Raw genomic sequence first — 419,255 nt, forward strand, 5'->3', positions numbered from 1 at the left:
AGTGCCAGGCCGACAGAATCGGCGAGCAGCGCGTCCTGCTCCGGGTCGTTCCCTGTACCGGCTTCATGGCTGACGACCGGTTCGGGGACGCGGATGGTCAGCGGCTCTTCGCGCCGGGATTTACGGGAGCGCAGCCAGTCGAGACAGATGCGGGCGGTCACCGTCGTCAGCCAGCCGCTGAGATTTTCGACGTCAGAAATATCTGCACGGCTGAGTCGCAGCCAAGCCTCCTGCACCGCGTCCTCCGCCTCTGCCCGCGAGCCGAGCATGCGGTAGGCGACCGCACGCAAATGCGGCCGGTTGGCCTCGAATTTTTCTGCCTGCCACTTTTTTTCGTCCATCGGTCACATTCCTTGTGCGTGCTCCGTCATGCCCATGACGAACGAAACCCAGCCGATGTGACAAAGGATCGACATGGAGCCGCGTCGTCAAGATCGGGCCCATGTTGGGCTCACCTGAAAACACCTCAAGGAGAGAATGATGCAAGCCCGCATGAAGAACCCCGCCGTCATCCTGCCGGAAACCCTGCAAGCCCTCTTGGCGGTCAGCGCCTCGATCAAGGATCGCGGTGTGTCTGAGAACACCATGGATCTCGTGCATCTGCGTGTCAGCCAGATCAATGGCTGCAGCGTCTGCACCGACATGGGTTTCCGTAAGCTGCAGAAGGAAGGCGAAAAGATCGAGCGCATCGTCGGCGTTTCTGCTTGGCGCGAAATGCCCTATTTCACCGATGCCGAACGTGCCGCCCTTGCGCTTGGCGAAGCGATGACCCGGCTTGCCGACCGGCCGGACGCGGTGAGCGATGAAGTCTGGAATGAAGCAGCCAAATATTATGACGAAAAAGCGCTATCCGCTTTGATCATCTCGGTTGCCGTGGACAATGTCTGGAACCGGCTGAACGCGACGGTCCGGCATCCGGCAGGAGCCTCCTGGAGCTGATAGCACCAGCATCACCTTCTCCCCGCCGGGGAGAAGGTCTTAAACCGCTCCAACCTTCGACGTCACCAGCAGTTTTGCCAGCCAGTCGACGAACACGCGCACCTTGTTGCTGAGATGCCGGTTCGGAGGATAGACGATGTGCAACGGCACAGGGGCGTGGGTCCAGCCGGGAAGGATGGGGATGAGATCGCCCTTGGCGAGCGCGTCACGAACCATGAAGGCCGGCGCCTGGGCGATGCCGAGACCGGTCAGTGCGGCGTTGATGTAGCTGCGGCTATCATTGACCGAGAGGATGTAGCGCGGGCTGATCTCCAGCGATTCATTGCCGCGTTGGAATTCGAACGGAACCGTTCGACCGGTCTGTGCACGGAAATAGCTGACGGCATAGTGGTTGCTTTCCAGCTCTTCCGGCCGTTCGGGCATGCCGAATTTTGCGATGTAGCGAGGAGCAGCACAGGTGATGAGATGTATCTCTCCGACGCGCCGGGCAATCAGCGACTGATCGCTCGGCATGCCTGCACGCAGGGCACAGTCCACATTCTCCGCCAGATAATCCACCAGCCGGTCGCCGACGCCGAGGTCGATGCGGATGTCCGGATAGCGCTGATGAAAATCGCAAAGCGCCGGCATGACGATGTTGTCAGCGAAAGCCCCCGCCATTTCGACGCGCAGGCGGCCGCTCGGCAGGCTTTGCGAATTGCTGATGCTGCCATCCAGCTCCTCGATTTCGGAGAGGATCTGAATGGCGCGCTCGTAATAGAGTGCTCCGTCTGTCGTCACCATCACGCGGCGAGTCGTGCGGTTCAGCAACTTGGTGTGCAAATGCGCCTCGAGCGACTGGATGAGCGTCGTTACCGTCGCCTTCGGCATAGAGAGGGTCGTGGCGGCGCGGGTGAAATTGCCCGTCTCCACCACGCGTGCGAAAGCCCGCATCGCTGATAGCTGGTCCATCTTAAGGCGCCCTTCGACCAAAAACGAAAAAGGTCGATTGTTTGTTCTGGTGAATAGTCTGATCGAATATAGGCCACTTATTCTCAGAACGGAATAACAATATGTTGTGGATGTGATTGTTGCAACGCGGCATGGGGCGCTTGGGCCGCGTAACTCAGAACGTGATCCTGGAACGTGTGACACGGTTTTCGGAAAAATCATGTTCAATCGAACAGATGAGGATATGGGTCCATGAGCGCGCCGTGGAAAGATGTGATGCTGGAAAACGTGCCCACCGGGCCGGTCGCAGCGCGGATCTACAACGGCGAAGGTATGAAGAAGGCGGCACCCATCGTGCTTTACCTGCATGGTGGCGCCTTTATCGATACCGAGCATGCGATTGACCGACCGGTGGCTGCAAGTCTTGCTGAAGCCGGTGCGATCGTGGTTGCTGCCGATTACACCAGCGGCAATCAAAATGCCTTTCCGCAGGTGCTGGAGTGCGCCTACGGGATTCTCGCCTATCTCGGCAATAAGCGGAACATGCTTGCGCTGGGCGGGGCGAAAAAATCGCTGCTCTTTGTCGCCGGTGAAGAATCGGGTGGCAATGTTGCAGCGGGAGTGGCTTTAAAGGCGCGCGACCAGATGCCCGGTTCGCTGGACGGACAGGTGTTGATATCGCCGCTGCTTGATCCCTTCATGGGATCGAAATCTTTCCTCCAGGCGGAGGAAAGCGGCATGCGCGAGCGTTGGACTGAGGGTTGGAACCGTTACCTGGGTTTTCTGGGCGGCGTCTGTCACCCCTATGCGGCGCCTCGATACTGTTCGCGGCTTTCGGGCCTCGCGCCGGCATTGGTGCTCACGGCCGAGGACGACCCGCTCCGCGACGAGGGCATGGAATACGGCAGCCGCCTGAAAGGGGCCGGCGTCCGTGTTCGCCAGCAAGTCCTTCCCGCCGGGACGGGCTGGCCCACCATCTATGGCGGGCAGTCTAAGGATAAGCCGTCATGGCAGCAGGATGTTTGCTGTAGTTTCAGGCAGTTTGTCGAGGATGTGCAGACTTGATCGGCTAAGTCTGATGATGTCGAGCCGATAGGCATTTTCGATCCCGTGCCCCAAGCCGGGATCAACAGGAGAGACTAACATGAAGTCCAACGGTAAGCGCTGGGCCCTATGGGGCGCTGGCATGGGTATTGCTGCGGCCGTTGCAGGCGCGGCGTTCTATCTGGATTTGCCCCGCGGCGCTCAGGCGACCGAGACGGCCGCCCCGGCTGCAAAGCCTGCGATCCCCGTCACCGTCGCCGCCGTCGAGGCACGCGACATCACGACCTGGCAGGAGTTTTCCGGCCGGCTCGAAGCTATCGACCGTGTGGAAGTCCGTCCGCGTGTGGCCGGCGCCATCGAGTCGGTGCACTTCCGCGAAGGCGCGCTGGTCAAGCAGGGCGACCTGCTGGTGACGATCGACCAGGCACCCTATGAGGCGGCCGTCGCCCAGGCGCAGGCGGAAGTTGGCGCAGCCAAGGCCAAGCTGGATCTCGCCAAGGTCGAAGTCGACCGTGGCCAGAAGCTCTCCGATAACAAGACGATTTCGCAGAGCGACATGGACACGCGCGCCAGCAACTACGCCGAGGCCGATGCCAATCTGAAGGCGGCGCAAGCCGCGCTGCAGACTGCGCAGTTGAACCTCGACTATACCGAGGTTCGCGCCCCGATCGCCGGTCGCGTCGGTAAGATCGAAGTGACCGTCGGCAACCTCGTTGCTGCCGGCTCCGCTTCGCCGGCGCTGACGACGCTCGTCTCTGTCGATCCGATCTACGCCAGCTTCAATGCGAGCGAACAGACTGTTACCCAGGCGCTTGCTCAACTCCCGACGACGAATGGCGCGGTTCCGCCGGTCGAACAGATCCCCGTGCAGATCGGCACCGCCAATGACAGCGGCACGCCGATCAACGGCAAGCTGCAACTGATCGACAATGAAGTCGATGCGGCAAGCGGCACTGTCACCGTACGCGCTGTCTTCGACAATCCCGGCGGGCGTCTCATCCCGGGTCAGTTCGTGCGCGTGCGCATGGGCCAGCCGAAGGCCGAGAGCAAGCTGGTCGTCAGCGAGCGGGCGATCGGCACCGATCAGGACAAGAAGTTCGTCTTCGTGGTCGATGGCGACAACAAGGTGGTCTATCGCCAGATCAGCCTCGGCGACACGGCCGATGGCCAGCGCATCGTCGAATCTGGGCTGAATGCCGGTGATCGGGTCATCGTCAACGGCCTGCAACGGGTTCGCCCGGGCGCCGTGGTCGATCCGAAGCCGGAAGAAAAAGTCGCCGCCGCTCAGTAATCGATTTCGCCGGGAGGCCGAGTCTCCCGGCGATCATGCAATGCCCTGATTTTGAAATGCTCGCGGCATATCGCCGACGGGCCTGGACTTCGTGTCCTTGCGTTTACCCCTGGAGAGGGTTCTGCCATGAACATCTCAAGATTTTTCGTCGACCGTCCGGTGTTTGCCGGAGTTCTGTCGATCCTTATTCTGGTCGCCGGCCTGATCGGCATGAAGCTGCTGCCGATTTCGGAATATCCGGAAGTCGTGCCGCCGTCGATCGTCGTCACCGCGCAATATCCGGGCGCCAACCCGAAGGTCATTGCCGAAACCGTGGCAACGCCATTGGAAGAGCAGATCAACGGCGTCGACGGCATGCTCTATATGAACAGCCAGGCGACATCGGACGGTCTTCTGACGCTGACCGTCACCTTCAAGCTCGGCACCGATCCGGACAAGGCGCAGCAACTGGTGCAAAACCGCGTCTCGCAGGCCGAGCCACGATTGCCGCAGGACGTTCGCGACCTCGGCATCACTACTGTCAAAAGTTCGCCGGATTTGATGATGGTGGTCAACCTCATCTCACCGGACAATCGCTATGACATCACTTATCTGCGTAACTACGCCACGCTGAACATCAAGGACCGGCTTGCCCGTATCGAAGGCGTCGGTCAGGTTCAGGTGTTCGGTTCGGGCGACTATTCGATGCGCGTCTGGGTCGATCCGCAAAAGGCCGCCGAACGTGGTCTGGCTGCGAGCGACATCGCCACCGCCATCCGCCAGCAGAACGTCCAGGCCGCAGCCGGCATCATCGGTGCTTCGCCCAGCGTTCCCGGTCTCGACGTCCAGCTCTCCGTCAACGCCCAGGGCCGCCTGACGACGCCGGAAGAATTCGGCAACATCATCGTCAAGAGCGGCACCAACGGTGAAATTACGCGTCTGCGCGACGTCGCTCGCGTCGAGCTCGGTGCATCGGATTATTCGCTGCGCTCGCTGCTCGACGGCAAGCCCGCAGTTGCCGTGCCGGTCTTCCAGGCTCCGGGTTCGAACGCCATCACCATCTCGGACGAGGTCATCAAGACCATGAACGAGCTGCAGACGGCGATGCCCGATGGCGTCAAGTATGAGATCGTCTACGATACCACACAGTTCGTACGCGCTTCGATCGACAAGGTCGTTCATACGCTGCTCGAAGCCATCGCGCTCGTCGTGGTCGTCGTCATCCTGTTCCTGCAGACCTGGCGCGCGTCGATCATTCCGTTGATCGCCGTTCCTGTCTCGATCATCGGCACTTTCGCGGTGATGTATGTCTTCGGCTTTTCGATCAACGCGCTCAGCCTCTTCGGGTTGGTGCTGGCGATCGGTATTGTCGTGGACGACGCCATCGTGGTCGTCGAAAACGTCGAGCGAAATATCGAAAACGGCCTCAGTCCACGCGATGCGACCTATCGTGCCATGAAGGAAGTCTCCGGCCCGATCATTGCGATTGCCTTGGTGCTGGTCGCCGTCTTCGTGCCGCTCGCCTTCATCTCCGGTCTGTCGGGCCAGTTCTATCGCCAGTTCGCGCTGACGATCGCCATCTCGACCGTGATTTCCGCCTTCAACTCGCTGACGCTGTCTCCGGCGTTGGCGGCCATGCTGTTGAAGGATCATCATGCGCCGAAGGATCTGCTGACGCGCGTGATGGATGTGTTGTTCGGCTGGTTCTTCCGCGGCTTCAATAAGGTGTTCCACCGCGGATCGAATGCCTACGGCAAGGGCGTCGGCGGCATCCTGTCGCTGAAGAGCCTGGTGATGGTGGTCTATATCGCGCTGATCGGCGCGACCTACTATCTGTTCCAGGCCGTTCCCGGCGGCTTCGTGCCACAGCAGGACAAGCAGTACCTCATCGGCTTTGCGCAGTTGCCTGACGGTGCCACCCTCGACCGCACGGATGACGTCATTCACCGGATGAGCGACATCGCCATGCAGCAGCCGGGCGTCGAACATGCGATCGCCTTCCCGGGCCTGTCGATCAACGGCTTCACCAACTCGTCCAACGCCGGCATCGTCTTCGTGACCTTGAAAGCGTTTGAGGAGCGCACGACGCCGAACCTGTCAGGCGGCGCCATCGCCATGCAGTTGAACCAGAAGTTCGGCGCGATCCAGGATGCCTTCATCGCCATGTTCCCGCCGCCGCCCGTCCAGGGCCTCGGCACGACCGGCGGTTTCAAGATGCAGATCGAGGATCGAGCGGGTCTCGGCTACCAGGCGCTCGATGAGGCCAACAAGGCGTTCCTCGCCAAGGCCTATCAGGCGCCGGAACTTACCGGGCTGTTCTCCAGCTACCAGATCAACGTGCCGCAGCTCTTTGCCGATCTCGATCGCGCCAAGGCTGAGCAACTGGGTGTCTCGGTGACCGATGTCTTCGACACGCTGCAGATCTATCTGGGTTCGCTCTATGTCAACGACTTCAATGCTTTCGGCCGTACTTATAGCGTGCGCGTCCAGGCGGACGCCAAGTTCCGCGCTCACGCAAGCGATATCGGCCAGTTGAAGGTTCGTTCGGCATCGGGCCAGATGATCCCGCTGTCGGCGCTGTTGAAGGTCGAGGCCAGCACCGGTCCGGAGCGGACGACGCGTTACAACGGCTTCCTTGCCGCCGATATCAACGGCGGTCCGGCGCCGGGCTTCTCGTCAGGCCAGGCCCAGGCTGCCGTGGAGCGCATCGCCAACGAAACGCTGCCCAAGGGCATTGGCTTCGAATGGACGGACCTGACCTACCAGCAGATCCTGGCCGGCAGCTCGGGCGTCATCATCTTCCCGCTGGCTCTGTTGCTCGTTTATCTCGTGCTGGCAGCCCAGTATGAAAGCGTCAGCCTGCCGCTCGCGATCGTCATGATCGTGCCGATGGGTGTGCTCGCCGCGTTGACGGGTGTCTGGCTGATCGGGGGCGACAATAACATCTTCACGCAGATCGGCTTGATGGTGTTGGTGGGCTTGTCGGCGAAGAACGCGATCCTGATCGTGGAATTCGCCCGCGAGCTGGAATTCGAGGGCCGCACCCCGGTTCAGGCCGCTGTCGAAGCCAGCCGTCTGCGTCTGCGCCCGATCCTGATGACCTCCATGGCCTTCATCATGGGTGTCGTGCCGTTGGTCACCTCGACGGGCGCCGGCGCCGAGATGCGCGCTGCTATGGGGGTTGCGGTGTTCTCAGGCATGATCGGCGTCACGTTCTTCGGCATCTTCATGACGCCGGTGTTTTACGTGCTGATCCGCAGGCTGACGGGCAACCGTCCGCTGAAGCAGCATCACCATAACGACAACAACCATTCGGCAGAGGTTCTCCCGATCGCCGCCGAATAGGAATATCGTGTCGGACAGTACCCCCAGTGCCCGATATGTCGTGGGCGAGACCGCAAGGTCTCGCCCCTTTTTTTATTTCACGTCGGTTCGATATTTTCCATTTCGGCCAATTTGTTTTTCGAAGATTTAGTTCCGGCCTGCCAATTTCGTTTGCATGCGGATGCCATGGGTCTATCAAACAGTCAGGCAAAGTGAAGGACGCCTTGCATGACCGATCGGAAGATAGCTTTTCTCGGGACCGGATTGATGGGAGCCCCGATGGCGCGACGGCTGCTCGCTGCCGGTTTTGCCGTCACCGTCTGGAACCGTGACCGAAGCAAGGCGGACGCATTGGCGGCCGATGGTGCGACAGTCGCCGCGACGGCGGTGGAGGCGGCCAAGGGCGCCACTGTCTTGTTCACCATGCTGACCAATGCCGGCGCGGTCAGTGAGGTCCTGTTCGGAAGCGGTGTCGCTGAAGCATTGGAGCCCGGTGCCGTCGTGGTCGACAATAGCTCCATCCCGCCGCCGCTCGCCCGCGAGAATGCCGAAAAGTTGGCTGAGCGTGGCGTTCATCATATCGACGCCCCGGTCTCCGGCGGCGTGGTCGGCGCGGCCGCCGGGACGCTGGCGATCATGGCGGGCGGTGACGCCGACGTCATCGATAGCGTCCGCGATGTGCTGGCCCCGCTCGGCCGCGTCACCCGTGTGGGACCCAGCGGCGCCGGCCAGCTTGCCAAGCTCGGGAACCAGCAGATCGTTGCGGTCACCATCGGCGCGATTGCGGAAGCCATGCTGCTGGTCGAAGCCGGCGGCGGTTCGCCCGAGGCGTTTCGCACCGCCATTCGCGGCGGCTTTGCCGAAAGCCGGATTCTGGAGCTGCACGGCCAGCGCATGATCGAGCGTAATTTCATACCCGGCGGCACGTCGCGCAACCAACTGAAAGACCTCGATGCCGTTCTCGCCGCCGCTCAAAGCCTGTCGCTGCATCTGCCGTTGACCGAAGCCGTCAGGGCGGAGTTTGCCGAATTCGTGGAGCAGGGCGGCGGTGAAAGCGATCACAGCGGCTTGCTGCAGTATCTCGAAGACAAGAATGCTCGAGGAAAGACTTGAGGAAGACATGACCGACAAGGGTATCTCCAAACGCCGCCTGCGTTCGCAGGACTGGTTCGACAATCCGGATCATATCGACATGACCGCGCTCTATCTCGAGCGCTTCATGAATTATGGCATCACGCCCGAGGAGCTACGCTCCGGCAAGCCGATCATCGGCATCGCCCAGAGCGGTAGCGACTTGACGCCTTGCAACCGTCATCACCTCGATCTCGCCAAGCGTGTCCGCGACGGCATTCGCGATGCCGGCGGCATTCCGATCGAATTCCCGACCCATCCGATCTTCGAGAATTGCAAGCGCCCGACCGCGGCGCTTGACCGCAATCTTGCCTATCTCGGCCTTGTCGAGGTGCTTTATGGCTATCCGCTCGATGGCGTTGTGCTGACGACCGGTTGCGACAAGACCACGCCATCGGCGCTGATGGCGGCTTCGACCGTCAATATTCCGGCTATCGTCCTGTCCGGCGGCCCCATGCTCGACGGCTGGCATGAGGGCGAGCTTGCGGGCTCCGGCACGGTGATCTGGCGGTCGCGCCGCAAGCTGGCGGCGGGCGAGATCGACGAAGAGGAATTCATGGAGGCGTCGCTCGCCTCGGCGCCCTCGATCGGCCATTGCAATACCATGGGAACTGCTTCGACCATGAATGCCATGGCGGAAGCGCTTGGGATGTCGCTGACCGGCTGTGCCGCCATTCCCGGCGCCTACCGCGAGCGCGGCCAGATGGCTTACCGCACCGGAAGGCGTGCGGTCGAGCTGGTTCTCGCCGACATCAAGCCTTCGGACGTGCTGACGCGTCAGGCCTTCCTCAATGCCATCCGCGTGAATTCTGCCATCGGCGGCTCGACCAATGCGCAACCGCATCTTGCGGCCATGGCGAGGCATGCGGGCGTCGAGCTTCATCCCGAGGACTGGCAGGTGCACGGCTTCGACATTCCGCTGCTGGCCAATGTGCAGCCGGCAGGCGCCTACCTGGGCGAGCGCTTTCATCGCGCCGGCGGCGTGCCGGCGATCATGTGGGAGTTGCTGCAGGCGGGCAAGCTCGATGGCGACTGTCCGACCGTCACCGGTAAGACCATGGCGGAGAACCTGAAGGGTAGGGAAGCGACGGACCGCGAGGTTATCCGTCCTTTCGCCGAGCCACTGAAGGAGCGGGCGGGATTCCTGGTGCTGAAGGGCAATCTCTTCGATTTTGCTATCATGAAGATGAGCGTCGTTTCGGAGGATTTCCGCAGCCGCTATCTGCAGGAGCCGGGCAGGGAGGGCGTATTCGAAGGCAGGGCGGTGGTGTTCGACGGATCAGAGGACTATCACAAGCGCATCAACGATGCGGCTCTCGGCATCGATGAGAATACGATCCTCGTCATTCGCGGGGCTGGGCCGATCGGTTGGCCGGGCTCTGCCGAGGTGGTCAACATGCAGCCGCCGGATGCGTTGCTGAAGCGGGGCATCCGCAGCCTGCCGACGATCGGTGACGGCCGCCAATCTGGGACCGCCGACAGCCCGTCGATCCTCAACGCCTCACCGGAAAGTGCGGCCGGCGGTGGGCTTGCCTGGCTCAGGACTGGCGACACCATCCGCATCGATTTCAATCACGGCCGCTGTGACATGCTTGTCGACGAGGCGGAAATCGAGCGACGCAAGGGTGACGGCATTCCGGCGATTCCGCCGGACGCAACGCCGTGGCAGCGCATCTATCGCCGTTCGGTCACGCAACTTTCCGATGGCGCGGTGCTCGATGGCGCTGCCGATTTCCGCGACCTCGCGGCCAATCCGCCGCGCCACAATCATTAACCACAAATGGATTGCGACGGGAGTTGCGGGCAAAAGCCCGCAACTATTGAGGGCCTATTAAATATCGCTAAAGGCACTGGTGCAAAGATGCCGCCGAAATCTTGCAAACTTTCCATATATCAGGAGGGGTTCGAACTCGGTGGAAGAGACGGTGTCAGGGCGATCCGAACAGGAGTTCCAAGACCTCTTGAGGAGGTTGGAATTGGCACTGGAGACGTCTCAAATCGGCGTCTGGGAGCATAGCCTGAACCAGGAGGAAATCCTCTGGGATCTGCAGATGCACAAGCTCTACCAGACCGGCGCCACCGATCGCAAAGTGTCCTCGGCGGTCTGGCTGAACGCTCTTCATCCCGACGATGTCGAGCGGGCAATCGCCGAGTTCGAGGCAGCCACTGCGGAAAAGGGTTTCTACAACTCGCAATTTCGCATCATCCTGCCCGAAGGAGAGATACGTTATCTGCGCTCGCGCGCCCATTTCTATGAGGGGCCTGACGGCGAGCCGTCCTTCATCGGCGCGGAGTGGGATGTCACGGCCGATGTCCTGCTTAACCGCGAGCTTACCAATCAGAAGGCGGTCGCGGAGGCTCGTGCAATCGCGCTGGAGCAGAGCCGCGCCCGCATAGAACATGCCGCCGACCACGACTATCTGACCGGCCTCCCCAACCGCCGCTACTTCGATCGCCGCTTGGCGGAGCTGCGCGCCGATCCGGCGGTCAAGACGCTGGCCGTCCTCCACATCGATCTCGACAGCTTCAAGCAGATCAATGACAAATGGGGGCACGCAGCCGGTGACGTGACGCTGCAGAATGCGGCGGTACGGATTTCCGGGTCGATTACGGCTAAAGACATGGTCGCCCGCATTGGCGGCGATGAATTCGTCGTGGTGCTGGTCGACATCGATGGTGCCGACGACCTCAAAACCATTGCCGAGGATATTTTATGGCGGCTGCGGCGCGACATCCGCTTCCATCATGAGATGCTGCCGGTGGGCGCCTCGATAGGCGCAGCCTGGAGCGTCGTTGGCGAGGCCGGCAATCTACTGGCGGAATCCGACATCGCCCTCTATCAAGCCAAGAAATCTGGCCGCAACCGCGTCGAATTCTTCACGCCGAAACTGCAATCCGATCTGCAGGCCGAACGGCAATTGGCAGAGGAATTGCGACTGGCGCTGATACGGCACGAAATCGTGCCTTACTACCAAATCCAGGTGGATGCGCGCAGCCGACGGATTGTGGGGCTGGAAGCTCTGGCCCGATGGTGGCACCCGGAGAAGGGGCTGCTGGCGCCGGCAGCCTTCCTCAAAGTGGCCGAGGAATATGGGCTGACGGCCGAGATCGATGCGGCCATCCTGAACCGCGTACTGTTCGACCGAGCCAACTGGGCCATGCAGGGCCTGACGCCGCCGCGCATTGCCGTCAACATCTCGGGGAGCCGTCTGGCTGATCCAAACCTGATCGAACGGCTGCAGGCTCTGAACATACCGCCTCATACCATCACCTTCGAGCTGATCGAAACGATCTTCCTCGACGATCCCGACGACAAAACGCTCGCCAATATCGACGCGATCAAACAGATGGGCATCGAGATCGAGATCGACGATTTCGGCTCTGGCCATGCTTCACTGATTGGCCTCGTGAAGCTGAAACCGAAGCGACTGAAGATCGACCGGCAGTTGGTGACCGCAATTACCGTCTCGGACGAACAGCGCCGCCTGGTGGGTTCGATCGTGGAAATAGCGAGGGCGCTCAGCGTCGAGGTCATCGCCGAGGGGGTCGAAACCGAGGACCATGCGCGGCTCCTGGCGCGTGCCGGTTGTGACGGACTTCAGGGGTATGCGATCGGTTATCCCTCGCCGGGCAACGAGATCGCGGTGCTGTTGACATCGGTACTGAGGCCAGATCAGCACCCGGCTTCTGGCAATTCCCAAGGCAATGCCGGGCCTACTGGATTTGCAGGGCGGCAATCAGCCCATAGCTGACGACGCCGAGCGTCAGTAGCGACAGCGTAGCAGCCGTAATCACCCGGCCGCCGGCATGCGCAACGGAGCGGATGTTCACCGACAGGCCAAGTGCGGCCATCGCAATCACCGTCAGGATGTTGGAGGTCAGGGCCATCGGCGCGACCAGTGCGTCCGGGATCAGGCCGAAAGAGCGTAGGGCCATCAGTCCCAGAAAGCCGCAGATGAACCAGGGAACCAGCGAGTGGCGGTGGCCCGTGCGGCCGTCCATCCCCGCCGTTTCGGTCTTGGTGATGATCCCGAGCAGGAAGATGACGGGCCCGAGCATCAATACGCGCACCAGCTTGACCAGGGTGCCGGTCTGCACAGCAAGCATGCTGACAGGTGCGGTGGCGGCAAGCACCTGGGGCACGGCATAGACGGTCAATCCCGCCAGCACGCCATATTGCGGCACGCTCATGCCGGCGTGGAAATAGAGAAGCGGCAGCAGGAAGACGGCGGCGATGCCGAGCACGGCAGTAAAGGCGAGGGCGGCGGCGATCTCTTCAGAGCCGGCCTCGATGACCGGGGCAACGGCAACGATGGCCGAGTTGCCGCAGATGGAGTTGCCGCAGGCAATCAGCGTCGCCAGTTTCGGCGGCAGGCCAAGCAGCCGGCCGATCGCATAGGTCGCTACGATCGACAGCACGACGACGATGGCGATGCCGGCGATCAACCAGACACCGGCGCCGCTGATCGCCGAGAGGCTGATCGAGGCGCCGAGCAGGACAATGGCGATTTCCAGCAGGATCTTGGCGCTGAAATCGATCCCGGGGCGCAAGGTGGGTTTCAGTGGCTTTACGGTGCAGACGACGATACCGAGCGCAATGGCGAGCACCAGGCTCTCGATCCATCTGCCGCCGAGAATACCGATCTCGATGCGCTCGCCGGCATAGGCGAGAAGCGCGACGGTACTCGTCAGGGCAAGGCCCGGGAGGATCATATTGGCTCGGTGGAAAAGGGGCATGCAGAACCGCCATTCGGATAAAGAGACTTTGCTATGACGAGAAAGTCTCACCTCCTGACGTCGACATCCATCGAATATTATCCTATGTTTCATTCGATAAATTAGAATGATTTCCTATGACTTTCGAGCAACTCGCTATCTTCGTCGCCGTCGCCGAGCGGGAGCATCTGACCCATGCGGCAGAGGCTATTCATCTGACGCCGTCTGCCGTCAGTGCGGCCATCAAGAACCTCGAAGCCTATTACGGCGTCGAGCTGTTTCATCGTGTCGGCCGGCGGATCGAGCTTACGGAAACCGGCCGGACCTTTCTCGGCGAAGCGAAGGCGACGCTGGCCCGCGTGCGTTCGGCAGAGCTCATGCTTTCCGAACTCGGCGGACTGCAGCGCGGCCGGCTCAGCCTGCGCGCCAGCCAGACCATCGCTAGCTATTGGCTGCCGCCCGTGCTGATGCGCTTTCACCGCGACTATCCCGGCATCGAGCTCGATTTGACCATCGGCAACACGCGCACGGTCACCGAGGCGGTCATCGAAGGCACTGCTGAATTAGGTTTTGTCGAAGGGGAGGTGGATGCGCCGGTTCTGTCGATGAAAGTCGTGGCGCAGGATGCGCTTGTCATCGTCGTGCCGCCAAGTCATCGCTGGGCCGATGGCCGGAGGCTGACTGTTGCCGACCTTGACACCGGTACATCGTGGGTGATGCGGGAGGAAGGTTCGGGTACGCGGTCCGAATTTGAAAACGCCATCATCAAGCTCGGCACTTCACCGCATGATCTCAGTGTGGCGCTGGTGCTGCCGTCGAACGAGGCCGTGCTGTCGGCGGTCTGCTCCGGGCAGAGCGCGGCGGCGATTTCCAGCGCGGCGGCCATGGCTTATCTACAGCAGGGATTGCTGGTGCGCGCGGCCTTCGACCTGCCGGTCCGCAGCTTCCGTCTGCTGCGCCACAAAGAGCGCCATGCCAGCAAGGCGGCGCTGACCCTGGAGGCCATGTGCCGGAGCTGAAGCAATAACACGAATAGTGGAAGCGCTTTTCCATTGGGAATCGCGAAGGCTGAACCGCTCTCGTCAGAACTGCTCCATCCGGCGCTGGCTGGCGACGACGAGGTCGATCTCGTTGCGGTCGAGCATGGCACGGATATCGGGAGGCGGCAGCTCGTCGGTGACCATCATGTCATAGATGCCGGGATCATCAATGACGATTGGGGCGCTGCGCCCAAATTTGGCGCTGTCGGCGACGATGATGCGGTTTTCGGCCCGTCGCGCTGCTTCGCGGGAATATTCCGCCTCCTCCAGATCATGCAGCATGAAGCCGGAGACGGCGTTGACGGCGCCCACGGACAATATGGCATGGCGAACATTGAAGCGGCGCAGGAAGTTGGTCGCTTCCATGCCAAAGGCGCCGCCGTCGTGGCTGCGCAGTTCGCCGCCGGCAAAGAAAACGCGATTGCCGTTGCGGGTCGCAAGCGCATGGGCGACCGAGACGGCATTGGTGACGATGAACAGGTTTTGATGCTTCTGCAGCGCAACGGCGATGAAGGCCGTCGTGGAACCTATGTCGAGGAAGAGCGTATCGCCGTTCTGGATCATTGCCGCGACGCGGGCCGCGATCATGCGTTTGGCCTCGGCATTCTCGTTCATCCGGAAATGCAGCGGCTGCTCGATGATGGAGTCCTTGATATGGACACCGCCATGAACCTTGGTGACGAGACCATTGGCCTCCAGGCTGCGGATATTGCGGCGGATGGTCTCCTCCGAAACCGCCAGCCGCTCGGCGAGAAACTGAATGCGGCTTGCGCCGCCGGCGAGCCGAAGCTCCTCCAGGATCTCGCGTTCCCGATGGTTCGAATGAAGCGGCACCTGCGAGATGTCCGACATGGTATCGATCCTATCTAAGGCATGGTCCCAAAACGTGCGAAGCGGCTTGCGGATAAGACCATGCCTGATCAAACATCTAGAGCGGGATAACGACTCAAACGCAAGTCATCTCGTTCCAATCACCTCGAGATTGAATTTTTAAGTCAAATCTCACTTACGGTGAAGCTTTCTGTTGCAAATATCCATAGCCCAATACGGATTAGACCTTATTCCCCGCATAATCCAACAAAAAACCAAATGGGCGTTTCATTTTGTGGGTAGTTCTTGACAGTTCTCCTTTTGTGAGGAACCTTTTGCATCTAAAAGACGCGCGATTATTGCGCTGGAGGAGGGATGGTCGTCACGCCCGAAGACAAGATCCAGGCTCTTGGTATCTGGCGCGGATCGATCGAGATCGCTCCGCTCGTGGGCGGCATCACCAATCGTAATTATCTGGTCACCGATAGCGGCCGACGTTTCGTCGTCCGGCTCGGGACGGACATTCCGGTGCACCATATCAGCCGCGCCAACGAACTGGCCGCGAGCAAGGCCGCGCATGCGGCGGGGTTGTCGCCTGCTGTCATTCACCATGAACCAGGCATCCTTGTGCTGGACTACATCGATGGAAAACCGCTTGCAGCGGAGGATATTCGCGGCCCTTTGATGCTGGAGCGCATTGTACCGCTTGTCCGTTCCTGCCACCAGAATGTCGCGAAACATTTTCGTGGCGCCGCGATGATCTTCTGGGTTTTTCATGTCGTGCGCGACTATGCCGCCGTTCTCAAAGAAGGCGGCAGCCGGCATGAAGCATTGCTGCCTTCCTTCCTCGAAATTGCCGAGCGATTGGAGCAGGCTGCTGGGCCTTTTGACATCGCTTTCGGCCACAATGATCTGCTGGCCGGCAATTTTCTCGACGATGGGACAAGGCTCTGGCTGATCGATTGGGATTATGCGGGATTCAACACGCCGCTCTTCGATCTCGGGGGGCTTGCCTCCAACAATGAATTCTCCGAACGCCAGGAAACGGCGATGTTGGAGGCCTATTTCGAGGCGCCGGTGAGCGAGGATCTGTGTCGGCGCTACCAGGCGATGAAATGCGCTTCGCTGTTGCGCGAGACGATGTGGAGCATGGTTTCCGAAATCCATTCCCATATCGATTTCGATTATTCAGCCTATACGAGCGAAAATCTGGCGCGATTTCAACGTGCCTATCAATCATTCCGGAATTCTTGAGGTGATGCGATGAGGGAACTGCCACATACAGCAAAGGCGGTCGTCATCGGCGGAGGGATCGTCGGCTGTTCAACAGCCTATCACCTTGCCAAGCTCGGCTTGACAGACACGGTCTTGCTGGAGCGAAAGAAGCTGACCTCGGGAACTACGTTCCATGCGGCCGGTCTTGTCGGACAATTGCGGACCAGCGCCAATATCACGCAGATGCTCGGCTATTCCGTCGATCTTTACAGGAGGCTGGAGGCCGAGACCGGGCTTGCTACCGGCTGGAAGATGAACGGCGGCCTGCGCCTCGCCTGCAATGAGGAACGCTGGACGGAGGTGAAGCGGCAGGCAACGACGGCGCAATCCTTCGGGCTGCAGATGCATCTGCTGACGCCTAAGGAGGCCTTCGATCTCTGGCCGCTGATGGATACAGACGATCTCGTCGGTGCCGCCTATCTGCCGACCGACGGGCAGGCCAATCCCTCCGATATCACCCAGGCGCTGGCGAAGGGCGCCCGCATGGCCGGTGTTTCGATTTTCGAGGATACCGAAGTTCTCGATCTGGAGATCGATAAGGGCAGGATTCGTGCCGTTATCACCGACAAGGGCCGCATCGAATGCGAGCGCGTCGTGGTCTGCGCCGGGCAGTGGACGCGGAGCTTTGCGGCGCGCTTCGGTGTCAACGTGCCGCTCGTCTCCGTCGAGCACCAGTATCTCATCACCGAATCCTTCGGGGTCCCCTCCAACCTGCCGACGCTGCGCGATCCCGACAGGTTGACCTATTACAAGGAAGAGGTCGGCGGGTTGGTGATGGGCGGTTATGAACCCAATCCGATCCCCTGGGCGGTCGACGGCATTCCCAAGGAGTTTCACTACACGCTGCTCGACAGCAACTTCAATCACTTCGAGCAGATCATGGAGCAGGCCCTGATGCGTGTGCCGGCGCTGCAGACGGCGGGCATCAAGCAGCTTCTGAACGGGCCTGAGAGCTTTACGCCCGACGGCAATTTCATCCTCGGCGAGGCGCCGGAACTCCGGAACTTTTTCGTCGGCGCCGGCTTCAACGCCTTCGGCATCGCGTCGGCCGGCGGGGCCGGCATGGCGCTCGCCGAGTGGGTGGCGAAGGGCGAGCCGCCCTACGATCTCTGGCCCGTCGACATCAGACGCTTCGGCCGCCCGCATTTCGACACGGATTGGGTGCGCACCCGCACGCTCGAGGCTTATGGCAAACATTACACCATGGCCTGGCCGTTCGAAGAGCATTCAAGCGGCCGCCCCTGCCGCAAGTCGCCGCTTTACGACCGGCTGAAGGCGCAAGGCGCCTGTTTCGGCGAAAAGCTCGGCTGGGAGCGTCCAAACTGGTTCGCCGATCTTTTTGCCGGCGAGGAGCCGAAGGATATCTATACCTATGGCCGCCAGAACTGGTTCGATGCGGTCGGTCGCGAGCACCGAGCGGTGCGCGAGGCAGCCGTGATCTTCGATCAGACGTCTTTTGCAAAATTCGTGCTGAAGGGACGAGACGCCGAAGCGGCGATCTCGTGGATCGCCTCCAACGACGTCGCCAAGCCGGTCGGCGCCCTGACCTATACGCAGATGCTGAATGACAGGGGCGGCATCGAATGCGATGTCACCGTGGCGCGCGTCGCCGAGAACGAATTCTACATCACGACAGGCACAGGCTTTGCCACGCATGATTTCGACTGGATCGCCCGGAATATTCCGGCCGACATGCATGCCGAACTGGTGGATGTCACCTCCGCCTATTCCGTGCTGTCGTTGATGGGACCGCATTCGCGCAGAGTGCTGGAATCCGTCACCTCGAACGATGTTTCGAACGCCGCGTTTCCTTTCCTGCGGGTGAAGACCATCGGCATTGCCGGCTGCCCGGTGCGAGCGCTGCGCATGACCTATGTCGGCGAGCTTGGCTACGAGCTGCATGTGCCGGTGGAATATGCGGCCACGGTCTACGATACGCTGATGGCCGCCGGTCGCAACCATGGGCTCGTCAATGCCGGCTACCGCGCGATCGAAAGTTGCCGGCTGGAAAAGGGCTATCGCGCCTGGGGCTCCGACATCGGCCCCGACCACACACCGGTCGAGGCCGGGTTGAGCTGGGCGGTGAAGATGAAAAAGAATATCGCCTTCCGCGGCCGGGAGGCCATCGAGCGGCAGTTGGTTTCTGGGGTGAAGAAGCTGTTTGCCTGCTTCGTGCCTGATGATCCGGAAATCGTGCTGCTTGGCCGCGAAACGATCTATCGTGACGGCCAACGTGTCGGTTGGTTGTCGAGCGGCGGCTATGGCCACACGATCGGCAAGCCGATCGGCTACGGCTATATCCGCGATCCCGATGGCGTGACCGAGGATTTCGTGCTTGGCGGCCGATATGAGCTGGACGTTGCCCAACGCCGTGTGCCTTGCCAGGTCTCATTGGAGCCGCTCTATGATCCGCAGATGGCGCGGGTTAAGGGGTGATTACGGAAAGATTGAGTGCCATCTCTTGATGGCGATAGCTGGTGGCTTTATGACCCTTACAGAAGTCGCGACAAGGGCCGAAGTGCGGTGAAAAGCTTTTTCGATGCGGTCAGGCTGCTGCTCGCCGATTTGGCCTCCAGCCTATTTTTCGTCGTTCTGCTTTCCCTCACGCATAATGCGGCCCTTTCGGCTTGCTCGGCGATAGCGTTTGGCCTTGTCCAAATCGGGATTCAATACCTCCGACGGAAGCCAATCGATACCATGGAGTGGCTGAGCCTCCTTCTGGTCATTGCTGCAGGCGCGGCAACGCTGCTGACGGGCGATCCGCGTTTCGCGCTATTCAAGCCGAGCATTATCTACTCGATTGTCGGCGTGGTGATGCTTAAGCCGGGCTGGATGAATCGGTATCTGCCGGCTATCGCCCGCACAGTCGCGCCCGATGTCGCTATTTATGTGGGCTTTGCCTGGGCTGGCCTGATGTTCCTGTCCGCTGCGCTCAATGTGTTCGTTGCCATCGCCTTTGATCTATCCATATGGGCGGTCGTCATGCCGGCCTTCGGTATCGGCAGCAAAGTGGTGCTGATGCTGGCCGGATTTGCTGCGATCCGCCTCACGGTGAGGCGACGAGTACGTGCCATGCCTGAGGCCGAACGCGAAGCCTTGCTGATCTCGACGGGGGAGAGAATGCAATCGCCGTCTCTGGCGACGTCCACCGCCGGAAAGCTGTGATCTGCCTGCCGTAATGGAAGTCCTTTCCTTGACACGCCGTCCCTTTCATCCTCAATCGACATGCTGACAAAGGATGGAGGCAAGGGACGATGGCGGAAGCGGGCATCAAGCTGGAGGAAAGCTGGAAAGAGGCGCTGTCGCAGGAATTTGTCAGCCCCTATATGCAGCAGCTCAAATCCTTTCTCGTCGAAGAGAAACAGCGCGGCAAGGTGATCTTTCCGCGGGGCAGCGAATATTTTCGAGCCTTAGACCTGACACCGCTCGATGAAGTGCAGGTCGTGATCCTTGGGCAGGACCCCTATCATGGCATCGGCCAGGCGCATGGGCTTTGCTTCAGCGTTCGCCCCGGCGTACGTATCCCGCCGTCGCTGGTCAATATCTACAAGGAACTGGAGACCGATCTCGGCATCCCGCCGGCGCGTCATGGCTTTCTCGAAAGCTGGGCGAAGCAGGGCGTGCTTCTGCTCAACAGCGTGCTCACGGTCGAGGAATCCCAAGCCGCCTCACATCAGGGCAAGGGCTGGGAGCGCTTCACCGATGCCGTCATCCGCCGCGTCAACGACGAATGCGACGGCGTGGTCTTCATGCTTTGGGGCTCCTATGCGCAGAAGAAGGCTGCCTTCGTCGATACAGAGCGGCATCTCGTGCTGAAAGCCGCGCATCCATCGCCGCTTTCGGCCCATAACGGCTTCCTCGGCTGCCAGCATTTCTCCAAGGCGAATGCCTATCTTGCCGAACATGGCAAGGATCCGATCGACTGGTCCCTGCCGAGTGATCCGGGCCGTCAGTAAGATGCCTGATCCCAAGGATTGATCACCGACACGCCGGTATCGTCAAAATCGCTGACATTGCGCGTAACGACAATCAGATCATGGACGATTGCAGTGGCCGCGATCAGCCCGTCGGCATCGCCGCGAGGACGTAGCGCGGCGATGCGGCCCCATTCGACGGCGATTTGGTCCGTGATGGGCAGGATGCGGCCGCTGTGATCGTGGCGAAGCTTGCGCAGCCATTCTTCCAGATGTGCGGCGGCGCGTGGATCGGTCCTTCGCTTAAGGGCGATCCCGCGCATGACTTCGCCGAGTGTGATGACGCTGAGATAGACGGTCGATGGGTCGGCTGTGCGCAGCCAGGATATCGCTTCGATAGTGCCGCGACGCGCTTCAGAAATGATATTGGTATCGATCAGATACATCAGAAGGCGACATCCCGGCTTGGGGTCTTGTCTCGCGTTGTCACCGCGTCGGCCAGCTCATCATCCCAGGCTGGCCCCGATAGCAGATCGTCCACTAGGCTCGGCTTTCCCGCGCGCAAGGCGTCATAGTCTTCCGCGGAGAGAACAACGACCGCGCGCTCGCCGCGCAGTGTCACAGTTTGCGGACCTTCGCTGCGTGCCTTCTGCACGACTTTCGAGAATTGATTCTTGGCGTCTTGCAATGGCCAATCCATCGACCGATCTCCTGGCTAGACTGTCTAGATTAAGTTAGTATGCGTGCTCGCCTTAGGCAATAGGCTACAGGCTGGACATTGAGCAAAGCGGCTTCATTGAACGATCGCAATTTATCGTTCAACAATCGGAGACAATCCGTTTGGCTATTGGGGGCTATCGAAAAGCGGCCTCTGGGACCATCTTCTGCTCATGAGAAACGCCTGCCGTTGCGGGCGAGACAAGGGGTTAGAGATGCTCAATCAGATCAAGGGTCTTCACCACGTTACCTCGATGGCGGAAGATGCCCGAACCAACAACAAGTTCTTCACGGATACGCTCGGCCTGCGCCGCGTCAAGAAGACGGTCAATTTCGACGCACCCGATGTCTATCACCTGTATTACGGTGACGAGATCGGCACGCCCGGTACGATCATGACCTATTTCCCGTTCCCGAAGATGGCTCGCGGCCGTCCGGGCACCGGCGAAGTCGGCAATACCGTTTTCTCCGTTCCGGAAGGCGCGATCGGCTATTGGACGGACCGGCTTGGCAAGCAGGGCGTCGAGGCTCTGAAGGCCGATGAGTCCTTCGGCCAGAAGCGCCTCCATTTCGCCGGCCCGGATGGCGACGGTTTCGCGCTCGTCGAGGTCAAGGACGATCGTCGTGAGCCCTGGACGCATGGCGGCGTCGATGCCGAGCATGCCATCAGGGGCTTTCATTCCGTCGCCATGCGGCTGCGGGACGAGGGCGCCACGGCTGAGCTGTTGAAATATATGGGCTATGAAGTGGTCGACACGCATGAAGGCGTCAAGCGGCTCGCCATTCCCGGCGGCAATGGTGCCGATTTTGTCGATCTTGAAACCATGCCGAACATCGGCCGCGCGCTTCCCGGCGCGGGTTCGGTCCACCACGTCGCCTTTGCCGTCGAAAACCGCGCAAAGCAGCTCGAAGTGCGTAAGGCGCTGTTGGACACGGGATATCAGGTGACGCCCGTCATCGATCGTGACTACTTCTGGGCGATCTATTTTCGCACGCCAGGCGGCGTGCTATTCGAGGTCGCCACGAACGAACCTGGTTTCAATCGTGACGAAGATACGGCCCATCTTGGCGAGGCACTGAAGCTGCCGGAACAGCACGCTCATCTGCGGGCGCTGCTCGAGCAGCATCTCGAACCGTTGGATGCTTAATGCGGGGGAATCATGACGGATACGACTTATGTGCACCGGGTAAAGCCCGGTGCACCTGGCAAACCTATTCTATTCACCTTCCACGGTACGGGCGGTGACGAGAACCAGTTCTTCGATTTCGGCAGCCGCCTGCTGCCGGAAGCGACCATCGTCTCGCCGCGTGGCGATGTTTCGGAACATGGTGCGGCGCGCTTTTTCCGGCGCACGGGCGAGGGCGTCTACGACATGGCGGACCTTGCCCGCGCAACGGAAAAGATGGCGGCCTATGTCAAAAGCCTGGCGGTCGACCACGGCGCTTCGCAGGTGCTTGGCCTCGGTTTCTCCAATGGCGCGAATATTCTCGCCAATGTGCTGATCGAGCATGGCGATCTCTTCGACGCCGCCGTGCTGATGCATCCGCTCATTCCGTTCCAGCCGCGCGACAATGCCAGGCTCGACGGCCGCCGGGTGTTGATCACCGCCGGTGAACGCGACCCGATCTCGCCGGCGCCGGTGACCAAAGCGCTGGCGGATTATTTCACGCGGCAGAAGGCCGTGGTGACACTCGATTGGCATCTAGGCGGCCATGATATCCGCCAGAACGAGATCGAGGCGATCCGAGGTTTCTTCGCGCCATATGCTGAAATGTGAAGGAAATCGGGCGCGTGGCGACTATCGGCCGCTACGCGCCCAGTCCTTTTCCGATGAGTTCCAGCATTGTCTGCGCCTGAGCTTCGGCTGCTTGCCGTCCGGCGTGATCGACATAAGCGGGCCCGCAGAACTGCTTGAGATTCACGGTGTCGGTGTTGTCCAGTTCCGCGTGTCTCGAATTCATGATGACGATGCGCCAGGCGCAGCCGAGCACCTTATCGGGCTGGATGGCATTGTCACAGCCTGTGCTCAGGCAGAACGCGACATTTCGCTGGTCCTGATATTGTCCGGTGGTCGCGGCGTCATATTCGGTCTTCCACGTATCCCGCGTGTGCCGGCAATTGCCTGGATCGGCGCTTTGACTGCATACCATCGCCGTATCGATGTAGCTTTCGGCACGCGGCCATAGCGGGCCGTCGACCAAGCTCACGCAGCCGCATGCAAACAGGCCTGCCAGCAGTAGCTGCATTGATTCTCCCTCTGCCGAATATTTGGTACCCTAAACGCATCCGGAATATCTGCAAGACTGGGAAGCTGGTTTGGGCTGGGCAGGCGTGGCGGTTCTGCAACTTCTTGCACCAACGACATCATGCGCCGCTGGCTTCGCTTGTAGGCTCTCCCAGCGCTCGCTAATAGTCGAAGCCTAAAAGGTTGGGGGAGGATTCGTCGTGACGCTGGCGGAGCAGCAGCAATATCGGCTGGGTGTGATCTATGTGGCGTTTTCGGCGCTGGCCTGGTCGACGTCCGGTCTGTTCGTGCGCTTGATTCACGCCGATCTGATGACCATCCTCTTCTGTCGGGGCATCGTCTCCGGCCTCGGCGTCTTTACGCTGTTTTTCTATATCGAGCGCGGCAGGGCCTGGCGCATTCTTCGCTCCATGCGTTGGCCGTCGCTGGCAGCAACGGTGTTTTCCACCGCCTCCATGATCAGCGGCATCGGCTCGATCTATTACACCTCCGTCGCCGATGCGATGGTCATCTATGCGACGGTGCCCTTCGTTACCGCCGGCGTCGCCTATGTCTTCATCAAGGAGCGTCCAAGCATGGCGACGCTCGTCGCCAGCGCCGTGGCACTCCTCGGCGTGATCGTCATGCTCTCCGGTGAGGCGGTTGGCAGCGGTGGTTGGCTCGGCAAGGTCCTGGCCGGCGTCATGACGTTCACAGTTGCCGGTCTCGCCGTCGTCATGCGCCAGCACCGGGACGTGCCAATGCTGCCGGCGATGGCCTTGTCTGCCTGGCTCTGCTCCTTCATCACCTTCTGGTTCGCGTCGCCGACGATGGTGTCGGGACATGATCTCGGCCTGATCATCGCCTTCGGCATCGTCCAGAACGCGATGGGTCTTAGCCTTTATACCTTCGGTTCGCGGTTGATACCGGCAGCCGATGCCAGCCTGCTGACATCGCTCGAAGTGCCGCTGACGCCGCTGTGGGTCTGGATGTTCCTCGCCGAGCGGCCGTCGCAGGCGACGCTGATCGGCGGCCCGATCGTGCTTGCCGCGCTCTTCGGACATATCCTGCTGGAAGTGCGGCGAAACCGGGCGGTAGAGCCGGCGCAAGCGCTCTAAAGCGCGTGTCGTTATCGCAGCCGCTGCACACTTTTGCGCGACATGCTCTAAGCGGCTTGCCCGGCTGACGGTGAAATGCTGAAATCGGCGTGACCATAGGGAACCGATGCCGATGAAGAAAACATTCAACCCGCCCTCCGTTCGCGGCCCCTTCGGCAACTATAATCACGGGCTGCTCGTACCGCCGGGCGCAAGCCTGCTGGTCACCTCCGGCCAACTCGGAATTGCCCTCGACGACAGCATTCCACCAGACATCACCAGCCAGGCGGAACTCTGCTTCGAGGCGATCAAGGCGATCCTCGAGGAGGCGGGCATGAGCTTCGCCGACGTCATCCGCATTTCCGGCTTCGTCACCAAACGCGAGGATTTCCCAGCCTATATGGCCGTGCGCGACCGCTACACGCTTGATCCGAAGCCGGCCTCGACGCTGATCATCGTCAACGGGTTTACGCGGCCGGAGTTTCTGGTGGAGGTCGAGGTGACCGCGGCGAAGGTGATGTGAGTGGTGTCTTCGCTGCGAAGCGTGGCTCTGTCGACTGCGCCGGTCAGAACCGCTCCATTTCCCGTTTCACCCTTTCCAGAAACCGCTTTCTCGTCTCGTCGGTGGAGCGGTTCATGTCGTAATGGGCGAGGAAGACTACCGGAGCGAAAGGTTTGATCATGGCGCGGAGCATGCGCTTGATAATCTTCTTCGGCGGGTTGCCGACGATGAAGGCGCGGAAGGGATCGGCGCCGTAGGTCATCACAGCTCCGAGCTTGCGGATATGCCGCAGTTTCGAGGTCACCTTGCCATTCACCAGCTCAAACGTGACACCCGGCAGCCAGACGCGGTCGAAATAGCCTTTTAGGATCGCCGGAAAGCCGAAGTTCCAGACCGGCGTGACGATGACAAGCGCTTCTGCCCATTGCAGGCGATCGACATAGGGTTTCACGGCCTCGGTGTTCTCCGGATAGTCGTGATAGATCATCCTATCGTGGCGCGACATTACGGGGTCGAAGCCCTCTGCGTAGAGATTGCAGTCGTCGACCTCATGGCCGGCCGCTTTCAGGCTCTCGATCGTCTGCCGATGTAGGGCTGCGCCGTAGCTTTCCTCGACCGGATGCGAATGGAGGACGAGAACCCTCATGAGGCCTCCATCAGCGCCGCAAGACCGGGGAAGAGATAGTTCTGGCCGGCCGTGAAATCGAAGTCGGGATTGTCCCAGGCGATCATTTTGCCGGGGTTCAGCAGGCCTTTCGGATCGGTCTCCTTCTTGAAGGCGAGCTGGACGGTATCCGTCTGCTTCATGCCGCCTTCTTCCAGCGTGTAGCGATGCGGATTGAAGATCGGGCAGCCGTGATCCTGATGGATGCGGATGATCTCTTCCAGCCGCGCCTCCGACGTGTAGCGCACCAGCGGCAGGCCGGAGCACTGGATCTGGCCGTCGAACTTGATGAATTCGAGATGGCCCGGCACTTCGTCGCCGAAGATCTCGACCATCTTCTGGACCTTGGCGACGTGATCCGGGCTGGGATACTGTACCTGTAGATAGGTTATGGTCGGGTCGATCTTGATGGCGCGCAACGTCGTGTGGTTCCAGGCGAGTTCATAGGCATGCGGAATGCCCTTCATGCTCTCGACTTTGTCGGAGCGGAAGGTGATCTCGCCCTTCTGCTGGCTAGCGAAGGCCAGGAACGGGTCCATGGAATGCGGCGCGATCATCAGCGCCACGATCGATTGGCCCTGGCGGATATAGGGCTTGTGGCGGGCGAAATATTCGTAAGGGATGGGTGCCGCAATCGGCGCGATCTCCTTGACCAGGATGCCGTTGCATTTGGCGAGCGCGTCCGAGAAGCGCACGGCATCCATGAAATCGTCGTAGCCGACCAGCACGTCCACCCAGTCATAGGCCGGGGCGAGCGGCATTTCGATCTCGGTGATGATGCCGTTGGTGCCGTAGGCGTGGCTGACCTTGGTCAGGTCCCAGCCGGTGAGGTCGAGGACGCGCGGCTCGGATTCCATGGTGACGACGCGTAGTCGCAGGATATTGCCGATATCGCGCAAGCCACCCCAGGTGATCGAGCCGACGCCGCCGGAGCCGCCGGCGATGAAGCCGCCGATGGTCGCCGTCTGCGCGGTGGAGGGGTGGAAGCGCAGCTCCTGGCCGGAATGCGCTTTGGTCTGGCGGTCGAGCTCGGCAATGACGATGCCCGGCTCGCAGATGACGCGGCCGGGGTGGATTTCCTTGACCTTGTTCATGGCCGCAAGGTTCAGCACGATGCCGCCGGAGAGCGGCATGGCCTGGCCGTAATTGCCAGTGCCGGCGCCGCGCGGGGTGACCGGCACATCATGGGCATAGGCCACCTTCAGCGTTCGGATAACCTCTTCCTCGGTCTTCGGTGTGACAACGAGGTCGGCGATGACATTGTCGAGCTGTGCCTTCAGGATTGGCGAATACCAGTAGAAATCGCGGCTCTTCTGGCGCACCAGCGCCGGATTGTCTTCGACGGCGATGCCTTCGAGTTCTTTCTTGATGAGCTGATAATCCGGCATGTCAGGCTCCAATAACGGTATCTAGTTCGCGGTAATCCGGCAGGCTGCGGTCGATCACTTTGCCTTTGCGAAGGACGACGCGGTCGGACTGCGGACGGGAGAGGAATTCGCTCCAGCGTCTGGCGCTGAAGAGGACGAGATCGGCAGGGCCGCCCACGACGATACGGCCAATATCGGGGCGGCCGAGAATATCGGCAGGCGAGGTGGTGACGACGCGGGCAGCCGTATCCAGCGGATGATCGAGATGCAGGATGCGGACTGCCTCGCGGAAGACTTCGACGGGGTCGAGGTCGCCGTAGGCGTAGAAGGGATCGCGTGTGTTGTCGGAGGCAACGGCGGTTGGCACGCCGGCGGCTGCCAGCTCATGGAATAGGGTGACTCCGCGCCAGCGGGGCGTCCGGCCCGCATGGCGGTCCTGCAAATACATGTTGCACATCGGCAAGGAAACGACGGAGATCCCGGCTTTGGCGACAAGGTCGATAGTGGCGGCGGCAACATCCTCATCCTGGCGGGAAAGCGAGCAGCAATGGCCGGCGGTGACCTTGCCGGTGAAGCCGTTGCGCAGTACGGCCTCGGCAATCGCCTTCAGCGTCAGCACCTGCTTGTCTTCTGTTTCATCGACATGCAGGTCGATATCGAGGCCGTTGTCCATCGCGGCTCGGATCAGCTTGTCAAGCTGACGATCGATATCGGGGGTCATCTGCGTGACGCCGCCGATGAGGCCGCCGGCATCGCGGATGACCATCAGGAGATCGGCGAAGAACGCGTCCTCCGCCATGGCATCGAGTGGGAAAAGGGCGACGGCCTGCAGCGCGATCTTGTCTTTCCAGGCCTCGCGCACCTCCGAGAACACCTCGAAGGAAATGCGGTGCTGCGGCGCCAGCGAGTCGAGATGCGTGCGGATCAAGCTGGTGCCGTGGGCATAGGCCGAGCGCAGCGAAAATTCCATGCGCTTCCTGACATCGGCAGCCGACCAGTTGGCTTCGCGGTCGGCGCGCACGGCGTCGAGAGCGCCCACGAAACTGCCGTCCGGATTGGCGCGGCGCTCCCAAATATGGCCCTTGTCGATATGGGTATGCATATCGGCGAAGGTCGGCCAGACCATGCCGTCCCTCACGTCGGCCTTGGCGAATTCTGCCGGCGCGCTGTCCGCCGGCAGGATATCCTTGATGAGGCCGTCCGCAACGACGATGTCGGCCTTGACAAGACCTTCGCTTGCCTGACCGGTAAACCCGACGAGCGTCACGGCGGGGACGGTGGCGTTGCTCAGCACGAAGCGCGCGGCGTTCGGCGGGGACATGAAGGAATAGGACATCAGTTTTCCCGCTTGAGGCTGCTTTCGTGCCAGCGATGCAGGCTCAGCCATGAGATGAACGAGGTGAGGGCGAAGATGGCGACGCCGAGTGCCGAGAGCAGCAGCAGGGCGGCGAACAGGCGCGGCATGTTCTGACGATATTGCGCTTCGAGCAGGCGGAAGGCGAGGCCGGAATTGGGACCGCCGGAGCCTGCGGCGAATTCCGCGACCACGGAGGCGATCAGCGACAGGCCGCCGCCAATCCTGAGGCCCGTCATGAAATAGGGCTGGGCTGCCGGTAGCTTCAGATGCCACAGCGTCTGCCAGCGCGAGGCGCCATAGAGATCGAAGAGATTCAGGAGGTTATGGTCGACGCTCTTCAGTCCCTGCACCATGTTGGAGAGGATTGGAAAGAAGGCGACGAGGAAGCCGCAGATCAGCAGCGCGGCTTCGCGGGTCGGCGCATAGATCAGGATCAGCGGCGCGATCGCCACGATCGGCGTTACCTGTAGGATGACGGCCAGCGGATAGAAGGCGAGTTCGATCCAGCGCGATTGCACGAGGAAGATCGCAATGCCGACGCCGCCGATCAGCGCCAGCGCCAGCGAGATGAAGGTGATCTCGGTCGTTACCCAGAGCGCCGGCGAGAGGATGCCCCAATCGGACACCAGCGCTTTCGCGACGGCGAGAGGGCTTGGCAGAATATATTGCGGAATGCTGGCGCCGACGACGAGAAGCTGCCAGAGGACGACCAAGACGAAGACGGTCAGCAGCGGTACGAAAATTCCGAGGAGTCGCTCGGTAATTCCCGCGCGCACGGCCGATTCCGCCGGCTTTTCGGTCGTCTCTGCGGAGAGGTTGGCGGGCAGGCTGGTGCTGTCGCTCATCAATGGGCCTCCAGCCAACCAATGGCCTCGATCAGGGAGCGAGACACTTTTTCACAAACCTGTCGGTATTCCTCGGAAGACCGGTAGAGAATGTCGCGTTCGCTGCGGGTATCCAGTGGAAAGTCGGCGTGGACACGGCCAGGGCGCGCCTTCATCACGACGATGCGGTTTGAGAGATAGGCGGACTCGTAGACGGAATGGGTGACGAAGATCACCGTGATACCGGTGGACTTCCACAGCCGCAGCACATCGTCGTTGAGCTTTTGGCGAGTGATCTCGTCGAGGGCCGCAAAGGGCTCGTCCATCAGCAGCAGCTTCGGCTTGGTGACCAGCGCGCGGGCAATGGAGACACGCATCTTCATGCCGCCGGACAATTCGCGCGGATAGGCGTCGGCGAAATCCTGCAGGCCGACGGTCGCCAGTGTTCCCATGATCTGGTCGTAGGCGGCCACTTTGGAAACGCCGCGCAGTTTCAATGGCAGGTGGACATTGCCGAAGACCGTCTTCCAGGGCAGCAGTGTCGGCTCCTGGAAGACGAAACCGATATCGCCCTCCGGCAAGCCCTTGGAGTTGATGCGTGAACTCGGCCAGTCGATCGTGCCGCTGGAAGTGCCGCCGAGACCGGCGATGATGCGCAGCGCCGTCGACTTGCCGCAGCCGGAGGGGCCGAGCAGGCTGATGAACTCGCCGCTTTGAACGTTCATCGACATGCCGGAGAGCGCCAGCGTGCCGTTGGAAAAGACTTTGGAGACCTGCTCCATGACGACCAGCGGCCGCTTATGCGCTTCTGTCGAGGAGACAGCGGTTGCATTGGGTATGCTCATAGTTCGGCTCTCTGTCGATGTCAGCAATCGGCTTTGGAGCAAGAATTGCCCCTCACCCTAACCCTCTCCCCGCAAGCGGGGAGAGGGGCTGCTCTGCTTGCCGTCACTTCTTCAGCGTCATCCCGACGCCCTTGCAGGCGAATTGCGGGTCAAAAGCTTTCTTGTAGTCCGTATCGGCGGTAAACACCTTGATCTGCACCATTTCGTCGAAGAATTTCTTATAGTGCGCGTCGGTGATGCAGCCGATGCCCTTGTCCAGCGCGTCGCCGGATTCGACGATGCCGTATTCCTTCATCTTGGCGATGGAATAGGCGATCTGGCCATCCGTCATATCGGGATTGTCTTTCTTGATCAGATCGTTGGCCGCTTTGTTGTCGCCGTAGAGATAGTTGTACCAGCCTTCGATCGAGGCGCTGACGAAACGCTGCACGAGGTCGGGGTTCTTTTGAACGAGCGATGTCTGCGTGGTGATCATCGTCGAATAGGGCGAATAGCCGTTGTCAGCGAGGAGGAAGACCTTCGGTTCCCAGCCGGTCTGCTTCTGGATTTCATAGGGTTCCGAGGTCAAATAGCCTTGCTGCGCCGATTGCTTGTCGGCCAGGAACGGCGCCGGGCTGAAATTGTAAGGCTTGTATTGCTCGTCCTTGAAGCCCGGGAAATTCGCTTTCATCCATTCGAAGAACGTGACGTAGCCGTCCTTGCCGAGGAAGATCGTCGGCAGCTTGGCGAGGTCCTCGAATTTGTCGACGCCGGCGTCCGGATGGGCGATCAGCACCTGCGGGTCCTTCTGGAAGATGGCGGCAACGTCGACAATCGGGATGCCTTGTTTGACCGCATCGATTTCCTGCTGCGGGCTGCCCATATAGAAGTCGATCTTGCCGGAAATCAGCAGCGCCTGGTTGGCAGCGTTCGGGCCACCCTGGACGATTTCAACATCCAGGCCGTATTTTTTGTAGGTTCCGTCGGCGATCGCCTGATAGAAGCCGCCATGTTCCGCCTCGGCCAGCCAGTTGGTTCCATAGGTCACTTTGTCGAGGGCGTTTGCCGGCTGAGCAGCGGCGACGGCGGCCACCAAGCCCATGACGGCGAGAAATGCTTTGGTCTTCAATGCATTGGACATGGCCGGTTGTTCCCCTTATCTGCCATGGGACGCCACCAGCGACGCCCATTTTCCGCATTTGAGCGATTGCGTTGCGCTTTGAAAAGCATCAAAATTCGTGCGCATTGATGCCTTTTAGGCATCTCAGCCTGCGCCCGTGCCTAAATTGTGCGGCCTGGGCAAAATTTATGCAATGGGGATGCGAATGCTGCACTCGAGGCGACTTCTTTATATCAACGAGATCGCCCGCTGCGGTTCGATCCGCAAGGCGGCGGCGAGGCTCAATGTGGCATCCTCGGCGATCAACAGGCAGATCCTGGCGCTGGAAGAAGAGATGGGAGCGCCGCTGTTCGAACGGTTGCCGCGCGGGCTCAGGCTGACGGCGGCAGGCGAGCTCTGCATCGAGCATATCCGCGAGGTGCTGAAGAACTACGACCGGCTGGAGGGGCGCATCCGCAGTCTCAAGATGCAGCAGGCCGGCAAGGTCAGGATCGTCACGACGGTCGGGCTCGCCTCCGGACCTTTGCCGGAGATCATCGCGCGTTTCCTGTCGGAACATCCACGCGTCTTCATCCAATTGCGCAATGATGCCGGTTCCACGACCATGGCGCCGGTGCTGTCAGGCGAAGTCGATATCGGCCTGGGTTTCAACATCCCGGCGACACCCGGCATCCGTTCGCTCGGCAATTTCGACATTCCGATCGGCGTCGTGCTGCCGCCGGGGCATCCGCTGATCGGATCTGGGCCGATCAATCTCGCCGATGTCGTGGAAGAGCGGCTGCTGCTGGCGCAGCCGGGCACCAGCCTGCGCGAGATCATCAATCTGACGCTGGCGCGGCTATCGGTGCAGGTCGAGCCGGTGCTGGAAAGCAACGCGTCGGAGATGCTGAAGCAATTGGTCAAATGCGGGGCAGGGCTGACGCTGTTGAACCCGCTCGACGTCATCGCCGAATGCCGGCGCGGCGAACTGGTGTTCCGGCCGATCGCCGAGCCGCATTCGCGGCATCAGCCAATGAAGCTCTTTGCCCGCACGCGGGCGCCGCTCGATGCAGCGACCAGCCTGTTCGTGGAATATCTGCTCGCCGAACTGGCCGGCTTGGTGGAGGAACTGCAGGCCAAGGGACATATTCTGGCGGTGCCGGAACGCCGCCGGCCGGACGCCTATTTCGAATAGAGGTTCGACAGGGGATAGTCCCGGAGATCGCGCAGCAATTCAATGAAGCCCTGCACCTGATGACGGCAGATGAGGGAGCCCTTTTCCGCCGTGCCGTTGGCGGCATTGCCCACGACGCCGTTCGGATTGAGATCGTGGGCGATCCAGGCGAGCGAATGCGGCGGCAGCGGCTGCAGATAGTTGGACTGCTCCTTCATCCATTCCGCCTTGGAGACGAAATTCTCGGCCTTGTCCATGCGGACCAGTTCGGGGCGGAAATGCAGCATCAGCGAGGTCTCTACGTCGCCGCCATGGATGCCATAGCGCTGTTCATGGTCGCTGATCATGCCGTCCGGCGTGCCGAAGCGCGTCCATTGCGTGGCAACGACCGCCATCTGGTGGCGTACGCGCAATTCGCGCGCAACGATGCCCATGATATCGAGATTGCCGCCATGGGAATTGACGATAACCATCTTGCGGAGGCCGGCTTCGGCAACCTTGGCGCCGATCGCCGTCCAGACGGGGATCAGCAGTTCCGCGCCGAGTGAGAGCGTGCCGGGGCCGTAGATATGTTCGTTGGCCTTGCCGATTTCCTGGGTCGGCAACACCAGGAAGTCGAGATCGTCAGGACGCTGCGCCTTCAGTTCGGCCAGCATGCCGTTGGCAATAGCCACGTCTGTGGCGATCGGCAGATGCGGGCCGTGCTGCTCGGTCGAGGCGATCGGCAGAACGGCAATGGTGGTGTCGGGCGAAAGACCGGCGAAATCGTAGGTCGTCAGTTCGTTCCAGTAGAAGGGCTTCGCCATCGCCATTTCCTCTCATGCGCTTCTCTTCCGTAACGGATAAGGCAAGGACGATAGCGGGGGAAAGCATCAATTTGCGGGCGTGCCGCTGCCTTTTTGTGTGCACCTACGATGTTGGCCGCTGTGCGTGGCGAACTTGGCGTGCGGTAGGAGGAGAGAGGCGCGAAACGCAGGGAGGAAATTGTTTTTCTTTTTGTATATAGATTTTATAGAGAACTTATTGCTCCTTAAGTACGGTTTGCGAGCAACATCGTTGCTTGAGACAGAGGTCTCGACCCACTAAGTTTGCCAGGGTCCGGCACAAACGGTGGGGATGATGGGAATGAACATGAAGACATCCGTGGCGATCGAGAAGGCGGTACCCGTCGCCGATCCCGATGTGGTCAAATCCGAGTTCCGCAACGCCATGGCGCGGATGGCGGCGGCCGTCAGCATCGTGACGACCGATGGGCCGGCGGGACTTGCCGGTTTTGCCGCGACCGCCGTCTGCAGCGTCTCCGACAGTCCGCCGACGCTGCTTGTCTGCCTCAATCGCACCGCTTCGGTTCATCCTGCTGTCACGCAAAACGGCGTGCTTTGCGTCAATGTGCTTTCCGAGAGGCATCAGGACCTGTCGCGTCTCTTCGGCGGCAAGACGCCGGTAGCGGAGCGTTTTGCCGCCGCCGCATGGTCGGAACTATCGACCGGCTCGCCGGCATTGGAGGATGCGCTCGTCTCGTTCGACTGCCGCATCGTGCACCGCGCCAATGGCGGCACGCACGATATTCTGATGTGCGAAGTCGATGCCATCCGTCTGCGCGACGGAGGGCAGGGGCTCATTTATTTCGACCGGGCCTATCATCCGGCCGGATAGGCCGGATCAGCAAGAGGTCTTCGATTACCTTGATGACCAGGGCGGGATGTTCACGATGCGGCGAATGTCCGGTGTCCGGCAAAATATGGAATGATCCGCGCCCAGCCGCGATCCGACGTGGATGGGCAAGTGAACCATATTCATCCCGGTCGCCGTGAATGGCAATCACCGGACAACCCAGTTTCTCAAGTGCGGCATCGAGGTTCCATTCGGCGAATTCCGGAGCCAACCAGGTTTCGATCCACGCGCGCAGCACCCAATCAGCTTTCTCACCGTGATATTTGGCGAGCCGGGCAATATTGTCGACCGACGCAAATTCCTGTTGCGAGGTCCTAATACCCTGCACGGTTCTATCTTCCACGAAAGCCTGGGCGGCGATGGTAATCACGGCATTGCAGCCGGCAAACCTGGCCCCCGTTTCCACCGCCATGCCGCCACCCACGCTATGCCCACAGGCGATAAATTCCCCAACCGCCAATTGCTCGCACAGGAGGGGAACGAAGTGTTCCGCTTCCTGGGCAATGAAGTCTCGCTCCAAAATGTCCGTACGAGCATCGGAACGACCAAAGCCCAATCGATCATAGGCGATCACACGTCGGCCGAGAGAACGAGCCAACAACTGCGGGAAATCTTTCCAGAGTGCGACGCATCCGAGAGAGTCGTGAAACAGGATGATCGGAGATTTGGAATTCAGATCGCGCGGCGCCCATGATTTGGCATAGAGGCGCCCGGCGGGGCTCTCTATCCAGTACTCTGCTTCCACGATTTCTGTCATTTTTCCAGCCTACCTGGAGAGTGGGGATTCACGCCAGAATGTGGCGCAGAATACCAGCCGAAGCGATTGCGATCAGCACCGTGGGAAGCACCGGTAGTCGGGTCGCCGCCAACATGGTGAGCGCGAGGGTGATGAGATCGGCTGGCCGTCCGGTGGCGAAGCCTGGCGCGATGACCGTGATCAATACGCAACCCGGGGCGTTCTCCATTACAGTCCGCAAACGGGGACTTAGCGTGCGGTTGCGCAAGAAGACGTATCCTCCGATACGCGTCAGATAGGTGGCCGCCGCCATGCAGATGATGGCAATAACAAATGAAGGATCAAACATCGGTCCGTGCCAGCAGGAATGCAGAGAATACACCGGAGACAGCCCCGGCGGGAACATACCAAGCCCCAGGAAACACCAGGTATGTGGTTGCTGCGACGAGCAAACTGACCAGCCAGGGAAGTGCCGCCTTTGCGCCTTTCCACATTCCGGCCAGCATTACGAAAAATACCGCGGGGAATGCCATGTCAAAGCCATATCGTGTGACATCGCCAAGAACAGGTCCGACGAATGCTCCTATCGTCGTGACTTCCCGGCGGAAAACTCCAATGAAACTTGATTCCTTAGATCGCGCGATACTCCGCGTCCTGCAGCAGGATGGGAAAATCCAGAACACCGAGTTGGCTGCAAAGGTGGGACTGTCTCCGTCTCCATGTCTAAGGCGAGTCAAATTGTTGGAAGAGGCCGGTATCATCAAGCAATATGTCGCCATCCTGGACCCCGCAAAGCTCGATATGGGCTTTACGGTTTTTGTGCGAATATGGCTTTCAAGTCAGGACGAAGAGACAACGACAGCTTTCTATGAGGCGGCCGAAAAGCTTCCGCAGGTGGTCGAGTGCCACCTCATGGCGGGCGACTGCGATTTCCTCCTTCGGGTCGTAGCATCGGATTTGGAGGGATACAGACGGTTCCAGATGGAGCATCTTGGCCGCATCAAGGGGGTCAGAAACATCAAGACCGAAATTCCGATGCAGAAAATCAAGCAGTCGTGGCAAGTGCCAATCTGATGCCGCAGTATCGATTTCCGGCAAGGAGCCGCCTTTGGCGGCATCGGCTCAATAGTTTTCCTGATACCATTCGACGAAACGGCGCACGCCTTCTTCGACTTCGATCTGCGGCTTGAAGCCGGTCAGCGCCACCAGCAGGTCCGGCACGGCATAGGTATTGTGCACGTCGCCGGGCTGCATCGGCAGCATGTGCCGGATCGCCTTCTTGCCGAGCATCGCTTCGATGGTCTCAACAAAGGTCATCAGCCCGACCGGCTGGCCGCCACCGATATTGACGACGCGGAAGGGCGCGTGTTTCGACAGCGTATCGGTGACCGTTTCGGAAACGACGCGGTTTTCCTCTAAGGGTACGACGCCGATAAGGCGGACAATGCCTTCGACGAGATCGTCAATATAGGTGAAATCGCGGCTCATCTTGCCTTCGCCGTAGATCTCGATAGGCCGGTCGTTCCTGATGGCATCGACGAACTTGAACAATGCCATATCGGGACGGCCCCAGGGACCGTAGACGGTGAAGAAACGGAAGGCGGTCGTCGGAATGCGGAAGAGGTGGGCATAGCTATGCGCCATCAGCTCCATGCTCTTCTTCGTCGCCGCGTAGATCGTCATCTGCTCGTCGGCCTTGTCGCTTTCCGCAAAGGGGATCTTCTCGTTGGCGCCGTAGACCGAGGAGGTGGAGGCAAGCAGCAGGTGTTTCGGCTGCAGGCTTTTCGCCAGCTCCAACACATTGAACGAACCGGTGACGTTGGAATCCACGTAGGATCGCGGATTTTCCAGGCTGTAACGCACGCCTGCCTGGGCGGCGAGATGGACGATGACGTCAGGTTCCGCCAGTTCCGCCGCGTGATCCAGCGCCGCCTTGTCTTCCAGCATGCCCGTGACCGCCTTGAAGCCATTGGAGCGGGCGAGAATCGCGGTGCGCTTCTCCTTGAGCTTGACGTCGTAATAGGGCGTCATGCCGTCGAAGCCGACGACGAAATGACCTTCGTCGAGCAGGCGCTTGGCAAGATGGAATCCGATGAAGCCGGCGGTGCCGGTGATGAGATAACGCATTGATCGGCCTTTGCTTAAAGCATTTCCAGGAAAAGTGCGTAGCGGTTTTCCGTTCGGAATGCGTAAACGCTCTAAAGTGTGTCGTCGCTGGAGGGTCTGCCGACGCTTGTATAGGCAAAGCCGTGCTTTGTGACCTCGTCATGGCGATAGATGTTTCTGAGGTCGACGAGAACCGGGGCATTCATAACGGATTTGAGCCGGCCGAAATCGAGTGCGCGGAACTGGTTCCATTCCGTGATGATAACGAGCGCGTCGGCGCCGCGTGCGGCGCTATAGGCATCGTCTGCATAGGTGATGTTTTCGATCAACTGGCGAGCATTATCCATACCCTCCGGATCGTAGCCCGCTACCGAGGCACCGGCATCCTGCAGCGCCTGGATGATCGAGATCGAAGGGCTGTCGCGCATGTCGTCGGTATTCGGCTTGAAGGTCAGGCCGAGGACGGCAATGGTCTTGCCCCTGATATCGCCGCCCATGGCCGCGATCACCTTGCGGCCCATGGCGCGCTTGCGGTTGTCGTTGATCGAAACCGTCGTCTCGATCAGGCGCACGGGGCTGTCGTAATCCTGTGCGGTTTTGGCGAGCGCCAGCGTGTCCTTCGGGAAGCAGGAGCCGCCATAGCCGGGGCCGGCATGCAGGAATTTCGAGCCGATGCGGCCGTCGAGACCGATACCGCGCGAGACTTCCTGCACATTGGCGCCGACCTTCTCGCAGAGATCGGCCATCTCGTTGATGAAAGTGATCTTCATCGCAAGGAAGGCATTGGCGGCGTATTTGATCAGCTCCGACGTGCGGCGGGAGGTAAAGAGCAGCGGCGCCTGGTTGAGGTAGAGCGGCCGATAGACTTCGGTCATGACGCCGCGGGCGCGCTCGTCGTTGAGGCCGATGACGATGCGGTCGGGACGCTTGAAGTCTTCGATGGCAGCGCCTTCGCGCAGGAATTCTGGATTGGAGACGACTGCGACATCGGCATCCGGATTGGTCTCACGCACGATTCGCTCGACTTCGTCGCCGGTGCCGACGGGCACGGTCGATTTGGTGACGATGACGGTAAAGCCCTTGACGTGCTGGGCGATTTCGCGGGCGGCGGCATAGACGTAGGAGAGATCGGCGTGGCCGTCACCGCGACGCGACGGCGTGCCGACGGCGATAAAGACGACGTCACTTGCGGCAACGCTGCTTTCAACCTCGGTCGAAAAGGAGAGGCGACCGGCGCGGACATTGTCGGCAACCAATTGTTCAAGGCCGGGTTCGAAGATCGGGATTTCACCCTTGCGCAACGCCTCGATCTTGCCGGCGTCCTTGTCGACACAAATCACGTCATGACCGAAATCGGCAAAGCAGACGCCGGACACCAAACCCACATAACCGGAACCGATCATCGTGATGTGCATGAAACTTCAATCCTTTTGCTAGCGCAGGACTCAGCGTCGGAACGCACGCCCGTCTTTGGCGGCCATCTGCGCTTATATACACAGGATCGTCGGTGACTCCTATACGTTGCGGTGCTTATCCAGGCGGTTGAGACAGAAGTGTCATAAAGACGGGTACCCCGCCGGCGCACCGGACGAGCGGCTTGCCTGCCCACCGCGTCGTGCTAGACATTCCGCATAGACCTTCCAATCCAAAGGCAACTCCCATGGTGCTCGATCTCATCGTCCGCAATGCCAGCCTTCCCGATGGCCGCGAGGGGCAGGATATCGCCATTGCCGGCGGCAAGATCGTGGCTGTTCAGCCGGGCATGGAAGGGGAGGCGGAGCGCGTGATCGATGCCGATGGGCAACTGGTTTCGCCGCCGTTCATCGACTGCCATTTTCACATGGATGCGACGCTGTCGCTTGGCCTGCCGCGGCTGAATACATCGGGGACGCTGCTCGAAGGTATCGGGCTCTGGGGGGAGTTGAAGCCGCTGCTGACGCATGAGGCGGTGGCAGAGCGGGCATTGCGTTATTGCGATCTTGCCGTGTCGCAAGGGTTGCTCGCCGTGCGGACCCACGTCGATATCTGCGACGACCGGTTGCTTGCCGTCGAAGCGCTGCTGGATGTGAAGAGAAAAGTCGCACCTTATCTCGATCTGCAGCTCGTCGCCTTTCCGCAGGACGGCTATTACCGCTCGCCGACGGCGGCGCAGAACCTGGAACGCGCGCTGGATCTCGGTGTCGATATTGTTGGCGGTATCCCGCATTTCGAGCGGACGATGGACGAGGGCGCGCATTCGGTGCGTGCGCTCTGCGAGATCGCCGAAAAGCGCGGTTTGATGGTCGACATGCATTGCGACGAGACCGACGATCCGCTGTCGCGCCACATCGAGACGCTGGTCGCCGAGACGGTGAGGCTCGGGCTTCAGGGCAGGGTGGCCGGCTCGCATCTGACGTCGATGCATTCGATGGACAATTATTATGTCTCCAAGCTCCTGCCGCTGATTGCTGAGGCGGGCGTGCACGCGATCCCCAATCCGTTGATCAACATCGTGCTTCAGGGCCGGCACGATACCTATCCGAAGCGGCGCGGACTGACCCGGGTCAAGGAGATGCGCGAATTCGGCATCAATATCGCCTTCGGTCAGGATTGCTGCATGGACCCATGGTATTCGCTCGGCGGCGCCGACATGCTGGATGTCGCCCATATGGGACTGCATGTCGGTCAATTGACGTCGCGCGAAGCGATGCGGTTCTGTTTCGACGCGGTCACCGTCAATCCGGCCAAAGTGATGGGGCTCGACGGTTACGGGCTGGAGGTCGGCTGCAACGGCGATCTCGTCGTGCTGCAGGCGCGCGATCCGATCGAAGCGGTGCGATTGCGTGCGGCGAGGCTTTTTGTTGTTCGGCACGGCAAGGTGATCAGCGAGACGCCGGCGCGGATCGCGAAACTGTCGCTCGAAGGCCGGCCGCAATCGGTCGATCCAGCCGCCTACGCGCCAATGCCACCAAGAATTTAACCCATTAGGCATAGCATCGCTTATCGCTTGTGATTGCTATCGCGTTGCAGCATGATGAATTGGGTGCAATCGTTCCGGCGGGGATGATGCATAAGGGGCGGTTCAGGGCTGGTGCATGAAGTCAAATTTTGCCGTGCGTACAATGCGGGCTGGGGAATTGGAGCTCGCTCTCGAATGGGCGCGGCAGGAGGGATGGAATCCCGGTGTCGATGATGCCCTGGCATTTTGGGAGGCGGATCCTTCCGGCTTCTTTATAGGCGCGATCGGCGAAGTGCCGGTCGGCTGTATTTCCGTCGTGCGTTATGGCGAAAGCTTCGCCTTTCTCGGCCTCTACATCGTCCACCCCGAATTTCGCGGCAAGGGTTATGGCAAGGCGCTGTGGAAGAAGGGCATGGCGTTTGCGGGCAATCGTACCATCGGTCTCGACGGCGTCGTTGCGCAGCAGGAAAACTACCGCAGCAGCGGCTTTGAAATGGCCTATCGCACCGTGCGCTATGGCGGTGTCCCGAGAATGCCTGATATAGGCGAAGCAAAGGTGGACGTCGTTCCGGTCACGCAGGACAAGCTCGAAGGCTTGCTGCGATATGATGCCGCCATCTTTCCAGGGCTGCGCTACTCCTTCCTCACGGCCTGGTGCGGCGCGCCGGAAAAACGAAAATCCGTCATGGTCGGCAGCGGCAGCAAGATTCGCGGCTACGGCACGATCCGGCGCTGTTTCGAGGGGTACAAGGTCGGTCCGCTGTTTGCAAACAGTTCCGATGTGGCATCGGCCTTGCTGGCCAAGTTGCTGCCGGAGGCCAAGGGCCGGCCTGTATATATGGACGTGCCTACGGACAACATCGACGCGATCAGGCTTGCCGAAGCGGCCGGACTGTCGCCGGTGTTCGAAACGGCGCGAATGTATCGTGGCGAACCGCCCAAAATGCCACTCGACCGCGTCTTTGCCGTCACCACGCTTGAGCTTGGCTAGTTCCATGTCCTCTCGCGTAGGGTGGGCGAGCGATTTTCTTCGCTTACCCAGCTCCAATATTTCGCATGTGGATATGCGCCGACGGGAAAAATCCTGTTAGGCGCGCTGATTCGTCACGTAAAAAGCCGAATCTCCTGAGACAACAGGGTCGCTTTCCCAAAAACAAAGTTTTATAGATGCGCGGGTTTGAGCAAGGCGCACCGCTGTGCGCAGGAAGCGGGAATGGATAAATGACGAACGTTGTAGTGATCGGCTCGCAATGGGGTGACGAAGGCAAGGGCAAGATTGTCGACTGGCTTTCGGAACGCGCAGATGTGATTGTACGCTTTCAGGGCGGTCATAATGCCGGTCATACGCTTGTTGTCGACGGTGTCAGCTACAAGCTTGCGCTGCTGCCTTCGGGCCTCGTGCGCGGCAAGCTCAGCGTCATCGGCAACGGCGTCGTCGTTGATCCCCATCATTTCGTCGCTGAAGTCGAAAAGCTGCGCGCCCAGGGCATCGCGGTTACGCCCGACGTTCTGCGTATTGCCGAGAACGCCCCGCTGATTCTGTCGCTGCACCGCGATCTCGACGCTCTGCGCGAAGATGCCGCTTCCAACAGCGGCACGAAGATCGGCACGACCCGTCGCGGCATCGGCCCGGCCTATGAAGACAAGGTCGGCCGCCGTGCGATCCGCGTCATCGATCTTGCCGAACCGGATACGCTGCCGGGCAAGATCGATCGGCTGCTGACGCATCACAATGCGCTCCGCCGCGGCATGGGCCTCGATGAAATCTCGTTCGATGCTTTGCACAACGAACTCACCTCTGTTGCAGAGCATATTCTTCCCTATATTGATCAGGTCTGGCGGTTGCTCGACGAGCAGCGCAAGGCTGGCGCCCGTATCCTTTTCGAGGGTGCGCAGGGCGCTTTGTTGGATAATGACCACGGCACCTATCCGTTCGTGACGTCGTCCAACACGGTCGCGGGCCAGGCAGCAGCCGGTTCCGGCCTCGGCCCGACGGCGCTCGGCTATGTGCTCGGCATCACCAAGGCCTATACGACGCGCGTCGGCGAAGGGCCGTTCCCGTGTGAACTGCATGACGAGATCGGCAAACACCTGTCGACGGTTGGCCGAGAGGTTGGCGTCAACACCGGCCGTCCGCGCCGCTGCGGCTGGTTCGATGCCGTGCTGGTTCGCCAGACGGTGAAGACTTCCGGCATTACCGGCATTGCCTTGACCAAGCTTGACGTGCTCGACGGTCTCGACGAACTGAAGATCTGCGTCGGCTACAAACTGGATGGCAAGGAGATCGACTATCTGCCGGCCAGCCAGGCGGCGCAAGCCCGCGTCGAGCCGATCTACATCACGCTCGAAGGCTGGAAGGAATCGACCGTCGGCGCCCGCAAATGGGCCGATTTGCCGGCACAGGCGATCAAATATGTCCGGCAGGTGGAGGAGCTAATCGGCGCTCCGGTGGCGCTGCTTTCGACCAGCCCGGAGCGCGAAGACACTATACTTGTGACCGATCCGTTTGAGGGCTAATGTCGCGGATCAATGACGAATCCCGGTTCGGCCACGTGCCGGGCATCATGAGAAAGTACTGATGGCGGATTTTGTAGCAGTCATTCGACGGGCCGTGGACGGCTTGGCCGATAATACTCCCGAGATGCGGGTCAAGGTTTACGAGCGGGCTCGTGGTGCCGTTCAGCGGCAGCTTGAGAGCATGAAGCCGCGCCCGCCGGAGGAGATGCTGCGCCGTCAGCTCGACAAGCTGGAAGCCGCGATCGTCGAGGTGGAAGCCGAGCATGCCGAGGCGCTGCCGCTGGCTGAAGAGCCAGTCGCGGAAACGCCTTTGGTGCAGGAGGAGCCGCAGCAGGAGCCTGCTGAAGAGCATCATGTTGCGCAAGAACACCATGTCGAGGAACCGGAGCCGGCCCATCCGGAGGTCGCTGCGCACGAGGAGCCCGCCGCTCACGAGCCGGTGCACGAAGAGCCGACCCATGAAGAGCCGACCCATGAAGAGCCGGCTTATGAAGAGCCTGTCTATGAGGAGCCCGCGCATGCTCAGCATCAGTCCGCTGAGCACCATGAGCCGGTAGAGGAATGGGCCGAGGCGCCGCAGGAGCAGGCGCCCGCGGCTGTTCACCACGTCGAGGCCTATGCGGAGCCGGTCCAAGAGCAGGTGCATGAGGAAGCGCCGGAGCACTATGCGGAGGAGGTGCCGGCCGTTGCCGCCGAGCCCGCGCATGCCGCTCCGCAGACGCATACTGCTCATCAGGCGCCTGCCGATGATGTTATGAGCCAAGTCGAGGAAATTTGGGCCGAGGTGGATGCGCCTGCGAAGCGGGCCGAATCCGAGCCGGTGGCGGTACCCGTCATGCCCGCCGCCGCCTTTGCGCCTGCCGTCTTCGGCCATCCCGTGGAGCCGCCCGCCCCGACGAAAGCGCCGGCGAGCGACAAGGCTTTTGCCTGGGATGCGGATGTTTTCGAAGAGCTGCAGTCGGTGCCGGCGCCAGCCGCCAAGCCGGCACAGCCCGCCCGGCAGCAAATGCCGGATAATGCCTTTGACGATGTCGATCTCTTCGCCGATGTGCATTCTCCGTCCAAGTCAGCGCCGAAGAACGATGCTGGCGAGGATGGCTGGCGCGAGCTCAAGGAGCTTGCCGGCTTTGACAAAATCGCCGAGGGGGACCGCGGCGGCGGCTCTTCCATTCCGCCGGATCTCAACCGGGCCATGGCGGCGAAGCTGCAGGGCAAGAGCTTCCGTATGGAGCCGAAGCGCCGCCGCTTCAGCGTGACCAGTATTATCGTGGCCCTCGTTGGCCTCGCGATCGTCGCCGGCGGTGGCTATGCCGCCTGGCTGAACCGTGAAGCGCTCAACAAGATGGTCGCCGACCTCATCAGCTCGGCACCGAAGACTGCGACCACTCCGGCTACCGAGACGGCCAAGAACAACAATACGGCCGCTCCAGCCACAAATGCGCCTGCCGCTTCGACACCGGGCGCGACCGCTCCGGCGCAAAACAATAATGCCGCCACGCAGCCGCCGGCAGCGGGCAACACCAATGTCGCCTCGCTCGACAACGACGCCAACACGGTCAACAGCAAGTTCACGCAGCGCTTGTTGGCGAATGGCACGGAAGAGGATCAAGGTCCGGCAGCGGGCGCTCAGCCGGGTGTCGCTGAAGGCAAGTCCGTGGCCGAGCAGAATGTAGCCTCCGCTGCCCCGGCAAGAGCGGCAACGCCGCCCGCCAACAATGCGAATGGCGCGCAGGCGCCCGCCGCGACCGCGCCGACCACGACGCAGCCTTCAGCCGATCAGCAATCCTCCGCTCCCACCCAGCAATCGCCTGCCGCTCAGCAGCAGCCACAAGCTAATCAACAGCAGACGGCGCCGGCCACGGATGGGCAGAAGGTGTTCCTCTATGAGGAGCGTCTCGGCCAGACATCGCCCACGGCTTTCGAAGGCACCGTCACGTGGTCTCTGCAGGAGGGCAAAGGTGAAGATGGCCGGCCGGAGCCTTCCGTCCAGGGCCTCATCAACGTGCCCGAGCGCGGCCTGACGGCGACGATCACCGTGTCGCGCAATACCGATGCCTCGTTGCCGGCAAGCCATCTCGTAGAGCTTGCCTTCCAGGTTCCGCCGAATTTCGAAGGCGGCGCCATCGACAACGTGCAGCGGATCGCGCTCAAGTCGACCGAACAGGATCGCGGCGACGCCCTGATCGCCGTACCGGCCAAGGTTACCGACGACGTCTACATGGTCGCGCTCAACGATTTTCCGGATGCGCGTAAGACCAATCTCGATCTCCTGAAAACCCGCAACTGGATGGACATTCCCGTGGTCTACCGCAATGGCCGTCGTGCATTGCTGACCATGGAGAAGGGGCCGGCCGGCACCGACGCCTTCAACAAGGCGATTACCGAGTGGCAGGCGCTTGGCGGTGTCGCTTCGAGCGGCCAATAAGCGGTCTCAAATCATTGGAATCAAAAAAGGCGGGCCTTACGGTCCGCCTTTTGTTTGAATTCGTACTGTAATGTCTGAAATCGGAAGCGTTAAGCGGTGGCTTCGACCACCCGCAGAGCCTTGGCGCGTTCCAGCGCATCCTTCTGCACGGCTTCCTGCACCTTCTCGAAGGCGCGGACTTCGATCTGGCGGACGCGTTCGCGGCTGATATCGAACTCGGCCGAGAGGTCCTCCAGCGTCACCGGCTCTTCCGCAAGGCGGCGAGCCTCGAAGATGCGGCGCTCGCGATCGTTCAAGACGCTCATGGCGCGAGCCAACATGCGGCGGCGCGTATCAAGTTCGTCCTGCTCGATCAGCACGTCTTCCTGGCTGTCATGATCGTCCACCAGCCAGTCCTGCCACTGACCCGAATCGCCCTCGGCGGCCTTGATCGGCGCGTTCAGCGAGGCGTCGCCCGAGAGGCGGCGGTTCATCGAAACGACCTCTTCCTCGGAGACGTTCAGCTTGGTGGCGATCTCGGCGACATGCTCCGGCTTCAGGTCGCCGTCATCGATGGCCTGGATGCGGCCCTTCAGGCGACGCAGATTGAAGAACAGACGCTTCTGATTGGCGGTCGTGCCCATCTTCACCAGCGACCACGAGCGCAGAATATATTCCTGGATCGAGGCCTTGATCCACCACATGGCATAGGTTGCCAGGCGGAAGCCACGTTCCGGGTCAAACTTCTTGACGGCCTGCATCAGGCCGACATTGCCTTCCGACACCACTTCGCCGATCGGCAGGCCATAACCGCGATAGCCCATGGCAATCTTCGCCACGAGGCGCAGATGGCTGGTGACGAGCTTATGGGCAGCCTGACGGTCGGCATGTTCCGCGTAGCGCTTGGCGAGCATGTACTCTTCCTGCGGCTCCAACATCGGGAACTTGCGAATCTCGTCGAGATAGCGGTTGAGGCCGGCTTCACCGGCGGTAATGGACGGCAAGGTATTACGGGTCATGAATGCACCCTCCTATTCGAGATCTGGCCCCTTCTGGAGACGTATTGCGCGCCCTTTGCGAAGCAGACCAAGGCGTGCAGGTCGTGAAGACCCCGCACTAAACCAATGTGTAGATAAGTACGGCAAAACAGTGATTCAAGAACGTAGTCACGCAAGAGTTACCCCGGCGCGACAGCTATGCCCGCCGTAACGTTTGTCTCTGAGACTATCTTCCCGAATACTCCGGTCCTGTGAGATTTGGCGACTTCAGCATCAAAACGCTTCGCGTTTTGGATAACTGCGTGACGCACGCCGGAGATCGGCTCCCCCCAATTATAGGCGGCGAAGGGGCCCGCGTCCAGTCGCGCATTTGTGGAGCTCGGTAGCAGTCTTTTCTTTCGATCCATCAGGGCGAGCCATGCATACGAATAAAAATACTTGAATATAAGAGCATATGCTCCTATATCGACCTAATTAAGAGCATATGCTCTCATTTAACGACAGAGAAGCGATCATGAGCGAAGCTGAGATACTTGTAACCGGTGCGACGGGACGGACTGGAGGCGCCGCCATCGGCGAACTCTTGAAGATAGGCAAGAGCGTGCGTGCCTATATGCGCTCGTACGACGAGCGGGCAGCGGCGCTGAGGCAGCGCGGTGTCGATATAGCCGTTGGAGATTTCACCGACATCGATCACATTCGGGCGGCCATGGAAGGCATCCGGTCGGCGTATTTTCTTCACCCGATCGCACCAGGCATCCTTGGCGCTGCGACCTATTTCGCACAGGCTGCAAAGGAAGCGGGTGTTAGCGCGATCGTCAACATGTCGCAGATTTCGGCGCGCCGAGAGGCGGTAAGCCATGCGGCGCAGGACCATTGGATCTCGGAGCGGGTCTTCGACTGGTCAGGCGTTTCGACGACGCATCTTCGCCCTACGTTTTTTGCGGACTGGCTCGCTTATCCCCATTTCGCAAAGGAAATCTGGGCGACGAAGAAGATCTCGTTCCCCTTCGAGAACGGGCGGCATGCGCCTATCGCCTCCGATGATCAGGGCCGGGTGATCGCCCATGTCCTGGCTAATCCGAAGGGCCACGAAGGCAAGATCTATCCGCTCCACGGTCCAGTCGAGATGGACTACACAGAAATCGCTGCCGTCGTGAGCGACGTGCTTGGCGCGAAGATCGAATATGCGCCGTCCTCGATAGAGGCGTTCAAGGATAGGATAGAAAATTTCTACAAGTTCCCGCCGTTCCTTGTGCAGCACCTCGTCGAAGTCGCCCAGAACTATCGTGACGGCATCTTCTCGGGCACTAACGATTTGGTCGAGGCGATTACCGGAACGCCGGCGCTCTCGGTCCAGCAGTTCGTCTCCAACAATCGCGCCGCCTTCGCGTGAATGCCGCGAAGACAAATCGGGGATTTTACAATGTCACATGCTCAAGAAGAACGTCATCCCTTTCTGGACGATCTGACCGCCGACGCGGAGCTTACCAGCTCCGTGTTGCGAGGTTCCGTCATCGGACGCGACGAAATCAGGCTCGCCGTGAACGCCGTCGGAACTTTCTATGCATCACAGACGCCGACGTTCCTTCAGACCGTCGGCTCCCGGCTCTTCCTTGAATATGAGGCCGTTCTGACGAACGGAGAGAAGCTGACCGCCGTCGTGGTCGTCGATCGCGCCTCCGACGGTTCGGTACCGCGGGTCAGCGTGCGGATGAGTCCGCTCGGCGCTGTTCTGTCGCTCGGCGCCCATTTGCGCGGGGCGCTCTCCGGGCAGTTGCCCGAAGAGCTTTTTCTTTGAACCCAACCGACCGCCGGGCCAGCGACAGAGATCGTTTGCCCCGAGGTGCTGCCCCAGAAAGGAAATTCGTTATGGACGTCGCCAACAACACAGTCTTCATCACCGGTGCCAATCGCGGTCTGGGCCTGGCATTTGCACGCGAGGCGCTCCGCCGCGGAGCATCGAAGGTCTATGCAGGCATGCGCAACACGAGCGGCTTCGATGAGCCGGGCATCGTTCCGGTCAGGATCGATGTCACGGATAAGGCATCGATTGCTGCAGCGGCAGAACTGGCAGCGGATACCACGCTATTGATCAACAATGCGGGGATCGCCGCCCTGATCGACGGGCCTCTGGCAGACGATGTCGAAGCGCAGTCGCAACGTCTTTTCGATACCAACTATTATGGTGTGGTGCGCGTCTCGCAGGCCTTCGAGCAGATCCTTTCAGCCAAGCCCCATGCCGCCATCATCAACGTGCTGTCCGACATCGTCTGGCTTCCACGGCCCTATCTGACATCTTATGCCGCTTCCAAGGCGGCGGCATGGAGCTATACGAACCAGCTTCGCTTCCATCTTCGCGATAGCGGCATCGAGGTCCTTGGCTTGCATGTCGGATTCGTGGATACCGATCTGACCAACGGCATCGATGTGCCGAAGGCGAGCCCAGGGGACGTGGTGCGCCAAACCTATGACGCGCTCGCCGCTGGCAAGAGCGAGATCATGGCCGATCAGGGCACTGCGTTACTGAAGAGCACGCTTGCGGCCGACGTGCCCGGCTATATCACTCCGCCGGAAGGGGTATTCTAACTTCGGCGGTGGCAGAAGTTGCTGTGGAGCGCGGAGATTCTTCGGCTTCGCGCCTGCGGCGCTTTGGTTAGGAATGGGATTCGAAAGGAACATAGAATGCTGTCGGCCAACCAACCACTCGGAATCGATCAGTGCAACTGCTCCGCCATGAGAAAGGCGAGCCGACAGATCACGCGGTTTTATGATGATCATCTTGAGCCGGTCGGGCTGCGCATCACGCAGTTTCTGATTCTGGCGGCTCTCGGGGAGGCTGGCGGCGCCACGGTCAACGTTCTCGCCGAACGGCTCGATATCGAGCGGACGGCGATGGGAAAGATGGTCGGATTCCTGGAGCGAGATGGGTTTGTTACCATCAAGCCGTCTCCCGCAGACGGAAGGGTTCGTGTCGTTGAACTCACCAAGGAGGGTCGCCTCCTGCACAAGAGGGCCGAGCCTCTCTGGGAGAGGGCTCAGCAAGAATTCGAGCAATTGAACGGGGCCGCAAACGTCGCAACTCTGCGCCGGGGACTGAGAGAAATCGCCGTCGGCGATTCTGCGAAGGTCTCACCCGAAGACTAAAGCTTCGGACTGATTACTGGGCAGGGGCCAATCACCAATCTGCTGTTGGCCCCTTCAAGCAATTCGGAGGCGCTTCTCAAGCACGCAACACTGCCACCAGTTCTTCCATATCATCCGGCAGCGGCGCTTCGAAGTGCATGACTTCGCCGGTGCGAGGGTGTTCGAATTGCAGGAGATAGGCGTGGAGCGCCTGACGGGGGAAGCGATTGACGACCTGCTTGGCGGCATCCGGCAGCAGGTTGGCCTTGGTCTTGAAGCCGCCGCCATAGACGGCGTCGCCGAGCAGGGGATGGCCGATATGGGCCATGTGAACGCGGATCTGGTGGGTGCGGCCGGTTTCGAGGTGGCAGTCGACCAAGGAGGCGAGGGCGGTGGCGTCCGGAGCCTCGTGAAAACGTTCAATCACTTCATAATGCGTGATCGCCTCGTCGGCATCCTGATTGTTCGGGCGCTTGACAGCGCGGCGGGTACGGTCGCCGGTGGAGCGGCCAAGCGGCGCGTCGATGGTGCCGATCAGTTGCCGGGGGCGGCCCCAGACGATCGCCTGATAGGCGCGTTCCAGCGACCGCGTGCGGCCGTGGTCGGCGAATTGCAGGGACAGGTGGCGGTGGGCGATATCGTTCTTGGCGACGACCATGACGCCGGTGGTGTCCTTGTCCAGCCGATGGACGATGCCCGGCCGGCGCACACCGCCAATACCAGAGAGACTTTCGCCGCAATGATGGATCAGCGCGTTGACCAGCGTGCCCGTCCAGTTGCCGGCGGCGGGGTGAACGACGAGGCCGGCGGGCTTGGAGATGACAATGACGTCGTCATCCTCGTAAAGCACATCAAGCGGAATGTCTTCGCCGAGTGGCGTCGGGTCTTCGGGCTCGGGCAGGGTGATCTCGTAGGTATCGCCAGGGCGCACCTTGCGTTTGGCATCGGTAACCGGGGTCCCGTTGAGCAGGACGGCGCTATCCTTGATCAAGGCCTGGATGCGGCTGCGGGAAAATTCCTCGCCGACCTGCGCAGTCAGCCATGCATCGAGGCGGCCTTCGGCTGTTTCATCGGCGGTTAGGACTTTTCTAATGCCCGCGGCTTCTTTAAAGGGGTCGCTCAAACGCATTCTCCGGCGCACTGGGCGCTCTCTAGGAAATAGGACGCATCGATGACGAATCTCGAGCCAGACGATCAAGAGGAAAAGCCCCTCGATCCGGCCCTGGAAAATGTCCGACGCAAGATGGTTCGCCTGCAGATCGTCTCGGTCGCCATCATGGTGGTGAGCCTTATGGCGGTGTTCGGCGCCGTTGTCTACAAGACGATGCGGCCTGCACCGAAGGCAGCGGGTCAAGCCGCCTCGAATATTCCCGCCGACGCACCCGTTGCGGTGAGCGCAGCGCTGCCGCAGGGCTTTACCGTGCTGTCCACGGCACTCTCCGGAAACCAGGTGCTGTTTTATGGCACGCTCGCCAGCGGCCAGCGCCAGGCCGTTGTTTTCGACTACGGTATCGGCCGCATCGTCGCGACCATATCGCTTTCCAACTGACGGTTTCGCGATGACGGGCGACCGGTTGATCGAGATCACCCATCCCGACGATCCGCGCATCGCCGAATTCCGTAATATCCGCGAGCGTGATCTCGTGGGCCGCGAGAACCGCTTCATTGCCGAGGGCACGGTGGTGCTGCGGCTTCTTGCCGAGGCGCATGCGGCTCAAGGAGACTTCGTCGGCGAAAAAGTGCTGCTGTTGCGCAACCGCGCCGCGGGATTGGAAGAAATCATCGCCGCCTTTCCGCCTGACGTGCCAGTCTATGTTGCGGAGGCTTCGGTGCTGGACGGCATTGTCGGTTTCCATCTGCATCGCGGCGTGCTGGCGCTCGGCCGGCGCAGGGCGGAGCCGGATATCGGCGCCTTTTTAGACCGCTTGCCGGAGCGGGCGCTCGTCCTTGTGGGCTGCGGCATTTCCAATCACGATAATGTCGGTTCAATGTTCCGCAATGCTGCCGCCTTCGGGGCAGATGCGGTGCTGCTCGACGAAACTTGCTGCGATCCGTTGTATCGCAAGGCGCTGCGCGTCTCGGTCGGCTCGGCGCTGACGGTGCCCTATTGCCGTCAATTGAGCGATGTCGATCTGCTGACCGCGCTGGCGGAGCGCGGCTTTGCCATCTGGAGCCTTTCTCCGCGCGGCAACACCGATATCCGCGCCGTTCCGCCGGCCGATAGGATGGCGCTGGTGGTCGGCACCGAAGGGGCGGGGTTGCCGCAGAAAATTCTGTCGACCTTTGGCAGCCTGCGGATACCGCAGGCGCCGAGCCTCGACAGCCTGAACGTGGCAACGGCGAGCGGCATCGCACTCTTCGCCATGGCGTCGTTGACTAAACGCGTCTGAAATTTCCGTCTTTGTAGAGAGCACTTATTGCTGCTTGGGCAGCAGGGCCGCGGCGCGGTCGGCAAGGCTGATACGCGCGCCTTGCTCGGCGGCGCTCGTCTCCTTCGGCAGGAGATCGAAGATCGGCGATTTTTCGCCCTCTTTGAGGGCGGTCATTGCCACCATGTTGGCGGCGATGTTGGCGATCTCTTCCCGCATGGCCTGATCATGCGAGGGCGAGCGCGATTTGAGCAGGCGGTCGGAAAGGGCCGCAGCACGGTTGCGCACTTCCTCCGTCATTTGAGCGATATCGTCTTCCACGTTGCGCTCCGGTTCTGCTGCGTTGGTATCATGATCGGCAATATCCACGATCCTCGGTTTGGTCGAGGGCTTCGAGCCGTTCATCGGCTTGGCTTGAGGGGCAAGACCCGCGGCCTGCAGCGCGCGGCCGGCTTCCTCCGCCTCGGCATGGGCCGTTTCCAGTTTTTCCTTCAAGCGGGCCACGTCCTGAACGTGGCGTTCGATAGCGGTTTCCTTGTCGGCATTGCCCGCGATCTCGCGATCCAGCCGCTCCTCGAGGTGCTGGGCTTTGTCGCTTTCCTGACCCAGGCGTAATTCTGCATCCTTAGCGCGGAGACTTGCAAGGTTCAGATCCTGGCGCAGCGTGTCGCGCTCGTCCCGCAGCGTTTTGATGCGAAACTTCAGGCTCTCGATCTCGGTCTCGCGAGTTGCCAGATCGATCTTCAGATTGTCCGCGTCGGCGGCCATTTTCGTCATCCGCTTGCGCAAGCCGTCGATATCGGCATCCTTCTCCGCGCCGACTTGTTCAGCCGTATGAATACCGGATTTGAGCTGGCTGATATAGCTTTCCTCGCGGCGCAGGCGAGAGCGCAGTTCACCGGCTTCGACTTCGAGATCGTCGATCCGGGTTCGCAATTCGCTGTTTTCAGAGGCGAAGCGGCCGGCCTCCTGCTGGAGCTTGCCGTTGTGAATCTGCAGGGCGACGCTCTTATCGCGCTCCTGCGTCAGCGCCTGCTCGGTCCTGGCGTTTTCGGCCGCGAAAAGGGCGCGCGCCATGTCCTTCTGCGCGCGTACTTCTTGCGGGCTCAGCGGCATGGTCGCTTTCAGCCGCTTTTCCGTGAACCAGACGATGCGGCGGTGCACTGCGGGCGCGATAAGGAAGACCAGAAAGGCGGCGGTCAGAAAGCCCAATCCAAACAGTAGAGCGAATTCAATCACGGCGCAGCCAGCATCTAAGAGGTGTTTTCAATCTCAATAAAGTGATTAAGCAAATGATTAAGCATGAGGCCGGCGCGCGGGCAAGCATTTAAATCGGATATGGTTTACCGGCGTATCGGGAGTTCGCGACAAGAAAAGGCCCGCGAACTGCGCGGGCCAGGCGGCGAAATATGGGGGAATATCGCCAAAAGATCAGAAGGGATTCCAGGTCGGGTTCGGCGTGACCTTGAGGTAGCCGAGGTTGACGCCGAGACGAGCGCCGAGGCCGGTGCGGATCGGCACCAGCACGATGTCGTTGTTCTTCAGCACGGTCATTCCGACGCCGGCGACAACGAAGGCCTGCCCGCTGACGCCGCCAAAGCGGGTGTAGACGCTGTTGATGTTCGGCAGGTCATAGACCAGCATCATGACGCGGGTGCCCTGGCCGCCGTAGTCGAGGCCAAGCGACGGGCCCTGCCAATAGAGCGGGTGCTCGCCGGCGTTCTTGGTGTTGAGCTGGCCTTCGCCATAGGTCAGCCCTGCGATGAAGGCGCCGGAGCCTTCCTGCCCGAGGATATAGCCGTTCGGCAGGCCGTATTGCTGAAAGGCCCGCTCGACTACCTTTGCGAGGCCGCCGCTGGTCGAGCCGAAGAAGGAATGGCCGGCGTCGACGATTTCCTGCATCGAATATTGGTTGTTGGCCGCAGCCGCCGCCTGACGAACCGGCAGCGCGAAGCTTACGAACGCAACGATGGCTAAGATCAAGCCGAGGCCGACCGTTCTCGAGCCGAGGCTGGGCATTCTCTTCAGGAGTTGATAGCGCATGACATTCATCCGTTCATCATGGTCGGTGCAATCGGGAACGGATGCGCCGCGCATTCGCACGAACGCGCCAAGTACACCTCGCCCCTCAGTCCAGACCGTTCCGCCCATGTTCGGCATCGCGAATCGTGCGCGAAAGGGTCTGGTGGTGATGAATGCATTTTGCGGCGATCATCTTAACAATCGGTTTACCAAATATGGTGTCTTTATGGCGTGCGGTACGCCCGCCTGCGGCAATCCTCGGGCAATCTTGCCGTGGCAACGTAGAATCATACTGCGTTCCGCCTTGTCAGCATTCAGGAGACAATGAATGTCGAAGAATCCGAACCTCACCTTGACCGGACCGGATCTGGCCGCGCTGCTATGCAGCCGCGTTTGCCATGATGTGATCTCTCCGGTCGGTGCGATCAATAACGGTCTGGAGCTGCTCGATGAGGGCGGTGCCGATGCCGATGCGATGGAGTTGATCCGCACCAGCGCTCTCAACGCGTCTGTTCGCCTCAAATTCGCACGCCTCGCCTTCGGTGCGTCCGGCTCGGTCGGCGCCTCGATCGATACGGGCGAAGCCGAGCGTGCCGCCAAGGATTTCGCCGCTGCCGAAAAGAAGACAGAGGTCAGTTGGATCGGCCCGCGCGCCATTGTTGCCAAGAACCGCGTGAAGCTGCTGCTCAATCTCTTCCTGGTCGCTTACGGCTCGATTCCGCGCGGCGGCAATATCGAGGTGACGCTGGAAAATCCAGATCTCGACGCCAAGTTCACGATTATTGCCAAGGGCCGGATGATGCGCGTGCCGCCGAAATTCGCGGAGATTTGCTCGGGTGCATTGGAAGAAGCGGTCGATGCCCATTCCATCCAGCCCTACTACACCGTGCTTCTGGCGGACGAGAGCGGCATGGAACTCTCCTACAACGCCACGCCGGAGGAGCTTACTTTCAGCGCTTCCATGCGCAGCGAATAAACGCCGGTCGCACGATTTATACCGATAATCCCGCCACCGGACGTCCGGCGGCGGGATTATCTTTAGGTGTATCGTCGTTCCTGCGCATTCTTTTGGTTGTCGGCACAATTATGAACACAACGGTAACGATTCCTTAGCCTCGTGCGCCTATCGTCCCAATTTGATGATGGCGCCAGACAGATGGCGACCGGGCGCGAAGGAGTTGGTGATGCAGCGATTCATGATTACGGACGCGTCGGATGTCGTGCGTAAGGTCGGCAAGCGGATTCTCTCCGAACTCGATTTTCTCGTCAGTGAAGCCGCCGATGCCCGTGAAGCGCTGACGCGGTGCCAGGCTGAACTCCCGGACTACCTGATCGTCGACGCCGGCATGGAAGGCGCTCTCGATCTCATCGCCAGTATCCGCGCCATGCCGAACGGCAAAGAGGTCAAGATCTATTACTGCGTCGTCGAGGCGGATTTGCGCAAGCTGATGGCCGGTAAACGCGCCGGCGCCACCGATTTCCTGCTGAAGCCTTTCGATCGCAAGATACTGACGGCGGTTTTCGGTAATCGAGCCATCGCAGCCTGATCTTTATCCCATAGACTGTTGAATGCGTCTGGGCCGCCTGTTTGGGCGGCCTTTGTTTTTGATGTTTGAAAATGCAACACAAAAAATCCCGCCTGAAGAGGCGGGATTTTATGTATCGGCGGTGATCGGGGAGGGCGTCTTAGGCGCTTTCGGCGAAATCGCTGCTGTCGGGCTCGCGCAGCACATAGCCACGGCCCCAGACGGTTTCGATATAGTTGGCGCCGCCGGCGGCGTTGGCGAGCTTCTTGCGCAGCTTGCAGATGAAGACGTCAATGATCTTCAGTTCCGGCTCGTCCATGCCGCCATAGAGGTGGTTAAGGAACATTTCCTTGGTGAGCGTGGTGCCCTTGCGGAGCGAAAGCAGCTCCAGCATCTGGTATTCCTTGCCGGTCAGGTGCACGCGCTGGCCGCCGACTTCGACGGTCTTGGCGTCGAGATTGACGATCAGTTCGCCAGTCATGATCACCGACTGGGCGTGGCCCTTGGAACGGCGGACGATGGCGTGGATGCGGGCGACCAGCTCGTCCTTGTGGAAAGGCTTGGTCATGTAGTCGTCGGCACCGAAGCCGAGACCGCGAACCTTGTCTTCAATGCCGGCCATGCCGGAGAGGATGAGGATCGGTGTCTTGACCTTGGACAGTCGCAGCGTGCGAAGCACTTCGTAGCCGGACATGTCGGGAAGGTTAAGATCGAGAAGAATGATGTCGTAGTCGTAGAGCTTGCCGAGATCGACGCCTTCTTCACCGAGATCGGTGGTGTAAACGTTGAAACTTTCGGATTTGAGCATCAGTTCGATGCTCTGCGCTGTCGCGCTATCGTCTTCAATAAGTAGAACCCGCATAATTATCCCCTTTACCGCCGCCGAAAGGTCGTCAGCCCCCTTACGCGATACCGATCAAATCACTGCCTGATTTGGAAGCTGCCACGGAATGGTTAACAAATTCTGATTCACTCTGGCAAGACGTATCGAATTTATTAAATAATTTTTCCATTGCACTGTTTTCCAATGACAATCAGCAAATATCTTTCCTAAAGTGTTGCATTAAGAAGACACGCCAAGTGATTCATTCGACTCGCCAATGTCAACATCTCGAATTCTGAGCGCGACATTTACTGACCCTTAAATGATCGTCCCTATCATTAACGATGCCCGTAAACGAAAGGTTACCAGCGGTAGGTTTTTATTAAGATCGCTGGAAATTTTTTTAACCAAGCCGTTTCAAAGCGGTGCGGCGGGTCAAAATATCGAGAGCCGGGGTCTCGCATCACGGGAGTAATGCGTATGAAGTCACGTGAGAGCCTAACGCGCCTGAAGGAGTTTCAGGTGAACGAAAAACGCCGTCAACTGCAGCAACTGCAGATGATGATGGCGGAATTCGACCGTATGACAAAGGATCTGGAGAGCCAGATCGTGCTGGAAGAGAAAAAGTCCGGCATTTCCGATCCGAACCACTTTGCCTACCCGACCTTTGCCAAAGCCGCACGGCAGCGCGCGGACAACTTGCAGGTGTCGATCCGGGAATTGCAGGTGCAGGAAGAGGCGCTGGAAACATCGCTGGAAGAAATGCAGGCCGAATATGCCAAGGCCGCAGCGCTGGAAGAGCGCGACGGTTCGGGGCCGGTGAGGGCACGCGCCTAATTAACTATTCCGTCGCCATTTCTTGATCTTCGCATCGGACCGATGTTCGGGATTATGCGAGAAGCGGCGGAAGCGGCTCGAAAGCCGTGCATGACTGGCCATGGTGGGTGGCCGGCCATGCACGGCTTTTGGTGTTTTCAAATGAAGATGCTCGATTATCTCCAGCGCGGTGGGGCTACATATTCACCACATCGCGCCATTCCTCATGACGCTGGGCTTGCGCTTTGAAAAATGGGCAAAGTGGAATGATCTTCCAGCCGCCATTGCGGGCCTCTTCGACGGCATGAAGGGCGAGCGCCTGGCCGACGCCCTTGCCGCGAAGTGCATCCGGGACGGCGGTATGATCGATGATGATCAGCTTGGGAGAGGCGCGGGAAAAGGTCATCTCGGCCTCATGGCCTTCGATCGTTGCAGCGTAGCGTCCACCCGATGCGTTGTCTTCGTTGCGGATGTCCATGATTGTCCTCGGATTTCAAATATTTTTGGATCGACGTCGGTTAACGTCTCTTGTCTCAGATCGATGCTAACAAACCTGTCGCCGGTGGCAAGCAGCGCTCGCGGACAGCGTCCACCGTTCGAAAAACGGTTTGGATTTCCGATCTTCTGCGCTATGCGGCTGTGATAAGGGTGATGCAGCCATTTGGGAGGTTTCCGGCACCGATGCGCAATCTGCAAGCCGTGCTTCTGGTCACTGTCCCGTTCCTGCTGGCCTTTGGCCTCGTATTGCCGCTGGTTCGTTTCGAAAAGCTTTATTTCTTCAGCGACACGCCGTCCCTGCTCGGCATCATCGCTTCTCTTTGGGGAGCGGAAAACTATCTTCTCGCCACTATCGTGGCGCTCGTCTCGGTGGCGCTGCCAATCTTGAAGACCGTGAGCCTGGCAATTGAAGCGATGGGGACGCGGAGAAAAAGCGAACGCGGGTTTTTCTTCGAGCATATCGTGCCGCAACTGGCGCGCTGGTCGATGGCGGACGTGCTGCTGGTGGCGATCGTCATCGCCGCCGCCAAAACCAGCGGGCTTGCGACTGCATTTACGCAGCCGGGCCTCTGGTTCTATGCGGGTTCTACCATGATTTCGGGCCTTCTTCATATCCTGTTGAGGAAGGAAAAAGGCCCGAACTGAAGATCAAACGAATGTCGCGTCTGTATGGCAGCCGTCAGTGACGATACTGCTGTATGCGGGTCGTCCGGAGGCCGGCGAGGCCATGGGTATTGATGGACGACTGCCAGGAGAGGAATTCTTCCACAGTGAGCGTATAACGCTCGCAAGCTTCTTCCAAGCTCAGCAAACCACCGCGTACCGCGGCGACAACCTCGGCCTTACGACGGATAACCCAGCGGCGCGTGTTCGGCGGCGGCAGGTCGGCAATCGTAAGCGGGCTGCCATCGGGGCCGATGACATACTTCACTCGGGGACGTATCATTTCGGTCATTGGACTCTCTACACATACTCAAGACCACGGGAGCCACTCTAACTTGCCACATTTAAAAATTGCCTAAGCGCTTGGTAACACTTTGATAATAATTTTAGGGAAAGCCGGAGCGAGCTGATTTGCGCGATGATGGCGACGCAGAAAATCCGGCAATCCGCTGTTATCGCAGCGGAAAAGCCGGTTGTTGTATGAGTTTTCGTCAGTGAAAACTTACGCTTTTGATATGATGTTAGGCGTGGGCGAGGCTTTTCCCGCCGCCCCAGCAGATGAAATTGGGGTTGGCGAAATCGCTGTCATCGCTCTGATCGGTCTTGCCGTAAGAAAGCGGGCGGCCATCGAGCGTAAGGGTTGAGCCGCCTGCGGCGCGCAATACTGCATCACCGGCCGCGGTGTCCCATTCCATCGTGCGCGTGAAGCGCGGATAGACGTCGGCCTTGCCTTCGGCGAGGAGGCAGAATTTCAGTGAAGAGCCGATCGACGTGCAGGCGGTGACGGCATTTTCTGCCAGGAAACTATCCGTCTTCGGGCTGCTGTTGCAGCGGCTGGCAAGCGCCAGCAAATGCTCGGGGCGTGCGCGCACCGCGATTGCGGAACGGTCGGCAACGGTGAACTGGTCGGTGATGGCGAGCTTGCGCGCCTTGCCGGCCTCGCCGGTGAAGGCTATGCCGAGCGCCGGCGCAAAGACGATACCGGTGACCGGGACGCCGTTCTGAATATAGGCGATATTGACGGTGAACTCGTCGCGATGCTCGATGAATTCGCGCGTGCCGTCCAGCGGATCGACCAGGAAGAAGGGGCGGCCGCGGACGTCGGGAATATTGCCGGCAGCGACCGATTCCTCGGCAATTGCGGGAATGTCCGGAAAGTCGCGCGTCAGATGTTCGAGAATAATGTGCTCGGCGCGTTCATCGGCAATCGTGACGGGACTCATATCCTGCTTCAAAGCGACGGCATAACCGGCACGGTAGACCTCCAATATGGCCTTACCCGCCTCAAGGGCCGCTTTTTCAAATGTCGCGAGCATTCGCCTGCCGTCTTTCCGCAGCTCGTCCGTGGTTCGAGCTTAGAGATACAATAATTAAGAAGCCTTCACCGTAAAGTTTAGACCCCGCGCCAATCACGTTTTCACCGCCTAGCGCTTGGATCGTTATTCCGCAACGGAACTTCGCATCCATGCGCCGTTGTCAGCAACATCTCCGCTACCCCCGTGTTCTTTGAGATACAGTGCCTCGCTTTGCTGCGCATTCGGGAAAGAACATGTTCTGTTTGCGAAGGTTTTCCGCCCTTTCCGGACTTGTCGTTTTTATTGCTTATGCGAATGTGTGGCCGCGTAGAGACCGGGATTCATACATGCGTTATTCGGCATATCAGGTTCTGAAGCAGGCGCTTTCAGGAAACCGTCATTGGAAGCCTGTCTGGCGAACTCCGGAGCCGAAACCGCATTATGACGTCATCATCGTCGGCGGTGGCGGGCATGGGCTGGCGACGGCCTACTATCTCGCCAAGGAGTTCGGCATCACCAATATCGCGGTGCTGGAAAAGAACTATCTTGGCTCCGGCAATGTGGGCCGCAACACCACGATCATCCGCTCCAATTATCTCCTGCTCGGCAACGAGCCGTTCTACGAATTCTCGATGCGGCTTTGGGAAGGGCTGGAGCAGGATTTCAATTACAATGCCATGGTCTCCCAACGCGGCATCATCAATCTCTTCCACTCCGATGGGCAACGCGACGCTTATGCCCGGCGCGGAAATGCCATGCGCATGCACGGGGTCGATGCGGAACTGCTGAACCGCGATCAGGTCCGCAAGATGATGCCCTATCTCAATTTCGAACATGCGCGCTTTCCGATCCTTGGCGGGCTGCTTCAGGCGCGCGGCGGTACGGCGCGGCACGATGCCGTCGCCTGGGGTTATGCGCGTGGTGCCGACAGTCGTGGTGTCGATCTCATCCAGCAATGCGAGGTGATCGGCATCCGCCGCGAAGGTGGTGCCGTGACCGGTGTCGAGACCACGCGCGGCTTCATCGGCTGCAACAAGCTGGCGCTGGCGGCGGCCGGCCATACCTCGATCCTCGGGCGCATGGCGGATCTGGAACTGCCGATCGAAACCCACGTGCTGCAGGCGTTCGTCACGGAGGGGCTGAAGCCGGTGATCGATCACGTCATCACCTACGGTGCCGGCCATTTCTATATATCGCAGTCGGACAAGGGCGGTTTGGTCTTCGGGGCCGATCTCGATTATTACAGCTCCTATGCCCAGCGCGGCAATCTCGCCACCGTCGAACATACGATGGAGGAGGGGGTGTCGCTGATCCCAGGCCTGTCGCGTGTCCGTGTGCTGCGGAGCTGGGGTGGGGTGATGGATATGAGCATGGACGGCTCACCGATCATCGACCGCACGCCGATCGACAATCTCTATCTGAACTGCGGCTGGAACTATGGCGGCTTCAAAGCGACGCCAGCCTCCGGCTTCTGCTTCGCGCACCTGATCGCCAAGGGCGAAAGCCATGAGGTCAGCCGCCTCCTGCGCCTCGATCGCTTCGAGCGCGGTTTTGCGATCGACGAAGGCGGCAAGGGTCCGCAGCCGAATCTGCATTGAGGGCACGAAACCAATGGCAAGCCTGATCACCTGCCCGCATTGCGGCACGCGCCCGAAAGAAGAGTTCACCATTCGGGGTTCTGCATCCGCCACCCGCCCGGCTCCATCCGCCCCGGATGAAGACTGGCATCGCTATGTCTATATCCGCGACAACGAGCGCGGGCGCATTCTCGAATATTGGCATCATGCGGCTGGTTGCCGCCGCTGGCTGATCGTCGATCGCAGCAATGTCACCCATGAGGTCTTCTCCGTCACCGATGCAGCGGACAAGGCGCGGGAGGCGGCGCAATGACGGCCTATCGTCTTTCCTCTGGCGGCCTCGTCAACCGCAGCCGACCGCTTTCGTTCAAGTTCGATGGCAGGGATATGAAGGGGATGGAGGGTGATACGCTCGCCGCCGCGCTTCTTGCCAACGATCAGTTGCTCGTCGGCCGCAGCTTCAAATATCACCGTCCGCGCGGCATCCTGACGGCTGGCTCCGCCGAGCCAAACGCGCTGGTGACGATCGGCAGGGACGGACGCACGGAGCCGAATACGCGCGCCACCGTCGTCGAGCTCTATCAGGGCATGACCGCTGTCAGCCAGAACCGCTGGCCGTCGCTGAAATATGACATTGCCTCGATCAACGGCCTGTTCTCGCCTTTCCTCAGCGCGGGCTTCTACTACAAGACCTTCATGTGGCCGGCGGCTTTTTGGGAGAAGCTCTATGAGCCGCTGATCCGCCGCGCCGCCGGTCTCGGCAAGGCGGCGATGCGGGCTGATCCCGATCGCTATGAGAAGGCCTGGGCGCATTGTGATCTGCTGGTGATCGGCTCCGGCCCGGCCGGGCTGATGGCGGCGCTAACGGCGGCGCGCGCGGGGCTCCGCATCATTCTTGCAGACGAAGGATTTCGTCTGGGCGGATCGCTGCTGTCGGAGAGATTGTCGATCGGCGGCGCCTCCGCGGATGCCTTCGTGCATACGGCGCTCGACGAACTCCAGAGCTTCGAGAATGTCACTTTGATGCCGCGCACCACGGTGTTCGGCTGGTATGACGACAATGTCTTTGGCGCGGTCGAAAAAGTGCAGAAGCATGTGGCGATGCCTTCGCCCGATCTGCCGGCCGAGCGTCTTTGGCGTATCGCCGCCAAACGCGCCATCCTCGCCACCGGTGCGGAAGAGCGACCGCTGGTATTCGGCGGCAATGACAGGCCAGGCGTCATGATGGCCGGCGCGATGCGCAGCTATCTCAATCGATATGGCGTCGTGGCGGGGCAGAAGGTGGCGGTGTTCACCAATGGCGGGTCCGGCTATCGCACGGCGCTGGATCTCGCGGCCGAAGGCGTCGAGATAGCGGCCATCATCGATACGCGCAGTACTTCTTCCGATCCTGCGCCTCTGGGCGTTCGCATCATTCACGCCGGCACCGTGCAGGCCACGAAGGGCCGGCATCGTATCAGCGGGGTGATTGCCGATCGTGGCGGCCTGGACGAGGTTATTGCGTGTGACGCGCTTGCCATGTCCGGCGGTTGGTCGCCGATCATTCATCTTGCCTGTCAGCGCGGCGCAAAGCCTGTGTGGTCGGAGGAAAAACAGGGCTTCATAGCGCCGACGGTCGGCGGCGAAATGGAGATTGCCGGATCGGCTGCAGGCATCGACAGTGTTTCGGGCTGTCTTGCCGATGGCGCGGAAAAGGCGCGGTTGATTATTGAAAGCCTGGGGCGCACCGCACATGAGGCGGAGATACCGGAGGTCGAAGGCGATTACGATCCGTCCTTTGCAGCCATCTGGCATGTGCCGGGCGCCAAGGACAAGGCCTTCGTCGACTTCCAGAACGACGTCCATGCGAAAGACCTGGGCCTGGCCCTGCGCGAAGGCTATGGTCACGCGGAGCACGCCAAGCGCTATACGACGAGCGGCATGGCGACGGATCAGGGCAAGCTTGGCAATGTCAATGCCGCCGGCCTCATCGCCGGCATGCGCGGCGTCAGCCCCGCTGCTGTCGGCACGACGACCTTCCGGCCTTTCTATACGCCCGTCTCCTTCGGCGCCCTGGCGGGTACGGCGCGCGACAAGCATGCGCAGCCGGTGCGGGAATCGCCACTTCATGGCTGGGCGAAGAAGAATGGCGCGACATTCGTCGAAGCCGGCCTTTGGTTTCGCTCGGCTTGGTTTGCACGCGCAGGCGAGAAAACCTGGCGCGACAGCGTCGACCACGAGGTGCTGAACGTCCGCAACAATGTCGGTCTTTGCGACGTCTCGACGCTCGGCAAGATCGAAGTGTTCGGCAAGGATGCGGCGGAGTTTCTCAACCGGATCTATTCCAACGCCTTCTTGAAACTGCCGATCGGCAAGGCACGCTATGGGCTGATGCTGCGCGAGGACGGCATGGTGTTCGACGACGGGACGACGAGCCGACTGTCACCGAATCATTTCTTCCTCACCACGACGACCGCGATGGCCGGCGAGGTGATGGCGCATATGGAATTCTGCGCCCAGACCCTATGGCCACAGCTCGACGTCCGTTTCGTCTCCTCGTCGGATCAATGGGCGCAGATGGCAATTGCCGGTCCGAGGGCGCGTGAGGTTCTGGAACAGATTGTCGAGGACGATATTTCCGACGCGTTCTTCCCATTCCTCGCCGCCGCAGAGGTGATGTTGAAAGGCGGTCTGAAGGCCAGACTGTTCCGCATCTCCTTTTCCGGCGAACTGGCCTATGAGCTCGCCGTTCCCGCCGGCTATGGCGAGGCGGTGGCGGATGCGATCATGGAGGCGGGCAAGGCGCACGGTATCTGCGCTTACGGGGTCGAGGCGCTGAATGTGCTCCGCATCGAGAAAGGACATGTCACCCATAACGAACTGGATGGCCGCACCACGCCGGATGATGTCGGGCTCGGCCGGATGATGGCGACGCAGAAGCCGGATTTCATCGGCAAGCGGCTTTCGACCCGCTTCGGCCTGACCGCTGCCGATCGTGTTCAGCTTGTCGGGCTGAAGCCGGTCGATGCCACCAAGGAAATCCGGGCAGGTGCGCACCTGCTGAGGGAAGGTGCCAAGCCTTCGACGGCGAATGATCAGGGCCATGTTTCTTCCGCCTGCTTCTCCCCGGTTCTCGGCCATTTTATCGCATTGGCCTTCCTGAAATCCGGGCGCGAGCGGATCGGTGAACATGTGATCGTCTGGGATGGGTTGCGTGGCGAGGAAGTGGTTGCCGAGGTCTGCAATCCGGTCTTCGTCGATCCCGCCAACAAGAAGCTTTTGGGATGAGGGATCGATGAGCGTCGCATATCAAAACCGGCACGTGCTGGAAGATCACATCTCCGGTTTCGAGGCTGAGCCCAATCCAAACCATCTTGCCGTCATCCGCCGCCCCGCCATATTCTCCGTGCTCGCCCATGCCAGCCAGGAGGCCTGGACGTTGGCGGCGTTGAAGGCGATGCCGGATATTTCCGTGCGCCATGCGGGGCCGGGCGAGTGGCTGTTGGTATCGGACGTGCTGGGGGCTGAGAGCCTGGCGCGTGACCTCGCCATGTTGGATGCCGGCCGCATCTCCTTCTTCGAACAGAGCGACGGCCGTGTAGTGCTGCGCCTTTCGGGGCCGAGTGTCCGGCGCATTCTGGCAAAATGCGTCGCCGTCGACTTGCATTCGCAGGTATTTGCCGAGGGGCAATCGGCCAACATGCTCATCTGCCACGTCAGCGCCAACCTCGCCCACACCGGTCCTGACCATTTCGAGATCATCGTTCCCCGCTCCTATGCCGGCAGTGTCTTCGAGGAGTTGATGGAGATGGGACGGGAATTCGCGCTGACGGCGGGATTTGGCGATTGAGCACATGAGCCGGAAAAGCGCAAAGCGATTTCCGGTTTGTGCTAGGAAGAAATGGCGCGATCCGAACAATTGCGATGGCGCAAACAGACAGATCGGTTTCGCAGTTCGGGCTATTTGGCCTTCTGGATAGTCTCTAGGCTGCCCTGCAAATACGGCCGGTCGGCTGGGAAAATTCCCGCCGACTTCGCGCCGAACACAGGGGATTTTTAGATGAAAAGCCATGTCAGGGTCGTCGTCATCGGCGGCGGGGTCGTCGGATGTTCAGTGCTTTATCACCTGACGAAATTCGGCTGGACGGACGTCGTGCTGCTCGAGCGCTCGGAGCTGACATCGGGTTCGACCTGGCATGCGGCCGGCGGCATGCACACGATCAATGGCGACCCTAACGTTGCCAAGCTGCAGAAATACACGGTCGAGCTCTATAAGGAGATCCAGGATTATTCCGGCCAGGATATCGGCCTGCACATGACATCAGGCCTGATGCTGGCGGCAACGCCGCAGCGCTTCGACTGGCTGAAATCGATCCTCGCCAAGGGCCGGTATAACGGCCTGGAGGCGACGTTGCTGACGCCGAAGGAAGCGCATGCAATGATGCCGCTCCTCGATCCCGACCAATTCGTCGGCGCACTCTACGATCCCGTCGAAGGTCACCTCGACCCCTATGGCACCACCCATGCCTATGCCCGCTCGGCAAAGAAGAACGGTGCTGAGATTTACCTGCACACCAAGGTCGAGGAGCTGGTGCAGCGCGAGGACGGCTCGTGGCGGGTGATTACCAATCAGGGCGAGATCGTTGCCGAGCATGTCGTCAATGCCGCCGGTCTCTGGGCACGCGAGGTCGGACGGATGGTCGGGCTGGAGCTGCCGGTGCTCGCCATGGAGCACATGTACTTGATTACCGAGGACATGCCGGAAGTCGCGGACTTCAACAAGGCGACTGGCAAGGAGCTGATGCACTGCGTCGATTTCGACGGCGAGATCTATCTGCGCCAGGAGCGGCAGGGCATGCTGATGGGCACATACGAAAAGGCCTGCCGCCCCTGGTCGCCGGTGACGACGCCCTGGGATTTCGGCCATGAGTTGCTGGCCGAGGATATCGAGCGCATCACGCCGGAGCTGGAAGTCGGCTTCCGCCATTTCCCCGCCTTCAACAATGCCGGCATCAAGAAGATCATCAACGGCCCATTCACCTTCTCGCCCGACGGAAATCCGCTGGTCGGACCGGTGCGGGGGCTGACGAACTACTGGTCGGCTTGCGCGGTCATGGCCGGTTTCAGCCAGGGCGGCGGCGTGGGGCTGGCGCTCGCCAACTGGATGATCCATGGCGACCCCGGCTTCGACGTCTTCGCCATGGACGTCTCACGTTACGGCGACTACGCGACGCTTGCGTATACCAACGCCAAGGTGCGCGAGAACTATGCGCGGCGCTTCTCCATCCGCTATCCCAACGAGGAATTGCCGGCGGCGCGGCCGCTGCTGACGACGCCGATCTACGATAAGCTTAAGGCTGCGGGCGGCGTCTTCGGCGCGTCCTACGGGCTGGAGCAGGCGCTGTGGTTCGCACCCGCGGGCGAAATGGACGAGTTCTCCTGGCGGCGCTCCAACGATTTCGATGTGGTGGCGAAGGAAGCGAAGGCGGTGCGCGACAGCGTCGGCCTGATGGAAACCTCCGGTTTTGCCAAATATTCGGTTAGGGGACCGGGCGCGGAAGCCTTTCTCGACGGGCTGCTCGCCTGCCGTATTCCAGCCGTCGGCCGCATGACGCTGGCGCCGATGCTGAAGCATGACGGCAAGCTGATCGGGGACTTCACACTCGCCAAACTGGGCGAGGGGGATTTCCTCGTCATAGGCTCCGGCGTTGCCGAAGCCTATCATATGCGCTGGTTCGAAAGCCATCTGCCGAAGGATGGATCGGTGGAGCTGAAAGCGCTCGGCCTGTCGCTGCTTGGACTTTCGATCGCCGGACCGAATGCGCGCAAGCTCCTGGAAAAGCTGACGCATCAGGATGTTTCCGCTGCCGCGTTCCCCTTCATGTCCATTCGCCGAATGGATCTCGGCATGGCGCCTGCCATCGTCGGCCGCGTCTCCTACACCGGCGATCTCGGTTATGAGATCTGGATGAAGCCGGAATATCAGCGCTACCTCTTCGATCTCCTGATGGAGGCCGGCGCCGAATTCGGCATTACGCTTTTCGGCCTCAGGGCATTGAACGCCCTGCGCCTCGACAAGTCCTACGGCAGTTGGGCGCGCGAATACCGTCCGCTCTATGGGCCGCTGGAAGCCGGGCTCGGCCGGTTCGTTGCGCTCTTCAAGGAGGCTGATTTCATCGGCAAATCAGCGGCGGCCAAGGAGAAGGTGGAGGGTGGAGCCTTGCGGCTACGCTCCTTTATTCTCGCGGCTGACGATGCCGATGTCATTGGTGATGAGCCGATCTATCACAACGGCGCCGTCTGTGGCTGGGTGACCTCGGGCGGTTATGCGCATGCCTCCGGTGTCTCGGTTGCCGTCGGTTATGTGCCGAAAGAGATTGCCGACGAAACGCAGGGATGGTCGATCGAACTGCTCGGCGACATATTGCCAGCGACATTGCAGCCGCAACCTTTGTTTGATGCCGATGGTGCGCGCATGCGCTCGTAAGCGTCGGGCTCGGAAGGAAGGGAACGGGCTTTTCGGGAGCCCGTTTCTGAAGAGATTTTTTTCAGCGAACCAAGTATGCGGATTGTCTGGCTATTTTTGAGCCAGAGAATGCCGTTTTTCTATTTTTTGTGGCTCGAATTGCGTCATTGCGCGAAGATTTGAAAAGATTTTGTCAATTTCCTGCCTTTTTGGCTTCACATTTCCTTCGAAAACAGTATGGAATCGCCCCTACGGGCCCTCTCAAAGGAAAACCCTAACCAATAAGAGATGCGGTCGACGAACTGCGCATCCAGGGGAAATGACATATGGATTATTTTATCCAGCAGCTCCTTAACGGGCTGACTCTCGGGTCTATCTACGGCCTGATCGCCATTGGCTATACCATGGTTTACGGCATCATCGGCATGATCAACTTTGCCCATGGCGACGTGTTTATGCTTGGTGGCTTCGCCGCTCTTATCACCTACCTGGTTCTCGTATCGCTCGTCGCCGGCCTGCCGGTGGCGATCATGCTCCTGGTGATGCTCATCGTCGCCATGCTGATGACGAGCCTGTGGAATTGGGTGATCGAGCGTATCGCTTACCGGCCTCTGCGCGGTTCGTTCCGTCTGGCGCCGCTGATCACCGCAATCGGCATGTCGATCGTGCTGTCGAACTTCATCCAGGTCGCACAGGGCCCGCGCAACAAGCCGATCCCGACGCTGGTGGGTGATGTCTACAATATCGGTGGCGTATCGCTGTCGCTGAAGCAGATCATCATCTTCATCTGCACGGTCGTTCTCCTCGCGGCATTCTGGTATCTGGTCAACAAGACCGCGCTTGGCCGCGCCCAGCGCGCCACCGAGCAGGATCGCAAGATGGCGGCGCTGCTCGGTATCAATGTCGACCGCACCATTTCCGTCACCTTCATCATGGGCGCGGCGCTCGCCGCTGTCGCCGGCACGATGTACCTGATGTATTATGGCGTCGCCAACTTTACCGATGGCTTCGTCCCCGGTGTCAAGGCGTTCACCGCTGCCGTTCTCGGAGGCATCGGCTCGTTGCCGGGTGCCGTTCTCGGCGGACTGATGATTGGTTTCATCGAGTCGTTCTGGTCGGGCAATTTCGCTATCGCGTACAAGGATGTCGCGACCTACGGCATCTTGGCCTACGTGTTGATCTTCAAGCCGACGGGTATTCTCGGACGGCCGGAAGTCGAGAAGGTATAACGCCATGGCAAGTTCAAATTTCGTTCCAGGCAAGACCGCGCCCGGCCTTGTCCAGAAAGGCATTACCGACGCCCTTTGGACAGCGGTCATCGCATTCGGCATGTTCGTGCTCTATATCGGCCTTAAGACCGATCAGAACATCGACAACCAGCTCATCATCGTTCAACGCTGGGGCCTCTTGGCATCCATCGTCGCGATTGCCGCCGCAGGGCGGTTCGTCATGACGGTGTTCGTGCAGCCCAGGCTGGCGGCCATGAAGGCGGCCAAGGCGAAGGCTCCGCCCGTCGAAGCCGAACCCGGCTTCATTTCGAAGAACTTCAACGCGATAGCGCTGGGTTTCCTGCTGATCTATCCGCTATTGGCGCTGGCGATTTTCGGTGCTCAGGGATCGCTGACCTATGTCGATAATTTCGGCATCCAGATCCTGATCTACGTGATGCTTGCCTGGGGTCTGAACATCGTCGTCGGACTCGCCGGCCTACTCGACCTCGGCTATGTCGCCTTCTATGCCGTCGGAGCTTATTCCTACGCGCTGCTGTCGACGCATTTCGGCCTATCCTTCTGGATCCTGCTGCCCTTGTCCGGCATCTTCGCCGGGTTGTGGGGCATGATCCTTGGCTTCCCGGTGCTGCGTCTGCGCGGCGACTATCTGGCCATCGTGACGCTGGCTTTCGGCGAAATCATCCGCATCGTCATCACCAACTGGACGGATGTCACCCGCGGTAGTTTCGGCATTTCCAACATAACGAAGGCCTCGCTGTTCGGCCTTTATACGTTCGATATGAAGGATCCGCACAATTTCGTTCGGACCTTCGGCCTGTCGATCTCGTCGGCTTGGTACAAGATCTTCCTGTTCTACGTCATCCTGGCGCTCTGCATGCTGACCGCCTATGTGACGATCCGGCTGCGCCGGATGCCGATCGGCCGTGCGTGGGAAGCCTTGCGCGAAGATGAAATCGCCTGCCGCTCGCTCGGCATCAACACGGTGACGACCAAGCTGACTGCATTCGCGACCGGCGCGATGTTCGGCGGCTTCGCCGGCTCGTTCTTTGCAGCCCGTCAGGGTTTCGTCTCGCCGGAATCCTTCGTCTTCCTCGAGTCCGCGGTCATCCTCGCCATCGTCGTTCTCGGCGGCATGGGCTCGTTGAAGGGCATCGCCATCGCCGCAATCGCCATGGTCGGCGGCACGGAATTGCTGCGCGACATGGGCTTCCTGAAGATAATTTTCGGTGCCGATTTCACTCCGGAACTCTACCGCATGCTGATTTTCGGCCTGGCGATGGTCGTCGTCATGATCGTGAAACCGCGCGGCTTCGTCGGCACTCGTGAGCCGACCGCCTTCCTCAAGGAGCGGAAAGCGGTCTCCGGCAGCTTTACAAAGGAGGGCCACGGCTGATGAACGCTGTGACCACAACCCCCGACGACGTCCTGCTGAAAGTCGATCATCTTTCGATGAAGTTCGGCGGCCTGATGGCGATCAACGACTTCTCCTTCGAGGCCAAGCGCGGCGATATCACTGCGCTGATCGGCCCGAACGGCGCCGGCAAGACCACCGTCTTCAATTGCATCACCGGTTTCTACAAGCCGACGATGGGCATGATCACGCTCAACCAGAAAAGCGGCAAGCAATTCCTCCTGGAGCGGCTGCCGGATTTCCGGATCACGCGTGAAGCCAAGGTGGCGCGCACGTTCCAGAACATCCGCCTGTTCTCGGGCCTGACCGTGCTTGAAAACCTGCTGGTTGCTCAACACAATAAGCTCATGCGCGCGTCTGGCTTTACCGTGCTTGGTCTGCTCGGCATCGGCAAATATCGCGCCGAGGCCAAGAATGCCATCGAACTGGCGCGCTTCTGGCTGGAGAAGGCGGATCTCGTCGATCGCGCCGACGACCCGGCCGGCGATCTTCCTTACGGCGCGCAACGCCGTCTCGAAATCGCCCGCGCCATGTGCACCGGGCCTGAGCTTCTGTGCCTGGACGAGCCGGCCGCCGGTCTCAACCCGCGCGAGTCGCTGGTGCTCAACGAATTCCTGCGCAGCATCCGCAAGGATGCCGACACGTCGATCCTTCTGATCGAACACGACATGTCGGTGGTCATGGAAATCTCCGACCACGTCGTCGTGCTCGAATACGGGCAGAAGATTGCCGATGGTACGCCGGACGAGGTCAAGAACGATCCGAGGGTGATCGCGGCCTATCTGGGTGTGGAAGATGAAGAAGTGGAAGAGGTGATTGCCGAAGTCGAGCACCTCCAAGAGGGCGAACAGCGATGACGGGGCAACCGCTTCTGAAAGTTGAAGGCGTCGAAACCTATTACGGCAATATCCGCGCCCTTGCCGGCGTCAATGTCGAAGTCAACAGCGGCGAAATCGTCAGTCTGATCGGCGCCAACGGTGCCGGCAAGTCGACATTAATGATGACGATCTGCGGCAGCCCGCAGGCCCGCAATGGTTCGGTGACCTTCGATGGCCGCGACATTACCCATATGCCGACCCACGAGATCGCCCGGCTGCGTATTGCGCAGTCGCCCGAAGGGCGGCGCATCTTCCCGCGCATGACGGTCTACGAGAACCTACAAATGGGCGCAAGCCTCGACAAACTCAAATATTTCAATGAGGACGTCGAGAAGATCTTCACCCTGTTTCCGCGCCTGAAGGAACGTCAGTCGCAGCGCGGCGGTACGCTGTCGGGCGGCGAACAGCAGATGCTGTCGATCGGCCGCGCGTTGATGGCCCGCCCGAAGCTGCTTCTGCTCGACGAGCCCTCGCTTGGCCTTGCGCCGCTGATCGTCAAGGGGATTTTCGAAGCCATCAAGGTTCTGAACAAGAGCCAGGGGCTCACCGTCTTCCTGGTCGAGCAGAACGCGTTTGCGGCCCTGAAGCTCTCCGACCGCGCCTATGTCATGGTCAACGGCCGGGTGACGATGAGCGGCTCCGGCAAGGAACTGCTTGCCAATCCGGAAGTGCGCTCCGCCTATCTCGAAGGCGGCCACCATTGAGCCTCGTTTTGCGGAGAATTTGATATGCAGGGACTTTTCTTCGAAAGCGATACCGGCGGGCGCCTCGTCATTCGTGTGGTTATCGTTCTTTTGGGTTTCTGGACGGCGTGGCGCGCCGGCCGCGCCGTGGCGAGCAACTGGAACTCCTACCCGCTGGCGGTCATCTATACTTTCCTGATCGGCCTCGGGCTGCAATTCCTGCATCACGCGCTGTTCAACGGCCCGGTATTCGACCTCGGCAACTATATTCTCGACGTGGTCCTTCTCCTCATCTTCTCGACGGCCAGCTATCGCTACCGCCGCACCTACCAGATGGTGAACAACTACTACTGGCTCTACGAAAAGACCTCGGCCTTTTCGTGGAAGAAGAAGAATTGACAGTGCGCCGAAACTAGGCTCAGTCTGAATACAAGGTGGGCTTGATCCTATCCGAAAACCGCTCGACATTTTTCGGGATCCTGTCCTCCCTACTTCGAAATACAAGCTTACCGGCGCGATGATTGGTGGGTATTGCGCAGGGCAACTCAAACGGAACCCGCTCAAAAAATTGGGAGTAACAATATGAAGAAGTATCTTCTGTCGGCCGTGGCTCTGTCGGCGATGATCGCGCTCAGCGGCGTTGCGAAGGCTGACATCATCGTTGGCGTTGCAGGCCCGCTGACGGGTGCAAATGCTGCGTTCGGCTCTCAGCTCCAAAAGGGTGCCGAGCAGGCCGTAGCGGACATCAACGCTGCCGGTGGCATCAACGGTGAAAAGATCAAGCTCGAACTCGGCGACGACGTTTCCGACGCCAAGCAGGGCGTTTCGGTCGCCAACAAGTTCGTCGCTGACGGCGTCAAGTTCGTTGTCGGCCACTTCAACTCGGGCGTTTCCATCCCGGCTTCGGAAGTTTATGCCGAAAACGGCATCCTTCAGATCACCCCGGCTTCCACCAACCCGGTATTCACCGAACGTGGCCTGTGGAACACCTTCCGTACCTGCGGTCGTGATGACCAGCAGGGTGCCGTTGCCGGCAAGTACATCGCCGACAACTTCAAGGGTGCCAAGGTTGCCGTCGTTCACGACAAGACCCCCTATGGCCAGGGCCTTGCCGACGAAACCAAGAAGAACCTCAACGCTGCCGGCGTGAAGGAAGTTCTCTACGAAGGCATCACCCCCGGCGACAAGGACTATTCGGCCCTCATCGCCAAGATGAAGCAAGCTGGTGTCGACTTCGTCTACTACGGCGGTCTGCACACCGAAGCCGGCCTGATCATGCGCCAGATGGCCGACCAGGGCGTCAAGGCTCACTTCATGTCCGGTGACGGTATCGTCTCGAACGAGCTGGCTTCGATCGCCGGCGACGCCGTTGACGGCACGCTGATGACCTTCGCGCCGGATCCGCGCAAGAACCCGGCTTCCAAGGATCTGGTCGCCAAGTTCCGCGCTGCGGGCTATGAGCCGGAAGGCTACACGCTCTATGCGTATGCTGCCATGCAGGTCATCGCCGACGCCGCAAAGGCTGCCGGCTCCAACGACCCGATGGCCGTTGCCGACGCGCTGAAGGCAAAGGGTCCGTACAAGACCGCCATCGGCGAACTCGGCTTCAACGAAAAGGGCGACATCACCCGTCCGGACTACGTGATGTACAAGTGGTCGAAGGGTTCCGACGGCAAGTACAACTACGCCGAAATGGAAAAATAAGCATCTGCATCGCCGGCTTTCCGGTGATGCGTTCGATCTGGAAGCCCGGTCATTGGCCGGGCTTCTTTGCATTCAAGCTGTGATGACAGCATTTCCTTTGCGGCGATCGTGCTCTAAGTCTGAGCCTATCTCGGCAGGAGGAAGATGCAGCATGACCAGACCCCGTATTCTCGTCACCCGGCGCTGGCCGGCCGCGGTGGAGGCCGTACTTTCCGAGCGCTTCGAAGCGACGTTCAATTCGGATGATATAGCGCTCGATGCCCGGCAGTTGCGCGAGGCCCTGCTATCTTATGATGCGGTGCTGCCGACCGTTTCCGATAGACTGCCGGCCGCGCTTTTCGAAGGCGATGCCATCAGGACAAAAATCGTCGGCAATTTCGGCGTGGGCTTCAATCATATCGACGTCGCTTCCGCCAAGGCCAAGGGCATCGTCGTCACCAACACGCCGGGGGTGCTGACCGATTGTACCGCCGATATCGCCATTCTGCTGCTGCTGTCCGTGGCGCGCCGCGCCGGGGAAGGGGAACGCGAGCTGCGTGCCGGCGAATGGAGCGGCTGGCGGCCGACGCACTTGATCGGCACGAAGGTCACCGGCAAAACCGTCGGCATCATCGGTTTCGGCCGCATCGGCAAGGCTTTCGCGCAGCGCTGTCATTTCGGTTTCGGCATGGAGGTCGTCTTCTATAATCGCTCTGCGGTCGATCCGATGGAAGCAACGCGGTACGGCGCGGTGCAATTGCCGACGATCGAGGATGTGCTTGCAGCCTCCGATTTCGTGTCGTTGCATTGCCCTGGCGGCGCCGAGAACCGTCACCTGATGAATGCTGCCCGTTTCGCCGCCATGAAGCCTGGCGCCTTCCTGATCAACACCGCCCGCGGCGATGTCGTCGACGAGGCAGCGCTGATTTCAGCCCTGGAGCAAGGCACCATCCGTGGCGCCGGCCTCGACGTCTATGAAGCGGAGCCGAATGTGCCGGAGAAATTGAAGGCGATGGAGAATGTCGTGCTGCTGCCGCATCTTGGCAGCGCGACCGAAGAGACGCGCACGGCCATGGGAATGAAGGTGGTGGACAATATCACCGCTTTTTTCGAAGGGCGCGAGCCGCCGGATCGGGTGGCTTGATTCCGTCGGCGCTGCCTTTACCGCCGTAGAAGCGCAGCCATTGCCACTCTTTTCATCGTCTGGCGAAAAATGCAGCGGATGCCAGCCGCAGCAGACCGGTGTTCTAGGGCGTTGCATAAGGCACAGAAATTGCTTGCCTTTACTCCTTGACGGGTTTCAAAGACCGGCGATGGCATGATGTGAGGAGCGCAGAGGCAGGATGGCGATGGCAGCGGCGAGCACAAGACCGCAGAGGGCGCGCGGGCGCGGCCATCTGGCGGCCAAGGCGCTTGATGGGCGCACGCGCCTTGCCGAACTTTTCCAAGAAGGTGCGGCGAAGATTCGCCTGCCTGACACGTTCGACAATTCCATGGAAGCCGTCATCATCAACACCGCCGGCGGGTTGACCGGCGGCGACCGGATGGATTGGAGCATCGTCGCGGGACCCGGCACACGCATCGATGTGACCACCCAGGCCTGCGAGAAAATCTATAAAGCATCCGCAGGCACCGCTGAAGTCGTGACTTCGATCAAGGTCGATACTGACGCGCGTGTCGATTGGTTGCCGCAGGAAACCATTCTGTTCGATCGCGCCTCGCTGTCGCGCAGGCTCGATGTCGATCTTGACGAGACCGCCGAATTTCTGGCCGTCGAGGCAATTTTGCTGGGCCGCAAGGCGATGGGCGAGGCGATGGTGCGGGGGCTGTTTCGCGACCGCTGGCGCATCCGCCGCGCCGACCGGTTGATCCATGCCGAGGAGCTGAGGCTCGATGGCGATGTCGCAGCGTTGACGGCCGAACATGCCGTTCTGAGCGGCCAGGTTGCCTTTGCGACTCTGCTCTATGCCGGGCCGCTGGCGGAGACCTATCTCGCCAAGGTGCGGCCGCTCGTTGGGGAGCATATGGGCGGTGCCAGCCAATGGCGCGACAAGCTGGTGGTACGGCTGGCGGCGTCCGACGGCTTCGCACTTAGAAAAATCCTGATCCCGGTCATTTCCGCCTTGCGTAACGGAACGCCAGTGCCGAAAGTCTGGAATCTGTAGTTCGAGCAAATAGCAATTACATAGGTAGGCGATGAACCTCACTCCGAGAGAAAAAGATAAGCTGTTGATTTCCATGGCGGCAATGGTGGCACGGCGGCGGCTGGAGCGCGGCGTCAAGCTCAACCATCCGGAAGCCATCGCGCTGATCACCGACTTCGTCGTCGAAGGTGCCCGCGACGGCCGCCCGGTCGCCGAACTGATGGAAGCGGGCGCCCATGTCATCACCCGCGAGCAGGTGATGGAGGGAATTGCCGAGATGATCCATGACGTACAGGTCGAGGCGACGTTTCCGGATGGAACGAAGCTCGTGACCGTGCACGAGCCGATCCGCTGAACGACGGCAGAGGAAAAACCATGATTCCAGGCGAAATTCTTGCCGCAAGCGGCGATATCGAACTGAACGCCGGCGCGCCGACGATAACGCTGGAGGTCTCCAATACCGGCGACCGGCCGGTGCAGGTGGGCAGCCACTATCATTTTGCCGAAACGAACGGTGGTCTTGCCTTTGACCGCGACAAAGCCAAGGGCATGCGTCTCGATATCCCCGCAGGGACCGCAGTGCGTTTCGAGCCGGGCCAGACGCGCTCGGTGACGCTGATCCCGCTCTCCGGCAAGCGCGAGGTCTACGGCTTCCGCCAGCAGATCATGGGCAAACTCTGAGGCTAACGGGGAGAGGCGGTATGTCTTTGAGAATGCTTGCGTCCGGTGCATGTGTTGCGATGGTTTTGATGTGCGGCTCGGCCCATGCGCAAAACGATACGGACCAGCCGGAGGTCGATTGCAATAATGCAGAGACGCAGATGGACATGAACATCTGCTCGCAGCGCGACTACGACAAGGCCGACAAGGCTTTGAACGAGCAATACAAAAAGACGCGTGCGGCCATGGTTGCCACCGATGCCGATCTCGATGCCGACCAAAAAGGCGCCGAAAAGGCATTGGTCAAGGCGCAACGCGCCTGGGTCGACTATCGCGATGGCCAATGCGAAGCGGAGGGCTTCGAGGCGAGAGGCGGTTCTATGGAGCCCATGCTCGTTTCCGGATGCAAGGCGACCTTGACGAAGCAGCGGACCAAAGAGCTAAAGGCACTGGCCGATGGGCCGGAGGGTGCGCAGTGAGCGCAAAACGCAGGATCATGATCGTCGGCAACGGCGAGATCGCAGAAGCGGCGGCGAAAGAGATCGCCGCCGCCGATCTGGTCGTGCGTTTCAACGATTGCCGTTCCGTTGCGTTGAGCGGCAGCCGCACCGATATCGTCGCGGTCTGCAACACCGGCCGACCGGCGCGAGCGATGCTCGGTTCTGCCGAATGGCGCAACAGTCCGCCGATCGCCGCCGCGTCGGAAATCTGGAGCGTCCGTGACCCTCGCAAGTTTGCTGCGCTACGCGCGCCACTGGCGTTGTCGCATCCGGAACTCAACGATTTCTGCGATGACTACACGGATCAATTCACCGCTTTCTGTAATGCCACACGCAAACGTCATGTGGTTATCGACCAATCGGTTCATGAGAGCGTCGATGAAGCGCTCGCGGCGCACGAACCGGGTGCCTATATCGTGCCGAGCAGCGGCATGGTTGTCATTGCCGATCTGCTTTTGCGCTATCCAGATGATGACATCGCCATCACCGGCTTCAGCCATACCGGATGGGATGGCCATCCGTTTGCGGCGGAGAAACGGCTGGTCGACTTTTATATTTCCCTCGGTCGCCTGAGGCGCATCGCCAACAAGACTCCCATTCTTTCCTCCCAAGGAGCCTGATTTATGCCCTATAAGATTTCCCGCGCGGCCTATGCCAACATGTTCGGGCCGACCACCGGCGATAAGGTGCGGCTTGCCGATACGGAACTTTTCATCGAGGTGGAGAAGGATTTCACCACCTATGGCGAGGAGGTGAAGTTCGGCGGCGGCAAGGTCATTCGTGACGGCATGGGGCAGAGCCAGGTGACGCGGGCGAACGGTGCTGTCGACACCGTCATCACCAACGCGCTGATCGTCGATACCTGGGGGATCGTTAAGGCTGATATCGGCCTCAAGGACGGCAGGATCGTCGCGATCGGCAAGGCCGGCAATCCGGACATGCAGCCGGGCGTCAACATCATCGTGGGTCCGGGCACGGAGGCGATCGCAGGTGAGGGCAAGATCGTCACGGCTGGCGGTATGGACAGCCATATCCACTTCATCTGCCCGCAGCAGATCGAAGAGGCGCTGATGAGCGGGCTGACGACCATGCTGGGCGGCGGCACGGGACCGGCGCACGGAACGCTCGCCACCACCTGCACGCCCGGCCCATGGCATATTGCCCGCATGATCGAGGCTGCCGACGCCTTTCCGATGAACCTCGCCTTTGCCGGCAAGGGCAATGCCTCGCTGCCCGGCGCGCTCGAGGAGATGGTGCTTGCCGGCGCCACCTCGTTGAAGCTGCACGAGGATTGGGGGACGACGCCCGGCGCGATCGACTGCTGCCTCACGGTCGCCGATGCATATGATGTGCAGGTGATGATCCACACGGATACGTTGAACGAAAGTGGCTTCGTCGAAGACACGATCGGCGCCATCAAGGGCCGTACCATCCATGCGTTTCATACCGAAGGGGCAGGCGGCGGCCATGCGCCCGACATCATCAAGATCTGCGGCCAGTCGAATGTCATACCGTCGTCGACCAATCCGACGCGTCCCTATACGGTTAACACGATTGCCGAGCATCTCGACATGTTGATGGTCTGCCATCACCTGTCGCCGTCGATCCCGGAAGACATTGCTTTCGCCGAAAGCCGCATCCGCAAGGAGACGATTGCGGCGGAAGACATTCTTCACGATATCGGTGCCTTCTCGATCATTTCGTCCGACAGCCAGGCCATGGGCCGCGTCGGCGAAGTGGCGATCCGAACCTGGCAGACCGCCGACAAGATGAAGCGCCAGCGCGGCCGCCTTGCCCAGGAAACCGGCGACAACGACAATTTCCGCGTCAAACGCTATATCGCCAAATACACGATCAATCCGGCGATCGCCCATGGCCTCAGCCATGAGATCGGCTCGATCGAAGCCGGCAAGCGCGCCGATCTGGTGATCTGGAACCCGGCCTTCTTCGGAGTGAAGCCGGATATGGTCCTGCTCGGCGGCTCGATCGCAGCCGCTCCCATGGGCGATCCGAACGCCTCCATCCCGACGCCGCAGCCGGTGCATTACCGCCCGATGTTTGCCTCTTTTGGCAAGAGCCTGACAAACTCCTCGGTTACTTTCGTGTCGCAGGCTTCGCTCGACGCCGGACTTGCCGGAAGGCTCGGCGTCGCCAAGAGCCTTGTTGCCGTCAAGAATACCCGCGGGGGGATTTCCAAGGCGTCGATGGTTCACAACAGCCTGACGCCGCATATCGAAGTGGATCCGGAGACCTATGAAGTGCGCGCCGATGGCGAGCTTCTGACCTGCGAGCCGGCGACGGTGCTGCCGATGGCGCAACGTTATTTCCTGTTTTAACGGGAACTGCGACGTTTCATCGCCTGTGGATTACGAGAGCCCCTGGATTTCAGGGGTTTTTCGTGAAGACCCCAAACTATTGCAGCATAATCAGAGACTTGTATCGGCGCTCGTTCGCGTCGCAACCTCACGTAAGGGCACGCGTGAGTTTGATGCCAAATCTCAGCAGTTCATAAGTTGAGAAATGTCCAGCATTTTAACGATCGCGTTAAAGACCTGGAAGAGCGTTCGCCCCTATCTCAAATCATCGAATTGATGGGCTGAGGAAGGTGATTCGCATGAAACGGTGGATTTCGCTGCAGGCCGAACTCGGTAATTTCCAGCAGCGTCGCACGATATATATTTTCGCGCTAAAGATGAGTTTTCTAGCGGTCATCCTGTCCGTCGCCATCATTCTCGTGATGCTGCCAGTCGTCGAATGGCTTGGCCTGTTGCCGTTGCCGATACTGGAGGCGATCCGCCTCTGCCTGCTGCTCGCCTGGCTCATCGGCGGAACGGTCTCCGGCGTATTGGCGCTGCTGGCCGGCTATGCCATTCACAAGCTCGCGGTCTCACGCGCCGAATTCGAACGGCTGAGCCGAACCGACATGTTGTCGGGATTGCTGAACCGTCGCGCTTTTACCGATGCGCTGGAGGAGGCGAAAGACGATGCCTCGCTGGTGATCTTCGATGTCGATCGATTCAAGACGATCAATGACCGCTACGGGCATGCTTCGGGCGATGCCGTCATCATCGCCGTGTCGCAAATCTTTTCTGGCATCTTCAAGGGCAGGGATGTGATTGCCCGCCTCGGCGGCGAGGAGTTTGGCGCCATCGTCCATGGCCGCGACATGGCCGAACGCATCGCCCGCATCGAGGGCGTGAAAACGCGGATTGCCGATCACGCCATCGCCGTCGAAGGCGGCGCAGTGAAGATCACTATTTCCGCAGGGATTGCGGATATGTGGGGCGAGCGCAAGAAGGAACTCGTCTATGCCGCCGCGGACAAGGCGCTGTATCTCGCCAAGGCGCTTGGCCGCAATCGTGTCGTTCATGAAAGCGAATGGCTGAACCATGTCTGGCAACGCCGGTCGGTCGAGGAGGGACAAGAAACGGCGCCCGACCATGTGGAGCCGCATCGATACGGCCATGGAATATAGATCTGCGAAACCGGCACTGGTCCTTGCGCGGAAAGCGGCTATTTTGCATGGTCTGATAAAGTTTTGAACTGGACAGGTCATGCTACGCGTCACTTCCTATCTGCCGGCCGGCACCCCATCCTCCAATCCGATCGATCGTGTCGTGCTGCCGCATGATCTCCGGCATCTGCGCCGCAAACTGCTGCATCTCGAAAATGGCGAGATGGTCATGCTCGATCTGAAGGAGCCGGTTCTGTTTGCCAACGGTGATCTTTTGGTGCGCGAAGACGGCGAATTGATCGAAATCGTCGCCGCGGCGGAAAAGCTGTTCGAGATCAAGCCGCGCGATCGCCGGCATCTGATCGAGCTCGCCTGGCATCTCGGCAATCGGCATCTTTCGGCACAGATCGAGGAAGACCGTATCCTCATCCTGCGCGATCATGTCATTCGCTCCATGCTCGAAGGCCTCGGCGCAACGGTAACCGAGGTCAGCGAAGCCTTCCAGCCGGCGCGTGGCGCCTATCATGCTCATGGCGGCCATTCGCACGGTCACGATCACGGGCATCATGATCATGCCCATAATCATGATCACGGGCATGACCATCACGATCATTCGCGCGACTGAACATGATGGGCGGGATTTCAGCGGCGGAGGATGGCGATCTGCAGGCGCTTTTGCGGCTGATGGCTTGGCTGTCGCCGGCTTTCCCCGTCGGTTCCTTCGCCTATTCGGGCGGGCTGGAACGCGCTGTCCATGATGGTCTGGTGCGGGACACGGCGAGCCTTCGGGATTGGATCGTCGCATTGATCCGCCATGGCTCGGTCTGGAACGATGCTGTCTTGCTTGCTGAGGCGCATGGCGCGGCCGAGGATGCGGCGCGGCTGGCCGCGGCGGCCGAGCTTGCCGAAGCACTGGCCGGCTCGAAGGAGCGCCATCAGGAGACCATGCTGCTCGGCGAAGCTTTTCTTTCCGCCGCCAGCGCCTGGCCGCATCCGGTCTTTTCCATGCTGCCGGCGAAAACGGCTTATCCGGTGGCGGTCGGTGCTGTGGCTGGCGCGCATGACATCGCAAGGGAAAAGGCACTCGCGGCTTTCCTGCATGCGCTGGCGTCGCAGATGCTGTCGGCCGGTATTCGCCTCGGGGTGACTGGACAGAAGGACGGTGTCGCGATCCTGGCGGCGCTGGGAGACGTCATCGCCGAGGTCGCAAAGCGGGCGGCGCAATCGAGCCTAGACGATCTCGGTGCCGCGACCGTGCAGGCTGACATTGCCAGCCTTCGTCATGAGACGCAGGGCACCCGGCTCTTTCGATCCTGAGGGAAGGGCGCAGGCAAATATTACGATCGAAGCAGAGCCTACGTCATTCGCCGCTGTGCGAGACGCGTTTGCCTCGCTATTCTATGTTTTTATCGGAGTTTCGAGCATGAAATCGAGAAATGGACCCTTACGCGTCGGCATCGGCGGGCCTGTCGGCTCGGGCAAGACGGCGTTGACCGAAAAGCTTTGTAAGGCAATGCGCGACGATTATTCCGTCGCGGTGGTGACCAACGATATCTACACGACCGAGGATGCCGAGGCCCTGGTGCGCATGCAGGCGCTGACCTCGGATCGGATCGTCGGCGTCGAAACCGGCGGTTGCCCGCACACCGCCATTCGCGAAGACGCGACGATCAACCTGCAGGCCATCGCCGGCCTCAACGAGCGGCTTCCCGATCTCGACGTCGTCTTCATCGAATCCGGCGGCGATAATCTGGCGGCGACCTTTTCGCCGGATCTCGCCGATATCACCATTTATGTGATCTCGGTCTGCCAGGGCGAGGAAATTCCGCGCAAGGGCGGTCCCGGCATTACCAAATCCGACCTTCTCGTCATCAACAAGAAGGACCTCGCGCCCTTCGTCGACGTCAATCTCGACGTCATGGACCGCGATGCGACTCGCATGCGCCAGGCCCGTCCCTTCGTGTTCTCCGATATGAAACGCGGCGATGGCGTCGGAACGATCGTCGACTTCCTAAAGGAACAGGGCGGCCTGTAAGCCGCCCCGCCATTGTCTTCCGTTTCCCGATTTGCCGCTCTATTCGGCGGCGAACGGTGGCAGCTTCAGGATATTCGTCTTGGCGGACGCACCGCGCTGCGGGACGTCCTTGTTTTCCATGGCGTCGAAACGTTCTTCCAACGCTGTGAGCGACTTGCGGTTTTCGTCGACGGCTGCTGCCAGTTTTTCCTTGGTCAGAACCTCGTCGTTCACATCCTTCTTGCCGACGAGGCGGCCGAAAAGCCAGGCAAGCAGGCGCGACAGGTCGTCCATGATCAGGAAGAAGGACGGCACGACCACCAGGCTGAGGACGGTCGAGACGATGATGCCGCCGATCACCGCGATCGCCATCGGCGCGCGGAACGTGCCGCCTTCGCCGACGCCGAGCGCCGACGGCAACATGCCGGCGGACATGGCGATCGAGGTCATGATGATCGGCCGTGCGCGCTTGCGGCCGGCCTCGACCACGGCCTCCAGTCGCGGCATGCCATGGTGCATCATTTCGATGGCGAAATCGACGAGCAGAATGGCGTTCTTGGTGACGATACCCATCAGCATCAGGATGCCGATCATGACGGGCATGGAGAGAGCATTGCCGGTCACGATCAGCGCCAGCGCCACGCCACCGATCGCCAGAGGCAGCGACAGCAGGATGGTGAAAGGCTGGATCACGTCCTTGAACAGCAGCACCAGCACGGTCAGAACGAGCAGAAGGCCGAGCAGCATGGCGTTGCCGAAGCTCTGCTGCATTTCCTTCTGGACCTTGGTGTCACCGCTTTCCGCCAGATGGACGCTGGCCGGGATCTTGGCGCTGTTGACGGTGGCGAGGAAATGGCTTGAAGCCGTGTCTAGCGCCACGCCCTGCGGCAGGTCGGCGCCGATCGCGACGACGCGATAGCGGTTGTTGCGCTTGATCGAAGAGAGGCCTTCCGAATAGTCGATATCGGCCACGCTCGACATCGGCACAGACGCGCCGGTGGCGGTCTTGATGCGCAATGCCCGGATCGCGGCAAGATCGCGGCGCATGCCGATTGCAGCCTGCACGCGGATGGGGATCTGGCGGTCATCGAGCGAAATCTTGGCAAGCGACGCGTCGATATCGCCGATGGTCGCAACGCGCACCGTGTCGGAAATCATCTGCGGCGTAATGCCAAGACGGGCAGCCTCGTCCTTGCGCGGATAGACTTGCAGCTCCGGCCGGGGCAGGGCGCCGTCGGCGCTGACATTGGCAAGCGCCGGATCGGTGCGCAACTTGGCTTCGAGGATGCCGACTGCTTCGTTCAGATCCTTCTCGTTGCGGGAGAGGAAGTTGTAGGTCAGGTCACGGTCGCCGCGGTCATTAAGCTTGGTGATGCGGACGTCGGGGATCGAGCGCAGCTTGGCGAAGACTTCCTTCTCGACCTCCCACTGCGGCTTCACGCGCCCATGGACGGCAACCTTCGGCAGGTAGGGGCCGATCACGGGCAGCGAACCCGCCACATCGTTGACCAGCTTCTTGACGAGCGATTGGTCGAGCTTGCCGAGCGTCAGCGTTACCGTGGCGCGGCGCAGCTCCAGATCGCCCTTCGGCGAGGCGCCGCCAAGGACGAACACATTCTCGACGCCATCGATATCCTTGACGCGCCTGTAAATCTCGTTGGTTGCCTGCTCTGTGTCGTCGAGCCGGGCATTCGGCGGCAGTTCGGCCGACAGCACGATGCGGGAGGAATCATCCGGCGGGATGAAGCTGCCGGGCACGAACATGATCAGAGCGAAGACGGAGGCAACGGAGAATGCAAAGGCCGCAAGCAATGTCGGATAGCGCGTATACCATCTCTTGGTCGTTATCCGAACCAGCCAGCTATAGCCGCGCATGAACCGGCCGTCATTGTCGTGATGGTCCTCGACGGCATCTTCGGCGCGCATGAAATAGGCGGCCATCATCGGCGTGATGAGGCGCGCGACCAGCAGCGAGAAGAATACCGAGAAGGCGACCGTCAGGCCGAACTGGATGAAATATTGGCCGGGAATGCCCGGCATGAAGGAGACGGGCACGAAGACGGCGATGATGGTAAAGGTCGTCGCAATGACCGCGAGGCCGATTTCATCAGCGGCGTCGATCGCAGCGCGATAGGGCGTCTTGCCCATCTTGATATGGCGGGCAATGTTCTCGATCTCGACGATGGCGTCGTCGACGAGAATACCGGTCGCCAGCGTCAGCGCCAGGAAGCTGACCAGGTTCAGCGAGAAGCCGATCTGGTTCATGACCCAGAAGGTGGGGATCGCCGAAAGCGGCAGGGCAACGGCCGAAATCAACGTCGCTCGCCAATTCTTGAGGAACAGGAAGACGACGATGACCGCCAGCAACGCGCCTTCCAGCAGCGTGTGCATTGCCGCTTCGTAGTTGCCGTAGGTGTAATAGACCGCGTCGTCGATCATCTCGATCGAGACATTCGGATTTTCGGCCCGCACCTTGGTCAGGGTGTCGTCCACGGTCTTGGCGACGGATACTTCGCTGGCACCCTTGGCGCGGAACACGCCGAAGGTCACGACGGGCGCGCTGTTGAAGCGCGAGAAGGACTTCGGCTCCTGATAGGTATCCTTGATGACGCCGAGATCGGAGAGCTTGACGAAACGGCCGTTGGTCAAGGCTATGGTGGTGTCGGCGAGCTGGGCGACATCGCGGGCATCGCCAAGGACGCGGATTGCCTGCTCGCTGCCGGCCACCTGGCCGCGACCGGAGCCGAGATCGATGTTGGTGCCGCGCAACTGCTGGCTCACCGAAAGCGCGGTGATGCCATAGGCATTCAGCTTGTTCGGATCGAGTTCGATGCGCACTTCGCGGTCGGCGCCGCCATAGCGGTCGACGCGGCCGATACCGGTCTGACCTTGCAGCGCGCGCTTGACCGTATCGTCAACAAACCAGGACAGTTCTTCGAGCGACATATTCGGCGAGGAAACGGCAAAGCTCTGGATCGCCTGGCCTTCGACATCCACCTTGGAGACAATCGGCTCGTCGATGGTCGACGGCAGATTACCGCGAATGCGGTCGATCGCGTCCTTGGTATCCTGAACGGCCTGCTGCGTCGGCACTTCCAGGCGGAAGATGACCACGGTCTGCGACTGTCCGTCGGTCACCGTCGATTGGATCTCGTCGATACCGTTAATGCTGGCGACGGCGTCTTCGACTTCCTTCGTCACCTGCATTTCGAGTTCGGCAGGCGAGGCACCGCTCTGCGTCACGGTCACGTTGACGACTGGCACGTCGATATTCGGAAAACGGGTGATCGGCAGATTGAAGAAGGCGTGCGCGCCCACCACCATCAGCAGGAAAAAGGCCAGAAGCGACGCGATCGGATTTCGGATGGACCAGGCGGAAAAGTTCATCTTGCCGTTCTCGTTCAGTTGGACGCTTGCGGAGCTTCTTTGACAGGCGTGATGTGATCACCGTCGCGGACATAGGCGCCGGCTTTGGCGACGACTTCGTCACCATCCTTCAGGCCCTTGACGATCTCGACGTAAGCGCCATCCTGAATGCCGGTCTGGACATTGACGAATTTGACGACGCCACTCTCTACCTTGCGGGCGGAAGAGCCATTTTCGTCGCTGTTGACCGCCGTCAGCGGCAGGGAGACGCCCTGTGTCTCGCGGATGATGATCTCGGCGCTGCCATACATGCCCGCGCGCGCCTTTTCGTCGTCATCGATGGAGATGTGGACGGCGCCGAGGCGGGTAACGGCATCGACGATCGGCGCCACCAGGCGGACGGAGCCGGTGAGTTTTTCGCGGCTGCCGGAAAGCGAAATCAACGCCTTCTGGCCAAGGGTAATTTTGGTGATGTCGCTTTCGGAGACATCGACCACCAGCTCCAGATCGCTGTCGCGGATGATGGTAAACAGCGGGTCCCCACTGCCGTTGGCGATGGCTCCCATGCGGGCGTTACGCGAGGCGACCGTGCCGGCGACCGGGGTTTTGACGCCCGTGCGGGCGAGCTTCAGATCGGTATCGGCGATCTGGCTGTCGATGACCTTGAGATCGGCTTCGGCAACTGCGATCGCCTGTTCGGCGGAGGCCACGCGCGCCTTGTTGGCGGCGGCCGTCGCATTCGCCTGCTCGACCGAGGACGTCGAGACGGTGCCCTTGGCACCCATGGCGACCGCGCGGACGCGCTGTAATTCCGCCTCCTCGGCATTGGCATGGGCCTCGGTGAGCTGCGCGCGAAGCTGGGCGAGCGTTGCTTCGCCCTTGGCCTTCGTTGCTTCCATCTGGCTCTTCTGCAGGACCAGCGCATCGTCGTTCAGCGTGGCGAGCGTGCTGTTCGCCTCGACCTTGTCGCCGACATCGGCATTGAGCGAACGGATCGACAGGCCGTCCACCTGCGGCTGGATATAGACCTCGTCCACGGCTTTCACCGTGCCGGTTGCGACGACCTTGTCGGTCAATTTGCGCGTCACAGCCTGTGTAACGACGATTGCAGGCAGGTTCTGCTTCGGCGTGGTGACGGTGGGCTCTTCGGCAAAGGCCGCCGGCGCCGTCAGGAGAACAAGCAACATCGCAGTCGTGCTCAGAAATCTATGCGGCTTAAAGGCCATGCGTCCAATTCCAGTTCGGTACTTCGTGTAAAAGGGATCTCGCTGTTTTCCGTCGCGAGCACGGGGGATTAATGCGTGCGGGCCGGCTCTTTCCGGCGGATCAATATCCGTCTGTCATGCCTGCAAGTCCCTCATCCTCAATTTGCCCCATTAGGTGGGAACGATTTCCAAATCTTGCAAGATCACGAGAAAATGATTTCTGGCGCGCGCGTAATTCTAATGGGCGTTGCATCGCGAATCAATCACGCGCTCGTGATATTTGCATTCAGATGCTTGATCGACGCATGGCTTTTCAGGCAAATGCGGCGACAAAGCCAGCCTTTTATCATCCCTGTTACAAAATGAAAAAAACGCGCGTGGCATAGGCCCCGCGCGTTTCTCCCGTTTTTTGAAGCCAGCCCTATTTCAGCGCGGCGTCGGTGATCTCATGCGTATAAGCACCGGTCGGCTTCTTGCTGATGATCTTCTGGTCGAGAAGGGCGGCGACCGTGCGGTCGTAGAGTTTCTCGTCGAGCTTGCCGTTGCCGATCAGCTTGGCGACTTCGCCCATCATGCGCTTCTGATGGTTTTCGTCCTGACCGCCATTGTCCATGACGATTTCGGCGGCTTCATCCGGATGTTCGACGGCGTATTTCCAGCCCTTCATCGAAGCACGAACGAACTTGACCATGTTGGCCTTGAACTTAGCGTCCTTCAGCTTGGTCTCGTTGACATAGAGGCCGTCTTCCAGAAGGTCGTTGCCGAGCTTGCTATAGTTGAAGACGATCAGATCTTCCGGCTTGAAGCCGGCATCGACCGCCTGCCAGTATTCGTTATAGGTCATGACCGAGATGCAGTCGGCCTGCTTCTGGACGAGCGGCTGAACGTCGAAGCTCTGCTTCAGGACAGTGACGCCATCCTTGCCGCCGTCGGTTTTCAGGCCGATCTTGTGCATCCAGGCGAAGAAGGGATATTCGTTGCCGAAGAACCAGACGCCGAGCGTATGGCCCTTGAAATCGGCTTCGGTCTTCACCGGACCGTCCTTCGGGCAGATCAGCTCAAGGCCGGACTTGTCGTAGGGCTGGGCGATGTTGATCAGCGGCACGCCCTTTTCGCGGGCAACCAGAGCGCCGCCCATCCAGTCGACGATGACATCGGCGCCGCCGCCGGCGATCACCTGCTCCGGCGCGATATCCGGGCCGCCCGGCTTGATGTCAACGTCGAGGCCTTCCTCCTTGTAGAAGCCCTTGTCCTTGGCGACGAAGTAGCCGCCGAACTGACCCTGCGCCACCCATTTCAACTGGAGCGTCACCTTGTCGGCAGCCATCGCCGCCTGCGCTGCGGCCAACGCCATCGCGCTTGCCATCAATGCGACCATCAGTTTTTTCATATTTTTTGTCCTTTTCCCTCTGAAGTTATGCCCTGATCCCTTGGCAGGATCCTGAACTACGTCTTTCCACCACGGATAGACGGATGCCAGAACGTCGTCATCCGTTCGAGAACGGCGACGATACCGTAGAAGACGGAACCCGCAACCGCGGCAACCGCGATCTCGGCCCAGACCATGTCGAGGTTCAACCGACCGTTTTCGGTCGAGATGCGAAAGCCCATGCCCGACATGGGTGTACCAAAGAACTCTGCCACGATGGCACCGATAAGGGCCAACGTCGAGTTGATCTTTAGCGCATTGAAAATAAAGGGAGCCGCGGCGGGCAGGCGAAGCTTGAACAGCGTCTGCCAATAGTTCGATGCATAGGTGCGCATGAGATCGCGCTCCATATGACCGGCGGCGGCGAGGCCGGCAACCGTGTTCACCAGCATCGGGAAGAAGGTCATGATGACGACGACGGCCGCTTTCGACTGCCAATCGAAGCCGAACCACATGACCATGATCGGCGCGACGCCGATGATTGGCAGAGCGGAGACCAGATTGCCGATCGGCAGCAGGCCGCGACGCAGGAAGGCGAAGCGATCGGCAAGGATGGCGACGATAAAGCCGCTGGAGCAACCGATGATGTAGCCGATCAGAACCGATCGGAAGATCGTCTGTTGAACATCCGTCCAGAGAATCGACATGGAGCCGGCAATCCGCGCGCCGATGGCGCTTGGCGGCGGCAGGAGGATGAAAGGAATACCGGCCCCGCGTGTCACCGCTTCCCAGATGACGATGATCCACACGCCGAAGATCACGGGAATCAGCAACCGTAACGTATAGCCGTCGGCAGTCGAGGGAGACTGGATGATAGAAAGGATGGAAACGCTACGCCAGGCGAGCAGCCAGGCCGCGGCCAGCAGGAAGAAAAACGATGCAAGAGCGTTGCCTTCGTTGCCCGATATTCCAGCCAGCAACAGCCAGGCGGCTGCGTGCGCGGCAAAGAAGAGGATCGCCGCGCAGAGCGTTGCTGACAGGTTCATGAAGGAACTAATGGCCGCGGCACCAATGAGAATGAAAATGACAAAAGTGGTCCCGCTACTGAAGGGCGTGGCGGTATCGGTGGTAAGCAGCGGCAGAGCTGGGAGTGCCGCAAGGCAAAGAAGAAGGGAGAGCGTGCTTTGCCACGACAAATGAAGATTTTTCATGCCGCGCGACCTCCCATGGCGTGATCGACGATACGCGCTGCGATACTGACGACGGCAATCAACACGGCCGCCAGTATCGAGCCGGCGACGAGCGTCGCCCATATATCGATCGTCAGGCTTTGGTAGGAGCCTGCGAGCAGCTTGGCACCGATGCCGGCGACGGCGCCCGTTGGCAGTTCACCAACGATGGTACCGGTGAGGCTGGCAGCGATTGCAACTTTCATCGAGGTGAAGAGAAAAGGGACCGAAGCGGGCACGCGCAGCTTCCAAAATGTCTGCGCGGCACTGGCATTGTAGGTGCGCATCAGATCGAGGTGCATGACCTCCGGCGACCGCAATCCCTTCACCATGCCGACGGCGACGGGGAAGAAGGAGAGGTAGGTCGACACCAGCGCCTTGGGAATGAGACCGGTGATGCCGATCGAACCCAATACGACAACGACCATTGGTGCGATGGCGAGGATCGGCACGGTTTGCGAGGCGATGATCCAGGGCATCAGGCTGCGATCGAGCGCGACGACATGCACGATACCGACGGCGATCAGAATACCGAGAAACGTACCGAAGGCGAAACCGACCGCAGTGGAGGACAATGTCACCCAGGCATTGTAGACGAGACTGCGGTTGCTTGTCGGCGCGCGAAGGAAGGTGTTTTCAAAGACGTTCTGCGCCACCTGATGCGGCGCCGGCAGGATCGGCTTCGGCTGTGACAGCGTTTTGCCGATGAATTCCATCGTCGTCGGGGTGACGTTGGCGCGCCGGTCGAGATCGCGCTGGAAGGGCGTGTTGAGAATAACGGCAAAGGCGTACCACAACAGGATGATTGCCAGTATGATGGTCGTAACCGGCACGAATTTGTGCTTGAAGAATTGCTCCTTCTCCATGGTCACGCCCCTCTTTCCGTCGGAAACAGCATCAGCGCCATCGCGACGATGCCGAGCCCAACGCCGGCAAGTTGCGGCATGCTGAGCCGCTCGCCAAAGACGACGAAGGCAACGATATTGACGACCACGAGCTGGGCGATGGCAGAGGCGGAAATCGCCAGGCCCAGTCCGCCCTCGCGCATTAGCCGGACCATCATCAAATTGCCCACACAATAGAGAATGAGGGCCAGGACGAGGATCAATATGTTGTTGTTGGCGATATAAGCCCGCGAAGCGGTCGCGCCACCGATGAAGATCGCCATGGCGCCGGTAAGCCAGAGGAGGAATTGCGGGTTCATGATGCGATCCTATTCCCCATAGCTGTGTCCTGCCCTCAGCCCTTCGCGGACACGATGGGCGATCTCCAGGAATTCAGGGGTTTCACGAATGTCCAGCGGGCGTTCGAGCGGAAGGGTGGAGTCGATGATATCGGTGACACGGCCGGGACGGGGCGACATGACGACGATCTTCGTGGAGAGATAAACCGCCTCCGGGATCGAGTGCGTCACGAAACAGATGGTCTTGTTCGTTCGCTTCCAGAGCTTCAGCAGCTCCTCGTTGAGGTGGTCACGGACGATTTCGTCGAGGGCGCCGAAGGGCTCGTCCATCAGCAGCAGGTCGGCGTCGAAGGCGAGCGCACGGGCGATCGAGGCGCGCTGCTGCATGCCGCCGGAGAGCTGCCAGGGGTATTTGTGCGCGAAACCGGTGAGATTGACCAGATCCAGCGTCTGCGCGATGCGCTTGGCATGATCACTTCTGGGATAGCCCATAATTTCCAGCGGCAGAGCGATATTCTTTTCGATCGTGCGCCAGGGATAAAGGGCGGGCGCCTGAAAGACATACCCGTAGGCGCGGTTGGTGCGCGCCTCTTCCGGCGTCATGCCATTGACGGTGATGTCGCCGGAGGTCTTGCGCTCGAGATCCGCGATGACCCGCAGAAACGTGGTCTTGCCACAGCCGGACGGGCCGATGAAGGAGACGAAATCGCCCTTGCGCACGTCGAGATCGACATTGCTCAGCGCATGCACCGGCCCGTCATTTGTCTCGTAGGTGAGGCAGAGGTTCCGCGCGGAGACGACGGAGGGAGCGGATGACGTCATTAACACCTACCAGTCATGTTTTCGCCGCGCAGTCGGGGCGGATTGCGTGTTATTCTACGTGGCATCGCGGTGGTTTTAGAACCTAAGGACGCCGAAGATCTATCGAATTTTATGGAGGAATGGCATGAGCGTTTCATCGAAGCCCACCTGCCGCATCGTGCAGCCCGGCAGTACCTATGCCGGGAAACAGGGCTTCAACTACTTCGAAGGGATCGCCGCCGAGACAGTGGGCTCGACCGGCATCTGCATGCATCTCCTGACGATCCCGCCGGGCGGACGCGCCAAGGCGCATCTGCATGCCGCGCATGAGACAGCGATCTACGCGCTGTCCGGCGAGACGCATTGCTGGTTCGGCGATGAGCTGGAAGAGCATGTTGTCGTTCACGCCGGCGAGATGTTCTATATTCCGGCCGGTGTTCCGCATCTGCCCGCCAATCTCAGCGACCGGCCGGCGACAGCCATCATCGCCCGCACCGATCCGAACGAGCAGGAAAGTGTCGTCCTGCTGCCGGATCTGGAGCGGTATGTGCCGTTGTGAGCTGATGGAGCGGAACGCCGTCGCCAAGCGTCACACTCCGCTTGCCGGAATGCCGCTGCGCTGAACCTTGCGCGGCGCCGTGACGTCTTTCCAGGTCGAGAGTGCGCGGTTGACGGCGGTGAAAGGCTCGCGCTTGACGAACTCGCCATGGCCCTGCTGCGTTTTGACCGTGCTTTCCTCGATGGCAACCACGCCGCGGGTCAGCGTATAGCGCGGCAGGCCCGTCACTTGCTTGCCTTCGAAGACATTGTAGTCGATCGCCGATTGCTGCGTGTTGGCGCTGATGGTCTTCGAACGCTTCGGGTCCCAGACGACGATGTCGGCATCGGCACCAACGAGGATTGCGCCCTTCTTCGGATAGATGTTGAGGATTTTGGCGATGTTGGTCGATGTCACCGCCACGAACTCGTTCATGGTCAGGCGGCCGGTGTTGACGCCATTGGTCCAGAGCATCGGCATGCGGTCTTCGAGGCCGCCGGTGCCGTTCGGGATCTTGGTGAAATCGCCGAGGCCAAAACGCTTCTGTTCGGTCGTGAAGGCGCAATGGTCGGTGGCGACCACCTGTAGCGAGCCGGAGGCGAGGCCGGCCCAGAGGCTGTCCTGATGTTGCTTGTTACGGAAGGGCGGCGACATGACGCGGCGAGCGGCATGGTCCCAATCGGCATTCGCATATTCGCTTTCATCAAGCGTCAGGTGCTGGATCAGCGGTTCGCCATAGACGCGCATTCCCTTCTGACGGGCGCGGCGGATGGCTTCGTGCGCCTGTTCGCAGGAGGTATGAACGATGTAGACCGGGCTGCCGGCCATGTCGGCGATCATGATGGCGCGGTTTGTCGCTTCGCCTTCGACTTCGGCGGGACGGGAATAGGCATGCGCTTCCGGACCGTTATTGCCTTCGGCAAGCAGTTTTGCCTGCATCTGCGCGACCACGTCGCCATTCTCGGCGTGAACGAGTGGCAGCGCGCCGAGTTCGGCGCAGCGCTGGAAGGAGGAGAACATCTCGTCGTCATCCACCATCAGGGCGCCCTTATAGGCCATGAAGTGCTTGAAGGTGTTGATACCCTTCTCGCGGACGACGGCTTCCATCTCGTTGAAGACTTGCTCGCTCCACCAGGTAATTGCCATGTGGAAGGAGTAGTCGCAGTTCGCCCGCGTGGACTTGTTGTCCCACATGGTCAGCGCTTCGAGCAGCGACTGGCCTGGCGAGGGCAGGGCAAAATCCACCACCATCGTCGTGCCGCCGGCAAGGGCAGCTCGCGTACCGCTCTCGAAATCGTCGGAGGAATAGGTGCCCATGAATGGCATTTCGAGATGCGTATGCGGATCGATGCCGCCCGGCATGACATAACAGCCCGAAGCATCGAGCACTTCATTGCCGGACAGGTTCTGCCCGATCTCGACGATCTTGCCGCCTTCGACCTTGACGTCGGCCTTATAGGTCAAATCGGCCGTGACGATGGTTCCACCCTTGATGACTGTGCTCATGGTGTCTGCTCCCGATATGTGAAATTCTGGTGCTGCGCGAGTAGGGCTGTCACGCCACAATCTCCGCAGTCTCCAAGACCGCGTGGAACAGCACATCCGCGCCCGCGGTCGCCCATTCCTTGGAAATCTCCTCGGCCTCGTTGTGCGATAGGCCGCCGACGCAGGGGCACATGACCATGGTGGCGGGCGCTACCTTGGCGGCCCAGCAAGCATCGTGGCCGGCGCCGGAGATGAGGTTCATATGGCTGTAGCCCAGCTTCTCCGCGGCATCGCGCACGGCGGTGACGAGCTTCGGATCGAAGGTCACGGGCTCGAAATGACCGATGGCTTCGACCGAGCAGCCGACGCCAAGGGCGTCGCAGATAACCGGCGCCTCAGCCTCGATCCTGGCGCGCATGCGGTCGAGCTTCGCCTTGTCGGGTGAGCGGATGTCGACCGTGAAGACGACCTTGCCCGGCAGCACGTTGCGCGAATTCGGCGAGAAAAAGACCTGGCCGACACCACCGACGGCACCCGGCTGGCTGTCCATCGCGACGCCCTGCACCATTTCGATGATCCGCGACATGGCAAGCCCGGCATTGACGCGCATGTTCATCGGGGTCGAGCCGGTATGCGCTTCCTTGCCGGTGAGCGTGAATTCCAGCCACCACAGGCCCTGACAGTGCGTGACGACGCCGATGGTCTTGTCCTCGGCCTCAAGGATCGGTCCCTGCTCGATGTGGTATTCGAAATAGGCATGCATCTTGCGGCTTCCGACTTCTTCCTCGCCGAGCCAGCCGATGCGCTTCAGCTCCTCGCCGTAGGTTTTGCCCTCCGGGTCCTTGCGGCCATAGGCGTAGTCCAGCGAATGCACGCCGGCGAAGACGCCGGAGGCGAGCATGGCAGGGGCGAAGCGTGCGCCCTCTTCATTGGCCCAGTTGGTGACCACGATCGGATGCTTGGTTTTGATGCCGAGATCGTTCATCGTGCGTACGACTTCCAGCGCGCCGAGCACGCCGAGCACGCCATCATATTTGCCGCCGGTCGGCTGCGTGTCGAGATGCGAGCCGACGTAGACCGGTAGCGCATCCGGATCCGTGCCGGGACGGGTCGCAAACATCGTGCCCATCTTGTCGACGCCCACTTTCAAGCCGGCTTCGTCGCACCACGTCTTGAAAAGGCTGCGGCCTTCGGCGTCGGCGTCGGTCAGCGTCTGGCGATTGTTGCCGCCGGCGATGCCGGGGCCGATCTTCGCCATGTCCATCAGTGCGTCCCAAAGGCGATCGCCATTGATACGCATGTTTTCCCCTGGCGCTGCCACCATGATGCAATCCTCACCTGTTTGTCCCGGGTCATGCAAGGCGCATGCCCAATTGTTCCCGATGGTCGCTTCCGGTGCGCTTGCTTGTTTTTGTCGCCCCGGAAAATCGCCGGTTGCCTTTAAAAGACATCTGGCAGATAATTTGACCGATTGGTAAACATTACAACTTCCGTGGCGGCGCTCAAGACGAAAAGCACGAAAATTCCCGACAAAATTAAAGGCAATTGCCCAAAATCAGGGCATGGGCAGGGGAATGAGGGCTTGGCCGAAGGGCTTGGATTTCAAGGAGAAACAAAGCAGACATGGCCATCCCCAGAGCCGCCAAGACGCAACGCCGCACTCGCATCCAGGAAGAAAAAGAGGAAGTGATACTCGAAGCCGCGCTGGACGTATTTTCAGTCCACGGCTTTCGCGGCTCGACCATCGACCAAATCGCCGAAGTCGCCGGCATGTCGAAACCCAATCTGCTCTATTATTTCCGCACGAAGGAAGCCATGCACCGGGCGCTGATCGACCGCGTGCTGTTTACCTGGCTGGAGCCCCTGCGCGCCTTCAACGCCAATGGCAATCCCGAAAGCGAGATTCGCTCCTATATCCGCCGCAAATTGGAGATGGCCCGCGATTTTCCGCGGGAAAGCCGCCTGTTCGCGAATGAGATGCTGCAGGGGGCGCCACATGTCGAGGACGAACTGCGAGGTCCGCTGAAGAGCCTTGTCGATGAAAAGGCCGAGGTCATCCGCGCCTGGGCGAAGGCCGGAAAGATCGCCAAATGCGATCCCTATCACCTGATCTTCTCCATCTGGTCCACGACGCAGCATTACGCGGATTTCGACGTGCAGGTGCGCGCCGTGCTTGGGCAGGAACATTCGGGCGAGGGGCGTTTTGAGGACGCGGCCCGCTATCTGGAGAAGCTCTTCGTCGATGGTCTCGGTATACGGCGAACATAGCCTTACTAGTCTTATAGTGAGAAGCGCCATTTACCATGCGCACAATTTATGCGATAGCCCAGCAAGGTCAGTGCGGTGAACGGGCGGTGTCGAGGGGTGTCGGAAAAAGACGGTCAGCGGTGGTATTGGATCAGAATCTCTGATCATGAAAGTGCAACTTATGCGGCGAGAATGAGCGGATTGCCGATCTTCCTCGCCGGACTTTCCACGGCCGTTTTAGCCCTTACGAATGGCTCCCGGAATAATGATCCGATAGCGGTGATCCTAACCGTTGCGCTTGGTCTATTTATCAGCGCGGTCGGTTGGCGCATCCGGGCGGGTTCTTTCCGCGTAATACCGATCGTCATGCCTTTGTATCTGATCAATTTGGCCGCTAACGCTCTTCTCTTTCCAATAGTGGGTTCCGTGCTGGCTATTCTATACATATTGCTGGCCATCGCGGGCATTCGCGGCTGGTGGTGGCTGCGACGCAACCCCACATAGGGTCGCGCCGCTTCATCAATATTGGCCGAGCTTCCATGCGATGGCAGGACGCTACGTGCGAATCCTCACTCCGCCGCTTGCCGCGCCATCGGATTGTTCGGATGGGTCGTCCAGTTGGCGTAGTTCGGGTCGACGACCTTACCGGTGCGCTTGTCGAGCGCGCCTGCCGGCAAGGCTTCCATGGTGATGCAGTTTTCGACGGGACAGACGCTGACGCAGAGATTGCAGCCGACGCATTCCTCGTCCATCACTTCGAAATGCCTGACGCCGTCGAGCATGTTGGTGATCGCCTGGTGCGAGGTGTCTTCGCAGGCGATGTAGCAGCGGCCGCATTTGATGCAGGCGTCCTGGTCGATCTTTGCCTTGGCGATGTAGTTGAGGTTGAGATACTGCCAGTCGGAAACATTCGGCACGGCGCGGCCGATGATGTCGTCCAGATTGCGGTGACCCTTTTCGTCCATCCAGTCGGAGAGGCCCGATATCATCTCCTGGACGATCTTGAAGCCGTAGGTCATCGCGGCGGTGCAGACCTGCACGTTGCCGGCGCCGAGCGCCAGGAATTCCGCCGCGTCACGCCAGGTGGTGATGCCGCCGATGCCGGAGATCGGCAGGCCGTAGGTTTCGGGATCGCGGGCGATTTCGGCCACCATGTTGAGCGCGATCGGCTTGACTGCCGGGCCGCAATAGCCGCCGTGGCTGCCCTTGCCGCCGACCGTGGGGTTCGGCGCGAAATTGTCGAGATCGACGGAGACGATCGAGTTGATCGTATTGATCAGTGACACGGCGTCAGTGCCGCCGGCCTTGGCGGCGCGGGCGGGCTTGCGGATGTCGGTGATGTTCGGCGTCAGCTTGGTGATGACGGGCATGCGGGTATATTGCTTGCACCAGCGCACGACCATTTCGATATATTCCGGCACCTGTCCGACCGCGGAGCCCATGCCGCGCTCGGACATGCCGTGCGGACAGCCGAAATTGAGCTCGATGCCATCGGCGCCGGTTTCTTCCACCAGTGGCAGGATGGCCTTCCAGGCCTGTTCTTCGCAGGGAACCATGATCGAGGCGATCAGGGCGCGGTCCGGCCAGTTCATCTTCACCTGCTTCATCTCGCGCAGGTTGGTATAGAGGTCGCGGTCGGTGATCAGCTCGATATTGTTGAGACCGAGCAGGCGGCGATCGGCGCCCCAGATCGCGCCATAGCGCGGGCCGTTGACGTTGACGACCGGCGGGCCTTCCTCGCCGAGCGTCTTCCAGACCACGCCGCCCCAACCGGCCTTGAAGGCGCGTTCGACGTTGTAGGCCTTATCGGTCGGCGGCGCCGAGGCGAGCCAGAACGGGTTCGGGGATTTGATGCCGATGAAATTATTGCGGAGATCAGCCATTTTGGTTCTCCTTTCAGGCGACTGCAGCGGCCGGCTTGGCGGCAGCGAGCGCACGATTGATGGATTCGGCCGCGTCGCGACCCTGTGCAACGGCGGAGACCGTCAGGTCATCGCCGCCGAGCACGCAGTCGCCGCCGGCCCAGACGCCGTCAAGCGAGGTCCGGCCTTCGCCGTCGATGGAAATGCGGCCGGATTCCATGCGCAATGCGCCGAGCCCGGAGGCCTCGAAGGTCTGGCCGATCGCCTTGAAGATCTGATCGGCAGCGATGACGCCGGTATCGCCGGTGCCGGTCAACTTGCCGTCGCGTAGTTCCGTATATTCGACTTCGATGCCGGCGACTTTGCCGTCCTTGTCGAGGATACGCTTCGGCGCCAGCCAGTGGCGGATGATGACCCCCTTTGAAGCGGCAAGGTCCTGCTCGTATTCCGAGGCGTTCATATGCTCCTTGCCGCGGCGATAACAGATCGTCACCTCTTCGGCGCCGAGCAGCTTTGCCTGCACGGCAGCGTCGATCGCGGTCATGCCGCCGCCGAGGACGACGACACGGCGACCGATGGCGATATCGGCCTTGTCCTTGGCCTGGCGCAGATCGGCGATATAGGCGACGGCATCGGCGACGCCGTCGAGATCTTCGCCTTCGGCACGCAGCGCGTTGACGCCGGCGAGGCCGAGGCCGAGGAAGACGGCGTCATATTGCGACGAAAGATCGGCAAGGCTGAAATCCCGGCCGAGCGCCTGGCCGTGCTTCACTTCGATGCCGCCGATCGACAGAACGTAGTCGACTTCCTTCTGGGCGAAATCGTCGACCGTCTTGTAGGTGGCGATGCCGTATTCGTTGAGGCCGCCGGCCTTTTCACGGGCGTCGAAGATGGTGACGTCATGGCCATTCACCGCCAGGCGGTGGGCGCAGGCAAGGCCGGCCGGACCGGCGCCTACGACGGCGATCTTCTTGCCGGTCGAAGCGGCACGGGCATAGAACTGCTTGTTCTCGGCCATTGCCGTGTCCGTAGCATAGCGCTGCAGGCGGCCGATTTCGACGGGGCGCTCTTCGGCAGTATTGCGCACGCAGGCCTGCTCGCAGAGCTGTTCGGTGGGACAGACTCGCGCGCACATACCGCCCAGAATGTTCTGGTCGAAGATCGTCTTGGCCGAGCCGATGGGGTTGCCGGTCGAGATCTGCCGGATGAACAGCGGAATGTCGATGGAGGTCGGACAGGCCGTCATGCACGGCGCGTCATAGCAGAAATAACAGCGGTCGGCAGCGACCAAAGCCTCGTGACGGTCAAGGCGCGGATGCAGATCGGAAAAGTTCTGATCATATTCGGCCGGCGTCAGCCTGCCTTTATGAATCCCAGTTTCCAGTCGTCCCATTGAAGTTCCCTCATTATAGTAAACGGCCAGTGGAATGAACGGTAACTCAGGTTAAAAAATTTATCAAACGGTAAAATTTTGGAGAGTTCCGGCATTGCAAGCACAGGGATAGCTGTCATGGCCGCCTAGCCTAGCGGGCAGCGGAGGGGCCTCCGCTAAACATATGTTTTAGTTTATTTTCGAGGATCGATTGCTGGCTGACTGGAGGGTAAGCCGGACGCTTCCAAGTCCAGCGTGGCTATAAACATTCGTTGGCGCCCATTTTTGAAGTTCGCGATGGACGCTCGAGAAAAAAATCAAAATTTTTTTTAGAAAGATGGAACCAAGGTTGGGCGCCGTCGTTAAGAAGGTGTCTTGGTGATGATCGCATCAACCGATGCACGCCCCCAAAACTCATCACCGGGCATCTACTCACGGTCCCCTCCCGATGAGTGAAAAGCAGCCAGTGCGCCGCCCTCGCGCTGGCTGTTTTCTTTTGCAGTCCTCGTTTCGGATTGTCAGCGGCGCTTCAGGATTTCGTATTCGGTTTCGGGTATCGTCAGGCGATAGCCGATGCTGTCATCGTCGATCGCGAACTGGGCGCGCCCGTTCATCGATGTGGGCACGACCCGCTCCAGCACGGTGCGGCTGAAGCTGTTGTCCTCGAACTCATGGTCGGCGGGGAAATAGAAGCGCTCTGACCAGGCCACTTCGATCGCCTTCTTGCCATCGAGTTCGGACTCCTTGCAGTTCAGCGTGATGCTGGTGGCGCCGGCGGAAATGGCGCCGTGTGAGGCGGAATTGACGATCAGCTCGTGCAGGGCAAGGCCGAGATGGACGGCCGCATTCGGCGTGAGATGCGCATTGATCCCGTAGATCGGCATCGGCACGCCGGCATCGGGCCAATAGGGGGCGAATTGCTTTTCGGCAAGTTCGAACAGATAGGCGCCGCGCCAGCTTGAATCGGTGATCAGGTCCTGCGAATTCGACAGGGATTGCAGGCGGCCGCGGAACTTGATCAGAAAATTGTCGAGCGACAGCGTATGACGCGCCGTCTGCGTCGCTATGCCCTGGATGATCGCCAGGAGGTTCTTGGAGCGATGCGACAGCTCGCGCAGCAGCGATTTCAGCACCTTTTCGCGGTGGCGGGTCTCCGTGACCTCGGTAATGACGGAAAGCAGGCCCTGCGGCTTGCGGCCACCGATGCGCTCGATCTTCAGCTCGTAGATGCGCACGCCGTCGCCGGTCACGAACTCCACTTCCGCGCTGACGGGCTTGCCGCTTTCGAGCACTCCGCGTTTCAATTGAGTGAGGTGCTCACCATCCTTCTCGCCGAAAAGATGGCGGTCCGTGCCGCCGATGATGAGGGACGGTTTCAGGTGGTCGGGCAGGTTTTCAGCATAGCGGATCGCGAGGCTTGTATCCTGAAAGAGGATCGAGACGCCGGCGCTATTGAGCGCCCGCTCCATCATAGCGGCCTTGCCTTCAAAACTCAGAGGCATGCCGGATAATGGTTCAGTCGTATTCACCGGCTTGCCTTTCACTCCAATTTCGAGAACCCCGCCGACAGGGTATTCTCAGCCGGAAGAACTCAATCCGGTTTATACAATCACTCGCTATAACAGTCGGTAAAGCGTCCCTAAGCTCCCGGAACGTCCGGTTGCTTTCTTTGTTCCGCGACAAAGTGTCGATTCGGGTCAGGCGGCCACCTTTGTGGTTTCATTAAAGAAAAGGGCCTGACTGATCAGAGCTTTCACCATATCGGGATTGAATGGTTTGGTTACGAGGAAGGTCGGCTCCGGCCGCTCGCCGGTCAACAAGCGCTCGGGGAAAGCGGTAATGAAAATGACCGGAATGCTCGACGTCTTGAGGATGTCATTGACGGCGTCGATGCCTGAGCTGCCGTCGGCAAGTTGGATGTCGGCGAGCACCATGCTGGGATTGGTGGCATTATGCAGGGCAACCGCTTCCGCATGGGTGCGGGCGATGCCGGTGACGCGATGTCCGAGGCTTTCCACCATCTGCTCGATATCCATCGCAATCAGCGGTTCGTCCTCGATGATCATGATGTCGGTGGCGACTTGGCGTGAAATCTCTTGGGATGCCTTGTCCAGCAGATTCATGGCCTCGGTCTCGGTCACCTCGAGAATGTCGGCGATCTCGCCGAGACGGAAGTTTTCGACGGAGGCGAGGAGGAAGGCCTGGCGGGCGACCGGAGAAACCTTGGCAAGATTGACCGAGGCGCGCTGTTCCCAAGCATAGGGAGAGGTTGGCTCGGGAATCTGGATCGCCGTGGAACCGAAGAGTTGAGTGAAGAGTTTATAGAGTGCAACGCGGTCGTTGGACGTGTCCGGGAATATGGAAAGATCGGCAATGATCGCTTCCAAAACCGCCGCGACATAGGCGTCACCCGATGTCTGTGTCCCGGTCAGAGCACGGGAGTAGCGGCGCAAATAAGGAAGATGCGGCGCAATGCGTGTGGAAAGTGTCATCAATGGCTCCCGCCCTTTATTAATTCCTAATTGAAACACAGCCTCCAAGACTGCAATGACAAACAAACGCAAATTCAGTAAAAAAGTTCCTCGGCACCGGAACTTTTTTTGGAGAAGTACATTACCCCTGCCGACGAACACTAGGTTCAACTTCTCCGATTCGGGCCGAAGCGGACGTGAGGACCTTCCAAACTGGGGTGCATAGAGGTACACCCCGCATCCATGAACGCAAGAAATGCGGAAGCGAGCAGGCTAAATGACCACCCAAAATCAAGAGGACGCGGACCGTAAACGGCCTGACGTGCGTGCCGCCGATATCCTCGATCCTAACAATCAAATCGGCAATCGGCTGCGCTCATTCTATGCCGCGGTGCAGGATGAGGCTATCCCGGATCGCTTGCTCGACCTGCTCGAGAAGCTGGATCAGGCCGAACGTTTGGCTTCCGCAAAAGTCTCCGATTAAGGAGGAAGCGTCATGGAACCGCAACCGAGCTTCAAGCGCGAACTCCTGGCTGCTCTGCCGAGCTTACGCGCCTTCGCCATCTCGTTGACCGGCCGCCACGACCGTGCCGATGATCTCGTGCAGGACACGATCATGAAGGCTTGGGCCAAGCAGGACCATTTCGAGATGGGCACGAATATGAAGGCCTGGCTCTTCACCATCCTGCGCAACGAACTCTATAGCCAGATGCGCAAGAGCGGCCGCGAGGTGCAGGACAGTGATGGCCTGTTCACGGAATCGATGGCAACGCATCCCTCGCAGTACGGTGCGCTCGACCTGCAGGATTTCCGCAAGGCGCTGGATCAACTGCCGCCCGATCAGCGCGAAGCCATCATCTTGGTCGGCGCGTCCGGTTTTTCCTATGAGGAAGCCGCCGAAATCTGCGGCTGCGCCGTGGGCACCATCAAGAGCCGGGTCAACCGCGCCCGGCAGCGCCTGCAGGAATTGCTGCAGATTTCCGGAGAAGCCGACTTTGGCCCGGACGCCACCTCAGCGCCTTTGACCTCCAAGGCATTTGCCTTCTAAATCATGCGATCTGTCCTCGCCTGCTGGCGCGGACGGATTCTGTTGCGCCCATGAGGCTTTAGCGCGCCTGTTTGCCGTGATGTGCGGACTTGTGATGCAGCATGAGCCGATCAAGTCGCCCTAATCATCCCGCCTCTTTGTGCTCATCAAGTTGCCGAACACCAGGGCGGTCGCAATGGCGGCGGTCAGCAGCGGTTGCGACTTTGCAAGGCCGAGTGCTGCGACGGCCATGGTTTCCAAGGCGGCGCGGCGTTCGCGGGCACGGCGTTCTTCCTGCTTGTTGATGATCATCATGATGACGAGAACGATCACGGCGAGCACCAGGGCGCCGGCGGCAATCAGCAGCGCCGAAACGGCTGCGCCGTAAATGGTTGCCAGCCAGATGGCAGCCGCTATGAGGGCAAAGGCATAGGCCGTCAGAAAGAGGATAGCGGCGATGCCAATGAAAACACCGCTGCGTTTCGTGCGCGCAACGGTGCGATGCAATGTGCCCGAGAGAAGCAGGCCGAGTAACGGAGCTAGCATTGCGGCTCCTTAACGGCGCGACAGAAGCAGGGCAAACGCCAATCCGAAAGCTGCAGCAGCCCCGATGGTGGCAATGGGGTGTTGACGCACGGTCCTGCGCATTTCGCGCGTGCCCTTCGCATAGCCGTGCTGCAATTCACGCAGCAGGTCTTCGCCTCGAGCTGTCAAATCCTCAAGCCCGGTTTCGGCGCGCGCGCGCATCGTCTTGCTCTGGATCGCGCTGTTTTCACCGACGATCTTGGCGAAAGCGGCAATTTCGTTGCGCAGATGTTCGATCTGCTCCTCAATGCTGGCTTCGAGGTCATGTAGGCTGCCGCCATTACGCTTAGCTCGCGCCGAATGGAGGATGGTTGCCATGGTCTTGCTCCCTTACGTCGTTAGCGTCTGTGGCCTGGCGCCGCAAAGCTGCGCCGACTTTTGCGATGAGCGAATGCTGCCAGACATGTTGCTGCTGATTGCGCAGAACATTGATCTGGATCACCGATCATCAACGCGGCGATGCAACGAAAAGTTCCGAATTTGACGAAAGGAAGGTCAGTGCGTCAGTGCACTGTGGGCGAGAACGAATGGGACGCCGTCGATGGGTACGCGATTGACCCTGAGCGCACAGCCGAAGACATCCTGCAAATGCTGGTCGGTCAGAACGTCCCCCACGGGGCCTGCTGCTCGCAGCCGTCCGTTCTTGAGCAGGACTATCTGGTCGGCGAAGAGAGCCGTGAGGTTCAGATCATGCATGACGGCGATGACGCCGCCGCCGCGCCGACAGAATTGCCGGGCGAGCGTCATGATGGTCAGTTGATGGCTGATATCGAGGCTGGAGACGGGTTCATCGAGAAGCAGCCAGCAGGGCTTGCCGTCGACGATGGGTTCGGAGATCTGGCATAGCACCCGGGCGAGCTGGACGCGCTGTTGCTCGCCGCCGGAAAGCTCCTGATAAAAGCGCCCTTCGAAGCCGGCGAGATCGACGGAGGAGAGCGCCTCCGCGGCGATGCGATCGGCCTGCTCGGGACGGCTGTTGCGGCCGCTCGTCAGCCCCATGCGGACGATTTCGCGAACGGTGAAGGGAAAAGAGATGGTGCTCGCCTGCGGCAGCACGCCACGCATTTCCGCCAGTTGCCAGGCTTGAAGGCTGCCGATCTCCGATGCGTTGAGGCGCACCGAACCTTGATAGGCGAGCTCCCCCGAAATGGCCTTCATGGTCGTCGTCTTGCCCGAACCGTTCGGCCCGCAGATCGCCGTCAGCGCGCCGGCTTCGGCGGTAAAGCAAACGTCGTGCACGACTGTCTTGCCGGAGAACCGGACGGAAAGGTCAGAGACGTCGATCATCGAAAACTCACAGGCTGAGGCGCGAACGCTGCCGAAGCAGCATCCACAGGAAGAAAGGCCCGCCGACACCAGCGGTGATAATGCCGATCGGCAGTTCGGCAGGCGAGACGACGGTGCGGGCCACCACGTCGGCGATCATGAGCAGCGAGCCGCCGAGCAGGGCGGAGGCCGGCAGCAGAAAGCGATGATCCGGGCCGATCGCCATGCGCAGGATGTGCGGCACGATGATGCCGACGAAGCCAATGCCGCCGCTGACCGCGACGGAGGCGCCGGTTGCGGCCGCAACGCTGACGATAGCAATATTCTTTAGCCGCTGCACGGCGACTCCCATGTGGAAGGCTGCCGCTTCGCCGAGCGTCAGTGCATTGAGACCGCGTGCCATGAAGGGCAGTGGCAGCATGGAGAGGACGATGATCGGTCCGGCGGCGGCGATCTTGGTCCAGGTCGCACCGGCGAGCGACCCCATGCTCCAGAAGGTGAGATCACGCAATTGCCGATCATCTGCCATGTAGATCAGCAGGCCGGTCGCCGCCAGCGCCAGCGCGCCGAGCGCAATACCGGCCAGGAGCATGGTCGCTATGGATGTCTGTCCGTGCCGCGTCGCCACTCTGTAGAGAAGCACGGTCGTGACGAGGCCGCCGATGAAAGCGGCGATCGGCAGGGAAAAGATGCCGAAGAGATGCGCGACGGGGGCAAGGATGCCGCCGCCGAGGACGATCATCCCGACCGCGCCGAGACTGGAACCGGCCGAAATGCCGATCAGGCCGGGATCGGCCAGCGGATTGCGGAACAGGCCCTGCATGACCGCGCCGGAGACTGCGAGACCGCCACCGATCAGGAATCCGAGAATGGCGCGGGGGAGGCGGATGTCGAAGATGATGATACGGTCGCGGCTGCTCAATGCGCTGTCCGCACCGCCGCTTATCATGCTGCCGATGACGTCGACGATCGAGGCATCGGAGGCGCCGGTCGTGATCGAAAACGAGAACGCAAGGAAGGCGGAGATCACGAGGCCAGCCAAAACGAAGAGGGAGAGCGCAGTACGGTCGCCCTCGTGATGACGGCGGTCCCTTCTGTGCGACATGCGCTTCAGCCCCGGCATGACCTCGTTGAGCGCCACCTCAGCCTCCGTAGATCGCGGCGTTCAGCTCGCGCACGGCGCTGGCGGTACGCGGCCCGAAGCCGAGCAGGTGCAGGCCGTCCATGCGGATGATCGCCTTGTGGCTCGCCGCGGGCGTCAGCGAAATCGCCGGCTGCTTCAAGAGGTCGTCCTCTTTTATCGACAGCGGACCTTCGCGATCCATGATCAGGATGACGTCCGGCTTGGCCTCGATGATCGCTTCGTCGGTCAGTGGCTTGTAGCCCGAAAAACTGTCGACGGCATTGATGGCGCCGGCAAGCTTGATGATGCCGTCGGCGGCGGTGGCGCCGCCGGAAGCGAGGATCTTGCCGTTCTGGTTGCTCAGGATGAATAGCACGCGTTTGCGTTCGGCTTCAGGGCGTTTCCCGGAGTCTGTAATCGCAGCGTCGAGATCGGCGGCAACCTTGTCTTCGAGCGCCTTCGCCTTATCCGGCACGCCGAGCAGCGAGCCGACGACGTCGATCTTCTTCAAGATGCCGTCGCGGTCATAAGTTTGCGGTACGGTTTCGAAAGGCACGCTGGCATTGCGCAGCACCGTAAGAGCCTCCGGCGGGCCGGAGCCGTCCACCGCGATGATGGCAGTCGGATTGACGGCTAGGATGCCCTCCGGCGATAGCGCGCGCATATAGCCGACATCAGGCAGCTTGGCTGCCGATTCCGGATACATGCTGGTGGAGTCGCGGGCGATCAGCCTGCCTTCCTCGCCGAGTGCGTAGACGATCTCGGTGACATCGCCGCCAATCGAGACCAGGCGAGACGTGTCGATCTTCGGCGCTTCCGCGGCATGGGCACGCTCGACCAGGCTATAGCCGCCCTTGACCGGGCTTGCGGGGACCAGTGGTAGAGTCATCACCAGCGCCGTCAGCGCGATTTCCCACGGCTTGATGCGCTTGAGGTTCTTCAACATCGTCATGGCCCGATCCTTACGCGGCGACGCTGGCGTCGGCCTTCGGCAGGTTCTCGATGATGGCGCGCCAGTCGGGACGCTCGTCGAAGCCTTCCTTCCGCTTGCCGAAGAACTGGATGATCATCTCGCCTTTGGCGTTGTAGGCTTCGAGCGAGGTGACGTGACCGTCCTTCGTCGGCTTGCGCACGGCCCAGGCCTCGGCAATGTGATCCTGGCGCAGATGCAGATGGAAGGTAGGGTCCATGATGTTGATCCAGGGCCCCATGGCCTGGACGTTGAAAATCGGCCCGGAATGGATCTGCACGATGCCGTCATTGGCGACGAAGCACATGATAGGCAGACCTTCGCGAACGGAAGCATGCATCATCTCAGCGACCGCGTTCGTCTCCAACTTCCAGGCATAATCGTCGCCGACCGTGCGGATCGCCGCCTGGCGGCCGATCTTCAGCTTTTTCAGCATGCCGAAGAATTCATGCGTGTCCGTCATGCGGCTCCAGTGGTCGCGCAGTTCGTCCCGGCTGACATCGCCGTCGATCTCGCCGTTATCGTAGCCCGAGCGATCCTCTAAAAAATCCTGCGACTGATCTTCGAGCCGCAGTTCGGCGACGATGGCGTGATAGGCCTCGACATTCGAGGCGGGGCGCAAATGCACCTTATGAACGGCGTCGCCGGCCTTATCGAAGAATTGCAGGCTGAGCCGCTGCTGGTCGCCATCCGTCTTGGTGACGGCGAAGGCATGCGCCCAGCGCTTCGGGAAGATGCGCAGATCGATGTTTTCGCCGAGCACGATGGCCGCCTGCACGCCTGATTTGATGTTTTCGTAAGCCCCGATCTTTTCATGCACGGCGCTTTCGTTGCGCGACAGCGCCAGGACTTCGCCGAGGGAAGCGACGTGGGCAAGGAACCGGTGGGCATCGGCATCGATACGAATAGCGGAAATGCCGACTTCCGCGGCAACTAGCGCCGCTTCGGAAACGCCCAATCGAGCGGCGATATCGCGCTCGCGCATTTTCGAATTTTCGGCGCGGAAGGCGCGGATATCGGCTGGGGCCAATCGGATCGTTTCTCTAGTCGTCTCAGTCATCTGCAATGCCTATTTGTTGAGAATGAGTTTGCCTTGGCGCGTGATTTTCATCCGGTAGATGATGCCCTCGTGCCTGATCATGATTTCAGTCTGGCCACGAAAAATATCCGTGCTCTCGACAATTCTAATGTGCGGTGCGGCTGTTGGCGGCACCGGCTGTATTGGTGTTTTCTCAGCAATCATCCTGCTTGGTTTGGCCTGAAAATTCATAGGAAGCCGGGTTCTGGTCCGGCCAGATTTATCTTGACTCACATACTCAAGGTTTTCTAAAGACGCAATAGAAGACTGTAAGAGTCAAGTTTAAATTTTGGGCGATGCGCGCAGGAGCATCGATGTTCGATTCGCGTCCGCCAGCAGATATTCAGGAGAGATTGCCGATGCCGACGAAAACGATTTTGGCGCTGGCTGCCGGCGGGCTGTTCACCATTGCCTCCTGCCTCCCGGCCTTCGCGCAAGATGCGACCGCGGCTTCGGCGAATGCGCCGAAGCTCAGTGTCGAACTTAATGCGCTCGTGCCGTCTCAGAAGGGCTGCATGATGACCTTCGTCGCGGAAAACGATCTGGCAACACCGATCGGCAAGATCTCCTTCGAGCTTGCCTTCTTCAACGACAAGAATGCGGTCGACCGCGTGACCGTTCTTGATTTTCGCGACCTGCCGGTCGGCAAGAAGCGGGTGCGGCAATTTGATATGCCCGGTGTGAAGTGCGAGAGTGTCAGCCGCATCATCATCAACGATACGCCGGTGTGCGATGGTCCGGCGGCGGGGCAGTGTAAGGCCGCGCTCACGACGCGTTCACAGCTTTCCGTTCCTTTCGAAGGCTGAGACTATGGCCTCGCGCTCGGTCAAGGTTTCCATCGAGCGTCGCCGCGCCGGCGGTGACATGAATGACAACAATCCGAGTGTGCTTCCCGGCCACGAGCTAGCCGGCCTTGACGGCCTGCCGAGCCCGCCGGCCGCCGAGGCGGTTGTTCATTACAGCCGCTTTGCCCAGATTGGTTCGTTTCCTGCCCATCCGAGTGAGCCCGTGGCGGATGCGTCGGGGCCGCCCAGCATGGATCTGTCGGCGGAGAGACCGGATCGCGTCCTCGCGCTGGGTAAGAGAACAGTCACCTTCGCCTGCGTAGGCTCCTTCCTCTTTCACGCTGCCATTGTCGCCGCTTTGTTGGTGACGATGGTTGCAACGCCCGAAGATGCTGTGGAAGAGGCAGGCGATACCGTCAGCGTCATCATGCTCGGCAGCTCCGATATGGACCAGATGTCGGCAGGCGAGGAAAGCAAGGACCCGCAGCCCGAAGAGATAACGGCAGATGCCGTGCAGCCGGAGACGGTGCAGCCAGCCGATGTAACGCCCGCAGAAACGGAAGCTGTTCAGCCGATGCCTCAAACCATGGAGGCCGCACAGCCGTCGCAACAGGTGTCCCCGGAAACGGTCGTCAGCCCGGAGCCGGAGGTGCTGGCGACGCAGGCGCCGGCCGAGACGACAGTGGTTCAGCCGATGACGGCATCTGTCCAGCCGACAGATGCTGAGTCTACCGAAGTCCGACCCGCGGAACCGGTTGAAGTGCAGCCGACGGAAACTGCACAAGCGGCCATACCGCCCACTGAAGTGGTGACCCCGGTCGAAAAACCGGCTCAACAAGCCAAGCCTGTCGAGAAGCCGAAAGACGTCGTCAAGAAGCCGGTGCCGAAGGCCGTAAAGAAGGCCGGCTCGGGCGGTGAGAGCGAGCAGGATTCGAAGAAGGGTTCTGCAGAAGGCACCGAAACCGCGCAGTCGAATACCAATTCGCTAACCGATGGCCAGCGCAGCGGCTCAGGCAGTGCGGCCGTTGCCAATTATCCAGGCAAAGTGCAGTCCCGCATTCGCCGCGCTGTCCGCCTGTCGTCGAAATACGAAAAGGGCATAACGGTTCGTGTGCGTCTGACGATCGGTTCGGGCGGTGAGCTCAGTTCCCTCTCCGTAGCGCGGAGTTCCGGCATTCCTGAACTGGATGAAGCCGTTACCGATGGTGTTCGCCGCGCCGCGCCGTTTCCGCCGCTGCCACCGGAATGGGGCAAGCCTAGCTGGTCCTTCACGCAAGAGGTTCAGGTGACAGGGCGATAGCCAGCAATAAAATATGACATAAATTATCAACTTTATACTTTACTGCAAAAATCAACTTTAATATGGTCCGCTTGCGCTCGCCGGAATCGAGCGCGCAAGAGCAACCAGCAAACGGGTGATGCATGGCGCGTAAGGGGAAAAAGGATTTTGGCCGCGATAGCAGCGAGGCGCAAACGCCGGCGCAGGTATCGGCAAGATCCAGTCTCGACGGGCGCAGTTTCCTTTATGTCGGCGGCCGGGATTGCCAGGTGGCGCATCTTCGTCAGATCGCCAGCAGTTTTGGCGCTGAGCTGATCCACCACGACGGCGGCTTGCGCGAGGCCGTGTCGCGCATCGACACCGTGCTGCCCTCCGTCGACTGCGTCTTCTGCCCGATCGACTGTATCAGTCACGATGCCTGCCTGCGGGTGAAGACCGGCTGCAAGAAATTCGGCAAGGCTTTCATACCCTTGCGCAACGGCAGCAAGTCGAGCCTCGAGCGGGCGCTACAGACGATGAACGAACGAGACAATTCCCGATGACTGACAAAGGCCCTGACGGGTTCATGATGATCGGCCTGCACAGGCTGGCCTCGCAGAAGGGCGACGGCTTGGTGCCGGAACTCTACGAGCTGCTGATGCGCCGCGCCGAAGAGCGACGGCAGGCTCCGAACGTGACGGCTTTTCCCTTTTGGCAAACGCGGCTTCCAGGCGAAGAACCGGAGACGCCGCTCGGCATTTCTGCGCGCGACGGCACGAATGTCATTGCCTTTACACAGCAGCCGGGCAAAACTGCCGAGCGCCGCAAGAAGGTCTGACTGTCGGGAGATCCAGCCATGTATATTGCGATGAACCGCTTCAAGGTCGTCATCGGTTCCGAGAGCGCTTTTGAAGCCGTCTGGAAAGGTCGCGATTCACGGTTGGAAGAGGTCCCGGGTTTCGTAGAATTCCGCCTGCTGCGCGGCGGCACAAATGTGGAAGAGGGCTTTACGCTGTTTTCCTCGCATACGATCTGGCGCACCGAAGAGGATTTCCTCAACTGGACCAAATCCGAGAATTTCCGCATGGCGCACCGCAACGCCGGAGATAACAAGGCGCTCTATTGGGGACCGCCTCGCTTCGAGGGATTCAATGTGGTCGCCGGGGTTTGACGGCGTCGCTACATATCAGTCAGGCGAGATAATCGGCGGTTCTTCAAGCTTCCGTCACGGCTCTTTTAAAGAACGCTCCCAGAGTCACCACAGCCCAACCCGCTATCATGCCGAGCCCTCCTGTTGGTGCGGCCAATGGGAAAAGCGAGTCACCGCCGAAATGGCGGCTGATGAGATCGCCGGCAAAGATCAGTGTTCCCAACCCAAGCAGCACCGCCGCCACCGGCGCGGTGCGGATGCGATCGTATCCGGCATAGAGGGCAAGCAGGGCAGGGGCATGGGCCAGGCACATGGTTGCGGCAGAGCCGAGAAAATGCGCATCGCCGCCATGGGATGCTGCCGCCGCAAGCGCGACACCGGCGCCGCCGAGAATGCCGGCGACAAACAGGGTGAGCGGACGGATTGTGGCGCTGAAGCTCATGTCTTTTCTCATTCCCGGTTCTGCATATGAAAGGCGAGGCGCTCGATCGGCTCCCAGATGATGGCCCGAAGCTTCTCGTTCTCGATGGTTTCGTCCATGGCGCGGCGGAAGCAGAGGAGCCATTCGTCGCGTTCGCTAGGCCCAATCGCGGCAACGAAATGGCGGCTGCGCAGGCGCGGATGACCGCGCTTTTCGATATAGAGCTGCGGTCCGCCAAGATAGCCGGTCAGATATTCGTAGAGCTTTTCTTCGGAGCCTTCGAGGCTTGGCGGATGCACGGCGCGGCAGTTTGCTGCTTCCGGCAACGTATCCATTAGTTCGTAGAAGCGCGCCGTCAGCGCCCGCACGGTCCGGTCGCCGCCGATTGCCTGGTAAAGTGTGATAGTCTCTTCGCTCAAATGCCAGCCCCCATTCGCTGCGCTCTACATGGCAACTCGTGAGGCTGGCTGCAACTGTCGATAGCCTGCATGCGGCGTTTCGGCGCTGCAGTGGCATGATCTTGTTTAAAAGCTGCTCCGCATCTTCCGAGATCGTGCGCTATTCCGCCGCCGTCAGATGGAAACTGTCGCTTTCCCCAGGGATGAGTTCGAGCGGCCAGATCGTCTGGCGCGTTTTCCTGGGATATTCCTGGCTGTAGGCGGGCATGCCGGAAAGCAGGATTTCGGCCAGTTCGACGCCGAGGTCGTGCAGTGAGGTGCGAAAGCAGGTCAGTGCCGGTTGCAGGAATTTGGCGCGCGGCGCCTCGCGGAAGCTGACGACGGCAATATCGCGTCCCGGAATGATGCCGGCTTCCATCATGCGCCGATAGAGGCCGATAGCCATCAGTTCGTAGATCAGGATCACGGCCGTTGGCCTTTGTTCGAGCCGCAACAGCTCGTCGGCGACTTGATACCCACCCTGTTCGCTCGATTTGGCGCGAATGACCAAGGCCGGGTCGTAGGCGATGCGATGCCGCTCCAGCGCGCGGCGATAGCCTTCCACGAAAACGAAGCCGAGATTGATGTCGCTAGCGGGGGCGCTGATGGCGATGCGGCGATGTCCATGCGCCACGAGCCGGTCGACTGCGCAGTTGACGACGCCGTCGAAATCGAGGTCTGCCCATGGATGCTGCGTGCCCGAAAGGCTGCGCCCGAGTGCTACGAAAGGGATCTTCGCCTTGGCGAGCAAGTCGAAACGCTTGTCGACGCGATGCGTCTCCGAAATGATGAGCGCATCGGCGATGCGTCTCGCCACCATGCGCTTCAGATATTCATAGGGGTCTTCGTCATGCGGACAGGGCAACATGATCAGATCGAGCTTGTGGCGCGACAATACGCTCTGCAGCCCGCCTGTTACGGTCAAAAAGAAATTATCGCTGTTTTCAACAGTCTCCCTGCTGGATTGGATCATCAGCCCAATGACGTTCGTCGTGCCTTGCCGCAGGCTGCGCCCTGATTGGTTCGCCACATAGCCAAGCTGTTCTGCGGCGGCGAGTACGCGCTTGCGGGTCTCCTCGTTGACATCAGGCTTGCCGTTCAACGCGCGTGATACTGTGCCGATCGAGATATCGAGATGCTCGGCAAGCTGACGAATTCCCTTCATCGGCTGCGGTCTTCCTCCATGCGCCATTTTCCATAGTCCTCCTCTATTGACACAGGAAAATCTTTTCGCATAGTATCGTAAACGTTTACGGAGCGCGTGTCATGAGGGGTTACGCACCGCCCGCTGGAGGACATCGTGAAATTTAATGCCATTTTGTGCGGGTGCGGAGCTATGTCCAAGGGCTGGCTCAGGGCCATCACCTTGACGCCGGCGCTTGCCGAATCCATTCAGATCGTCGGCCTGGTCGACCTCAATCGGGCGACGGCGGAAGGTCTTGCGAAGGAATTTGGTCTTGAACATGCCGTCATCGGCTCGGACCTTGCCGAGGTTATCGCCGCGACCAAGGCCGATCTGGTGTTCGACGTCGTCATCCCCGCCGCCCGTTTCGGTGTCGTATCGACGGCCCTGAAGGCCGGTTGCCATGTCCTGAGTGAAAAACCGATGGCAACCTCGCTCGCCGAGGGCGCCGCCCTTATCGATCTCGCCGCCGAGACCGGCAGGGTGCATGCCATCATCCAGAACCGCCGCTTCATCTCCGGCGTGCGCCGCATGCGACGCTTTGTGGAGGAGGGGGCGATCGGCGAACTTACGGGCGTCCATTGCGATTTCTTCCTCGGCCCCCATTTCGGCGGGTTTCGTGAGGAGATGGACAATGTGCTGCTGCTCGACATGGCGATCCATACTTTCGATGCCGCCCGCTTCGTTTCCGGCAAGGTGCCTGTCTCGGTCTACTGCGTAGAAAAGAACCCGGTGGGGTCCTGGTACAAGCATGGCGCATCGGCCCATGCTCTCTTCGATTTTTCCGACGATGTCGTCTTCAGCTATCGCGGCTCCTGGTGTGCCGAAGGTAAGCGTACGAGCTGGGAGAGCCAATGGCGCCTCACCGGCAGCAAGGGCATGCTGACCTGGGACGGCGAGGAGCATTTCGAAGCCAGTGTCGCCGGCAACGAACCGGGGCTGTTGCATGGCTTCACCCCGATCGAGGTTCTCGGCCCGAAGCATGAAGAAGAGACGCATGGCCATGCCAGCGTTATCGCCTCCTTCATCGAAGCGATCAAAACCGGCAAGCCGCCCGAGACCGTAAGCAGTGACAACATTCGCAGCCTCGCCATGGTTCTCGGCGCGATCGAGAGCGCCCAGACGGGCCGGCGCGTCGATATTTCAGCACAAGGACAGTGACATCATGACAAATCCGGCAAAGGCCATCCGCATCGGCACGATGATCAGGGCGACGAACGAGGATGCCGCCAAGGGCATCGCCAAGATCGCCGATCTGGGCTTCGAAAGCTTTGAACCCTTCTTCTGGCAGACGACCAACGGCCAGAACCTTGCGGAACTCGGCAAACGCTGCATCGCCGCCATCGGCGACCGCGACATCACCATTTCGACGATCGGCATGTTCGGCAATCCGCTCGAAAGCACCGAGCTCGACCAGCAGACGCTGCAGGGCTGGAAGGATTGCATCGACAACGCCCATCATTTCGGCGCCACCTGCGTTGCAGGTTTTACCGGCCGCATCCGCAACAAGCCGCTCACCGACAGCCTGCCGCGCTACAAGCAGGTGTGGAGCGAACTTGCCAAGCGCGCCGCTGACAAAGGCATCAAGATCGCCTTTGAAAATTGCGCCATGGATGGCAACTGGGCCACCGGCGACTGGAACATCGCGCATAACCCCGATGCCTGGGAATTGATGTTCAACGAGACGCCCGACGACAATCTCGGCCTGGAGTGGGAGCCGTGCCATCAGATGGTCTATCTGATCGAGCCGCTGCCGCAGATCCGTAAATGGGCAAAGAAGATCTTCCACGTCCATGGCAAGGATGCGACGATCCGCTGGGACGTCATCCGCGAACACGGCATTTTCGGCAAGGAGAAGTTCGTCTTCATGCGCACGCCGGGCTTTGGCGACAGCAATTGGACGGACATCATCTCCGAGCTGCGCCTGGCCGGCTGGTCCGGTTCGATCGACATCGAAGGCTGGCATGATCCGGTTTATCGCGATGCGCTGGAAATGACTGGCCAGATCCACGGTCTGAACTATCTGAAGAAGAGTCGCGGTGGCGAATTCGTCGAATAGGACGCGACCGTTTGGATCGGGATCGATTTAAGAAAAGAGTTGTGCGTTAATCGAGGGGCTGGAGCGGCGCTTTGTAACGCTCCAGACCGGCCCGGACATCGAAACGGAGGAGCGTTGAGAGGTCTGAAGACTGTTTGCCGGGTTAGGTTGGCGGACAGACGTAAAGTCGAGAGGAACGCGCCGACAGGCATCGCGAGCCATGCCGTCGGACGGGTACCGTCAGGTTCGCGAAGTGGAGGAGAATATATGAACATGTTTTCGAAGCTGGCGCTCACCGCCGGCATGTCGCTCCTGTTGGCTGCCGGTGTGGCGCAAGCCCAGAGCAAGACATTTAACGTCTGGTGGTACGAGCTGCCGGATACTGCCCAGGCCAAGGCATGGACGCAGGCGCTGGGCGAACTGAAAGCCAAGCATCCCGACATCACTATCAATTTCGAACAGAAGACCTTCGAGCAGCTACAGAAGGCTGGCAGCCTCATCCTTAATTCGGATCAGGCGCCGGACGTGCTCGAATATAACAAGGGTAACGCCACGGCCGGCCTCGTCGCTTCGCAGGGGCTGCTGACGCCGCTCGACGATGAATTCAAGTCGCGCGGTTGGGACAAGATCCTCAACGAAACCAATACGCAGCTCAGCAAATATGATGAGAACGGCATCTATGGCTCCGGCCCGATGATCGGCATTCCTGCCTACGCCGAATTCGTCTCGGTATTCTATAATATCGACATGTTCCAGGCCAATGGCGTGAAGGTGCCCACCACCCTGGACGAGTTCGAGGCCGCTCTCGATACTTTCAAGAAGAAGGGCATTACGCCGCTCGCCTATGGCACGGTCGATTCCAACGCGCAGCATCTGCTTTACACGCTGGCGCTGACGCAGGCGGATGACACCTGGGTCAAGAACTACCAGGGCCTCAAGGCGCCGCTCGACACCAAGCCCTTCCTGTTTGCTGCTCAGAAGATCGTCGACTGGGTCAGCAAGGGTTACATCTCCAAGGATTCGACCGGTCTCAAGGGCACCGGCGGTGCCGATAACCTGTTCTCGTCCGGTAAATCGCCGATGTTTGTCAGCGGCACCTGGAACAACGGCAATTTCGCGACCAATATCAAGAACTTCAAGTGGAGCCAGTTCATCTTCCCGACGCCGAAATACAGCACCGGCTCCACGGGCAGCATGTTCATGGTGCCGAAGAGCGCCAAGAACAAGGATCTTTCCTATGAGTTCATCGATCTGGTGTTGAGCAAGACAAACCAGAACGCGCAGGCAAATCTTGGCGGTGTCGCCATTGCCGCCGATCCGGCCGCCATCACCGATGAAGTCGGCAAGCGCAACGTGGAGCTTTTCAACCAGATTTCCAGCAAGGGTGGCCTCGGCTTCTATCCGGACTGGCCGGTGCCTGGCTATTACGAGCTTCTCATCCAGGCAACCACCGGTCTGGTGAATGGCTCGGCGACGCCCGATCAGTTCGTCGCGCGCCTGAAGAAGGCCTACGACGACGTGCAGGCGGCTCAATAAAACCATCGGCGGCAATTCATGGCGGCGGGACGGCTTCAATGCCGCCTCGCCGTATCGAACTGGAGGAATTCGATGGAGAAGTCGCAGAACGCCGGGAGAGCAGGGTACTACCTTTACATGATCCCAGGCATGCTGGGATTTATCCTGGTGGTGCTCGTGCCGCTGATTGCCAATTTCGCGATCAGCTTTACCACCTGGAAAGGCGGAAACATTGCACCACGCTATGTCGGAGTCGAGAATTACCAACGGCTGCTCGCCGATGCGGTGTTCTGGGGTTCGATTCAGCACACGCTTCTGTTCATCATTTCGATGACGATCGTGCCCATTCTTCTTGGATTGGTTCTGGCGGCGGTCCTGTTCGACTATATCAGCGCCCAATTCAGCGAGGCTTGGTCGAGTTTCTTCCGCGCCGGCTTCTATCTGCCGCAGATTTTGCCGCTGACGGCCGCGGGCGTCCTCTGGGCGTGGATCCTCAATCCGATCGGCATCATCAATGCGGTACTGAAAGGGATAGGCCTCGATTTCATGGCGCAGAACTGGCTAGGGGATGCAAGCTATGCGCTCTGGGCCGTTTCCGCCGTCATCGTTTGGGTGCAGGTCGGCTATTGCCTGGTGGTGTTCATGTCAGGATTGGCGCGCGTGGACCCTTCGCTTTATGAAGCTGCCGAACTCGACAATGCGAGCTGGTTCGGGCGTTTCCGTTACATCACGATCCCTATGCTCATGCCGGAGATTTTTGTCGTCGCGCTTACGACGCTGATTGCGGCACTGAAGGTCTTCGCGCCGATCTACGTTCTGACGTCCGGCGGCCCGGACAATGCGACGACGGTGCCTTCCTACCTGTCTTACTATCATTTCTTCACGACAAACCGCGTCGGCTATGCAGCGGCGATCGCGACCTTGCAGACTGCAATGACGATCGTCCTCGGCATCGTCTTCCTGCGCATGCAGTCGAAACAAGAGGGAGGACGCTGACATGACGACCACGGCTTCGCTTTCGACCGAGGTTGCATCGGAAATGCATGTGCATCACGGCCAGAAGAAGGGCCTTGCCCGCTGGATCGTCCTCGCTATCCTGCTCGTCTTCCTAGCTGCTACGCTCTTTCCGTTCCTGCTGGCGGCTTTGAACGCGATCAAGACGCCGACGGACTATGCAGCCAATGGTCCGCTTGCCTTGCCGCATAGTTTCGACCTGACGGCGCTCAAGAACTTCTGGACGACGGTCGACTTCACCCGCAAGCTCTTCAATAGCATTCTGATCAGCGGATGCACCGCCATACTGGCTGTCGTCCTCAGCCTGCTCAATGCCTATGCCATCGGCATCGGACGCGTGCGGGGCGGAAAGGCATTGCTGGTGGTCCTGCTGATTTCCATCATGGCCCCGCAGGAAGCACTGGTTTATCCGCTTTACTACATGGCCAAGCAGGTCGGTCTGTTCGACTCGATGCTCTCCGTGATCCTGATCATCGGCGTCTTGCACACCGCATTCGGCACTTATCTTCTGTCATCGGTCCTGACGACGTTCCCACGGGAGATCATCGAGGCGGCGCAGATCGACAATGCCAGCCGCTGGCAGATCCTCTGGATGGTGATCGTGCCGGTTCTGCGGCCGACGCTTGCCGTGCTGGCAACTTTCTTCTTCATCTGGACCTGGAACGAGTTCCTGATTCCCCTGGTTTTCCTGGTCTCCAACAATAACCAAACGGTCTCCGTCGCCATGGGCGTGTTGTCCGGCGCCAATACGCAGGATCCGACCGCGATTGCGGCGGCATCCTTGCTCGGCGTCACACCGACGGTGATCTTCTTCCTGATTTTCCAACGCACGCTGACGCGTGGCGTCGCGGTTGGCGCTGTCAAGTAGGCCGAGGGACAAGGCAGGTCTGACGAAGTTCAATTCTCCTGGAGGAGGAAAAAGTGGCTGGTATCAACATCAAATCCCTCACCAAGCATTTCGGTGCGGTGCAGGTTCTCAACGACATCGACCTGACCATTCAGCGCGGGGAGTTTGTCGTGTTCCTGGGTGGGTCCGGTTGCGGCAAGTCGACTTTGCTGCGGATGATTGCCGGGCTTGAATCGATTACGAGCGGCGAAATCTGGATCGGGGGCAAGCGCGTCGACCAGCTCCCGCCTGGCGAGCGCGGCGTATCGATGGTGTTCCAGTCCTATGCGCTTTATCCACATATGACCGTTCGCGACAACATGTCGTTCGGCCTCCGGAACATCAAGACGCCGAAGGCGGAGATCGCAAAGCGCATCGATGCCGCCGCCAAGATATTGGAGATGCCGCATCTGCTGGATCGCAAGCCGTCCGAACTCTCCGGCGGCCAGCGCCAACGTGTCGCCATCGGTCGTGCCATCGTGCGCGAGCCCGAGGTTTTCCTGTTCGACGAGCCGCTGTCCAACCTCGATGCCGGCCTGCGCACCCGCACCCGTGTCGAGCTCGCTCAATTGCATGAACGACTGGGCGCAACGATGGTCTTCGTTACGCACGACCAAGTGGAGGCGATGACGCTTGCCGACCGGATCGTGCTGCTGAACAACAAGAAGATCGAACAGGTGGCCACGCCGGTGGAGATCTATACGCGGCCCGCGACGCGCTATGTCGCTCAATTCGTCGGCTCTCCGGGCATGAACTTCGTCAATGTAGCCAATGTCGGCGAAGCCGGCGGCTTTGCGACGGCGACCTTGCCCGATGGATCTGTTATCAAGACGTCGGTTCCGCTGAACGGTATAACGCGGTCCGAACTGACGCTCGGCATCCGGCCCGAATATCTGGTGGTCACGACGGAGGAGGAGGGCGACATTGCCGGCACCGTCGAGACGGTGGAGCGATTGGGTGACCGCTCGCTCGTCCATGTCAGGCTGAAGGACGGCTCGAAGATCATCGGGACCGACCCGGGCATGACCACCATTGCCACGGGGGCGCCGATCGCCTTTACGGTCAATAGTGCGAAGCTGACAATCTTCGACCAGAACGATGTTGCCCATCATTCCGCGATCGAGAGTACGCACTAGCAGCCGAGAATAATTGCTGCCGCCGGCGCAGAGTGTCAAACCTGCCATTGACGAAACCGTCTATTTGGTATGTTATGTTGGCATGTCTGACGCGCACCACAGAAAGAAGCAGCCTTTGCTCGTCCGCCAGCAGTTGCTGGAGGTGGCGGCGCGGCTTGCATCGGAGAAGGGGATGACGGCGGTGACGCTGGATGCCGTTTCCGGTGCCTCCGGCGTGAGCAAGGGCGGGCTGCTGCATCATTTTCCCAACAAGAATACCCTTTTGGAGGCGTTGTTCGACAGCCTGCTCGAGCGCCTAGACCGGGCCATCGAAGAGGCGATGCGGGCCGATCCGTTGCCGCATGGGCGTTTTACCCGCGGCTACCTCCGCGCCTGCCTCGCGCTTCGCGACCAGCCACAGGAAACAAAGGACTGGGCGCAGGTGACGATGGTGCTGCTCAGCGAACCGCAGTTGCGGCAGCGCTGGCGGAACTGGGTGCGCGAGCGCAGCGAGGAATATGTCGGCACGGACTCCTCGGCGGATGCCGCGATCGTGCGGCTGGCGACCGATGGGCTCTGGCTTGCCGACCTTCTCGGCAGCCATGAGATGGATGAGAGCGCCCGTGAAAAACTGATCGACCGGCTGATCGAACTCACGCAGCTTTAGAAATCAAGGGAAGACCGTAATGGCGAATGCATCTGTCTATGCGATGCTGCTGGTAGCGATTGTACTGGAAGTGATCGGTACGACGGCTCTGCAGATGTCGCAGCAGTTCACCCGCCTCGGTCCCTCGATTGTGCTTGTACTGTGTTACGTTGCCGCCTTCTATTTCCTATCGCTCACGCTGCGCGTCATCCCGGTTGGCATCGCCTATGCCATCTGGAGCGCGCTCGGCATCGTGCTGATCTCTGTTGTCGGCCTGGTATTTTTCCGCCAGAAACTCGATCTGGCCGCCATTATCGGCCTCGGGCTGATCATCGCCGGCGTGCTCGTGGTCAATCTTTTTTCGAAATCCGTGTCGCATTAGAGCGCGTTACACACCTTACATTCACGGTTTATATCATATGACCGAAAACGTTTTCGGTTGCGGCGATTTTGCCTTTGTCAAATCGCTAATGAGCGGCTATGTCTTTCGCTCAGGAGGCCGAGAGGAGAGTTGAGCGGCTATTTCTCAAAGCGCTTTGGATCGGCCAACCTATTCCATTAAGTGTGTTTTTAGAGGAGCACCGAAATGACCATTCGCACCGTCGTTTGGGGGGAGAATATCCATGAGCAAACCAACAAGGTCGTCGCTGAGATTTATCCGGAAGGCATGCATACGACGATCGCTAAGGCGTTGAATAAGGATGCCGGCATAGAGGCGACGACTGCGACGCTGCAGGAGCCCGAGCATGGTCTGAGCGAGGCACGGCTGAAGGACACGGATGTCCTCGTCTGGTGGGGGCATAAGGACCACGGCGCCGTAAAGGACGAAATCGTCGAGCGTGTCGCCAAGCGCGTCTGGGAAGGCATGGGCCTTCTCGTGCTGCATTCCGGCCATTTCTCGAAAATCTTCAAGCGGCTAATGGGCACGCCCTGCGCATTGAAGTGGCGCGAGGCCGGCGAGCGCGAGCGTCTTTGGGTCATTAATCCGCGCCATCCGATCGCCGCCGGCCTTGGCGAGCATTTCGAGCTGGAAAACGAGGAAATGTATGGCGAACAGTTCTCCGTTCCGGAGCCGCTGGAAACGGTGTTCATTTCCTGGTTCCAGGGCGGCGAAGTTTTCCGCTCCGGCATGACCTGGCGTCGCGGCGCGGGCAATATCTTCTATTTCCGCCCCGGCCACGAGACCTATCCGACCTATCACAATGAGACCGTGCAGAAGGTGCTGATCAACGGCGTCAAGTGGGCGCACAATCCGCTCGGCACGCAGGCGAGCATCCATGATGCGCCGAATGTCCCGGTCGAAAAGGCGCTGGAGCCGATCGTCGAACGTGGCCCGAAACTCCACCAGGCCGGCGAAGCCGGTTATCGCTGAGGTACAATATGCGTCTCATAGTTGTTGGCACGGGCGGCATGGCGAAGAACCATGTGGAGCATTTCGCCCGTATTCCAGGTGTCGAGGTCGTTGGTGCCGTGGATACGGATGCGACGAGGCTCACGGCCTTCACCGATATGTTCGATATCAAGAAGCGCTTTTCGTCGCTGGACGAAGCGCTCGCCTGGGGCGAGTTCGACGCGGCGACCAACGTCACGCCGGATCGGGCGCATAATCCGACCACCTTGCCGCTGCTTGCCGCCGGCAAGCATGTGCTCTGCGAGAAACCGCTTGCGGAGAATTACGACAAGGCGCTGGAAATGACGGAGGCGGCCGAACGCGCCGGCGTCGTCAATATGGTGAACCTTACCTATCGCAATGTCGCGCCGCTGCAGAGGGCACGCGAGATGGTGATATCGGGTGAGATCGGCACGGTGAAGCATGTGGAGGCGTCCTACCTGCAAAGCTGGCTGGTCTCGAGGGCCTGGGGCGATTGGCGCAGCGAATCCAAGTGGCTGTGGCGGTTGTCGACCGGTCATGGTTCGAACGGCGTGCTTGGCGATATCGGCATCCATATCCTCGATTTCGCCGCCTATGGCGCGGCAACGGATATCGACCACGTCTTTGCCCGGCTGAAGACCTTCAACAAGGCGCCGGATGAGCGCATCGGCGAATACACGCTCGACGCGAACGACAGCTTTTCGATGACGGTCGATTTCGCCAATGGCGCGCTCGGTGTCGTGCATGCCAGCCGCTGGGCAACGGGGCATCTCAACGAGCTGAAGCTGCGTATCTATGGCGAGAGAGGCGGGCTGGAAATTTCCCATAGTCCGGCTGGCTCCGAGCTGCGTGCCTGCCTCGGCGATGATACCGAAACGGCGACATGGAAGGTTATCGAGGTTCCGCCGGTGCCGACCAATTATCAGCGCTTCGCCGATGCCGTCATGACCGGCAGCCATCAGGACCCGACCTTCCGCCATGCCGCCAACCTGCAGCGGGTGCTGGATCTTGCGATGGTCACGGAAGTGGAGAGACGCGAACTAAAGGTTTGACAGCACCTCTTTTTTACCTTCGACGTTCACGCGGTCGCCTTCGGGCGGCCGTTTCTTTTGAAGACAGTACAATTCCAAGGTATATTTTGTTTTTATTATTAAAACGATGATATCGTTGATTATTTTCTATATATTAGACATATCGTATATTGAGAATATTCTATAAAATATCGCTAATACCAAAAATGTTTCTTGAATTATTTAGAATTTATATCAATAAACTGATTCGCACATAATACTTATGGGTATGGTGGGTGAAGTGCTTGGATCGGCCGATCAGGCCGAGGTGAGGGGACAATGCGGTTTGATCTCCATGCGCTAGACCGGGCAACGGACGGATTCTTCGGCGCTGCGCTGGATCCGACGCTGTGGCCGGTCGTGCTGGAGAAGGTCTCGGCCGCGACCGGATCCTACGGCGTCAACATCGCGCCGATCGAAGGTCGGTTGCTGAATACCTTCATCGTCACCGAAAGTCTTATTCCCGCGATGGAGAATTATTTCGCGGAAGAGTGGTACAGGCAGGACTTTCGCAGACAGAACGTGCCGATCATGAGACGTGCGGGAGTGATGGTCGAGCAGGATTTCGCGGGGGAGGACGAGTTCAAAACACTCGACTTCTACCATTCCCAAGAACGTTTTGGCCTGCGTTGGTCGGCAATAATAGGTTTTTCGTCAGGTGACGATCTCCTGGCTTTTGCCTTGCAGCGGCGGATCAAGGACGGTCCCTACAGCCGAGAAGAAGCAAGAAATTTATATCGCATTCGTCAGAAACTTATGATCACGGCGAGAATTATGCGCGACATATCCGCAAGTGAAGTGAAGGGCATGGCGGCCGCCTTCGAAATGGCCAACGTCGCCTGCGTCTTTTTCGATCGGATGGGCCTTGTGACCACCGTCAACGAGAAGATGCGCCGATTGCTCGGCCCCGATCTGCAGATCACCCAGGGGCAAATGCGTCCGACCCGCAAGGATGACGCAAACGCATTCGACCGGCAGCTCAAGGTCGTATTGGGCGAAGACAACCTGCTGACAACGGGGGAGCCTGATATCCTGCTGCTCAGCCGCAAAGGCAGGCGGCCGCTTATCGTGCGCATGCAGCGTCTCGATGGCGGCATGCAGGATATTTTCTGTCATTCCTGTGCCTTTGCGACCATCGAGGACCCTGAGGAGAAAGTCCACCAGCGCCCGGCAACCCTGACCAAGCTTTTTGGATTGACCCGCGCCGAGGCGGAAATTGCCCTGCTGCTTGCCCAGGGTATGACGCTGCACGACATCGCCGCCCAGCGTACCGTCAGCTATCAGACTGCCCGCGCCCATTTGAAATCGATCTATCGCAAGACGGACACAAACCGGCAACCGGAACTCTCCCTACTGCTTGCAGGGATCAGGATGGCGTGAGGAGCAGAGCCGGTACAGCCGACGAACGCCCTGAGCCTTAGCGAAGGGCCGGGTGGCGCGGTCAACGTGGTGTCTGAAGGCGATGGGATAGTTCTGCCCATTTACATCGAACTGCGCAAACCCTTGCTCGATCCCGATCTGCCCTATGCACCATTTGCCGGGCCACCAGATACGCCGTGTCGCTGCAACCGCTTGACGCAGCGGGGGCGGGGGCGCAGCATTCTTTCATGATCGTGTGAATGCGGGTCATGGGAGAAGGGGTCATGTCCACCGAAGAACAGGTTGCAAGCCACTATACGCGTGGATCACTGGAGGCGACGATTCTCGGCGGGCTCACGGCCAGTGGCAAGGATATCGAGCATCTCAGCATCGACGATCTCGCCGGTGTCGATGAATTCCATCTCGGGCGGCGCGAGGCTACGGTGGAATTCGCCAAAGATCTCGATTTGCTCGATGGCATGCGGCTTATCGACATCGGATCAGGGATTGGCGGTTCGGCGCGCTATATAGCCAGCGAGTATGGTTGTATCGTCACCGGTGTCGATCTGACCGAGGAATTCGTCAACGTCGCCAATGCCCTGACCGCGCGATGCGGCATGACCATGCAGGTGTCGTTCCATCAGGCGAGCGCGCTGGCGTTGCCTTTTGCCGATGAAAGCTTCGAGCGCGCGACGCTGATCCACGTCGGCATGAACATCGAAGATAAGGCGTCGTTGTTTGCTGAAATACGGCGGGTGCTGAAGCGTGGCGGCCGGTTCGGCCTTTACGAGATCATGCAGGTTCGCGACGGCGCGGTGCCTTATCCTATGCCCTGGGCAATGACGCCGGAAACAAGTTTCGTGTGCAGTCCCATGACCTATCGTCAATTGCTCAAAGGGGCCGGCTTCACGGTGGAGTTCGAACAGGATCGCAGCGCATTGGCGATCCGGATGGCGCAGGAGATGCGCGCCAGCGCCGCAAACGGCGGGCAGGGGCTGAGCCTCGGCGCGCTGATGGGGCCGAGGGCGGCGGAGCGGATGGGCAATGTCAGCACATCGGTCGGAGGCGGCTTGCTCGCTCCTATCGAAATGGTTGCCAAAGCCGATTGATGAAGACCGTGCTTGCGACGCCGGATTGACAGGGGCATTCGCCTATCTGTATGGAAAATCCAACGGTAATGGATTCTGCCGGGCCATGGTGGCCGAACCGCTGCTCTGAATTTTCAGGGTCGCTAATGACTCCTACTCAATACGCCCGATGGGGCGACGGAGTAGAGTCATGTCCGCAATCCTGTTGTCACCTCTTTCTTGTTCAATGATCATTGTCCCCGACAGGCCCACCGCCGGTCTTCCGGGAGAGGCGAGCTGATGTCCGCATTCTCATTTTTTCATTATCGCTTTCAGCAACTGCGCAGCATATTCAAATGGATCATCCTGGTAGTGCCGATGGCTGCCGTGGTCGGGTCGCTCTGTGCATTGTTTCTGTGGAGCCTCGACCGGGCGACGGCTGCGCGTTTCGATCATCCCTGGTTGATCTTTCTGATGTCGGTCGCGGGCTTTCTGATGGTGTTGGTCTACCAGCGTTTCGGCCGGGGCGCGGAGGGCGGCAATAATCTGATCGTCGAGCAGATCCATGAGCCCGGCGGCGGCGTGCCGCTGCGTATGGCGCCGTTTATCCTTGTCTCGACCGTATTGACGCATCTGGTCGGCGGTTCGGCGGGGCGCGAGGGAACGGCAGTACAGCTCGGCGGCAGTATTGCCAGCGCCTTTGCCAAGCTTTTCCGATTAAGCCACGCCGAGGTTCGTATTCTGCTGATGGCCGGCATTGCCGCCGGTTTTGGTGCGGTGTTCGGTACGCCGATTGCCGGCGCGATCTTTGCGTTGGAAGTGCTGACGATCGGGCGCATGCAGTACGAGGCTTTGATCCCTTCTCTTGCTGCAGCGATTGCGGCCGACTGGATATGCCATGCCTGGGGTATCGAACATGTTCAGTATCATATCGTCTATCTTGCCGGCACTCCGGCGAGCGCGTTTCATCTTGACACGCTGCTGCTTGGGAAAGTCGGCATCGCCGGCGTGCTCTTCGGGCTGATGGCCCGCTGCTTCAGTGAACTTTCCCACGGGATGTCGGCGGCCTTTAAGAGCATCTGCGCCTACGCGCCGGTCAGGCCCGTCATCGCCAGCGCAGTCCTGATCGGCCTCGTCTATGTGCTCGGCACACGCGAATATTTGGGTCTCGGTGTCTGGTCGCCCAATGCCAGCGACGCGACGATTCTCGGCTTCTTCGATCCGGCGCGCATCGACTATTGGAGCTGGTTTTGGAAGGCGGTCTTCACGATTGTGACGCTCAGCTCCGGTTTCAAGGGCGGGGAGGTGACGCCGCTGTTCTTCATCGGTGCTGCGCTCGGCAACGCCGTTGCCGCCGTTCTCGGTGCGCCGGTCGATCTCTTCGCGGCTCTCGGCTTTATTGCGGTTTTCGCAGGCGCTACGAATACGCCGCTTGCCTGCATGATCATGGGCATCGAGCTCTTCGGCGCGACGCATACGGTCTATTTCGCCGTAGCCTGCTTTCTTGCCTATATCTGCAGCGGTCACACCAGTATCTACCTGTCGCAGCGTATCGGTATCGCGAAGAGTGCCGCCGCCAATCCCATTCCCCCCGACGTCAGCCTTCGCCATCTTCGCGATCTCGGCGTCAATTCACTCGGCGACATGATCGGCAAAGTTCGCCAGACGTCATTGCAATCCCAAGGGAAAGGTTCGGAGCCATGATCAGCGACAAGCTTGCCGTTCTAATTTTTACCAGGGGAGTTTCATGAACTATCTGATCGTCTTCCTTGGCGCTGGATTGGGCGGCGCCTTTCGTCTCGGTGTCAATCAGGCGACCATCCGTTTGTTTGGCCTCGGCTTTCCCTTCGGGACTCTCGCCGTCAATGTCGTCGGCTCGTTGATCATGGGCCTGCTGACCGAATATTTCGTTCTCCGCAGCGGGCTGCCGCAGGAGTTTCGGCTCTTTCTGACCACAGGTATCCTTGGCGGCTTCACGACATTCTCGACCTTTTCATTGGATGCGGTCGCGCTCTGGGAGCGGGGCCAATGGGCGATTTCGTTGATCTATGTCGCGCTTTCGGTCGCCTTGTCATTGGGCGCATTGGTGGCCGGGCTCATGATCATTCGGCTGCTCGCGCAAAGCCAGACGGTATAAACTATTCGCTTAGGGGTGAACGCTCGATAAGGCGCGGCTATCGAAAATGTGAAGTTGCCTGCGGCAAAAGGCGTCGCTGCCGGCCGTATTTTTGCCGATTCCGCAGCGCAGCATTTCGGAGAATTCGTTGGGATTTCATCGCATGACAAGACGCCGCTCTCACGAACGGTTTCCCTTGCGGAATTCGACTAACGAACTCATATAATCGCCTATTATGATCGTTGCATAACAAAGGAGTCGCGCGCCGATCAAGGATGGGCCAGACAAAGGCTGCAATTGTCGGACCTATCGCCCTCCCAAGATTTCCACGCAACTTCCTCTGAGACAAGATTTCCTCCCTCCCAATATAGCCCCTATTAGACAGACATGACGGAGAGCACTTTGAGCGTACCAGCTCCCACAACCACTGAGCCGCGTGCTCCGGAACAAACCTTCGGCACGGCCGGCATCGCGCCGATGGATCGCCCCAGCGCAATGACGCGCTTTTTCATGAGCATCGTCGCCTGGGCCGAAAGCCTCAATCTGAAATACGCCAAACTCGGCAATCCGCCGGTCTATGACAATGCGACCTTTCCGTGGGCCGCCGAGATCGAGAAAGACTATCCCGCGATCCGCGCCGAGCTGGAAAAGGTGCTGCAGCGACAGAGCGAACTGCCGACCTTTCAGGACATCTCCACCGATGTGAAGACCATTTCGACGGATAGCCGCTGGAAGACTTTCTTCCTTCTTGGTTTCGGCGTGAAATCCGAACAGAACATCAAGGCCTGCCCGAACACCTGGGCGGCCGTGCAGAAAATTCCGGGCCTGAAAACGGCGATGTTCTCGATCTTCGAGCCAGGCAAGCATCTCCCGGCTCATCGCGGCCCCTATAATGGCGTGCTGCGCCTGCATGTCGGCCTCATCGTGCCGGAGCCGAACGACAAGCTCGCCATCCGCGTCGACAAGCAGATTTGCCATTGGCAGGAAGGCAAGGCGCTGATCTTCGACGACGCCTATGAGCACGAGGCTTGGAACCACACCGACAAGACCCGCGTGGTTTTGTTTGTCGATTTCGTCAAGCCGCTGAAATTCCCGGCCCGCATTGTCAACTGGGCGCTGATGAACCTGGCGATCTTCACGCCCTTCATCCGCGAAGGCCTCGACAATCACAAAGAATGGGAAAAGAAGTTCTATGCCGAAGCCGAGGCGCTGAGAAATCGCCCGAAGGCATAGGCTACAGCGCGTATAGATCTTACAGAAAACCCCGGATCCTAGGAGGATTCCGGGGTTTTGTTTTGGTCGGTCTGAAGCCGGTTACAGTTATTTTATCGTGCGCACGATGGCTGCGCCCGACGTCATGCCGCCGCCGAAGGCGACGAGGCCGAGGTTGAGTGGCTCAGAGCGTTCATTGGCCACATGCATCATGGCGAGCGGGATGCTCGACGAGCTGGTGTTGCCGTAGGTCTCGATGACGCTGAGTGCCGGCCGGCCACTGCGCTTGGCAATGGTGTCGATGATGCGTTGGTTCGCCTGATGCGGCACCAGAAGATCGAGATTGGCGAGCTCAAGCCCGGCATCGACGCAAGCGTCCTCGATCGAGCGCGACATGGAATGCACGGCCTCGGTGAAGACCGAGCGGCCGTTCATCGAAATGACGCCTTCGTCCGGCAACGGCACGTAGAGAAGGTCACCCGGCTCCGGACGGCCGCTGATGACCGGACGGCTCGCGGCAAACAGCGGATTGCGGGCCATGTCGCGGCTGGTGACCAGACAAGCCGTGGCGGCGTCGCCGAACAGGATGGCGGTGGAAAAATCGTTCATGTCGAGCAGCGGCGACAGCACTTCCGAGGTGACGATCAGCACCTTGGCATCGTTCTGCTGGGCGATGAAATCGTAGGCCTGCTGCAGGGCGTAGAGATAGCCGGAGCAGGCGGCTCCCATGTCATAGGCGGCAAGCGATGGCCGCACGCCGTCTTCGGCAACGGCGACCGCAACGCGGCTTGCGAGCGACGGCGTGGCGATATCGGGCGTGCCGGTGGCGGCAATGACGAGATCCATATCGTGGATCGTCATATTGGTCTGGCGCAGGAGATCGCGGACAGCCTTGGTCGCGAGGCTCAACGTGCCTTCGTCGGGGCCGACCCAGAAGCGGCTCTTGATGCCGGTCAGGGCAAAGATTTCCTCGGCGCGCCGGTTCGGCCAATTGTGGATGATATCTTCATTGCTGACGCGGCGGGCGCCGGTCGCAAAGCCCATGCCGCTGACGGCAATTTCGGTGAAATTGCCGGAATGGCGGCGTAGCGCCGGGATCGAATGCGACTTCAACCGACGCAGCACGAATTTATTGTGGGTCTCAGAGGCCAGCGCGAAGTTGCGTTCGCTCAGGTCACGGTTGGCATCGACAGTCAAAAGCGCGCTGTCGGTGGCGATCTGATCGCCGATCTTGGCGAAAACCTCCTGAACAACGCCGCCGATATTAGCGCAGATTTCAACCGAAGCCTTGGTCGCCTCGACCACGGCGACGAGCTGGCCAACCTCGATCGTATCGCCGGGCTTGACCAGCATATCGGTCACCAGCACGCTTTCATCGGCCGGGCCGGAGCCGATAGCCTTGATGGCTGCGGTCGGGCCGGACTTGTCCTCTTCATGCCAGGTGACCTCGCATTCGAGAACCTCGGCCATCAGATCGACCAGCTTGCTGTAGGACGGCAGCGTTTCCAACTGATTGCGGAAATTGAAGGGTACATGCGCATCCGAGCGGGCAAGCCGACGGACGATGACGGGCACGTCAGTTTTCTCGGTGACGGTCGCGACGACTTCGGCGCCCATGCCGACCGTGCGATTGTCTTCGTGCACCACGATCAGGCGACGGGTGCGCTTGGCGCTGGCGAGCACTTCCTTCTCGTCCCAGGGTGAGATCGAGCGAAGGTCGATGACTTCCACCGAAAAACCCTGGGCTTCAAAGGCGCTTGCCGCCTTGGCACAGAGCGAAACCGTGTTGCCGTAAGTGACCAGCGTCAGGTCGCGGCCGCGTGCGACATAGCGCGACAGGCCGGGGCGGACGAAATGCGTGTCGAGATCGGTGGATGTGCGGCCGTCGGAGTTGTTGAGCACCGCCTTGGGGTAAAGGAAGACGGTCGGGCGGCGTGACTCGAAGGCGGCGTTGAGCAGGCCAGCGGCATCGCCGGCGCTGGAGGGCATGACGACGTCGATGCCCGGCGTATGCGCCAGCATGCTTTCGAAGCTCTGCGCATGAAACGGGCCGAGGCCCGGCTTATAGCCGCCGCAGCTCACCATCAGGATGACGGGCGATTCCCAGGCGCCTTGGGTGCGCCAGTACATGCTGCCCATCTCCGAGACGATCTGGTTATAGGCGAGCGGCAGGAAATCGGCGAATTGGAGGAAGGCAACCGGCCGCTCGCCGGCAAGCGCACGGCCGACAGCAGTGCCGACAATGGTGGATTCGCTGAGCGCCGCATTGCGCACCCGCTCGGGATATTTCGTGCTGAGGCCGCGGGTGACGCCAAAAACATCGCCCTTGGGATCTTCGATGTCCTGGCCGAAGAGGACGACATCGGGATTGTCGGCAAGCTGCTTGTCGAGCACGCCGTTCAGCGCTTCGCGCATGGTCAGGGTGACCGCGCTCTTGCCGCCGCGGTATTCGGGGGTTTTGTCGAACGAAGCCGGGTAGGGCGCTTTCGCCTCCGGCTCGACATGCGGCGCATCTTCCTTGCGGGCAAGGGCTGCTTCGGCCTGCACCTCGGCAGTCAGGTCCCTCTCGATCTTTTCCAGCGCATCGGCATCGACACCTGCCTTCAGCAGGGCGGCACGCAGATTGACCAGCGGATCGCGGACGGAGCCGGTCTCGATCTCATCCTGGGTGCGATAGGTTTTCTGGTCGTCGGCGTTGGTATGGTCGGATAGGCGCTCGACGTTGAGGATCACCAGGCTCGGCGTGCGGTTGTTGCGGCTGTGGCGGACGGCTTTGCGGAAAGCTTCGCGCGATGCCTGCAGATCGTCGCCATCGGCACGGATGATATCGAGGCCGTAGAAAGAAGAGGCGGGCCCGGTCGGTAGGTCGAAGAAGGTCTGCTTGGTGGTGCGCGTCGAGATGGAGAAACTATTGTCTTCGATGATGAAGACGACGGGATATTGGCTGCGTACGGCTTCGGCCACGGCTTCGACGAATTCGCCCTGCTGCGTGGTGCCGTCACCGACGCAACAAACGGCAATCGGCATGCCGGACTTGTGCTTCAGCGCGGCGCCAACGCCGACGGCATGCAGTGCATTATTGCCGACGGGGCCGACGATGGAGGTGATGTTGAGAGCGCGGGAGGAAAGATGCGCGCTCATCTGCCGGCCGGAGGAATGGGAATTGGCCGTGGCGAGAAGGCTGGAGAAAAACTCACGAATGGGCATGCCGCGCGCCAGCATCAAGGCTTTGTCGCGATAATGCAGATGCAACCAATCGTCATCATGGAGGAATTCATTCAGCAGCGCCGTCGACTCATGTCCGGCACCGGAAACGTGAAAATGTGCTATGCCTTGCTTGATGAATTCTCGTTCAAGCCGGTCTATTTCACGCGATGTGAAAAATATTCTATGAAGTTGCTTGAGATGATCTGGGGTAAATCTCCCTTCCATTTCAATGATTTTCCTAATCTGTCATGACCATCAATTTGCGTCGGATAGGTAACGCCGTGGGGTATCTTTTTCAATACACGTTAGATGACAATATCTTCTCGGTTTGAAATAGGTTTCCGAGCATTGGTTGCATCCAGGCATTTGGCGGCGCCGGTTTCGATGAAAAAAGTCTATACCCTCCGGCCATCTCCTGGGCACTTCGGCACCAACCGGCGGATGCCGTTCATCATCATCCTTCAGCCCGTTTTCGGATCGGTTCGTCGGCTTGCTTACGAAGGGAGGCCTTCCTTGCTGCCAGCTTTTCCTTGGCCACCAGCTCCTTCGGCTTTTTCCCGATGATCTGCCTGCGTCCCTTGGTGGAGAAGGGCTGCACGAGCTGGGCAAGGAAGCCCTTGGCAACCTTGCCGCTGATGCCGATGTCGGTGGAGGAGGGGCGCGGCGGATTGTAGTAGGTGCCGAGAATCTGGTCCCAGATCACGAGGTTTTCGCCGTAATTGGTGTTGCCCTCGGAAAGCAGTTTCGAGTGATGCCAGCGGTGCAGGCGCGGCGTCGAGAGGAACCAGTCGAGCGGGCCGGTGCGCACGTCGATGTTGCAATGGGTGAGGAGGCCGATAAACGCCGTCACCGCGCCAATCCACAGGAAAACCGGCAGCGGCGCACCCAAGAGATAGAGCGGGATCTGGCCGAGCGCGATCTTGAACAGCGAATCAATGATGTGGAAACGCCCGGTATTGATGACCCACAACCGCTCGACGCTGTGATGCAGGGCATGGAACCGCCAAAGGGACAGGTACTCATGCGCAAGGCGATGGGCGGCATAGAGGCCGAATTCGGCGATGATTAGTCCCAGCACGACCTGCAAGGCCAGCGGCCATTGCTCCGGCCATATATGGGCCTGGTGGCTCAGGAGAGGCTGCGCCACGGTCGCCACCGCCATCGGAAATGACGTGCCAATGGCTGCTGCGATCTGCACGCTGCCTTTGCTCAAAAGCGTGTGCGCGATATTGCTGATCGTCTCGCCGTCGCGTTCCAGCCAGGTCTCCTCATAGGGCATAAGCCGCTCGAAAAGCGCAATCGTCGCGACGATGGAGAGGTAGACGACATTGAACCAAAGGAGCCGCATCGGCGACTGAAACGCGAAATAGGAGCCTGTCAGTCCGGCGCAAAAGATCACCGGCCACAACAAGGATGAAACAGCAGCGTAGAGACGCGAACTGTTTTGAAATGTCATGCCATTATCCTCGGATTCTAATCGATCGGGGTGGGGTGGCGCTAAAAATATGCGCGATATGTACCGCGATGATTGTGGGCGAGGAAGCGAAATCTTGAGTTCGTCGGAAGCGTTTGCGTTTCTCTCATGTTGCAGAACGCGTTCCGGGCGGTCTGACAAGGCCGATGTGGCCGGCGGTCATCTCTCGAATCGGAGCGACCGCCGGGTGCGCGATCAGCGGTCGAACGTCAGCCTGCTCTTCTGCTGCCCGGCCTCGTCGAAATTCTCAGGAGACAGCCATCTCTCGTAGCCGGCCTTCAGGCGCGGCCAATCGGCGTCGATCATCGCGAACCAGGCGGTGTCCCGGTTCGTGCCCTTGGCGACCATGTGCTGGCGGAAGATGCCTTCGAAGGTGAAGCCGAAACGCTCCGCAGCGCGCTTCGATGGCTCGTTGAGATTGTTGCATTTCCACTCGAAACGGCGATAGCCGAGCGTATCGAAGACATAGGAAGCGAAGAGATAGAGCGTTTCGGTGGTGACGCGGCTGCGCGCGATCGCCGGCCCCCAGAGGATGCTGCCAATCTCGATGACGCCATGCACGGGATCGATGCGCATCAGCGCCTGGCGGCCTTCGGCCTTGCCGGTCCGCTTGTCGATCGTAGCGAAAAACAGCGGGTCGGTGCCGGAAGCGGCCTTTTCGAGCCATGGCGTGAAGGCGGCGAGATCGGCCGGTGCATTCTCGAACAGATAGCGGAAGCGATCTTCGGCACCGGGCGCTTGCGCCGAGGCGTAGAGATCAGCGCCATGGCGCGCCGGGTCGAGCGGCTCCAGCCGGACATAGCGGCCTTCCAAAGTGATCCGTTCCGGGCGCGGCACGCCATTCCAATTCGCAAGGTCCATATCGAAGTCCTTTGGTATCAAATCAAAAAATAATCTATCTAATCCGGCCCGATTGTATCAGTGCCGCCAGCGGTTCGGGTAGCTCTATCCCATGCGGCAATCCCGGTGCCGCTTCCGCCGGAGCCAGATGGCTTCGCACCGGCAGGACGCCCGCCCAGACGGGGAAATCCGCCTCGTCAATATCGCCTGGCGGGCCGTTACGGACCTTGGCCGTCGCCTCGTCTATTTCCATCCTCAGGACCGATGTCGCTTTCACCTCCTGGCGGGTCATCGGTCGCAGGCCGTCCCAGCGGCCGGGGAACAGATTTTCGATGAAGCGGCGGAGCGCATCGGCCTTCTCCTCGACATCCTCGAGAAGGCGGGCCGTGCCGAAAACCATGGCGGAACGGTAGTTGACCGAGTGGTTGAAGGCGGAACGGGCAAGCACATAACCATCCATGAGGCTGCAGGTGAGGCAGACAGGCATATCCTCAGCCGCGCGCAGAAAGCGGCTTGCCGCCGAACCGTGCCAATAGACATGGTCGCCCTCGCGCCAATGCAGCGTCGGCGTCACATAGGGCGCACCATTGATGACATAGCCGACGTGACAGAGGGGTGATGCATCCAGAATGGCATGGACATTCGTGCGAGCATGGCTGCCGCGATGATGTTCGCGCCGCACGCGCGAGCGTTCGGTGGTCGGATAGTCGTCAGCTTGGGGCGGGTAAAGGTCAGCCATCGTTTCCTCACTGGTATCATTTTGATCTATGCCGCCAAAGAGGTAGGTTATAAATAGCCAGTTTTTGTATTTCTAGCAGACCAGTTGGAGATGTCATGGCAGCGATTGCACAATGGCCGGCGCTCGATCGCGTGGCGGGCGACCTAGAAGGCCAAGTGTATCGCGTGATGCGCGATCGCATACTCCAGGGGCAGATGCCGCCGGGACAGCGGCTGCCGTCGACACGAATGCTCGCGATTTCGCTTGGTGTTGCGCGCTCCACCGTGGTCAACGCCTATGAGCGGCTGAAAGCGGAGGGCTATCTGCAATCGGCGACGGGTGCCGCGACCCGCGTCGCCGCATTCACGACACCGCCTCTGCAAGGGCAAGCTGCGTCGACGCCGCTCAGTCCGATGCCGATGACCGAGAGTGCCGCAGGCGGCCTGTTCGAGCCGGGCGTGCCGGATGTTTCAGCTTTTCCGCACGCCGCCTGGGCGCGATGCCTCGGCGCTCGCGGCCGTTCGCTGCGGGTGCATGATCTCGGCTACGGCGCGCATAGCGGCATTCGCGAGTTGCGCGAGGCTATCCTCGATCATATCTCCGCCACGCGCGGCGTGACTGCCCGCCCCGAACAACTCCTCATCGTTCCCTCCACCGGAGCCGCCATCGATCTGCTGGCGCGCGTCCTGTTGCAGCCTGATCGCCCAGATGGGAGGATCGCCTGGATGGAGGAACCGGGTTATGCCACGGCGCAGGCGTTGCTGCGGATGGCAGGCGCGGACCTCGCGCCGGTGCCATGCGACCAGGCGGGCATCGATGTCGCAAGAGCCGCCGGTCCGCCGCCACGGCTGATCTATGTCACGCCCTCGCATCAATATCCGACCGGCGTGACGATGAGCCTGCCGCGCCGTCTGGCACTGCTGGAATTTGCCCGCGCCAACGGCTCGGTGGTGTTGGAAGACGATTATGACAGCGAATTCCAGTATGCCTCCCGCCCGATCGCCGCGCTGCAGGGCATCGATCGCGGCGAAGTGGTTGCCTATCTCGGAACTTTCTCGAAGACGCTCGCCCCCGGCCTGCGCGTCGCCTACGCAGTCGTGCCGTCCTGGCTCGTGTCCGAGGCCGCGGCCGCGCAGCGGCTGAGAGGGGCTGTCGTGCCGATCCACATCCAGGCGGCGCTTGCCGATTTTATCCGCGAAGGCCGTTTTCGCGCGCATCTGAGGCACATGAACGCGATCTATGCCGCGCGTATGGCAGCGGCTGTTTCCGCGTTGCGCCGTCATTGCGGAGATTGGCTCGATATCGGCGAGGGCACCGGCGGGCTGCAACTGGCGACATGGTTCCGCAACGCCAGCACGGATGACCGGGCGGCCTTACAAAGGATCAACGCTCAGGGCTTTGCGCTTCGCTCCATGTCCGCGCTGCATCTTGGCCCTCCGCGGTCGGGACTGCTGTTCGGCATAGCACGCATGGCGCCCGAGGCTGCGGACGCCGCGGCGGCAAGGATTGCCGCGCTGCTTCGAGTTCCCTGAGTCACCGTCTGACGAACAATCTTCTGTACTCCCGTGGCGTCATGCCTTTCAGGGTTTTGAACTGCCTGTTGAAATTGGCGATTGAATTATAGCCGACGGCATCGCTGATATGATGGACCGCTTGATTGGTGGAGGAGAGGCGAGCACAGGCGTCGCCAATGCGCATACGCATGAGGTAGTCGGAAATGGCGGTGCCGGTGTGGCGGCGAAACATCCGATGCAGACCGGAAACGCTGAGCGCGGCGATATCGGCCAATTCGTCCAGGCTGACGGCGCGCGCATAGTTGAGATGCATGTGTGTCAGAACACGGTCGATGCGTTCCCGGCTCTCCCTCAGTTCCTGCGATTGGCCTGGTGCGCTCGCAAGCGGCATCGCCTGCCTGTCGCCGGCAATGGTGACAAGGATGCTCAACAGCGACAGCAGCCGTTCGACGGGCGGTTTTTCAAAGACTGCTTCGAATTCCAGCCGTACCGCCGCGGCGATCTCTTTCGAAAATTGCAAGCCGTTATCGGCTCGCATCACCATCGCCTCGATCGGCCGAAATTCGACAGCACCGCCTGATATCTGCAACAGCCATTCGCGATGGAACCAAAAGACAAGGGCGACATGCGGCTTATGCTCATCGATCTTTGCGCGTGAGGCCCATGTATGCGGCAGGTTGGGTCCGACGAGCACGAGATCGCCGTCGCCGTAATCGCCGCTATGGTCACCGATGAAACGCTGACCGATCGAGTTCAGCGTGAGCGTGAGTTCGAATTCGGGATGATGATGCCATTGAAAGGGGATGACATCGTCGAGCCGCCGGTTGAGCATGCTCCACGACGTTTCCGGCGACTGCGGCAATATCTCAAGATAGGGTCTCATCGGGCGTCAACTAGAGTACAGAAGCCAGAATAGTATCAGAAAAAGCCAGGACCAAGCAACACGGACTGCCGACATCCCATTATTGCTCGAGCATCGCCTGACGTGACAGGGATAACCAGATGGGAGACTCATATGCAGCAAAGTTTGAAACGGGACGCGCATCCAACCGCTTCTTCGGCCGTGACGCAGTTGAAGGACATAAGGAAGACATTGCCGCTGCGGGTTCTCTCGCAACAAGACTGGCAGCATTGGATCACCAAGGGTTATGTGATCGTGCGGCAGGCTGTCCCCCCGGCAAATGTCGAGCGGCTTGCAGAGGTGCTTTGGACCTTCGACGAGAAGGACCCGAATGATCCATCGACTTGGTATGCGCCACAGCGCCGCGAGCACAAGATGAAGGAGCTCAACAACACCGGCATGCTGGAGATCTACAATCACCAGTACCTTTGGGACAATCGCATGGAGCCGCGCATCTATGGCGCCTTCGTTGATATTTGGGACCGCGAAGACCTGTGGGTGACGATCGATCGCGCCAATCTCAATCCCCCGAAGAAGATCAAGGGCAATCCGAACGGCTTCATTCACTGGGATGTCGACACGTCCCTTCGCCCCCTGCCAATAGGGGTTCAGGGCGTCTTGAGCCTGAAGAAGCAGGACGGTGATGTCGGGGGTTTTCAGTGCGTGCCGGAGCTGTTCGAGCACTTTGAGGAATGGGAAGAAACCCAGCCCGCGGATCGGGACCCGATGCACCCCGACATGGCCGGACTTTCGGTCGTCAACATCGACATGGAGCCGGGTGATCTGATGATCTTCAATTCATTGCTTGCTCATGGCGTCCGCCCAAACCATGCGGAAAACCGCGTCCGCATGGCGCAGTATATTTCGATGCATCCGGCCGAGTTCGACAATGTTGCCGAGCGTGAAGAACGCATCCGCTTGTGGCGCGAGCGCGATCATCCGATGCGTGACGCGTTTCCCGGTGATCCCCGGGAGTGGGAAAAACACAATGCCGAGACGGCGGTGTTGACACCGCTGGGCGAAAAACTGCTGGGGCTGACTGCCTGGTAAGGGTGGTCGCGGAGCTTTGATCGAGCGGCCCTATTGCCGCTCGATGTCTATCGATCGACGTCCCGTTAAACCTGGTTCCAGCGGCGGATGACCGGTTCGCTCAGATCGTGTTCATAGCCGAGGATGCTGATGCTGGTGGTGTCGAGCACGAAATGTGCGCCGCCTTGCGGCTGAAGGCCGAGCCAGCGGGCGGCGAAGACCCTCAGGAAATGCGCGCTGGAGAAGATCAGGACGTTGCCGTTCACCTGCCGTAGCTCGCTGATAATCCTGTCGGCTCTTGCGCCGACATCGGCTGCGGTTTCGCCATCAGGGCATCCGTCGCGAAAGAGTTGCCAGCCGGGGCGCTGAGCAAGGATTTCCTTGGTGGTGACGCCCTCATAGGCGCCATAATTCCACTCCGCCAGATCGTCCTTGACGGCACGGGCATCGCCGAAGCCGGCGAGCGTGCTGGTGCTTTTGGCGCGCTCAGACGGGCTCGACCAAACAGTAGCGAAATCGATGGCGGGCAGGCGGCCAGCCACCTTGCGGGCGGCTTCTTCACCGGCGGGGGTAAGGGGGATATCGGCTCGCCCAGTGTGCCGGCCGGACAGGCTCCATTCCGTCTGTCCATGCCGAACCAGATAGATTTCCGGATACGCGCTGCTCATCTGAACGCCTCTCGATCGCGCTGAAATTCCCGTAATTCTTCGCATCTGCGAGACCCTCTGTCGAGGGAGCATGCCGGTGCCCGCAGAGGAATAGTCATGTCATCGTTTCACGGCGCGGCGAACGCTGTATAGGAGGATGGCGAGGCAGCCCAGTAGCAGAAGCAGGCCGCCGATGAGCGGCGGCAATGCGAGAAGCTTGACCGCGACAGCGACCGCGATCACCAGGATCAGGGAAAAGGCCGCTAGGCTGCCGTCGTCGATGAACATGCCGATAAGTTCGGATAGGGCGATGCGGATAATGTTCATTGGACTGCCTTTGCTGTGGATTTGCCGATAGAGCCGCGCAGGCTGCGGATGATGGCGAAGGACGCCAGGGCAACGATTGCGAAGATGGCGATAAGCGCAAGGTCTTCGCCTGGCCAATCCGCGCCGATGCCTTCGCCGGTCCAGAAAATGCCGAAGCTGGTCAGCATCAGCCCGACGATGAATTTGAGCGTGTTTTCCGGCACTGTCGCGAGCGGGCGATGGACCAGCAGACCGATCAGCATCACCAGGATGAACGCAGCCAGAGCGCCGAGGCCGGCAAAGAGCGTCAGGCCATGGGCACCGCCGACGGCGATGACGATGAAGACCACCTCGACGCCTTCCAACAGCACCGCCTTGAACGAAGCAAGGCCGGCGAGATAATCAGCGCGCAGGTCCTCGGATTGTTGCCGGAGCGCCGCTGTTTCCTTGGAGAAGGCTGCTTCCTCATCATGCAGGGCTATTACGCCGAGCGAGCGCAGAATGGCTTTGCGCAGCCAGCGCATGCCGAACAGGATCAGGAGAACGCCGACAACGAATTGCAGTGTGGTAATCGGCACCAGCGCCAACAGCGGCCCGAAGATGAGGACGAGGGCTGCAAGCACCGCAAGCGCGAGAGCGGCACCGGTCAGCGCCGGACGCCAGCTCCGTGTGACGCCGACGGCAAGGACGATAGTGAAAGCTTCCACGACCTCGACGAAAGAGCCAAGGAAGGACGCCGTTATGGTGGAAAGGATCGGTGTGAGACTGTTCATGCAGTGAATCCTGGGCAACGGATAGCTGTCGATTTTGCATGATCTTATCCGAAAGCCGCTCGAATTTTTCGGGTAAGACCATGCCGAAAGTCACATTCATGATCACGTTTCGGTGCTTCACGCGCAGATATGTAACAAAATCCGCGCCAGCGCCGTATATTTTGCGGGACAGGTGATCGTCCCTTCGATGGGAGTTCCAGACATGTTGAACAGACGACTTCTCCTCATCGCCGCTGGCCTCGGGGCGGTTGCGGCCCGACTTGGTTTGGCTTCAGGCCCGGTCGTTGCGGCCGAGAAATTTCCCGTTACCCACACCGACGAAGAATGGCACAAGCTGCTGACGCCGGACCAATATGCCGTGCTGCGCGAGGAGGGGACGGAATATCCTTTTTCCAGCCCGCTGCTGCATGAGGAGCGCAAGGGCAATTTCGCCTGTGCCGGCTGCCAGCAGGATGTTTTCTCTTCAAGCACGAAGTTTGACAGCGGCACCGGCTGGCCGAGCTTTTGGGCGCCGATCGACGGTGCAGTCGGAACGACTGAGGACCATTCCTTCGGCATGGCGCGTACGGCTGTGCATTGCAGCCGCTGCGGCGGCCATCTCGGCCATGTCTTTCCGGACGGGCCAAAGCCGACAGGCTTGCGCTACTGCATGAACGGCGTTGCCATGACATTCCACGAGATTTCGGCCTGATCGCCGAAGGGCGAGCCTTCCGCTGAAAAAGCTGGATCTCAGCTCTCGTTGCTTATCGCCGCTCGCACCGCGGGGATAACTTTCTGGCCATAAAGTTCGATGCAATGCATCAGTTTGCTGTGGCTGAGCATGCCGGCGCTGTATTTCAACTGGAAGCGGCTGATGCCGAGCGTCTTGATGACCGGTGCGAGCTTGGCGGCGACGGTTTCGGGCGAGCCGACATAGAGCGAACCGCTTTCGATCTCGCTATCGAATTCGTTGCGCGTCATCGGCGGCCAGCCGCGCTCGCGGCCGATGCGATCGCGCATCGCCTTGTAGCTCGGCCACAGTTCTTCGCGGGCCAGATCGTCCGTATCGGCAATATAGCCCGGCGAATGGATGCCGATCGGCTGAACCGTACCGCCCAATTGCGCGAACGCCCTGTGATAGAGATCAATATAGGGCTGGAAGCGGTAAGGGCTGCCACCGATGATCGCCAGCATCAGCGGCAGGTTATATTGTGCGGCGCGGACGACCGAAGCCGGGCTGCCGCCAACGCCAATCCATGTCTTTAGGCTACCCTTCTCGATCGTCGGGAAGACGCGCTGATTGCTGAGCGGCGGGCGTGTCGTTCCCTTCCAGTTGACCGGTTCGTTGGAAAGCAGGGCGGCGAAAAGATCGAGCTTTTCCTCGAACAGTTTTTCATATTGCGACAGCTCGAAACCGAAGAGCGGGAAGGATTCGGTGAACGAACCGCGGCCGAGGATCACCTCGGCGCGCCCGCTCGAGGCCGCATCCAGGCTGGAAAAACGCTGGAAGACGCGGATAGGATCGTCTGAGCTCAAAACCGTGACTGCGGAGCCAAGGCGGATACGCGATGTACGGCCGGCAATCGCGGCAAGCACCGTTTCCGGCGAGGAGACGGCGAAATCCTGACGATGATGCTCGCCGATGCCGAAGAAATCGACCCCGAGCTGGTCCGCGAACACGCCTTCCTCGATCACATTACGGATGACCTGTGCGTGGGATTCCAGTGTTCCACCTTCGTCTTGGGTCACGTCGCCGAAGGTATCGAGCCCGAATTCGACAGTGTTTGCCGTCATGATTTTTCCGTCGCCTATAGCAATTCCATTAGGGGGAGGCCTTTACCCCCGTTCCCCCGCGCGAACCATCCGCAAAGTTTCGGCGATTCCGTTCGAAGAATTCGATATGGTCCCGGTGTGGTAATGTGGTGGCGTTGCGTTTGACGCGGCCGCCATCAATAGCGTCCCGGCATTCGATCGTTGGAGGGAAAAGGAGGAGGCGCATGTCAGAGCTGAAGAAAATCAATCTCACGAAAGCCTTTGCGGCGTTCAACGAGCCTTGGATCCCGCGGATCGGCGGCGACATCAACGACTTTCAGATCAAACTCGTCAAACTCGAAGGCGCCTTTCATTGGCATCATCACGAGGAGGAGGACGAGTTGTTCCTCGTTATCAGAGGCACGCTTCGCATGAAGCTGCGCGAGGAGAATGGCGGCGATATCATCCTCGGCCCTGGCGAATACATCATCGTGCCGCACGGCGTCGAACATTGCCCCACGGCGGAGCCGACATGCGAGGTTCTGCTGCTGGAGCGGAACACGACGCTCAATACCGGCAATGTGGAGAATGAGCGCACGGTGCGTCAGCCGGCGCGGCTTTGAACGGTGCGGGAGGACTTGCGATCGCGGCTTAGCGGGACCGCAAGTCGGGTTCGAGGCTGCTCGCCGTCAATTCAATTGCGCCAGCTTGTTCGGCGAACGGCGGCATTCGGCGAAGACATCCAGGCTGCGGTCGTAGACCTTCGTCGCGACATCCATCAGGCCGAGGACGCTGTGGAAGATATTGTCGTGAGAATAGGTGCCGTCAGCGGCGCGTTTTCCGAGGCAGGCCATGTCATAGCCGCCCGTCTTTGCCAGATCGTCGGCCACCCAGACCAGGAACGGCACATGGGTCTGTTCCGAAGGGGCGATGATATAGGGCGTACCGTGCAGGTAGATCCCGTTTTCGCCAAGCGACTCGCCGTGATCGGAGAAATACACGACTGCGCCGGACAGCGAATTTGAGCGCTGCTTCAATTTATCGATCACCGTCGAAACGATATGGTCCGTATAGAGGATCGTATTGTCGTAGGCGTTGGTGATCTCTTCCGGCGTGCAACTGCCGAAATCATTGGCGCGGCAGTCGGGCTGGAAGCGGCGGAACTCTTCGGGATAGCGCTGGTAGTAGGCAGGGCCGTGGCTGCCGAGTTGATGCAGCACGAGGACGCTGTCTCCTTTGACATGGTCCAGCCAGTTATCGACCTTGTCCACCAGGATAGCATCCAGGCATTCGCCATCCTTGCAGAAGCGGGGATCGGCCGATGTCGGCAGATAGGTGTAGGGAACGCGGTCGGTGACGTGATAGCTGCCCGTATCGTTGTCCAGCCAGCTCACGTCGACCTTCGCATGGGTCAGCACGTCAAGAAGATTCTGCGTCTCTAGGCCCTTCAGGTGGGTATATTGCTCCCGCGTATAAACGGAGAACAGACAAGGGATCGAGGTTGCTGTCGCCGTCCCGCAACTGCTGGTCTTGGGGAAGTAGACCACATTCTGTTTCGCCAGTTCCGGATTGGTCATCTTGCCATAGCCGCCGAGTGAAAAGTTTTTGGCACGCGCGGTTTCGCCGGCGACGATGATCGTCACGCGCGGCTTGCCGTTATCTGTCGTGCCAACCCTGTGGGCATCCGTCCCCAGAGGCTGTGCGACAATGCTTGAATCCTTGCGCGAGTTGATGGCGTAGCGCACGGCGCTGGTGATCGGCATTACTGGATTGAGCATATCCACGAGATCGGGGTGCGCACGGCCGACACCTGCGAACGTCTTGTAGAAGCTGGTGCCTACGATCACGAAGACGGTGAGGCAGGAGAGGATGACAGCGGTATTATAGGCAAGCTTCTTGAGAAGGGGGCGATGCGCGATGCGTACCCATGCAATCACCAGAGATGGCAAAACACCCGTCAGCAGCACATGCATCGCAAAGCGCAGCGTGATCAGATGGCCAGCCTCGGCGCCAGTCGATACCGCGGCATTACGGATCATCTCCTTGTCGATGATGACCCCGAATTGATCGTTGAACCAGGAGGACACCGCCGCCACGAGAACGAAGAAAATCAGGATCGGCTTCGTGAGGTATTTGGCGGAGAAAGACGTGAAGAGCGCCATGATGGCCGCGGAGATGCCAATGGCGAAGGCGGCAAAGGCAACAGGCTCCGCAATAAAATAACCATAAGCCTTGGTCCAAAATGCCTGGTTCGTCACAAGAAGGATATAAATCGTGGTTAAAAGGCAAAGTGTAACGCTGCCGATTGCTGGCCGGATGCTTCGTCGGCCAGGCTGGATGTTTTTATCGTCCAATGTTTTTCTCCAAGGCGTTTCCTGCGAAGCGAGTCGGAAACCGCAGACCGCAGCGCATAGGGCGCAACTTTGACTATTTTAAAGCGCGCGACCGTGCCCGCCGTTCCTGACATTTACCTGAACGGCATTCGTTTGTGCACAACTGATTGACGATCGTTGCCGTTTTCCCGCTCTTTTCGGCGCTTGGGCACGCGAATTTCAGGTCGCCGTCAGCAATCCCGATCATAGCTTCATGTCTCGAACAAGGGAGAAGTCGTGCGGATTTTGCTGGTCGAAGACAATGCCATTATCGGCAATGCGGTGCAGGATCATTTGCTTGCAGAGGGCTGGACAGTCGATTGGTCGACGGACCTTAAGTCCGCGATGACGGCGGCCGCCGCCGGAGCTTATAGCGTCGTTCTCCTCGACCTTCGCCTGCCGGACGGAAGCGGCCTGGAACTGCTGAGATATATGGGGACGAAGGTCGATTCGACGCCGGTGATCATCATGTCCGCTTATGATCAGCTCTCGGACCAAATGACTGGAATGAGCATTGGTGCGGTGGACTATCTTATAAAGCCGTTCGGGCTTGGCGAGCTCACCGCTCGCATCCGCAGAGCTACAGCATCTTCAAGCGCCGGAAAATCGGGACATCACCGGTCGAGCGTTCTTCCGAAAGCCGGCTGAACGCGGCAACATTGCGCTCAAGGCCGCTGCGATCTGGGGCCGAAAATCTCGAAAACGGTCAACATGGCTGCGAAGATGACCAGCGACAAAAGCCAACCGAGGACTGCATCGGAGAGATAGTGGGCACCGGTCAGAACACGCATCGTCGGCATTATGATCGACGCGACGGCGAGCGGCACTCCGAGAGGAAGACGCCAGCGCGGCGGCAGCAGCAGGACGAGACAGAGAAGCCATCCGGCCGATGATGACTCTCCGGAAATGAAAGAACAATTCTTCAGGCATTGGCCGGCAAACGAGCCCGCCTCAACGAAATTGAACACTCCACCGAAGAGATCGGTATCGCGGGGGCGCGGCCGGCCGGAGAACGCTTTCAGGATCAGATTGACGATGACGCCGCAGCCGAGGGCAAGTGACAGGAGTGCCGCTACGCACTGGTTGACTTTTGGTGTGCGCCAATGGGGTCCGAGTTTCCTCCAGGACAAGTAAATGACGGCGAGCAGCACGACCACTGCGATATAGGGTAAAACGAGCGTGATGGAGCGCAGATTGACGAAGAGCCGATCCCTGTCATAGCCAAACATGCCGCAGACATCGCCGACCGGGTCTGCCGAAGCGCAAGGCCCATTCGTAAAGACGCTACCGGCGACGGAAAGATCGATCTGGGGAAATCTGTTGAAGAGAAGAAGCAGCAAACACCAAAGTGCGGATAGTGCTAGGAACGAGGCGAGCGGCCTTCCGAACGACGCCGCACGTTTGGGGTAGGCAACATAATCTTCATACATCAGGAAACGCCGTCTTCCGTCATCGCATACAGGAATGGGACGAGGGTCCGTCGGCCTCGAAACGCACTGATGATCTTCGCCCATCATTCCCTACGGCAGAAGCCTGACAGTAGCCTGAAACATCAAATGCTTACGACCCACGGTTTCTCCTTTTGGTGAATGAACAGTAGATTTCCGCGATTGCGGCGATTACCGAGCGCGATCATTTGCGGAGCGAGCGGAGAGGGCCTCGGTTTCGTCGTTGACGATTCCCAGCCTTGCCTCGATGACAGCAATCTTTTCGGGCGTATCCGCGCCTGTCGCTTCGATGTCTATGAAAAGTTGTTCACATCCGCCGGGCGTAACAGTGACGAACATCTGGCCGGTTTCGTCGCTGATGTTGCGCCAGCTATGGCGCACATGTGGGGGCAGCGCGACGACGGTGCCGGGAGCGGCATCGAACCCCTCTTCGCCGCACTGGAAGCGGTATGTGCCACGAATGATGCGAAATACCTCCATCTCGCGCGTATGGGTGTGCGGCGCGGGTCCTTGGCCGGGCGCGGTGAATGTTTCCCACATGCCCATGGCGCCATTTGTATCCGCGGCGGTTGCGTGAATGACGACGGGGGCGCCGAAGGGCGTGCGGGCGATCCGTTCAGCGCCCGGCCGAGAGATAACTGCCTTGCTGAATATCGTCATGTCTGCCTCCAAGGTGAAGGTTACAATAGGATAGCACTGATATTCTCGGACGAAGGCGAGGAGATTAGCACGGGACAGCTCAGGATTGAAGGCGGGCTTGTTTTGTATCCGGCGGAAAATCCTAGCCGAGGCCCGCCTGACCGGCGCTTCTATTGTATTTCTATCCGCAGATTATTCGCCGGTCTGGAAGTAAGCTTCGAGGCGATAACCGTCGGGATCGATGATGAAGGCTGCGTAATAGAATTGGCTGTAGTCAGGCCGGATGCCAGGCTTGCCGTTGTCCTCGCCGCCGTTGGCAAGCGCGGCGGCGTAGAAGGCGTCGACCGCCGCCTGGCTCGGCGCGACGAAGCAGAAATGCAGCCCGGAGCCGCGATCGGCCGGAACCGGCCGCTCCACTTCCATGACCCAAAATTGCGCCCGCTCCGCGCCATATCCGATCGTGCCTTCGAAATTCGACAGCCGCTCGTAGCCGAGCGGTGCCAGTGCCGCGTCGTAGAATTGCCGCGCTCTGTCCAGGCTTTTGACACCAATCGAGATGTGATCGAACATAAAACAGGCTCCTGTTGTCGGCTTTCGCGGCTTCATGCTTGCCAGGGCTGAAGGTATTATCATCCCTTCAAATCCAATGGCTTCGGCGTTGGCTCCAACCATCTTTCAACGACCGTTCGAAGTCAATGAAGAGTGCGGGGAAGAGCGCGGCGCCTGTTTGGGATCTTGAGCCAGAGGCGCCTTCGATGCATTTTTTCAAATCGTCTGTCGATTTTCGAAGGACTGCTTCGTCGTTGTATTGAGCGAGACAATTCAGCGGCACTGGCGCCAGCGGCTCGCCTCGAAAGGAATGGTCAAATGCGTTTCATGTCTATCATCACCTCCGCTCAAATCGGCATGCCGACGCCGGAGCTCATGGAAGCCATCAGCAAGCTCGCCGATCGCGAGACCAAGGCCGGCCGCATGATCGACACCGCCGGGCTTATGCCGATGGAAACCGGGGCTCGCGTCAGCATCAAGGACGGCAAACTCGTCATCGTCGATGGCCCGTTCGTTGAGGCAAAGGAAGTGGTTGGCGGCTATGCGATCTTCGAATTTCAGAACAAGGAGGAAGCGTTGGCGCTGACGGTCGAATTCATGCAGCTCCACATAGATCACATGCCGGGCTGGGAGGGCACGTGCGAGGTTCGTCCGTTCTTCACGCCGGATATGTACCCATGCAGCGCGCACTCGGTCGCGGCCGAGGTCGCGTGAGGCGAGCGGCCGAAAGAGGGAATAGGCGGCCATGACGGCCGCCAACGCCCATCGCACGATCCTCGCCGTCTGGCGGATCGAGCAGCCCCGGCTGATCACCAGCCTGGCAAGGATGTTGCGCGACGTGCCTTTGGCCGAAGACCTGACGCAGGAAGCGCTGTTGGCGGCTCTGGAACGGTGGCCGGAGACGGGTGTTCCGGAAAGACCCGGTGCATGGCTGATGGCGACCGCCAAGCGCCGCGCGCTGGATCATATGCGCCGCCGCGAGATGCTTGGGCGCAAGCACGACATGATCGCCCGGGATATGGACGAGGAGCAGCAGGCCATGCCCGATTTAGACGCTGCCCTCGACGACGACATAGGCGACGAACTGCTCCGTCTCGTTTTCACCGCCTGCCATCCATTGATATCGCGGGAGGCCCGGGTCGCCTTGGCGTTGCGGATGATCTGCGGCTTGACGACAGAGGAGATCGCGCGGGCTTTTCTGTTGCCGGAGGCGACGATCGCACAGCGTATCGTCCGCGCCAAACGAACCCTTTCGGAATCAGGTCTCGCCTATGAGACGCCCCGCGGCGAGGAGCTCGCGCAGCGGCTCGCCTCCGTGCTGGAGGTCGTCTATCTCATTTTTAACGAAGGCTATACGGCGGCGCGCGGCGAGGACTGGCTGCGGCCTCAGCTCTGCAACGAAGCACTGCGCATGGGCCGCGTGCTCACCTCGGTCTCTCCAAACGAACCCGAGGCACATGGGCTGCTGGCGCTGATGGAGCTGAACGCCTCGCGCGCTGCGGCGCGCACCGACGCAGCGGGCGAGCCGATCCTTCTGCTGGAACAGAACCGTGCCCTTTGGGATCAGCTCCAGATCCGGCGAGGGCTGCGAGCACTTGCGCGGGCACGGGATCTCGGCGGTGCAAGCGGTGCTTACGCTCTGCAGGCGGCCATTGTCGCCTGCCACGCGGAGGCCAGGACAGCCGAGGCGACCGATTGGGCGCGCATAGCCGGGCTCTATGCGAAACTGGCGGCGGTTGTGCCTTCGCCGATCATCGAACTCAATCGCGCCGTCGCGGTTGGCATGGCGGAAGGGCCGGAGGCTGGGCTGGCGATCGTGGATCAGCTTGCAGACGAGCCGGCGCTCAGGGGATATCACCTGTTACCGAGCGTTCGCGGCGATCTGCTGCAGAAGCTTGCTCGCCATGAGGAGGCGAAAGCCGCTTTTGAAGCGGCGGCAGCCCTGGCCGGAAACCAGCGGGAACGCGACCTGCTGATGCGGCGTGCCGCCGAGGCGGCGGCACTGTCGTCATCATAATATTTGCCGGGGCAATGGCCATTTCCTTCGACAATCAGCTTCGGGATAGTCGACGCTGGCTGATTGCAAATACCCGCACTCAAGACGGTGCGGGTATTTGCGACACCAACTATTCCGCCGCCTGATAGACATTCGAACGCGACGTCGATGTCCTCGGGCCGACCGCCGCCAGCAATGTCACCGTAGCGGCCAATATCGCGACGAAGGCGGTGCCGGCGATATAGGGATTCCAGCCGAAGCTTGGTGCCGCGCCGAAGGTGGCGGATGCGGCTGCCAATACGATGCCGCCGCCGATCTGGAAGGAGGCGAACAGCAGCCCGGAGGCCAGGCCCGACTTATCGTCTTCGACATCGGAGAGGGCGGCCACCTGCACCGACGGATAGGTCATGGCATAGCCGACGCCGAGCAATAGCTGAGAGACGGCGACGAGCAGGATCGGATTGATGTTTCCGACCGAGAGGACCCAGAAGACATAGCTGATGGCTTGCAGCCCGACGCCAAGCGTCATCAGGCCGGTCGTGCCGCGATTTTGCCCGATCGCCGCAAATCGTGGTGCTAGGAACATGACACAGACGCCGCCGAAGGCGAAGGAAAAGCCAGTAGCGAAGGCCGACCAGCCGACGACGTCCTGGTAGTAGAGCGTCGCGATGAACTGGAAGCCGACATAGGAGCCCTGGAAAAGAGCGGCAATGGCGTTGGCATGGCTGAGCTTTGCCCGCCGGAAGATGGCAAGCGGCACCATCGGATCCCTATGCCGGGCCTCGACCAGCAGGAAGAGCAGGATGAGGACCACCGCCGCGACCAATGCTCCCCAGGTCGGAAATGCCTGCCAGCCCGCGGCTGCGGCGTTGGTAATGCCGAAGACGAAGAGCAGCAATCCGGGCGTGATCGTCAGCGCACCGGCCCAGTCGAAGTGCGGCCGCGGCCCAGTGCGCCGATGATCGGTAGGCAGGACGAAGGGCGCAAGCATCAGTGCGAGGATGGCAACGGGCGCGCCCATGACCAGCGTCGCCCGCCAGCTAATGATGGTTGCGGCGCCGCCCAGCACCATGCCGAGCACAAATCCGGCAGCGCCGGTGGAGGAGAATACGCCGAGCGCCTTGGCGCGGGCGCTTCCTTCCCCAAATACGGACAGCAGCAGAGCGAGTGCCGCCGGCGCGGTGAAGGCTGCGGCTATGCCCTTGACCAGACGTGCGGCGATCAAGGTCGGCGCGCTGTCGACGAAACCGCCGGCGATGCTGGCGGCGGCGAAGACGCCGAGCGACCAGAGGAAGACGCGGCGATGGCCGAAAAGATCGGCAACGCGGCCGCCGAGCAGCAGAAAGCCGCCATAGCCGAGCACATAGGCACTGACGGCCCATTGCAGCGATGTCGCCGGAATGCCGAGCTCTGTCTGGATTGCGGGCAGGGCTACGCCGATGGTGGAGACATCCATGGCGTCCAGGAAGTTGGCGGCGCAAAGCAGCAGCAATGCCAGCCCGGCTCCGCTTCGTGGTTTGGAATAAATCATCGGGATCGTTCCTTCGTATGCTGCCGCCTCTCGGGAGGTTGGCGGGCGGCAGGGAACGAGAAAATGTACAGCTTCCAACCCTATTGCAAATTGATAGTAACCATGTCAGGTATTACTGGTGATGATGAATGACGCCACGCTTCGAAAGATCGACCTCAATCTGCTGCTCGCCTTTTCCGTGCTCATGCAGGAACGGAATGTGAGCCGTGCCGCCGAGCGCCTGCTGCTTGGCCAGCCCGGCCTGTCCGCTGCTCTGCGCCGGCTGCGCGAGACGCTCGATGACGAATTGTTCGTGCGCGTCGGACGCGGCTTGCAGCCGACGCCTCGCGCTCTTTCCATTGCTCCGGCCATCGAGGATGCGCTTTCGGGCATCGAGCGCGCCATCCGCCCTCCGGCGGCCTTCGATCCCGGAAGCTGGGAGGGTGAGTTCCGCGTCGGGCTATGCGACAATTTGGAATCGGCTTTCTTCGGGCCACTGGCGGCGCGGTTGCGGAAGCTGGCGCCCGGCGTTCGATTGGTCAGCGTGGCGTTCGACAGGCGCGATGCCGCGCGTCTGCTGGACGAGGGAGCCTATGAGTTCAGCATCTCCGTGCATGACGAACCCGCCTCCTGGCATATTCGCGCGCCTTTGTTCGAACAGGCCTCGTTGTGCATCTACGATGCCCGGCATTTGAAATGCACGATGCCGCTGAGCCTGAAGCAGTTCGCGAATGCGCCGCATGTGACGGTGTCACTCGAGGGCGCCATATCGACCAATGTCGATGTCGCTCTTGCACGCCTCGGCCATCGCCGCCAGGTGGTGGCGACAGTGCCGCGTTTTTCCGCTTTGCCGCCGACATTGCGCGCCATTCCGGCCATTGCGACCGTTCCGGAGTCCATTGCCCGCTGCATGGCGCAGCTTCACGATCTGACGATTTCAGCGCCGCCGTTCGAATTGCCGGCGGACCCGGTGACGATGCTCTATCGCCGCGTCGATCAGGCCGACAGCCGGTCGGTCTGGCTGCGTCGCTTGTTCGTGGAAGTCGTGGCGGAAGCGCTGAAGGCGAGTGGCTGCAGCATGGGCGTTTCCACGGCTGCCTGCTGCTTCGACAAGGTTCCTTTGGACGAGGCAGTGTGAATTTCGAGAGAGTGGTCCAATGCCATTACCTTTGGTTCGACGCACGAAGCGCTTGCTGTTGCGCATGCCGGTTGAGGCCGACCTCGACTTCGTGACGGCCCTCTTTGCCCGGCCGGAACTCGTCGCGCACCGGCCCGATCCGAGGCCGGATACGCCGGACGCAAGTGCGCGACGGCTCTCTCGTGACATGGATCACTGGCCTCACCACGGGTTCGGTCGCTGGGCTGTCGAGGCGGACGGCAGGCTGATCGGCTTCGGCGGCGTGACCGTGTCGAAGGAATTCGATGGCCTCAATCTGTCCTATCATCTGCATCCGGATAGCTGGGGACACGGCTATGCGACCGAGCTGGTGAGGGAGGCTTTAGCGTTTTCATTCAATGACTTGCATGCCGAGAGAGTCATCGGCCTGGTCCGCTCGGTCAATGTCGCTTCCAGACATGTTCTGGAAAAATGCGGCTTCGCCTTCGAGCGTGAAGTCATGCTGCACAATGCGCCGACCAATCTCTTCGTGCTCACCGCCTACGGCCAAAAAGTATGACCGCCAAATGGCTGTTATCCTGCCCATATGGGCGTAGACGAATTGCAGGCTCTTCTTTTTGTCCGTCCCATTCCACAATGGGGTTCGACAATCCGCGCCATGCGCGAGAGTGCAAGGGGGAGACCGCGATGACGGAAACTCGTCTGACAGGGGAAGACGCGTCCAACGCGAGCATGAGTCAAAACGTGCTCTCCGGTTCCGGTGCAGGACATCTGGCGCTGGTTCCCACATGGATGCCGTTGGATCTTGCATCGAACCAGAACGTCAATTCCGCAGGAAGCGGCGGCGACGGAATCGCGACCGGCATTATCAGCAGCAATCCCCTCGCTATCTTCACCCCATCCAACATGGCGATAGCCGGCCCTCATTCGACAGCGGACGCCTTTCAGGGCAATGGTGCGCTTATCAATCAACACTCCACCGAAATGGCCGGCCTTGGCGGCGATGGCGGCAGCGGCAATATCGCGCTCGGCGGTATCGGCAGCACCTCCGTCAACCATGCCGGAACCGGCGGCAACGGCCTGTTTTTCGGCGGTATCGTGAGCTCTGATGTTGCCGTCTTCGCGCCGGTGAATACCGCCGTTGCTGGCGGTGAGGGATCCGTGGCGCATTCGGAACAGACGAACAACGCAGCGTTTCTGCAAGGCGCAACCCAGATCGGCGGCGTCGGCGGCTCGGGCGGCGACCATAATCTGGCCGCTGGTGGCGGAGGGACGGAGAGTGCCGCCTCAAGTGCCGCAAACACCCTCATTTTCAATGGTGACAACTATGCTGGCCATGGTGGCGACGGCCACTTCATCGGCAGCATGATCGATGTGAACGTCGCCATCTTTTCGCCAATCAACATCGCGGTCGGCGCTGCTGGCGGCTCGGCGGAAGCTCATCAGACGAACGATGTGATTTTTGACCAGGGCGGTATCCAGATGGCGGGTATCGGCGGCAACGGCGGCGGTTTCAACCTGTCGTCGGACACGATCTTCACCGGAAACAGTATGGGCGGCGGTGGCGGAGCGGGTTCTGCGAACGGAAGTTTCGTCGATGTCAGCATCGGGTACTTCCATCCCATCAACATTGCCGTTCCCGCCGGCGGCACGGCCGACGCCCAGCAGATCGACCATATCCTCACCGATCAGCATACGCTGCAACTGGCGGGCATTGGCGGTCATGGCGGTGAGGGTAACCTGACGGATGCCCATTCGGCTCTCGTCGATGACATCCTCAATTTCATGCATAGCTAGGTCGGCTGAGCCGTTCAGAGACTGCTTTATCTTTTGTTTTTTCGCAGTTGCGGATGGAAAAGCCGCTCAGCACTTTTGTCGAAATTGCGTCAGAAGCGCGTGTTCGCTGGAACACGCGCAGATCATTTCAGTTCCGCGTTCCAACTCTCAACGGAAGTGTTCGTGGAGAGCATCGCCCCCTTTTGCGAGCCCCGTGCCTGCTGTTATTTCGGCATAACCATTTGGGATACATCCTCTTTCCCGGCCATACCCCACCCAAAGGGACATCTCCGAATATCCGGCTGGTTCACCGGTTGAATTGCGAGCACTGTCTGCAAGCGGTTTTCTTGCCTGGTAATGACGTACCGGCATCGGGCCGTGGGAGACTTTCGGACCGAATAGGAGAGGAGTTAAACTATGCCTATTCCACAGATAACTGATACGATCAATCTCACCGATCCCACTGCAGGCAACGCCAATGCCGGCAATGGCGGCGACGGATACGGCAACGGGAATATTCACTACGATCCCACTGCCTATGTCAATAACTACCAGGACGTCTACGGGGCCTCAACTGATCTCCATAATGGCGATCACGTTCACCAGATGGCTGACTGGGATGCCGGCGGCGGCGGAGCTGGCGGATTGGCCCAAGCTTATAACGCCGCGCTTTCCGCACTCACCGCAACCGGTGGAGCTGGCGGGAGCGCCACTTCGAACGGTAGCCAAGGCTCTGTGAGCGGCGGCGACGTAGCAGCGGTTTCTGCAGCCACGACAGCCACGCAAGACACTACATCGTTGATCGACCAGCATGCCACCATCATATCCGGCATGGGTGGCAATGGCGGTAACGGCAACACGGCACTAGGCGGTAGTGTATCGACTGCGTTGGTTCATACGGACACCATCAGCACGGCCGTATCGAATGCCTTCGATCATTTCGACAATTCTTTTGGCGGCAGCATCGACGTGCACCACCTCGGTACGTGATCGATTATGCCAACCGGCCCGTGAATTCGGGTCCTGAGGATCGCAGGTTCCGGCCAGCGATCCTCGTATTTATGACAGTTCGACCAAGCATTCGCCTTGTCATAATCCGGAGCTGCGAGATCTGATGACGCCAACAAATCTTGCACAAGCCCAGCGCCAGCAGACACAACTGGTCATAGCCCTTCGGGCCTGCGCCGGAGCCTTCGGCTTGGTTTTTCTTTATAGCTGCGGCTACAATCTCTTTCTTCTCGCCCCTTCCATCTATCTCTTGCAGATATACGATCGGGTGATGTCGAGCCGCAGCATCGATACGCTGATAATGCTGACGCTCATCATCTCGGTTGCGGTAGTGGTCGGCTCCACTCTTGATATTGTGCGCAGAGCAGCACTTTCGCGCATCGGCAGTTGGCTGGACCATCGATTGCGTCCGGATGTCCTGAACGCTTCATTCGAATATGCGTCCCGTGCAGATAGCAGCGTTGCGGCCGATTGTTACCGCGACCTTGCCTCGCTGCGCCAGTTCCTCGATTCGCCGGCAAGTGCGCTTCTCTTCGATATTCCCTGGGCGCCGATTTTCCTGCTGCTGCTCTTTCTCGTTCATCCCCTGCTGGGTGCGATCGGTCTTCTAAGTGCAGTCGCTCTCCTGTCGCTTGCCCTCCTGACGGAACTGGCGACACAGCAGCCGATCGCGCAGGCCAATCTCGCGCTGTCCCGAAGCTATGGGCGGCTTGCGACCGCTCTCCGATATATTCAGGTGATCCGCGCCATGGGGATGCAGGACGGCGCGGCGCAAATCGTCTATCGCGATGCCGAGGCGGCCAGAAAAGCGCAGGACACCGCCATGCACCGCACCGAGATTATTCTGGGGTTCTCAAAGTCCATCCGGACTCTAACCCAGATTCTCGTCATGGGAGCGGCCACATGGCTGGTGCTCGAGGATAACAGCAGCCCCGGCATCATCTTTGTCGCGAGCCTTTTGCTCGGCCGGGGTCTTGCACCGGTCGAGGGCGCGATCGGTGCATGGCGTTCGTTTGCGTTTGCGCGCAATTCCTTCAATCGTCTCAATAAGATGCTGATCGTAGTTTCTTCGCAGGACGATCTTCGCACGATACCCATCCCCGATCCCAGCGGTCTCATCCTCGACAATGTCGGCTACGCCCTGCCGTTTGCCGACCGACCCATATTGAAAGGCGTCACGCTGCACCTGATGCCAGGTGACTGTGTTGCGCTCATCGGCCCGTCCGGGTCCGGGAAGTCGACGCTCGGCCGGATCATGGCCGGCGTCCTGCATCCGACAAGCGGATGCACGCTCCTGGGCGGCGTCGACATTTCCGCGCTGCGCCTCTGCGCCAACACGCGTCATGTCGGCTATTTGCCGCAGGATATCGAACTTTTCGGCGGAGCCATCAAGGACGTGATCGGGCGCCTGGACGGCGCGGATCCCACCAGGGCCATCGAAGCGGCAAAGCTTGTCGGACTGCACGAAACCATCATGCGGCTGCCGCAGGGCTATGAGACCGACATTGGCGAAGGGGGAAACTTGTTGCTGCGCGCTCAGCGGCAGCAGCTCGGATTGGCGCGCGCCGCCTACGGTAATCCCTCGCTGGTGGTGCTCGACGATCCGAATTCCAGCCTGGACTATGAAGGCGAACGCATCCTGTTCAACGCGATCGAACGCATGAGATCCAGGCGAATGATCGTGGTCATCATTACCCACCGAATGGGAGTTCTTCCCGTCACCAACAAGATCGCGATCATGCGCAATGGCATGGTCAATGCGTTTGGAGAAAGCGAGCACATCTACGACACCTATCTTCGCCCGCCATCGCCGACGCAGACACTGGAAGGAAAGGCCGCGTCATGACCACCATCCTTCCTTCCGGCGCCCCAGCTAAATTCATAAACGCGTCAAACCCAAGCAGCCGGTCTGCCCAGAGAATGGAAGCCGCCAAGAAGTTCCTGAGCTATGCCCCGGTCCTCGATGCGGATTTCATGAGGCTGGCGCCGCCGTCGCCGATGCCGGTACTGCGGTCGGTGAAGCGGACTGGCAACCTGCTGATCTGCATCTTCATCCTGGGGTTCGGGATATGGTCGCTTCTCGCTCCGCTGAAGAGCGCAGCGGTCGCGTCCGGTGTCGTGGAGCCGGAGTTCAGCCGCAAGACCATCCAACATCTGGAGGGCGGAATCATCAGGCAGATTCTCGTCAAGAACGGCGACGCCGTCACCTCGGGGCAAGTGCTCATCCAACTCGACGATACGAAGTCGCGGTCGGAGCGCGACAGTGTTCAGGGACAGCTCTGGGACACCGAGGGCATGCATGCGCGCCTGGTTGCCGAAGAGAGCGGTACCGACCAGATTACCTTTCCTCCAGACCTTGTCGCGTTGATGAACGACACTCCGTCGGTCAGAGCCATCATGGTTGGGCAGCAAAGGATATTCGAGACGCGCCGCCAGGTGATGCTGTCCGAGATAGGGATCACGCAGGAGAAGATGAGGCAGGTCCAGCAGGAGATCATCGGGCTCGGCGCGCAGAAGGCATCGCTCGCCGACAGGGCCGAAATCTCGCGGCAGGAGATGGAGTCGGCTACCAGCCTCGTTTCCAAAGGAGCTGAGAGAAAGAGCAGGATTTTCAACCTCGGACGCGAGAAGGCGGATATCGACGGTCAAACCGGCGAGGTGGACGCCCAGATATCGCGCGCCTATCAGGTGATCAGCGAGGCACAGGCCAATCTGGTGAAACTGCAGAGCGATCGGCTGAATGAAGTCGCCCAGGGCCTGCGCGATACGGAAAGTCAGATCCTGCAGTTGAGCGAACGTTTGCGGGCGATCGACGATCAGCTTGCCAGAACCGAAGTCCGGGCGCCTGAGGACGGGGTAGTCATGGACCTGCGTTTCCATACGGCAGGCGGCGTGGTCGGCGCGGGCGAACCGCTCGTCGATCTGGTGCCGCGCGAAGCCCATCTCGTGATATCGGCACATGTACGGCCGGAGGATATTAATTTGGTGCATCCGGGGTTGGAAGCACAAGTTCATCTTCTACCTTATAATCAGAGGCGTGTTCCGCTGCTGAAAGGTATAGTGGATTATGTCTCGGCAGATCGCCTTGTCGATAAGCAGACCGGTCAGGCCTACTATGCGGCGACGATCCGCGTAACAGACGAACGATTGGCGAAGATGCACGATGTCGCGATGGTTCCGGGCATGCCCGCCCAGACATTGATTGAAACGGGCAAGAGCAGTGTCGCGTTTTATGCAATCAGACCGCTTCTGGATAGCTTCAACAGAGCGTTTCGTGAGGATTGAAGCGAAACCCGGAGCAGGGCTCGGAAATGCGACGCGAATATGGATTGGTACTCCCACCATTCCTTCCTGGCGCCTCTGAATTTCTAGCATGTCGCCGTCGAAGGGACGCAGTGATGGGTAAACGAAAATTCAATGATGACAGGATCATGGACATTCTGAAGGAGCATCAGGGTGGCATGACGGTGACGGACGTGTGCAGCAAATACGGGATCAGCGAACCGACCTTCTATCGGTGGCAATCCCTGCAGCTCAAAAATGTCGGCTTCGACGTCAAGAGGTTGAAGGCTTTGGAGGAGGAAAACCGGAAGCTCAAGAAGCTCTTGGCTGAAACCATGCTCGCAGCGGCAACGTTAAGCGAAATGCTTGAAAAGACATCCAAGGAAAGCGCTTAGTTTACGATGCCGCCGCATCATGTCCGTTGGTTAGCCTGTAACCCAAACGGGCGACGACTTCGGTCCGGTTCTGGACCTGCAGCTTGCGCATGATGTGCTGCACGTGCATTTTTACCGTGTGGCCCGAAAGGTTGAGCTTTCCTGCAATCACCTTATTCGAACAGCCACGTTGCAGTTCGGCGAGCACATCCGCTTCGCGCGGCGTGAAGTCGGCAAGATCGGGACTATGCGCCCGCGCCTCTATCATCCTTTGACTATCATCATGAGAGTCGGCGTGCCTGGCTAAACCGTTCGTCAGCGCATCCAACGGCTGCGGGTAGAATATGCCGCCCGCGAGAACCAGCCGCAGCCCGGCAAGCGCGATCTCTATGGGAATGGAGGTGGTGAAAAAGCCACGAATGCCCATTTTCAGCGCCTGGGACGCGATAGAGGCGTCATCCGTACTCGACAACAGTGCGACCGGCGCTTCGGAAAAGCGTTCTGCGATAGCCGTGAGATCGTCCAGCAGTTCCGCGCTTTCTACGCTCCTGCCCTCCAAGCCCAAAGCAATCAGACGGACATCCATTCCGAGAGCCCTATCAAGACTCTCAGTAGAGACCATATCAACAAACTCCCAGCCGACGAGTTCGTGCTCGAGAAGCTTCACGATGGTCGTACGGGCAAGTGTATGGTGGTCTATGATGATGACCGTCGGCGCATTGCGCCCGATCCGGCGTTTCATTCCTGAACTGATGGACACGTGTTGCCCCCCAAGGATAAATGCGTTCCATCTAGGCCCGCGAATATTATACCGCTTGTTGTGTCATGTCATGATAAAATGGGGATTAATCCGCCTGCAACCCAGCGTGACGCAATATAAGCATCTTCTAATCACAACCTTTAGACGTATTTCTATGACCCTGGGGGACGCTCTCGCAAGGCCGTTTTCAGGTGCTGTTTTTTGAATATCCGCCGCCCGAAAAGCTTGACTACAGTAGCGCGACAATAGTCACCATCATTTGATAGAGAGGCGAGAGCTATTGAAAAATAAGGAACGTTAGGGTCGTTCGGCGCTATCCCAGCGAACGGGCAAGGCGGGATCACCCAATCCCGTATCTGTGTCCGGCCCGAATGTCGATGCTTGCGGAGGCTGCGATTCAACGTTGGATGGAAGGTTATCAGAGTTCGCTATCTTGCTCCTGTTACCGGCCGTCTTCTGCGGACGGTTCGGGGTGTGCAACGCAATGTAAGATTCCGCACATATCCTATCAACAAACTTGCTAGACTTTGATCGGTATCCGATAAATTTGTGGGTCGAGGCTTCGAAGGTCTTTCGAATACGAAACTATCGCCGATCGAGCGTGGTGCTTATGATCTGGATCGCTCGCCCGCAAAAATCGACAGGGCCTCATCGGCAATGATCTGCTCTTCGTCCGTCGGAATGACGAAAGCTGTAATAGAACTTGATGATGTGCTGACGATAGGCGCGTTGGCGGCGTTCGCGTCCTCGTCGATCTCAAGGCCCAGCCATCGCAGGCGGTCGCAGATATCAGTGCGAATTTCCGGCTGGTGCTCGCCGATGCCGGCGGTGAAGACAAGACTGTCCAGGCCGCCGAGCGTCGCCGCCATTCGCGCGACCTCGCCGGCAATGCGCAGACAAAACAGATCGATCGCCTCTCGCGCTTCCAGCTTCGAGCTTTTCAATAGGTCGCGCGTGTCGGCGCTGATGCCGGAGACACCGAGCAGACCGGATTTGTGATAGAGCATGTCTTCCACATCTTTCGGCGTCCTGCCTTCCGGCCCAAGAAGATGCAGCAGCACGCCGGGATCGAGATTGCCGCAGCGCGTCGCCATGGGAATGCCGTCCAGCGTCGAGAACCCCATGCTGCAGTCCCGGCTTTCGCCCTTGTCGAGGGCGCACAGGCTGGCTCCGCTGCCAAGATGGGCGACGATGACCCTGCCGGCCGCGGCCTGGGGTGCCCGCCGCCGCAGTTCGGCGGCGATGAAGGCATAGGAAAGGCCGTGAAAGCCGTAACGTTTGATCCCCTGATCGTGCAGCGTGCGGGGAAGGGCGAAACGGCGAACGAGATCGTTCTGCGTAGCGTGGAAGGCAGTGTCGAAGGAGGCAGTCTGTGCGAGCGCCGGTCGCAAATGCTTGACGGCGCGGATCAGGCGCAGCGCCTGTGGCTGGTGCAGGGGCGCGAGCACGGTCAGATCCTCAATGTCGCGGATGCGGTCTTCATCGAGGCGCACCGGGCCGGTGAACCTATCGCCCCCGTGGACCACGCGATGGCCGATGGCGTTTATCGCGGACATGTCGAAATGCTCGCCGAGGATGCCGAAAGTTTCCTCCACGACTTCGTGTAAGTGCTCGACCGCATCCGTTTGCAGAGAGCGATCGAAGGTGGCCCGGCCTGCCGTCAAATGGAAGGCGAGGGGTTGGAGGCGAAAGTCGATCTGGCCCTTGCCGACGCGGCAGGCTTTGTCTTCCCGGACCTCGAACACGCCGATTTTGACGGTCGAGGAGCCGGCATTGAAAGTCAGAAGCAGGTTTCCGCTCGTCATGGGCCGGTCTCGTCGTGAGAGTGAGAGACTTAAATTTGCCGCCATATGCAAAGCGAAGACTGGAACGCCACCAAACCGCAGGATTCATAGCGGCAAAAGATAATTTCGGCTGCTGTTTGTTCCATTGGAACCGAAATGTCGGGCCAGGCGCGACGAACCCGCGCCTGGCAAATCGGCAAAATCTTCAGGGAGCCTTCTTCGGCCCCCCTTGCGTCTTTGCATTGTCGTCGACGAGTTCATACCACATTGCATTGAGGACGGCGAAGGCAGCGGCTAGGGGGAAGCCGAGGAGCCAGGCGAAATACCACATGTTCTTTCTCCTTCTTTGAGATCAGTAGGCGTGGCCGCCCTTGTCGTTGACCGTCTCGGCGTCGATCTTGCCCCAGAGCACCCGGTAGACCCAGGCCGTATAGAGAAAGATGATTGGCAGGAAGATCAGCGACACGACCAGCATGATGAACAGTGTCATATGGCTGGACGACGCATCCCAGACCGTGAGGCTGGAGCGCGGGTCGAGCGAGGAAGGCAGGATGAAAGGAAACATCGAGACGCCGACCGTCGAAATGATGCCGAAGATGGCGAGTTTGCTGAAGAGCAGCGGTGTCACTTCACGGCGGGCAAGCATCGACAGAAGGGCTGCGATCGCGCCGAGGAAGCCGATGATTGGAGCGACCAGCATCCAGGGATGGCTGGCATAATTGCCGAGCCAGGCACCGGCCGTATGATCGACGGTTTTCAAAAGCGGATTGGACGGCCCGATCGGGCTGATCTCGCTGGTGATGCGGTAGCCATCGACGCCGTACCACAGGGCGAGGCCGCCGAGGGCAAAGAGCACGATCGTTGCGAGCGCCGCCAGGCTGCCATAGCTGCGGGCCCGCTCCGCTACGATGCCATTCGTCTTCAACTGCAGCCATGCCGCGCCATGCATGACGAGCATGGCGACGGAAAGCAGGCCGCAAACCAGTGCGTAAGGATTGAGCAGGCCGAAGAAGGAGCCTTCGTAATAGATCCTCATATCGTCGGCGAAGCGGAACGGCACACCCTGCAGCACATTGCCGACAGCGACACCGAAGATCAGCGAGGGGACGAAACCGCCGATGAACAGCGCCCAGTCCCAACCGGCCTTCCAGCGGGCGCTGTCCCGCTTGGCGCGATATTTGAAAGCCACCGGCCTGAGGATTAGTGCAAAGAGGATCGCGAACATCGCCAGATAAAAGCCGGAGAAGGAGACCGCATAAAGCGGCGGCCAGGCGGCGAAGATGGCGCCGCCGCCGAGGATCAGCCAGACCTGATTGCCTTCCCAGGTCGCGCCGATCGAATTGATGGCGATGCGCCGTTCGGTATCTGTCCTGGCAACGAAGGGCAGGAGCGTGCCGACGCCGAGGTCGAAGCCGTCGGTCACCGCAAAGGCGATCAGCAGAACGCCGAGCAGCAGCCACCAGATGACACGCAGGGTTTCGTAGTCGATCAATTCATGAAGGATCATGGTGGTTACTCCGCAGCGGGAACGAGGGTTTCGGAAATGAGGTCGGCTTCCGGCTCGTCATCCGGTTCCGGGCCCTTGCGAATGGCCTTCACCATCAGCGTCATCTCGATGACGATCAGCACGGTGTAGAGCGCAGCGAAGCCGAGCAGGGTGAGAAGCACGCTACCGGCTCCGAGATTGGAGACGGCGGCGGCGGTTGGCAGCACGCCTTCGATAACCCAGGGCTGGCGGCCGAACTCGGCGACGACCCAGCCGACTTCGATGGCAACCCAAGGCAGCGGAATGGCAAGAACGGCGATCCTCAGCAACAGGGGGTAACGGTCGAGCTGGCGGCGGGCCGAGAGCCAGAAGAAGGTTACCGTCAGCAGGATGAAGAACATGCCGAGGCCGACCATGATGCGGAAGGACCAGAAAAGGGTCGGCACGTTCGGAATGGTATCGCGGGCGGCCTGATCGATCTGGGCGTCGGTCGCCTGGCGGGGATCGTCGACATAGCGCTTCAGAAGCAGGGCGTAGCCGAGCTCATGACCGATATCCTCGAAGGAGGCGCGCGCCTGCTCAGTGGAGGTGTCCTGCGCCGTCGTACCGGCGGCGGCCGGTTGGGCGGCGCGGATCTTCATCAGCGCGTCATAGGCCTTGATGCCGTCGCGGATGCGGATCTTCGCCTGCTCCTCAAGCTGGGTGATGCCGGGGATTTCGGTGGTCAGCGAACGAGTGCCGATCAGGCCCATGACCCACGGAATGTGCACGGCATAATGGGTCTCGCGCGCCTGCTGGTCCGGAAAGCCGAAAGCCGTAAAGGCGGCGGGCGCCGGCTCGGTTTCCCACATGGCTTCGATCGCAGCGAGCTTCATCTTCTGATGCTCGGTGGACAAATAGCCGCTTTCGTCGCCGAGGACGACGACCGAAAGAGCCGAAGCCAGGCCGAAGGAAGCGGCAACCGTCATCGAGCGCTTGGCAATCTCGATGTGGCGTCCCTTCAGCATGTACCAGGCCGAAACGCCGAGCACGAAGATCGAGGCGCAGACATAGCCGGCCGATACGGTGTGAACGAACTTCGCCTGGGCGACGGGATTGAAGACGACATCGAAGAAGCTGGTGATCTCCATACGCATCGTCTGCGGATTGAGTGCCGAACCGACGGGATTCTGCATCCAGCCATTGGCGATGAGGATCCAGAGGGCGGAGAAGTTGGAGCCGAGCGCGACCGCCCAGGTGGCTACGAGATGCCCGACCTTGGAGAGCTTCTCCCAACCGAAGAAGAACAGGCCGACGAAAGTCGCCTCTAGGAAAAAGGCCATCAGCCCTTCGATCGCCAGCGGCGCTCCGAAGATATCGCCCACATAGTAGCTGTAATAACTCCAGTTCATGCCGAACTGGAATTCCATGACGATGCCGGTGGCGACGCCAAGGACGAAGTTGATGCCGAACAGCGTGCCCCAGAATTTGGTCATCTGGCGCCAGATCTGCCGCCCGGTCATGACATAGGTCGTCTCCATGATGGCAAGCAACACGGAGAGGCCGAGCGTCAGCGGCACGAACAGGAAGTGATAGAGCGCCGTCATGGCGAATTGCAGGCGCGATAGCGCCACGATGTCGAGTTCCATAGTCTTTCTCCCACGGTCCCACGGGGTTTAGTCTGTACGCGCTATTCGACGCGCCGTTTTTGTACGTTCAGTTTGCGCCTCAGTCCGGCCGCAGCCGGTTCAGGATGGCGTCGAATTCTGGTTCGCCGCGCCGCGCCGTTGCCGTGACTCGGCCGCGTTCGAGCATGACGATGCGGTCGGCGATCGCGGCTTCGCGGCGTATGTGAGTGGCGATGACGAGGCTGCGGCCAGTGGCATTGCCGGCGATCTCACGCAAAACGGCGCGCGCGGTGTCGCCATCGAGCCCTTCCGTCGGTTCGTCGAACAGCCAGAGCGGCGTGTCGCGTAGGAAAAGCCGGGCAAGTGCCAGCCGGCGCGATTGACCGCCCGAGAGGCCGATACCGCCTTCGCCGAGGCGGGCCGAAAGCCCTTTTGGCAAAGCCTTGATGTCGGCAAGCAGGCCTGCGGCCTCCAGCACCTGAAGAAGCCGTTCGTCGCTTGCATGCGGGTCGGCGAGCAGCAGGTTGCCGCGGATCGTATCATCGAAGAGCTCGGTGCGTTGCGTCAGCGTCGTCGCCTTGACGCCGGTAATCGTGCCGGATGCCGGAGCGATCTCGCCAGCAAGCAGAGCCAATATCGTGGATTTTCCGGCGCCGCTGGCACCGACAAGAGCAATCCGCTCGCCGGTGGCCAGCGACAGGGAAAGGGCCTCGATTGCCCGATGCCGGGCGCTTTCGTACCTGGCGCTAACGGCCTCTAGCTGGAATGCATAACCTTCGTGCGGCCGTGCGATCTGAGAGGCTGCCTTTTCCGGGGCGAGGCGCGGGGCAATACGCTTGACGGCAAGCAGCGTGCGGCCGAGTTCCAACGCGCCACGACGCAATGCCGCGAAAGGTTCCGTGGCGGCAAAGGCAACAAGCAAACCGAAGGCGGCGGCCGGAGCGCCGATGACGCCCTGCTTTGCCAGAATGGCGACAGTCAGAAGCGTGGCTGTCAGCAGAAGTGTCGAGGCGAGCGAGAAGCCGACGCCCACGGCGTTTTCGATCCTGTTCAACGCATGGTCTGCTTCCGCGAGCCGCCGGTCGGCATTGCCGATGGCGATGCGTTGCGCCTGCAGGCGGCCAGTCATGGCGAGATCCGTCTGGCCGGCGATCAGATCGATGATACGCGCGCGGAGCGCTTCCATCGTGTGGGCACGGCGGCGTCCGGGCTTCATTGCCATCCGACCGGCGATCAAGGGGATGCCGAGGCCGGTGGTGACGAGCCAAAGGCCGACCAAGGTCCCGAAGAGCGGCTGCATTAGACCCAGCGCAATGCCAACGGCGAGCGCCGACAGCAGAGCGACGCCTGCCGGCAGCAGCACCCGCAGGTAAAGCGAATCCAGCGCATCGATGTCGGCCGTGAGCCGGAACAGCAGCTTGGCCGGTCGGCGCATCATGGCCGCGGCGCTGCCGGGCGTTGCCCAGCCGCGAAAGAGCCTTTCGCGCAATGCCGCGAGAACGCGCAGGGTCACGTCATGGGTCACCAGCCGCTCGCCATAGCGTGCCGCCGTGCGGCCGATCGCGAGCAGGCGGATGCCGGCCGATGGCGCGAAGACGTCGAAGACGATGGCAGTTGCAGCCGAACCACCCGCAAGCGCGGTCGCCGTGATGAACCAGCCGGAGAGGCCAAGCAAACCGACGCCGGCCAATACGGCTAGTGCCGACAGCGCCGCGCCGAGACAGAGACCGCGTCCGCGTTCGGCATGGAACAGGCGGATAACCGGGAGAAGCATTGAGAGGCTCCGTCTCATGCCGCAATCTCCTTGTGATGGGGTTCAAGCCGAATGGTGCGGTCGAGGCGTGATGCGAGCAGCGGATCGTGTGTCGCGACGATCAGTGTCCGTCCCTTCGCCAGGGCCAACAAAGCTTCGGTCACCTCGGCGGCGGTGGCGGCGTCGAGATGGGCGGTCGGTTCGTCCGCGAGAATGATGCCGGCCGCACGGTTGGCGGCCACGCGGGCCAGTGCCAGCCGGAGCGCTTCGCCGCCGGAAAGGCCAAGGCCGCTTTCGCCGACCGCGGCGATCTCGTTTGCAGCAATCACGGTGTCCAGGCGCACGGCACGCAGCGCATCGTCGATGGCGCCGTCGTCAATATCGGCGCGTCCAAGGCCGATATTTCTCTTCAGGCTGCCGGAGAAAATATGCGGCCGTTGTCCAATCCAGGCCATGCGCTGGCGAAGGGGAGCGGCACTGTTCTTCGTCAGCGGGACGCCGCCGATCCTGATCACACCGGCTTCCTGTGGCGCAAGTCCCGCGATCAAGGAGAGGATAGTGGTCTTGCCGGAGCCACTCGCACCCCAAAGGGCAACATGTTCTCCGGCCGCAACGTTGAGGCAGAGATCGTCGACTACAGCCGGAAGATCCGGTGCGTAGCGGAAGATGAGCCTGTCGATCTGCACGGAGGGAGCCGCAAGCACCATCCTGTCGTCGCTGGCGTCTTGTTCATCGGCATCGAGAATAGCAGTTCCTTGCGAGGACAGAGCGTCGAGTGCTGCGAGCGCCGCTTCGCCATTGGCGCGATCATGCCAAACGGCCGAAAGTTCGCGTAAGGGTTCGAAAAAGGCCGGTGCGAGCAGAAGGATGAAAAGCCCTTGCGCCAGGCTCAGCCGGCCATGCCACGTACCGACATCGACCGAGCCCAGCAGGCTGAAGCCGATGTAAACGGCTGTTGCCGCAACACCCAGGGCAGCGAAAAGCTCGAGAACGGCGGAGGACAGAAAGGCGATCTTCAATACTGCCATCGTGCGCTTTCGCAGAGAGTCCGCATCGGCGCGCAACCGTGTGGCCGTAATATCGACGGCACCGAGCGCCCGGATCGTCGCAAGCCCACGCAGGCGATCGAGCAGAAAGGCGTTGAGGCCACCGGTTTCGGCCAGTTGCTTTTCACTGGCAGCCTTGGCGCGCCAGCCGATCAAAGCCATGAAAATCGGAATGAGCGGTGCTGTGACAAGCAGAATGAGCCCCGCGATCCAGGAAACGGGAAAGACGCAGGCGAGGATGACGAGGGGTACCGCGCTCGCCTTCATGCGCGCCGGCCGGAAACGGGCGAGATAGGGAACGATCGCCTCGGCCTGTTCGCCGACGACGCTCGCGGCGAGACCGGAGGCCGGCTTGCCGATATCAAGGGGCGAGCGGGCAACGAGTGCCGCAACGGCGCGATTACGCCGCGATGTCAGCTCGTCTCTCGCCGTGCGGAAGGCGACACGTGCGCCGGCGGCATCAAGAGCGGCGCGAACAAAGCCAAACGCCAGTACCGCCAGCGCTGCCCACACCACGTCCATCGTGCTGCCGCCGTCGCTTATGACGCCGATGCTGAAGGCGAGGAGGGTTGCCTGCGGAATCCAGATCAGCGCTGCCGCGGTCTGCAGGCCTGCGGCAAGCAAAAGCCCCGCGGGCTTTCGACTCCGGGCGGTTTGACTTCGTCTCGCAGCCGGCGTCGCATCGGGCACCGCCTTCTGGGTTTCTTCCGGAGTGAGATCAGGATCGAAGAAAGCCGCAGTCATCATTCAATCCTCTTTTGTCGTTTTGGAACGGCGGCGGCCGAGCGAGACGACGCGGTCCTTGGCCTCCAGCAGCTTCGTTACCTTCGAGCCGAGCAACAGGAGGGTCGCGAGCCGCTCGGTCTCCAACTGCTTGACGTCCTCGTACCAGTTGGTCAGGCGCTCGATCAGGCCGTACATCTCGCTCATCCGCCCCTGCGCATAGCGTTCGGTGTCGCTTGCCGGCTGCTGCATCAGGATTTCGCGCAGCATCGAGAGCGTCGGATCGACCTCGCGCTTCTTGCGCTCTTCAGCGAGCGTGCGCAGGATCTGCCAGACATCATCCGGCGTCGTGAAGAAGTCGCGGCGGTCGTCGGGCTTGTGCTTGAGGAGCACGAGGTTCCAAGTCTGCAATTCGCGCAAGCTCATGGAGACGTTCGAACGGGAAATGCCGAGGGCTTCGACGATTTCCTCCGCGCAAAGCGGTGCCGGGGAGACGAAGAGCAGGGCATAGATCTGTCCGACCGTGCGGTTGATGCCCCAGCGCGAACCCATTTCCCCAAAATGAAGCACAAAGGATTGTACGAGAGGCGGAAGATTCATGGTGATACCTCGTTGTCAGTGATTTCAGAAATTTCTGAAATCACTGTAACTATAAGCCGGCCTGCTTTTCAATCAGTGTGTCACCCATGCGTCAATCTGCGCGAGCAAACCGATTGCCGGTTTCATTGCTTCCAGACGAATTCTTTGCTCGTCGCTGACCCATGCCGCTGCCCGCTTCCGGAGCCGCGGCTCGCCGGTCTGCAATTGATCTATGTCAAGGGCACACATAAGTCTGCGATACATGTAACCTCCTGGTGCAGAGCCAAGCTCACCGGATTTTTCATGCCTCGGTTATGCAGGTTTGGAACGCGACAGCTTTGACCGAAGTCAAAGCCTTCGCTCGTCAACTACCCCGTCTGCGCAACGTGATCATGCGCAGCAAAATATCGTGCCGTTTAGGCCCGCAACGATGTCGAGCCTTCCATCTGGCCGATCTCCTGTAGATGCGCTGCCACCGCCAGCCGGTCGATCGTTGCAATCGGCAGGTTGACCAGAAGCATGATCCGATTTTTAAGGTAGCGAGCGGCCTGCGCAAAGGCGCGGCCTTTGTCCAATTCGGAGCCTTCCACCTTGGAGGGATCCTCGATGCCCCAATGCGCGGAAGCGGGATGGCCGGGCCATATCGGGCAGACTTCGCCTGCTGCGTCATCGCAGACGGTGATGATGAAATCCATGTGTGGCGCGCCCGGCCCGGCAAAGACATCCCAGCTCTTCGAACTGAAGCCGGAAGAGGGATAGCCCAAGGCTTCGAGTGTTTTTACGGCCCAAGGATTTATCTGGCCTTTGGGAAAGCTGCCGGCCGAAAAGGCTCGAAAGCGACCCTTGCCTTCAGTGTTCAAGATCGATTCAGCAAGGATTGAACGGGCCGAATTGCCCGTGCAAAGAAATAGAACATTATAGACGTGATCATTGCTCATTGCGCTTTCTCCCCCCAGGTCCCGAGTAAAGCAGATGATAGTCACAGCAGCCGATATGCGGATTTCCCGATGGTAGGCGGCGCCCCTCATTCAGGAAGCGCGCCAACCTTCGGAAGCATCGCGGCAACTATACACTATAAGGCGAGAGATGCGTCACTCTTGAAGAAAACGGTTGCGATCAGATGCCGGTCTCAGACCGCAATATGCCGACGCGAACGGCCAATTTTTCTCCGGGACCGTGAACTGCCGCAAAGAGCAGGCCGGCGAGAAAGGTGAAATGATCGATGAAGAAGCCAAATTCCGCTTGAGCGCCGGTCCAGCGGTTTGGCCCGTGGAAGCTGAAGGCAAGGAAGATGACGTAGATGCCGGCAAGCAGCGCGGCTTCGGAGAAGAAGGCTCCCGTCAGCAGGCAGATCGCCAGCGCACTTTCGAAGAAGGCGGCGATCCAGGCGAGGAACAGCGGCAGCGGAAAACCGGCCGATGCGATATAATCCGCCGTCGATTGCATGCCCGCGAATTTGAAGGCGGCCGCCATCACGAAGACGGCTCCGAAGATCAATCTGGCTAGGCAGATTGCGATTGTCTTGCCCATGTCTATATCCTCCGTTGTTCGACTCTTCGGCGATCCATATTACGGTATCGCCGATCTCATCCCAGGACGGAAGACAGGCCGTGTTTCCGACACGCTGCGGGAAATGTTTTTGCGTTGGCGGTTGGATCGCGTGATCCGAACATCTCATGATGCCCGGTTGGCGTTGCGTAACCAAAATTACTTTGACGATGAACGGATGAAGGTTCCGGTATAGGGGTTCGGGTCATATTGCTTTATGTCGCCAAACGTGTAGCCCCTTTGCTTCAATTGCCGGATGAGGGCTCTAAGCTTTTCCTTGCCGTCGAACCGATCCTGAAACATCTCATCATGCATCAAGAGGATCATCTCATTGCGTTTCATGAACCGGCCATAGGCGAAGAGGTGATCGATTTCGCTGAGCAGGAGATCGACGGATTGCACAGGTTTTCCGTCTCCCGAATGCGCCCATTCGAAGTCCCAGCCATAGATCAGGAATTTCATTGCGGCCACATAGTCATAATCGACCACCTCGCGCTCGTAGCGGGCGGGATCCATTGAAAGATCGTCCTTGGAATAGTCGATCAGGCGAAAGACATCGCGTCCGGGCAGGCGGGCATAGACCCAGGGCGTCAGGCCAAGCACGGTATTGGCCTTGAGCATATCCGCGACGACGGCGTCGGTGTTGGAATAATAGTCTCTATAGTGATTGTTGGCGTGGCTGTAGCTGTGGTTTCCAACTGTGACCAAAGGCAGGGTCTTGGCGCGCATCAGCAGCGCCCTTTGTTCGGCGCTGGATTCGACATGAAGCCCGACCATGAACATCGCCGCCGGAACCTGCTCTTCGGCGAGGACATCCAGAACATTCGCCGTCCCCGACAATGGCCCGTCATCGAAGGTCAGATAGACAACCCGCCCGGCCGCATCGGCCGACAAGGGGCTACAAAGCAAGGCGAGCGCGGACAGCATCGTGCGAAGGTAATTCCCAATGGACATGGATAGCGCCCCTCGTTTCCCGGCTCGTTATCGCATGTCTACGGCGGCAGTTCCATTGGGACTGCTTTATCGTCTCCTCATCGGGGGAGGCGCCGGCACGAAGATGTCGAAGTTCGAACCGGCGAAGCTGATGGATGCGGGGTCCAGTTACGACTTCCGATTGGCTGAAGCTGGATGAGGAGCGATCGCCTGCGCGGCGTCCATGCTGTTGAAGAGTTCCTGAACGAGCTGCGTTATCCGCTCCGGGGGTGTCCCCTTGGCGCGTTCTTCTTCGATCCGGCGTCTGACGAGCATTTCCAAATTCGACATATCTATCATCTCCGTTATCCGGCGCGACAGAAGTGTCATCCTCAACGGGCGGAGAGGCAAGTTACGGTTTGTTCATGGATGTTGGGGGATTACGCTTGCCACGCTGGCCGGCCCACCAAGCGGCCTGAACGTGATATCGGAATGCGCCACGTTCAAGAGAAACGTCGCCGCCAGTGCTATTCTCAACTCTGGATATACCACTGTGAAGAAGCCAGCCAACCGCCGGCATTTCGAGGACGAGGACAAGAGATGAAGCTGTATCACTACACGACGTTTCCTGGTGCTCTTGGGATACTCGGGTCGAGGTCGATGTGGGCGTCCTGCATTCATTTTCTGAACGACAAGGAAGAGTTCCGGCACGGAATTATCCTTGCTTCAGGGATTGCGGAAAGCCTGATCGAGACGCAAGGACCAAATGGAAAGCGATTGCTGGAGAAGATTATTCAAATCCTTCCAGCACTTGCGCGAAACTTCGTCTGCGTTGCCTCCTTTGCCGAGGATGGCGACTTGCTTAGCCAATGGAGGGGATATGCCGTGCCGGGTGGCGTTTCCCTGGGCTTTCAAAAGTCCGCACTGGAAGCAGCGGCGGAACTGCACGGCTTCAAGCTCCTGAAATGCATTTACGGCGATCGTGACAAAGTCGATCTCATCACTGACTACCTGAACATGTTCCTGCAGAACATCGAGACCCTCGAAAACGCAGAGAGTAAAGACATTTGGAACCTTGCCGAGGGCTGGGTCGCGGCTTTCCATGTCTATGCCTCAAGCTTCAAAGATCAGAGCTTCGCGGAGGAGAATGAATGGCGGCTGATCTCAGATCCCATCCCGATAGACCATTCTCAGGTCGCCGTCCGGCCGGGACCTGGCCTTCCCATCCCCTATTTCGATCTCCCGCTGCAGCAAGCGACTGTCGATCGGCAAATCGACCTGGGTTTGGACTCAATTGTGATCGGGCCTCATCGCGAACAGGAATTGGCGGAGAATGCCCTTCGTATCGCTGCCGCAACCAAAAATATCCGCGTCGAGAAATTCACGCGTTCGGCTATTCCATATCGGAGTGTTTAGGTGGGGCGTGAGAAACCTATCCACCATTTCGCTGTGCCAAAGTTAGCGCCGATCATCGCAACGCGTCGATCACCTTCGCTTCTGGTTTGGCAGTGCAGGCTTTGTCGAGAGTATCCCCGAACTTGCTTTCTTTGAGCGCGCCAAGCTTTGGGTCGCTTCTCGTGGCATCGTACAAAGCCGAGATTATATCGAGCATGCCCTGGTGGCTGCTCGAATTATACTCTTTGCAGGTCACAGTGGCTGGGTCGACAGTAGCCGCGCGAAGGGCGACAGCGCGAGCGTGACGAAGACGAACGATAATGCAAGGATGCGAACCATCTGCCTCTCCATCGTAAGGTGACCGATCCAGGCGACAAACGCTACCCTACCAGATTTCGCGGCAGATGTCCGTGGGGGCTAACCGACATATCCGCGAGATTATGCAGGCACCCGAGCGTTGCGAGCCACCGCCGTCCGCCTCGCTTTCTGCTGCAGATCGACCTGCCAGGACCCATGTCCATCACACGGAAATCCGAATAGCCTCTAGTTTTCACTCGATACGAAATCGAATAACATCTCCGTCTATTACAGATGGTCAAAGAGCATAAGGGATGTCTATGCAGCCGATCCACAACGGGCTCACGAGGGCAGTTGCCCTGGGCATTCTGATTATTTTTCCCGCTGTTTTCTTTGTTTCCTGCTCGACGGTCGGCGGAACCGGCGGCTCATCTCGTCCGGTAACCGCGAGCAAATCGGCAGATCCCGCCAACGCCAAAGACAAAGCGGCCGAACGTCGGCGATGGGAAGAGAGAGTCCAAAGAGATAATCAGCTAGATCCAAGCGGGTCAACACCCGGTTCCTATGGCTCTTTCGGTCCTCGTCTCAGTTGGTGAGTGATGGATTTTCAAATTGCTCTGTTCATGTCCGAACCCGATTGAACGGATTTTCATTCAACAATGAGCGGCTACTGGTACCGTGGCGGATAGATTTCGAGCAGCACGGGCGAAGAACCGTAAGCTGACTACTACCGAAAATATTGCAGATGAATCAATACGTTAGAAATGGCGCACCCGACAGGATTCGAACCTGTGACCTTTGGAATCGGAATCCAACACTCTATCCAGCTGAGCTACGGGTGCATGCCTTAGGCGGTTTGACTCGCCTGTCCGATGAGGTGGTTCTTAGCCCAGGAAGCGTTTGGCTTCAATGCGGAAAATGCGGGAAACCACATATCGGTTTGTGTGAATGAAACAAGGCCGCGATTGTTAGGGCTCGCGGCCTTGTTGTTTGCTTAGGATATCGGGCTCAGCTCTTCATCGCGCCGGGGCCGGGGATGGCTTTGGGGGGGACCTTGCCGAGGATGATCATGCCGAGGACTTCGTCCTTGGTGACATCCTCTGTGCGGGCGTGGCCGACGACCTGGCCGTTCTTCATCACCGAGACGCGGTCGGCTAGGTCGAAGACATCGTGGATGTCGTGGCTGATGAGGAAGATGCCGATGCCGTCCTTCTTCAGTTGCTTGATCAGGTCGCCCACCTGCGCGGTTTCCTGAGGGCCGAGCGCAGCCGTCGGCTCGTCCATGATCAGGATGCGGGCGTTGAAGAGGATGGCGCGGGCGATCGCCACCGACTGGCGCTGGCCGCCGGAGAGCGCCTTCACCGGCTCCTTGAAGCGCTTGAAGTTGGGATTCAGGCGACCCATCACCTTGCGGGCCGAAGCCTCCATGGCGACGTCGTCGAGCGTGCCCCAGCGCGTCTGCAGCTCGCGGCCAAGATAAAGATTGGCGGCGGCGTCGACATTGTCGGCGACGGCGAGCGTCTGGTAGATCGTCTCGATGCCGTATTTCTTGGCGTCGCGGGGCGTGCGGATATCGGCCGGTTCGCCGTTGATCAGAATATCGCCGCTGTCGCGCTTGTAGGCGCCGGACAGAATCTTGATCAGCGTCGACTTGCCGGCGCCATTATGGCCGAGCAGCGCCACGACTTCGCCGGGGTAGAGATCCACCGAGGCATTGTCGACGGCGTGAATACCGCCGAAGGAGATGGAAATGTTCCTCATTTCCACAAGCGGAGTGGTTTGATCCGTCATGGTTCAGAATTCCTTTTACTTGGCGCGCGAGCGGTAGACGATGTCAAGCCAAACGGCGACCACCAGGACAATGCCCACGACGACGTTCTGAATTGGCGTATCGACATTGGCGAGACCCATGCCCGATTGCAGCGATTGCATGACCAGGGCGCCGATCATGGCGCCGGCGACGGTGCCGCTGCCGCCGGCAAGCGAGGTGCCGCCGATAACGGCCGCGGCGATGGTGAAGAGCTCGTAGGTCGTGCCCTGCGAGTTGACGGCCGAGTTGAGGCGCGCCGTGGAAATCGCGGCCGAGACGGCGGCGAGGAAGCCCATCAGCGCGAAGATCTTCACGATGACCCAGCGGGTCTTGATGCCGGCGAGTTCGGCGGCTTCCGGATTGCCGCCGATCGCGAAGACATAGCGGCCGAAGCGCAGGCGCGTGGCGATGAAGGTCATCACGATGCCGATGGAGACGGCGATGAGGACGGGGACGGCGATGCCGTAGGGAATGTTCAATCCCGTTTCCGGCCAGGCAATATTATGGTCCGTGGCGTAGCGCTTGGCGATGCCGATCGGCCAATAATAGCTGTTGAAGAGATAGACCGTGCCGAGGACGAGCAGGGAGCCGAGGGCAGCAAGGAAATATTCCGCCCAAAGCGGACGGCGCGGAAAGTGAAAGCGCTTTCTTTGCTGGCGCGAGCTGATGATGCCGACGATGATCAGCAGGCAGGAGATCACACCCACCACCCAGCTCCAGGTCGCGCCGATCGAACCGGTGGCGCCGCCGCCGCCCATGACGACGAAGGTGGAGTCCATCGGTGCCACGGTCTGGCCGCTGGTGACATACCAGGCAAGGCCGCGCCAGACGAGAAGCCCGCCGAGCGTGACGATGAAGGAGGGGACATTCATGAAGGCGGTGATCGCGCCCTGGAAGGCGCCGATGGCCGTGCCGATCGCCAGGCCGCAGATCAGCGTGATGATCCAGGTCCAGGAACTGTCGAAGCCGAGATATTGCGGCAGCCACTTGGCCTGGATGACGCCCATGATCATGGCGACGAAGCCAAGCAGCGAGCCGACCGAAAGATCGATGTTGCGCGTGACGATGACCAGCACCATGCCGGTTGCGAGGACCGCGATTTCGCAGGTCTGCACCGAAAGGTTCCAAAGGTTTCTGGCGGTGAGGAATTCCCGGCCGTCGAATATCCGAAGATAAAGATCGAAGCCGATCCAGATGATCAGCAGCGCTCCGATCATGCCGAGCAGGCGGGTATCGATTTCGGTGGCACGCAGGAACCGGGTGATTGCTCCGGCTTCTGCATTGCGGGGACCGCTCGATGTTGTGGACTGTGTCATGTCGGCCATCGCTTTGCCGTTCTCCCACTGTTGGGCGCGGCCAGCGATGCATTCTAGGCTATCGCCGGCAGGACTGCGCCAATCTCAAAAATGCGTCATCGCCTCTGTGGCCGGTCTTCACCCGGTCCCGATGACCGCCATCCGGCAGGTCAATGGGATATGCGATGGCGCAGCACGATGCGGGAAGCCTGGTCTCCGACTGCAAGGGAGAGTTGTCCGCTCCTGATCCGCATTCGACGCCGCAACGGAGTGTGCCGCTGCGGCGTCGCTATTATGATCGGGTCAACCGTTCACGGGCAGCTTATTTGCAGGCTGCAACGGTGCCGGCCTTGACGCCCTGGCAAGCTTCAGCCTTGCTGATCCAGCCGGCGTCGATGACGACGTTCAGATTGTCCTTGGTGATTGGCTGCGGGGTCAGGAATACCGACTTCATGGCAACGTGCTTCGAGCCGCCGCTGAAGGTCTGGACGCCGTTGATCTGGTCCATGGACTTGCCGTTGGCGAGATCGATGGCGATTTCGGCAGCGCGCTTGCCGAGCTCACGGGAGTCCTTCCAGATGGAGACGGTCTGCGTGCCGAGCGCGATGCGGTTCAGAGCTGCCTTGTCGGCGTCCTGGCCGGAAACCGGAACGGAACCTGCGAGGCCCTGTGCGTCGAGAGCAGCAACGGCGCCGCCGGCGGTGCCGTCGTTGGAGGCGACGACTGCATCAACCTTGTTGTTGTTGGCGGTCAGGAACTGCTCCATGTTGCGCTGCGCGTTCTGCGGCAGCCAGCCGTCCGTGTAGGCTTCACCGACGTTCTTGATCTTGCCGGCGTCGATGGCGGGCTTCAGCACTTCCATCTGGCCGGAGAACAGGAAGTCGGCGTTCGGGTCGGACGACGAGCCCTTGATGAAGACGTAGTTGCCTTCCGGCTTGGCCTTGAGGATTTCGCGAGCCTGCATGCGGCCCACTTCCTTGTTGTCGAAGGTGATGTAGAAGGCGGCCGGATTTTCGATCAGGCGGTCGTAGCCGACAACCGGAATGCCTTCGTCGGCGGCCTTTTCAACGGCCGGGCCGATGGCGTCGGAATCTTGAGCGAGAATGATGAGAGCGTTGGCGCCCTGGGAAATCAGGGATTCAACGTCGGTCAACTGCTTGGAAGCGGACGACTGGGCGTCAGCGGAAATGTACTTGGCGCCAACCGCAGCAAGGGCCTTCTTGATGGCCGCTTCGTCGGTCTTCCAACGCTCTTCCTGAAAGTTCGACCAGGAAACGCCGACGACGAGATCCTTCGCGAAGGCCGCCGTCTGCATGGTCAAAACGATGGCCGCACCGGCAGCCAGCTTAATAAAAGCTCTCATATTATCCTCCCGAGTGAATGCGACCGCACGTGCCCTGAGCTCCCGCCGGCCGCCGCGATAACGCTGACGAGAAAGGTTCGGATTTTTTTCTCGACAGTCGAGAAATTTAGTGTCAGAGATTTTTTCACCTGTCAACACCCGCATCCCCAGGTTTAATCGACCGTTGAAAGGGGCCGGGTGGAGATGGGGAGAGGAGGGTGGAATGAGCGGGAGGCTTGATAATGCTGGCCAAATCGAGCACCGAATTGGTCCGCCAGAAAAACAGTGTTCTGGTGCTGACGGCGCTGCGCCGTCACGGTCCGCTCGCCCATACGGAACTTTCTGATTTCACCAAGCTTTCCTCGGCGACGATATCGGTCATCACCACCGATCTGGAGCGGGCGCAGATCATCGAGAAGGCGGAGCAACAGGCCGCCGGAGGACGCGGCCGGCCGCGCGTGCTTTTTTCGCAGCGGCGCGATTGCGGCTATCTGATCGTCGTCATCATTTCATCGGATGCGGTGCAATATTCGCTTGTGGATTATGCCGGCCGGCTGATCGACCGCTTCACGGAGGCGAGACAGCAGAACGTCTCGGGTGCCGGCTCTTTCGTCATCGGTCTGCGCGATGCCTTGAACCGGATCGTCGCCCGCTCGCGATTGCCGCGCGACAAGGTCCTGATGATTTCGATCAGCAGCAAGGGTCTCGTCGAGAGCTCGGAGCCGGTGCTGCGCTGGTCGCCGATCTTCGGGCGCGAGCAGATCGATTTTGCCGCAGTGCTGCGCGACGAATGGTCAGCGAAAATCATCCTCGGCAACGAGACTCAGCTCGTCGCCGCTGCCGTCGGCCGCCAGGAGGAGAATAAAAAAGGGCGCGACTTCCGGGCGCTTGCCGCGCTCTCGCTCGGCCACAGCATCGGTCTCGGCATCGTGCGCCGCGGCGAGGAAGGAAAGCACGAAATATCGGCGCCGAATTTCGGCCATATGCTGCATATGTCGGGCGGCGGTCTCTGTCGCTGCGGCTCGCGCGGCTGCATCGAAGCCTATGCCGGCTTCTATGCCATTCTGCGCGCGGCTTTCGATGTGCCGCTGGATACCATCCCGGCGAAATTCGTGCCGATCGCCGAACTCGACAAGATCGCAGCCAGCGCCCGGCAAGGCAGCCGCCGCAACATCCACGCCTTCCGGCAGGCGGGATTGGCGCTCGGCAACGGCTTGTCGCGCGTGCTCAGCCTGCATGAAAGCATGCCGATCGCGATCACCGGGCCGGGGACGCGCTATTATGACCTATTGTTGGAGGGCATTTCCGAGGGGCTGGCGGAATCGCATGTCGTGCGAATGGAGGGCATGCCGGAGCTGCGGGTGGTGGCGGACGAGCCGACGCTGGTGTTCGAAGGGCATCTCAACCGCGCGCTGGCGATGATGGACGACGACATCGTCAGATCTGGGGTTGCCGTTACGGAATTGCATGGCCAAACTGGTTGAGGAGGGGACTATGAAACGAATGGCACTCGTGTGCCTCTGTCTTGCCGCGACGGGATTGCCGGCGATCGCGTCGCAGCCTTGGGAGGAAAAAACGGAGGCGCTGGGCCAGGCCGGCGCCGAGGTTTCCGGCCACCAGACGGTCGAGCAACTCAAAAATCTCATCAAGATCGGCGAAGCGCTGTTTACGGCACGCTTCACAGTCGAGGACGGGGCAGGGCGTCCCGGCGCTACGCAGGCGATCGTGCCGACCAAGCGCAAGCATCCGGTGATGAACGAATTCAGCCGCACGGCCGGTGTCGACGCCAATGCCTGTTCCTCCTGCCATAACATGCCGTTTCCCGGTGGCGCCGGCGATTTCACCACCAATGTTTTCGTGTCCGAAGGTTTCGAGAGCGCGGATTTCGACACGACCGATCCGCAATTCTCCAATGAGCGCGGCACCAACAGCCTGTTCGGCGATGGTCTGATCGAGCTTCTGGCGCGGGAGATGACCGTTGATCTGCAGCGCCAGCGCGCCAACGCCATTACGCTTGCGGCGAAAACTGGCCAGCCGCAGCGCATCGCACTCGAGACCAAGGGCGTGAAGTTCGGCTGGTTGACCGCGCAACCCAATGGCTTGGTCGATATGCAGGAGCTGGAGGGTATCGACATGGATCTTGTCATCCGCCCCTTCAGCCAGAAAGGCGTGATGACCTCGCTGCGGCAGTTCACCGTCAACGCGTTGAACCAGCATCACGGCATGGAGCCGGTGGAGCGCTTCGGCGGCCGATGGACGGGGACCCGGGATTTCGATGGCGACGGACATGCCGATGAGATCAGCAACGGCGATGTTTCGGCGATGGTTGCCTGGCAGGCGACCTTGCCGGCGCCGGTGCGGAAGGTGCCGGATAATGCCCAATGGCGCGATATGGCGGCGGCGGGCGAAAAGCTGTTCGACGGCATGGGCTGCACGGCCTGCCACAGAACAAGCCTGCCGCTCGACAGTCTCTCCTTCTCCGATCCCGGGCCGAACGATGTTGCCGGCACGCTGAGCGTCTCGCAGGTGAAAGACCCGGCAATCTACGACCTGTCGCAGCTCGACTGGACGAAGAAGCTGAAGCGCAATGACAAGGGGCAGGTGCTGGTGCCGCTGTTTGGCGATCTCAAGCGCCACACCATGACCGACAGCAGCGTCGACCAGCTCGGCAACGAGCTTTTGGCGCAGCGCTTTGTCGATCGCAATATCTTCATGACGGCGGAGCTTTGGGGCGTGGCCTCGACGCCGCCCTATGGCCATCGCAACGACATCACCACGCTCGACGGCGTGATCCGCGCCCATGGCGGCGACGGTCGCACCGCCCGCGACACCTATGTCGGCGCGTCCGACGAGGATCGCGCCCGCATCATCGCTTTCCTCAAGACGCTGGTCATCGAGCAGGCAGGGGTGAACCAATGAAGAAGATTGCAACCTTGCTGGCCATAGCCAGCTTGATTTCCTTCTCGTTCGCGCCCGGCAGCTTTGCCGAGGACACGGCCGCGCCGGCACCCTTCCTGATGGATGTCCCGCATTTCCAGGAGGAAGCGGTCGCCGCCGGCATTGACCATCAATATACCGGCGGCTGGGAGTATTTCGTCGGCGGCGGCGTCGCCAGCTTCGATTGCAACGGCGATCGCAAGCCCGACCTGATGATGGCCGGCGGCACCAGTCCGCTGGCGCTTTATGTCAATGAAAGCGAGACGGGCGGCGCACTGAAATTCAAAGCGAAGCCGATCAATCTTTCCGACAAGGATATCCGGTCCGTTCTCGGCGTCTATCCGATCGATATCGACAATGACGGCTATACGGATGTCGTTCTGTTGCGGCTCGGTGAAAATATCATCCTCAAGGGCGGTCCGGACTGTACCTTCGAAAAGGCCAATCGCACCTTCGCCTTTGACGGCGGCAAGGACTGGACGGTCGCGTTTGCGGCCACGTGGGAAGCCGGCAATAAATATCCTACTCTTGCTTTCGGCAATTATGTCGATCGCTACGCGCCAGGGACGCCCTTCGGCACCTGCAGCGACAATGTTTTCGATCGTCCTACCAGCAACGACAAGGTCGACTATTCCAATCCGTTGCCGCTGAAGCCGAGCTATTGCACGTTGTCGATGCTGTTTACCGATTGGAATCATTCGGGCCAGGATTCGCTGCGCGTTGCCAATGACCGGCAATATTATCGCGGCGGACAGGAGCAGCTCTGGGACATCGCGCCCGGACGGCCGCCGCGGCAATATACGACCGCAGAAGGCTGGGCCTCATTGAAGATCTGGGGCATGGGCCTTGCGGAAGCCGATCCGAAGGCAGACGGCAGGCCGGAATATTTCATCACCTCGATGGGCGATAACAAGCTGCAGGAGCTTGATGACGAGGCGGATAACGACAGCCCGACCTATCGCGACACCGCCTATGAAAAGGGGGTAGCCGCCTATCGGCCCTATACCGGCAAGGACCACAGGCCTTCGACGGCCTGGCACGCGCAGTTTGCCGATATCAACAACGATACCAACATGGATCTATTCCTGACCAAGGGCAATGTCGAGGCCATGCCGGATTTTGCCAGCAGCGATCCGGACAATCTCCTGCTCGGCGGCTTCGATGGCAAGTTCACCGAAAAGGGGGACGAGGCCGGCATTGCGCTTCCCGGCAAGGGGCGCGGGGCGGTGGTCGAGGATTTCAATAATGACGGCATGCTCGACATCCTCGTCGTCAACCGCATGCAGCGGGCCTTCCTGTTCCGCAATCTCGGTGCAAAGACAGAGTGGGGCTATCGCCCGCTCGGCAATTGGACCGAAATCGAATTAGACAACGGCCCGATCAACCATGTGGGCATCGGCGCCACCATCAATGTCCGGGCGGGCACACAAACGCAGGTGCAGCGCGTGCAGATTGGCGGCGGTCATGCGTCGGGCCATGTCGGCTTCACGCATTTCGGTCTTGGCACCAATGAACGCGCCGTGGTGCGTGTGCAGTGGCCGGACGGGGAGTGGAGCCAGCCTTATCGCATCTTCGCCAACCAGCATGTCGTTATCAAGCGGGGCGCCACATCGGCCAAATACTGGTTTGCGCCGCCGGGAAACGGGAATGAGACTGCCGCGGCTGAGCCAGCTATTGCAGCGCCGATACCTGCTGGGCAGCAGGTAGGCGATCAACCGGTGACGAAGTAGATAATCAGAAGAGAAGGCCGGGCAACCGGCCTTCAATCAAATGTGCAACCTCATTCATTAGGGGTCGTAGCGCCGTTTTTAAATCAATCCGCCAAACCCATATGCTGATCCTCTTTGCGAACATGGAGAATGCGGTCGATCAATCCCCATTCCAAAGCTTCTTCCGCCGTCATGAAGTGGTCGCGGTCCATGCCGCGTTCAAATTCGTCATAGGAACGGCCGCAATGCTCGGCGTAGAGCCGCGTCATGCGATGCTTGGTACGTTTGATTTCCTCGGCGTGGATGAGCATGTCGGAGGCCTGACCCTGGAAGCCGCCCAAAGGTTGGTGGATATGGATGCTAGCATTGGGCAGGGCGGTGCGCTGGCCGGGCTCTCCCGCCATCAGCAGGAACGATCCCATCGAACGAGCCGTCCCCATGCAAAGGGTCTGCACTGGCGCGCGGATGTAGCGCATCGTGTCGTACATGGCGAGGCCGCTGGTCACGACGCCACCCGGCGAATTGATGTAGAGGCTGATCGGCTTCTTCGGATTTTCCGCCTCGAGAAACAGTAGTTGCGCGCAGACCAGGGCCGAAACGGCATCGTTCACCTCACCATTCAGGAAGATGATCCTCTCGCGCAGCAGGCGGGAATAGATGTCGAAAGACCGCTCTCCCATGCTGGATTGTTCAACGACCATAGGGACGAGTTGCATCGCTTCGCGCATCGGCAATCTCCAATATCACTGAAATTGTTGGTGGATTTGGCGTGTCAGGCGGCGCGCATAACGGAGAAGCCGTTGTTGTTTGCCGCAGCTTTTGCAGTCCTTCGAAGCCTCACATCATCAAGTTCGTGGATGATCCGCAGACTCGTACCGCCGCTTGCGTTCGGGGTTATCCTGAACGTCACGGTGCTTTCGAGGAATGGTGGCGCGTCATCGCGCAGCCTGTAGCGGACTTCTTCGCCCGGTGTGACGGAAATCGCGTCGGGATTGGCCAAAGCTTCCCTCGGCAGCCAGTTTTCACGAAGTTCAGGGGTGCTGACCGCGCGCCAGACCTTTTGCGGTGGCTCGTTGAGGTCGTATTCGAGTTCGATGCCGTTTTCCCGCACGAGGGGCTTCAGGTCGTTCATTGGTCCATATCCTTCAGCAAGACCTTGAGAGCTTCGATCCGGGCAGGCCAGTAGGCGCGGTATTTCGCCAGCCATTGGGCGATGAGGGCCAGCCCTTCCGGATCGACTTCGTAGTTCACGAAACGCCCCTGGCGCTCTTCTCTGACCAACCCGGCGCTCCGCAGGACCGCAAGGTGCTGGGACATCGCCGGCTGGCTGATTTCCATGCCTTCGCGCAGACCGCTGGCGTTCATGCTGCCGACAGCAAGCTTTTCAAAAATGGCGCGACGGGTCGGATCGGCCAAAGCCCGGAATATCTCGTTCTCTATCATGGCAACAGATAAGCATGGACTTATGATCATGGCAACAGATAAGCATGGACTTATGTGATTCGCAAGGGCTTTCGGTGGCGGCTCATGGCTGATGAGTTTCCGTTGCCGATTGCCGGCGACAGACTGTCGAGCGCTTGCGACAAATCATGATCATGCGCTGCGGCGGGGCGGGCCAAAGAAAAATCCGCCGCGAAGTGCTTCGCGGCGGACTTATTGGAAGAGCCTTAGCCCTTGGGGAATCGGGCGGCTGCTCAGTCGACCTTAACCAACTTCCCGTCCTTCACGGATTGAACCGCGGCGTCAGCAAGCTTCAGCGCCGCAAGGCCGTCAGCGCCGGATGGCGTGATCGCGGCGCCCTTTTCTACGGCGGCGATGAAGCTCGCGATCTCGTTGGCATAGGCTTCGGTATAGCGGGTCATGAAGAAGTCGTGCAGGGGCGGGCGGGTATAGCCGTCGCCGTTGGCGACTTCGATGGAGAAGGGGCGCTGGTTTTCGGCCGCGACCATGCCCTTCGAGCCATGGATCTCGATGCGCTGATCGTAGCCATAGGTGGCGCGGCGGGAATTGGAGATGATCGCCTGCTTGCCCGAAGCCGTCTGCAGGATGACGGAGACGCTGTCGTAATCGCCGGCTTCGCCGATCGCCTTGTCGACGAGGACTGCAGCGGTTGCGGTGACGGCGACCGGCTCTTCGCCGAGCAGGAAGCGGGCCATGTCGAAATCATGGATGGTCATGTCGCGGAAAATGCCGCCGGAGCGCTTGATATAGTCGACCGGCGGGGCGCCGGGATCGCGCGAGGTGATCGTCACCATCTCGACCGCGCCGATGCGGCCGTCATCGATGGCCTTCTTGACCGCCATGAAATGCGGGTCGAAGCGACGATTGAAGCCGACCATCAGCTTGCCCTTCGCCTCTTCAACCACCTTGATACAGGCCTTTACGCGGGCAACATCGAGATCGATAGGCTTTTCGCAGAAAATTGCCTTGCCGGCACGGGCGAAGCGCTCGATAAGATCGGCGTGCGTGTCGGTCGGCGTGCAGATCACGACGGCGTCTATGTCCTTGGCGGCTTCGATCGCTTCGATGGTGCGGACTTCGCAGCCATAGGCGGAGGAAATTGCTTCGGCAGCGGCTGGAAACGCATCCGCCACTGCAACGAGCTTGGCGTTTGCATCGCCACTCACGGCCTTTGCGTGCACTTTACCGATGCGCCCGGCGCCGAGCAGACCAAATCTGACAGTCATCTTCACCTCCCTAATTCGGAACAAATAAACCGAATAATGATCCGTATGGAATTTTCATTCCATTTTCCAATGGCGGCGTCAAGCCGCCGTCATTTCACAATTCCGAAATTCATGTCGCGAAAATGGCTTTTCCTCAAATCGCCGCCTCGTGCCAATTTGATCAACAGGATCTCTCGCAAAACCACTTCGCACTTTTCGGGATCATGCGCTAAAGACAGGATCTCTCCAACAGGCGAACGTGACTCATGAAACTGATCGATCCCAACCATCCCGCCTATAAGCCGCTTTGGGTGCGGGTTCTGATCGTTGCCGTCTGCTTCGGCTGGGCGATCGTCGAGGCTTTGGGGCCGCAGCCCTTTTGGGCCGTCCTCGCGGGCGGCCTTGGTGTCTACGCCGCCTGGATGCTGCTTTTCAGCTTCAATCCGCAGCCGCCCAAGGCCGAGGCTGAAAGCGCTGCTGCGAGTGATGAGGCGGATGATGACGAGCCGACGGACGAGAAGAAGTAGCTAGCGCGCGAGACGCCGGATGGCCTCGTCGATCAATTGATTGGCAATCATCATGCGTGTCGTTGCCTGCTCTCGAAAGGCTGGAGCGACGCTGTCCGGATGATTGGACTTGGCGAAAGCGCGGCGTTTTTCGTGGAGAGACTGAAGGGTGGTCTGCGAAGAGATCGCCAGTTCGGCCGCTACCTCCTCCCGCGAAGTTCGTGCGAGATAGTCCGGCATTGCCGGCGGCTCTGGCTCCTTCGCTTCGGGCTCCGGTGGCATTGGCTCCTGCGAAGGGATGTCGTTGCCGAGATTATCGACATAGGCATCGTCCGGACGGGAGGACGCCGCTGGCTCGCCACCGAAAACGGTTGCGGCAAAGCTCACGTTGAGGCCGCGGATGCGATGCGCCGCCTCATCCTTCTCAGTGTTTTCTTCTTCCGCATCGAGACGATCGAGGACGGATTGAAACAGCGATTGCCCGAACAACATGTCTGCCTCCAACGATGTCCGGGATAGCCGCGCAAGTTGGTGTGGAGCTTATGACAGTGAGCTGATCGCGAGCCGGAGGGCCACCGGACGGAAACCGTTACGCGGTTTTCAGGCCGGATCGAGGGTCCTGCTTTCCTCCAGGATCATGTCGTGCAGCAGCCGGGCGCTCGGCGGCATGGCGCGCTCTCGGGCGGTAATCAGGCTGTAGGGTTTCACGTCGATCTCGAAATCGATCGGCAGGATGCAGGATTCGCCGGCTTGCGATGACTGCCCGCACATGAACTGCGCCATATCGAGCGCGACGGGTGTTATCGCGTCCGTCTTGCAGACGATGGCAAGCGTCAGCAGCAGCGAAGAGGTGTTGATGATGTTTTCCGGCAAGGGCACGCCAGCCCGGATGAAGATGTCTTCCACCTTGCGCCGCAACAATGTACCCGGCGGCTGGAAGACCCAGTCATAGGCCGGCAGGTCCTCGAGGCTGGCAACGCCCTTCTCCAGCAGCGGATGGCCGTTGCGGACCACGAGACAGGCTTTCTCCACGCCGATTTCATGGGCGGCAAACAGGCGCGGATCGAGCTCGTCGGGAATGCGGCTGATGATGAAGTCATGCCGGGCGGCGAGCAGTTCACGCGCCAGCACGTTGCTGGTCTCCACTTCGATATTGATCTCGATGCCGGGATAGGCGCGCGTCACACGCTGGATCGCCGGCACGACGAGGCTGATCGCAGGTGCGGTGACGGCGCCGAGAAAGACCGAGCCGCCTTTGCCGGTTCTAAGCTCGCCGATCTCGCGGTTCACCTCGCGCAGTTCGAGCAGGATCTTGCGTGCCCGCTTCGCCAGCGCCAAGCCGAAGGGGGTCAGCACGACGCCGCGTGCAACACGTTCGTAGAGCGGACTTTTGACGATCGACTCCATTTCTGACAGCATGCGCGAAGCCGCAGGTTGCGAGATGTTCATCGACTCAGCGGCGGCCGAAATCTGCCCATGGTCCTCGATTGTGACGATCATGCGCAGGTGATTGAGCTTCAAACCCGCTTTGAGCAGCGTATCGTCGCGAAAACTGTCGGAATGAATCTCGATGCTTTCGCTCGGATAATCGCTATATATTTTCTCCATCATGGCCAAATTTCCCATTCGTCGGCAAAAAAGTACTATTTTTTAACATTATACCAAATTAGGTATATGTTGTGCCAGTTATTCTATTTGACAGTTATACGAAATCGTACGAGTTTGCCGGTCGTGCGCTGGGTGCAGCTCATGCACGTGAGAGCGTGGAGGAGACCTACTTCGTTTCTCACAATTGGAAGTAACCATTCCTTCTACGGAACCTGCCGCAGTTTCGGGCGGGCGTTTTTTCGTCCGCCGCATTATTAACAAGGGAGAGAGTAATGAAATCCATTATCTCATTGATGGCGGCCGCTGCGTTCAGCGTCGCTACTCTGGTGGCGCCTGCCTTCGCGGCGGACAAGGGCACCGTCGGTATTTCCATGCCGACCAAGGCTTCGGCTCGCTGGATCGATGATGGCAACAACATCGTCAAGCAGCTCCAGGCTGCCGGCTACGGCACCGACCTGCAGTACGGCGACGACGACATTCCGAACCAGCTCTCGCAGATCGAGAACATGGTCACCAAGGGCGTCAAGGTTCTGGTCATCGCCGCAATCGACGGCACGACCCTGTCCGACGTTCTGCAGAAGGCTCATGACGCCGGCATCAAGGTCATCGCCTATGACCGCCTGATCCGCGACAGCGGCAACGTCGACTACTACGCCACCTTCGACAACTTCAAGGTCGGTGTTCTCCAGGCTAACTCGATCGTCGACGGCCTCGGCCTCAAGGACGGCAAGGGCCCGTTCAACATCGAGCTCTTCGGCGGTTCGCCGGACGACAACAACGCCTTCTTCTTCTATGACGGCGCAATGTCCGTCCTGAAGCCGTACATCGACAGCGGCAAGCTGGTCGTTAAGTCCGGTCAGATGGGCATGGACAAGGTTGGCACGCTGCGTTGGGATCCGGCAACGGCTCAGGCTCGCATGGACAACCTGCTGTCGGCCAACTACACCGACGCTCACGTCAACGCCGTTCTGTCTCCGTACGACGGTCTGTCCATCGGCATCATCTCCTCGCTCAAGGGCGTAGGCTATGGCACTGCCGACCTGCCGCTGCCGATCGTTACCGGTCAGGACTCCGAAATTCCGTCGGTTAAGTCCATCATCGCTGGCCAGCAGCACTCCACGATCTTCAAGGACACCCGTGACCTCGCAAAGGTCACCGTCAACATGGTCAACGCTCTGATGGAAGGCAAGACGCCGGAAGTCAACGACACGAAGACCTACGACAACGGTGTCAAGGTCGTTCCGTCCTACCTGCTGACCCCGGTTGCTGTTGACAAGACCAACTACGAGAAGGTTCTCGTCGAGAGCGGCTATTACAAGGCTGATCAGCTGAAGTAATCTTCCGACATACCGGCCAGGGCTCGCCGAAAGGTGGGCCCTGGCTCTGATATTTATGACGATCGCCCGGTCTGCTATGTTCGGGCGTGGCGTTGGATACGGACAATGGACAATACCATCCTCGAAATGCGGAGCATCACCAAGTCGTTCCCCGGTGTGAACGCTTTGGAAAATGTCAATCTGAAAGTCCGGCAGGGCGAAATCCACGCTTTGGTGGGCGAAAACGGGGCCGGCAAGTCCACCCTGATGAAGGTACTCTCGGGTGTTTATCCGGCCGGCAGCTATGACGGCGACATCTTCTATGATGGCGCGGTCCGCCAGTTCAAGACCATCAAGGACTCCGAAGAAGTCGGCATCATCATCATCCATCAGGAGCTGGCGCTTGTGCCGCTTCTGTCGATTGCGGAAAACATCTTCCTGGGCAACGAAGTCGGCGCCAAGGGCGTGATCAACTGGCAGGAAACGTTCAACCGCACCAAGCAGCTCCTCGCCAAGGTTGGCCTGAAGGAATCTCCGAACACGCTCGTGACCGACATCGGTGTCGGCAAGCAGCAGCTCGTCGAGATCGCCAAGGCCCTGTCGAAGAGCGTGAAGCTTCTTATTCTCGACGAGCCGACCGCATCGCTCAACGAAAACGATTCGGATGCGCTCCTCAATCTCCTCATGGAATTCCGCAACCAGGGAATCACCTCGATCATCATCACGCACAAGCTCAACGAAGTGCGCAAGGTGGCCGATCAGATCACGGTATTGCGCGACGGCATGACGGTAAAGGCACTGAACTGTCACGAGGAAGAGATCAGCGAAGACATCATCATTCGCAACATGGTCGGACGCGAGCTCGCCGACCGCTATCCGCCGCGCTCGGTGCCGATCGGCGAGACCATCTTCGAAGTCAAGAACTGGAATGCCTTCCACCAGCAGCATCGCGACCGCCAGGTTCTGCACAATATCAACATCAATGTGCGCAAGGGCGAAGTGGTCGGCATTGCCGGCCTGATGGGCGCCGGCCGCACCGAATTCGCCATGAGCGTCTTCGGCAAGTCCTATGGCCATAAGGTCAGCGGCGAGGTGTTGGTCGAAGGCAAGCCGGTGGATGTCAGCACGGTGCGCAGGGCGATCGACGCGGGTCTTGCCTATGTCACCGAGGACCGCAAGCAGCTCGGCCTCGTCCTCAACGAAAGCATCCTGCACAACACGACGCTCGCCAACCTCTTCGGCATCTCCAAGGCGACCGTAATCGACGACATCCGCGAACTGCAGGTCGCGACAAACTACCGTTCCAAGCTGCGTATCCGCAGCTCCGGTGTGTTCCAGGAAGCGGTCAATCTTTCCGGCGGCAACCAGCAGAAGGTGGTGCTGTCGAAGTGGCTGTTCTCCGATCCCGAGGTGCTCATCCTCGACGAGCCGACGCGAGGCATCGACGTCGGCGCCAAATACGAAATCTATTCCATCATCAACCAGCTTGCCGCCGACGGGAAGGGCGTTCTGATGATCTCATCGGAAATGCCTGAACTTCTCGGCACTTGCGACCGCATCTACGTCATGAACGAAGGACGGATCGTCGCCGAACTGCCGAAGGGAGAGGCGAGCCAGGAAACTATCATGCGCGCTATCATGCGCTCAGGGGAGAAGCACTAATGACTACGGCCAGCCCAGCCACAGAAGATACCAGCCACGTGGTTTCCATTGGCGAATACATCCGCAACAACATCCGGGAATACGGCATGTTGATCGCACTGATCGCGATCATGCTGTTTTTCCAGATTTCGACCGGCGGCGTTCTCTTCAGACCCCTGAACCTGACCAACCTTATCCTGCAGAATTCGTTTATCGTCATCGTGGCGCTCGGCATGCTGCTGGTGATCGTCGCAGGCCATATCGACCTGTCGGTCGGCTCGATAGTCGGCTTCATCGGCGCCGTTGCGGCCATTCTCATTGCCGAGTGGCACATGAATTATGTGCTGGCGACGGTGATCTGCCTTGCGCTCGGCGGCGCGGTTGGTGCTGCCCAGGGCTATTTCATCGCCTATCACCGCATCCCGTCTTTCATCGTGACGCTTGCGGGCATGCTGATCTTCCGCGGCTTGACCCTTTCGGTCATGACGGCTGCAGGCAGCGGTACCAGCATCGGTCCGTTCCCGCCGGACTATCAGTTGATCAGCACCGGCTTCATTCCCGACTTCATCGACATGGGGACGGTTCACTCCACCTCGCTGCTGCTGTCGGTCATTATCCCGGTCGTTCTCTTCGTTCTCGCCTGGCGTCGCCGTCAGGTCAATGAAAGCCACGGCATCGATGTCGAGCCTTTCAGCTTCTTCATCGTGCAGAACCTGCTCGTCAGCGTCGCGATCCTGGTCCTCGGCTACCTCCTTTCGTCTTATAAGGGCCTGCCGAACGTCTTGATCCTCATGCTGGTGCTGATTGCGGGCTACGCCTTCGTCACGCGCCGCACGACCATCGGCCGCCGCATCTACGCCATGGGCGGCAATGAAAAAGCGACCAAGCTGTCGGGTATCAACACCCAGCGCCTGAGCTTCTACACCTTCGTCAACATCGGCGTGCTTGCCGGTCTGGCCGGTATTATCGTTGCCACGCGTCTGAACTCAGCAACCGCCAAGGGCGGCACGGGTCTCGAACTCGACGTCATCGCGGCCTGCTTCATCGGCGGCGCCTCCGCCTCCGGCGGCGTTGGCAAGATCACTGGTGCCGTCATCGGCGCCTTCATCATGGGCGTCATGAACAACGGCATGTCGCTGCACGGTCTGGGTACGGACTACCAGCAGATGGTCAAGGGTGCGGTGCTCCTCGCTGCCGTCTTCCTCGACGTCTACAATAAGAACCGGGGCTGATCGCGGCTCACGCGACCAGCCAACGATCTAAAATCAAATCCACGACAGAGTCCGGCTCTCGCTGAGAGCCGGAGCGGTAGACTGCATCCGGCCTCTGTCTATTAGGAAAGGATGAAAAACATGCTCATTTCCCAGATCAAGGGTTCGAACGGCGGGATCGTCGTCGCCGTGCGCAATGGGCCGGGCACTCCCGCCAAGGCTGTTGTGAATGCCGAAAGCGTCTATGCGCTCGCCATGGAAGCCGCTGATAACGACAAATCTCTCGTCTCCGTCATCGAGGCGCATGGGCTTGGCGAAGCGATCGATCTGGAAAAAGCATATGCCGAAGGCCGTTTCCTGCCGCCGATCACCCATCCCGATGCCGCCCACTTGCATCTGACCGGTACCGGCCTGACGCATCTCGGCTCCGCTGCGACCCGCGATTCCATGCACAAGAAGACCGCGGAAGCTGCTGAGGAGACGCTGACCGACTCCATGAAGATGTTCAAGATGGGCATCGAAGGCGGCAAGCCGAAGGACGGCGAAAAGGGCGTGCAGCCGGAATGGTTTTATAAGGGCAACGGCTATGGCGCGGCGGCACCGGGCTCGGCACTCATCTCTCCGTCTTTCGCGCTCGACGGCGGCGAGGAGCCGGAAATGGCAGGCATTTATGTCATCGCCAAGGACGGTACGCCGTTCCGCATCGGCTTTGCGCTCTCGAACGAATTTTCCGATCACGTCACCGAGCGGATCAACTATCTCTATCTCGCCCATTCCAAGCTGCGCCCGGCAAGCTTCGGTCCGGAAATCCGCATCGGCGCCGCACCAGAAGACATCAGGGGCACCTCGCGCATCAAGCGCGGCGACAAAGTGATCTTCGAAAAGCCCTTCCTCTCGGGCGAGGCGAACATGTCGCATACTTTCGCCAATCTCGAATACCATCATTTCAAGTATGGCCTGTTCCGCATTCCCGGCGACGTTCATGTCCACATGTTCGGCACGGCAACGCTCTCGTTCGCGGAAGGCATCAAAACGGAAGTGGGCGATGTCTTCGAAATCGAAGTGGCCGAATTCGGCCTGCCGCTGCGCAATCGACTTGCCATTGCCGCCGAGGACAAGGTGGCGATCCGCCAGCTCTAACACGTCGAAGCCGGCTGCCTCAGTGTGGCCGGCCGTTTCCGAGAAGATCCAGAGAGGCATGAAGCCATGACCATTCATCAGAATCTGATCGCCGGCGAATGGACCGGTACGACCGGCGCCGAGAATATCAATCCGTCTGATACCAACGAAGTCGTCGGCCTCTATGCCAGCGCCAGCGTGCAGGACGTTGCCGACGCCATTGCTGCGGCCAAAGCCGCTTTTCCGGCCTGGTCGCGTTCGGGCATTCTCGAGCGCCATACCATCCTGAAGAAGGTCGGCGACGAGATACTGGCGCGCAAGGATGAGCTCGGCGCGCTGCTCGCCCGCGAGGAAGGCAAGACGCTTCCAGAGGCGATCGGCGAAACGATCCGTGCCGCGCAGATCTTCGAATTCTTCGCCGGCGAGGCCCTGCGCCTTGCAGGGGAAGTGGTTCCTTCGGTGCGCCCGAACATCGGTGTCGAAATCACCCGCGAGCCGCTCGGCGTTATCGGCATCATCACGCCTTGGAACTTCCCGATCGCCATTCCAGCCTGGAAGATTGCCCCCGCGCTCTGCTACGGCAATACCGTCGTCTTCAAGCCGGCTGATCTCGTGCCTGGCTGTTCCTGGGCGATCGTCGATATTCTCCACCGCGCCGGCCTGCCGAAGGGTGTCTTGAACCTCGTTATGGGCAAGGGCTCGGTCGTCGGTCAGGCGATGCTCGACAGCCCGGTTCTTTCCGGCATCACCTTCACCGGTTCGGTCGGCACGGGCAAGCGCGTGGCGCTTTCCTCCGTCGAGCATGGCCGCAAGTATCAGCTCGAAATGGGCGGCAAGAACCCGATGATCGTGCTTGACGATGCCGATCTGACGGTTGCCGTCGAAGCGGCGGCAAATTCCGCCTTCTTCTCGACCGGCCAGCGCTGCACGGCTTCTTCGCGCCTGATCGTCACCGAAGGCATTCACGACCGGTTCGTGGCGGCGCTGACGGAGAAGCTGAAGACGCTGAATGTCGACAATGCCATCAAGGCCGGCACGCATATCGGTCCTGTGGTCGATGCCAAGCAGTTGAAGACCGACACGGATTATATCGAGATCGGCAAGCAGGAAGGCGCCAAGCTCGCCTTTGGCGGCGAACTCGTCAGCCGCGACACACCCGGCTTCTACCTGCAGCCGACGCTGTTTACCGAAGCGACGAACCAGATGCGCATCAGCCGCGAAGAGATCTTCGGGCCGGTCGCCTCGGTCATCCGGGTGAAGGACTACGACGAGGCGCTGGCAACGGCCAACGATACGCCGTTCGGCCTGTCCTCCGGCATTGCCACGACCAGCCTGAAGTATGCGACGCATTTCAAGCGCAATGCGGAAGCCGGCATGGTGATGGTGAACCTGCCGACCGCTGGCGTCGATTTCCACGTGCCGTTCGGCGGCCGCAAGGGCTCGTCCTTCGGTCCGCGCGAACAGGGCAAATATGCCGCCGAATTCTTCACAACCGTCAAAACCGCTTACACGCTCGCCTGACGATCGAATCCAAAGCCCGGGCGCGAACGAGGCGGCCTGGGCGACGCAAAGGGTACTGAGACAATGAAAAAGAAAGCTGAATGGCCGCGCAAGCTGCGCTCCTATGATTGGTTCGGCGGCACCGGCAAGAACGCGATCATGCATCGCTCCTGGATGAAGAACCAGGGCCTGCCTGCCGATACGTTCGACGGCCGTCCGATCATCGGCATCTGTAATACCTGGTCGGAGCTGACGCCCTGCAACGCGCATCTGCGCGATCTTGCAGAGCGAGTGAAGCGCGGTGTTTACGAGGCGGGTGGTTTCCCCGTCGAATTCCCGGTCTTTTCCGTCGGCGAAAGCACGCTGCGCCCGACGGCGATGATGTTCCGCAACCTAGCGGCCATGGACGTGGAAGAAGCGATCCGCGGCAATCCGGTCGATGGCGTCGTGCTGCTCGGCGGCTGCGACAAGACTACGCCGAGCCTGCTGATGGGGGCTGCATCGGTCGATATTCCGGTTATTCTCGTTTCCGGCGGTCCGATGCTGAACGGCAAGTGGCGTGGCAAGGATGTCGGTTCCGGCACGGCGATCTGGCAGTTCTCGGAAATGGTGAAGTCCGGCGAGATGTCGCTGGACGAATTCATGGATGCCGAGCAGGGCATGGCCCGCTCGGCTGGTAGCTGTATGACCATGGGTACGGCCTCGACCATGGCGTCGATGGCCGAAGCGCTCGGAATGACGCTGCCCGGCAACGCTGCCATCCCGGCTGTCGATGCGCGTCGCCGCGTCATCTCGCAGCTTTCCGGTCGCCGCATCGTCGACATGGTCAAGGAAGATCTGAAGCCTTCCGACATTCTGACCAAGGAAGCCTTCGAAAACGCGATCCGCGTCAATGGCGCCGTCGGCGGTTCGACCAATGCCGTTCTGCATCTGCTGGCGCTTGCCGGCCGCGTCGGCGTCGATCTGTCGCTGGACGATTGGGATCGCCTCGGCCGCGAAGTGCCGACGATCGTCAACCTGCAGCCGTCGGGCAAGCACCTGATGGAAGAGTTCTACTATGCCGGCGGCCTGCCCGTCGTCATCAAGGCGGTTGGCGAGATGGGCCTGCTGCATAAGGACGCCATCACGGTCACCGGCGACACGATCTGGGCTGGCGTCAAGGATGTGGTCAACTACAATGACGACGTCATTGTTCCGCGGGAGAAGGCGCTGACGCAGTCGGGCGGCATCGCCGTTCTGCGCGGCAACCTCGCGCCGAAGGGCGCTGTTCTGAAGCCTTCGGCCGCTTCGCCGCACCTGATGCAGCACAAGGGCCGCGCCGTCGTCTTCGAAAGCATCGAAGACTATCACGCCCGCATCAATCGCGACGATCTCGACATCGACGAGAACTGCGTCATGGTGCTGAAGTACTGCGGCCCGAAGGGTTATCCGGGCATGGCCGAAGTCGGCAACATGGGCTTGCCGCCGAAGGTGCTGAAGAAGGGCATCACCGACATGATCCGCATCTCCGATGCGCGCATGTCCGGCACGGCCTACGGCACCGTCATCCTGCACACTGCTCCGGAAGCTGCCGATGGTGGCCCGCTGGCGCTTGTTCAGAACGGCGACATCATCGCCGTCGATGTTCCGGCCCGCACCATCCAGCTTGAGGTGTCGGACGAGGAACTGGCGAAGCGCCGCGCCGCCTGGGTATCCCCGGTCAAGCCGCTCGCCGGCGGCTACGGCGGTCTCTATGTGAAGTCGGTCATGCAGGCCGATACGGGCGCCGACCTCGACTTCCTCGTCGGTCCGCGCGGCTCGGAAATCCCGAACAACCGCGACAGCCACTAAGAGTGATGCTTGAAATTGGAAAGGGGCGGGATGGAAGTTCCGCCCCTTTCGTGCGTTGCTGTCGTAGGGTAAGTGCGCGCTGCATGTCCCCGACCGCACTGCTTTGATCAGCAGTCCATGATATAGTGCCCTCTTGATTGCTTCTTTGGGGGATCATTATGACAACCCTGCAGACCGATACCTATTATCTCTTTGGCAATCTTCTTCGCTTTCATGCTCACAGCCCCGATACTGGGGGAGCCTATTGCCTTGTCGAGACGCTGACGGCACCAGGGGCGGGTGCGCCGCCAAACAGGCATCCCGATGACGACGAGGCGTTTTATATTCTCGAGGGCCTGTTCGAATTCATGGTCGACGGCGAGACCGTCCAGGCGCAGGTTGGTAGTTTCGTCAAGATACCGACGGGCGCCATTCACGCGTTCCGCAATATCGGTCCGGCGCCGGGACGGCTTCTGATCATCAATTCACCCGGCCGGGTTCACGATGGTTTTTTCACCGAAGCAGGCGAGCCGATGCCGGTGGGCACACGCGACCTGCCGCCGCCGAACGGAGAACCGCTGGATATTCAGCGCGTGATTGAGATCGGACGGCGCAACGGGCTGGAGTTTTTGCCTGCGGATCATCCTCACTAATTCGATATTGGCCTGGCATTGACCTATCGCTAGATATGACCATATTATATGTACATCTGTACAGGAAGAATGGTCATGTCCATAAAATCCGTCGGAGCCGCAGAGTTCAAGGCAAAATGCCTGCACCTCATCGATCAAATGAGCGACGATGGCGAAGCCATTGTGATCACCAAACGGGGTAAACCAGTGGCTTTGCTTTCACCAGTGCCAGAGAAATCCGATCGTAAAAGCATCATCGGCGCGATGAAAGGCAGCGTGCTTCGTTACGATGATCCCTTTTCGCCGGTCGTCGATGCCGAAGAATGGGATGCGATGCGTTGATTGTCATCGATACGCATGTTCTGATTTGGGCGATGCAGGATGATCACCGACTCGGCGCAAAGGCTCGTCATCTTCTCGACGAAATGACGCGCCGGAGCCGGATTTTAGTCTCGGCAATCACGCCCTGGGAAATTGCGATTCTGGTCGAAAAGGGGCACATCGCACTTGGCGAAGATGTCGGGCGCTGGCTTGACACTATGCTCGCCTTGCCTGGGCTTCAACTTGCTCCTATCGAGCCGGCCATTGCGGTCGACAGTACCCGCCTACCGGGGGAGTTTCACTCCGATCCGGCAGATCGCATTATTGTCGCTACTGCACGTTTCCATCGCGTCCCGCTTTTGACGGCAGATCGCGCAATTCTCAGCTATGGCGACAAAGGCCATGTCGAGGTTTTCTCCGCAAGTTAGAGCGAGTCAGCTTTTTGCGGAATCGCTCTAAATTCGCATCGACTAGCTTTGGCTCTGGCTTTGCCCCTGGCTCGCCACCGTCACCTTGACCGTAAGGGTTTCGCCCGGTGTGCCGACCCGCATGCCGGAGACGGGAGCAGCGTCGCGATAGCAGAGGCCAGTCGCGATCCGGACGTAGCGGGCGTCCGGGCAGACGTCGTTGGCAGGATCGAAGCCGACCCAGCCGAGGCCTGGAATATGCACCTCCGCCCAGGCATGTGTGGCCGCCTGCTCGTTCTTGCCTTCCATCATCAGGTAGCCGGAGACGTAGCGCGCGGGGATGCGTAGCGCGCGGGCGCCGGCGATAAAGATATGCGCGTGATCCTGGCAGACGCCGCTCTTTGCCTCAAGCGCTTGCTCGGCCGTTGTCTCGGTGTCGCTAGTGCCGGGCTTGTATTCCACCGTCTGGTGGATTGCGCCCATCAGTGCATGCATCTTGCCGAGTTCGTTGTCGCCGGAAAGGTTGCGCAACAATTCCTTCGTCAGCTTGCCGGGCTTGGTGCGCGGCGTTTCCCGCAGGAAGAGCCAGAGCGGGCTGAAGCCGCTATGCTGGCCGATCACGCCATTCAGGTCCCGGGTTTCGACCTCGCCGGTGGCGACGATCCGGGTTGTGTCCTGTGCGCCGTCGAGCGAGACGAGCGTGACGCGATTGGCGAACTGGTCCTCATATTCCACTTCCGGATGTGCGCCCTCGACCGTCAACTTCCAATCGAGGACGGTCTGGCCGGGACCGGTGAGCGGCGTGAGCCTCAGGCGCTGCAAGGAAAATTGCGCCGGTTCGTCGTAGCGGTATTCGGTGGTATGGCTGATCGTCAGTCTCATAGTGTGATCCGCTTACTGATAGAACCGGTAGCCGTCGGAGATTTCCGCGCTGAGCTTGTTGTTGCGCGAAACGAAATCCTCCAGGAATTCATGCAGTCCCTGATCCATGATGTTCTTGATGCTAAGCGTCTGCAGCATCTTGCGGATGGTATCGGCTGTATCATGTGCCGGCAGCCGCTCTTCGTGCTCAGCACCGAGATAGCTGATATTGCTGACGATCTTTTCGTAGCAATAGGCGAGCGACCGCGGCATCTGGCCATTGAGGATCAGGAAGTCGGCAATATTGGCCGGCTTGTACTCCGGATCGTAGGCCCATTTATAGGCGCGATGGGCGGAGACCGAACGCAGGATCGATTCCCATTGCGCGTTGTCGAGCGACGAGCCGACATGCGAGATCGATGGCAACAGCACGTAATATTTCACGTCGAGAATGCGCGCCGTGTTGTCGGCGCGCTCGATGAAAGTGCCGATGCGGGCGAAATTGTAGAGCTCGTTGCGCAGCATCGAACCGTGGAACGCGCCACGGATCAATCCGGCCCGGCGCTTGATGACCTCGATCATCTCCGGCACTTCGGCGGTCTTCAGGCGCTTGCCGAGCAATGTCTTCAGCTCGATCCAGCATTCATTGGTTGCTTCCCAGGTGTCCCGGGTCAGCGCCGTGCGGACCATGCGGGCATTGTTGCGGCCATAATCGATGCAGGACATTACACTCGACGGATTGGAGCGGTCGCGTATCAGATAGTCGATCGCGTCGGCGCCAGTCAGCTTGCCATGCACCTCGTTATAGGCTTCGCGCACGCCTGCGCTCTGCAGGACGCCATCCCAATCTTCTTCCGCCGCACCGCTGCGGGTCAGCGACATGCGTTGGCCGGCATCGACCAGACGGGCTATGTTTTCGGCACGCTCGATGTAACGGAACATCCAGTAGAGGCCATTCGCGGTTCTTCCAAGCATGTCCGTCTCAGTCCTCCAGAACCCAGGTATCTTTGGTGCCGCCGCCCTGGCTGGAATTGACCACCAGCGAGCCTTCTTTCAGCGCCACGCGGGTGAGCCCGCCGGGGATGATCTGTACCTTGTCGGAAACGAGGACATAGGGGCGCAGGTCGACGTGGCGCGGCGCGATGCCTTTGTTGACCAGGATCGGCACGGTCGACAGCGAGAGGGTCGGCTGGGCGATATAATTGTTCGGCTTGGCCTTCAGCTTCTCGGCAAACTCCGTCCGCTCTTTCTTCGAGGCGGTCGGGCCGACGAGCATGCCGTAGCCGCCCGAACCATGCACTTCCTTGACGACGAGGTCGGCGAGGTTCTCCAGCACGTATTTCAGGCTGTCGGGCTCCGAACAGCGCCAGGTCGGCACGTTTTCGAGGATCGGCTTGCGACCGGTGTAGAATTCGACGATCTCCGGCATGTAGGAATAGATCGCCTTGTCGTCGGAGATGCCGGTGCCGGGCGCATTGGCGATGGTGATATGGCCGGCGCGATAGACATCCATGATGCCGGGAATGCCGAGGGCCGAATCCGCGCGGAAGGTGAGGGGGTCGAGGAAGTCGTCGTCCACGCGGCGATAGAGAACGTCGATCGCCTCATAGCCGCGCGTGGTGCGCATTTTCACCTTGCCGTCGATGACACGCAGATCCGAGCCTTCGACCAGCTCCACGCCCATCATGTCGGCCAGGAAGGAATGCTCGTAATAGGCGGAATTATAGATGCCGGGGGTCAGAACGGCGACGCGCGGCTTGCCGTTGCAGCCGCGAGGGGCGAGTGAGGCGAGGCTCTGGCGCAGCAGCAGCGGATAGTCCTCGACGCGCTGCACCTTGTTCTGGTGAAACAGCTCCGGGAACATCTGCATCATAGTTTCCCGGTTTTCCAGCATGTAGCTGACGCCGGAGGGGGTGCGGGCATTGTCTTCCAGCACGTAGAACTGGTCTTCGGCCGTCCGCACGATGTCGGTGCCGACGATGTGGGTATAAACACCGCCCGGCGGACGGAAGCCGATCATCTCCGGCAGGAAGGCGTCGTTCTTCTCGATCAATTCGCGCGGGATGCGTCCGGCGCGGATGATCTCTTGCTTGTGGTAGATATCGTCGAGGAAAGCGTTGAGCGCGATGACGCGCTGTTCAATGCCCTGGGCGAGCTTGCGCCATTCTCGGCCGGAAATGATGCGGGGGATGATGTCGAAGGGGATGAGTTTTTCGGCGGAGTCCGCGTGCCCGTAGACTGCGAAGGTGATACCCGTTTTTCGGAAGATGTTTTCCGCATCGCGGGATTTGGCAATTAGATGGCCTCTGTCCTGGCCGGAGTACCACTCGAAATATTTTTCGTAAGGCGTGCGCGGACTTTCATCCGCAGTAATCATTTCATCAAATGCCAAAGGCGCGGTCCCCGTGTTTTTTCCCATTTGAATACAACAGTTTTGACAATGCAAGAAGTATGCGCATTTGCATGTACGAATTTCGAAACCGGCGGAAACGCCGGGATTCCGGGCGTTTCGGGTCAACGCGCCCGTAAATGAAAGTTTACGGCCGCGGCGCTGCGATCAAAATCTAAGCACGTGCTTATTTTGTCGTCGGTGCAGAGAGCGGCGTGAAATCCCTCAAGCAAGAGTAGAGAAGCGGATGTGAAGAAAAATTGATGATTGGTTTCAGCGGTTCGATTTTGACGCCTTGACTGTCTTCGGCTATCAGCGGCTACCTTGTATAGCGACGATCCGGTTTCAGTTCGGGCCCGATTCGAGTCTGCAACATCAATTTCAGTCTGAGCCTCCATGTCCCTCGACACATTCGCGCCGGCGATCTTCGTCTTTCTTTGGTCCACAGGCTGGATCGTTGCGAAATATGCGGCGATGCACTCGGGTCCATTCACTTTTCTTATGATCCGGTACAGCCTCTCGGCGCTCGCCTTCGTTTTGTTTTGCGCTTTTACGGGCGCGAAGTGGCCGCGTGATTGGTCGAGCGTCTTCCGCGCCATTTATTCCGGCATCTTTCTACATGGGTTTTATCTCGGCGGTCTTTGGTGGGCGATCGCCAGTGGCGTGCCTGCGGGGATTTCGGGCATTATCGCTGCCCTGCAGCCGCTCATGACGGCGATGGCTGCGCCCTATCTGGTCGGGGAGCGCCTGCAGCCGGCGCAGCGGCTTGGCTTGCTGCTTGGTTTCGCGGGCATCGCGATCGCCATCTCGCCGAAGCTTCTATCATCGGATACCGCCAATCTCTGGAATTCGGCTATCCCGCTCGGCGTCAATCTGCTCGCGATGGTCTCCGTGACGTATGGGACGCTTTATCAAAAGCGGCATCTGCAGACCGGCGACCTTAGGACCATCGCGACGCTGCAATATGTCGGTGCACTCATCGTTGCCGCGCCTTTGGCGCTGACGTTCGAAAATTTGCATTTCGACGGCACGCACGAGGCGTTCCTTGCTCTTGCTTGGTCTGTTTTCGGCCTGTCGATGGGTGCCGTCGGTCTGCTGCTCTACCTCATCCGTCGCGGGCAAGTGTCGCGCGCCGCTTCGCTGATCTATCTGATGCCGCCCGCCGTCGCCATCGAGGCGGCGATCGCCTTCGGCGAACCGCTGACTTTGCCGATCATCATCGGCACGGTGATAGTGGTGATTGGCGTTTATTTGACCAATCGGCGCACCGCTGACGTAGTGCCGGAATAGGGCAGGCGGGATTCCGCCTGCTTTGATGGCATGGTCCCACGAGATGCCTATGGGGTGTCCTTAATATCAAAGCGCACGATCTTACCACTCTCCATGCGAAAGATGTGCATCACTGTCTTGTCCTTCAGCCCATGGGTCTGCCCCGTCAGCGGCCGGCCGTCGAGATCGAACACGGACTGAATCACCTCGACAGCGACCACACCGTCATCGGTTGTCTGAATTGCCATCGGCTCGACATGTGGACTGACGACCGCCCATTGCCGTGTCCAATAATCGCGCACAGCCTCACGTCCATGGACGTGGCCTCCATCCATACCGTTTGCCCAAACAACATCATCGGCAAGCTCGGTGAGTACAGCGTCGATATCTCTCGCGTTGAAGCGGTCGTAGATGCGCTTGATAAGTTGCGTATGAGTGTCCGACATATCGTTTCCTCACAGTGGTTTAAGGGGAGAGTGGGGCGGTTCGAGCCGAACTTGCCAGCTCGCTCGTCGATATATATACGTACATATGTAGTTTGCGGTCAACCATAGACAGGGGATAAGCGAGAGATGGAAAACGACGTGCTTTCTACGCCAGGACATCTCATCAGTCTTGCTGCGCGAGGGTTCGCGCGTCTAAGCGAGGCACGTCTGAAGCCGCTTGGGTTCGGCGTCGGTCATTTGCCAGTGCTGGTCGCGTTGCAGAATGGGAAAGCAAGCACGCAACGCGATCTAGCCCGCTTTGCCAAGATCGAGCAGCCGCCGATGGCCCAGATGCTCGCTCGCATGGAGCGAGATGGTTTGATCCAGCGAACACCCGACCCGGAAGACGGACGAAGTAGCCGCATCGTTCTCACGAAGGCTGCGCAGGCCCGTATGCCGGCCGCGATTGAAACCCTGTTCAAAGGAAATTGCGACGCATTGGATGGGTTTACAGAAGGAGAAGCGGTGCAACTTGTCGCCTTACTTACCCGGTTGATCGCAAATCTGGATCAAATCACGAGCGCGGAGCCAACATCACACACGTCCTGAGCTTCAGGCGGAGCTAGCGATGATTTGGCGACCAAGTTTTAAGACGTCGCAAAACGAGCATTCCGCGGCAACTGACTACGCAGGGTGCTTGATCGATATTTCCGGCGAGAAAAACCGCTTGCAGTGTCTGTGCTGCAAGCGGTCCGATATCAGTATCTACTTTAGTTGGAGATTTCGAGAGGGGGCTTGGCCATTCAGCCCCCTCTGTTCATTCATCAAGCGCGTTCGCGGCGCTGGCCGTTGCCGTTGCGCGGCCCGCGGCGCTTCATGCCGCCGTTGCCGCCTTCGCGGTGTTCGCCGTGAGCGTGGCCTTGGCCGCGCTCCTCATTGTGACGGCCTGAGGGCCGACCATGGGCGTGGCGCTGGTTGCGATGGGCGCCGGCTTCGTGGGCGGCGTTGGCGTTTGCCGGGCCGTTATGATGCGGCTTCTTGGCCGGACGGAAATCGGACGTCGAAACAAGATCATTGTCCGCTTCCGGGCGCGGCGTGCGCTCATCGCGGCGCTGGCCGCGGAAGTCGGCATTGCGATGGTTCTCGCGCTGCGGACGATCGTCGCGCGGCCGGCGCTCCTGGCGTTCGCCTGTGCGGGCGCGGGCCTCGCCGCTCTCACCGTCACGCTGCGGACGTCCGCCCGGGCGACCCGAACGGCCTTCCGGACGTCCCTGGCCTGCGCCGCCGCGGCCCTGGTTGCCACGACCACCACGGTTGTTGTTGCCGCGAGCCGGACGGGCGCGGTCGGCAGGGGCTTCGCCGCTGGCAACGGCGATTTCGATGCCCATCAGGCGCTCGATGTCGCGCAGCAGGCGAATCTCGTCCGGTGAGCAGAAAGCGATGGCGATGCCGTCACGGCCGGCGCGCGCTGTGCGGCCGATGCGGTGAACATAGGCATCCGGCACTTCCGGCAGGTCGTAATTGTAGACATGCGAAACACCAGGGATATCGATGCCGCGAGCGGCAACGTCGGTTGCGACGAGCACGCGAACTTCACCATCTCGGAAGCCCTTGAGCGCGCGCTCGCGCTGACCCTGGCTCTTGTTGCCGTGAATGGAGGCGGCGGCATAGCCGACATGGTCGAGATGCTTCGTCAGCTTTTCGGCACCGTGCTTGGTGCGCAGGAAGACGATCGAGCGGCCATCCGGGTTGGCGTTCAGCGTTTCCTTCAAGATTTCGGTCTTGTGGTTCTGACCGGCGACGAAGTGGACATACTGTTCCACCTTGTCGGCCGCTTTGCCCGGAGGCGAGACTTCGACCTTCAGCGGATTGGTCAGATAGTCGGAAGCGAGATCGGCAATCGCCTTCGGCATGGTCGCCGAGAACAACAGGGTCTGGCGCTTGGCCGGGACGAGCTTGGCGATCTTGCGCAGGTCGTGGATGAAGCCGAGGTCGAGCATCTGGTCGGCCTCGTCGAGGACGAGATAGCTGACATGGCCGAGCGACAGGGCGCGGCGGTTGATGAGGTCGAGCAGGCGGCCAGGGGTGGCGACGAGAATGTCGGTGCCGCGCTCGAGTTGAAGCTGCTGCTTGTTGATGGAGGCGCCACCGACCACGACATTGATCCGCAGCGGCGTCTTGCGGACGAACAGCTTAAGATTGTCGGCGATCTGGTTCACCAGTTCGCGGGTGGGGGCGAGGATCAGCGTGCGGACGGTGCGGTTGTCGGGACGCTTGGCGTCCTTCAGCAGCATTTCGATGATCGGCAGGCCGAAGGCGGCCGTTTTGCCGGTGCCGGTCTGGGCGAGGCCGATGAGATCGCGGCCCTGGAGAACAAGCGGGATAGCCTGTGCCTGAATGGGCGTCGGAGTCGCGAAGTTGTTCTGCGACAGCGTATCGACGATCTGCTTGGAAAGACCAAGCGAGTGAAAATCGGTCAATTCAATACCTTTCGGGGCGCCAAAGCAGAAAAGGCCGGGTCGCACCATGCGGTCCGGTCTGTCTCTGGCGTCAAGAACCCCGCGTGAAGTGGGAACTTGTAAGTTGGAAAAAGCTTTCCAGCGCGTTCGACCGCCTTGGGTGCGGTCTCATTTCAAAAGCGCTTTTGTCCTTCTCTTGCGTACGTCTAGTCCCGCAGGGCACGCTCACGCGGCGGCCGGAAGGTGAAAGCTGACGCGCATTTGGTCTTATTCGCCGCCGAAGTCAAGAGGTGAGGCTAAAAGCTTTTCGGAAGGCAGGCGAAAGTGCCACCGGAAATCCGGCGGCATCCGCGCTCGATCTTCATAGGTCAGCGGCAAACCTCGACGCGGTAGGGCCTGCCCCAACCGTCGTGACGCCATGCCCAGTAGCAGTCGGGATAGGCGCGTACATAGGCCGGAGCATAATAGCTTCGATAGGCAGGATAATAAGCCGGATAGACCGGGTAGGCCGGTCGCACCGCCTCGGCAGCTAGGGCGCCGCCGACGACACCGGCGGCAAGACCGCCGAAAAAGGCGCCGCGTTCGGAGGCGCCGGCGGTCGTTGTGGTTACGGCGGCGGCGCTGCCAAGCGTCAGCGCGATCAAACCGGCCGTCGTTAAAGTGCGAAGCTCAGGCATTGACATCCCTTTCCCAAAAACTAGAGGCCTCCGTGCCGAAGCCGAATTTGAAGGTGCGTAGAAAAGGGGGCGAAGTCGCGGCTAAAAAGAGGGCTGCGATATTAAATTTTGTTCATGATGAATGGGTGAAAACCTTTGATTTTCAACTAGAAATCGGTGGGTACGCCACCTTCCGCCTTACGCTTGGCGACGAAGGCGTCAAGCTCCTCTTCGATGGCCGGATCGAGTGGGGGGCGCTCGTAGTGGGCGAGCGTTTCCTTGAACGCGCGGTTGGCGTGATCGTAGGTCGTCGGCCGGCCAGCCTCCGTCCAGGTCTCGTAATTTCGCCAGTCCGAGAGGATCGGTGAATAGAAAGCGGTTTCGTAGCGCGCCAGTGTATGCGCCGTGCCGAAATAGTGGCCGCCGGGGCCGACATCGCGCACGGCATCAAGCGCCAGCGCTTCGCTACTGACATCCAGCGGTGTCAGGAATTCGGCGACCATCTGCAGCATGTCGACATCGAGGATGAATTTCTCGAAGGAGGCAGTGAGGCCGCCCTCGCTCCAGCCGGCCGCATGCAGCACGAAATTGCCGCCACCTTGGGTCAGCGCCCAGAGCGACAACGCCGATTCATAGGCTGCCTGGGCGTCCAGCGTATTGGAGGCATTGGTGTTGGAGGTGCGGTAGGGGATGCCATAGCGGCGGGCGAGCTGGCCGCCGGCGATCACGGCCTTCATATATTCGGGCGTGCCGAAAGCCGGCGCCCCGGTCTTCATGTCGACATTCGAGGTGAAGCCGCCATACATGACCGGCGCGCCCTTGCGCACCATCTGGCTGAAGGCGATGCCGCAGAGCGCCTCGGCATTCTGCTGCACCAGCGCACCGGCAATGGTCACCGGCGCCATGGCGCCCGCCAGCGTGAAGGGCGTCACGATCACCACCTGACCCCGCGACGACATCTCGATGATGCCCTGCAACATCGGCCCATCGAGGCGCAGCGGAGAGGAGGAATTGATGACGGTAAAGAGCGACGGCTCCCGCTCCATTTGCTCCATGCTGATGCCGCGGCCGATGCGGGCGATCTCGATAGCATCAAGATTGCGCTGCTTGCCGAGCGAGTAGCAATGAAACGCCTTATCGGTGAGCTTGACGATGTCGGAGAGGCAGTCGAGATGGCGGACTGAAGCGTGGATATCGATGGGCTCGACCGGATAGCCGCCAGTCATGTGGATGACGTCGTAGGATTGGGCGAGCTTGATCAGCTTACGGAAATCCTCCTGATTGCCTGCCCGTCTGCCACCCTCGCGGTCCGCGACGAAAGGTGCGGAGGCGACCTGGGCGAAGACGAGATTCTTCCCGCCGATCTGAACGTTTCGCAGCGGATTGCGGGCGTGCAGGGTGAAGGTCGAGGGGACGGAGGCGATCAGCTCCGTGATCATGCCACGGTCGAACCGGACACGCTCTGTGCCGGGCGTGACGTCGGCGCCGGCGGCTTTCATGCGCTCGCGCGCTTCCGGCAAAATGATGTCCATGCCGATCTCTTCGAGAACGGTCAGCGACGCCTCGTGAATGTCGTCGAGCGCTTCGGGCGACAGAAGCTCGGTGCGGGCGAGATTGTTGACGAGATTGAGGTATTTCGCGCCGCTTGGCTTGCGGCTGCGCTCGGCCCCGCGCCCTCCGGCCCGGCGGCGACGCTCGACCGGCATGGTATCAGTCTCGTGCAAGGCCGGGTTTCTATCGTCGCTCATGCTCTCGCTCCACCATTGTGCTGATAGGATTCTTGGCAGAGTTCGGCGTCCGATGCCGCCGTCGTTTGCGACCTGGCGATGACTGTTCTGGGATAGTCAGTGGTCTGAACGCGACGTTCAGTGGATTGGTAAATATGGTTAACGGCTTGTTAAAGCGATTTGTGATAAAGCGTTTGTTGAGTAACTATTGTAAGCGTTGGGAAGAGGGGTCCTGTTGAACTCGGACGGTGAACTGCTGGAGATGGCCTGCCGCCGGATCGCAGATCTGGATCAGCCGGCCTATGTCAAGAACAGCGATCTGCGTTATGTCGCCGTCAATGAAGCCTATGCGCGGTTTTTTCGGCGCGATACCGCCGATTTCATCGGCAATCGCAGCCGTGATCTCTTCGACAGCGGCGAGGAAGTTGATCGCGAAGACAAGGAGCGGCGGGCGCTGGTTTTTGGCTCGGAAGAGATGGCGCTATGCTTCGACCCGACAGGCCGTGAGCGTTCTCGCGTGCAGATCGAAAGTTTTTCGCCGTCCGAAGACCGCCTCTATGTCTTCGGCATGTTCCTCGATGCGCCTGCTGTGCTTTCGCGTTCGTCTTCCGATCGCGAAAGCGGCCATATTGCGAGTGACGTCGATGAGATCGGGCTTTACCGCACGATTCTCGAGGACCTGCCGGTCGCCGTCTTCGCGCGCGATGCGAGCCATCGGCTGATTTATTCCAACGAGGCTTATGGGGCCATCACGGGGCTCAGCCGCGCCGAGGCACTGGGCAAGACCGAACATGAGATGTTCGAAACCGGCGCCGACGAGTACTTTGCGGAAAACGAGCAGGTGCTGAACGAGGGCCACGCATTCGAATTCGAAGGCACGGTGGTTGATCGGGAGCGTGTGACACACCCGCTCATGACGCGCGTCAACCGGGTCGTCACTGCCGACGGCAGGCGCTATGCCGTCGGCTCGATGACCGATATTTCCGTGTTGAAGCTGCGCGAGACTGAGCTGATCGAGGCACAGGCGCGCGCCGAGGCCTTGCATCAGGATCTGGGGAACATCCTGCGCTCGATGCCGATCGGTGTCATGATCCATGACAGCAATTACGTCGTGGAATATACCAATGATGCCTTCTACGACATCTGGGATTTCCCGAAGAACGAACATTTCGAAGGCCTGTCTTATCGCGATCTCGTCGCCAAGCATTTCGAACTCGGCCGCTATGATGCCGATGCTGGCAGTATCGACGATATCTATCAGGCGCGCCTGGAGTCCTTCCGCAATGCCGGGCCGCATTTCCAGACCGAGATGAATTTTGCCGACGGCAAATCCGTCATCATGGATGCTCGCCGCATTTCGAACGGCCGCACGCTGATTGCCTATGCGGATATCTCTTCCGTGCGCCAGCAAGCCCGCGAGATCACCGAGGCGCGCCTTGCCCTAGAGCGTCTCGGCGAACTGATGACCGACGCGACGCATGCCATGTCGCAGGGCCTGCTCATCGTGGAAGACGGCATCATCATGCTGGCAAACGATGCATTGACGGACATGCTGCGCATTCCCGCCGATCATCTGGAGATCGGCAAGCATTGGTCCATCGCGTATAACTATTGCGCCGCGCGGGGCGATTTCGGCGACGATCCGAAGGCGGTTCTGCGTGGATGGGGCAGGAGCATGGCGGCGAACAGGCCGGTTTCCGCGGTGTTCCAGATTGCGGGCGATCGCTGGATGCAGCTCGAAGCCACGATCAGCGAAAGCCGCCGTTGGACCGTGGTGCTGACCGATGTCACCGAGATGAAAGACCGCGAGGCCGAGCTGCAACTGCTGCTTTCGCGCAGCGAAGCCGCCGATCGCGCCAAATCCGAATTCCTCGCCAATATGAGCCATGAAATCCGCACGCCGATGAACGGGGTTCTCGGCATGGCGGAGCTCCTGGCTAAGACCGATCTCGATGCCCGGCAGAAGACCTTCATCGACATCATCGTCAAGTCGGGCAATGCACTGTTGACGATCATCAACGACATCCTGGACTTCTCGAAGATCGATGCCGGGCAGATGCGTCTGCGCAAGGCCGCCTTCGATCCCGCCGAGGCGGTGGAGGATGTCGCGACGCTGCTGTCGTCGCCGGCGGCGGAAAAAGATATCGAGCTGCTGGTGCGCACGGCGCCTGATGTGCCGGCCATGGTGCTCGGAGACGCAGGCCGCTTTCGCCAGATCGTCACCAATCTCGTCGGCAATGCGGTTAAATTCACCGAGCGCGGTCACGTGTTGGTCGAGGTGGAGAGCCGGCCGATCGACAACGGCGAGATCATGTTGACGCTCCGCATCGAGGACACCGGCATCGGTATTTCCGAGGAGAAGCTGGATTCCATTTTCGAGAAGTTCTCGCAGGTGGACGCTTCCTCGACGCGCCGTCATGAAGGCACGGGTCTTGGCCTTGCCATTACCGCGGGGCTCGTCGACCTCTTCGGTGGCTATCTCGAAGTCGAGAGCGAATGGGGCAAGGGTTCGGTCTTCACCGTGCATCTGCCCGTGCCGCCGGCCGCCACGCGCAGCGAACCGCGTCCGGTGCCGGTCAATGTCAAGGGCGCCGGCATCCTGGTCATCGACGACAACGAGATCAACAGGCGGATATTGACCGAGCAGTTGGAGCAATGGAGCTTTGACGGCTACGCTGCCGAAGACGGCAAGACGGGGCTAGCCATCCTCCATGCCGCTTTCGATATGGGCGTGCAGGTCGATGCCGTGATCCTCGACTACCACATGCCGGACATGAACGGCGATGAAGTCGCGCGTGCCATTCGCGCCGGTTCGCGCTTCGACGGCGTTTCGCTGATCTTCCTGACCTCCATGGATGTCGCCGGCAGCGACAAGGAATTCGCGGCGCTGAACGGTCAGGCGCATCTGATGAAGCCCGTGCGCGCCAATGTGCTGCGCAGCACCATCATCGATGTCGTGCGCACGGCGCGCCGGCAGCGGATGAGCAGCGATGAAACGGCTGTCGCTTCGCAGTCGATCGAAGCCGAAGCAGTTGCCGCGATCGATACCGTCGAACGCGAAGTGGCGGCGAAACCGGTTAGCGCCATCGATGTTCTCGTTGCTGAGGACAACGAGGTCAACCAGATTGTCTTCACGCAGATCCTGCAGGTCACCGGCCTGCGCTTCCTCGTGGTCCAGAACGGCCAGGAGGCCGTGGAGGCCTGGCGCAAGCTTCGGCCATCGCTGATCATGATGGATGTCTCCATGCCGATCATGAACGGCCATCAGGCGACACGCATGATCCGGCAACTGGAAACGGAGGCAGGGCAGGGCTGGCATGTGCCGATCGTCGGCGTCACCGCGCATGCGCTCGATGTCGACCGCGATATGTGCCTGGAGGCGGGCATGGACGACTATATGTCGAAGCCGATCAGCCCCGAACTCCTGGAAGCCAAGGCCCGCCGCTGGCTCGGCGATGCTGCGCTCCAGATCGGGCGTTCCAGCAACTAAGCCTGTTTGGTTCCGCAGAGCATTTCGCGTTTTCCCGCAAATCCCTTGCGTCGCTCGACCGAGAAGCCTGCTGCCTGCAGATTGCGACGCACGAAACCGGCGGCGGCGTAGGTGGCGAAGGTGCCGCCGGCGACGGTCTTGTCGTGGAGATGCTGCATCAGTTCCGGCGACCACATATCGGCGTTTCGGGAAGGGGCAAAGCCATCGAGATACCAGGCGTCGAAGCCAGTTGCTGCTCGGCGCACGCCGTCGATCGCCGACCCGCAGACGACGCTGAGGCGCGTCTGGGTGTCGAGGGCGAGCGCAACGATGCCGCGCGGTTCTTTCGGCCACGCAGCCACCAGCGCCTGACGCTCAGCATCGATTTCCGGCCAGTGCGACAACGCGCGATCGATCTCCTCGGCCTTCATCGGATAGAGCTCGAAGGACATGAAATGAAGTTCAGAATCCGGTTTGCGGTGCTGGCGCCATTGCCGCCAGGTCTCGCAGAAATTCAGGCCGGTGCCGAAGCCAAGCTCGCCGATGAGGAAGTTTCGTTGCTCATCCCAGCGCGCAGGCAGGCCGTTGCCGGCGAGGAAGACATGGCCGCATTCCAGTCGGCCGTCGGTCTGGCAATAAAAATGGTCGCCAAAAGCGGTCGAATAGGGCATATCGCCGTCGCGCCATTCGAGCGCCTGGCTTGCCACATTGGTCTTCGCCTCGGGCGTTTGATCGGAAACTGGATCTGTCATGGGAAGAGCCGATAATCCTCCGGGGCTTGCCGGTCAATCATCCGCCGAACTGTTGATCGTCGGCGGCGGCATCATGGGCCTTTGGGCGGCGGTGCATGCGGAGCGGCAAGGCGTCGAGACGCTGCTCGTCGATGCCGGCCGTTTGGGGCAGGGGGCAAGCGGCGGCCTGCTCGGCGCGCTGATGCCGCATATGCCGGACAAGTGGTCTGAGAAGAAGCAGTTCCAGTTCGATGCGCTCGTATCTTTGGAGGACGAGATTGCGGCACTGGAAGCGGCAACCGGGCTTTCCGCCGGATACTGTCGATCCGGCCGGTTGATCCCGTTGCCGAAGCCGCATCTGCGCAAGATCGCGCTGGGCCACTCGCAGGATGCCGAAACGCATTGGCATCACGGCGAACGAAGGTTTCATTGGCATGTGCTCCATGCCGCGCCGGTGGAAGGCTGGATCGATCCGGCGGCCGGCGAAAGCGGATTTGTTTTCGACACGCTTGCCGCCCGCGTTGCGCCCCGAGCCTTCCTGAAGGTTCTGGCCAGCTTTCTTGATAAGGCGAAACATGTTCGGCTTACCGAAGGTCTGGAAATCCAGAGCATCGATCCGGATCGCGGCACCGCAGCGACCCAAGAAGGCACGATCCGTTTCCGCCGTTGCATCCTTTCTGCCGGGCATCGCTCCTTTCCGATGCTGGACGGATTGACGCCCGGACGTCATTCTCCCCTTGGCCAGCCGGTCAAGGGACAGGCTGCTTTGCTGAAAGCGGATGTCGAGGCCGGCCTGCCGGTGATTTTCCGCGACGGGCTCTATATCGTTCCGCATGAGGGCGGATTGGTCGCGGTCGGCAGTACGAGCGAGAACCGCTTCGACAATCCGATGTCGACGGATGGTCAGTTGGACGATCTGCTAACTGCTGCACGGACAATGGCGCCGGCGGTTGCGGGTGCCGAAGTGATCGAACGCTGGGCCGGCTTGCGGCCGAAGGCGATCGATCGGGATCCTATGGTGGGAGCACATCCGGATCATCCGCGGCTCGTCGCGCTGACCGGCGGTTTCAAGGTCAGCTTCGGCCTGGCGCACCGTCTTGCCGAAGCGGCGGTCCGCGAGGCCCTGGAAATTTCCTGTTCTTTCAAGCTGCCCGAAGGTTTTACCCTTTCGAACCACATTACGGTAGCATCCCATAAAACGTGAATATAAAGGCCGTTCAGGTCGTCAATCTGTCACGCAAATCACCTATCTCCTTGCGCATCGGCCGCCGGTTGGGTCAGCCGGCTTTTCGCCTTCTGGAGGAGATTTTATGCGTTACGCCATTTGCTTCACGCCGTCTGCGAGCGATCCGCTGACGCTCGTGGCCGCAAATTGGCTCGGCCGCAATGTCTATTCCGGCGAGATGGTCGATCCGCCCGCCATTCGTGGGCTTGGCATTCATGAAGTCGCCTTCCACACCGCCGTGCCGCGCCGCTACGGTTTCAACGGCATCCTGAAGGCGCCATTTCGCCTGGCCGAGGACATGACGGAGGCGTCGCTGCTGCGCGATCTCATGCGCTTTTCCGGTACGGTGACGCCGTTCGAGATTCCGAAGATGGAAGTCGCGCGCCTCGGCAGCGCGTTCGGCCTGGTGTCGTCCGAGCCCTCCCAGCAAATGCAGTTCCTTGCGGCGTCGCTGGTCCAGGCCTTCGACCACTATCGCGCGCCGCTGACGGAAGCGGAGATCGAGCGTAGCGATCCGGACAGCCTGTCGGCAGCGCAATTCGCCAATCTGCATCGCTGGGGCCATCCGCATGTCATGGACGAATTCCGCTTCCAGATGATGTTGACCGGCACGGTCAGTCCCGCCGATCTGCCGCGGATGGAGCGCGTATTGCGCGATTTCTTCGAGCCGGTGCTTGCCGAGCCAGTGCCGGTGTCGAACATCGCGCTGATGATGGAAGAGGGCGCAGGCGGGCCATTCCGGGTGCACTCCCTGCATCCCATGGGCAAGGTCAGCGCCCGAAAGATCGCCTAACCGCTTACAGGTGAAAGGAAAGTGCGTTTCGCACTTTCCGTCTCGACATTCCGGCCGTGAATGCTACCGTCTTCGCATATTCGAGAAGGTGCTTTGATGTCCGATACATATCCCCGCAATCTCGTCGGCTATGGCCGCCATACGCCCGATCCCAAATGGCCGGGCGATGCCCGCGTCGCGGTGCAGTTTGTGATCAATTACGAAGAGGGTGGGGAAAGCTGCATTCTCGATGGCGATCCTGCATCGGAGAACTTGCTGTCGGAAATCGTTGGTGCGGCGCCATGGCCGAACCAGCGTAGTCTCAACATGGAATCGATCTATGAATATGGCTCACGCGCCGGTTTCTGGCGGCTATGGCGCATGTTCACCGAACTCAAGGTTCAGGCCACCGTCTATGGCGTGACGCTCGCCATGGCGCGCAATCCGGAAGCGGTTGCCGCCATGAAGGAGGCCGGTTGGGAAATTGCGAGTCACGGCTATCGCTGGCTGGAATATAAGGATTTTTCGGAGGATCTGGAGCGCAAGCACATCCTCGAAGCCGTGCGCCTGCATACCGAGCTGACCGGCGAGCGGCCCTACGGCATGTACCAGGGCAAGCCCTCAGACAATACGCTGCGACTGGTGATGGAAGAGGGTGGCTTCCTCTATTCGTCGGATTCCTATGCCGATGATCTGCCTTATTGGGTCGATGGCATCCAGGGCAAGCCGTTCCTGATCATACCCTATACGCTCGAAACCAATGATATGCGCTTCGCCACGCCGCAGGGCTTCAATTCCGGCGACCAGTTCTTTACCTACCTCAAGGATGCCTTCGATACGCTCTATGAAGAGGGCAAGCAGGGCAGCCCGAAGATGATGTCGGTCGGCCTGCATTGCCGCCTGGTTGGCAGGCCAGGTCGCGCGGCGGCGCTCAGGCGCTTCATCGAATATGTGCTGAAGCACGACAAGGTCTGGATACCCAAGCGCATCGAGATCGCCAATCATTGGCAGCAGCATCACCTTCCCGCGGGCGCGCCTTGAGATGATATCGCGTGACGACTTCGTGAGCCGTTTCGGCGGTGTCTTCGAGCACTCTCCCTTCATTGCCGAGCGCGCCTTTGATGCCGGTGCCATCGCGGAGTCGCTGACTTCAGGTGGTGTCCACGCCGCATTGGTGCGATTCTTCCGTGCCGCCGGTGAGGAGGAGCGGCTTGGCGTGTTACGGGCCCATCCGGACCTGGCGGGTCGGCTGGCGATTGCCGGAGAGTTGACCGAGGACAGCCGCAAAGAACAGGCCGGCGCCGGGCTCGATCGGCTGAGCCCTGGGGAGCATGCCCGGTTCACCGAACTCAATGCCGCCTATGTGACGAAATTCGGCTTTCCCTTCATTATCGCGGTCAAGGGACTTCGCAAGGAGGATATCCTGGCCGCCTTCGAAACGCGGATCGACAATGACAGGGATGCGGAGTTCGCGACTGCAACGGCACAGGTGGAGAAGATTGCCTTGCTGCGTCTGCAGTCCTTGCTTCCGGAGAGCTGACAAGCGCTTTTGGTATCTGGCTGAAGGGGCCGCGCGACATGAGCTTGGATCGGCTGATCTCTCACCTTAATCGCATGCAGCGGGCTATGTCTGAAATCGCGCGGTTTCTTCAAGGGACTGATAGAGACGTCTTTTTCGGTGATATCGAGAAGCAGCGGGCCGTCGGCATGAATCTCATGATGATCGGCGAGGCAGCGGCACGTATTGCGGAAGAGTATCCGGAGTTTGTCGTTGACCATCCGGAGCTGCCTTGGCATGAAATGCGCGACTTCAGAGACAGAATTGCTGAGGGCTATTTCGACATCGAGCTGGCGACTCTGTGGGACATCGCGCAAAGATCACTTCCGGAGTCGCTCTCACAACTGGATTCCATTCGCCACTGGCGAGCGGAAGGCGAATGATCATCGATGACACAGCATCTTGAAATTCACCCACTGACGAAGGCTGCATTCGTGCCGTTCGGCGATGTGATCGAGGCCGATCCGGCAACGATGCGATACATCAATGGTGGTACGACGGAGCGCTTCCATGCGCTGTCCAGCGCCGAGGCCATTGGAGACGGGGCGCGGGTTATCCTCAATCTCTTTCGCGGCCAGCCGCGAGACTTTCCCTTTACGATCGAGATGATGGAGCGCCATCCTTTCGGCAGCCAGAGTTTCATGCCGCTCAACGGCCGACCATTCCTTGTCGTCGTCGCGCAGGATGAGGGCGGCAAGCCCGGCAGGCCGCAGGTCTTTCTGGCGCGAGGTGACCAGGGTGTGAACTATCGGATCAATGCCTGGCATTATCCCCTGATGGCGCTCGGCGAGCAGAGCGATTTCCTCATCGTGGATCGTGATGGGCCGGGAAACAATCTGGAAGAATATTTCTTCGACACGCCCTTCATCATCGGAGCACCGACGCTATGACCGGACTGACTACCCATGTGCTCGATACCGCACTCGGCAAGCCGGCCGAAGGCCTGGTGATCGATCTCTTCAGGATCGAGGGCGATGCCCGCACGCATCTGAAGACCGTTACGACCAATGCCGACGGGCGCGTGGATGGCGGTCCCATCCTGATCGGCGAAGGTTTTGTCGCCGGTACCTATGAATTGCTATTCCGGGCCGGAGATTATCTTCGCGCAAGCGGCGCCAAGCTGCCGGAGCCGGCCTTCCTCGATCTCGTGCCCATCCGTTTCGGTATCGCCGATACGACAGCGCATTACCATGTGCCGTTGCTGATTTCGCCCTACGGCTATTCTACCTATCGCGGGAGTTGAGACTTGCGTTTTGCTGCCATCGCGGACATTCACGGCAATCACCTGGCGCTTGAAGCGGTGCTTGAGGATATCCGTGGGCAGGGCATTACCGATATCGTCAACCTGGGCGATTGCTTCAGCGGGCCGCTGACGGCTGGTAAGACGGCCGATATGCTGCTGGAACTGAATGCGATGACGGTGCGTGGCAATCACGACCGGTACCTAATCGACCAGGCGCCGGAGGCTATGCATGTGTCTGACCGGGCCGCGCATTCGGAACTGAGCGAGCATCATCTCAATTGGCTGCGCGGCTTGCCCTTCAGCGCCGTCTATCAAGACGCGGTGTATCTTTGCCACGCGACCCCAGTGGACGATAACGTCTACTGGCTGGAATCCGTCTCGGTGGACGGTCACGTCTATTTGAAGCCGCTCGAAGAAATCGAGGCCCTGGCCGCCGGCATCGATTTTCCGCTGATCCTGTGCGGGCATACCCACATTCCGCGCGTCGTCAGGCTTTCCGACGGTCGCCTGATCGTCAATCCCGGCAGCGTCGGCTGCCCCGCCTATGACGACGATCTGCCCTATTTTCATAAGGTAGAAGCCGGCCACCCCTTCGCCTCCTACGTCATTCTGGAAAGGATAGGCGATCATTGGCTGCCGATCTTCCGGCAGGTCGCCTATGATCACATGGCGATGGCGAAGCTGGCGGCGCGGAACGGCCGCGCGGAATGGGCGAGCGGCCTGGCGACGGGCTGGTTGCGCTAGAGCGTTTCTGATTTTGTTTGAATCGCAGATTCCCTTTTGATGTCGAATGTGATTCAAGATGCTGGCTGAGAGGAGGTCAGCATTGATGGTCGCACCTCTTTCGAATGATCTGCGTGAACGGGTCGTGGGCGCTGTTGCGGCGGGAGAGAGCTGCCGCTCGGTGGCGGCGCGGTTTGGTGTCTCGGTTTCATCTGTTGTGAAGTGGTCGCAGCGGTATCGCCGCAGCGGCTCCGTCGCGCCCGGTCAGATGGGCGGGCATCGCAAACGCCTTTTGGAACCGCATCGCGCTTTCATAGCCGAGCGGATTGCGCAGAGCCCGCAAATCAGCCTGCACGGTCTCAAGGCCGAACTGGCGGTGAGAGGGGTCATCGTCTCGCATGACGCCGTTTGGCGCTTCTTGCGCCGCGAGGGGCTGCGCTTCAAAAAAAACGATGTTTGCCCTTGAACAGGCGCGCGCTGACATCGTCCGTCGGCGCAAGCGCTGGCAGTCATGGCAGAGACGACTTGATCCTCGAAGGCTCGTGTTCATCGACGAAACCTGGATTAAGACCAATATGGCGCCGCTCTACGGCTGGGGTGTTAAGGGTAGGCGCCTGCGTGGCTTTGCTCCGCATGGTCATTGGCGCACTTTGACCTTCGTCGGCGCGCTTCGGGCCGATGGTCTCACCGCCCCTTGCGTCTTCGACGGTCCGATCAATGGCCAATGCTTCAAGGCCTATGTCGAGCAACAACTCGTCCCGACGCTGCGGCCAGGCGACATCGTCATCATGGACAATCTGGGCAGCCACAAATCCGGGCAGATACGCCAGTTGATCAAGGCCGCCGGCGCAAGGCTCTGGTTTCTGCCGCCCTATTCACCTGACCTCAATCCAATCGAGCAGGCCTTCGCCAAGATCAAGCATTGGATGCGAAAAGCGCAAACGCGCACCATCGAAGACACCTGGCGATATCTCGGCTCACTCGTCCAGACAATCGGTCCAGACGAGTGCACCAATTATCTCGTCAACGCTGGCTACGCTTCAAACAAAACATGAAACGCTCTAGAGATCGGCCAGGATCGACCGATCTACCGCTTTAACATCCCGCCTGCCGCAGAGCGCCATGGAAATATCCAGCTCCTTGCGGATGATCTCAAGCGCGAGCGTCACGCCCTCCTTACCCATGGCGCCCAGGCCATATAGGAAGGAACGGCCGATGAAGGTGCCCTTGGCGCCGAGTGCTATGGCCTTGAGCACGTCCTGGCCGGAGCGGATGCCGCCGTCCATATGCACCTCGATCTTGTCGCCGACGGCATCGACGATCCGCGGCAGCATGCTGATGGAGGAGTGGGCGCCGTCGAGCTGCCGGCCGCCATGGTTGGAGACGATGATGGCGTCGGCGCCGGTGTCGATGGCCGCCTTCGCGTCCTCGACGTCGAGAATGCCCTTGATGATCAGCGGGCCGCCCCATTGCTCCTTGATCCAGGCGACATCGCTCCAGGAGAGCTTGGGATCGAACTGCGAATGGGTCCAGTGCGACAGCGTCGTCATGTCGGAAATATCCTTGGCATGACCGATGATATTGCCGAAGAAATGGCGCTTGGTCTTCAGCATGCCCATGCACCAGCCCGGTCGCATCGCCATCTGCCAGATGTTCTTTGCCGTCATTTTCGGCGGTACCGAAAGCCCGTTACGAATGTCGTTATGGCGCTGGCCGAGGATCTGCAGGTCGGCGGTCAGCACCAGCGCCGAGCATTTCGCCACCTTGGCGCGATGGATCAGGTTCAGGACGAAATCGCGGTCCTTCATCACGTAGAGCTGGAACCAGAAGGGCTGCTTCGTCACCGAAGCGATGTCCTCGATCGAGCAGATGCTCATGGTCGAGAGCGTGAAGGGAATGCCGAATTCCTCCGCCGCGCGTGCCGCCAGCATCTCGCCATCGGCGTACTGCATGCCGGTGAGGCCTGTCGGTGCCAGTGCCACCGGCATGGAGGCTTTCTGGCCGACCATGGTTGTTGCGAGCGACCTGTTCGCCATGTCGACAAGAACGCGCTGACGCAGTTTGATTTTGGCGAAGTCTGCCTCGTTCGCCCGATAGGTCGACTCCGTCCATGAACCGGAATCGGCATATTGATAGAACATTTTCGGGACGCGCCGCTGAGCGAGCTTCTTCAGTTCTGCGATGGTAAGCGGCACGGTCATAGCTGTCTGCCCTCTGGAAGGTTATCGTGCGGCGGGGTCGGATTGCCTCATTGCAGGATCGATTTCATCGGCTTTCCGGCGACATAGGTTTCGACGACGGCGCGGTCGTCGCCCATGGTCTGCAGCAGGAATAGCTCTTCGGTAAGCCTCTTCGTCACTTCCATCTTCAGCGCCATGGCCGGCGTAGCGGCGGCATTGAGGACGATGAGGTCGGCTTCGGTGCTGGTGTCGAGCGTGCCGATCTTGTCGACGAGGGAGAGCGCTTCGGCGTTGCCGCGCGTCATGTAGTAATAGCTTTCCAGCGGGTTCAGCCGTTCGCCGAGAAGCTGCTGGATCTTGTAGGCCTCGTCCATGGTGCGCAGCATGGAATAGCTGGAGCCGCCGCCGATATCGGTGGCGACGCCGATGCGGACGGGCTTTTCGCGTCGCGCCAGTGCTTTCAGCGGGAAGAGGCCGGAGCCGAGGAAGAGGTTGGAGGTCGGGCAGTGGACGGCGATAGCGCCGGCTTCGCTCATGGCGTCGGCTTCGCGCTCCGAAAGGTGGATCGCGTGACCGAACAAGCTCTTGGGGCCGAGCAGCCCATAGTGGGCGTAGATGTCCGTGTAGTCGATCGCGTCGGGATAGAGCTCGCAGGTGAACTTGATTTCGTCGTGGTTCTCGGAGAGATGCGTCTGGATATGTAGATCCGGGAACTCGCGTGCGAGTGCAGCCGTCGCTTCCATCTGCTCAGGCGTCGAGGTGATGGCAAAGCGCGGCGTGATGGCGACATGATTGCGGCCTTTGCCATGCCAGTCTGATATCACCTGGCGGGTCTCGTCGTAGCCCATCTGCGGTGTGTCGAGCAGGCCTTGCGGGGCGTTGCGGTCCATCATCACCTTGCCGCCGACCATGCGCATGTTGCGTCGCATGGCTTCGGCAAAATAGGCATCGGCAGAGGTCTTGTGCACGGAGCAATAGGCGACCGCCGTCGTCGTCCCATGGCGGATCAGCTCGTCATAGAAATGCGTGGCGATACGCTCCGCATGCGCGCTTTCGACAAAGCGGCATTCCTCGGGGAAGGTATAGGTGTTCAGCCATTCCAGAAGATTTGCGGCATAGGAGGCGATCACCTGCATCTGCGGGAAATGCAGGTGCATATCGATGAAGCCCGGCAGGATCAGATGCGGGCGGTGGTCGACTTCGGTGACATGTGCCGGCGCTTTCGCCTTGACCTCTGTATAGGGGCCGACGTCGGCAATGATGCCATTTTCGATCAGCAGGCCGCCATCGCTTTCATACGAGTAGCTGTCCGTGTCATCAAGGCTCTGCGGCGCGCGCTTGAAGGAGAGCAGGCGGCCGCGCAAAAGGGTAGTCATTGGTCTTTTTCTCCGACGGAGCTTTCGAACCAGGCAACCAGCAGCTTGCGTTCCTCCGGCGTCACGTCGGTGACGTTGCCGGGCGGCATGGCGTGGCTGCGGCCCGCCTGAATATAGATCTCGCGGGCATGCATAGCGATTTCCGCGTCGTTTTCCAGCATCACTTCCTTCGGTGCGCGGGCAATGCCTTCAAAAGCCGGCTCGGCGGCGTGGCACATCGAACAGCGCGTCGAGATCATCTGCTTCACCGCCGGGAAGTGCGCATCCGATGCGAATTGCTGGAATGCGGGTGCGACGACGTTGGCATCCTTCTCGCCGGTGAGCATCTTCGGCACCGTCGAAAGCCATATGATGACAATGAAGAGGACAACGGTGACGATCCAGGTCCAGGTCGGCCGGCCCTTGCGGGCATGGATCGTGTTGAACCAGTGGCGGATGGTGACGCCCATCAGAAACACCAGAGCGGCGATGATCCAATTATAAGCGGTGCCGAAGGCCAGCGGATAGTGGTTCGACAGCATGAAGAAGATGACGGGCAGCGTCAGGTAGTTGTTGTGCAGCGAGCGCTGCTTGGCGATGCGGCCGTATTTCGGATCCGGCGTGCGTCCGGCGATCAGGTCGGCAACGACGATTTTCTGGTTGGGAATGATGATCATGAAGACATTGGCCGACATGATCGTCGCCGTGAAGGCGCCGAGATGGAGGAAGGCGGCGCGGCCGGTGAACAGATGCGTATAGCCCCAGGCCATGAAGACGAGGACCGCATAGAGCACGACCATCAGCCCCCAGGTATTATTGCCGAGTGGCGACTTGCAGAGCAGGTCGTAAACGATCCAGCCGCCGGCCAGCGAAGCCAGCGAGATCAGGATCGCGACGGGAACGCTGACGTCGAGCACGTGCCTGTCGATGAGGAAGAGATTGGCGCCGCCGTAATAGACGATGCAGAGCATCAGGAAACCGGAGAGCCAGGTGAAATAGCTCTCATATTTGAACCAGGTCAGATGCTCCGGCATCTGCGCGGGAGCCACGAGATACTTCTGGATATGGTAGAAACCGCCGCCATGCACCTGCCATTCCTCGCCATAGGCGCCGGGCGGAAGATGCGGACGCTTCACCAGCCCGAGATCGAGCGCGATGAAGTAGAAAGACGAACCGATCCAGGCAATGGCGGTTATGACGTGGAACCAGCGGGCAGCAAAGGCCAGCCATTCCCACGCTATGGCGTATTCATACATTCAGGTCCCCTTTTCTTCCTCCGACTCGACACCTTGCAAAATGTTGGGCGCAGAGGGAAGGGGAGTTTGGTCGAGGGACCGCTTTTCGTGCTAGGATCACACACTTCCGTGACCGACATGCCGTCGCTCTTGCCGAGCGCCGACTTCGCGATAGATCAAAATTGGACGCTTTTTTCAGCGTCGTCGGCGATCGGTGGGCAGCGGAGCCCCTGGTTCGCCGCATCGTCGGAGATTTGCCCATGCGTGGTATACTGGCGTTTGCACTATTCCTTCTTGCAACTTCCGCCATGGCGCATGATGCGCCCTCCGGCTGGTCCTACGATCCTTATTGTTGCAACGGCGACAGCAAGACCGGTGATTGCGAGATGATCCCCTCGCGCACGGTTACCGTTATCCCGGGCGGCTATCGGATTACGCTCTATCCCGGCGATCATCGCTATGTGACGCATGCGCATATCTTCACGCTGCCACAGCGCAAGACGATGCGTTCGCCGGATGGGGCCTACCACCTCTGTCTTTTCCCAGACGAGAACACGCCGCGCTGCTTCTATGCGCCAGATATGGCCTATTGAGCAGCACTCACTCCAACGGCATGCCGAACTCGCCGAGTATCCAATTCCGGAAAACCCGGATTCTTGGCGTATGCCGTCTGTTTTCGGGATAGGCAAGCCAGTAGTTCGAGCCGTCGTTGCAAAGGATATCGAAGGGCTGGACAAGCCGGCCGGCTGCTAGGTCGTCGGCATAGAATTCAGGGGTCAGCACGGCGACGCCTTGTCCCGCGATGGCGGCGCTTGCCTCGAAGGATTGCGCCCCAAGCCTGCTTCTCGGTCGGCCTTGCAGGCCGGGATCTGGAACTCCAGCCGCTTCGAACCATTGTGCCCACCAGGGATCACCGGCATCGATAATCCGAAGTTTGAGAAGATCGGCCGGCGTGTGGACGCCGCCGATGCTGGCTGCCAGCGCTGGGCTCAGCATCGGCGTGAAGTTCATTTTCATCAACAAATGCGCCCGCAGCCCCGGCCAAGTTCCCCGCCCGTTGCGAATGGCGATGTCGGAAGGCTCACGGGAAAAATCGATGAGCGCGTCCGATGTGGCGAGCCGTACCGCGACATTTGGATGTTGCAGTTGAAATGAGCCGATATGGCGTGCAAGCCATTGCGAGGCGAAGGTCGGTGTCGAATGAATGAGGAGAGTGGTTTCGGCATCGCCGCTGACCGAAGCCATGGCCTCCTGCAGCATGCTGAAGGCTTCGGTCACCTTCGGCGCCAATCGCCCGCCGGCTTCAGTCAACTCGATCTGGCGCGTCCGCCGCAGGAACAGCGGCTCGCCGACATTCTCTTCCAGAAGCTTGATCTGATAACTGACGGCCGTCTGCGTCATGCCGAGTTCAGCGCCGGCGCGCGTGAAACTGCCGTGCCGGGCGGCGGCCTCGAAGACGCGCAGTGCATTCAGCGGAAACCGTTTCGACAGTTTCATGGATAAGTTCTCTTGATGCATACAGACGGTTGTTCGATTGGAATTTCAGCATTTTCGGCGGCAAACTGCAATCCACATCATCGATTGATTTGAGGTATCGTCATGGATTGCTATGCCGTCGAAGAGATGAATGCCCGGCCGTCAGCCTTGGCCCGTATGTTGGAAACATTGGCGCAGGTCTTCACAGGGGGCATGGAGCCTTCGTCCCGGCTGGATCTGGACGAGATGCCCGATCGGCTCAAGCGCGACCTCGGGTTTCTCGACGGGCGCGAGCCGCGTTACGAAGATGATCGGATGGCGTAGGCCGCGAAGGCCGTCAGCAGCTCGGCGGCCGTCATGGCGGCGATAACCTCCGGGCGCTTGTCCTTCACGGCAGCGCCGCCGATCGGCAGCGTCAGCCGATCGAGCAAGGCCTTGTCGCCGCCCTCGCGAGTCAGCCAGTGGGAGAAGGTCGCGCGCTTGGTCGCCGAGCCGATCATGCCGACATAGGCGAGATCGGTGCGGGCGAGCGCTTCCTTGGCGATCAGGAAATCGAGAGCGTGATCATGGGTCAGGATGACGATGGCTGAGCCTGCGGGAATCTCCTGCACCAGCGCTTCCGGCATTGGTGAAAGCACGGTCTTCGTCTCCGCCGGCAGGTTTGTCAGTTCCTCCTTACGGGTCTCGATCACCGTTACGGAAAGGGGCAGGGGGGCGAGCGCGGCGGCCAGAGCGTGCCCGACATGGCCTGCACCAAACAAATAGGTCTCCGGTCGGTGTTCCGCTTCGGTCGCCCGCTTGGCTTCAAGCTCTTCGAGCAATCGCGTCGTCATCTTCTGAAAGCGCAGTTGCGTGCGACCGCCGCAGCATTGGCCGATTTCCGGCCCGAGCGGTATGTCCATCACCTCCGCGCCATTGCCGGCCAGTAAATCCCGGGCGTTCTGGATCGCCAGAAATTCGAACTGCCCGCCACCGATCGTGCCCCAGATGGCGTTTTCGGAAACGAGCATGAAGGTTCCGGCCTCGCGTGGCGTTGAGCCCTGCGTTCCGATGATCTCGATGAGTATGGAGGAGGGGCGTGTCGCGAGAAATGCGCGGAAGTCGCTCCTGGGTATGACACCGGAAAGCACTTCGCGGACAGCCATCGTCACATCCCTTTCAGCCGCTCGACCGCCATCAGCACCCGTTCCGGCGTTGCCGGCGCGTCGAGCCGCGGGCAGACGCGGTAGTCCGCGACGCTTGCGACGGCCATGGACAGGGCCTCGAGTACCGAGATGCTGAGCATGAAGGGCGGCTCGCCGACCGCCTTGGAGCGGCCGATGGTTGCCTCGGCATTTTCGGACCATTCGGCAAGGTGGACGTTGAAGATCTTCGGCCGGTCGGAGGCGAGCGGGATCTTGTAGGTCGAAGGCGCATGCGTGCGCAGCCGTCCCTTATTGTCCCACCAAAGTTCTTCGGTCGTCAGCCAGCCCATGCCCTGCACGAAGGCGCCTTCGACCTGACCGATATCGATCGCCGGGTTTAGCGACCGGCCGACATCATGGAGGATATCGGTGCGGTCGATCAGATATTCGCCGGTCAGCGTGTCGATCGAGACTTCCGAGCAGGCGGCGCCATAGGAGAAGTAATAGAATGGCGTGCCGCGTCCTGCCTTGCGGTCCCAATGGATTTTCGGCGTCTTGTAGAAGCCGGCGGCGGAAAGCTGCACCCGAGCGAAATAGGCTTGTTTGATGAAATCCGGGAAAGGAATTTCCATGTCGCCGACCCGCACCCGGTTCGGCAGGAACTGTATTTCTTCGGCAGCGACGCCCCATTTTTCGGCAGCGAAGGCAACAAGCCGCTCCTTGATCTGGCGAGCGGCGTCGAAGGCTGCCATGCCGTTGAGATCGGAGCCGGAAGAGGCCGCGGTCGCCGACGTATTCGGTACCTTACCCGTGGTGGTGGCCGTGATCTTCACCCGGTCGATATCGACCTGGAAACTGTCGGCCAGCACCTGCGCCACTTTGGTGTAGAGGCCCTGGCCCATCTCGGTGCCGCCATGGTTCAGGTGGATCGAGCCGTCCTGGTAGATGTGCACCAGCGCGCCGGCCTGGTTGAAGGCGGTCATGGTGAAGGAGATGCCGAATTTCACCGGTGTCAGCGCAATGCCTTTGCGGATAAAGCGGCTGGAGCGGTTAAATTCGATGATGCCATTGCGCCGCGCCTGGTAGTCGGAGGATTCTTCCAATTCGTCGACGATGCGGTGGATGATGTTGTCCTCCACCTCCTGGTGATAGGGCGTCAACGTCCGGCCGGAGCCCGGCTGGCCATAGAAATTCTGACGGCGGATTTCCAGCGGGTCCTTGCCCAGCGCATAGGCGATCTCTTCGATGAAGCGCTCGCCGCCGACCATACCCTGCGGGCCGCCGAAGCCGCGGAAGGCGGTATTGGAAACAGTGTGCGTCTTCAGCGGTTTCGATACGAGATGCACATGCGGGTAGAAATAGCTCGAATCCGCATGGAACAACGCGCGGTCGGTGACCGGCCCGGAGAGGTCGGAGGAGAAGCCACAGCGGGCGGCATAGGTCGCGTCGACAGCGTGGATGCGGCCGTCATCGTCGAAGCCGATTTCGTAATCGACCAGGAAGTCATGGCGCTTGCCGGTGGCGGCCATGTCTTCGTCGCGATCGGGGCGGAATTTGATGGCGCGGCCAAGCTTCTTGGCGGCGACGGCGGCGAGCGCGGCAAATTGGTTGCCCTGTGTCTCCTTGCCGCCGAAGCCGCCGCCCATGCGACGCACATTGACGGTGACGGCATTGGACGGAATGTTGAGCACATGGCCGACGATGTGCTGGATCTCGCTCGGATGCTGGGTGGACGACCAGACGGCGACTTCGTCGTCTTCGCCGGGGATCGCCATGGCGATGTGGCTTTCGAGATAGAAATGCTCTTGGCCGCCGATGCGCATCTGCGCCTTGATGCGGTGCTTGGCGTTCGCCATCTCGGTTTCCGGCTCGCCGCGCTTCAGCGTCATCGGTTCGTAGACCAACGGCGCGCCATTGGCGAGCGCGCCGTCGATGTCACTCCAATGGGGCAGATCGCGATAGTCGATCTTGGCAAGGCGCGCGGCGCGGCGGGCCGCATCGCGGGTTTCGGCGATGACAGCGAAGATCGGCTGGCCGTGAAACTCGACCTTGGTGTCGGCGAGCAGCGGCTCGTCATGCATGCCGTTGGAGCTCGTGTCGTTCACGCCGGGAATATCCTTGGCGGTGAATACCCAGACGACGCCCGGATAGGCTTTCACGGCGGAGAGATCAATGCCGGCGATGTCCGCATGGGCGCGGTCGGAAAGGCCGAGTGCGCCATGCAGCAGACCCGCAGGTTCCGGCAGGTCGTCGATATAGTCGGCGGCGCCCGTCACGTGCTTGTGCGCCGAGTCGTGCTTCAGGGAAGCATGCATCGAGCCGTTGATGACCTTGCGTTCTTCAAAGGTGGATTTGTCCATGGTTAAGCCTCCACCGTTACGAAACGCTTCAATTCCTGCGGCGCACCGGCCGTTTCGAGATAGAAGCGGATGAGCAGGTTCTTGGCAGTCAACTGCCGGTATTCGGCGGTGGCGCGCCAATCGGTGAGCGGAGTGTAGTCAGCATCGAAGGCGGCGCGGGCGGATTCGACCGTCGTCTCCGTCCAAGGCTTGCCAATCAGTTCGGCTTCGACCGTGCGGGCGCGCTTCGGTGTGCCGGCCATGCCGCCGAAGGCAATGCGGATATCGGCGACGTTGCCGCCCGCATCCAACGCCAAATGGAAAGCGCCACAGAGGGCAGAAATATCCTCATCGCGGCGTTTGGAGATCTTGTAGACGGCGAAATGAGTGCCTTCGGCTGGGTAAGGCACGAAGACGCTTTCGACGAATTCACCGGGATTGCGGTCCTGCTTACCGTAATCGATGAAAAAGTCTTCCAGCGGCAAGGTGCGGGCGCCGGTAATGGAACGCAGTTTCACGGTCGCGCCGAGCGCGATCAGCGGTGGCGGCGTGTCGCCGATGGGAGAGCCGTTGGCGATGTTACCGCCGATCGTGCCCATGTTGCGTACCTGCTCGCCGCCGATGCGGTCGATCAGGCTCGCGACTGCCGGGATCTTTTCGGCCATGGCTGCAAACGCCTGGCTGTAGGTGACGCCGGCACCGATAGTCAGGCCGGTGTCTTCCACGATAATCTTCTGCAAGTCGGTCAGATGGTTGATGAAGACGACGGGGTCGAGCTTGCGCATCAGCTTGGTGACCCAGAGGCCGACATCGGTAGAGCCGGCAACGACGGTCGCTTTCGGCTCGTCGGCCAACACTTGCGCAAGCGCTGCGACTGAGCCCGGCACGATCAGGCGATCCTCGCCCGAGGTAACGGTGATGGTATCGCCGCCCTGCATGGCCCAGAGACGGGCGATGATGTCGGCTCTGGTCTTTTCAAGAGGATCGAACAGGGCGCTCGGGCGCGTCTGGCTCACCTGTTCGGCGGCCTTGACGATCGGCTCGTAACCGGTGCAGCGACAGAGATTGCCCTGCAGGGCTTTTTCGATCTGTGCCCGGCTCGGATTTTCGGTTGAAAGCCACAGGCCGTAAAGCGACATGACGAAACCCGGCGTGCAGAAACCGCATTGCGAGCCATGACAGTCGACCATGGCCTGTTGCACCGGATGCAGCGTGCCATCCTTGGCGGCCAGATGTTCGACCGTGACCACATGGGTGGCATGCAGCGATCCGACGAAACGGATGCAGGCATTGACCGACTCGTAGCGCAATCCGCCGTCGATCAGCCGACCGACCAGTACGGTGCAGGCGCCGCAATCGCCTTCCGCGCATCCCTCTTTCGTGCCCGTCAAGTGCCGGTTGAGACGCAGGAAGTCGAGGAGCGTCTCAGTCGGGCGCAGGCTGGAAAGTGAAATATCCTCGCCGTTGAGGATAAAGCGGATGCTGTCGTTCATGTCGTTCCCAATTATTTTGGTCTTCTAGAGCCGGACACGCCCCAGCGCATCCGGCCCTAACCTTGTATGGTTATTCCGCAGTCCAGCCACCGTCAATCGAGACGTGCGTGCCGGTGACCTGACGTGCATCGTCGCTGGCAAGATAGATCGACAATGACGCGATCTCTTCGGCCTTGACGAATTCATGCGTGGGCTGCGCCTTGAGGATGACCTCGTTCTTGACCTGCTCTTCAGTCATGCCGCGCGCCTTGGCCGTATCCGGGATCTGCTTTTCGACAAGAGGGGTCAGGACATAGCCGGGGCAGATGGCGTTGACGGTGACGCCGAATTCGGCAAGCTCCAGTGCCGCAGTCTTGGTCAAACCCATAATACCATGTTTTGCCGCGACATAGGCGGACTTGAAGGGTGAGGCGACGAGGGCGTGGGCCGAGGCGATGTTGATGATGCGGCCGTATTTCTTTCCCTTCATCAGCGGAATGGCGGCGCGCATCGTGTGGAACGAGCTCGACAGGTTGATTGCAATGATCTGGTCCCACTTCTCGAGCGGAAAGTCCTCGATCTTTTCCACATGCTGGACGCCGGCATTGTTGACGAGGACGTCGACGCTGCCGAAGGTCGAATTGGCGGTCGCGATCAGGTCGGCGATTTCGGCGGGCTTGGTCATGTCGGCCGGATGATAGATTACCTTGCCGCCGCCCGAGACTTCGAGCCTGTTTCTGATCGCGTCGATCTCTTCGGGCTTTCCGAAGCCGTTGAGGACGATGTTTTCACCTTTCGCAGCGAAAGCGGTCGCGATGGCGAGGCCGATACCGCTTGTAGAACCGGTGACAACGACTGTTCTTGCCATGATTTTCTCCTTGGACGGCGCGGCTGTTGTTGCAGCGCAATAGCGGCTTTGAGGTTAGTCCCAAATCGCCGGACATGGCAATCGCACCGCAGCAAGACTCTTTTGCGACAGTTCGCTTCATATATTCGCGAGCTGGAATAAAGAATTTTCGGCAAAAATTTCGTTTTGCTTTCTTTTCACATTCGTTTTGCTGCCGTATCTGTTGTTTCGAGATGGGAACAATCCGGGAGGAATGCATGAGCGGTTATGTCTTGGCGATCGACCAGGGGACAACGTCGACGCGGGCTATCGTTTTTGACGGTGACATGAAGATTGCCGGTGTCGACCAGAAGGAGTTCACGCAGCACTATCCGCAACCGGGTTGGGTCGAGCATGATCCGGAGGAAATCTGGGCTTCCGTCGTTTCGACTGTCAAGAAGGCGATCGAGGCTGCCGGCATCACCGCGAAGGACATCGCCGCTCTCGGCATCACCAACCAGCGCGAAACCGTCGTGGTGTGGGACCGTGCGACCGGCAAGCCGATCCACAATGCCATCGTCTGGCAGGACCGCCGTACCGCGAGCTATTGCGAGAAGCTGAAGCGGCAGGATCTGGAAAAGCTCTTCACCCGCCATACCGGACTGCTGCTCGATCCCTATTTCTCCGGCACGAAGCTTTCGTGGATGCTTGCCAATGTGAAGGGCGCCCGCGCGCGCGCCGCCAAGGGCGAACTCTGCTTCGGCACCATCGACACCTTCCTGATCTGGCGCCTGACCGGCGGCAAGAGTTTCGTCACCGATGCGACGAATGCCTCGCGGACGTTGATGTACAATATCGGCAAAAATGAATGGGACGAGGACCTGCTTGAGATCCTGCGCGTTCCCGCGGCGATGCTGCCGGAGGTGAAAGACTGCGCGGCCGATTTCGGCGTCACCGATCAAGCGCTCTTCGGAGCGGCAATCCCCATTCTCGGCGTCGCCGGCGATCAGCAGGCGGCGACCATCGGCCAGGCCTGCTTCGAGCGCGGCATGATGAAATCCACTTACGGCACCGGCTGCTTCGCGCTGCTCAATACCGGCACGGACATGGTGCGTTCGAAAAACCGCCTGCTGACCACCATCGCCTATCGCTTGAACGGTGAAACGACCTATGCGCTGGAAGGCTCGATCTTCATCGCGGGAGCGGCCGTGCAATGGCTGCGCGACGGACTGAAGGCGATCAAGCACGCCGCCGATTCCGATGGTTGGGCGGAAAAGGCCGATCCGATGCAGGAGGTCTATCTCGTGCCGGCCTTCACCGGTCTCGGCGCGCCGCATTGGGATCCGGATGCTCGCGGCGCGATCTTTGGGTTGACGCGCAATACCGGCCCGGCGGAAATCGTCCGCGCCGCGCTGGAGGCGGTCTGCTACCAGTCGCGCGACCTGCTGGACGCCATGCACAAGGATTGGCGCAATGGCAGTGGCCGGGAGACGGTGCTGCGAGTCGACGGTGGCATGGTCGCTTCTAACTGGACGATGCAACGGCTCGCCGACCTGCTCGACGCGCCGGTCGACCGTCCCATCATCCTGGAAACCACCGCACTTGGCGCCGCCTGGCTTGCCGGCAGCCGCGCCGGCGTCTGGCCGGACCGTCAGAGCTTTGCCAAGGCCTGGGCCCGCGACCGGCGCTTCGAGCCGGATATGGACGAGAAAACGCGAAGCGCAAAGCTCAAGGGATGGAAAGACGCGGTGGCGCGCACATTGAGTACGAGGTGAGCGCTGTAAAAGCGGCCGATGGATCACCTAAGGTTTGATTATGTAAGATATTTTTATTTTCCTAATGTAAGTCGAAGCAGCGATAGTGCACCGCGCGAATGGGTCGGCAGTCCGCTGCCGAAATGGGGTTGGATTCGACTGTTTTTCGATGAAAGCCCTTTGGGAACATCAAGGCGAGGCATGACTGTTAATCCTACGGAATTGAAGCGACATTTTTATCGAAGCGTCAAATACTGGCTTTGCCGGCCGAAACCTCCGACGCTTATCGAGCCGTTTTCCGGACCCGTTCTCGTGGTCGGATCGGCGCCGGTGTCGCATAAGCCCGCGGATTTCGACGGGACCTTCAAGGTCATCACCATCAATGGCTCGCAGGTCGTCACAAGGGCATGGGGCATCGACGTGCCAGACGTTACCTTCGTTCAATTCAACCAGATCGAGGGAACGAATACGAATGCCGTCGAAGTCCGCCGCGTCCTCAACGGCCAGCGGACAAAGAAGCTTTACATTCTGCTTTGGCGAAAGGGCCTCGAGCGGCTGGAGAAAAGGCTGAAGGCCTTCGACTATCGCTACGACAATCTTGAAATCGTCGATCGCTACAAGCGCATGGCGCTTCTCGACCGCGTCGGCGGGGTCAAATGCAGCGAACTGGGTGCGGACGATAAATGTTCGAACGGCATCAATGCGGTACTTTTCGCCCTCTATAACGGCGCTACCGCGGTGATTATTACCGGCATCAACCCGGATTCCGGCGGGCACATCTACAACCAGGCAAATCTGGCCCGGCTGCACATTCAAAGGGATCGGGAAATTTTGCTGCGGTTGATGGAGCGGGGTTATCCGGTCTTTACTGCCGATCCAACCGTATCGGCGTCCCTCGGATTGCCATTATGGGAAGGCAAGGCGTCGGCCCGGCAGCATGCGCAGGCATCCGCGAATGCCGCGGAGCAGGCCTCCAAAGGGGTTAATCTCTTGACTCCATCGCTGCGTTAATCGCGCAATCATTCGTCTTACTGACGAATGAGGAGATCGGCCATGGTGTCCGTGACCGTTGAATTGCGCAATGTGGAGGATACGCAGGCGGCATTGGGCTGGGCCGGCGGCCATACCGTCGTCGTCGACCGTCCGCCAGGTCGTGCCGGCGGGCAGGGGCTCGGCTTCAACGGCGCCCAATTATTGGGATTGGCGATCGGCGGGTGTTTCTACAACGACCTGCAGTACATCGCCGCCGATATGGGTGTCGAGTTGAGAAAAATCGCGATCTCCGTGCGTGTCGACTTGGAAAGCGATCTGTCATTTACCAAAGCTGCGACACTGACGGTGTCATGCGAGATGCTTGACGGTTCCAATCCGCAGCCGGTTATCGACGAGGCCAAGGCCCGGTGCATGGTCAGCAATTCGCTGAAGAGGGGAATTCCGGTCGCAATCGAGGCGGCTGCGTAAACGCGGGACCGAAGGCTGACGCCGGTCATCGTTCCGTGGCAAAATCCAGGCATGGAATCACCTAATCGCGCCGAAATCGATCACGTTCTGACGCCGCCGCTACTCCGGCCCGGCGATAAAATCCGTTTTGTTTCGCCCGCAAGCCCGCCCGACAGGGATCTCGTTTTGAGGCAGGCCGAGACGCTGAGGGGCTGGGGGCTCGAAGTCGATTTCGGCGAGCATGCATTTTGTAAGCGCGACTATCTTGCCGGAACGGATGAGGAGCGGCTCACGGATTTCAATGCGGCGCTCCGTGATCCCGAGGTCCGGGCGATCTTTACCACGCGCGGCGGCAAGGGCTCTTACCGCATCGCCGACCGCCTGGATTTCGACGCAGCGCGGCGTGATCCGAAGTTTCTCGTCGGTTTCAGCGATATCACCATACTGCATCTCAGCCTGTGGAAGCACTGCCGGCAGGTTGGTGTGCATGGTGCGCTTTTCATTCATGGCGACGAGCAGGATGTCAGCGTCGAAACCAGCGATTCCCTTCGCCTGTTGGTGATGACTTCAGAGGATATCGTCATCCGCTCGCGCCCGCACGAACCCACGTCGGCCTTGACGACCGAGGGAGCGGTCACCGGACGATTGATCGGCGGCAATCTCGATATGGTCGCAACTGCGGCCGGCTGGGCCTTGCCGGATTTGCACGGCGCCATCCTGTTGCTCGAAGCTGTCAACATGCACCGCGGACAGGTGGACCGACAACTGACGATGTTGCGCAAGGCAGGGCATTTGAACGACCTGGCAGGCATCGCGATCGGTCAGTTCACCGGCTTCGAATTCGATCGCCGCTTCTCCGTCATCGATATCCTGCGCGAGCATCTCGATACGCTCGGCGTGCCGGTCCTCGGCGGCCTGCCGCTTGGGCACGGGCATAGCCCGCTGAACGTACCGATCGGCGCAGCGGCCATTCTCGATGCACAAGCGGGGACGCTGACGATCCGGCGCGGCGATGCATAGTTTTTTGCCGCGATAATTTTTGACGCGGCTTGTCGGCGCGGGCGATACTCCCTCGTCTTACATGAGAAGGAGGTCCTCATGCTCTATGCGATCCTATGCTACAACGACGAAGACGCCGTGTTTTCCTGGACCAAGGAAGAAGAACAGGCGACGATGGACCGGTTGCGGGCGGTGCAGGCGCCGCTTGGCGAAGCCGGCAAGCTCGGTCCGGTCGCCCGTCTGATGCCGACGACGGCGGCAACGACACTGCGCAAGGGCAAGAACGAGCCGCTCGTCATCGATGGGCCCTTCGCGGAAACGAAGGAACAATTGCTCGGCTTTTATGTCATCGACTTTGAGACACTCGACGAGGCGATTGAATTTTCAAAGAAACTCGCCGTCGCCAACCCGGGCGCCGGCTCTTATGAAATTCGTCCGCTTTATGTCTTTAAACCGGGGACGATCGCAACATGACGGACCTCGCCTGGATCGATATCGCATTCACCAACGCCCGGCCGCAGGTGCTCGGTGCGCTGCTGCGATACTTCCGCAATCTCGATATTGCCGAAGAGGCGTTTCAGGAAGCTTGCCTCAGAGCATTGAAGACATGGCCGGATAAGGGGCCGCCGCGTGATCCCGTCGCCTGGCTGATCTTCGTCGGCCGCAATAGCGGCATCGACGCGGTGCGCAAACAGTCGAAGACGCAAGGCTTGCCGGACGAGGAGGTGATCTCTGATACCGGTGACGCCGAAAGCGATCTCGCTGAGCGGCTAGACGGCTCCAACTATCGTGACGATATTCTGCGGTTGCTGTTCATCTGCTGTCATCCGGATCTGCCGGCGACGCAACAGATCGCGCTGGCGCTGCGCGTCGTCTCCGGTCTTACGGTGGCCCAGATCGCCCGTGCCTTTCTCGTCAGCGAAAGTGCGATGGAGCAGCGTATTACCCGCGCCAAAGCGCGTGTTGCGGCCGCCGGTGTACCTTTCGAGACGCCGGGTGCGGTCGAGCGGGCCGAGCGCGTGGCGCTCGTCAGCGCCATGATCTATCTCATCTACAACGAGGGTTACTCCGCCGGTGGGCCGGGCCGCGAAGCGTCTGCCTTTGCCGATGAGGCGATCCGGTTGGGGCGGCTGTTGCTGCGCATCTTTCCGGCGGAACCCGAGATCATGGGTCTGCTGGCGCTGATGCTGCTGCAACAATCGCGGAATGCCGCCCGTTTCGATGCAGACGGCCAGATCATCCTGCTGGAGGATCAGGACCGGTCGCTCTGGAGCCGCACATTGATCGACGAGGCGCTTGCCTTGCTCGACAAGGCAATCCGCCATCGCCGACCCGGCCCCTATCAGGTTCAGGCCGCCATTGCCGCGCTGCATTCGCGCGCCAAGCGGGCCGAGGATACGGATTGGGCGGAGATCGATCTGCTCTATCAGACGCTGGAGCGGTTGAATCCGTCGCCGGTTGTCTCGCTGAACCGCGCAGTCGCCATCGCCAAGCTTAAAGGGCCAGAGGAGGCGTTGGCACTGGTCGAGGCACTGGCGGACAAACTCGATTGCTATTTTTACTTTCACGGGCTTCGGGGCGGTCTGCTTGCGCAGTTGGGCCGGTCGCACGAGGCGCATTTGGCCTTCGACCGTGCAATCGCGCTTGCCCGATCGCCCGCAGAAGCCGCCCATATCCGTCATCAGCTCGACCGCCTGGCCGTGCCTGCTCCGGCAACTGCAAAATAATCAGAAAAATCCGCTCTTCCATGTCGGAAGGAGGCTGCTGTCAGCGTCCTTGAGGCACAGGCCGATCAGGCTGTTTCAAACGGGCTAGTGCACCGATCAACAGACGGCGCTGGCGGCGAAGATCTGAATTCCTGATTCAATTCCGGGGGATAGAGTAATGTTCTATGAAATGGAATCACCATCCAGCTCGCGGGTGCAGCGTGTGGCCGGCATGATCCTCAGCGGCTTGGTTATCGCCTTTCTTGTTTTCGACGGCGCGATCAAGCTCATTCCTTTGCCTGTGGTTACGGAGACCATGGCGGCGCTCGGCTATTCCGCCGATCCGGCTTTGGCGCGGCTGCTTGGCGCGATCACGCTCCTCTGCGCTGTGCTCTATGCCATTCCGGCGACATCTGTCCTCGGGGCGATCCTCCTCACCGGCCTGCTTGGTGGGGCGATGGTGACGCATCTGAGAGTGGGCAGCCCCGTGTTCACGCACCTGCTGTTCGGTCTTTATCTCGGCATCATCGCCTGGGGTGGGCTTTATCTTCGTTATGAAGCGGTTCGGAAAATGATTCCGTTTATGCGTTGAAGCTGTTGAATTTAGGATAGATTTGATATGCCTCGCTGCCTTATCCGTTCGGGGAGCGAGCCATGCCGCAAGTCACTATCGCACCAGTCAGGCAGTCCGACGCCGGCGAACTGATCGCGGCGAATGTCGAGAGCCGCGCATACCATGCACCATGGGCCTATCCCTTTGTGGATCGCGATGGCTTCGATGCCTGGTTCGGGCAGACCGTTACGGGATCCAATATCGGCCTCGTCGCGCGCGATGCCGGTTCGGGCGGTATCATCGGCGTGGTCAATATCAGCCAGATGGTATGGGGCGGTTTCCGCAGCGCCTTTCTCGGCTATCACGGCATGGTGGCCTTTGCCGGCCAGGGTTTCATGACCGAGGCATTGCGGCTGGCGGTCGCCCATGGTTTCGACGATATCGGCTTGCATCGGCTGGAGGCCAATATTCAGCCCGCGAACCATGCCTCTATTGCGTTGGTGCAAAGGCTTGGCTTCCGTAAGGAAGGATTCTCACCCAAATATCTGAGGATCGGCGGCGTCTGGTGCGATCATGAACGCTGGGCTTTGCTGGCCGACGATCCGCGCCTTTGATGTTCAATATCAAAGGCTTTCGAGGTCGATTCCGAAGCGACAGGCAAGCTGTTGAATTCAGATTCGAATTAGAGGTTGGTATCAACATTCTCGAACAAACCGTTCGACAATTCATATTTGCGGTATCAGCCTCGTCTTCCTATTTCGTCCGTCAACGACAGATGGGATTTTTATCATGGAACTTGGTCTCTATACCTTCGCGGACGTCGATACCAATCCTGCTCTCAACAAGGGTGCGGAGGCGGCGCGTCGCCTGAAGAATTTGATCGAGGAGATCGAGCTGGCCGATCAGGTCGGTCTCGATGTCTTCGGGCTCGGCGAGCATCATCGGCCGGATTATGCAGCATCGGCTCCGGCCGTCGCCCTTGCGGCGGCTGCGGTAAAGACGAACAATATCCGGTTGACCAGCACCGTGACGGTGCTGAGTTCGGACGATCCGGTGCGCGTATTCCAGCAGTTCTCGACGCTCGACCTCATTTCGAACGGTCGTGCCGAGATCATGGCGGGGCGGGGCTCGTTCATCGAGTCATTTCCGCTCTTTGGTTATAATCTCGAAGATTACGACCAGCTTTTCGAGGAAAAGCTCGATCTGCTGTTGGCGATCCGCGAGAGCGAGCAGGTGAACTGGACGGGCAAACTCCGCGCGCCGATTCATGGGCGAGGGGTCTATCCCCGACCGCTGCAGGATCCGTTGCCAATCTGGGTGGCGGTCGGCGGCACGCCGCAGTCGGTCGCGCGCGCCGGGGCTCTTGGCCTGCCGATGGCGCTCGCCATCATCGGCGGCGAGCCGCGCCGGTTTGCGCCGCTCATCGATCTCTACCACGAGGCTGCCCGCCGCGCTGGGCAGGATGCAGCCAAGCTCAAAACCAGCATCAATGTTCACGGTTTCGTAGCCGATACGACCGAGGCCGCCGCCGATCAGTTCTACGGCCCGCAGGCCGAGGTGATGAACCGGATTGGCCGCGAGCGCGGCTGGGGACCGACAAGCCGGGCGCATTTCGACCAATCGCGCGGGCCGCATGGTGCGCTCTTCGTCGGCGATCCCGAAGTCGTTGCCGAGAAGATCATCGCTCATCACAAGCTGTTCAAGAATGACCGCTTCCTGCTGCAGATGGCGATCGGCACGATGCCGCATGAGCAGATCATGCGCGGCATCGAACTTTACGGCACGAAAGTCGCACCGCTGGTCAGAAAGGCATTGACTGCAGAAAGCGAAGAGGCGAAAGCGACGGCTTGAGTGCTTGTCTCAACGGACGCATGCCAGCCGGAAGCTTTGAATGATCATCTCGAACGACGACGAACTGACCAAGCTGAAAGAGATCGGCCGCATCTGCGCTAACGCCATACAGGCGATGGCGGAGGCGCTGGAGCCGGGCATCACCACGCTGGAACTCGATAATATTGGCCGCAAGGTGCTGGACGATGCCGGCGCCCGCTCGGCGCCGGAACTTGTTTACAAATTTCCCGGCGCCACCTGCATCAGCGTCAATGAGGAAGTGGCGCATGGCATTCCCGGTGCGCGGGTGATTCAGGCAGGCGATCTCGTCAATCTCGATGTTTCCGCGGAGAAGGATGGTTTCTTCTCCGATACCGGCTCGTCCTTTGCTGTGCCGCCTGTCAAGCCGAAGATCGAGCGCCTTTGCCGCGATGGCAAACGGGCGCTTTGGGTCGGGCTGAACCAGGTGCGCAGCGGCGCGCCGTTCTCGAAGATCGGCCACGCCGTCGGCGCTTTCGCCCAGAAGAACCGCTATACGCTGGTCGCCAATCTCGCCAGCCACGGCATCGGCCGTTCGCTGCATGAGGAGCCGGCGGAGGTGTCTACCTGGGCCGATCCCGACGAGACCCGCATCATGCAGGACGGTCTCGTCTTCACCGTCGAGCCATTCCTGTCGCTCGGCGCAAGTTGGGCGGAGGGCGGCGACGATGCCTGGACGCTCTATGCCGATCCGCGCGCGCCCACGGTTCAGTTCGAGCACACCGTCGTCGCCACCCGCAACGGACCGATGATCCTGACCTTGGCGGACAACTGAGGGATTAGACCTCAGTCTTCCGACTTCGTCTCGCCGCGGATGATATCGGCGGCGGCGCGTTCGAGAATGGCCGCGATGCGCGCGCCTTCAGCCTTGCTCCATGGATATTTCGAGCGAAGTGCCGAGCGCAGAAGCTGACGTGCGAGGTGAACATCACCGGCATCCCGACCGAACGGGCCTTCACGACCTTCATCGTCGCCGGGTTCCTCGCCGCCAAAGACGCGCCGGACATGCGCCATCTTCTCGCCGATCGCGCTGAGCTTGGCGAGCGTCGCCTCGACCAGCGCCTGGTTTTCCTCGACGCGCTTCTGACCGCTTTCGGTGATGCGGTAAAGCTTCTTCGTGCCGGTCGCTTCGACTTCGGCAAGGCCCGTCTCTTCCAGATAGGTGAGGGCGGGGTAGATGACGCCGGGGCTCGGCACATAGAAGCCGCCGGAGCGTTCTTCCAGGGTCTTGATCAGTTCATAGCCATGGCGCGGCTGCTCGGAAAGCAGGGCGAGAATGATGAGCTGCAGATCAGCGGCATCGAATTTCCGGCCGGTGCGAAAACCGCCGCCGAACATGCCGCCCTTGAAGCCTCTCATGAAGTCTCTCCTGTGCCTCCCGTGTGAATCACGGCTTTCGCCATGTCGTAGGATATATGCCTCGATGGTGTCAAAGCTATCGCCGCACATGCGATCTCTAAAGCCTCTCATTATGTTTCTCCTTCGATGATGAGGGTTTATATCGTTCGTCATGTCGTAAGATATATATCGTAAGATAGAATTCTGCAAGAGGGCGCGGGATTTTTGCTGTGAAGGGGTTGCCGGATCTCTGAACGGCGACAGGTTGGCCTTCCTAAAATGGGAAACCGCGGCTGAACAATCGCATCACGATCATGGGATAAGCGATTACATCTATGTAAGAATAGCCAAGGCCGGTTGCCGCCTCTAGCGAAGTGCCTTAGGTTCGCCGCGAATAAACGTCATTGCGGTCGCTGACCCAATCAAGAAAGCTTGCCTCCCGTGTTTCACTCTTTCTTCCCCCAGCCAAAGCTGTTCTTCACCTCGATGGTGGTCTGGACGATCCTCTGCATAGCAGTCTGGTATGCGTCTCTTTCCGATTTGGGGACACATCTGGGTTTCGTCATGCCCCCAGAAGGGCAGGAGCCCTATGACCTCAGCTATTTCGTGTTGTGGGGGAATCTCTGGTTCTACGGGTTTTTCTTTTTATGCACCGCGATTTTCTGTGGGGCATGGCACATCAAAGCCTGGGATCATCCCTGGAAGCTCTGGTCGATCTGGGGCTCGGCGCTGATTATTCTGGTCACCTATTTCGGTGTCCAAGTGTCCGTCGTCGTCAATAACTTCCGCCGTCCGTTCGGGGACCTCTTGCAGGCTGCGCTTACGAAGCAGCCTGGGGTGACGGTCGAGAGTTTCTACACGTTGATGATAATCTTCGCGCAGATCGCCTTCCTCAGCATGTTTGTTTCCATCCTGACGGACTTCTACACCAGCCATTATATCTTCCGCTGGCGTACGGCGATGAACAGCTTCTACATGTCGAAATGGGAAAAGCTGCGTCACATCGAAGGCGCTTCGCAGCGTGTGCAGGAAGATACGATGCGCTTTTCCAGCACCCTGGAAGGATTGGGCATCAGCCTGATCAACTCGGTGATGACGCTGATCGTCTTTCTGCCGATTCTGCTTGCGCTTTCGAGCTATGTCACCGAACTGCCGATCATCGGCAAGATTTCCCATTCGCTCTTCTGGTTGGCGCTCTTCTGGTCGGCTTTCGGCACAGTGTTGCTGGCGGTTGCCGGCATCAAGCTGCCCGGCCTGAATTTTAAGAACCAGCGTGTGGAAGCAGCTTACCGCAAGGAGCTCGTCTACGGCGAAGATAACGGCGAGCGTGCGCAGCCGGCGACAGTCGGAGAACTCTTCGCGAACGTCAGGCGGAACTATTACCGCATTTACTTCCACTACGTCTATTTCAACGTCGCCCGCTATTTCTATCTGCAGGCCGACTCGATGTTCGTGTTGTTCATGCTGGTTCCGACTTTTGTCGCCGGGGCGATCACCTACGGCATATACCAACAGATCGCGACCGCCTTCGGTCAGGTCAGCAACTCGTTCCAGTATCTCGTCAATTCCTGGACGACGATCATCGAGCTCCTGTCAATCCACAAGCGCCTCAAGGCCTTCGAAGCGGCGATCGATGACGAGCCGCTGCCGAAGATCGACCAGAGCTATCTGGAGCGCGAGACCGGCATCGTGCATGTTGACGGCTGACGAAAAAAAAGGCTCCGGAAACGGGGCCTTTTCAATGACGACTGTGGTGGGGAAGTGAGGGCGTCAGGCTGAAAGGATAATCGAGGAGCTTCCGTTTGCCGCGCCGCCGGCCCTTCGCTTCGGCTCAGGGCGTTCATCGCTGCAATCGACTCACAGAGTCGATTGCTCGGGCTTCGCACAATCGCTCCTCACCCCTGCTGCAGCTTGCCGCGCGCCGCGATCAATGGGATTGCCTCGGAATAGCTGACGCAAGCGACTCCGTCCTTATGGCAGACGTCGCTGACGAAGCGGTCCAGCGCCCGCCAATAGGCGCCGTCGTTCATTTCCACAAAATGGAAGCCGAACTGCACCGGAATGCGGTCGCCTTCATATTGTTTGGCGAAGGCGGCTTCGAAAGCATCGAAAGTGCGGTCTTCGAAGGCCTTGGAATCCGCCTTGTCTTCGACGCCCTTGGAATGGTGGACATAGAGATTATAGTCCATGCCGATCACCAGATGGTGGTCGGAACCTTCGGGGATCAGCGGCAGGCCGAAGCGGTAGATGCCGTCGACTACCTGCGGCAAAGCCGGGCCCTTGGTCACGAGGCTGGCGTCGTACTGGAACCCCATGGCTTTTTCGGCCGGCACCAGGCCGTCGCTGGTCGAAAGATAGGGCGCGCGGAAGCCCTTGACGTCTTTCGTCGCAAATTCCTGCCAGCCCGGCGGCTCCTTGTCCGCTTCGCCGACGTTCTTCCACGCGTCGCGCAGCGCGATGCGTGCGTTCATGAATTCCTGCTGCCAGTCCGCCGATGTCCACTTCTTGCCGTCGAAGTGGCCGCAGGCGTGGCTGGAAATATCATGGCCTTCGAGATGCGCGCCCCAGATATTGGCGATACGCGTGCGCACGTCGTCGTCGCTCTTGGCGAAGCCGACGTTCGATTTGCCGGCTTTCTGTCCCGGCGCCTGATAAGCCTTGGCCTGATCGTGGTTCATCAGGAAGGTGCAGGAGAGGAAATAGGTGAAATGCGCGCCGTTGCGCGACGCGATCTCGCGGCTCTTCGTCCACAGCGCATTGTCATGCGCGCCGTCGAACGAGATCATCACCAATTGCTTCGGCTTTTCCTGGGCCTCGGCGATCGCGGGCAGGGCAAGGGAAAGGGCGAGGGAGGCGAAAGAGACAAAACGAAACATGGGCACCGCGAAAATTGTTGAAGTGGGCACGAGTTCATCCGCAATCCTTTTCACGCTTTTCACTGCGCAAACCTGCGGTTCGGAGGTCATGCCGGGCTTTCTCGTCTCCGTGCCGATCAAATGCGGCAAAGCTGCGGTCCCGCTGGCAATTTTTCGCCATAGTCGATACTGGTGTCTTCATAAGACACGAACGGGATTTCACTCATGTCACTGCTGATCCTTGGCATCATTCTTTTCCTTGGCATTCATCTGATCCGCGTCGTGATACCCGGTTTCCGTCGCTCGATGATTTCGAGCATCGGCGAGGGCGGCTGGAAGATCGGCTATTCGATCGCCAGCATCGTCACGCTGATTCTGTTGATCTACGGCTTCGGGCAAGCGCGCGACTCGACCCCGATCTGGTCTCCGCCCTTCTGGATGAGCCATATCACTATTTTGCTAATGCTTTTTGCACTGATCTGTCTCGTCGCTTCGCTGCTGCCAGCCGGGTATATCGCCGTCAGGACGAAGCATCCGATGGTGCTGTCGGTGAAGATCTGGGCCTTTGCGCATCTGCTTTCCAATGGCGATGGCGCAGCCATGCTGTTGTTTGCCGCCTTCCTGGCTTGGGGCGTCATCATGCGGATCTCGCTGAAGCGGCGCGAACGTGCGGGCGAGATCTCGCTGCGGCCCTTCGTTTCGGCGAAATACGATCTTTATGCCGTTGTCATCGGTATCGTGGTCTGGGGATTGATCATTTGGAAGCTGCACGAGTGGATTATCGGGGTTTCGCCGCTCGTTATGTGATGATTTCTGCCATTCCCCCTTACAACGGCCGCAAAATGGAGTAGAAGGCCCCACTACCCATAAGCTCTTTGCAATATTTTGGCCTGGGCCGGAGACGAGAATGGCATTCAACGACGATAGCTTCATCCGCGAGGTGAACGAAGAACTGCGTTCGGACCAGTTGCGGTTCGTATGGCGCCGTTTTGGCCGGCTTATCATCGGTGGCGCCGTGCTTATCGTTCTCGGCACGGCCGCCTTTAGCGGCTATCGCTACTGGTCAGGACGCCAGGCCGGCAGCAGCGGTGATCAGTTCATCTCCGCGCTGACGCTGGCGGATCAGAACAAGACGGACGAAGCGCTGGCCGCGTTGGCGACCATCGAGAAGAGCGGCAGCGGTTCCTATCCGCTGCTGGCGCGCATGCGCGCTGCCACACTGCAGGCGCAGAAGGGCGATACGGCCGGTGCGATTGCTGCCTTCTCGGCGATCGGCAAGGAGTCCGGTGTTCCGGCCGTAATCCGGGATGCGGCTCGCCTGCGTGCGGCCTATCTGCTTGTCGATACGGGCACGTATGACCAGGTTGCCGCCGAGGCCCAGGAGTTGGCCGTGCCGGCAAACGCTTTCCGGCATTCCGCACGTGACGTGTTGGGTCTTGCCGCCTACAAGGCCGGCGATTTCGCCAAGGCGCGTCAATGGTTCCAGGCGATCGTCGACGATCCCCAGAGCCCGCGCAATGTCGGCAACCGCGCCCAGATGCTGCTCGATCTCATCACCGCATCCGGCAAGGCATCGGTCGCTAAAGGCTGAAGGGTAAATCACTAAATGAGTTTCACGGTCGCGATCGTCGGTCGCCCGAATGTCGGCAAGTCCACTCTTTTCAACCGTTTGGTTGGCAAGAAGCTGGCGCTCGTCGATGACACGCCGGGTGTAACGCGCGACCGCCGTCCTGGCGATGCGCGCCTCGTCGATCTTCGTTTTCGCATTGTCGATACCGCTGGTCTCGAAGAAGCCGACGAAGAGACGCTGGAAGGCCGCATGCGTGCCCAGACGGAGGCTGCGATCGATGAAGCAGACCTGACGCTGTTCGTCGTCGACGCCAAGATGGGTTTGACCCATGTCGACAAGACGCTCGCAGAAATGCTGCGCAAGCGCGGACGTCCGGTGGTTCTCGTCGCCAACAAATCGGAAGCGCGAGGCTCTGACAGCGGCTTCTATGACGCTTTCACGCTCGGCCTTGGCGAGCCTTGCCCGATCTCTGCCGAACATGGCCAGGGTATGATGGATCTGCGCGACGCTATCGTCGAGGCGCTCGGCCATGAGCGTGCCTTTCCGCCGAGAGAGGATGAGGCGGAGACGAATGTCAGCATTCCGCGCCCTGCCATGGGTGAGGACGGTGAAGAGATCGACGAAGAGCCGGCCTATGACGACACGCGGCCGTTGCGTGTCGCCATCGTCGGCCGCCCGAATGCCGGCAAGTCGACGCTGATCAATCGTTTCCTCGGCGAGGACAGGCTGCTGACCGGTCCGGAAGCCGGAATTACCCGCGACTCGATCTCGGTCGATTGGAGCTGGCGCGGCCGTACCGTGAAAATGTTCGATACCGCCGGCATGCGCCGCAAGGCCAAGGTGATTGAAAAGCTCGAAAAGCTCTCCGTCGCCGATGCACTGCGCGCCATTCGTTTCGCCGAGACCGTAGTCATCGTCTTCGACGCCACCATTCCCTTCGAGAAGCAGGATCTTCAGATCGTCGATCTCGTCGTCCGCGAGGGCCGGGCCGCCGTGCTTGCCTTCAACAAGTGGGACATGATCGAGGATCGCCAGGCAGTGCTTGCCGACCTGCGCGAAAAGACCGACCGGCTGCTGCCGCAGGCGCGCGGTATTCGCGCCGTTCCGATTTCCGGTCAGACGGGCGAGGGATTGGACCGGTTGATGCAAGCGGTCGTCGATACCGACAAGGTCTGGAACAAGCGCGTGTCCACCGCCAAGCTCAATCGCTGGCTGGAGACACAGCAGGTTCAGCATCCGCCACCGGCGGTTTCCGGCCGGCGTATCAAGCTGAAATACATGACCCAGGTGAAGGCGCGCCCGCCGGCCTTCATGATTTCCTGCACCCGCTCGGATGCGCTGCCGGAATCCTATGTGCGCTACCTGATCAACGGCCTGCGGGAAGATTTCGCCATGCCGGGCGTGCCGATCCGCATCCATTTCCGCTCGTCGGACAATCCTTACGAGACCAAAAAGAAGCGATGACGGCCTGAGGGATCAGGCCGCGTTCTTACTGAGCGCTTCGCGCAGCTTGATGATTTCCGCTTTCAACCGTGTCAGCTCGTTCGCCGTGGTATCCGATGCATCCAGGATACAAGCGGGGATGCCGGTGGCCTTCTTCTTCAAACCGACGCCTTCGCTGGTCAGGCTGATCAGCACCTGACGCTCATCTTCCTTGCTGCGGGTGCGCTGAATGAAGCCGGCGGCTTCCAGGCGCTTCAGCAGCGGCGTTAGCGTACTTGATTCCAGGAAAAGCTTTTCGCCGATACCGCCGACGGTCTGGCCATCCTCCTCCCACAACGTCACCATGACGAGATATTGCGGATAGGTGAGGTTCAACTCATCGAGCATGGGCTTGTATAGCCGGTTCATCGCATGGTTCGCCGAATAGAGGGCGAAGCATATGAAGGTGTCCAGTTTCAGTGGGTCGTCTGTCATTTCCAGCACTCCGTAAGCGACCTTACTTAAATCGTGCAATAAATAATCGTATACATAAAAGCGCATGGGAGCCATGCATTTCTTGGTATTGCAATGCAAAGCCCCATCTGAGAACCGCGGCTGGGTATTTAGCGCCAATACGCCAAGCCCGGCCCGTTCGCGGATGGCCAATAGCACCTGCGCCGCTCCCAGGTATGTGGCGGAACATCCAAGGAATTCAATTTTGACGTTTGCTGCTGGTCATATCGACTAGAACATGAAGGCAGAGCGTCGCTGTGCGTGCCAGTGAACGCGGTGGACCGGCCAACTGTTCCCGCATGCCATAGTGCGCAGACAATATCGCCGCTGCGCCGGCGAGAGCCGGTCGTGATGTGACGCTCGTTCTTTGTCGTCTACGGGATGGAAGAGAATATTGAACGCATGCGTGCTTCGCACGAAACGGCGGCCGTCGGCGGCCGGCGAATAGCCCGCACTTTAGTGGTTTTGCGTCAACATCCGGCCGCGATGATTGGCGAGGCGGACGTTGCCGATGAATTGCGTGGTGGCAGCTTCCCAGGAATAGTTGAGCGCCAGAGCACGAGCCGCCTCGCGGGAAGAGGAGAATGCGGCAAAGCAGGCTTTCGCCAGATCTTCGTCGACGACGCCGGCCGCATCATTGCCGCCAAGGATATCGGCAGGGCCGGTGACGGGATAAGCGGCGACGGGAACGCCGCTCGCCAGCGCCTCCAAGATGGTATTGCCGAATGTATCGGTCTTTGACGGGAAGACAAAAACGTCAGCTTGCGAATAGGCATGCGCCAGCGCTTCGCCGAACTTCGAGCCGAGGAAGAGCACTTTTGGATAAAGTTTCTGCAACTCGGCCCGCGCCGGTCCGTCGCCGACGACGACCTTCGAGCCAGGCAGGTCCAGATCGAGGAAGGCCGGCAGGTTCTTTTCGAGCGCCACCCGGCCGACGGTCATGAAGATAGGGCGGGGCAGGCCGAAGGGGTTGTCTTCCAGCGGCTGCGGGCGGAAAAGCGTCGAGTCGATGCCGCGGCTCCAGGGCAGCAGATTGTGAATGCCCTTCTGCTTGAGCTCATTGGCAAGGCTCGGTGTCGCCACCATGCAGCCGGAACCGGCATTGTGAAACCATTTGACGAAGGCGTAGAGCCAGCTTTGCGGGATCGGCAGCCTGGCCGCGACATATTCGGGAAAGCGAGTGTGATAGCTCGTCGAAAACGGCATGCCGTTTTTCAGGCACCAGCGCCGCGCCGTCAGCCCGAGCGGGCCTTCTGTCGCGATATGCACATAGGTCGGCCGGACTGCTTCGATCCTGGCGGCGACCTTGCGGTAACTTGCGATCGACAGGCGGATTTCCGGGTAGGTCGGGCAAGGGACGTTGCGAAAACCTTCCGGCGTGATCATGGCGACATCGACGCCGATGCGCGCCAGTTCGCGGTTGGTATTTTCGATGGAGCGGACGACGCCATTCACCTGCGGATGCCAGGCATCGCTGACGATGAGCAGGCGCTCCGGGTTTGCGACCGGGGTTGCCCCTTCAGCCCATGCTCTGTGATCGATGTCCGACAAGCGCTGCAACATATCCAAAAACGTTCCATCCGCACCGCACCCTCATGGTGTCGGTACAACCCAATCCGGTGCAGCAAAGATGATTCCCGCGCCTGTCCTATTGTGCGGGGTGTCCATGATGGAAATATTACAGCCTTAGCCGGCGGCTTGCAGCTTTTCCGGCGGCACCAAGGCACCGTGTTCCTGAATGACCCTTGCGGCGATTTCTGCGGCAAAATGGGCGGCGGCGACGGGGTCGTCATGTTCCAGATAATGGGCAAGGAACGCGCCATTGAAGCTGTCGCCGGCGCTGGTGGTGTCGATGACCTTCGCGACCTTGACGGCTGGAACGAGCGTTTCGCCGGCATCGGTTCCGACGGTCGCGCCATCGGCACCGTTCTTGACGACGACCATATTGGCGCCGTGCAGCCGGTAACGGCGGATGGTGCCGGCGATCGAATCGTCGCCGAAATGCGAGACCTCGTCGTCGAAGCTCGGCATAACCAGCGTCGAGGCACGGGCGCCTTCACCGATCATGGTGTGCATGGCATCGAAGCTCGACCAGAGGCGCGGGCGCAGGTTGGGGTCGAAGACCACCAGCTTGCCGACCGCCTTGGCGCGGCGGAGCTCGGCGAGCAATGTCTCGGCGTCTTCATGCGAGAGGATCGCCAAGGTAATGCCGGAAAAATAGAGGACGTTGGCCCCCTCGATCGCGGTGCGAAGCTGATCGCCATCGGCGGCAAGCTGGCGGGCGGCCGAACTGTCGCGCCAATAGCTGAAAGAGCGCTCGCCATCCTTCAGGTTAATCATGTAGAGGCCGGGCGTCTTGCCACGGAGGCGGCGAATGCTCGACGTGCCGATGTCATGCGCTTTCATGAAATGCAGCATTTCGTCCGACATCGCATCATCGCCGAGGGCGGTGAAATAATCGACGGACCAATCGGCCGGCAGGCAGGCGCGGGCGTACCAGGCCGTGTTGAAGGTGTCGCCGGCAAAGCCCTTGCGCAGATATCCGTCCTCGGCCTGCGACAGCTCCACCATGCATTCGCCGATCGATAGAAAATGCCCGCCCAAGACGTCCTCCTGCCTTTTCCTTCGCTGCTGCATACGCGGATGCGGCTGCTTGAGCAAGGTGGACGGCGGGCTGCGCCGTCCACCTTTTGAGCCTTATGGCCTGTCCATATGATAGCACGCCGCGGTCTGGCCGGGGCGAACTTGCTCAGTCGGCGGCATCTTGGTCCTGCAAATATCCGTCGCCTTCCAGCAGCGTGGCGAGAAGACGCAGCCGGCTGGTGGATTGAGCGGCGAGGGCGGGTCGCCCTGCAGGCGGATACGCTCGCGCCCGCGCGCCCGCTTCGGGTCGGGGATGGGTGCGGCGGAGAACAAGGCCTGTGTATAGGGATGGGCTGGATGGTCGAAGACGGTGGCGGCGTCGCCCGCTTCCACCACCTTGCCAAGGTAAAGCACCAGCACGTCGTCTGAGATCAGCCGCACGACGGAGAGGTCATGGCTGATGAAGATCAGCGTCAGGCCGAACTCCTTGCGCAGCTTGCGCAACAGCGTGATCACCTGACCCTGGATCGATACGTCGAGGGCCGAGACCGGTTCATCGCAGACGATCAGCTTCGGCCGCGTCACGACTGCGCGGGCAATGCCGATGCGCTGCGCTTGGCCGCCGGAGAACTCATGCGGGTAGCGATTGATCATTTCCGGCACGAGCCCGACCGCCGCCATGATCTCGCGGACGCGCTCCTGCCGCTGCGCCTTTGTCAGCTTCGGCTCGAATACGGTCAGCGGCTCGGCGATGATGTCGCCGACCGTCATGCGCGGGTCGAGGGAGGCGATCGGATCCTGGAAGATGATTTGCATGTCGCGGCGGGCGGCACGCATTTCCTCTTCGGAAAGATCCAGCAGGTTTCCGCCTTGCCACATGATGCGGCCCTTCTGCGCCTTGATCAGCCGCAGGATGGAACGGCCGAGTGTCGACTTGCCGCACCCGGATTCGCCGACGATGCCAAGCGTGCGCCCGGTCTTCAGCTCGAAGCTGACATCATTGACCGCCGTCAGGACCAACGGCGGTTTGAAGAGAGATTTCGATGGCAGCTCGAATTCGGTGGTCAGGTGCTCGACCTTCAGAAGCGTGTGTTCAGCCATGGATGAGGCTCCGTTCCTGCTGGGCAGAGAGGGGATGGAAGCAGGCGGCGCAGCGTTGCGGCGCAAGCCGGTCGAGCGGCGGCGGCGCGTCCAGGCAGTCGTCCTGCACATGGGCGCAGCGCGGCGAGAAAGAACAGCCGCGCGGCAGATGCATCAGGTTCGGCGGCCGGCCGGGTATGACGGCGAGATCGTCGACATCCTGATCCGGCCGCGGGATGGAGGCGTGCAGCGCCGCGGTATAGGGATGGGCTGGATTTTCGAAGAGCTCTTCGACCGGTGCCTCCTCGACGATACGGCCGGCATACATGACGGCGACGCGATCGGCGAGGCCAGCCACGACGCCGAGATCGTGGGTGATCATCACCAGCGCCGTGTTCATTTCCGCGGTCAGCTCGTTGAAGAGATCGAGGATCTGCGCCTGGATGGTGACGTCGAGCGCCGTCGTCGGCTCGTCGGCGATCAGGAGCTTCGGCTTGGTGAGCAGCGCCATGGCGATGACGATGCGCTGGCGCATGCCGCCCGAGAGTTCGTGCGGATAGAGATTGAAGCGTCGCGTCGGGTCAGGGATGCCGACGCGCTTCAGCATGTCCAGTGCTGCGGCAGACGCCGCGCGCGCCGAAAGCCCGCCATGGACTTCGAGCTGCTCGGTCAATTGCCGTGAGATCCGTAGCGAGGGGTTGAGGGCGGTCATCGGGTCCTGGAAGACCATGGCCATGTCCTTGCCGCGCACATGGTCGAGTTCGCGTGGCTTCAGCGTCAGGAGGTCCTTGCCATCCAAAAGCGCTTGGCCGCTGGTGCGGCCGTTCTTGGCGAGTAGGCCCATCAGGCCGAGGAAGGTCTGGCTCTTGCCGGAGCCGGATTCGCCGACGATGGCGATGCGCTCGCCACGGCCGATCGTCAGGTTCATCTTCGAGACGGCGGCCACTTCGCCTTCCGGTGTACGGAAGGTGATGGAGTAGTCTTTGAGTTCGAGAAGCGTATCTGTCATGTCAGCGATCCTTCGGATCGAAAGCGTCGCGTAGGCCATCGCCGATGAAGAGCAGGCTCATCAGCAGGGCGACAAGAAAGCCGGCGGGGAAGAACAATAGCCAGGGCGTGGTCTCCATGCCGGCGGAGCCCTCGGCGATCAGCGTGCCGAGCGAGGTCAGCGGTTCCTGCACGCCGAAGCCCAGATAGGACAGGAAGCTCTCCGTGGCGATGATCTCGGGAATGGTGAGCGTCGCGTAGATGACGACCGGCCCGACGAGGTTCGGAACGATGTGCTTGAGAATGATCTTGAACGATCGCTGGCCGGAGGCCCGCGCCGCTTCGATGAATTCCCGCTGCTTGATGGAGAGCGTCTGACCACGCACGATGCGAGCCATAGTGAGCCATTCGAGCGCCCCGATCGCCGCAAACAGCAGATAGACGTTGCGGCCGAAGATCACCATCAGCAGGATGACGAAGAGGACGTAGGGGAGGGCGTACATGATGTCGACGAAGCGCATCATGATCGCATCGACACGACCGCCGAAATAGCCGGCGACGGCGCCATAAAGCACACCGATAACAACCGAGACGAGGGTTGCCACCAGGGCGACGGTCAGCGAGACGCGCGTGCCGTAGAGCGTGCGGGCAAGCAGGTCGCGGCCGTTGCCGTCGGTGCCGAAATAGTGGCCGGCGGCGAAGTCCGGAGGGCCGCGGAAGGAGGTCCAATCCGGATCTTCATAGTTGAAGGGCAGGAAATACGGGCCGAATATGGCAACCAGAACCAGCACTGCCAGCACGATCAGCGACAGCGCGGCAGCCTTGTTGCGGAGCAGGCGACGCAGCGCATCGCCGGTGAGGGAGCGCCCCTTGGGTGCAAGCCCCTCTGCCGAAAGCAATTCCGCTTCCAGCAATTCTCTCTTGGCGGAATTGAGGATCATCGCATTCTCACTTTCGGGTCGAGCCAGGCATAGGCGATATCGACCAGCAGATTGAGGACCACGATCAGGACCATGTAGAAAATGACCGTGCCAAGAACCATGCCGTAGTCGCGGTTCAGCGCCGCGCCGACGAAGTAGCGGCCGACGCCGGGAAGGCCGAAAATGCTTTCTACCACCAGCGAGCCGGTAAGCAGATAGCTTGCTGCGGGTCCGAGATAGGACACGACGGGCATCAAGGCGGGCTTCAAGGCGTGCCGCATAACGGTGAGCCGTGGGCCTATGCCCTTAGCCTTGGCGGTACGGATAAAGTTCTGGCTCATCACCTCGATCATCGAGCCGCGCATTAGGCGCGAAATGCGTGCCGCATGCGGCAATGTCAGAACGATGACCGGAAGGATCAGGAACCTGATCGAGCCATTGCCCCAACCGCCGACCGGCAGCCAGCCAAGCGTATTGCCGAAGACGAGCTGCAGGATCGGGGCGATGAGGAAGCTTGGCATCACAAGGCCGATGAGCAGTCCTCCGCCCAGCCAGTAGTCGGCGCTCCGGTTCTGATAGAGCGCCCCAAGACAGCCGACAACCACGCCGATGATCGTTGCAAGAACGAAGGCGGCGCCGCCGATTGTCAGCGTATAGGGAAAGCCGGACATGATCTGCTGGGTGACGGTGAAGTCCTGGTTAGCGAAAGAGGGGCCTAGATCGCCCTTCATGACGTCGCCGACATAGATCAGATATTGCTCAACCAGAGGCTTGTCGAGGTTGTAGTGAGCCGCGAGGTTGGCTTTGACTTCCGGCGGCAATGGCCTTTCGCCATCGAAGGGGCCGCCGGGAGCGAGGCGCAGAATGAAAAAACACACTGTCACGGCAATCCACAGGACGGGGATTGTCGACAGCAAACGACGGAGAGCGTAGCCAAACATGGTCTTAGACGGCCCCCTCCCGGTTTATCTGGGAAGGGGCCTGTTCCCAATTATTCTTTGATCGACAGCCAGCGAGTGCGATGGATGTCCTGGATATTATCGACGAAGCCCTGGACCTTCGGGGCGACGATGTTTTGGGAGACGTAGTAGTAGATCGGGATGGCAGCGCTGTCGTCGAGCGCGAGCTGCTCGGCCTTCTTGTAGATTTCGGCGCGCTTCTTCAGGTCGGTCTGTTCGTTGCCCCGCTTGATCAGCGCATCGTAATCCGGATTGCTCCAGCGGCCATAGTTCATTTCGACACCGGTTGAGAGCAGGTTCAGGAAGTTGATGGGATCGTTGTAGTCGGCGAGCCAGCCGGCGCGGCCGATTTCCACCTGACCGCGCTGCATTTCATCATAATGCACCTTGGTTTCGGTGTTGTAGAGCTCGATATCGACGCCGAGCGGCTTCCACATGGCGGCGATCGCAACGGCGATGCGCTTGTGGTTATCATTGGTGTTGTAGCGAAGCTGCGCTTTCAGCGGATGGTCAGGGCCGAAGCCGGCGTCCTTGAGCAGCTTCTTGGCCTCTTCGACCTTCTGCTTGTAAGGCTCATCCTTCCAGCTCACATAGGCCGGCTCGCCGTAATTGGCCGTGCCCGGCGGTACCCAGGAATACATCGGCAGCTCGCCGGTGCCGAGAATCTTCGGGCCGATGACTTCGCGGTTGACGGCCATGGAGAGGGCCTGGCGGACGCGCTTGTCGTTGAAAGGCGGCTTGGTGGCGTTCAGCACGTAATAGTAGGTGCCGAGGAACGGAACCACATGCGCCTGGCCAGGAAGGTTCTTCTGGATCCAATCAAACTGGTCGGCGGGGAAAGAGGTGAGGATATCGAATTCGCCGGCGCGATAGCGCTTCAGGGCAGCGGCCTGATCTTCCAGCGTGTAATAGTTGACGTTGTCGATCTTGATGTCCTTGGCGTCGTAATACTGGTCACTCTTGACCATGCTGACATGCGAACCGGGCACCCATTCGGTGGGCTTGTAGGGGCCGTTGGTGACGATGTTGCCGATCTTGACCCATTCGTCGCCCTTGGATTCCACGACATGCTTCGGCAGCGGATAGGCCGTGTAGTGCATCAACGCGTTGAGGAAGTAAGGCGTCGGATTTTCAAGAGTGATTTCCAGTGTCTTGTCATCGATTGCCTTGACGCCGAGCTGGCTGAGATCCTTGATTTCACCCTTGTTGATCTTTTCCGCATTCAGGATCGTATATTGCAGGTAGGCATATTGGGCGGCGGTTTTCGGGTCCATCAGGCGCTGGAAGGCAAAGACGAAGTCCTGAGCCGTTACCGGCTGGCCATCGGACCATTTGATGCCGTCACGCAGCTTGAAGGTATAGACCTTCTGATCGGGGGAAATGGTCCAGCTTGCTGCCTGGCCGGGGATCGGGTTGTCCTTAGGATCTTCCGTCACCAGGCCTTCGAAAATATCGCCATCGATACGGTTTTCCCAGTCGCCGGAAATTTTTTGCGGGTCGAGCGACGTCGGGTCGCCGCCGTTGTGGATATTTAGGGTCGCCGCATGTGCAGAGACGCTTAACAACGTGCCGACGAACGCCGACACGATGAACTTCTTGCTGAAATGAGTCATATCTTTCCCCACCTTTCTGGAGCTATGGGCCTTGTTTTTAAGGCTATTTTTATCCCGCAGGTGACCTGTACGTGCAGGTCAATGTCGCAAGTTATCCGATGCAACGTCGCTTTCAAGTCCTAAAGCGAGCGGCCGCTTGAGGCTGTGAATATCTACACTGGCAATTTTCCGAAATCACTTCACGAATTTTTGCGCGTTCAATCCCCGGTTCATCCTTCATCTGGTTTGCCGCTTGCCGCCCAAGGCTTAGTGTGCAATCTGAAGGGTGAGAGGAAATCGAGGCGGATTGTTTCATGAAATCAACGGACAAAGCGGCGGGAGCCGATTGGTGGCGTGGTGCGGTGATCTATCAGGTCTATCCGCGGTCGTTTCAGGATACCGACGCCAATGGGCTCGGCGATATCAAGGGTATCACTCGCCGCCTGCCGCATATTGCCTCACTCGGCGTCGATGCCATTTGGCTGGCTCCCTTCTTCACCTCGCCGATGGCCGATATGGGTTATGACGTCGCCGACTATTGCGACGTCGATCCGATCTTCGGCACGCTCGCCGACTTCGACGAGATGATGACATCAGCGCATGCGCTCGGCCTCAAGGTCATCATCGATCAGGTGATTTCGCATACGTCGGATCGCCATCCCTGGTTCGTCGAGAGCCGGGCAAGCCGCAATAATCCCAAAGCCGACTGGTATGTCTGGGCCGATCCGAAGCCGGATGGCACGGCGCCGAACAACTGGCTGTCGATCTTCGGCGGGCCTGGCTGGGAATGGGATGGCGTGCGCCGGCAATATTACCAGCACAATTTTCTGACCTCGCAGCCGGACTTGAATTTCCACAATAGCGAAGTCCAGGATGCCGTGCTTGCGGCGGTCAAGTTCTGGCTCGATCGCGGTGTTGACGGCTTCCGGTTGGATACGGTGAACTACTATTTCTGCGACAAGAAGCTGCGGGACAACCCGCCGGCCGCGGTTGCCATTGGCGGACTGGATGCGCCGGAAAGCAACCCCTATGGCATGCAGAACCACCTCCATGACAAGACGCAGCCGGAAAACATCGGCTTCCTGAAGCGCTTCCGCAAGCTGCTTGATCAGTATGAAGGGCGCACGACCGTCGGTGAAGTCGGCGACGGCGCCCGCTCGCTGCAGACGGTCGCCGCCTATACCAGCGGCGGCGACAAGCTGCACATGTGCTATACCTTCGATCTGCTAGGCCCGGACTTCACACCGGAACATTTCCGCCGCTGCGTCGGCGATTTCCAGGAAAACGTCGCCGACGGCTGGGTTTGCTGGGCTTTTTCCAACCACGACGTAAACCGTCATGTCAGCCGGTTTGCCGAAACGGAGGCCGAGCAACCGCGTGTCGCCAAATTGGCGATTTCCTTGCTGTCTACCTTGCGTGGTTCGATCTGCCTCTATCAGGGTGAGGAATTGGGCCTGCCCGAGGCGGAACTCGCGTTCGAGGATCTTCGGGACCCCTACGGCATTCGCTTCTGGCCGGCCTTCAAGGGCCGCGACGGATGCCGCACGCCGATGCCCTGGGAGGCGGGCCGGGCGCACACAGGCTTTACCACGGCAGACAAATCATGGCTGCCGGTGCCTTATCAGCACGCAGCACTTGCCGTCGACAAGCAGGAGGCGGATGCGCAGTCCGTTCTTCACCACTATCGCGAGACCCTGGCCTTCCGAAAGCGGCATGCAGCGCTGGTCGATGGCGACATGGTCTTCCTCGATACCAAGGAGGACGTCTTCGCCTTTACGCGCAAGAAGGGCGACGAAACACTGCTTTTTGTCTTCAACCTGTCTCGTAAGCCCGTAAAGGTTGCTCTGCCAAAGGGGATCAAGGTGGCGAAAGCTGTGCCGATGCCGGGCTTTGCGACCGCCAACGCCAGCGAGGTGGTGACACTCGCGGCGTTGGATGTGTTCTGCTGCCAGGTGGGGTGATCACCCAATCAGCATAAACTTGTCGACATCGACAAGGCCCCGGTCCGAGATCTTCAGATGCGGGATGACCGGCAGCGGCAGAAAGGCGAGCTGTAGGAAGGGCTCTTCCAGCGTCGCGCCGAGGGCGTAAGCTGCCTGACGCAAGTGATGCAAGGTGTCGCGAACGCTTTCATAGGGTTCAAGGCTCATCAGGCCGGCGACGGGCAGGGCGATTTCGCCGGTGACGACGCCATTTTCGACGACGACGAAGCCGCCGTTGATCTCGCTAAGACGATTAGCGGCGCGGGCCATATCGTCTTCATTGACGCCGACGACACAAATATTGTGGCTGTCGTGACCGACCGTCGAGGCGATGGCACCCTTCTTCAGGCCGAAGCCCTGAACGAAACCATTGGCATGATTGCCGTTCTTGCCGTGCCGCTCGATGACGGCGACCTTGATCACATCATTGCCGAGGTCGAGGTCGGTCTGGTTGCCTTTGACTGGCAGGCGATACCGGCGATGCTGCGTGATGATCTTTCCTGGGGTGACGCCGATCACGGAACTTTCGCCCTCGGTCACCGGCACGCCGAAATCGGCGGCGTTGATCGGGCGCGCCCTGACGCTATCGAGGCCGACCGGGGCGATGGGCTTGCGGTGGGCGAAAAGCTCCGCAGTGACGCGCCGGCCCGCGGAGAAGACGATCTCCGCCTTGCAGTTCTCCAGACTGTCGATGATGACAAGATCGGCGCGCCAACCGGGCGCCACCAGGCCGCGGTCGCGCAGGCCGAAGGCGCGGGCAGCCGAGATGGAGGCTGCGCGATAAATCGCCAGCGGCTCGACGCCGTGGGCAATGGCGGTGCGGATCATATAATCGAGATGGCCCTGTTCGGCGATGTCGAGCGGATTGCGGTCATCGGTGCAAAGCGCAAGGTAAGGCGACAGGCGTTCGGTCAGGATCGGCATCAGGGCATGCAGGTCCTTGGAGACCGAACCCTCGCGCACGAGGATATGCATGCCTTTGCGGATCTTTTCGAGCGCTTCCTCGGCGGTGGTGCATTCATGCTCGGTGCGGATGCCGGCGGCGAGATAGCCATTGAGGTCGTTGCCGCGCAGCAGCGGCGCATGGCCGTCGATATGGCCGCCCTGGAAAGCCTCGAGCTTGGCCATGCAGACGGGGTCCTTGTGCACGACGCCCGGGAAGTTCATGAATTCCGCTAGGCCGATGACCTTCGGATGGTCGCGGAAGGGCAGGAGCTTCTCGATCGGCAGGTCGGCGCCTGACGTTTCCAGATGCGTCGCCGGCACGCAGGAGGAGAGCTGGACGCGGATGTCCATGATGGTCTCCAGCGAGGACTCCAGAAAATACTGGATGCCTTCCGTGCCGAGCACATTGGCGATCTCATGCGGATCGCAGATGGCGGTAGTCACGCCATAGGGCAGGACACAGCGATCGAACTCATGCGGCGTCACCAGCGAGGATTCGATATGCAGATGCGTATCGATGAAGCCCGGAACGACGATCCGGCCGGAGATGTCGATCTCCTCGCGGCCCTGATAGCCGCCGCAGGTGCCGACGATACGATCGCCGCAGATGGCGATGTCCGAGGCAACCAGCTCGCCCGTCACCAAGTCGAAGAACCGGCCGTTTTTTAGCACGATGTCGGCAGGCTGCCGGCCGACGCCCTGGTCGATATAGCGTTCGAGTTTGGTGGTCATGGTCATCCCTCGCATATGGATCGCCCCTCATGCCGGCTCTTCTGCTGAAGCAAAAGGAGGCGTGAGGGGCGCAGTTTTGTTCGAGCTTATGCCTCAGATATTATTCTGCAAGATATCCCTGAGCTTGCCGAAGAGTTCGTCGATATGGTGCTTTTCGATGATCAGCGGCGGGGAGAGTGCGATGATGTCGCCAGTGGTGCGGATCAGCAGGCCTTTTTCGTAGGCTTTCAGGAAGGCGGTAAAAGCGCGCTTGGTGGGTTCGCCGGCGATGGGGTCGAGCTCGATGGCGCCGATGAGGCCGGTGTTTCTGATGTCGATGACGTTTGGGCAGTCCTTCAGGGAGTGCAGCGCGTCGGCCCAGTAGTCCGAAAGCTCGGCGGCGCGTGTCAGCAGGCCTTCTTCCTTGTAGGTATCGAGCGTCGCCAGAGCTGCGGCAGAGGCGATCGGGTTGCCGGAATAGGTATAGCCATGGAAGAACTCGATCATGTGCTCGGGTCCCTGCATGAAGGCGTCGTGGATTTCCGAGGTCACGAAGACTGCGCCCATCGGGATGACGCCATTCGTCAGGCCCTTTGCGGTCGTGATCATGTCCGGCTTCACGTCGTAATATTGCGCGGCGAAGGGGGTGCCGAGGCGGCCAAAACCGGTGATGACTTCGTCGAAGATCAGCAGGATGCCGTGCTTGGTGCAGATTTCACGCAGCTTCTGCAGATAACCCTTCGGCGGGATCAGCACGCCTGTGGAGCCGGCGACCGGCTCAACGATGACGGCGGCGATCGTGGAGGCGTCGTGCAGGGTGACGATGCGCTCCAGCTCGCTGGCGATATCGCCGCCATGCTCGGGCTCACCGCGCGTGAAGGCATTCTTGCCGGGAAGATGCGTGTGGGGCATGTGGTCGACGCCGGTTAGCAGCGTGCCAAACATCTTGCGGTTGGAGACGATGCCGCCCACGGAGATGCCACCGAAATTGACGCCATGATAGCCGCGCTCGCGGCCGATGAGGCGGAAACGCGAGCCGTTGCCCTTCACGCGATGATAGGCAAGCGCCACCTTGAGCGCGGTTTCGACGGATTCAGAACCTGAGTTGGTATAGAGAACATGGTTCATGCCCTCCGGCGCGATGTCCACCAGCCGGTTTGCCAGCTCGAACGCCTTGGGATGGCCGAGCTGGAAGGCCGGCGCATAGTCGAGTTCGCCCGCCTGCTGGCGAATGGCTTCGGTGATCTTCGGCCGGCAGTGGCCGGCATTCACGCACCACAGACCCGCAGTTCCGTCCAGCACCTGCCGACCGTCATGGGTCGTATAGTACATATCCCTGGCGCTGACGAAGAGGCGCGGCTCCTTCTTGAACTGACGATTGGCCGTAAACGGCATCCAGAAGGCGCGCAAATCGTTGGGGGTGGCATTCAAACGGTCGGACATGCTGTTCTCCAATGGCCATTCGGGGGCCATTTCCCGATCGCGGTGCGGAACCGCGTGATTATTTACTGCCCGGTCAAATTATCAGTCGGCCCCCTGACGTCAAGACAAAGGTAGGGGACAGGGGATGACGAGGGGCGGTTTCGCTTTGGCCGGTCTCCTCCACTGCGTCGCGAACCGCCGAGGACAAGCCGCTAAACGCGAAAAGGCTGGCAAATTGGGAAATTTGCCAGCCAAATCAGTTATATACGTGGTGATGAAAGGGGCTTGATCTTAAGGGTCGGAAATTATCTTTTCCTTAGAGATCTTGCCTCGACATACCTAGAGCCAGTTTTGGCTATTAAGCAGCCGATCTACTTTTTTCCGGTTCACAATAAATGTCTTCCAGCGTTTCCAGAACCCGGATGACCGAGTCTGAAGTACTGGAGTAGTAAATCGTTTGAGCATCGCGGCGGGTCTTCACCAGCTTCTGGGCGCGCAGCTTCGAAAGATGCTGGGAGAGTGCAGATTGGCTGAGCCCCACCTGATTGGCCAATACGCCAACCGGAACTTCCCCTTTGACCAGGCTGCAAAGAATCATAAGGCGCTTCGGGTTCGCCATAGCAGATAATAATGCTGCCGCCACGTTGGAGTGTTCGGCCAAATTTCTTGTCTTCATCTTTTAATCTTCCTAATGCGGAGCGTACATCAGAAATTGCGGGGGTATTTTTCTAATCGGGGAATTAATCCGATAAGTAACAATACCAATATAGGCCAAAGATTGTATATACCTAAATTTAAGGTATCGAGTATGCTATTTTAGATATGTATGTATGAGTGCCCTGCAACTCCGACAATGGTGGGTCAAATTCCCATCTTAGCGTCTCATCTCCCCGAATTAGGTCGATTCCTGCCATATCTAAGCCACAAATACGCCAATTTTTACCGCCCGATCCTCTCAACCTCTCCACTATAGTTGTAATGATACAAGGGTAGTGGGCTAGTAATTCTCGCACTATCGCATCTGCCTGTTCAGCAATCATCTCGCTAGCCGTCGAGAGAATCATCAGATCGTTCCCGGGCAGGACATATGCTTTTCCAAAACCGCCATTAAGACTGGCGGTAAGCGGTATGAGGCGGAAAAAGCAGAAATCGGCAAAATCGGCATAAAGCTTTGCCTTGGGGTGCCGGGCGAGAAAGCGCGAACGAATGCGTCCGTACAGACGGTTTTCGCGATCGACGCGTTCGGCGTTGCATTGAACGCTGAGGCGCGGATGGGCGAGCGGGTCGCCTTTGCCTGGTTCCCCGAAGAGAAGCGAGGCGCGGGGATCTCTCGCCAGCGCCTTGGTATGGGCTGAAAGGCCGGAGACGAGAATGACGGGCACGCCGTCGATATCCGTGCCGGTCAGTACGCGGCTGACGGAAGGGAAGCCTGTTTCCGGATCGATGACGGCCATGGCCGCATAACGAGCGGCGCGCAGCAGGATACGTGCCTGCTTGCGCGCCTCGTCATCGGTTTCCCGCAATACGGACGGTTTATCGTTCATAGTCGCTCTCTCGCAGGGCAGGAGAGAGCATGAGGATAGACTACTCTCTCCGCCGGTGGCTGGTGAGGCCAGCCACGACATCCTGGGCGGAAATCGTCCCGATAATCACGCCGTTGTCAACGACGCCGATATTGCCGGGCTGATGCGTCAGCGCGTCGAGAATATCGACGAGCGGCGTTGTGGCCGTTGCTGTGGCAGTGACCGAGCCGCCTGCTGCGGAGTGGCCGAGACCCTGTTGCATGACGTCGCGGGCGGTCAACATGCTGATCGGGTTCATGTGCTGCACGAAGTCAGCGACATATTGATCGGCGGGGTTTTTGACGATTTCCTGCGGCGTGCCGCACTGGATGATCCGTCCGCTCTCCATGATGGCGATGCGGTTGCCGATGCGGAAGGCCTCGTCGAGATCGTGACTGACGAAGAGGATCGTCCGCTTCAGACGGCGCTGGAATTCCAGAAGTTCGTCCTGCAGGCGGGTGCGGATCAGCGGATCGAGCGCAGAGAACGGCTCATCCATGAGCAGGATCGGCGCGCCGGTCGCAAAAGCGCGGGCGAGGCCGACGCGCTGCTGCATGCCGCCAGAGAGCTCGTTGACCTTGCGGTTTGCCCATTGCGTCAGGTTGACGAGCTGCAACTGCTCGTCGACGCGCTTCTTGCGCTCAGCCTCGGGCACGCCGGCCAGCTCCAGTCCGAAGCCGACATTGTCGGCGACGGTACGCCAGGGCAGCAACGCGAACTGCTGGAACACCATCGAAACGGTATGCATGCGCAGGTCGCGCAGCGCCTTGGGGTTACAGCTATACGGATTGACCGGTCCGGCCTTGCTATTGACAATGACATCGCCGCGCACGACCGGCGCCAGGCCGTTGACCGCGCGCAGCAGCGTCGACTTGCCTGAGCCGGAGAGGCCCATGAGCACGAGGATTTCGCCTTCCTCGATCTCGAGCGAGGCGTTGGCGACGCCGAGCACAAGGCCGGTCGCCTTGCCGATCTCGTCGCGCGACTTGCCGGCATCGGCAAGTTTCAGCGCTGTCTCGGGACGATCGCCAAAGATGATGCTGACATTTTTGAAGCCGACGGCGGTGGTCATGATTTTTCTCCTTCGCCGGGGGCACGGAACATGCGGTCGAGAATGATCGCCAGGATGACGATGCAGGAGCCGGAATCAAAGCTCTTGGCGACGTTGACGCTGTTCAATGCGCGCAGTACCGGCACGCCGAGGCCAGGCGCGCCGACGAGGGCGGCGATGGAGACCATCGAGAGCGAGAGCATGATCGTCTGCGTCAAACCGGCCATGATCTGTGGCGTGGCAAAGGGCACCTCGACCTTGCGCAGCACCTGTCGCGGTGTCGCGCCGAAGGCTTCGGCTGCTTCGACGAGAGAGGGCGGCGTCGAGATGATGCCGAGGCGGGTCATACGGATCGATGCGGGAATGGCGAAGACGACGGTGGCGATCAGGCCCGGTACCATGCCGAGGCCGAGCAGAATCATCGCCGGCACCAGATAGACGAAGGTCGGGATAGTCTGCATCAGGTCGAGGACCGGTCGCATGAAGGCATAGAGCCATGGACGGCGAGCGGCGGCGATGCCGAGGGGGACGCCCACGAGCATACAGACGAAAGTGGAGGCCAGCACCAGCGCAAGCGTCTCGGTCGTCTCCTTCCAGTAACCCTGGTTGATGGTGATCAACAGGCCGACCAGGGTCAGGATCGTGACCGGAATGCTCCGGCGCAGCCAGTAGGCAACGGCCGCGAAAATGATCACAACGACCAGCGGATGCGGTGCCTGCAAGAGGAACAAAAGTCCTTTGATCCCATGCGAGGCAACGAAGGAAAGGCCGTCGAAGAACCATATGAAATTGCTCGTCAGCCAATCCACGAAGGCCTTGGCCCATGGACCGATAGGGATGCGGTAATCGTTTAACCAGTTCACGTCTTTGCCCACCATTGGGGCGGCGATTCCGGGCGTCTCAAATAATTCCGGATAGGGCCGCCGGAGAATAACGGCCTATGGCGCCATGCGGGTCGCTGCCCGATGTGTGACGCAATAGGAGGGAAGCAGTCTCGTTCACGGAAGAGAAAGGGGCGGTTGAGCCGCCCCTTGTCCCCGGATGTCAAAGGCCGAGCTTGGACTTGATTGCCGCCTGCCCATCACTGCCGTCCTTGGCGGTGACGCCAGCGAGCCAGGGAGTAACCGCGGTCGGATTAGCCTTCAGCCATTCCGTGGCAGCCGCCTCCGGCTCCTTGCCGTCATTCAGGATCTTGCCCATGATCTCGTTTTCCATCGGCAGCGAGAAGACGAGGTTTTTAACGAAGGTGCCGACATTCGGGCATTCCTGCAGATAGCCTGCGCGGACGTTGGTATAGACGGTTGCGCCGCCGAAGTTCGGTCCGAAGATGTCGTCACCGCCCGTGAGGTAGGTCATTTTGTAGGTCGTGTTCATCGGGTGGGGAGCCCAGCCGAGGAAGACGATCGGCTTGCCTTCCTTGTCGGCCCGCGAAACCTGGGCAAGCATGCCCTGTTCGGAGGACTCGACCACTTCGAAGCCCTTGAGGCCGAAGGTGTTCTTGTCGACCATGTCGATAACCAGGCGATTGCCGTCATTGCCCGGCTCGATGCCGTAGATCTTGCCGTCGAGATCATCCTTGTGCGTGGCGATATCCTTGAAATCCTTGATACCGAGCTCCGCGCCCTTTGCGTTCGTCGCAAGCGTGTATTTCGCACCTTCGAGATTGGGGCGAACGGTTTCGACCGACTTGTCGGCGGCAAACGGTTTGATGTTCTCGGCCATGGAGGGCATCCAGTTGCCGAGGAACACGTCGATGTCCTTGTTCTTCAACGACTGATAGGTCACCGGCACGGCGAGCACTTTGACGTCGGTGTCGTAGCCGAGCGCCTTCAGGAGGACGGAGGCCGTCGCCGTGGTGGAGGTGATGTCGGTCCAGCCCACATCGGCGAAATGTACGGTGCCACAGCTTGCCGGCTCAGCGGCGGATGCGGTGGTTGCACCCAGCGTCAGCGCGGAAAGAGCTGAGGCGAAGGCAAATGCGGTTAAAGTCATTTTTATCATTGTGTGACTCCCAGTCTAACGTTCCCAAGCAACCACCAATAACTGACATTTTCAAGCGACCTCATTGTATTTGCGCCGGTTTGCGGGGGCTGATTGCGACTCCCTTACGTTTTTTTCAGCCGTGTGTTGCCGAGGCGATCTTGTTCCACCTAAGCCCGCAATTCCTGTGGTTTTCGCCAAAGGCGTCTTTCCTTCCGGCGATGGAAAACCCATGAGACGCTCAAGGAGAATATCATGGCCAAGCTTTACTTCCACTATTCAACGATGAACGCCGGCAAGTCGACCATGCTGCTGCAGGCGGCCTATAATTATCAAGAACGCGGCATGCGGACCGTTGCCTTTATCGCCGCCCTGGATGACCGCGCCGGTCGCGGCAAGATCGCCTCGCGCATCGGCCTGGAGATGGCCGCCACACCTTTCGATCAAACGGACGATCTCTTTGCGATGGCGGACAATCTGCACGCCGAGGAAGCGCTTGCCTGCGTCTTCGTCGACGAGGCGCAGTTCCTCTCGCGCGAGCAGGTTTGGCAGCTTGCCCACATCGTCGATCGCCTCGGCGTGCCCGTCATGGCTTACGGGCTGCGCACGGATTTCCAAGGCAAGCTGTTTCCGGGCTCGCAGGAACTTTTGACGATTGCCGACGAGATGCGCGAGGTGCGGACGATCTGCCACTGCAGCCGCAAGGCGACGATGCTGGTGCGCCTCGACGGACAGGGCAGGGTGGTGCATGAGGGGGCGCAGATCGAGATCGGCGGCAGCGACAAATATGTTTCTCTCTGCCGCCGTCACTGGGAAGAGGCCATGGCCGGGGAGTGAAGTGCCCGCGGCATTGCGTCATCCGGCAGGCGGCGGCGAATTTCTCTATGGTCGCGGCTGTCGGGAATACGTCCAGACATCCGATGGTGGAGGAATCATGAAGTTGCGCTGTCTGACGGCCGTGGCCGCCGTTCTTTTTTCCGCTTCGGCCGCGCTTGCCGATGGGGATGCAGTTGCCGGTGCGGCAGTCTTCAAGAAGTGCGCCGTCTGCCACACGGCAACCGAACATGAGAACCATGTCGGGCCGTCGCTGATGGGCGTCGTCGGTCGTCCCGTCGCCACCATCCCCGATTACAGCTATTCGCCGGCGATGAAGGCGTTCGGTGCCGACGGCAAGGTCTGGGACGAGGCGCTGCTCAGAAAATATCTGCCCAGTCCGCAATTCCTGGTGAAGGGCACGAAGATGACTTTCCCCGGTTTGAAGAGTGACAAGGATCTGGACAATCTGATCGCCTATTTGAAGAGCCCGGCTGTCGCACACTGAGGCTGGCTTGCACGCTCGGGGCATTTTCTTTGCGCATATAAGCGGTTAGTCTCGCTGGCAACGGCAATTGAGAGACGCTTTCATGGTCAAGGCCCACTCCTTCGACGGCGAAATCGACAAGGCCCGCGCGATGCTTGAGGACGCGATCAAGGGCATGGATGCGGCCAATGCCGGGCTCGGCCGCAATGCCAAGGGCAATGGACGTTTCGATGCCATCAATTTCCCGGTGGAAGAGGCGCTGGTACGCGAGACGATCGAGTTGCTCGATCGCTGGAAAACCCTGGCGCTGTCGCTGGTGAAGCAACTCGATTTATTGACCGCGGCCGCGGATTTGCAACACCGGCGGCTGTTCGATGAGAAGGCCGGGATCGATACGTCGGGGCTGCTCGGGCGCCGGATGGGCCAGGGCCGTGCCGAGCCGGCGTCGATCGCGGCCGATCTCGATGCGGCCCTTGCAGCGTCAGCGTCGCTCGATACGCAGTTCAAGACCGCCCGACCGGCGCTGGTTCGGTCCTTCCGCGATTGCGAGGCGCATCTCGTGCGGATCATCGAGCGGCGGCAGCATATTGATTTCGAGATAGAAGAAGTGCAGCGCCAAGCGGATGCTTTTATTCCAAGAATTTTCGACCGGCGCAGCAGCATTTCCAGCGCTCGCGATGTCGCTTCACGATCGGAATTGGAGGCGGAGTATAGCAGGTTGGTCGCCGAGCAGGATGCTCTTCATGAGCAGGAGCGGGCATTGCAGCCGGGGCGGACAGCGCTACAGCGGCTGATCGATATCTACGAGGAACTGGCGAATGTCCTCAACGTAAAAATCGCCGCCGTCAATGCGATGGCGGGCAAGCTTGCCATCGACATCGAGCAGCGGATTGCCTTGCTGAACGCGGTGATATCGGAAGCTGTGCCGCCGTTGCCGGCCACCGAAAGGCCAGCCAGGGTTGCCGCTCTGATCGCGGCCTTCGAGGCGAACGTGCTTGCGGGGCATGATCTCGCTGCGCGCAAGGCTCGCGCCGATGACGTCTTTACGCGGCGGCTGGAGCCGCATCTGCTGGCCGCCCCTGCGGCTGTCGTCGAGTCGTCGGCTGAGACCGAGCCGGAGACCTGATCATTGATTGAAAAATGACAACAGCCGGTTGCTGTCTCCCTTGGGAACACATATCTGCTTGAGCGAGAATAGCGACATGCCTCCACATGCATGAAAATCCAGAGCGATTTTCATGCACGTGCAGGCTCAAGGTGTCCTGCGTCCCATGCTTGTCCAAGGGACGCGCGGCGCAGCAAAGGAGAGGTTCATGCTTGATTCGATCGCCGCGTTCTTCAAGCGGATCGGCCGCGCCATTGCACGCGGCCTGGGGCTTCTCGTCGTTTGGATACTCTGGCCTTTCCTCGCCGCTCACGGCTGGTACCGGCAGCGCAATTGGCTGATCAAGCTGCCGATTGCCGTCTTCCTGGCGCTGATCGGGACGCTCTACATCTATTTTATCTGGCAGACGCAGGCCTGGAGCGGCTTCGATGCCAATTATCCTGACGTCTACAAGTTTTCAGACCGCAAGGTCGGGGCAGGGCAGGAACTGCCGGCCGTGAATGGACAGCAGGCCGTCGCGAATACGCCGAAGACCTGCCAGACCTCCGCGATCGTCGACGTTACCGCTGACCTCACCGATTTCAACGTCAACCAGAATGCCTGGATCTCCTCGATGCTGCTCTACAAGCTGGGGTTCTTCGGCATGAGCTGGGATGACACGCCTTTCCTCGACAACAAGGCGGCGTTTCAGCGCGGCGTGAACCAGGCGGTGCGGCGCACTTCGGTAGAACTGGTCGATACGCTCGGCCGCGTGCGCGGCACATCCGGCATCAACAGCGATCTGCAGAGCGCGCGTGGCAATCTGCAATTCGACGAAACGAGCTGGTATTTCGGCATGCGTCCCTTTGGTCCGAAGACGCCCACACCGAGCTATTATCGCGCGGCAATCGGCAGCCTGCGCAAGTTCAACAACGATCTCGGTACCTGTAATGCCGTGTTCGACAGCCGCGCCGACAACCTCCTGCAATTCATCGATCGCGTCGCCAACGATCTCGGCAGTACCTCGGACATTCTGGCGGAGCGATCGGAGAACCACAATTACGGCTGGTTTGACATGCGCGCCGATGACCGTTTCTGGTTCGCCTACGGTCAGCTCTATGGCTATTACGGCATCCTGAGCGCCGTTGGCGCCGATTTCCAGCAGGTCATCGCCGAGCGCAATCTTGGTACGCTCTGGACCGGCACCATGAAGCAGTTGCAAGCCGCCTTGCGGATCCAGCCGGCGATCATTTCGAACGGGCGCGAAGACGGCTGGATCATGCCGAGCCATCTCGCGACCATGGGATTCTACATCCTGCGTGTGCGCTCGAATCTGGTGGAGATGCGCACCGTTCTCGGTGGCCGTTAAAGGGCAAGGCGGTCGTTAGTGGAATTTGGTAAAACGACTAGCTAATGAGCTTTAATCGGATGGCCTTGGCGACCAGCTGCGTGCGATTAACGCAATCGAGCTTCCGGATCGCATTGGTCATATAGGCGTTGACCGTGTGATCGGAGAGGGAAAGAATTTGGCCGATCTCGACTGAAGTTTTGCCCTGCGCCGTCCAGCGAACCACTTCCAGCTCCCTGGCGGAAAGCATATGCGGCACGGAACCGTCGTTGCGCTTGATGCAATTGTAGGTGTCGAGCCCTTGCAGCATGATCATGGTGAGCTCGTTGAGCTCGCTCTGCCCAAGACTGCTGCGATTGCCCATGAACCAGAAGACGAGGCGCTGTCCGTCAGAGGAATTGATGGGAATAACGATGCCCATCGTACAATTGTGGTTGGTGAAGAGTGTGCGCAGCTCGCGCGGCAGGTCCATGTCCTGGACGGCGCCCTTTTCCAGCAGGTGCCACGGGCGCGGCATGACAGAGTCCCGCGCACGCATCAACATGGAGCAGCGGCGGAGCAACTGGTAACGATCGAAATCACGCAGAAACTGCGGCGGCAGCGAGCCTTCGACGACAAGCGGCGCCAGCATGGAATCTTCCGAAGCCGGAGCGTTCATGAGGGCTACGTGGCTGAAACCGAAAGCGGAACTCGCACGCTCCAAAGCCTGTGCAAAAGCCGTCTGTGTGCGGGCCGTTGCCAACTCGGCGGAAAGCAATAATTGTCTCTCGGCGGTGATGATATAGGACATTTGGATATAGGCGCCCATAGCGTGTTATCGGTATCAAATACCGGATTTCCGGGCGAATGCTAGAGACAAATTTGCGACACCATTCAGAAATAATTCCATTTTCATATGTCTTAATATGGTAAAGTTCTGATTTGTATTACTTTTCCGAAAAGTGACATTTTCGAGCAAAAATCTTGCTGCCTTGACTTCTCCACTGCTGCACAGGTGTGAGCGTCGCTCACGTCCGGAAATGACAGGCGGCAATGTCGGCCGATCGGCCATGGGCGAGGGCCGACGGACGGCCATCAAGGCTTGCCTTGCGAAGGTCAAAAGCGATTGCTATCGGTCTTTCATAGCAATCGCTTCCAGGCTTCTAGTTTATGATCTTCCGTTTGTTCCCGCAGCATGTCGCTCGGCGTTGCCAAAGGGCCTTGTGGCTCCTGGCAACCGTTTTGCTTCTGTTGCCTTCCTTCACGCCTGCTGAGGCTGCCGGCGCTGGCGCCGGGCAATCCATGGACTTCATTCTGGTGCATGGTGACATGGCCTGGTGCCGCGCCAATAATAACTGCCCGGACTGGATCTCCGCCGAAGGGCAGATCATGGCGGATTCGCCGAAGAAATTGCAAAGGCTGCTGAAACGCCTCGGCGGCAGGAAATTGCCGATCATCGTCAGCTCGCCGGGCGGTGATGTTCGGGCGGCCATGGAGATGGCCTACGTCATTCGTAAGCAGAAACTTGCGATTGCTGTCGGCAGGACGCGTTCGCGCGATTGCTCCTATGCCGAGCCGATCTGTTCGGCTGCCCGCGCAAAGGATGGCTCCATCAGGGGCGAGACTTTTTCCCTCGGCGCCATCTGCTTTTCGGCGTGCCCGCTGTTTTTTGCCGGCGGCACCGAGCGTGTCTCCAGCCCCTTCGCGCTCCTTGGCGTTCATCAGATCACCACCACCTACAGCGAGGTGCGCGTCCAATACCGCACGGAATATGAATTGGTGAATGGCAAGCGAAAGGTCCTGTCCACACGGGAGGTGGGGCGCAAATTCGTCGGCAAGCACGATACGACCAAGCTCGATCGGAAACAGACGGCGAGGCTCGTCGGTTTTCTGAATGAGATGGGCGTTGATAAATCGCTTGTCGGCCTGATGCTCGGCACTCGGCCGAGTTCGATCCATCTCATCGCGCAGATGGATGCACTGAAGCTGCGATTGACGACGGAGCTTGCCGCTGCCGACCAACTCGTTGCCGCAAGGGACTGTAAGAGCAACCAATCGATTGCGGAGTGTGCTGTCCCGCCGGCCGCCTCGAGTGCCCCGGCAGCAGTCGGCGAATAACCGCGCTTTTAGGCCTCAGGCGTCCTTGCCTTTGGCCTTTGCCATGATCTTTTCGAGATAGCCGAGCAGAAGCGCCGAGACGACGAAGGCGAGGTGCATGATCGTCAGCCACATCAGCTTGCCGTTTTCATATTGGGTGGCGTTGAGAAATATCTGCAAGAGGTGGATCGACGAAATGGCGACGATGGAAGAAGCGACCTTGATCTTCAGGCTGCCGGAATCGAGCTTGCCGAGGAAAGAGACTTCGTCGTCGGCCTCGTCGAAGCGGCTGACGAAATTTTCGTAGCCGGAAATCATCACCATGACGATGAGGCTGGCCACCAGTGCGGCATCGATCAGGCCGAGAATGGCGAGAATCATATCCGCCTCGTCATACTCAAAGACGCCGGCGGCGACCTTCAGGAATTTGTAGCCGAACGAGACGCCATAGATGGCGAGCGCAGCCGCAAGGCCGAGATAGAAGACCACCAGAATCCAACGGCTGGAGAGAATGATGCGCTCGACCAGTAGTTCCAGGGACTTCATGCCTTATCCTTTTCCATTCGCTTTACAGCTCGCCCGCGAAAATAGGTCTGTCAGTGCTTTGCTGCAAGGCAGCATGGTTTCGGAAAGGACTGCAATCTGCGGCTATTCACAGTCGATATTTATTGGGCTATCCCGGCAGGGTGAATGCCTCCATGTTCAGGGCGGGAACGGGTGTTATGAAAGCGGTGAAATCCGATATAGAAATCGCGCGCGCCGCGAAGAAATTGCCGATCGTCGAGATCGGCGCCAAGCTCGGCATTCCCGCTGAAGATCTCGCGCCTTACGGGCATGACAAGGCGAAGATCGGAGCGAAGTTCATCGCTTCGAAGGCGGGCAACAAGGACGGCAAGCTGATCCTCGTCACCGCCATCAATCCGACGCCGGCCGGCGAGGGGAAGACGACGACGACCGTTGGCCTCGGCGACGGCCTCAACCGTATCGGCAAGAAGGCGATCGTCTGCGTGCGTGAGGCCTCGCTCGGACCTTGCTTCGGCGTGAAGGGCGGCGCGGCGGGCGGCGGTTATGCGCAGGTCATCCCGATGGAAGACATCAACCTGCATTTCACCGGCGATTTCCACGCCGTCACTGCGGCGCACAATCTTTTGGCGGCGCTGATCGACAATCATATCTATTGGGGCAACGAACAGAATATCGATGTCCGCCGCATCACCTGGCGCCGCGCCATGGACATGAACGACCGGGCTCTGCGCGATGTCGTCACCTCGCTCGGTGGCGTGGCCAATGGTTTCCCGCGCGAGAGCGGTTTCGATATCACCGTCGCCTCAGAAGTCATGGCGATCCTCTGCCTGGCTTCCGATCTGACGGATCTCGAAAAGCGGCTCGGCAACATCATCATCGGTTACCGCCGCGACCGTACGCCGGTCTATGCCCGCGACCTCAAGGCGGATGGGGCAATGGCGGTACTGCTCAAGGACGCGATGCAGCCGAACCTGGTGCAGACGCTGGAGAACAATCCGGCCTTGGTGCATGGCGGCCCCTTCGCCAACATCGCCCATGGCTGCAATTCGGTAATCGCCACGCGCACGGCGCTGAAGCTCGGCGACTATGTCGTGACCGAAGCGGGCTTCGGCGCCGATCTCGGCGCGGAAAAATTCTTCGATATCAAGTGCCGCAAGGCCGGCCTTTCTCCGGATGCGGCCGTTATCGTCGCAACGGTGCGGGCACTGAAAATGAATGGCGGTGTCAAGAGGGATGATCTCGGGCAGGAGAATGTCGCAGCCCTGGTGAAGGGCTGCGCCAATCTCGGCCGGCACGTCGCCAATGTCCGCAAATTCGGCGTGCCGGTTGTCGTTGCCATCAATCATTTCATCTCGGATACGGATGCGGAGATCGAGGCGCTGAAGAATTATGTGGCGCGCCTCGGTGCCGAAGCTATCCTTTGCCGTCACTGGGCCGAGGGATCGGCGGGGATCGAAGAACTTGCCTATAAGGTGGTCGAGCTTGCCGAATCCGGCCAGGCGAAATTCCTGCCGCTTTATCCCGACAATCTCTCCCTGCTTGAAAAGATCGAGATCGTCGCCTCGAAGATCTATCACGCCGGCGAGGTGACTGCCGACAAGGCCGTGCGCGACCAACTGCGTTCTTGGGAGGATCAGGGCTACGGTCATCTGCCCGTCTGTATGGCGAAGACGCAATATTCCTTCTCAACGGACCCGAACGTCCGCGGCGCGCCGGAGGGTCATATCGTGCCCGTCCGCGAAGTGCGTCTCTCCGCCGGCGCCGGCTTCGTCGTCGTTATCACCGGCGAGATCATGACCATGCCGGGCCTGCCGAAATCACCGGCAGCAGAACGGATTTTCCTCAATGATCAGGGGTATATCGAGGGATTGTTTTAAGTTCTGATTCCAGTGCAACTGCGTCCGCGCATCCGCGGCCGTCTCAAGCCTGAGGTTTAGTGGCAGTATCTGAACTCGCCGTTCCTTTTCAGCACGTCCAGATGGAAATGGGTCTCGTGCGCGGCGTCGCTGTCCGGGTCCAGGACGGTTCTGAAGTAGAGGCAGGCGGAGGCGCTGGCGCTGCGCTGGAACGCACCTGTCAGCGTCGGGTCTTCGTGGCGGGGCTCGATGCCGACGGTCTTCCCGTTTTCGAAAGTGAAGCTGGCGATGTCGATGGCATTGCCGCGTGCATGTTCCGAAATCTTGCCGGTGGTAGCGTTGTTGCGCAGGCGGCAGATATAGGTCGAGGCCTGGTTGATCTCGGTAATCCGGCCATTGTCCTTCAGCGCGGTTGCGGCAGCGGGGATCACGCTTTCCTTCATCCAGTGGGCTAGCGCCAGGGCGGCCTCGCAGCGCAGTGTGCCTTCCGGTTTCATCTTGATGCCCGGCAATGGTTCGGAGAGGGCAATCGGCTTGTCGATGCCGCAGCCGTTGCCATCATCGATGCGGGGAATGTCCTTGAATACCGCACCCATGGCGCTCAATTCTCTAAGACAGGCCTGATGCTCTTCGTCCGATTCCGCTGCGATGGTCAGCGGTGGCTTTGGCGGCCCCTGCATTTCCTTCGCGGGTGGTTCGGTCTCGGAAGCCTCTGGTTTTGGTGCCGGTACCGGAAGATCGCTGGGCGCCTGGGTTTGTTCGTTATCCGGCTTGGGCTGCGGCATCGGGCCGGTCTCGGGGAGGGAGGCGGCCGTCAACATGGCGACGGCGGTGGTGACGGAGATGATCCGGAACAGCATCAAGTATTTCACCCATTTCTAATGGCAACGCCGGGAGAAACGCTCGATGCAGCGATTTCGTTGCAATTCAGCAACTTTATTGGTTTGCATTAAAACATGATAATTTTATTCATGATTATTCTGGCTAAATATATTGACAATTATAGTCATGTTTTTTATGCGGCAGAAAGAAGGCGGAAATTGCTCCGCTTCGTTAACTAAAATGAACCCAGCCAGCCCCTTGCGTGCGTCAGAAGCACCAACCAGCCAGCCCGGTGAAGCAATTCGAAAGGAATGGTTATGGTTGTCCGGCGATCCCGCTCGGTTCTCTTGGCATGCACGGCGTTTCTGGCCTTTGGGCTCGGCACAGCCTCTTATGCGCAGACGGCAAATCAAAATGATACGACCACGGGCGAAGCGGCGGCGAAGAGCGATCGCGGAACGGAGCTGAAGCCGATCGTAGTCAAGGGGAAAGCGTCGAAAGACGTGCTCGCCGACTCGCCGACGACCACCGAGACGACAGCTCAGGAGATCGACGACAATCAGATCACCCGTATCGAGGACCTCGGCCGCAGTACTGAGGTCGGCGTCGGCTTCGATCGCACCAGCGGCAGCATCAATATTCGCGGCCTGGAAGACGACCGCGTGTTGACGACGATCGACGGTATCGAGGTCCCGTTCCTGCTCGACGGCGCGCGTGATGCGGATGGCGGCGTCAACAGTTTCGACTTCAACACGCTTTCGACAGTCGACATCGTACGGGGCTCCGATTCCAGCCGCGCTGGTTCCGGTGCCCTTGGCGGCGCTTTCGTGCTGCGCACGCTGGAGCCGGAAGACCTGATCGGCGCCAACGCCACCTGGGGCGGCGTCTTCAAACTCGGCTATAATGGCGACGACCGCAGCCTCGGCGGGTCAGCCGCCGTTGCCAAGCGCATCGACAATACCGCTGTCCTTTTCGAGGCCGGATATACGCACGGACATGAGCTGGAAAACAACGGCGACGTTGGCGGCTATTCCACCAAGCGCACTGAAGCCGATCCGGCCGACTACAACCAGCGCAACGGCCTCTTCAAGATCCGCCAATACACCGATGTCGGCACCTTCGGCATCACGGCGGAGCATTTCAATAAGGACACAGACACCGATTGGCGCAGCAAGCAGAGCCCGACCGGCAACTTCCGCCCCGGCAACTATGATGAGACCGACAATATCGAACGCAACCGCGTTTCGCTCGACTACAAATACGAAGCTGACAGCAAGGATTCTCTGATCGATACCGCCAATGCGGTTTTCTACTGGCAGAATTTGCTGCGCGAAAACGGCGCCGAAGGGTATCGCTATACCTCCGTCATCGGCGATTATTGGCGCCGCAACGAGGTCGAAGATCGCAGCATCGGCTTCAACGGCAATGCCTCGAAGTCCTTCGACACCGGTAGCCTGCATCACAACGTCACCTTCGGCCTCGACGTCGCCTTCACCAAGACGCATCAGTATTCAGCCGGTGGCGATAGCTGCAATCTTCCCCGTTGGCGCGCTACTTGCGCATTCCTGCACACCAACCAGTCTGATATGCCGGATGTTGATGGCAAGCGCGTCGGCGCCTTCGTCGACGACAAGATCGAGATCGGTTCCAGCGGCTTCTCTTTGACGCCGGGCCTGCGCTTCGACTGGTATGACTATTCGCTAAAGAATACCGACGCCTATCGCGACAGCGCCAACTATACCAGCCTGCCATCCGGACAGTCCGATACCCGCTTCTCGCCGAAGCTGCGCGCGGCGTACCAGCCGCAGGACAATGTCGAGCTTTATGCGCAATGGGCCATGGGTTTCCGTGCGCCGAATGTTAGCGAACTCTACCTGAACTATGGCGTCCCCGGCGGCTATGTCAGCTACGGTAATCCCGATCTGAAGCCGGAGACCAGCAATGGCGTCGAAATCGGCGCGAACCTCGGCGACGACGATTTCGGCGGCCATATCGGCGGGTTCTACAACAAATACAAGAACTTCATCGACAGCGAGAACTCCGTCGATCCGACAGGCACTTATCCGCTGGGGATCACCGAGTACTTCAACCGCGCCAATGTCCGTATCTTCGGCATCGAGGTCAATGCGCACAAGAAGTTCGACAACGGCATCCATATCAAGGGTGCGCTCGCCTATGCCAATGGCAAGGACTCCGACACTGGCGAATGGCTCGACTCCGTCGCTCCGGCCAAGGCTGCCTTCACCGTCGGCTATGCCACCGAGATCTGGGGAACCGACCTGACCTTCATCACGGCGACGAGCGAACCGAAGAAGGATGGCGACAGCTTCCGCACGCCGGGCTACGGCATCTTCGATCTGACGGGATGGTGGGAGCCGGAGCAGGTGAAGGGCCTGACACTGCGCGCCGGCGTCTACAACATCTTCAACAAGACTTATTACGACGCACTCAATGTCGCTTCGACCAGCCTGACCCAGCCGCACGAATTCTATTCGGAACCGGGCCGGACCTTCAAGCTGACGCTGACGCAGAAGTTCTAAGCGACCTCATCGTGATGGCAGAAAGGGCGGTGCTTCGGCATCGCCCTTTTCCTATTTTCTGGCCTTCGTGCTGTCCGTATTGCCGGTCGACTGGTCAGGCCTGATCGGCGAGCAGCGCTCTTACCTTGTCTACATCCGACGATGTCGCGGGATTGTAGACCACCATGCCGAGATCGGGCCTGCCGTCGACCGTAAAACTTGAATATTCGAGGGCGATCGGACCGGCGGTCGGATGATGCAGATGTTTGGTGCCTTCGCCATAGCTGCGCACGTCGTTGTCGCGCCACATCGCCTCGAATTCCGGGCTTCGGCGGCTAAGATCCTCGACCAGGCCTTTGACGTTTTCGGCGGCTCCGGCCCGGGCCACCTCAGTGCGGAACGCTGCCACGATGAAGCGGGCATCGGCCTCCCATTCCGGCATGGCGTTGCGCACACGGGAGCTGGAGAAAACGAGACGCAGAATGTTGCGTTCTTCCGGCGGGATATCGCCATAGTTGGCGAGCACGACCGAAGCGGCACGGTTCCAGGCAATGATATCCCAGGTGGAATTCTTCACAAGCGCCGGGCTGAGCTCCAGCGAGTCCAGCACGCGTTGAAGCCGTGGTCTCACCCCCTCGGCCGGCTGGTAATGGACCTCGGGCGGCCGGCCGAGGGCAAGGAGGAAGAGGTGCTCGCGCTCGACATTCGTCAGCATCAGGGCGCGGGTGATCCGGTCCAGTACATCGGCTGAGGGCGCGCCGCCACGGCCTTGTTCGAGCCATGTGTACCATGTCGCGCTGATATTGGCGCGCTGTGCCACTTCCTCGCGCCTCAGCCCGGCCGTTCGCCTGCGTCCCGGCGGAAGGCCAAAAGCGGTCGGATCGAGCTTGGTGCGGCGATCCCGGAGGTAGGTTCCAAGCGGGTTGTGGTCTGCGGCCGGCATGTTCGTCCTATTAGTCATTATACCCGTATAAGGTCACTACTTTACCCTGATAATTGATCCGTGGATAGTGTTCTCAGTTTGAACCTGGAGAATTTCCCATGCGTGTTTTTGTTACCGGCGCGACCGGTTTCGTAGGGTCCGCTGTTGTTGCTGAATTGATCGATGCCGGCCATCGGGTACTCGGTCTCACCCGCTCTGAGGCCGGTGCCAAATCTCTTGTCGCCGCAGGTGCCGAGGTGCATCGAGGCGATCTTGAAGATCTGGAAAGCCTGCGTAGTGGCGCGGCCGCTTCGGATGGCGTGATCCATACTGGTTTCAATCACGACTTCTCGAAAATTGCGGAAAATTGCGAGATGGACAGGCGCGTCATCGAGGCACTCGGCTTGACGCTGGCGGGTTCCGACCGCCGCCTGATTGTTACCTCCGGGACCGGGCTGCTTTCGCCGGGTCGTCTCGCGATCGAAGACCAGATTCCGGAATTCGGTCCCGCTTCGTTTCCTCGCGTCGCTTCCGAACAGGCGGTTTTGTCGATTGCCGCGAAAGGGGTGCGCGCATCGGCGATGCGGCTTCCTCCCTCGGTCCACGGCGTCGGCGATCATGGTTTCGTTCCGATCCTCATCCGCATTGCCCGCGAGAAAGGTGTTTCCGCCTATATCGGCGAAGGGCAGAACCTCTGGCCGGCAGTGCATCGGCTCGACGCCGCCCGTCTCTACCGGCTTGCGCTTGAGACGGAGGCCGGGGCCGCCCGATACCACGGCGTCGCCGAAGAGGGCGTACCGTTCCGGGAGATCGCCGGCGTGATCGGCCGCCGCCTGAACCTGCCGGTCGTCGGCAAGACGCAGGAGGAGGCCGCAGAGCACTTCGGCTGGTTCGCACATTTTGCCGGGCTCGATTGCCCGGCCTCCAGCCAACGGACACGGGAATTGCTGGGATGGCTGCCGGAGCAGCCCGGCCTCCTTCAGGACATCGATCGAGACGAATATTTCGCAGCCTGAGCAATTGGACGAAGCCGGGCGCATGCTCAGCTTCGTCGTCCCGAACATCGGATTGCCCGTAAACGCCGCGCGATTGTCTATCACAGCGTTCAATGCTATCAAGGCAGCGCAACCTATTGAGAGAGGAGGACCGCATGATGACGTTTGTCTGGCGTAATCGCCAGTTCGGTCCGACTCATGCCCTGCAAATGCGTTTGCAGGGCTGATCAGAGGCTGTCTCTCACTCATTTCCTCCTGGTCTGCCCCTGTTGGGTAATGCGGCGCTGAATTTTTGCGTTCAAGCAGCCGTATCACGACATCTACCGAGCAACTTCAGCATCATATGGCGATAAGGCGCCTGTTGCTGGCTTGCTTGGTCGGACCGGAAGAAAACCATGACTCTGATCAATCTCCGCAATTTCGGCATCACCCTGGGTGTGCCGCTTATCTCCAATCTGAATTTCACCGTCAGCGCCGGCGACCGCATCGGCCTCGTTGCCGCAAATGGCCGGGGGAAATCCACGCTGCTCAATTGCATCGCCGGCAGGCTGGAGCCAACGGTGGGCGACATTACCCGTTCGCGCGGCCTTCGGGTTGGATATGTCGAACAGAATGTGCCCGCCGCTCTGGCTGACATGTCTTTCCACGATGCGGTACTTCGCGCTCTGCCGGCCGAACAAGCCGAGAGCGAGGGCTGGCGCGTCGACGTCGTTCTGGATTCGCTCGACGTCCCGCAGGCGCTGCGGGAGAGGGCGCTTGCCAATCTCAGCGGTGGTTGGCAGCGGCTTGCCATGCTCGCCCGTGTCTGGGTAACCGAGCCGGACGTCCTGCTGCTGGATGAGCCGACCAACCATCTCGATCTCGCCAAGATCGCGCTGCTCGAAGATTGGTTGAACGCTCTGCCACGCGATGTGCCGGTTCTGATATCGAGCCACGACCGCGCCTTTCTCGATGCCGTCACCAACCGCACACTGTTCCTGCGTCAGGAACAATCGGCGGCCTACGCCTTGCCCTATGGCCCGGCACGGGCAGTGTTGGACGAGGCCGACGCCTCGGATGAGCGGCGTTACCAGAAGGACATGAAGACGGCGCAGCAACTGCGCAAGCAGGCGGCCAAGCTTAACAATCTCGGCATCAATTCCGGCAGCGACCTGCTGACGGTGAAGACGAAGCAGCTCAAGGCACGCGCCGAGCGGCTGGAGGATGCGGCACGGCCGGGCCACCAAGAGCGTTCGTCCGGCGCAATCAAGCTCGCCAATCGCGGCATTCAGGCCAAGATATTGGTGACGCTGGACGATGCGTCCGTCGAGACGCCGGATGGCACATTGTTGTTCAAGACCGGCAAACGCTGGATCTGCCAGGGCGATCGCATCGTCCTGCTTGGCCATAATGGGGCGGGCAAGACCCGGCTTATCGAGATGATCCGCAAGGCTATTGCCGATCAGAGCGCACCGGGGGCGATCAAGGCAACACCTTCGCTGGCGCTAGGCTATAGCGATCAGGCGCTCTCCAATCTCGATCCGGACGATATGCCGCTCGGGGTCATTACGCGGCTGTTCGAACTCGGCGAACAGCGGGCGCGCACGCTGCTCGCTGGTGCGGGCATGGGTGTCGACATGCAAGGCCGTGCCATCGGCAGGCTTTCGGGCGGCCAGAAGGCGCGCTTGTCCATACTGGTGCTCCGGCTAACCAATCCGAACTTCTACCTGCTCGATGAGCCGACCAACCATCTCGATATCGATGGGCAGGAAGCGCTGGAAGGTGAGCTGATGGCGCAGGAGGCAAGTTGCCTGCTTGTTTCTCACGATCGCAGCTTCGTGCGCGCCGTCGGCAATCGCTTTTGGCTTATAGACCGAAAACGGTTGATCGAAGTCGATGGACCGGAGGAGTTTTTCGCAGCGGCTGGGCGGCAGATTTAAAAGGCGAGGGCAGAGGCGAACATCGTTTCTGCCCGTTCCCTGAGATTGCGGCTTGCGCATCACCTCATCTCACGCTAACAATTCCCGCCATGAACATGTCCTTGAACAACATTGCAGTTTGGTGGTGGGCACGCTGAAGCGGCCTCGACCAATCGTGTTCAAAGACGACGAGTGAGCCGCCCGAAAATTCGAGGCGGCTTTTTTGTTATAAAGGCCGCCTGTCATCCGGGCCCGACAACGGAGTGAGGAACAATGGTAACGATCCTTCGGGATGATGGTGCGGAAATCTACGAGACGAAGGGCGGGATCACCGTCACCCGGCAGCGCCGGCCGACGCCTTATGCGGATGCGGTTTCGTCCTATATCGACAAGCTCGACGAGCGCCGCGGCGCGGTGTTTTCGTCGAACTACGAATATCCCGGCCGCTACACCCGTTGGGATACCGCCATCGTCGATCCGCCGCTTGGTCTTTCCTGCAATGGACGCAATGTCTGGATCGAAGCTTATAACGAGCGTGGCGAGGTCATTCTCGGCTTCATCGCGGAGAAGCTGAAGACCGTTTCCGAGGTCGTGCTTGGTGCCTCAACGCCGCGCCGGCTCGATCTGGCGGTAAAGATGCCGGATCGTGTCTTCACTGAGGAAGAGCGCTCGAAGATGCCGACCGTCTTCACGGTGCTGCGCGCCGTGACCGATCTCTTCTACTCGCAGGCCGACGCCAGCATCGGCTTCTACGGTGCCTTCGGCTACGATCTCGCTTTCCAGTTTGATGCGATCGATCTGAAGCTCAAGCGTCCCGACGATCAGCGCGACATGGTGCTTTATCTGCCGGACGAAATCCTGGTGGTCGACAACTACTCCGCTAAGGCCTGGATCGATCGTTACGATTTCGCCAAGGGCGGCGTCTCCACCGAAGGCAAGTCCGGCGACATCGCTGCCGAGCCGTTCCGTCAGACGAGCACCATTCCCCCGAAGAGCGATCATCGCCCCGGCGAATATGCCGAGCTGGTGGTCAAGGCGAAGGAAAGTTTCCGCAAGGGCGATCTCTTCGAAGTCGTTCCGGGCCAGAAGTTCATGGAACGCTGCGAGAGCAAGCCCTCCGATATCTCCAAGCGGCTGAAAGCGATCAATCCGTCTCCCTATTCCTTCTTCATCAATCTCGGCAATCAGGAATATCTCGTCGGCGCTTCGCCGGAAATGTTCGTTCGCGTCTCGGGCCGCCGCATCGAAACCTGCCCGATCTCCGGCACGATCAAGCGCGGCGACGATCCGATCGCCGACAGCGAGCAGATCCTGAAGCTTTTGAATTCCAAGAAGGACGAGTCCGAGCTGACCATGTGCTCGGACGTCGACCGTAACGACAAGAGCCGCGTCTGCGAGCCAGGCTCGGTGAAGGTCATCGGCCGCCGGCAGATCGAGATGTATTCGCGGTTGATCCACACGGTCGACCATATCGAGGGCCGCCTGCGCGACGATATGGATGCTTTTGACGGGTTCCTCAGCCACGCTTGGGCCGTCACCGTCACCGGCGCACCGAAGCTATGGGCAATGCGCTTTATCGAGAACCATGAAAAGAGCCCGCGCGCATGGTATGGCGGCGCGATCGGCATGGTCGGCTTCAACGGCGACATGAATACCGGCCTGACACTGCGCACCGTGCGCATCAAGGACGGCATTGCCGAGGTTCGTGCTGGCGCTACATTGCTGAACGACTCCATCCCAGAAGAAGAAGAAGCAGAAACCGAATTGAAGGCATCCGCCATGTTGTCCGCTATCCGTGATGCCAAGGCTGCGAATTCCGGCAAGCAGCAGCGCGACGTCGCCTCGGTCGGCAAGGGCGTGAAGATCCTGCTCGTAGACCATGAAGACAGTTTCGTGCACACGCTGGCGAATTACTTCCGCCAGACCGGTGCGACGGTTTCGACCGTGCGTACGCCCGTGCCGGAAGAGGTTTTCGACCGGCTGGATCCGGATTTGGTCGTGCTGTCGCCAGGTCCCGGCAACCCGAAAGATTTCGATTGCAAGGCGACCATCAAAAAGACGAGGGCGCGCAATCTGCCGATCTTCGGCGTCTGCCTGGGCTTGCAGGCGCTTGCCGAAGCCTATGGCGGCGAGCTACGCCATCTGGCGATCCCGATGCATGGCAAGCCCTCACGCATCCGCGTGTTGGAGCCCGGTCTGGTTTTCTCTGGCCTCGGCCGTGAGGTGACCGTCGGGCGCTATCATTCGATCTTTGCCGATCCGTCCAGCTTGCCGCGTGACTTCATGATCACGGCCGAAAGCGAGGACGGCACGATCATGGGCATCGAGCATGTGAAGGAGCCGATCGCGGCCGTGCAGTTCCATCCGGAATCGATCATGACGCTCGGCGGCGATGCCGGCATGCGGATGATCGAGAACGTCGTCGCTCATCTGGCGCGGCGGGCAAAAACCAAGGCTGCGTGACGCAAAATCGCAGCCACTGATGCTTGAACAAACCCGTGCACACGAAAAAAGTGCATGGGGATGTTTTTTGCCTTGAAAGAGGCCAACAAGCCCTGAAGACATTCAATGTCGGTAGGGGCTTACGGTCGGTGATTTCAAAGATATTCAAACGCGTTCTGATCGCGATACTTGCGCTTGTCGTGATCGTCGTCCTCGGCATCGTGGTGCCGCGTCCGCTCTGGCATGATGGGCCGGCGGTGCCGGAGCGCTCGCGTCGCATCCTCGTGCTCAGCAATCCCATCCACACGGATATCGCCATTCCCGTCGATGCCGATCTCTTGAGCCGCTTTGCGTTCCTGCGGACAGCCGGGCTCGATCTCGACAACCCGAACCTGCACTACCTCATTTTCGGCTGGGGCGGCAGGCGTTTCTATACCGAGACGCGGACCTGGGCGGATCTGAAGACAGGGCCGGTGCTGAAGAGCTTTACCTTGGATCGGTCTGTCATTCATGCGGAACTGGCCGGTGAGATACCCGAAAGTGCGCCCGGTGTGACCGTGCTCAACATCGATGACGGCGGGCTTAAGCGATTGCAGCAATTCATCCTGGGCAGTCTCGTGCAGGCGGATAGCGGGCCGGTGTCCTTGCCGGGTAGCAACTACAGCGAGAATGATGCATTCTTCGAGGCGCGGGGATATTTCAATGCGCTGATGGGGTGCAATACGTGGACGGCGGCGGGGTTGAGGCAAGCGGGATTGACTTCGGGCCTATGGACGGCGCTGCCCTGGATGTTGCGGCTGTCGCTCAGCCTGCATAATGATCGCGATCGTTTCGCGTCCACTAAGATGGATTAGCGCTGATCAAGGCTGCTCGGAAGTGTCCTGATCGTTCCGCCAGCACTCCTCGAAAATCAACTTGTCGAGCGGCAGGCGGTCGCGCCATCCCTTCACTGCCAGCTCGGGCATGTCGTAGAGTTCGTCGACGTAACCGATGCACAGCCATGCGACGATTTTGACGTGCTCCGGTATGTTCAGGATGCCCTTGATAGCGTCCTCATGAAAAATGCTCACCCAGCCGACCCCGACACCTTCGGCGCGGGCGGCAAGCCAGAGATTTTGAACGGCGCAGACCGTCGAATAGACGTCCGTTGCGGGATTGTGCGTTCGCCCGAGCACAACAGGTCCGCCGCGCCGGGTATCGCAGGTGATGCAGATACTGAGCGGCGCCTTGCGGATGCCTTCGAGTTTCAGCCGCTGATATTGCGCGCGGCGATCGCCTTCGAACATCCGGCAGGCTTCTTCGTTCGCCTGGTTGAAAGCCTGCCACACGCGGTCCCGCGTCTCCGGTTGCCGGATCAGAATGAAGTTCCACGGCTGCATGAAACCGACGGACGGCGCGCGATGGGCTGCCTCGAGCAGCCGTCTCACGAGATCTTCGGGCAGGGGATCAGACCGGAACTGATCGCGGACGTCGCGGCGGGTTTCGATGGCGCGGTAGACGGCGGCGCGTTCCTCCTCCGAAAACGCACAGGCTGCTATCAGATGATCCGCTTCCTTTGGCGACACATCGGCGAGCGAAGCGGTGTCGTACGAATGAGAGGGTTCATCAAGAGCGGGCATGTTCCACCGTGGATTTGGAGGGAGCGGCGACGTTTCGTGGCGGAATGCCGTTCGCTGGGGCTTAATGGGTTGCTGTATAGCTCAGTGCGCGCTCGCACGGGAAGGTGCCATCATGATTTTCACAGGCAAGCATAGGATCGGCCGGCAATCGCCCTTGCCGCTCGACTTTGTTTAAGCGGGCCATTTGGGATAAATTGTGATGCGCTAGGCCCGAGCCGTCCTTTGACAAATGGTGTATTCTGCATCATATGAGCCTCAATAAGCCGCCTGCGCGATTTTCGCGCGGGCGGTTTTGCATTTGAATGGCGCGGTTCTTGCAATTCGTTCGCATATGCAGGCGCGCATCCGCATTGGAGAAACGCATGAACGGACAGGGCAACCAGACGATACGGCGGCTGGCCCTCTGGGGCATTCCGCTATCGCTAGGCGTCATGGCGCTGAAGATGGTCGCTTGGTGGGTCACGGGCTCCGTCGCGCTGTTGTCGGACGGTCTGGAGTCCTTCGTCAATGTCGTGGCCGCTTTCATCGCTTTCTTCGTCATCCGCTATGCGCAGAAGCCGGCGGATCATGACCATCCCTTCGGCCACCATAAGGCGGAATATCTCTCGGCCGTCACCGAGGGTGCGATGATCGTCGTCGCTGCGCTGATGATCGTACAGGAGGCGGTGGGGCATTTGAGCAATCCGCAACCGCTGCAGGCGCCTGCCCTCGGTCTTGCCATCAACTTTGCCGCCGGTATCATCAATGCCCTGTGGGCACTGACTTTGATCCGCGCCGGGCACGAACACCGCTCGCCGGCGCTGACGGCGGATGGGCAGCACATCATGTCCGATGTCTATACGTCGGTTGGTGTGCTCATCGGCCTGCTGCTGGCGCTTGGCACCGGCTACCCGATCTTCGACCCGGTGCTTGCAATTCTCGTCGCCGTCAACATTCTCTATCAAGGCTGGAAAGTCATCTCCAATTCCATCGACGGGCTGATGGACAAGGCCGTCCTGCCCGAAGAGGAAGCGGTGATCAAGGAGGCGATCGCGACGCATGCCAACGGCTCTCTCGGCGTGCATGATCTGAAGACGCGCCGGGCGGGTGCCGTCACTTTCGTCGACTTCCACCTAGTCGTGCCAGCGGCGATGCCGGTCCGCGAGGCCCATCGCATTTGCGACCGCCTTGAAGACGCCATACGGGCGATCCATGCGGGCGCAGAAATAACCATTCACGTGGAGCCCGAGGGCGAGAAGGCCCATGGCATCCGCGTTAAAGTGATCAAGGAGACCTAAGATGCCTACAACGGATGTTTCCGGCCTGTCGATGCTCGGCAGCCAGACCGAAACGGCCGCGAACCCCGAAGCTGCCGTTCTCGAAAAAGTGCCGTCCGGCCATGCCGGCACGGACTATGTCGTGCGTTTCACCGCACCGGAATTCACCTCGCTCTGCCCGATGACCGGACAGCCGGATTTTGCTCATATCGTCATCGACTATGTGCCCAACGAATGGCTGGTGGAATCGAAGTCGCTGAAGCTCTTCCTGCATTCCTTCCGCAACCACGGCGCCTTCCATGAGGATTGCTCGATCTACATCGCCAAGCGGCTGGTCGAATTGCTGGAGCCGAAGTGGCTGCGCATCGGTGCCTACTGGTATCCCCGAGGCGGTATCCCGATCGATGTATTCTGGCAGACGGGCAAGCCGCCCGAGGGCGTGTGGCTACCGGATCAGGGCGTGCAACCCTATCGCGGGCGTGGCTGAAATTGAAAAAGCCCCCCTCCGAAGGGAGGGCGGCTTTTGTCATTAGAGGCGATCGGTATTACGCGAACGAGCTGTCGTCGCCGCCATTGTCCGACGAATCATCGTAGTCGTCGTCCTGATCGTTCGAGGCGTAGTCGACATTGGTCTGATCATTGTCGTTCTGATCGTTCTTGTCGTCGTTGCCGAAATAGTTGTTGTTGATGATCGTTTCCTGAACCGGCTGTTCGGCTGCGTTGGCGGAAGTCCCGCCGAAAAGGCCGCCAAGGCCCGAGCCTGCCGCGGTGCCGCCGAGATGCGGGCTGAACAGGCTGGAGAGCGATTCCGCCAGCATCACGCCGCCGGCAACGCCTGCCGCCGTGCCAAGGGCGCCGCGCAGGAAGCTGCCGCCCGCGGAGGGAGCGCCGGCCTGCGGGTTCCAGGGACCGGTCGGCTGTTGCTGGCCGCCCCATGGGCCCGGTTGCGGAGCGTTGCGGGCATAATCGTCATAGAGACGGCCCTGCTGCTGCGGGGCTTGTGGAGCAGGGACGCGCTGCTGCTGGTTGCCGCCGAACAGCGAGCCGAGGCCGCCGAGGAAGCTGCCGCTCTGGGCCTGCGGGTGAGTGTCGGCGCCCTGCTGTTCCAGCTCGTGCACGCGTGCTTCGAGCTGCTGGATACGGTCGGCCGCAGCCTTCATGCCCTGTTCCTGTATGAGCACGGCTTGCGCAAGGAAATAGGGCGCATAGGGCTGCTCGCGAACCGATTGATTGATGAAGGCTTCCGCATCGGCATCGCGCTGGGTGCTCGCCGTAGTGCGGACGCGATCGAAGAGGGAAGCGAGCATTTGACGTTCTTCAGGCGACATGATGGCCTCCTTGGCGATCTGTTGCTGCAAATTCCGGGCGCGATTCTCGTCGCGCCCACCTGACGTAGGATGGAATTCCGGCTTTTCAAAGCCTCTTCAAGTTACAATTCGGTAATCCGCAACCATAACGCCATGCTTTCCCTGGCTATTCACGCCTTGCCTTTTTCCGGCATTGTTTTACGCATGGAGTCGCATTATGTGCGGTAGGATACATCTGCTGGAGACTTGCGAATGAACGACGAAGACGAACAGGAAGAAAAGACGAAAGAGCTGCCCTTGGGCAAGGACGCGGAGGCGAATCTTTTCAAATCGCGCTCGATCTTCATCTATGGCGGCATTACGCAGGAACTGGCGCAGAAGGTCTGCTCGCAGCTCGTGGCACTCGCGGCCGCCAGCGATGAGGATATCCGGATCTACGTGAATTCGCCCGGCGGCCACGTCGAATCCGGCGATTCCATTCACGATATGATCAAGTTCATCAAGCCGAAGGTCTGGATGATCGGTTCCGGCTGGGTCGCTTCCGCGGGTGCACTGATTTACGTCGCCGCCCCCAAGGAGCGCCGCATCTGCCTGCCGAACACCCGCTTCCTGCTGCACCAACCGTCCGGCGGTACCCGCGGCATGGCCTCCGATATCGAAATTCAGGCTCGCGAGATCATCAAGATGAACGAACGCCTGAACAAGATCTTCTCGGAAGCCACCGGCCAGCCGGTCGAGCGCATCGCCAAGGACACGGACCGCGACTACTGGCTGTCTGCGGAAGAGGCTAAGGCTTACGGCCTGGTTTCGCGGATCGTGACGTCGCAGGCCGAGATTTGATCTGACGGCTCTTTGCTCAGTCAAAGCGCCCTCGTTTGCCCAAAGGCAGGCGAGGGCGCTTTTGTGTTGGCGCTATTCCTCATCCCGCGATACCAGCGGCGCGCCGGGCAGATAAAGCGAAATCGGCCTGATCTCATAGACTGCCGTCGGATTGACGCGTCGGAGGTCGCGCGCGGCTGCGACCGCTGCCTCTAGCGTTGGAAAATCCACGACATAGAAGCCCAGCAATTGCTCCTTGGTTTCAGCAAAGGGGCCGTCCGTGACGATGCCGGCACCCTTGCCCCGCAGCGTCACCGCGCGTTCGGTCGGGCCAAGCCGCGCGGCCGGTCCCAGAGACTTTTCCTGAACGAGGCGATCATTCACCTGGAGGAGTTCGGTCATCAACGCCGCATCCTCCTCCTTGGTCCAGGATTCGACCACTCCCTCTTCGTGATAGGCCAGGATAGCGTAATACATGAATCGTTCCCCCTTTACGCATCTATCGATTTCAGCCGACTGAAATTCAGAAACCTAGATGCGTTTGACTACACAAGTTTGATGTTTGGTGCGCAATCCCTTTTCAAGCTCTTCTGCCAATCGAGGGGCGCTCTCTGGCCCGGATTGCCCTGGCGAAAATCGCCGCAGTCCGTCCGCTCGAAATGCGGCTGCCCCCGTGCGTTGCCTGACACGGCTGCATTCTTTCGTCAAACTGCACTTGCACGACCGCCGCTTGTGATGCTCCATGCGCTTTTCACCGCATCCACGAGTCTCCAGCCGCCGCCATGCTCAAAGATTTTTCCGTCCAAAGCCTGTTCATGGGCTGCCTTACCGCCTTTGTAGGTTTTGCCAGCTCCTTCGCGGTCGTTCTGCATGGGTTGCAGGCGGTCGGCGCCACGGACGCGCAGGCCGCGTCCGGATTGACGGCCCTGTCGATCGCGATGGGGCTTTGCGCGATCGTGCTCAGCCTGGCGACGAAGCTGCCGGTCAGCATTGCCTGGTCGACGCCGGGAGCAGCACTTCTGGCAAGCGCGGGCGCCGTAGAGGGCGGCTTTCCGGTAGCGGTCGGCGCCTTTTTGATCTGTGCGGTGCTGATCGTGATTGCTGGCCTGTTCCGGCCGCTCGGACGCGCCGTCGCAGCTATTCCGGCGGCGCTGGCGAACGCCATGCTGGCCGGCGTGCTGCTCGGACTTTGCTTTGCGCCTGTGAAGGCCATCGCCTTCGATCCATTGCTTGGCCTGCCCATTATCATCGCCTGGATCGTGGTTGGGGCCTTCAAACGGCTTTGGGCCGTTCCGGCGGCGCTTGCCGCTTTTGCGCTGGTGCTGGCTTTCGGCGTGAAGGTGCCCGATGGAGCGCTGGCATCGCTTGAGCATTCGCTGATGCCGAGCCTCGAACTGGTGAAGCCGACCTTCACGGTCGCCGGCCTCGTCTCCATCGCGCTGCCGCTTTTCATCGTCACCATGGCGTCGCAGAATATTCCGGGCATCGCGGTGCTGAAGGTCCACCACTATGATCCGAAGCCCGGCCCGCTCTTTGCCGTGACCGGCCTGTTTTCGCTGTTGAGCGCACCCTTCGGCGGCCATGCCGTCAATCTTGCCGCGATCACCGCCGCCATGTGCGCCGGGCAGGACGCCCATGCCGATCCAAAGCGGCGCTATTGGGCGGCAATCACCGCGGGGGTCGTCTACATCATCCTCGGATTGCTGGCAGGCGCCGTTACCGCCTTCGTGGCACTGGCGCCGCCGATCCTGATCGAAGCTGTCGCCGGCCTGGCGCTGGTCGGCGCTTTGTCCAACTCTGCCATGAATGCTTTTCAAAAGGCGGAATCGCGCGAGGCGGCCGCGATCACCTTCCTCGTCACGGCATCAGGCGTTTCCTTCGGTGGCATCTCGGGCGCCTTCTGGGGGCTGATCGCCGGCGGATTGATGATGGCGCTGTCGCATGGGGTGCAAGTGCTCAAACGGTGAGCAAGGGGTTGCTTCTTTTTTATGGCGCGGCTATAAGCGCGACCATGAAGACGACTGGCGCAAAGATTTCCGAACAGATTGCACGTGGGCGCGTTGCCCTGCGTGACAATACGCGCGCCCTTACTTCGCTTCTTCTTCTCGGCCTTACGCGCGGTTGCCGGGTCCTTTGAGGAGCGCTCGGCGGCCGTAGAGCCCGCCCGGCCATTGCTCCTCGCGACATATCCCCAAAATCGACAGGATACCCCGTAGCGGGTCCGTATTTGTCATCGCCAAGCCGCGTACGATCGGCTAAGACGCGGGGCAAATGACGGGAAAGGAAGAGACGAAACATGGACGCGAACAGCCATTCCCCCAAAGGCATGCCCGAGGCAGCGGTGAAATACCGCGCTTACCCGCAGATCAATATTCCCGATCGAACCTGGCCTTCGAAAACCATCACCAAGGCGCCGATCTGGTGCTCCGTCGATTTGCGCGACGGCAACCAGGCGCTGGTCGATCCGATGGGCCACGACCGCAAGGCGCGCATGTTCCATCTGTTGCTGGAGATGGGCTTCAAGGAAATCGAGATCGGTTTCCCGTCGGCATCGCAGACCGATTTTGATTTCGCCCGCTGGTGCATCGAGCACGGCAATGTGCCGGCCGACGTGTCGCTGCAGGTTCTCGTGCAGTGCCGCCCGGAGCTGATCACCCGCACCTTCGAGGCGCTGGAAGGCGCCAATAAGCCGATCGTGCATTTCTACAATTCTACCAGCGAATTGCAGCGCCGCGTGGTGTTCGCCAAGGATGTGAAGGGCATCAAGGAGATCGCCGTCGACGCGGCCAAGATGATCACCGACATGGCGGCCAAAGCGGGCGGGGGCTATCGCTTCGAATATTCACCGGAAAGCTTTACCGGCACCGAACTGGAGGTGGCGCTGGAAATCTGCAACGCCGTCATCGAAGTGGTGAAGCCGACGCCGGACAACAAGCTGATTATCAACCTGCCGTCGACCGTCGAAATGGCAACACCGAACATCTATGCCGACCAGATCGAGTGGATGTGCCGCAATCTCGACAATCGCGAAAACCTGATCATTTCGCTGCATCCGCACAATGACCGCGGCACCGGTATTGCCGCTGCCGAACTGGCCTTGATGGCCGGCGCCGACCGTGTTGAAGGTACGCTGTTCGGCAATGGCGAGCGCACCGGCAATGTCGATGTCGTCACCATGGCGCTGAACATGTTCACGCAGGGCGTCGATCCCGAGCTCGATTGCTCGAACATCGAGCGCATGAAGGAAGTCTTCGAATATTCCAATCAGATGGCGATCAGCGAGCGTCACCCTTATGTCGGCGAGCTGGTCTACACCGCCTTTTCCGGCTCGCACCAGGATGCGATCAACAAGGGCATGAAGGCGGCGAAGGTCGCCAACCATCCGGTTTGGGAAGTGCCGTATCTGCCGATTGATCCGCAGGATGTCGGCCGTACCTACGAGGCGATTATCCGCATCAACTCGCAGTCGGGCAAGGGCGGCATCGCTTATATCCTGCAACAGGATTACGGGCTCAACCTGCCGCGCAATCTGCAGGTGGAATATCGCGAGGAGATCCAGCGCATCACCGATGAAGAGGGTAAGGAGCTGCCGTCGAGGCGCATCTACGACCACTTCATCGAACGTTACGTGACGCAGTCCGACGCTCGCATCCGCTTCGTCGACCACCACACCTTCGCCGATCCCGCGCATAAGGGTGAGCGCATCGTCGCGGCGGAGATCACCGACAATGGCGAGGTGAAGCGTATCGAAGGCCGCGGCAACGGCCCGATCGACGGCTTCATCAATGCCCTCTCGATCTATCTCGGCATTCCGATGTCGGTCGAGGATTATTCCGAGCATTCGCTGCAGCACGGCTCCAATGCCGCGGCAATCTCCTATGTCGAGACCTCCTATCCCGGCGGCAAGCTCTTCGGTGCAGGGATCAATACCAACATCGTCGCCGCTTCTCTCGAGGCGATCGTCTCGGCGGCGAACCGCGTGCTCGATATTCAGGCGAAAAAGGGCTGACTTTCAGCCGTTAGTAAGCGCCGTGAAGACAAAATCCCCTCGATATGGTCGAGGGGATTTTTTGTTTTGTCGTTCAGCGGGCTGGCCGCTGCAAACGCCGAGCTGGCCGCTATCCAGGCGCGCGCCCGAACCTAACCACTGAGTACGAAATAGTCAGAGCGTCGATAGGACTTAGCCTAGCCATTGGTATGGCTTCGTCTAACCAAATGCAGTGCGCGGACAAACACTGCGCAGAATTGGCCGGCTCATCTCGAATTGGTACCTCTTGGTTATTGGGAACCTGACAACTAGAAGGTGAACGATCATGGACGTATATGAGGCGGTCAAGAGTCGACGGGCGGTGCGCAAGTTCACCGACCGGGATATCCCGAAGGCGGTGCTGGAGCGTGTGCTGCTTGCCGCGGCTTGGGCTCCTTCCGGATCGAACATCCAGCCATGGAACACCTACGTAATGACCGGAGAGCCGCTTGCCGAGCTCAAGAAGCGCGCGGGGAAACGCGTGGCGGCAGGCGACCCCTGGGACGAGCGGGAATACGAAATGTACCCGCACACACTGAAGTCTCCGTACCGCGAGCGTCGCTCTGCCTTCGGCCATGAACGCTACCATGCGCTCGGCATTGCGGACGGCGACTGGGAGGCAAGTCAGAGAGCTGCTTCCGCAAATTGGAATTGTTTCGGCGCGCCCGCCGCCCTGTTCTGCTATATCGACCGCGACTTGGGTGTACCCCAATGGGCCGATGTCGGCATGTACCTTCAGACCGTCATGCTGCTGCTGCGCGGCGAGGGGTTGCACAGTTGCACCCAAATGGCGTGGTCGGTGTACCGCAAGACCGTCGCGGAGATCCTGTCACCGCGCGAAGGGCTCATCCTGTTCTGCGGCATGTCGATTGGGTACGAGGACGTCACTGAGCCTTACGCCCGCACCGGCCGGGCGCCGCTCGATGAAACCGTCACGTTCGTCGATTCGACTTCGCAACGATGGGCGCAAACAGTGCGAGACGATGCATTGCTGGGTGTATGAAACGATGCCCGCACTCTGCGAAGGCTTTTGCCCGAAGCATTCGAAGTCGAAACGAAATCATGCCAACGCGCATCTACGCTTCAACAACCAAGGGGATTACGACGATGAAGTCAATTTTTCTAGGACTATTTGTGTCGGCTACGGTTTGCCTCCTCGGCACGATGTCGGCTGCCGCTGACAACACTGCACACGTCACATCGCTCATGAAAAAGGACCTTCCAAATTATCCTGGCAAGGAGGGGCTGATGATATCGGTCGAGTATGGGCCAGGAGGTTCCGATCCTATTCACAAACATGACGCAAATGCATTCGTCTATGTTCTGGAGGGCTCGATCGTGATGCAGGTCAAGGGGGAAAAAGAAGTCACCTTGTCACCCGGAGAGACCTTCTATGAAGGTCCGTCCGACATTCACGTGGTCAGCCGCAATGCAAGCAAGACCAAACCCGCAAAATTCATCGTTGTGCTTTTGAAGAACAAGGATGCTCCGACTGTCATACCCGTGAAATGATATCGGGTACCGTAGCGAAGATCCAACGCCGCCTCAAAGGGTGGGCATGAGGCGACCATTGTTGATGGTCGCCTCCGCATTTTGGGTGTCGGACGGAGGCTACGGTGCGTCGACCTGCTGCCCGGCACGATCGTCAATTAGACATCGTCGCCGATGAAGCCGCCGGATTGGTGTGCCCACAATGCGGCATAGATGCCGTTTTGCGCGAGCAGATCGGCGTGGCTACCGTCTTCGACGATCCGCCCTTCATCGAGGACGACGATGCGATCCATGCGGGCGATGGTCGACAGGCGATGGGCGATCGCGATGACAGTTTTGCCCTCCATGACGCCATAGAGCGTATCCTGGATGGCGGCCTCCACCTCCGAGTCGAGAGCCGACGTCGCCTCGTCGAGCACCAGGATCGGCGCGTCCTTCAGGATGGCGCGGGCAAGCGCGATGCGTTGCCTCTGTCCGCCCGATAGCTGGACGCCACGCTCGCCGACATGGGCGTCGTAGCCGGTGTGGCCTTCATGATCCCGGAGAGCTGCGATGAAGCCGCTTGCGGCTGCCTTGTCCGCCGCCGCTGCGATCGCGCTGTCGGAGAAGCGGGGGTCGCCATGGGCGATGTTGTCGCGAACCGAGCGGTGGAGCAGGGCAGCGTCCTGGGTCACCATGCCGATCTGTCTGCGCAGGCTCTCCTGGGAGATTCCGCGGATATTCTGTCCGTCGATCTCGATGGAGCCTGCTTCCGGATCGAAGAACCGCAGCAGCAGATTGACAAGTGTCGACTTGCCGGTGCCGGAGCGGCCAACAAGGCCGACCTTTTCGCCGGGTGCGATCTGCAGCGAAACGCCGTCCAGACCGCCATTGCCCTTGCCGTAATGATGCGTCACGGACTTGAAGGTGATGGCGCCGCCGTTGACTATGAGCTGGCGGGCATCGGGTTCATCCGTAATGGCGAGCGGCTGTGCCACAGTCAGCAGCGATTGCCGCATAGCGCCGAGATGGCCGAACAGCGACGAGACGGCGTCGAGCATCCATTCCGCCATGCCGGTGATGCGGAAGCTCAAGGCGAGCGAAGCAGCAATCAGGCCGAGCGGCGCGCTGCCGGCCTGCCAAAGGATGACGGCATAGCCGACCAGGCCGACGATAAGAAAGCTGCCCAGGAACAGCATGCTCGAATTCACCATGACTTCGAGCTTTTGCACGCGCACAAACTTCCTGCGGGCAGCGGCGAAGCGCTCCCGCCCTTCACGGTCTTCTTCGGCCGCATTGGCAAAGAGCTTTATGACATCGATATTGGCGTAGGTATCGACCAGCATGCCCGTCAGGGAGGCATAGGCGCCTTGAAACTCCTCGGACGCCCGGCGGAGCCGCGGTATGACAAATGCCATCAGACCCAGGTAGCAGCAGATCCAGACGAGCAACGGCCAGATGAGACGCAGATCGATCGAAGCCATGAGCCATAGCGAGCCGGCGACATAGATCGTGACGAACGACAGCGTATGCAGCACCGCATAAGCCGCTCCGGTCGCAGAGTTGCCGATGTCGCGCACCTGGCTGGCGATGCGTCCGGAAAAGTCCTGGCGGAACCAGCCGACGGATTGCCGCAGGACATGGCGATGTGCCCGCCAGCGGAACAGGGTCTCAGCATTCGGCCGAAACGCGATGTCGTCGAGGCTTTCCCTGACATAGCCGGCGAACGGCCGCCCGATCAGCACAAGGGCGGCGGCGGCCAGCAATTCGGTGCCGTGGGACGCCCAAAGTTGATCCGGGCGAGCGGCCGCGAGAATGTCCACCAGCTGGCTGGTATAGCCGATGAGCCAGATCTCGATCGCCGCACCGATGACGGTCAGGGCAAGGCTCATTGCCATGACGAACCGGAACGGGCGCAGGTTGCTTTTAAGATACCGCCATGAATCCGACGGCGGGTTCAGATCATCATAATACTGGAATGGATCGACGAGCTTTTCAAAGCGACGAAACATGAGTGCCCTCCAGGGGCGGGAGACAACAATTTGATGGATGGGCCGAATAAGCAGCCCTTCACGGCACTGCTTTTCAGCGGTGGTTTCCTGTGCCGTGAGTTCTCATCAAACGCTCTCCTTTGAAGTCGCTTGGCGGTTCTATAACGCATGATGGTGCTGATGTCAGCAGAAATGGCGGAGAAATCCATACGGGCGCTTCTCCGTGAAACTCGCGAAGCAGTTGACCCGCTATTGTCCATTAAGCTGAATTTCGGGGAGGCTGAGTGACGTGATATTTTAGACGACCGGCAATCCTATCGGGGGGAAGTCATGCCACGTCTTGCCAATCTCTATTTCAAGACAGCCATCATCTTTCTGATCATCGGAATTGGAATAGGCCTGAAAATGGCAATCACCGAGGATCACAGCGTCATCGGCGCTCATGCGCATGCCAACCTTCTCGGCTGGGTGACCATGGCGCTCTTCGGCGGCTACCACGCACTGAACCCGCAAAAGGCGGAAAGACGGCTGGCGATGATCCAATATTACATCTACACGGCCGGCGTCGCAGTCCTTGTGCCGGCACTGTATCTCTTGCTTCTTGGCAATATGGCGATGGAGCCGATCGTTGCAGCAGCGTCGATCGTGATCTTCATTGGCGTTCTGTTGTTCGCCTTCATCATCTTTTCAAGCGAGCAAGCCACCAGGACGATTTCGCCGGCGCCGTCTCGCTGATCTTGCGAACGAGAGACGGCAAGGGAATCAGCGCCGCCGTCTCTTCGCCGTCAGGATTTTTGCCCGGAAAGTTCCTCGCGCCGCTTCAAAAGGCGTTCGAGCTCCTCTTCCTGTTCGGCAATGCGCTCCGATGCTAGCTCCTCGTCCGCTGCGCCGGAATATGCGGCGGCCTGTTCGATCAACTCGCGCAGATTTTCTCTTATTGCCGCGATGCGTTCGTCAATCTCAGGGATGGTCAGCAGAATGTCGGACATGATCGATCTCCAGAATGCGCCCCATCGGACGAAGCCTCCGGGTGCGATTGGCAGATGAATAGTATCACTGGCTGAACCGAAAGTCGCAAGCAGGGCCAGAGGGCCAGCTCAAATTTCCGACGAAACCCGGTCAGCGATCTGGTCGAGCATCGCGTCGGAGGAGGGGCCCACGACGGCATAAGCGGTACCGCTGCGATGCCAGGATACGATGCTCACGTCATCCTTGATGGTCTCGTCAAAATTGCCGTCGCCGGCGGCGCCTTCATCCTTCATGAAACAGATGGCGACGACATCGCCGTCGAGGTCTTTATAGATCAACTGGCCGACCGGTTTGCCGTTGGCAATGAACATGCGTGCGCCTTGGAAGACCAACCCGTCGGCGGCAAGATCCGGTATATTGAATTTCACGCCCACAGTGCCCGTCAGCCATTTGCTGATCTCGTCGACCTCGGTTGCCTGTACTTCGACGATATGGCGGGGTTGATGCGCATAGATGCGGTGATAGGCGGCGATATCGTCGAGCCATGTGCGGTTCGGCGCCGGTGAGGCCGGGGCCGCAGCGGGTGCGCCGGACGGCTGCATGCCGACGAGATAGCCGATGCCGCCGCCGACCACGAAGAGGATAAGGGCTGCGGCGAGCGCCTGGCGACCGGTCGGAGCAAGCTTCAGGGATGGCCGGGAAAGGCGAGGGGCGGGCTCACGCGCCTTCGGTGCCTGCGCGCTTTTGATGGAGCGTACCAGCGCCAGCGGCACCGGTTCCTTCAGCACCTCGTCAAAAGCCTTGCGGCCGACATCGGAACCGTGCTTCAGCTCATCGAAAATCCGCCGCGCTTCCGGATCGGAGGCTATGAGCCGTTCCAGCTCCTCCTTCTCCTCGCGACTCGTCTCGCCGTCCATAAAGGCGGACAGGCGAGTTTCGAGCGGCATTTTTTTCATATCCTGCAATGCTAAAACCTTCGCGGCGAGCGGCTGTGACCTTGAGTAGCGAGGCGAAGGCGGGCACCGGAAAGCCGGGACGCTACCGTCGACACGGAAATGCCAAGAATGTCGGCCGTCTGCTTGTAGCTATGCCCTTCGACATCGACGAGCAGGAAGACACTGGCAAGTCCTTCGGGCAAAGATGTGACCATCTGATGCGCTTCGCTTGCTTCGACCGGATTGGCGCGCATGCCCGGCGCTGCCAGTTCGCCTTGTTCCAGCGCGCCACCCTTGGTGGCAGACCGCAGCCGATGGCGTCGGGCCTCATCCACCCATTGATGGCGGGCCATGGTGTAGAGCCAGCTTTCGAGCCGGCCGTCATTGTTCCACAGATGGAATTTCGCAATGCCGCGTTGGCAAACGCTCTGCACGAGTTCGTCGGCGTCGGTCAGATCGCCGGCCAGTGTCAAGGCGAAGCGCCGGAGCTTCGGCAGAAGGCCGACCAGATCTCGTCTGATGTCGATGGCGGCTACCGGCGTAGGCATTGTCTTTCCACGGAGACGTTGGGGGTTGGAGAGCTGCAGGCGTCATCCGGCAAAAGACGGCTTTTCTTTCGAAAAAAGCTAACTGAGCCGAAGGATCGTTCTGTGTTGGTATGAACCATTTTCGTGCCGTTTCGCAAGTCTTCAAAAAGTGGTTGTGCGCTTCATCTCCACTTCTCACGCGATCTTGAGGAATGGAGTGCGCGCACCTCTCAATAGCTGATTTGACCATTCAGCGATTGCAGCAGCGAGCGATAGGCCCAGGTGTTCTCACCGCCGCGATCGCGGATTTCAACAAGTTGCACGCGCGCCGCCTGAACATCGCCCTGCTCGAGCAGCGCCTGGCCCATGTAGGAGCGCGCGAGGATGTAATTCTCATCGCGCTGCAGGGCCTTGCGATAATACGTCATGCCGAGCTCCATGCGGCCGGCCTTGCGGTTGGAATAACCGAGATAGTTGAGAATGCGGGGATCGTCCTGGTTCTTGGCAAGCTTCAGGACGGTGATGGCGTTGTCATACTGGCCGGCATAGGCGAACTCGCGTGCTGCCTGGAAAAGCTGATCGTCGTTAAAACCGCTTTTCTGCGGTTTCACGCATTCCTTTTTATCCTTGTCCCAGACTTTGCCATCCGTGCATTTGGTCGTGGTTTTGGTCTTCGGCGGCGGTGCTGTCTCGTCGCTCTCTGAGCCGGCGGCGAGGGCCTGCAGGCTGGCGCCAAACAGAAATCCCACGGCAAGCGCGGTCACGGCGGAACTCTTCATCGCTACACCAAAGCCCATCATATCCCTCCCGAAATTCGATGAGAGAATTGTAGCTCCGGATATTCGAAAACGCCACCGAAACGACAAAGTGGCATTCACAAAATGCCACAGATTATCACGCCAGGATATTGACGCCTTGGTCCTCTACATCGTCACCCCGGCCATTGAGACTGAAGCGCTCGGCCTTGAGCTCCCAGGCGCCAGGATGGCCATCAATGGTGAAGAGATTGTAGGCAGCGGCCGGCTTCAGCCCGCCGGGACCTTGCGAGGCCGATGCAATACCGACGACCGGCACCGGGCCGGTTTGCCCCCTCAGCCAATGCAGCGTGTTGAGATGCGTGTGGCCATGCAGGACCAGTTCGGCGCCGCCTGTCGAGACGACGGCGGCAAAACGGCGTATGCCGATCATGCGCTTATAGAAGCTGGTGGCGCCGCGGATCGGCGGGTGGTGGATCATCACCACGCGAAAAAGGCCGGCCTCGCCGGCGGCGCGCAGCATATTCACCGTTTCGCGCGCCTGCCGGGCCGAATAGAAGCCGCTGGCCGCAAAGGGAGGCGTTGCCACTGCCGTCGAGCAGCCGATCAACGCGACACGGTCGCGAATACGCAAATAGGGGAAAATGCGCCGGTCTTCCTGCCATTCGGCAGGCGCATGGTCGCCCTGGACATAAGGATACCAGGCGCGCATGGCCTTTTCGTAGGAGCCGGGCACATAGGCATCGTGGTTGCCGGGCACGACGGAGGTGAAGGCAGGATCACCAAGCGTCTTCAGCCATTCCGCGGCGGTGCGGATCTCGATGCCGCTGGCGAGATTGACGAGATCGCCGGTCACGGCAAGATGATCGGCCTGCTTCGACTTGATGTCCTCGAGCAGAAGATCGAGCGTCCCGCCAAAAAGATGCTTGCGCCGGTTCCGGTGCCAGTTCACAAATCCGGTAATGCGTTTGGAGGCCAGTTCTCTGATCGAAAGCCGTGGCAAGGGGCCCAGGTGAACGTCGGAAATATGCGCGAGCTTGAACATGAGATGAGACATAGCTCAGTCTATTGTCAAAACAAATACATCGGTTTTTCGGTGGTGGATCGCAACGCCGGAGCCGGGGCATGAAGGACAGCACTGCTCCCGACGAAGCTCGCAATTGGCGGGCCAAGCTGTTCGGCAGAATGCTGCACAGCTATTTCGTGCTCACCCGCAGCATGACCATGGGTGTGCGTGCGGCCTGTTTCGACAGGGAGGGACGGATTTTCCTGGTGCGGCATTCCTATGTCGCCGGCTGGCACATGCCGGGCGGCGGTGTCGAGCGCCACGAGACAGTGGAGCAGGCGCTGGCGAAGGAATTGCGGGAAGAGGGCAATCTGGTGATATCGGGCCGGCCCCAGCTCTTCCACGTCTATTTCAACAACCACATCAGCAAGCGCGATCACGTCGTCTTCTACCGTGTAGAGGTCGAGCAGACCGTGCCGCGCAAGCCGAATCTCGAGATCGTCGAAAGCGGCTTCTTCTCGCTCGACGCCTTGCCGCCGGGGACGACCAAGGCAACCTATCGGCGGCTGAAGGAGCTGGAGGGCGACGCGCCGCCCTCGAACTATTGGTAGCCTTGCCTCAAGCTGCCTTTGCCAGCCGTTCGCGAGCATGCGGGCGGTCGAGATCGAGGTCGGGACCTACGGGGACGATTCCGGTGGGGTTGATCGCCCTGTGGCTGCGATAATAGTGGGTCTTGATGTGCGCAAGATTGGTCGTCTCGGCGACGCCGGGGACCTGGTAGAGGTCACGCAGATAGCCCGAGAGATTGCGATAATCCTCGATGCGGCGGATATTGCATTTGAAGTGGCCGACATAGACGGCGTCGAAGCGGGCGAGCGTGGTGAATAGCCGCCAGTCGGCCTCGGTCGGCCGGTCGCCGAAGAGGTAGCGGCTTCCTTCTAAGCGCTTGTCGAGCATGTCGAGGGTTTCGAACAGGCGTCGGACATTTTCCTCATAGGCTTCCTGCGTAGTGGCGAAACCAGATTTGTAGACGCCGTTGTTGACCGTGTCGTAGACGATATCGTTCAAAGCATCGATGTCGCTGCGAAGATCCATCGGATAGAAATCACTCTTCGAGCCCGTCAATCCATCGAAGGCGCTGTTGAACATGCGGATGATTTCGGCTGATTCGTTGTTGACGATCGTGCCGGTCTGCTTGTCCCAAAGGACGGGAACGGTAACACGGCCGGAATAATGCGGATCGGCCTTGACGTAGACTTCCCAGAGCGTCTTTGCGCCGAAGAGGTGATCGACAGTACCACCATCCGGGCCTTTGAACTCCCAGCCATTTTCCAGCATCAGCGGATCGACGATGGAAACAGAGATCAGGTTTTCGAGCTTCTTCAGCTTGCGGAAGATCAAGGTGCGGTGCGCCCATGGGCAGGCGAGCGACACATAGAGATGATAGCGGCCGGCCTCGGCCTTGAAGCCGCCCGTGCCGCTCGGACCGGGCGCGCCATCTGCGGTAACCCAGTTGCGAAACTGCGAAGCTGCGCGCTTGAAATGACCCTTCGTTTCCTTCGTGTCGTACCAGATGTCATGCCAGACGCCGTCAACCAACATGCCCATTTACTCTATCCTTTCGGAGATCCTGTCGAAGAACTTGATCCGGAAGATACGGTATGGCCGCGGAATTTCGAGACGGCAAACGATGAACAGTGCGTTACAGACATGATGCGGAGAGTGCGAAGCGGCTTTCGGATAAGATCATGCGTCAATATCCAGGCGCTCGCATTTTGCATTGGACGAGGCGGGCATTTCCTGCTATCGGGCTTGTCACACTTTGAGGACCACTTGCCATGGAAGCAATCAGAAGCCTGCGACGACGCCGATGATCCCGAACGCTCGACAAGCGTTTTCGAGAACCATCCCGTATGTCCATCTGGTTTCTTTGGTCTAATGCACAAGCACGAACTGGTCTACCTCACTGAGGACGCGTCGCATGACGCTGTCATCGAACACATCAACGAAGAAGCATTCGGCCCCGGCCGGTTCACCCGCGCCGCAGCGCGGATTCGCGAGCAGGGGCCGCATGACCGCTCGCTCTCCTTCATCTGCGCCGATGACGGCGAGACGATCGCTTCTGTCCGGATGACGCCGGTGCTGGCCGGTTCGGTCAAGGGGCATCTGCTCGGACCGCTCGCCGTCCGGCCCTCGCACAAGAACCAGGGTATCGGCCGCGAACTCGTGCGGATCGCCGTCGAAGCCGCCAAACGCAAGGGGTCGGAAGCCGTGATCCTGGTGGGCGATCCGCCCTATTACGGTCCGCTCGGCTTCGAGAAGGTCGCTTACAATGCGCTCGCCTTTCCGGGGCCGGTCGATCCCAACCGGGTTCTCGTCGTGCCGATCGCCGCCGATACGCATGCGCGACTGGCGGGCACGATCGCCTGGCGTGAGGCGGATATCCCGGTTGCTGTCTCCGATGAGATGGATGACGACGAAGATTTGCCGCTGACGGCAATCGCGGTTTAAGCTTCTACAAAAACAAAGCCTACCGCCTCGTTTCCATCAGCGGGGCGATAGCTTTTTCTGCAAAAAGTAACGGCTGCGGCCGATAGGAAATTCCGGCAGTTCGCCGAAGATGGTGTAGCCCTGCCGCTGATAAGCCCGTAGCGCTTGCGGATTGAAGGTGTCGATCCAGGCGCCTTGGCACCCGCGGGCGATCGCCTCCGTCTCCGCTGCTTCCAGCAGCTTTCCCGCCATGCCTTGACCGCGCAGCGTTTCCGGCACGAACAGCCAGGCCGTGAACAGCCAGCCCCAGGCCGTATAGCCCGAGATGCCGCCTATGGTCTTGCCGCTTTCGTCGCGGATCAGGACGGCGAGCGCGCGGCGCCTGGAAGGGCCGACATCGGCGGCGTTGAAGGCCGTCAATCCTTCGCCGATTGCCGCAAGTTCGCTTTCTGACGGAGTATCGGTCACATCGAGTTGCGGCATCTATATTCACCGTCCTTCGCGCCACCACATGGCGGAGAAGGCGAAGAGGAGGGCGGAAAGACCAGCGAAGCCCGCAAAGAGCGGCAGGTTATTGACGCCCTTCAAGACGGTTTCATCGGTCATGCGGATGGTCAGGCGTTGGTTATCGGCGATGCGAACGGCGCCTCGCACCGGCAGAATCGGCGGCACCGTGACGCCGCCTCCGGTGCTCGCAACCCGAGCGACAAGCCCCTTGGTCTTTTCCGCCAAGGGCTTCAACGTTTCCGTGGTCGAGATCATCGCCTTGAATTCCGGCGCATCGACAGCGCCGACATGCACCAGCGTCGAGAGATTGCCGCTGGTGATTTGGTAAAGGCCGATTTCGTCCATGTGCTTCTGGGCCTGGTAAAGACCCGGCTGTGCCTGTTTCAACTGCAGGGTCTGCGTCTTGCCGGAGGGTGCTTTGACGGTGACGGGGCCGGGATCGTCGCCGATCGTCTGGCGGGTAACTTCCAGCACGCGGCCGGCGGCGCTTGCCGTCAGGGCCTCTTCCTCCAGGGCCGGTTCCTTCAGCAGCCAATGGGCGATGCGGCGATAGAGCGACACATGCGGTCCGCCACCTTCGTAGCCGCGGGCCCAGAGCCAGCCTTCATCGGAGAGCAGCATGGCGACGCGGCCCTGGCCGACGCGGTTCAGAACCAGCAGCGGGTGGTTGTCGGCGCCGACCATCACGGTCTGGCCCTGTGGCTTCTCGACATCGACGCTGCGGAACCAGCGTCCCCAATGCGGCGGCTCGGTGTCCGATCCATCCAGACCGCGCGTGACCGGATGCTTGCGGCCCTGTTCCGACAGGCGCGGATAGAAGGGCTTCTCGATCATCTGACCGGTCGGCTCGGCTGGGAGCACGGAGGACAGCGGTGTGAGCGCGATCGAATTGCCGGCTGCGTGCTCGGGGCCAGCAGCAACCAGCAACGCGCCGCCGTTTTCGACATATTGGGCCATGTAGTCGTAATAGATCGTCGGCAGGACATTGGGGCGGTCCTGGTAACGGTCGAAGATGATCAGGTCGAAAGAGGTGATCTTGTCGACGAAGAGTTCGCGCGTCGGGAAAGCAATCAGCGACAACTCGTTGATCGGCGTGCCATCCTGCTTATCCGGCGGACGCAGGATGGTGAAATGGACGAGGTCGACGGAGGCATCCGACTTCAGAAGATTGCGCCAGGCGCGCTCGCCGGCATGCGGTTCGCCGGAGACGAGCAGCACGCGCATGTTCTGGCGGATGCCCTCGATCAGTTGAACGGTGCGGTTGTTGATGGGCGTCACTTCGCCCGGCACTTCGGCGACGGCGAATTCCAGCACATTGTTACCGGCGCGCGGCACCTTGAAGCTGAAGGGTGTGTCCTGGCCGGGCGTCGCCTGCAGCGTGGCGATCTCGTCGCCGTTCATTCTCACGGTGACGGCCGCGGTGCCGCCGGGGCTCTTGCCATCATCGACGACACGCAGCACGAGCTGCTGCTCGTCGTTGACGATGCCGAAGCGAGGCGCGCGCACCACCTCTATGCGCCGATCGAACTCATCCGGCTTGCCGGTGATCAGCCCGTGGATCGGCGCGTCGAAGCCGAGTGCCTGATTGACGCCGGGGATATCGTGGATCTGACCGTCGGTCAGGAAAATAGCGCCGCCCACGCGTGCGGGTGGCACATCGGCGATCGCCGAGGACAGCGCCGCGAAGAGCCGTGTTGAAGGTGACTCGGATTCGGCCGGTTCACGCACCTCGACAATACGAGGCTCGATGCGCGGGAATTGCGCCAGCCGGTCTTTCAGTGCCTCCAGAGCATCGTCGGTCATCTTGATGCGTTCCGGCGTTTCCTGGCTCGGACTGCGGTCCACGATGACGGGGACGATGGTGGAGAGCTGGTCGCGATCCTCCTGCATCAGCACGGGATTGGCAAGGGCGGCCAGCAAGGCGAATGCCGCCAGCGCACGGATCCAACTGCCGCGCATGCGCCGGTAGATCGCGAGTGCGGCGATGCCAAGCGTCAGCACCGCAAGGGCGGCGAGAACGGGCCAGGGCAGGAAAGGGGCGAAACCAATATTCATCTTACTGCCCCAACCGTTCCAAAATGTCCGGGATGTGCACCTGATCAGACTTATAGTTGCCGGTCAGCATGTACATCATGATGTTGACGCCGGTGCGGTAGGCATATTCGCGCTGTGTCTCGTCCGGCGGCACGGTCGGCAGCAATGGAATGCCGTTGTCGTCGGTCGCCCAGGCGCCGGCAAAGTCGTTGCCGGTGATCATGATCGGGGTCACTCCGTCCGAGGAGGAGACCGCATTGCCGTCGCCGCGCGTATCCTGCCGCGCCTCGATCCAGAGCGGGCTGTCGGCATAGCGGCCGGGAAAGCTGGACAGCAGATAGAAGGATTTGGTGAGCACGTGACCTGCGGGCACCGGCTCCAGCGCCGGAATGTCGAGATTGGCGAGGATCGCCTGCAGCCGCTGGCCATTCGGGCTCGGCGTCGTGTTGTCGCCCATCGTGTCGATGGCGTCGCGCGTGTCGAAAAGCACGGTGCCGCCATTGCGCATATAGGCGTCGATACGGTTGATGGCATCGTTGGACGGCATCGGCGCGGTGGCGGAAATCGGCCAATAGATGATGGGATAGAAGGCGAGCTCGTCCTTGGCGAGATCCAGGCCGACAGGCGGTCCCGGCTCCAGAGTCGTGCGGTAGGTGAGGAAATCGGAGAGGCCGGCAAGTCCGCGCTCGGATGTATGATCGACGTCGGATTCGCCGGTGACGACATAGGCAAGATGGGTCTTGTCGAGCCGCGAATAGATGGTCTCGTCGCCGGGTTTGGAATCGTCGGCCCAGGAATTCGTTGGATGCAGGAAGGCGGCGGCCGAGATTGCCAGCAACAGCACGGCGGCACCGCCGGCGATCGTCTTCGGTGATTTCCGAAGGCGCGGGAAGGCACCGTTCATGAAGAGCACGATGAGGCTGTCAGCCAGAAGCACCAGGAAAGCGATGGTGAAGAGGATCGGCTTGGCCGACCAAGCCTCGCCGCCGATCAGCCCCTCGCGCGCCACGGATACGCTCGCGCCGGAGGCATTCAGCGGCCGGAGTTCTGCGCCGTCGGGTAGGACGTTGAGCGCGGTAAAGCCTTCCTCCGAACCGTAGAGGCCGGGCGGGTTGTCGAAGTTGGCAGCGATTGCGCCTTTGTTGTTCGGATCGAGCGGGCGGGCGTTGCCGGTCTCGCTGGTCAGAACGCCCTTGGCGGTCAGCAGCCGGAATGGCGGCAGGGCTTCGCTGGTCTTCGGCGCGCTTTCGGTCGAGGTGACGCCGCCGGAGCGCGAAAGCTGCACGATACGACGCAGCATCTCGACAAAATCACCTGAGATCGGCAGATCGGACCATTGCGGTTCAGCGCTGACATGGAAGAGGACGACGCGACCGGCCTGCATCTGCTTTTCGGTCACCAGCGGTGTTCCGTCGGCGAGGCTTGCCCAGGTGCGTTCGGCAAGATCGGGTGTCGGCTCGGCCAGCACCTGCCGCTTGATGAGGACGTTGGTCGGCTTCGGCATGCCGGCGAAGGGGCCGAAGGAGGGAAAGTCGGCAAGGGGCTGCGGTTCGGCCCAGGAGAGTGCGCCGCCGAAGGTGCGTTCGCCCTGGCGCAACGTCACCGGCACCAGCGGGTCCTCGGCGGGAGCGGCGGCAAGGCGCGGTCCGGCGAAGCGCACCAGCGTGCCGCCATTCTGGATCCATCGCTGCAATGGCGCGTAGCTTTCCTGAGGCAGGCGGCCGACATCGGCCATGATCATGACGGAGGGATTGCCGGCAAGCAGCTCGGGGATCGATTTTGCCACATCCGCGCTGTTCGGCTGGATCAGATCAGCATAGGGCTGCAGGGCGCGCTGGATGTAATAAAGCGGCGACAGGATCGGCTGGAATTCGTCGGCGGCCTGCCCGGATAGAAGCGCCACGCGACGGCGCTTGAAACCATCGTCGAGCAGATGCACGGCGCCGGCGCTTGCGTGGCGGTCGATACTAATACGGGCAAAATCATTGCGCATTTCGAATGGGGCGGCGATGGTGCCTGTTGCGACCGTCTGGCCGCCGGCGAAATTCAGCGAACCGGCCGCGATCGGCCGTCCCTGATTGTCGAGTGCGCTGAGCCCCAGCCGGAGCGGGCTGCTGCCGTTCAGCCGCGTTGCGGTGACGGTCATGTTGTCGGCGGCGTTGGTGGCGCCGGTGATGGCCAGCACTTCGCTGCCATCGCCTTCGATGAGGCGCAATTCGCTGGGCTCCAGGGCGGCGAGCTGGTTGACAATATCGTCCTTGTTCCTGCTTTCGGCGCCGTCGGAAAGGAAGGCGATCGTGCCCGGCTTGGTGCCGTTCAAAGCGGCTTTGATCGCCTGGGCGACGCGTTGGCGATCCGGCACCAGCGGCCTTGCATTGGCCGCGTGCAGCTTGTCACGGGCGGCGGTGGCAGCGCCAGGCGTCGTGTCGTTGCTCTTGTCTGCGGTGAAGGCGATGGAGACGGGGATGCCCTTGGCGTCGGCGTCGTCGATCAACGCGTCGGCCGTCTGCACACGGCGCTCCCAGTCGGCAGCGCTCGCCCAGCTATTGTCGATGACCAATACCAACGGTCCGTCGCTCGACAGCGTATTGGTGCGCGGATTGAACATCGGATTGGCGATGGCGAGGATGACCAGAGTGGCAAGCACCATACGCAGCAGGGTCAACCACCAGGGGCTGCGCGCCGGCGTTTCCTCGCGCTTCAGGATCGTTGCCAGAATACGCAGCGGCGGAAAGACTTCCGCTCTTGGATGCGGCGGTGTCAGGCGCAGCAGCCACCAGATCGCCGGAAGCAGGATCAATGCGCCAAGGATAGCCGGGGAGGCGAAAGCGAAGGAGAGCGCGCTCATGGCTGCCCCCCAAGCGTCGCCTTGGCGGGCATGCCGGAGAGATACATATGCACGGCGACCAGCGCTTCCGATGTCAGCCGGTCGGTGCGGTGGCTGACAAAAGTCCAACCGAGATGGCGCAGCGATTGGCCGAGATTTTCGCGGCGAGCGAGATAGGCGCGCTGGTAATCTTCCCGCAGGTTTTCCGCGCGGCCCGCCACTAGCTTCGTGCCGTTTTCCGGGTCGGTGAATTCGGTGCGGCCGCTATAGGGGAAGACCTCTTCGGCCGGGTCGGCGACCTCGACCACATGGCCGCGCAATCCGCGGCGAGCCAGAGGCCCGATCCGGCCCATGACGGTGTCGGCATCGTCCAGAAAATCGCCGATCAGTACGATATCGCTCCAGCCACGGATCATGCTGGTCTGCGGCAGGCCGCCTTCGAGCGGCGTGTGCATCAGGGCCGCTGCCAGACGCTCGGCGGCGTTGCGGGTCGCAACCGGCTCCATGATGCCGGGGCAGCCGATGCGTTCGCCGGAACGGGAAAGAATTTCCGCCAGCGCCAGCATGAGGACGAGCGCGCGGCCTTCCTTCGAGACATGGCCGTAGGTCGATTTATACATCATGGAAGGCGAGAGATCGGCCCAGAGCCAGATCGTGTGAGCGGCCTCCCATTCATGATCGCGGATATAGGTATGATCGTCGCGGGCCGAGCGGCGCCAGTCGATACGAGACAGGCTCTCGCCTTCGGTATAGGGGCGGAACTGCCAGAAATTTTCGCCGATGCCGCGCTTGCGCCGGCCATGCCAGCCGGCAATCACGGTATTGGCGATGCGCTTGGCTTCGACAAGGCAATCCGGCACGAGGGCAGCACGGCTGCGGGCTCGGGAGAGGGCATCATTGCCTGGGGTCGGGCTGACGATCTGTCCGATGGATGCCACGCGCTATACTCTCCTCGACACCCTGGTTACGATCTCGACCGCTTGACCAGCCCTGCAATCACATCCCGCACCGACATGCCTTCCGCACGGGCGGCGAAGGTCAGAGCCATGCGATGTTCCAGCACAGGCTCGGCCAGGGCATGCACGTCGTCGAGCGACGGCGCAAGCCGGCCTTCATACAGCGCGCGGGCGCGGGCGCAGAGCATCATTGCCTGGCCGGCGCGCGGGCCAGGGCCCCAGGCGACGTGCTTGTCAGTCGTTTCATTGCCTTGGCCGGGGCGCGCGGAACGCACTAGCGACAGGATGGCATCGACGACGCCGTCGCTGACCGGCATCTGGCGGATCAATTTCTGGATTTCCATCAAGCGCGTGGCATCGATCACGGCACGCGGCGTCGCTTCGCTGAGGCCGGTGGTTTCCAGCAGGATCTTGCGTTCGTCGGCAAGCTCCGGATAATCGACATCGACCTGCAGCAGGAAGCGGTCGAGCTGTGCTTCCGGCAGCGGATAGGTGCCTTCCTGCTCCAGCGGGTTCTGGGTTGCGAGAACGTGGAACGGCGCAGGCAAGTCATAACGCTGCCCGGCGATGGTGACATGATACTCTTGCATGGACTGCAGCAGCGCCGATTGTGTGCGCGGCGAAGCGCGGTTGATCTCGTCGGCCATCAGCAATTGCGCGAAAACCGGGCCCTTGACGAAGCGGAAGGAGCGGCGGCCGGTCTCATCCTGGTCCATGACTTCCGAACCGAGAATATCCGATGGCATCAGGTCCGGCGTAAACTGGACGCGATTGGCGGCAAGGCCGAGAACGGCACCGAGCGTGGTCACCAGCTTGGTCTTGGCAAGGCCCGGCACGCCTACGAGCAGCGCATGGCCGCCGGCCAGCACGGCAAGCAGCGTATTCTCCACAACGCTCTCCTGGCCGAAGATGACCTTGGAGACTTCGGCACGGATGGAGGCGATATCTTTCAGCGCCTGTTCGGCGGATGCGATGATGGCCTGGTCGTCGAGGCTCGTTTCGGTCGATTTGATCATGCCCATTTGCATCTCCAACGGCAGAAAAACGGTACGCGCGATTCGCAGACCTTACACATTTGCCCCATAATCAATAGAACCTATCGTTATGAAGACGGCTGACAAGCGCGTTTCGAATGACTATCTCGTGAGAGAGGGCCGTATTCGTAACTAAGCACAAACCGGGACGGAAGAATGGCAACCGAGGAAATCAGAGGGGCGAGCGATGCTGCAAGTTTGGCTGCGCTGATTTCGCGCGCGGCCGGCGATGCCGGCGCGCGCAAGAAGAGCCTGCCGCCCGTCGATCGCTGGGAGCCCCCGTTTTGCGGCGATATCGACATGGAAATCCGTAGCGACGGCACCTGGTTCTATATGGGAACGCCGATCGGCCGTGCACCGCTGGTCCGGCTGTTTTCAACGGTGCTGCGCAAGGACGCGGATGAAAAGACCTATCTCGTCACGCCTGTGGAAAAGGTCGGTATCCGCGTCGTCGATGCGCCGTTTATCGCTGTCGAAATGAGCGTGACCGAGCGTGAGGGCAAGCGGGTACTGACATTTCGAACCAATGTCGGCGACGTTGTCGAGGCGGGCAGGGAACATCCAATCCGTTTCGTCATCCGTGGCGAGAATGACGAGTTGAAACCCTATCTTCACGTCCGCGGGCGGCTGGAGGCGCTGGTGACGCGCGCGGTGATGTATGATCTCGTCGAACTCGGCGAGACCGTTGTGATCGCCGGGCGCGAGATGTTCTGCGTGCGCTCGGGCGGTACGATCTTCCCGGTCATGCCGGTTGCCGAACTGGATGCCTTAACGCGATGAGCGAATTTCCGCTTTATTCCGCCGCCGAATTCCGGCGCCGCGCGCTCAATCAGAGCGGCGGTCCGGTCGAGCTTGCCTGGCGCGACCATGGCGACCACGCGCTCAATCCGGATACTACCTTGCAAGTCGAAGGCCTGAAGCTGCGCGATGCCGCTGTGCTGGTGCCCGTGGTGGACGATGGCGACGACGCCAGCGTCATCTTCACACTGCGCACCTCGACATTGCGCAAGCATTCCGGCCAGATCGCCTTTCCCGGTGGCGCCATCGATCCGGAGGATGCGTCGCCGGAGATGGCAGCGGTTCGTGAGGCGGGTGAAGAGATCGGATTGGCGGACGTCTTCATCGAGCCCGTCGCCCGATTGCCGCATTATCTGGCAGCGACCGGTTTCCGCATCACGCCAATACTCGCCGTGGTCAAGCCTGGCTTCGAACTGGCGCTCAATCCCACGGAGGTGGAGGATGCTTTCGAAGTCCCGCTCTCCTTCCTTATGAATCCCGGCCATCACGTGACCGACAGCATGGTTTGGCAGGGGATGGAGCGGCATTTCTATCGCATGCCCTATGGTCCGCGCATGATCTGGGGCATTACCGCCGGCATTGTCCGCACGCTTTACGAAAGGCTTTATTCATGACCTCCATTGCCGGCGAGGCTTGGTTCCAGGACGGAGCGCTGCAGCGGGTGCTTGCGTTGTTGAACGGCGATGGCGGCGAGGGGCGTGTCGTCGGTGGAGCAGTGCGCAACAGCCTGCTCGGGCTGCCCGTCGCCGATATCGATATAGCCACGACGCTGCTGCCCGAGGCTGTCGTCGACAGGGCCGTTGCCGCTGGCATCAAGGCAGTGCCGACGGGCATCGCGCATGGGACTGTGACGCTGGTCGTCGATGGAAAGCCTTTCGAAATTACGACCTTGCGACGCGATGTTGAAACCGATGGCCGGCGTGCCCGGGTGGCATTCAGCGATGATTGGCAGGCCGATGCCGAGCGGCGCGATCTCACGATCAACGCGCTCTATGCTTCGGCAGATGGCGCGGTTGTCGATATGGTTGGCGGGCTCATCGATCTGGAGCGCCGTAATATCCGTTTCATCGGGGATGCGGCGACGCGGATTGCCGAGGATCATTTGCGGATCCTGCGTTTCTTCCGCTTTTTCGCGCATTACGGCAGTGGAAGACCGGATGCGGACGGACTGCGCGCCTGTGCGGCCGCGCGGTCGAAGATCGCGACGCTTTCGGCCGAGCGTGTCTGGTCAGAGATGAAAAAGCTGCTTGCGGCCAAGGATCCGGGCCGGGCGCTGCTCTGGATGCGGCAGGTCGGGGTGTTGACCGAGGTGCTGCCGGAGACCGAGAAGTGGGGGATCGACGCCATTCCCGCGCTTGTCGCCACGGAACAAGCACTCGGCTGGGCGCCTGATCCGCTGCTGCGGTTGGCAGCCATCGTGCCGCCGGATGCCGCGAGGTTGGCAAAGCTTGGCGAACGACTGCGGCTGTCGAAGGCGGAAGCGGCCTATTTGCAGGACTGGGCGAATGCGCCCGGCATCAAGGACGATGTGTCCGAAGCGGCCTTCGATCGCCTGCTCTACCGCCACGATGCATCCGGCATTGCCACCCGGCTGAAGCTGGCGCTTGCAGTTGCACGGGGCAAGGCGGAAGGCGATTTCGAGGAGATGGCGCGCGCCGCGCGGCTCGGCAAGTTGCTGGAGCGGACGGCCCGGTGGAAGAAGCCGGTCTTTCCGGTCAATGGCGGGGATGCGCTGGCCGCAGGCGTAAGCGCAGGGCCTCGGGTCGGCGAGATCCTGGGTAAACTTGAGCAACAATGGCTCGACGGCAATTTCGCCATGAACCGGGCGGCTCTTCTCGCCCGGCTCAAGGAATTGACCGAGTCCTGATGTCAGTTGATCAGGCGGCGCTCGCCTCGTCGCGAATGCGGGCCTTGATGTTGTCGACCATATTTTCGCGGATGATCGTCTCGCCATGGGCGTTGCGCATGTGCTCGACAGCGCGGCGAACCACTTCGGCATCGTCATTGGCGCGCGTGTGCCAGTCGCAGCCAGGTACAAGTGTACCACATTCGAACAGTCGCATATCTGCCTCCTGATATTTTGACGCCATGAAAGACTTCCAGCCGAACGGCGGCTTGAAGGTCAAAACGCAAAAGGTGGGGAAAGGTTTCGGACGTCCGGCAGGGCCTCCACCCTGCCGGACGATTACTTCCCGGATATCAATCCGGCATGGCCCAGGATTTGAAGCAATCCGAAGATTGATACTTCGGAACGGGCGCTTGCTTTGCCGGGCGGTCGGATACGATGCGTGCCACATCGCTTGGCGACTTGCCAGCCAACTGCATTCTGACCTGCTCGATGAAGCAGGAGAGTGGCAGATCCGACCCGCTTCTAACCCTCATGTCCTCAGCCAGCCGGACGACGAAATCCGGCGTATCGACTGTGCGCGAAAGCTTTTGTTCCTTCGCGGCTTCTGCCACTTGATTCTGTACTGCCATTACAACCTCCTCCGATTGAAACGAGCATTACCTAACCTCGGTACTCCTCCGAACTAATTCAAGATTTTTCTGATTTAGCATTTGCCATTCTATGGCCAGCGCACGACGGGTGGCAAGGACGATAAGATCGACTCTACGTTGCCTCCTGTCTTTAGCCCGAATATTGTACCCCTATCGTAAAGTAAATTGAACTCCACATAGCGCCCGCGACGAATTAATTGTTCGTCACGATCTTCTTCGGACCACACGTCATTGAAATTCGAGCGCACGATCCGTGGGTAGACCATGGAAAATGCGCGCCCGACATCCCGCGTGAAGGCGAAATCCGCGTCCCAACCGCCTGCCTCCTCCCCAGAGTGCAGCCAGTCGAAGAAAATGCCGCCGATGCCGCGCGGTTCATTGCGATGCTTCAAATAGAAGTAGTCGTCGCACCAAGTCTTGTATCGCGGGTAGTCTGCAACCGTATGACGGTCGCAAACAATCTGCATGGCGCGATGGAAGAGGACGCTGTCGGGGTCTTCCTGCGTGCGCCGCCGGTCGAGCATGGGCGTCAGGTCGGCGCCGCCGCCAAACCAATGGCTGGTCGTCACCACCATGCGCGTATTCATATGCACGGTCGGTACGTTCGGGTTGACGGGGTGGGCGATCAGCGACAGGCCGGAGGCCCAGAAGCGCGGATCTTCCTCGGCGCCTGGAATCTGGCTGCGGAAATCGGGCGAGAATTCGCCGTAAACGGTGGAGGTATGAACGCCGACCTTTTCGAAGACACGGCCTTCCATGACCGACATGCGTCCGCCGCCGCCTTCGCCGTTCTCTCTCAGCCAGTCCTTGGCGACGAAACGCCCCGGCTCCTGGTCCGAGAGGGGACCGGCAAGCTCGTCCTCCAACTGTTCGAATTGCGCGCAGATCGCGTCCCGCAGGCTTTCAAACCAGCCCTTGGCCGCTTCTTTCTTGTCTTCGATGTCTTCGGGTAGTCCTTTGGGAAGTTCCGGTCGTTCCATGTATGCTCTCCGGCGGGCGGGCCGCTAGGGCCCGCGATTCACGTAATGTCGATTCCCGGTCTGAATATCAGCATCATCGCATCGTCACCAGCGCGTCGGGCTCGCCGGAGAATCGACTCGCAAATTGCCAAATGCGGTATTATCTTCCCTCTCAAAGGCGAGGTTTCACGATGAAAATACCCGGACCGCCGCCCCTTGACGGGTTGAGACGCAGGATTTCACGTTACCGGCAGGAAAAGCCTACCGGCGGAAAAGGTGATTTTGTCCGCGAGACTTTTTGTCTCAGTCGCCCGGAAGCGCGGGCCAAGGCCCGCGAGTGGTTCGATGAATTTCCGAAAGCCGCCTATTGGACCGAAGTCGAAAGCTGGCGGCAGGTGGAAGGCGATCGCATCGAATTCACCATGCGGCGCCTCCCGTCAGCCGATTGATATCAGGCAGTCGAACGCTGGCAATTGATCATCCACGGCACGCCGTACTTGTCGACCAGCATGCCGAAACGCTCCGCCCAGAAGGTTTCATCGATCGGCATGGTAACCGTGCCACCCTCCTGCAAAGCCGCAAACAGCGTCTCCGCTTCTTCCGCCCTGTCGATTTGAACGGAGACCGAGAAACCGTATTTCTTGCCGGTATCACCCGGCCTGCCGTCAGAAGCCATCAAGACAGCGTCGCCGACAGTCAGCCGCGCATGCATGACTTTATCGCGCCAGTGCTCCGGCGTTTGGCTCGCCACATTCGGATGGCTGTAGTCCATGACGGTGAGCTCGCCGCCAAGGCATCGATGGTAGAATTCGAGAGCTTGCCGGCAATCGCCGTCAAAGATCAGATAGGCATCCAGACGCATGACGTTTCCTCCATGTGTCATTTGCGAATGTTTTACAGCATAGGCTTCTAAAGTGGCGATAATGCAATGACGAGAAATTTTCTGTATTGTTGAACGAAATCAAAGCATAAGGGACGGATTTTTCTTCCGTTTTCGATCTTCGCGTTCGCCGCAACCGGCTACTGCGTATTTCGCAACCGGCTCTCGATCAGCAGCCCGCTCTCATCCAGGATCGGATGCGCTACCGAGACGATGTGGGCATTGATGCGCTTCAGGTCGCGCAGCATGTCGAGATGCAGCGAGCTGGTCTGCAGGCTGTCAACGCGGCCGTCGCGCAGGCGTTCGAGATGCCGCTCGGAGGATTGTTTCTCCAGCCGGCGGACGTCGACCTTCACCTCCATGAGCTGGCGGGCGAGGTTGAAATCGCGGGTGACGAAGATCGTCTGGGCGATACGCAGGTTATCGATCGTCAGGTTGAGGAGGCTCTGCAGCTCCTGATAGCCATCGCCAGAGAAGGTCAGGCCCTTGCCAATCTTCTTGGCAACCTGTTCGGCGAGACCCTTCTCGATGATGTCGCCGATATGTTCGAGGTTGATGGCATAGTCGATAATGACGATCGAGCGGCGGCCGTTTTCGTCGTCCAATCCCTCGCGCCCGAGCTTGGAGAGGTAGATCTTTACCTCTTGCTGGATCCGGTCGACGCGCTTCTCCAGAACCGCGATTTCCTTCAGCGGAGCAAGATCGTTGTTGTTGAGCGCGTTTTCCGTCCGGATCAGCATGCGCTCGATGAGGTCGCCGACACCCAGAACCTCGCGCGTTGCGCTGGCGAGCGCGATGACCGGCGTGTTCAGGGCGTGCTGATCGAGAAATTTCGGGCCGTCGTCGGCTCGCGGATCGTCGGCCACAATCCGCCGCATCATCTTCGACAAGAAGGACGAGAAAGGCCAGGCGCAGATCGCGAGGGCGATGTTGAAGAGCAGGTGAATGTCGACCGGTAGCTTGGCCGGCGAAAAATGCAGGGCCTGCATCCACGCGCCGATATAGCCAGCAAAGGGCAGGACGAGGAGGCAGCCGACGGTGCGCACGATCAGATTGCCGAGCGTCACCCGCCGCGCAGTGGCGGGACCGGAGAGGGTGGCCATGACCGGAGGGACCGCGCCGCCGAGATTGGCGCCGAGTACGAGCGCGACGGTCAGGGCCGGGGAGAGAATGCCGGTCGAAGCGAGAGACAGGATCAGCACGACCACGGCAAGACTAGACGACGAGAGGAAGGCGAGCACGGCCGAAAAGATCAATGCCACGGGCAGAGCGCCGTCCAGCAGGCCGATAAAGGCGCCAAGCGCCGGCGATTGCCGCATCGGTGCCGTGGCGAGGCTCAGCAATTGCAGCGACAGAAGCATCAAGCCGATGCCGATCAGTGCCGCACCCGCGCCCTGCTTGGTGGTGGACGAGCGGCGATAAAGCACGATGCCGATGAGAATGATCAGCGGCGACAGCCATTCGATGCCGGTCGCGACGATCCAGGCAGTCACCGCGGTACCGACATTGGCGCCGAGCAGCACGATCTGCGCCATGCTCGGCAAGACGAGTTCGCGCTCAACGAAAGAGGCAATCATCAGCGCCGTTGCGGTCGAGCTCTGCAGCGCGACCGTTGCCACGAAGCCGGCGGTGAAGGAACGAAGCCCGCCGCGCGTGCTGCTGGCAAGGCCGGTTCTGAGCTTGGCGCCAAAGGCGCGTGAAACACCATCCTTCACCTGTGCGAGGCCGAACAGCAGCAAAGCAACGGCCCCGAACAAATTGATCATCACGACGGTGGATTCCATTTCGCCTTTTTATGTCTTTCTCATGCCGTCATGTTTTCAATGATTGTCGGAAGTCGGACGGAAGCTACTGAAAAGGCATGAATTTCAGTGCTTGGAAACGACTGGTGAGCAGCAGCAATTTTGCTCGCCGGCTAATGATTATATGTCTCCGGTGGCTCGCGGTTCAACACTGCGAACGACATATCTGACAATATTTGCGGGGCGCCTGATTTTAATGCGGCTTCGGCGGCTGCATTTCACCGGATCGGTCGGCTTGCCTCGGCGGGATGTCGGGCAACGTTCTTTCAGAGAAGGCTTCCTTCACCTTCTTGATCGTTGCTGGCTTCCGTGCCGGGCGCTCCGACGGCCGTGGGACGGCGGTTTCGGTTGTCGAGGCATTCGATGCCTCCCGCTCGGCCACGACATGCAGCGCCGGCGCCGCTTGAGTCTCTTCCGAAATTGAGGCCGTGGCCAAAATCTCTTTGAGCACTGCGGTGACAGGCAAATGGCCGGCCAAATCCGTGTTGGTGTGGTGCCAGGCATGCGGAATGCGCTGATCGGCCGGAATGAATGGCCTGGAGTTCATCTCGCCGAACCAGTCCCATTCGCCGATGACATCGACGACATCGGAAAAAATCGGCGGCATGGCGATGCGGGCGCCGATGGTGACGATCTTCAATATCTTCGCCAATGTCGCGGCCCTGGCCTCATCCTGCTTGCAGAGATCGTGAAGGGCGGCCGAAATGACCAGATTGCCTTTCGAGTGGCCGGCCAGGAGGCGGAAGGAGAAGCGAGGATCGGCAAGAAGCGCCCGCACGGTCCTGGTGTCGAGGCTGGTGCGCGAGGCTGTTTCGTCGTCATTCTTGTCGGCGACTCCGAATTTGGGTCGTCCGGCAAAATCGTCCAGCATTTGGAAGACGGGCCGCAGACCTTTCATATGGCCAAAGAAGAAGTGGCCGCCAAAGGCCTCTGTGACGATGTCAGCCAGACCATATCCTGAAACGACGATGGCGACCGGCGCGCCGATGGCGTCGGCGACATTGCGGGCGAAGGCAGCAGCACCAAGGGCGGAGCCGCCGATGCCCGCGACGGCCAGCGCCTGGGCATCGCCACCGCCGCGAAGTGCGAACTCCTCAAGCGTTTCGCAGAGAGTTATCGCAGCACCGCCGCTCGGCGGCACGATCATGATCGAGCCTTCGGCTGCAAGCGAACCGCTGATGTAGAAGGCCTCTTCCGGGGTGATGACCTTGACGTCATAAAACAGGGCATCGAGCGCAGTGTTGCGCTGGCGCAAAGCTTCCAGAGTGAGATTGCGTAGCGGCGAGCGCTGCAGCCGTTCAGGGAGACTGAGAGTGCGCGCGAATTGAGTAAGGGTGAGGGTGAATGCCGTCTGGAACATGGGTCACCTCGCCAGAGCTGCCGTTAGGTAAAGCACTTCCAGGAGAAAGCTTCTCACACTTTACCCGACGTGCCAACGGCAATTGGCCACTGCAGCGTTCAGATTTGCCGCGACATTTATGACCAGTTTGTCTGCCGCAGTGCCTCGCCCGAAATCATCGCTGCAGACATGGCGACATTGATGGAGCGCTGTCCAGCGACCATCGGGATCAGGATGCGACCATCGGCCTTTTCGTGCACATGATCGGGCACACCGGCGCTCTCGCGGCCGAAGAGCAGGATGTCGTCTGCCCGAAAGGTGAAATCCGTATAGCGTTCGGCCGCCTTGGTGGAGGCGAGCACCAGACGCCGCCCGCTTTCCGCCCGCCAATCCTCGAAACGTTCCCAATTGACATGTCGCGTCAGCGTGACGGTGGCGAGGTAATCCATGCCGGCGCGCTTGAGATTGCGATCCGATATGTCGAAACCGGCTGGCTCGATGATATCGACGCCAAGGCCGAGGCAAGCGGCGAGTCGAAGGATCGTGCCGGTGTTGCCGGGAATGTCGGGCTGGTAGAGGGCGATGCGCAGCGAAGTCATAATCTGCAACTAACGAAATTGCCGGGCGTTGTCTTCGCCTTTTGTCGAATCCCTTGTTTCTGTGATGTCTTCATCAGCAGAATTGAAGATTTCAGGCGCGTTTTTGGGCACATTTCGCTTTCCAAAGCGATTAATGCACGGTAAAAGAGAACCGCTCTACAACTTGCGACATAGGAGGCTCAGATGAATATTTTGTTTGTGATGATGCGCCTCCGAGCCGTGGCCGCGCGGCCATGATGCGGGCGCTTTAAAGCGCGTTTTTGCAAGTTTCCCCTTTTTTGATTCATTGCGCGGCCGATATGGCCTCGTTCTTTCATCACCCGGCCACCATATCAGTCCGCGATCCCTTTTAGACGCGGAAGCGGTGGCCGAAGGGCCTGAGTCTTTGGAGCATTTCATGTTTGGCTGGTTCGAACAGCGACTAAACCCTTTTCCAAGCGAAGTGCCGCACGTTCCGCCGCGGGGTCTTTTTGCCTTCTGCTGGCATTATACCAAGCCGGCCGCGCCCTGGCTGATCGCCATGGCCGTTCTCACCATGCTGATCGCGGTCGGCGAAGTGGCTTTGTTCCAATTCCTGGGCGATATCGTCGACTGGCTGTCGCATGCGGACAAGGCGACATTCCTGCAGACGGAGTGGCATAAGCTCTTCTGGATGGGCGCGATGGTGCTGGTCGGTCTGCCGCTCGCGGCGGTGCTCGACTCCATCATCATGCATCAGGTGCTGCTCGGAAACTATCCGATGATCGCCCGCTGGCAGATGCATCGCTTCCTGCTGCGCCACAGCATGACCTTCTTCGCCAACGAGTTCGCCGGCCGCGTCGCCACCAAAGTGATGCAGACCTCGCTTGCCGTGCGCGAAGCGGTGATGAAGATCCTCGATGTCTTCGTCTATGTCGTCACCTATTTCCTGTCGATGATCTTGGTCATCGCTGCGGCGGACTGGCGGCTGATGCTGCCGATCCTCGCATGGCTCCTGATCTATATCGGCATCGTCAGCTATTTCGTGCCGCGACTGCGCAAGATCGCAGCCGCTCAGGCGGATGCACGCTCGACGATGACGGGACGGGTGGTCGACAGCTATACGAACATCGCGACGGTGAAGCTGTTTTCGCATGCAGGCCGCGAAGAGGGCTACGCCAAAGCAGGCATGAGCGAATTCCTGCAGACCGTCTACGGGCAGATGCGCAAGGTGACGCTGTTCTACATCGCGGTCTACGTCAACAACTGCGTGGCCTTGTTCGTCATTTCGGCGCTGTCGATCTGGTTCTGGCTGAGCGGCTCGATCTCGATCGGCGCGATCGCCATCGCCATCGGGCTTGCCATGCGCGTCAACGGCATGTCGCAATGGATCATGTGGGAAGTCTCGGCACTGTTCGAGAACATCGGCACGATCTATGACGGCATCGAGATGCTGACGAAGCCGCATGACATCGTCGACGTGCCGGCCGCACCCGCGATCACGGCCAAGCAGGGCGCGATCCATTTCGATCATGTCCGCTTCCACTACGGCAAGGCCAATGGTGTCATCGAAAACCTGACCTTCGATATCCATGCGGGTGAGAAGGTGGGTCTCGTCGGCCGCTCCGGCGCCGGCAAGACGACGCTGATGAACCTGCTGCTTCGTTTCTACGATCTCGAAAGCGGGCGCATCACCATCGATGGCCAGGATATCGCCAAGGTGAGCCAGGACAGCCTGCGTTCGCTGATCGGTGTGGTGACGCAGGATACGTCGCTGCTGCACCGCTCGATCCGCGACAACATCGCCTATGGTCAACCGGAGGCGACCGATGCGGAGGTGATCGAGGCGGCCAAGCGCGCCAATGCCTGGGAGTTCATCGAAGGGCTGACGGATATGCAGGGTCGCAAGGGGCTCGACGCTCAGGTCGGTGAGCGCGGCGTCAAGCTCTCCGGCGGCCAGCGGCAGCGCATCGCGATTGCCCGCGTCTTCCTGAAGGACGCGCCGATCCTGGTGTTGGACGAAGCGACCTCGGCGCTCGATTCCGAAGTGGAAGCGGCGATCCAGGAAAACCTCTTCGCGCTGATGCAGGGCAAGACGGTGATCGCCATCGCGCACCGTCTGTCGACATTGACCGAGATGGACCGCCTCATCGTCCTCGACAAGGGCCGCATCATCGAGACGGGCACGCATCACGATCTGGTCCAGCACGGCGGCATCTACGCTGACCTCTGGAGCCGGCAGTCCGGTGGGTTCCTGGCGGACCACGAAGAGGCCGAGGCGGCGGCGGAATGAAAAGAGGGCGGGCTTCGGGCTCGCCCTTTTTGTTTCGGCTAGCTCATGTCGCTGCGTGGAACTGCCTTATTCGATCTTTGTTGTTTCTTATCTATTGAGAACAATTAGGAGGTTATGATGGCCTTATCCAGCGGTCCGCGAATGCTTATCAGTTGCTGCACAATCGCCATTGACTGGATCGCCTCGCCATTTCGACAACCCGGATATCGATGGTCTGAGATCGCGTACAGTATTGGGTTTCGAGACAATTCGCGTTTATTACCTTGTCCGAGGTGAAACCCTCGTCGTCGTACGCGTCTTGAATGGGCGGCGTGACTTGCAAAGCATTCTGGATGTCGACGACAGGGCGTCGTGAATCGTAGCGCTTTCCCTACGTCAAACATGACAAAAATATAAGATTCCATCACGCCTACTTTCCTTTGCACCCCAGGCGAAACCACCTATATCGCTGGGATGCTGATCCGTTCCGTCTATCGCCTGTTCGAAACCTGGATTGATCCCTATTACCGCACTGGCGACCTGCGTCCGCCGCGGTCGCTTTGGGCTTTCATCTGGTACTATGTCGGTCAGGCGAAGGGGCCGTTTCTGGCGATGGCGGCGCTCGGTGGTGCAGTGGCGGTGCTGGAGGCGGCGCTGTTCTGGTTCGTTGGCCATCTGGTCGATATCCTAGACAAGGTGCAGCCGGGAGCGGGCTGGGCAGGGTTGCTTTCCGGCCATGGCGGCGCGCTGCTTGGCATGGTTTTCGTCGTGCTGGTCGTCCGCTTCGTGGTGGTCAGCCTCGGGGCGCTGGTCGAGGAGCAGGTCGTCGTACCCGGCTTCCTCAATCTCGTGCGCTGGCAGGCCTATGTGCATGTCGCGCGCCAGTCGGTGAGTTTCTTCCAGAATGATTTTTCCGGCCGCATCGTCACCAAGGTCTGGTCGGCGGGGCAATCGACCGGCGATCTCGTCGTCTCGCTGCTGCAGGTGGTCTGGTTCATCATCATCTATGCCGCCTCGACCATAGCGCTGGTCGGCGGGCTTGATTGGCGCCTGGCGCTGGTGATCGCGATCTGGATCTGCATATTTTCGCTGCTTGCCCGCTATTTCGTGCCGCGCATCCGGCGACACGCGCGCAACGCTGCCGAGGCATCTTCGATGCTGAACGGCCGCATGGTCGATGCCTATGCCAATATCCAGACGTTGAAGCTCTTCGGCCGCGAAGAGCAGAACGATGATTATATTCGCAACGGCTTCGATCGCTTCCAGGCCGCCGTCATGCCTTTCACGCGGCTTCTGACCGGCGTGCGCTCGTCGCTGGCCCTCCTGTCAGGCGTGATGATCACGACGATCGCGGCGCTTGCCATCCATCTTTGGCTTGCGGGCGAGATTTCCACCGGCGGCGTCGCCTTCACGCTCAGCATGGTATTGCGGCTCAACATGCTCTTCGGCCGCATGATGGCGCAGTTCAATGCGATCATGCGCAATCTCGGCACGATCCAGAATTCCGCCGAGATGGTCTCGGAGCCGATCGGCCTGGTCGATCGGCCGGGCGCCAGGGATCTGCAGATCGTCCATCCGGAAATTCGCTTCGAGCACGTGACCTTCCACTACGGTCGCGGCAGTGGCGTCATAGACAATTTTTCATTGACCGTTCGTGCCGGCGAGAAAGTCGGCATCGTTGGTCGCTCCGGTGCCGGCAAGACGACACTCGTCAATCTGCTGCTGCGCTTCTACGATCTCGAAGGCGGACGCATCCTGATCGATGGACAGGACATCGCCGCGGTCCGGCAGGAATCGCTGCGCGGCGAGATTGGCATGGTGACGCAGGATACCGCGCTGCTCAATCGTTCCATCCGCGACAATATCCTCTTTGGTCGTCCGGAGGCGAGCGAGGAGCAGATGGCGCAGGCGACACGGCGGGCGGAGGCGGATACGTTCATCGCGACGCTGGAGGACCAGAAGGGCCGCACGGGCTATGCCGCCCATGTCGGTGAGCGCGGCGTCAAATTGTCAGGCGGCCAGCGCCAGCGTATCGCGATTGCCCGCGTCATGCTGAAGGACGCGCCGATCCTGGTGTTGGATGAGGCGACCTCGGCGCTGGATTCCGAGGTCGAGGCCGCGCTGCAGTCCAATCTGGAAGCATTGATGGAAGGCAAGACGGTGCTTGCGATCGCGCATCGCCTGTCCACCATTGCCAAGCTCGACCGGCTGATCGTCGTCGACAAAGGCAGGATCATCGAAGAGGGTACCCATGACGAGCTGATTGCCCGCGGCGGCCTCTATTCCGAACTCTGGGCGCGCCAGTCGGGCGGCTTCATAGCAGCCGAGGCCGAGTAGGCTGTCACCAAAATGTCAGACAGCTTTCCGGATAAGCTTGAGCAAAATCAAAGAGCTATTTTGAAACGCTGAACTCCGTCATCAAACCGAAATGGTTCGATCCCATGGCGTCTGTTATCTGTTGCACGGATTTCAGCCGCAGCGGCGGGCGCGCGAAGACATGGTCGATGGAAATGCCATAGGCGCCGGCCATGATCGGCCAGGTGGCGGGTTCTGGAAAGGTGTGACGCAGACCGGTGTCGTTCAGGAAGCCTCGCATATCGGGCGCAATGACCGAAGCGTTGAAATCGCCGGCGACGATCAACGGCCCTTGAATATCTTTCAGGATCGGGCCGAGTATATCCAACTCTATTCCATGAAACTCGTCGAAATAGGGTTTGCTGAGGTGGGCTGAGACAAAGTTAACCGGCTGACCATCCATGTCGATGGTCGCGAGAACGAAGCGATTGTCCCAAAGGCTGCCGAGGCTGTGCATGACCTGCGTCTGGAATGGGCGCTTCGATAGCAGCAGGGAATCGCAATCGCTCGTCATGATGCCGCAGCCGATGCGGTTGGGATAGACGGCGGTTATTCGCTTCATCTCCGATTGGATCGGGCCTGCTTCGAAAATCTCCACGACATCAGCCTTCGAATTGACAATGAGGTCAGCGATCCGTGTGCCGTTTTCGAAATTGCTGTCTTCGATGTTGAAGGAGAGCAGGGTGAAGCTCTTGCTCGCATCGGCCGCTGCCGGCGGGTTGAGCGGAGGGGAGGCAGCATATTCGCGCAGCATCACCACTGAATGAACCGCAAGCCCGGCACCGACAGCCACCAGGAAAACCGCATACCAATGCCGCTTGAAGAGGAGGGCGAGGAGGGCGAGCCCGATGCCGAAAAGGCTGATATGGGTCTGAAGGCTTTCGAAAAAGGCGAGCAGCCATACATCGGTAACATAACGCGCCGCAAGGATGGCCAGTGCCAGTGTAGCAAGGACGCATAGAACGCAGTAGATCGTGTGTCTCATGGTCATGTCCTCAGCCATATCTCCAATGGCTCATAGAGCGGCGGCGCAGCATAAAGGCGCATAAGTCGCTCCTTAAATCCATTCGGATTTAAGGAGTAGGAAGTAGAGCTTAGTATAGATCGGCGGTCAGCCTCATGCTGACCGGGGTGCATTGCAGCATTAAAATCACTGTTTATTTTGCGCTGCGATACGAAAATCTATAGGGCGAATCTCGCGATTTTTCATGCGCTTACGTCTATTTGACCGGCGGTGGGGATTTTAAGCTCGGCACTCACGGCCAAATAGCGCAGTTTTCCCGCGACATTGTGCCCGCACCCCTTGCCAAGACTGGACATAATTTGCGATCAAGCTTAGAACGCGGCGGGTTACGGAGGAATCTATGGCGGAATTATGGTCGCGTTGATTCGCCGGCAGTGAGGGGGTACCGCAGCGTCAAGCTGCGGGTTTTGCGGATGAGGATGGTCCAGCCTTGAGCGAGCACATTACGACGAATGAAACTACGGGCGAGCCTACTCGCCGAGATTTCCTTTATCTGACGACGGGCATGGCCGGCGCAGTGGGCGCAGTCGCCGTTGCCTGGCCGTTTATCGATCAGATGCGGCCGGATGCCTCGGCGCTCGCTCTTGCTTCTATCGAAGTCGATGTCTCGAGCCTGGAGCCCGGCATGTCGATGACGGTGAAATGGCGTGGTAAGCCGGTTTTCATCCGCAACCGCACGCAGAAGGAAATCGATGACGCGAAGGGTGCGCAGATCTCCGATCTGAAGGATCCGAACGCCCGCAATGCCAATTTGCCGGCGGATGCGCAAGCGACCGATGTCGCGCGTTCGGCCGGTGATGGGAAGGAAAACTGGCTTGTCATGATCGGCGTCTGCACGCATCTCGGCTGCATACCGCTTGGTCAGGCGGGAGAATACGGCGGTTGGTTCTGTCCCTGCCATGGTTCGGTCTATGATACCGCTGGTCGCATCCGCCATGGGCCCGCGCCGCAGAACCTCGCTATTCCGGTATATGCGTTTACCGCAGAAAAAAAGATCAAGGTCGGTTGAGGGGGAGCTGAATCATGAGTGGTCATTCGTCTTACGAGCCATCAACGGGGCTCGAAAAATGGGTCGACGCGCGGCTGCCGCTGCCGCGTATGGTCTATGACAGTTTCATCGCCTATCCGGTCCCGCGCAATCTGAACTATGCCTACACGTTCGGCGCCATGCTGGCCGTCATGCTCGTTCTGCAAATCCTGACCGGCGTCGTTCTTGCCATGCACTATGCGGCGGATACGACAATCGCCTTCAATTCGGTCGAAAAGATCGTTCGCGACGTCAATCATGGCTGGCTGCTGCGCTACATGCATGCCAACGGCGCGTCCTTCTTCTTCGTGGCGGTCTATCTCCACATTGCCCGCGGCCTTTACTACGGTTCCTATAAGGCGCCTCGCGAAATCCTCTGGATCCTCGGCGTGATCATCTATCTCCTGATGATGGCGACGGCTTTCATGGGCTACGTTCTGCCCTGGGGTCAGATGTCCTTCTGGGGCGCGACCGTTATCACCGGCTTCTTCTCGGCCTTTCCCTGGGTCGGCGACTGGATCCAGACCTTCCTGCTCGGCGGCTTCGCCGTTGACGATCCGACGCTCAACCGCTTCTTCTCGCTGCACTACCTGCTGCCGTTCATGATCGCGGGCGTGGTTGTCCTGCACATCTGGGCGCTGCATGTGACCGGCCAGACGAACCCGACCGGCGTCGAAGTCAAGTCGAAGACCGACACCGTGGCCTTCACACCCTATGCGACGCTGAAGGATGCGCTCGGCGTGTCTATCTTCCTGCTGGTGTTCGCCTATTTCGTCTTCTACCTGCCGAACTTCCTCGGCCATGCCGACAACTACATTCCGGCCAATCCGCTGAAGACGCCGGCCCACATCGTTCCGGAGTGGTACTTCCTGCCGTTCTACGCGATGCTGCGTTCGATCACCTTCAACATCGGCCCGATCGACTCCAAGCTGGGCGGCGTTCTGACGATGTTCGGCGCGATCATCGTGCTGTTCTTTCTGCCTTGGCTCGATACCTCCAAGATTCGCTCGGCGGTCTATCGTCCTTGGTACAAGCTGTTCTTCTGGCTGTTCATCGCTGATGCCATCCTGCTCGGCTGGCTCGGCTCGCAGCCGGCGGAAGGCATCTACACGACGGCTGCGCAGTTCGCGACGCTGTTCTACTTCCTGTTCTTCCTCGTCGCCATGCCGGTCCTCGGCCTGGTGGAAACACCGAGACGCATTCCGAATTCGATTACGGAAGCGGTTCTTGAAAAGCAGAACGGCAAAACAGCCGCTCCGGTTGAAGCATAACCGGCGACGATAGAGGAAGAGAACAATGAAAAAGCTTGTTGCCGGCCTTCTGTCGATCGCCCTCATCGGTGGCTTCGCGACCGTTGCCGCCGTTGCCGCGGAGACCAAGCCCGCCGCCGAAGCTGCGACGCCGCACTATCCGCTCAAGGAGCCGAGGGAGCAGCACTGGACCTTCTCCGGTCCCTTCGGCTACTACGACAAGGGGCAGCTTCAGCGCGGCCTGAAGGTCTATACGGAAGTCTGCTCCGCCTGTCATTCGATGAAGCTGGTTCCTTTCCGCACGCTGGAAGAACTCGGCTATTCGGAAGCGCAGGTCAAAACCTTCGCGGCCAATTATGAAGTACAGGACGGTCCGAACGCCCAGGGTGAGATGTTTACCCGCAAGGCGGTTCCATCTGACCACTTCCCGCCGCCGTTCCCGAACGATGAAGCGGCTGCGGCCTCGAACAATGGCGCGGTGCCGCCGGACATGTCGCTGCTTGCCAAGGCGCGTGAAGTCGAACGCGGTTTCCCGCAGTTCATCTTCGATATCTTCACGCAGTATCAGGAAGGCGGGCCGGATTATATCTACTCGCTGCTGACGGGTTATGAAGAGCCTCCGGCTGGCTTCACGGTTCCGCAGAACTCGCACTACAACCCGTATTTCGATGCTGCCGCGACCTTCGCCATGCCGAAGCCGCTCTCCGACGGCCAGGTCACCTATGACGATGGCTCGCCGCAGACGGTCGATCAATATGCAAGGGACGTCTCATCGTTCCTGATGTGGGCTTCGGAACCGCATCTCGAAGCCCGCAAGCAAACCGGCTTCATGGTCATCGTATTCCTGCTGATCTTCTCGGTGCTGATCTATCTCACCAAGCGGTCGGTCTACGCCAAGGCCGGCGCCCACTAAGCGGCTCGGCCGTATAATCAGAGAAGGGCGGTCGTCAGAGGCCGCCTTTTTTGTTGGTATCGTGCACGGGTCTTGATAGGGTGCGGCCGGCCCCATCATAGCCTGAGAGTACATATTTCATGAACACTATCGCTTCGGAGCTTGCCGCCAGCATCCGCTCCATTCCGGATTATCCAAAACCCGGCATCATCTTCCGTGACATCACCACGATGCTCGGCGATGCCAGGGCGTTTCGCCGTGCCGTGGATGCTCTCGTGCATCCCTATGCCGGCACCAAGATCGACAAGGTCGCCGGCATGGAAGCACGCGGTTTCATTCTGGGCGGCGCGGTGGCGCATCAGTTGTCGGCCGGCTTCGTGCCGATCCGCAAGAAGGGCAAGCTGCCGCACGATATCGTGCGCATCGCCTATAGCCTCGAATATGGGGTCGACGAGATGGAGATGCACCGCGATGCGGTCAATCCCGGCGAGAAGGTGATCCTGGTCGACGACCTCATCGCCACTGGCGGCACCGCCGTCGGCGCCACCCAATTGTTGCGCCAGATCGGCGCCCAGGTCGTTGCCGCCTGCTTCGTCATCGACCTCCCGGATCTCGGTGGCCGCAAGAAGCTGGAAGCGCTCGATGTGCCAGTTCACACCCTGGTGGAATTCGCCGGACATTGAGGAACAGCATGCCTTCGCCTCTAAAAGAGGGCGAGGGCATTTATTCGAACTCCAGCACGGTGCTCTCGAACCGTAACACCGCCGTGCCGTGCTGGTTGGTTCCGTCGCAAAGGATGGTGTTGAGCGTCCAGCCGGGGCGTGAGCTCAGTGGGCGGCTGGCGAGCAAGGTCACTCCGTAGGTGACAGTGTCGCCGGCAAAGACCGGGCGAAGCCATTGCAGCTTCTGGAAACCGGGCGAAGGGCCGAGATTCGGCGGTTTTCTGCCTTCGGCGTGGAGGCGGGCGGTTTCGCTTTTCCAATAGTCGACGAAGGTGCGCATCCAGACCGAGCAGGTGTGCCAACCGGATGCGCAAAGCCCGCCGAACAGCGTGTGTCTGGCCGCTTCTGCATCCATGTGGAAAATCTGCGGATCGAAGCGCGAGGCGAAACGGACGATATTTTCGACCGTGAACGTATGGCTGCCGATCTCGGCGCGCGCACCGATCGGATAAAGCTCCGTCATCTTCATGCTGAAGCCTCCGCGGGCAAGCGCATGCGGATCATCGTCGCATTTTCGCCGAGGCAAACCAGCTCACCGCGCTGGTTTTCTACCTCATGGCGGAACTTGACGATGCCGATGCCGGGGCGAGAACGCATGGCGCGGGATTCGAGCACGATCGACCGGCCCGACAGCGTATCGCCCGCCAGCACCGGCTTCTTCCAGTCCATGAAGTCGATACCCGGCGCGCCTTCGGCCTCGGTGTTGAGCAGATAGCTGTCGGTCATCATGCGCATGAACATTGCCGAGGTGTGCCAGCCGGAGGCGGCGAGCCCGCCCAGGATGCTGGCGCGGCCGGCAGCTTCGTCGAGATGCATCGGTTGCGGATCGAATTCGCGCGCAAACTCGACGATCTCTTCGGCCGTCACTTGTTTCGGGCCGAGCGGAAACATTTGTCCGGCCTGAAAATCCTCATATGTCAGTTTTGCCATATCCGTCACCGGCTTCCTCATCCCGTCCGTGCGCAATCGCATGGGAAACGGCAATGGCGCAAGCGTTTTCATGGTCGCGACAGGAAAAGGGGTGCGGCGAAAGGTGTGCTTCGCAGCCCTTGATTGTGCAGCGACGATGTGATGAGGCTTGGCAACAGCAACACCACGCAGGAACAGACATGAGCGATCTCAAGACCGCGCTGGAAGGCGCCGCCGGCGAGGGGATCATCTCCTCGGATCAGGCCAGCAGGCTTTTGCCTTATCTGGCCGAGCGAAATATCGGCGTCAAAGCGGCTGCCGTCAGGAATGATCTTTCGCAGCCTCGCGAAGACGATGTTGCCAATCCGCTGGAGGACAGCGAAGCGCCGCGTTTCATCCGCGGCTTTCATGACGTGCTGATCACCATCGGCATCATCGTCCTGCTTTCCGGCTTGTGGGGGCTCGCCGGCTACTACGCGACGCTTCCGGCCATCATCATCCTGGCCGAAATCCTGGTCCGTCGCCAACGTCTGGCACTGCCCGCCGTCGTGCTGACGATCGCGCTGGTTTGCTTGACCTTCTGGGCAGCCGTGACGTATTTCGGCATGCAAAATGCCGGCAGCCCGAGCCTCATGACCTCTTGGATCATGATGGCCTTGCCATTGCCGCCGCTGCTTGCGCTGTATTATTGGCGCTATCGCGTGCCGCTGTCGCTGGCGATGCTGCTCTTCTCGCTGTTCGCGCTATTGCTCGCCGGCGTCTTCTATCTGATCGGTCTTGCTGCCGGCGCATCGAATGTCGTCTTGAATTATCCGCTGCCGTCGTTCGGCATCATGTTTGCGGCCGCGCTCGGGGCGTTTGCCGTGGCAATGCGCTTCGATCTTAGCGATCCCGGCCGCAGGACGCGTCGCTCGGATGTGGCTTTCTGGCTGCATCTCGCGACGGCCCCAGCTCTGCTTTACACGGCGATCTTGCTGGTATTTCAGCTTGAGGCAGGCAATAGCGGCACGTTCTTCTTTGCCGGCATGGAGCATGGCGGCTACGTGCAGGCGCTGACCATCGTCGCCATTGTGGTGGTCATGATGCTGATCGGCCTGATCATCGATAGACGTGCTTTCGTGACCGCAGGGTTGATGTCACTCGGCGTCGCGATCGGCGCCATTCTGCGGCAGAATAATGCCGGGCTCGACAAGGTCAGCTTCATCGTGCTGATGATCGTCGGCTTGATCGTGCTGGTGATCGGCGTCGGCTGGCCGCATCTGCGCCGCGCTGTCGTCCGGCTGCTGCCGGCATCGGTCCAGGGAAGGCTGCCGGCGCTCAGGTGAGGCCGGCAATCCCGTCATGCCTTACGTGTTGAAGCGGAAATGGATGACGTCGCCGTCCTGGACGATATATTCCTTGCCTTCGTCGCGCGCCTTGCCGGCTTCCTTGGCGCCTGTTTCGCCGTTGTAGGCGATGTAGTCGTCAAAGGCGATGGTATTGGCACGGATGAAGCCGCGTTCGAAATCAGAATGGATGACGCCGGCGGCCTGTGGAGCCTTGGTGCCCACTTCGATCGTCCAGGCACGCGTTTCCTTGGGGCCGACGGTGAAATAGGTGATGAGGTGCAGCAGCTTGTAGCCGGCGCGGATCAGCCGGTCGAGGCCGGCTTCGTCGAGGCCGAGGGCGGAGAGGAATTCCTTGGATTCGTCTTCCGGCAACTGCGCGACTTCCGCTTCGATGGCGGCGGAAATGATCACCACTTCGGAATTCTGTTCCTTCGCCATGGCGGCGACGGCGGCTGTATGCTCATTGCCGGTCGCGGCGTCGGCCTCTGCGACATTGCAGACATAGAGGACGGGGTGAGAGGTCAGAAGGTTCAAGCCCTTCAGGATGCGGGTTTCCTCAGCGTCGAGCTTCGACAGCAGGGTGCGCACCGGCTTGCCTTCGTTCAGCAGTTGGAGCGAGGCTTCCATGATCGGCAGCATCGCCATGGATTCCTTGTCCTTGCCGGTGGCGCGCTTGCGCGTCTGCTCGGTGCGGCGCTCCAGACTCTCGAGATCGGCAAGCATCAGCTCTGTCTCGATCGTCTCGGCGTCGGCGACCGGATTGATGCGGCCTTCGACGTGGGTGATGTCGCTGTCTTCGAAGCAGCGCAGCACGTGCACGATGGCGTCAACTTCGCGGATATTGGCGAGGAACTGGTTGCCCAGGCCTTCGCCCTTCGATGCGCCGCGCACCAGGCCGGCGATGTCGACGAAAGAGATGCGCGTCGGGATCAGCTCTTTCGACTTGGCAATGTCGGCAAGCTTGCGCATGCGCGGATCGGGGACCGCCACTTCACCCGTGTTCGGTTCGATCGTGCAGAAGGGATAATTCGCTGCCTGCGCCGCCGCGGTCTTGGTCAGCGCATTGAACAGAGTGGACTTGCCGACATTTGGCAATCCGACGATACCGCATTTGAAACCCATGGCACCTTGTCCATATCTTGAAAAACTTTGCTGTGCGTATGGGCGAAGGGCCGTTGCGGGTCAAGCCTTGCACGGCGGATGCGCTGTTTTTCTGTAGAGAAGGATGGTCAGAGGAATCCAGCGATTGTGATGGAGTCATGATGTTGCGGGCGGTGAGCGAAGCTGCTGTTCACGGTCGATTGATCTGACCGCCCTCCCGAAAACGTTGTTTTCCTTGAATGCTTGGTTGCGGTGCAGTATAAATTGCCCATCAGCCACAAATTTCTTTTCCCTGTCATCAACGGTGAGCCCGATGAGTGACAATGATGTCATCCTAAAACCCAAGACTAAGACGAAGCCGAAGCTCGATCGGCCGAAGCTTTATAAGATCATTCTCGTCAATGACGACTACACCCCGCGTGAATTCGTCATCATGGTGCTGAAGGCCGTGTTCCGTATGAGCGAGGAGACCGGCTATCGCGTCATGATGACCGCGCATAAGCTTGGCACCTGCGTCGTCATGGTCTGCGCCAGGGATATTGCTGAGACCAAGGCGCAGGAAGCGATCGATCTGGCGAAAAGCGCCGGCTTCCCATTGATGTTCACCACCGAACCGGAAGAATAGGCGCGGGCGGCGATATATCAGCCGGCGGCAGAACGCCGGATCTGGAAGCCTGTCTTGTCCTGTGAAAAGCCGCAATTGGCGTAGAAGCGCAGCGTCGCCGGATCCTTGGAGCCCGTGAGCAACATTACCTTGTAGCAATTCTTCTCCCAGGCCGTCGCGACGGCCGTTTCGATCAGCGCCCGAGCATGGCCGCGTTGGCGACGATCGGCATGGGTGACGACGTTTTCGATCAACGCATAGGACGCGCCGCAACGCGTCAGGTTGGGGATGACGACCAGCGTGACCGAGGAAACGGCAAGGTCGCCTTCGAAGCCGACGAAAATTGTCATGCCCGGATGGGCAGAGATCGCGGCGAACCGATCCTCCGCAAATCCGGAATCCATATCGGGATCGTCGTGGTTGAGATGGCGGTAGAGAGCTAGCAGCGGCGGCAGGTCGCCGGCTGTGGCCGGGCGGATGACAATACCCGCGGCCCCGTCTCCCGCTGCCTCAGCCATTTCAATCGTCCTTCTTGCCGAACATTCTCTTCAGCATCTCGGCCATCGGGCCGCTCTCAGGCATTCGTGGCTGGTTGTGACTGCGGGCCTGATGGATGTGCGATTTGGCCACGGCCTTCTTTTCCGGCTTCGGCGTCTCTTCTTCCGCCTTACCGCCGAGGGCAAGGGTGATCTTGTTCATGAGCTGCGAATCTTCGCCGCGCACCAACATGTCGGCATTGTCGGCGAGCGCGTCGAATAGAGGCTCGAGCCAGCTCCGGTCTGCCTTGGCGAAATCGCCGAGCACATGATTGTGCACCAGCTCCTTGACGCCGGGATGACCGATGCCGAGACGCAGCCGCCGGTATTCTCGGCCGCAATGGGCGTCAATCGATTTGATGCCGTTATGGCCGCCATGGCCGCCGCCGGTCTTCAGCCGCGCCTTGCCGGCCGGCAGATCGAGTTCGTCGTAGATCGCCACTAGGTCGGAAGGCTCCAGCTTGTAGAAGCGCATGGCCTCGCCGACGGATTCGCCGGAAAGGTTCATGAAGGTCTGCGGCTTGATCAGCAGAACTTTCTGGCCGCCGAGTTCGCCTTCGGCAATTTCCGCCCTGAATTTTTTCGACCAGGGCGAAAAGCTGTGGCGGCGGTGGATCGCGTCCACGGCCATGAAGCCGATATTGTGACGGTTGCCTTGATATTTGGCGCCGGGATTGCCGAGACCCGCGATAAGAAGCATTGCGCTTCACCCCTTGGAAAATGCTGATGCCCTTCACCACAGGGAATTGGCGGCAAAGTCAAGGCGGCAACCTCGTCAGTTGCCGAGGTTCAGGCCGTACTTCAGGAATATCTGCTTCTGCGTTCCGTCGGCGATCAGCTTGTCGAGCGCAGCCTGCATCTTCGTCAGAAGATCGTCCGGGAAATCCTTCTGGCAGGCGATCCCCATCGGCTGTTCGGAGAGGACGGTGACCTGTTCGACCGCGTCGCCTTCCTTTTTCAGCTTGTCAAAATAGAGGACGGAGATCGGCATCAGGTCGATACGGTCACTCATAAGCTTTTTCAGCGTCGCGCGGAAATCGGCGCCGACATCGATCCGCGGAAAGTTGGCTTGCCGCAACACAGTCTCGGTATAATCGCCCCGCCATGTGCCGACGAGATAGTTCCGAGCTTCGTCGAGCGTGTCGGCGGTTACGGGGGACCCGGTATGCTTGATCAGAACATTGCGATCGATCAGCAATGGCTGAACCCATTTGAACAGCTTGTCGCGCGCGTCATTGTGAGCGGTGACAAATACGCAGGTCATCGGTACCGTCAGTGCCTGATTGTAGGCGCGCGCCCAGGGCAACACATCGATCGAATAGTCGATGCCGATGTCGGTCATTATCTTCTCCACCTGCTCGACGGCCGCGCCCATTGGAGTCTTGCCTTCGCGATAGTTGAAAGGCGGATATTCCTCGGTGGTGAAATTGACGGTTTCGGCTTGGGCCGCGTGGAGGCCGCTGAGGGAGGACAGGCTGAAAAATACCAGGAGCAGCAGTTTTCGCATGTAGTTCCTCGTTTCTCTATGATGCTTGCGCTACGGGGGTGAGGTAGTCAGCCTGCGGTCCCGCAAGCGCCTTCATGAGATCGTTCGGATGCTGCGGCCGGTGGAACAGGTAGCCCTGGCCATAGTCGAGGCCCATGGCGCGCAGGGTTGCGCACTCTTCCTCGGTCTCGATGCCTTCCGCAATAACGGTGCAGTTCATCTTGTGCGACAACGTCGTGATGCTTTCGACCAGCATGCGGCTCTTAAGGCTGACATCGGAGGCAGTATCGTTGATCGCGCGGACGAAGGATTGGTCGATCTTGATGATGTCGACAGGGAAGCGGTTGATATAGCTCAGCGATGAGTAGCCAGTGCCGAAGTCGTCGAGAGCGATGCGGCAGCCATAACGGCAGATCTCGTTGATGACCGTGCGTGTCTCCGGATTGTCGTCCATCAGCACGGCTTCGGTGATTTCGACGACGATACGTTCCGGGCGGATATCGTGGCGGGAGAGCAGGGCCGCGATGCGCATCGGCAGGCCAGACTCGAATTGCAGCGGCGAGAAATTGATGGCGAGGTAGGTATTCTGCATGCCGTCGAGGCGTGAGAGACGGGCGAAGTGGGAAATTGCCTTTTCCATGATGCGGTTGCCGATGCGTATGATCGAGCCGGTCTCCTCGGCAACGTCGATGATCCGGGCCGGCGGCAGGATACCCTTCTGCGGATGATGCAGCCGCATCAGCGCCTCGAAGCCAGCGATGGAGCGGTCATCGATATTGACGATCGGCTGCAGGTGCGCTTCGAACCAGTCGTCGCTCAGGCCGCTTTCGATATGGCTCTCCAGCTCGGCCCGGCGGCGGGAATCGTCCAGCATGCTGTTGTCGAAGATCTGCGCGCCGTTCTTGCCGTCGCGCTTTTTGGCATACATCGCTATATCGGATTTCAGCAACAGTTCTGCGGCGTTGGCGGCCTGGCGTGGGTAGATGGCAATCCCGATGCTGGCGCTGAGGCGGGCATCGCCGCCGAAAGGCGTCTCGAAGACTTCGGCGATGCGGGCCGCCATATCGAATGCTCTTTTCTCGGCATCTTCCGCTAGCAGCAGGATGGCGAATTCATCGCCGCCGAGACGGGCGGCGATGTCGCCTGGGGTCAATCGTGCCTGCATGCGCGAAACCAGTTCGCGTAGCGCCGCGTCACCGGCGGCATGGCCCATGTTGTCGTTGATCCATTTGAAGCGGTCGAGATCGACGAAGAGGCAGGCGAGCTCGCGCTTGCGCAGATCCGCCTCGTTGATCTTCGCATCGAGTGCCGTCTCGAAACCTTGACGGTTCAAAAGGCCGGTCAGATGGTCGGTGATTGCCTGGCGCAGGTTGCGGTCTTCGGACTGCTTGAGGTCGGTGACGTCGGTCATGACCGAAAGCGTAAGGCCATCCTGGATGGCCGTCGTTTCGAGGATCAGCACGTCCATGACCCGGTCATCCCGGCACTGGAACTTCACCGTGACGTCGAGACGGGCAGCGCTGTCGAGACGGCTGCTCTTGCGTTCGGTGTATTCCTCGCGCGATTCCGGCAGGACCAGGCTTGCGAATTTACGTCCCAGCACATCGGCCCGACCATAGCCTGTAGCGGCGAGCCAATAGTCGCTGACGGCGGCGATGCAATCGTCATCGTCGAGCGAAAACAGCATGGCCGGCGTCAGATTGTAGGTGTCGGTGGCGCGGCGGTGGGCAAGCTTCAGTTCGGTTTCTTCGCGCTCCAGCTTGCTCTGCATGTCGTTGAAGCTGCGGGCGAGGCGTCCCATCTCGTCGTTCGACTGCCAATCTACGTGATGGCGCGAGCCGAGTCGCCGGGTCGCCTCGACCGCGTGGGTCAGCCGCATCAGCGGCTGGATGATGAAGATGCGGTTGCCGATGAGGGCGGCGCCGAAGACGGTCAGGACGGCGAAGATGAAGATCGAGATGAAAACGATCTCCTCGTTCTTCAAGCCGTCGAAGAGACCGAGAGCTGGGTAGTAGACGGTGATGGTGCCGAGATTTTTCGCGCCGTCCACGCCGTTGTAGATGATCGGGCGGGCGATGGATTCCAAGAGGCCCTTGTAGGACCTCGGGATGGTGGATTGGGTAACGTCGAGCTGGCCGGAGACATCGCGGACATTGACCTTGACGACCGCGCCCTCGGCGACCGTCGTCGCGCTGATCTGGGTGACGCTGTCCTCATCGAGGTCCCATAGTGGCTTGGCCAGCGCCTGGGCATTGGCGACGAGCAGGACGGAGATATGGTCTTTGATTTCCTTTTCGGCGCGTTCGGACGAAAGGAAAAGGAACAACACGAAGAGCGGCGCGACGAAAACCAGCAGCGCGCCGCAGACGATCGCGAAAAACCTGTTCTCGACGGAATGGCTCATAGTTCCGCTTGCTCCCCAGTCGTAGACCGGCTGATCTTAGGGCTGGGCCTTTCTCTACAACTCTTTCGCGTAAACTTTCACGAATTTGTTAAATGTTGCTGAAACCGCGGGGTTAATGGATTTAAATAGAGTATTGATTTCAAAAATTATTAGATTTCTTATTTCTTTTATTAGAATCTATACATGAAAAACCCGCCGTCCCCAAGGGGAGGCGGGTCTGAATGTGTCGCGATAAAGAGGCCGATTAAGCGTTGGCTTCTTCTTCGCCGCCTTCTTCTTCGTCGGCAAGACCGGCAGCCGGAGCGGCGATCGTTGCGATCGTGAAGTCGCGGTCGGTGATGACCGGGGATACATTCTTCGGCAAGGTGATATCCGAGATGTGGATGCTGGCACCAGCCTTGTGACCGGACAGATCAACAGTGAAGAATTCCGGGATCGCATCGGCCGGGCAGTGGACTTCGACTTCGTGGCGAACGATGTTCAGCACGCCGCCAGCCTTGAGGCCCGGGGACTTTTCGTGGTTTTCGAAGTGAACCGGGATTTCGACGGTCACCTGGGTGTTGCCGGAGACGCGCAGGAAATCGACGTGGACCGTGAAGTCGCGGACCGGATCGAGCTGGTAGTCCTTCGGCAGAACCTTGATCTTCTTGCCGTCGACGTCGATCGTCGCGATCGTGGTGAGGAAACCACCGGCATGAATGCGCTTCGTCACCTCATTGGTGTTGAGAGCGATCGAAATGGGGGCCTGCTTGTCACCATAGATGACAGCGGGAATGAAACCGTTGCGGCGAAGTTCACGGGCGGACCCCTTACCAACCCGTTCGCGCGCCTCGGCCTTGAGCTCGTAGCTTTCCTGGCTCATGGCTATTCCTTTCGAGGTTATTTGGAGAGTTCATCCGTTCATCGGAATCGGGTGAACTGGAGGAGGGCGAGCCCTGCCTCATCCGCGTTGCCTCCAAGGGTGTCTACGCGGACGCGTGGCGTATAATACAAAGAGGCCGGCGGTGCAAGCATCTCTGGAGAAAGCGCATCTGTGATGACATTGCAACTCATGATAAAGAGCCGACGATGCTATTTCTATCAATGGCTTGACATATACCCTCGGCCTCTTCAACAGTCGAATCCAATCGATCAGCGTCAAAGGGAAAGGTCGGGTTATGCGCCCCAAGGCTATCGCCGCCGCCGCAGTTTTTTCCATCGGTCTCGCGGCCGTTTCGCAGGCGGCCGACGTCAATGAGCAGGGCGCGAAGGAGCTGCGCAATATCCTGACGCATTCGCTCTCGCGCGATCTCGCCCGTAGCGGTTTTGTCGCGGTCAAACCGGCCGGCGATCAATACGAGATTACCTACGATCTCGCGAAATTCTTCGACAAGGTCAATTCCAGCGCGTTTTCCGTCACCGGCTTGAAGCCGCTCTCGCTGTTCGCGCAGTCGCTCGATCAGGGCAGATGGCATCTGAAGGGCGACAACAGCGTTGATATCTCGGTTCATTCGCCTGCGTCCGACCTCACCTATTCGGTCGCATCCAGCTCCGTCGAAGGCATTTTCGATCCGGCGATCGAGATGATGCGCTCGATGCAGGTGAAGAGCAGCGGCGCCAAGTTCTCCAGTATCGGCAGCGGCAAAGATGCCGGACGTAAGGTGGATGCCACCATCGAGAGCGCATCCTTCACCCATGCGGTGACCGACAGTACCGAGGCCGGCAAAGTGGACCTGCAATCGCAGGGTATGCTGCAGCATTTCAGCGAACAAACTGCTGCACCCGGCGCGCCATCCGTTAACCTCAGCGCTGACAGCATCGACGTCAAAGTGACCGCGACGAGCTTGCCGGTGAAGGAGTTGCGTGAGCTCATTCGCTTCTTCGTACAGCACATCAAGGCGAAACAGTTATCGGAGAGCGGCAGCAAGAAGTTCGAGGAACTGGTGCGCCGCGCCTTGCCGGTATTCGGCTCGCTGAATGAGACGGTGACGCTGAACAATGCGCTGTTTGCGACCGATAAAGGGAAGGTCGGCGTTAAGAGCTTAGACTATAGTTTCAAGATGGATGGTCTGACAAAGGCCTCCAACATCAATTTCGGTGTGCGGGCGGAACATTTCACGCCGGACGCCGATCTTATTCCGCCAGCTTATGCGGCTTTCCTGCCCGAGACGGTCGATGTGCAGCTCGGAATTCCCAACATCAACTTCGATGGTCTCGTCGACACGGTTCTGGAAGCCGTGGCGGAACGCGCCACGCCGATCTCGGGCGAAGCATTGAAGCGCACCATGTTCCCGAGCGGCTATGGGACCCTCGAATTCCCGAGGATCAGCGCGACTTCCGGTGTCTATGACGTTGAGGTTTCCGGTGCGTTGAAGGGCTCCACGAAGCACCATGCAAGCTATTCGCTGCAGGCAACGATCCTTGCCCGCAATTTCGACGGGACCGTTGCCGCCATTCAAAATGCTGCAAAGACGGACCCGCAACTGAACAGCGTTTCCTTCAGCCTGCTGGCCGCCAAGGGCTTTGCCAAGACTGATCCGGATGGCCGCCTGCGCTGGGATGTCACGATGGATGAAAATCGGACCGTCACGGTGAACGGGCAGGTGATGAAGGCTCCCTGAGGCCACGTCCAGCTTGCAAGCAGGGGGGTGGGCAGCGTCATCATTCAATTGAGAATCACGTCTAGGGTTTTCCCGCTTTCAAATTGTTTTTTTCCTAGCATCACGGGGGTGAATTATGCGTTTTAAAACAGTTGCCGCTGCGGCAATTTTCGCCGTTGGTCTGGCCGGCGCCTCGCAGGCAGCCGACGTCAACGAGCAGGGAGCAAAGGACCTCCTCGGCAACCTGACGCATTTCCTGCCCGACGATCTCGTTAAGAGCGGCTTTATTGCTGTGACGCCGACGAGCGGTCACTATGAAATCACCTATGACCTGCAGAAATTCTTCGACAAATTGAACGTCACCGGTTTCGACATTACCGGGCTGAAGCCGTTGATCGCCCTTGCGACACCGCTGGACAGCGGCCTGTGGAACATCGAGGGGAACAATGCGATCGACGTGACGGCGCGTTCGAAGCCGGGCAGCAGCCCGGATGCAGAATTCCGTTATGGGGTGGCATCGTCCAGTTTCACGGGCGTCTTCGACCCTGCTATCCACTATGTTCGCTCGATGGACGTGAAGGGCAGCGGCATCACGCTCGCCACCAAGATGACCGACAATGGTGTGGAGAAAAACGATATCACGATCGATGGTATCAACTACGCGCTCTCGTCATCCAGCAGCGGCGAGCCGGATAAGCTCGACCTCCAGATGATCGGAGGCCTGCAATCCTTCCAAGACAAGGTTTCTTCCGATTCTGCGACGCTTGGCGAATTCAAAATCGGGGCGATCGATTTCAAGGCCAGTGCGACCAAGCTGCCGCTGAAGGCGCTGAACGAGATTTTGCGCTTCGTCTCCGACCACAAGGACACAAAAACCCTGTCCGACAGTGAAAGCGCGGCGCTCAAGGCATTGCTGCGGAACGCGATGCCGATTGCCGACTCGTTCGAAGAGTCGGTCTCCGCCAAGGATATTTCCGTGACGACCCCGCTCGGCAATGGCGGGCTGCAGCAGGTGGGTTATTCGTTCAAGATGGCCGGGCCGGCCAACGCGGTGAATGCCGATTTCGGTATGCGTGCCGAAAAGCTGACCTTGGCCTCCGGTCTGGTGCCTGAGGACTATATCGCCTTCATTCCCGATGCCGCCGAACTGCAGATGCAACTTCCCAACCTGAATTTTACCGCCCTGTTGGATGTCCTGCAGCAGGCCGATTTCAGCAATCCCGAGGGTACGCCCTCCGTGGATGAAAAGTTGCAGCAGGCCATGTTCCCGGACGGAACGATGACGATCAATTTTCCGAAAATCAGTGCAGCTTCGGGCCTTTACGACATTGAGGCTTCCGGCAGCATGCGCGGTTGGTTGAACGAAAAGGACCGTGTCGCCTTGAAGATGACGGTGCTTGCCCGCGATCTCGACAAGACCATTTCTGCCGTTCAAGACGCCGCGAAGACGGAACCGGACCTCAATCAATTGTCCTTCGGTCTGATGATGGCCAAGGGATTTGCAAAGACCGATCCCGACGGGCGTTCGCGTTGGGAGGTCAACATCGCCGAAGACGAGTCCGTGACGATCAACGGACAAGTCATCAAATAAGCCGCCCGAATTTCAGAATGCGACCATGTTTGTCTTAAAGCCGCTGGCCCAACGCTCGATTTCGCTTCTGTGGGCCGGTCAGGTGTTGGCGGCAACCGGCTCCGAGTTCTACATGGTCGCCGTCGTCTGGATTGCGGCGGATTTCATCGGTCGTGACGCGGGTTATGTTTCTGCCTTGCAGTCAGGCGCGCTTCTCTTCGGCAGCCTGTTTGGTGGCATTCTGACGGATCGCTGGCGGCACAGCACGACGATGATCTCGGCCGACGTCCTGCGTGCGGTTCTCTTGTTGGTGCTGTCCGTTGCCGGTCTCATGCATTTCATGAGCCTGCCGTTGTTAATGGTGCTCGCCGGATGCATTGCCTTGCTGACCTCCGCCTTCGATCCGTCGTTGCAGGCAACGCTTCCGACCATCGCGGTCGATCCGGATATTCGTCATGCGACCAACGGATTGTTCGACGCGACGAGGCGCATGGCCCGGATCCTCGGACCCAGCATGATTGCGTTGGTCAATGGTTTTCTGCCGAAATCGCAGTTCTTCACGGTGACGGCGGCGACCTTCCTGCTTTCGGCTTTCGCCGTTTGGATGGCCGTCGCCAAATTACCGGCGGCGCCGCGGCGGCGCGAATTCTCGGGGGCGGCGGCGGTCATCGACGGCGTCTTGGGCGGGTGGCGGATGGCGCGCGGCCATGCCGCCATACTCTATGGCCTGTTCACGAACCTGATGGGCAATATCGCCTGGGCGATGGGCATTCTGCTCGGAATGATCCTGCATCTGCGCGAGACCAGCGCCGATCCCTTGACTGATTACAGCCTGATGATGACGGCCTACGGCGTCGGCAACGTGACGACCAATCTCATCCTCAGCAACATAAAGCCGCGCAGACCGGTCGTTTGGATCATCGCGGCAAAGCTGATTTTTGGCGCCGGTGTGTTCCTGCTGCCGCTGATGCATGATCGTCTATGGCTCATGGTCGTCGCATGCCTCGCTGCCATCAACGGCCCCTTCGAGAATCTTGCCATGCTGCACCTGATGCAGACGCGCAGCGAACCCCATCGCCTGGCGCAGGCCTACCGCTTGCTGATGTGCGCGATCTTCCTCGGTCTTTTCCTGGCCTATCTCATGTCGCCCAGCCTATTTGCCTGGTTCGGCATCGGCCCATCGATCATGGGCGCCGGTGCGGCTGTCTTTGTCGCCGGGCTTGTTGGCATAGGGCTGCTTGTCTGGAGGCAAAGCCATCCGGTCGATGCGAAACCCGCATGAGAAGAGCCGGCCGGCCTTAGACCGGCGTGCGTTCATTTGAGCGCACAAAGGTCGCTCTAGTCTTTTGAATCCAGAGCATCCTATCCGCCCCAAGGTGATTCCACCTGAAAGCGGGATGCGCTAGTCGAACAGGCTCGAAACCGATTCTTCCTGGCTGGTGCGATTGATCGCTTCGCCGATGAGGCCCGCCGTGGAGACCACGCGGATATTGTGGGCCGAGAGAACGGCCGTCGTCGGCTGGATCGAGTCGGTGATGACAAGCTCGCGCAGTTTCGACGAGGTGATGCGGGTGACGGCGCCGCCGGAGAGGACACCATGGGTGATATAGGCGGTGACGCTTGCCGCTCCGCGTGCGAGCAGGGCATCGGCCGCATTGCAGAGCGTGCCGCCGGAATCGACGATATCGTCGATCAGCAGGCAGTCTTTTCCTTCCACGTCGCCGATGATGTTCATCACTTCGGACTCACCTGGGCGATCACGGCGCTTGTCCACGATCGCCAGCAGACAGTCGAGACGTTTAGCGAGTGCACGGGCGCGCACGACACCACCGACGTCGGGGGAGACGACCATGACGTTGCCGATATCATAGTTCGCCTTGATATCGCGCGTCAGGATCGGCAGTGCATAGAGATTGTCTGTGGGTATATCGAAGAAACCCTGGATCTGGCCGGCATGGAGATCGAGCGTGAGAACGCGGTCTGCGCCAGACTCGGTGATCAGATTTGCCACCAACTTGGCCGAGATCGGCGTGCGCCCGGAGGCGCGACGATCCTGGCGGGCATAGCCGAAATAGGGAAGAACGGCCGTGATGCGCCGCGCCGACGAGCGGCGCATCGCATCGATCATGATCAGCAGTTCCATCAGATGATCGTTTGTCGGAAACGAGGTAGGCTGGACGACGAAAACATCCTCGCCGCGCACGTTTTCCTGGATTTCAACGAAGATTTCCTGGTCCGCGAAACGCCGGACGCTGGCCTTGCCCAAGGGAACGTTGAGATAATTGCAGATCGCTTCGGCGAGATGCCGGTTCGAATTGCCTGCGAAAACCTTCATTGTGGCCCGCCTGTTACCAACCTGATAGCCGCGCTTTTAACCGCCTCGCTCTCGAATGCAAGGGGCTACAGCGCAATAGCTTTCATATTTCTGAAAAGCTTGTGGCTATCCACCGCGGGAGTCGCGCCAGGAATTGAAATCCGACATGGTTTCCGTGGCGATTTTTTGCATGACGGAGGGCGGGATGGCGGCCCACGGATCACCGCGTTTCAGTGGCGCACTTTCCGATCCCTGGATTCGGTGCAGGCGGGCGCCGCTGTTGTCGAGAACATCCCAGACATAGGTGACGGAAATCTGCGGTCCGTCCTCGAAGGCGGATAGATAGCCCTTCAGGATATAGCTGGCACTGGAATCGCTGGAGCTCTTGATCGTCAGGCCGAGCGCGCGGGCCTCGGCCCCGAGTTGACGCGACAGTGGTGTTACGGCCTGAACCGGCGCGCCAATGATCGGCAGGAAGCGGACGCTGTTTCTATCCGTGGCTACGGCAGGGGGAAGGGAGGCTTGCTGTTGTTGCTGTTGTTCAGGCTGCTGCTGATCATCCTGCGGGTCTTCAGCCGCTTGTTGCCGCTGCGGCTGCGGTTGTGGATCGTCGGAGAGGCGGCGATCGGCCTCGCGCTGCTCGTCTGCGTCCGAAGCCTGCGAATCCTGTGACTGGATGGAGGCGGTCCGCGAGCCGTCGAGCGGGCGGGAGGCATAGGGATTGCGACCGCCACTTCTTAGCGCGGCCGCCTGATCGTCGAGCGAGCCACCACCGCCATAGTTTTGCGACTGATATCCCTGCTGCTGATAGCCCTGCCGCTGGTAGCTGTAGCTGTCCTGCGCGGTCTCATAATTCTGCTGGCGTTGCGGCGCGGAAGCCATGCGCTCGACGTCGCGTTGGGTGACGGGGCTGGAGCCGGCATCGCCGATGCTTTCGGGCGGGGTCAGGGCATCCGTCGTGTTGCAGGCGGCGAGCGCGAAGCAGAAGCCAACGGAAATAAACGCTGTCCTGACCAGTCCCATTTGCGCGATCCTTTCCCTCGACGGTCACCCCGTTCAGGATCGCTATTTTACGCTGCTAACGGTTAAGAAATTCGAGCTGGTGACGCGACAAAGATTTTGGAGCCTGAGAGGTCGTCAGATAGGTCTGGCCGAGCGTCATCGCGGTGCCGGTGTCGGAGTCCATGATGATCATGTGCACGAAGAGCGACATGCCTTCTTCGATCTCCTGCGGATTGCCGATATGGAACATCTGATGCTCCATCCAAGAGGGCGAGAAGCGGGCGCCGAGCGAGTAGCCGCAGGCGTTCAGCCGGTGTCGGGCAAGGCCGCGCTCGTCCATGATCTTGGCATGCATGTCGAAGACGTCGCCAAAGGTGTGGCCGGGCTTCAGCACGGTTTCGATCGCCTGGATGGTCTCGAGGCACGCATTGTAGAGTTCGCGGTGGCGATGAGTCGGATCGCCGATGACGACCGTACGCATCATGGCGGCGTGGTAATGCGCATAGGTGCCGGCCCATTCGAGGGTCAATTGGTCGTTGGCATCCAGCTTGCGGCGGCCAGCCTTGTAGCGGCAAAGCAGGGCCTCGGCGCCGGAGCCGATGATGAACTCATTGGCGGGATAATCGCCGCCGCCGGAAAAGATCGCGCCCTGCATGGCGGCAAGGATGTCAGCTTCGTCGGCACCGGGCTTGATCAGGGCAAGTGCTGCGTCCAGCGCATCGTCGGCAAGCGCAGCGGCGCGCTCGACATAGGCGATTTCCGTCGGGCTTTTGACGAGGCGCAGACGACTGACGAGATAGGAAGCGTCGATGATCTGGCCGAAGGTGGCTATCTGGTTGTCGAGCAGGCGCGCGACGCGGCCGGTCATGCCATGGGTATCGTATTCCACGCCGATACGGGCGCCGAGGAGATCGAGCTCCACCAGCAATTCCTTGAGATCGAGAGTCGGATCGGCGTTCACGCGGTCGACCCAGATGCGGATGTCGGAGATGACCGATGTGAGCTGCGCCTGGCGAAGATCGGCCGAGCGGGTGAGCAGCACCATCGTACCATCAGCCTTGACCACCAGCGTCTGGAAGAAGCAGTAGCCGAAGGTGTCGTAACCCGTCAGCCAGAACATGCTCTCTTGCGCGAAGAGCAGCATGGCGTCGATCTTCTCTTCCTGCATTTTCGCGAGAAGGCGGGCACGGCGGGCGTCGAATTCACTGCGTTCGAAATGCAGGGCCATTTTAGAACGTCTCCTCGATGGCAATAGCGGAAATCTGTCGACCGTAATCCGGTTCCTTCGCATGCGTGGTGCGGCGATAGGAGAAGAAGCGGTCGGGATCGGGATAGGTGCAGAGATTGAGGTTTTCGGCGGTCACGCCGGCCTTGCGCAGGCGGTCGATCGTCAGACCCGGCAGGTCGAACATCGCGTGACCGGCCTGCTCGGACGGAATGAAGTATTTGGCATAGCCCGGGTCGTAAGCGATGAAGCGATCCACGAATTCCGGGCCGACTTCGTAGCTTGCCTGGCTGATCGAGGGGCCGAGGCAGGCGGTGATCATCCCCCGCTTGGCGCCGAGCGCGACCATGGCTTCGATGGTGTTTTCCAGAACGCCGGTCAGTGTGCCCTTCCAGCCGGCATGGGCAGCTCCAATCACCCGGTTTTCAGGATCAGCGAAGAGGATTGGGCCGCAATCGGCGGCGAGCACGCCGAGCACGATCCCTGGCGTCGCCGTCACCATGGCATCGGCTTGCGGGCGCGTGCCGTCGTAGTTTGCGTCGACGGCGATCACGTCGGGCGAATGGATCTGATGAACGGTCGCGAGCCGTTCCAGCGGCAGGCCGAACCAGGCAGCGACGCGACGGCGATTTTCCTGGACATGCTCCCGATTGTCGTTGGAGCCGAGGCCGACATTCAATCCGCGATAAAGGCCCTCAGAAACGCCGCCGTCACGGGTGAAATAGCCGTGGCGGATGCCGGCGCTCTTGGCGGCGCTCAGCAGCGTGCTTTCGATCGGAGTCGGCAATGCGGCGTCCCTTGATATGTTCTTTCGTGCTGGAAATAACGCTTCCGTGGCGAAGCGGTTCGATTTGAGCGGGATGTTGGCCCAGCGATGCGCGTTCTGTCAATCCGCAGAGATCACTAGCGTTGATCAGCGGACTGGACGAAAGGGCAAAAGATCGATCGCCGGACTGGAGACGGCCAGTACCTTGAAAAGCTCGCCCATCTTGCCTTCGCCGGCGCCGGCGAGCCGTTCCACGGCGGTACGGATATTGTCTTGCGTCGCGGCATCGTGGTCGCGGCCAAGCGCCGCAGCCCGCTCCAAAAGCCCAAGGCCGATGAGAAAATCACCCTGATGGCAGCATCCATTGATATGCAGGCCGGAAGCAAGAGCGGTTTCGGCCAGATGTTGGAAATCGACATGGCTGGTGAGGTCCGCTTCGCCGGGATGATCCAGCGGCGGGTCGTATTCATGCATGCGCACGGCCTGCAGCGTATCGCCGAAGCCCGTCGCCATATGGCCGTAATCGATGGCGAGCGCAGTGCCGCCATGGGCGGCGAGCCGGTCGCAGATCGTCGTCATAACCGCTTGGCGGGCAGGGGCGATTTCGAAGATCGTGCCGACCGGCGGAAGCGGCCCCGCGGGAAGAAGCGCGGGGTCGAGGCTGGCGACGCCGGCCGTGAAACTCAGCTCGTCATTGACGTCGAGCCCGACCGTGCGCTCACGAAAACCGTTGGCGGTGCGGACGAACTGGCGAATGGGAATGGCGTCGAACAGTTCGTTGGCGGCTAGAAGGGTGAAACCCGCCGGCACCTCGTCAAAGTCCGAATGCCAGGAAACCTTGTCACCATGAGCGTCGAGCGTCTGGCGCTGAAACCCCTGCAGCCGCTCGCTGGTTTCGACCAGATGCACGCTCATCGCATCGAAGAGCGGCGGCGCAAGCTTGGCGATGACGCGCAGCATGTCGGCCATCATCGTGCCGCGGCCAGGGCCAATTTCGACGAGGCGGACATTGGCCGGCGTGCCGTGGCGCTGCCAGGCGTGCACCATGAAGACGCCGATCATCTCGCCGAAGAGCTGGCTGACCTCGGGTGCCGTGACGAAATCGCCGATGCGGCCGAAGGGCTCGCGCGTCTTATAGTAGCCGTGCTGCGGGTCAGCGAGGCAAAGCGAGAAATAGTCGGTGATGCTGACCGGTCCGTTGGCACGGATAATGGCCTTGATTTTTTCCCCGAGCGCGGTCGTCATCGTTTGGTCTCGCAAAAGCATGGTCCCGAAAAATATGAAGCGGCTTTCGGGCGGATCATGCGACATTAAACCCAGAGTTCAAGCCGTCTGCCTGGCTGCAACGTGGCGGGCGCGGATAACGGCCCACAGGCCGATCGCGACCATTGGCAGGGAGAGCACCATGCCCATGGTCAGCCAGTTCGTGCCAAGCAGATAGCCGAGCTGCTCATCAGGCTGGCGGAAGAATTCGACGAAAATGCGCGAGAAGGCGTAACCGATGACGAAGACGCCGCTGACGGTGCCGGGCTTCTTCAGCGCCAACACCCAGCGCGTGAGGATGAAGAGGACGGTGAAGAGCACGATGCCCTCGATGCCGGCTTCATAGAGCTGGCTGGGGTGGCGCGGATCAGGGCCGGCAGGGCAGACGCCCTGGTGAGCGGCTATGATATGCGGGCTGCAGAAAACCATCGCCCAGGGCACATCGGTGGTCCGGCCCCAGAGCTCGCCGTTGATGAAATTGGCGATACGGCCGAAGAAAAGACCGATCGGGGCAACGGCGGCGACGATATCGAACAGGCTCCAAACCGGAATCTTGTTGCGATTGGCAAACAAAATCATGGCGATGGTCGTGCCAATCAATCCACCGTGGAAAGACATGCCGCCATTCCAGACCTCGATGGCGCGGATCGGATTGGCGAGCACCGGATCGAGGTCGTAGAACAGGATATAGCCGATGCGTCCGCCGAGCACGATGCCGAAGGCGACCCACAGGATGAAGTCGTCCAGATGCGCACGCGTCATCGGCGCTGTGTCGTTCAGCCAGAGTTTGCCGTTGTCGACCAGCCGTCTCGCATAAAACCAGCCGAGCAGGATGCCAGCGACATAGGCGAGGCCGTACCAGTGGATCGACAGCGGCCCGAGCGAAAAAGCGATCGGATCGATATCCGGAAACGGCAGGATGGCGGCGAGGTAGGCGGATGTCAGCAAGATTGTCGGGTCCGTTAGAGCATGATTCCCAAAGCTATGACGCAGCTATTGGATAAGAGCATGCTAAATCCAATGTGCGCGGAACATGGCGTTCGCTAATGAAACGGTCAAGTCGATTATTCGTGTGTCCCGCACCACGGCACCGGTTGTCCCGCTCTATCTCAATTTGCTTGCATCGAACCCTCGGAAATCTTACCTCAGATCTATCTGGCCCCATCTATGATGCCGTCCATTTTCGGGGCCGACGGCCGTAAGGAGATCACTATGAGCACTGGACCGAACCGTATCTTGGATGAATTCGCCAAGCTGATGACCGATGCCGCCGGTGCTGCCCAGGGCGTGCGCCGCGAGATCGAAACGGCGTTCAATGCCCAGGCCGAACGCTGGTTGAACAGCCTGGATATCGTCAAGCGCGAGGAGTTCGAAGCCGTTCGCGAAATGGCGATCAAGGCGCGCGACGAAAACGAAGCGCTGCTTGCAAGAATCGAAGCGCTGGAAGCGCGTCTTTCCTCCGAAGGCAAGTAATCGCAATTAATTTTGCGAGAAATCGGCGCGGCACGCGTCTGCCGCGCATTTTTCCTCTAAAATTTTCGACAGTTTTTCCACCTGTGGACACAGGCAAAAAAGCCAATCGTCAGAGTCAGTTATGACTCCCTTCTGAATAGACATCGGAAGAGCTGTCCACAGCACCCTTCGCCAAAATCTCCGATGAGGGGCTGGCATGCCGGGCATGCCGTTATACACTGATTTTAAATGATGATTCGAAACGGACTTGGTAAGCTCCGGGCAGGGTGGATGCGTTAGTCTGGCGGCCGTTCAACATCATCCCGAGTATGTTTCCGGAGTAAAACTGTTTGCGTTTTTTCAGTGTTCGAGCACGGGGAAACTGCATTCATTCCGGTCAAGAAGGTGCTGCATGAGCCTTATGGAAATGGAAGTCGAACGACAGTCGAATCCGGTCGACATGATCGAATTCGTGGCCGCCAATAATGACTGGTCGTTCGAGCGGTCCGGCGAGGATGAAATCGCCATGACCGTCGAAGGCCGGTGGACCGATTATCATGTCTCCTTCTCCTGGATGGAGGAGTTCGAGGCGCTGCACATCGCCTGCGCCTTCGACATCAAAGTTCCTGATCCGCGTGTCAACGAGGTCATCAAGCTGCTGTCCTGCATCAATGGTCAGGTGCTGATGGGGCATTTCGATCTGTGGCGGCAGGAAGATATCGTGATCTTCCGGCAGTCGCTGCTGCTTTCCGGCGGCGCCGAGCCGACCAACAGGCAGGTGGAAGTGTTGCTGTCCAATGCTCTTGACACCTGCGAAGCTTACTATCAGGCTTTCCAATTTGTAGTGTGGTCCGGCCTTGACGCAAACCGCGCCATGGAAGCCGTACTTTTCGAAACCGTGGGCGAAGCCTGATATGGCAACTGAGGCATCCTCGAGCGCTTTCGCATCCTCCGATCCGATCATCCTGATCGGGGCCGGCAACATGGGCGGCGCCCTGTTGACGGGTTGGCTGAAGAACGGCGTGCCGGGTTCCTCGGTGACCGTCGTGGATCCCAAGCCGTCCGAGGCGATGCTGAAGTTGATCGCCGATGCCGGTGCGAGCCATGTTACCAGCGTTCCCGCAGGTGTGACCGCCGGCGTTCTCTTCATCGCCGTCAAGCCGCAGGTCATGGAAGATGTATTGCCGCCATTCAAGGCGTCGATCGGGCCGAATACGGTGGTGGTGTCGATTGCTGCCGGTAAGACATTGGCTTTTCTTGAAAATCATCTCGGTGAAGCGGCGATGGTGCGCGCAATGCCGAACACGCCGGCCATGGTCGGCCGCGGCGTTACCGGTGCGTTTGCCAATGCCAAAGTCGGCGAGCGCCAGCGCCAGTTGGTGCAAAATCTCTTGAAGGTGTCCGGTCCGGTCGAGTGGGTGCCAGCGGAGGCCGATATCGATTCGGTAACGGCCGTTTCCGGCAGCGGACCGGCTTATGTCTTTTATCTCGTCGAGTGCATGGCGGAGGCGGGCCGGAAGCTCGGCCTGCAGGCGGACCTCGCCATGCGTCTCGCACGGGAAACTGTCGCGGGGGCTGGTGAATTGTTGCATCAGTCCCCCGATGACGCTTCGCGACTGCGTCAGAACGTGACGTCTCCCGGCGGAACGACTGCCGCAGCCCTTGCCGTTCTGATGGCGGAAGATGGCATGCAGCCTCTGTTCGATGAGGCGCTGGAGGCAGCGCGTAAGCGCGCGCAGGAACTGGCCGGTTAAATTTCCAGAGGGTGTGCCTATGGCGGAAGAGATCACCTATGGCGATTTCGAGCGGGTGGATATCCGTGTCGGGACGATCATCGAGGCGGAGCCTTTTCCAGAAGCACGCAAGCCCGCCTTCAAATTGAAGATCGATTTCGGACCGGAGATCGGCATCAAGCGCTCCTCGGCGCAGATCACCGTGCATTACACGCCGGAATCCCTCATCGGCCGCCAGGTCCTCGGCGTCGTCAACTTTCCGCCGCGCCAGATCGGTCCCGTCCGCTCCGAAGTGCTGACCCTCGGCTTCGAGGACGAATCCGGCGCGATCGTGCTTGCTGCCGTGACCCAGCCTGTGCCGAATGGCAGGAAGATGATGTGAGTTTTACCTTCTCCCCCGGAGAAGGTCTTACGTTAATGAATATCCCGCGACACCGGCTCCGATACAATGAAATCCAGAAACTCCGCTTCGAAACCATCGCGTTGCGGTGAGCAGAAGACGGGGCCGATGGCGACGTCTTCCAGCGTAGGGTCGAACCAGGCGAGGCGGGCCATGCGCCACTCGTTCATCTTGTCGGTGCGGTATTGAACGAAAAGCGCGTCGCCGTTGCGCGTCACCCGCGCCGACATGGCGTCAAACTCATGATCGAGCCGGAAGGCAGACCAATCGGAATTGCCGTCTGTGACCACAACGCTGAAATGCTTGGCGTCGTCGGTATATTCGATCCCGCATTTCATCCAGTGCATGTCGTCATGGCGGACCATGAGGCCGGCCTGGTCATAGAGTTCGCGATAGTGACCGATGAAAGTGATCTCGGCGGTGAAGTCGCCATGCCAATGTCGACCGAGGAAATGGCCGTCGTCGCGGTGGAAGCCGTAATAGGTTCCCTGCCAGAAATCCGTCTTGTCGCCGGAGCGGACGATGAGCCGGCCGTTATTCATTTCCCAGGCCGGCGGCAGATTGAGCCAATGCATGTCGTTGATGTCGATCGGCATGCAATGTCCTCTCTTGGGTCCTCAAGCGGGAATGCGGATGGTGGCGCGCAGGCCACCCAACGGGCTGTCGCCGAGCGTGACATTGCCGCCGTGGCTGCGAGCGATATCGCGGGCAATGGCAAGGCCGAGGCCGGTGCCGGAATTGTCGAGATTGCGCGCCTCGTCCAGCCGGAAGAACGGCTTGAACACATCCTCTCGCGCATTGACGGGAATGCCGGGGCCGTCGTCGTCGAAATTAATCGTCAGCCATTTGGGGCTGTGCTTAGCTTCGATACGTAGCGTATGTGCATAGCGACGCGCATTGGAGGCGAGGTTTGTCACCAGCCGTGTGAAGGCATTCGGACGGACGGAGATTTCATTGTCGCCATCGATGGAAAAGCTCATGGATTTGCCGTGCAGCGAGAAGTCCTGTTCGACCTTGTCGAGGATATCGCTGAGCCGCAGCTTGCCGACATCCTCTTCCGCCTCGCCCCGGGCGAAGGCCATATAGCCCTCCAGCATGCTCTGCATGTCCTCGACGTCCTCGCTGAGGCCGACAAGATCGGGATTATCACCGACAAGGGCGAGCTGCAGTTTGAAGCGCGTGAGCACGGTGCGCAGGTCATGGCTGACGCCGGAAAGCATCGCGGTGCGCTGTTCGATCTGCCGTTCGATGCGCTCGCGCATCAGGATGAAAGCGAGACCGGCGCGGCGCACTTCGTCGGCGCCGCGCGGCGAATAGTTCTCCAGCCGCTGGCCCTTGCCGAAACTCTCGGCGGCCTGCGTCAGCGCCAGGATCGGCCGTATCTGGCCGCGCAGGAACAAGACGGCAATGCCGATCAGCACCAGCGATGTGCCGACCATCCAAAGAATGAAGATATGTGTATTCGAGGCGTAGGTCTGGCTCCGCTTGGCAAAGACGCGCAGCACCTTGTCCGGCAGTTTGATGCGGATTTCGACGAGGCTCGAATTTCCGACCGTGTCGACCCAGTAGGGGAGATTGATCTGGTCGCGGATTTCGTCGCTCAAGATGCCATCGAGAATCGAAAAGAACGGCTTCTCGCGCGGCGGTGGCAGTTCGCCGCCCGGCTCGATGGAGATGGCGAGGTCGAGCTTTTGCCGAGCCATCTGCGCGACCTGGGAATAGTCGGCATCCTGCGGATAGGTTTGAATGATGTCGATGACGGCGGCGATGTCGCGGGTGGTGGCCATCGACAGGCGTTGCGTCACCATCTGCCAGTGGCGCTCCATGAAGACGATGGTGACGACCGCCTGCAGGATGATCATGGGCAGGATGAAGATCAGCAGCGTACGCGCATAAAGGCCGGTCGGCAGCCGTCGCCGCCACCAGCGCGAAAGCCAGCGCATGCCATTGGAGGGCATGTGCTCCTGATCGCGTCTGATCGAGTCGAATGTCACCATCGCCGCTGATCCCAGGGAATTGAAATTAATCTATGCTCAGCCGATAGCCGATGCCGCGCACCGTCTGCAGCCAGATGGGGTTGGCCGGATCGTCCTCGATCTTGCGGCGCAGGCGGTTGATCTGCACGTCTATGGTGCGCTCGCCGACTTCGGCGTCGCTGCCGATCAGTTCGTGGCGGGGAATCGTGTCGCCGGCGCGCTTGGCAAAAAGCAGCATGATTTCCTGCTCCCGGTCGGTCAGGCGGATGAGCTCGGAGGCCTTCTTCAGCTCCTTGCGGGTCAGCGAGAAGGTATAGGGGCCGAACATTACCTGTTCGATCTTCGGCGCGTCGGCCGGCGCGTTGCGGCGCAGGATATTGTTGATGCGCAGCACGAGTTCGCGCGGATCGAAAGGCTTCGGCAGATAATCGTCGGCGCCGGCTTCCAGTCCGGCGATCCGGGCTTCGGACTCGGCAAGGGCGGTGAGCATGATGATCGGAATGCTCTTGATGGCGCGCAGGCTTGCCGTCAGCGAGATTCCGGATTCGCCGGGCATCATCACGTCCATGATGATCAGGTCGAAATCGAGCCCTTCGAGCTTACGGCGGGCCTCGGCGCCATCGGCGGCGGCCGTCACCCGGAATCCCTTTTCCATGAGATAACGGTTGAGAAGGGCGCGGATACGCGTGTCGTCATCCACGACCAGGAGGTGCGCTGCATCGTCCGAAATTGCTGTTTTTGTTGTCATTCAATCCGTCTCGATCTTGTTCTATCCGTTTGATTGAGATGGTCTTGTCCAAAACCCCGCTTTGCGGCTCTTCGGTTCGAGACCATGACTCAGTCCTGCATTCCCCTCAGGAACCTTTTGACGCTTTCGCGCGTCGCATCGGACGCGCCTTCGAATGCCCGTTCAATACGGCGCGATTGCGGCTCGGCCAGCGCCAGTGCCAAATCGCGGCCGGCTTGTGTCGGATAGAGCTTGCGCTGCCGACGATCCTCAGGTCCGGCCACCTGATGAATATACCCTGAATCGATCAATTGTTTGAGAACCCGCGCCAAACTCTGTTTGGTGATCTTCAATGTTTCCAACAGGTCCGCAACCGTCATGCCGGGTTCGCGGTTAACGAAATGGACGACGCGGTGATGGGCGCGACCGAATCCGCTCTTGTCCAGAATTTGGTCGGGATCGGACACGAAGTCCCGATAGGCAAAGAAAAGCAGCTCGATAATCTCGAAATCGATGATCCCCGCATTCTCCATCGGCGTCGCCAGCAGCTCCGGTTTTACTGCTTTTGGGCTCGTCAGTCGTGGCACCTTGGCATTTCCTTTCCTATTTTGGGGCAATCGGGAAACTTACGCAAAAATATGTCAGCTTTATTGACGTATTTTTGCGCCGCTGCTAGTTTTCGCCGATCTTGCGCCGCCCGGACGGATATGGCCATATTTGGAAACTAAGCCCGGCTGCGCAAAACTCCAACACGTCTCATATTTTCCCCACTTCCATCGTGGATAATGCGTAATGGGGACAACAATCAACAGTCATGGCGTCCGGGCGCCGGAGGAGAAGCAAGATGGCATCGGTTCCTTTTGATCAACTGGATGGGGAGATCTGGTTCAACGGCGCATTCGTGCCCTGGAAGGACGCTAAGATTCATGTGCTGACTCATGGTCTGCATTATGCGAGCGCAGTTTTCGAAGGCGAGCGCGCCTATGGCGGCCGGGTCTTCAAGCTGACGGAGCACAATCAGCGTCTTCACAAGTCCGCCGACATTCTCGGTTTCAAAATTCCCTACAGCGTCGCCGAGCTGGATGCGGCGACAATCGAACTGCTGAAACGCCAGGGCTTTTCCGAGGCCTATGTGCGGCCGATCGCCTGGCGCGGCAGCGAGATGATGGGCGTGTCCGCCCAGAACAACCGCATCAATGTCGCGATCGCGATCTGGCAGTGGGGCAGCTATTTCAATCCGGCCGAAAAGCTGAAGGGTATCCGCCTCGACATCGCCGAGTATCGCCGCCCGGATCCGAAGACCGCACCCTGCGCCTCGAAGGCCGCCGGCCTCTACATGATCTGCACCATCTCCAAACATGCGGCCGAAGCCAAGGGTTATGCCGACGCGATGATGCTTGATTACCGCGGCCAAGTGGCGGAAGCGACGGGCGCCAACATCTTCTTCGTCAAGGACGGTGTCATCCATACGCCGACGCCGGATTGCTTCCTGAACGGCATTACGCGCCAGACGGTGATCGAACTCGCCAGACGTCGCGGATTGCAGGTTATCGAACGGGCGATCATGCCGGAAGAATTGCCCGATTTCAGCGAATGCTTCTTGACGGGCTCGGCGGCGGAAGTGACGCCGGTCTCGGAAATCGGCCCCTATCGGTTCACGCCGGCATCGATCAGCGAAACGCTGATGAACGATTACATGAAGGAAGTGTATCCGACTGCGGCTGCCGCCGCATAAGACCTCAGAATAGCCCATAAAAGCCGGGCGGGGTTGGTCCGCCCCGGCTCCTATTCTATCCGACACCTCGTCTTATTTCCGGCCGAGAACCGCGCCGACGATCGCCGAGAGCACGCCACCGGCGATCAGCGCGGAGATGCCCTGCCCGATAATGCCCGTCAGCGCTTCGCTGCCGATCAGGTTGAGGATGAGGCCGCCGCCCAGACCGCCGACGGCGCCAGCAATCGTCCTGGCGACGAGATTGATCCCTTCCTGCTTCAGGGCGGCGCTGGCCGCGTTACCGCCGATTGCGCCGGCGATCAGTTGTGTGATGATTGGCCCCAGACTTTCCATGATTACCTTCTCCCCCTTGTCCCGGAAGCCCTTTCCGGAATGCCCTCTGCCACATCCCTGCTCATGCCCCGGGGAGTGGCGGTAATCCTAGTCGATATTAGGAATACATCATGTATCGGTCGGTGAAAACAGGAAGGCAACTCATACGGGAGAATTCTGCAATAATCGGTGGGAAAGTCCGCGCAAAAAGAGCGGCGGCCCTTTGGCCGCCGGCGATTTTGAGGAATTGTCGCTTAGCGGCCGCGAATCATTGATACACGTAGACGATGCGGCGGGTATTCGGATCGACCAGCACTGGCTGGCGGTTCACTTCCACGTAGCTGTATTGATAATCCGGGATACGGTGGATGACGACGCTTTGCGGCAAGGTGGCGCCGACCACGACGTTGCCGCGCAGGCGCACGGTGTTGACCCGGTTCTGGGTAATGTAGGTGCGGACTTCCGCCGGCGGGGCGACGGCATCGACCTCACTGACCGGGCCGATCAGCTCGTCGTCCGGTGAGGGGGAAACACTGCCCGTCGTCGCCTGATCAGTTTCGGTATAGGTAATCGTCGGTACGCCGAGCTGACTGTAGTGCTCCTCTACGACCACCGGATTGCCGTTCTGCTCAACGCTCAGGGCCTCGGCGTCCACCCAGCCGCGCATGCCATTGACATCGATGCGGCACCAGCTACTGCCTTGGATGCAGCCGTCGAGGGTCGCTTCAGAGCCGCGGGTTGCCATGCCGACACTCGGGTACTGCGGACCAGGGCCGGTGCGGACGTTGAGATCGGTCGCAGTTGTCGCCGACATCTGCGCTTGCGCGAACCCGGCACTGCCCAGGAGCACAAGGCCCGTCAGCAGCAAGTTTCTCTTTGCGAACATTGGTTTTCTCCTCTGCTTTGGCAGCCTACCTGTGCAAACGCTCGCAGGGGCGGAGGGTTCCGCTGCGCTGTTTTGCAGTCTCGGCATTTTCCGGGGAGGAGGGGCTGTTTTGCCCGGTGTTTGGGATTATATCGGCGGGATATGCATTCAACAGACGAGGCGCTTCCCATGGGCATGCTCCAGGCCGGCATCATTCCGGTGACACCCTTCGAACAGAACTGCACCATCTTGTTCGATCCGGAAACGAAGGAGGGAGTCGTCGTGGATCCCGGCGGCGACGTCGATGTCATCCTGCAGACGGTGCGCGAAAATGGCATCACACTGAAGGCGATCTGGCTGACGCATGGTCACATCGACCACGCCGGCGGCGCCGACGAACTTCGGGAAGCGCTGGGTCTGGAGGTCATCGGCCCGCATGAGGATGATCGCCCGCTGCTGCAGGATATCGAGGCGAAGAGCAAGATGTTCAACATCGAGGGCGTTCGCAACGTCGTGCCGGATCGTTTCCTGAAGGACGGTGACAAGGTTTCCTTCGGCGAACATGAGTTTGAGGTCTTCCATTGTCCCGGCCATGCCCCGGGTCATGTCATCTATTTCAACAGAACGCAGAAATTCGCCCATGTCGGCGACGTGCTGTTTCACGGCTCGATCGGCCGTACCGACTTGCCGGGCGGCAATCACCAGCAGCTCTTGGAGTCGATCCGCGACAAAGTGTTTCCGCTGGGTGACGATGTTGGCTTCATCTGCGGCCATGGCCCCGGCGGCCAGATCGGCGAAGAGCGGCGCACCAATCCCTTCCTGCGGGGGCTTTGACGCCAAAACAAAAGCGCCGCTCGATGGCGGCGCTTCCTTTCGAGACATCAGCTTGCACAGGGATTAATTGGCTGTGCAGAAATGGCGCATGCCGTCATAGCCGAGATAGGTACCGCTGCGGCCGTCGAAGCTGCTGTAGCGGTCGTAGCAATAACGCATCCATTGGGACGACCAGGGGCGCAGGCCGACGGGCTGCGGTGCGTAATAGCCGACATCACGCTCGACATAGACGCGGCGCGGTGGCGCGCGATAGTAATAGGGCGCGGGCGCCGCATAGTCGGGATCGACGTAGACCGGATCAGGTTCGACATAACGTGGTTGGCTGGCAATTGCGGAGCCGACGATGAGGCCGGTGGCGAGGCCTGCCGCGCCAATTGCCCAACCTTCCCCGTTGTGATGATGCCAACGGTCATCGGCCGAAGCGGTAGACATGGATGTCAGCGTCAGGGCTGCAGCCATGGCGGACATAAGGAGGGATTTGCCGAGCATGTTCATGAGTCTGTCCTCTAAGGGGAACCGGAAGACCGTAGTTCCCAATCTTTATGGAGGACACACTAGACACGGCAAGCTGAATGCAGACTGAATGATAAAACCCGGCATCACTGCCGGGCTTCAACTCGAATGACAGCCGTAAGGCGCTCTCAGCCGGCAATCTGAAGATTGACAGCCTTCGGTCCCTTGCCGCGGCGATCCGGTTCCGTGTCGAAGCTTACCTTCTGGTTTTCTGACAGTCCTGCCAGACCAGAAGCCTGTACTGCGGAAATGTGCACAAAGATGTCCGCGCCACCCTTGTCCGGTTTAATGAAACCGAAGCCCTTATCGGTATTGAAAAACTTTACAGTGCCAGTCTCGGCCATGCCTCAGGTCCTTTTCTCTCTGCCCACCATCCACACGGGCAGCATTGCTGTATTGCCCTTGCGGGCGCTTGCAGGCAGTTCTCGCAATTTGAAGGAAAAGGTCCCCTATACCTCGGCGTGGTTTCGAAGCGAATTCGCGCATCGTTTCTCAACCAAGCTGACCGGAATAATTTAGCGTTTCCGGCGCGCAACTTTATTAAGGACTTCCCATGCTCTAAAAATGCCCGAACAGCGCTGAGAGTGCTGTGTTTATCGGGAATTGGCAAGCAAAAGTTTTTTAACGTGTTCCGGAGAGCACACTGCCGTAATGCAAGTGTGTTAGCGCGAATCGCAAATTTTCCCACGCCGACAACTAGTTTCTAAGGTTTTTGTATCGTTTGCGATATAATTTTGGCGAAATTTTCCCAAATGATATAGCCAAAATCCATCTTTCGGATCATTCGAAAAAAATTCATTAAGGCCGGCGTAGAACAGCCATAACGCGTATTTTCAACAATTTTCACGCTGCGATGCTACGCCGCCGGACGAGTTCCGGCACCAACTCCACCGCAAGCATGGCGATGAACATCAGGGTGCAGCCGGCATAGCCCAGGGGGCCCATGGTTTCACCGAGCAGCAGGCTGCCCAGCGAGGCGCCGAACAGGGCCTCGGAGGAGAGGAAGATCGCAGCCTGGGGCGCGGTTGTATAACGCTGGCCGATAACCTGCAGCACGAAGGCAAGACCGGACGAGAAGATGCCGACATAGAGGATTTCGCCCAGTGCTGCTTGGATGGCGGCGAAGCTGATCGGCTCGGCAATCACGGCAACCACGAGGGCTGCGATCGCGGTAACCGCAAATTGCATGGCGGAGATTCCGAGCGGGCGGCCGGTTTCGCTGACGGAGGAGCCGGCGAGGGTGATCTGCGCTGCCCAGAAGAGGGCGCAGATGACGGTCAGGAAATCGCCGACCGTCAGCCGTGAAAAGGAGCCGCCGGACAACAGATATATCCCGCCGAGCGCTGTCAGCGCCGCCGGCCAGACGATCCAATGCGGCGGCCGGCGCAGGAAGACGACGGCGATCAGCGGCACGAAAACGACGTAGAGGCCGGTGATGAAGCTGGAATTGGTGACGGTCGTCGTCAAAAGCCCGATCTGCTGCGTTGCCGCTCCGCCGAAGAGCGCAACGCCGATGAGGAAGAAGGAAAGCCAGTTCCGGCGCGTCAGCGGTTTTTTGGCCTTGCGGTTTTCCATCCAGACGAAGGGCAGGACGACGATGGTGGCGACGGCGAAGCGCAGGCCGATGAACCAGAACGGTCCGATCGCCTTCATCGCGGTAGACTGCGCGACGAAGCCTCCGCCCCAGATGGCGGCAGCCAACAACAATACCAAATTCGCCTGTATGCGAGTCATCTGCATCCTACGGGAGAGGGAAAGAGGCTGACCGTTAGCAGTTGCTTTTCTTTGGGGCAAGGTGAAAAGGCTGAAGGATGTGAGCCTATTCCGCTGCCCTGGAAACGCGCAGCAGTGCGCCGTCGTCCTCGTCGGTCGTCAGCAACAACGCTCCATCCGGCGCGACCACGACATCGCGCAACCGGCCGAATTCTCCGTCGAATATGCGTTCGCGTTCGGTCACTTTGCCGCTACTGTTGCGATCGAGACGGGACAGCAGCTCGAATTTCAGCGCTGCGACGAGGAAATCGCCTTTCCATTCCGGGAACATTTTGCCGCGATAGACGGCGATGGCGCCGGGCGCGATCGACGGGTCCCAATAGAAAAGCGGCTGTTCCATGCCTTTCTTTGCCGTGCCGACGCCGATCTTGGTGCCGGTATAGTTGCGTCCATAGGAGATGACCGGCCAGCCATAATTCTTGCCCGCCTCCGGTGTGTTGATTTCATCGCCGCCTCTGGCGCCGTGTTCAGCCGTATAGAGCTTGCCGTCAGCAGCGTCGAAGGTAATGCCTTCGGGATTGCGATGCCCCTTGGACCAGATTTCCGGCAGGGCCTTTGCGCCATCCTTGAACGGATTGTCGGCGGGAATGCTGCCGTCAGTCCCGATATGGATGATCGAACCGGCATCGTCTTGGAAATCCTGGGCTCGGTCCTGTTCACCGCGGTCGCCGAGGCTGACGAACAGGCTGCCATCCTTAGCGACCGCAATACGCGAGCCATATTGGATGCTGCCGCGCGACATCTTGTTCATCACGAAAATGCGTTTCACGTCGGTCAGGCGCCGTTCGTCCGGCGATAAGACCGCGCGGAAGACTGCCGTGCCGCTGCCGCCACCGGCGGCGATGGAAGCGGTGAAATAGATGGTACGGTTGCCGGCGAATTTTGGATCGAGGGCGACGTCAAGCAAGCCGCCTTGGCCGCGGGCATAGACATCCGGCACACCGGCGATCGGAGCCGACGTCTGGCCATCACGGATGACGCGCATCCGGCCCGGTCGCTCCGTCACGAGGTAGGCGCCATCCGGCAGCACTTCGACGGCCCAAGGATGGTCGAGGCCGCTCGCGATCGTCTCGATCTTCACCTTGACCTTCTGCGTGCCGATCGTCTTGACCGGATCGGCAAGGGCGGCGTTCGCCATCAGCAGCGCGGAAGCCGCAAGGACAGTGCAATATCCCGTTCTGTGAAGGCGCTTCAATCCGTCTCCTCCCTTCGATGAACTGTTTATGCAACGTGGGACGAGCGGATTGCTGTTCAAGGCGCGTTACGGCGAGGGTAACGTCTTTGTGTCCAGTAAAGCCGTTTGTTTGGCGGTGTCCACTAACTCGGCATCAAGGATATAACGCAGCGGCCCGCGCGTGACGGCGCCGAATGGCCAGCAGGTGGCGAGTGCCAGGTGACGACCGGGCGTGGCGGGATCGATGCCGTTCCGGTCCCATGGTGCGACACGGCCCTGACCGGCCCGGAAGGTGAGTATCCTACCGTCGCGGCGGGTGACTTCGATCAGATCGCCCGGTTTGATATCCTGCAGCCAGCGGAAATGTGTATCGCGATGGGCGGCAATGACGGCGGTGCCTTCTTCGCCCGGCTGTGGCGTATTCGTCAGCCATCCAGGCCCGAAAGCCAGCGCTTGGCCGCTGGCGCCGGCAAGCACGATCGCTTCCGCACCGATCCGGGGTGCGCGGACCTCGGCCTCGGTGGTGAAATCCGCCCAGGGCCACGGCTTTGCATCCTCGCCACGAGGCTCGGCGGCGAAGGCGCGTTTCAGCAGGATCTGCGCAAGCTCGGCCTTGGCTTTCATATAGAGGCCGTTGCCGAGGAAGGTCAGGCCTGTCACGGCAAGGGCGGCGATGCAGGCGAGGGCGAGCTTTTCGAGGCGTGTAAATGCCTTCTTCCCGAGGGGAGAAGAAGGGGAAAATGCAGTGCTTTCCCCTCCCATCACATCACCATCCAAAGACTCGGCGGCGCAGCAGCATCAGCCCCGCCGCGATCGCCGCGAAAACAAGTAAGGTCAGGCCGATCAGGATGTTCCGCTCGGCCGGTGTCGCAGTTTGCGGCAGGTTGACACTCGATGTGGCCTGGCGGGCGATCATGCCGGCGGTTGCGGGTGTCGGCGCGGCGGCAATCTGGCTTGCCAGCGCGGACTGTCGCCTTGCTGAGCCGTTCTTGGGAAGCATGGCGCCGTTAATATCGGCCTGATCTGCTTCAGCCTGTTCATCGGTCGTGCCGATCGGCTCGACCGAGGCCTTGCGTTCGCCGCTGGGCGCAGTGACCGGAGCTTCGCCTTCGCCGAAGACCTTGTCGAAATCCCAGCCGGCGGGCAAGTTGAGCGGCAGCTTGGCGGAACCAAGCGGCTGGTCGGTGGGGCGGGAGGGCGTGACGTCGACGGCGACCAAGCTGGTGACGCGTGAGACGAGGTGGTGGGCGAGTGCCACCGCTTCGACCTGCTTGTCCAGCGCTCCTTGATCCTGAATCTCATAGGCGCGAGCCTCGATATCGTCGATCTTGCGGCGCGCCCAAAGCTGCGAAATGCCTTTGCCTTCGGCGGCATTGGCGATGTCCATTTCGACGCGCCAGGGCTGGGCGCCGGTCTTGCCTGATATCTGCAGCTTGCCGTTCGGCTGTGCGTCGGAGAGCTCGGCTGTCAGCACCACCGGTTCACCGGTATAGAGGTCGGGCATCGGATTGGGTGTGATATCGTCAGCCTTGGCATTGTCGAAGCTGGCAGCAATGTCGGTCATCGCCGGATTTTCGAGCTTGGTGAACAATGCGCCCATGCGCTCGGCCACCTGATCCTGCGAACCGATTGCGGTATAGGTGCCGCGACCGACTTCGGCGGCCTTGGTCATGAAGTAGGTGTTCGGTGCGGAGCCGATGCCGACGGTGAAGACGCGGGCTTCGGCGCGGTTCTGGCTGATCTCCTGAAAGAGTTGCTGCTCGTTGCCGATCGCGCCATCGGTCAGAAAGACGACCTGGCGGAGCGCGCCATTGGCGATCGGTCCCTGATTGCGGAGTGCATCCGACAGGGCCGGGAGCATTTCCGTGCCACCAGCGGCGGTCAGGCCATCGACATAGGCGATCGCCTTTTCCCGGTTATCCGGTATGGCGGCGACGAGACCGTGGAAATAGTCGGTCATCGTATCGTCGAAGCGGATGACATTGAAGCGGTCGCCGGGTTGCAGCTTGGAGATCGCAAGCGCCAGGCTGGCGCGGGCTTGTTCGATCGACTGGCCGGACATGGAGCCTGAATTGTCGATGACGAAGACTATCTCGCGTTTCGGCTGCTCCGTCGTCGCATCCGGTGCCGTCGGGGGCGTGACGAAGGCGAGCAGATAGGTCTTGCCGTCCTTCATTTCCCGGAAGAGGCCGGCGCTCGGCGTCTTGCCTGGAGCCGCCTTCCAGCTCAGCTCGAAATCGCGATCGGCAGGCACGGAGTCGCCTTTCAGCGAAATCGCACGGTTCTGTTCGCCGTTCTCAGTGATATTGATCTCGTGGAAGGCGGACTTTACCTCGCCGAGCGGGAAGCCGGCCTTGAGGTTGACGGTCAGCGATACCGGATTGATCTTGGCATTTTCACGCGGATCGAGAACTGGAGCTTCGATCTTCTCTCTGTTCGGCACCGGGTCCTGCGGCACGGCAAAGCCGGTGCCATTGTTGAACTCGACGCTCTGAACGATCGGCTGCGGGTTATAGCGCGGCGCGACGACCATCGGGAAGCGCAGCGAGAATTCGCCGGACGACTGATGGACGCTCTGTTGGTACTCGATCTGCATGACGACGGTTTCGCCGGGGCCGATATTGGCAACCTGATTGGTGAAGATGTTCGGCCGCTGCTGTTCGAGCAGGGCCGTCTTCTTGCCCTGGGCTTTGGCATCCTCATAAATCTGCCGGGCCTCCTGGCGCGGCTTGATCTGGCCTTCGATGAAGCGGTCGCCGATCTGCATGCGCAGCGTGTCGACGGCTGCATTGTCCGGCAGCGGGAAAACATAGGTGCCTTCGACCCAGCCCTTGCTCGGGTTCTGGAACCGCTGCGTAACCTTGACGCGGGAAACCGGGCCGGTGACGTCGATTTCGACATCCGTCTTCAGGCGCGGTGCCTCGACATAATAGCCAGGCTCCTTGGATGGGAAGAGCAGCGAGCCGCTGTTGACGTCGTTCGGGCGAACGAGGCCGGCGAGCTGCCGGCCGGATTGGCCGGCCTGGTCGGCGATTTCGGCGCGTGCGGTGGTGATGAGACTCAGCATCATGACCGCCAATGCGGCCAATGTTGTTATTGCGATCGAGAAGGAAGAGATGAGATTGTGCGCCCTAAGGCGCTCGGTTGTGCATTCGTCACCCAGAAACATGGCTACCCCCTGCGTTACTGGTTCCGATTGCACGATAAAAGTGTGAGAGGTGGGCTCCTTCAGGACCGAATTGCGGCGCCGTAAAGCATTTGTTAAGGCTAATTTGTGGCAATCAAGATGTATGACGATCTATATGATTTTCGTGAAGAATTTCCGGTGACTTGAGAGCTTGAATCAGCCGCCTCACAAAATGATTCAACCGTCGGGCAGAGCGTTCGCATCTGTCCGCCTTTCATTCGCTCCATTCAGCCGGAGCGTGTGGGTGAGCTTCGTTTCGGAAAATGGCGGGCGTATGGCAGCCCAACGATGACGTGTGGCGCGCCGTCTACGGCTTTCGAAATAACGTCACTGTGACGCCTTTGTGCTTGAAACAGCGGGCTACATTCGACATAGAGCTTAGCGCAGAAATCTGGTCCACAGGCTTTCTGCCCACTTCAACCGATTAGGACCGATCATCATGGCCTTTCTTGCCGACGCTCTTTCCCGTGTAAAGCCTTCTGCCACCATCGCCGTTTCCCAAAAAGCGCGCGAGCTGAAAGCAAAAGGCCGCGACGTGATCGGCCTCGGCGCCGGCGAGCCGGATTTTGATACGCCGGACAATATCAAGAAAGCCGCCATCGACGCGATCAACCGCGGCGAGACGAAGTACACGCCGGTCTCCGGCATCCCCGAGCTGCGCAAGGCGATCGCCGCCAAGTTCAAGCGCGAGAACAATCTCGACTATACCTGGGAGCAGACGATCGTCGGCACCGGCGGCAAGCAGATCCTGTTCAACGCCTTCATGGCGACGCTGAACGCCGGCGATGAGGTCATCATCCCGACGCCTTACTGGGTATCCTACCCGGAAATGGTGGCGCTTTGCGGCGGCACTCCGGTTTTCGTCGCAACGACGCAGGCGAACAACTTCAAGCTTCAGCCTGCCGACCTTGAGAAGGCGATCACGCCGAAGACCAAGTGGTTCATGTTCAACTCACCGTCCAACCCGTCGGGTGCTGCCTATACGCATGCCGAGCTGAAGGCGCTGACGGACGTGCTGGTCAAGCATCCGCATGTCTGGATTCTGACCGACGACATGTATGAGCACCTGACCTATGGCGAGTTCAAGTTCGCCACGCCGGTCGAGGTCGAACCCAGCCTCTACGACCGCACGCTGACGATGAACGGCGTCTCGAAGGCCTATGCGATGACCGGCTGGCGTATCGGCTATGCTGCCGGCCCGCTGCAGCTCATCAAGGCGATGGACATGATCCAGGGTCAGCAGACCTCGGGTGCGACCTCGATTGCGCAGTGGGCTGCCGTCGAAGCGCTGAACGGTCCGCAGGATTTCATTCCGCGCAACAAGAAGATCTTCGAAGGCCGCCGCGATCTCGTCGTGTCGATGCTGAACCAGGCGAAGGGCATTTCGTGCCCGGTTCCGGAAGGCGCATTCTACGTCTATCCGTCCTGCGCCGGCCTGATCGGCAAGACCGCGCCGACCGGCAAGGTCATGGAAACCGACGAAGACTTCGTCTCGGAACTCCTGGAATCGGAAGGCGTCGCCGTCGTCCACGGTTCGGCCTTCGGCCTCGGCCCGAACTTCCGCATTTCCTACGCGACTTCGGAAGATCTTCTCGAGGAAGCTTGCCGCCGCATCCAGCGCTTCTGCGCGGCTTGCAAGTAAGCAGTCGAAGATAAGTCAAATGAAAGCCCGCCAGAGATGGCGGGCTTTTTGCGTTCAGGCCGATGGCTTCGGGTTCATCAACTGATTCAAGCGCTTCGCAATTTGAGTCCGCCTGTCGGTGCAAGTCATTGAAATCAGGCTCAAAGCCCCAATCCCGTCAGCATGATGAAGGTGGCGAAGAGGATGAAGTGGGTCATCCCTTCAATGGCATTGGTCTCGCCGTCGTTGAGATTGATCGCGGCGGCAATCAAGGTGATCATGATCATCACGGTCTGTACCGGCGACATGGCCATGATGAAGGGCTGGCCGGTATAGAGCGCGATCGCCTCCATGACCGGCACGGTCAGGATGACAGTCGAGAGCGAGGCGCCCATGGCGATGTTGATAGTCGCCTGCATGCGGTTTCGTAGTGCCGCGCGCAGTGCGGTCAGGATTTCGGGGGCGGCGGAAATGGCGGCGACCACAATGGCCGCGATCGCGGGCGGCGCGCCGCTATCCCTTAGACCGACATCCATGAAGGCTGACATGAACTCGGCAAGCCCGCCGATCAGCACGACGCCGATCAGGATCGTGACGATGGAGATCGCAGTGGCATCTTCGCCATGATGATCCTCATGCGCGCCATGTTTCTTCTCGGCGCGCGGATAGCTGTAGCTGAAGAAATAGCTGTGCTGACCGACCTGCATGCGCAGGAAGAGGCCGTAGAGCGCGATCATCGCCACGATGGTGAAGGCGGAGTAATAGTGCCATTTCACATCGGGGATGAACTCCGGCACGATCATCGAAATGCCCATGGCCGTTAGGATCATGACACCGTAAGTCTTGCCGGAATCGTCGTTATAGGGCTGCTCGCCGTGCTTCAGGCCGCCGATCAGCGCCGCAAGGCCAAGGATGCCGTTGATGTCGAGCATGACGGCGGAATAGATCGTATCGCGCACCAGCGTCGGCGAGCTTTCGCCGCCCATCAGGATTGCCAGCATGATCACTTCGACGGCGACGGCCGACAGCGTCAGGATCATCGTGCCATAAGGATCGCCGACTTTCGTCGCCAGAATCTCGGCGTGGTGGGCAACGCGCATCGAGACAAGTACGATGGTTGCAATCAATGCGACGGCGGCCAACAGGGATGCGATCCGCCCCATTTCTAGCAACGTATGCTCACCGAGATAGGCGATTACAGCGATTGCAAACGCGATGATCAGGAACTTTTCCTGCTTCAGCCAGCTCGATATTGCCAAGTCCTCACCTTTCGCACGGATTCACTTTCTCAGTCTAAATCAATGATTTCGCACATCAAGCATGCGCGGAGATGACAAGATTTGCAGTCCGCGCCGTTTAATGGAATACTATCTCGATCGGTCTGCCCAACCCAATATCGCGGCATCCTTGCAAATCGTCTCAGATGGACCGCGGTCCTGCCGGGTAGTACTCGGATCCGAAGGTCTTGGCAGATGAGAAGGAGGCTGTGAATGGTCAAGGTCACTTACGAAATTGTGCCACATGATGGAGGATGGGCATATCGTTTCGGCGACGTCTATTCCGAGGCATTTCCGACTCATTCCGAAGCAGTGGAGGCGGCCAGGATCGTGGCGGCCGAGCAGCAGGTCGGCGGCGATTCGGCCGAGATCAGTTGGCAGGACGAGCGTGGAAAATGGCACGAAGAATATACCGATGGCGGCGACCGACCGGAAACTGAGGTTGTCGACGGTAAGGTCCGTTTCCCGCCTGTCGATACGGCTCCCGGCGCCTAAACGTTATGGCCTGCGTAAAGCTGCCGGCCAATCGGGATCACACAGCACGAGTTCAACCGGATTGCTCGTCGTCATGATCTTTTCTGCTCTGTGTCGGTTTTGACGTAGTCCAGCAATCCGCTCACCAGTGCATCGAACGTCACGCGGCAGCGCGGTGACGCCTTCAGATTCTCATGCATGGCGACCCAGGTGTCGAGCGGTAACTCGATTTCGGGCAGCAGCCGGACAAGATCCTCATCCCTTTTCGCAAGCGGCATTTGGTAGAAGCTGATGCCGATGCCAGCGCGCAACGCGTTGTGCAGAGCGATGCTGTTATCCGACTTGAAGGCAAAAGAGATGCCGTCCAGCATGGGATAGCGCTTCAACATCGTGCGGATGTAAGCGGTCTGTCGGTCGAAACCGATCAGCTTGTGATGGCGCAACTCACCGATGCTTTTGGGCTCGCCGTATAGCTCCAGATAATTGCGATGGGCGAACAAGCCGAGGGAGATGGTGCCGATACGGCGGGCCAACAGGGCATCCTGCGTGGGCGCGACCATGCGCACCGCGATATCCGCTTCTCGCAGCAACAAGTCCTCCACCGCATCCGAGGCGGAGAGTTCGATGACAAGATCGGGATGCGCGGCCTGCAGCCCAGCCAGGATCGGCGGCAATACTTCCACGCCGATGACCTCGCTGGCGCTGATGCGCACGGTGCCGCTGACCCTATCGTGTGCACCGGAAGCGACGCGGAGTAGGGCGGCGGTCGTGCTGGCCAACGTTTCCGCATAGGGTCGGAGGGCGAGGGCAGCGTCCGTCGGAAGAAGGCCTTGTTGCGAGCGCGTGAAAAGCTCGGCGCCGACGGTTTCTTCCAGCGCGTCGATATGACGGCCGATGGTCGGCTGGGTCAGACCGAGATCCCGGGCGGCAGCCGAAAGCGAGCCGTGGCGGAGTACGGCGAGGAAGGTGCGATAGAAATCCCAGCTTGGTTCCGATGTCGTCATATATTTTTGTATATCATATCCAGATTTTTCGGCAATTTCGTTTATCGAAGTTGCGCGGCATAGTCACACCATCAAATCGATGGAGATGACGATGACCGAGCAGATGAACAATGGAAAGACGGCTCTGATATTGGGTGCCACTGGCGGCATCGGCGGCGCCGTTGCCCGCGGCCTTGCCGCCCGCGGCTGGCGCATCCGGGCGCTGAACCGCAACGCAGCCGCGGCTGCACGCCGGGAGCCCGGCTTCGATTGGGTGCAAGGCGATGCGATGCAGGCGAGCGATGTGTTGAAGGCGGCGACGGGTGTCGAGCTGATCGTGCATGCCGTCAACCCGCCCGGCTATCGCAATTGGGGGCAACTGGTCCTGCCGATGCTCGATGGCACGATCGCAGCGGCGAAGGCAGTCGGCGCGCGGATCGTCCTGCCGGGCACGGTCTACAATTTTGGGCCGGATGTCCTTCCCGATGTGACCGAGGACAGCCCGCAGCATCCGCAGACACGCAAGGGTGCGATCCGCGTCGAAATGGAGCGGCGGCTGAAGGTCGCGGCGGAGGCCGGCACGCCGATCATCATTCTCCGCGCCGGGGATTTCTTCGGTGGGCATGGCACCAATAGCTGGTTCTCGCAGGGCATTGTCAAACCCGGCAAACCAGTGACATCGGTGACCAACCCGGGAAGGGCGGGCATCGGCCATCAATGGGCCTATCTGCCCGATGTCGCGGAAACGATGATCCGCCTGATCGAGAGAGGCGATGCGCTTCCGGCCTTCGCTGTCTATCACATGCGCGGCCATTGGGATGGTGACGGCCGGCAGATGATCGGCTCGGTCGAGCGGGCAGTCGGACATAAAGTGAAAGCGAAATCCTTTCCTTGGTGGATACTGCCGCTTGCCGCTCCTTTCGTGCCGCTGATGAAGGAGTTGCGTGAAATGCGCTATCTCTGGAAAGTGCCGCTGCAGATGAGGAATGACAGGCTGCTGGCTGTGCTCGGCGAGGAGCCGCATACTCCGATCGACGAGGCGGTGAAGACGAGCCTCATGGCACTCGGCTGTCTGCCGGCACGATGAGAAACGTTGTCAGGTCCGGAGTTCGGCCAACGCTATCCTGGCGACGATAAAATCCGACTCGGCATTCCTGCTATCGCCGTCGCTGAGGAACCAGGCGGCGGAGAGGCCGGCATAGGCGACGATCCATTGCAGCATCCGCTTCGGTTCCAGTCTTGCTTCGGTGCAGACGATCGGCAATTGCCGCTGCAGGCGACCGGGAGCGGTGACGATGGGGAGTTCCGGATTGCAGAAGGTATTGGCGAAATCGTAACCGCGTTCGCCATGAACACGCTTCGGGTCGATGGCGAGCCAGCCGCGAGGACCGAAATCCATGATATTCTCGTGGTGGATGTCGCCGTGCAGCACGGTGAGATCGCGTTGATCGGCAAGCAGGTGACGGGCAATCTCGGCGCAGGTGGCAAGAAGACCGCCATGGGCACGGGCCGCCGGCTCCAACTCGCGGAACCAGAGATCCAGCGGGACAAGATCCGGCAACGGTGTCGCGCGCGGTGCGTGAAGCTTTGCGGCCGTGCGGCAGATGATCCGGCTTGCTTCGTCATCACCGCCTTCCATTGCCATCGTCAGCAGCGAGCCCGGTCCGGTCGACCGTTCCAAAAGCGCAGCGTCGCTGTCGTGTTCATAGACATGCGCGGCGCCGTCGCCGTCCCACCAGCGCAGGACCTGGCTGCCGAGCTTCTCGTCAATATCGAGGGCGACCTTCAGCATGGCGGGCAGGCCGCGCCAGAGGACCGGCAGGAGATGGCTGGAACGGGTGATGATCGCGTTGCCATCCGGCGTGAGCGACCAACGGTTGAGATAGGGATCAAACATACGGGTACTCTAACGGCTGTCGCCAAAAAGAAAATCCCGCCTCGCAGCGGGATTTTCCGTCATGATCGGAGCGGCGGAAGTTAAGCCACTTCGTCCAGCGTCGGGTAGTCGGCGTAGCCGTTTGCGCCGCCGCCATAGAGCGTTGCCTGGTTCAGCGCGGTGAGGGAGGCGTTTTCCTTCAGCCGGCGAACGAGGTCCGGGTTGGAGATGAACGGCTTGCCGAAGGCAACGACGTCGGCCTTGCCGCTTTCGACCGCTTCGATCGCCATGTCGCGATTGTAGCCGTTGTTGAGCATCCAGGCAGACTTGCCGCCTGCAGCCTTATAGGCAGCGTGCAGCGCGTCATAGTCGAAGGGCAGGAAGTCGCGCGCGCCGCCGGTCTGGCCTTCGACGATGTGGACATAGGCGAGACCATATTTCGCCAGACCTTCGACGACGTAGGTAAAGAGGGCCTGCGGGTGAGGATCGCTGGAATCGCCCGACGGCGTTACCGGCGAGACGCGGATCGCAGTGCGTCCGGCGCCGACTTCCTTGGTCACGGCATCCACGACTTCGAAGAGGAAACGGGCGCGGTTTTCGATCGAGCCGCCATACTGGTCGGTACGATCGTTCACATCGGCGCGCAGGAACTGGTCGATGAGATAGCCGTTGGCGCCGTGGATTTCGACACCGTCAAAACCGGCTTCGATCGCGGCGCGGGCGGCCTTGCGATAATCCTCGATGATTCCCGGAATTTCCGAGGTCTCAAGGGCGCGGGGTTCGGAGACATCGGTAAATCCGTCGCTACCGTCGCTGTTGACCAGATAGGTCTTGGCATTGTTGGCGCGCTTGGAGGTGGAGGAGACGGGCTTGCCGCCGTTCGGCTGCAGCGTCGTATGGGAGATACGGCCGACGTGCCACATCTGCACGACGATCTTGCCGCCGTTTGCATGCACGGCGTCGGTCACTTTCTTCCAGCCGTCGAGGGCTTCCCGGGTGTAGAGACCGGGCACGTCGGCATAACCCTGGCCCTGATGGGTGATGGCGGTCGCTTCGGTGATGATGAGGCCGGCTGTGGCGCGCTGGGCGTAGTATTTGACGTTCAAATCGTTCGGCACCGCATTCGGAGAACGATTGCGCGTTAGCGGCGCCATGACGATGCGGTTGGCGAGGGAGATATCGCCAAGCTTAGTCGGTTCAAAGAGTTTGGCCATGGGAGGTCCTTTCTTGTTGTCCGGGGTGAAGTGTTGAAAGAAAAGCTTAGGAGGAGGCGGGTGCGGCGCTCTTCGCTCTGACCGTCGCGAAGATCAACGCCACGGTGGCAAGGCCGAGGAGAGCCATCGCGGCACCGGCCAGCGGCACATGCGACAGCGAGAAGCCGGTATCGATGACGACGCCACCGACCCAAGCCCCGAGTGCATTGCCGGTATTGAAGGCGCCGATATTGATGGTCGACACCAGGTTCGGCGCATCCTTGCCGAAACCGACGACGTTGATCTGCAGCGCCGGCACTGCGGCGAAGTTTGCCGCAGCCCAGAGGAAGAGGGTGATCTCGGCTGGGACGAAGGAATGGCTGGTGATGCTGAATATGGCCGAGGTCAGCGCGATTGCCGCGAAGGTGCTGGCAAGCGTGGTGCCCAGACGCCAGTCCGCAAGCTTGCCGCCGATGAGATTGCCGATGGTCAGGCCGATGCCCATCCATAGCAGCGTCAAAGATACCCATCGCGGCGAAACGCCGGTGATTTGGCGCAGCAGCGGCGCAATATACGTGAACAGGGTGAACATGGCTGCGGCGAAAAACACCGTTGTCAGCAGCGACAGCCATAGGCCGAGACCGCGTAGCGCCAAGAGTTCGCGGGCAAGACTGTCCTGGCGGACTTCTTCTCCTTTTGGCAGGACAAGCACCAGGCCGATAAGCGAGGCGACGCCCAGCAGGGTGATTATCCAGAAGGGCGCATGCCAGCCGAAAGCGTGGCCCAATGCGGTGCCGAGCGGCACACCGAGCACATTGGCAAGCGTCAGACCGGTGAACATCAATGCGAGGGCGCGAGCCTTGCGGTCCTCAGTGACGAGGCTTGCGGCGACAACCGAACCGATGCCGAAGAAGGCACCATGACAAAGCGCGGTGACGATGCGGGCGATCATCAGGACCCAATAGCCGGGTGCGATGGCACAGAGCAGGTTGCCGAGGATGAAGAAGCCCATCAACATGATCAACGTTGAGCGGCGGCGCAGATGCGCCGTGGCGATGGCCATGATCGGCGCACCGATCGCCACCGCCAGCGCATAGCCGGTCACCAGCCAGCCGGCTTGCGGGATGCTGATGGACAGATCAGTGGCAACTTCGGGCAGCAGGCCCATGATGACGAATTCAGTCGTTCCGATGGCAAAGGAGCTCAACGCCAGGACAAGGAGGGCGAGCGGCATCTCAAAGTTCCTTCTGAAGAGTGGCAAGGAATTCGGCGATGGTTTCTTCGTTGCGCTTATAAAAAATCCACTGGCCGAGGCGCTTGGTGGTCACCAAGCCAGCGCGATGCAATGTGCCGAGATGGGCGGAAACGGTGGATTGCGATAGGCCGCAGCGCTCGAACTGGCTGGCGCAGACACCCAGCTCCAGCGGATGTTCCTGGGTCGGAAAATGGGCGTGCGGATCTTTGAGCTGATTGAGGATTTCGAGCCTGGCGGGATGGGCCAAGGCCTTTAGTATCTCAGTTCTATCCATGACGTCACCGGCTGAATATCGAAAATTAACGATTCATGTATCGTCGATTTTCGATATATCAAGATGCGGCGCAGCAAATTATTTTATGCAATGCGCTTCGTGGGCATGCTTAGAATTTGGGCAAAAAAAGAGGGCCACCGGAATAACCAGGGCCCTATAGGTGTGAAGGTCAAAAACCTCCAGAGGGGAACAGCTGCTGCGGTGGAACTGGGAGGAAAAGCCACCATGTGCATCAGCTATGTGCGGTATGATGCTAATTTGTGCAGTGCGCAATGCTTTTTTGTGCATGGCAGTTATGCGTTTGCGGCCTCTGCTGAAAAAGGGCAAAAAAAAGGGCCACCGGTAACAACCAGGGCCCTATAGGTATGAAGGTTAAAAACCTCCAGAGGGGAACAGCCAATGCGGTGGAACTGGGAGGAAAAGCCACCATATGCATCAGCTATGTGCGATATGGTAGTTAATTGGGCAGGCTTCAACTCTGTTTTGTGCATATCAGCCATGCGTCATACGCGTGACAGATATATTACGGCAAAAAACGCTTGTAACACAGAGTCTTAGCTCAACTAAAAGTTCCAGTTCCGTGCCTTGGCGACGATGAAATCCCGAAAAACCTTGAGCTTGGCGGCGTTTTTCATTTCGTCGGGATAGCAGAAATAGGTGTCGAAGGACGGCACGTCGGCATTGATCGCAAGCTGAATAAGGCCCGGATCGCGGCCGACGATGTAGTCCGGCAGTACGGCGATGCCGATACCGAGCAGGCAGGCGCGCTTGATCGACGTCTGGCTGTTGATCTGCAGATGTGGAACGCGCTTGTTGTCCGACGAGCGGCCGGCAATCTCCAGCCAATTGACGTCGAGCAAATAGTTCGGCGCCGGTTCGCCGAAACTGATGATGCGATGCTCGTCCAGAGCCTCCACCGACTGCGGTTCGCCATAGCGGTTGATGTAGGAGGGGGCGGCGTAGACATGCATATGGACGGTGAAGAGCTTGCGCTGGATCAAGTCCGATTGCTGCGGCTGGCGCAGTCGGATGGCGCAGTCCGCATGGCGCATGTTCACGTCCAGCTCCTCATTGTCGAGGATGAGCTGGATCGACATGTCGGGATAAAGCTGTAGGAATTCCTGGATCTTGTCGGTCAGCCAGCCCTGGCCGAGGCCGACGGTCGTCGTCACGCGCAGCTTGCCGCTCGGCTTATCGGTCGTTTCGGTCAATTGCATCTTGACCGTTTCGAGCTTCAAGAGAACGTCATGCGCGGTGCGATACAGCAATTCGCCCTGTTCGGTCAGGATCAGGCCGCGTGCGTGGCGGTGGAACAGCTTGATGCCGACGTCCTGCTCGAGCGCGCTGACCTGGCGGCTGATGGCGGATTGGGACAGATGCAATTTATCCGCCGCGTGCGTGAACGAGCCCGCTTCGGCAGCCGCGTGAAAGATACGCAGCTTGTCCCAATCCAATGGCATGCCGTTTCCCCTCATCGGCTGCATCACTCCGCAGCTACGGCGACGGGCATATGCCCGGTCAAGTAGCGTTCCGCCTCAAGCGCCGCCATGCAGCCCATCCCTGCTGCCGTGATCGCCTGCCGGAACGTATCGTCGGTCACATCACCGGCGGCATAGATGCCTTCGACGTTGGTCGCAGTCGAATCGGGTGCAGTCCAGAGATAGCCATTGTCCTTGAGCTTCAATTTGCCCTTGAAGAGTTCCGTTGCCGGTGCGTGGCCGATGGCGACAAACACGCCGTCTATCGTTACGTCGGTGACGACGCCCGTGCGGGTGTCGCGCAGGCGTGCGCCGGAAACCGACGGCGGCATCGGCGGCTTGGCCGGCGTGCCGGTGATTTCGGCAACCTCGGTATTCCAGAGAACCTTGACGTTTGCCTTGGCGAACAGGCGCTCCTGCAGGATCTTTTCGGCGCGGAACGAATCGCGGCGATGCACGACGGTGACCGACTTGGCGATATTGGAGAGATAGAGCGCTTCCTCGACGGCGCTGTTGCCGCCGCCGACCACGATCACATCCTTATTACGATAGAAGAAGCCGTCGCAGGTGGCGCAGGCGGAAACGCCAAAGCCCTGGAAATGCTGTTCGCTCTCGATGCCCAGCCATTTGGCCTTGGCGCCGGTCGCGATGATCAGCGTGTCGGCGGTCCAGACCTGACCGCTGTCGGTGCGCGCGACAAAGGGGCGCTTGGTGGTATCGACTTCGGTGACGAGATCGTTGACGATTTCCGCGCCGACATGCTGGGCCTGCAGCAGCATCTGTTCCATCAGCCACGGGCCCTGGATCGGATCGGCAAAGCCCGGATAGTTTTCGACATCCGTGGTGATCATAAGCTGGCCGCCCTGTTCGAGGCCGGCGATCAGAACCGGCTTCAGCATGGCTCTCGCGGCATAAACGGCGGCCGTATAGCCGGCGGGGCCGGAACCGATGATGAGCACCTTGGTATGGCGGGCAGGCATGTGTAGTCCTTTCAATCTAAGCGCTTCGGGAAGCCGCGGCTTCAAACGGGCAAAAGCAGGCGATTTCACGATCCGCCGCCTCATTTATGATTGTCGCATGCATTTATTCAAGGGCAGCCTTGCATTACTAACAGAGCAAATCTGCTTTGTGTAAGATTCGGTCACGCGCGGGAAACTTTCTTGCGTATTTTCGCGCTTTATATAGAAGCTGCCGGTTGGGAATTAAAGAAAGGCAAGAAAAGTGCTGCGGGCTGAACTCGACGCCATCGATATCAAGATCTTGCGGGAACTCCAGCGCGACGGGCGCATGACCAATGTCGAACTCGCCGATCGCGTCGGCATCTCCGCGCCGCCCTGTCTGCGCCGGGTGCGCAAGCTGGAGGAGGCCGGCGTCATCGAGGGCTACCATGCGATGCTGAACAGCCCAAAGCTCGGCTTCGATCTCGTTGCCTTCTGCATGGTCGGTCTCAAGCATCAGTCGGAGGCCAATCTCAAAGCCTTCGCCGCTGTGACAGCCGAGTGGCCGCTCGTGCGGCAGGCATGGATGGTTTCCGGCGACAGCGATTTCCTGCTGCATTGCGTCGCCGAAAACCTCACCCGGTTCCAGGATTTCGTCATCGAGGTGCTGACGGCGAACGAGCATGTCGATACGGTGCGCACCATGCTGACCATCCGGCAGGTGAAGAAACTCGGGCTGGTGGAGCTCTAGGATATGGCGGACCGCCCCTGGCACCGATCGTTGATCAAGACGGGTGCGCGCTTGCTGCTCGGCGGTTCGCGCGCCCATGCGCAGGACTGGTTTCCAGGGCTCAACATCGTGCGGGCAAACGGGGTAGGCGAGGTCTATTACCGACGTGCCAAGGTCGCGGCCCTTTCTCCCATCGACCGGCTGCGCAAACAGTCCGGTCAAATCATCCATATCGTCGGCTCCGGCCCATCGATCCGCGACTGCGATCTGACCGGACTTGAGAAGGGCAGCGCGATCCTGCTGAACGGCGCTATCGGGTTGATCGATGAGCAGATTGCCGCGCCGCTTGCCATCGCCGTTGAGGACGAGCGTTTCGTCTGGCGGCATTCCGAGATGATGCGGCGCAGGATCACGTCCGATACGATTTGCCTGTTTTCGGTCGCCGTGCTGCGGGCGATCTCGGAATTTGACAGCCGTTGGCTGGCGGATAAGACGATCATCCTGATCGACGATATCCGCAAGCCTTACGGCGTGCGCCGCCGCTCCATCGATGACATCAGAAGGCTCGATTTCGTGCGGCTCAACGCAACGGGCTCCGCCGGATTTTCCTTCGCGCCGGATCGCGGTGTTTTCCAGGGTGGCTCGGTCGCGGTATCGGCGCTGCAGTTCGCGCTTTATTGCTCGCCCCGAACGATCGGCTTTCTCGGTATCGATATTTCCAATGCCGGTGAGCCCCGGTTTTATGAGACCAGCGACGAGACCGCCTTTTCTGGCATTGCCCAGGCCGAAGACCGCATTCTTGAGCATTTTGTTCTGGCAAAGGAAATCGCGTCGGAGCGAGGCGTGACGTTTGTCAATTATTCGCCGGTTTCGGCGCTATTGAAGCACGGATTTGGCTACGATGCGCGGTTTGCCGCGGTATCGACGATCTGAGTTGCGGGGAACGGACGCATGGGTTGGTTGAAGCCCAAGATATCGGATGCGAAGCGGCTTACAATCGATCCGCCGAAGCCGCAGGCGGGCCGACACGGCATCGCGATTGCCGTTTGCGTCAAGGATGAGGCGCGCTATATCGAGGAATGGATACGCTTCCACCAAGCTGTCGGCATTCGTCACTTCTATATCTATGACAATGGCTCGACGGACGAGACCCTCGCTATTCTACGTGGCCTCCTCGATGCCGACACGCTGACGATCATCCCTTGGATCGGACGTATGACCGATGCAACCACGGGGGCGCCCCTGAACGGTCAGGTCATCGTCTTCGCCCACGCCATCCTCAATTTCGGCGGCGCATATCGCTGGATGGCCTTCATCGATGTCGACGAATTCCTGTTGCCGAAGGAAGGGCGAACGGTCGAGGAGGCGCTAGCGGCAGTCGGCGATTTTCCAAATGTCTCGTTGCCATGGCATATGTTCGCGACGAGCGGTCACGAGAAGCGGCCCGACGGTCCGCTGGCGCTGAACTACACGATGCGCGGTGCCGATCCGATGACGAACAAGGAAAATGTCAGCAATTTCAAATGCATCGTTGATCCCTGCGAGGTGACGGAAGTCACGGTGCATCAGTTTCAGACGCGATCATTCGGCGATCTGACGGCGAATGATGCCGGAAAGCGTTTCACGCGCCGCGCACGGAAATCGCCGGATTTCTATTCGAACCGGTTCCTGCAACTCAATCACTACTACACCAAATCCCGTGAAGAGCTGATGGCCAAGCTGGCGCGCGGATGGACCTACGATGCCTCGCCGACCAAGTACCGGGACAAGGTCTTGTCGATCGTCAAAAGCATTGAGAAAGATCTGGTCGAGGACCGGGCGATGATCGATTTCGTCGAGCGCAACCGCATCGATCTCGGCCAATAGGCCCTCGCTTCAGCGGGCGCCGCCGAGCAATTGCCGATAGATGTCGCCGATCGCTGTCGCTTCCTTTTCCAAGGCGAACTCGCTACGTACGTGACGCACTGCGTTTTCCCCTTGGCTGAGCGCTTCTTCGGGATTGGCGAGATAGAAGTCGATCGCTTTCGTCAGCGCTTCGCCATCGCCGGCGGGTACGATCGCGCCGGTTTCTCCGGGTACGATCAATTCGGCATAAGCGCCCGCGTCGGAGGCGACGACGGCGGTGCGTGAGGCCATGGCCTCCAGCGGCGTCAGGCCGAAGCCTTCATTGCGGGAAGGGGCGACATACAGCGTCGCGCGTCGATACCAGGGCCTGATATCGTCGACTTCACCGAGAAAGCGGATGCGATCGGTGAGGCCGGCGGCGGCTACCATCTTCACCAATTCGTCGCCGAAGCCGCGATGCTCCGCAGTTACCCGGCCACAGACGACGGCGGTCCAGTCCGGATAGCGCGGCAGAAGCTCGATCATCGCCTTGACGAAGAGATCCGTCCCCTTCTGGTGGCGAACGCGGCCGAAGCAGCCGATCAGATAGGTGCCGGGCAGACCGGTGGAGGCCATGCGATCATGCGGCACTTCCGGCGGATGAAACATCTTCAGGTCGATGCCGTGCTGGATGACCGTGTGCGGCACCTGCAAAAAGCTGCCGGAGCGCGCGCTGGTGGCGATCACGGCGTCCATGCGGCGGATCAGCCAGCGCGTGTAGGCAGTGTGCCGGCGCTGAGCTGCCGAGGTGAAGACCAGCTTCAGCGGCATGCGCAGCACGGAGCGCAACAACAGCCCGACCAGCATCTCGTTGTTGCGGCGGGCATGCCAGACACGAACACGGTGGCGGCGCGGCTTCATCCAGAGGCCGGGTATCCGCGCCCAGCCAAGCTTCGGCAGGTCTTCCGGCAGCCCTGGCCCGAGCGTGGCGATATGGCAGCCGAGTTCGAGCTGTTTCGGGATCAATTGCACGATCGTCGAGGTAACGCCGGAGAGCCGGCGTTTGAAGTTCGTCGCGATGACCTCGATTTCGCTGAGATCGCTTGAATGCGATGCGTCGCGATCGCGCACGGGCGATCAACCCCAGGAGACGGAGAGGATTTCGTAGGCCTTGGCGCCGCCGGGCGCGTTAACCTCGATCGAATCGCCAACCTCCTTACCGATCAGCGCACGGGCGATCGGGGAGGAGATGGAGATGCGGCCGGCCTTCACATCGGCTTCCTGGTCGCCGACGATCTGGTAGATCTTCTCTTCTTCGGTGTCCTCGTCGACGAGCTTCACCTTGGCGCCGAACTTGATCTTCGAACCGGACATCTTGGTGAGGTCGATGACTTCGGCGCGCGCCGTCAGGTCTTCAAGCTCGGTGATGCGGCCCTCGTTGTGGCTTTGGGCCTCCTTGGCGGCATGGTACTCGGCATTTTCGGAGAGGTCGCCATGGGCGCGGGCTTCCGAAATTGCCTCGATGATTCGCGGGCGCTCTTCCTGCTGACGCCAGCGCAGTTCTTCCTGCAGCTTGACGAACCCGTTCTGCGTCATCGGTACCTTTTCAACCATTTTTCTTGTCCTTCACTCCCTGCGTTGCTCTGTCGCAGACACAAAAAGAAAACAGGTCCCGAAGCGGTACTTCGGAACCATACAGAGCCATTATTCTGTCATCTATAGCAGATTGCGAAGGCCGATTTCCAGAAAATTCGGTGACTTATGGCAAGGCTGGTCTTGGCCGATACTTGCGGAAGCCTGATTTCAGGCACCCATCGACCGGCAGTTTGGCGGCGACGGACGACGCCAACCGCAGCCGTGGATTTAGGTTGTACCGTTGGAAATAATAGGCGGTTGTCCCAACGCCTGGCTCGGCGCGGCAGTCTTTCTTGAAGCTAAAGCCATAGCGTGCGTCTCCTCACTGACGAGGGGAGCGTGCGTTAAACAAAGATGACGAAGCCGTTATTCTGGCTCCGTCATCCCGAGCAGTTCTCAGAAATAATTCTGCAGAGGCCGGACTTCGAGGTTGCCGGCCTTCAGTGCCTTGATCGCCATGGCGGCGGCTTCCGCACCGGCCATGGTGGTGTAATAGGGCACCTTCTGCATCAGCGTCGCGCGGCGAAGCGACTTCGAGTCCGAGATCGCCTTGTTGCTGTCGGTCGTGTTGATGACGAGCTGGACCTGGCGGTTGCGGATGGCATCCTCGATATGCGGACGGCCTTCCAGAACCTTGTTGATCTTCGTCGCCTCGATGCCGTTTTCGGCCAGGTAACGCTGCGTGCCGCCGGTTGCGAGCACCTTGAAGCCCAGCTCGGTCAACATGCGGATGGCTGGCAGGACACGCGGCTTGTCGTCGTCGCGGACAGAAACGAAGACCGTTCCGTCGCGCGGCAACTCGACACCGGCGCCAAGCTGCGACTTGGCGAAAGCCAGCGCGAAATCCGTATCCAGGCCGATGACTTCGCCGGTCGAGCGCATTTCCGGGCCCAGCAGGGTGTCGACGCCCGGGAAGCGGGCAAAGGGGAAGACGGCTTCCTTGACGGCGATGTGCTTCAGCTTGCGCGGATCGGGCTTTTCGCCATAGGCGGCGAAGGTCGCATCCAGCTTTTCGCCGGCCATGACGCGGGCGGCGATCTTGGCGATCGGCGCGCCGATGGTCTTGGCGACGAAAGGCACGGTGCGCGAAGCGCGCGGGTTGACTTCGAGTACGTAGACGGTGTCGTCCTTGATGGCGAACTGCACGTTCATCAAGCCGCCGACGTTCAGCGCCTTGGCCATGGCCTTCGCCTGGCGCTCCAGCTCATCAATCATGGCGGGTGACAGTGTGCGCGGCGGCAGCGAGCAGGCCGAGTCGCCGGAGTGAATGCCGGCCTCTTCGATATGCTCCATGATCCCGGCAATGTAGGCGTCGGTGCCGTCGGAGAGGCAGTCGACGTCGACTTCGATGGCGTTGGTGAGATAACTGTCGAACAGCAGCGGGTTCTTGCCAAGCAGGGTGTTGATCTGGCCGGTCTTGTCGTTCGGATAGCGCGCCTTGATATCTTCCGGCACCAGTTCCGGCACGGTGTCGAGAAGATAGGTCTGCAGCATGCTTTCGGAATGAATGATCTGCATGGCGCGGCCGCCGAGCACGTAGGACGGGCGCACAACGAGCGGGAAGCCGATTTCGCCGGCAACGAGGCGAGCCTGCTCGACGGAATAGGCTATGCCATTGTTCGGCTGGTTGAGATCGAGCTTCATCAGCAGCTTCTGGAAGCGGTCGCGGTCTTCGGCAAGGTCGATCGCGTCCGGCGCGGTGCCGAGGATCGGGATGCCGTTCTTTTCCAGCGCTTCGGCGAGCTTCAGCGGCGTCTGGCCGCCGAACTGGACGATGACGCCGACCAGCTCGCCATTCTCCTGTTCCGCCTTGAGGATCTCGATCACGTCTTCGGCGGTCAGCGGCTCGAAATAGAGCCGGTCCGAAGTATCGTAGTCGGTCGAGACGGTTTCCGGGTTGCAATTGATCATGATCGCTTCATAGCCGGCATCCTTCAGGGCGAAGGCGGCGTGGCAGCAGCAATAGTCGAATTCGATCCCCTGGCCGATGCGGTTCGGACCGCCGCCGAGGATGACGACCTTCTTGCGATCGGAAACCTGCGCTTCCGTGCGGGCAGCACCGACGAAGGGCGTCTCATAGGTCGAATACATATAAGCGGTCGGCGAGGCGAACTCGGCGGCGCAGGTGTCGATGCGCTTGAAGACCGGACGGACGTTCAAGCCGTTGCGCAGTTCGGCAACTTCCTTCGGGCGTTTGCCTGTCAGCGTGGCGAGGCGCGCATCCGAGAAGCCCATGGCCTTCAGCATGCGCAGGTTGGCAGCATCTTCCGGCAGGCCATGTTCGCGGATGCGGGCTTCCATGTCGACGATCGCCTTGAATTGGGCGATGAACCACGGGTCGATCTTGCAACCTTCATGCACCTCTTCGGGCGACATGCCGAGGCGCAGTGCCTGGGCGACCATGCGAAGGCGGTCGGGAGTGGGGGTGCCGATGGCGGCGCGGATGGCGTTCTGGCTGCCTTCGCCCTCTTCGGTGCCGGGAATTTCGATCTCATCGAGACCGGTGAGGCCTGTTTCCAGGCCGCGAAGCGCCTTCTGCAGCGATTCCGCGAAGGTGCGGCCGATCGCCATGACTTCGCCGACCGATTTCATCGCGGTGGTCAGCACCGGCGAGGCACCGGGGAATTTCTCGAAGGCGAAGCGCGGAATTTTCGTGACGACGTAATCGATCGAGGGTTCGAAGGATGCCGGCGTCGCGCCGCCGGTGATGTCGTTTTCAAGTTCGTCCAGCGTATAGCCGATCGCCAGCTTGGCCGCGACCTTGGCGATCGGGAAACCGGTGGCTTTCGAGGCGAGGGCGGAGGAGCGCGACACGCGCGGGTTCATTTCGATGACGACGAGGCGGCCATCCTTCGGATTGACTGCGAACTGCACGTTCGAGCCGCCGGTCTCGACGCCGATCTCGCGCAGCACCGCGATCGAGGCGTTGCGCATGATCTGGTATTCTTTGTCCGTCAGCGTCAGTGCCGGAGCGACGGTGATCGAATCGCCGGTATGAACGCCCATCGGGTCGATGTTTTCGATCGAGCAGATGATGATGCAGTTGTCCGCCTTGTCGCGGACCACTTCCATCTCGAATTCTTTCCATCCGAGCACCGATTCTTCGATCAGCACTTCCGTGGTCGGCGAAGCATCGAGACCACCGCCGACGATCTCGAAGAATTCCGAGCGGTTATAGGCAATGCCGCCGCCGGTGCCGCCGAGGGTGAAGGAAGGGCGGATGATGGCGGGCAGGCCGACATGATCAAGCGCCTGGGCGGCGACCGCCATGGCGTGGTTCATATAGCGCTGCTTGCGGTCGCTTTCGCCGAGGTTCCACTGGTTTTCCAGCTCGTCCAGCGCTTTGTCGAGCTCACCGCCGGAAAGCTGCGCCTTCAGCTTGGTGCGCTCAGCCTCATGCGTCTTGCGGTCAGCATCCTTGATGTCGGTGGCATTCGCCAGCATCGAGCGCGGGGTTTCGAGGCCGATGCGGGCCATGGCTTCGCGGAAGAGGGCGCGGTCTTCGGCCATATCGATGGCGGCGGGCTTGGCGCCGATCATCTCGACATTGTAGCGGTCGAGCACGCCCATGCGCTTCAGCGAAAGCGCCGTATTGAGCGCCGTCTGGCCGCCCATGGTCGGCAGCAGCGCATCCGGGCGCTCCTTGGCGATGATCTTGGCAACCACTTCCGGCGTGATCGGCTCGACATAGGTCGCGTCCGCCAGGCCCGGATCGGTCATGATCGTTGCCGGGTTGGAGTTGACGAGGATGACGCGGTAGCCTTCCTCCCTAAGCGCCTTGCAGGCCTGTGTGCCGGAATAATCGAACTCACAAGCCTGGCCAATGACAATCGGTCCTGCGCCGATAATGAGGATCGATTTGATATCTTGGCGCTTCGGCATGGGCTCACATCCGTTTTTTTGTTGCGCGAAAAACCGGCCAGGGTGGGAGATCACCGGCCGGGGCGCATGGGCATGTCTTTTCAGGCTAGAAGCGGCTTATAGGCAAATGTATTTGTAAACGGAACCCCATAAATCGCGGAATCGACAGGAATCGCGAGGAGAGGGTCGTTGCAGTGTTTGGCGCTATCGATGCGGGTCTTAACCGCCGGAACTCCGTCGCCCTCGCGAATATCCATCAATCCAATATATAGTGTGGCACAAAGCGCGAGGTGTCGCGTGTGACCGGCGTGTCGTCTTCGCGGATGCCGATGCCGGCCGGTTGTCCGGCGATGATCCAGGAGCCGATGACGGTCCAGTCGTCGCCGAAGCGGGGAAGGAGCCGCAGCGCCTGCCTGATATAGCCTTCCGCGCCATAGGGGCCGTCGACCCGATAATTGCCTCCATCCGCCTGATGGTTGACCAGCGTTACATTCGCGCCCTCGCGGGAGAGCAGCGGCTTGCGGACATATGTCTCGCCAAGGGTTTCGGCGCGGGGATCGTCATCGAAATAGGCGGGAAGCAGATTTTCATGATTGGGGAACATGTCCCATAGAACCGGCAACAGTCCCTTGTTCGAAAGCGTCAATTTCCACAGGGGCTCGATCACCCTGGTCGGCGTCGCCGGCAGATGGCGACCGAAGGGCTCGCGCACCATGTCTTCCAGCGGATAAAGCTTGAACAGGCAATCGACGCGCCGATCCTGCAAGTCGGTCAGCCAATGTTTGGCATCGACGCCGATATCGGCCATGCCGAGCAGCGTCGTCTCGCACCCTGCCTGGGCGGCGCAGTCGACGAGGTAGTTCAGTGTCACCAAATCCTCTTCCGATTCCAGAACGCCGGCGAAATGCATTCGTCTGGATGGGCCGGCGAGAAACCGCAGGGCATCGATCAGTCGCTCATGGATCGAGTTGAATTGGTCGGCGGTCCGCGGGATTTCCCCGCGCGCCTTCATGTCCTCCAGCCATTGCCACTGGAAGACGGCGCTTTCGAACAGGCTCGTGGGGGTATCGGCATTGAATTCCAAAAGTTTCGCTGGTCCGTCGCCGCCGTAAGCGAGGTCGAAGCGGCCATAGAGATCGTGCTCCCGGTTGCGCCACGACCGGACGACTGCGTCGTGATATTCCGGCGGGATCGCCATGCGGGACATCAGACCGGCATCGGCAACGATCCGGTCGACCGCGCCGTAGCACATTTGCAAGAGCGTGGCGGACGGGTCCTCGAGCCTGGTTTCGATCTCGTCCAGTGTGAAGACGTAGGCATGGCGCTCGTCCCAATAGCGCTCGCCGTACATGGAGTGGATGGAAAAGCCGCAGGCCTCGGCATCGGCCTGCCAATCTGGTCTTTCGCTGACGACCACACGTTTCATTGACGGATTTCCTCAACTCGAAAGGTGAAAACCGCGGAAGCCCCAGCCGCCGCGTTCCGCCGTTGTCGTCGAACTGGCCGAACGTTCAGAAAACCAGCGTCCGGATCCACCGCCGCCGCCCCCGCCACCGCCGGATGACGAAGAATAGGAGGGCTGGGTGTCGTCATCCTTCTTTCTCGGCGCATAATCGCGATTTGTGATCGGCGTGCTGTTGGCGAGGCTTCGCCCGGCGGCGGTTCTGAAATCGCTACTGCCGCGCGGTTGGTATAGTGCATTGGCATTGTAGGTCTGTGCGGTGTTGCCGACGACGTAGCCGGCCATGAAAGGAATAAAATGGCCCAAGCCGGCACGGTGAGCGTCTGTCGTAGGCTGGCAATCGTTGACGCCATAGTCCTTTTCACATGCGGCGGCCGTCTCGTAGGCCGGCGCATTCTGAAGACGCTCTTTTTCCGCTGCGGCAAAATCGGATCGACATCTCTCCGCCGTAAAGATGTCGTCGGCGATGCAGGCATCGACGTCCTTGTAAATCTTGGCGGTGTTACTGTCCTTCTGGCCACAGCCCGTCAGCGCCGCCGTTCCCATCAGCAGCAGTGACACACTCATCGATCGTTTCATCAAACCCTCGGCGCATAGCGCATATGTTCACGCGCCTTTACACTTCAATTATGACGTGCATGTACTTACTCAACCGCAATGTACCGCGAAACGCGGAATTGCGGTTGTCCACATGGTTATAAAATGCAACGTAAAGAATATTGGCGCGTCCAAAGACGTAGGTGGGCGCCTGAGATATTTAAAGAATATCCGCCCAGTTTTTGTTGCTGTCTAAGGCCCGAAAGACACGATGGTGAAAATTTTCTTTCCGCTTTTCATAATTTAAAGTGGCACGATATATCTCAGAATGCGTTAGAGTCTTTTGTTAGGGACCTGCATCGCCGGGAGGTGCAATATGGATTGGAAGGGGCGTCGGCAATCCGACAATATCGAGGATGAGCGTGGCTCATCGCCGATGAGCGGCGGCACGGGTGGCGGCGGCTTCCGATTCCCCGGCGGAGGTATCGGCGGCGGCGGTTTGAGTTTCCGCACCATTATCGTACTCGTCGTGATTTTCCTGATCCTGAGGGCGATGGGCGTCGACGTTATCGGCCTGCTACAGCAAAGCGGCATGTTGGAAGGTGGTGGATCTGGTTACGAGCAGAGCGATTCCCGTGGCGGCAATGCTCCGCCCGCCAATGACGAGATGAAGCAGTTCGTCGCAACGGTGCTCGCCGACACAGAAGACACCTGGACCGGCATCTTCAAGTCGATGGGCCAGACCTATACGGATCCGAAGCTGGTGCTGTTCTCCGGCAGTTTCCCCTCGGCTTGCGGGCAAGCTTCGGCGGCCACCGGCCCCTTCTATTGCCCGAGCGATCAGAAGGTCTATCTCGACATGGCCTTCTTCAAGCAGATGAAGGACCAGTTCGGCGCAGCCGGCGATTTCGCCCAGGCCTATGTCATTGCGCATGAAGTCGGCCATCATGTTCAGGACCAGCTCGGCATTCTGCCGAAGTTCAATCAGGCCCGCCAAACCATGAGCGAGGCAGATGCCAACAAGTTGTCAGTGCGGATCGAGCTTCAAGCCGATTGCCTTGCCGGCATCTGGGGCAAGTTCACGCAGCAGAAAGGCATTCTGCAGGAAGGCGACCTCGAAGAGGCGCTGAATGCCGCGCAGCAGATCGGCGACGATACGCTGCAGAAGCGCAGCCAGGGTTATGTTGTTCCGGATAGTTTCAACCACGGCACCTCGGCCCAGCGTGTGAAATGGTTCAAGCAGGGCTTCGACTCCGGCAAGCTCAGCAACTGCGATACGCTGAACAATCCGGTTTAAACGGAAATACCTTCTCCCGGCGGGGAGAAGGTGACGTTTCCTACTTCTCGCTATCCATATGCGCCAACTGCGCTTCCGGATAGCGACCGCCGGCGGCGGCGTCCTTCGGGACTGCGCGTTCGATCGCTGAGAAATCCGCTTCGGACAATTGGACGGATAACGAGCCGAGAGCCTCGGTCAGGCGATCGCGGCGGCGGGCACCAATGAGCGGGATGATGTCCGCGCCTTGGGCGTCGACCCAGGCGATGGCGATCTGGGCGACGCTAACGCCCTTGGCATCTGCGATCTGGCGCAGTGCTTCCACCAATTCCAGGTTCTTATCGACATTGCCCGCCTGGAAGCGCGGGCTCAAGGCGCGGAAGTCGCCTTTCTGCACCGCATCCTTCTGCCAGTGACCGCTGATCAGGCCGCGGGAGAGGACGCCGTAGGCGGTGATGCCGATGCCGAGTTCGCGGCAGGTGGGCAGGATCTGATCCTCGATGCCGCGCGAGATCAGCGAATATTCGATTTGCAGATCTGCGATCGGATGCACGGCCGCAGCACGGCGGATCGTATCGGCGCCGACCTCGGAGAGGCCGATATGCCTGATATAACCGGCCTTGATCAGATCGGCCATGGCGCCGACCTGCTCTTCGATCGGGACGTTCGGATCGAGGCGGGCAGGGCGGTAGATATCGATATGGTCAACGCCGAGGCGCTGCAGCGTATAGGCGAGAAAGTTGCGGATTGCGGCCGGACGGGCATCATAACCCAACCAGGCACCGGCGGGATCGCGCAAGGCGCCGAACTTGACGCTGAGCAGGAAATTGTCGCGCTTCAGACCTTTGATCGCTTCGCCGATCAACATTTCATTGTGGCCCATCCCATAGAAATCGCCGGTATCGAGTAGGTTGATGCCGGCGTCGAGGGCGGCGTGGATGGTGGCAATGCTCTCGGCGCGATCGGATGGTCCGTACATGCCGTACATGCCCATGCAGCCGAGGCCGATGGCGGACACTTCGGGGCCGGTCTTACCCAATTGACGCATCTGCATTTCAGGTCTCCTTCATCAGCGGCGCTCCAAGGGCGTCTTCGAGATTGGTTTTACTGCATTGGCTGTTGTGCGATAATCCGTGTAAATCGAAACAGGTTGTTTGGAATTTTGCATAATGAACGATTTGCCGCTTGCCGATCTCGATGCCTTTGCCGCTGTCACGCGCGAACGCAGTTTTCGTGAGGCGGCGCGGAAACGCCGTGTCTCCGCATCATCATTGAGCGAGGCGCTGCGGCGGCTCGAGGAGCGGCTCGGCGTGCGTCTGCTCAACCGTACCACCCGCAGCGTCACACCAACAGAGGCCGGCGAACGGCTCATCGAGCGGCTGGGACCGGCGATGGGCGAGATCGCCACCGCGCTTGACGATATCAACACATTTCGTGACAGTCCTGGCGGCACTCTGCGGCTCAATGTGCCGACCGTGGCAGCCATGGTCATCATGCCGGGCATCATCAACCGTTTCCTGAAAGCCTATCCGGGTATCTCGGTAGAAATCGTCGCCGAGGACAGTTTTATCGACGTGCTGGCGGCGGGCTATGATGCCGGTATTCGTTACGATGAGCGGCTGGAGCGCGACATGATCGCCGTTCCGATCGGGCCACGGGAGCAATGCTATGTCACCGCCGCGTCGCCGGCCTACCTTGCGGCAAATGGTACGCCCCAGCACCCGCGCGACATTCTCGACCATCGCTGTATCCGCCACCGTTTCCTCGGCAGCTCTGCCTTTCCCTGGGAGTTTGAAAGGAAGGACGAGAGGATCGTCATTTCGCCGCCCATGGTTCTCGCCACCAATTCCGTCGATATCGAGCGCAACGCCGCCTTGGAGGGACTTGGTATCATCCGAACCTTCAGGGAGTTCGTCGCGCCGCAGATTGCAAGCGGTGACCTCATACCGATTCTCGAAGACTGGGATACTGCTTTTCCCGGGCCATTTCTCTATTATGCCAGCCGCCGCCATATGCCGGCACCGCTTCGAGCCTTCGTCGATTTTCTCAAATTGGAGCAGCGGCGGATGAACGAGGGGTAGGGCGTCATCCTCATGTCAAAGATCAAAAAAATCGGTCGGTGAATCAGGAAGATTGAAGCGTTCACGCATTGTTTCCGGCAAAATCTTTAGGTAAGGGGGACGCTGCGGTTTTTCGTTCACGTTCTGTCTCTTCATGGAGATGGGGCCACCAATAGGCAAACTCCATGATCGATCAGAAATTCGTCCGTCGCGGCCTTTTCCTCGTCTTCGTCACCCTCTTCCTCGACGTCATCGGCATCGCCATCATCATGCCGGTCATGCCGAAATATCTGGAGGAACTGACGGGCGCTTCAGTCAGCGAGGCGGCAACCGATGCCGGCTGGCTATTGCTTGCCTATGCGGCCATGCAATTCCTGTTTTCGCCGCTGATCGGCAATTTGAGCGATCGTTTCGGTCGCCGCCCGATCTTGCTTGCCTCCGTGTTGACCTTCGCGATCGACAATTTCATCTGCGCCATTGCCGGCAGCTACTGGATATTGTTCGCCGGTCGCATCCTGGCCGGTGTCAGCGGAGCGAGTTTCTCGACATGCTCCGCCTATATCGCCGACATCAGCAATGACGAGAACCGGGCTAAGAATTTCGGCCTGATCGGCATGGCCTTCGGCGTGGGTTTTGTCCTTGGACCTGTGATCGGCGGTTTCCTTGGGGAATTCGGCCCGCGCGCGCCCTTTTACGGTGCAGCGGCGGTGGCCTTCATAAACTTTATCGGTGCCTATTTCCTCCTGCCGGAAACGCTGGAAGCGAGGAACCGCCGCCGTTTCGAATTTTGGCGCGCCAGTCCGCTCGGCGCATTGCGGCAAGTGGGCCGCTATCAGGGCCTTGGCTGGGTCTTCGTTGTCATGTTCTTCAACTGGCTGGCGCATGGCGTGTTTCCGGCGGTCTGGTCCTTCGTCAGCTCCTATCGTTATGAATGGACCTCGTTGGAAATCGGCCTTTCGCTCGGCACCTACGGCATCGGCATGGCGCTGGTGATGGGGCTGGCTCTGCCTCGCATCGTTTCGGTGCTCGGCGAATGGAAGACTGTGGTGTTCGGGCTTACCTTTTCCGGCATCGGCTTGCTGGGATATGCTTTCGCCTGGCAGGGCTGGATGGTCTATGCCGTGATCGTCGTCACCGTGATCGAAAACGTCTCGGACGCGCCGCTGCGCTCCATTGCGGCAAGCAAGGTGCCACCATCGGCGCAGGGCGAACTGCAAGGCGCTCTCGGCAGCTTGACCAGCATCACCGCCATCATAGGGCCGGTGCTGTTTCCCTACCTGTTCCGTTATTTTACCGACCCGTCCGCGCCCGTCGTTTTCGCCGGCGCCCCGTTCATCATGTCGGCGATCCTGATTGCAGCTGCGGTGATCGTCTTTGTCGCCAAGGTGCAGAAGAGTGAACCGAAAGCCGCGGCAGAGCCGGCTGTTCAGGAAGTGGCCTAAATATTCATCAGATATTTTGATGATACGATGAATTCTTCAGCATCGAGGCCCTGCCGGCTGGCTTTTCACGCAAAGTTGCGCTAAGCCGACGATCTTGCGCACCCTTGGGTAGGTGGTCTGCGCGTTCTTAAACCGAGTTTTCGAGATGGATATGCCGGTAGCTGCGCGCCCCTTCGCGCACGACAACAATAATTCGTGGTTTGCGCATCTCCGCGCCACCCTGGCGCTCGGCATCCCGCTGATCGGCGCGCAACTGGCGCAGCTTGGCATCAATACGACGGATGTGATGATCATCGGTCGTCTCGGTGCCGAGCAATTGGCCGCCATGGTTCTTGCCGGCCAGTTCCTGTTTACGATTCTGCTTTTCGGTTCCGGTTTTGCCATTGCCGTCGTGCCGTTGGTGGCGCAGGCCTATGGTCAGGGTGATGTCACCTCGGTTCGGCGGGCGCTGCGCATGGGCCTCTGGGCCGTTACCGTCTATTGGCTGATTGCGCAGCCGGCCTTTCTTTATTCCGAACAGATCCTATTGGCCGCCGGACAGAAGCCCGACGTGGCGAAGCTTGCCAGCGATTATATCGCCATCGGCCATTTCGCGGTGCTGCCGGGCTTGCTCTACAACGTCATCCGGGCCCTGGTCAGCGCCATGGGTCGGGCAGGCGTCATCCTTTATGTCACCCTCACTATGCTGGTGATGAACGCCGTGCTTGCCTATTGCCTGGTGCTCGGCCATTTCGGCATGCCGGCGCTCGGGCTGCGTGGTGCTGCCATGGTATCCGTTGCAGTGCAGACGGCGGGCTTTCTGTTCATCGTCGGCTATGTGCAGAGCCGCCAGGACACACGACGCTATGAAATCTTCGTCCGTCTTTGGCGGCCGGATTGGCATGCGTTGTGGGAAGTCGTTCGCCTTGGTTTTCCGATCAGCATCACGGTTTTGGCTGAAGTCAGCCTGTTCACGGCCGCTTCGCTGCTGATGGGTCAAATCGGCACGATCGAGCTTGCCGCGCATGGTATCGCACTGCAATGGGCGTCGATCGCCTTCATGATCCCGCTCGGCCTCAGCCAGGCGGCGACCGTGCGGGTCGGTGTCGCGCATGGACAGGGCGATCACTTCGGGCTGAAGCGGGCAGCCATCGTGGTGCTCATCGTTTCGAGTTGTATTGCGTTCTGCGGCAGCATCCTGTTCGCGACAGCGCCATCCTGGCTCGGAAGCTGGTTCCTTGACGTCAAGTCGGTCGATGCGCCGCAGGTGCTTGCCTATGCGGCGCCGCTGATCGTCGTGGCTGGCCTGTTCCAACTCGTCGACGGCCTGCAGGTGGTCGCCAGTGGTCTGCTGCGTGGCCTGAAGGATGCGCGCGTGCCGATGATCATGGCGCTGATCGCCTATTGGCCGATCGGTTTCTTCCTGGCCTGGCTGCTGGCCTTCCCGCTTGGCTTCGGCGGGATCGGCATCTGGATCGGCTTTTTGCTCGGCCTTGGCTCGGCCGCGACCATGCTCTGCGCGCGATTCTATATCCTGATGCGCTCCGAGAAATTGGCCGGCTGAAGCCCGGCCAATTTTGATATCTGGCGACGAGACTGCTGACAAAAATTGACAGCATGTTCGTCTATAGTCATCTCATACCAACGACGGGAGATGACCATGACATTCAAAGCAAGCGATCATATTGATGCCGCGCTTTTCCCGCGGGAAGATTCCTCTGATCAGGGCAAGATGGTTCGCCTCTTCCCGCACGCCAATGCGTCCGGCCGGCGGCCCGAGCCTGTGCAGAAATCCTATTGGCTGGCCGTTGCCAGCGCGGAACATGTTCGCCATGGGAAAGAGCAGGGCTTCATGCAGGTTTGCCACGGCAAACCGGGGCCGCTGAAGCGCATCAAGCCCGGTGACGGTATCATCTATTATTCTCCATCGATAACGATGGGAGGCAAGGACGGTTTCCAGAGCTTCACGGCCATTGGCTATGTCCGTGAGGGCGAGCCGTATCCGGCGCAGATGGATTGTGGAAAGGCCTATCGCCGCGATGTCGACTGGCTCGATGCGCCCGAACAGCCGCTCCGTCCATTGCTGGGCTGGCTGGATTTTACCCAAGACAAGAACTGGGGCTACAAACTGAGGTTCGGGCTTGTTGCCTTTGGCGCGTCCGATTTTGAATTCCTGCAGGAGATCATGACGAGCGAGTTGGAAGTCGTGAAGCAGCGTCGCCTGCAGGCGTAAGCCGATGTGAAGACATATTCCTCCCAAGTCGACACACAAAAAAAGCCTCGGATTGTTTGCCAATCCGAGGCTTCTTTTTATGGATTCGGGCAGTCGGTGTGCTCAGGCGCGCTCGGCCAAAGCCGGTTCGCCCTTCTTCTCGCGCACGAGATTGACGAAGCGGCGGAAGAGGTAATGGCTGTCCTGCGGGCCCGGGGAAGCTTCCGGGTGGTGCTGCACGGAGAAGACCGGCTTGCCGGCAACGCGCAGGCCGCAATTGCTGCCGTCGAAAAGAGAAATGTGAGTCTCTTCAACGCCTTCCGGAAGGCTGTTCGAGTCGACTGCGAAGCCGTGATTCATCGAGACGATCTCGACCTTGCCCGTGGTGTGATCCTTGACCGGGTGGTTGGCGCCATGATGGCCCTGATGCATCTTCGCCGTCTTGGCGCCGAGCGCGAGGCCGAGCATCTGGTGACCGAGGCAGATGCCGAACAACGGGATTTCCGTCTTCAGCAGGTCCTTGATGACAGGCACGGCATATTCGCCGGTTGCCGCGGGGTCGCCGGGACCGTTCGACAGGAAAATGCCGTCGGGCTTCAGCGCCAGCACGTCATCGGTGGATGCGGTTGCCGGCAATACGGTGACCTTGCAGTCGAGGCCGGAGAAGAGGCGCAGGATGTTGCGCTTGACGCCGTAGTCGAGGCAGACGACGTGATATTTGGCGTCGTCGGCATTGAGTGCGCCATAGCCTTCGTTCCAGATCCAGGGCGTCTGCGCCCATTGCGACGATTGGCCTGAAGTGGCGACCTTTGCGAGATCTAGGCCTTCCAAGCCGCTCCAAGCCTTCGCATCCGCCTTCAACTGCTCGATGTCGAAGACGCCGTTCGGGTCATGGGCGATGACGCCGTTCGGCATGCCGTTTTCGCGGATCCAGGCGGTCAGCGCGCGGGTGTCGATGCCGCACATGCCGATGATACCGCGAGCCTTCAGCCACTGGTCGAGATGCTTTGCGGCGCGATAGTTCGAAGGATCGGTGATATCGGCCTTGAAGATGACGCCGACGGCGCCGTGGCGGGCGGCAGGCGTCAAGTCTTCGATGTCTTCGTCGTTGGTGCCGACATTGCCGATGTGGGGGAAGGTGAAGGTAACGATCTGACCGAGATAGGAGGGATCGGTCAGGATTTCCTCGTAGCCGGTCAGCGCCGTGTTGAAGCAGACTTCGGCCTGGACCTTGCCGGTCGCGCCGATACCCTTGCCTTCGATTACGGTGCCGTCGGCGAGGACGAGCAGGGCACTCGGCTTTTCAGTTGTCCATGGGGCTGTCGCGGTCATTCTCATCCCGTTTCCGGCGTCGTGCGCGGCCTTGAAAAGACCGGGGGCTTCCGCCATGTTTGTGCAGATTGCAGCCGGCGACGTGCGTCGCGGCTTGAGACCTTCATATCGATCTAATGTGCAGGTGCTGGACATAGCCAAACAAGGCGTGTCGGTCAATGCGCCCCGTTCGTTTCCTGCCAAGGAATTCGCCAGCTTTCGATCGCCCGGACGTAATTGCATTGATCGCCGCTCATGGTCTATGAGACTGGCAACATGAAATGAGAGGCTGGGCGATCGTCGCCGGCCTGCTTAGGGAGTTTAAGACATGATCCGCGAAACGCTTTCCACCGCCCAGAAGGATGCCATGAGGGCCAAGGACGCGGCGAGGCTTTCGACCGTGCGCCTCATCCTCGCCGCGATCAAGGACAAGGACATCGCCAATCGTGGTCTCGGCAAGGAACAGGCGAGTGACGACGAGATTTTGCAGTTGCTCGCCAAGATGATCAAGCAGCGCGAAGAGTCGGTGAAGATCTACATCGATGGTGGCCGCCCGGAACTGGCCGACAAGGAGCGCGAGGAAATCGCTGTTATCCAGGGCTTCATGCCCGAGCAGCTTTCCGACGAGAAGGTGCGCGAGATCTGCGTCGCTGTCGTCGCCGAGCTCGGTGCGCAAGGCCTGAAGGACATGGGCAAGTGCGTCGCTGCCCTGCGCGAGCGCTATGCCGGGCAGATGGATTTCGCCAAGGCTTCGGGGATTCTCAAAGAGCTGCTGAAGTAAGTATTGGTGGCTCCGTCGGCGCTGGCTCGGGCTGCGCGCCGAAGGCCTCTTCCCAGACGGCGCCGATGATGGCGAATTTTTCCGTCTGGTAATCCCAATATTCCTGAATGAAGCCGCGCGAGAGCCAGAAGTGGCTCTTGCCCGGACTACCGGTCCAGCCCACGCTTCCCATACTCGATGCCTTGCTCATCAGCCGCTTCACATGCGTTCTTGAGATTAGGAATCGGTCGCAGATTTCGGTGAACGAAATCGGGCCGATGACCATTCTTGCCGCTGTCGGATCGATCGTTGCGATGCGGGACATCAGGTAGTCCATCACCACGCCGCCGGAATTTGCCCAAGTGAAGAGATCGAAGGTCTCGCCGGGATGACGCACTCGGTCGTTGGCAATGATTCTTGCTGCGATTGCCGGCTGCAGCGCCGCAATGATCTCCGGTCGCTCGACAAAAGTTGCTATCCGCCTGCCGCCATCCAGGCTGTCGAGCACCATCAGATGGATATAAATCCATTTCGATAGATGTTCCACCGCCGCTTCGGTCGGCTCTATTGGTCGCAGACGCTTGATTGGTGGATCGGCCAGATAACGCAAAAAGCGGTAGGTCAGCATTTCCTGGATGAAGCTCAGCGCCGTATTGTGGCTGGCGATCTCATGTTTGAGAACGTAATCGACAAAGCGGCGGGCATACAAGCCCGGCTGCTCTCCATCGATTCCGCCGTAATACAGTCCGAGGCCAGCTTGGGCCATCAGCCAGCGCTGCTGCGAAGCAAAAATCGAGCTTGCGCGTGGATTGTCAGCGTAGGCGGCAACCATCTCCCGCGCGCAGCCGAGAACAGCCGTGAAGAAACCAAGGTCAGAGGTAAGCTCTTCCGCAGCGAACGACATATAGTGATTTCCGATGAATTAGGGAATTCATTGGCATCGCAGTATCAATTGTCAATTGAATCTGGATGCTGCTGCGTAAAATTGAAAGTTTCTAATATACTTGCGGCGGCTACAGATTTGACGAGTTGACAGCGGTGGACGAAAGCGACACCAAGCTTTGCGCGTCTCTCATCAGCCTTGACCGCAAATAAAGAAGGCAGGAGCTGGGGGAGCTCCTGCCTTCTTGCGCTTTGCAGCCGTTTGATGACGCAGGGTGGGGCCCAAAAATCAAACGTCTATTGCAAAGGCACCCAGGTGAGGCGGCGCCGGGGGTAGGGATGGTGCCTCACCTGGGTATGGGGTGAACTTTACCTGATGATCCTGACTTGCTGGGGCAAATCCATGCCTTGCGACTCCAGCCAGGATACTTGAATTTTGATGCCGGCCTTGAGAGCCGGAACTTTCATATCAACAGGCAGCTGGTAGCCGGTATCGGTATAAAGCACGTTGCCAGTAGCCGCAGGAGCCACACCGTCCGTCATCGTAGCCGAGCCATAGGTGGCCGTGGCGAAGAGGGCGGCGGCAGCAAAGGGTACGAGCAAAACGCGCATTTGAATTCTCCTAAACAGAAAACCTGTACCTTAGGTTTCCAGTCCAGCGGGACGTCTAGGCATGTCGCGTCGCGAAGCATTTTCTTCGCCGGCTTGTCTCGCCCCGTGAGAAGAACGCTATTGCGGCGCACACCAACAATCAAATTACAAAAAAATAATGTTTGGCTTACGAACTATGCCCCAAATGCGCCACCAGCGCGCAGGATCGCGCGCCTTTCGATCTTCGATAATGATTGCGCCTGCGTCGTCGTACGCTCTTGGTTATTCACCCTGATAATCAGTAACTCTTTGCTTTTTCAGATTTTTTTGCGCGGCCAGGCTGTGTAGCCGCGTTTCCGTGATGCACATACAAGCTGCAAAGCTTTCCTTGGGCCCTGCCTCAGACGATGCCAAAACCGCCATCCAAGCAAGCGCGCGAACATGAATTGAGCCGAGGTTTTCACGGAGTTGTGATCGGAAAGGTTGAATTCGACCGCCGCATGAAGAGGGCTGTGAATAGCGGGCGTGGCGGAGGGTTCTCGTGGCAATGCGCTCGGTTCCTGATTATATGGGGGCAGGCCAGAGGTAGTCATGCGATTTTCCAATACGTTTCTCGATGAGATTCGCGACCGCGTTCCCATTTCGGACGTGATCGGTCGACGTGTGACCTGGGACCGGCGCAAGACCAATGTGCCGCGGGGTGACTATTGGGCCTGCTGCCCGTTCCATGGCGAAAAATCACCGAGCTTCCACTGTGAAGACCGCAAGGGCCGTTACCATTGCTTCGGCTGCGGCGTCACGGGCGATCATTTCCGTTTCCTGACCGAACTCGAGGGGCTTAGTTTTCCCGAAGCGGTGCAGCTGATCGCCGACATGGCAGGCGTTGCCATGCCGGTCGCCGATCCCATGGAAGCAAAGCGCGAAAAGGAACGCACGTCGCTGCTCGACGTCATGGAAATGGCGACACAGTTCTTTCAGGATCAGCTCCAGACGGCAAACGGTGCCAGGGCACGCGCCTATCTGCGCGACCGCGGCCTGACCGGTCGCACCATTGAGACCTTCCGCCTTGGCTACTCGCCGGACAGCCGTAATGCACTCAAGGAGTTTTTAGCCGGCAAAGGCGTATTGAAAGAACAGATGGAAGCCTGTGGCTTGGTCGTGCATGAGAATGTGCCGGTCTCCTACGACCGTTTTCGCGATCGCATCATGTTCCCGATCCTATCTTCGCGCGAAAAGGTGATCGCCTTCGGCGGCCGCGCCATGTCGCCGGATGCGCCGGCGAAATATCTCAATTCCAATGAGACGGAACTCTTTCACAAGGGCAATGTACTCTACAATTTTACGCGCGCGCGCCGTGCCGCCCAGGGGAATGACGGCGCGGGTACGATCATCGCCGTCGAAGGCTATATGGACGTCATTGCGCTACATCAGGCTGGCGTTGAAAATGCAGTCGCCCCACTCGGCACGGCGCTGACGGAAAACCAGCTCGAACTTCTATGGAAGATGACGCCCCAGCCGGTGCTCTGCTTCGATGGAGACGGAGCCGGCATTCGCGCCGCCAATCGCGCTGCCGATCTGGCGCTGCCGCATATCAAACCAGGCCGCACCGTCCGTTTCGCGCTTTTGCCGGATGGAAAGGACCCGGATGATCTTGTCCGCCATGAAGGCCGCGCGCCTTTCGACAAGGTGATGGCGCAGGCAAAGCCGCTGGCGGAAATGATCTGGAGCCGCGAAGCAGGCAGCGGCGCCTTCGATACGCCGGAGGCGCGCGCCGAACTTGAGGCGCGACTGAAACAGATGGTTTCGGTCATATCAGACGAGAACGTCCGCCGGCACTATCAGCAGGACATGCGCGATCGGCTGAACGGCCTGTTTCAGCCGCAGTTTCAGCGCGGCGGCAATCAGCAGGGACGCGGCTTTTCCCGCGACGGCAATGGCCGCAATTTCGGCGGTCGCGGCGGGCCGGGCCGGGATCGGCAGCCGGCCAACAATGTGACGGCGTCTGATCGCTTGACGCGTTCGGGCATGATCAAGGGTCATCAGGACATACCAGGGCTGCGCGAGAGCGTATTGGCGTTGACCATCGTCAATCATCCGCTGCTGCTGCAGGACGAATATGATGAGATCGCCGCGATCGACTACGAAAGTCGCGAATTGCAGCGTCTGTGGTCCGCCTTGTTGGGTACGGCAGCAGCCATGGCCGGCCCGCAGCTCAATCGCGAACGGCTGCTCGAACAGTTGGAAGAGCAGGGTTTTGCGGCATTGCTGAAGAGCCTCGACCAGCAGGTGCGCAATGCTCGCCTCTGGACGGCGACTGAGGAAGCCGCGACGGAAGATGCGCGGGAGGGCTATCGTCAGGCGCTTGCGCTTCACAAGCGCTCGAAAGCATTGCGTTGGCACAAGATCGAGCTGCAAAGCGCAATCGCCGAGGCAACGGAAGACGGCGATGGCGACCTCATCGAACAGCTCATGCGCGCTTTGCAGGAAGTGCAGCTCGAAGCTTTGCGCCTGGAAAACCAGGAAGCAATCATCGATGGGTTTGGCGTGCTTTCCGGTCGCATCAAAGGGTCCGCGGGGAAATAGGGGATAGATGTCACAGCCAGATCGACAGGAGCCGCGATTTTCCGCTGACGATGCGTTGTTCGGTGACCGTAGCTCCGGAGCCGCGCCGCTCGATATCCTCAAGCGGGTCTATGGCTATTCCGCCTTTCGCGGCAAGCAGCAGCAGGTGGTCGACCATGTGGTTTCCGGCGGCGATGCGGTCGTGCTGTTTCCGACTGGCGCCGGCAAATCGCTGTGTTTCCAGATTCCGGCCTTGTGCCGCCAAGGCGTCGGCATCGTCGTTTCGCCATTGATCGCCCTGATGCGCGACCAGGTCGAGGCGATGAAGCAGCTCGGTATCCGCGCGGCGGCGTTGAACTCGTCCTTGTCGCGGGAAGAGGCAAGCGATGTCTATCGCGCTATCTCCAGCGGAACGCTCGATCTGCTCTACGTCACACCGGAACGCATTTTGACGGATGGCTTCAGCCAGATGATCGCCAAGGCGAAGATTGCCTTGTTCGCCATCGACGAGGCGCATTGCGTCTCGCAATGGGGACATGATTTTCGCCCGGAATACCGTGATCTCGGCAGGCTTGCGGAGCTCTTTCCCGATGTGCCGCGCATCGCGTTGACGGCGACGGCCGATCCGCATACGCGCGACGACATCATCGAGAGGCTGGCGCTCGATAATGCCAAGGTTTTCACCACCAGCTTCGACCGGCCGAACATCACCTATGAGATCGTCGAGCGCGATCAGCCGCGCCAACAATTGCTGCGTTTCCTCGATGGTCATCGTGGCGATAGCGGGATTGTCTATTGCCTGTCGCGGGCCAAGGTCGAGGATACCGCGGAGTGGCTGAACGGGCAGGGCATTCGCGCGCTTGCCTATCACGCCGGCATGGATCGATCGGTCCGCGACGCCAACCAGGATGCCTTCCTGAAGGAAGAGGATCTTTGCCTGGTGGCGACGGTCGCCTTCGGCATGGGCATCGACAAGCCGAATGTCCGCTATGTCGCCCATCTCGATCTTCCCGGCTCCGTCGAGGCCTATTATCAGGAGACGGGACGCGCGGGACGCGACAGCTTACCGTCCGAAGTCTGGATGGCCTATGGCATGGCCGACGTGATCCAGCGGCGGCGGATGATCGACGAGGGCAATGCAGCGGAAGAGATTAAGCGTGTCGAGCGCGCGAAGCTGAACGCATTGCTCGCGATCTGCGAGACGGCCGGCTGCCGACGCCAGGCGATTCTTGCGCATTTCGGCGAGCCTCATGCCGGCGGCTGCGGCAATTGTGATACCTGCCTGAAACCGGTCGAAACCTGGGACGGCACCGAGGCGGCGATCAAGGCACTCGCTGCCGTCTACCGCACCGGCGAACGTTTCGGCACCGGCCATGTCATCGATGTGTTGATGGGGGCGGTCAATGAGAAGACCGAGCGTTTCGGCCATGTGAACATGCCGGTCTTCGGGGTGGGTAAGGATATTCCTTCGCGTACCTGGCAGTCCGTCTTTCGACAACTGCTGGCGAGCGGCTTCGTCAGCATCGATCATACTGCTTTCGGCGCGATGAAGCTGGAGCCGGAGGCGCGGGCGGTCTTCAAACGCGAGCGTCAGGTTTTCTTCCGCAAGGATCGGCCGGAGACGGGCCGGCGCACCAAGAAGGCAGGGCGGATCGAGAAGCGGCAGTCAAGCCTGTCGAGCGAGGCGCAGCCATTGTTCGAAGCGTTGAGAAGCGAGCGCGCGAGCATCGCTAAGGCACTCGGCGTGCCGCCCTATGTCGTGTTCCCGGATACGACACTGATTGCTTTTGCCATGGAGCGACCGACGAGCCGCGATGCGCTCCTGGGCATTTCGGGCGTGGGGCAGGCGAAGTTGGAGCGCTATGGAGATGCGTTCTTGAAGGCGATAGAGAATTTCACCGATCGGTGACACCTTCTCGCCAGGCGCACTCACATCCTGACGGTCATGCCGCCGTCGACGGTCAGCACATGACCGTTGACAAAGGAGGCGGCGTCGCTGGCGAGAAATAGTGCCGCGCCGGCGATCTCGTCAGGACGGCCCCAGCGTTGAACGGGAATGCGCTGGCGCACGAAGGGCATAAGCTCTTCGTTTGCCGCCATCGCGGCGTTCGTTTCCGTCGCGAACCAACCCGGTGCGATGGCATTGCTTGTGATGCCGTGCGGGCCAAATTCCACGGCCATGCCGCGCATAAGGCCAGTGAGCCCCTGTTTGGCCGCAGGGTAGACGCAGTCTCCCGGCATGGCGACATGGCCGCTGATCGAGGTTACCGAGATCAACCGTCCATGACCATGACGTTTCATCAGGCGTGCTGCGTTGCGCGAGAGCGTGATCGAGGCAGCCAGATCCGTGTTGAGGAGAGCAAGGATCGCTTCGTCGTCGAAGTCGGCCAGCGGGCGTCTGTCACGGGCGCCGACATTGCTGATCAGTATGTCGAGCCGGCCGTGGTTCCTTTCGATATCCGCCATTGTCGCACGCTGCGCCTCGTGATCGGCGATGTCGAAAGCGGCGGCTTCGGCGGTACCGCCTGCCGCGCGGATGGTTTCCACGGCGCTGTCTAGCGTCGCAGCCGTACGTCCGTTGATGACGACATGCGCTCCTGCGCCGGCAAGCGCCTTCGCCATCTCCAGACCCAGGCCGCGACCACTGCCGGTGACGAGCGCGACCCGACCCTCGAGCGAAAATCTATGGAATATGCTCATCACATCCTCACCATACGGGAACCGTATTATGTTTGCAGGCAGATAGTGGACTCAGTCAAATAATTTTTGCAATAGTTACGAGCAATACGGTGTCGTTCACTGCTATATCGTATGAGCGTCAATGCCTCGCGTATTTTTGCCGCTGCTGAATGCAGCAAGAAACCAAATCCTGTGCTATTTCTCGGGCCGTCTCCGCCCACGACCAGCATCGGAATGCGACGATGACCTCTGAATTCATATCCCATTTGCGTACAGAACTTGCCGGTCTGAAGGATGCAGGCCTCTATAAATCCGAGCGCGTCATCACCTCCAAGCAGGCGGGCGAGATTGCCGTCGTGGGCGGCGAGCGAGTTCTGAATTTCTGCGCCAACAACTATCTCGGCCTCGCCGATAATGAGGAACTGGCAGAAGCGGCAAAGAAAGCGCTCGATCGCTATGGCTACGGCATGGCCTCGGTGCGCTTCATCTGCGGGACTCAGGAAGAGCACAAGCAGCTTGAGGCGCGGATATCGGCCTTTCTCGGCATGGAGGACACGATCCTTTATTCCTCCTGTTTCGATGCCAATGGCGGGTTGTTCGAGACGCTGCTGTCGGAGGAGGATGCGATCATCTCCGATGCGCTCAACCACGCCTCGATCATCGACGGTGTGCGTCTCTCCAAGGCGAAGCGCTTCCGCTACGCCAATAACGACATGGCGGCCCTAGAAGAGGAGCTGAAGAAGGCCGAGGGCAGCCGTTTCAAGCTGATTGCCACCGACGGCGTTTTCTCCATGGATGGCATCATCGCCAATCTCGAGGGCGTCTGCGATCTTGCCGAACAATATGGTGCGATGGTGATGGTCGATGACAGCCATGCCGTCGGTTTTGTCGGCGATCATGGCCGCGGCTCGCCGGAACATTGCGGCGTCGAGGGCAGGGTCGACATCATCACCGGTACGCTTGGCAAGGCGCTCGGTGGGGCATCGGGCGGCTATACTTCGGCCAAAGCCGAGATCGTTGATTGGCTGCGGCAGCGCTCGCGCCCCTATCTCTTCTCAAATACGCTGGCTCCGGTCATCGCGGCTGCTTCGCTGAAAGTCTTTGATCTGATCGAAAACGGCAGCGATCTGCGCGACCGGCTCCGTGGCAATGCCGAGTTCTTCCGCAGCGAAATGACCAAGCTCGGTTTCACGCTGGCCGGCGCCGATCATCCGATCATCCCCGTCATGCTCGGCGATGCCAAGCTAGCGCAGGAGATGGCAGCGCTGATGCTGAAAAAGGGCGTCTACGTCATCGGCTTCTCCTTCCCGGTGGTGCCGAAGGGTCAGGCGCGCATCCGCACGCAAATGTCGGCGGCGCATTCGAAGGCCGATGTCGAGCGCGCGATTGCAGCTTTTGCCGAGGCGGGACGCGAACTCGGAATCATTTGAATCGGATGGAGACGGCAGCTCATGTCGAACATGATGAAGGCATTGGTCAAATCGAAGCCGGAAGTCGGGCTGTGGATGGAGCAAGTTCCGGTTCCCGAGGTTGGGCCGAACGATGTGCTGATCCGGGTCAGGAAATCGGCGATCTGCGGCACGGATGTGCATATTTGGAACTGGGACCAGTGGGCGCAGAAGACCATTCCGGTGCCGATGGTCGTCGGTCACGAATTCTGCGGCGAGATCGCGGAGATCGGCTCGGCGGTCACCAAATATCATGTCGGCGAGCGTGTCTCCGGCGAAGGACATATCGTTTGCGGCAAGTGCCGCAACTGCCGGGCGGGCAGGGGACATCTTTGCCGCAATACGCTGGGCGTCGGCGTCAACCGCCCGGGCTCGTTCGGCGAATTCGTCTGCATTCCGGAAAGCAACGTTGTCCCGATCCCTGACGATATCCCGGATGAAGTGGCGGCGATCTTCGATCCCTTCGGCAATGCCGTGCACACCGCGCTTTCCTTCGATCTGGTGGGCGAGGATGTGCTGGTTACCGGCGCGGGGCCGATCGGCATCATGGGCGCCATGGTCGCCAGGCGTTCGGGCGCACGCAAGGTGGTCATCACCGATATCAATCCGAATCGGCTGGCGCTCGCCCGCAAGCTCGGTATCGAGCATGTCGTCGACGCCTCGAAGGAAAACTTGGCCGATGTAATGAAGTCTATCGGTATGACCGAAGGTTTCGATGTCGGTCTGGAAATGTCGGGTGCCGCGCCCGCTTTCCGCGACATGATCGACAAGATGAACAATGGCGGCAAGATCGCTATTCTCGGCATCGCGCCGGCCGGCTTCGAGATCGACTGGAACAAGGTGATTTTCAAGATGCTCAATCTGAAGGGCATCTATGGCCGCGAGATGTTCGAGACCTGGTACAAGATGATCGCCTTCGTTCAAGGCGGGCTCGACGTCTCGCCGGTCATTACCCATCGCATCCACATCGATGATTTCCGCGATGGCTTTGAAGCCATGCGTTCTGGTAATTCCGGCAAGGTGGTAATGGACTGGATTTGACCAAATTCGTGGCCCGGCCGCATCAGCATTGCCGCGAACTGCGGAAATGCGGGTGGTTTCATGGGCCTGCCCTTGTCAACGCGCGGGGACTTCCTAAATACGGGAAGCAATTGTTTCTGGGCGTGTTGGGCCTGTGGATAAGGCTTTTTCACGATTTTAACAGGCTTTTTTGCTGGAAAAGCTTGACGAGAGCAAAAATTGTAGGAATCACCGTTTGTCCTCGGAAAAACGGTGAAGTGGGTCAGGCGGATCACGTATACCATGGCCGGAATTCCAAACGCAATCCAGCTTTGCTGTTGGGAGCCGGTGATCGTGGTTAATCAGGCATTAAAGGTCATTCCGTTAGGTGTTTGTCGGTGATTCGGGGCTGGCGCGAGGCGTGCCGGGCCAGAGCGGTCAGTCACCGCGTGTAAGTTTCAAGCGTCAGGGAAAGCGACGATATAGAGATGGCAACCAAGGTCAAAGAGAACGAAGAAGCTGAAGTCGAACGCGACGGCGCCTCGGATGGCCCGCTTCTCGATCTTTCCGACGACGCGGTCAAGAAGATGATCAAGGCCGCGAAAAAACGCGGCTACGTGACGATGGACGAGCTCAACGCCGTTCTGCCGTCCGAAGAAGTGACGTCCGAGCAGATCGAAGATACGATGGCTATGCTCTCCGATATGGGCATCAACGTCATTGAAGACGAGGATGTCGAAGAGGCGGGCGCGGCAGCCAGTGGCGGCGACGACGACGATTCCAGCGGCGACGAGGATGGTGAAGGCGGCGAGCTTGCGCCTTCCGGCGGCTCGGCGCTTGCAACCACCAAGAAGAAAGAGCCGACCGATCGCACCGACGATCCGGTGCGCATGTATCTGCGCGAAATGGGCTCTGTCGAGCTGCTGTCGCGCGAAGGCGAAATCGCGATCGCCAAGCGCATCGAGGCCGGCCGCGAAACCATGATCGGTGGCCTCTGTGAGAGCCCGTTGACGTTCCAGGCGTTGATCATCTGGCGCGACGAACTCAACGAAGGCACCACGCTGCTGCGCGAGATCATCGATCTCGAAACGACCTATTCCGGTCCAGAGGCCAAGGCTGCGCCGCAGTTCCAGAGCCCGGAAAAGATCGAGGCCGACCGCAAAGCGGCCGAAGAGAAGGAAAAGGCCCGCGGCCGCCGTTCCTCCGGCGATGACGACATCACCGACGTCGGCGGCGAAGGCATGCCGATCGAGGAGGAGGAAGAGGACGAGGACGAATCCAGCCTCTCGCTCGCCGCGATGGAAGCAGAGCTTCGCCCGCAGGTCATGCTGACGCTCGACACGATCGCCGAAACCTACAAGAAGCTGCGCAAGCTGCAGGACCAGCAGGTCGAGCAGCGCCTGTCGGCTTCGGGTACGCTGTCGTCCGCACAGGAGCGCCGCTACAAGGAGCTGAAGGACGAGCTGGTCAAGTCGGTCAAGTCGCTGTCGCTGAACCAGAACCGCATCGACGCTCTGGTCGAGCAGCTCTACGACATCAACAAGCGCCTCGTGCAGAACGAAGGCCGCCTGCTGCGTCTTGCCGAATCCTATGGCGTCAAGCGCGATAGCTTCCTGGAACAGTATCAGGGCGCTGAGCTCGATCCGAACTGGATGAAGTCGATCGGCAACCTCGCCGCCCGCGGCTGGAAGGAATTCGCCAAGAGCGAAAACACCACGATCCGCGACATCCGCCAGGAAATTCAGAACCTTGCGACCGAAACCGGCATTTCGATCTCGGAATTCCGCCGCATCGTTCATATGGTGCAGAAGGGCGAGCGCGAAGCGCGTATCGCCAAGAAGGAAATGGTCGAAGCGAACCTGCGCCTCGTCATCTCCATCGCCAAGAAATACACCAATCGCGGCCTGCAGTTCCTCGATCTCATTCAGGAAGGCAATATCGGCCTGATGAAGGCGGTCGATAAGTTCGAATATCGCCGCGGCTACAAGTTCTCGACTTACGCTACATGGTGGATCCGGCAGGCGATCACCCGTTCGATCGCCGACCAGGCCCGCACCATCCGCATTCCGGTGCACATGATCGAAACGATCAACAAGATCGTTCGTACGTCGCGCCAGATGCTGCATGAAATCGGCCGTGAGCCGACGCCGGAAGAATTGGCCGAAAAGCTCGCCATGCCGCTCGAAAAAGTGCGCAAGGTGCTGAAGATCGCCAAGGAGCCGATCTCGCTGGAAACCCCGGTGGGTGACGAAGAGGATTCGCATCTCGGCGATTTCATCGAGGACAAGAATGCGCTGCTGCCGATCGATGCCGCCATTCAGGCCAACCTGCGCGAGACGACGACCCGCGTTTTGGCATCGCTGACGCCGCGCGAAGAGCGCGTGCTGCGCATGCGCTTCGGCATCGGCATGAACACCGACCACACGCTCGAAGAAGTCGGCCAGCAGTTCTCGGTTACCCGCGAACGTATCCGTCAGATCGAAGCCAAGGCATTGCGCAAGCTGAAGCATCCGAGCCGCTCCAGAAAGCTGCGCTCGTTCCTCGATAGCTGAGCAGGTTGCTTTGTTGCTATGAAATTAGAACCCGGTTCGTACAAGCGAGCCGGGTTTTTCGTTTTGTCAGATGTGCCTGCACTGCACGCTTCGCGACAGGTCCTTCTAACGGTGCAACGTTATGTGCTACGGTGTTGGTGAGGGTTTTCCGCGCACCGCGGAGCTGTGATCAGACTAACAGTCTGCAATTTTCCGGCTGCCTCTTTCTGGCCTTGATGTTTAACACCATATGTCGGGAATCTAGGCGTCGTCGGATGTCGTTTGTCGGTAAGGTTTGGATGAAATTGTTGAGCGCTTTTCCGTCTGTCCTGCGTCGTCAGCCTTGCGGCCGCTGACCGATGGAGCGCGTCGCCGAACAGCGGAAACCGGATGAGCGTCGATGGGGACTGATCCCTTCCATTCTGGTGCACATCCTGTTTTTCGCTGCGCTTTTCCTGCTGCCGGTGGTGGCTATGCCGATACCGCAGCCGGAAGACAGCATCAATGTCGAGATGGTGCCGCAGCCCAAGGAGGAGGCAAAGAACGCCGCAAAGCCGTCGGAGCGCGCCGGCCGCGTGCCGACGCCGACACCCAGGCCCGATGAAAAGCAGCCTTCGAAGGAACCGAAGGCGGCGTCCACCGACAAGACTGAGGGCGAGCAGACCGCTGACAAGCTGAGCGACGAGAGCAAGACGAAGGCTGAGAAGGGGCCTGACCCGAACTCTAAGGATCAGGATGCGAAATCGCAGGAACCCGCGCAGGCCGATAAGCCTGCCGATGTGAAGGCCGATCAGCCAGCACCGACCACCGAGCAGGCCGACGCGCAGCCGCAGCCGGGTGATGCGCCGTCGCCGACGCCGGCCGATGATCAAGCCAAGCCGCAAGATCAGACGCCGACGACCGACGATCCGGCACAAGCAAAGCAGGACCAGCCACCTAGTTCCGATCCGGCGACACAGCCGCAGCAGCAAACTGCGGATCAATCGACGCCATCTGCCGATAATCCACCACAACAGACATCCGCCCAGCAGGCTGCGGCAGAGGCCCACACGCAGCCGCAGGCGAACCCGACGCCGCCGGCAAGCGATGACACTGCGCAGCAGCAACAGGCGAAGGCGGAGGAGGCAGCGAAGACCGACGCGGAAGCCAAGGCCGCCAAGCCGGACGCCGCAGCGTCTGCAACCGATCCGAATTCCAGTGATCCCGCATCGACGCCGACGCCGGAAGAGCTGGCGACGGACCAGCCGTCTGACACCCAGATCGTCGAGCCGAACACGCCGTCTATGGATGCAGCAGGCACGCAGGCGGATCAAAAGGACGGAGCGGCGTCCGATCCCATAGCGGGACTAGCGAAGACTGCCGAAGGGCAGGTAGATCAGCAGCAGGCCGCGGCTGATCCCAAGGTCGTGCCGGATGTTGCCGTGCCGACGACCGGAGGAGCGCAGCCACAGCAACAATCGCAGGATCAGCCGGTCTCCGGCGACCCTAGTGACCCGACGGCCGGAACCACCTTCGTCCCCGCGCCTCAACCTCGGCCGCAGCAGCAGGCGTCAGCGGACAGCACGCAAGACGCATCGAAAACCGATCCGTCGCAGGCTCAGCAAAAGTCCGGCGGCCAGCAGGGAAAATTCATCCAGGCCAAGCGCTTCTACTCCGGTACAGAGATGGCGCGTATGTCGAAGGACGAATTGGACGCCTGGAAAAAGTTGCCGCGACGTACACGAGTGCAGCAGCTTTGCAATAGCGAGGAAAAGCTGCAGTTCGGGTATGAACTAAAAGCGAGCGGCTTTTATAACTCACTGATTACACCGGCCATGCTGTCGGATATTGATCTCGTCGGCGATGGAGCTGGCGTGCTCACACCGAAAGGTTGGGTAAGGGTGGCATTTAAATGTAACGTTGACGATGCGGCCTTGAAGGTGGTTGCCTTCTCCTATTCGGTTAGAGGTCACGTCTCCGCAAAACAGTTGGAGAGGATCGGCGCTGCTGGCAATTGACGGACAGCACTCGTCTCATCAGCTTGAAACAATAGTTTATTCCGACGCCCGATAGAAATTCTGCCCATTTCATCATACGATTGCGGCTGACAACGTCTGATTCAATTCCCTCCCTTCGCATCGCCCAATTCCAATGACATCGATCACAGCCGATTCCAATTCGATGGCCGCCGGCCATTCCACGCTTCGTGGCGTCCTCTTGGCATTCACATCCTATGCCGTCTTCGCGTTCAGTGACGCGTCAATCAAGATATTGCATGGGACGCTGCCGTCCTATCAGGTGGCCTTCGTCGGCTCGCTGTTCGGTTTTGCGGCGATCCCGTTTCTGAAGACGCGCGGAGATGGGTGGCTGGATATCGTCAGGACGACGAACCGGCCGCTGTGGATGCTGCGTTTCGCCTGTGGCGCGATCGGCGCCATCTGTTCGATCGTGGCTTTCACCGAGCTGACGATGGCAGAGGCTTTCGCGCTGCTCTTTCTGCTGCCATCCTTCGTCACCATTCTGTCCGTCGTGTTCCTCAAGGAGGACGTGCGCTGGCAGCGTTGGACGGCGGTGATCGTCGGTTTCGTCGGCGTGCTGGTCGTGCTGCGGCCGGGATTTCGTGAGCTTTCGATCGGCCACCTCTGCGCGGCGATAGGCGGCTTAAGCGGGGCCGTCTCGATCGTCATCAATCGCGCACTTGGCTCGAAGGAGAAGCGCATCTCGCTTTATGGTGCGGTGTTGTTCGGCACGCTGATCGTCAGCGGTTTGCTGATGCTGCCGGAGATGACATGGCCGACGGCTTGGCAATGGATGTTCCTCGCCAGCTACGGTCTTCTCGGCGCTGCCGGCACCGTCCTCTTGATGAGCGCAGCGAAGTTGGCGCCCGCCAATCTCGTTGCGCCACCGCAATATAGCCAAATGATTTGGGCGATCGGTTTCGGCTATCTGCTGTTCAATGACAGCATAGATCTGCCGATGGCGCTCGGCATCGTCCTTATTGTCTTTTCCGGCCTGCTGACGCTGGCACGCGAGCGCAAACGCGGCACACCCTTGCCGGCGGCGGTTGTGGCTGCGGACACACGGGCATCGTTCGCGACAGCGCAGGAGACGCAGGCCAAGACACCAAATCGGTGAAATGCTTCGCCGGCGGTCCCTTTATCTCGTCACCCGAATGAATGGGGATTAGGTTTATTGTCGCCGCAAGGTGACAAGCCTATTGTGTTACTCGGGGCGAACCCATCTTCACGGGAAGGGACCCCAAGCACTGGATGGCGGCGCGTAGTTCCGAAAACCATGATGGTTTTCGAGGGGCTTACGCGTGGATCAACCGTTACTGCGTCATCTGCCTGCCCGTCTCAACGGGCGTGCGGCGCAGCGGAGGAGGTGTGAGATGACCACTTATATCGTTCTGCTCAATTGGACCGACCAGGGTGTGCGTAGCGTAAAGGAGTCTCCGCGGCGGCTGGATGTCGCCAAGAAGCAGTTGGAAGAGATGGGCGGTTCCTTCAAACAATTTTTCCTGACTATGGGCGAACACGACATGGTCGCTGTCTGCGAGGCACCCGATGATGCGGTGATGGCTCGCTTTGCCTTGGCGCTTGGTTCGAACGGCAATGTGCGCTCGCGCACGCTGAAGGCCTTCCCCGAGGCCGCTTATCGCGAGATCATCGCCTCCCTGGGATAATATTGGGGCGACCTTGCTACGTTGACTGTTGATTCCCCGGCCAGTGGCGCTTGGCCGGGAGATGGAACGCCATGATGTGGGCGCGGGAAGCTCAGGCGATGAAGCTCACCATTGACCGCAACGGCCGACTTCGAAAAGATGTCGGATGAACGAAATGGCGTTGAGATATGGAACAGCCTTGCCTTTTTGGCGCGGACTATAGCGTCTACGTGCGAATTGCGCGCCTTGCGCTCATCGAGAAAGGCGTCGAGCACCAGAGGGTGCCGATCGACATTTTCGCTGAGGGCGGGCCGCCGGCATCCTATCTGGAGCGGCATCCATTCGGCCGGATTCCGGCTTTCGAACACGGCGATTTTCGGCTCTACGAGACGGCTGCGATCACGCGCTATGTCGACGAGGCATTCGAGGGGCCGCGCCTGCAGCCTGTGGCGCCTCGGCAGCGCGCGCGGATGAACCAGATCGTCAGCATTGCCGACGGATATCTCTATCCGCATCTGGTGTGGGGTATCTACGTGGAGCGGGTCTCAAAGCCGGCAGAGGGCATTGCCGCCGACGAGGAACGAATAGCCACGAGCCTTTCCAAGGCCGCAATCGGCCTTGCCGCTCTTTCAGATCTTATGGAAGATACGCAGTGGCTCTGCAGTCCGGACCTGACCCTGGCCGATCTCTACGTCGCGCCGATGTTTGACTACTTTCTCATGGCGCCGGAGGGGCGGGAGATGATCGAGCATCATCCCAAGCTTGCGTCGTGGTGGTCGCGTATTGCAGCCCGGCCAAGTGTCGAGATGACGGCTTTCAGCAAACTGGAAGAGCCGGGCGCATGAAGCCAGGCCAGTTCAGGATGTTTCGCTCCTCCATTGCCGGCGTCGAAGCCGTGGCGGCGGAAACCGGATATAGCTTTCCCAAGCATACCCATGATCAGTTCGGCATCGGCGTCATCGAGCGCGGCGCGCAGGTGTCGCTGAGCGGGCGTGGCGTGGTGCGGGCTGAGACCGGCGACGTCATCACTCTCAATCCGAACGAAGTGCATGATGGTATGCCAATTGGGGAGAGCCGTGTTTGGTCGATGCTCTATTTCGATCCACGGCTGATGACGGATCTTCTGGGCGATATCGGTGAGGGCGGCGCCGGCGAGGGGGAACTTCCTTCTCCCGTCATTCGAAACGGACAGATCGCCGCGCGATTCAGAACACTGTTTTCGACGGTAACTCGTCAGGATGGTCAGGACGCTGCGCTGCGGCGAGACGGACTGTTGTTATCACTTGTTGCGGACGTGATGCGTGAGCAGGGGCAGGCGGATGAGGGCACCAATGCGCCCGCCGCGATCATGCGTGCTCGCGATCTCATCGATGATGATCCGGCAGCATCGGTGACGCTCGCCGATCTCGCCGGAGTGAGCGGGCTCAGCCGTTTCCAGCTCCTACGCGGTTTCGCCAAGGTGACCGGATTGACACCGCACGCCTATCTGCTTCAGCGTCGCATCCAGCGAGCGCGGCGGCTGATTGCCGGCGGCATGCCGCTGGCCGAGGCGGCTTTTGCCAGCGGCTTTGCCGATCAAAGCCATATGACTCGGATTTTCGTGCGCAATTTTGGTGTGTCGCCGCGCATCTATGCCGACACGACGCGCTGAGGCATCTGCAATTTCATTCAAGACCGGCTGCCTGCATCAAGGTTTTCTGCTGTTCCAAGTCAGAACCGCGCAGAAGGAAAAGCCATGTATTTCCGCCATTCGAATGAGATGTGGAGCGAATTCCCCGATCTGGTCCCCGGCGTCCTCTTCGTGGAAGGAATCACCGCCGATGTGGCCGTCAGCGATCGTCTCGCGAAGTTCCATGCAATCGCCGAGGAGCGGCTGGCGGGTAGTGCGGAAGGCGAGATGCCGGAGATCCAGGCCTGGCGGCGGACCTTTTCGAAAATGGGGCTGAAGCCGACGCAATATCGCTGCGCTTCCGAGGCTTTGCTCAGACGATTCCGCCAGGAAAAATCGCTGCCGCAACTGCATCCGCTCGTCGATCTGTGCAACGCCATCTCGATCGCCTTCGCCATTCCCGTCGCCGTCTTCGATCTTGCGAAGATTTCCGGCGATCTCGAAGTCAGGCACGCGACCGGCAGAGAGAGCTATCTCACCTTCGCTGGCGAAACGGAGCATCCGGAGCCGCGCGAAGTGATCTTTGCCGATAGTGCCGACCGGGCGCATGCGCGGCGCTGGACCAATCGTCAAAGCGGCCTTTCCGCCGTTCGCGAGGATACGCGATCGCTGCTGATCGTCGCCGAGGCCATGCATGAGGCGGCCGGAAATGATGTGCCGAGATTGATCGCAACCCTTGCCGCTGAACTTGCCGGCGTGTGGTCGGTCGACACAAAGACTGGGATGCTCAGTCGCTCTTCACCACGATTTGATCTCTAGGTTCGCGCTTTGGCGGCAATTTGCCGATCTATCCAAAAAATGCAGTTGACAAGTGCGGCGTTCGGGCAGAGCAGGGGACTTAGATAAATATTTCATATTGCTCATAAAGTTTGTTCCGTGCACGGCGCGCGGACAGAAGAAAGACATATGGACACCCTGCACAGTCACGATCGGGTCAGCGCGCTCGGTCATCCCGGATATCGTTCCTTCGCCGCCTCCCGCGTCTTTTCCTCCATCGGTTTCCAGTCGGTCACCGTTGCCATGGGCTGGATGATCTACGATCAGACCCATAGCGCCTTCTTCCTTGGCCTAGTCGGCTTCTGCCAGTTCCTGCCGATGGTGATCCTGACCTTCATTGTCGGTCATGTTGCCGACCAATTCGATCGCCGGCGCATCGGCCTGGTCTGCCAGTTGATCGAAGCCTTGACAGCGCTAGCCCTTGCCGTCGCAGTCTGGCAGCACTGGATCGGCCCGGCCGGCATCCTCGCCGCAGTCGCCGTCATGGGGGCGGCCACTGCCTTCGAGCGTCCTACCATGGCCGCGCTGTTACCGAATATCGTGCCGCCGTCGATGTTGCAGATAGCGATCGCTACCTCCACATCGATGATGCAGACCGCTTTCATCATCGGTCCGTCGCTCGGCGGCCTGCTCTATGGCGTCAGTCCGATTGCGCCTTTCGCGGTGTCTGCCGTGCTGTATGTCATCGCGAGCCTCAATGTCATTTCGATCCGCGTCGAGCGACAGCGGCCGTCGTCGCGGGAGCCGGTGACTCTGAGCTCGGTCTTTGCCGGCGTCTCCTTCATCAGGAGCAGACCGGTGATGATGGGGACGATCTCGCTCGATCTCTTTGCCGTGCTGCTCGGCGGCGCCACCGCGCTGCTGCCGATGTTCGCGCGCGATATCCTGCATGCCGGCCCCTGGGGCCTCGGACTGCTGCGCGCTGCGCCCGCAATCGGTGCTTTGGTCATGTCGATCTGGCTGGCGCGGCGGCCCCTGCAGACCGGCGTTGGCAAGAAGATGCTGCTTGCCGTTTTCGTGTTCGGCATCGCCACAGTCGTCTTCGCGCTCTCGAGCAACATCATCCTCTCCGTTACGGCACTGCTTGTCGTCGGGGCGTCGGATACGGTCAGCGTTGTCGTGCGCAGTTCGTTGGTGCAGCTCTTGACACCGGACAACATGCGCGGCCGCGTCAATGCCGTGAACTCGCTGTTCATAGGCACGTCCAACCAGCTCGGCGAATTCGAATCCGGCATGCTCGCCAGCGCGCTTGGCCCGGTTCTCACCGGCATCGTCGGCGGCGTCGGCACCATCGCCGTCGTGCTGCTTTGGATGCGGATCTTTCCGGATTTGACCAAGGTCAAGACGCTCAGGGGATAAGGTGGCCTCGGCCAGACCGGCAAAACGATCCAGCACATGGCTTCGCGCTGTAGGCTCATGGATGGTGCGGAATATTGTCCAGCCCGGCATCTCGCCTAAGGTGGCCGTTGACTGAGAAGATATTTTCGCGTCTCGCCTTCTTTTCGGCACGCTGTTTTTGGACGCAAGCAAACGCACGGAGCAGCCGGTTGATCCGCTTTTCGATGCTACGCCGCAGAATGAATCCATGAATGTTTCTCATCTGTCATAAGCCTGATGGTCTTATGACTTAGAGGAATGCGCCCGTATACTTCTCATGTATAATGAAGCTTTCATCGCCTATGCATGAAGGATTTTCATGGGGAAAAGACCGCTTCCACCACTGGCCGTCTTGCAAGCATTTTGCGCTATCGTCGAAACCGGCGGTTTTGGCCGTGCGGCTGAGAGGATGGGGCTGACGCAGACTGCCGTCAGTCATCAGCTTTCGCAGCTTGAAGGCTGGATCGGCGGCAGGCTTTTCGATCGCGGCCGGTCGGGCGCAAGATTGACGCCGCTCGGCGCGCGGCTCCACCCGGCGATTGTGGAGACGATTTCTCAATTGGAGACGGCGTTGTATCACGCGCGGGCGAGTGTGTCGGTTCGCACGCTGACGCTGTCGGTGACGCCGGAATTTTCCAGCCAATGGCTGGCGTCTCGACTTGGTGATTTCTGCCAGCGCCACCCCGACATCGAGCTGAAGATGATTGTCGGCTATCAGCGACCCGATTTCGGGCCTGAGGGCGTCGATCTTGCAATCTGGCTCGGGCGAGCCGAAGCCGGCCTCGTCCAGGAAGAGTTGCTGACGGACGAGGAGTTTGTCGTCAGTTCACCGACGCTGTCCGAGCGGTTGCCGAAGCGCAATGCCATAAAGGAAGCGCCGCTGCTGCGTTACACCGGCATGCGCCATACCGTACTGGATTGGCAGCGCTGGTACGAACAGGTGATTGGCCATGGCAATGACGGCGGAATGGCCGATTTCAATATTGGCCAGGCGGCGGAGAACGGACCTCTATTCGAATCCTTTGCCGACATGCTCGGAGCATGTCGGGACGGTCTCGGCTTTGCGCTGGTTCGCAGCTCCCTTGTCGCGAAGGATCTCGCGGAGGGGCAGTTGGTGCGTTGTTTCGTCGAAGTTCAGCCGGCAGCCGTCAGTTACAATCTGATCTATCCGTCGAATGCCTTGCAAAACCCATCGGCTGCGTTGTTCCGCACCTGGTTGATATCTCGGGTCAATGCCGTTGCTTGATCAGGCTCGCTGTCAATCGCCCAGCCTGATCAAGCCGGCCTCTGTCGCCGCAAAGCCCAGGTTCCGATAGAGGCCGGCGAGATGAGGTTCGAAATCGACATGCAGCCACTCTGCGCCGCGTTCGCGCGCAACGTTCGTTGCCATTTCGACAAGCTTGGTTGCTATTCCCTGTCGACGGAATTCGGGTGCGACGGTGGTATCAAGGATAAAGGCATGTATGCCACCATCCCAGGCAATGTTGACGAATCCTATCAGGCGCACTCCATGGAAGGCGCCGATATGGGCGAGGCTTCTCGGCAGGATAGATGAGAAATCGCGTGGGGTACTCTCGTTCCAAGCCGTTGCCCACAGGGCGTTGAGTGCTTGGTTGTCAGGATAGGGATCGATCCTGAATTCGATCGTCATGACCATCATCTCGTCATTGATGAAACCGCAATGGCAAGCTTATCCGCAGGGAGAATGGATGCAACGGGCGCGTAGGGCAGGCCGATATCAAGGCGATTGGAATGGAAAAGTGCATCCCATCTCGGATCGCGCTATGATCGATCTTCCTTTGCGTGTGGAAACAGAACAGAGGAGGTTGTTATGGCCTATGTGGATGGTTTTGTTATTGCCGTTCCGAAAGACAAGCTGGAGATTTACAAGACGTTGGCGGGGAAGTCCGGCGATATCTGGAAGGAATATGGTGCGCTTAGCTACGTGGAGTCTGTTGGGGACGATGTGCCCTATGGCCAGTTGACGTCCTTTCCGCGCTCCGTTCAGGCGAAGGAAGACGAGGTGGTGATCTTTTCCTGGATCACTTACGAATCTCGCCAGCATCGCGATACCGTGATGGAAAAGGTCATGGCCGATCCGCGGCTGAAAGACGAGATGGCAAATATGCCTTTTGATGGCAAACGCATGATCTATGGCGGCTTCGAGATTTTCTTGCAGCTCTGATCGGCCTTGGCGGCAGCGGCTGGGCTTGACTTTCCGCCCGTTGCGACCGACCTCAAGCGGATCGCTGCGATCAATACCGGAGATGCCATGCCGCAGACCGTCATCACACTGTCGACCCATGGCCAAGGACTTTATGAGTTCACAGACCAGGCAGCGGAATTCGTCCGTGCAGGGACTTCGGCAGGCTCCACATCGAGCGACGGGCTGCTGACGATCTTCGTCCGCCATACCTCCTGTTCGCTGCTGATCCAGGAGAACGCCGATCCTGACGTGCAGACGGATCTCAACGCCTTCTTCCGCCGGCTCGTGCCACCGTCTTCCGACCCTTCGATGCGCTGGATCGTCCATACGACCGAGGGGCCGGACGATATGCCGGCGCATATCAAGACAGCGCTCACGCAGGTGTCGATCGGCATCCCCGTGATGCGCGGACGCCTGACACTTGGCACATGGCAGGGCATCTATCTTTTCGAGCACCGCGACCGCCCGCACCGGCGCGAAATCGTGCTGCATCTTTCGGTCTGATTCAGGAAAATTCGCGTCAACCGATCGTCCATTGCGCTGAATACAATCTGAATGAGTAATTCGTCTTCAGTTCAGCTTGGCTGGCCTAATGTTGCTTCAATCCTGAGGCATTTGGCCAAATCAGGATTGCAACGATCCGTAGCAGGACTTGAAGGAGAAATACCCATGATCGGCATTTTCGCCAAGGCTGGCATTGCAGCTCTCATCACGCTCGGCGCCGCTTCCGCCACCGTTTCTGCCGCCTCGGCCAACGACCTTTCACCGAGCATTCATCAGGTGCGCCACGATCCCATCGCGGCAGCATCTGCTCGCCGATAACAGCCGTTCAGAAGGCTCGCGCCATGGGCCTGCGCCGCGCTCGAATCCAGAATATCACGCCGCGCCGTGTCGTCGTTGAAGGCTTTGGCCGGCACGGTCCGGATCGTGTCGTTTTCGCCAACGTGCCGGGTTGCCCGTTGATCCGCCGCTGATATCGCGTGGCCGTTTATGGCCATGATCGCGCTGCCGCAGCGATGTTTTAAGATGAGTGAAGTCGTCCTCATAAAGGAGGGCGGCTTTTATTTTCTGCTGTGCAGTGAGTCCGCCTCTGGTCTCGCTTTTGCTTTCATTGTACCTGAATGGCGTATGAACGGTTGATTCTGGACTTGTTCAGTATCGCGCCGTTACTCCCGAGGCATTCGCATCAGGAGATGCGGTAAGCACATGAGAGAAGCCTTTCGCTCCATGGAGGACAGATGAGAGCATTACTGGCAAAGTTGGGGATCGCAGCCGCGATCACCGTTACTGCGCTGTCGGGCACCGCGGAATATGCTTCCGCCCAGGGCGTCGACATTTATATTGGCCCGGGCCGGCATCGGCCGCCACCGCCGGATTACGATATCCCGCCGCCGCGCTACGAACGTCGTGGCTGTGATCCGCGCGAGGCCATGGATGTTGCTCGCGGCTACGGCCTGCACCGCGCTCGCGTGGTCGACGTGACGCCGCGCCGCGTTATCGTCGATGGTTTCGGCCGCCGTGGTCCGGATACGATGATGTTTGCCAATGTTCGCGGTTGCCCGTTGATCGGCCGCTAATATCATCTGCGGACGCGCATTGCGTCCGATGGCCACCGCTTGCCGCTTTCGCTTTATGGCGGGGGCCATGAACCGCCCTTTGCTCGGTCCTACCGGACTTGAGCGAAGGGCGGTTTTGTTTTGTGGCTATTGCTGGATCGCGTAGGTGATGCTGACCGAGGCGTTATAGGTGTTTTCGCCGCTCGCCACCGGTACCGCCTTGTCGGCAGCCATGGCCATGGATTGACGCATATATGGCTGCGGCGGCGTGACGATGGCGCCCTCGTTGATCGAAATGACATGGCCAAGCTTGACGCCCGCCGCATCGGTCAAGGTTTTTGCTTTTGCCGCAGCATCGGCGACGGCGTTCTTTCGGGCCTCTTCCAGCGCGGCATCCGGCTTGTCGTTGGTAAACTGAATATCGCCACCCTGGTTGATGCCGAGATTGACCGCCTGATCGAGGAGGACGCCGAGCTTGGAGAGATCCCGCACGCGCACCGTCAGCCCGTTGGTCACCTGATAGCCGGTGAGGGTCGGCGGCACCGGATGGCCATCTTTGTCGTTCTGATAGTCATATTGCGGCTGGATAGAAAAGCCGGACGTCTGAAGATCGCGCTCCGCAATGCCTCTGTCCTTTAGCGTCGCCAGCACCGCGCCCATCGCCTTGTTGTTCTGATCGAGCGCGTCTTGCGCGGCTTTTGCCTGCTTGACGACCGAGAGCGTGACAACCGCCATATCCGGCGCGATTGCGGAATGTCCCTCTCCAGTGACCGTGATGATCGCCTCGCGCGGTTTTGCATCCTCGGCGAAACTATGGGTGGCGGGCACGAGAAGAGTCGCGCCGAGAAGAGTAGCAAAAACAAAATCTCTGGTTTTCATCTGTGGCATGGCTCATTCCTTGGTTGGTGTTTCCTTGGGATTCGCTTTTGCGGATTGATTGTGAAGGTATTGCGGCAGTCCCTTGTGGGAAAAGACGAATTGGGCTAGAGCCAAATCGGCTCCCGGGGAACCATTGCCCCGGCGCTGCGTGCACGCTGATTTTTTAGTCGTGCCGGGCCTGTAGCTCAATGGTTAGAGCCGGCGGCTCATAACCGCTTGGTTGGGGGTTCGAGTCCCTCCGGGCCCACCATCGACCATAAGTCGTTGATTTTAGACGATAATTTTCTGACGGATTTTTCGCCGTACACAGCGAAATACACTGTTCCGTACACATTTCGAGCCAGATTGAGAGGCTTTGAATGTATCTATGGAAACGCCCGAGCGGATTCACGTTCCAGCAAAGAATACCCGTTAGCCTCGAATCGCAATTCGGAAAGTCGCCAATCCGTTTGAATCTAGGGCCTCTCCCTTCCGCTCACGCTCGGAAAAGGGCAATAATTCTGTCTGGTGCGGCCATGCAAATGATGGACGACCAAACGATGACACGCGAGACCCTTGTTCATAGCCTTCGCGCTCTTAATGAGGAATTGAAAGCGCTGAAGCGCGCCAGTTTCGCGAAAGGGGTGGCCATGCTTGGAGCGGCCCAGGCAGCCGATGAGTTTGAGGAAATTGGGGAGGCGGATTCATCGGCTGAAAGAAGACGCAAGGCCGAGTTGATCCAGACAGAGCGAGAGGTTCTTGTCCGCTTTCAGAGCCGCTTGCAAACTATTGCCGACGGGATGGCAAAAGATGCTGTCGCATGGGAGGCAGAACGCAGCACGTACGAGTCCGTGGTGTCTCTGCTTGGCTCCTTCGATCGGCTGCAAGGTGCAGCCGCGATTGAACCTGCACATACAAATGCCGTCGCGATCAAGAGGTTGCCGCCGCTGCCACCTGTTGTTCCATTTGTTGCCAAACCAGTTGAGAAGGTAGCCGTGGAAAATGGCACGATCGCCGATCCTCGCGCTTTCACGTCCGAAACCAAATTTGGCGTGGCGGGTCGCGCCGTCCTTGATGCCAGGCGTGCCGCGTTGGATGCCAATGATACGGACAGAGGTCGTTACGAGCAGCGTCTTGAAGCCACGCTCGCTGCTTTCCTTGAAGTTATTGGCGATCATCCAATGAACTACTACCTGCCCCTTCATTTGCAGGATTTCGCGACGGTGCTGGGTAAAGTTCCGACTAACCGGACGAAATATCCAGTTTTTAAGGGGCTATCGCTCGCGGCGATGGGCGCAAAGAATGACGCGCTTCCAGAAGGCAAACGCATTCGTCGGCTCTCGCAGACGACGGTGAAGGAGCATATCACTCAAATTAAGCTGATATGGCAAAAGGCGACGGCAGGTGTTGTTGGTGTTCGGGACATTCGTTCGTTCGATGTGACCATGCCAGCGTCGGCGGCTGCTCCTATAGATCGCGAGGGCTTGCCTATCGCTTCGCTCAATAAGTGGCTGGTGGACATCGTTACGCCCAAAATCATGCGCAAGCCACACAAGGCATGGCTTCCACTCGTTGGGTACCTCACAGGGATGCGGCTCTCAGAAATTGTCTACCTGCAGTCTCCCGATATTGTCACGATCGATGGGAACGAGGTTTTTGACCTTCGGCTGCCGCTAATCATTAACGGCAAAAAAGTCGATAGGCAGCTCAAGACAAAGACTTCAGTGCGGGTCGTGGCGATCCATCCACTGCTTCACGAATGTGGTTTTATCGATTTCGCTAAGAAGCAAAGAGGACGCGGAGGATTTATCTTCCCACATTATCATACCTCGAAAGACCCTGCGGACGCGGCTCAAAAGCAAATGTCGAATTGGATGATTGCCCTCGGTATCCACGAGGCTCAGCGTCAGGTATTCCACTCACTGAGGCATAACGCCAAGGCTTGGTTCCGTATCCATGCCGGTGACGGCCTTGCAGATAAGCAATGCGGTCACGCAGCTTCGTCGGTCGGGGCTAAATATGGGTTCAAAGTGCTCGAACCAGAAGAGGTCGAGAAGATCATGGCAATTCCCGCGCCGCGAGGTATCGATTTTACTCCTCTGATCAACTGGTATCAGGCTCCGTAAATTTTCATTCCGACAGTTCCCATCCGATTTCTCACACTTGATCGCCGCGCTGCAGAATTTGAAGGCCAGTTTTTGAAGAAGTCAGGGAACGATGGTTCCGCTAGAGAGATTTGAAGCTCCTACACAGCGACCGAAAAAGCCCGGAAAATAAGGCTTTTGGCCTCGCCCGAATGGTGTCGGGTGTACCAATGTTGTGGACCATCCTTTAGGGCTCGTTTGCCGATAATGTCAACATTCAACGCCTTGTTCCCGTAGTTTGTAGCGGTCACAACCTGTTAGCGTTGGGATATATTAGTCAACCTATCTCGGTGCCATCAACTGGCCGCAGCTTGCGCTCGATATTGCGCCATGAACGCCACGGCATTCGTCGCTGGTGTCTGCGCCGTGTGGATCGCCGATCTGCTTTTCGAGGCAACGACGTGGTGGATCATAGGGCAGCCGCGCGGCGCCATAACTTGTAGCAGCGGGCTGTCAAATGTACGCGAGAAGTAGACAGATTTTATGGCATTACTGAATTGCAACTGAAAAGATGCGAAAATAATCTCACTAAATCAATTGGTTAAGTTTAATATAAGCATTATTAACCTTAAAGCACCACCATTAGATGAGTAGCGTCGGGAGGACTCCTATGAATCAACTTTGGTTTGGTGACAATCTTACTATCCTCCGCGAAGAGATAGAAACCGGCAGCGTAGATCTTGTTTATTTAGATCCCCCATTTAATAGTAACGCCAACTACAACGTCCTTTTTCGCACACCTTCCGACGAGGCCGCGAGTGCGCAAGTCGAAGCTTTCCGTGACACCTGGACATGGGGCAATGAAGCACAATGGGCGCTCGACGAAATCATGCGGCAGAGCGGCAGCCTAGCTTCCATTATCCATGCCCTTCACAGCGCCCTCGGTGAAAGCGACATGATGGCTTACCTCGTCATGATGGCCCAGCGCTTACACGAACTGCAGCGAGTACTAAAGTCAACGGGGTCATTATTTCTTCACTGCGATCCAACAGCGAGCCACTACCTCAAAGTAATTCTTGACGCGATTTTCGGCCCGGAGCGTTTTGCCAACGAAATAATTTGGCAGAGGACATTGGGTAAGGGGCTGATGACGCGAAGGCTTCCGACGAATCATGACGTGATCCTTTGCTACGAGGCGAGTTCTGATCGAAAGTGGAATAGTGAAAGCCTTTTTCAGCCTTACGAGCCGGGAAACATCCCGAAATCCGTATTGGATAAGTACACCATGGACGATGGTGATGGGAGGCTCTATCAGCTCACTAGCCTAATTAACCCTAGCCAAGATCGGCCAAACCTCACTTACGAATTCTTGGGTGTCACGAGGGTTTGGCGCTGGACCAAAGAACGAATGGAGGCCGCGTTCGCGGCAGGTCTCGTTCATCAGACCGCTCCCGGTCGCGTTCCTCGTCTTAAGCGTTATCTTTCGGAGCAGCGAGGAATGCCACTCGGCGATGTCTGGACGGACATCCCGCCACTCAATTCGCAGGCCCGGGAACGACTAGGATATCCAACCCAAAAGCCGGTCAAATTGCTAGACAGGCTAATAAAAGCTGGCAGCCATGAAGGCGACGTTGTTCTTGACCCCTTTTGCGGTTGCGGAACGACTATCGCTGCGTCACATCAGTCGGAGCGCAGGTGGATCGGCATTGACGTCGCATACCATGCAATCAGAGTAATCGAAGAAAGATTGCGGTCGATGAGCGGCAATGCCGTTTATGAACTCGGCGGAATCCCACGCGATTTTGGGAGTGCATTGCGTCTAGCTGAAAAAGACAAATTCCAATTTCAGTGGTGGGCTAACTATCTGGTCGGAGTTCAAGCCCTCAAAGAAACAAAAAAAGGTCCGGACAGAGGTATCGATGGCGAAATGTATTTTATGAACGGACCGAGAGGTTGGGGACGCATTCTAACGTCCGTGAAGGGCGGTCAACATGTAGGTGCCAAAGACGTCCGTGAGTTCAAAGCGGTGATCGACAGAGAGCGGGCGGAAATGGGGCTTTTCATATGCCTCAATGAAGGTACCAGGGAAATGAAATCCGAAGCTGCCTCTTTTGGATTTATGCAGACAGCACATGGACATCTACCACGTCTTCAATTGGTTTCTATTGAAGAATGGTTCAGGGGTAAGCGCCCAATTCTTCCATCGCTAGGACATGTTTCCAGAGAGTTTTTCCAAGGCGAGAAACCTCAAGGGACGAAGAAGGGTCGATTGGCGGACCCCAATGCCCCGGAGTTCAAATTTACGTTCTCTGGGAGTAAGGCAGATTCGAATACTGTCATTCATTTTAACCCATCAGCGATGACCGGAGCCCAGTCTACTGTGTCGAATACTTAGGCAGTGAACCCATAAATGGGTGCCCTAAGCGGATTGCTCATCGTCGTTGGGTAGATTGGATAGATCGAGGTCACCGATGGGCGGTAGCTTGGCTCCGCACCACGGGCAAAAGGCGATCTCAATCACGCTGCTGCCACCATCGTGGACGATGATGCCATACCCCCCACGGACCTGATCAATCAGGGCGTCCGGGCAGTCCGAGCGATCAGCGTGCTGTTTGCAAGACTGGTTCAGATCGGCAGCCATGCGGCTACAACAATGGTCGGTCATGGACTTATTCTGCGTGGGCGCTCGGAAAAAAGAAAGGCCTTCTTTTTAGGGCCAAGGCTGATTCAGAGTTGGCATGAGCCGATATTACCTGACCGACTTCGAGTGGCGCGTAATCGCGCCGTTGTTGCCCAACAAGCCAGGAGGCGTGCCGCGCGTCGATGATCGCCGCGTCCTGAACGGCATTTTCTGGGTGCTACGGTCCGGTGCCCCGTGGCGCGATCTGCCCGAGCGCTATGGCCCGCGCACCACCTACTACAACCGCTTCGTCCGATGGCAACGGGCTGGCGTGTGGAATCGAATGATGAACGCTATCACCGCTGTGCACGATGGCGACATCCGCGCCTCGGCATCCTTAGCGGGGAGCCGGAGACGCCGGGGGACTAAAGCGCTTTTATTGTGTTGCATATAGCCGTTGGAAAATAAGCAGCATGTAGGCCGATACGAGCTATTTCTGGCGGAGAGAATAGGCGATAGCCTGTGTGCTGGAGTTCCCGGCATGTAGCCGTTGCGACTGTGATATGCCAAAACTCGGCGTGAGAATAAAATTCGCTTCTAGTGAACTTAGTTCTTGATTTTCGATCTTTCATCGCTTAGATACAATCTCAGATCACGAGCGGAAGAAGTCGTCATTTTCAGGCTATTCGCATAAGCGAATGCCGTGGAGGGCCTTTGTGTTCTCTGATCTTACCCGGACGCCCGAGCACCCGAGAGGGGACGACGACGGCGGGCGAAGCAGATGCAACCGTGACGAACGGTTGCATCTAGGTAGAAGGTGCGTGCTGCTGGTTCCGATTCTGTTTGGTGACGACCCTTAGGGATAGTCCCAAGGGCAAACAGAAGGAACTATATATGAGTGTAGATGAAAGTGATCGCCAGCAGCAGCGGTTAAGGAGCGGAACAAAAAGGAACTGGAAACAGTTTCTTGCGTGGGGTTGGAAACAGCTCCGAAATCCGCGAATGCTGAAGACAGTCTTTAGGCTGGTTTCGGCCATAGGACGCATTTTAGCTCTTGTAGAGCGTATTGTGCGCCTGTGCCACGAGATGTTTGGATCGTCGTGATAAACCGTTAACCCAATATCTACAAGGAAAGGAGTGAAGAATGTTGTCCGAAGCCTTGAGATTAATAAGGGTGTTTCACGATCTCAAACAGGTCGAGTTGGCCGAGAAACTTGGTGTTTCAAAATCCCATATTTCGGAGATTGAAAGCGGGCACAAGACCCCCTCGCTTGAGTTGATCGAGCGATATTCCAAGACATTCGGCTTGCCGATGTCATCCATCATGTTTTTTGCCGAGAACATTGAGGGTGCGGGAAAGGGTGAAAAGGCCAGAGCATTTGTAGCGTCGAAGGTGATTGATTTCTTACGTCTCATTGAGAAGAAGTCATCATCGCATGCCGCCTAAAAGCAACCGTCAATTTCACAATCTGGAAGACAGCGCCCTTTACGGTGTGACCACAAGAAAAAAGCTCGCAGAAATCCTGATGTGTTCACCTCAGAACCTGAAGGATGTACTCGCGATTTCCGTGCGATATAAGAACCGTTGGAAACCTAAGCAGAGTGACACGGCCCCATGGTTGAAACTGGCTCCGCCTCCGGAAGAAGCCGAAAACTATCGGCCGATAGACATTCCGGTTCCTTCACTTAAGCGACTTCAAGCGCGTATTGCATATTTGCTCTCGAAGATTGAACCGCCTGAATACCTTTTCAGTCCAGTTAAAGGGGTCTCCTACGTTGATAACGCACGGCGGCATCTCGATAGCCAAGCATTTTGGCTTTTGGATATTGCGAATTACTTCCCCAGTTGCAGCGCCAATAGGGTGGCTTGGTTTTTCCGAACAAAAATGAGATGCGCAGCCGACGTGACAGCCATTCTAGTCGCGTTGACTACCGACCAAGAACGCTTACCCCAAGGCTCACCTTGTAGCCCCATATTGGCATACTTCTCAAACGCAAAAATGTGGGACGATATTTCCTCACTTGTGAAGGCCAGAGGCTGCACCCTCAGCGTTTACGCGGATGATGCAAATTCCGAGGCAATCCGCCCCCTGATTCCGAAATGATGTCGCCCCCCAATTCCGAGAAATAGTCGCCCCCTTGTTCCGAGATGATGCCGCCCCCTTGGAGGCGTCTGGCAAGGGTGGGTCTGCAGGTGTGAAGTTTCTTCCTTCGACGTTGACGAGGAAGGAACGGGATGCCAGCGGAGAGATTGGAGATGCGGCGTGTCCGCGAGATACTGAGATATCGTTTTGAGCAAGGACTTGGGCACAAGTCGATTGCGGTGCGGGTTGGAACTGCGCCCTCGACGGTGCGCGAGACG

Annotated in this window: 404 protein-coding genes, 2 tRNA genes and 2 pseudogenes (1 of these 408 cut by a window edge); 215 read left to right on the plus strand and 193 right to left on the minus strand. The window is 59.8% G+C overall.

Annotated elements, in window-relative coordinates; genetic code table 11:
* On the minus strand, positions 1–341 hold the 5' portion of the coding sequence (locus tag PH547_RS05520) for a sigma-70 family RNA polymerase sigma factor (protein ID WP_285167750.1). 544 nt of this gene lie to the left of the window's left edge; 341 of the gene's 885 nt are visible here — the first part of the coding sequence; it begins with the start codon at positions 339–341; its stop codon lies beyond the left edge, outside the window.
* Between the two features lie 139 nt (positions 342–480).
* Between PH547_RS05520 and PH547_RS05525 the strand changes: the two genes are divergently transcribed.
* Complete coding sequence (locus tag PH547_RS05525; RefSeq protein ID WP_104824065.1) at positions 481–939, plus strand: carboxymuconolactone decarboxylase family protein; 459 nt, start codon at positions 481–483, stop codon at positions 937–939.
* A gap of 39 nt (positions 940–978) precedes the next feature.
* Here the strand turns inward: PH547_RS05525 and PH547_RS05530 are convergent, their stop codons facing one another.
* Entirely contained in the window at positions 979–1,890 is a 912-nt protein-coding gene (locus tag PH547_RS05530; protein ID WP_104824064.1) for a LysR family transcriptional regulator, read from the minus strand.
* 231 nt (positions 1,891–2,121) lie between these two features.
* On the opposite strand from PH547_RS05530, the gene PH547_RS05535 reads away from it, so the two are divergent.
* The 6 genes from PH547_RS05535 (at position 2,122) to PH547_RS05560 (ending at position 12,390) form a co-directional block, all read left to right on the plus strand.
* The gene (locus PH547_RS05535; protein WP_104824063.1) at positions 2,122–2,934 is read left to right on the plus strand and encodes an alpha/beta hydrolase fold domain-containing protein; all 813 of its coding nucleotides are present in this window, start codon (positions 2,122–2,124) and stop codon (positions 2,932–2,934) included.
* 79 nt (positions 2,935–3,013) lie between these two features.
* Complete coding sequence (locus tag PH547_RS05540) at positions 3,014–4,204, plus strand: efflux RND transporter periplasmic adaptor subunit (protein WP_104824062.1); 1,191 nt, start codon at positions 3,014–3,016, stop codon at positions 4,202–4,204.
* A gap of 126 nt (positions 4,205–4,330) precedes the next feature.
* Positions 4,331–7,528, plus strand: coding sequence for an efflux RND transporter permease subunit (locus tag PH547_RS05545; RefSeq protein ID WP_285167751.1), 3,198 nt, complete (start codon positions 4,331–4,333; stop codon positions 7,526–7,528).
* A 207-nt stretch (positions 7,529–7,735) separates the two neighbouring features.
* The gene (locus PH547_RS05550) at positions 7,736–8,620 is read left to right on the plus strand and encodes an NAD(P)-dependent oxidoreductase (protein ID WP_104824060.1); all 885 of its coding nucleotides are present in this window, start codon (positions 7,736–7,738) and stop codon (positions 8,618–8,620) included.
* Positions 8,621–8,627: 7 nt separating this feature from the next.
* The gene (locus tag PH547_RS05555) at positions 8,628–10,412 is read left to right on the plus strand and encodes an IlvD/Edd family dehydratase (protein WP_285167892.1); all 1,785 of its coding nucleotides are present in this window, start codon (positions 8,628–8,630) and stop codon (positions 10,410–10,412) included.
* 139 nt (positions 10,413–10,551) lie between these two features.
* Entirely contained in the window at positions 10,552–12,390 is a 1,839-nt protein-coding gene (locus PH547_RS05560) for a putative bifunctional diguanylate cyclase/phosphodiesterase (RefSeq protein ID WP_285167752.1), read from the plus strand.
* Here the strand turns inward: PH547_RS05560 and PH547_RS05565 are convergent.
* Positions 12,353–13,375 carry a YeiH family protein gene (locus PH547_RS05565; RefSeq protein WP_104824058.1) on the minus strand — a complete coding sequence of 341 codons (1,023 nt, stop codon included), beginning with the start codon at positions 13,373–13,375 and terminating at the stop codon, positions 12,353–12,355. The genes PH547_RS05560 and PH547_RS05565 overlap by 38 nt on opposite strands.
* Positions 13,376–13,491: 116 nt before the next feature.
* Here PH547_RS05565 and PH547_RS05570 point away from each other — a divergent pair, with 116 nt between their 5' ends.
* Complete coding sequence (locus PH547_RS05570; RefSeq protein ID WP_104824057.1) at positions 13,492–14,373, plus strand: LysR substrate-binding domain-containing protein; 882 nt, start codon at positions 13,492–13,494, stop codon at positions 14,371–14,373.
* Between the two features lie 63 nt (positions 14,374–14,436).
* Here PH547_RS05570 and PH547_RS05575 read toward each other — a convergent pair whose 3' ends face one another.
* Positions 14,437–15,246 (minus strand): DeoR/GlpR family DNA-binding transcription regulator, encoded by an 810-nt coding sequence (locus PH547_RS05575; protein ID WP_104824056.1) that lies wholly within the window; start codon positions 15,244–15,246, stop codon positions 14,437–14,439.
* A gap of 333 nt (positions 15,247–15,579) precedes the next feature.
* On the opposite strand from PH547_RS05575, the gene PH547_RS05580 reads away from it, so the two are divergent.
* From PH547_RS05580 to ung, 4 genes are all read left to right on the plus strand, one after another.
* The gene (locus tag PH547_RS05580) at positions 15,580–16,458 is read left to right on the plus strand and encodes a choline kinase family protein (protein ID WP_104824055.1); all 879 of its coding nucleotides are present in this window, start codon (positions 15,580–15,582) and stop codon (positions 16,456–16,458) included.
* Positions 16,459–16,467: 9 nt separating this feature from the next.
* Entirely contained in the window at positions 16,468–18,915 is a 2,448-nt protein-coding gene (locus PH547_RS05585) for a GcvT family protein (protein ID WP_104824054.1), read from the plus strand.
* 87 nt (positions 18,916–19,002) lie between these two features.
* Positions 19,003–19,644 (plus strand): inner membrane-spanning protein YciB, encoded by a 642-nt coding sequence (locus PH547_RS05590; protein ID WP_104824053.1) that lies wholly within the window; start codon positions 19,003–19,005, stop codon positions 19,642–19,644.
* Positions 19,645–19,733: 89 nt separating this feature from the next.
* Positions 19,734–20,435: a uracil-DNA glycosylase gene (gene ung, locus PH547_RS05595; protein WP_104824052.1), complete on the plus strand. Its 702-nt coding sequence runs from the start codon at positions 19,734–19,736 to the stop codon at positions 20,433–20,435.
* Here ung and PH547_RS05600 read toward each other — a convergent pair.
* Positions 20,429–20,839: a type II toxin-antitoxin system VapC family toxin gene (locus tag PH547_RS05600; RefSeq protein ID WP_104824051.1), complete on the minus strand. Its 411-nt coding sequence runs from the start codon at positions 20,837–20,839 to the stop codon at positions 20,429–20,431. The genes ung and PH547_RS05600 overlap by 7 nt on opposite strands.
* Positions 20,839–21,093, minus strand: coding sequence for a type II toxin-antitoxin system Phd/YefM family antitoxin (locus tag PH547_RS05605; RefSeq protein WP_104824050.1), 255 nt, complete (start codon positions 21,091–21,093; stop codon positions 20,839–20,841). The genes PH547_RS05600 and PH547_RS05605 overlap by 1 nt, the downstream gene beginning before the upstream one ends.
* A gap of 232 nt (positions 21,094–21,325) precedes the next feature.
* Between PH547_RS05605 and PH547_RS05610 the strand changes: the two genes are divergently transcribed.
* Together PH547_RS05610 and PH547_RS05615 are read left to right on the plus strand one after the other, a co-directional pair.
* On the plus strand, positions 21,326–22,258 hold the full coding sequence (locus PH547_RS05610) for a VOC family protein (protein WP_104824049.1): 933 nt from the start codon (positions 21,326–21,328) through the stop codon (positions 22,256–22,258).
* Positions 22,259–22,270: 12 nt separating this feature from the next.
* Positions 22,271–22,888: an alpha/beta hydrolase gene (locus PH547_RS05615; RefSeq protein ID WP_104824048.1), complete on the plus strand. Its 618-nt coding sequence runs from the start codon at positions 22,271–22,273 to the stop codon at positions 22,886–22,888.
* A 31-nt stretch (positions 22,889–22,919) separates the two neighbouring features.
* Here PH547_RS05615 and PH547_RS05620 read toward each other — a convergent pair whose 3' ends face one another.
* On the minus strand, positions 22,920–23,357 hold the full coding sequence (locus PH547_RS05620) for a hypothetical protein (RefSeq protein ID WP_104824047.1): 438 nt from the start codon (positions 23,355–23,357) through the stop codon (positions 22,920–22,922).
* A gap of 199 nt (positions 23,358–23,556) precedes the next feature.
* Here PH547_RS05620 and PH547_RS05625 point away from each other — a divergent pair, with 199 nt between their 5' ends.
* Together PH547_RS05625 and PH547_RS05630 are read left to right on the plus strand one after the other, a co-directional pair.
* Positions 23,557–24,453: a DMT family transporter gene (locus PH547_RS05625; protein ID WP_104824046.1), complete on the plus strand. Its 897-nt coding sequence runs from the start codon at positions 23,557–23,559 to the stop codon at positions 24,451–24,453.
* Positions 24,454–24,565: 112 nt separating this feature from the next.
* Positions 24,566–24,955, plus strand: coding sequence for a RidA family protein (locus tag PH547_RS05630; RefSeq protein WP_104825181.1), 390 nt, complete (start codon positions 24,566–24,568; stop codon positions 24,953–24,955).
* 43 nt (positions 24,956–24,998) lie between these two features.
* Here PH547_RS05630 and PH547_RS05635 read toward each other — a convergent pair whose 3' ends face one another.
* The 6 genes from PH547_RS05635 to PH547_RS05660 all read right to left on the minus strand — a co-directional run bounded on the left by PH547_RS05635 (position 24,999) and on the right by PH547_RS05660 (position 31,111).
* On the minus strand, positions 24,999–25,580 hold the full coding sequence (locus tag PH547_RS05635; RefSeq protein WP_104824045.1) for an NAD(P)H-dependent oxidoreductase: 582 nt from the start codon (positions 25,578–25,580) through the stop codon (positions 24,999–25,001).
* Positions 25,577–26,986 (minus strand): FAD-binding oxidoreductase, encoded by a 1,410-nt coding sequence (locus PH547_RS05640; RefSeq protein ID WP_104824044.1) that lies wholly within the window; start codon positions 26,984–26,986, stop codon positions 25,577–25,579. The genes PH547_RS05635 and PH547_RS05640 overlap by 4 nt, the downstream gene beginning before the upstream one ends.
* 1 nt (position 26,987) lies before the next feature.
* Entirely contained in the window at positions 26,988–28,301 is a 1,314-nt protein-coding gene (locus PH547_RS05645) for a cytosine deaminase (RefSeq protein ID WP_104824043.1), read from the minus strand.
* Positions 28,301–29,167: an ABC transporter permease gene (locus tag PH547_RS05650; RefSeq protein WP_104824042.1), complete on the minus strand. Its 867-nt coding sequence runs from the start codon at positions 29,165–29,167 to the stop codon at positions 28,301–28,303. The genes PH547_RS05645 and PH547_RS05650 overlap by 1 nt, the downstream gene beginning before the upstream one ends.
* Positions 29,167–29,991: an ABC transporter ATP-binding protein gene (locus PH547_RS05655; protein WP_104824041.1), complete on the minus strand. Its 825-nt coding sequence runs from the start codon at positions 29,989–29,991 to the stop codon at positions 29,167–29,169. Before PH547_RS05655 ends, PH547_RS05650 begins: the two co-directional genes overlap by 1 nt.
* A gap of 103 nt (positions 29,992–30,094) precedes the next feature.
* Complete coding sequence (locus tag PH547_RS05660; RefSeq protein WP_104824040.1) at positions 30,095–31,111, minus strand: ABC transporter substrate-binding protein; 1,017 nt, start codon at positions 31,109–31,111, stop codon at positions 30,095–30,097.
* A 184-nt stretch (positions 31,112–31,295) separates the two neighbouring features.
* Between PH547_RS05660 and PH547_RS05665 the strand changes: the two genes are divergently transcribed.
* Positions 31,296–32,264, plus strand: a complete 969-nt coding sequence (locus PH547_RS05665) for a LysR family transcriptional regulator (RefSeq protein ID WP_104824039.1) — start codon at positions 31,296–31,298, stop codon at positions 32,262–32,264.
* On the opposite strand, the gene PH547_RS05670 is transcribed toward PH547_RS05665, so the two are convergent.
* Positions 32,252–33,049 carry a creatininase family protein gene (locus PH547_RS05670; protein WP_104824038.1) on the minus strand — a complete coding sequence of 266 codons (798 nt, stop codon included), beginning with the start codon at positions 33,047–33,049 and terminating at the stop codon, positions 32,252–32,254. The two genes, PH547_RS05665 and PH547_RS05670, sit on opposite strands and share 13 nt — an antisense overlap.
* A gap of 319 nt (positions 33,050–33,368) precedes the next feature.
* On the opposite strand from PH547_RS05670, the gene PH547_RS05675 reads away from it, so the two are divergent.
* Positions 33,369–33,899, plus strand: coding sequence for a flavin reductase (locus tag PH547_RS05675; RefSeq protein ID WP_350223730.1), 531 nt, complete (start codon positions 33,369–33,371; stop codon positions 33,897–33,899).
* Here PH547_RS05675 and PH547_RS05680 read toward each other — a convergent pair.
* From PH547_RS05680 to PH547_RS05690, 3 genes and pseudogenes are all read right to left on the minus strand, one after another.
* Positions 33,862–34,674, minus strand: a complete 813-nt coding sequence (locus PH547_RS05680; protein WP_104824036.1) for an alpha/beta fold hydrolase — start codon at positions 34,672–34,674, stop codon at positions 33,862–33,864. The two genes, PH547_RS05675 and PH547_RS05680, sit on opposite strands and share 38 nt — an antisense overlap.
* A 28-nt stretch (positions 34,675–34,702) precedes the next feature.
* The gene (locus PH547_RS05685) at positions 34,703–35,002 is read right to left on the minus strand and encodes an AzlD family protein (protein ID WP_104824035.1); all 300 of its coding nucleotides are present in this window, start codon (positions 35,000–35,002) and stop codon (positions 34,703–34,705) included.
* Positions 34,995–35,246 (minus strand): annotated as a pseudogene (locus PH547_RS05690) (AzlC family ABC transporter permease); the annotation flags it as partial. The gene PH547_RS05685 and the pseudogene PH547_RS05690, both read right to left, overlap by 8 nt.
* A gap of 22 nt (positions 35,247–35,268) precedes the next feature.
* On the opposite strand from PH547_RS05690, the gene PH547_RS05695 reads away from it, so the two are divergent.
* Positions 35,269–35,727 carry an Lrp/AsnC family transcriptional regulator gene (locus PH547_RS05695; RefSeq protein ID WP_104824033.1) on the plus strand — a complete coding sequence of 153 codons (459 nt, stop codon included), beginning with the start codon at positions 35,269–35,271 and terminating at the stop codon, positions 35,725–35,727.
* A gap of 48 nt (positions 35,728–35,775) precedes the next feature.
* Here the strand turns inward: PH547_RS05695 and PH547_RS05700 are convergent, their stop codons facing one another.
* Both PH547_RS05700 and PH547_RS05705 read right to left on the minus strand, forming a co-directional pair.
* Positions 35,776–36,780, minus strand: a complete 1,005-nt coding sequence (locus PH547_RS05700; RefSeq protein WP_104824032.1) for an NAD-dependent epimerase — start codon at positions 36,778–36,780, stop codon at positions 35,776–35,778.
* 71 nt (positions 36,781–36,851) lie between these two features.
* Positions 36,852–38,174 (minus strand): UDP-glucose dehydrogenase family protein, encoded by a 1,323-nt coding sequence (locus tag PH547_RS05705; protein WP_104824031.1) that lies wholly within the window; start codon positions 38,172–38,174, stop codon positions 36,852–36,854.
* A gap of 245 nt (positions 38,175–38,419) precedes the next feature.
* On the opposite strand from PH547_RS05705, the gene PH547_RS05710 reads away from it, so the two are divergent.
* The 4 genes from PH547_RS05710 to PH547_RS05725 all read left to right on the plus strand — a co-directional run bounded on the left by PH547_RS05710 (position 38,420) and on the right by PH547_RS05725 (position 44,639).
* Complete coding sequence (locus tag PH547_RS05710; protein ID WP_104824030.1) at positions 38,420–39,718, plus strand: amidohydrolase family protein; 1,299 nt, start codon at positions 38,420–38,422, stop codon at positions 39,716–39,718.
* A gap of 115 nt (positions 39,719–39,833) precedes the next feature.
* Positions 39,834–40,688: a GNAT family N-acetyltransferase gene (locus PH547_RS05715; protein WP_260303096.1), complete on the plus strand. Its 855-nt coding sequence runs from the start codon at positions 39,834–39,836 to the stop codon at positions 40,686–40,688.
* Between the two features lie 230 nt (positions 40,689–40,918).
* A complete protein-coding gene (locus PH547_RS05720) occupies positions 40,919–42,214 on the plus strand; it encodes an adenylosuccinate synthase (protein ID WP_104824028.1) in 1,296 nt (431 codons plus the stop codon).
* Between the two features lie 61 nt (positions 42,215–42,275).
* Positions 42,276–44,639 carry a hypothetical protein gene (locus tag PH547_RS05725; protein WP_104824027.1) on the plus strand — a complete coding sequence of 788 codons (2,364 nt, stop codon included), beginning with the start codon at positions 42,276–42,278 and terminating at the stop codon, positions 44,637–44,639.
* An 89-nt stretch (positions 44,640–44,728) separates the two neighbouring features.
* Here the strand turns inward: PH547_RS05725 and rpoH are convergent, their stop codons facing one another.
* Complete coding sequence (rpoH, locus tag PH547_RS05730; RefSeq protein ID WP_104824026.1) at positions 44,729–45,637, minus strand: RNA polymerase sigma factor RpoH; 909 nt, start codon at positions 45,635–45,637, stop codon at positions 44,729–44,731.
* Positions 45,638–46,130: 493 nt separating this feature from the next.
* Between rpoH and PH547_RS05735 the strand changes: the two genes are divergently transcribed.
* The 4 genes from PH547_RS05735 (at position 46,131) to PH547_RS05750 (ending at position 48,763) form a co-directional block, all read left to right on the plus strand.
* Positions 46,131–47,012 (plus strand): NmrA family NAD(P)-binding protein, encoded by an 882-nt coding sequence (locus tag PH547_RS05735; RefSeq protein ID WP_104824025.1) that lies wholly within the window; start codon positions 46,131–46,133, stop codon positions 47,010–47,012.
* Positions 47,013–47,042: 30 nt separating this feature from the next.
* Positions 47,043–47,417, plus strand: a complete 375-nt coding sequence (locus tag PH547_RS05740) for a hypothetical protein (RefSeq protein ID WP_104824024.1) — start codon at positions 47,043–47,045, stop codon at positions 47,415–47,417.
* 71 nt (positions 47,418–47,488) lie between these two features.
* Positions 47,489–48,205, plus strand: a complete 717-nt coding sequence (locus PH547_RS05745; protein WP_104824023.1) for an SDR family oxidoreductase — start codon at positions 47,489–47,491, stop codon at positions 48,203–48,205.
* A 96-nt stretch (positions 48,206–48,301) separates the two neighbouring features.
* The gene (locus PH547_RS05750; protein WP_104824022.1) at positions 48,302–48,763 is read left to right on the plus strand and encodes a MarR family winged helix-turn-helix transcriptional regulator; all 462 of its coding nucleotides are present in this window, start codon (positions 48,302–48,304) and stop codon (positions 48,761–48,763) included.
* A gap of 76 nt (positions 48,764–48,839) precedes the next feature.
* Here PH547_RS05750 and PH547_RS05755 read toward each other — a convergent pair whose 3' ends face one another.
* Positions 48,840–49,865 (minus strand): RluA family pseudouridine synthase, encoded by a 1,026-nt coding sequence (locus PH547_RS05755; protein ID WP_104824021.1) that lies wholly within the window; start codon positions 49,863–49,865, stop codon positions 48,840–48,842.
* 48 nt (positions 49,866–49,913) lie between these two features.
* On the opposite strand from PH547_RS05755, the gene PH547_RS05760 reads away from it, so the two are divergent.
* Both PH547_RS05760 and PH547_RS05765 read left to right on the plus strand, forming a co-directional pair.
* Entirely contained in the window at positions 49,914–50,291 is a 378-nt protein-coding gene (locus PH547_RS05760; RefSeq protein WP_104824020.1) for a hypothetical protein, read from the plus strand.
* Between the two features lie 10 nt (positions 50,292–50,301).
* Positions 50,302–51,132 (plus strand): TrmH family RNA methyltransferase, encoded by an 831-nt coding sequence (locus PH547_RS05765; protein ID WP_104824019.1) that lies wholly within the window; start codon positions 50,302–50,304, stop codon positions 51,130–51,132.
* A 24-nt stretch (positions 51,133–51,156) separates the two neighbouring features.
* On the opposite strand, the gene PH547_RS05770 is transcribed toward PH547_RS05765, so the two are convergent.
* Together PH547_RS05770 and PH547_RS05775 are read right to left on the minus strand one after the other, a co-directional pair.
* Complete coding sequence (locus PH547_RS05770) at positions 51,157–52,350, minus strand: hypothetical protein (protein WP_104824018.1); 1,194 nt, start codon at positions 52,348–52,350, stop codon at positions 51,157–51,159.
* Between the two features lie 192 nt (positions 52,351–52,542).
* Positions 52,543–53,154, minus strand: coding sequence for a DUF1134 domain-containing protein (locus tag PH547_RS05775; protein WP_245463885.1), 612 nt, complete (start codon positions 53,152–53,154; stop codon positions 52,543–52,545).
* Between the two features lie 307 nt (positions 53,155–53,461).
* Between PH547_RS05775 and chpT the strand changes: the two genes are divergently transcribed.
* Together chpT and PH547_RS05785 are read left to right on the plus strand one after the other, a co-directional pair.
* Entirely contained in the window at positions 53,462–54,109 is a 648-nt protein-coding gene (gene chpT, locus PH547_RS05780; RefSeq protein WP_104824016.1) for a histidine phosphotransferase ChpT, read from the plus strand.
* 208 nt (positions 54,110–54,317) lie between these two features.
* Positions 54,318–54,680: a response regulator gene (locus tag PH547_RS05785; RefSeq protein ID WP_104824015.1), complete on the plus strand. Its 363-nt coding sequence runs from the start codon at positions 54,318–54,320 to the stop codon at positions 54,678–54,680.
* A 139-nt stretch (positions 54,681–54,819) separates the two neighbouring features.
* Here PH547_RS05785 and ctrA read toward each other — a convergent pair whose 3' ends face one another.
* A complete protein-coding gene (gene ctrA, locus PH547_RS05790) occupies positions 54,820–55,521 on the minus strand; it encodes a response regulator transcription factor CtrA (RefSeq protein ID WP_069611718.1) in 702 nt (233 codons plus the stop codon).
* A 441-nt stretch (positions 55,522–55,962) separates the two neighbouring features.
* Between ctrA and PH547_RS05795 the strand changes: the two genes are divergently transcribed.
* Positions 55,963–56,319: a flagellar export protein FliJ gene (locus tag PH547_RS05795; protein WP_104824014.1), complete on the plus strand. Its 357-nt coding sequence runs from the start codon at positions 55,963–55,965 to the stop codon at positions 56,317–56,319.
* A gap of 175 nt (positions 56,320–56,494) precedes the next feature.
* Here PH547_RS05795 and PH547_RS05800 read toward each other — a convergent pair whose 3' ends face one another.
* The gene (locus tag PH547_RS05800; RefSeq protein WP_104824013.1) at positions 56,495–56,776 is read right to left on the minus strand and encodes a GNAT family N-acetyltransferase; all 282 of its coding nucleotides are present in this window, start codon (positions 56,774–56,776) and stop codon (positions 56,495–56,497) included.
* A gap of 203 nt (positions 56,777–56,979) precedes the next feature.
* On the opposite strand from PH547_RS05800, the gene PH547_RS05805 reads away from it, so the two are divergent.
* The gene (locus PH547_RS05805; RefSeq protein WP_104824012.1) at positions 56,980–57,441 is read left to right on the plus strand and encodes a paraquat-inducible protein A; all 462 of its coding nucleotides are present in this window, start codon (positions 56,980–56,982) and stop codon (positions 57,439–57,441) included.
* A gap of 34 nt (positions 57,442–57,475) precedes the next feature.
* On the opposite strand, the gene sciP is transcribed toward PH547_RS05805, so the two are convergent.
* Both sciP and cysQ read right to left on the minus strand, forming a co-directional pair.
* Entirely contained in the window at positions 57,476–57,751 is a 276-nt protein-coding gene (sciP, locus tag PH547_RS05810; RefSeq protein ID WP_004107124.1) for a CtrA inhibitor SciP, read from the minus strand.
* Between the two features lie 229 nt (positions 57,752–57,980).
* Entirely contained in the window at positions 57,981–58,775 is a 795-nt protein-coding gene (cysQ, locus tag PH547_RS05815; protein WP_283047021.1) for a 3'(2'),5'-bisphosphate nucleotidase CysQ, read from the minus strand.
* Positions 58,776–59,101: 326 nt separating this feature from the next.
* Between cysQ and PH547_RS05820 the strand changes: the two genes are divergently transcribed.
* From PH547_RS05820 to ureG, 22 genes are all read left to right on the plus strand, one after another.
* The gene (locus PH547_RS05820) at positions 59,102–60,352 is read left to right on the plus strand and encodes a sarcosine oxidase subunit beta family protein (RefSeq protein WP_285167754.1); all 1,251 of its coding nucleotides are present in this window, start codon (positions 59,102–59,104) and stop codon (positions 60,350–60,352) included.
* Positions 60,353–60,365: 13 nt separating this feature from the next.
* On the plus strand, positions 60,366–60,644 hold the full coding sequence (locus PH547_RS05825; RefSeq protein WP_285167755.1) for a sarcosine oxidase subunit delta: 279 nt from the start codon (positions 60,366–60,368) through the stop codon (positions 60,642–60,644).
* Positions 60,641–63,598, plus strand: a complete 2,958-nt coding sequence (locus PH547_RS05830; protein ID WP_285167756.1) for a sarcosine oxidase subunit alpha family protein — start codon at positions 60,641–60,643, stop codon at positions 63,596–63,598. Before PH547_RS05825 ends, PH547_RS05830 begins: the two co-directional genes overlap by 4 nt.
* Positions 63,599–63,605: 7 nt before the next feature.
* Positions 63,606–64,160 (plus strand): sarcosine oxidase subunit gamma, encoded by a 555-nt coding sequence (locus tag PH547_RS05835; protein WP_285167757.1) that lies wholly within the window; start codon positions 63,606–63,608, stop codon positions 64,158–64,160.
* A 210-nt stretch (positions 64,161–64,370) separates the two neighbouring features.
* Positions 64,371–66,797 carry a GcvT family protein gene (locus PH547_RS05840; RefSeq protein ID WP_285167758.1) on the plus strand — a complete coding sequence of 809 codons (2,427 nt, stop codon included), beginning with the start codon at positions 64,371–64,373 and terminating at the stop codon, positions 66,795–66,797.
* Between the two features lie 305 nt (positions 66,798–67,102).
* Positions 67,103–68,005 (plus strand): branched-chain amino acid ABC transporter permease, encoded by a 903-nt coding sequence (locus PH547_RS05845; protein WP_104824005.1) that lies wholly within the window; start codon positions 67,103–67,105, stop codon positions 68,003–68,005.
* 4 nt (positions 68,006–68,009) lie between these two features.
* Positions 68,010–69,401, plus strand: a complete 1,392-nt coding sequence (livM, locus tag PH547_RS05850) for a high-affinity branched-chain amino acid ABC transporter permease LivM (RefSeq protein ID WP_104824004.1) — start codon at positions 68,010–68,012, stop codon at positions 69,399–69,401.
* A complete protein-coding gene (locus tag PH547_RS05855; RefSeq protein ID WP_104824003.1) occupies positions 69,401–70,276 on the plus strand; it encodes an ABC transporter ATP-binding protein in 876 nt (291 codons plus the stop codon). The genes livM and PH547_RS05855 overlap by 1 nt, the downstream gene beginning before the upstream one ends.
* The gene (locus tag PH547_RS05860) at positions 70,273–71,001 is read left to right on the plus strand and encodes an ABC transporter ATP-binding protein (RefSeq protein ID WP_028751911.1); all 729 of its coding nucleotides are present in this window, start codon (positions 70,273–70,275) and stop codon (positions 70,999–71,001) included. The genes PH547_RS05855 and PH547_RS05860 overlap by 4 nt, the downstream gene beginning before the upstream one ends.
* Before the next feature lie 24 nt (positions 71,002–71,025).
* Complete coding sequence (locus PH547_RS05865) at positions 71,026–71,379, plus strand: DUF6867 family protein (protein ID WP_104824002.1); 354 nt, start codon at positions 71,026–71,028, stop codon at positions 71,377–71,379.
* 183 nt (positions 71,380–71,562) lie between these two features.
* Positions 71,563–72,684 (plus strand): branched-chain amino acid ABC transporter substrate-binding protein, encoded by a 1,122-nt coding sequence (locus tag PH547_RS05870; protein WP_104824001.1) that lies wholly within the window; start codon positions 71,563–71,565, stop codon positions 72,682–72,684.
* Positions 72,685–72,835: 151 nt separating this feature from the next.
* On the plus strand, positions 72,836–73,807 hold the full coding sequence (locus tag PH547_RS05875) for a 2-hydroxyacid dehydrogenase (protein WP_104824000.1): 972 nt from the start codon (positions 72,836–72,838) through the stop codon (positions 73,805–73,807).
* Between the two features lie 199 nt (positions 73,808–74,006).
* Entirely contained in the window at positions 74,007–74,828 is an 822-nt protein-coding gene (locus PH547_RS05880; RefSeq protein ID WP_104823999.1) for an urease accessory protein UreD, read from the plus strand.
* Between the two features lie 31 nt (positions 74,829–74,859).
* Positions 74,860–75,162 (plus strand): urease subunit gamma, encoded by a 303-nt coding sequence (locus tag PH547_RS05885; protein ID WP_104823998.1) that lies wholly within the window; start codon positions 74,860–74,862, stop codon positions 75,160–75,162.
* 20 nt (positions 75,163–75,182) lie between these two features.
* The gene (locus tag PH547_RS05890; RefSeq protein ID WP_104823997.1) at positions 75,183–75,488 is read left to right on the plus strand and encodes an urease subunit beta; all 306 of its coding nucleotides are present in this window, start codon (positions 75,183–75,185) and stop codon (positions 75,486–75,488) included.
* Between the two features lie 20 nt (positions 75,489–75,508).
* Positions 75,509–75,946 (plus strand): lysozyme inhibitor LprI family protein, encoded by a 438-nt coding sequence (locus tag PH547_RS05895; RefSeq protein ID WP_104823996.1) that lies wholly within the window; start codon positions 75,509–75,511, stop codon positions 75,944–75,946.
* 17 nt (positions 75,947–75,963) lie between these two features.
* On the plus strand, positions 75,964–76,587 hold the full coding sequence (locus PH547_RS05900) for a Urease operon accessory protein (RefSeq protein WP_104825180.1): 624 nt from the start codon (positions 75,964–75,966) through the stop codon (positions 76,585–76,587).
* A gap of 3 nt (positions 76,588–76,590) precedes the next feature.
* On the plus strand, positions 76,591–78,303 hold the full coding sequence (ureC, locus tag PH547_RS05905) for an urease subunit alpha (RefSeq protein ID WP_104823995.1): 1,713 nt from the start codon (positions 76,591–76,593) through the stop codon (positions 78,301–78,303).
* Between the two features lie 278 nt (positions 78,304–78,581).
* On the plus strand, positions 78,582–79,442 hold the full coding sequence (locus PH547_RS05910; protein WP_104823994.1) for a GGDEF domain-containing protein: 861 nt from the start codon (positions 78,582–78,584) through the stop codon (positions 79,440–79,442).
* A gap of 79 nt (positions 79,443–79,521) precedes the next feature.
* On the plus strand, positions 79,522–80,046 hold the full coding sequence (gene ureE / locus PH547_RS05915) for an urease accessory protein UreE (RefSeq protein ID WP_104823993.1): 525 nt from the start codon (positions 79,522–79,524) through the stop codon (positions 80,044–80,046).
* Positions 80,047–80,051: 5 nt separating this feature from the next.
* On the plus strand, positions 80,052–80,738 hold the full coding sequence (locus PH547_RS05920) for an urease accessory protein UreF (RefSeq protein WP_104825179.1): 687 nt from the start codon (positions 80,052–80,054) through the stop codon (positions 80,736–80,738).
* 106 nt (positions 80,739–80,844) lie between these two features.
* A complete protein-coding gene (gene ureG / locus PH547_RS05925) occupies positions 80,845–81,456 on the plus strand; it encodes an urease accessory protein UreG (RefSeq protein ID WP_104823992.1) in 612 nt (203 codons plus the stop codon).
* A 39-nt stretch (positions 81,457–81,495) separates the two neighbouring features.
* On the opposite strand, the gene PH547_RS05930 is transcribed toward ureG, so the two are convergent.
* From PH547_RS05930 to PH547_RS05960, 7 genes are all read right to left on the minus strand, one after another.
* Entirely contained in the window at positions 81,496–84,822 is a 3,327-nt protein-coding gene (locus tag PH547_RS05930; protein WP_260303092.1) for an efflux RND transporter permease subunit, read from the minus strand.
* A 14-nt stretch (positions 84,823–84,836) separates the two neighbouring features.
* Entirely contained in the window at positions 84,837–86,027 is a 1,191-nt protein-coding gene (locus PH547_RS05935) for an efflux RND transporter periplasmic adaptor subunit (RefSeq protein WP_104823990.1), read from the minus strand.
* A gap of 400 nt (positions 86,028–86,427) precedes the next feature.
* Complete coding sequence (locus tag PH547_RS05940) at positions 86,428–87,396, minus strand: ABC transporter substrate-binding protein (protein ID WP_104823989.1); 969 nt, start codon at positions 87,394–87,396, stop codon at positions 86,428–86,430.
* A 56-nt stretch (positions 87,397–87,452) separates the two neighbouring features.
* Positions 87,453–88,586: an ABC transporter permease gene (locus tag PH547_RS05945; protein ID WP_285167759.1), complete on the minus strand. Its 1,134-nt coding sequence runs from the start codon at positions 88,584–88,586 to the stop codon at positions 87,453–87,455.
* Complete coding sequence (locus PH547_RS05950; RefSeq protein ID WP_285167893.1) at positions 88,583–89,470, minus strand: ABC transporter permease; 888 nt, start codon at positions 89,468–89,470, stop codon at positions 88,583–88,585. Before PH547_RS05950 ends, PH547_RS05945 begins: the two co-directional genes overlap by 4 nt.
* 2 nt (positions 89,471–89,472) lie before the next feature.
* Entirely contained in the window at positions 89,473–89,808 is a 336-nt protein-coding gene (locus PH547_RS05955; RefSeq protein ID WP_285167760.1) for a hypothetical protein, read from the minus strand.
* Between the two features lie 9 nt (positions 89,809–89,817).
* Positions 89,818–90,609, minus strand: coding sequence for an ABC transporter ATP-binding protein (locus PH547_RS05960; protein WP_285167761.1), 792 nt, complete (start codon positions 90,607–90,609; stop codon positions 89,818–89,820).
* 124 nt (positions 90,610–90,733) lie between these two features.
* Between PH547_RS05960 and PH547_RS05965 the strand changes: the two genes are divergently transcribed.
* Positions 90,734–91,147, plus strand: coding sequence for a cupin domain-containing protein (locus PH547_RS05965; RefSeq protein ID WP_104823984.1), 414 nt, complete (start codon positions 90,734–90,736; stop codon positions 91,145–91,147).
* Positions 91,148–91,177: 30 nt separating this feature from the next.
* Here the strand turns inward: PH547_RS05965 and hydA are convergent, their stop codons facing one another.
* Positions 91,178–92,632 carry a dihydropyrimidinase gene (gene hydA / locus PH547_RS05970; protein WP_285167762.1) on the minus strand — a complete coding sequence of 485 codons (1,455 nt, stop codon included), beginning with the start codon at positions 92,630–92,632 and terminating at the stop codon, positions 91,178–91,180.
* Positions 92,633–92,681: 49 nt separating this feature from the next.
* Positions 92,682–93,935, minus strand: coding sequence for a Zn-dependent hydrolase (locus PH547_RS05975; protein WP_285167763.1), 1,254 nt, complete (start codon positions 93,933–93,935; stop codon positions 92,682–92,684).
* A gap of 299 nt (positions 93,936–94,234) precedes the next feature.
* On the opposite strand from PH547_RS05975, the gene PH547_RS05980 reads away from it, so the two are divergent.
* Both PH547_RS05980 and PH547_RS05985 read left to right on the plus strand, forming a co-directional pair.
* On the plus strand, positions 94,235–94,879 hold the full coding sequence (locus PH547_RS05980) for a TetR family transcriptional regulator C-terminal domain-containing protein (RefSeq protein WP_285167764.1): 645 nt from the start codon (positions 94,235–94,237) through the stop codon (positions 94,877–94,879).
* A 96-nt stretch (positions 94,880–94,975) separates the two neighbouring features.
* Positions 94,976–95,362, plus strand: coding sequence for a hypothetical protein (locus PH547_RS05985; protein WP_285167765.1), 387 nt, complete (start codon positions 94,976–94,978; stop codon positions 95,360–95,362).
* Positions 95,363–95,427: 65 nt separating this feature from the next.
* Here PH547_RS05985 and preA read toward each other — a convergent pair whose 3' ends face one another.
* From preA to PH547_RS06005, 4 genes are all read right to left on the minus strand, one after another.
* The gene (gene preA / locus PH547_RS05990; RefSeq protein WP_285167766.1) at positions 95,428–96,741 is read right to left on the minus strand and encodes an NAD-dependent dihydropyrimidine dehydrogenase subunit PreA; all 1,314 of its coding nucleotides are present in this window, start codon (positions 96,739–96,741) and stop codon (positions 95,428–95,430) included.
* A 13-nt stretch (positions 96,742–96,754) separates the two neighbouring features.
* On the minus strand, positions 96,755–98,113 hold the full coding sequence (locus tag PH547_RS05995) for an NAD(P)-dependent oxidoreductase (protein ID WP_104823979.1): 1,359 nt from the start codon (positions 98,111–98,113) through the stop codon (positions 96,755–96,757).
* Between the two features lie 497 nt (positions 98,114–98,610).
* Positions 98,611–99,594, minus strand: a complete 984-nt coding sequence (locus PH547_RS06000; RefSeq protein ID WP_285167767.1) for a sensor histidine kinase — start codon at positions 99,592–99,594, stop codon at positions 98,611–98,613.
* A 195-nt stretch (positions 99,595–99,789) separates the two neighbouring features.
* Positions 99,790–100,584: a response regulator gene (locus tag PH547_RS06005; RefSeq protein WP_104823977.1), complete on the minus strand. Its 795-nt coding sequence runs from the start codon at positions 100,582–100,584 to the stop codon at positions 99,790–99,792.
* Positions 100,585–100,840: 256 nt separating this feature from the next.
* Here PH547_RS06005 and PH547_RS06010 point away from each other — a divergent pair, with 256 nt between their 5' ends.
* Positions 100,841–101,047: a NepR family anti-sigma factor gene (locus PH547_RS06010; protein ID WP_028751877.1), complete on the plus strand. Its 207-nt coding sequence runs from the start codon at positions 100,841–100,843 to the stop codon at positions 101,045–101,047.
* 12 nt (positions 101,048–101,059) lie between these two features.
* Entirely contained in the window at positions 101,060–101,611 is a 552-nt protein-coding gene (locus PH547_RS06015; RefSeq protein WP_104823976.1) for an RNA polymerase sigma factor, read from the plus strand.
* A gap of 120 nt (positions 101,612–101,731) precedes the next feature.
* Here the strand turns inward: PH547_RS06015 and PH547_RS06020 are convergent, their stop codons facing one another.
* From PH547_RS06020 to hemP, 7 genes are all read right to left on the minus strand, one after another.
* Complete coding sequence (locus PH547_RS06020) at positions 101,732–102,136, minus strand: hypothetical protein (RefSeq protein WP_283046979.1); 405 nt, start codon at positions 102,134–102,136, stop codon at positions 101,732–101,734.
* Positions 102,137–102,145: 9 nt separating this feature from the next.
* On the minus strand, positions 102,146–102,493 hold the full coding sequence (locus tag PH547_RS06025) for a DUF883 family protein (RefSeq protein ID WP_104823974.1): 348 nt from the start codon (positions 102,491–102,493) through the stop codon (positions 102,146–102,148).
* Positions 102,494–102,670: 177 nt separating this feature from the next.
* Positions 102,671–103,462: a heme ABC transporter ATP-binding protein gene (locus PH547_RS06030; RefSeq protein WP_104823973.1), complete on the minus strand. Its 792-nt coding sequence runs from the start codon at positions 103,460–103,462 to the stop codon at positions 102,671–102,673.
* Positions 103,463–103,469: 7 nt separating this feature from the next.
* Positions 103,470–104,564 (minus strand): FecCD family ABC transporter permease, encoded by a 1,095-nt coding sequence (locus PH547_RS06035; protein WP_104825178.1) that lies wholly within the window; start codon positions 104,562–104,564, stop codon positions 103,470–103,472.
* 19 nt (positions 104,565–104,583) lie between these two features.
* Positions 104,584–105,516 carry a heme/hemin ABC transporter substrate-binding protein gene (locus PH547_RS06040; RefSeq protein WP_104823972.1) on the minus strand — a complete coding sequence of 311 codons (933 nt, stop codon included), beginning with the start codon at positions 105,514–105,516 and terminating at the stop codon, positions 104,584–104,586.
* A gap of 10 nt (positions 105,517–105,526) precedes the next feature.
* Entirely contained in the window at positions 105,527–106,594 is a 1,068-nt protein-coding gene (locus tag PH547_RS06045; protein ID WP_104823971.1) for a hemin-degrading factor, read from the minus strand.
* Between the two features lie 9 nt (positions 106,595–106,603).
* Positions 106,604–106,777, minus strand: a complete 174-nt coding sequence (hemP, locus tag PH547_RS06050; RefSeq protein WP_104823970.1) for a hemin uptake protein HemP — start codon at positions 106,775–106,777, stop codon at positions 106,604–106,606.
* 194 nt (positions 106,778–106,971) lie between these two features.
* Between hemP and PH547_RS06055 the strand changes: the two genes are divergently transcribed.
* The 5 genes from PH547_RS06055 (at position 106,972) to hmuQ (ending at position 109,826) form a co-directional block, all read left to right on the plus strand.
* Positions 106,972–107,418, plus strand: a complete 447-nt coding sequence (locus tag PH547_RS06055; protein WP_104825177.1) for a hypothetical protein — start codon at positions 106,972–106,974, stop codon at positions 107,416–107,418.
* Between the two features lie 4 nt (positions 107,419–107,422).
* Positions 107,423–108,697, plus strand: a complete 1,275-nt coding sequence (locus tag PH547_RS06060; RefSeq protein WP_104823969.1) for an energy transducer TonB family protein — start codon at positions 107,423–107,425, stop codon at positions 108,695–108,697.
* 122 nt (positions 108,698–108,819) lie between these two features.
* Positions 108,820–109,218, plus strand: coding sequence for a DUF2325 domain-containing protein (locus PH547_RS06065; protein WP_104823968.1), 399 nt, complete (start codon positions 108,820–108,822; stop codon positions 109,216–109,218).
* Positions 109,215–109,493, plus strand: coding sequence for a hypothetical protein (locus PH547_RS06070; RefSeq protein ID WP_104823967.1), 279 nt, complete (start codon positions 109,215–109,217; stop codon positions 109,491–109,493). Before PH547_RS06065 ends, PH547_RS06070 begins: the two co-directional genes overlap by 4 nt.
* A gap of 18 nt (positions 109,494–109,511) precedes the next feature.
* Positions 109,512–109,826 carry a heme-degrading protein HmuQ gene (gene hmuQ / locus PH547_RS06075; protein WP_104823966.1) on the plus strand — a complete coding sequence of 105 codons (315 nt, stop codon included), beginning with the start codon at positions 109,512–109,514 and terminating at the stop codon, positions 109,824–109,826.
* A 43-nt stretch (positions 109,827–109,869) separates the two neighbouring features.
* Here the strand turns inward: hmuQ and PH547_RS06080 are convergent, their stop codons facing one another.
* From PH547_RS06080 to PH547_RS06090, 3 genes are all read right to left on the minus strand, one after another.
* Positions 109,870–110,247: a DUF423 domain-containing protein gene (locus PH547_RS06080; protein WP_285167768.1), complete on the minus strand. Its 378-nt coding sequence runs from the start codon at positions 110,245–110,247 to the stop codon at positions 109,870–109,872.
* Positions 110,248–110,255: 8 nt separating this feature from the next.
* On the minus strand, positions 110,256–110,645 hold the full coding sequence (locus PH547_RS06085) for a group II truncated hemoglobin (RefSeq protein ID WP_104823964.1): 390 nt from the start codon (positions 110,643–110,645) through the stop codon (positions 110,256–110,258).
* Positions 110,646–110,784: 139 nt separating this feature from the next.
* Entirely contained in the window at positions 110,785–111,828 is a 1,044-nt protein-coding gene (locus PH547_RS06090; RefSeq protein WP_285167769.1) for a substrate-binding domain-containing protein, read from the minus strand.
* 135 nt (positions 111,829–111,963) lie between these two features.
* Between PH547_RS06090 and PH547_RS06095 the strand changes: the two genes are divergently transcribed.
* From PH547_RS06095 to olsC, 15 genes are all read left to right on the plus strand, one after another.
* Positions 111,964–113,007: a Gfo/Idh/MocA family protein gene (locus tag PH547_RS06095; RefSeq protein ID WP_104823962.1), complete on the plus strand. Its 1,044-nt coding sequence runs from the start codon at positions 111,964–111,966 to the stop codon at positions 113,005–113,007.
* Positions 113,008–113,011: 4 nt separating this feature from the next.
* Positions 113,012–113,905: a sugar phosphate isomerase/epimerase family protein gene (locus tag PH547_RS06100; RefSeq protein ID WP_104823961.1), complete on the plus strand. Its 894-nt coding sequence runs from the start codon at positions 113,012–113,014 to the stop codon at positions 113,903–113,905.
* A gap of 246 nt (positions 113,906–114,151) precedes the next feature.
* Entirely contained in the window at positions 114,152–115,420 is a 1,269-nt protein-coding gene (locus tag PH547_RS06105; protein ID WP_283046958.1) for an ABC transporter substrate-binding protein, read from the plus strand.
* A 72-nt stretch (positions 115,421–115,492) separates the two neighbouring features.
* The gene (locus PH547_RS06110) at positions 115,493–116,395 is read left to right on the plus strand and encodes a carbohydrate ABC transporter permease (RefSeq protein WP_283046956.1); all 903 of its coding nucleotides are present in this window, start codon (positions 115,493–115,495) and stop codon (positions 116,393–116,395) included.
* 1 nt (position 116,396) lies between these two features.
* Entirely contained in the window at positions 116,397–117,281 is an 885-nt protein-coding gene (locus PH547_RS06115) for a carbohydrate ABC transporter permease (protein ID WP_104823958.1), read from the plus strand.
* A 53-nt stretch (positions 117,282–117,334) separates the two neighbouring features.
* Positions 117,335–118,435, plus strand: a complete 1,101-nt coding sequence (locus PH547_RS06120) for an ABC transporter ATP-binding protein (protein ID WP_283046954.1) — start codon at positions 117,335–117,337, stop codon at positions 118,433–118,435.
* 82 nt (positions 118,436–118,517) lie between these two features.
* The gene (locus PH547_RS06125; protein ID WP_104825176.1) at positions 118,518–119,081 is read left to right on the plus strand and encodes a TetR/AcrR family transcriptional regulator; all 564 of its coding nucleotides are present in this window, start codon (positions 118,518–118,520) and stop codon (positions 119,079–119,081) included.
* Positions 119,082–119,100: 19 nt separating this feature from the next.
* Positions 119,101–119,442: an SMR family transporter gene (locus PH547_RS06130; protein WP_104823956.1), complete on the plus strand. Its 342-nt coding sequence runs from the start codon at positions 119,101–119,103 to the stop codon at positions 119,440–119,442.
* A 204-nt stretch (positions 119,443–119,646) separates the two neighbouring features.
* Positions 119,647–120,432 carry a ThuA domain-containing protein gene (locus PH547_RS06135; protein ID WP_285167770.1) on the plus strand — a complete coding sequence of 262 codons (786 nt, stop codon included), beginning with the start codon at positions 119,647–119,649 and terminating at the stop codon, positions 120,430–120,432.
* Between the two features lie 8 nt (positions 120,433–120,440).
* The gene (locus PH547_RS06140; protein WP_285167771.1) at positions 120,441–121,484 is read left to right on the plus strand and encodes a Gfo/Idh/MocA family protein; all 1,044 of its coding nucleotides are present in this window, start codon (positions 120,441–120,443) and stop codon (positions 121,482–121,484) included.
* 297 nt (positions 121,485–121,781) lie between these two features.
* Positions 121,782–122,882, plus strand: coding sequence for a helix-turn-helix transcriptional regulator (locus tag PH547_RS06145; protein WP_285167772.1), 1,101 nt, complete (start codon positions 121,782–121,784; stop codon positions 122,880–122,882).
* Positions 122,883–123,145: 263 nt separating this feature from the next.
* Entirely contained in the window at positions 123,146–123,970 is an 825-nt protein-coding gene (locus tag PH547_RS06150) for a class I SAM-dependent methyltransferase (RefSeq protein WP_104823952.1), read from the plus strand.
* A gap of 258 nt (positions 123,971–124,228) precedes the next feature.
* A complete protein-coding gene (locus PH547_RS06155; RefSeq protein ID WP_285167773.1) occupies positions 124,229–125,632 on the plus strand; it encodes a voltage-gated chloride channel family protein in 1,404 nt (467 codons plus the stop codon).
* Between the two features lie 43 nt (positions 125,633–125,675).
* Complete coding sequence (gene crcB / locus PH547_RS06160; protein WP_285167774.1) at positions 125,676–126,065, plus strand: fluoride efflux transporter CrcB; 390 nt, start codon at positions 125,676–125,678, stop codon at positions 126,063–126,065.
* Between the two features lie 366 nt (positions 126,066–126,431).
* A complete protein-coding gene (gene olsC / locus PH547_RS06165) occupies positions 126,432–127,277 on the plus strand; it encodes an ornithine lipid ester-linked acyl 2-hydroxylase OlsC (protein WP_285167775.1) in 846 nt (281 codons plus the stop codon).
* Positions 127,278–127,364: 87 nt separating this feature from the next.
* Here the strand turns inward: olsC and PH547_RS06170 are convergent, their stop codons facing one another.
* From PH547_RS06170 to PH547_RS06185, 4 genes are all read right to left on the minus strand, one after another.
* Complete coding sequence (locus PH547_RS06170; RefSeq protein WP_285167776.1) at positions 127,365–130,688, minus strand: thiamine pyrophosphate-dependent enzyme; 3,324 nt, start codon at positions 130,686–130,688, stop codon at positions 127,365–127,367.
* Between the two features lie 229 nt (positions 130,689–130,917).
* Entirely contained in the window at positions 130,918–131,919 is a 1,002-nt protein-coding gene (gene olsE / locus PH547_RS06175; protein ID WP_285167777.1) for an ornithine lipid hydroxylase OlsE, read from the minus strand.
* 213 nt (positions 131,920–132,132) lie between these two features.
* Complete coding sequence (locus PH547_RS06180; protein ID WP_285167778.1) at positions 132,133–132,798, minus strand: GNAT family N-acetyltransferase; 666 nt, start codon at positions 132,796–132,798, stop codon at positions 132,133–132,135.
* A 34-nt stretch (positions 132,799–132,832) separates the two neighbouring features.
* Positions 132,833–133,516 (minus strand): pyridoxamine 5'-phosphate oxidase family protein, encoded by a 684-nt coding sequence (locus PH547_RS06185; RefSeq protein WP_104823946.1) that lies wholly within the window; start codon positions 133,514–133,516, stop codon positions 132,833–132,835.
* Positions 133,517–133,611: 95 nt separating this feature from the next.
* Here PH547_RS06185 and pdxR point away from each other — a divergent pair, with 95 nt between their 5' ends.
* On the plus strand, positions 133,612–135,027 hold the full coding sequence (pdxR, locus tag PH547_RS06190) for a MocR-like pyridoxine biosynthesis transcription factor PdxR (RefSeq protein WP_104823945.1): 1,416 nt from the start codon (positions 133,612–133,614) through the stop codon (positions 135,025–135,027).
* A gap of 1 nt (position 135,028) precedes the next feature.
* Here pdxR and PH547_RS06195 read toward each other — a convergent pair whose 3' ends face one another.
* Entirely contained in the window at positions 135,029–135,892 is an 864-nt protein-coding gene (locus tag PH547_RS06195; RefSeq protein WP_104823944.1) for a helix-turn-helix domain-containing protein, read from the minus strand.
* Between the two features lie 132 nt (positions 135,893–136,024).
* Here PH547_RS06195 and PH547_RS06200 point away from each other — a divergent pair, with 132 nt between their 5' ends.
* Positions 136,025–136,960, plus strand: a complete 936-nt coding sequence (locus tag PH547_RS06200) for a phytanoyl-CoA dioxygenase family protein (RefSeq protein WP_285167783.1) — start codon at positions 136,025–136,027, stop codon at positions 136,958–136,960.
* A gap of 65 nt (positions 136,961–137,025) precedes the next feature.
* Here the strand turns inward: PH547_RS06200 and PH547_RS06205 are convergent, their stop codons facing one another.
* The 3 genes from PH547_RS06205 to PH547_RS06215 all read right to left on the minus strand — a co-directional run bounded on the left by PH547_RS06205 (position 137,026) and on the right by PH547_RS06215 (position 138,665).
* A complete protein-coding gene (locus PH547_RS06205; RefSeq protein WP_260303090.1) occupies positions 137,026–137,607 on the minus strand; it encodes a histidine phosphatase family protein in 582 nt (193 codons plus the stop codon).
* A gap of 99 nt (positions 137,608–137,706) precedes the next feature.
* Complete coding sequence (locus tag PH547_RS06210; protein WP_104823941.1) at positions 137,707–137,913, minus strand: hypothetical protein; 207 nt, start codon at positions 137,911–137,913, stop codon at positions 137,707–137,709.
* Positions 137,910–138,665, minus strand: a complete 756-nt coding sequence (locus PH547_RS06215) for a COG4280 domain-containing protein (RefSeq protein ID WP_104823940.1) — start codon at positions 138,663–138,665, stop codon at positions 137,910–137,912. Before PH547_RS06215 ends, PH547_RS06210 begins: the two co-directional genes overlap by 4 nt.
* A gap of 202 nt (positions 138,666–138,867) precedes the next feature.
* On the opposite strand from PH547_RS06215, the gene msrB reads away from it, so the two are divergent.
* Positions 138,868–139,356: a peptide-methionine (R)-S-oxide reductase MsrB gene (msrB, locus tag PH547_RS06220; RefSeq protein WP_104823939.1), complete on the plus strand. Its 489-nt coding sequence runs from the start codon at positions 138,868–138,870 to the stop codon at positions 139,354–139,356.
* 38 nt (positions 139,357–139,394) lie between these two features.
* Here the strand turns inward: msrB and PH547_RS06225 are convergent, their stop codons facing one another.
* A complete protein-coding gene (locus PH547_RS06225) occupies positions 139,395–140,438 on the minus strand; it encodes an LLM class flavin-dependent oxidoreductase (protein WP_104823938.1) in 1,044 nt (347 codons plus the stop codon).
* Between the two features lie 203 nt (positions 140,439–140,641).
* Between PH547_RS06225 and PH547_RS06230 the strand changes: the two genes are divergently transcribed.
* Positions 140,642–141,019, plus strand: coding sequence for a cupin domain-containing protein (locus PH547_RS06230; RefSeq protein WP_104823937.1), 378 nt, complete (start codon positions 140,642–140,644; stop codon positions 141,017–141,019).
* 66 nt (positions 141,020–141,085) lie between these two features.
* On the opposite strand, the gene PH547_RS06235 is transcribed toward PH547_RS06230, so the two are convergent.
* Positions 141,086–142,750: a phosphoethanolamine transferase gene (locus PH547_RS06235; RefSeq protein WP_104823936.1), complete on the minus strand. Its 1,665-nt coding sequence runs from the start codon at positions 142,748–142,750 to the stop codon at positions 141,086–141,088.
* A gap of 255 nt (positions 142,751–143,005) precedes the next feature.
* Between PH547_RS06235 and PH547_RS06240 the strand changes: the two genes are divergently transcribed.
* Entirely contained in the window at positions 143,006–143,416 is a 411-nt protein-coding gene (locus PH547_RS06240; RefSeq protein ID WP_104823935.1) for a response regulator, read from the plus strand.
* Between the two features lie 17 nt (positions 143,417–143,433).
* On the opposite strand, the gene PH547_RS06245 is transcribed toward PH547_RS06240, so the two are convergent.
* From PH547_RS06245 to PH547_RS06255, 3 genes are all read right to left on the minus strand, one after another.
* On the minus strand, positions 143,434–144,198 hold the full coding sequence (locus tag PH547_RS06245; protein WP_104823934.1) for a phosphatase PAP2 family protein: 765 nt from the start codon (positions 144,196–144,198) through the stop codon (positions 143,434–143,436).
* 189 nt (positions 144,199–144,387) lie between these two features.
* The gene (locus tag PH547_RS06250) at positions 144,388–144,876 is read right to left on the minus strand and encodes a cupin domain-containing protein (protein WP_283046917.1); all 489 of its coding nucleotides are present in this window, start codon (positions 144,874–144,876) and stop codon (positions 144,388–144,390) included.
* Between the two features lie 171 nt (positions 144,877–145,047).
* Entirely contained in the window at positions 145,048–145,425 is a 378-nt protein-coding gene (locus tag PH547_RS06255; RefSeq protein WP_104823932.1) for a VOC family protein, read from the minus strand.
* 297 nt (positions 145,426–145,722) lie between these two features.
* Between PH547_RS06255 and PH547_RS06260 the strand changes: the two genes are divergently transcribed.
* Complete coding sequence (locus tag PH547_RS06260; protein WP_104823931.1) at positions 145,723–146,118, plus strand: YciI family protein; 396 nt, start codon at positions 145,723–145,725, stop codon at positions 146,116–146,118.
* Positions 146,119–146,149: 31 nt separating this feature from the next.
* The gene (locus PH547_RS06265; RefSeq protein ID WP_104823930.1) at positions 146,150–147,421 is read left to right on the plus strand and encodes an RNA polymerase sigma factor; all 1,272 of its coding nucleotides are present in this window, start codon (positions 146,150–146,152) and stop codon (positions 147,419–147,421) included.
* A 109-nt stretch (positions 147,422–147,530) separates the two neighbouring features.
* Here the strand turns inward: PH547_RS06265 and PH547_RS06270 are convergent, their stop codons facing one another.
* Positions 147,531–148,931, minus strand: a complete 1,401-nt coding sequence (locus PH547_RS06270) for an MFS transporter (protein WP_104823929.1) — start codon at positions 148,929–148,931, stop codon at positions 147,531–147,533.
* Positions 148,932–149,052: 121 nt separating this feature from the next.
* On the opposite strand from PH547_RS06270, the gene PH547_RS06275 reads away from it, so the two are divergent.
* The 7 genes from PH547_RS06275 to PH547_RS06305 all read left to right on the plus strand — a co-directional run bounded on the left by PH547_RS06275 (position 149,053) and on the right by PH547_RS06305 (position 156,488).
* On the plus strand, positions 149,053–150,048 hold the full coding sequence (locus PH547_RS06275) for a LysR family transcriptional regulator (protein ID WP_104823928.1): 996 nt from the start codon (positions 149,053–149,055) through the stop codon (positions 150,046–150,048).
* A gap of 19 nt (positions 150,049–150,067) precedes the next feature.
* Positions 150,068–150,586, plus strand: a complete 519-nt coding sequence (locus PH547_RS06280; protein ID WP_104823927.1) for a GNAT family N-acetyltransferase — start codon at positions 150,068–150,070, stop codon at positions 150,584–150,586.
* 128 nt (positions 150,587–150,714) lie between these two features.
* Positions 150,715–151,824 (plus strand): hypothetical protein, encoded by a 1,110-nt coding sequence (locus tag PH547_RS06285; RefSeq protein WP_104823926.1) that lies wholly within the window; start codon positions 150,715–150,717, stop codon positions 151,822–151,824.
* Positions 151,825–152,220: 396 nt separating this feature from the next.
* On the plus strand, positions 152,221–152,793 hold the full coding sequence (locus PH547_RS06290) for a PE-PGRS family protein (RefSeq protein ID WP_104823925.1): 573 nt from the start codon (positions 152,221–152,223) through the stop codon (positions 152,791–152,793).
* A 124-nt stretch (positions 152,794–152,917) separates the two neighbouring features.
* A complete protein-coding gene (locus PH547_RS06295) occupies positions 152,918–154,657 on the plus strand; it encodes a type I secretion system permease/ATPase (protein WP_285167788.1) in 1,740 nt (579 codons plus the stop codon).
* Positions 154,654–156,096, plus strand: coding sequence for an HlyD family type I secretion periplasmic adaptor subunit (locus PH547_RS06300; RefSeq protein ID WP_285167790.1), 1,443 nt, complete (start codon positions 154,654–154,656; stop codon positions 156,094–156,096). The genes PH547_RS06295 and PH547_RS06300 overlap by 4 nt, the downstream gene beginning before the upstream one ends.
* Positions 156,097–156,209: 113 nt before the next feature.
* A complete protein-coding gene (locus PH547_RS06305; RefSeq protein ID WP_028751823.1) occupies positions 156,210–156,488 on the plus strand; it encodes a transposase in 279 nt (92 codons plus the stop codon).
* A 1-nt stretch (position 156,489) separates the two neighbouring features.
* Here the strand turns inward: PH547_RS06305 and PH547_RS06310 are convergent, their stop codons facing one another.
* The 12 genes from PH547_RS06310 to PH547_RS06365 form a co-directional block, all read right to left on the minus strand.
* A complete protein-coding gene (locus PH547_RS06310; protein ID WP_285167894.1) occupies positions 156,490–157,209 on the minus strand; it encodes a LuxR C-terminal-related transcriptional regulator in 720 nt (239 codons plus the stop codon).
* A 626-nt stretch (positions 157,210–157,835) separates the two neighbouring features.
* Positions 157,836–159,032: an acetate/propionate family kinase gene (locus PH547_RS06315; protein WP_285167793.1), complete on the minus strand. Its 1,197-nt coding sequence runs from the start codon at positions 159,030–159,032 to the stop codon at positions 157,836–157,838.
* 184 nt (positions 159,033–159,216) lie between these two features.
* The gene (gene cydX / locus PH547_RS06320; protein ID WP_104823919.1) at positions 159,217–159,342 is read right to left on the minus strand and encodes a cytochrome bd-I oxidase subunit CydX; all 126 of its coding nucleotides are present in this window, start codon (positions 159,340–159,342) and stop codon (positions 159,217–159,219) included.
* 21 nt (positions 159,343–159,363) lie between these two features.
* On the minus strand, positions 159,364–160,518 hold the full coding sequence (gene cydB, locus PH547_RS06325) for a cytochrome d ubiquinol oxidase subunit II (RefSeq protein WP_285167795.1): 1,155 nt from the start codon (positions 160,516–160,518) through the stop codon (positions 159,364–159,366).
* A 5-nt stretch (positions 160,519–160,523) separates the two neighbouring features.
* On the minus strand, positions 160,524–162,125 hold the full coding sequence (locus tag PH547_RS06330) for a cytochrome ubiquinol oxidase subunit I (RefSeq protein ID WP_285167796.1): 1,602 nt from the start codon (positions 162,123–162,125) through the stop codon (positions 160,524–160,526).
* Positions 162,126–162,204: 79 nt separating this feature from the next.
* The gene (gene cydC / locus PH547_RS06335) at positions 162,205–163,896 is read right to left on the minus strand and encodes a thiol reductant ABC exporter subunit CydC (RefSeq protein WP_285167798.1); all 1,692 of its coding nucleotides are present in this window, start codon (positions 163,894–163,896) and stop codon (positions 162,205–162,207) included.
* Positions 163,893–165,647, minus strand: coding sequence for a thiol reductant ABC exporter subunit CydD (cydD, locus tag PH547_RS06340; protein ID WP_285167896.1), 1,755 nt, complete (start codon positions 165,645–165,647; stop codon positions 163,893–163,895). Before cydD ends, cydC begins: the two co-directional genes overlap by 4 nt.
* Positions 165,648–165,650: 3 nt before the next feature.
* Positions 165,651–166,226 carry a GbsR/MarR family transcriptional regulator gene (locus PH547_RS06345; protein WP_104823915.1) on the minus strand — a complete coding sequence of 192 codons (576 nt, stop codon included), beginning with the start codon at positions 166,224–166,226 and terminating at the stop codon, positions 165,651–165,653.
* A gap of 395 nt (positions 166,227–166,621) precedes the next feature.
* A complete protein-coding gene (locus tag PH547_RS06350; RefSeq protein ID WP_104823914.1) occupies positions 166,622–167,143 on the minus strand; it encodes an arsenate reductase ArsC in 522 nt (173 codons plus the stop codon).
* 178 nt (positions 167,144–167,321) lie between these two features.
* Positions 167,322–167,735 carry a DoxX family protein gene (locus PH547_RS06355; RefSeq protein WP_104823913.1) on the minus strand — a complete coding sequence of 138 codons (414 nt, stop codon included), beginning with the start codon at positions 167,733–167,735 and terminating at the stop codon, positions 167,322–167,324.
* A 177-nt stretch (positions 167,736–167,912) separates the two neighbouring features.
* Entirely contained in the window at positions 167,913–168,707 is a 795-nt protein-coding gene (locus PH547_RS06360) for a polysaccharide deacetylase family protein (protein WP_245463882.1), read from the minus strand.
* A gap of 147 nt (positions 168,708–168,854) precedes the next feature.
* A complete protein-coding gene (locus PH547_RS06365; RefSeq protein ID WP_199773482.1) occupies positions 168,855–169,016 on the minus strand; it encodes a hypothetical protein in 162 nt (53 codons plus the stop codon).
* A 249-nt stretch (positions 169,017–169,265) separates the two neighbouring features.
* On the opposite strand from PH547_RS06365, the gene PH547_RS06370 reads away from it, so the two are divergent.
* Positions 169,266–170,081: a DUF2971 domain-containing protein gene (locus tag PH547_RS06370; RefSeq protein WP_158704487.1), complete on the plus strand. Its 816-nt coding sequence runs from the start codon at positions 169,266–169,268 to the stop codon at positions 170,079–170,081.
* A gap of 1,041 nt (positions 170,082–171,122) precedes the next feature.
* Here PH547_RS06370 and PH547_RS06375 read toward each other — a convergent pair.
* The 4 genes from PH547_RS06375 to xylF all read right to left on the minus strand — a co-directional run bounded on the left by PH547_RS06375 (position 171,123) and on the right by xylF (position 174,825).
* Positions 171,123–171,199, minus strand: a tRNA-Arg gene (locus PH547_RS06375).
* A gap of 166 nt (positions 171,200–171,365) precedes the next feature.
* Entirely contained in the window at positions 171,366–172,148 is a 783-nt protein-coding gene (locus PH547_RS06380; protein ID WP_104823870.1) for an ATP-binding cassette domain-containing protein, read from the minus strand.
* 15 nt (positions 172,149–172,163) lie between these two features.
* A complete protein-coding gene (locus PH547_RS06385) occupies positions 172,164–173,492 on the minus strand; it encodes a sugar ABC transporter permease (protein ID WP_104823869.1) in 1,329 nt (442 codons plus the stop codon).
* A 292-nt stretch (positions 173,493–173,784) separates the two neighbouring features.
* Positions 173,785–174,825, minus strand: coding sequence for a D-xylose ABC transporter substrate-binding protein (xylF, locus tag PH547_RS06390; protein WP_104823868.1), 1,041 nt, complete (start codon positions 174,823–174,825; stop codon positions 173,785–173,787).
* 221 nt (positions 174,826–175,046) lie between these two features.
* Between xylF and PH547_RS06395 the strand changes: the two genes are divergently transcribed.
* From PH547_RS06395 to PH547_RS06405, 3 genes are read left to right on the plus strand one after another with little or no spacing between them, the layout of a single operon-like run.
* Positions 175,047–176,288 (plus strand): ROK family transcriptional regulator, encoded by a 1,242-nt coding sequence (locus PH547_RS06395; RefSeq protein WP_104823867.1) that lies wholly within the window; start codon positions 175,047–175,049, stop codon positions 176,286–176,288.
* Between the two features lie 10 nt (positions 176,289–176,298).
* The gene (locus tag PH547_RS06400; protein ID WP_285167805.1) at positions 176,299–177,723 is read left to right on the plus strand and encodes a cytochrome c family protein; all 1,425 of its coding nucleotides are present in this window, start codon (positions 176,299–176,301) and stop codon (positions 177,721–177,723) included.
* Positions 177,720–179,471, plus strand: a complete 1,752-nt coding sequence (locus tag PH547_RS06405) for a CRTAC1 family protein (protein WP_104823865.1) — start codon at positions 177,720–177,722, stop codon at positions 179,469–179,471. The genes PH547_RS06400 and PH547_RS06405 overlap by 4 nt, the downstream gene beginning before the upstream one ends.
* Before the next feature lie 83 nt (positions 179,472–179,554).
* Here the strand turns inward: PH547_RS06405 and PH547_RS06410 are convergent, their stop codons facing one another.
* The 4 genes from PH547_RS06410 to iolG all read right to left on the minus strand — a co-directional run bounded on the left by PH547_RS06410 (position 179,555) and on the right by iolG (position 182,137).
* Positions 179,555–180,178: an ATP-dependent Clp protease proteolytic subunit gene (locus PH547_RS06410; protein ID WP_104823864.1), complete on the minus strand. Its 624-nt coding sequence runs from the start codon at positions 180,176–180,178 to the stop codon at positions 179,555–179,557.
* A gap of 44 nt (positions 180,179–180,222) precedes the next feature.
* Positions 180,223–180,582 carry an SRPBCC family protein gene (locus PH547_RS06415; protein WP_104823863.1) on the minus strand — a complete coding sequence of 120 codons (360 nt, stop codon included), beginning with the start codon at positions 180,580–180,582 and terminating at the stop codon, positions 180,223–180,225.
* A complete protein-coding gene (locus PH547_RS06420) occupies positions 180,579–180,893 on the minus strand; it encodes an ArsR/SmtB family transcription factor (RefSeq protein WP_104823862.1) in 315 nt (104 codons plus the stop codon). Before PH547_RS06420 ends, PH547_RS06415 begins: the two co-directional genes overlap by 4 nt.
* 251 nt (positions 180,894–181,144) lie before the next feature.
* Positions 181,145–182,137, minus strand: a complete 993-nt coding sequence (iolG, locus tag PH547_RS06425) for an inositol 2-dehydrogenase (protein ID WP_104823861.1) — start codon at positions 182,135–182,137, stop codon at positions 181,145–181,147.
* 245 nt (positions 182,138–182,382) lie between these two features.
* Between iolG and PH547_RS06430 the strand changes: the two genes are divergently transcribed.
* Positions 182,383–182,643 carry a hypothetical protein gene (locus tag PH547_RS06430; RefSeq protein ID WP_104823860.1) on the plus strand — a complete coding sequence of 87 codons (261 nt, stop codon included), beginning with the start codon at positions 182,383–182,385 and terminating at the stop codon, positions 182,641–182,643.
* Here PH547_RS06430 and PH547_RS06435 read toward each other — a convergent pair whose 3' ends face one another.
* Positions 182,644–183,114 (minus strand): hypothetical protein, encoded by a 471-nt coding sequence (locus PH547_RS06435; protein ID WP_104823859.1) that lies wholly within the window; start codon positions 183,112–183,114, stop codon positions 182,644–182,646.
* A gap of 108 nt (positions 183,115–183,222) precedes the next feature.
* The gene (locus PH547_RS06440) at positions 183,223–184,230 is read right to left on the minus strand and encodes a LysR family transcriptional regulator (protein ID WP_104825171.1); all 1,008 of its coding nucleotides are present in this window, start codon (positions 184,228–184,230) and stop codon (positions 183,223–183,225) included.
* A gap of 272 nt (positions 184,231–184,502) precedes the next feature.
* On the opposite strand from PH547_RS06440, the gene chvE reads away from it, so the two are divergent.
* The 9 genes from chvE to PH547_RS06485 all read left to right on the plus strand — a co-directional run bounded on the left by chvE (position 184,503) and on the right by PH547_RS06485 (position 194,207).
* Positions 184,503–185,567 (plus strand): multiple monosaccharide ABC transporter substrate-binding protein, encoded by a 1,065-nt coding sequence (chvE, locus tag PH547_RS06445; protein WP_028751801.1) that lies wholly within the window; start codon positions 184,503–184,505, stop codon positions 185,565–185,567.
* A gap of 105 nt (positions 185,568–185,672) precedes the next feature.
* A complete protein-coding gene (gene mmsA / locus PH547_RS06450) occupies positions 185,673–187,208 on the plus strand; it encodes a multiple monosaccharide ABC transporter ATP-binding protein (RefSeq protein ID WP_104823858.1) in 1,536 nt (511 codons plus the stop codon).
* A complete protein-coding gene (gene mmsB, locus PH547_RS06455) occupies positions 187,208–188,419 on the plus strand; it encodes a multiple monosaccharide ABC transporter permease (RefSeq protein WP_104823857.1) in 1,212 nt (403 codons plus the stop codon). Before mmsA ends, mmsB begins: the two co-directional genes overlap by 1 nt.
* Positions 188,420–188,539: 120 nt before the next feature.
* Positions 188,540–189,538: an AraD1 family protein gene (gene araD1, locus PH547_RS06460; protein ID WP_104825170.1), complete on the plus strand. Its 999-nt coding sequence runs from the start codon at positions 188,540–188,542 to the stop codon at positions 189,536–189,538.
* 66 nt (positions 189,539–189,604) lie between these two features.
* Positions 189,605–191,038, plus strand: coding sequence for an aldehyde dehydrogenase family protein (locus PH547_RS06465; RefSeq protein ID WP_285167806.1), 1,434 nt, complete (start codon positions 189,605–189,607; stop codon positions 191,036–191,038).
* Positions 191,039–191,101: 63 nt separating this feature from the next.
* Positions 191,102–192,847 carry an L-arabinonate dehydratase gene (araD, locus tag PH547_RS06470; RefSeq protein ID WP_104823855.1) on the plus strand — a complete coding sequence of 582 codons (1,746 nt, stop codon included), beginning with the start codon at positions 191,102–191,104 and terminating at the stop codon, positions 192,845–192,847.
* Between the two features lie 158 nt (positions 192,848–193,005).
* The gene (locus tag PH547_RS06475) at positions 193,006–193,479 is read left to right on the plus strand and encodes a cupin domain-containing protein (protein ID WP_285167807.1); all 474 of its coding nucleotides are present in this window, start codon (positions 193,006–193,008) and stop codon (positions 193,477–193,479) included.
* A 75-nt stretch (positions 193,480–193,554) separates the two neighbouring features.
* Positions 193,555–193,800: a type II toxin-antitoxin system Phd/YefM family antitoxin gene (locus PH547_RS06480; protein WP_285167809.1), complete on the plus strand. Its 246-nt coding sequence runs from the start codon at positions 193,555–193,557 to the stop codon at positions 193,798–193,800.
* The gene (locus PH547_RS06485; protein WP_285167810.1) at positions 193,797–194,207 is read left to right on the plus strand and encodes a type II toxin-antitoxin system VapC family toxin; all 411 of its coding nucleotides are present in this window, start codon (positions 193,797–193,799) and stop codon (positions 194,205–194,207) included. The genes PH547_RS06480 and PH547_RS06485 overlap by 4 nt, the downstream gene beginning before the upstream one ends.
* A 42-nt stretch (positions 194,208–194,249) precedes the next feature.
* Here the strand turns inward: PH547_RS06485 and PH547_RS06490 are convergent, their stop codons facing one another.
* From PH547_RS06490 to PH547_RS06500, 3 genes are read right to left on the minus strand one after another with little or no spacing between them, the layout of a single operon-like run.
* Positions 194,250–195,068, minus strand: a complete 819-nt coding sequence (locus tag PH547_RS06490; protein ID WP_285167811.1) for a transglutaminase family protein — start codon at positions 195,066–195,068, stop codon at positions 194,250–194,252.
* 12 nt (positions 195,069–195,080) lie between these two features.
* Positions 195,081–196,022 (minus strand): alpha-E domain-containing protein, encoded by a 942-nt coding sequence (locus tag PH547_RS06495; protein WP_285167812.1) that lies wholly within the window; start codon positions 196,020–196,022, stop codon positions 195,081–195,083.
* Positions 196,023–196,029: 7 nt separating this feature from the next.
* Positions 196,030–197,439: a circularly permuted type 2 ATP-grasp protein gene (locus PH547_RS06500; protein WP_104823851.1), complete on the minus strand. Its 1,410-nt coding sequence runs from the start codon at positions 197,437–197,439 to the stop codon at positions 196,030–196,032.
* Positions 197,440–197,832: 393 nt separating this feature from the next.
* Between PH547_RS06500 and PH547_RS06505 the strand changes: the two genes are divergently transcribed.
* Positions 197,833–198,726, plus strand: a complete 894-nt coding sequence (locus tag PH547_RS06505) for a DMT family transporter (protein ID WP_104823850.1) — start codon at positions 197,833–197,835, stop codon at positions 198,724–198,726.
* A gap of 47 nt (positions 198,727–198,773) precedes the next feature.
* Here PH547_RS06505 and PH547_RS06510 read toward each other — a convergent pair whose 3' ends face one another.
* The gene (locus tag PH547_RS06510) at positions 198,774–199,151 is read right to left on the minus strand and encodes a nuclear transport factor 2 family protein (RefSeq protein ID WP_104823849.1); all 378 of its coding nucleotides are present in this window, start codon (positions 199,149–199,151) and stop codon (positions 198,774–198,776) included.
* Between the two features lie 126 nt (positions 199,152–199,277).
* Here PH547_RS06510 and PH547_RS06515 point away from each other — a divergent pair, with 126 nt between their 5' ends.
* The gene (locus tag PH547_RS06515) at positions 199,278–199,739 is read left to right on the plus strand and encodes a MarR family winged helix-turn-helix transcriptional regulator (protein WP_104823848.1); all 462 of its coding nucleotides are present in this window, start codon (positions 199,278–199,280) and stop codon (positions 199,737–199,739) included.
* Positions 199,740–199,954: 215 nt separating this feature from the next.
* Here the strand turns inward: PH547_RS06515 and PH547_RS06520 are convergent, their stop codons facing one another.
* The 3 genes from PH547_RS06520 to PH547_RS06530 all read right to left on the minus strand — a co-directional run bounded on the left by PH547_RS06520 (position 199,955) and on the right by PH547_RS06530 (position 203,993).
* On the minus strand, positions 199,955–201,658 hold the full coding sequence (locus PH547_RS06520) for a DEAD/DEAH box helicase (protein ID WP_199773479.1): 1,704 nt from the start codon (positions 201,656–201,658) through the stop codon (positions 199,955–199,957).
* 299 nt (positions 201,659–201,957) lie between these two features.
* Positions 201,958–202,266 (minus strand): hypothetical protein, encoded by a 309-nt coding sequence (locus PH547_RS06525; protein ID WP_104823847.1) that lies wholly within the window; start codon positions 202,264–202,266, stop codon positions 201,958–201,960.
* Between the two features lie 146 nt (positions 202,267–202,412).
* Positions 202,413–203,993, minus strand: a complete 1,581-nt coding sequence (locus tag PH547_RS06530) for a trimethylamine methyltransferase family protein (protein WP_104823846.1) — start codon at positions 203,991–203,993, stop codon at positions 202,413–202,415.
* 214 nt (positions 203,994–204,207) lie between these two features.
* On the opposite strand from PH547_RS06530, the gene PH547_RS06535 reads away from it, so the two are divergent.
* Positions 204,208–207,462 (plus strand): response regulator, encoded by a 3,255-nt coding sequence (locus PH547_RS06535; protein WP_285167816.1) that lies wholly within the window; start codon positions 204,208–204,210, stop codon positions 207,460–207,462.
* Here the strand turns inward: PH547_RS06535 and mnmC2 are convergent.
* The gene (gene mnmC2, locus PH547_RS06540) at positions 207,459–208,193 is read right to left on the minus strand and encodes a tRNA (5-methylaminomethyl-2-thiouridine)(34)-methyltransferase MnmC2 (protein ID WP_285167818.1); all 735 of its coding nucleotides are present in this window, start codon (positions 208,191–208,193) and stop codon (positions 207,459–207,461) included. The two genes, PH547_RS06535 and mnmC2, sit on opposite strands and share 4 nt — an antisense overlap.
* On the opposite strand from mnmC2, the gene PH547_RS06545 reads away from it, so the two are divergent.
* From PH547_RS06545 to PH547_RS06585, 9 genes are all read left to right on the plus strand, one after another.
* A complete protein-coding gene (locus tag PH547_RS06545; RefSeq protein WP_285167819.1) occupies positions 208,192–209,376 on the plus strand; it encodes an NAD(P)/FAD-dependent oxidoreductase in 1,185 nt (394 codons plus the stop codon). The two genes, mnmC2 and PH547_RS06545, sit on opposite strands and share 2 nt — an antisense overlap.
* A 106-nt stretch (positions 209,377–209,482) precedes the next feature.
* Positions 209,483–210,190, plus strand: coding sequence for a DUF1045 domain-containing protein (locus tag PH547_RS06550; protein WP_285167820.1), 708 nt, complete (start codon positions 209,483–209,485; stop codon positions 210,188–210,190).
* Between the two features lie 93 nt (positions 210,191–210,283).
* Entirely contained in the window at positions 210,284–211,210 is a 927-nt protein-coding gene (puuE, locus tag PH547_RS06555; RefSeq protein ID WP_285167821.1) for an allantoinase PuuE, read from the plus strand.
* A 1-nt stretch (position 211,211) separates the two neighbouring features.
* Positions 211,212–211,709, plus strand: coding sequence for a 2-oxo-4-hydroxy-4-carboxy-5-ureidoimidazoline decarboxylase (uraD, locus tag PH547_RS06560; RefSeq protein ID WP_285167822.1), 498 nt, complete (start codon positions 211,212–211,214; stop codon positions 211,707–211,709).
* Positions 211,710–211,747: 38 nt separating this feature from the next.
* Positions 211,748–212,110, plus strand: a complete 363-nt coding sequence (locus tag PH547_RS06565; protein WP_285167823.1) for a HepT-like ribonuclease domain-containing protein — start codon at positions 211,748–211,750, stop codon at positions 212,108–212,110.
* Between the two features lie 6 nt (positions 212,111–212,116).
* On the plus strand, positions 212,117–212,617 hold the full coding sequence (locus PH547_RS06570; protein WP_285167824.1) for an ureidoglycolate lyase: 501 nt from the start codon (positions 212,117–212,119) through the stop codon (positions 212,615–212,617).
* Complete coding sequence (gene uraH, locus PH547_RS06575) at positions 212,614–212,970, plus strand: hydroxyisourate hydrolase (RefSeq protein ID WP_285167825.1); 357 nt, start codon at positions 212,614–212,616, stop codon at positions 212,968–212,970. Before PH547_RS06570 ends, uraH begins: the two co-directional genes overlap by 4 nt.
* 3 nt (positions 212,971–212,973) lie before the next feature.
* The gene (locus PH547_RS06580; RefSeq protein ID WP_285167828.1) at positions 212,974–213,714 is read left to right on the plus strand and encodes a metallophosphoesterase family protein; all 741 of its coding nucleotides are present in this window, start codon (positions 212,974–212,976) and stop codon (positions 213,712–213,714) included.
* A gap of 85 nt (positions 213,715–213,799) precedes the next feature.
* Positions 213,800–214,748, plus strand: a protein-coding gene (locus PH547_RS06585) for an IS630 family transposase (RefSeq protein WP_285167829.1) whose coding sequence is annotated in 2 segments (ribosomal slippage) — positions 213,800–214,135 and positions 214,137–214,748 — 948 coding nt in all. Because the reading frame shifts where the segments join, the coding sequence is not laid out codon by codon here.
* A 6-nt stretch (positions 214,749–214,754) separates the two neighbouring features.
* On the opposite strand, the gene PH547_RS06590 is transcribed toward PH547_RS06585, so the two are convergent.
* From PH547_RS06590 to PH547_RS06600, 3 genes are read right to left on the minus strand one after another with little or no spacing between them, the layout of a single operon-like run.
* Entirely contained in the window at positions 214,755–215,894 is a 1,140-nt protein-coding gene (locus PH547_RS06590) for an alpha-hydroxy acid oxidase (RefSeq protein WP_285167830.1), read from the minus strand.
* Positions 215,895–215,941: 47 nt separating this feature from the next.
* On the minus strand, positions 215,942–217,249 hold the full coding sequence (gene guaD, locus PH547_RS06595) for a guanine deaminase (RefSeq protein WP_285167831.1): 1,308 nt from the start codon (positions 217,247–217,249) through the stop codon (positions 215,942–215,944).
* Positions 217,246–218,484: a urate hydroxylase PuuD gene (locus tag PH547_RS06600; RefSeq protein WP_283046779.1), complete on the minus strand. Its 1,239-nt coding sequence runs from the start codon at positions 218,482–218,484 to the stop codon at positions 217,246–217,248. Before PH547_RS06600 ends, guaD begins: the two co-directional genes overlap by 4 nt.
* A 239-nt stretch (positions 218,485–218,723) precedes the next feature.
* On the opposite strand from PH547_RS06600, the gene PH547_RS06605 reads away from it, so the two are divergent.
* Complete coding sequence (locus PH547_RS06605) at positions 218,724–219,056, plus strand: hypothetical protein (protein WP_104825168.1); 333 nt, start codon at positions 218,724–218,726, stop codon at positions 219,054–219,056.
* Between the two features lie 7 nt (positions 219,057–219,063).
* Here the strand turns inward: PH547_RS06605 and PH547_RS06610 are convergent, their stop codons facing one another.
* Entirely contained in the window at positions 219,064–219,981 is a 918-nt protein-coding gene (locus PH547_RS06610) for a LysR substrate-binding domain-containing protein (RefSeq protein ID WP_104823832.1), read from the minus strand.
* Positions 219,982–220,062: 81 nt separating this feature from the next.
* Between PH547_RS06610 and PH547_RS06615 the strand changes: the two genes are divergently transcribed.
* Positions 220,063–220,263, plus strand: coding sequence for a hypothetical protein (locus tag PH547_RS06615; RefSeq protein ID WP_104823831.1), 201 nt, complete (start codon positions 220,063–220,065; stop codon positions 220,261–220,263).
* On the opposite strand, the gene xdhC is transcribed toward PH547_RS06615, so the two are convergent.
* From xdhC to PH547_RS06635, 4 genes are all read right to left on the minus strand, one after another.
* Positions 220,239–221,084 carry a xanthine dehydrogenase accessory protein XdhC gene (gene xdhC, locus PH547_RS06620; RefSeq protein ID WP_104823830.1) on the minus strand — a complete coding sequence of 282 codons (846 nt, stop codon included), beginning with the start codon at positions 221,082–221,084 and terminating at the stop codon, positions 220,239–220,241. The genes PH547_RS06615 and xdhC overlap by 25 nt on opposite strands.
* Before the next feature lie 2 nt (positions 221,085–221,086).
* Complete coding sequence (gene xdhB / locus PH547_RS06625) at positions 221,087–223,423, minus strand: xanthine dehydrogenase molybdopterin binding subunit (RefSeq protein ID WP_104823829.1); 2,337 nt, start codon at positions 223,421–223,423, stop codon at positions 221,087–221,089.
* A 2-nt stretch (positions 223,424–223,425) separates the two neighbouring features.
* Positions 223,426–224,895 carry a xanthine dehydrogenase small subunit gene (gene xdhA, locus PH547_RS06630; RefSeq protein WP_104823828.1) on the minus strand — a complete coding sequence of 490 codons (1,470 nt, stop codon included), beginning with the start codon at positions 224,893–224,895 and terminating at the stop codon, positions 223,426–223,428.
* A 70-nt stretch (positions 224,896–224,965) separates the two neighbouring features.
* Positions 224,966–225,742: a 3-hydroxybutyrate dehydrogenase gene (locus tag PH547_RS06635; RefSeq protein ID WP_104823827.1), complete on the minus strand. Its 777-nt coding sequence runs from the start codon at positions 225,740–225,742 to the stop codon at positions 224,966–224,968.
* A gap of 236 nt (positions 225,743–225,978) precedes the next feature.
* Between PH547_RS06635 and glpK the strand changes: the two genes are divergently transcribed.
* The 10 genes from glpK (at position 225,979) to map (ending at position 234,796) form a co-directional block, all read left to right on the plus strand.
* On the plus strand, positions 225,979–227,475 hold the full coding sequence (gene glpK / locus PH547_RS06640) for a glycerol kinase GlpK (RefSeq protein ID WP_104823826.1): 1,497 nt from the start codon (positions 225,979–225,981) through the stop codon (positions 227,473–227,475).
* A 180-nt stretch (positions 227,476–227,655) separates the two neighbouring features.
* Positions 227,656–228,465: a membrane-anchored protein gene (locus PH547_RS06645; protein ID WP_285167837.1), complete on the plus strand. Its 810-nt coding sequence runs from the start codon at positions 227,656–227,658 to the stop codon at positions 228,463–228,465.
* Between the two features lie 42 nt (positions 228,466–228,507).
* Entirely contained in the window at positions 228,508–228,915 is a 408-nt protein-coding gene (locus PH547_RS06650; RefSeq protein WP_104823824.1) for an OsmC family protein, read from the plus strand.
* 51 nt (positions 228,916–228,966) lie between these two features.
* Positions 228,967–229,914, plus strand: a complete 948-nt coding sequence (locus tag PH547_RS06655; RefSeq protein ID WP_285167838.1) for a S66 peptidase family protein — start codon at positions 228,967–228,969, stop codon at positions 229,912–229,914.
* Between the two features lie 78 nt (positions 229,915–229,992).
* Positions 229,993–230,367, plus strand: a complete 375-nt coding sequence (locus PH547_RS06660; protein ID WP_104823822.1) for a YciI family protein — start codon at positions 229,993–229,995, stop codon at positions 230,365–230,367.
* A complete protein-coding gene (locus PH547_RS06665; protein ID WP_104823821.1) occupies positions 230,364–231,620 on the plus strand; it encodes an RNA polymerase sigma factor in 1,257 nt (418 codons plus the stop codon). The genes PH547_RS06660 and PH547_RS06665 overlap by 4 nt, the downstream gene beginning before the upstream one ends.
* A 157-nt stretch (positions 231,621–231,777) precedes the next feature.
* Positions 231,778–232,191: a DoxX family protein gene (locus tag PH547_RS06670; RefSeq protein ID WP_104823820.1), complete on the plus strand. Its 414-nt coding sequence runs from the start codon at positions 231,778–231,780 to the stop codon at positions 232,189–232,191.
* A gap of 62 nt (positions 232,192–232,253) precedes the next feature.
* Entirely contained in the window at positions 232,254–232,766 is a 513-nt protein-coding gene (locus PH547_RS06675) for a GNAT family N-acetyltransferase (protein WP_104823819.1), read from the plus strand.
* A gap of 175 nt (positions 232,767–232,941) precedes the next feature.
* On the plus strand, positions 232,942–234,003 hold the full coding sequence (locus PH547_RS06680; protein WP_104823818.1) for an LLM class flavin-dependent oxidoreductase: 1,062 nt from the start codon (positions 232,942–232,944) through the stop codon (positions 234,001–234,003).
* A gap of 40 nt (positions 234,004–234,043) precedes the next feature.
* On the plus strand, positions 234,044–234,796 hold the full coding sequence (map, locus tag PH547_RS06685) for a type I methionyl aminopeptidase (RefSeq protein ID WP_285167839.1): 753 nt from the start codon (positions 234,044–234,046) through the stop codon (positions 234,794–234,796).
* A gap of 11 nt (positions 234,797–234,807) precedes the next feature.
* On the opposite strand, the gene PH547_RS06690 is transcribed toward map, so the two are convergent.
* On the minus strand, positions 234,808–235,380 hold the full coding sequence (locus PH547_RS06690; RefSeq protein WP_104823816.1) for a PadR family transcriptional regulator: 573 nt from the start codon (positions 235,378–235,380) through the stop codon (positions 234,808–234,810).
* Positions 235,381–235,800: 420 nt separating this feature from the next.
* Here PH547_RS06690 and sbmA point away from each other — a divergent pair, with 420 nt between their 5' ends.
* On the plus strand, positions 235,801–237,066 hold the full coding sequence (gene sbmA, locus PH547_RS06695) for a peptide antibiotic transporter SbmA (protein WP_104823815.1): 1,266 nt from the start codon (positions 235,801–235,803) through the stop codon (positions 237,064–237,066).
* A gap of 188 nt (positions 237,067–237,254) precedes the next feature.
* On the opposite strand, the gene PH547_RS06700 is transcribed toward sbmA, so the two are convergent.
* A complete protein-coding gene (locus PH547_RS06700; RefSeq protein WP_104825167.1) occupies positions 237,255–238,235 on the minus strand; it encodes a polysaccharide deacetylase family protein in 981 nt (326 codons plus the stop codon).
* A gap of 204 nt (positions 238,236–238,439) precedes the next feature.
* Between PH547_RS06700 and PH547_RS06705 the strand changes: the two genes are divergently transcribed.
* From PH547_RS06705 to der, 3 genes are all read left to right on the plus strand, one after another.
* On the plus strand, positions 238,440–239,021 hold the full coding sequence (locus tag PH547_RS06705) for an NnrU family protein (protein ID WP_104823814.1): 582 nt from the start codon (positions 238,440–238,442) through the stop codon (positions 239,019–239,021).
* A 100-nt stretch (positions 239,022–239,121) separates the two neighbouring features.
* Positions 239,122–239,805 (plus strand): tetratricopeptide repeat protein, encoded by a 684-nt coding sequence (locus PH547_RS06710; protein WP_285167840.1) that lies wholly within the window; start codon positions 239,122–239,124, stop codon positions 239,803–239,805.
* A 15-nt stretch (positions 239,806–239,820) separates the two neighbouring features.
* A complete protein-coding gene (gene der / locus PH547_RS06715; protein WP_104823812.1) occupies positions 239,821–241,248 on the plus strand; it encodes a ribosome biogenesis GTPase Der in 1,428 nt (475 codons plus the stop codon).
* A 12-nt stretch (positions 241,249–241,260) separates the two neighbouring features.
* On the opposite strand, the gene PH547_RS06720 is transcribed toward der, so the two are convergent.
* From PH547_RS06720 to PH547_RS06755, 8 genes are all read right to left on the minus strand, one after another.
* Positions 241,261–241,701 carry a MarR family winged helix-turn-helix transcriptional regulator gene (locus PH547_RS06720; RefSeq protein WP_104823811.1) on the minus strand — a complete coding sequence of 147 codons (441 nt, stop codon included), beginning with the start codon at positions 241,699–241,701 and terminating at the stop codon, positions 241,261–241,263.
* A gap of 474 nt (positions 241,702–242,175) precedes the next feature.
* Positions 242,176–243,282, minus strand: a complete 1,107-nt coding sequence (locus tag PH547_RS06725; RefSeq protein WP_104823810.1) for a glycosyltransferase family 4 protein — start codon at positions 243,280–243,282, stop codon at positions 242,176–242,178.
* A gap of 123 nt (positions 243,283–243,405) precedes the next feature.
* Entirely contained in the window at positions 243,406–244,323 is a 918-nt protein-coding gene (locus tag PH547_RS06730; protein WP_104823809.1) for a sugar kinase, read from the minus strand.
* 93 nt (positions 244,324–244,416) lie between these two features.
* Entirely contained in the window at positions 244,417–245,403 is a 987-nt protein-coding gene (locus tag PH547_RS06735; protein WP_104823808.1) for an ABC transporter ATP-binding protein, read from the minus strand.
* Positions 245,396–246,391 carry an ABC transporter ATP-binding protein gene (locus PH547_RS06740; protein ID WP_104823807.1) on the minus strand — a complete coding sequence of 332 codons (996 nt, stop codon included), beginning with the start codon at positions 246,389–246,391 and terminating at the stop codon, positions 245,396–245,398. The genes PH547_RS06735 and PH547_RS06740 overlap by 8 nt, the downstream gene beginning before the upstream one ends.
* A gap of 1 nt (position 246,392) precedes the next feature.
* Positions 246,393–247,310 carry an ABC transporter permease gene (locus PH547_RS06745; protein WP_285167841.1) on the minus strand — a complete coding sequence of 306 codons (918 nt, stop codon included), beginning with the start codon at positions 247,308–247,310 and terminating at the stop codon, positions 246,393–246,395.
* Positions 247,307–248,230 carry an ABC transporter permease subunit gene (locus tag PH547_RS06750; RefSeq protein WP_104823805.1) on the minus strand — a complete coding sequence of 308 codons (924 nt, stop codon included), beginning with the start codon at positions 248,228–248,230 and terminating at the stop codon, positions 247,307–247,309. The genes PH547_RS06745 and PH547_RS06750 overlap by 4 nt, the downstream gene beginning before the upstream one ends.
* A gap of 50 nt (positions 248,231–248,280) precedes the next feature.
* Entirely contained in the window at positions 248,281–249,861 is a 1,581-nt protein-coding gene (locus PH547_RS06755; RefSeq protein ID WP_104823804.1) for a peptide ABC transporter substrate-binding protein, read from the minus strand.
* 293 nt (positions 249,862–250,154) lie between these two features.
* On the opposite strand from PH547_RS06755, the gene bglA reads away from it, so the two are divergent.
* Positions 250,155–251,801 carry a beta-galactosidase BglA gene (bglA, locus tag PH547_RS06760; RefSeq protein ID WP_104823803.1) on the plus strand — a complete coding sequence of 549 codons (1,647 nt, stop codon included), beginning with the start codon at positions 250,155–250,157 and terminating at the stop codon, positions 251,799–251,801.
* Here bglA and ade read toward each other — a convergent pair whose 3' ends face one another.
* The 7 genes from ade to PH547_RS06795 form a co-directional block, all read right to left on the minus strand.
* Positions 251,802–253,499, minus strand: coding sequence for an adenine deaminase (gene ade / locus PH547_RS06765; protein ID WP_285167842.1), 1,698 nt, complete (start codon positions 253,497–253,499; stop codon positions 251,802–251,804).
* 93 nt (positions 253,500–253,592) lie between these two features.
* Positions 253,593–254,921, minus strand: coding sequence for an omega-aminotransferase AptA (aptA, locus tag PH547_RS06770; protein WP_285167843.1), 1,329 nt, complete (start codon positions 254,919–254,921; stop codon positions 253,593–253,595).
* Between the two features lie 337 nt (positions 254,922–255,258).
* Entirely contained in the window at positions 255,259–255,576 is a 318-nt protein-coding gene (locus tag PH547_RS06775; RefSeq protein ID WP_028751732.1) for an ArsR/SmtB family transcription factor, read from the minus strand.
* Between the two features lie 118 nt (positions 255,577–255,694).
* Positions 255,695–256,444, minus strand: coding sequence for a HugZ family pyridoxamine 5'-phosphate oxidase (locus tag PH547_RS06780; protein WP_285167844.1), 750 nt, complete (start codon positions 256,442–256,444; stop codon positions 255,695–255,697).
* Positions 256,445–256,484: 40 nt separating this feature from the next.
* Positions 256,485–257,534 (minus strand): choline ABC transporter ATP-binding protein, encoded by a 1,050-nt coding sequence (gene choV / locus PH547_RS06785; RefSeq protein WP_285167845.1) that lies wholly within the window; start codon positions 257,532–257,534, stop codon positions 256,485–256,487.
* A complete protein-coding gene (gene choW / locus PH547_RS06790; RefSeq protein WP_245463873.1) occupies positions 257,531–258,391 on the minus strand; it encodes a choline ABC transporter permease subunit in 861 nt (286 codons plus the stop codon). The genes choV and choW overlap by 4 nt, the downstream gene beginning before the upstream one ends.
* 166 nt (positions 258,392–258,557) lie before the next feature.
* Positions 258,558–259,514, minus strand: coding sequence for a choline ABC transporter substrate-binding protein (locus tag PH547_RS06795; RefSeq protein WP_104823799.1), 957 nt, complete (start codon positions 259,512–259,514; stop codon positions 258,558–258,560).
* 234 nt (positions 259,515–259,748) lie between these two features.
* On the opposite strand from PH547_RS06795, the gene PH547_RS06800 reads away from it, so the two are divergent.
* The 4 genes from PH547_RS06800 (at position 259,749) to PH547_RS06815 (ending at position 263,246) form a co-directional block, all read left to right on the plus strand.
* Positions 259,749–260,330: a thymidine kinase gene (locus tag PH547_RS06800; RefSeq protein ID WP_104823798.1), complete on the plus strand. Its 582-nt coding sequence runs from the start codon at positions 259,749–259,751 to the stop codon at positions 260,328–260,330.
* Positions 260,331–260,427: 97 nt separating this feature from the next.
* Positions 260,428–260,814: a c-type cytochrome gene (locus tag PH547_RS06805; protein WP_104825164.1), complete on the plus strand. Its 387-nt coding sequence runs from the start codon at positions 260,428–260,430 to the stop codon at positions 260,812–260,814.
* 82 nt (positions 260,815–260,896) lie between these two features.
* Entirely contained in the window at positions 260,897–261,919 is a 1,023-nt protein-coding gene (locus tag PH547_RS06810; RefSeq protein ID WP_104823797.1) for a hypothetical protein, read from the plus strand.
* 187 nt (positions 261,920–262,106) lie between these two features.
* Positions 262,107–263,246 (plus strand): DUF2333 family protein, encoded by a 1,140-nt coding sequence (locus PH547_RS06815; RefSeq protein ID WP_104823796.1) that lies wholly within the window; start codon positions 262,107–262,109, stop codon positions 263,244–263,246.
* Between the two features lie 37 nt (positions 263,247–263,283).
* Here PH547_RS06815 and PH547_RS06820 read toward each other — a convergent pair whose 3' ends face one another.
* Positions 263,284–264,015: a helix-turn-helix transcriptional regulator gene (locus PH547_RS06820; RefSeq protein WP_104825163.1), complete on the minus strand. Its 732-nt coding sequence runs from the start codon at positions 264,013–264,015 to the stop codon at positions 263,284–263,286.
* Positions 264,016–264,446: 431 nt separating this feature from the next.
* Between PH547_RS06820 and PH547_RS06825 the strand changes: the two genes are divergently transcribed.
* Positions 264,447–265,322: a COG3904 family protein gene (locus PH547_RS06825; protein WP_245463871.1), complete on the plus strand. Its 876-nt coding sequence runs from the start codon at positions 264,447–264,449 to the stop codon at positions 265,320–265,322.
* A 15-nt stretch (positions 265,323–265,337) separates the two neighbouring features.
* Here the strand turns inward: PH547_RS06825 and PH547_RS06830 are convergent, their stop codons facing one another.
* Positions 265,338–265,847, minus strand: a complete 510-nt coding sequence (locus PH547_RS06830) for a TIGR00645 family protein (RefSeq protein ID WP_104823794.1) — start codon at positions 265,845–265,847, stop codon at positions 265,338–265,340.
* Between the two features lie 176 nt (positions 265,848–266,023).
* On the opposite strand from PH547_RS06830, the gene PH547_RS06835 reads away from it, so the two are divergent.
* Complete coding sequence (locus PH547_RS06835; RefSeq protein ID WP_285167846.1) at positions 266,024–267,703, plus strand: formate--tetrahydrofolate ligase; 1,680 nt, start codon at positions 266,024–266,026, stop codon at positions 267,701–267,703.
* A 56-nt stretch (positions 267,704–267,759) separates the two neighbouring features.
* Here PH547_RS06835 and PH547_RS06840 read toward each other — a convergent pair whose 3' ends face one another.
* A complete protein-coding gene (locus PH547_RS06840) occupies positions 267,760–268,542 on the minus strand; it encodes an extensin-like domain-containing protein (RefSeq protein ID WP_285167847.1) in 783 nt (260 codons plus the stop codon).
* Positions 268,543–268,821: 279 nt separating this feature from the next.
* Here PH547_RS06840 and PH547_RS06845 point away from each other — a divergent pair, with 279 nt between their 5' ends.
* Complete coding sequence (locus tag PH547_RS06845; RefSeq protein ID WP_285167848.1) at positions 268,822–271,044, plus strand: TonB-dependent hemoglobin/transferrin/lactoferrin family receptor; 2,223 nt, start codon at positions 268,822–268,824, stop codon at positions 271,042–271,044.
* Between the two features lie 94 nt (positions 271,045–271,138).
* On the opposite strand, the gene PH547_RS06850 is transcribed toward PH547_RS06845, so the two are convergent.
* On the minus strand, positions 271,139–271,966 hold the full coding sequence (locus PH547_RS06850; protein WP_285167849.1) for a helix-turn-helix transcriptional regulator: 828 nt from the start codon (positions 271,964–271,966) through the stop codon (positions 271,139–271,141).
* Between the two features lie 98 nt (positions 271,967–272,064).
* Between PH547_RS06850 and PH547_RS06855 the strand changes: the two genes are divergently transcribed.
* The 4 genes from PH547_RS06855 to PH547_RS06870 all read left to right on the plus strand — a co-directional run bounded on the left by PH547_RS06855 (position 272,065) and on the right by PH547_RS06870 (position 278,134).
* Positions 272,065–272,961, plus strand: coding sequence for an SDR family oxidoreductase (locus tag PH547_RS06855; RefSeq protein ID WP_285167850.1), 897 nt, complete (start codon positions 272,065–272,067; stop codon positions 272,959–272,961).
* 374 nt (positions 272,962–273,335) lie between these two features.
* Positions 273,336–274,859: an ABC-F family ATP-binding cassette domain-containing protein gene (locus tag PH547_RS06860; protein ID WP_104823788.1), complete on the plus strand. Its 1,524-nt coding sequence runs from the start codon at positions 273,336–273,338 to the stop codon at positions 274,857–274,859.
* 252 nt (positions 274,860–275,111) lie between these two features.
* Positions 275,112–277,301: an anthranilate synthase gene (locus PH547_RS06865; RefSeq protein ID WP_104823787.1), complete on the plus strand. Its 2,190-nt coding sequence runs from the start codon at positions 275,112–275,114 to the stop codon at positions 277,299–277,301.
* A 128-nt stretch (positions 277,302–277,429) separates the two neighbouring features.
* Complete coding sequence (locus tag PH547_RS06870) at positions 277,430–278,134, plus strand: TIGR02117 family protein (RefSeq protein WP_350223731.1); 705 nt, start codon at positions 277,430–277,432, stop codon at positions 278,132–278,134.
* Between the two features lie 6 nt (positions 278,135–278,140).
* On the opposite strand, the gene bluB is transcribed toward PH547_RS06870, so the two are convergent.
* Positions 278,141–278,899, minus strand: coding sequence for a 5,6-dimethylbenzimidazole synthase (bluB, locus tag PH547_RS06875; RefSeq protein WP_245463869.1), 759 nt, complete (start codon positions 278,897–278,899; stop codon positions 278,141–278,143).
* A gap of 362 nt (positions 278,900–279,261) precedes the next feature.
* Here bluB and PH547_RS06880 point away from each other — a divergent pair, with 362 nt between their 5' ends.
* Positions 279,262–280,176, plus strand: coding sequence for a cation diffusion facilitator family transporter (locus PH547_RS06880; RefSeq protein ID WP_104823785.1), 915 nt, complete (start codon positions 279,262–279,264; stop codon positions 280,174–280,176).
* A 1-nt stretch (position 280,177) separates the two neighbouring features.
* Positions 280,178–280,642 (plus strand): preQ(1) synthase, encoded by a 465-nt coding sequence (queF, locus tag PH547_RS06885; protein ID WP_104823784.1) that lies wholly within the window; start codon positions 280,178–280,180, stop codon positions 280,640–280,642.
* Positions 280,643–280,700: 58 nt separating this feature from the next.
* Here the strand turns inward: queF and PH547_RS06890 are convergent, their stop codons facing one another.
* Entirely contained in the window at positions 280,701–281,483 is a 783-nt protein-coding gene (locus PH547_RS06890) for a DUF2076 domain-containing protein (RefSeq protein ID WP_104825161.1), read from the minus strand.
* A gap of 231 nt (positions 281,484–281,714) precedes the next feature.
* Between PH547_RS06890 and PH547_RS06895 the strand changes: the two genes are divergently transcribed.
* The gene (locus tag PH547_RS06895) at positions 281,715–282,302 is read left to right on the plus strand and encodes an ATP-dependent Clp protease proteolytic subunit (protein ID WP_104823783.1); all 588 of its coding nucleotides are present in this window, start codon (positions 281,715–281,717) and stop codon (positions 282,300–282,302) included.
* Positions 282,303–282,374: 72 nt separating this feature from the next.
* Here PH547_RS06895 and PH547_RS06900 read toward each other — a convergent pair whose 3' ends face one another.
* Positions 282,375–282,758 carry a YciI family protein gene (locus PH547_RS06900; protein ID WP_104823782.1) on the minus strand — a complete coding sequence of 128 codons (384 nt, stop codon included), beginning with the start codon at positions 282,756–282,758 and terminating at the stop codon, positions 282,375–282,377.
* A 305-nt stretch (positions 282,759–283,063) separates the two neighbouring features.
* Between PH547_RS06900 and PH547_RS06905 the strand changes: the two genes are divergently transcribed.
* The 4 genes from PH547_RS06905 (at position 283,064) to PH547_RS06920 (ending at position 287,820) form a co-directional block, all read left to right on the plus strand.
* Positions 283,064–284,248, plus strand: a complete 1,185-nt coding sequence (locus PH547_RS06905) for a benzoate/H(+) symporter BenE family transporter (protein WP_260303077.1) — start codon at positions 283,064–283,066, stop codon at positions 284,246–284,248.
* Positions 284,249–284,577: 329 nt separating this feature from the next.
* A complete protein-coding gene (gene leuA / locus PH547_RS06910; protein WP_104823779.1) occupies positions 284,578–286,290 on the plus strand; it encodes a 2-isopropylmalate synthase in 1,713 nt (570 codons plus the stop codon).
* Positions 286,291–286,594: 304 nt separating this feature from the next.
* Positions 286,595–287,311, plus strand: coding sequence for a nitroreductase (locus PH547_RS06915; RefSeq protein ID WP_104823778.1), 717 nt, complete (start codon positions 286,595–286,597; stop codon positions 287,309–287,311).
* 104 nt (positions 287,312–287,415) lie between these two features.
* Complete coding sequence (locus PH547_RS06920; RefSeq protein WP_283051295.1) at positions 287,416–287,820, plus strand: cupin domain-containing protein; 405 nt, start codon at positions 287,416–287,418, stop codon at positions 287,818–287,820.
* A gap of 137 nt (positions 287,821–287,957) precedes the next feature.
* On the opposite strand, the gene PH547_RS06925 is transcribed toward PH547_RS06920, so the two are convergent.
* Positions 287,958–289,790, minus strand: coding sequence for an ABC transporter ATP-binding protein (locus PH547_RS06925; RefSeq protein ID WP_285167851.1), 1,833 nt, complete (start codon positions 289,788–289,790; stop codon positions 287,958–287,960).
* A gap of 309 nt (positions 289,791–290,099) precedes the next feature.
* On the opposite strand from PH547_RS06925, the gene PH547_RS06930 reads away from it, so the two are divergent.
* Entirely contained in the window at positions 290,100–290,504 is a 405-nt protein-coding gene (locus PH547_RS06930) for a hypothetical protein (protein ID WP_285167852.1), read from the plus strand.
* 50 nt (positions 290,505–290,554) lie between these two features.
* Here PH547_RS06930 and PH547_RS06935 read toward each other — a convergent pair whose 3' ends face one another.
* The 5 genes from PH547_RS06935 to PH547_RS06955 all read right to left on the minus strand — a co-directional run bounded on the left by PH547_RS06935 (position 290,555) and on the right by PH547_RS06955 (position 294,012).
* Positions 290,555–290,758 carry a hypothetical protein gene (locus PH547_RS06935; protein WP_104823775.1) on the minus strand — a complete coding sequence of 68 codons (204 nt, stop codon included), beginning with the start codon at positions 290,756–290,758 and terminating at the stop codon, positions 290,555–290,557.
* A 108-nt stretch (positions 290,759–290,866) separates the two neighbouring features.
* Complete coding sequence (locus tag PH547_RS06940) at positions 290,867–291,685, minus strand: anti-sigma factor (protein WP_285167853.1); 819 nt, start codon at positions 291,683–291,685, stop codon at positions 290,867–290,869.
* Positions 291,686–291,705: 20 nt separating this feature from the next.
* Positions 291,706–292,221, minus strand: a complete 516-nt coding sequence (locus tag PH547_RS06945) for an RNA polymerase sigma factor (RefSeq protein WP_104823773.1) — start codon at positions 292,219–292,221, stop codon at positions 291,706–291,708.
* Positions 292,222–292,430: 209 nt separating this feature from the next.
* Positions 292,431–292,997, minus strand: a complete 567-nt coding sequence (locus tag PH547_RS06950; RefSeq protein WP_104823772.1) for a tetratricopeptide repeat protein — start codon at positions 292,995–292,997, stop codon at positions 292,431–292,433.
* Between the two features lie 97 nt (positions 292,998–293,094).
* Complete coding sequence (locus tag PH547_RS06955; protein ID WP_245463868.1) at positions 293,095–294,012, minus strand: metallophosphoesterase family protein; 918 nt, start codon at positions 294,010–294,012, stop codon at positions 293,095–293,097.
* Positions 294,013–294,080: 68 nt separating this feature from the next.
* On the opposite strand from PH547_RS06955, the gene PH547_RS06960 reads away from it, so the two are divergent.
* A complete protein-coding gene (locus tag PH547_RS06960; protein WP_285167854.1) occupies positions 294,081–294,572 on the plus strand; it encodes an NUDIX domain-containing protein in 492 nt (163 codons plus the stop codon).
* A gap of 7 nt (positions 294,573–294,579) precedes the next feature.
* On the opposite strand, the gene PH547_RS06965 is transcribed toward PH547_RS06960, so the two are convergent.
* Positions 294,580–295,569, minus strand: a complete 990-nt coding sequence (locus PH547_RS06965; protein ID WP_283046681.1) for a glutathione S-transferase family protein — start codon at positions 295,567–295,569, stop codon at positions 294,580–294,582.
* Positions 295,570–295,899: 330 nt separating this feature from the next.
* Between PH547_RS06965 and PH547_RS06970 the strand changes: the two genes are divergently transcribed.
* A complete protein-coding gene (locus tag PH547_RS06970; protein ID WP_104825158.1) occupies positions 295,900–296,472 on the plus strand; it encodes a GNAT family N-acetyltransferase in 573 nt (190 codons plus the stop codon).
* A gap of 36 nt (positions 296,473–296,508) precedes the next feature.
* Here the strand turns inward: PH547_RS06970 and PH547_RS06975 are convergent, their stop codons facing one another.
* From PH547_RS06975 to PH547_RS06995, 5 genes are read right to left on the minus strand one after another with little or no spacing between them, the layout of a single operon-like run.
* The gene (locus PH547_RS06975) at positions 296,509–296,934 is read right to left on the minus strand and encodes a GNAT family N-acetyltransferase (protein WP_104823769.1); all 426 of its coding nucleotides are present in this window, start codon (positions 296,932–296,934) and stop codon (positions 296,509–296,511) included.
* 6 nt (positions 296,935–296,940) lie between these two features.
* The gene (locus tag PH547_RS06980; protein WP_285167855.1) at positions 296,941–299,013 is read right to left on the minus strand and encodes a hypothetical protein; all 2,073 of its coding nucleotides are present in this window, start codon (positions 299,011–299,013) and stop codon (positions 296,941–296,943) included.
* A gap of 1 nt (position 299,014) precedes the next feature.
* Positions 299,015–301,840 carry a DUF4159 domain-containing protein gene (locus PH547_RS06985; RefSeq protein WP_285167856.1) on the minus strand — a complete coding sequence of 942 codons (2,826 nt, stop codon included), beginning with the start codon at positions 301,838–301,840 and terminating at the stop codon, positions 299,015–299,017.
* On the minus strand, positions 301,837–302,757 hold the full coding sequence (locus PH547_RS06990; RefSeq protein WP_104823766.1) for a DUF58 domain-containing protein: 921 nt from the start codon (positions 302,755–302,757) through the stop codon (positions 301,837–301,839). The genes PH547_RS06985 and PH547_RS06990 overlap by 4 nt, the downstream gene beginning before the upstream one ends.
* Positions 302,758–302,783: 26 nt before the next feature.
* Positions 302,784–303,797, minus strand: coding sequence for an AAA family ATPase (locus PH547_RS06995; protein ID WP_104823765.1), 1,014 nt, complete (start codon positions 303,795–303,797; stop codon positions 302,784–302,786).
* A 168-nt stretch (positions 303,798–303,965) separates the two neighbouring features.
* Between PH547_RS06995 and PH547_RS07000 the strand changes: the two genes are divergently transcribed.
* From PH547_RS07000 to PH547_RS07010, 3 genes are read left to right on the plus strand one after another with little or no spacing between them, the layout of a single operon-like run.
* Complete coding sequence (locus PH547_RS07000; RefSeq protein WP_285167857.1) at positions 303,966–304,589, plus strand: DUF1285 domain-containing protein; 624 nt, start codon at positions 303,966–303,968, stop codon at positions 304,587–304,589.
* A complete protein-coding gene (locus tag PH547_RS07005) occupies positions 304,586–305,221 on the plus strand; it encodes an NUDIX hydrolase (RefSeq protein WP_285167858.1) in 636 nt (211 codons plus the stop codon). Before PH547_RS07000 ends, PH547_RS07005 begins: the two co-directional genes overlap by 4 nt.
* On the plus strand, positions 305,218–306,474 hold the full coding sequence (locus PH547_RS07010; protein ID WP_285167859.1) for a CCA tRNA nucleotidyltransferase: 1,257 nt from the start codon (positions 305,218–305,220) through the stop codon (positions 306,472–306,474). The genes PH547_RS07005 and PH547_RS07010 overlap by 4 nt, the downstream gene beginning before the upstream one ends.
* Before the next feature lie 10 nt (positions 306,475–306,484).
* Here the strand turns inward: PH547_RS07010 and PH547_RS07015 are convergent, their stop codons facing one another.
* The 3 genes from PH547_RS07015 to hemF all read right to left on the minus strand — a co-directional run bounded on the left by PH547_RS07015 (position 306,485) and on the right by hemF (position 308,086).
* Entirely contained in the window at positions 306,485–306,670 is a 186-nt protein-coding gene (locus tag PH547_RS07015) for a DUF1059 domain-containing protein (RefSeq protein WP_104825157.1), read from the minus strand.
* 136 nt (positions 306,671–306,806) lie between these two features.
* A complete protein-coding gene (locus PH547_RS07020; protein WP_104823761.1) occupies positions 306,807–307,085 on the minus strand; it encodes a hypothetical protein in 279 nt (92 codons plus the stop codon).
* Between the two features lie 89 nt (positions 307,086–307,174).
* Positions 307,175–308,086, minus strand: coding sequence for an oxygen-dependent coproporphyrinogen oxidase (gene hemF, locus PH547_RS07025; protein WP_285167860.1), 912 nt, complete (start codon positions 308,084–308,086; stop codon positions 307,175–307,177).
* A 170-nt stretch (positions 308,087–308,256) separates the two neighbouring features.
* Here hemF and PH547_RS07030 point away from each other — a divergent pair, with 170 nt between their 5' ends.
* Positions 308,257–308,514: a hypothetical protein gene (locus PH547_RS07030; RefSeq protein ID WP_104823759.1), complete on the plus strand. Its 258-nt coding sequence runs from the start codon at positions 308,257–308,259 to the stop codon at positions 308,512–308,514.
* 2 nt (positions 308,515–308,516) lie between these two features.
* Here PH547_RS07030 and PH547_RS07035 read toward each other — a convergent pair whose 3' ends face one another.
* The 4 genes from PH547_RS07035 to PH547_RS07050 form a co-directional block, all read right to left on the minus strand.
* A complete protein-coding gene (locus PH547_RS07035) occupies positions 308,517–308,927 on the minus strand; it encodes a VOC family protein (RefSeq protein ID WP_285167861.1) in 411 nt (136 codons plus the stop codon).
* A gap of 158 nt (positions 308,928–309,085) precedes the next feature.
* Positions 309,086–310,729 carry a Na/Pi cotransporter family protein gene (locus PH547_RS07040; protein WP_104823757.1) on the minus strand — a complete coding sequence of 548 codons (1,644 nt, stop codon included), beginning with the start codon at positions 310,727–310,729 and terminating at the stop codon, positions 309,086–309,088.
* Positions 310,730–310,940: 211 nt separating this feature from the next.
* On the minus strand, positions 310,941–312,107 hold the full coding sequence (locus tag PH547_RS07045; protein ID WP_285167862.1) for a hypothetical protein: 1,167 nt from the start codon (positions 312,105–312,107) through the stop codon (positions 310,941–310,943).
* A gap of 116 nt (positions 312,108–312,223) precedes the next feature.
* Complete coding sequence (locus PH547_RS07050; RefSeq protein ID WP_104823755.1) at positions 312,224–312,685, minus strand: tRNA (cytidine(34)-2'-O)-methyltransferase; 462 nt, start codon at positions 312,683–312,685, stop codon at positions 312,224–312,226.
* Between the two features lie 397 nt (positions 312,686–313,082).
* Between PH547_RS07050 and PH547_RS07055 the strand changes: the two genes are divergently transcribed.
* On the plus strand, positions 313,083–314,936 hold the full coding sequence (locus PH547_RS07055; RefSeq protein WP_104823754.1) for an ABC transporter ATP-binding protein: 1,854 nt from the start codon (positions 313,083–313,085) through the stop codon (positions 314,934–314,936).
* A gap of 453 nt (positions 314,937–315,389) precedes the next feature.
* Positions 315,390–317,252 (plus strand): ABC transporter ATP-binding protein, encoded by a 1,863-nt coding sequence (locus PH547_RS07060; RefSeq protein WP_285167863.1) that lies wholly within the window; start codon positions 315,390–315,392, stop codon positions 317,250–317,252.
* A 55-nt stretch (positions 317,253–317,307) separates the two neighbouring features.
* Here PH547_RS07060 and PH547_RS07065 read toward each other — a convergent pair whose 3' ends face one another.
* Positions 317,308–318,255 (minus strand): endonuclease/exonuclease/phosphatase family protein, encoded by a 948-nt coding sequence (locus PH547_RS07065; protein WP_104825156.1) that lies wholly within the window; start codon positions 318,253–318,255, stop codon positions 317,308–317,310.
* Positions 318,256–318,724: 469 nt separating this feature from the next.
* Here PH547_RS07065 and petA point away from each other — a divergent pair, with 469 nt between their 5' ends.
* The 4 genes from petA (at position 318,725) to PH547_RS07085 (ending at position 322,146) form a co-directional block, all read left to right on the plus strand.
* On the plus strand, positions 318,725–319,303 hold the full coding sequence (gene petA / locus PH547_RS07070; RefSeq protein WP_104823752.1) for a ubiquinol-cytochrome c reductase iron-sulfur subunit: 579 nt from the start codon (positions 318,725–318,727) through the stop codon (positions 319,301–319,303).
* 14 nt (positions 319,304–319,317) lie between these two features.
* Positions 319,318–320,592: a cytochrome b gene (locus PH547_RS07075; protein WP_104823751.1), complete on the plus strand. Its 1,275-nt coding sequence runs from the start codon at positions 319,318–319,320 to the stop codon at positions 320,590–320,592.
* A gap of 25 nt (positions 320,593–320,617) precedes the next feature.
* Complete coding sequence (locus PH547_RS07080) at positions 320,618–321,484, plus strand: cytochrome c1 (RefSeq protein WP_104823750.1); 867 nt, start codon at positions 320,618–320,620, stop codon at positions 321,482–321,484.
* Between the two features lie 119 nt (positions 321,485–321,603).
* Positions 321,604–322,146: an adenine phosphoribosyltransferase gene (locus PH547_RS07085; protein ID WP_104823749.1), complete on the plus strand. Its 543-nt coding sequence runs from the start codon at positions 321,604–321,606 to the stop codon at positions 322,144–322,146.
* A gap of 40 nt (positions 322,147–322,186) precedes the next feature.
* On the opposite strand, the gene PH547_RS07090 is transcribed toward PH547_RS07085, so the two are convergent.
* Positions 322,187–322,654, minus strand: coding sequence for a MaoC family dehydratase (locus PH547_RS07090; protein ID WP_104823748.1), 468 nt, complete (start codon positions 322,652–322,654; stop codon positions 322,187–322,189).
* On the minus strand, positions 322,651–323,115 hold the full coding sequence (locus tag PH547_RS07095; RefSeq protein WP_283046650.1) for a MaoC family dehydratase: 465 nt from the start codon (positions 323,113–323,115) through the stop codon (positions 322,651–322,653). Before PH547_RS07095 ends, PH547_RS07090 begins: the two co-directional genes overlap by 4 nt.
* A 179-nt stretch (positions 323,116–323,294) precedes the next feature.
* Here PH547_RS07095 and PH547_RS07100 point away from each other — a divergent pair, with 179 nt between their 5' ends.
* Complete coding sequence (locus PH547_RS07100) at positions 323,295–324,419, plus strand: hypothetical protein (RefSeq protein WP_285167864.1); 1,125 nt, start codon at positions 323,295–323,297, stop codon at positions 324,417–324,419.
* A 21-nt stretch (positions 324,420–324,440) separates the two neighbouring features.
* On the opposite strand, the gene ychF is transcribed toward PH547_RS07100, so the two are convergent.
* Positions 324,441–325,544, minus strand: coding sequence for a redox-regulated ATPase YchF (gene ychF, locus PH547_RS07105; protein ID WP_285167865.1), 1,104 nt, complete (start codon positions 325,542–325,544; stop codon positions 324,441–324,443).
* 292 nt (positions 325,545–325,836) lie between these two features.
* Between ychF and clpS the strand changes: the two genes are divergently transcribed.
* Positions 325,837–326,148: an ATP-dependent Clp protease adapter ClpS gene (gene clpS, locus PH547_RS07110; protein ID WP_104823745.1), complete on the plus strand. Its 312-nt coding sequence runs from the start codon at positions 325,837–325,839 to the stop codon at positions 326,146–326,148.
* A 17-nt stretch (positions 326,149–326,165) separates the two neighbouring features.
* Here clpS and PH547_RS07115 read toward each other — a convergent pair whose 3' ends face one another.
* From PH547_RS07115 to PH547_RS07135, 5 genes are all read right to left on the minus strand, one after another.
* On the minus strand, positions 326,166–326,645 hold the full coding sequence (locus tag PH547_RS07115; protein ID WP_283046644.1) for a GNAT family N-acetyltransferase: 480 nt from the start codon (positions 326,643–326,645) through the stop codon (positions 326,166–326,168).
* A 1-nt stretch (position 326,646) separates the two neighbouring features.
* Complete coding sequence (gene pth, locus PH547_RS07120; protein WP_283046642.1) at positions 326,647–327,363, minus strand: aminoacyl-tRNA hydrolase; 717 nt, start codon at positions 327,361–327,363, stop codon at positions 326,647–326,649.
* A gap of 75 nt (positions 327,364–327,438) precedes the next feature.
* Positions 327,439–328,170, minus strand: a complete 732-nt coding sequence (locus PH547_RS07125; protein ID WP_283046640.1) for a substrate-binding periplasmic protein — start codon at positions 328,168–328,170, stop codon at positions 327,439–327,441.
* A gap of 16 nt (positions 328,171–328,186) precedes the next feature.
* The gene (locus PH547_RS07130; RefSeq protein ID WP_104823741.1) at positions 328,187–330,553 is read right to left on the minus strand and encodes an EAL domain-containing protein; all 2,367 of its coding nucleotides are present in this window, start codon (positions 330,551–330,553) and stop codon (positions 328,187–328,189) included.
* Between the two features lie 244 nt (positions 330,554–330,797).
* The gene (locus PH547_RS07135; protein WP_283046637.1) at positions 330,798–331,415 is read right to left on the minus strand and encodes a 50S ribosomal protein L25/general stress protein Ctc; all 618 of its coding nucleotides are present in this window, start codon (positions 331,413–331,415) and stop codon (positions 330,798–330,800) included.
* Between the two features lie 295 nt (positions 331,416–331,710).
* Between PH547_RS07135 and PH547_RS07140 the strand changes: the two genes are divergently transcribed.
* The 3 genes from PH547_RS07140 (at position 331,711) to PH547_RS07150 (ending at position 335,984) form a co-directional block, all read left to right on the plus strand.
* A complete protein-coding gene (locus PH547_RS07140; RefSeq protein WP_285167866.1) occupies positions 331,711–333,153 on the plus strand; it encodes a hypothetical protein in 1,443 nt (480 codons plus the stop codon).
* A 115-nt stretch (positions 333,154–333,268) separates the two neighbouring features.
* Entirely contained in the window at positions 333,269–334,723 is a 1,455-nt protein-coding gene (locus tag PH547_RS07145; protein ID WP_285167867.1) for a hypothetical protein, read from the plus strand.
* A 25-nt stretch (positions 334,724–334,748) separates the two neighbouring features.
* Positions 334,749–335,984, plus strand: coding sequence for an MFS transporter (locus PH547_RS07150; RefSeq protein WP_285167868.1), 1,236 nt, complete (start codon positions 334,749–334,751; stop codon positions 335,982–335,984).
* Positions 335,985–336,104: 120 nt separating this feature from the next.
* Here the strand turns inward: PH547_RS07150 and PH547_RS07155 are convergent, their stop codons facing one another.
* The 6 genes from PH547_RS07155 to lgt form a co-directional block, all read right to left on the minus strand.
* Positions 336,105–337,037 carry a ribose-phosphate pyrophosphokinase gene (locus PH547_RS07155; RefSeq protein WP_104823736.1) on the minus strand — a complete coding sequence of 311 codons (933 nt, stop codon included), beginning with the start codon at positions 337,035–337,037 and terminating at the stop codon, positions 336,105–336,107.
* 105 nt (positions 337,038–337,142) lie between these two features.
* Positions 337,143–338,039, minus strand: a complete 897-nt coding sequence (locus PH547_RS07160) for a hypothetical protein (protein ID WP_104823735.1) — start codon at positions 338,037–338,039, stop codon at positions 337,143–337,145.
* A 55-nt stretch (positions 338,040–338,094) separates the two neighbouring features.
* Positions 338,095–339,246: a M24 family metallopeptidase gene (locus PH547_RS07165; RefSeq protein ID WP_104823734.1), complete on the minus strand. Its 1,152-nt coding sequence runs from the start codon at positions 339,244–339,246 to the stop codon at positions 338,095–338,097.
* 1 nt (position 339,247) lies between these two features.
* Positions 339,248–340,030, minus strand: coding sequence for a peptidoglycan editing factor PgeF (gene pgeF, locus PH547_RS07170; protein WP_285167869.1), 783 nt, complete (start codon positions 340,028–340,030; stop codon positions 339,248–339,250).
* A gap of 126 nt (positions 340,031–340,156) precedes the next feature.
* Positions 340,157–341,254 carry a class I SAM-dependent methyltransferase gene (locus PH547_RS07175; RefSeq protein WP_104825154.1) on the minus strand — a complete coding sequence of 366 codons (1,098 nt, stop codon included), beginning with the start codon at positions 341,252–341,254 and terminating at the stop codon, positions 340,157–340,159.
* A gap of 78 nt (positions 341,255–341,332) precedes the next feature.
* Entirely contained in the window at positions 341,333–342,220 is an 888-nt protein-coding gene (gene lgt / locus PH547_RS07180) for a prolipoprotein diacylglyceryl transferase (protein WP_104823732.1), read from the minus strand.
* Between the two features lie 264 nt (positions 342,221–342,484).
* Here lgt and PH547_RS07185 point away from each other — a divergent pair, with 264 nt between their 5' ends.
* From PH547_RS07185 to PH547_RS07200, 4 genes are all read left to right on the plus strand, one after another.
* Positions 342,485–342,745, plus strand: coding sequence for an accessory factor UbiK family protein (locus PH547_RS07185; RefSeq protein WP_104825153.1), 261 nt, complete (start codon positions 342,485–342,487; stop codon positions 342,743–342,745).
* Positions 342,746–343,136: 391 nt separating this feature from the next.
* Positions 343,137–343,637: a type III secretion system chaperone family protein gene (locus PH547_RS07190; RefSeq protein ID WP_104823731.1), complete on the plus strand. Its 501-nt coding sequence runs from the start codon at positions 343,137–343,139 to the stop codon at positions 343,635–343,637.
* Position 343,638: 1 nt separating this feature from the next.
* Positions 343,639–344,478 (plus strand): pyrroline-5-carboxylate reductase, encoded by an 840-nt coding sequence (gene proC / locus PH547_RS07195; protein ID WP_104823730.1) that lies wholly within the window; start codon positions 343,639–343,641, stop codon positions 344,476–344,478.
* 19 nt (positions 344,479–344,497) lie between these two features.
* Positions 344,498–344,839 carry a tRNA-binding protein gene (locus PH547_RS07200; protein WP_028751650.1) on the plus strand — a complete coding sequence of 114 codons (342 nt, stop codon included), beginning with the start codon at positions 344,498–344,500 and terminating at the stop codon, positions 344,837–344,839.
* 32 nt (positions 344,840–344,871) lie between these two features.
* Here PH547_RS07200 and PH547_RS07205 read toward each other — a convergent pair whose 3' ends face one another.
* The 4 genes from PH547_RS07205 to PH547_RS07220 form a co-directional block, all read right to left on the minus strand.
* Complete coding sequence (locus PH547_RS07205) at positions 344,872–345,453, minus strand: DUF1349 domain-containing protein (RefSeq protein WP_104823729.1); 582 nt, start codon at positions 345,451–345,453, stop codon at positions 344,872–344,874.
* 21 nt (positions 345,454–345,474) lie between these two features.
* Positions 345,475–346,854 carry an ATP-binding protein gene (locus PH547_RS07210; RefSeq protein ID WP_104823728.1) on the minus strand — a complete coding sequence of 460 codons (1,380 nt, stop codon included), beginning with the start codon at positions 346,852–346,854 and terminating at the stop codon, positions 345,475–345,477.
* A 25-nt stretch (positions 346,855–346,879) separates the two neighbouring features.
* On the minus strand, positions 346,880–347,581 hold the full coding sequence (locus tag PH547_RS07215; protein WP_104823727.1) for a response regulator: 702 nt from the start codon (positions 347,579–347,581) through the stop codon (positions 346,880–346,882).
* An 89-nt stretch (positions 347,582–347,670) separates the two neighbouring features.
* The gene (locus PH547_RS07220; RefSeq protein WP_104823726.1) at positions 347,671–348,147 is read right to left on the minus strand and encodes a MarR family winged helix-turn-helix transcriptional regulator; all 477 of its coding nucleotides are present in this window, start codon (positions 348,145–348,147) and stop codon (positions 347,671–347,673) included.
* 257 nt (positions 348,148–348,404) lie between these two features.
* Between PH547_RS07220 and PH547_RS07225 the strand changes: the two genes are divergently transcribed.
* Positions 348,405–349,295 (plus strand): branched-chain amino acid aminotransferase, encoded by an 891-nt coding sequence (locus PH547_RS07225; protein ID WP_285167870.1) that lies wholly within the window; start codon positions 348,405–348,407, stop codon positions 349,293–349,295.
* Between the two features lie 72 nt (positions 349,296–349,367).
* Here PH547_RS07225 and PH547_RS07230 read toward each other — a convergent pair whose 3' ends face one another.
* Together PH547_RS07230 and PH547_RS07235 are read right to left on the minus strand one after the other, a co-directional pair.
* Positions 349,368–349,628 carry a hypothetical protein gene (locus PH547_RS07230; RefSeq protein ID WP_285167871.1) on the minus strand — a complete coding sequence of 87 codons (261 nt, stop codon included), beginning with the start codon at positions 349,626–349,628 and terminating at the stop codon, positions 349,368–349,370.
* Positions 349,629–349,875: 247 nt separating this feature from the next.
* Positions 349,876–350,493 (minus strand): DUF1236 domain-containing protein, encoded by a 618-nt coding sequence (locus tag PH547_RS07235; RefSeq protein WP_285167872.1) that lies wholly within the window; start codon positions 350,491–350,493, stop codon positions 349,876–349,878.
* 168 nt (positions 350,494–350,661) lie between these two features.
* Between PH547_RS07235 and PH547_RS07240 the strand changes: the two genes are divergently transcribed.
* Entirely contained in the window at positions 350,662–351,306 is a 645-nt protein-coding gene (locus PH547_RS07240) for an MBL fold metallo-hydrolase (RefSeq protein ID WP_285167873.1), read from the plus strand.
* Between the two features lie 63 nt (positions 351,307–351,369).
* On the opposite strand, the gene PH547_RS07245 is transcribed toward PH547_RS07240, so the two are convergent.
* The 6 genes from PH547_RS07245 to PH547_RS07270 all read right to left on the minus strand — a co-directional run bounded on the left by PH547_RS07245 (position 351,370) and on the right by PH547_RS07270 (position 357,935).
* The gene (locus tag PH547_RS07245; protein ID WP_104823722.1) at positions 351,370–351,801 is read right to left on the minus strand and encodes a BA14K family protein; all 432 of its coding nucleotides are present in this window, start codon (positions 351,799–351,801) and stop codon (positions 351,370–351,372) included.
* 146 nt (positions 351,802–351,947) lie between these two features.
* Positions 351,948–352,163, minus strand: coding sequence for a cold-shock protein (locus PH547_RS07250; RefSeq protein ID WP_004116423.1), 216 nt, complete (start codon positions 352,161–352,163; stop codon positions 351,948–351,950).
* A gap of 499 nt (positions 352,164–352,662) precedes the next feature.
* The gene (locus PH547_RS07255; protein WP_285167874.1) at positions 352,663–353,553 is read right to left on the minus strand and encodes a DMT family transporter; all 891 of its coding nucleotides are present in this window, start codon (positions 353,551–353,553) and stop codon (positions 352,663–352,665) included.
* A gap of 85 nt (positions 353,554–353,638) precedes the next feature.
* Positions 353,639–354,730, minus strand: a complete 1,092-nt coding sequence (locus tag PH547_RS07260; protein ID WP_285167899.1) for a PQQ-dependent sugar dehydrogenase — start codon at positions 354,728–354,730, stop codon at positions 353,639–353,641.
* Between the two features lie 123 nt (positions 354,731–354,853).
* Positions 354,854–355,528, minus strand: coding sequence for a class GN sortase (locus tag PH547_RS07265; protein WP_104823720.1), 675 nt, complete (start codon positions 355,526–355,528; stop codon positions 354,854–354,856).
* Between the two features lie 4 nt (positions 355,529–355,532).
* Positions 355,533–357,935, minus strand: a complete 2,403-nt coding sequence (locus PH547_RS07270) for a marine proteobacterial sortase target protein (RefSeq protein WP_104823719.1) — start codon at positions 357,933–357,935, stop codon at positions 355,533–355,535.
* Between the two features lie 457 nt (positions 357,936–358,392).
* Here PH547_RS07270 and PH547_RS07275 point away from each other — a divergent pair, with 457 nt between their 5' ends.
* Positions 358,393–359,595: a pyridoxal phosphate-dependent aminotransferase gene (locus PH547_RS07275; RefSeq protein ID WP_104823718.1), complete on the plus strand. Its 1,203-nt coding sequence runs from the start codon at positions 358,393–358,395 to the stop codon at positions 359,593–359,595.
* Positions 359,596–359,735: 140 nt separating this feature from the next.
* On the opposite strand, the gene PH547_RS07280 is transcribed toward PH547_RS07275, so the two are convergent.
* Positions 359,736–360,833 carry a calcium:cation antiporter gene (locus tag PH547_RS07280; protein WP_104823717.1) on the minus strand — a complete coding sequence of 366 codons (1,098 nt, stop codon included), beginning with the start codon at positions 360,831–360,833 and terminating at the stop codon, positions 359,736–359,738.
* A gap of 231 nt (positions 360,834–361,064) precedes the next feature.
* Here PH547_RS07280 and PH547_RS07285 point away from each other — a divergent pair, with 231 nt between their 5' ends.
* The gene (locus tag PH547_RS07285; protein ID WP_104823716.1) at positions 361,065–361,346 is read left to right on the plus strand and encodes a DUF2188 domain-containing protein; all 282 of its coding nucleotides are present in this window, start codon (positions 361,065–361,067) and stop codon (positions 361,344–361,346) included.
* A 71-nt stretch (positions 361,347–361,417) separates the two neighbouring features.
* Here PH547_RS07285 and PH547_RS07290 read toward each other — a convergent pair whose 3' ends face one another.
* The gene (locus PH547_RS07290) at positions 361,418–362,329 is read right to left on the minus strand and encodes a LysR family transcriptional regulator (RefSeq protein WP_104823715.1); all 912 of its coding nucleotides are present in this window, start codon (positions 362,327–362,329) and stop codon (positions 361,418–361,420) included.
* Between the two features lie 91 nt (positions 362,330–362,420).
* On the opposite strand from PH547_RS07290, the gene PH547_RS07295 reads away from it, so the two are divergent.
* A complete protein-coding gene (locus tag PH547_RS07295; RefSeq protein WP_104823714.1) occupies positions 362,421–363,395 on the plus strand; it encodes an NAD-dependent epimerase/dehydratase family protein in 975 nt (324 codons plus the stop codon).
* A gap of 9 nt (positions 363,396–363,404) precedes the next feature.
* On the opposite strand, the gene PH547_RS07300 is transcribed toward PH547_RS07295, so the two are convergent.
* The 6 genes from PH547_RS07300 to trxB form a co-directional block, all read right to left on the minus strand.
* Complete coding sequence (locus tag PH547_RS07300) at positions 363,405–364,205, minus strand: aminoglycoside phosphotransferase family protein (RefSeq protein WP_104823713.1); 801 nt, start codon at positions 364,203–364,205, stop codon at positions 363,405–363,407.
* A gap of 80 nt (positions 364,206–364,285) precedes the next feature.
* Positions 364,286–365,398 (minus strand): alkene reductase, encoded by a 1,113-nt coding sequence (locus tag PH547_RS07305; protein ID WP_104823712.1) that lies wholly within the window; start codon positions 365,396–365,398, stop codon positions 364,286–364,288.
* 46 nt (positions 365,399–365,444) lie between these two features.
* Positions 365,445–366,611 carry an MFS transporter gene (locus tag PH547_RS07310; RefSeq protein WP_260303065.1) on the minus strand — a complete coding sequence of 389 codons (1,167 nt, stop codon included), beginning with the start codon at positions 366,609–366,611 and terminating at the stop codon, positions 365,445–365,447.
* Position 366,612: 1 nt separating this feature from the next.
* Positions 366,613–366,906 carry an ArsR/SmtB family transcription factor gene (locus PH547_RS07315; protein WP_104823710.1) on the minus strand — a complete coding sequence of 98 codons (294 nt, stop codon included), beginning with the start codon at positions 366,904–366,906 and terminating at the stop codon, positions 366,613–366,615.
* 563 nt (positions 366,907–367,469) lie between these two features.
* A complete protein-coding gene (locus PH547_RS07320; protein ID WP_104823709.1) occupies positions 367,470–368,366 on the minus strand; it encodes a LysR family transcriptional regulator VtlR in 897 nt (298 codons plus the stop codon).
* Between the two features lie 23 nt (positions 368,367–368,389).
* The gene (gene trxB / locus PH547_RS07325) at positions 368,390–369,364 is read right to left on the minus strand and encodes a thioredoxin-disulfide reductase (RefSeq protein WP_104823708.1); all 975 of its coding nucleotides are present in this window, start codon (positions 369,362–369,364) and stop codon (positions 368,390–368,392) included.
* Positions 369,365–369,605: 241 nt separating this feature from the next.
* On the opposite strand from trxB, the gene PH547_RS07330 reads away from it, so the two are divergent.
* From PH547_RS07330 to PH547_RS07340, 3 genes are read left to right on the plus strand one after another with little or no spacing between them, the layout of a single operon-like run.
* Positions 369,606–370,073, plus strand: a complete 468-nt coding sequence (locus PH547_RS07330; protein ID WP_104823707.1) for an Lrp/AsnC family transcriptional regulator — start codon at positions 369,606–369,608, stop codon at positions 370,071–370,073.
* Between the two features lie 3 nt (positions 370,074–370,076).
* Entirely contained in the window at positions 370,077–370,985 is a 909-nt protein-coding gene (locus PH547_RS07335; protein ID WP_104823706.1) for a glycosyl transferase, read from the plus strand.
* 18 nt (positions 370,986–371,003) lie between these two features.
* Positions 371,004–371,918, plus strand: coding sequence for a glycosyltransferase family 92 protein (locus tag PH547_RS07340; RefSeq protein WP_104823705.1), 915 nt, complete (start codon positions 371,004–371,006; stop codon positions 371,916–371,918).
* A 9-nt stretch (positions 371,919–371,927) separates the two neighbouring features.
* Here the strand turns inward: PH547_RS07340 and PH547_RS07345 are convergent, their stop codons facing one another.
* The 5 genes from PH547_RS07345 to PH547_RS07365 form a co-directional block, all read right to left on the minus strand.
* Positions 371,928–373,007, minus strand: a complete 1,080-nt coding sequence (locus PH547_RS07345) for a glycosyltransferase family 4 protein (RefSeq protein WP_104823704.1) — start codon at positions 373,005–373,007, stop codon at positions 371,928–371,930.
* Between the two features lie 6 nt (positions 373,008–373,013).
* Positions 373,014–373,490 carry a transcription elongation factor GreA gene (greA, locus tag PH547_RS07350; RefSeq protein ID WP_028751624.1) on the minus strand — a complete coding sequence of 159 codons (477 nt, stop codon included), beginning with the start codon at positions 373,488–373,490 and terminating at the stop codon, positions 373,014–373,016.
* A gap of 417 nt (positions 373,491–373,907) precedes the next feature.
* On the minus strand, positions 373,908–377,393 hold the full coding sequence (carB, locus tag PH547_RS07355; RefSeq protein WP_104823703.1) for a carbamoyl-phosphate synthase large subunit: 3,486 nt from the start codon (positions 377,391–377,393) through the stop codon (positions 373,908–373,910).
* A gap of 235 nt (positions 377,394–377,628) precedes the next feature.
* Positions 377,629–378,798: a glutathionylspermidine synthase family protein gene (locus tag PH547_RS07360; protein ID WP_104823702.1), complete on the minus strand. Its 1,170-nt coding sequence runs from the start codon at positions 378,796–378,798 to the stop codon at positions 377,629–377,631.
* A 12-nt stretch (positions 378,799–378,810) separates the two neighbouring features.
* A complete protein-coding gene (locus tag PH547_RS07365) occupies positions 378,811–379,401 on the minus strand; it encodes a DUF1190 domain-containing protein (RefSeq protein ID WP_158704479.1) in 591 nt (196 codons plus the stop codon).
* 346 nt (positions 379,402–379,747) lie between these two features.
* Here PH547_RS07365 and ypfJ point away from each other — a divergent pair, with 346 nt between their 5' ends.
* On the plus strand, positions 379,748–380,668 hold the full coding sequence (ypfJ, locus tag PH547_RS07370) for a KPN_02809 family neutral zinc metallopeptidase (protein WP_104823700.1): 921 nt from the start codon (positions 379,748–379,750) through the stop codon (positions 380,666–380,668).
* A gap of 40 nt (positions 380,669–380,708) precedes the next feature.
* On the opposite strand, the gene PH547_RS07375 is transcribed toward ypfJ, so the two are convergent.
* Positions 380,709–381,701: an aldo/keto reductase gene (locus tag PH547_RS07375; protein ID WP_104823699.1), complete on the minus strand. Its 993-nt coding sequence runs from the start codon at positions 381,699–381,701 to the stop codon at positions 380,709–380,711.
* A gap of 115 nt (positions 381,702–381,816) precedes the next feature.
* Between PH547_RS07375 and PH547_RS07380 the strand changes: the two genes are divergently transcribed.
* The 4 genes from PH547_RS07380 to PH547_RS07395 all read left to right on the plus strand — a co-directional run bounded on the left by PH547_RS07380 (position 381,817) and on the right by PH547_RS07395 (position 386,361).
* The gene (locus PH547_RS07380; RefSeq protein WP_104823698.1) at positions 381,817–382,728 is read left to right on the plus strand and encodes a LysR family transcriptional regulator; all 912 of its coding nucleotides are present in this window, start codon (positions 381,817–381,819) and stop codon (positions 382,726–382,728) included.
* A gap of 164 nt (positions 382,729–382,892) precedes the next feature.
* Entirely contained in the window at positions 382,893–384,149 is a 1,257-nt protein-coding gene (locus tag PH547_RS07385) for a TCR/Tet family MFS transporter (protein ID WP_285167875.1), read from the plus strand.
* Positions 384,150–384,294: 145 nt separating this feature from the next.
* Positions 384,295–385,692, plus strand: coding sequence for an MATE family efflux transporter (locus PH547_RS07390; RefSeq protein ID WP_104823696.1), 1,398 nt, complete (start codon positions 384,295–384,297; stop codon positions 385,690–385,692).
* 96 nt (positions 385,693–385,788) lie between these two features.
* On the plus strand, positions 385,789–386,361 hold the full coding sequence (locus tag PH547_RS07395; RefSeq protein WP_104823695.1) for an EVE domain-containing protein: 573 nt from the start codon (positions 385,789–385,791) through the stop codon (positions 386,359–386,361).
* A 102-nt stretch (positions 386,362–386,463) separates the two neighbouring features.
* On the opposite strand, the gene carA is transcribed toward PH547_RS07395, so the two are convergent.
* Complete coding sequence (gene carA, locus PH547_RS07400) at positions 386,464–387,672, minus strand: glutamine-hydrolyzing carbamoyl-phosphate synthase small subunit (RefSeq protein WP_104825150.1); 1,209 nt, start codon at positions 387,670–387,672, stop codon at positions 386,464–386,466.
* Positions 387,673–387,979: 307 nt separating this feature from the next.
* Here carA and PH547_RS07405 point away from each other — a divergent pair, with 307 nt between their 5' ends.
* A complete protein-coding gene (locus PH547_RS07405; RefSeq protein ID WP_260303063.1) occupies positions 387,980–388,432 on the plus strand; it encodes a GatB/YqeY domain-containing protein in 453 nt (150 codons plus the stop codon).
* Here the strand turns inward: PH547_RS07405 and PH547_RS07410 are convergent.
* Both PH547_RS07410 and PH547_RS07415 read right to left on the minus strand, forming a co-directional pair.
* Entirely contained in the window at positions 388,413–389,315 is a 903-nt protein-coding gene (locus tag PH547_RS07410; RefSeq protein ID WP_260303062.1) for a hypothetical protein, read from the minus strand. The genes PH547_RS07405 and PH547_RS07410 overlap by 20 nt on opposite strands.
* Before the next feature lie 347 nt (positions 389,316–389,662).
* Complete coding sequence (locus PH547_RS07415) at positions 389,663–389,905, minus strand: hypothetical protein (protein ID WP_104823692.1); 243 nt, start codon at positions 389,903–389,905, stop codon at positions 389,663–389,665.
* Positions 389,906–390,475: 570 nt separating this feature from the next.
* Here PH547_RS07415 and dnaG point away from each other — a divergent pair.
* Both dnaG and recQ read left to right on the plus strand, forming a co-directional pair.
* The gene (dnaG, locus tag PH547_RS07420; protein ID WP_260303061.1) at positions 390,476–392,467 is read left to right on the plus strand and encodes a DNA primase; all 1,992 of its coding nucleotides are present in this window, start codon (positions 390,476–390,478) and stop codon (positions 392,465–392,467) included.
* A gap of 7 nt (positions 392,468–392,474) precedes the next feature.
* Positions 392,475–394,355: a DNA helicase RecQ gene (gene recQ / locus PH547_RS07425; protein WP_260303060.1), complete on the plus strand. Its 1,881-nt coding sequence runs from the start codon at positions 392,475–392,477 to the stop codon at positions 394,353–394,355.
* A gap of 20 nt (positions 394,356–394,375) precedes the next feature.
* On the opposite strand, the gene PH547_RS07430 is transcribed toward recQ, so the two are convergent.
* Positions 394,376–395,146 (minus strand): SDR family oxidoreductase, encoded by a 771-nt coding sequence (locus PH547_RS07430; protein WP_260303059.1) that lies wholly within the window; start codon positions 395,144–395,146, stop codon positions 394,376–394,378.
* A gap of 221 nt (positions 395,147–395,367) precedes the next feature.
* Here PH547_RS07430 and PH547_RS07435 point away from each other — a divergent pair, with 221 nt between their 5' ends.
* From PH547_RS07435 to PH547_RS07485, 11 genes are all read left to right on the plus strand, one after another.
* Positions 395,368–396,555, plus strand: coding sequence for a glycine C-acetyltransferase (locus PH547_RS07435; RefSeq protein WP_104823688.1), 1,188 nt, complete (start codon positions 395,368–395,370; stop codon positions 396,553–396,555).
* A gap of 21 nt (positions 396,556–396,576) precedes the next feature.
* Entirely contained in the window at positions 396,577–397,614 is a 1,038-nt protein-coding gene (tdh, locus tag PH547_RS07440; RefSeq protein WP_104823687.1) for an L-threonine 3-dehydrogenase, read from the plus strand.
* Between the two features lie 446 nt (positions 397,615–398,060).
* Positions 398,061–400,124, plus strand: a complete 2,064-nt coding sequence (gene rpoD / locus PH547_RS07445) for an RNA polymerase sigma factor RpoD (protein ID WP_104823686.1) — start codon at positions 398,061–398,063, stop codon at positions 400,122–400,124.
* Between the two features lie 338 nt (positions 400,125–400,462).
* Positions 400,463–402,100 carry a DUF930 domain-containing protein gene (locus tag PH547_RS07450; RefSeq protein WP_104823685.1) on the plus strand — a complete coding sequence of 546 codons (1,638 nt, stop codon included), beginning with the start codon at positions 400,463–400,465 and terminating at the stop codon, positions 402,098–402,100.
* Between the two features lie 133 nt (positions 402,101–402,233).
* Positions 402,234–403,217, plus strand: coding sequence for a DMT family transporter (locus tag PH547_RS07455; protein ID WP_104823684.1), 984 nt, complete (start codon positions 402,234–402,236; stop codon positions 403,215–403,217).
* 256 nt (positions 403,218–403,473) lie between these two features.
* Positions 403,474–403,767 carry a GYD domain-containing protein gene (locus tag PH547_RS07460; protein ID WP_104823683.1) on the plus strand — a complete coding sequence of 98 codons (294 nt, stop codon included), beginning with the start codon at positions 403,474–403,476 and terminating at the stop codon, positions 403,765–403,767.
* Between the two features lie 167 nt (positions 403,768–403,934).
* The gene (locus tag PH547_RS07465; RefSeq protein WP_104823682.1) at positions 403,935–404,591 is read left to right on the plus strand and encodes a glutathione S-transferase family protein; all 657 of its coding nucleotides are present in this window, start codon (positions 403,935–403,937) and stop codon (positions 404,589–404,591) included.
* Positions 404,588–405,397, plus strand: coding sequence for an AraC family transcriptional regulator (locus PH547_RS07470; protein WP_104823681.1), 810 nt, complete (start codon positions 404,588–404,590; stop codon positions 405,395–405,397). Before PH547_RS07465 ends, PH547_RS07470 begins: the two co-directional genes overlap by 4 nt.
* Positions 405,398–405,481: 84 nt before the next feature.
* Complete coding sequence (locus PH547_RS07475; protein WP_104823680.1) at positions 405,482–406,174, plus strand: B3/B4 domain-containing protein; 693 nt, start codon at positions 405,482–405,484, stop codon at positions 406,172–406,174.
* A gap of 147 nt (positions 406,175–406,321) precedes the next feature.
* Positions 406,322–407,551, plus strand: coding sequence for an MFS transporter (locus PH547_RS07480; protein WP_104823679.1), 1,230 nt, complete (start codon positions 406,322–406,324; stop codon positions 407,549–407,551).
* A 337-nt stretch (positions 407,552–407,888) separates the two neighbouring features.
* On the plus strand, positions 407,889–408,815 hold the full coding sequence (locus PH547_RS07485; RefSeq protein ID WP_104823677.1) for a LysR substrate-binding domain-containing protein: 927 nt from the start codon (positions 407,889–407,891) through the stop codon (positions 408,813–408,815).
* 12 nt (positions 408,816–408,827) lie between these two features.
* On the opposite strand, the gene PH547_RS07490 is transcribed toward PH547_RS07485, so the two are convergent.
* Positions 408,828–409,220 carry a GNAT family N-acetyltransferase gene (locus PH547_RS07490; protein WP_104825148.1) on the minus strand — a complete coding sequence of 131 codons (393 nt, stop codon included), beginning with the start codon at positions 409,218–409,220 and terminating at the stop codon, positions 408,828–408,830.
* Between the two features lie 180 nt (positions 409,221–409,400).
* Between PH547_RS07490 and PH547_RS07495 the strand changes: the two genes are divergently transcribed.
* From PH547_RS07495 to PH547_RS07510, 5 genes are all read left to right on the plus strand, one after another.
* Positions 409,401–409,754, plus strand: coding sequence for a DUF1428 domain-containing protein (locus tag PH547_RS07495; protein ID WP_104823676.1), 354 nt, complete (start codon positions 409,401–409,403; stop codon positions 409,752–409,754).
* Between the two features lie 87 nt (positions 409,755–409,841).
* Complete coding sequence (locus PH547_RS07500; protein ID WP_104825147.1) at positions 409,842–410,279, plus strand: secondary thiamine-phosphate synthase enzyme YjbQ; 438 nt, start codon at positions 409,842–409,844, stop codon at positions 410,277–410,279.
* A gap of 165 nt (positions 410,280–410,444) precedes the next feature.
* Positions 410,445–410,597: a hypothetical protein gene (locus tag PH547_RS33935; RefSeq protein WP_445944958.1), complete on the plus strand. Its 153-nt coding sequence runs from the start codon at positions 410,445–410,447 to the stop codon at positions 410,595–410,597.
* Between the two features lie 23 nt (positions 410,598–410,620).
* Positions 410,621–410,749 (plus strand): hypothetical protein, encoded by a 129-nt coding sequence (locus PH547_RS33940; RefSeq protein ID WP_445944957.1) that lies wholly within the window; start codon positions 410,621–410,623, stop codon positions 410,747–410,749.
* A 264-nt stretch (positions 410,750–411,013) separates the two neighbouring features.
* Positions 411,014–411,352, plus strand: a complete 339-nt coding sequence (locus PH547_RS07510; protein ID WP_104823675.1) for a hypothetical protein — start codon at positions 411,014–411,016, stop codon at positions 411,350–411,352.
* 126 nt (positions 411,353–411,478) lie between these two features.
* Here PH547_RS07510 and PH547_RS07515 read toward each other — a convergent pair whose 3' ends face one another.
* The gene (locus PH547_RS07515; RefSeq protein ID WP_104823674.1) at positions 411,479–412,219 is read right to left on the minus strand and encodes an SIMPL domain-containing protein; all 741 of its coding nucleotides are present in this window, start codon (positions 412,217–412,219) and stop codon (positions 411,479–411,481) included.
* Between the two features lie 165 nt (positions 412,220–412,384).
* Here PH547_RS07515 and PH547_RS07520 point away from each other — a divergent pair.
* The 3 genes from PH547_RS07520 to PH547_RS07530 all read left to right on the plus strand — a co-directional run bounded on the left by PH547_RS07520 (position 412,385) and on the right by PH547_RS07530 (position 416,668).
* Positions 412,385–412,460, plus strand: a tRNA-Ile gene (locus PH547_RS07520).
* A gap of 289 nt (positions 412,461–412,749) precedes the next feature.
* Positions 412,750–414,315, plus strand: coding sequence for a tyrosine-type recombinase/integrase (locus PH547_RS07525; RefSeq protein WP_285167876.1), 1,566 nt, complete (start codon positions 412,750–412,752; stop codon positions 414,313–414,315).
* 628 nt (positions 414,316–414,943) lie between these two features.
* The gene (locus PH547_RS07530; RefSeq protein WP_285167878.1) at positions 414,944–416,668 is read left to right on the plus strand and encodes a site-specific DNA-methyltransferase; all 1,725 of its coding nucleotides are present in this window, start codon (positions 414,944–414,946) and stop codon (positions 416,666–416,668) included.
* 24 nt (positions 416,669–416,692) lie between these two features.
* Here PH547_RS07530 and PH547_RS07535 read toward each other — a convergent pair whose 3' ends face one another.
* Positions 416,693–416,938, minus strand: coding sequence for a DUF6980 family protein (locus PH547_RS07535; RefSeq protein ID WP_065664210.1), 246 nt, complete (start codon positions 416,936–416,938; stop codon positions 416,693–416,695).
* A gap of 73 nt (positions 416,939–417,011) precedes the next feature.
* Here PH547_RS07535 and PH547_RS07540 point away from each other — a divergent pair.
* The 3 genes and pseudogenes from PH547_RS07540 to PH547_RS07550 all read left to right on the plus strand — a co-directional run.
* Positions 417,012–417,275: pseudogene (locus tag PH547_RS07540) on the plus strand (IS5 family transposase); the annotation flags it as partial.
* A 762-nt stretch (positions 417,276–418,037) separates the two neighbouring features.
* Entirely contained in the window at positions 418,038–418,340 is a 303-nt protein-coding gene (locus PH547_RS07545; RefSeq protein ID WP_285167880.1) for a helix-turn-helix transcriptional regulator, read from the plus strand.
* Positions 418,330–418,998, plus strand: a complete 669-nt coding sequence (locus PH547_RS07550; protein WP_285167881.1) for a reverse transcriptase family protein — start codon at positions 418,330–418,332, stop codon at positions 418,996–418,998. Before PH547_RS07545 ends, PH547_RS07550 begins: the two co-directional genes overlap by 11 nt.
* Positions 418,999–419,255: the final 257 nt, after the last annotated feature.

The sequence above is a fragment of the Rhizobium cerradonense genome, from assembly GCF_030182455.1.
GTDB lineage: Bacteria > Pseudomonadota > Alphaproteobacteria > Rhizobiales > Rhizobiaceae > Rhizobium.

What these genes read in the sequence shown, in the direction of transcription:
- PH547_RS05525 (WP_104824065.1), top strand. Translation starts at nt 481, where the DNA reads ATGCAAGCCCGCATGAAGAACCCCGCCGTCATCCTGCCGGAAACCCTG.
- PH547_RS05530 (WP_104824064.1), bottom strand. Translation starts at nt 1,890, where the DNA reads ATGGACCAGCTATCAGCGATGCGGGCTTTCGCACGCGTGGTGGAGACG.
- PH547_RS05535 (WP_104824063.1), top strand. Translation starts at nt 2,122, where the DNA reads ATGAGCGCGCCGTGGAAAGATGTGATGCTGGAAAACGTGCCCACCGGG.
- PH547_RS05540 (WP_104824062.1), top strand. Translation starts at nt 3,014, where the DNA reads ATGAAGTCCAACGGTAAGCGCTGGGCCCTATGGGGCGCTGGCATGGGT.
- PH547_RS05545 (WP_285167751.1), top strand. Translation starts at nt 4,331, where the DNA reads ATGAACATCTCAAGATTTTTCGTCGACCGTCCGGTGTTTGCCGGAGTT.
- PH547_RS05550 (WP_104824060.1), top strand. Translation starts at nt 7,736, where the DNA reads ATGACCGATCGGAAGATAGCTTTTCTCGGGACCGGATTGATGGGAGCC.
- PH547_RS05555 (WP_285167892.1), top strand. Translation starts at nt 8,628, where the DNA reads ATGACCGACAAGGGTATCTCCAAACGCCGCCTGCGTTCGCAGGACTGG.
- PH547_RS05565 (WP_104824058.1), bottom strand. Translation starts at nt 13,375, where the DNA reads ATGCCCCTTTTCCACCGAGCCAATATGATCCTCCCGGGCCTTGCCCTG.
- PH547_RS05570 (WP_104824057.1), top strand. Translation starts at nt 13,492, where the DNA reads ATGACTTTCGAGCAACTCGCTATCTTCGTCGCCGTCGCCGAGCGGGAG.
- PH547_RS05575 (WP_104824056.1), bottom strand. Translation starts at nt 15,246, where the DNA reads ATGTCGGACATCTCGCAGGTGCCGCTTCATTCGAACCATCGGGAACGC.
- PH547_RS05580 (WP_104824055.1), top strand. Translation starts at nt 15,580, where the DNA reads ATGGTCGTCACGCCCGAAGACAAGATCCAGGCTCTTGGTATCTGGCGC.
- PH547_RS05585 (WP_104824054.1), top strand. Translation starts at nt 16,468, where the DNA reads ATGAGGGAACTGCCACATACAGCAAAGGCGGTCGTCATCGGCGGAGGG.
- ung (WP_104824052.1), top strand. Translation starts at nt 19,734, where the DNA reads ATGGCGGAAGCGGGCATCAAGCTGGAGGAAAGCTGGAAAGAGGCGCTG.
- PH547_RS05600 (WP_104824051.1), bottom strand. Translation starts at nt 20,839, where the DNA reads ATGTATCTGATCGATACCAATATCATTTCTGAAGCGCGTCGCGGCACT.
- PH547_RS05605 (WP_104824050.1), bottom strand. Translation starts at nt 21,093, where the DNA reads ATGGATTGGCCATTGCAAGACGCCAAGAATCAATTCTCGAAAGTCGTG.
- PH547_RS05610 (WP_104824049.1), top strand. Translation starts at nt 21,326, where the DNA reads ATGCTCAATCAGATCAAGGGTCTTCACCACGTTACCTCGATGGCGGAA.
- PH547_RS05615 (WP_104824048.1), top strand. Translation starts at nt 22,271, where the DNA reads ATGACGGATACGACTTATGTGCACCGGGTAAAGCCCGGTGCACCTGGC.
- PH547_RS05620 (WP_104824047.1), bottom strand. Translation starts at nt 23,357, where the DNA reads ATGCAGCTACTGCTGGCAGGCCTGTTTGCATGCGGCTGCGTGAGCTTG.
- PH547_RS05630 (WP_104825181.1), top strand. Translation starts at nt 24,566, where the DNA reads ATGAAGAAAACATTCAACCCGCCCTCCGTTCGCGGCCCCTTCGGCAAC.
- PH547_RS05635 (WP_104824045.1), bottom strand. Translation starts at nt 25,580, where the DNA reads ATGAGGGTTCTCGTCCTCCATTCGCATCCGGTCGAGGAAAGCTACGGC.
- PH547_RS05640 (WP_104824044.1), bottom strand. Translation starts at nt 26,986, where the DNA reads ATGCCGGATTATCAGCTCATCAAGAAAGAACTCGAAGGCATCGCCGTC.
- PH547_RS05645 (WP_104824043.1), bottom strand. Translation starts at nt 28,301, where the DNA reads ATGTCCTATTCCTTCATGTCCCCGCCGAACGCCGCGCGCTTCGTGCTG.
- PH547_RS05650 (WP_104824042.1), bottom strand. Translation starts at nt 29,167, where the DNA reads ATGAGCGACAGCACCAGCCTGCCCGCCAACCTCTCCGCAGAGACGACC.
- PH547_RS05655 (WP_104824041.1), bottom strand. Translation starts at nt 29,991, where the DNA reads ATGAGCATACCCAATGCAACCGCTGTCTCCTCGACAGAAGCGCATAAG.
- PH547_RS05660 (WP_104824040.1), bottom strand. Translation starts at nt 31,111, where the DNA reads ATGTCCAATGCATTGAAGACCAAAGCATTTCTCGCCGTCATGGGCTTG.
- PH547_RS05665 (WP_104824039.1), top strand. Translation starts at nt 31,296, where the DNA reads ATGCTGCACTCGAGGCGACTTCTTTATATCAACGAGATCGCCCGCTGC.
- PH547_RS05670 (WP_104824038.1), bottom strand. Translation starts at nt 33,049, where the DNA reads ATGGCGAAGCCCTTCTACTGGAACGAACTGACGACCTACGATTTCGCC.
- PH547_RS05675 (WP_350223730.1), top strand. Translation starts at nt 33,369, where the DNA reads ATGAACATGAAGACATCCGTGGCGATCGAGAAGGCGGTACCCGTCGCC.
- PH547_RS05680 (WP_104824036.1), bottom strand. Translation starts at nt 34,674, where the DNA reads ATGACAGAAATCGTGGAAGCAGAGTACTGGATAGAGAGCCCCGCCGGG.
- PH547_RS05685 (WP_104824035.1), bottom strand. Translation starts at nt 35,002, where the DNA reads ATGTTTGATCCTTCATTTGTTATTGCCATCATCTGCATGGCGGCGGCC.
- PH547_RS05695 (WP_104824033.1), top strand. Translation starts at nt 35,269, where the DNA reads ATGAAACTTGATTCCTTAGATCGCGCGATACTCCGCGTCCTGCAGCAG.
- PH547_RS05700 (WP_104824032.1), bottom strand. Translation starts at nt 36,780, where the DNA reads ATGCGTTATCTCATCACCGGCACCGCCGGCTTCATCGGATTCCATCTT.
- PH547_RS05705 (WP_104824031.1), bottom strand. Translation starts at nt 38,174, where the DNA reads ATGCACATCACGATGATCGGTTCCGGTTATGTGGGTTTGGTGTCCGGC.
- PH547_RS05710 (WP_104824030.1), top strand. Translation starts at nt 38,420, where the DNA reads ATGGTGCTCGATCTCATCGTCCGCAATGCCAGCCTTCCCGATGGCCGC.
- PH547_RS05715 (WP_260303096.1), top strand. Translation starts at nt 39,834, where the DNA reads ATGAAGTCAAATTTTGCCGTGCGTACAATGCGGGCTGGGGAATTGGAG.
- PH547_RS05720 (WP_104824028.1), top strand. Translation starts at nt 40,919, where the DNA reads ATGACGAACGTTGTAGTGATCGGCTCGCAATGGGGTGACGAAGGCAAG.
- PH547_RS05725 (WP_104824027.1), top strand. Translation starts at nt 42,276, where the DNA reads ATGGCGGATTTTGTAGCAGTCATTCGACGGGCCGTGGACGGCTTGGCC.
- rpoH (WP_104824026.1), bottom strand. Translation starts at nt 45,637, where the DNA reads ATGACCCGTAATACCTTGCCGTCCATTACCGCCGGTGAAGCCGGCCTC.
- PH547_RS05735 (WP_104824025.1), top strand. Translation starts at nt 46,131, where the DNA reads ATGAGCGAAGCTGAGATACTTGTAACCGGTGCGACGGGACGGACTGGA.
- PH547_RS05740 (WP_104824024.1), top strand. Translation starts at nt 47,043, where the DNA reads ATGTCACATGCTCAAGAAGAACGTCATCCCTTTCTGGACGATCTGACC.
- PH547_RS05745 (WP_104824023.1), top strand. Translation starts at nt 47,489, where the DNA reads ATGGACGTCGCCAACAACACAGTCTTCATCACCGGTGCCAATCGCGGT.
- PH547_RS05750 (WP_104824022.1), top strand. Translation starts at nt 48,302, where the DNA reads ATGCTGTCGGCCAACCAACCACTCGGAATCGATCAGTGCAACTGCTCC.
- PH547_RS05760 (WP_104824020.1), top strand. Translation starts at nt 49,914, where the DNA reads ATGACGAATCTCGAGCCAGACGATCAAGAGGAAAAGCCCCTCGATCCG.
- PH547_RS05765 (WP_104824019.1), top strand. Translation starts at nt 50,302, where the DNA reads ATGACGGGCGACCGGTTGATCGAGATCACCCATCCCGACGATCCGCGC.
- PH547_RS05775 (WP_245463885.1), bottom strand. Translation starts at nt 53,154, where the DNA reads ATGCGCTATCAACTCCTGAAGAGAATGCCCAGCCTCGGCTCGAGAACG.
- chpT (WP_104824016.1), top strand. Translation starts at nt 53,462, where the DNA reads ATGTCGAAGAATCCGAACCTCACCTTGACCGGACCGGATCTGGCCGCG.
- PH547_RS05785 (WP_104824015.1), top strand. Translation starts at nt 54,318, where the DNA reads ATGCAGCGATTCATGATTACGGACGCGTCGGATGTCGTGCGTAAGGTC.
- ctrA (WP_069611718.1), bottom strand. Translation starts at nt 55,521, where the DNA reads ATGCGGGTTCTACTTATTGAAGACGATAGCGCGACAGCGCAGAGCATC.
- PH547_RS05795 (WP_104824014.1), top strand. Translation starts at nt 55,963, where the DNA reads ATGAAGTCACGTGAGAGCCTAACGCGCCTGAAGGAGTTTCAGGTGAAC.
- PH547_RS05800 (WP_104824013.1), bottom strand. Translation starts at nt 56,776, where the DNA reads ATGGACATCCGCAACGAAGACAACGCATCGGGTGGACGCTACGCTGCA.
- PH547_RS05805 (WP_104824012.1), top strand. Translation starts at nt 56,980, where the DNA reads ATGCGCAATCTGCAAGCCGTGCTTCTGGTCACTGTCCCGTTCCTGCTG.
- sciP (WP_004107124.1), bottom strand. Translation starts at nt 57,751, where the DNA reads ATGACCGAAATGATACGTCCCCGAGTGAAGTATGTCATCGGCCCCGAT.
- cysQ (WP_283047021.1), bottom strand. Translation starts at nt 58,775, where the DNA reads ATGCTCGCGACATTTGAAAAAGCGGCCCTTGAGGCGGGTAAGGCCATA.
- PH547_RS05820 (WP_285167754.1), top strand. Translation starts at nt 59,102, where the DNA reads ATGCGTTATTCGGCATATCAGGTTCTGAAGCAGGCGCTTTCAGGAAAC.
- PH547_RS05825 (WP_285167755.1), top strand. Translation starts at nt 60,366, where the DNA reads ATGGCAAGCCTGATCACCTGCCCGCATTGCGGCACGCGCCCGAAAGAA.
- PH547_RS05830 (WP_285167756.1), top strand. Translation starts at nt 60,641, where the DNA reads ATGACGGCCTATCGTCTTTCCTCTGGCGGCCTCGTCAACCGCAGCCGA.
- PH547_RS05835 (WP_285167757.1), top strand. Translation starts at nt 63,606, where the DNA reads ATGAGCGTCGCATATCAAAACCGGCACGTGCTGGAAGATCACATCTCC.
- PH547_RS05840 (WP_285167758.1), top strand. Translation starts at nt 64,371, where the DNA reads ATGAAAAGCCATGTCAGGGTCGTCGTCATCGGCGGCGGGGTCGTCGGA.
- PH547_RS05845 (WP_104824005.1), top strand. Translation starts at nt 67,103, where the DNA reads ATGGATTATTTTATCCAGCAGCTCCTTAACGGGCTGACTCTCGGGTCT.
- livM (WP_104824004.1), top strand. Translation starts at nt 68,010, where the DNA reads ATGGCAAGTTCAAATTTCGTTCCAGGCAAGACCGCGCCCGGCCTTGTC.
- PH547_RS05855 (WP_104824003.1), top strand. Translation starts at nt 69,401, where the DNA reads ATGAACGCTGTGACCACAACCCCCGACGACGTCCTGCTGAAAGTCGAT.
- PH547_RS05860 (WP_028751911.1), top strand. Translation starts at nt 70,273, where the DNA reads ATGACGGGGCAACCGCTTCTGAAAGTTGAAGGCGTCGAAACCTATTAC.
- PH547_RS05865 (WP_104824002.1), top strand. Translation starts at nt 71,026, where the DNA reads ATGCAGGGACTTTTCTTCGAAAGCGATACCGGCGGGCGCCTCGTCATT.
- PH547_RS05870 (WP_104824001.1), top strand. Translation starts at nt 71,563, where the DNA reads ATGAAGAAGTATCTTCTGTCGGCCGTGGCTCTGTCGGCGATGATCGCG.
- PH547_RS05875 (WP_104824000.1), top strand. Translation starts at nt 72,836, where the DNA reads ATGACCAGACCCCGTATTCTCGTCACCCGGCGCTGGCCGGCCGCGGTG.
- PH547_RS05880 (WP_104823999.1), top strand. Translation starts at nt 74,007, where the DNA reads ATGGCGATGGCAGCGGCGAGCACAAGACCGCAGAGGGCGCGCGGGCGC.
- PH547_RS05885 (WP_104823998.1), top strand. Translation starts at nt 74,860, where the DNA reads ATGAACCTCACTCCGAGAGAAAAAGATAAGCTGTTGATTTCCATGGCG.
- PH547_RS05890 (WP_104823997.1), top strand. Translation starts at nt 75,183, where the DNA reads ATGATTCCAGGCGAAATTCTTGCCGCAAGCGGCGATATCGAACTGAAC.
- PH547_RS05895 (WP_104823996.1), top strand. Translation starts at nt 75,509, where the DNA reads ATGTCTTTGAGAATGCTTGCGTCCGGTGCATGTGTTGCGATGGTTTTG.
- PH547_RS05900 (WP_104825180.1), top strand. Translation starts at nt 75,964, where the DNA reads ATGATCGTCGGCAACGGCGAGATCGCAGAAGCGGCGGCGAAAGAGATC.
- ureC (WP_104823995.1), top strand. Translation starts at nt 76,591, where the DNA reads ATGCCCTATAAGATTTCCCGCGCGGCCTATGCCAACATGTTCGGGCCG.
- PH547_RS05910 (WP_104823994.1), top strand. Translation starts at nt 78,582, where the DNA reads ATGAAACGGTGGATTTCGCTGCAGGCCGAACTCGGTAATTTCCAGCAG.
- ureE (WP_104823993.1), top strand. Translation starts at nt 79,522, where the DNA reads ATGCTACGCGTCACTTCCTATCTGCCGGCCGGCACCCCATCCTCCAAT.
- PH547_RS05920 (WP_104825179.1), top strand. Translation starts at nt 80,052, where the DNA reads ATGGGCGGGATTTCAGCGGCGGAGGATGGCGATCTGCAGGCGCTTTTG.
- ureG (WP_104823992.1), top strand. Translation starts at nt 80,845, where the DNA reads ATGAAATCGAGAAATGGACCCTTACGCGTCGGCATCGGCGGGCCTGTC.
- PH547_RS05930 (WP_260303092.1), bottom strand. Translation starts at nt 84,822, where the DNA reads ATGAACTTTTCCGCCTGGTCCATCCGAAATCCGATCGCGTCGCTTCTG.
- PH547_RS05935 (WP_104823990.1), bottom strand. Translation starts at nt 86,027, where the DNA reads ATGGCCTTTAAGCCGCATAGATTTCTGAGCACGACTGCGATGTTGCTT.
- PH547_RS05940 (WP_104823989.1), bottom strand. Translation starts at nt 87,396, where the DNA reads ATGAAAAAACTGATGGTCGCATTGATGGCAAGCGCGATGGCGTTGGCC.
- PH547_RS05945 (WP_285167759.1), bottom strand. Translation starts at nt 88,586, where the DNA reads ATGAAAAATCTTCATTTGTCGTGGCAAAGCACGCTCTCCCTTCTTCTT.
- PH547_RS05950 (WP_285167893.1), bottom strand. Translation starts at nt 89,470, where the DNA reads ATGGAGAAGGAGCAATTCTTCAAGCACAAATTCGTGCCGGTTACGACC.
- PH547_RS05955 (WP_285167760.1), bottom strand. Translation starts at nt 89,808, where the DNA reads ATGAACCCGCAATTCCTCCTCTGGCTTACCGGCGCCATGGCGATCTTC.
- PH547_RS05960 (WP_285167761.1), bottom strand. Translation starts at nt 90,609, where the DNA reads ATGACGTCATCCGCTCCCTCCGTCGTCTCCGCGCGGAACCTCTGCCTC.
- PH547_RS05965 (WP_104823984.1), top strand. Translation starts at nt 90,734, where the DNA reads ATGAGCGTTTCATCGAAGCCCACCTGCCGCATCGTGCAGCCCGGCAGT.
- hydA (WP_285167762.1), bottom strand. Translation starts at nt 92,632, where the DNA reads ATGAGCACAGTCATCAAGGGTGGAACCATCGTCACGGCCGATTTGACC.
- PH547_RS05975 (WP_285167763.1), bottom strand. Translation starts at nt 93,935, where the DNA reads ATGGTGGCAGCGCCAGGGGAAAACATGCGTATCAATGGCGATCGCCTT.
- PH547_RS05980 (WP_285167764.1), top strand. Translation starts at nt 94,235, where the DNA reads ATGGCCATCCCCAGAGCCGCCAAGACGCAACGCCGCACTCGCATCCAG.
- preA (WP_285167766.1), bottom strand. Translation starts at nt 96,741, where the DNA reads ATGGCTGATCTCCGCAATAATTTCATCGGCATCAAATCCCCGAACCCG.
- PH547_RS05995 (WP_104823979.1), bottom strand. Translation starts at nt 98,113, where the DNA reads ATGGGACGACTGGAAACTGGGATTCATAAAGGCAGGCTGACGCCGGCC.
- PH547_RS06000 (WP_285167767.1), bottom strand. Translation starts at nt 99,594, where the DNA reads ATGCCTCTGAGTTTTGAAGGCAAGGCCGCTATGATGGAGCGGGCGCTC.
- PH547_RS06005 (WP_104823977.1), bottom strand. Translation starts at nt 100,584, where the DNA reads ATGACACTTTCCACACGCATTGCGCCGCATCTTCCTTATTTGCGCCGC.
- PH547_RS06010 (WP_028751877.1), top strand. Translation starts at nt 100,841, where the DNA reads ATGACCACCCAAAATCAAGAGGACGCGGACCGTAAACGGCCTGACGTG.
- PH547_RS06015 (WP_104823976.1), top strand. Translation starts at nt 101,060, where the DNA reads ATGGAACCGCAACCGAGCTTCAAGCGCGAACTCCTGGCTGCTCTGCCG.
- PH547_RS06020 (WP_283046979.1), bottom strand. Translation starts at nt 102,136, where the DNA reads ATGCTAGCTCCGTTACTCGGCCTGCTTCTCTCGGGCACATTGCATCGC.
- PH547_RS06025 (WP_104823974.1), bottom strand. Translation starts at nt 102,493, where the DNA reads ATGGCAACCATCCTCCATTCGGCGCGAGCTAAGCGTAATGGCGGCAGC.
- PH547_RS06030 (WP_104823973.1), bottom strand. Translation starts at nt 103,462, where the DNA reads ATGATCGACGTCTCTGACCTTTCCGTCCGGTTCTCCGGCAAGACAGTC.
- PH547_RS06035 (WP_104825178.1), bottom strand. Translation starts at nt 104,564, where the DNA reads ATGCCGGGGCTGAAGCGCATGTCGCACAGAAGGGACCGCCGTCATCAC.
- PH547_RS06040 (WP_104823972.1), bottom strand. Translation starts at nt 105,516, where the DNA reads ATGACGATGTTGAAGAACCTCAAGCGCATCAAGCCGTGGGAAATCGCG.
- PH547_RS06045 (WP_104823971.1), bottom strand. Translation starts at nt 106,594, where the DNA reads ATGACTGAGACGACTAGAGAAACGATCCGATTGGCCCCAGCCGATATC.
- hemP (WP_104823970.1), bottom strand. Translation starts at nt 106,777, where the DNA reads ATGATTGCTGAGAAAACACCAATACAGCCGGTGCCGCCAACAGCCGCA.
- PH547_RS06055 (WP_104825177.1), top strand. Translation starts at nt 106,972, where the DNA reads ATGCCGACGAAAACGATTTTGGCGCTGGCTGCCGGCGGGCTGTTCACC.
- PH547_RS06060 (WP_104823969.1), top strand. Translation starts at nt 107,423, where the DNA reads ATGGCCTCGCGCTCGGTCAAGGTTTCCATCGAGCGTCGCCGCGCCGGC.
- PH547_RS06065 (WP_104823968.1), top strand. Translation starts at nt 108,820, where the DNA reads ATGGCGCGTAAGGGGAAAAAGGATTTTGGCCGCGATAGCAGCGAGGCG.
- PH547_RS06070 (WP_104823967.1), top strand. Translation starts at nt 109,215, where the DNA reads ATGACTGACAAAGGCCCTGACGGGTTCATGATGATCGGCCTGCACAGG.
- hmuQ (WP_104823966.1), top strand. Translation starts at nt 109,512, where the DNA reads ATGTATATTGCGATGAACCGCTTCAAGGTCGTCATCGGTTCCGAGAGC.
- PH547_RS06080 (WP_285167768.1), bottom strand. Translation starts at nt 110,247, where the DNA reads ATGAGCTTCAGCGCCACAATCCGTCCGCTCACCCTGTTTGTCGCCGGC.
- PH547_RS06090 (WP_285167769.1), bottom strand. Translation starts at nt 111,828, where the DNA reads ATGAAGGGAATTCGTCAGCTTGCCGAGCATCTCGATATCTCGATCGGC.
- PH547_RS06100 (WP_104823961.1), top strand. Translation starts at nt 113,012, where the DNA reads ATGACAAATCCGGCAAAGGCCATCCGCATCGGCACGATGATCAGGGCG.
- PH547_RS06105 (WP_283046958.1), top strand. Translation starts at nt 114,152, where the DNA reads ATGAACATGTTTTCGAAGCTGGCGCTCACCGCCGGCATGTCGCTCCTG.
- PH547_RS06110 (WP_283046956.1), top strand. Translation starts at nt 115,493, where the DNA reads ATGGAGAAGTCGCAGAACGCCGGGAGAGCAGGGTACTACCTTTACATG.
- PH547_RS06115 (WP_104823958.1), top strand. Translation starts at nt 116,397, where the DNA reads ATGACGACCACGGCTTCGCTTTCGACCGAGGTTGCATCGGAAATGCAT.
- PH547_RS06125 (WP_104825176.1), top strand. Translation starts at nt 118,518, where the DNA reads ATGTCTGACGCGCACCACAGAAAGAAGCAGCCTTTGCTCGTCCGCCAG.
- PH547_RS06130 (WP_104823956.1), top strand. Translation starts at nt 119,101, where the DNA reads ATGGCGAATGCATCTGTCTATGCGATGCTGCTGGTAGCGATTGTACTG.
- PH547_RS06135 (WP_285167770.1), top strand. Translation starts at nt 119,647, where the DNA reads ATGACCATTCGCACCGTCGTTTGGGGGGAGAATATCCATGAGCAAACC.
- PH547_RS06140 (WP_285167771.1), top strand. Translation starts at nt 120,441, where the DNA reads ATGCGTCTCATAGTTGTTGGCACGGGCGGCATGGCGAAGAACCATGTG.
- PH547_RS06145 (WP_285167772.1), top strand. Translation starts at nt 121,782, where the DNA reads ATGCGGTTTGATCTCCATGCGCTAGACCGGGCAACGGACGGATTCTTC.
- PH547_RS06150 (WP_104823952.1), top strand. Translation starts at nt 123,146, where the DNA reads ATGTCCACCGAAGAACAGGTTGCAAGCCACTATACGCGTGGATCACTG.
- PH547_RS06155 (WP_285167773.1), top strand. Translation starts at nt 124,229, where the DNA reads ATGTCCGCATTCTCATTTTTTCATTATCGCTTTCAGCAACTGCGCAGC.
- crcB (WP_285167774.1), top strand. Translation starts at nt 125,676, where the DNA reads ATGAACTATCTGATCGTCTTCCTTGGCGCTGGATTGGGCGGCGCCTTT.
- olsC (WP_285167775.1), top strand. Translation starts at nt 126,432, where the DNA reads ATGACGGAGAGCACTTTGAGCGTACCAGCTCCCACAACCACTGAGCCG.
- PH547_RS06170 (WP_285167776.1), bottom strand. Translation starts at nt 130,688, where the DNA reads ATGGAAGGGAGATTTACCCCAGATCATCTCAAGCAACTTCATAGAATA.
- olsE (WP_285167777.1), bottom strand. Translation starts at nt 131,919, where the DNA reads ATGACATTTCAAAACAGTTCGCGTCTCTACGCTGCTGTTTCATCCTTG.
- PH547_RS06180 (WP_285167778.1), bottom strand. Translation starts at nt 132,798, where the DNA reads ATGGACCTTGCGAATTGGAATGGCGTGCCGCGCCCGGAACGGATCACT.
- PH547_RS06185 (WP_104823946.1), bottom strand. Translation starts at nt 133,516, where the DNA reads ATGGCTGACCTTTACCCGCCCCAAGCTGACGACTATCCGACCACCGAA.
- pdxR (WP_104823945.1), top strand. Translation starts at nt 133,612, where the DNA reads ATGGCAGCGATTGCACAATGGCCGGCGCTCGATCGCGTGGCGGGCGAC.
- PH547_RS06195 (WP_104823944.1), bottom strand. Translation starts at nt 135,892, where the DNA reads ATGAGACCCTATCTTGAGATATTGCCGCAGTCGCCGGAAACGTCGTGG.
- PH547_RS06200 (WP_285167783.1), top strand. Translation starts at nt 136,025, where the DNA reads ATGCAGCAAAGTTTGAAACGGGACGCGCATCCAACCGCTTCTTCGGCC.
- PH547_RS06205 (WP_260303090.1), bottom strand. Translation starts at nt 137,607, where the DNA reads ATGAGCAGCGCGTATCCGGAAATCTATCTGGTTCGGCATGGACAGACG.
- PH547_RS06210 (WP_104823941.1), bottom strand. Translation starts at nt 137,913, where the DNA reads ATGAACATTATCCGCATCGCCCTATCCGAACTTATCGGCATGTTCATC.
- PH547_RS06215 (WP_104823940.1), bottom strand. Translation starts at nt 138,665, where the DNA reads ATGAACAGTCTCACACCGATCCTTTCCACCATAACGGCGTCCTTCCTT.
- msrB (WP_104823939.1), top strand. Translation starts at nt 138,868, where the DNA reads ATGTTGAACAGACGACTTCTCCTCATCGCCGCTGGCCTCGGGGCGGTT.
- PH547_RS06225 (WP_104823938.1), bottom strand. Translation starts at nt 140,438, where the DNA reads ATGACGGCAAACACTGTCGAATTCGGGCTCGATACCTTCGGCGACGTG.
- PH547_RS06230 (WP_104823937.1), top strand. Translation starts at nt 140,642, where the DNA reads ATGTCAGAGCTGAAGAAAATCAATCTCACGAAAGCCTTTGCGGCGTTC.
- PH547_RS06245 (WP_104823934.1), bottom strand. Translation starts at nt 144,198, where the DNA reads ATGTATGAAGATTATGTTGCCTACCCCAAACGTGCGGCGTCGTTCGGA.
- PH547_RS06250 (WP_283046917.1), bottom strand. Translation starts at nt 144,876, where the DNA reads ATGACGATATTCAGCAAGGCAGTTATCTCTCGGCCGGGCGCTGAACGG.
- PH547_RS06255 (WP_104823932.1), bottom strand. Translation starts at nt 145,425, where the DNA reads ATGTTCGATCACATCTCGATTGGTGTCAAAAGCCTGGACAGAGCGCGG.
- PH547_RS06260 (WP_104823931.1), top strand. Translation starts at nt 145,723, where the DNA reads ATGCGTTTCATGTCTATCATCACCTCCGCTCAAATCGGCATGCCGACG.
- PH547_RS06265 (WP_104823930.1), top strand. Translation starts at nt 146,150, where the DNA reads ATGACGGCCGCCAACGCCCATCGCACGATCCTCGCCGTCTGGCGGATC.
- PH547_RS06270 (WP_104823929.1), bottom strand. Translation starts at nt 148,931, where the DNA reads ATGATTTATTCCAAACCACGAAGCGGAGCCGGGCTGGCATTGCTGCTG.
- PH547_RS06275 (WP_104823928.1), top strand. Translation starts at nt 149,053, where the DNA reads ATGATGAATGACGCCACGCTTCGAAAGATCGACCTCAATCTGCTGCTC.
- PH547_RS06280 (WP_104823927.1), top strand. Translation starts at nt 150,068, where the DNA reads ATGCCATTACCTTTGGTTCGACGCACGAAGCGCTTGCTGTTGCGCATG.
- PH547_RS06285 (WP_104823926.1), top strand. Translation starts at nt 150,715, where the DNA reads ATGACGGAAACTCGTCTGACAGGGGAAGACGCGTCCAACGCGAGCATG.
- PH547_RS06290 (WP_104823925.1), top strand. Translation starts at nt 152,221, where the DNA reads ATGCCTATTCCACAGATAACTGATACGATCAATCTCACCGATCCCACT.
- PH547_RS06295 (WP_285167788.1), top strand. Translation starts at nt 152,918, where the DNA reads ATGACGCCAACAAATCTTGCACAAGCCCAGCGCCAGCAGACACAACTG.
- PH547_RS06300 (WP_285167790.1), top strand. Translation starts at nt 154,654, where the DNA reads ATGACCACCATCCTTCCTTCCGGCGCCCCAGCTAAATTCATAAACGCG.
- PH547_RS06305 (WP_028751823.1), top strand. Translation starts at nt 156,210, where the DNA reads ATGGGTAAACGAAAATTCAATGATGACAGGATCATGGACATTCTGAAG.
- PH547_RS06310 (WP_285167894.1), bottom strand. Translation starts at nt 157,209, where the DNA reads ATGAAACGCCGGATCGGGCGCAATGCGCCGACGGTCATCATCATAGAC.
- PH547_RS06315 (WP_285167793.1), bottom strand. Translation starts at nt 159,032, where the DNA reads ATGACGAGCGGAAACCTGCTTCTGACTTTCAATGCCGGCTCCTCGACC.
- cydX (WP_104823919.1), bottom strand. Translation starts at nt 159,342, where the DNA reads ATGTGGTATTTCGCCTGGCTCCTCGGCTTCCCCCTAGCCGCTGCCTTC.
- cydB (WP_285167795.1), bottom strand. Translation starts at nt 160,518, where the DNA reads ATGATCCTTCATGAATTGATCGACTACGAAACCCTGCGTGTCATCTGG.
- PH547_RS06330 (WP_285167796.1), bottom strand. Translation starts at nt 162,125, where the DNA reads ATGGAACTCGACATCGTGGCGCTATCGCGCCTGCAATTCGCCATGACG.
- cydC (WP_285167798.1), bottom strand. Translation starts at nt 163,896, where the DNA reads ATGAGACGGAGCCTCTCAATGCTTCTCCCGGTTATCCGCCTGTTCCAT.
- cydD (WP_285167896.1), bottom strand. Translation starts at nt 165,647, where the DNA reads ATGACTGCGGCTTTCTTCGATCCTGATCTCACTCCGGAAGAAACCCAG.
- PH547_RS06345 (WP_104823915.1), bottom strand. Translation starts at nt 166,226, where the DNA reads ATGAATCTTCCGCCTCTCGTACAATCCTTTGTGCTTCATTTTGGGGAA.
- PH547_RS06350 (WP_104823914.1), bottom strand. Translation starts at nt 167,143, where the DNA reads ATGAGCAATGATCACGTCTATAATGTTCTATTTCTTTGCACGGGCAAT.
- PH547_RS06355 (WP_104823913.1), bottom strand. Translation starts at nt 167,735, where the DNA reads ATGGGCAAGACAATCGCAATCTGCCTAGCCAGATTGATCTTCGGAGCC.
- PH547_RS06360 (WP_245463882.1), bottom strand. Translation starts at nt 168,707, where the DNA reads ATGTCCATTGGGAATTACCTTCGCACGATGCTGTCCGCGCTCGCCTTG.
- PH547_RS06365 (WP_199773482.1), bottom strand. Translation starts at nt 169,016, where the DNA reads ATGTCGAATTTGGAAATGCTCGTCAGACGCCGGATCGAAGAAGAACGC.
- PH547_RS06370 (WP_158704487.1), top strand. Translation starts at nt 169,266, where the DNA reads ATGAAGCTGTATCACTACACGACGTTTCCTGGTGCTCTTGGGATACTC.
- PH547_RS06380 (WP_104823870.1), bottom strand. Translation starts at nt 172,148, where the DNA reads ATGACGGATCAAACCACTCCGCTTGTGGAAATGAGGAACATTTCCATC.
- PH547_RS06385 (WP_104823869.1), bottom strand. Translation starts at nt 173,492, where the DNA reads ATGGCCGACATGACACAGTCCACAACATCGAGCGGTCCCCGCAATGCA.
- xylF (WP_104823868.1), bottom strand. Translation starts at nt 174,825, where the DNA reads ATGAGAGCTTTTATTAAGCTGGCTGCCGGTGCGGCCATCGTTTTGACC.
- PH547_RS06395 (WP_104823867.1), top strand. Translation starts at nt 175,047, where the DNA reads ATGCTGGCCAAATCGAGCACCGAATTGGTCCGCCAGAAAAACAGTGTT.
- PH547_RS06400 (WP_285167805.1), top strand. Translation starts at nt 176,299, where the DNA reads ATGAAACGAATGGCACTCGTGTGCCTCTGTCTTGCCGCGACGGGATTG.
- PH547_RS06405 (WP_104823865.1), top strand. Translation starts at nt 177,720, where the DNA reads ATGAAGAAGATTGCAACCTTGCTGGCCATAGCCAGCTTGATTTCCTTC.
- PH547_RS06410 (WP_104823864.1), bottom strand. Translation starts at nt 180,178, where the DNA reads ATGCGCGAAGCGATGCAACTCGTCCCTATGGTCGTTGAACAATCCAGC.
- PH547_RS06415 (WP_104823863.1), bottom strand. Translation starts at nt 180,582, where the DNA reads ATGAACGACCTGAAGCCCCTCGTGCGGGAAAACGGCATCGAACTCGAA.
- PH547_RS06420 (WP_104823862.1), bottom strand. Translation starts at nt 180,893, where the DNA reads ATGATAGAGAACGAGATATTCCGGGCTTTGGCCGATCCGACCCGTCGC.
- iolG (WP_104823861.1), bottom strand. Translation starts at nt 182,137, where the DNA reads ATGACTGTCAGATTTGGTCTGCTCGGCGCCGGGCGCATCGGTAAAGTG.
- PH547_RS06430 (WP_104823860.1), top strand. Translation starts at nt 182,383, where the DNA reads ATGAAACTGATCGATCCCAACCATCCCGCCTATAAGCCGCTTTGGGTG.
- PH547_RS06435 (WP_104823859.1), bottom strand. Translation starts at nt 183,114, where the DNA reads ATGTTGTTCGGGCAATCGCTGTTTCAATCCGTCCTCGATCGTCTCGAT.
- PH547_RS06440 (WP_104825171.1), bottom strand. Translation starts at nt 184,230, where the DNA reads ATGGAGAAAATATATAGCGATTATCCGAGCGAAAGCATCGAGATTCAT.
- chvE (WP_028751801.1), top strand. Translation starts at nt 184,503, where the DNA reads ATGAAATCCATTATCTCATTGATGGCGGCCGCTGCGTTCAGCGTCGCT.
- mmsA (WP_104823858.1), top strand. Translation starts at nt 185,673, where the DNA reads ATGGACAATACCATCCTCGAAATGCGGAGCATCACCAAGTCGTTCCCC.
- mmsB (WP_104823857.1), top strand. Translation starts at nt 187,208, where the DNA reads ATGACTACGGCCAGCCCAGCCACAGAAGATACCAGCCACGTGGTTTCC.
- araD1 (WP_104825170.1), top strand. Translation starts at nt 188,540, where the DNA reads ATGCTCATTTCCCAGATCAAGGGTTCGAACGGCGGGATCGTCGTCGCC.
- PH547_RS06465 (WP_285167806.1), top strand. Translation starts at nt 189,605, where the DNA reads ATGACCATTCATCAGAATCTGATCGCCGGCGAATGGACCGGTACGACC.
- araD (WP_104823855.1), top strand. Translation starts at nt 191,102, where the DNA reads ATGAAAAAGAAAGCTGAATGGCCGCGCAAGCTGCGCTCCTATGATTGG.
- PH547_RS06475 (WP_285167807.1), top strand. Translation starts at nt 193,006, where the DNA reads ATGACAACCCTGCAGACCGATACCTATTATCTCTTTGGCAATCTTCTT.
- PH547_RS06480 (WP_285167809.1), top strand. Translation starts at nt 193,555, where the DNA reads ATGTCCATAAAATCCGTCGGAGCCGCAGAGTTCAAGGCAAAATGCCTG.
- PH547_RS06490 (WP_285167811.1), bottom strand. Translation starts at nt 195,068, where the DNA reads ATGAGACTGACGATCAGCCATACCACCGAATACCGCTACGACGAACCG.
- PH547_RS06495 (WP_285167812.1), bottom strand. Translation starts at nt 196,022, where the DNA reads ATGCTTGGAAGAACCGCGAATGGCCTCTACTGGATGTTCCGTTACATC.
- PH547_RS06505 (WP_104823850.1), top strand. Translation starts at nt 197,833, where the DNA reads ATGTCCCTCGACACATTCGCGCCGGCGATCTTCGTCTTTCTTTGGTCC.
- PH547_RS06510 (WP_104823849.1), bottom strand. Translation starts at nt 199,151, where the DNA reads ATGTCGGACACTCATACGCAACTTATCAAGCGCATCTACGACCGCTTC.
- PH547_RS06515 (WP_104823848.1), top strand. Translation starts at nt 199,278, where the DNA reads ATGGAAAACGACGTGCTTTCTACGCCAGGACATCTCATCAGTCTTGCT.
- PH547_RS06520 (WP_199773479.1), bottom strand. Translation starts at nt 201,658, where the DNA reads ATGGTGCGACCCGGCCTTTTCTGCTTTGGCGCCCCGAAAGGTATTGAA.
- PH547_RS06525 (WP_104823847.1), bottom strand. Translation starts at nt 202,266, where the DNA reads ATGCCTGAGCTTCGCACTTTAACGACGGCCGGTTTGATCGCGCTGACG.
- PH547_RS06530 (WP_104823846.1), bottom strand. Translation starts at nt 203,993, where the DNA reads ATGAGCGACGATAGAAACCCGGCCTTGCACGAGACTGATACCATGCCG.
- PH547_RS06545 (WP_285167819.1), top strand. Translation starts at nt 208,192, where the DNA reads ATGGGAAGAGCCGATAATCCTCCGGGGCTTGCCGGTCAATCATCCGCC.
- mnmC2 (WP_285167818.1), bottom strand. Translation starts at nt 208,193, where the DNA reads ATGACAGATCCAGTTTCCGATCAAACGCCCGAGGCGAAGACCAATGTG.
- PH547_RS06550 (WP_285167820.1), top strand. Translation starts at nt 209,483, where the DNA reads ATGCGTTACGCCATTTGCTTCACGCCGTCTGCGAGCGATCCGCTGACG.
- uraD (WP_285167822.1), top strand. Translation starts at nt 211,212, where the DNA reads ATGATATCGCGTGACGACTTCGTGAGCCGTTTCGGCGGTGTCTTCGAG.
- PH547_RS06565 (WP_285167823.1), top strand. Translation starts at nt 211,748, where the DNA reads ATGAGCTTGGATCGGCTGATCTCTCACCTTAATCGCATGCAGCGGGCT.
- PH547_RS06570 (WP_285167824.1), top strand. Translation starts at nt 212,117, where the DNA reads ATGACACAGCATCTTGAAATTCACCCACTGACGAAGGCTGCATTCGTG.
- uraH (WP_285167825.1), top strand. Translation starts at nt 212,614, where the DNA reads ATGACCGGACTGACTACCCATGTGCTCGATACCGCACTCGGCAAGCCG.
- PH547_RS06590 (WP_285167830.1), bottom strand. Translation starts at nt 215,894, where the DNA reads ATGACCGTGCCGCTTACCATCGCAGAACTGAAGAAGCTCGCTCAGCGG.
- guaD (WP_285167831.1), bottom strand. Translation starts at nt 217,249, where the DNA reads ATGACTACCCTTTTGCGCGGCCGCCTGCTCTCCTTCAAGCGCGCGCCG.
- PH547_RS06600 (WP_283046779.1), bottom strand. Translation starts at nt 218,484, where the DNA reads ATGTATGAATACGCCATAGCGTGGGAATGGCTGGCCTTTGCTGCCCGC.
- PH547_RS06605 (WP_104825168.1), top strand. Translation starts at nt 218,724, where the DNA reads ATGCGTGGTATACTGGCGTTTGCACTATTCCTTCTTGCAACTTCCGCC.
- PH547_RS06610 (WP_104823832.1), bottom strand. Translation starts at nt 219,981, where the DNA reads ATGCATCAAGAGAACTTATCCATGAAACTGTCGAAACGGTTTCCGCTG.
- PH547_RS06615 (WP_104823831.1), top strand. Translation starts at nt 220,063, where the DNA reads ATGGATTGCTATGCCGTCGAAGAGATGAATGCCCGGCCGTCAGCCTTG.
- xdhC (WP_104823830.1), bottom strand. Translation starts at nt 221,084, where the DNA reads ATGGCTGTCCGCGAAGTGCTTTCCGGTGTCATACCCAGGAGCGACTTC.
- xdhB (WP_104823829.1), bottom strand. Translation starts at nt 223,423, where the DNA reads ATGGACAAATCCACCTTTGAAGAACGCAAGGTCATCAACGGCTCGATG.
- xdhA (WP_104823828.1), bottom strand. Translation starts at nt 224,895, where the DNA reads ATGAACGACAGCATCCGCTTTATCCTCAACGGCGAGGATATTTCACTT.
- PH547_RS06635 (WP_104823827.1), bottom strand. Translation starts at nt 225,742, where the DNA reads ATGGCAAGAACAGTCGTTGTCACCGGTTCTACAAGCGGTATCGGCCTC.
- glpK (WP_104823826.1), top strand. Translation starts at nt 225,979, where the DNA reads ATGAGCGGTTATGTCTTGGCGATCGACCAGGGGACAACGTCGACGCGG.
- PH547_RS06645 (WP_285167837.1), top strand. Translation starts at nt 227,656, where the DNA reads ATGACTGTTAATCCTACGGAATTGAAGCGACATTTTTATCGAAGCGTC.
- PH547_RS06650 (WP_104823824.1), top strand. Translation starts at nt 228,508, where the DNA reads ATGGTGTCCGTGACCGTTGAATTGCGCAATGTGGAGGATACGCAGGCG.
- PH547_RS06655 (WP_285167838.1), top strand. Translation starts at nt 228,967, where the DNA reads ATGGAATCACCTAATCGCGCCGAAATCGATCACGTTCTGACGCCGCCG.
- PH547_RS06660 (WP_104823822.1), top strand. Translation starts at nt 229,993, where the DNA reads ATGCTCTATGCGATCCTATGCTACAACGACGAAGACGCCGTGTTTTCC.
- PH547_RS06665 (WP_104823821.1), top strand. Translation starts at nt 230,364, where the DNA reads ATGACGGACCTCGCCTGGATCGATATCGCATTCACCAACGCCCGGCCG.
- PH547_RS06670 (WP_104823820.1), top strand. Translation starts at nt 231,778, where the DNA reads ATGTTCTATGAAATGGAATCACCATCCAGCTCGCGGGTGCAGCGTGTG.
- PH547_RS06675 (WP_104823819.1), top strand. Translation starts at nt 232,254, where the DNA reads ATGCCGCAAGTCACTATCGCACCAGTCAGGCAGTCCGACGCCGGCGAA.
- PH547_RS06680 (WP_104823818.1), top strand. Translation starts at nt 232,942, where the DNA reads ATGGAACTTGGTCTCTATACCTTCGCGGACGTCGATACCAATCCTGCT.
- map (WP_285167839.1), top strand. Translation starts at nt 234,044, where the DNA reads ATGATCATCTCGAACGACGACGAACTGACCAAGCTGAAAGAGATCGGC.
- PH547_RS06690 (WP_104823816.1), bottom strand. Translation starts at nt 235,380, where the DNA reads ATGAGAGGCTTCAAGGGCGGCATGTTCGGCGGCGGTTTTCGCACCGGC.
- PH547_RS06700 (WP_104825167.1), bottom strand. Translation starts at nt 238,235, where the DNA reads ATGTTTCGTTTTGTCTCTTTCGCCTCCCTCGCCCTTTCCCTTGCCCTG.
- PH547_RS06705 (WP_104823814.1), top strand. Translation starts at nt 238,440, where the DNA reads ATGTCACTGCTGATCCTTGGCATCATTCTTTTCCTTGGCATTCATCTG.
- PH547_RS06710 (WP_285167840.1), top strand. Translation starts at nt 239,122, where the DNA reads ATGGCATTCAACGACGATAGCTTCATCCGCGAGGTGAACGAAGAACTG.
- der (WP_104823812.1), top strand. Translation starts at nt 239,821, where the DNA reads ATGAGTTTCACGGTCGCGATCGTCGGTCGCCCGAATGTCGGCAAGTCC.
- PH547_RS06720 (WP_104823811.1), bottom strand. Translation starts at nt 241,701, where the DNA reads ATGACAGACGACCCACTGAAACTGGACACCTTCATATGCTTCGCCCTC.
- PH547_RS06725 (WP_104823810.1), bottom strand. Translation starts at nt 243,282, where the DNA reads ATGTTGCAGCGCTTGTCGGACATCGATCACAGAGCATGGGCTGAAGGG.
- PH547_RS06735 (WP_104823808.1), bottom strand. Translation starts at nt 245,403, where the DNA reads ATGGCTGAACACACGCTTCTGAAGGTCGAGCACCTGACCACCGAATTC.
- PH547_RS06740 (WP_104823807.1), bottom strand. Translation starts at nt 246,391, where the DNA reads ATGACAGATACGCTTCTCGAACTCAAAGACTACTCCATCACCTTCCGT.
- PH547_RS06745 (WP_285167841.1), bottom strand. Translation starts at nt 247,310, where the DNA reads ATGATCCTCAATTCCGCCAAGAGAGAATTGCTGGAAGCGGAATTGCTT.
- PH547_RS06750 (WP_104823805.1), bottom strand. Translation starts at nt 248,230, where the DNA reads ATGTTTGGCTACGCTCTCCGTCGTTTGCTGTCGACAATCCCCGTCCTG.
- PH547_RS06755 (WP_104823804.1), bottom strand. Translation starts at nt 249,861, where the DNA reads ATGACTCATTTCAGCAAGAAGTTCATCGTGTCGGCGTTCGTCGGCACG.
- bglA (WP_104823803.1), top strand. Translation starts at nt 250,155, where the DNA reads ATGAAATCAACGGACAAAGCGGCGGGAGCCGATTGGTGGCGTGGTGCG.
- ade (WP_285167842.1), bottom strand. Translation starts at nt 253,499, where the DNA reads ATGACCACCAAACTCGAACGCTATATCGACCAGGGCGTCGGCCGGCAG.
- aptA (WP_285167843.1), bottom strand. Translation starts at nt 254,921, where the DNA reads ATGTCCGACCGTTTGAATGCCACCCCCAACGATTTGCGCGCCTTCTGG.
- PH547_RS06775 (WP_028751732.1), bottom strand. Translation starts at nt 255,576, where the DNA reads ATGAAGACAAGAAATTTGGCCGAACACTCCAACGTGGCGGCAGCATTA.
- PH547_RS06780 (WP_285167844.1), bottom strand. Translation starts at nt 256,444, where the DNA reads ATGAACGATAAACCGTCCGTATTGCGGGAAACCGATGACGAGGCGCGC.
- choV (WP_285167845.1), bottom strand. Translation starts at nt 257,534, where the DNA reads ATGACCACCGCCGTCGGCTTCAAAAATGTCAGCATCATCTTTGGCGAT.
- choW (WP_245463873.1), bottom strand. Translation starts at nt 258,391, where the DNA reads ATGGTGGGCAAAGACGTGAACTGGTTAAACGATTACCGCATCCCTATC.
- PH547_RS06795 (WP_104823799.1), bottom strand. Translation starts at nt 259,514, where the DNA reads ATGATAAAAATGACTTTAACCGCATTTGCCTTCGCCTCAGCTCTTTCC.
- PH547_RS06800 (WP_104823798.1), top strand. Translation starts at nt 259,749, where the DNA reads ATGGCCAAGCTTTACTTCCACTATTCAACGATGAACGCCGGCAAGTCG.
- PH547_RS06805 (WP_104825164.1), top strand. Translation starts at nt 260,428, where the DNA reads ATGAAGTTGCGCTGTCTGACGGCCGTGGCCGCCGTTCTTTTTTCCGCT.
- PH547_RS06810 (WP_104823797.1), top strand. Translation starts at nt 260,897, where the DNA reads ATGGTCAAGGCCCACTCCTTCGACGGCGAAATCGACAAGGCCCGCGCG.
- PH547_RS06815 (WP_104823796.1), top strand. Translation starts at nt 262,107, where the DNA reads ATGCTTGATTCGATCGCCGCGTTCTTCAAGCGGATCGGCCGCGCCATT.
- PH547_RS06820 (WP_104825163.1), bottom strand. Translation starts at nt 264,015, where the DNA reads ATGTCCTATATCATCACCGCCGAGAGACAATTATTGCTTTCCGCCGAG.
- PH547_RS06830 (WP_104823794.1), bottom strand. Translation starts at nt 265,847, where the DNA reads ATGAAGTCCCTGGAACTACTGGTCGAGCGCATCATTCTCTCCAGCCGT.
- PH547_RS06835 (WP_285167846.1), top strand. Translation starts at nt 266,024, where the DNA reads ATGAAAGCGGTGAAATCCGATATAGAAATCGCGCGCGCCGCGAAGAAA.
- PH547_RS06840 (WP_285167847.1), bottom strand. Translation starts at nt 268,542, where the DNA reads ATGCTGTTCCGGATCATCTCCGTCACCACCGCCGTCGCCATGTTGACG.
- PH547_RS06845 (WP_285167848.1), top strand. Translation starts at nt 268,822, where the DNA reads ATGGTTGTCCGGCGATCCCGCTCGGTTCTCTTGGCATGCACGGCGTTT.
- PH547_RS06850 (WP_285167849.1), bottom strand. Translation starts at nt 271,966, where the DNA reads ATGCCGGCCGCAGACCACAACCCGCTTGGAACCTACCTCCGGGATCGC.
- PH547_RS06855 (WP_285167850.1), top strand. Translation starts at nt 272,065, where the DNA reads ATGCGTGTTTTTGTTACCGGCGCGACCGGTTTCGTAGGGTCCGCTGTT.
- PH547_RS06860 (WP_104823788.1), top strand. Translation starts at nt 273,336, where the DNA reads ATGACTCTGATCAATCTCCGCAATTTCGGCATCACCCTGGGTGTGCCG.
- PH547_RS06865 (WP_104823787.1), top strand. Translation starts at nt 275,112, where the DNA reads ATGGTAACGATCCTTCGGGATGATGGTGCGGAAATCTACGAGACGAAG.
- bluB (WP_245463869.1), bottom strand. Translation starts at nt 278,899, where the DNA reads ATGCCCGCTCTTGATGAACCCTCTCATTCGTACGACACCGCTTCGCTC.
- PH547_RS06880 (WP_104823785.1), top strand. Translation starts at nt 279,262, where the DNA reads ATGAACGGACAGGGCAACCAGACGATACGGCGGCTGGCCCTCTGGGGC.
- queF (WP_104823784.1), top strand. Translation starts at nt 280,178, where the DNA reads ATGCCTACAACGGATGTTTCCGGCCTGTCGATGCTCGGCAGCCAGACC.
- PH547_RS06890 (WP_104825161.1), bottom strand. Translation starts at nt 281,483, where the DNA reads ATGTCGCCTGAAGAACGTCAAATGCTCGCTTCCCTCTTCGATCGCGTC.
- PH547_RS06895 (WP_104823783.1), top strand. Translation starts at nt 281,715, where the DNA reads ATGAACGACGAAGACGAACAGGAAGAAAAGACGAAAGAGCTGCCCTTG.
- PH547_RS06900 (WP_104823782.1), bottom strand. Translation starts at nt 282,758, where the DNA reads ATGTATTACGCTATCCTGGCCTATCACGAAGAGGGAGTGGTCGAATCC.
- PH547_RS06905 (WP_260303077.1), top strand. Translation starts at nt 283,064, where the DNA reads ATGCTCAAAGATTTTTCCGTCCAAAGCCTGTTCATGGGCTGCCTTACC.
- leuA (WP_104823779.1), top strand. Translation starts at nt 284,578, where the DNA reads ATGGACGCGAACAGCCATTCCCCCAAAGGCATGCCCGAGGCAGCGGTG.
- PH547_RS06915 (WP_104823778.1), top strand. Translation starts at nt 286,595, where the DNA reads ATGGACGTATATGAGGCGGTCAAGAGTCGACGGGCGGTGCGCAAGTTC.
- PH547_RS06920 (WP_283051295.1), top strand. Translation starts at nt 287,416, where the DNA reads ATGAAGTCAATTTTTCTAGGACTATTTGTGTCGGCTACGGTTTGCCTC.
- PH547_RS06925 (WP_285167851.1), bottom strand. Translation starts at nt 289,790, where the DNA reads ATGTTTCGTCGCTTTGAAAAGCTCGTCGATCCATTCCAGTATTATGAT.
- PH547_RS06930 (WP_285167852.1), top strand. Translation starts at nt 290,100, where the DNA reads ATGCCACGTCTTGCCAATCTCTATTTCAAGACAGCCATCATCTTTCTG.
- PH547_RS06935 (WP_104823775.1), bottom strand. Translation starts at nt 290,758, where the DNA reads ATGTCCGACATTCTGCTGACCATCCCTGAGATTGACGAACGCATCGCG.
- PH547_RS06940 (WP_285167853.1), bottom strand. Translation starts at nt 291,685, where the DNA reads ATGCCGCTCGAAACTCGCCTGTCCGCCTTTATGGACGGCGAGACGAGT.
- PH547_RS06945 (WP_104823773.1), bottom strand. Translation starts at nt 292,221, where the DNA reads ATGCCTACGCCGGTAGCCGCCATCGACATCAGACGAGATCTGGTCGGC.
- PH547_RS06950 (WP_104823772.1), bottom strand. Translation starts at nt 292,997, where the DNA reads ATGGGCTTTGGTGTAGCGATGAAGAGTTCCGCCGTGACCGCGCTTGCC.
- PH547_RS06955 (WP_245463868.1), bottom strand. Translation starts at nt 294,012, where the DNA reads ATGTCTCATCTCATGTTCAAGCTCGCGCATATTTCCGACGTTCACCTG.
- PH547_RS06960 (WP_285167854.1), top strand. Translation starts at nt 294,081, where the DNA reads ATGAAGGACAGCACTGCTCCCGACGAAGCTCGCAATTGGCGGGCCAAG.
- PH547_RS06965 (WP_283046681.1), bottom strand. Translation starts at nt 295,569, where the DNA reads ATGGGCATGTTGGTTGACGGCGTCTGGCATGACATCTGGTACGACACG.
- PH547_RS06970 (WP_104825158.1), top strand. Translation starts at nt 295,900, where the DNA reads ATGCACAAGCACGAACTGGTCTACCTCACTGAGGACGCGTCGCATGAC.
- PH547_RS06975 (WP_104823769.1), bottom strand. Translation starts at nt 296,934, where the DNA reads ATGCCGCAACTCGATGTGACCGATACTCCGTCAGAAAGCGAACTTGCG.
- PH547_RS06980 (WP_285167855.1), bottom strand. Translation starts at nt 299,013, where the DNA reads ATGAATATTGGTTTCGCCCCTTTCCTGCCCTGGCCCGTTCTCGCCGCC.
- PH547_RS06985 (WP_285167856.1), bottom strand. Translation starts at nt 301,840, where the DNA reads ATGAGCGCGCTCTCCTTCGCTTTCGCCTCCCCGGCTATCCTTGGCGCA.
- PH547_RS06995 (WP_104823765.1), bottom strand. Translation starts at nt 303,797, where the DNA reads ATGGGCATGATCAAATCGACCGAAACGAGCCTCGACGACCAGGCCATC.
- PH547_RS07000 (WP_285167857.1), top strand. Translation starts at nt 303,966, where the DNA reads ATGGCAACCGAGGAAATCAGAGGGGCGAGCGATGCTGCAAGTTTGGCT.
- PH547_RS07005 (WP_285167858.1), top strand. Translation starts at nt 304,586, where the DNA reads ATGAGCGAATTTCCGCTTTATTCCGCCGCCGAATTCCGGCGCCGCGCG.
- PH547_RS07010 (WP_285167859.1), top strand. Translation starts at nt 305,218, where the DNA reads ATGACCTCCATTGCCGGCGAGGCTTGGTTCCAGGACGGAGCGCTGCAG.
- PH547_RS07015 (WP_104825157.1), bottom strand. Translation starts at nt 306,670, where the DNA reads ATGCGACTGTTCGAATGTGGTACACTTGTACCTGGCTGCGACTGGCAC.
- PH547_RS07020 (WP_104823761.1), bottom strand. Translation starts at nt 307,085, where the DNA reads ATGGCAGTACAGAATCAAGTGGCAGAAGCCGCGAAGGAACAAAAGCTT.
- hemF (WP_285167860.1), bottom strand. Translation starts at nt 308,086, where the DNA reads ATGGAACGACCGGAACTTCCCAAAGGACTACCCGAAGACATCGAAGAC.
- PH547_RS07030 (WP_104823759.1), top strand. Translation starts at nt 308,257, where the DNA reads ATGAAAATACCCGGACCGCCGCCCCTTGACGGGTTGAGACGCAGGATT.
- PH547_RS07035 (WP_285167861.1), bottom strand. Translation starts at nt 308,927, where the DNA reads ATGCGTCTGGATGCCTATCTGATCTTTGACGGCGATTGCCGGCAAGCT.
- PH547_RS07040 (WP_104823757.1), bottom strand. Translation starts at nt 310,729, where the DNA reads ATGGAATCCACCGTCGTGATGATCAATTTGTTCGGGGCCGTTGCTTTG.
- PH547_RS07045 (WP_285167862.1), bottom strand. Translation starts at nt 312,107, where the DNA reads ATGTTCCAGACGGCATTCACCCTCACCCTTACTCAATTCGCGCGCACT.
- PH547_RS07050 (WP_104823755.1), bottom strand. Translation starts at nt 312,685, where the DNA reads ATGACTTCGCTGCGCATCGCCCTCTACCAGCCCGACATTCCCGGCAAC.
- PH547_RS07055 (WP_104823754.1), top strand. Translation starts at nt 313,083, where the DNA reads ATGTTTGGCTGGTTCGAACAGCGACTAAACCCTTTTCCAAGCGAAGTG.
- PH547_RS07060 (WP_285167863.1), top strand. Translation starts at nt 315,390, where the DNA reads ATGCTGATCCGTTCCGTCTATCGCCTGTTCGAAACCTGGATTGATCCC.
- PH547_RS07065 (WP_104825156.1), bottom strand. Translation starts at nt 318,255, where the DNA reads ATGAGACACACGATCTACTGCGTTCTATGCGTCCTTGCTACACTGGCA.
- PH547_RS07075 (WP_104823751.1), top strand. Translation starts at nt 319,318, where the DNA reads ATGAGTGGTCATTCGTCTTACGAGCCATCAACGGGGCTCGAAAAATGG.
- PH547_RS07080 (WP_104823750.1), top strand. Translation starts at nt 320,618, where the DNA reads ATGAAAAAGCTTGTTGCCGGCCTTCTGTCGATCGCCCTCATCGGTGGC.
- PH547_RS07085 (WP_104823749.1), top strand. Translation starts at nt 321,604, where the DNA reads ATGAACACTATCGCTTCGGAGCTTGCCGCCAGCATCCGCTCCATTCCG.
- PH547_RS07090 (WP_104823748.1), bottom strand. Translation starts at nt 322,654, where the DNA reads ATGAAGATGACGGAGCTTTATCCGATCGGTGCGCGCGCCGAGATCGGC.
- PH547_RS07095 (WP_283046650.1), bottom strand. Translation starts at nt 323,115, where the DNA reads ATGGCAAAACTGACATATGAGGATTTTCAGGCCGGACAAATGTTTCCG.
- PH547_RS07100 (WP_285167864.1), top strand. Translation starts at nt 323,295, where the DNA reads ATGAGCGATCTCAAGACCGCGCTGGAAGGCGCCGCCGGCGAGGGGATC.
- ychF (WP_285167865.1), bottom strand. Translation starts at nt 325,544, where the DNA reads ATGGGTTTCAAATGCGGTATCGTCGGATTGCCAAATGTCGGCAAGTCC.
- clpS (WP_104823745.1), top strand. Translation starts at nt 325,837, where the DNA reads ATGAGTGACAATGATGTCATCCTAAAACCCAAGACTAAGACGAAGCCG.
- PH547_RS07115 (WP_283046644.1), bottom strand. Translation starts at nt 326,645, where the DNA reads ATGGCTGAGGCAGCGGGAGACGGGGCCGCGGGTATTGTCATCCGCCCG.
- pth (WP_283046642.1), bottom strand. Translation starts at nt 327,363, where the DNA reads ATGCTTCTTATCGCGGGTCTCGGCAATCCCGGCGCCAAATATCAAGGC.
- PH547_RS07125 (WP_283046640.1), bottom strand. Translation starts at nt 328,170, where the DNA reads ATGCGAAAACTGCTGCTCCTGGTATTTTTCAGCCTGTCCTCCCTCAGC.
- PH547_RS07130 (WP_104823741.1), bottom strand. Translation starts at nt 330,553, where the DNA reads ATGAGCCATTCCGTCGAGAACAGGTTTTTCGCGATCGTCTGCGGCGCG.
- PH547_RS07135 (WP_283046637.1), bottom strand. Translation starts at nt 331,415, where the DNA reads ATGAGCCAGGAAAGCTACGAGCTCAAGGCCGAGGCGCGCGAACGGGTT.
- PH547_RS07140 (WP_285167866.1), top strand. Translation starts at nt 331,711, where the DNA reads ATGCGCCCCAAGGCTATCGCCGCCGCCGCAGTTTTTTCCATCGGTCTC.
- PH547_RS07145 (WP_285167867.1), top strand. Translation starts at nt 333,269, where the DNA reads ATGCGTTTTAAAACAGTTGCCGCTGCGGCAATTTTCGCCGTTGGTCTG.
- PH547_RS07150 (WP_285167868.1), top strand. Translation starts at nt 334,749, where the DNA reads ATGTTTGTCTTAAAGCCGCTGGCCCAACGCTCGATTTCGCTTCTGTGG.
- PH547_RS07155 (WP_104823736.1), bottom strand. Translation starts at nt 337,037, where the DNA reads ATGAAGGTTTTCGCAGGCAATTCGAACCGGCATCTCGCCGAAGCGATC.
- PH547_RS07160 (WP_104823735.1), bottom strand. Translation starts at nt 338,039, where the DNA reads ATGGGACTGGTCAGGACAGCGTTTATTTCCGTTGGCTTCTGCTTCGCG.
- PH547_RS07165 (WP_104823734.1), bottom strand. Translation starts at nt 339,246, where the DNA reads ATGGCCCTGCATTTCGAACGCAGTGAATTCGACGCCCGCCGTGCCCGC.
- PH547_RS07175 (WP_104825154.1), bottom strand. Translation starts at nt 341,254, where the DNA reads ATGACGACCGCGCTCGGGGAAAAAATCAAGGCCATTATCCGTGCCAAC.
- PH547_RS07185 (WP_104825153.1), top strand. Translation starts at nt 342,485, where the DNA reads ATGAGCACTGGACCGAACCGTATCTTGGATGAATTCGCCAAGCTGATG.
- PH547_RS07190 (WP_104823731.1), top strand. Translation starts at nt 343,137, where the DNA reads ATGAGCCTTATGGAAATGGAAGTCGAACGACAGTCGAATCCGGTCGAC.
- proC (WP_104823730.1), top strand. Translation starts at nt 343,639, where the DNA reads ATGGCAACTGAGGCATCCTCGAGCGCTTTCGCATCCTCCGATCCGATC.
- PH547_RS07200 (WP_028751650.1), top strand. Translation starts at nt 344,498, where the DNA reads ATGGCGGAAGAGATCACCTATGGCGATTTCGAGCGGGTGGATATCCGT.
- PH547_RS07205 (WP_104823729.1), bottom strand. Translation starts at nt 345,453, where the DNA reads ATGCCGATCGACATCAACGACATGCATTGGCTCAATCTGCCGCCGGCC.
- PH547_RS07210 (WP_104823728.1), bottom strand. Translation starts at nt 346,854, where the DNA reads ATGGTGACATTCGACTCGATCAGACGCGATCAGGAGCACATGCCCTCC.
- PH547_RS07215 (WP_104823727.1), bottom strand. Translation starts at nt 347,581, where the DNA reads ATGACAACAAAAACAGCAATTTCGGACGATGCAGCGCACCTCCTGGTC.
- PH547_RS07225 (WP_285167870.1), top strand. Translation starts at nt 348,405, where the DNA reads ATGGCATCGGTTCCTTTTGATCAACTGGATGGGGAGATCTGGTTCAAC.
- PH547_RS07230 (WP_285167871.1), bottom strand. Translation starts at nt 349,628, where the DNA reads ATGGAAAGTCTGGGGCCAATCATCACACAACTGATCGCCGGCGCAATC.
- PH547_RS07235 (WP_285167872.1), bottom strand. Translation starts at nt 350,493, where the DNA reads ATGTTCGCAAAGAGAAACTTGCTGCTGACGGGCCTTGTGCTCCTGGGC.
- PH547_RS07240 (WP_285167873.1), top strand. Translation starts at nt 350,662, where the DNA reads ATGGGCATGCTCCAGGCCGGCATCATTCCGGTGACACCCTTCGAACAG.
- PH547_RS07245 (WP_104823722.1), bottom strand. Translation starts at nt 351,801, where the DNA reads ATGAACATGCTCGGCAAATCCCTCCTTATGTCCGCCATGGCTGCAGCC.
- PH547_RS07250 (WP_004116423.1), bottom strand. Translation starts at nt 352,163, where the DNA reads ATGGCCGAGACTGGCACTGTAAAGTTTTTCAATACCGATAAGGGCTTC.
- PH547_RS07255 (WP_285167874.1), bottom strand. Translation starts at nt 353,553, where the DNA reads ATGACTCGCATACAGGCGAATTTGGTATTGTTGTTGGCTGCCGCCATC.
- PH547_RS07260 (WP_285167899.1), bottom strand. Translation starts at nt 354,730, where the DNA reads ATGGCGAACGCCGCCCTTGCCGATCCGGTCAAGACGATCGGCACGCAG.
- PH547_RS07265 (WP_104823720.1), bottom strand. Translation starts at nt 355,528, where the DNA reads ATGGGAGGGGAAAGCACTGCATTTTCCCCTTCTTCTCCCCTCGGGAAG.
- PH547_RS07270 (WP_104823719.1), bottom strand. Translation starts at nt 357,935, where the DNA reads ATGTTTCTGGGTGACGAATGCACAACCGAGCGCCTTAGGGCGCACAAT.
- PH547_RS07275 (WP_104823718.1), top strand. Translation starts at nt 358,393, where the DNA reads ATGGCCTTTCTTGCCGACGCTCTTTCCCGTGTAAAGCCTTCTGCCACC.
- PH547_RS07285 (WP_104823716.1), top strand. Translation starts at nt 361,065, where the DNA reads ATGGTCAAGGTCACTTACGAAATTGTGCCACATGATGGAGGATGGGCA.
- PH547_RS07290 (WP_104823715.1), bottom strand. Translation starts at nt 362,329, where the DNA reads ATGACGACATCGGAACCAAGCTGGGATTTCTATCGCACCTTCCTCGCC.
- PH547_RS07295 (WP_104823714.1), top strand. Translation starts at nt 362,421, where the DNA reads ATGACCGAGCAGATGAACAATGGAAAGACGGCTCTGATATTGGGTGCC.
- PH547_RS07300 (WP_104823713.1), bottom strand. Translation starts at nt 364,205, where the DNA reads ATGTTTGATCCCTATCTCAACCGTTGGTCGCTCACGCCGGATGGCAAC.
- PH547_RS07305 (WP_104823712.1), bottom strand. Translation starts at nt 365,398, where the DNA reads ATGGCCAAACTCTTTGAACCGACTAAGCTTGGCGATATCTCCCTCGCC.
- PH547_RS07310 (WP_260303065.1), bottom strand. Translation starts at nt 366,611, where the DNA reads ATGCCGCTCGCCCTCCTTGTCCTGGCGTTGAGCTCCTTTGCCATCGGA.
- PH547_RS07315 (WP_104823710.1), bottom strand. Translation starts at nt 366,906, where the DNA reads ATGGATAGAACTGAGATACTAAAGGCCTTGGCCCATCCCGCCAGGCTC.
- PH547_RS07320 (WP_104823709.1), bottom strand. Translation starts at nt 368,366, where the DNA reads ATGCCATTGGATTGGGACAAGCTGCGTATCTTTCACGCGGCTGCCGAA.
- trxB (WP_104823708.1), bottom strand. Translation starts at nt 369,364, where the DNA reads ATGCCTGCCCGCCATACCAAGGTGCTCATCATCGGTTCCGGCCCCGCC.
- PH547_RS07335 (WP_104823706.1), top strand. Translation starts at nt 370,077, where the DNA reads ATGGCGGACCGCCCCTGGCACCGATCGTTGATCAAGACGGGTGCGCGC.
- PH547_RS07340 (WP_104823705.1), top strand. Translation starts at nt 371,004, where the DNA reads ATGGGTTGGTTGAAGCCCAAGATATCGGATGCGAAGCGGCTTACAATC.
- greA (WP_028751624.1), bottom strand. Translation starts at nt 373,490, where the DNA reads ATGGTTGAAAAGGTACCGATGACGCAGAACGGGTTCGTCAAGCTGCAG.
- carB (WP_104823703.1), bottom strand. Translation starts at nt 377,393, where the DNA reads ATGCCGAAGCGCCAAGATATCAAATCGATCCTCATTATCGGCGCAGGA.
- PH547_RS07360 (WP_104823702.1), bottom strand. Translation starts at nt 378,798, where the DNA reads ATGAAACGTGTGGTCGTCAGCGAAAGACCAGATTGGCAGGCCGATGCC.
- PH547_RS07365 (WP_158704479.1), bottom strand. Translation starts at nt 379,401, where the DNA reads ATGAGTGTGTCACTGCTGCTGATGGGAACGGCGGCGCTGACGGGCTGT.
- ypfJ (WP_104823700.1), top strand. Translation starts at nt 379,748, where the DNA reads ATGGATTGGAAGGGGCGTCGGCAATCCGACAATATCGAGGATGAGCGT.
- PH547_RS07375 (WP_104823699.1), bottom strand. Translation starts at nt 381,701, where the DNA reads ATGCAGATGCGTCAATTGGGTAAGACCGGCCCCGAAGTGTCCGCCATC.
- PH547_RS07380 (WP_104823698.1), top strand. Translation starts at nt 381,817, where the DNA reads ATGAACGATTTGCCGCTTGCCGATCTCGATGCCTTTGCCGCTGTCACG.
- PH547_RS07385 (WP_285167875.1), top strand. Translation starts at nt 382,893, where the DNA reads ATGATCGATCAGAAATTCGTCCGTCGCGGCCTTTTCCTCGTCTTCGTC.
- PH547_RS07390 (WP_104823696.1), top strand. Translation starts at nt 384,295, where the DNA reads ATGGATATGCCGGTAGCTGCGCGCCCCTTCGCGCACGACAACAATAAT.
- PH547_RS07395 (WP_104823695.1), top strand. Translation starts at nt 385,789, where the DNA reads ATGACATTCAAAGCAAGCGATCATATTGATGCCGCGCTTTTCCCGCGG.
- carA (WP_104825150.1), bottom strand. Translation starts at nt 387,672, where the DNA reads ATGACCGCGACAGCCCCATGGACAACTGAAAAGCCGAGTGCCCTGCTC.
- PH547_RS07405 (WP_260303063.1), top strand. Translation starts at nt 387,980, where the DNA reads ATGATCCGCGAAACGCTTTCCACCGCCCAGAAGGATGCCATGAGGGCC.
- PH547_RS07410 (WP_260303062.1), bottom strand. Translation starts at nt 389,315, where the DNA reads ATGTCGTTCGCTGCGGAAGAGCTTACCTCTGACCTTGGTTTCTTCACG.
- PH547_RS07415 (WP_104823692.1), bottom strand. Translation starts at nt 389,905, where the DNA reads ATGCGCGTTTTGCTCGTACCCTTTGCTGCCGCCGCCCTCTTCGCCACG.
- dnaG (WP_260303061.1), top strand. Translation starts at nt 390,476, where the DNA reads ATGCGATTTTCCAATACGTTTCTCGATGAGATTCGCGACCGCGTTCCC.
- recQ (WP_260303060.1), top strand. Translation starts at nt 392,475, where the DNA reads ATGTCACAGCCAGATCGACAGGAGCCGCGATTTTCCGCTGACGATGCG.
- PH547_RS07430 (WP_260303059.1), bottom strand. Translation starts at nt 395,146, where the DNA reads ATGAGCATATTCCATAGATTTTCGCTCGAGGGTCGGGTCGCGCTCGTC.
- PH547_RS07435 (WP_104823688.1), top strand. Translation starts at nt 395,368, where the DNA reads ATGACCTCTGAATTCATATCCCATTTGCGTACAGAACTTGCCGGTCTG.
- tdh (WP_104823687.1), top strand. Translation starts at nt 396,577, where the DNA reads ATGTCGAACATGATGAAGGCATTGGTCAAATCGAAGCCGGAAGTCGGG.
- rpoD (WP_104823686.1), top strand. Translation starts at nt 398,061, where the DNA reads ATGGCAACCAAGGTCAAAGAGAACGAAGAAGCTGAAGTCGAACGCGAC.
- PH547_RS07450 (WP_104823685.1), top strand. Translation starts at nt 400,463, where the DNA reads ATGGAGCGCGTCGCCGAACAGCGGAAACCGGATGAGCGTCGATGGGGA.
- PH547_RS07455 (WP_104823684.1), top strand. Translation starts at nt 402,234, where the DNA reads ATGACATCGATCACAGCCGATTCCAATTCGATGGCCGCCGGCCATTCC.
- PH547_RS07460 (WP_104823683.1), top strand. Translation starts at nt 403,474, where the DNA reads ATGACCACTTATATCGTTCTGCTCAATTGGACCGACCAGGGTGTGCGT.
- PH547_RS07465 (WP_104823682.1), top strand. Translation starts at nt 403,935, where the DNA reads ATGGAACAGCCTTGCCTTTTTGGCGCGGACTATAGCGTCTACGTGCGA.
- PH547_RS07470 (WP_104823681.1), top strand. Translation starts at nt 404,588, where the DNA reads ATGAAGCCAGGCCAGTTCAGGATGTTTCGCTCCTCCATTGCCGGCGTC.
- PH547_RS07475 (WP_104823680.1), top strand. Translation starts at nt 405,482, where the DNA reads ATGTATTTCCGCCATTCGAATGAGATGTGGAGCGAATTCCCCGATCTG.
- PH547_RS07480 (WP_104823679.1), top strand. Translation starts at nt 406,322, where the DNA reads ATGGACACCCTGCACAGTCACGATCGGGTCAGCGCGCTCGGTCATCCC.
- PH547_RS07485 (WP_104823677.1), top strand. Translation starts at nt 407,889, where the DNA reads ATGGGGAAAAGACCGCTTCCACCACTGGCCGTCTTGCAAGCATTTTGC.
- PH547_RS07490 (WP_104825148.1), bottom strand. Translation starts at nt 409,220, where the DNA reads ATGACGATCGAATTCAGGATCGATCCCTATCCTGACAACCAAGCACTC.
- PH547_RS07495 (WP_104823676.1), top strand. Translation starts at nt 409,401, where the DNA reads ATGGCCTATGTGGATGGTTTTGTTATTGCCGTTCCGAAAGACAAGCTG.
- PH547_RS07500 (WP_104825147.1), top strand. Translation starts at nt 409,842, where the DNA reads ATGCCGCAGACCGTCATCACACTGTCGACCCATGGCCAAGGACTTTAT.
- PH547_RS33935 (WP_445944958.1), top strand. Translation starts at nt 410,445, where the DNA reads ATGATCGGCATTTTCGCCAAGGCTGGCATTGCAGCTCTCATCACGCTC.
- PH547_RS33940 (WP_445944957.1), top strand. Translation starts at nt 410,621, where the DNA reads ATGGGCCTGCGCCGCGCTCGAATCCAGAATATCACGCCGCGCCGTGTC.
- PH547_RS07510 (WP_104823675.1), top strand. Translation starts at nt 411,014, where the DNA reads ATGAGAGCATTACTGGCAAAGTTGGGGATCGCAGCCGCGATCACCGTT.
- PH547_RS07515 (WP_104823674.1), bottom strand. Translation starts at nt 412,219, where the DNA reads ATGCCACAGATGAAAACCAGAGATTTTGTTTTTGCTACTCTTCTCGGC.
- PH547_RS07525 (WP_285167876.1), top strand. Translation starts at nt 412,750, where the DNA reads ATGACACGCGAGACCCTTGTTCATAGCCTTCGCGCTCTTAATGAGGAA.
- PH547_RS07530 (WP_285167878.1), top strand. Translation starts at nt 414,944, where the DNA reads ATGAATCAACTTTGGTTTGGTGACAATCTTACTATCCTCCGCGAAGAG.
- PH547_RS07535 (WP_065664210.1), bottom strand. Translation starts at nt 416,938, where the DNA reads ATGACCGACCATTGTTGTAGCCGCATGGCTGCCGATCTGAACCAGTCT.
- PH547_RS07545 (WP_285167880.1), top strand. Translation starts at nt 418,038, where the DNA reads ATGTTGTCCGAAGCCTTGAGATTAATAAGGGTGTTTCACGATCTCAAA.
- PH547_RS07550 (WP_285167881.1), top strand. Translation starts at nt 418,330, where the DNA reads ATGCCGCCTAAAAGCAACCGTCAATTTCACAATCTGGAAGACAGCGCC.